Below are 461,373 nucleotides of genomic sequence, written 5' to 3'. Positions count from 1 at the left end.
ATGATGAAAGATGGGACAACAACAAATTGGTGTAGTCGGCGTCGGCGTCATGGGGAAAAGCCTTGCGCTGAATTTTGAAAGCCGTGGATATAAGGTTGCAATCTACGATGTATCGGAAGAGAAAGTGGCGGGTGCCCTTCAGGAGCACCAGGACAAAAATCTGACAGGCTTCCACCAGGTGGAAAAATTCATCGACTCCCTTGAAGTGCCAAGGAAGATCATGATGATGGTACCTGCAGGGAAGATCACGGATCTTGCCATTGAATCCATTCTTCCACACCTGGATAAAGGGGATATCCTCATCGACGGAGGGAATACATACTTCGAGGACACGGTGAGGCGCAATAAGGAGCTCGCTGAGCGAGGAATCAACTTCATCGGTGCCGGAGTATCCGGTGGCGAAGAAGGGGCCTTATACGGACCGGCAATCATGCCTAGCGGTCAGAAGGAAGCCTATGATCTCGTTGAACCATTCCTTACGAGCATTGCAGCCAAGGTCAAAGGGGACGCATGCAGCACCTATATCGGTCCTGATGGTTCCGGTCACTATGTGAAGATGGTGCATAACGGAATCGAATACAGCGATATGCAGTTGATCTGTGAAGCCTACTATTTGATGAAGAATGTCCTTGGACTGAGCGCGCAGGAGCTTCATGAAACATTCAAGGAGTGGAATGAAGGTGAACTTGACAGCTACCTCATCGAGATCACAGCCGATATTTTCACAAAGATCGATGAAGAGACGGGAGAACCTCTCGTTGAAAAGATCCTTGATACAGCAGGACAAAAGGGGACCGGTAAATGGACAAGCGTAAGTGCCCTGGATCTCGGCGTACCCCTTTCCATTATCACGGAATCCGTTTTTGCCCGTTTCATCTCGGCCATGAAGGAAGAGCGCGTGAAAGCGAGCAAGATCCTGAAGGGACCTAAAAACCAAACCTTCTCCGGTAACAAGGAGGAATTCATCGAGAGCATCCGTAAAGCTCTATATCTGAGCAAAATCTGCTCTTATGCACAAGGTTTCGCACAGCTTCAAGTTGCTTCTAAGGAATATGACTGGAACCTGAAGCTCGGTGAACTGGCGAAAATCTTCAGGGGTGGATGCATCATACGCGCAGGTTTCCTAGAAGAAATCATGAATGCATATGACCGTGATGGCGAGCTTTCAAATCTTCTCCTGGATGATTACTTCAAGGGAATCGTCGAAGGCTATCAGGAAGATGCCCGTGAAGTCGTGGCGACAGCGATCAAGCTAGGGGTGCCTGTACCTGGACTTGCGAGTGCCCTGGCCTATTACGACAGCTATCGTTCCGAATCGCTCCCTGCGAACCTCCTGCAGGCACAAAGGGACTACTTTGGAGCCCATACGTACCAACGGAAAGACAAAGAAGGTATATTCCATACCGACTGGTTAAGAAAATAATGCACAAAAACAAGCCTGGCATCGATGCCAGGCTTGTTTTATTATTCTTCGCTGGAAGAAGAGTCTTTGCTTTTATGCTTCTTCTTTTCATCCTTAAGGTCTTTGTTTAATTCATCCAAAGGGATGGAGTCGACTGTCTGTTCCTTTTCAGGGTCTGGAATGTCCCGGTCGTCACTCTCTCGTTTAGGCTGAACGTTCTCATCTTTCGACACCGCAGTTCCTCCTTTCTGTTGTAATAGTGAAATACCCTCATATTCCGCTCGGAAACATAAAAAAGGACATCCTGGTGGATGTCCTTTTTTGTTAGATTTTTACGTCGACTTTTGCATCTTTCTTCAGATCTTCCACGTGTTTCACAAGCTGTTCTTGTTTCTTTTGCTGCTCAAGCTGTGATTTGATCTGCGGCTCTACATCCTCAAGTTTCGGTGCATCTTTAGAATCCTGGCCGCTTTGGCTAGTGTACTGTTCGTACATTTTTTTCACTTCGTCGTCTGTCACTTTTTCGGTCTTGATTTCTTTATCGACATATTTGGTATACTTGATGTTTTCGGCAATCTGATTTTTCAGTTCATCCATGGTGAATCCGGCATCTTTCATGGCTGCATTGAACTTTTTATCATCTTCATATTGCTTTTTGACTTCTTCGAGCTGCTTGTCCACTTCATCATCTGAAGCTTTATACCCTTTTTTATCGGCTTGTTGAAGTAGAAGTGTCTGACCTACAAGGCTATCGATGGTTTGTTCTTTAATCTGTTTGGCAGCATCCTTGGAGGTTGGGTCCTGACCCATTTGCTGATATTGCATTTGAGAAGAAGAGAGTACGTTGTTGTAGTCTTCCCCTTTGATTTTTTCATCATTTACGATGGCGACGACTTTATCGTTGTCGACTTTCTGCTTGTCCATCTTTTTTTGCATTTCTTTCATTTGTTTTGCTTGTTCTTCCTCGCTTTTTGCCTGTTCGGAGGATTTTTTACTATCATCGGATTTTTTTGCACTATCATCATTAGCTCCGCAAGCTGCGAGCAGCAGTACGGTCATAGCCGCTAAAAGGATCGTGAGTAAACGTTTATTCATAGTGATCTCCTTTCGAAACTGGGTTTCAAGCTTCTAAAGGGCATTTTAAAGGATTCCCGGAGAAAAAGAAAGTATTTGGGAGGATTAATTTCCTTGTAATTCCCTTGAAATAGAAAAGAAGCCATATAAAATGCGGGTTTATCGAAGACAAAACGTGTGACAGCCTGGTGAATGAAACATAACTGTAAGGAATTCGTGGTAAAAAAGGAGCCGCTGTCGATGGGGGTACCATCTCAGCGGCTCAAAATAATAGGGGACCTAAGAATACGGTCAAAACAACCTTCTATTGCATCATAAATGGATAACAGGATTTCCTCAAGGGAAGTCTGGCGCCATCTGGCCCGATATGGAAGGATTACATACTGTCTTGTTCTGCTCTTCTATGGAATTTAACGAAAAAAATAATTGTAGGCATAAATTCATCCTGCTTTCATTCTTTTCATTTGAGCTTCTCTGTTGTAAAATGTAGAAAGTTGGTTTAATATAAAAGACGCAACATATTGTGTTTTTCTTAAATTTCATAACAATATATTGTTTATAACCTATGATTGTGGTGTCGGATATCGACTTAAAAGGGAACCCGGTGAAATTCCGGGACTGTCCCCGCAACTGTAAGTGCAAACGAAAGAAGGAATGCCACTGTCCATCGGACGGGAAGGCCTTCGAGTAGGCAAAAAGCACAAGTCAGGAGACCTGCCAGGATTAGTACGTGTTATCTTCTTCGGGAATTGGGAGGATAGGCGAGGATTACCCTTGGCGTAGTATGCCTTGTGAATCTATCGTTTATGACTGCCCATCCTATGTGAATAGGATGGGCTTTTTTCATCCTCTCCCGACTAATAAAAGGGAGGAATATTAGTATGACATCAACCATTAACGGAACTACGGCATCCCATAGAGCGGAACGTCTATTAAGCGGGCTTCGGGAAAGCCATGAAGCATTGAATTGGGAGGAATACACTCAAAAGGTAGCCCTTTATACGGAAAATCAGCCAGGAGTGGAGGAAAAACAGCTTCTGCAGTTCTTGATCCTGTCTGCTGTTGAGCGTATTTCATCAAATGAACCTGATTGGACGTACGTGGCGGCCTCGCTATATTTGAAGAATCTCTACGCCATCAGTGCAAACGCAAGAGGTATGGAGCCTTATAAAGGCTTATATGAGCTTATCGGGACACTGACCGAGAAGAATCTGTATTCTACGAAATTACTGGATACATACAGCAAAGAGGAGATGGATCATCTCGAAAGTCTCATCCGTCCTGAACGGGATGAATTGTTCACTTACATAGGAATCGTCACCCTGTCAGAGCGTTATCTCACCAAGGATCATTCAGGGGTTTTATTCGAACTGCCGCAAGAGAGATTCATGATCATCGCCATGACGCTCTTGATGAATGAGCCGAAGGAGCACAGGCTCGTGCTTGTAGAGGAAGCCTATTGGGCCCTGTCCAACTTGTATATGACTGTGGCAACCCCTACCTTCGCCAATGCCGGCAAGAGCTATGGACAGCTCTCAAGCTGCTTCATCGATACGGTGGAAGACGATTTGCGCAGCATCTACGACAGTAATACGGACGTTTCCACATTGAGCAAGAACGGAGGCGGGCTCGGTATCTATATGGGGAAAGTAAGAAGTCGCGGAAGTGATATCAAAGGGTTCAAGGGGGTCAGCTCCGGTGTAATCCCATGGATGAAGCAGCTGAACAATACGGCTGTCTCCGTGGATCAGCTCGGCCAGCGCCAAGGGGCCATCGCCGTCTATCTGGATGTGTGGCACAAAGATATCTTCTCCTTCCTCGATACGCGATTGAACAACGGAGATGAGCGCCTTCGTACCCATGACCTGTTCACGGGCGTCTGTCTCCCTGATCTCTTCATGGAGCAGGTCGAGAATCGCGGGGACTGGTATCTGTTCGATCCTCATGAAGTGAAGACCATCATGGGCTATGCCCTTGAAGACCACTTTGATGAGGAAAAAGGATCCGGTACGTTCCGCGATAAGTACTGGGAATGTGTAAATGAGCCGGCTTTGTCCAAAGAAATCATCCCGGCGATCGATATCTTTAAGCGGATCATGATTTCCCAGCTTGAAACGGGCACGCCTTACATGTTCTATCGCGACAGTGTGAATCGTCAAAATGCAAATAGTCATAAGGGCATGATCTACTGCAGTAACCTTTGCACGGAAATCGCCCAAAACATGAGCCCGACTGTGATGGAAGAAGAAGTGGTCAAGGACGGGAAGATCATCACCTACAAAAATCCGGGAGACTATGTGGTGTGCAATCTTGCGTCCGTTTCCCTTGCAAGGACGGTACGGGATGGTCAGATGGAACGTGTCGTCACGATCGGGGTGCGGCTCCTGGACAATGTCATTGATCTCAATGATATCCCGGTCCTGCAGGCCCAGTTGACGAATGCACGGTACAGGGGTATCGGACTCGGTACATTCGGATGGCATCATCTCCTTGCCCTTGAAGGAATCAAATGGGAGAGCGATGAGGCGGTATCGTACTGTGACCATTTATATGAAGACATTGCCTTTTACACAATCAAGGCGAGTCAGGAATTGGCAGAAGAAAAAGGGGCATACCCTTACTTCCCGGGATCCGCTTGGGAGACTGGCGCCTACTTCACCAATAAGGGGTACGAAGGCGAGAGATGGTTGGAGCTTAAAGAAAAAGTGGAAAGCGCCGGTATCCGCAATGGATACCTGATGGCTGTCGCCCCGAACTCTTCGACATCCATCATTGCCGGATCGACGGCAAGTATCGATCCACTGTTCAGACTCGAATATTCCGAAGAAAAGAAAGACTATAAGATCCCGGTCACGGCACCTGACCTTTCACCGAAAACGACCTGGTACTATAAAACCGCTTATCATGTGGATCAGCATTGGAGCATCCGCCAAAACAAGGCAAGGCAGCATCATATCGATCAGGGGATTTCCTTCAACCTGTATGTGAGGAATGACATCAAGGCGATTGATCTGCTCAATCTCCACATGGACGCATGGAAATCAGATTTGAAAACGACCTATTATGTGCGGTCGACCTCTGTTGCAAACTTCGAAGAGTGCGAGAGTTGCCACAGCTAATAAGAAAGGATGGTAGAAATGGAAGGATTGAAAAAACGGGTGCTCGTTGACGAAACGGCACCGAATAAATCAACGGGGATCGTCAACGGAGAAAGCTCGAACATCCTGAACTGGGATGACGTGCGGTATACGTGGGCGTACCCCAAGTATAAGCGCATGCTCGGGAACTTCTGGACGCCATTCGAGATCAATATGGCAAAAGACATCAAGCAGTTCCCTCAGCTGACAGAAAAAGAACAGGAGACGTTCCTGAAGATCATCGGCCTCCTGGCTCTCCTTGACAGTATCCAAACGGACTATGCGGGGAAAGTGGCAGATTATCTGACGGATTCGAGTGTGAACGCACTCATGATCATCCTTGCCCAGCAGGAAGTGGTGCATAATCATTCCTATAGCTATGTGCTTTCAAGCATTGTACCGAAGAGCGTGCAGGATGAGGTGTTTGATTACTGGAAGAATGAGCCGATCCTGATGAAGCGGAATGAATTCATCACCAATGGATACAAAGAATTCGTCGAGGCCCCGACGGTGGATAAACTGCTCAGGTCCATCATTTACGATGTAATCCTCGAAGGATTGTTCTTTTATTCCGGATTCGCCTTCTTCTATAATCTGGCAAGGAACCAGAAGATGGTTGCGACCAGCACGATGATCAATTACATCAACCGTGACGAACAGCTCCATGTCGGACTGTTTGAGAAGATCTTCAAGGAAGTGCTGGCAGAGAATCCTGAATACGATACGGATGAGCTCAAACGATACGGCACAGAAGCTTTCAAAGAAGCGGCGATCCTTGAGATTGAATGGGGGAAAGAAATCATCGGAACCCATATGGATGGTCTCATGTTCAGTGACCTGGAGGCCTACATTAAGTTCATGGCAAATAAAAGGGCCAAACAGCTCGGGTTTGAAGAGCCATTTGAAGGGTTCAGATCCAACCCACTCAAATGGATCATCGCCTATCAGGAAGTCGATATGGGTAAAACCGATTTCTTTGAGCAAAAATCAAGACAATATACAAAAACATCCGACGCGAATGGGTTCGATGAACTCTGAACGCGAAAAAGGCAGTCCTGTATGGGGCTGCCTTTTTGATGTACTTTCAACGATCTGCACATCTCCATGTTTAGAAAGGGAGTTCAGGGGAAAACACCCAACAAATAGTAAAAGGAGATGATCAAGGTGGCAGAAACGAATGTCGATCAGAAGGTGGAAGACAAACTCAGCAATATGTCCCAGGATAAAAAGGAGGACATCCTTGAAAATTTTGACCATTTCAAACAATACTTAGGCAAGAAGGTATCGCTCGCAGAGAAACTTGGCCTTGGTGAAGAGCAGCAGGCAAAGGCAGCACAAAAGGTAGGGGATTATCTGGCGGCTCATGAAGAACCGAAAAACCGTGAAGAGAAATTACTCTATGAACTCTGGAAAGCAGGGGATGAGAAGGAGCAGCATATGCTATCCCACATGCTCGTGAAACTCGTACATCAAGAAGGCTAAATTAAAATAGGGATGCGGGAGAGGTATCCCCTTTTTTTCGTAAAATGTCCCAGAACAAACAAGAAACGCGCGGTGCCTTAGCACCGTGCGTTTCTTGTTTGTTCATCCGTTTTGGATCGTGGGGGATACTTCCACTTCGACATTTCCTTTTAAGGCCCTTGTGATCATACAGGATTGTTCGGCCTTGTACATCAATTTTTCGGCCAGGGCATATTCCTTATCCGTAGGCCGGTCGAGTGTGAGTACAGGACGGTGTAGAATGCGTTTATAGGTGATGACGCCCTTTTCCACTTCCACTTGACCCTCTGAGGTCATCCTCAGGTTCAACTTGTTGATCTTGCTTCGCTCGAGCATGGCGGCCAGGGTGATGATATAGCAGGTTGCCGCGGCACCGAGAAGCATCTCATCTGGATTGGTGCCTGCACCGGGTCCATCCATTTCAGGCGGGATCGAGATGTCGGTGGTCAATGTCTTGCCGGACATCGTACCCACATCGTTCCTGAGGCCGGGCCAGTCAGTATCGATAAAGAATGAATGTATAGCCATGATATCTCTCCGTTCTGATAGTAGTTCCTCTCTATACTATAGGGTGATGGGGTCCTCTTGCAATGAAATGGCTCCTCCACATCCAAAGTGGTACGAATCGAGCGAATTGGGTAAAATACAGTATCAACTCGTATGAGGGGAATGAACATCATGAATGATTATATCAAACAGGTTTTCAGTCGATTTTTTCAGGAGCGCTTTTACGATCAAGCGGCACAGCTTGCCTACTATCTGCTATTGTCTTTATTTCCTTTTTTGCTATTTGTGTTTTCGTTGATCAGCTATCTGCCGATTTCCGAAACGAATGTGCTGTTGCTGATCAAGCCGTTTGCCCCTGAAAATTCCTATGACATCATAGAGAAGAATGTTGAGAGGGTCCTCTACAATCAAAGAGGGGATGTATTATCTCTCTCCCTCATTTTCACTTTCTGGCTTTCCTCCATGGCGGTACAATCCATGGTGAGGTCGATGAATCAGGCCTACGGCATCCAGCGAAAGCAGCCGTTCCTGGTCGCCCTCTTTTATGATTTTCTCTTGACGGTGGGATTCATGGTCCTGATCTCCTTCTCCCTCATCGTTCCTATTGTGGAGGAATTCATCCGCCATACCCGGATCGCAGAGGGACACATCACAGGAGGGTGGGAGCCCCTTTGGGTCATCGGAAAGTGGGGGCTGAGCTCGGTCTTCATGTTCTTTTTATTTCTTTTCCTCTATTATGTCGTGCCGAGTAAAAGGATGCTGCTCCGCTATGTTGTGCCGGGTGCCATTGTCGCTACATTCGGCTGGCAGTGTGTATCCTGGCTGTACGGTTCCTATGTGAAATTGACGGATTACTCCCAATTCTACGGACAGATGGGGAGCGTGATCACCCTGATGGTCTGGTTCTACCTTTCATCGACCATCCTTCTCATCGGTGGCCTGCTGAACGGGACCATCTCCATCAAGCATAATCGTACCTCCGGTTGATTTACGCCGGAGGTTATTTTTTCTGTCGTAAATGGGGAAATCGTTCTATAATGGAATAAAGGAGGGAGTCAGTTGAATACATATCCCAATGCAAAGAATACGATGGAACTGATCAAACAGCTTGTAGAAATCCCCAGTCCTTCAGGGAATACGAGGGAAATCATCCGATTCGTTGAAGAAGAGCTCGGTGGCCTTGGGCTTGAGATGAAGCGGAATCATAAAGGGGCACTCCTCATCACAATCCCGGGAGAGGATCAAAGTCGTCACCGGATGCTGACGGCTCATGTGGATGCCCTTGGTGCCATGGTCAAAGAAGTGAAGGGGAATGGCCGTCTTCGCCTCTCCATGATCGGCGGTTTCAGATGGAACGCCGTTGAAGGGGAGAACTGTAAGATCGAGACTTCCTCCGGTAAAGTATACACGGGGACGATCCTTATGCACCAAACCTCTGTTCATGTTTACAAAGATGCGGGTGAAGCGAAGAGGGATGAAGTGAATATTGAGGTGCGCATCGATGAAAAGGTGCGAAACGAAGAAGAAGTCAAGGGTCTTGGCATTGAAGTTGGGGACTTTGTATCGTTCGATCCACGTGCCGAAATCACCGACAGTGGATTCATCAAGTCAAGGCATCTTGACGATAAGGCGAGTGTGGGCATGCTCATGAAACTGATCCGGCATATCCAATCTGAGGGGATCACACTACCCTATACGACTCACTTCCTCATCTCGAACAATGAGGAGATCGGATATGGGGGTAATTCGAATATCCCGGCCGAGACGGTTGAATACCTCGCTGTCGACATGGGGGCAATCGGGGACGGGCAATCGACGGATGAATATACGGTTTCCATCTGCGCAAAGGATTCCAGCGGACCCTATCATTACGGATTGAGGAAACATCTGGTAAGACTGGCAGAAGAAAATGGCGTAGACTACAAAGTCGATATCTACCCGTACTATGGATCCGATGCTTCAGCCGCGATCAGGGCAGGTTTCGATATCGTCCACGGACTGATCGGTGCAGGAATCGACTCATCACATGCATATGAACGTACGCATGAATCATCGATCCTCCATACGGAAACCCTGCTTTGGCACTATGTCCGTTCTGTCATGGCCGATGCGTAAAGATCTCCTTCCACTTTATGTGGAAGGTTTTTATATAGGATAGGGGATGCAGGATGTATTTCTCTTATCAAATGAACGATGGTAAGGTAAAATAGAAACAACTTTAAAAGTAAACGAGGTACGAATAATGAATACATACACATTACTTGAAAGCATGAAGTTGAAAACCATATATGGAGAACTGCCGGAAGAAGTGAACGGGATCTTCGTGGACTCCAGGAAAGTGACGGAGGGCAGCGTATTCGTCTGTACGAAAGGATACACAGTCGACGGCCATGATTTTGCCCAAGGGGCAGTCGAGAAAGGTGCGCGCCTCATCATTGCGGAAAAGCGCCTTGATATCGATGAGTCCAAAGCAGCCCTTGTCGTTGTGAAGGATTCCTTCAAGGCATTGGCGCTCCTTTCCAACAAGTACTATGATTATCCATCACAAAAGATGAATATGTTCGGCATTACGGGAACGAACGGCAAAACGACAGTAACGAATCTCATCCATTCGATCCTGAAGCGTGATGGACAGCGTTCTGCGCTGTCCGGTACAATCGGGTTCAATCTGGACGGTGAGCTCTTCCCAAGTGAAAATACGACCTGTGATAACCTGACGAATCAGCAGATGATCCGGGAAGCACTCGATAAGGGAATCGACAACTTCACCCTGGAGGTATCCTCTCATGGACTCACCCTAGGCCGTCTATGGGGAGTGGACTTTGACGTAGTGGCATTCACGAATCTCAGTCACGACCATCTCGATTACCATGGAACGATGGAACACTACGGTTATGCCAAAGGACTTTTATTCTCTCAGCTGGGGCAGTCACTGGATAAGCCTAAATATGTCGTCTTGAATGCAGATGAAGAATGGTACGATCGTTACAGCAATATGACCGCCCATGAAGTCATAAGCTATGGACTTGATGCCCATGCCGACTTCAAGGCAGATAACGTCGAGTACTACAATGATAAGACGACGTTCACCCTCCAATCCCCAGAAGGAGAGTACGAGGTCGAGATGAAGCTTCTCGGCAGGTTCAATGTATATAATGCACTGACGGCCATGGCTTCCCTGTTTGCAAAAGGCATGGAGGTACAACGGATCGTCGAGATCTTCCGTGATCTCCCGCCGGTGGACGGACGTATGCAGAAAGTCGAGATGGAGGCACCTTTATCGGTCTACATCGACTACGCCCATACACCTGATGCGATTGAAAAAGCAATCGAATCGGTCATGCCCTTCAAGGAAAACAAAATCATCTTCCTTGTCGGTACGGGTGGAAACCGCGATAAGTCGAAACGCCCGACGATGGCAGAGAAGGCATCGATTGCAGACTATGTGATCCTGACGACGGATGATCCAAGATATGAGGAATATGACAGCATCCTTAAAGACCTGGAGAAAGGCATGCAGCATGATCAGTATGCATTGATCGGGGATAGAGGCGAAGCCGTCAAGCATGCCATTGAGGTCTCTGAACCAGGGGATATCATCATCTTCGCAGGAAAAGGCCATGAAGATTATCAAATCATTGAAAACACCAAGTACCCACACAGCGATAAACAGATCGCCATTGAGGAAAGCCGTACAAAATACGTGCATCATTCATGATACAAAACCGGCCGGGAATCACTTCCCGGCCGGTTTTTTGCATGGAAAAAGGGTCCCCTACTGGGAACCCTTAAACGATACGAAAGAGATTAGACAAACATTCCGGCGATGGCCGCACTGAGAAGTGACGCAAGTGCACCGGCTAGCACTGCCCGTAACCCCATTTTTGCGATTTCAGGTCGACGGTTCGGTGCGAGATTTCCAAGTCCGCCTAGGAGGATCCCAAGTGAAGAGACGTTGGCGAAACCGCAAAGGGCGAAGGAAATGATCGCAACCGCTTTGTCAGACAGGTCACCGATAACAGGAGCAAAATTGGAATATGCAACGAATTCGTTGATCACGAGCTTTTGCCCGATGAAATTCCCTGCCGTGACCGCTTCGCTCCAAGGGACACCGATCGCCCATGCAAGTGGAGAGAAGACGTAGCCAAGGATCAGTTCAAGGGTAAGGTCAGAATAACCGAATACTCCCCCGATCAAACCAAGTATCCCGTTAATTAGGGCGACGAGTGCAATGAATGCAAGAAGCATGGCCCCGATATTCAAGGCGAGCTGCAACCCGACGCTTGCCCCTTTGGCAGCGGCATCGATGACGTTGGCAGAATCAGAATCAGCTTCCATTTTAAAGCTGTCGGGTTCAGGTGTCTCATCGGTTTCAGGCACGAATAGCTTGGCCATAACGAGTCCAGCGGGAGCAGCCATGAAGCTTGCGGCAAGCAGATACTCGAGAGGCACGCCAAGAAGGGAATAGCCCACGAGGACAGATCCTGCAACGGAAGCCAGTCCACCCGTCATGACGGCGAATAGTTCCGATTTGGTCATGGTAGACAAGTAAGGTCTGATCACGAGCGGCGCTTCCGTTTGCCCTACGAAGATGTTGGCCGCTGCTGAAAGGGATTCAGCTTTTCGGGTACCCAGAAGCTTCGATAGCGCTCCTCCGATGATTTTGATGAAGAATTGCATGATATTCAGGTAGTACAATACCGATATGAGAGCTGAGAAGAAAATAACGACTGGAAGCACATTAAAAGCGAATACATATCCAATCCCGGATTTTTCAGTGAATAATCCACCGAATAAGAAATCAATCCCTTCATTGGAATAGTTGATGATTTCATTAATTCCAAGGGTTAGCCCTTTAAGTGCGCTTTGTCCCCATGATGTTTCCAAAACAAGGAAGGCGAAAATGATCTGTATGATGAGCCCGCCGATCACACTCCGATAGTTGATGCGTTTCTTATCGGATGAGAAAAGAAAGCCGATTCCCAACACAACTAAAATTCCAAAAATCCCCCATAAATACTGCATTCTGTCACCTCTTAGTAGTATGTTTTTCTGGTTGTTCGGTTTTTTATTTTACAGTTCTTTCAGAAGTCTGACAACCACCAATTTTAAAGAAGTACGGACATCTATGCAGTATAGTGTGCACAAATATAGCGTTTTCATGAAAAGGCATACATTTTGTGTGATATAAAAACTTTTTGGCGATATTGGATGAAAAAGGATCTACTATATAACTGGAGAAATGGTACAGAACATCAGAGATTTATTGCAAAGTCAGTATAGAAAGAATATGATGGGAAAGTGAGTACGACAAGAAAGGAAAGAACTAATGAAAATAGACTTTATCGAAGAAGTAAAATCAAGACGTACATTTGCGATCATATCCCATCCGGATGCCGGTAAAACCACTCTGACAGAGCAACTGCTGCTGTTCGGCGGAGCCATCCGCGCAGCCGGGACGGTCAAAGGGAAAAAGACCGGGAAGTATGCCACTTCCGACTGGATGGAAATTGAAAAGCAGCGTGGGATCTCTGTCACAAGTTCCGTGATGGCCTTCGACTATAACGATTTCCGTGTCAATATCCTCGATACCCCTGGTCACCAGGATTTCTCCGAAGATACGTACAGAACCCTCATGGCCGTAGATAGCGCCGTGATGATCATCGACTCTGCTAAAGGGATTGAGGCACAAACGCTGAAGCTGTTCAAAGTATGCCGCATGAGAGGTATCCCGATCTTCACCTTCATCAATAAACTTGACCGCCAGGGACGAGAACCATTGGAACTCTTGGAAGAGCTCGAAGAAGTACTGGGGATCCAATCATATCCGATGAACTGGCCGATCGGCATGGGGAAAGAATTCCTCGGTATCTATGATCGCTTCCATAATCGCATCGAACAATTCCGAGTGGAAGAGGAGGACCGCTTTATTTCCCTGAACGATGAAGGAGAAATTGCCGGTGACCATCCATTGACTGATAGCGGCTTATACCAGCAGGCCCTTGAAGACATCCTTCTGTTGAATGAAGCAGGGAATGAATTCTCGAAAGACCGCATCGCCTCAGGCGAACTCTCTCCTGTATTTTTCGGCAGTGCCCTGACGAACTTCGGGGTGCAGACCTTCCTTGAGACGTACCTGCAGTTCGCGCCGTCTCCTCAACCGAGAAATTCGGATGCAGGGGAAATCGAGCCGACAGCAGAAGAATTCTCCGGATTCGTATTCAAGATCCAGGCGAATATGAATCCTGCCCACCGTGACAGGATTGCCTTCGTACGGATTTGTTCTGGACAATTCGAGCGTGGAATGACCGTTAATCTCCCGCGCACAGGCAAGCCGATCAAGCTCAGTCAATCGACCCAGTTCCTGGCAGATGATCGAAGCACCGTCAATGAAGCGGTCAGCGGGGACATCATCGGCGTATATGATACCGGGACCTATCAGATTGGTGATACCCTTGTTCAAGGGAAGAAGAACTTCCAGTACGAGAAACTGCCCCAGTTCACTCCTGAATTATTCGTACGGGTGACGGCGAAGAACGTCATGAAGCAGAAACATTTCCAAAAAGGGATCCTCCAGCTTGTCCAAGAAGGAGCCATCCAGTACTACAAAACGCGTACGGAGGATGTCATCCTCGGGGCTGTCGGGCAGCTCCAGTTCGAAGTATTCGAGCACCGCATGAAGAATGAGTACAATGTAGATGTGAAAATGGAATCCGTCGGTTCCAAAATCGCACGCTGGATCGAGAACGAGGAAGATGTCAAGGACACGATGTCCAGCCAGCGAAGCATGTTGGTGAAGGATCGTCATGGACAGATGGTCTTCTTATTTGAAAATGACTTCGCTATGAGATGGTTCCAGGATAAACATCCTGAAATTAAACTGTATAGCCTGCTATAAGGGAAAAGCCGCAGCGTGTTGCTGCGGCTTTTTTGCAAGCTTAAATAAGGCAGGTGAGGGGGAGAAGTTGAAAGAGAGAGGATGAAAAGTGTGGGTGAATAGGCCGATTTTAAGAGTCGGGCCCACAGGTGCACTAAGATTTTTCATCATATAAAGTGAAAATACTGGCTTTATATAGGTAAAAAGATTTAGTATTGAAGGAAAGACATGTGAAATGAGGGAGACATATGAAAACCACGTGCATCCATTGCGGTGTGACCATGCAGTATGAATCCAAGGGTCAATTGACTGTGCCATCGATCGGACAATCGTTTATCTATCGGTCCAGGGAGGAGTTGGAAGGGGCTGCGAAGTCACTTGCTGATCATTCGGCTGAGATTCAGGTTCATTTAAATGGCAAATACGAGATGACCGCCTCTGAACTCCACTATCGTCTCAAATATGAAGAGCTCGTCACATTGATTCAGTCTGAGCGATTCATCAGTCATCTCCAGCCTATAATCAATGTCGCTTCAGGGGAAATATACGGCTATGAATCATTATTGAGGAGTGATTCAAGGGCATTGAATCCGGGGCTTTTATTCAAAGCGGCATCCCTTACAGGATTTCACTCCATGCTTGACCAGAAGGCGAGACGCGCAGCCATTGAGGCGAAGAGCAAATACGTTCCACACGGAGTGAAGAGCTTTATCAATTTCCTTCCATCCACTATTTACAATCCGGAATTTTGTTTGCGTCATACATTCCAGATCGTGGAAGATTACGGAGTCGATCCGAAAGATCTTGTATTCGAAGTGGTAGAAACCGAGAAAATCGATGACATTGATCATTTGAAAAAGGTATTGAACGTGTATAAAAGGGAAGGGATGAAAGTGGCACTCGATGATGTGGGCTCTGGTTTTGCCGATCCCGAACTTCTTACCCTACTTAAACCCGACTACGTGAAAATCGACCGGTCCTACATCGATCATTGTGATGAGAATCCGGACAACCAGGCCTTTCTGCGTAAAATCATCCATTTGGCACGTGAACTGGGCATCACCGTGCTAGGCGAAGGGATCGAGAGAAAAGAAGAACTCGATTATTGCCGCAGCATTGGCATCGATCTTGCGCAGGGCTATTTTATTGGAAAGCCGATGGAGCGTCCGTTGATCCCTTCATTAACTTTTGATTGACAAAAACAAAAGCCGTGATAAAATACTCATATATTACTTTAACGCTTAAAAGCGTTTAAGGAAAATAGTGAGAGTGAACGATCCTGAAACAGCACAGTAGGTTGAAGGGAACAGCAATCAGAGATCAGGCGGTTTGGTGAAAGCCTTGAGTTCCTTTTAAGTGAATTACACTGCTTCTGGAGGGAAACCTCTAAAAAGGGATCGGAAAGATAAAGTGGGGATGGCCCCTCAGGCGTTACACGCTAAAGGCCGTTCCAATTAGGGTGGTACCGCGGAGAGCTCTTCGTCCCTATTTCAGGGAGAGGGCTCTTTTTTTCGTCCTTTCCCGCCCACCAGCTTAGATAAGGAAGTGATATACGATGAACAAACATATTTCAAACACACCGAAAGTCTGGGAAGCTGCCTTCATCCTCATCATTGTTCTATCCATGATCGGCACGTTTCTCATCAAACTGGAGACGGTTCCTCATATTCCGATAGCCGTTGCCCTCATCCTTCTAATCGTTTACGGATTGGTCAAGAAGGTCTCCTTTAAGTCAATTGAAGAAGGAATGCTCTCAGGTATTCAGGGAGGGCTTGGTGCCATTCTCCTGTTTGTATTCATCGGGATGCTCGTAGGAAGCTGGCTAACAAGCGGTACGATCCAGACCATCATGTATGGTGGATTTTCATTCCTCACCCCCGCTTATTTTTATGCTATTGCCTTTTTGGTCACCGCCCTTTGTGGAGTGATTGTTGGAAGCTCTTTGACCACAGCAGCAACGATCGGTGTCGCCATCATCGGGATTTCCGAAACCATGGGGTTATCCATGGGAATCACAGCTGGAGCCATTGTGTCAGGAGCGTTTTTCGGGGATAAAATGTCACCATTATCCGATACCACAAATCTTGCATCTTCCGTCGTAAAGGTGGACCTTTTTGAACACATCAGGAATATGGCTTGGACTACGATCCCTGCTTTCATCATTTCGGTGATCCTGTTTGCCGTACTGTCACCGAAAGGGACAAGCGCCGGTCTGGGAGACTTGAATGCCCTTAAGCAGGCATTGGGTGAAACGGGGGTTGTTCATTGGTACAGTCTGATTCCGCTGATCCTCCTTATCGTCATGGTGATGATGAAAGTCCCAGCTTTGCTGACACTCGCCATCAACATTGTCGTTTCCACCGGATTGGCGTTCATTCATGGCATGATAGGCGGAAAAGCAATCTTGAATGCACTGTTCTCGGGATATGTTTCAAAATCCGGAAATGAAGCCCTCGATTCCCTGTTAACCAGGGGAGGAATCGACAGCATGATGTTTACCATCGGCCTTGTCATCCTGTCTCTCAGTCTGGGCGGCCTTTTATTCAAGCTCGGGATCATACCGGTCCTTTTGACAAAAGTCAGCTCCATTCTTCAATCTGCAAGCAGGACAATTTTAACTACTGCCTTGACGGCAATCGGGCTAAACTTTGCCATCGGTGAGCAATACCTTTCCATCCTGTTGACGGGGGAAGCATTCAAGGATCAGTACAAAAAAATCGGGCTTCATCCCAAGAACCTCTCCAGGACGCTTGAAGACGCCGGAACGGTCATCAACGCCCTTGTTCCATGGGGAGTGAGCGGTATCTTTATTGCGGAGGTACTCGGTGTACCGACACTCACCTATCTTCCGTTTGCCTTCTTCTGCCTTTTGTCACCGATCCTGACCATCCTGTTCGGCTTCACGGGGTGGACGATCACGAAACTAGATGGAAAAACCGCTGAGCGCTAATGCTCAGCGGTTTTTTTTAGCGGATGGACATACCAGGCGAAAAGCTTATTGCCCAAGATGAGCATGGTGATATGGAAAAGGGGCAACGTGAAGGCCCCACTGATTCCACGAACATCAAGGAAAGTGAAGTGAATCAGTCCGTAATCAAGGATGATCAGAATCAACACGGTGACCCAGAAAGCCCCTTTACTGTTCGGACGATAAAAGATGGTCACGGTGTAGAGGTAATTGCATACCCACGAATAAATGCTGTTCCCCGTTATCGTATTCCTCATCCCGTCTGAAAAGAGAGGCATGGGGATATTGTAAAGGTCAAGCAATGGAGAAAGAATCCAAGAGATGGAAAGAGTCAGGACGGACAATGAAAAATAGAGCGTGATAAAATGGACTTTTCCCAGCGCCGGTTCTGACATCCGCGTCCACCAGCTCTTTGAAAGGTAAGCCCCGAGAAGGAGGAATATGCTTGTATAGATGCTTTTCCACCAGTAATGTTCGTATATGCCGACTGATACGAACCAACTTTCGACCAGGTAAAAGAAAGCGATGATGAGCAAGATCCATCCCAACTTCAATCGCTTGACGGCGATGACAGTAAGAGACACAGGAACTGAAAACGCCTGGGAGCTGATTGAACCGAGAACACTGTCGTTATAATGATTGGAAAGGATGGCAGGATCGTATTCATAACTTCCACCGAGTATGAAAATAAGGAATTCGAACACATAAGCCAATCCAGAGATGAAAAGCCAGAAGACGACGATCTTGCCGGCTTGATCCCGATTTGTCATCATGAGGAACCCGAGGATCAACAATGAAAGTATCACGAGAATCAAAAACGGGAGGGAATTGGTCATCATTCGCTCTCCTTACGTGTGAGGTTATGATGTATTGTTTGCAGAAAGATAGGAATTATGACGATAGGCGCACAATATGATACTGGGGCATCTTATAGATTGAAGGATTTTCCTTTAGCCTTTATAGTTGATACTATCAACAAGATAATAGAGAAAGGGGAAAGACACCGTTTGAAAATAAGTGATTTTTCCATACGTAGACCGGTATTCACAATCGTCACCATGATCCTGATCCTGATTCTTGGAGGGGTTTCCCTGTCCAGGATCCCCCTGAAGCTGATCCCGGATCTGAATCCACCTGTCGGGGTGGTCGTGACTTCCTATCCAGGAGCAGGGCCGCAAGAAGTGGTGGAAAAAGTAACGAAGCCTCTTGAAGAAAGCCTTTCCACACTTCCGGGATTGAAAAACGTCCAATCGACTGCACAAGAAGGATCGAATTTCATCCTCATGGAATTCTCATGGTCCACATCCATTGAAGAAATCGAGAATGATGTCCTGCAGCGGATCGATCAGGCACCGCTTCCCGACGAAGCGGAAAAACCAAGATTCCTGAAGTTCGACCCTGCACAATTCCCGATCATCCAGTTCTCCCTGAAAGCGGAGGGGGACAATGCTTCCCTTCGGACGTTGGCGGAGCGGATGAAGCTTGAACTCAACCGAGTTGAAGGAGTCGCCAACGTAAATGTTACAGGTTCGTTCGAAGATGAAATCACCGTCAATCTGGACCAGGATGCCCTCGAGAAAAAAGGGTTGAGCCAGAACGATGTCGTAAATACCCTCCGGAGCAACAACATTACATCACCGGGGGATACGATCGATACCGAAGGGAAGACGCTCACGACACGTGTCATGAGCGAGTTGAAGTCGGTGAAGGAAATCGAGGAGCTAACTGTAACCGTCGATCCTAAAACGGGTAAGAAAGTTCCCCTATCCGATGTGGCAGATGTGCAGATGAAGCCGGTGGATGATAATACATACACCCGTGCCGATAAAGAGCCTGCCGTGCTTTTCAGTGTGCTTCAGCAATCGGATGCCAATACCGCTACGGTGTCAAAGGCATTCCAGACCGCATTGGATGACCTCCTTGAACAGGAACAATATAAAGACGTGGATGCGGAAGTACTGTTCGATCAAGGAGATTACATCACTGACGCCATCGGAAGCATCACGAACTCCCTCCTTCTTGGCGGGGTGTTTGCAATGATCGTCCTATTCCTATTCTTGAGGAACGTCAGAAGTCCTTTGATCGTCGGGGTTTCCATTCCGTATTCAGTGGTCGTGACCTTTGTACTGATGTTCTTTGCAGGCTTCAGCCTGAATATCATGACCCTTGGTGCACTCGCACTCGGTATCGGGATGCTGGTCGATAACTCGATTGTCGTCATTGAAAACATCTACAGACATCTTGCCATGGGGAAACCACGTAAACAGGCAGCCAGTGAAGGGGCAAAGGAAGTGGGAGGAGCCATCACTGCTTCCACACTGACAACCGTAGCCGTCTTCCTTCCCGTCGTGTTCATTTCCGGACTCATAGGGGAGATCTTCACTGAATTTGCCCTGACGATATCCTTCAGCCTCTTCGCCTCACTTGTAGTGGCCCTGACCGTTGTGCCGATGATGGCAAGCCGCATGCTCAAGGAGCCGAAAGGGAATCTTGAAGCAAGAAGAAGAAGATCGAAGTCCCGCAGCAGGTTCAAGCGCTCTGTGGAGTGGGCCTTGTCCCATCGTACCATTGTCCTGCTGGCGACCCTTATCCTGCTCGGTGTGAGCAGTTGGGGAGTCACAAAGGTAGGAACGGAATTCCTGCCGGCAACGGATGAAGGATTCTTCACCATGAGGGTGGAACTTGAAAACGGTTCTTCCGTCAATGAAACGAACGCTGTCGTTAAAGCGATCGAAGGGGAGCTTGAAAACGAAAAGAACGTGCAAACAGCTGTCAGCCTCGTGGGGACTGACCAAGAGCAGTCATTCAGGGGAGGAAAGTCGGGGAATATTGCAGAAATCTATGTGAAGATGAAGCCATTTGATGACCGTGAGCAGTCCATCTTTTCATTTGCCGATGAAGTAAAGCCGAAACTGGAGAAAGCGGCTAAAGAACAAAATGATTCGGCAAACATCGTATTCAATCTCCAATCAACTTCCGGTTCCAGCCCCCAGACCCTCACGTTCAATTTGAGAGATACGAATGAAAAGCGTCTGGATGATGGAGTTGAAAAGCTTCAAAAGGAATTAGAAGGGATGGATGACGTAAACGAAGTCACGACGGACCGCATGGAAACGATCAAGGAAGTTCAGATGAAGGTTGATCGCGCGAAGGCGCTCGATCAGGGCCTCGCTCCTTCCCAGATCGGTTCATTGGTTCAGGATGTGACCAGAGGGGTTACGGCTACACAGATCGTCACGGAGGACTCAGAAGTTGTGAGCGTGTTCGTCAAATATGACCGTGACATTACCGAAAATCTGGACTCGTTGAAAAAACTCCTGATTCCCAATGGTCAGGGAGCATTCATCCGGCTGGACTCTGTCGTTGATTTCTCCATAGAAGACGGACCGGTGAGTATCAAACGGATCGATCAACAGTCTGCTGTTCAATTCACGGTGAATTATGCGTCGAGTACGAACCTTGGAACAATTTCCAATAATGTAGAAAAGAAAATAGACAAGCTCGATCTTCCTGATGAAACCCAAGTATCTTTCTCAGGGGAAAAAGAGCTTCTGGACGATTCGATCAATGATATGATCCTTGCACTTGTTCTGGCACTTGTCCTGGTATACATGGTCATGGCTGCCCAGTTCGAATCATTCAAGTATCCGTTTGTCATCATGTTCACGGTTCCACTCATGGTCATAGGAGTCGCACTGGCCCTCTTCCTGACCGATACCCCGATCAGCGTCCCGGCCGTGATCGGTGTCATCATACTGGCAGGTATCGTTGTGAACAATGCCATCGTCATCGTAGATTATATCAAACAGCGTAAGGAAGACGGGATGGGGAGTTTTGAAGCCATTGTCACTTCCTCACAGGACCGGATCCGTCCGATCCTCATGACGGCGCTGACGACGATCCTTGGACTCGTGCCCCTTGCCCTCGGTTTAGGTGAAGGGACGGAAATCAACCAGCCTATGGCCATTGCCGTAATTGGAGGATTACTCACCAGCACGCTGCTGACTGTGTATATCATTCCCGTCATGTACAGCCTTTTTGATAAAGAGACACGAAGAAAAGCAACAAGGAAAAGAATGGATTAAGCCATGGAGCCGGCCCCTCAAGGGGTTCGGCTTTTTTGAATGAGAAACGAAATTAACGGTCGGATCGGTGATCGTCATGATCAAACAGAATTGAGGTCTCCTGACATATTTAGGGGGAGATTGGTCACAATAGGGGGAGAAGAAGCTAGGAGGAGTCCAGAATGCCATTTTCCACCCATCACCCATTACCAGTGAACGTGAGGCAGATGCCGCGTGAAATCATCCATTACAAAACTTGAAGCCATTCTTTGGAGCATTGCACTGCCTGGCTTTCCTCAGCTTCTAGTCGGATTGTGGTTCAAAGGGGCGCTTCTGGTCCTTTTAGAAATTTTCATCAATGTCATGAGCGACTTCAACCTGGCCATCATGTACAGTTTTTTGGGTGAGACGGAAAAAGCCGCTGGAGTCATCGATTATCAATGGTTGATGTTCTATCCGTGTCTATACATGTTTGCGATGTGGGATGCGTATAAAATCGCTTCAAATCAAAAGGAAAAACTCAGCTATCTTCCGTTTGTTTTTTCGGCTTACTTTGTAACGGTCGGCCTGATGGTCTCCCCGAAAGTCCATCTGTTCGGAGCATTCATCGGACCCATTTTCCTTCCGATGCTGTTCGTCATCCCTGGAGTGGCGGCAGGCTTTTTGGTCAGAGCAATTGTGATCCGCTTCAGCAGATGAATTTATTTCTTTACTTCCTGTGGGAAATAAGGTACGATTTAGGTATAAATTTAATCGTTTTCTACCTGTCAAAGGGGAGTAGCTATAGGTTAACACCTAAACAAAGTCGTCAGTTCATGGGTTATGCCCATCGGCTTTGTTGGCATATCGACTATGCTAAGCAAGACCTTTGCCTTATTTAGGCAAGGGTCTTTTTCTTTTGATAAAATCCTTGCCTAATGGAAAACTAATCTTATCATTGGGAGGGAATAATATTATGGATGCATCAATGTTATTAGAGTATGGATGGGTACTTCTCATCCTCATCGGCCTGGAAGGAATCCTTGCAGCCGATAATGCAGTCGTCATGGCCGTCATGGTCAAACATCTACCTGAAGAGCAGCGGAAGAAAGCGTTGTTCTATGGGCTGATGGGTGCTTTTATCTTCCGTTTCGCAGCCCTTTTCCTCATCTCATTCCTTGTGAATGTATGGCAGGTGCAGGCAATCGGAGCCATTTACCTGTTCTACGTCGCCATCCATCACTTCATCAAGAAGCGTAAGGGCGAAGGGGCAATCGATAACGCCGAGAACAAAGGTTCAGGTTTCTGGATGACTGTCTTGAAAGTCGAGCTTGCGGATATCGCCTTTGCGGTAGACTCCATGTTGGCCGCTGTGGCCTTGGCCGTAACACTTAGACCGACAGGATGGTTTGAAGTAGGGGGAATCGATGGTGGACAGTTCACCATCATGTTCCTAGGCGGTGTCATCGGTCTTGTGATCATGCGATTCGCTGCTACATGGTTCGTCAAGCTTCTGGAAAAATATCCGACACTCGAATCTGCAGCATTCCTCATCGTAGGCTGGGTCGGTGTGAAGCTCGCCGTGTTCACCCTTGCCCACCCGGATGTCGCGATACTGGATCATCATTTCCCTGAGTCCAAAGTATGGAAACTCATCTTCTGGACCGTCTTGATCATACTATCCATCGGTGGCTATCTCTTGTCAAAGAAAAGGGCAAATGCAGCCCAAACAGGTTCGTAACAACTAAAAGAGGCTGGGACCAAAGTGTCTTAGTCATAGTAAAACCCGAACGATCTTGCCTAAGATTGTTCGGGTTTTTAATTTGTTTCATGAACAGTTTCACTGTTTTAGCGGTTGATTGGAGTGCAAGATGAAGACTCCTGCGTGAATAGTAGCTGATGTGAGACGCCGCTGGCATGGCGAGGAGGCTTACGGGCTACCTGCGAAATGCGAAGTCTTGCACGGATATCATGAGCGGTATAAAGAGCCTATTGCCTTCGTTGTTAAATTAAATGGTACTTTTAGGTTTGTCTCAACCTCTTTTATGTGTGAATCTGAATATGACCCCCTCAAAAACACCGGATTGTACGAAAATCCTTTATAGAATCAATCGATTGTTTTCACCAGAGTATGAATGTCAACCCTTTCCTGCGGGTATATCCTTTGAAACTAGGGTGCTTCTTAGTATAATAGGGTGCAGGATGGAGGGGAACCGATGCTCAATCTATTATTACTCTCGTTGGTCAAAAGAAAAACGACCATCGAGGAAAAAGCGGTCCGGATCCAAAAAGGAGAAGAAGAGTTACTTTCAAGTCTGTTGGACGAATATAAGCCTTTCATAAAAAAGACGGTATCCTCCGTCTGCAAACGATATATTACGGAGAGTGATGATGAATTCAGCATCGGATTGATCGCCTTTCATGATGCGATCATCAAATACAACGCTGAAAAGGGATCATCATTCATCAGCTTTGCAGAAGTGATCATCAAGAGGAAAGTCATTGATTATATCCGAAAAAATGGGAAATATCAGGATATAAGTGTGGACATGAACAATACGGACGACGAGGATCTCCCTTCACTCCATATCGAGCAGCTTGCTGCAGTCGATGAGTATCAGAGAGAAGAGGATGCGAGACGCAGGCGGGAAGAAATCATGCAGTTCACCAAACAGCTGGAAGAATACAATCTTACCTTTGAAGATCTGATCGATGCTTCACCAAAACATGAAGATGCACGGGTGAATGCCATCAATATCTCCAGGATCGTCGTGGAAGAAATGGAATTTAAGGACTACCTGCTGGCAAAAAGACGTTTACCGATCAAAAAACTAGAAAAGACGGTAAGTGTGAGCAGGAAGACCATCGAACGGAATCGGAAGTATATCATCGCCATGTGCGTCATTCTCATGGGCGATTATGTATATTTAAGGGATTACTTAAAAGGCAGGTTAGGCCGATGAAAAAAGGGATCATCATGGATATCAAGTCGGATGCCCTCGTAATGATGACCGCTGAAGGGGAGTTCATCAAAGGGAAGAAGCATCCTCATCAGCATTATTCAATCGGAGAAGAGATCCCCTTTTTTCCAGTGACAGGGGAACGTTTCAGTAAAGGGCGACGGACAGGAAGGATACGGTGGAAGGTGCTTCTCGCTTCATGCGCAGTCTTTGCTCTACTGCTAATATTGCTTCCAGGGACACTGACCGAGGACAGGAAAGCATATGCCTACGTGTCCCTCGACATCAATCCGAGTCTCGAATTGACCCTGGATGAGGAGAAAAAGGTGCTTGATATTGTATCGTACAATGAAGAAGGAGACGAAATTCTCTCTTCCCTTCATCAGTGGAGGAACTCAAAAGCAGATGAGGTCACTTCGAAAATCTTTGATTTATGCGAAGAGTTGGGGTACTTCAGTGAAACAGATCACATCTATATGACTTCTTCATTTCCCGATGAAAAAGACGGAAAAGCCAAAGAGAGCTTCATTAAAAGCATTTATACGATGATCGAAGATGAGAATCAATCAAGACCTGTAACCATCACTTATAAAGAAGCCAGCCGGGAAGAACGGAAAGAGGCTCATGAAAAAGGGGTGACGGCAGGTCACTTAATGAAAGAAGAAGAGAAAGAGATAGAAGCAGATCCAGGGAAAGAGGATGAGAAGATGGAGCTGAAGAATGAGGATAAACCATCCGATCAGCCACCGGCCAAAGACGAAACGAAAAAAAAGAACGCAGGCCAAAAAGATACTGTAGATAAAGAAGAGAAACGGGAAGAAAAAGCTACTCCCAGGCAAAAAGCAGATTCTCCAGAAAAGCAAAAGCAAGAAAAAGAACAAAAGCAAAAGGAAGATATCCGGCCGAAAAAAGGTCCACAGCAGCCTGACAAGCCCCAGGAGCCTAAAGAACGGGGAAACGATAGACAAGATAAGACAGGAAGACAAGGGGAATGGACACCTCCAGGCCAGAAGGAAAAAAAGAATGATCAGGGCGGTAAACAGAAGGACATAGAAAAACATGACCGCCGCATGAAGGAAAAGGAGGCTCCACAAGGGGATAAACCCCCAGGCAACAGGGGAGAGGACCGTGGAAGGAAAGAAGGCTGGAATATGAATCACAAACAGAATGACTGAAGAAAAGCCGGCAGAAACTGCCGGCTTTTGTTATCCATATTATTTAGTTGATTGTCCAGATAAATGTGATTGAGCTTGTTGTACCAGACGCTTGGTGATTTCTCCGCCTACTGATCCGTTTGAACGGGCTACAGTGTCTGATCCGAGGTTTACGCCGAATTCTTGGGCGATTTCATATTTCACTTGATCAAGGTATTGCTCCACACCAGGAACCAATAATTTATTGCTGCTTCTTGCCATGTTTGTCTCCTCCAGTCTGTTTGTACTAGAAACAATATGCTTCTGTACGGATATTATTTGATAATCGGAGGTGTTCATGTGTGGTAAAATTTCGAGGAAGTTGCAGAGTTTGGACAGCGTATCACAGGATCAAGTTTCAGGAACACTAATTTTAAGGTTTTCCTTTCAATCTCTGCAAGAATTCATTAAGATAAGGTAGGAATCACCATACTAGAAAGGAAACGACGCTATGTGGCTCAAACTTAAATTACATATAAGCAAACTAACACCAACGCGTGTGATCGTCACCTACTACCTACTGGCGATCACCCTTTCAACCCTATTACTCAGCCTGCCTGTGGCTCATAAAAGAGGGGCGGATTGGAGTTTCATCGATGCACTGTTCACATCCGTCAGTGCTGTAAGCGTGACGGGGCTGGCCGTTGTCAGTACACCCGATACATTCAATACACTCGGGATTTTCATTCTGATCTTTGTCCTACAGTTCGGTGGTATTGGAATCATGACCCTCGGGACCTTTTTCTGGCTGCTATTGGGGAAGAGGATCGGACTTAAAGAAAGGCAGCTGATCATGACCGATCAAAATCAGATGAATCTTTCCGGACTGGTCAATTTGCTCAAGCAGATCCTCCTTTTGGTCATCCTTATCGAAATCGTGGGAGCCGTAGTATTGGGAACCTATTTCCTAAGCTATTATCCATCCTGGCAGGAAGCGTATATGCACGGGTTATTCGCATCCGTCAGTGCCACCACCAATGCCGGTTTCGACATAACCGGACAATCATTCATACCGTTCAAACATGATTATTTTGTACAGGTGATCACCGTCATCCTGATCACCCTGGGGGCCATCGGCTTCCCTGTATTGATCGAGGTCAAAAATTTCATCATGAATAAAGAAAAGAAACGTCATCATTTTTCCTTGTTTACCAAGATCACCACTACCACATTCGGGCTTTTGCTCATTGTGGGCACTCTGTTGATCGTAGTAATGGAATTCAATCACTTTTTCCAGGGTATGAGCTGGCATGAAGCGTTCTTCTATGCATTCTTCCAGTCGGCATCGACAAGGAGCGGAGGGCTTGCCACCATGAATCTTGCTGAATTTTCACTTCCTACACTCATGATGCTGAGCGGGATGATGTTCATCGGTGCCTCTCCAAGTTCCGTGGGAGGGGGGATCAGGACAACGACCTTCGCCTTGAACCTTTTATTCCTTTATCATTTTGCTAAAGGGAATCAGACCATCAAGATCTTCCGGAGGGAAATCCATCAGCAGGATGTTCTGAAGTCCCTCGTCGTCACCATGGTGGCAGTGCTGCTATGCTTCACCTCTGTGATCATTTTGACCATCACGGAGGATCATACCCTCATTGAAATCATCTTTGAAGTCTGTTCCGCTTTCGGAACAACGGGATTATCCCTTGGGATCACACCCGATTTAAGCGTCATAGGCAAATGCGTCATCATGATCCTCATGTTCATCGGACGGGTCGGGATTCTTTCTTTCCTGTTTATGATCGGAGGGAAGGAGAAAAAAGCCAATTATCATTATCCGAAGGAGCGACTGATCATCGGTTGATGAGTATGTCCCTGTTACCAATCGTTTTCAGTATGGGTCCATGCACCTCCGGGGAAGATATCCTTAAAGGAGATGAATGAACATGAAACGAAAAGCCCAATGGGATGCAGCAGAAAAGAACAACAAAACCCCTATGAAGAATAAGCAGGAAACAGAAGTATCTTCCGAGTTCATGAATGGAGAAGACCCAGGGAAGGCGGGAAACCGTAACTCCAAACACGGCAAACAGGGGAATGGACAATGAAGAAAAATGAGAAGAATCATCAACCGAACGTACGTGAAGAGTTCGGGCTTGAATTCGGGGATATGAATGCAGCTAAATTGATGGAAGCATCCCGTAAGGAACTGAAGAAAAAAGAATCAAATAAAAAATGTTAAGCGATATCGCTTAACATTTTTTATGTTGAAGAAAGATCAGGATACTCCGACAGGGAATAGGGTGGAACGTCCTGTGGAAGGCTCGAAATAAGCGAGAACATATCCGTCCTTCCCGTCGGCCAAGGTAATGTGTTCGAGCATCGTATGCTTATACAGATCTTTCTCCGAGAGGTTCATTTCCGTGAATGCTGCTCCTGCCATTACAGGGGAAGCGAGGATTTCCTGATAGAGCGATGACCGCTGTTCTTTGGTCATCGAGTTGTTCCACCATGGTTTTCTCGGTTTGTATTTTTGGTTTTGGAGATAATCCAGCTTCATAAGGCCTTCGACAACCGATAGGGATACCCCTTCTTTGGTCGAGAGGAATTCACGAAGCCTCTTGAAAAGGTCTTCAAGCTGGTGACCGATCCGGGACCAGCCCTTGCCTTCCCAGTAGGATCCGAACTCCTGGAAGAAATCGAATGGAGTCTCGAACACGTTTGAGACAAGGTATTCAATGGTCTGATCCATACGATGGTCATTCCAGTATTTTTCCAATACGTCTTCCACTTGCTTGATGCGTACGATATCGTCGAACGTGAGGACATTGTTCCCGAGAATTTCATACGGTGAGTGGTCCATATAGGTGTATTGATGATCGTTTGCACGTATCCTGAGGCCAGTACCCCGCAGCATCTTGAGGAAGCCTAGTTGAAGCTCTTCCGGCCTTAATTCGAATACGTCATTGAAGGTCTTTTTGAACGAATGGTAATCTTCTTCCGGCAGTCCCGCGATCAGATCCAAGTGCTGGTCGATCTTCCCGCCGTCTTTGACCATGGTGACGGTTCTTGTCAGTTTCTCATAGTTCTGTCTTCTCATGACCAGATCATTGGTCTCGTCATTGGTGGACTGCACGCCGATTTCGAAGCGGAACAAGCCGGCAGGGGCGTTCTGATTCAAGAACTCAATCACTTCAGGCCGCATGATGTCCGCTGTGATTTCAAACTGGAAGACGGTACCCGGCAAATGTTCATCAATAAGGAATTGGAACATCTCCATGGCATAGCTTCGACTGATATTGAATGTTCGATCGACAAACTTGATGGTCTTCGCGCCGTTCTGCATCAGGAACCTGATATCTTCTTTTACTTTCTCCCTGTCAAAGTAGCGTACACCCACTTCAATAGAAGATAAACAGAACTGGCATCTGAACGGGCAGCCTCTGCTCGTTTCAATATAGGTCACCCGTTTCGAAAGCTGTTCGAGGTCTTCTTCGAATCGGAACGGGGATGGAACCTCACGAAGGTCGATTTTATTCGACTGCGGACGGATGACGGGCTTGCCGTCTTTCATATACGCAATCCCTGCGACCTTATCCCAGTCTTCATCTCCATTGGCTTCAGTGAGGAACTGTTTGAAAGATTCTTCCCCTTCCCCCAAAATGATGAAATCTACATCGGTCAGGCGCTCAAGCCAGTAAGGGACGTCATAGGTTACTTCGGGTCCGCCGAGGATGATCTTGACGTCGGGCATGATCTTTCTTAGGATCCCGATGACGTTGATCGTTTCTTCGATGTTCCATATATAACAGCTGAACCCGATGACGTCGGGCTGCTTTGAGAATAAGTCGGTTGCGATATTCAAGACGGGATCTTTAATCGTATACTCGGCAAGTTCAACATCAAAGTCTGGCTCGGCATATGCTTTCAGGCATCGTATCGCCAGGTTCGTATGGATATATTTAGCGTTCAATGTACTTAAAACCACTTTCTTCATACCTGTACTCCTTTATTTCCTCATCAATCGAGGTCACTGCATCACACTGTACCCATTGTAGCGGAGAAGGCGAAAAAGCTCAATCTTTGTCTAAAATCAATTCAAATTTATTGTATTCCAAGGGAGGATTTCAATGAAAGATTTCGAATAGTATTATAAAACCATATGAAATGACATATAGTGGGGAAATGGGAGTTATTTTCGCGTCGTTCCATTCCATCCATCAAAAAGGGACTGACTCAATGAGCCAGCCCTTTCTATTGGGTTTTATCTTGTGTTGATTTCCTTCTTTGAAAATAACTTTTGAAATCGGGAGGTCCTGAACTCGATGAGAGGCTGAGTCAGGCTCGTAAAGAACTTGGTCGAGAACAGCATCGTCAATACAAGGGACACGCCGAGCATGACAAGGATGCTTGTGGTAGGGTTGATTTCATCTTTCAGTGCGCTGACCCTGAATAATCTGACCAGGAACCCATGCAGCAGGTACACATAGAGGGTGTTCTTGCCCCATTTTGTGAAAAACTGCTGCTTAGTCGGTACGAAGGAGAAAAAGCTGAAGATCATGATGATATTCAGTGCGTATACAGCAGCGCGTATCCCCATTCCGTACAGATTATTCCAGTCAAAATCACCATAAGGCTTGGATCCGAGGAGCCACTTGTCGGAAAATTCCGGTACGAGGAACATTCCCAGGAAGACCAGAATGAATGTGAGACCGGCTGCCAGACGCATCTGTGACGTCTTGAAGTAATCGAAGTGCTCTTTCTTTAAATAGTAGCCGAGGAGGAACATCGGGAAGAACACGAATGTCCTCGACAGGCTGAGCGTACTCGATATACTGTCTGCAAACCCGACGATCAGGCCAAGAGAGAAAGCCACTGTCAGTCCTGCTGCGGTACCGAATTTAAACCATTTGATGAACGCATAGAGCATGGCGTTCCAGCAGAAGAGACTGATGAGGAACCAGAGAGACCAGTGCGGCGTCAGTGGATCGACTTCAAGGGTCGAACTGTCATATAGGAAATAATAGTACACGGTATAGATCAGCTGGAACACGATATAAGGCAAAATGAGTTTCTTTGCCAGCTTCTGGATGTACCCTTTCTTATAAAAGCCTTTGGCAAAGAATCCTGCAAGAAGGATGAAAGCCGGCATATGGAAAGTGTAGATCGTTTTATAAAGGGAAAGGATGACCGGATCCTTTTCGATATACGACCTGATGATGTGACCGAATACGACAAGGAAGATCAGGATGAATTTAGCATTATCAAAATATGAATCACGCTGTTTCATAGGCTCACCAACTTTAACGATTTCATTGTTTCATTCATTCTTTCCCTAGGATACTATGGGTAAAACCTTCATTTCATTGTTAATTATCGCCAAGGGGTTGTGAACATATGCAGACTGTATTACTAAAGTCGTCTTTAATGAAGCAGGGGGATGTAGAAATGACTAACGGCAGTAAACTTGATTTGGAAGTATTGAAGGAAGAATGTCATCCGATCGATAAGGAAATCTGCTCAGCATCACCACTTCCCATGCTGGTGATCAATGAGGAGCTGAAGATCAATTATGCGAATCGGCAAGCATGTGCCACCCTCGCCTCCACGATGGAAGACCTTATCGGGAAGCTTTTCAGCACGTATTTCTCGTCTGTTCCCGCTCCCATCGTATCTCATTATAAGGAAGTGATGGAGACGGGGAAATCCCTTGAAGATGATACGCTCATGAATACGAAGGGTAATAAGATCCTCCATGTGGAGCTGATCCTCAAAAAATCGACCATTTCTCCTAATGCCTACCTTTACTTCAAAGATGTCACGAAGCTGAAGGAAAAGGAGCGGAAGGATCATATGAATGTCCATCTGCTGTCGAATATCTTCCAGAATGCTTCAGAAGGGATCGTGCTGTTCGATATCGATGGGAATATCAGCGATGTGAATCCGGCCTTCTGCATCCAGGTGGGCATGGATAAGAACGATATAACAAAACGGAACATCAGCTGGTTTGTTCCTGAAAATGCACATTACAAGATCGATAAGATCAAGGAGCTCATCGTTGAACATAAGAAGGCAAGGGGAGAGATCCCGATCCGCAAATCTCACAGCATCTCCATTGTGGAATTCACCACGAGTCCGTATGTTCATCACAAGCTCCATATGGCGATCCTGAGGGATGTGACAGAAAAGAGGCAAATGGAGATCCAGTTGAAGCGGAATGAGGAGCTTTTCAAAGGGTTGTTCGAAGAGGCGATCGATGCCATCGTCCTGTGGGATCAGGATGGACGGGTACTGAAAGCCAATACATCCGCCCTGAAAATTTTTGAATGCTCCCTGTCGGAACTCCTGTCCAAAAGGATCAAGGATTTCGTCTATCCCCTTGAAGTGCAAAAGTTCGATCTCCTCATGGAGCAACTCACGATTTCAGGTGCTGTAAGGGATGAAGTGTTATTTCTCATGCCCAATAATCAGCTCAAACATCTTGAATTCACATCCAAGCTCCATTCGGTCGACGGGTACAATATGACCATCTTCCGGAATGTGAGTGAACGATATCAGATGGAAAAAGAGCTCCGGGAAAGTGAAGAACGCTTCCGGAAGATTTTTGAGGGGTCACTGGATGGAATGCTACTGACCAACCACAATTATGTTGTAGTTGACTCGAATCCCGAAGTGAGCGAAATTTTGGATGCACCGAAGGAACACCTGATCGGTAAAGATGTACGTGAAATATTAAATATTGACCCCGAGGAAGACAAATATGCAGGATATCTCCGTCAATTGAAGGAAGAAGGACAGGCTACCTACCAGAAGTCCCTGTATCAGAAAGGGAGACTGCAGCATGTAGAACTGTCATCGAAGTACAACCTCCTCTCAAACTTGAATCTGACCATTATCAGGGATATTACCGAACAAGTCGAGATGCAGGAACAGCTGCGGAAAAGTGATACCTTGAGCGTGGTGGGGGAGCTTGCCGCAGGGATCGCCCATGAAATCCGCAACCCGATGACAGCATTGAAAGGGTTCATTCAGCTTCTCGAAAACAGCATCGGTCATGAACATGAAATGTACTTCAACGTGATCACATCGGAATTTCAGCGCATCGAATCCATCATCACCGATTTCCTTGTGCTGGCGAAACCACAGGCCATCCAGTATCAGGAAACAAATCTCATCAAGATCATGAAAGACACGGTGGATCTGCTCAACGCACAGGCGGTGATGCACAATGTACAGTACCGTGAGCAGTATCAGGAGGGACTTCCGTGCATCATTGCCGAACCGAACCAATTGAAGCAGGTGTTCATCAATATCATCAAGAATGCCATTGAGGTCATGACGCAGGGTGGCTTCATCTCGATTGCCATCAATGAAACCGACAGTGACATGATCCATATCGAGATCAAGGATGAAGGAAGCGGGATCTCCAAGGATAAAATCAAAAAGCTAGGTGAACCGTTTTATACGACAAAGGAACGAGGCACTGGACTCGGCCTTATGGTAAGCTTTAATATTATCAAGGAGCACAAAGGGACGGTAGAGGTTGAAAGTCAGGTTGGCAGGGGCACGACCTTCCATATCTATCTCCCGAAAATCTGAGGGAGGGATCGGGCAATGAAACCCATCCATAACACGATCGATTCACCGGTCGGTCCGTTGAAGATCACAGCAGATGATAAATGCCTCATCTCCATTGAATTTACTGAAGGAAAACCAGATGAAGGTTTGCAACACCATATAATAGAGGAAACAAGTTCGCAGCTCTTGGAATACTTCAAAGGGGAGCGAAAATCATTCAATCTCCCCCTGAGGTTGGAAGGGACCCCGTTTCAACAGGAGGTATGGGCCTCCCTACAGGAAATCCCCTATGGAAAGACCGCTTCTTATCAAGAGGTGGCAGAAAAAATTCAGCGTCCCAAGGCGGTCAGGGCGCTTGGACAGGCAAATAAAGCGAATCGGTTTCCCATTGTCATTCCATGTCACAGAGTCATCGGGAAGAACAAGCAGCTGACAGGTTATGCGGGGAAACAAGTGGATAAAAAATCAGTCCTTTTGGAGTTGGAAAAAGAATTCAGCCATTGAGGGCATCCAAACGCCCCACCCATAAACAGCGCACTGTATTTCACATTGAAATCGTCAGTGCGTTTTTTTGTGCGCATGAATGGAGGAACTAGTGGAGGTTGCCAGTAGGGAATATAACATTTTATTTGACTGGAAAATGGGCAAAAGAATAGATATAAATCATTGAACATTTAGTGTTTTTAGATTATTATCTAAATAGATGGATGTCTAATTAGAGAAGGAAGTGAATCTACTTGCAACTGAATAAGCAGGTCGAGTTTCATAAGACGCTGGGCGATCCCACGAGACTCAAAATCATCTATCTCTTATCAGAAGGGCCGCTTCATGTTGGGGCGGTGGCCGGAAAACTCGGTTTGACGGCGCCGACCATTTCACATCATTTATCACGACTGAAGGATTGTAACCTCGTGTATTCGAGAAGGGAAAAGAATACGGTCTATTACCATCTTAATATCAAGGTCCTGTTGCATCACGGGAAGGTGTTACAGCAGTTTGCAGAGGGAACAAAGGGGGAGGAACGGAATATGGATCAACGGGTAAAGGAGAAACAAAAGGTATTGAACGCCTTCATCGGGAAGGATGGGAAGGTCAGCCAGCTTCCGGCACAGCAAAAGAAACGATTGTATCTTCTGGAGCATTTTGTGGAAGCCCTGGAGGTTGGCAGGAAATACGAAGAAAAGGAAATCAATGAATACATCAAACGTTTCCATGATGATTATGCGACAGTGAGAAGGGAGTTCATCATCCATCAGTTCATGTTCAGGGAAAACAGCATATATGAACGGAACCCAAAGGAAATGTGGGCAAGTCTCAAACAGTAGGAAAACAGCACAAAAGCCAAGAACCTACGTTCTTGGCTTTTGTCATGCCTTTACTACAGTGTGGCGGCAATGCTCTGTTTGAAGTCGGGATAAAGGATTCCATTTTCGGTGATGATGGCTGAAATCAGTTCATGGGGCGTCACATCGAAAGCAGGATTGAAGACGGGAACGCCTTCAGGAGCGATGACGCTCTCGCCTAATGTAGTCACTTCAATCGATGACCGCTCCTCGATCTCGACGTCATCTCCAGTGTCGATCGTCAGGTCAAACGTCGAAGAAGGGGCAGCAACATAGAAAGGGATCCCAAAATGTTTGCAAAGGATGGCTAACGATGAGGTACCGATTTTATTGGCCGTGTCCCCGTTTGCCGCAACGCGGTCTGCTCCGACGATGACCGCTTCGATGCCTTTTGTCTTCATCGTATGGGCAGCCATATTATCCGTAATGAGCGTGACATCGACGCCTGATTGCTGGAGCTCCCACGCCGTGAGCCTGGCTCCTTGGAGGACTGGTCTGGTTTCGCAGGCGAATACCTGGAAATTCCGGTCTTTTTCACGCCCGAGATGGAACGGCGCCAGGGCGGTTCCATATTTGCTTGTAGCAATGGATCCCGCATTGCAGATGGTCATTACTTTCGTGGTGCCCTGAAGGAGTTCAAGTCCATTCTCTCCGATCCTCCGGCACATATCCTCATCCTCCGCGTGAATCTGTATGGCCGTATGAAGAAGGTCGGTCTTGGCTTCATTGACCGTGGCAGCCTGATGCAGTTCCCGTTCGAGGCGCTCGAGAGCCCATGAAAGGTTCACCGCTGTTGGGCGGGAGGAAAGAAGATAGGCCTTATCCTTCCTGAACAATGCCTTGAACTCGTCAAGTGAATCCGTTTCATAACCGCCTGCAGCCTGGGCGAGCCCGTATGCCGCCGTGATCCCTATGGCAGGCGCTCCCCTCACTTTCAAGGTAATGATGGCATCGTAGTAATCCTTTATGGTTGAGAGATGGACATACTCCACTGCTCCAGGGAGTTTTTGCTGGTCCAGAATGATCAGGTGGTCTTCATGCCACTCCAATGAAGTAGGTATGGTAAGTTGTGGTGTCATGGCTATCAGAAAGCTCCTTTAAATGAGTTTATCGAGTAGATCCTGTATGGTACGGATGCGTTGGCGCTCCAAAATGCATTCCCTTCCGAGGGCAAGGCATCTCTTTTTATACAAGACCCGTTTTCCTTCGTCCTGGACCGAGTCAAGATCCTCCACGTGAGCGAGGCCGATCGTTCTCCGGATCAGCTCGCAACCGAGGAAACCGATCGCATCTGTAAAGCTTTTTTCAAGTACGTACTCGAGGTATCCGTCAATTTTGGTGTAAGCATCTTCACTTTGATCCCAAAAATGCGAAAAGGTTGATTCGAATACCTTCCAAGTCGTTTCAATATGAAGTAAGATTTCATTCTTCTTCGACGTTTCTTCCCTGACGATCGCCTGGAAGATGAGATTTGCCAGGAACTGTCCGATATCGAAACCGATGGGACCGTAAAAGGCAAATTCCGGGTCGATGACCTTGGTTTTCTGTGCGCTTGCAAAAATACTCCCGGTATGAAGGTCACCGTGGAGAAGGGCTTCCCCTTCGGTCAAAAAGGATCTTTTCAGTTTTGCGACTTCCAGTTTCAGGGCCAGGTCATCCCAAAGATTCCGGACCTCTTCTTCAAGGGCCTCTTCAAATTCGTTCGTTTCACTATTGAAGAACGGATCGGTGAAGACAAGGTCCTCTGTGATCTTGCACAATTCAGGATTTGAGAACTCCTTTACATATCCTTTCTTCTTGAAAGGATGGAGTGCGTAGTCAGATGTGAAGAAAAGCGTCGCTCCGAGAAATTCCCCGATGTCCTTCGAAAGGGCAGGATAGATTTCCCCTTTGTTGAGTCCTTTCCTGGCGATTTCAAGATGGCTCAAGTCTTCCATGACCGTGATCGCAAGCTCTTCATCGGAATGATAGACTTCAGGGACAAGGCGCTCTGCCAGTGAACGCTGGAGTTTCAGTGCCTGGGCTTCGATCCTCGCCCGGTCAAGTGTCAACGGCCAGCTTTCGCCTACGACCTTTGCGTATGGAAGGGCCTGTTTGATGATGATGCTCTTACCTGTTTCGCTGCTAACGATGCGGAAGACGTAATTGAGATTACCGTCTCCGATCTCTTCGCAGGTCAATAGTTCAGATGGGTCAAACAGGGAAAGATCTTTGGCCAGTCCTATAGCCGATTCGATTGTCAGGGAACGATAGTTTTTCAATTGGGTGATTGCCATGGGGGATGTCCTCCTTGAAATGGTTTAACAGGAGGCTTTTCAGGTGGAATGAGAAAAGCCTCTTCCTGTGTGAAAGAGGCTTGAAGAATACTTCGTCGCCTCTTATCTCTCAGAATGGAATCATTCTGTTGGAATTAGCACCGTGCCCTGGTCAGGCGCATCGATCTGCGCCCCGTCTTTCAACGGTATTACGGTCGGTTGCTGGGCTTCATAGGGCCAAATCCCTCAGCCAGCTCTTGATAAGAGTTGCATATTTAATTTGTTCTGAAAATTACCATTTGATTGACATCATACCACCTAGCGTTTTTTAGTGTCAATCCTTTTTTGAAAAGATATCCTGATCGATTTTCGCCTCATCAACGGTAAAAGTCCGGGAGACGGTCGTCGAATATCGGGATTTGCTTCCTTACTTCATCGACCGTATCAAGGTTGACGACGGCTGTCACGAGTTCTTCTTGGAGTGACCCTTCTGCGAGGATTTCTCCCCACGGGTCGATAATCAATGAGGATCCCCCGAACGTATTGTCCGGATCAGAGCCTACGCGGTTGCATGCGGCAACATAGCATTGATTCTCAATGGCACGCGCACGGAGAAGGATCTTCCAATGGTCGATCCTCTGTACCGGCCATTCTGCACTCACGAACAAGATCTTTGCCCCTGAGAGAACATGCTTACGCACCCATTCCGGGAAGCGGATATCATAACAGATGAGGCCTGCCATCTGCTCACCGGATAGGGTGAATAGGCCGTTATCTTTTCCTGGCAGGAGGTAGTGATGTTCATCCATCAATTTGAACAGATGGAGCTTTGAATAGCCTTTGATGAAGGTCCCTTCGGAATCGATCACGATCAATCGATTATCGATTCCCGAATCCGTTTTATTTGCAACTGATCCTCCGATGACGTTTATCCGATACTGTTTTGCAAGACGTGAGAGGAAGGCGATCGTCTTCTCACTGTTCTCATCAGCTATTTCCTCTATCCTCTTAAGGTCATAGCCCGTTGTCCAAAGTTCGGGGAAGACAAGGATGTCGCATTGTTCCCTATCTGCTTTCACGAACCATTTCTCTGCTTCTGTGTAGTTGGTTTCAGGGTCTCCATACCGGATGTCCATTTGTGCGAGTCCGATCTTAGTCATATGATCAGCACCTTTCGGAGGTAATTGTAAGATTTTACTTTACATTCGTTATTTTCCGTTATATCATTTGTAGCTAGAATTTGAAAGTGAAGAATATTTGAACATTCAGAAGGTGAAGAGATGAAAACATTCCCATTTGCGGATCGCCTCGATTCGCTCCCAAAGCAATTTTTCGCTGAATTGACCTCCAACGTGCAACGGGTTATGAACGAAGGCCATGATGTCATAAACCTAGGGCAGGGTAACCCTGACAGGCCCACGCCTGAACATATCGTGGAGAGTTTGAAGGCTGCGGCCGAAAACCCATTGAATCATCGCTATTCTCCTTTCAGGGGGATGTCCTCTTTCAAAGAGGCGGTAGCGCTTTTCTATAAAAGGGAATACGGGGTGGAACTGGATCCTGACAAAGAAGTAGCCATTCTCTTCGGGGGGAAGGCGGGTCTCGTGGAGATCCCGCAGTGCCTGGTGAATCCGGGTGAATCCGTGCTGGTTCCGGACCCGGGGTATCCTGATTATCTATCCGGGGTGGCACTTGCAGAAGCGGAGATGAAGCTGATGCCGCTGCTTGAGGAAAATGATTTTCTCCCCGATTACAGCCGGTTGAGTGAAGCAGAACTCGACGGATCCAAGCTTATGTTCCTGAATTATCCGAATAACCCCACGGGAGCAGTAGCCACGCCAGCCTTTTTTGAGGAAACGGTAAAATTGGCAAGTAGCCATGATATCTGTGTGGTACACGATTTTGCCTATGGGGCAATCGGCTTTGAAGGCAAGCGTCCCAATAGCTTCCTTGAAACAGATGGAGCTAAGGATGTCGGCATTGAAATCTATACTCTTTCCAAAACGTACAATATGGCGGGATGGCGTGTAGGATTTGCCGTCGGGAACGAGAGTGTGATTGAAGCCATCAATCTCATGCAGGATCATATGTATGTAAGCCTCTTTGGTGCCATTCAGGAAGCAGCGGTGACCGCGCTCCTCGGACCGCAGGAATGCGTCCAGGAGCAGCTTGAAACCTATGAAAGCAGAAGGAATGCCCTCATCGGTGGATTGAGATCCATCGGTTGGGATGTGGATGCACCGGAAGGCTCATTTTTCGCCTGGCTCAAAGTGCCGGCAGGCTTCACGTCGATGGAATTCTCGAACCTACTCCTTGAAAAGGCCCATGTAGCCGTGGCGCCTGGCATCGGCTTCGGGGATCACGGGGAAGGGTATGTCCGGGTAGGTCTCCTTACCAGTGAGGAAAGGCTTCAGGAAGCTGTGAAAAGGATTGAAAATTTACATTTGTTCGACAAAAGGGATTGACAGGAATCCCGATCGATGCAATAATCCTACTGGAAACCAAATGAATAGATTCTTATCAAGAGCAGGCGGAGGGACTGGCCCGATGAAGCCCGGCAACCGACTCATTACGAGCACGGTGCTAATTCTTGCAGCAGAAGCTGGGAGATAAGATAGAGTGATGGAATAAAAGCCTCTTCTTATCAGAAGGGGCTTTTTTTGATTGATGAAGGAGGTATGAAGAACATGAGCGAAGTGATTGCAACGTATAGATTGCCTGGGCCGAAAGGGTCTTTCGAAAAAAAGGCGGAAGGCATAGCCCTTGGACTGACGGTGGGATCGTGGACCGATCTTCCTCAGCTTGAACAAGAACAGCTTTTGAAATACAAGGGAAAGGTCGTTTCCATCAACGAAGAAGCGGGTGAGGGGCTGGGAGAGATCTCGATAGCCTATCCAGGAAGGAATTATTCCAACGACATCCCTGCGATCTTGACCACGGTCTTCGGGAAACTGTCTCTGGATGGTCAAGTAAAGCTTATCAATCTCGAATTCAGTGACGATCTGAACCGTCACTACCCCGGACCACGGTACGGGATCGATGGGATCAGGGAGCTGACCGGCGTGAAGGATCGCCCGCTTCTCATGAGCATCTTCAAGGGAGTGATCGGGAGGGATCTTGCTTATCTGGAAGATCAGCTTCGTGCCCAAGCACTCGGAGGCGTGGACTTGGTGAAGGATGATGAAATCCTTTTTGATAACCCCCTGACACCGTTTGAAGAGCGTGTGAAAAACGGAAGGCGGATCCTCGATGAGGTACGGGACGAAACAGGTAAACGGACGCTCTATGCGGTAAATCTGACCGGACGGACGTCGGAGCTACGGGATAAGGCAAGAAAAGCACGGGAACTAGGAGCGGATGCCCTGCTATTCAACGTATTTTCCTATTCTCTCGATGTCCTCCAGGAACTCAGGGAAGATGATAACATCGGACTCCCCCTCATGGCACACCCTGCCTTTTCAGGTGCCGTTGCCCAGGCTCCCCATCACGGAGTCGCCTATTCCTTGTGGCTGGGGAAATTTTTGCGGATGACGGGGGCGGATTTTTCTCTGTTTCCTTCACCGTATGGAAGTGTGGCACTGGAGAAAGATCAAGTACTGGCCATCAGTAGAGAGCTTACGGATGAGCCTTCCCCGTTCAAAAAGACATTCTCTGTCCCATCGGCAGGCATCCATCCAGGACTAGTACCACACCTTGTGGAAGATTTTGGTGAAGAGTGTGTGATCAATGCCGGCGGCGGGGTCCACGGTCATCCCGGAGGCGCTGAAAGCGGAGGGCTCGCCTTCCGACAGGCAATTGACGCGGTGAAAGCGGGAATTCCCCTTGAAGAAGCCCATGGTGACGAACTGAGAGTCGCTCTAAGCTTGTGGAGCAAGGGAGGGAAGGGCTGATGACGGAGCGGATCATCCTGTGTGATTTTGATGGAACGATCACGAAAACCGATAATATCATCTCCCTCATGAAGCAATTTGCACCTCCGGAATGGGAGGGGCTCAAAGATGCCATACTTGACCGGACGATGTCGATCGAGAGAGGGGTGGGGGAGATGTTCTCCCTCCTGCCTTCCCGACAAAAAGATGAGCTCGTGGACTACCTCTTGCATACGGCGACCATCAGAGAGGGATTCGGGGACTTTGTTCAATTTACGAAAGAGGAAGGAATCCCGTTATATATCGTGAGTGGAGGGATCGATTTCTTTGTCCGCCCCCTCCTGGACGGATATGGACCGTTTTCAGGAATCTACTGTAACGAAGCGGATTTCAGTGGTCCCTCCATTTCGATCAATTGGCCTTATCCTTGTGATGGGCAATGCGGAAACGGAGGATGTGGATGTTGCAAACCGTCCGTTCTCCGCTCCCTTTCCATACCGGAGGGGGCAGAAGTGATCGCCATAGGAGACTCTGTGACAGACCTTGAAATGGCGAAAGTGACAGACAAGGTGCTTGCAAGGGACTATCTTGCCGACACGTGCCGTGAATTGGGAATTCCCCATACTCCATTCGACACATTCCATGAGTGCATTAAAGTACTGAAGGAAGGGGTGAAGGCATGAGCTATCAAAGAGAATGGGAAGAGCTGTCCGCTATCAAGGGGGAACTGGGGGAGCGTGACTGGTTCATGGGCACTTCAGGGAACCTGGCCATCAAGGTTGGATCGGTCCCCGGTGCTTTCCTCGTGACCGCCAGCGGAAAAGATAAGAGGAAAAGGACGGCGGAGGATTTCCTACTCGTTGACCTGGATGGGAATCCACTGGAGGAAACGGTTCTCAAGCCCTCGGCAGAAACCCTCCTCCACACGCATATTTTCAAAAGGTCACAGGCAGTCTGTTCCCTTCATGTGCATACCGTAGCCAATAATGTGATCAGTGAGCTCTACGGGGATCAGGGGGAGATCACCTTCATAAATCAGGAATTGATCAAAGCGTTTGGGAAATGGGGGCAAGAGGATGAACTTATCCTTCCTATCATCCCGAATCATGCTGATATTCCAACCCTTGCGAGCGCCTTCTCCCATCATGTGACAGAAGATGCCGGTGCCGTCCTGATCCGGAATCACGGAATCACGGTTTGGGGACGGAGCGGTTTCGAAGCGAAAAAGCTTCTCGAAGCATGTGAGTTCCTATTTCAATATCAGCTGTCTCTCTTATCATTAAAATCCATTGTTCCACTTCAACTATAAAAGGAGGAAAAATCATGACGACGATCAAGGTACAAGGAAGCGGTAAAGTCATCGACAATCAAGAAGAGGTGATTCAGTATCTGAATGACCAGGGTGTCATTTATGAACACTGGGACATCGGGAAACTGAGTGGCGATCTCCAAGAAAAATTCGACCTTTCTGATGAAGAAAAAGATAGGATCCTCACGACGTTCAAGGGTGAAATTGAAGATATTTCAGCCAGACGCGGATATGAAGCGTGGGATATCATTTCCTTATCAGACAGCACCCCGAACCTTGATGAGCTTTTGAAGAATTTCCAACAGGAACATCACCATACCGATGATGAGGTCCGATTCATCGTCAGTGGGCATGGAGTGTTCATCATCCAGGGAAGTGATAGTGATTTCTTTGAAGTCCACCTGAATCCAGGCGATCTGATTTCCGTTCCGGAAAACATCCGCCATTATTTCACACTGGCAGATGACAGGAAGGTAGTGGCCGTGAGAATCTTCGTTACGAAAGAAGGATGGGTTCCGATCTACTGATTGAAACCACCCGAAAAACCTGTTCCCTATCAAAAGGGGAACGGGTTTTTATATGGCAGCCGATGTCGAAATTTCGTCTATAACTGATTGTTTTGTCTTGTTTTGCGGTTCTATTTACTTTTCTAGTAAACCCTGAGATAATGCTCAAATAAAGCAAGCAATCAAAAGGGGTTAGATGGATGAACCAAATGCTGAAACGAAAGTGGTTATTGTTGAAGATCAATCAAAAGCGTTCGGAAATGATCTCTCTTGGAGAAACGCACGGGCTTGGTGCCAAAGAGACCCTGGCCTGCAGTCAGGAACTCGACCGCCTCTTGAACGAGTATGATAAAGCTTCCCTGGACCGAAGCGAGGCCGAAATGGAATATTACAGTAGACATTTGCTCAAAAGACCCGCATCGTAATCGACATCTGAGAAATCCTCTAGAAAAATTACTCCGTGAAATGATGCATCGCATCAACTACTACCTTGAAGGGACGCCCATAAACGGTGCGTCCTTTTTCCGTTGGAATCCTAAGTTTTGGAAAAATCCACGTCAGTTCCTTTGACAAAAACCCCGTACATTTGTATAATAGTTTGAAACCGAGATATTTAAAGGAATGAAAACTATGAGTGAAACCAAGCAATCCCTGAAGCTATTCATCGTTCTATCAAGGGCCTTCAAAGCCATCAATGAGGAAATAAATAAACACATCCAGGAAAATGGACTGAATCCTACGGAATTTGCCGTCCTGGAACTCCTCTATCATAAAGGAGATCAGCCGCTTCAACAAATTGGCGGAAAGATCCTTCTTGCGTCCGGAAGCATCACATATGTTGTGGACAAGCTTGAAAAAAAAGGTCTTCTCAACCGCGTAGCCTGCCCCAATGACCGCAGGGTCACATATGCCCAGATTTCGGAGGATGGCAGGGTGCTGATCGACCGGATCTTCCCTGATCATGAGAACAGGATTCATGAACTGATGTCCACGCTTACTCCCGATGAAAAAGAGGAAGCAATCGGACTCCTCAAGAAATTGGGTCTGTCGATTAAAGATCTTTCCTACTGAAAGCCTGCAAAAGCAGGCTTTTTTGCATGGTAAAAGTCGAGGGAGAGAAGGAAATGGACATTCCTTGGCGAAATACTAGAGAGCCGTGAAAGATTCTATCAAAACTGGAGGTACCAATGAAAAAATTTGAAGAGTATACATACGAAAGACCGGATCTTGATGAAGTAAAGGTACGTTTCCATGATGCCTTGAATCTGCTGAAAAAAGCTGAAGGCATGTCACAGCAGGTCGAAGCTATAGAGAAGATCAATCAGATCCGCATGGAAGTCGATACGATGGAGAATTTAGTGTATATCCGTCATTCCATCGATACGAACGATGATTTTTATAAAGCGGAACAAGACTATATGGATGAACTGTCACCTGAAATACATGGTCTGGTTACGGAGTTTTATCATGTCCTGCTCGAGTCCCCGTATCGCAAAGAATTGGAAAAGAAATGGGGGGTGCAGCTGTTTTCACTGGCAGAAAGCGAGATCAGGACGTTCTCACCCGAGATCATCCCACTTCTCCAAAAGGAGAATAAGCTTTCCTCAGAATATACAAAGCTGATGGCTTCGGCCAAGATTCCTTTTGAAGGAGAGGAAAGGACGCTTGCCCAGATGGGGCCATTCAGCCAATCCCCTGACCGGGGGACCAGGAGGCAGGCGGCAACAGCCACTACCACATTCTTTGAAGAAAACACGGATGAACTGGACCGGATCTTTGATGATCTGGTGAAGGTGCGGCATGAAATCGCCGTGACGCTCGGCTTTGATAACTTCGTCGAACTTGGCTATCACCGGATGACAAGGACGGATTATACGCCGGAAATGGTGGAGGTCTTCAGACGTCAGGTAGAAGAATTCATCGTGCCCCTTTGTGTCGAGCTGAAGGATAGGCAGGCTGATCGGATCGGTCTGCAACATCTTACATTTTATGATGAAGGGTTTAAATTCCCGTCCGGTAATGCTGATCCGAAAGGAGATCCCCAGTGGATCATCGAAAACGGGAAACGGATGTATGAGGAACTTTCCCCGGAGACGGCAGAATTCATTTCGTTCATGCTGGAACGAAACCTGATGGACCTAGAAGCGAAGAAGGGAAAAGCAGGAGGGGGATACTGCACGTATATCGCGCAATACGAGTCGCCTTTTATTTTCTCCAATTTCAACGGGACGTCTGCTGATATCGATGTTTTGACCCATGAGGCGGGGCATGCCTTCCAGGTCTATAAGAGCAGGGGATACGATATCCCTGAATACCACTGGGCCACCTATGAGGCGAGTGAGATCCACTCCATGAGCATGGAGTTTTTCACATGGCCTTGGATGAAATACTTTTTCAAAGAAGATACAGAAAAATATAAGTTCACCCATTTAAGTGAAGCGTTGATGTTCCTTCCTTATGGAGTGGCCGTGGATGAATTCCAGCATTTCGTCTATGAGAAACCGGATGCTACACCTGATGAACGGAAGCAGATGTGGAGGAGCCTGGAACGGAAGTATCTCCCTCACCGTGATTATGACGGCTTCGGATATCTGGAGGAGGGGGGCTTCTGGCAGAGGCAGTCGCATATTTACAACTCTCCGTTCTACTATATCGATTATACCCTCGCCCAGATCTGTGCCTTCCAATTCTTCAAAAAGATGAATGAAGACCGTGAGAGCGCTTGGGCATCCTATCTGGACCTTTGTAAGCTTGGTGGAAGTAAATCCTTCCTGGAGCTGCTTGAGGCGGTCCATCTGGATTCCCCGTTTGTGGAAGGGACCGTGGAGAAGGTGATCGACCCGATCCGGAAATGGCTTAATGAACTGGATGATCAATCATTATAATGGACAAAAGGAAAAGAGGCAGGCGCATGGGCGCCTGCCTCTTTATCATGCTTGTTTTTTCATTTCTTTCTTTACCGTTTTATAGAAGAAAACTTCGTACAGGACAGGTAGAAGAATGAGCGTCAGTAAAGTCGAAGACGTCAATCCACCTATTACGGTGATAGCAAGCCCTTTGGAGATGAGCGTTCCGGATGATGTTGTGAACGCCAGGGGTAGAAGGGCTGTAATCGTCGCAAACGCCGTCATGAGGATCGGACGCAGCCTCGTTTTGCCCCCTTCGATCAGGGATGCCCTGATGGTCATTCCTTTTTGATCCCTGTTTTGCCCGATACGGTCGACGAGGACGATGGCATTGGTCGTCACGATCCCGATCAGCATGAGCAGGCCGATCATGACCGATACGCTGAGTGGTTCATTGGCGACCGACAGTCCGAGGAGGGAGCCGATCGGCACAAAGATCAGTGATGACAGGATGATGAACGGAATCCTTGCTTTCCCGAATGTGATCAGCATGGTGATGTAGACAAGGCCTATGGCGATCAGCATGGCCAGGCCAAGATCTTGGAACGTCTGTACCGTTTCATCACTTCCGCCTCCACCTTCAAATGACACATCATCAGGAAGGTCGAGCTTCTTCACACCGTCCACTGTTTCCTGTGACACGGCACGAATATCATCGCTTGAGATCTGGGCGCTGACACGCGCATAGATCTTCCCTTCTAGCTTCTGGATGGACGTGTAGCCTTCGACTTCATCGATTTTCGCGATATCAGTCAGTGGGACAGGCCCCTTAGCGGTGAATATGGTGATATCTTCAAGTTCTTCTTTGGAGGATGTTTGATCCTCATAGCTCACCTGTACCTTTCGATCCTTTCCATCCAGTGGCAGAGTGCCGACGGATACAGGTTCGGTCTGGTCCGTCACGGTCCCAAGCACCTGGAATCCGGATACCCCTGCTTTCGCGGCCTTCTCAGGATCGATATCGATGATGATCTGCTTTTGTTTTTCAGAGAAGTTATTGTTCACATACTTCAACTGATCTTGATCCTTCATGTACGCTTCTACTTCCTTCGCAGCAGTTTGAAGGGAATCAAGATTATTGGAGAAGAGGTCGATGTCCACGTTGTTGTTGCTTGGCGGACCACCAGTCTGCTGCTCCTGAACGCCGAGTTTTGCGTCGGGTTCATCTTTGTATACAATGTCTTCCATGTTCTTTTGCAAGTCTTCAAGATATGCATTTACATTGGTCTCTTCATCGAGGGTGAGGAAGTAGTTGGCCTGGTTTTTCCGTTTCAACCCAGTTTGGAAATCACGGCTTCCTATACCTGCTGTAACTTCTTTGATTTCTTTCTCCCCGTCGAAGAATTCTTCCAGCTTCATGGACACGTCATTGGTCCGTTCAAGGGACGTGGAAGAAGGGAGCTGTACGCTTGCGACGAGCTGCTTTTGCTCTTCATTGGGAATGAAGGTGAAGCCGAGCCTGCCTGCCAGTGCAAAAGAACCGAGCAGGGTGACCAGGGATAGGGCGATGATGACGATTTTATGGTTAAGCGACCACTCAATCGCCTGTGCATACCATCGCTGAAGTCTTCCTTCCTTCTCCTCCGGCGGGACTTTTTTGAATGAGAACTTGGACAGGATCGGAACGATGGTAATGGCAACGAGCAGGGACGTCAGCAGTGAGAATACGATGGTCAAAGCGAACGGTAGGAAGAATTCTCCCGTCACCCCGCCGACGAATCCGAGTGGAAGGAATACCACTACGGTCGTCAACGTAGAAGACGTGATGGCTTTCAGGATTTCTTTTGTGGAGTCTTCAATGATTTCATCATTGATTTCCCTGCCGGACTTCCGGACACGTCTGAAAATGTTCTCAATGACGACGATACTGTCATCCACAACGCGTCCCACTGCAACAGCCATGCCCCCCAGGGTCATGATGTTGAGTGAGATATCGAGCTGTGCCAAGAAAATCGAAGACACGAGCAGCGACAGGGGAATCGAGATGATGGCGATGATCGTCGCTCGGATATTCCGTAAGAACAGAAGAACGGCCAGAGAGGCGAATACAGCTCCCAGAAGGCCTTCTTTCACCAGGGTCTCAACAGATTTTTTGATCCCGTCTGCCGAATCGAATCCGATGGCATAGCTGAAATCATCTTTGTACTCTTTCATCACTTCAAGAACCTGATCTGCTACCTCCACCGTGTTGGCGTCCTGTTTTTTGGTGATGGCCATGGAGAAGGAATCTTCCATATTGTAACGGGTGATTTCAGGACGGTCCGTCACTTCTTCGATTTTGGCAATATCACCCAGGGACGTTGGAGGTGCCTGAGGATTGACCTTGGATGTGAGGACAATCTCTTTTAACTGTTTGATGGTATCGACTTTCTCCTGCACCCTAACAGGAACCTGGATGTTATCCCAATCGAGATTTCCAGCGGGGAATGAGAGGTCCTTTTCATTAATCTGATCCTTGATATCCGTCAAGCTGAGTCCGTTTTCGGCTGCTTTATCTTTATCGATGGTAATTTGCAGGAGTTCTTCTTTCAGCCCACCGACAGATACGGAGTTGATTCCTTCGATTTTCTTCAATTCAGGGATGACGTCATCTTCCAACAGGGACTGTAAATCAGCATTGTCCTTCGCAAACAGGGAGATATTGAAGATCGGAAGTGCTCCGAATGACGTTCTGCTGATATCGGTGGTCACTTCATCCGGAAGGTCGCTGTCAGAGATGAGGGAGTCCACCTTGCTTTCCACTTCGTCCATGTCTGTATTGAAGGGGAACTCCAGGTTGATCACAGAGATTGTTTCGTAGGTGGAGCTTGATACTTGTTTCACTCCTTCAACACCTTTGAATTTCTCCTCAAGATCTGATGTCACTTTATCGTCTAGATCATTGGGGGAAGCCCCCGGGTAAACGATTTCAACTGTAAGCTGAGGAAACTCGATATTCGGGAGCAAATCCAGTTTGAGTTTCTGGAACGAATACAGCCCCCCGAGGATGAGAAGGAATGAAATGATAAAGACCGCTACTGCATTCCTCAGGCTAAAACGGGTAAAAAAGTTCACATGGATTCCTCTTTTCTATTTGTTTTTACTTGTGTTATCCCCTATCTGTTAAGAAGGGATACACGACTTAAGTTCATTATAATGACAAAGGCGTGAAAAAGCCCGTGTGAATATGTTCGTTTTACACTATTTCTAAATAGACATAACAAACAGCTGGAATCCGTACTTCTGATTCGGGGGGCCTGTACATATAGTAATAAGAGTAGAAGTACGAGGTGATGGAATGAAACGACTATCGGGCGCTTTTCAAATCGCCGCTGTATACGTGGGGACGGTCATCGGTGCCGGGTTTGCAACGGGAAGGGAAATTGTCGAGTTTTTCACTAGATTCGGGATCTATGGATTAGTGGGTATCGTGGTAAGCGGGTGGCTGTTTATCATGCTTGGAACGAAGATCCTCGTGATCAGCCATGATATCAAAGCGAGATCCTATGAACAGTTCAATGAATATGTTTTCGGCAAGTGGTTTTCCAAAGGGATGAACCTATTGATGATGCTCATGTTGATCGGGGTTTCGGCGGTAATGGTGGCAGGAGCAGGAGCAGTCTTCGAAGAACAACTGGGTCAATCGAGGCAATTTGGGATTGTTCTTACACTTGCTCTCGGATTTTTAACCATGCTTATTGGTACAAGGGGATTATTTGCTGTCAATACCATCGTCGTTCCACTGATGATCTTCTTCAATCTTTATCTGCTCTATGTCTCCTTCACCCACCAGCCCGATCTCAATATGATCCTCTCAAGAGGAGATGATGGTTTAGGATGGAGGACGGTGCTTTCGCCTTTCGCCTATGTGGCTTTCAATCTTGCCATGGCCCAGGCGGTCCTCGTTCCAATCGCCGGTGAAGTAAAGGACAGGAAGATGATCAAATATGGCGGGTACCTTGGAGGTGTCTTACTCACCATCATCCTGATTTCCAGTCATCTGACGCTGAGCCTGATCCCCGATGTCACACAATATGAGATTCCCATGGCGGTCATGATGAAGACGTTTGCTTCCGGTATGTATCTTCTCTATATCATCATTATATACGGAGAAATCTTTACGTCGGTCATCGGTGGGATCTTCGGTCTGGAAAAACAGCTGTCGGGATATCTGTCCATCCCGGGAGTCTACACATTCACTGTGATCATTATCGTGATCTACTGTTTGAGCTTCTTTGAATACAGCCGACTGCTTTCTTATCTGTATCCGCTATTCGGTTACATGAGCATCCTGTTCATGCTCCTGGTTGCCTGGAAGAAGGAACACAAGGCAGTACCTTGATCATACGGAAAAAAACAGGCCATCAGTTCACTGACGGCCTGTTTTGTGAGGTTCACGCTTCCACAACGGTATAATTTTTATGGTTCACAACTGTTTTTTCCTCTAACTCAAGATCCCGGTAGTTCTTCATATACGTTAAATCTACGATCACTGAGTTTTCGTTCACCTTCTCGACGACTCCTTTTAACCCATTCCTGAATTCAATGACATTCCCAATCTCCGCTTTTTTCATTAGAGGCATCTCCTTTTTACCAGAAATCTACAAACGATTATTAATATTTTGACGTAAAGTAAGGAAAGAGTAAAGAGTTTTTGGAAAATTTCATCAAGAAAAAATTCTTGAGGTTTTAATACGACCCGATAAAATAGGAAAGAGAATCAGAAGGAGGGTCTACCATGGATATAAAAGAGATTGAAGGATTAGTGGAAGGGTTACGAACTGGTGAGCTAAATGAAGTGTATGTGAAAAAGGAAGACTTTTTGTCCTTTCGGTCGGTACTTGTGAAGCAGAACGATTTCAAACATTTCCGCGGCATAGCTGCACAGGGCGGACATACGCTTTATCGCTATCTGGAAACAGCCAGAAGCTAAAGGCGAGCACGAACGGTGGCGACGTTTCTTTCGCAGAATATCGGGTAAGCTTTTAGAGAATGTACTGTCAGAAGGGAGCAAGGGAAATGGAACGAATCATCTGCATCACAGGAGGTACAAACGGGATCGGCCGTGGTCTCGTGAAGGCATTCGCGGAAAAAGGCTGGATCGTGGAATTCATGGATATAGACGAAAGTGGGCTTGGGTTTGCCGAGGAACTTAATGGACAAGGTCATAAGACACGCTTTCATAAAGTCGATGTAGCAGATCACACTGCCGTTGCCGGGGCATTTTCGAAGATCGGTGCGGATCACGGGCGAGTGGACGTCATGATCAATAATGCGGGTGTTTCAAAATTCAAGTCGTTCTGGGAGCTCGAACCGGGTGAGTGGGACCGCATCCTCTCCGTAAACCTTGGAAGTGTCTTCCATTGCAGCAGGGAGGCGGCCAAACTGATGAAGGATGGCGGGGGGAGCATCATCAACCTGTCCTCGACGCGCGCCTTCATGTCCGAACGGGATACCGAAGCCTACTCAGCCACCAAAGGAGGGATTTACAGTTTGTCCCATTCCTTGGCCATCACGCTGAGCGAGTACGGGATCCGCGTCAACTCCATCAGCCCTGGGTGGATCGCGACAGAGGACTATGACTCCCTGAGGGAAATCGATCATGCCCAGCATCCTGCCGGAAGGGTAGGAAAGCCGGAGGATATCGCCAGGGCATGCCTTTTCCTCGCAGACCCTGAAAACGACTTTATAACGGGTGAAAATCTCATCATCGACGGCGGGATGTCGCGAAAGATGATCTATGAGCATTGAACAAAGGGACCGCTTCCATTGGAGGCGGGCTTTTTTGGTTGACTGCTCGTTGAATTATTTGATTATTGCTAATATTTGTATACTGTTTTACACTTAAGAGGATATCGCCGTTAGGCTAAAGACATTCTCATTATAGAGAAAAGGGGGAAGACGGATGTCTTCATTGCAGAAATTAAAAAAAGAGATGGAAAAGGTTCTGGTCGGGAGGGAAAAGGAAATCGATCTTTTGATGATCGCCCTTTTGCAGGATGGACATGTGCTGTTGGAGAGTGTTCCTGGGACAGGGAAGACCCTCATGGCCAAAACCTTTGCACAATCGATCAGTGGTTCTTTCAAACGGATCCAGTTCACACCGGATGTACTGCCGAGTGATGTGACGGGAATCCAATTTTTCAACCCGAAATCTCAGGAGTTCGAGCTCAGGACAGGGCCGGTGCTGACCAATGTCCTCCTTGCTGATGAGGTGAATCGTGCCACTCCAAGGACACAGGCTAGCCTGCTTGAGGTCATGGAAGAAAAGCAGTTTACCATCGATGGGGAAACCATTGCACTGGAACCGCCGTTCATTGTCATTGCCACCCAAAATCCGATTGAGTCCCAGCAGGGAACATTTCCGCTCCCGGCCGCTCAGCTCGATCGATTTTTGCTGAAGATTCCTTTCGGTTATCCAGATTTCGAGGAAGAGAGGAGCATCCTTGGGCGATTCAAGCGTCCACTTGCAAAAGACGCCACCACGGCGGTCCTGGACCTAGCGACGATCCGGCGTTTGTCTGAAGAAGTGAAAGAAACCCATGTGTCTGCTGATATTGAAACCTACATACTCAAAATCACAAGGGCGACCCGTGAGCATGAGTCGATTGAAGTAGGGGCGAGTCCGAGGGCGAGCCTCGCCTTGTTGAAGGCCTCTCAAGGGTATGCTTTCATCAATGGGCGTGATTATGTGACCCCTCATGATGTCGAAGTGACGGCACCATATGTTCTCGAACACAGGATTTCCCTCACCTTGGAAGCCTCCATGACAAAGACGACCGGGGAAGTGATGCGGCAGGTTCTTGAGCGTGTCATGGTACCGGTAGAAGCGAGGTAGGGGTCATGAGGTGGAAACGGGACATCGGGGAAGATCCGTATTTGAATATGAGTACGATGCTTCTTGTCATCATGCTGGCCGGAAGCTTATTTGTACAATCCTACATCGCTTCCGGGGTGTTACTCTTATGCATCGTTTACGTGCGCGTCCACCGCTGGTTCCTTCTGAAAGCGGGTGAGGGTGTGAAACTTGATTCGACACCTAAAAAGGTGCGGATGCATGAAGGGGAGGAAGCGGAGTGGATGCTCGGCTTCCGTAATGACGGCCTGCCGTTCTGGGGGGCCACATTGAAGCTGAAATTCAAGGACATCGTGGAACCCGCATCCAAGCAGATGCGATTTGACGTAACGTCAGGGGTAGTGGAAGCTTCGGTCCCGTTCTCTGCGGGGAAAGGGGAGCGAGTGGAGATTTCCATCCCCGTAATAGGTAAAAGGCGTGGACTCTGCCGCATCACCTCCATGGAGCTCTACATTCCCCATCTATTTGGGAGCGGGAGGACGGTGCTCCAGCTGATGGATCCGATTCCATCGACCTTGATGGTATTTCCACGTTCGACACCCGTCGTGGTGGAGGAGCATCCTATATCCATGCGTTTTGGAGACGTGTTCACTCCTCATTCCCTATATAGTGACCCTTTTCAAATCGTCGGGACGAGGGGGTATGTGGCAGGGGACAGGTTTCAGGATATTCACTGGAAAGCTTCAGCAAGGACCGGGGATCTGCAGACGAAACAGTTTGCACCGTCCACTCAAAAAGAGTGGCTTATCGCCATCAACTTGTCCGACCGCTATGCAATCACGGGCCGATTGGAATCCATCGTCAGTCAGGCTGCCTACATGATGCAGCTGGCAGTCAAAGGAGATATCCCGTTCTCCATGGTGATCAATACGAGGGGACCTGGTGCCACTCCGTACTTCCACCTGCCATCCGGAGCTGGTAAACCCCATATGCAAAGGGGACTGGAACTGCTGTCAGCCCTGTCAACGGATGACTTCACCATGCCTTTCGAGCTTGTCCTACAGCATATGAGGAGCAGGCAGTGGCTCCCCCCCGTCATCTTTCTTGCAGGAGAGCTGAATCAGGAGATCGAACGCGTACTGACACAAATTGCTTCAGGGGGGACCCAAATCCTCAAACTTACCACATTGAATGAACAGGGGGTGGCGTCGCGGTGGAATATGAAATCCGATCCTCGTCAACCGATTTCCAAAAGCTCCTGACCATGAAGCTTTGCTTCCTTGCGGGAGTGGAATCTCTTTTTGCATTTCTGCTCATGACCTTCCTTGCACCAAGAAATCAGCTGCTCAGTGACTATCTGCCCCTGATCATGCTTTCTTTTCTTGCTCTATCCGTGTGGGCGGTCATCATCGGACGTTCAGGCAAGGTCATCCCGCTGCCCCTATACGGAATGTTTGCACTGATCCTCTTGGTGGGAGTATTCTTTTTTTCAGTCAACCTTGTGTTCTTGGCAGGAGTCTTAGTATACCTTTATTGGAGGATGAATTCTCATCTAGAAGAAATGGAATATAGCATTGAAATCAGCAGCGGTGCATGGGTAATCTTCCTAGCCATTGCCGCAGCGTCAATGATGACGAGTCCCATGAGGGGGATGGAGAACGGTACACCGGTCATTGTCTCGATCTTCCTGTACCTGTTGTTGACTGTCAGTGTGACGCCCATTCAGCGGATGATGACCCATGGGTCAGGGAAACGTCCTTATTATGTCCCCCTGACGCTTATGGGTGCCATTGCAGCGGTGGCAACGGTCCTTGGATTGGTGAGCTTCGTCCTCATGCAAGGGGTATACTGGATACTTTCGAAAATTTTCTGGGTATTCTCCTTCGCCGTGGATCCCATCTATAATGCGATCGAGTATTTAAGGGATCTGGTAACGTCCCTTTTCAATGAAATGTATGGAGGTGGCGGGGAGGGATCACTCGAGAAAGGGCAGGTAGAGGCTGAAGAACCGCCCCTTCCCCTTTCTCAGGGGATGTCGCTCGATTGGCTGGTGATGGTTCTCGGCATCATCGCCGTCCTTCTCATCATCGTGTACTTCTATGTGAGAAGGAAAGGGTCCGACGCTGCCAAGAGAGAAGGGAAGGGATTTTCAGTTCATGCTTATCCAGACAATCCGGTGGAAGGCACTCAAAGTTCAGATTACGATTACAGTCATGCCGATGATCGGATTCGTGAAGCAGTGACGGAATTTGAGCGCTTTTCCCACTCAAGGAATGCAGGGAGAAACGTCAATGAGGATTTGCGAGCGTGGTTTGTCAGGCTTGGGCTGGAAGACGAAGAACGATTCTTCATCATCTATGAACAGGTACGGTACGGCCGGGGCGGAGTATCTCCTGAAGACGGAGATTTCTTTGTCCGTAGAATGGAGGTCCATACATCCGCCATGAGCCCCGTAAGCGAAAAAGAAGCGTAAGAACACGGGATCCTCATGAAGATGCAGGGTCCCGAATAAGCTGAATCAGGTTCAAAATTCTTAAAAGGGGATGTTGAGCATGAAAAGGGAAGCAGAACTTGCGTTGAGGGTGAAGAGCCTCGTGCTTGAAGGCATGGAAGAGCTTGTGAAGGATGATGGGACTGCAGATGATAAAGAGTGGAAGAAAGTCGCAGAAGTCTATTCAAGATGCATCTGTGACCTGGTGGCTGTCATTGCGGATGAACACAGCGACCCTGAACGGATCTTAAAAGGGACGGTTGCCAAAGCGAAGATTGGATACAATATGATAGGTAGGAAACAAACGGAATACACAAAGTAAAATTATTGAAGTTTCTAACATATTCAGGAACATAATGAGCCTGAATGTAAGAAATACTAAAAAAACAGGATTTTATAATTGTGTATCTCCTCATTGCATGCTATTATTTTTTTTTGAACAGGTTTATAGGAAGAAAGGATTAATGGAGAAAATGCTAACCGTTTTCATCATAATTCCGGTTCTTTTTATAAATCAAACCTAAAACAAGATATGATTAAGGAGTCGATTCACATGGCACAAAAAACATTCACAGTAACAGCTGAGACAGGGATTCACGCTCGCCCGGCAACTCTATTGGTTCAAACGGCAAGCAAATTCGATAGCGATGTACATCTTGAATACAAAGATAAGAAAGTAAACTTGAAATCAATCATGGGTGTTATGTCTCTAGGTGTCGGTAAAGATGCAGAAATCACAATCATCACTGAAGGTAGCGATGAAGCAGAAGCGTTGAACAGCCTTGAAGAAACACTGACTAAAGAAGGTCTTGCTGAGTAATGTCCAGCCTTCTTAACGGAATTGCAGCATCCAACGGGATTGCCATTGCAAAAGCATACCGCCTGGTCGAACCTGATCTCAGCTTCGAAAAGAAAGCGGTTGATAATGTTGAGGCAGAGGTATCCCGTTTTCAGGATGCTATTTCCACATCAAAAACCGAACTAGAAGCTATCCGTGATAAAGCACGGGAAGATCTTGGAGAAGACAAAGCCCAGATCTTTGAAGCGCACCTGCTTGTTCTTAGTGACCCAGAGCTACTGACACCGATTGAAGACAAAGTGAAATCTGAAAATGTAAACGCTGAATTCGCCCTTAAGGAAACAGCGGATATGTTCGTGACCATGTTTGAATCCATGGACAACGAATATATGAAAGAGCGTGCGGCCGATATCCGTGACGTGACGAAACGTGTCCTGTCACATCTCCTTGGCGTACAAATCTCGAACCCTAGCATGGTGACCGAGGAAGTGATCATCATCGCAGAAGACTTGACCCCTTCTGATACTGCTCAGTTGAACCGTCAATACGTCAAAGGGTTCACCACTGATATCGGTGGCCGTACTTCCCACTCTGCGATCATGGCTCGTTCCATGGAAATTCCTGCAGTGGTTGGTACGAAAACGGTTACCTCATCAGTTGAAAACGGTGATCTCATCATCGTGGATGGATTGAATGGAGAAGTACATATCAATCCGACTCCTGAAGTTGTGGCACAGTATAAAGAAGAGCACGCCCGCTATGAAGAGCAAAAAGCCGAATGGGCTAAACTCGTCAATGAACCGACCGTTTCAAAAGACGGGGAACATGTCGAGCTGGCGGCAAATATCGGGACCCCGAATGATCTTGAAGGTGTGAAAAATAACGGTGGTGAAGGTGTGGGTCTATACAGGACCGAATTCCTTTACATGGGCCGCGATGAGCTCCCAACAGAGGAAGAGCAATTCAAAGCTTATAAAGCCGTCCTTGAAGGCATGGATGGGAAACCTGTTGTCGTACGTACATTGGACATCGGCGGAGATAAAGAGCTACCATACTTGAATCTACCTAAGGAAATGAATCCATTCCTTGGCTATCGAGCTATTCGACTGTGCCTCGATGAACAGGACATCTTCCGTACACAGCTGCGTGCACTGCTTAAAGCAAGCACCTTCGGTAATCTGAAGATCATGTTCCCTATGATTTCAAACCTTGATGAGTTCCGTGCTGCCAAAGCCGTTTTGGAAGAGGAGAAAAAGGCCCTTCTTGAAAACGGAGTAGAAGTATCGGATCATATCGAAGTAGGAATCATGGTCGAAATCCCTTCTACAGCGGTCATGGCTGATGTGTTCGCAAAAGAAGTGGACTTCTTCTCAATCGGAACAAATGATCTGATTCAATACACAATGGCGGCCGACCGCATGAACGAACGCGTTTCCTATCTGTACCAGCCATATAATCCAGCGATCCTTCGCCTTGTGAAGATGGTCATCGATGCGGCTCATAAAGAAGGGAAATGGGCTGGAATGTGTGGAGAAATGGCTGGAGACGAAATTGCCGTGCCGATCCTTCTAGGACTGGGACTGGATGAGTTCTCCATGAGTGCCACGTCAATCCTTCGTGCCCGTTCTCAGATCTCTAACCTGAGCAAAGCGGAAATGAAGGAAATGGCTGAACACGTATTGACACTTGATACGAATGATGCTGTTCAAGAAGTCGTGAAAAAAGCAACATCAATGGAATAAAGTTTTAAATCATGAGGAAAGGGTAAAGAGAAGTATCGAACAGGTTCCCCAAGAGCCTTTTCATTCTCATTTCCCCCTTTTAATTGGATTGAAGGACGCGACTCCTTCAATCCTTTTTTATGTTGGTGAATGGATTTTTCCATTCCATCAGAATGCCATAATGGCAGGATTCCTCGTCCTCAAGATAATCTTTGATCACCCTCACAGGCATCCGTCCGCACTGGAGGAGAAAGGTGATGACCGGGTCTTTGTATTCTCCCCTTGTTATCTTCTCCACATATTCTTCCACCGTGTAACGGTCGCGATATGAATGAAAGGTCGGAATGCGTCCACCACCAAGGAGGCGTTCAAGGCGCAGGTGTACGACGATTTCATAGAGGGCCTCCATCATCCATTTTCCGAGTTTGAAGCCCCTATAGGCAGGATCAATGCACAAATCCACGACGTACAATGTATTCCCATCATCGGAATGATGGGTGATATAGCCTTCATCTGTAATGCCATCCCATGTATGATCCGGATCTTCCGGGGAGTAGGAGGTGATAAAGCTTGTCATGCTGCCAACCACGATGCCATCCATCTCCACACAGATGGCCCCCAAGGGGAAACGGTTAACATGCTGATGAAGTTGATCCTTATTCCACCATAATTCCGGGGGGAATGGAGGGGGAAACGCCCGGTGTTGGATCGAGATCAAAGAGTCAAAGTCTTCTTCCCGGTAGTTTCGGATCGTCACAAGTACCGGGGTGCCGTTGCGGAAGACATATTGCTTCTTTTCATACATCTGACAGTCCACCTCGCTTCGTTATTCATTATAGTATTATACTTTATGAAAGCGCTTTTTCATAGACCTTTTAAACGATTTTCCCTAGGTACCTCTCCAACTTGGAAGAGGACCTGAAAAAATTATTTTTTTTGAAATGCGGGTTTATACAGATGATATCTGGGTAGAATTAGAGTAAGCATGAAATTGGAGATTAATTTCTCACTAACACCCCCTTTTCCTTTTTTTTGAACCAGTGTAAAACTGGTTCTTTTTTTTTGCATAAAAAAGGCCTCCGCTTCTCATAGCGGGGGCCTTTCCCTTTTGTCAGAAGGATGCAAGAAAGTTTTCCAAACGGTTCAAACCTTCTTCGAGTTCTTCCATTGAGCAGGCATAAGACAGTCTGAAATAGCCTTCTCCCATAACGGAGAATGCCTCTCCGGGCACGACAGCGACTTTTTCCTTTTGAACAAGTTCCAAACAGAATGCAAAGGAATCGCCGTTAAACCTTTCAGGGATCTCCACAAAATAATAGAAAGCTCCGTCAGGCTTGATTACATTCCGGATGCCCATTCCCACGAGGCGCTCAAAGACATATTCACGCCTTTTGCGGTAGGCATCCTTCATCGGGATTGCATCATCTTTCCCTTTGGTCAGGGCGGCGAGGGCCGCTTTCTGGGACACAGAGGTGGCGCAGGAGACATTATATTGATGCACCTTCAATAGATGCTGACTGATCGCTTTCGGTGCCATGACCATGCCGATCCTCCAGCCTGTCATGCTATGGGACTTCGAGAGACCGTTGATGACAATGGTCTGATCCCGGAGGAATTCGGCAATGGAACGATGGCTGCGATCGAAGGTGAGCTCACTGTAGATCTCATCTGCTACCACGAAAATCCCCCGCCCCAGGACCAATTCGGCAATATCTTGCAGTTCCTCCGCTGTCAGGCTGACACCGGTGGGATTGGAAGGGTACGGGAGGATGATGCATTTCGTTCTTGATGTGATGGCGGTCTTCAAAAGGGAAGCATCCAGCTTGAAGCCATTTGACGTTGTATCGATATGGACCGGTTTGGCCCCTGACAGTTTAATAATGGGCTCATACCCGGGGTAAACGGGCCCAGGCAGGATACATTCATCCCCTTCGACGAGGATCGACCTGAGCGTGACATCGATCCCTTGAGAAGCCCCTGAAGTGATGATGATCTCATCTTCATCGTAGTCCAGATGATATTTTTCTTTCATGAAGTCGGAGGCAGCCTTTCTCAGCTCGAGCATCCCTGCATTATGGGTGTATGAAGTGAAGTTTTCATCGATTGCCCGCTTCCCGGCGTCTTTCACGTGGAGCGGTGTGGGGAAATCGGGCTGCCCGATCGTCAGGGATATCATGCCTTCGGTGCCCGCCACCATGTTGAAGAAACGGCGGATGCCTGATAGTTGCAATTCCAATACTCTAGGATTCATTTTCTCTTCCAAACTGCACACCTGCTTTGTTCATTTTATTTACTAGTGTATCACTAAGGATCCCCCTATTTAAAGATGAGAATGGTTTTGGTACAGTATATCAGTAACGCCCTCAAGTTTCGGATGCACGTTCCGAGGGAAAGATGAATCTATAAAGAAGGCTCAGCATGGTTTCGGTTGACGGCCGATCCTGTGGAGGGTAAGGAGAACGAGATGATTCGAACCAGTGTGATATTGAAAAACGGGGAAATCGTAAAAGATGCTTCCCTGGCCATGATAAAAGATCCGTATGTGAAATGGTATTGGGTGGACTTTTCGGCTCCCACTGAAAAGGAGATCCGTATACTCAAGCTTTATTTCCGATTCCATCCGCTCGCAATCGAAGACTGCCTCGACGATTTCAGTCAGCGGCCGAAGCTGGATTTCTATGAACGGTACATATTCGTATTACTACATACCATCGATCATGAAACCCATGCAGCAAGTGAAGTGAATATGTTTGTCAATTCAAGCTTTATCGTCACATTTCATAAAGGCCGGACAAAAGAACTGGACCGCATCTGGAGCCAGGTGGAGGAAGAAAGGGATGATTGGAGTCCCTTCAAGGTGATGCATGGAATTGCAGACCAGCTTGTGGATGATTATTTTCCGCTTGTCTATGCCATCGAGGATCGCTTGAATATCATTGAAGACAATACCAATCAGGACTCAGACAGCGACCTAATGGACCAGCTGTTTGACATCCGCCATGAGATGTCCAAACTGAGGAGGACGCTTATTCCGATGAGGGACCTTTTATACCGGATCATCAATTCCGGACGGCTGAACGCCCTGAAAGAGGAAAAGCTCTACTTCAATGATGTATATGATCATTTGATGAAGCTCGTGGAAATGCTTGAATCGTACCGTGAATTTTCATCGGATATCCGTGATAATTACCTTTCCATCAATTCCGATAAGATGAATAACATCATGATGACCCTGACCGTGATCACCACGATTTTTATGCCGCTCACGTTCATTGCCGGCTTATATGGGATGAATTTTGTCAATATGCCGGAACTTCAAAGTCCCTACGGATATTTCATCGTCCTCGGTGTGATGGGTATGATCGCTATCATCATGTTCGGTCTGTTCCTTAAAGTGGGATGGCTGCGCTTCTCTTCAAAAAAGCGCAACAGAAAACGGCGGTTTCTCCGATTAAAGTGAAAATCGGGGAAATCACTGGATTTTTTACTCGAAAAGCGTTATATTGTTTTAGGATAAAAGAAGAAAAATTGGGGCGTACCCGAGAGGTTCTAGCACAACCCTCTATAAAAAACTAAGGAAAACGGCATCCTTAGGTGTCGTTGTTTTTTTGTTTAGGCGAAGGAAGCCGGAATTATAGAGCATGAACAGGAATCTTTTTTCTTCTTTTCGGGGCATCTGCCGTTAGAAAAGAGAGGAGAATCTAGTATGAAAAATGATAAAGCAGTCGTCGTGTTCAGCGGCGGTCAAGATAGCACAACCTGCCTGTTCTGGGCGAAAAAGAATTTTAAAGAGGTGGAGGCCGTTACATTCAACTACGGCCAGCGCCATGTGGCTGAACTTGATTGTGCAAGGGAGATTGCGGAGGAGCTTGATATCCCTCACCATGTTCTCGACATGAGCCTCTTGAATCAACTGGCACCGAGTGCCCTGACGCGGGATGAGGACATCGTGCAGAAGGATGGCGAGCTGCCGTCCACATTTGTACCGGGACGTAATCTGATGTTTCTGTCATTTGCAGGGGTCCTTGCCAAGCAAATCGGTGCAAAGCATATCGTGACGGGCGTATGTGAAACAGACTTCAGTGGATACCCGGATTGCCGTGATGTTTTCGTGAAATCCCTTAACGTGACGTTGAACCTGTCCATGGATGACGAATTTGTCATCCACACGCCGCTCATGTGGATCGACAAGGCCGAGACATGGGAGCTTGCAGATCAGCTTGGCGCCTTCGAGTATGTACAAGAGAAGACCTTGACATGCTATAACGGCATCAAGGGGGCAGGCTGCGGGGAGTGCCCGGCTTGCGAACTCCGACAAAGAGGTCTTGATCAATATCTTGAGACAAAAGCCGGGGGGGATTCCAAATGATCCAGCAGATTTATCCTGTCCCGAGTCATCCGTATGAATATGAGCTGAACAAAGATATGCACTTTGCTGCCGCTCACTATATTCCCGCCGAGTCGGCAGGAAGCTGCAGTGAAATGCACGGCCACACGTATTTCGCAAATATTACGATTGCCGGTGACGCCCTTGATGAAACAGGTTTCCTTGTCAATTTCCAGCAGATCAAAAAGCTGATCCATAAGCGTTTTGATCACACGGTCATCAACGATGACGAGAAGTTTCAGGGAGATCTCAAATTCCCGACGACAGAAGTGATGGCAAAGGTGATCTACGATATCATCCAGGAGCATCTCGACACGCTCACCCACGCGCCGCGATGCCTTCAGGTATTTCTCCGTGAAACGCCGACGAGCTACTGCATTTATCGGCCAAAGGGGGAACGGTCATGAGGAAGATCCCTGTTCTTGAAGTATTCGGCCCAACCATCCAGGGTGAAGGAATGGTGATCGGCCAAAAGACCATGTTCGTCCGAACAGCCGGCTGTGATTACAGCTGTGCATGGTGTGATTCCGCCTTTACATGGGACGGTTCAGCCAAAGATGATATCAGATTGATGACAGCAGATGAAGTGTGGGACAAGCTGAAGGAAATCGGTGGGGACCGCTTCTCCCATGTAACCATTTCCGGGGGGAATCCAGCCCTATTGCCTCAGATCGGTGATCTTCTGGCAATCCTGAAAGCCAATGGGATCGGCTCTGCCCTGGAAACCCAGGGAAGCCGATGGCAGGACTGGTTTTATGATATCGATGATCTGACCATCTCACCCAAACCGCCGAGCTCCACGATGGAAACGGATTATGATCGATTGGATCTCATTGTCTCCCGCTTGGTAGAAAATGGGTCCAACTTCAGCCTGAAGGTCGTAGTATTCGATGAGCTGGACCTTGAGTATGCGAAGGGGATCCATCTAAGGTATAAAGGTGTCCCGTTCTATATCCAGACCGGTAACCCCGATGTGTCGATGGAAGACACCCCAAGACTCGTTTCCAGCCTCCTTCTCGATTACGAAAGATTGATCGATGTAGTTTGTGAGCAAAAGGAATTGAATGATGTACGGGTACTACCCCAACTCCATACGCTTGTATGGGGGAACAAAAGGGGAGTTTAATACGAAAAGGCTGTCTGCTTCAATGCAGACGGCCTTTTTATTTGGTAGCATCTCTGTCTTCTGTTTTTCCGGTTTCAACAAAGGAAAAGTGATCCGGATCATCCACCCCTTCTGCATTCTTCCCTAAGGATACAAGTGGGGCTGGACCCTGGAAAGGCTCGATATGTGCGGTAATGTCACTGTGCTTACCCTCATGATTCATTCGATCACCTCCTTGATACATAGTGTGCGCAGTGTTCTTTAATGTATGAGGCAAGAGATGATACTAAAGTTTTTCGCAAATGGTTCGATATAAGGAAAGAGATTATCTTATTCTGAAACAGATTGGACTGACGAACATGATCAACGATCAACATTCGATTCTTCTCGAAAGCGGGACGAATGAACTTGAAATCATAGAATTCGAACTGGACAAAAGAAAATTCGGTATCAATGTCATCAAGGTGAAGGAGATCATCCTTCCAACGGCCGTCATTCCGGTACCGCATTCCCATCCTCATGTGGAGGGTCTCATCCAGCTAAGGGGAGAGGTCCTTCCCCTTATCAACCTGTCCAGGGTCCTCGGGAAAATCGGAGAGCCACCTCCTGAGGCAAAATACATTGTGGCCGAATTCAATCAGCAGAAAGTGGTCTTCCATGTGCATAACGTGACTCAGATTCACCGGATTTCCTGGAATGATATCGAGAAGCCGACGTCATTGTACCAAGGTGGAGATCAGTCGTCGATCATTGGAGTCATCAAGAGGACGGAGGATATGATCCTTCTCCTCGATTTTGAGAGCATCCTTCTTGAAATCAATCCACAGACGGGAATCAGGGTGGAAGAAGTGAAGAAGCTTGGTCACCGTGAACGCAGCGACAAGCAGATTGTTGCTGCAGAAGATTCTCCGCTATTGAGGAAGCTCCTTCATGACACATTGAGCGAAGGGGGATACGGTCAAGTGGAGTTTTTTGAAAACGGAGCGGATGCCCTTGCCTATCTTGAATCCCTTGCAGACCAGGGCGGGAATGTGACAGAACAGGTTCAATTGGTCATCACGGATATCGAGATGCCTCAGATGGATGGACATCATCTCACGAGGAGGATCAAAAGCGATCAAAGGCTGAAGGGATTGCCGGTGATCATCTTTTCTTCTCTCATCACGAATGACCTTAAACATAAAGGGCATATGGTGGGGGCGGAGGATCAAATCAGCAAGCCTGAGATTTCAGAACTCATCAAAACCATCGACAAACATATTTTATAATGGAAAATGTAAAGGGGATCAGCAGCTGCTGATCCCCTTTAAAAAGTATTTGCGTCAGTGCACTAAAATCTGTAGGGATTAAAAGAAGCTGTCCCCCAGCTTTTTGAATACAGGCTTTTGATAGCAGGTACGCCGATCTCCGCCAGATGACTGATCCGTCATTCCCGTATAGTGTTCCAGGATGCTTTTGGCCTGCTGAAGTCCCATCTTGCATCGCGGGTTCCTGAGCGTGGAATCAAGGGAACCGAGATGCGGGAGTTCCTTGAAGTCTTCCTTAGTAGGCGGGATATGGAAGGTATAGTCCCCGCACGTGACCAGGACATCGGACTGCTGCTGGCTGAAACGTGGATTGTTGGAAAAGTGCAACCCGACTTTTTTGGCTTTACCTTCTTTGATCATTTTCAACAGTGTTCGTTTTTTCAGTGAGTAAAGGTACTTTGGGTTGCCGGCTGTCTTCGCATGACGGTTCACGGTAAAGATGGCCTGGGAGAGGGTTAAAGTTGATGTGGGAGAAGGGGCTTGTCTGCTTGATGGGTTCAAATGATGATCTCCTTTCAGAATTGATTTCCCCCCTATTATAGCTTATTTTCCTTAGATTGGAAAGGGGGTAGTGCATATAGCCCGTCCCCTTCTAAAAAGCTCCCCGGGGAATCGACTCCCGGGGATAGGCATCATCGTTGAGGGTAAATATTAATGTTTTCCGTGAAATTATAAGGGGAGGACTGAATATTGTTCCCATAAGGAACGGGACCCTGTGGATAAGGATAAGGTCCGTACCCTGGTCCTGGATACGGAGGGGGATAGCAAGGACCTGGCCCATAACACGGCCGATTGAATAATAACGGACTGATGGCAAGCCCTGCGAGCCCTCCTGCTAAAAATGGAAGTCCGAAAAAAGGAAAGAAGCGCTGATCACCTTGATATTCTCGATAATAAGGATAGCTTCTGTAAGGGGCATAGGTTTGATACATGGGGAAAACCTCCTCTCTACTCCTTTCAGTGTATGTACCCTGTATGCCTTGGGAGCATGTCTGATATAGAATGGGCGCAGATCAATGCGTTTGACAGAAGCCTTCTGATGTCTTATGTTAGTGGAAGGGAACATTCCCCAATCAGATAAAGGCTGTTTGTTGAAAAGGAGAGGGACGATGGAAAAGACAAAAGAAATGGAAGTTCTCTTTCTCCCTACCGAAAAAGGAACGATAAAGCTATACGTATTCGGCTTTAAAGCTCCTCGATCTCTAGGCCGGGTGATTGCAACTTATCATGACATCACGTTCGAAGTGAAGGGTTATAAGAGGAATAAAACCATAATCAAGGCGTTGGCACAGGTCCATGAAGCCATCGTCAATAATCAGGATATATGATCAAGGCTGACGCGTCAGCCTTTTTTATTTTGCCTCATATTGAATGAAAAATCTGAAAGTGAATGCAAAGGAAGATGTCGATATGATACTATTATGAGTGAGTATTCATTCATAAACGGAAGGGGAAATTAAGATGGGGGAAAAACAGGTCGTAATTGTAACGGGTGGATCAAACGGTATGGGGAAATACATGGCGAAAAAGTTTCTTGAAGAGGGGGCAGACGTCCTGATAACGGGGAGAAACAAAGAGCGCCTGGAAGCCGTCCGAGAGGAATTTTCAAATTTGAAGGGAACCGTGGAGATCTTCCAGATGGATGTGAGGGAGGAGGAACATGTCAAAGCTATGCTTGCCCACTGCCTGGATTCTTTCGGTCAGGTGGACGTCTTGATCAACAATGCCGCAGGAAACTTCATATGCCCGGTCGAGAAATTGTCGGCCAATGGCTGGAAGTCGGTGATCGATATCGTCTTGAATGGTACCTTCCTTTGCTCCCATGCCGTCGGGAATTACTGGATAGGGGAAGGGAAAAAAGGGTCCATCATCAATATTGTCGCGACGTACGCATGGGGAGCCGGAGCCGGGGTGGCCCATTCCGCTGCCGCCAAGGCAGGAGTATTGTCATTGACCAGGACGCTGGCCGTCGAGTGGGGGCATAAGTATGGCATCAGGACCAACGCCATTGCCCCTGGTCCAATCGAACGAACAGGCGGGGCAGACAAGCTCTGGGAGTCGGAAGAAGCAGCGAAACGGACGCTGAACAGCGTCCCCCTCAAAAGGCTGGGGACACCGGAAGAAATTGCCGGGCTCGCTTATTTCCTTTCTTCGGAGCAGGCAGCCTATATCAATGGAGAATGCGTGACCATGGATGGGGGCCAGTGGCTGAACCCCTTCCCGTTTTAATCAAGGATGATTGAAAAGGCAGTATGCACCCGGGGAGATAATCCCCGGGATATTTGCGGTTGTGACTGCACTGGAAACGCCCCTGCCTGATGAACCGGTTTAACGAAGGGTGATGTCAAATTTGACGAGGGGAATGAATACAAATCATAATGAATGCTGTGTTATAATTATGCATACATACATTGATTGTTTTGGGGGAGATAGAGATGGACGCAATGGACGTATTATCCAACAAAGAGCAAATCATCCCATATTTTAAGCCGGTTTTCAGCGCTGACGGTCATCGTATCGCCGGTTATGAAGTCTGGGGAAGGGTAGAGGAGGCGGACGGGACTACAGTCGGTCTCACCTCCTTCTTCGAAGACAATGAGATCCCGGATGAATATAAGGTGGAAATCGCTGATCATATCACTTCCTCTGCACTCCAGCGGTTCCTGGAGGAAAAAGAGGAGGGACTCGTTTTTCTTCACCGCGATGCACGCCTCCTGATGCTTGATCACGGCGAATCATTCCTGCAGCTCCTTCAACAATATGAAGAGCGCGGTTTCTCTCTTGACAGGATCGTCCTTGGATTATCCGAGTATGCCTATACGGGTGATTTTGAACAGTTGGTTCATTTGCTCGTCTACTACAAAACCTATGGGATCAAGATCTCCATGAATAATATAGCTGAAAACGGCGGGCAACTGGAAAAACTATCTTTCTTTTCACCGGATATCCTCCGTGTCAACCTCTATCAGTTAAGAAACGATGCAGGCAACAAAGTGTATAAAGATATTTTATACAGCTTATCAGTCCTTGCACGGAAAATTGGGGCATCCCTGTTGTATGAGGGGATCGAGATCAACTATCAGCTGCAATTCGCCTGGCTGAGCGGGGGTCGATTCTATCAAGGGGATTACCTCCATAAGGAGTCCAGCACGTTCCTTGATCAGGACATCCTTAAGTCGAAACTGAAACAAAAGTACGGAGATTTTATCCGATACGAAACGAAACACCTGAATGCAGGGTACGACCTCGCCGATCTTCTACATAAAGAAACGGGCAGTGAACTGCTACGGATAAAGAAAGAGGACGGTGATTTCGACGGGATCCTCCTGGAACTGGCAACCTATTTCTCGGATAAGGCCTTTCGACTTTACATTTGCAATGAAGAAGGATTCCAAGTAAGCAGCAACATCGTTAAGGGACACGGTACGTGGGCTACAGACCCTGCCTATATCGGTAAAAACTGGAGCTGGCGCCCTTACTTTCTCGAGAACATCATCCGGATGAGGATGGACAAAAAAGGACTACTCTCAGATATGTATTCCGATATCGACTCGGGTGAGTCCATCAGGACGTTTTCCTTTCCCCTCGGTAATGAGCTTTATCTATTCATGGACTTATCGTACGAGTTCCTTTTTGAAGAAGACAGTTTGCTTTACTGATGTACAACGTAGGTATAAGTATGAAGCTCCCTGGCATTGGCCGGGAGCTTTTTTGTGTATTGAAGGGGTGAACAACAGGTAAGGGATTAAAGAGGGTCAATGTTGCATTTATTCTTTAACCAATAATTGTCGGGTCAGGAGAGGTGTCTGTGCTCAAGGAGGCATAAAAAAGCGTCTTTCTCATCTCGCCTCAGGGCAACCCGCCTGCGCTTTTCTATATGTCCAGCTCCGGCGGGTTGAGGCTCGAGGTCATAAGTCAGGAAACCCAAAAAGGCACAGGACGCCTTTCCGGGTTTCCCGTCTTATGCTTGTCGCCTCAGGGCGACCCGCCTGCGCTTTTCTATATGTCCAGCTCCGGCGGGTTGAGGCTCGAGGTCATAAGTCAGGAAACCCAAAAAGGCACAGGGCGCCTTTCCGGGTTTCCCGTCTTATGCTTGTAGCCTCAGAGCGACCCGCCTGCGCTTTTCTATATGTCCAGCTCAGGCGGGTTGAGGCTCGAGGTCATAAGCCGAGAAACCCAAAAAGGCACAGGACGCCTTTCCGGGTTTCCCGTCTTATGCTTGTCGCCTCAGGGCGACCCGCCTGCGCTTTTCTTGGTATACCGGATCTTTTTTCTGGGGAAGTTATGGGAAAGAACGATGAAAGGAGGGTTTTGGGTGAGCGTTTATGTTTGGGTCTTGTCTTTTTTATGTGTGGGGCTGGCTGGTTATGCCCTTTACTATACGTTCAAAGTGACGGGCCAGGCGAAATCCGGTAAGGAGAACGGATTTGATGCCGATGTCCCTGAGTCTGTGAAGGCACATCCATACCTTTTGAACCCGGTTTTTGTGGCGATTGCAGTCGCCACGGTTCTTATCACGGCTTTTATTGTGTACCAGATCATTCTTTTTTACGGTTGAGTATCGTTTTATCGGTGACCGGTGTTGAAACCCATCACGAAGGCACAGGACGCCTTACGGTGGGTTTTTTGCTAATGCAAAATGGGCATAGCCTCAACCCGCCTGCGCTTTTCTATATGTCCAGCTCCGGCGGGTTGAGGCTCGAGGTCATAAGCCGGGAAATCCAAAAAGGCACAGGACGCCTTTCCGGGTTTCCCGTCTTATGCTTGTCGCCTCAGGGCGACCCGCCTCCGCTTTTCTATGTTTGAGGGGTGGGGGGATCGGGAAAAGAAGAAATAAGCAATTGTCAGACAATGGAGTAAAAGTACTGTGATATACAAGGAGGAATGGCAAATGGTGAAAAAATACTGGTTGATCCTGACGCTTGTCCTTGGGTTGAGTTTGACCGTCGGCACTCAGGCGACGGCAATCGGAACGACTGTTGATCAATTAGACGGCAAACAGGCTGTTGCCCTCGTGGAAGATGCGTTTGAGGTTCAACGTTCTTTAAGTGAAAAGCCAAGGGAAAAGGCTGATATAGAAACGATGCTGTCGGAGTACTTCACCGATGAACAGGTGAAGGGATTCATGGAAGAGAATCTGTATAAAGAAGGCAATGGGTATAGTGCATTCGGATCGGATTTTGCTTCCTACTACATTCCGTTTTATGAATTTGATAAAGGAACAAAGGCTGGATTTGCGGCTGGGCATTGGTACATATGGGAAGAACGATCAGGCGATGAAGAAGGACCTGTTTCCACGATTAAAGGTGAAGAGGTAGTCGAGCTCACCGTGGAAGACGGGAAGTGGAAGGTCTCCGGCATCTCTTATGAACTTCCTTCAGGACTGAAGGGGAATTAAAGGCAAAGACCCATGATCTCATGGGTCTTTTTCAGTGTTTTATCAAATTGTTGGAGGGGCAAAGGGATGATCATACTGTCGCCGGATCTTGTTAGGAGAGGTCCAGGGCTTGAGCCAATTCTTCCATTTGAAATCCTTTTATCACTTGATCATCCACGGTAACGGTCGGAGTTGAATAGCTCTTCAACACGTTCACCATATAGGACCGGGCGTTCGGCTGCTCTTTGACATTCACCTCTATGTAGGGGATTTCCTGCTCTTTTAGATATCGTTTCACGATTTCGCATGGTGGGCATTCAGGTTGTGTATATAAAGTGACGGTCTTCACTCGAATCATTCTCCTTTTGGATAGTGTGAACCCATTTTACAAGAAGCCCGGTCCTCGTGTAAAATGAGAGGCCTTTCGTGGTGGATAAAATTATTTATTGAATATGCTGCGGATTAGTGGTTAACTTAGAGAGACCTTTTGGACATCCGTGAGAAAAACTGATCGTCGAACAGGGCGTATCATTAGATTTTGCAGGATAGAATCTGTTACAATGCAAAAGCTATGACAAAGAATTAGAACAGGAAAGGAGAGACCTGATATGTCTCAGCTTCTTGGAATTATACAAAGACTAAAGTCTCTGCAAGAACAAGGGGAACAAGGAGAAACACAACAACGATACTTTGAATACAATGGGAAAAAAATCTGTGAGGTACGATACCTTCCAAAGCAGGATACCTTTGAAATCGAAGTAATGAAAGAGAATGGGAGCACATATCCCTTCGATAATATAGACATTACAGCTATCGAGATTTTTGAACTCCTGCAAGAAGCAGTTCAAGACTAAACATGTTGGAAAGGTAACCTGACGGGTTATCTTTTTTCATATCCTCATTCCGCTCTTTCTATTATACAATTAGCCATTCCTCTTTTAACCGATTGCCAATTCATCCTTTTTCCCCACTTTCCGTATATATAAGAAAAAATATAATTTAGAAAAGGCTTACACTTGATTCATACATTTTTCTTCCAGTATGTTAAAATGGTAAGGAATGCATTTTTAAAAAATTGAGGGGTTGTACATGATTTCTTTAAGCAGTAAAGAGTTACTTGAGACAAGTATAAAAGAGTACATCATTCCGTCTGAGAAGGTGGCACACGTCCAAGTCGGCAATTCACTTGAGCACGCACTTCTATTGTTGACCAGGAGCGGCTATTCATCCATTCCTGTCCTGGATCCTTCTTTCCGCCTTCATGGCCTCATCAGCTCCAGATTGATTACCGATCATATCCTTGGGTTGGAGCGCTTCGAATTTGAAAAGCTTGAAGAAAGGAAAGTCGAGAATGTCATGTCTACGGATCTTTCCACGATTTCCATCGACTCCACGTTCAAGGAAGCCTTCAATCTGCTGATCGATCAGCCGTTTTTATGTGTCGTTTCCAGTGAAGGGCACTTTGAAGGCATCATGACGCGCCGAGTAGTGCTCAAGGAGCTAAAAAAACATATATATCAAATGATTCATTCAGGATGATGATTCAAAGACCGGGATTCCCCGGTCTTTTCTTTATGTCCAACTTCGTATGTGTATTATGTAAATGAATCAAAAATGCGTTATAATATAAGAAAAACTTATGAATGTGGTGAGAAAATGGCTTTTTCTGAATTTCAGCTGCTCCAGGTTTTAGCCCATGAGATGAATATGAGGAAGGCCGCGGAGAGGTTATTCGTCTCCCAGCCTGCCCTTTCTCAAAGGCTTCAGAATATGGAGAAGGACTGGGGCACCAAGATTTTTCTTCGTTCACAGAAGGGCCTCTCCTTGACACCGGCGGGCGAGTTGATCGTCAAGCTTGCAGAAAATGTACTTCAAAAGGAGGAATCTGTCAGGGAAAAGATTCATGCGCTGGAATCCGAGGTGCATGGTACCCTGAAAATCGCCTGTGCTTCGATTGTGGGGCAGAACTGGCTTCCAAAAGTACTTAAGCGTTTTGTGGAAACGTATCCTCATGCGAAGATCTCACTGATCACAGGCTGGAGCAGTGAGATCCTGAAGGCCATCTATGATAACGAAGTCCATATCGGAATCATCAGGGGTACACCCGATTGGAAAGGGAAAAAGCATCATCTCTTCGAGGATCCTCTATTCCTGGTCGACCGGGAAATTCAGTCCATCGAAGACGTCATGAAGACGGATCGACCTTTCATTCAGTTCAAAAGCGATTCCAATTACTTTCAGGAGATCCAAGAATGGTGGCTGAAGCATTTTCAGACCACGCCGAAACGGACCATCGTCGTCGATCAGATTGAAACATGCAAGCAGATGACACTGAACGGGATCGGCTATGCCATACTTCCGGCCATCACCTTGACGGGAATGGAGCAGGACATTTTTAAAATCCCTTTGAAGGATGAAATGGGTGGTTTCATTCATCGTGATACGTGGCTGCTCGGTTATGAGTCGGCCTTCCAGCTTCGTCAAGTGGGGGCGTTTCTTGAAGTGGTAGACGATTTTCTCATCGAAAACCGGTAGGTACGGGTTGTGTTACGTTCTTTATCATGATAAAGTAATTCAAGAACTCTGAATTTACTGCTTACAATGGAGGGATTAAGTTGAAAATGATGGATGCCAATGAGATTATTTCGTTCATTCAAAATAGTACCAAGTCCACGCCTGTAAAGGTATATGTGAAAGGGAAACTCGAGGGGATTGACTTCGGGAAATCTTCACAGACCTTCCTTAATGGTGACAGCGGGGTAGTATTCGGCGAATGGAGTGAGCTTGCCGGGGTACTTGAGGAACACAAAGAATACATAGAGGACTACGTGGTGGAAAATGATCGCCGCAATTCTGCGATCCCACTGCTTGATATGAAAGGGATCAAGGCCCGGATTGAACCGGGCGCGTTCATCCGTGATCAAGTCGAGATCGGTGACAATGCGGTCATCATGATGGGAGCCGTGATCAATATCGGATCTGTCATCGGTGAAGGTACGATGATCGACATGAATGTTGTCCTGGGTGGACGTGCAACGGTAGGAAAGAACTGCCATATCGGAGCTGGGGCCGTCCTTGCAGGAGTGATCGAGCCGCCATCCGCGAAGCCTGTTGTCATCGAAGATGATGTCGTGATCGGGGCGAATGCCGTTGTCCTTGAAGGAGTGACGGTAGGAAAAGGCGCTGTTGTCGCTGCAGGTGCCATCGTAGTGAAAGATGTGGAACCTTATACGGTAGTGGCAGGTTCACCAGCGAAGAAGCTGAAAGATATCGATGCCAAAACAAAATCAAAAACAGAAATTAAACAAGAGCTCAGACAGCTCTGATTCAAAAGAACGGACGATTTTCGTCTGTTCTTTCTTGTAAGGAGGGAATAGTATGTCACAAGTGGATTTTAAAATGATCAGACGCGATCTTCATCAGATCCCGGAGCTTGGATTCCAGGAATTCAAAACTCAGAAGTACCTATTGGATTATATTTCATCCCTCCCAGGGGATAGGTATGAAATCAAGCAGTGGAAGACAGGCTTATTTGTCAAGGTCCACGGTACGGAGCCGGCTAGGACGATCGGGTACCGGGCAGATATCGATGGGTTGCCGATCACAGAACAAACGGGTCTTCCCTTCCCGTCCCGTCATGAAGGTCGGATGCACGCATGCGGACATGACTTCCATATGGCCATCGGACTGGGCATCCTTACCCATTTTGTTCATCACCCCATAAAAGACGATCTCCTCTTCATTTTCCAACCTGCGGAAGAAGGTCCGGGGGGAGCGGAACCGATGCTCCGCAGTGCCGAGATGAAAGAGTGGATGCCGGATGTGGTCTTTGCCCTCCATATTGCACCAGAGTATGAGGTGGGGTCCATTGCACTGAAGCCGGGACTTCTATTCGCCAATACGTCCGAGCTATTCCTGACCTTTAATGGCAAGGGAGGGCACGCTGCCTATCCCCATCAAACAAAAGACATGATCGTGGCGGCATCTGCCTTTGTGACGCAGATGCAAGGGATCGTCTCACGGAATGTCGACCCGTTGGACAGCGCCGTCATCACGATCGGTAAGATGGAGGCTGGAACCGTACAGAATATCATCGCGGAAAATGCCCGTCTCGAAGGTACGATCAGGACCCTCTCTGAAGCTTCCATGGTAAAGGTCAAGGAAAAGCTTGAGGCTCTTATCAAAGGGATTGAAACGACATACGATTGTTCCATCGAGGTCGATTACGGGAGCATGTATCATCAGGTGTATAATGACCCCGCGAACACGCAGGCGTTCCTCGACTATATCGACGATAGCGGTAAAACAAATGCCATCATTTGTAGAGAGGCGATGACGGGAGAAGATTTCGGTTATATGCTGAAGGAAATCCCTGGCTTCATGTTCTGGCTTGGTGTTTCATCTCCATATGGTCTTCATCATTCGAAGCTCGATCCTGATGAAAAAGCGATTGATCATGCCATCGACCTCATGACCAGCTATATAGGGCAGCTATGAAATCAGGTCTTAATGGCGAAATCCTCGCATTGAAAAGTGTGGAAGGACCCGCCCTCGTGCCTGAACTTTCTGTTCGGGATGCCGCCTTGTCTACAACTTTTTATACGGAACTGCTCGGCTTTCATATTGTGTATGAACGCCCTGATGAGGGGTTCGTTTACTTGTCGATGGGAAAGGCATCGCTCATGCTTGAGGAAGTGAACGGACATTGGGAGACGGGTGAGTTGATTCCACCGTTCGGGAGGGGGATGAACCTTCAGATCATGGTGGATTCAATCGAGCCGATCCTCAGAAGATTGAACAAGGAGGGAATTGCATTATTCAGGGAACCATTCGTCTCCGACTATCCTGCCGGTTCTGTACGTTTCCGGCAGCGGGAGTTCCTTGTGCAAGATCCCGATGGGTATTTGCTGAGATTTGCACAATCCCTATAATGGAAACACAAAAACCGGACTGGAGAGTCCGGTTTTTGATTGTGGTCTGATCCTTCATGGTAGGATCGGCGTTATGGGAAATATTTCAGATAATAATAGAAAGAGGAGAAACTTTTTGTGTGCCCTTACGTCTAAACCATATAGAGAGAAAGAGAGGGGGAATGGGTCATGAAGAATGTGACCAAATCGATTGCACTAATTCTATTATGTTTATGTTTGTTCCCGATGTTTGCAAACACGTCATCTGCAGCTGAAGGAATCAAGATCACAGTGGAAGAAGGAATAGACGGAAAGGTCAAGGAAGAGAGGGGATTCCCGATCACCGTGACCGTTCAGAATGGAGCCGAGCACTTTAAGGGAGATATCGTGTTTGATTACGCACAGTCCTTCGAAACAGGCGGGGGCAGGGTGTTATCCATTGATCTCCCGCCTGGTGAAACACGCACGTTCTCCTTAACCATTCCAGGCTTTGGAGATCCTTTGAGAGGCAACACTTCGAAGGAAACCATCCATTTATTTAAAGGAGACTGGAAATCCGGCAAGGAAGTCAAGTTCACCGGTGATAAGCGCCTGAATCCAAACTTTATTTATATGGACTATGCTTCCATCGGTTTATTGAGTAAAGACGCCGACCGTTTGAAATCGCTGAAAGCCAGTCAGGTCTATGGCAACAAAGTGGAGGCACTGAATCTCTCAGAAAAGAATTTCCCGGGTGATGCCACGGGTCTTCAAATGTTCGACTTCATCGTGATTGATGGATTTGATCTATCGTTATTTTCAAAGAAACAACTGGACGCCCTCCATCGTTGGGTGGATAAAGGGGGCACGGTTCTGATCGGAAGTGACGTGAATGTCCAGAAGACCCTTGGTCCACTGGCTGATATCGCTCCCCTCAAAGTGGATGGTGAACAGACCCTTTCCGATTTGTCCTTCCTGGAAACCCAGAAGAATCTCAAGGTGAATGTCAAGACGTTATCCGCCATCGAAGGTGAGTTGACCCCTGAGAGTGAAGCGGTGATCGGTGAGAAAGAAAACCCGATACTTGCAAAAAAGTCCATCGGTCGAGGAGAGGTATGGCAGGCATCTTTCTTACTCAGTGATTCCCAGCTGAACGACTGGGCGGGCTTCACTCCGTGGATCAATGAATTTTATTCAAAAACAAAATACAGCAACAATTCCTATAACATGGGGGGGAGAGCGCAGGGATTCTACTATGAGATGGGTATGGTCAATGAATTGTTCCCTTCTAATCAGTTCAAGGTCAGCACCCTCATCCTCGTAGTCGCGGTCTATCTGATCCTGGTCATCCCGGTCCTCTACTTCCTGCTTCGGAAGTTCGATAAACGGGAGCAGTCGTGGTGGATCATCCCCACGGTCTCTATCCTCCTTTCCATCGGGATCTTCCTGACAGGGGCAAAGGATCGTGTGACAAAGCCGCACATGAATCAGATGAGTATCCTAGAAGCGGACGGAAAAGGTGCCGTACAAGGAATTTCAGCTTTCACGTTCTTCTCTAATTCAAGCGGTGACTACACCCTCAGCGCAGGGCATGATCTCGAACTGTACGCCAACAACAGCATGAACGCACCTGAATTTGATCAATACAAGTACTCTCTGGATGAAGTGACCAGGAATACGACGGATACGACACTGAGAGATGTAGAGTACTGGTCTACCAGGACGGTTATGGGGGATGCCTACAAAAGTGATGCAGGTTCATTTTCCCCTCAACTATCACTGAAGGATAAGACGCTGACAGGAAGCATCGGCAATGACTTCCCCTATGATTTTGAAGAAGTGTATTTGTGGTCGGGTACACGCACGTACTCCCTTGGAGGCGTGAAAGCGGGTCAGTCGCTCGAGGTGGATAAAAAGGTCTCGGTCGATTATCTCTCAAGTCCGATCAGCAATAATTCCATTCCACCTTCCTTTACAGGTCAGCAGGGTCTGGACGATCAGAGAAAACAATCCCTTGAACAAGTGTCCTCCTACCTGATGGAAGAAGAAGCGTCAGGCAATCGTCCTGTCATTTTCGGATACACAAAGGATGGGATCGTAGATGTGACCATGAAGGATCGAAAGCCGAAGAAAGATAATCTCTCCCTTGTCTATCAATCCATCCCATCCATGGGAGACTTCAATGGGCCGTTTTCACTGAAGAATGAGCAGCTTGACGTCGAGGTCAAACCGATTGACGGGAAGGTCATCGATAACTACTCAATGAATGGATCCGGGGAAATGGAACTTGAAGACGGTACGTATGAAATGATCCTTAAGCTGCCTGAACAAATGCAGGAATCCGACATTTCCCTGAATTCATTGAGCATCAGGCAGTATCCGGAAACGCCGCTTGAGTTCTCCATGATCGCCCCTTCCGATGGAAAGGAAAAGAAACTTGAAGAACAGTCAAGCAATACGTTCGAAGTCAAAGATCGTTTGACGAATTATCTGAATGAAGATGGGGAGATGGTCATTAAATTTGTGAAATCCACCCAGGGGAACAGCTATACGCAACTTCCGAAAATCGTACTGAAAGGAGAAGCAAAGCAATGATCGAACTTACGAATCTATCAAAATCATACGGCTCCTTTCAAGCGCTGGACGGACTCACCCTGAGTATCGGAAAAGGAACGGTCTTCGGTTTCGTCGGTCAGAACGGAGCCGGGAAATCCACGACATTTTCCATTTTGGCAACCCTCCTTGCACCGACGTCGGGCAGGGCGAAAGTAAATGGATATGATGTATGTGAGGAACCGAAAATGGTCAGGCGCCAAATCGGATATATGCCGGATTTCTTCGGGGTATACGATCAATTAAAAGCAGAGGAATATCTCGACTTTTACGGAGCGAGCTATAAGATTCCGGCTGAAGAGAGGGCTGCCCTCATTCCGCAACTACTGGAATTGGTGAATCTTTCCCATAAGAAGGATTCCTATGTGGATGAATTGTCCCGCGGGATGAAGCAGAGGCTTTGTCTTGCCCGCTGCCTGATCCATGATCCAGAAGTCCTGATCCTGGATGAACCGGCTTCTGGCCTGGACCCGCGGGCAAGGATCGAGATGCGTGAGATCTTAAGAGAATTGAAGAAGATGGGCAAGACCATCCTCATTTCTTCCCATATTCTTCCTGAACTGGCCGAGATGTGTGATGAAATCGGAGTCATCGATAATGGAAAGCTTGTGGCACATGGTTCCGTTGCCGATATCCAGCAGCAGCTGGAGGCAGAAAAGATCATCGAGGTAAAGGTGAGGGGGATGCTCGAGTCGGCTGCCTCTTTCTTCGAAGATGATCCGAATCTGTCAAGTCTTGAAATGAACGAAGAGCTGAAGACAATCAAATTCCTCTACAAAGGATCCGAAGTGCAGCAGGCTGAGCTGCTCCGTTTGGCAATATTGAACGGAATTGCCGTCGTCAGCTTCAAGGAGACGGAAACGGATCTTGAGGATGTCTTCATGGAAATTACGAAGGGGGTGAAGCCATCATGAAACAATTGTTCATAAACCCGATGCTGAATAAGGAGTTCAAGCTTCGGTTCCGTTCATTCAAATCATTCATTGGGATCCTGTGCTACCTCATGGCCATCAGTATTGTCGTGATCGGTTTCATCTACTTCCAGAGCAGGATGTCCATGAATGGGTACTTCCGTCCGAACGAAAGCAGGACGATGTTCATGATCCTATCCTTCCTGCAAATCATCCTGGTTTTATTCATCACCCCTGGTCTTACCGGGGGACTCATATCGGGAGAAAGGGAGAAACAGACACTGAGCATGCTTCTAACGACTGAACAAAGCTCCACAAGCATCATCCTGAGTAAATTGGTGTCATCGGTTTCCTACCTGTTACTGCTCATTCTTTCGAGTCTTCCGATCTACAGTTTTGTGTTCTTATTCGGAGGGGTTGCACCGACGGATGTGCTCATGATTTTCGGCTACAGCCTGTTCCTTGTATTCGTATTCGGATCGATCGGGATCTTTTTCTCCACAATCATCCGGAAAACGATCGTATCCATGGTAACAGCGTACGGAAGCGTCCTGGTCCTTGTAGGAGGATCGCTATTCCTGTTTGCCCTTACCATGGCGCTTTCAGGCGTTTCGAGCAACGGTACGCCGTCGACCAACCCGATCGCTTACTTTATGGCTATGTTCAATCCAGGGATCGTACTGTATGGTCATTTCGAACCGAGGATGATGGAAGAGATTCTTTCCTTGACGGGCATATCATTCCCCTTATGGATTTCGTTTATTATCACGTACAGCATTCTGGCCATCCTGGCATTATTCGGAAGCATCCGGAAATTACGCCCTCGTATGAAAACCCGGGCAAGGGGGTAACACGATGGAAGGAAAAGGTCAATTCCTTCGATACCTGTACCGACTGAGGAAGAAGCTGCGATATGCACAGCTCATCGAACAATTGCAAAGAATCGTATTCGGCTCCGGTATCCTGGCCCTGCTCATGACAGCGGCTGTATGGATCCGGCCTTTCCCCTTCTGGCAGCGTTACCTGGCGGGCATGTGGGTGTTGCTAATCATTGGCATGGCGATTCATCTCTACAGGAAGAGGGCGACAATCGAACAAAGCGTAAGGATCTATGATGAGGCAGCAGGGGAAAACACCATCAGCACGGTAAGGGGGGCGCTGGATGGCAGCCATCCGTTGCTCCCGCTTGTCCTCCGGGATGCCCTGCGTGCCATGAACAGACATGAAGAGAGGGTCCACGGTCGCAGATACTGGAGGTTTCATACCCGATTGGCCATTGCTGCCCTTCTTCTCTATGGGGGATCTGCCCTGGTCCTGACTCAGGGACAAGCATCCTTTGAAACAGCAGCCGAACTGAAAAAAAAGAGTGAAGTCACGATGGAATCGGATAAGCGTCTTGAAAAGGAAGCTAAAAAGAACTCTGTAAAGAAAAAAGAATTGGCGAAAGAGATCCAGGAGATCAAACAAGAGAAGGATCCGATGGAGCGGCAAAAAGCCATTATGAAAAAAGTAAAAGAAAACAATCTCAAAAAACAAAAAGCAGAGCTTTCTTTGCGTGAGCTCGAACGAATCAAAAAGATCGCCGAACAAATGAAAGCGGACGGAGTAGCGGATGCATTAAAAAAATTCGATCAGAAAGCACTTGAAAAAGAAATGAAAGCGTTGAGTGATGAGCAGCTTGAACGGCTCAAAAAGCAACTCGGAAATGATCCTGAAAAGACTTTGTCAGACGCCTTGAAGGCAGCAGAGGGGGCGGAGAAGGCTTCTCATTCATACGCAAAATGGAATGAGGCTTTATCCAAGGAAGCTGGTGACCTCGCAGCAGCCCTTGAAGCCAAGGACCTTGATAGCATGGAGCTGGCCACTTCAGATGATCCTCCACCACCGACGGATGGCAGCCAACCTGATCCGGGGTCGGAGCAGGAACAAAAAAATCAGCCATCGGGAAGTGGCTCGACTGCTACCGGTAAGGGCAGTGGAACGGGCAATGGAAACGGTAGCGGTAATGGGGGTGGAGGAGCAAATGGCAGTGGCAAGGGTACTGGCAATGGAAACGGTAGAGGCAGTGGTTCTGGCTCTGGCAGTGGTGCAGGATTCAGTCAGGGATCAAGGGAGCTTCTGACCATACCTGAACGAATGGAAGGCAAGACCAACACAGAGGTCGATTCAGGCAAGCTTAACAAGGGAAGGCAGGGGGAACGGTTCTCTTCTGATGGACCCGTCGAAAGGGGCTCTGTACGGTCTTACGAAGAAGTGTACCAAGACTACTATTCTACCTACCGAAAAGGTGAAGACCGGCAGACGATCCCTAAAGACTTGGAATCGGTCGTGGAATCTTATTTTAGTGAAATTGATCCGGGAGAGTGAACAGGGTGGACGTAGCAGATAAAGAAATGGCTTACAAACAAGCCATTGCAAAAATTGAACAGGTAAAGGAAGAAATCGGCCGTTATATCGTAGGCCAGAAGGATATTATCGACACGCTTTTATTGACGATCCTGGCAGGGGGGCATGCACTCCTCGAAGGGTTGCCGGGCCTTGGGAAGACCATGCTCGTTCGCTCCTTATCGGACGTCATGGAGCTGAGTTTTTCACGGGTTCAATTCACACCTGATTTGATGCCGACAGACATTACGGGGACCATGGTGATGAGCCATGACAGGGATGAACCATTCACCTTCCATAAAGGTCCGCTCTTTCATCACCTGGTGCTTGCGGATGAAATCAACCGTTCAACACCAAAGACACAGAGTGCCCTTCTTGAAGCCATGGCTGAGCAGACGGTGACGGTAGTAGGAGAGACGATGAAGCTTGAAAATCCATTTTTCGTTCTCGCCACACAGAATCCCATTGACCTCGAAGGAACCTATCCCCTACCTGAAGCGCAGATGGACCGCTTCATGTGCAAATTACTGGTTCCACATCCAAAGAAAGAGGAGTTGAAAGAAATCATCCGTCGTACCACGGGAACTGAACAGATCAGTTTGCAACCAATCATGGACCGTGCGGAACTGCTGGGTGTACAAAGGCTTGTGAAAGAAATCATGGTCAGTGATGAAGTATTGGACTTTGCTATTTTCATTGTGGAATCGACACACCCCGACCGTGAGTCTGCATCAGAGCTCGTCAAGCAATATATCGAATATGGAAGCGGCCCGCGGGGGCTTCAAAATCTCATCATGATGGCGAAGGCGCGTGCGTTGGTCAACGGAAGGTATCACGTCTCCATCGGGGATATTAAACAGACGGCCCTCCCGGTTCTCAGACACCGGATTCTATTGAACTTCGAGGCGGAGGCGACAAATGTGAAAGAAGATGAAATCCTCATGGACCTCATCAACAGGGGAACGGGCTCTTGAAGTCAATGTTAAGCCCTCAATTCCTGTCGCAGCTTAAAAGGCATCGATTAAATCCTGACAGAGTTTCCACTGCTCAGCATAAAGGGGCAAGGAAGTCGACACGGTACGGGAGTTCTCTGGAATTCTCGGATTATCAGATGTATGAGCTCGGTGACGATGTGAGGCAGATTGATTGGAACGTCTATGCAAGAACCGAAAAAGTGTATGTGAAGCGGTATCTTGATGAGCGGGAGGTTTCAATCAGCTTATACCTGGATTGCACGAAATCAATGAAAACCGAACCCGTGAAGTGGGAGAGGGCTACGGAACTCGCGGCATCACTTGCTTATATGATCCTGAGCTCCGATGACCGTCTGAGCCTTCATCTGGTGGGGGTTGAGGCAGCCCCAATGAAGAAGAAGGGTATGAGGGATGCAAAGGCGATCCTGCACTCCATGGAAAATGTACAGGACACTTCAGACGATAATGGCAGTCGAACGCCGTTTATGAGCTCCCTGAAAGGGAGACAGCGGTCGAAGAGCTCCGTCACGGTGTTGATCACGGATGCGCTTGAACCGATGAATGAGATAACCGAAGCATTGAAGTGGCTTTCCTCAAGGAAGGAAAAGGTGTTTTTCATCCAACTCCTCCACGAACACGAGGTTTCCCCACCCTATACGGGTGACTGGAAGCTTAAGGATAGTGAAAAAGGGGAAGAGATCGATGTATCCTTTCAGAATTCGGTTATCGATCGCTATCTCGGATCCCTTCAGTTGCACAACCAGGCAATCGAACGGGAATGTAAGCGCTATGGATTTACATATAGGACCCTCATATCTTCCCAGCCGGTCAATGAAATGGTGCTGAAGGATCTGAAGATGTCCGGGATGGTGAGGTGAGGGCATGGGCATTCAATATCCATTCTATGCCTTGATGGGGCTGTTTCTGATCGCTGTTGTCCTCATGTACTTCTTCAGGAAGCGCTATGAAACCAAAGTCGTATCATCGAACCTGTTATGGAATCAGGCGATGGACGAGTGGCAATCATCTCCCTGGTTCCATAAACTTCAGCGGAATCTCCTGCTGTTTCTGCAGCTCCTGATCCTTACCTTCCTCATCATCACTCTGATGAACCCTTATCTGTCCGACTATTCAGGGACGACGGGTCATACCGTCATCCTGATGGATACATCCACTTCCATGAAGGCGAAGAAGGGGGATATCACCCATTTCGATCTTGCCAAGAAGGAAGCAGAGGGCGTGATCAAGGGCTCGCGGGGACCGGTGACCATCCTTGCCGTGGGAAAGAACATTACAACAAAGATATCCGAAGATGCAAATAAGCGGACGTCCTTGAAAGCATTGAACGATTTGGAAATGACCAATGACCATGAGGACATGCAGAAGGCCATTCAAATGGCACTTACCCTTGCAGGAACAGGGGAAATCCATCTGTTCAGTGATTCTGTTACAAAAAGCATGTTCAAAGACCTTCACACGGATGCCACGATCATGGTTCACAACATAATTGAGAATCCCGTCAACATTAGCATGAAAAGCTTCGGAATTAAAGAGAACGGGAAACAAATGGACGGTGTTGTAACGATTGCAAACCAAGGTGGCGAGGACCGGGAGGGGACACTGATCATCCATGGGGGATCAAAAGTCATCCACGAGGAACCTGTGACCATCCAAAAGGGAGAAGACACCGTCATCCCCCTCTCAGGCCTTCAGGTGGAAGAGTCATATATGGCAGAAATCCGTGTTGATGACGATTTCCAGGAAGATAATGTCATGACGGCATTGAATATGAGTTCTTCTCCTGATGTATATGCGTTGGGAGACATCAATCCGTTTATCATCAAAGGCTTTCAGGCGTTGGGAATGGATGTTAAATCAGTGGAAGAAGCATCCACACTCGACGATAACGGAATATTAATCGCCTCACGGAAGGATGCGGAACGAACAGAATTGCCGGTTTTAATCATCCCTGATGAAAAGGAAGAGGGAAAAAAGATAGGGGGGACGGTCTCTTCAAAGAAGGATCATCCTTTGCTTCGCTATGCCGATGTGGAAAAAATCTTCGTGGATAAAGCAACGGATCACGACATCTCTGGGCTTTCGACCATAGCCGAGCAAGACAAGGTTCCCCTCATGCAAGCGGGGGAGATCGGTGGCAAAAAAATGGTGCTGATGAATTTTCGGCTGAAAGATTCAGATTTTCCTCTATCTCCCGGATTTCCGATCTTCTTATACAATGTCTACCATTACTTGGGGGATAATCAGCAGGTGATCGGCAACTTCCTGCCGGGTGAAAAACGGACCATCCAGACAGATGGCACGTGGGACCTCTACAGTATGAACCAGGATTATATCGGTGAATGGAAAGAGGGTACCACCTTCACTGCACCGACCAAACCGGGAATCTACCAGGCTTTACGTGGTCAAGATGTGAAATATTTTTCCGTCAGCATTGATGAAAGGGAAAAGGTGATTGGAAAAGGGGAATCGTTCATAGTTAAAGGGGAAGGAGTGGAGAAGGGAAGCGTCCCTTCTTCCATCAGTTCCTGGTTCCTGGCTCTGGCCGTACTTTTCTTATTCATAGAGTGGGAGGTGTATAGACGTGGGAATCGCCGTTCATGAACCATTATGGTTAATCCTGGTCCTCCCTGTCATTGCCGTCCTCTTTCTGTTCGTCAAGCAGGGAGTGCTGAGCAAAGAGAAGCGGCTGATCATGATCATCAGGTGCCTGACGTTTCTGCTGTTGATCACTGCCTTGACGGACCCCTATCTGACCCTGCCCCAAAAAGGGAAGAATGTTATATTCCTGGCTGACGGATCTGCATCGATCAGCGACAGCAGGGACGAGATCTTGGGGGACATCGAAGGTCAGGTGAAAAAGAAAAAGGAATCCGATGCCTACGGAATCGTTTCATTCGCCAAAAACGCAGGACTTGAAAAAAGCCTGTCTTCATCGGGCAGTGAAGTCCCCGAGTTCTCTGGGGAGGTTGGAGAGGACGAAACAAATATCCAGAACGGGATGGAGTACGCCTCGAATCTATTGGGCTCATCAAATGGGGGAAGAATCGTCCTCTACAGCGATGGAATCGAGACCCTTGGAGCAGGTGAGGACATCATTCCCAAGCTGAAGGAAGATGGGATCGAAGTGGATTGGGTAAAGCGTTCTTCCAATGACAAAGAAGACATCGCCGTGACCGCCGTCAACTCCCCTGCCGTCCAATATAAGGGGGAGGAGGCGACTGTGAATGTCACACTCCACAGCACCACAAGGACAACCGTCGACCTGCAGCTTGACCTTAACGGTACTAAAATTGCAAGGAAGCAGGTGAAGGTCCAAGAAGGCAAAAATGAATTCGAGTTCCACCATACTGTCGACCAGACGGGCATGCTCGTCTATGGAGCAGAAATCTATTCAGAGACGGATGCGCGGCCGGAGAACAATCAGCTGAGTTCCATTGCGAGGGCCGAAGGGGATCCCCTTGTCCTCCTCGTTCAAGGTGACGGTAGGAAGAGTAAGTTGAAGGAACAGTTGAAATCTGCAGGATTCAGGGTCGAAGCCCTTCAGTCCTCGCAGCTGCCTGACAAACTGAGCTCTTATCTGGATTATCAAACGATCCTGTTTGATAATGTCGCAGCAACGGATATACCCGAAGAGAAGATGAACCTGATGGAGCAGGCTGTGAAGGAATTCGGCCGGGGATTCATCATGTTTGGAGGGGACAAAAGCTTTGCGCTGGGTGGTTACTTCAAGACACCGATTGAAAAGCTTTTGCCCGTTGACATGGAGGTCAAGGGAAAAAAAGAACTTCCTTCACTGGGACTGGTCCTCGTCATCGACCGCTCAGGAAGCATGGATGGACAGAAGCTCTCCCTTGCGAAGGAAGCTGCCGCAAGGACTGTTTCCCTCTTGAGGGAAAAAGACACGCTGGGTGTCATCGCATTCGATGACAGGCCGTGGGAGATCGTCCCGACCGAACCGATCAAGGACCGGAAAAAAGCAGAAGAGAAAATACGGACCATTTCACCGGGTGGAGGGACGAACATCTATCCATCCCTTGAAGAGGCGTATTTGAGTCTGCAAGACAAGCCACTGAAGAGGAAGCATATCATCCTCCTGACAGATGGGCAGTCGGCGGCAGGGGGCGATTATGATTCCCTGATCGAAGACGGGTTATCAAAGGGGGTCACCCTTTCCACTGTGGCCATCGGTTCAGATGCAGACAGGTATCTCTTGGAGGATCTCTCACAGATGGGGAACGGCCGATTCTACGATGTGTTCGATGCATCGGTCATACCAAGCATCCTCACCAGGGAGACGGTGATCACGACTCGGACTTATATTGAGGATCAGCCATTCTTCCCTGCCATCCAATCATCTAAATGGCAAAAGCTGTTCGAGGGTGGTATGCCTCGAATGAATGCCTACATCGCCACCAGTCCTAAAGATTCTGCGCAGGTGGAATTGGCGAGCGACAAGAAAGACCCTATCCTTGCCACGTGGAGGTATGGGCTGGGAAATACCTTTGCTTTCACTTCAGATACGAACGGGCAGTGGGCAGGTGATTTCGCATCATGGAAGGGCTGGCCTGAGTTCATCAATCAATTGGTGACTCGCTCGTTCCCGAGTATCCAATCCAGCCCTTATACAATCGAGGTGGATGGGAGCGGGGAGAAGACGAAGCTGCTCCTCACTTCACCAGACAGCGGGACGATGCCGCTGACCGTGTCTGTGTTGGCTGAAGATGGGAAGCAAATAGAAGCCGCTTCAAGGATCCTTTCACCGGGCGTACATGAAGTGGAGTTCGATGAAAAGCTATCACCTGGGGTTTACAGCATGAGCATCGGGGACCAGGCAGGGGATCAAGCGTATGAAACCGGCTTTGGCGTTCCATATTCAGAGGAATACTCCTATGAGGGGGGATCAGTCAGGACAGTTGAAGCCATCGTGAAGGCTACCGGAGGGAAAACGTACGAATCCGGTGTAGACGCATTCAGGGCATTGAACCATCGACCGCATAATGAGCAATCCATAAAGACGTTCCTCATTCTCATAGCATTTCTGCTATTCTTTACGGAGATCGGGATCAGACGATTCGGTTTGCCTGTTGCCCTCGCCACGTTCGGCGAAAAAATGGGAAGGAAGGTTCCTGAGAATAATGTTCCTGGTACGACGAGAGCAAGGCCTGTAACAGATCTGAATTCCACTTATTCAGAACGGGAGAAACCTGTACCCGCGGCACAAAATGAACCGGAATCTCCGGCCAAATCGAAGAAATCGCAAGCGCATCAGGACCCTGATCGTATGAAACGGCTTCTGGATGCAAAAAATCGCAGGAATAAATGAAGAAAAAAAGCGAAGGGGAACAATCCCTTCGCTTTTTCGCTTACTGTTCTTTTTTCTCGATGAAAACTTGGTGAGGGAATGGGATGTCGATGCCGTGGCGGTCGAAGGCTTCTTTAATGCCTTTGCGTATCTTCCTTTCCACTCCCCATTGCTCCATATTCTTTGTTTTGCAGAGGACCCTGATGACAACATCCGAGTCACCGAGGTTCTGGACTCCGACGACATTCGGACCTTCCACGATATTTTCGTCTTCTGCCGCCAGTCTGTCACACACTTCCTGCATGACGACGATTGCTTCGTCGATATTGTCATCGTACGAGATGCCGATGTCTACAAGGGCTCTCATATTTCCTCGGGAGTGATTACTGACACTTGATATCTCACGGTTTGGCACGTAATGAAGCGTACCATCGAATCCACGGATATGGGTTGTCCTCAGTCCGACTTCTTCCACGATCCCGTCGAAGCCACCCGTGGTGACGTAGTCACCGACATCCACCTGTTTCTCAAGAAGGATGAAAAATCCGGTAACGATGTCGCTTACAAGACCCTGGGCACCGAATCCGACGGCTAAACCGACGATTCCAGCCCCTGCGAGGATTGCGGTCACCTGAATGCCGAAGATCTGAAGGATGGTGACAAAAAAGATAAAAATAAGGACGTATCCGATGATATTCTTCGTCAGCGCTTGTAATGTCTGTGCTCGGCCGGTTGACACATCGTTCCGTTGGCTGTACCGTTCAAATGCGCGGGTGACGATCTTATTGGCGGCGCCTTTGATCACAAGGAAAGCAATCCAGATTGCAATGATTTTCAAGGCTCCAATACCGATGTTGATTAAGAGGTTACCCCAATCGAAGGCCAAGAGGTTCTCTACACTGGTTGATGTACCTACTATGTAATTCAAATATAACATCCTTTCTGGTCAAAATGGTGAACTTTTATAGTATACACAATGGTGGACGGGTTATGTCAAAGGTGGATTTGAAAATGGGCACATAGGTGTATTCCCGGTAAAGGAAGTAAGTAAACTTACAAAAGAATATGGGGAAGGGTCATGCACACTCACATATGGATTCCTGCCCGAATGAGGACAGGAATTTCAGTCATTTGGATGAATGATTTCTCTCACGGATGAACTACAATGGAATCAAGATGTAACAATAGTTCAAAAAAACAAAAAAATGTGAAAAAAGGGTAGATAAATATTTCGAAAGTCGATATATTTAGTAATGCACTGTTTTTTACTGAAGGGAGAGAATACATGGATACGTTTAAGAAATTAAAAGATTTTTACTGGCCGTACAAGTCGCAATTCATCATCTCGATGATTTTCCTCATCTTTGTGACGGGTATCACGGTCGTGTACCCGATCATCCTCCAAATCACCATCGATGATGTCATACTGAAAGGCGACTATCAGTGGATCCCTTACCTTGCCTTCGGTTTCATCGGTATCATGGCACTGAAGGGGATCGGCACGTTCATTCAGCAGTACTTCGGAGATCTGTTCGGCATAACATCGGTATACCGCCTTCGCAATGAACTGTATCAAAAGCTGCAGTTCCTTCCATTCAGCTATTATGATAATGCGAAGACCGGGGACCTCATGTCGAGGCTGACTGCCGATGTTGAAGCGTTCAGGTTCTTCCTTTCATTCGGTTTTTCCGAACTCCTCCGTTTTTTCCTGTTGGTGTCCGTCAGTTTTTGTGTGATGTTCTACTATTCTCCCTCTCTGACATTCATCACGTTGGCAACACTCCCATTCCTTGCCGTCTCAGTCTTCAAATTCGATAAGGCCGTCCACCCTGCTTTCAGGGGGATCAGGAAGTCATTTGGGAAATTGAACACAAATGTCCAGGAGAACATCAGCGGGATCAATACGGTAAAATCCCTTTCAAGGGAAGAATTCCAGAACGATAAATTCAATCGTTCCAATGGAGACTATAAAGACAAATATCTCTTCACCTCTGATATCTGGGCCAAATATTTTCCCCTCATGGAGTTTCTGGGAAATGTGAGTGTCATCCTACTCCTAGGATATGGAGGATACCTCGTGATGAACGGGAATCTTGCCCCAGGTGAACTGGTTGCCTTCTACAGCCTGGTCTGGTATATCATCTGGCCAATCATGAACCTTGGCTTCACCATCAATCAGTTCTCTCAATCGAAAGCGTCCGGTGAGCGGCTGCTGGAAATCCTTGAAGTCGATGAGAAAATCAAGGATGGTGTGAATGCCGTTGAGGCAACACGCATGAAAGGGGAAGTTAGGTTCGAAGATGTATCCTTCCATTATAATGATCTCGATGAAGATCCCGCTTTGGAGTCGATCACGTTCAACGCACCACCCGGGAGGATCATTGGATTGATCGGCGGCACGGGTTCGGGTAAATCAAGCGTCATTCAGCTTCTGACACGATTTTATGAGCCTCAGGAAGGGCGGATCACCATTGACGGACTGGACATCAGGGACTATTCCATCAAGTCCCTTCGTCAGAACATCGGCGTCGTCCTCCAGGAATCGTTCCTGTTTTCTTCCACCATCAGATCGAATATCGCGTATGGGCGCCCGGAAGCGTCTCAGGAGGACGTAGAGAAGGCTGCGAAACTTGCACAGGCCCATGACTTCATCATGACCCTTCCCGATGGCTATGAGACAAAGCTTGGGGAGAGGGGGCTCGGTCTGTCTGGTGGTCAGAAACAACGGATCGCCATTGCAAGGGCCATCTGCCTCGATCCGTCCATCCTTGTCCTTGACGATGCCACATCGGCGGTGGACATGGAAACGGAATTCCGTATCCAAAAAGCGCTGAAGAACGTCATGTCCGACCGGACGACGTTCATCATAGCCCATAGGATTTCTTCACTGAAGCACGCTGATGAAATCCTGGTTCTTGAAAATGGGAGAGTGGCGGAGCGGGGTAGACATGAGGACCTCCTTGCCAACAACGGTCCTTATCAGCGCATCTATGATATTCAATACAAAGATCAAAAGAAAATCCTGCAGCCCGGGAGGTGATGAGTGTATGACTAAGATGAAAAATGATAAAAAAGTGATGAATCGATTCCACTATTCAACCGACCAAGTGATCGACAAGCCATTCAACTGGGGACAGCTTTCACGGCTCCTGACGTATCTGAAGCCATATTCCAAGAAGCTGTTGCCGCTGTCCATCCTGACGGTCCTGATCACAACGGCCGTCCGATTGATCATTCCGATTCTGATCGGGGTGTATACGCTGGATAAAGCCATCCGCCAGAAGGATGGGAATCTGTTGATGACCCTGATCGGTGTGATCGCCGGACTCTATATACTGAGTTACTGTGCCAACATCCTCAGGATACGGTGGATGAATCAGCTGGGGCAGGGCGTGATCTATGACCTGCGCAGGCATCTGTTCAGTCATGTGCAAAGCCTGTCCCACAGATTCTTCGACCAGCGCTCTGCCGGCTCGATCCTCGTCAGGATCATGAACGACATCAACTCACTTCAAGAATTGTTTACAAACGGGGTCATCAATCTATTGATGGATATCATCCTGCTCGCAGGGATCATCGTTCTCTTGTTCACCCTGAGCCCTGAGCTTACCCTCGCCGTCATGGTCATCCTTCCGATCATGTTCTTCATCTCCACCACGTTGAGGAAGAATATCCGGAAATCATGGCAGCTGGTGCGGCTTAAACAAGCGAAGCTCAACTCCCATCTGAATGAGAGCATCCAAGGGGTCAGGGTGACACAGGCCTTCACCCAGGAACGTGAAAACATGGCGTTCTTCGATGGAATCAATACGGAGAACTTCGAGAGCTGGAGAACGGCCACCAAGAAGAATGCCATCTTCAGACCACTTGTTGAAATGACCAATGCTGTTGGTACTGCCGTTTTGATCTGGTATGGTGCCCATCTGATACAGAGCGGTTCCCTGCAGCTTGGAGAATTCGTTTCCTTTGCCTTTTATCTAGGCATGTTCTGGGAGCCGATTTCGCGTCTCGGGCAGGTGTACAATCAGCTTTTGATCGGGATGGCTTCATCCGAGCGGATCTTTGAATTCCTCGATGAAAAGCCGATCGTCCATGAGAAAGAAGAGGCGGTTTCCATAAAAGAAATCGCCGGTCATATCCAGTTCAACGATGTGGAGTTTTCTTATGATGATAAGCGAAAGGCCCTTCAAGGCATCAATCTCGAGATGAAGGCCGGTCAGACCGTAGCCCTTGTGGGACATACGGGATCAGGAAAAACGACCATCGCCAATTTGATCAGTCGTTTCTATGATCCGACGGCAGGAGCGGTCACAATCGATGGGAATGACTTAAGGGATGTATCGGTTGCAAGCCTGCGTAACCAGATTTCCATCGTCCTACAAGATACGTTCATTTTCTCTGGAACGATCATGGATAATATCCGGTTCGGACGTCCCGATGCGACAGATGAAGAAGTTCGACTCGCTGCGGAAGCGATCGGAGCGGACAATTTTATCGGAAAACTGGCAAATGGCTATGAGACCGAAGTAGAAGAACGTGGGAACGTTCTATCTGTAGGGGAAAGGCAGCTTCTTTCTTTCGCGAGGGCCCTGCTTGCCAATCCCCGCATCATCATTTTGGATGAGGCAACGGCGTCCATCGATACGGAAACCGAGGTGAAGATCCAATCGGCCTTGAAAAAATTATTGAAAGGCCGTACAGCCATCATCATCGCCCACAGGCTTTCTACCATCAGGGACTCTGATACTATCTTCGTCCTTGAAAACGGAAGAATAAAGGAAAGTGGGAACCATGATCAGCTGATGGAACAGAGAGGGGATTATTACGACCTCGTAGAATCACAGTTCCGGATGATTGAAGCGATATAGAAGAACATCCCTGCTTATGCCGGCAGGGATGTTTTTTTTCGCCGTGAGAGGGAAAGGAAATCATAACATCGAATACGGTCAGTTTGTGAAGTTTGTCACAAAATAGTCATGTTCACCAATTCACATACTCTTCGATTGTTTTATAATAAGGGTATAACGTACGAGGGGGTATCAGTTTTGGATAGCGTCATGATCAGTAGATTGCTTACATCGAGTACATTGATCTTCCACATCATTTTTGCAACGATCGGGGTGGGGATGCCCATAATGATCGCCATCGCAGAGTTTATAGGCATAAAGAAGAATGATAACCACTATCTCCTTCTGGCCCGAAGATGGGCAAGGGGGTTCACCATCACGGTTGCTGTAGGGGTCGTCACGGGGACGGCCATCGGTCTGCAGCTATCATTGCTATGGCCGTCATTTATGAAAGTAGCGGGGCAGATCATTGCTCTTCCGCTTTTCATGGAAACGTTCGCCTTCTTCTTTGAAGCTATATTTCTTGGTATTTTCCTATATACGTGGGATCGCTTCAAAGGCAAATGGACCCATTGGCTCCTCAACCTGCCCATTATGATCGGTTCCTCGGCTTCGGCCTTATTCATTACGACCGTCAATGCGTTCATGAATACGCCTCAAGGGTTCGAGCTCAAGGACGGCAAAGCAATCGAAATCGACCCGATTGCAGCCATGCTGAATCCTGCCACCCCTACGAAGGTCTTTCATGTGCTTACGACTTCTTATATGACAATGGCCTTCATCCTTGCAGCCATCGCCGCCTATTCCATCCTTCTGAAAAAGGGAGGGGATTATCATAAAAAGGCGCTACGGATGACCATGACAGCCGCGTTGATCTTTTCACTCGGTGCAGCCCTTGCCGGGGATCTTTCAGCTAAATTCCTTGCTGAGCATCAGCCGGAGAAGCTTGCAGCCGGTGAATGGCATTTTGAAACAGAAAAAAATGCAGACCTGATCGTCTTTGGAACAATCGATGAGAACAATGAAATTTCCAATGAGATCCGGCTGCCGGGATTCTTGAGCTTTCTTGCGGGAAGTTCATTCGATACGGAAGTGATCGGGCTGAATGATTTTCCCGAGGATGAACGACCACCCCTTTGGATCCACTACATGTTCGACGGGATGGTGTCGATCGGGATGTTCAGCATTTTCATCAGCTTCTTATTCGTGCTCCTGTGGAAATGGAAGAAGGGGAATGAATTCAATAAACCTCTTCTATGGGGAATAGTTGCAAGTGGTCCCCTGGCCATGCTTGCCATTGAATTCGGCTGGATCTACGCAGAAGTCGGAAGACAGCCTTGGATCCTCAGGGGATACATGAAGATTGCCGAGGCAGCCACACGTGCAGACGGAGTCGCTTGGATCTTCGCCATGTTCCTTGCCCTTTACCTGTTGCTCGGCATTTTATGTGTGGTGGTCCTCATCAGGATGTTCAAAAACAAACCTGCAGAAGCGGAACTCGAGAAACGGTTCCCTGCCAACCGGAAGGAGGAATAGGATATGAGTTTGGAAGTGATCGGGATCTCCGTCCTGTGGATCTTTTTATACGGGTACCTCATTGTAGCTTCCATTGATTTCGGTGCCGGTTTCTTTGCCTTTTACGCCCGAATGAAAGGGAAGGAACACACAATGAATGCACTCATCAGCAGGTATCTGTCCCCGGTATGGGAGGTGACCAACGTGTTTTTCGTGTTTTTCTTCGTCGGTCTGGTCGGATTCTTTCCGGATACCGCTTATTATTACGGGACGGCCCTCCTCATCCCGGGAAGCGTGGCAATCATCCTGCTTGCGATCCGGGGCAGCTTTTACGCATTCAGTAACTATGGATCGAAGGAAAATATAGGGTACTTGTTCATTTACGGGGCCACAGGGTTGTTGATACCGGCGTCTTTATCCACGGCACTCACCATATCCGAAGGAGGCTTCCTGAAGGAAACAGATGACCGCGTGATCTTCCTCGCCGGGAAACTTTTGACGAGTCCCTACTCATGGAGTGTGGTATTTCTGTCAATCGTTTCAGTCCTGTTCATCTCAGCGGCATTTCTGACCTACTATGCCAACAGGGCAGGGGACAAGGCATCAAGGGAGATATTGAGGAAGTTTTCCCTTTTCTGGAGTCCACCCACGATCATCGCCAGCCTATGGGTGTTCTGGTCCCTTAAACAACACAATGAAGAGCATTTTTTGAATGCGATGGATATTTGGTGGATGTTCGGCTTATCCCTATTATTCTTTGTTCTCGCTACATGGCTCATTTATCGCCGCAAGCAATATGGCCTTGCCTTCATATCGGTCATGCTTCAATTCTTTTTCGCTTTCTTCGGTTACGGTGCGTCCCATTTGCCGTACATCCTGAAGCCTTTCATCACGATCGGTTCAAGTGTAACGAACGAAGTGATGGGTACGGCACTCATCATCGTGTTTATAGCCGGCTTGCTTTTACTGATCCCATCCCTGTATCTATTGATGCGCCTGTTTTTATTCGACGCAGATTATGTGAAAGGGAAAAAATGAGTCAGGAACAGCTGACCAACCATTTCCACCTGGATTTTATGCTAAAATAAGGATAGTAAAATAGGGGGTATGGGAGATGAAAAAAGAGTTTGTAGTCATCGGTTTGGGTCGTTTCGGGGGGAGCATCGTACGCTCCCTCGCCGAGCAGGGTATGGAGGTGATGGCCATCGATATGGATGAGGATAAAGTGAATGAGTTTTCCTCCACCGCTTCCCACGCTGTCGTGGCGGACTCCACTGATGAGTCGGTGCTCAAGAGTCTGGGGATCCGCAACTTTGATCACGTGATTGTCGCCATCGGGGATAATATACAGTCAAGCATCCTCACCACTATCATGCTGAAGGAGATTGGCGTGAAGAAGATCACCGTCAAAGCTCAGAATGACTACCATGAAAAGGTCCTGAGGAAGATCGGTGCCAATCAGGTGGTTCATCCTGAAAGGGATATGGGGAGGAGGATCGCCCATAATATTGTTTCGAATAATGTACTCGATTACCTGGAACTGTCGGATGAGCATTCCATCGTTGAGCTTGTTGCCAATGAGAAGCTCAGCGGGAACAGCTTGATCGACCTTGATATCCGGGCAAAATACGGGATCAATATCGTGGCGATCAAAAGGGACCGGGATATCATCGTGTCTCCTCAGGCTGAAGAGGAGATACAGGAAGGGGACATCCTCATCGTGATCGGTGCCGACACTGATATCAATCGCTTCGAGAAGAAAATCCTGTGGACATAAGAATAAAGCAAAAGGATGGCCCCTTCTTACCAGGGCCATCCTTTTTTGATGGGGAACGAAGTGTATAAAAAGGGCAGGTTCATAGCGAACCTGCCCTTTTAAGGTGGATCAGACTTCCATGATGATCGGAAGGATCATAGGACGACGTTTTGTTTTTTCGTATAGGAATGGAGCCAGTGTATCCGTGATTTCATTCTTGATTTCTGACCATTGAGTGGTCCTTCTTTCAAGAACCTTGTTCAGGTGTTTTGAGATCAAGGTCTGTGCTTCATTGATAAGGTCACCGGATTCACGCATATAAACAAATCCGCGTGAAATGAGGTCAGGGCCGGAAGCAATCTTGAAGTCCTTCATATTGATGCTGACCACGACAATGACAAGTCCTTCTTCTGAAAGGATGCGTCGATCACGGAGGACGATGTTTCCGATGTCACCGATTCCGCTGCCGTCGATATAGACATTTCCTGAAGGAATCTTCCCTGCCACTTGAGCAGAATCGCTGCTGAGGGCGAGGACGTCTCCATTATCCATGATGAAACAATTATCTGGATCTACACCGCAGTCAACGCCGAGCTGAGCGTGCATCTTCTGCATGCGGTACTCACCGTGGATCGGCATGAAGAAGGTAGGGTTCATCAGACGGAGCATCAGTTTCATTTCCTGCTGACCACCATGTCCGGACGTATGGATGTTGCTGAGTGGTCCGTGGATCACTTCGGCTCCAGCACGGTACAGGAGGTTGATCGTGCGGTTTACACTGATCGTATTCCCAGGGATCGGCGAAGACGAGAATACAACGGTGTCACCTGGTTGTATCTGGATCTGGCGATGGGTTCCGTTGGCAATACGGGACAGGGCAGCCATCGGTTCCCCTTGGGAACCTGTACACAGGATGGCCACTTCATTCGCAGGCAATCGGTTGATTTGATTATGCTCAATGAAGGTTTCCTTCGGCGCATTGATGTATCCGAGCTCTTGCCCGATGGTGATGGCCGCTTCCATGCTTCGGCCGAATACAGCCACTTTACGGTTATGGTAGACCGCTGCTTCGACAACCTGCTGCAGGCGGTGGATGTTGGATGCGAATGTAGCAAAAATAACGCGGCCGTCCACTTTCCTGAAGATATCGTCGATGCTTTCGCCTACTTTACGTTCGCTCATCGTAAAGTTCGGTACCTCAGCATTTGTACTATCGGAGAGGAGACATAGGACGCCTTCTTTTCCGATTTCCGCCATTTTGGTCAGATTGGCAGGTTCCCCTACTGGAGTGAAGTCGAATTTGAAGTCACCCGTGTGTACGACATTGCCCGGAGGCGTCTTGACCACGATCCCGTAAGAATCGGGGATGCTGTGGGTGGTTCGGAAGAACGTGACGGACGTTTTCCGGAATTTGATCACATCATCTTCTTGGATGATGTTGAGCTTGGCATTGCGGAGAAGGCCATGCTCTTCAAGTTTATTTTTGATCAATCCCATGGCAAGCTTTCCGCTGTAGATCGGAATGTTCAGCTCGCGAAGGAGATACGGAATCCCGCCGATATGGTCTTCGTGACCGTGTGTGATGAAAAGTCCCTTGATTTTATCTACGTTTTTAACGAGATACGTATAGTCAGGGATCACATAGTCGATACCGAGGAGTTCGTCCTCAGGGAATTTAACCCCTGCATCAATCAAGATAATTTCATCCTGGAACTGTACAGCATATGTGTTTTTACCGATTTCACCTAGACCACCGAGGGCAAATACTGCAGTCTGGTCATTCTTGACAAATTTCATCCGATTATTTCTCCAGCTCGAATGATTCTTGGTTTTTCTCGTGTTCTAGAAAAGCGCCCTCGAGCTTTTGCACGAATTCGATGTTGTACGGTTTGTCCTTCAGCTTGAGGCGTACCTCACGCTCTGAATCTGCTTCGATGTAAAGAGAGTCAGTGCATTCGCGAACAGGCACTTCTTCTTTACTCTTTTGATAAAATACTTTGTAAATCATGTGTTTTCTCTCTCCTTATCCGTTTTCAAAACTTTAACTTTCCTCTATGATAAAAAAGTTATCAACATAATGAGTGGGTTGTTACCATACGGTTTACCCATAAATAGATCATTTCATTCCAAGGGCGACAGCCGCCCGGGATCTCTATCATGAATATGTATAGTATGAATTATAAAGGATTCTTCCTATTAAATAAAGTTTTATCAAGATTCCATGCACATAAAGAGCAGGAACGGATCCATTCTTGGAGAAAAAGCTCCCAAAACGGCATCAGTCCCTGCTTATGAAAAGTGACAGTATGACATGCATGTAGATGGACTCCTTCATTTAGGCGATCGTCTTTTTTTTAAGCAATTCTTTCCACTGTTTCATAAGCTTCCTACGCAGCTTTTTGAACATGGATGATCACTCCTTACCTATATTTTACCGAGAAAAAGGCTTGAAGTAAAGATGCCTTACTTCTATTGTACGGAATTTCTTGATTCTCTTACATGGTTAAATATAGTAAATGAAGCGATTACGGCATCCATTGACAATTCCGAAGCGAAAATGTACCTTTATCAACGTCCTATACTTTTGTCATTCCATTATAAGAAAGAGGAGAGTCATAATGTCGAAGATCGTTTTTTTTGATATAGACGGAACATTGCTTGACCACCATAAAAAACTTCCGCCTTCCACAAAACAGGCCATCAGCCGCCTCAAGGATAACGGGACGTTTGTTGCCATCGCCACGGGGCGTGCACCGTTCATGTATGAACCCTTGAGGGAAGAACTCGGCATTGATTCCTATGTGTCCTTCAACGGACAGTATGTTGTATTCGAGAACAACGTCATCTACACGAATCCACTTGATACCGGGCGCCTTGAAGTCCTACTGAAGGACTCGGAAGCCAAAGGGCATCCTGTCGTCCATCTTGACCATGAAACAATGAAGGCCAATCATGAAAATGATGAGTATATCAATAAAAGCATGGCGAGCCTGAAGTTCACCCACCCTGAATTCCAGCCTGAATTCTATAAGGGGAGGGACATTTACCAATCACTTCTATTCTGTGATGAGGAGGAAGAAGGATTTTACCGCGAGAAGTACCCTGAATTCTCCTTTATCAGATGGCACGAACACTCCATGGACATCCTGCCTGACGGTGGATCAAAGGCAGAGGGCATCAAACGGATGATCGACAAGCTCGGATTCCGGATGGAGGATGTATATGCATTCGGAGACGGATTGAACGATATCGAAATGATCAAAGGCGTCGGAACGGGTGTTGCTATGGGGAATGCCGTAGAAGAGCTGAAACGGCATGCTGATTTCGTGACGGCGGATGTGGCAGATGACGGAATCTCTAAAGCACTGAAAAAACTGGGCTTGATTTAACTGATAGAAAAAAAGGACTTCCCGGAACAACGGGAAGTCCTTTTTTCACGATTATCATCGTTCGATGGGGATGGCGTCGGGAATCGGTTCGAACGGGTTCTCATGATCGATATGGTCATAAAACATCACGCCGTTCAGGTGATCGATCTCATGCTGGAATACGATGGCGGCGAGACCTTTCAGGCGGATTTTGATTTCGTTGCCGTCCACGTCCCAGCCCTTTACCGTGATACGGGCATACCGCGGAACGAATCCCGGCACATTCCGGTCGACAGACAGGCAGCCTTCACCTGACGTCAGAAAGGCTTTTTCGATAGAATGACTGATGATTTTGGGGTTGAAGAGCGCATAACTGTATAGGCGCTCACCATCTTTCACGTTCACGGCGATCATCCGTTTCAGGACATTGATCTGTGGAGCTGCCAAGCCGATACCCGGCCTTAATCCGTACTGTGCGGAAAGCTCGGGGTCCTGACTGTTTTTAACATACTCTAGAAGGCTTGAGAGGATTTCTTTATCTTCCTCTGAAGGTGGCAGTTTCACTTCCTGTGCAACCGACGTGAGGGAAGGGTGGCCTTCACGGATGATATCTTTCATTGTGATCATAATGGTTTTATTCCTCCTCGAATGCAACGGTCATCATCTGACGATTACCGTTGCTCCATGTAAATCTGATGCGCGGTATGCGTGCAATAGAATTATTTTAACACTTCATACACAAAAAGTTAACGAATCTAGCAGGAGTCAAGAATACCGGAGCCACGGGGGGCATAGTAATAGAGTACAGGGTTTCCTGTGTATAGACATATTCCGACAGGGGGAACTCCCTATTGTCAAAATCTGCAGACATCGATATAGTAGAAGATGGAAAAAACGTTAGGGGGATCTGATCGTGTCGAAATTCCGTTTTGCAATCGTGACAGGTGCTGTCGCACTTTTATTGATGGGGTGTTCAGGGACATCATCACCGGAAGAAAGTCTTCATGATGTCATGGAAGATACCGTTTCCAAGGAAAAGCCGTATGCTGAAGCCCAAAAGCCGCTACAGGAGCTTGAAAAGAAAGAGCAAAACCTGTATGAGACCATCATGGGACTTGGAATGAAGGAAATGGACAAAATCCAGGAGCTTTCAGATGAAGCGCTGGAGAATGTCGATAAGAGGAAAGAGTATATCCAAAAAGAACAAACGTCCATGGACGAAGCAAAAGAGACGTTCGCAGATGCATCCAAATACATAGAGAAACTTGACGACGCAGATCTTAAGAAACAAGCCCAGTCACTGGAGAAAACGATGAAGGCACGCTATGAGCTCCACGCCAAGCTGACGAAATCCTATCTGAGCGTCCTTGACGGGGATAAGGAACTGTATGAAATGCTGAAAAAAGAAGACCTGACAATGGAACAACTCGAAAAGCAGGTCACATCGATCAATAAGGAGTATGAAAAAGTCTCCAAATTGAATGATGAGTACAATGATAAGACGAAAGAATACAATGAAGCAAAAAAAGACTTATACTCCAACGCGGCATTCGAAGAAATAGATGAATGATGGATGGAAGACGGCCACCTTTGCCGTCTTTTTTTATTTGCCCAAAAGTTACTCTATAACAGATCGGTGAAAACGAAACTATTATATATAACAGGTGGTCAGACTTCAGTAATACAGATGGTCCGTGATGTCAATCTGGGAGTAATCTGAATTTATAAGAGAACTTATAAAATATAGCACTTTGTCGTTGACGTACCGAAAATAGGTATTGTAAACTAATAGAGGTGATTTAATATTGTATTAGTCAGCATCCAGTGTTGAGTAGTACAGATCAACCCGATTTTAAAATTGGGTTTTCTTTCTGAGTATTTGTGGAAAACTAGTAACAGTGTGTCCACGGATATGTGGTAAGTCATACTTGATTTGGGTAATCTAAACTTTGTATGTAAAAAACCAAAATAAATGCATGTAGAAAGGATAGGTGACTTCGATGGCTTCTAAATCAAAGAAGGCACAATTCGACGCAGTGAAAACGCTCGAAGAAGTTGAAAGCAAGTTTGAAATGCTCCAAATTTTGAACGAAGAAGGCGAAGTTGTAAACGAAGACGCAATGCCGGAGATCTCCGACGAAGATCTTCAAGAGCTTATGCGCCGCATGGTTTACACTCGTATTCTTGACCAACGTTCCATCTCCTTGAATCGTCAAGGACGCTTAGGGTTCTACGCTCCGACAGCAGGTCAGGAAGCATCACAGATCGCTTCACACTTTGCACTTGAGAAAGAGGACTGGATCCTTCCAGGATACCGTGATGTTCCTCAAATCATCTGGCACGGCCTTCCACTAACGAAAGCGTTCTTGTTCTCTCGCGGACATTTCGTAGGAAACCAGGCGCCAGAAGGTGTGAACGTCCTATCCCCACAAATCATCATCGGTGCTCAATACATCCAAACAGCTGGTGTGGCACTCGGACTTAAAAAACGCGGCAAAAAAGCTGTTGCCATCACATATACAGGTGACGGCGGTTCATCTCAAGGTGACTTCTACGAAGGCATCAACTTTGCCGGTGCTTATGCTGCGCCTGCAATCTTCGTGGTTCAAAACAACCAATTCGCGATCTCAACTCCTCGCGACAAGCAAACAGCTGGTAAAACAATCGCTCAAAAAGCGGTTGCAGCCGGAATCCCTGGTATCCTTGTAGACGGTATGGATCCACTTGCCGTATTTGCAGCAACTGCGGAAGCTCGTAAGCGTGCAGTTGATGGACAAGGACCTTCACTAATCGAGACACTTTGCTACCGTTATGGTCCACATACAATGGCAGGGGACGATCCGACTCGTTACCGTACTTCTGAAATGGATACTGACTGGGAAAAGAAAGATCCATTGGTACGCTTCCGCAAATTCCTAGAAGCAAAAGGACTTTGGAGCGAAGAAAAAGAAAACGAAGTCATCGAATCTGCTAAGGAAGATATCAAGCAGGCAATCAAAGAAGCTGATGGAACTCCTAAACAAAAAGTGACAGATTTCATCAACAACATGTTCGAAGAGCTTCCTTACAACCTTAAAGAGCAATTAGAAATCTACAAAGAGAAGGAGTCGAAGTAAGCCATGGCGCAAATGACAATGATTCAAGCGATCACTGATGCACTGCGCACAGAACTACGCAACAACGAAGACGTACTGGTTTTTGGTGAAGACGTAGGTCTAAACGGTGGTGTATTCCGTGCAACGGAAGGACTTCAAAAAGAATTCGGTGAAGACCGTGTATTCGATACGCCGCTTGCAGAATCAGGTATCGGCGGACTATCAATCGGTCTAGCATTGGAAGGGTTCCGTCCCGTTCCAGAGATCCAATTCTTCGGTTTCGTATACGAAGTAATGGATTCAATTTCCGGCCAAATGGCTCGTATGCGCTATCGTTCAGGTGGAGCTTATTCTTCACCTATCACGATCCGTTCACCATTCGGTGGTGGGGTTCATACTCCTGAGCTTCACGCGGACAGCCTTGAAGGTCTTGTTGCTCAGCAACCAGGTCTTAAAGTGGTTATCCCATCAACTCCATATGAGGCTAAAGGTCTTTTGATCTCAGCGATCCGTGATAACGATCCTGTCATCTTCCTTGAGCACATGAAACTATACCGTTCATTCCGTGAAGAAGTTCCGGAAGAAGAGTATACGATCGAACTTGGTAAAGCCGCTGTGAAACGTGAAGGTACAGACCTTTCCATCATCACTTACGGTGCAATGGTACATGAGTCATTGAAAGCTGCCGATGAACTTGAAAAAGAAGGCTATTCTGTAGAGGTCATCGACCTTCGTACAGTAAGCCCGCTTGACATCGAGACCATCATGGCATCTGTCGAAAAGACAAATCGTGCGATCGTTGTCCAGGAAGCTCAAAAACAAGCAGGTATCGCTGCTAACGTCGTTGCTGAAATCAATGACCGCGCGATCCTTAGCCTTGAGGCGCCAGTACTTCGCGTAGCGGCACCTGATACTGTATTCTCGTTCTCTCAAGCTGAGACAGTTTGGCTTCCGAATTACAAAGATGTAATCGAAACAGCTAAGAAAGTACTTGAATTCTAATCCTTTTCGGATAGAAAAAGAAAATAGAAGGGAAGCAACACCCTTCTATTTTCTACTATATAGAGAAAAAAAGATCCATTACATTCATCTATTCAATCATGATAAAACCAGGAGGTAGGATCCATGGCATTTGAATTCAAATTACCTGATATCGGTGAAGGTATCCATGAAGGTGAAATCGTCAAGTGGTTTGTAAAAGCTGGCGATACAGTAGAAGAGGACGACGTACTATGTGAAGTCCAAAATGATAAAGCTGTTGTAGAAATCCCGTCACCAGTTGCTGGTACGGTTGAAGAAGTCCTTGTCGAAGAAGGAACTGTAGCAGTCGTAGGCGATACATTGATCCGTTTCGACGCACCAGGTTACGAAGACCTTCAATTCAAGGGCAGCGACAGCGATAGCGACAAAAAAGAAGAGCCTAAAGCTGATGCAAAAACAGAAGCTCAGGTTCAAGGTACTGCAGAAGAAGGTCAAGAAGTGAGCAAAGAAGAAGTTGACCCTAACAAACGTGTCATCGCAATGCCTTCTGTACGTAAATATGCCCGTGAAAACGGTGTTGAAATCCGTGAAGTATCCGGTTCAGGTAAAAACGGACGCGTACTTAAAGAAGATATCGATGCATTTGCTAATGGAGGATCTGCTCCACAAGCTACTGAAGCTAAATCTGAGGCACCTGCCAAAGAAGAAAAAGCTCCGGCTCCAGTTAAAGCTCCAGAAGGCGAATACCCAGAGACTCGCGAGAAAATGAGCGGTATGCGTAAAGCCATCGCCAAAGCAATGGTGAACTCTAAACACACAGCTCCTCACGTTACACTGATGGATGAGATCGATGTGACAAAACTTTGGGCTCACCGTAAGAAGTTCAAAGAAGTGGCAGCAGAAAAAGGCGTTAAGCTTACATTCTTGCCGTACATCGTAAAAGCATTGACAAGTGCCCTTCGTGAATATCCGGCTCTTAATACATCAATCGATGACGCTACAAGCGAAATCGTTCAAAAACATTACTACAACATCGGAATTGCAGCTGACACAGACAAAGGCCTTCTTGTACCGGTCGTGAAAAATGCAGACCGTAAGTCCATGTTCTCTATTTCAAATGAAATCAATGAACTAGCTGGTAAAGCCCGTGACGGTAAACTTGCCGGTGACGAAATGAAAGGTGCATCTTGCACAATCACCAATATCGGTTCTGCAGGCGGACAATGGTTCACTCCGGTTATCAACCACCCAGAGGTTGCCATCCTTGGTGTCGGCCGTATCGCTGAAAAACCTGTAGTGAAAAATGGTGAAATTGTAGCGGCACCTGTGTTAGCATTATCATTGAGCTTTGACCACCGTATGATCGATGGTGCTACTGCTCAACATGCACTAAACCATATCAAACGTTTGTTGAACGATCCAGAACTATTATTAATGGAGGCGTAATTCAATGGTAGTAGGAGATTTCCCAATCGAAACAGATACTATAGTAGTCGGTGCAGGTCCTGGTGGATATGTAGCTGCCATCCGTGCGGCACAGCTTGGACAAAAAGTAACAATCGTAGAAAAAGAAAATCTTGGTGGGGTTTGCCTGAACGTTGGATGTATCCCTTCTAAAGCCCTTATCACAGCGGGTCACCGCTTCCACAGTGCCCAGCATTCAGATGACATGGGTATCGTTGCTGAAAACGTAAAAGTGAACTTCGATAAAGTTCAAGAGTGGAAAGCCGGCGTCGTGAAAAAGCTTACCGGTGGTGTTGAAGGCCTTCTTAAAGGAAACAAAGCGGATATCGTCCGCGGCGAAGCGTACCTTGTAGATGCCAACACCCTTCGTGTAATGGATGAAAATTCAGCACAGACGTATACGTTCAAAAACTTGATCTTGGCTACTGGATCTCGTCCAATTGAAATCCCTAGCTTCAAGTTCTCTAAACGTGTAATCGATTCTACTGGAGCGCTAGCTCTTAAAGAAGTGCCGGGCAAATTGGTTGTCATCGGTGGAGGTTACATCGGTACGGAACTTGGTACAGCTTATGCCAACCTTGGTTCTGAAGTAACGATCCTTGAAGGCGCTGACGATATCCTCATGGGCTTCGAAAAGCAAATGACAAGCATCGTGAAAAAAGGCCTCAAGAAAAAAGGCGTAGACGTTGTAACTAAAGCTATGGCTAAAGGCGTTGAAGAAAGTGACAACGGCGTAGTCGTGAAATACGAAGTGAAAGGCGAAGAGAAAACAGTTGAAGCGGATTATGTTCTTGTAACTGTTGGACGCCGCCCTAACACGGACGAAATCGGTCTTGAAGAGCTTGGTGTTGAAATGAGCGACCGCGGTGTTATCAAAGTCGACAAACAATGCCGCACAAACATTTCAAATATCTTTGCAATCGGAGACATCGTAGATGGTCCTCCACTTGCTCACAAAGCTTCATATGAAGGTAAAATTGCTGCAGAAGTCATCTCTGGTGAGCCTGCAGAAGTTGATTATCTTGGTATTCCTGCTGTTTGCTTCACAGATCCTGAACTAGCGACTGTAGGTCACTCTGAAGCTTCTGCAAAAGAAGAAGGAATTGAAGTGGTTGCAGCGAAATTCCCATTCGCAGCAAACGGACGTGCCCTTGCTCTTAACGAAACAGAAGGCTTCATGAAGCTGATCACCCGTAAAGAAGACGGACTCATCATCGGTGCTCAAATCGTTGGTGTCGGTGCTTCTGATATGATCGCTGAACTTGGTCTTGCAATCGAATCCGGCATGACAGCAGAAGACGTTGCCATGACGATCCATGCTCACCCAACTCTTGGTGAGATCTCAATGGAAGCTGCTGAAGTAGCGATGGGAAGCCCAATTCACATCATGTAATACAAAAAAAGATGATCCTCATCCGAGGGTCATCTTTTTTTTAATCATACCAATGGGAGATTGCCTGGGCCACGGGCTTGACAATATTGTTCTTGTTCGTGGATCCTTCAATTTCACAAATGACTTCATTGTCTTCTATGACTAATATGGCTGGGGACTCGGGCGTCTTGTCCAGGATGGGCTGATCCTCAGTGGAACGGGTATTGACGACTTTAAGGTGCTTCAAGCTCTCCGGGTGCTTCGATTTGAGTTCCAGGATGGCATCATAATAAGGAATTTCGCTCGTGAGATTTTCATCATCCGTGAAGAACAGAACCTGCTTCCTGATCATTTCATCAGTTGCCTGGGTCACATTCTGCGAAGAAACCCCACTGCAGGAACTTAAGAGGAGAGCTGTCGATGCGATCAATAGGAAACATATGCGCTTCATACATCTTCCTTCTTTCTATGTAGGATGGTATGGAATGTAAAATAATGACTATTAACACTGTCTTATGGACCATTCTATCATACAAAGATCCTCTATGCGGAAAGTCATGGAAATGTTACAGAATTGAAAAGACAATCATACTGATATTTCTTTGGGCAGAATATAGTATAGAGGTAAGCCTTCATTTTCATGGTAAAGGATGTCGTCGGATGAAAATATATATTGCATTCCTCGTTCAGCTGATGTTATGGAGCGTATTTTATATTGCCGAATGGTTCTCGACAAAGGATCATGTAGAATATAAATGGATCATGTTTGCCCTGTTCTTCTATCTATCCTTCCTTGTGGCCGGGAAGATCGTTCAATCCAGAAAACTGACTCTGTTTATTACTTCATCCAGTCTTTGCTGCTTTTTTGCTTTCAAAGTCCTGTTCGAGGGAGTCCTTCAACTGATCTAGCCGATTGTATCCAGGAAGGATTAGAATATTTTCCAGATGTCACAGTTTATGTTAAAATGTTCAAAGTGACGTTGGAAAGGTGTTTGATCATATGAAGAAATTACTGGTATTCGCAGTTTTCCTGTCTTTGTTCCTTGGTGCCTGCTCGAGCGGCGGAACGGCTTCAAGCAGTACAAAGGAAAAGAAGGAAGAACCAAAGAAAGAAGAGGCAGCTACAAAGGAAGCCACGGATGAAGAAAGCAATGAAGAGAAAGTAGAGGAAGAGGTAGCTCCGGCAGTAGCCGAACCTGAATACGTCGTGAATGAGAACACATGGACGATCGACCCCATCAAGGATGCGAACAAGAAAGTCGCCCTCCTCACATTCGATGATTCTCCGGACGAGCATGCCGTAGAGATCGCTGAAGATTTGAAGGAGATGGATGTGAACGCCATCTTTTTTGTAAACGGACATTTCCTTGAATCAAACGAAGGGAAGGAAAAGTTAAAAAAAATCCACGATATGGGATTTGAGATCGGCAACCATACATATCATCACAGTTCACTGAAGGATCTGACACCTGATGAGCAACGGAAGGAAATCGTAGAGCTGAATGATCTCGTCGAATCGATCATCGGTGAACGCCCTGTCTTCTTCCGTGCACCCTTCGGACAGAATACCGATGAGAGCAGGGAAGTGGTCAAGGAAGAGAAGATGACCCTCATGAATTGGACGTACGGGTATGACTGGGAAAAGCAGTACCAGTCAAAGGCCGCCATCTCGGATATCATGGTCAACAGCCCTTATCTCGGGGACGGAGCAAACCTGTTGATGCATGACCGTACATGGACGGCAGAAGCAGTTCCTGATATCGTGAAAGGTCTTCAGGATAAAGGGTTTGAAATCCTCGATCCTGCAAAGATCAAAACAATCGAATAGGCGTGGCAGCGGAAAGTCCGCATCATTCAGACCTGGAATGATGCGGATTTTTTTGATGAAAGAGGCAGCGTGCAGAGGATCTGTGAACGCATGTGGGTAGCGTCAATCACGGGTCGCCCATGCGCCAGGCGGGATGGCCCGACAGGAAGCTGGTATTCGGATATAAGACCATAGTGGAAACAATATTTTCTGAAAAATAAAGAAATCGCACACATCAAAATGTAATCGCATACATACACTTATTAGTATGGAGGAATGATGGGGTTTCAATGAATAAAGTTATACAATTTAAGGTTGATTTTCTAATTGTGTTATAATATTATAGAGTCAGATAAAACGCTTACACTAAAACAGAAGGGAATGAACGTAATGGGAACAATCGTTTGTCAATCTTGTCTGAACACCATTGAGCATTATGAGGATGAAAAGGTTTCTGTTTTATTCTCTAACTGCTGTACATGTGAACATGATGTAGAAATTGATGATTAATCGATGATATAAAGAAAAGGATGAGGGGCCATTCAGGCTCTTCATCCTTTTTCTGTTAGCGGATCGCCCGATGTTCCTTGATGACGCGAAGATGTCGTAGATCATAATCTTCTGGTCCTTGGACGGGCAGTCCGGCTTCAATATTCGTTTTGATGTATTCGATATTTTCCTTTGTGATGATCTCCCCGGGAATGAAGATCGGAATCCCAGGAGGATACACCATGATGAATTCTGCAATCGTTCTTCCCACCGTTTCGTCAATGGGGATGACTTCGGTTTCTGCATAAAAAGCATCTCTTGGCGTGATGGACAACACGGGGATGTCAGGCAGCATGACCGTGATCGGATCGCGGGCTCCGTCCTGTTTCAACTTTTCCGTCAGTTCCTTGAGCGCGCTCACCAAAGTGGAAGCATCTTCTTCAGTATCACCCGGAGTGATGATACAAAGGATGTTATATAGGTCGGATAATTCCACCTCGATATTATGGGACTCCCGTAGCCATTTTTCTGCATCGAATCCGCTGATTCCAAGATCTTTGACGGAGATGATCAGTTTGGTCGGGTCATAATCAAATGTTGCTTTCGTTCCGAGAATTTCTTTTCCTACGCAATATAGTCCTTCAATGCCATTGATTTGGTCACGCATGCGTCCGGCAAGCTCGATGGTCCTGGAGATGAGCTCGTGACCTTCAGTGGCAAGACGCTTCCTCGCCACGTCCAATGAAGCAAGAAGCAGGTAGGACGTAGATGTTGTCGTGAGCATGCTGAGAATGGTCTGGACCCGCTTCGGTGAAACAAGCCCGTTCTTCATATTGAGCACAGAGCTCTGCGTCATGGACCCGCCCAGTTTGTGCACGCTGGTGGCCGCGAGATCTGCGCCAGCCTGCATGGCAGAAAGGGGAAGGTCGTCGTGAAAATGGATATGAACGCCGTGTGCTTCATCTACAAGGACAGGTACATCGTATGAGTGGGCAATCTCCACGATTTTCTTGAGATCTGCCGATATTCCGAAATACGTCGGGTTGATGACGAGTACACCTTTCGCATCGGGGTTCTGTTCAAGGGCGCGGGCAACGGCATCCGTTGTGATCCCGTGGGAAATCCCAAGATTCTCGTCAATATCCGGATGGATGAAGACGGGGGTAGCGCCTGAGAATACGATGGCAGACATGACGGATTTATGAACATTACGCGGAACAATGATTTTATCTCCAGGTCCGCATACACTCATCACCATGGTCATGATGGCGCCACTCGTGCCTTGCACAGAGAAAAATGTATGGTCAGCCCCGAAGGCTTCAGCAGCCAGGTCCTGGGCTTCTTTGATCATTCCCTTCGGCTGGTGCAAGTCATCCAGCGGGGCAATGTTGATCAGGTCGATGGAAAGGGCATTTTCGCCGATGAATTCCTTGAATTCAGGATCCATACCTGCCCCCTTCTTATGTCCGGGGATATGGAATTGTACAGGATTTTTTTTACTATGATTCATCAAGCCGGTAAATAACGGCGTATCATGCTGGGACAATGTAGTAAACACCTCTTTAAAGTCTTCTTGAACTTTTCATTATACTAGAAAACAGACTGTTGCACTAACAAACATATGAATTATAGCATTTCAACCATTCTTTGCATAGTGGTGGGTGGCTTCCATTCTAAATGAGCTGGTTCGGAGGAGGAATTTCACCTCCATTGAAGAATAGGAGAATAAGACAGGAGGAATTGATGATGAAATGGAGTACAAGGGTGACGGAAAAATTAGGGATTACATACCCCATCATTCAAGGGGGACTGGCTCATCTTGCATATGCAGAGCTTGCTGCAGCTGTTTCAAATGCGGGGGGACTTGGACAGGTCACGGCTATGTCGATGGAATCCCCTTTGGAGGTCAAGCGTGAAATCCAAAAGATCAAAACCATGACAGAAAAACCGTTCGGTGTGAATTTTGCCATCGGTCAGCATGGCCGTCCATACAGGGAGTACGTGGAGGCAGCTATTGAAGAAGGGGTTCCGGCGATTTCCGTGACCGGCGGAAATCCAGCGCCGATCTTGCAGATGCTTGAAGGAACGGGGATTATAAAATTGGTGCTTGTGGCTTCCAAACGACAAGCCGTCAAGGCAGAGGAGCTAGGCGCCGATATCGTCATGGTGGTGGGACAAGAGGGAGGAGGACATCTCGGCAAGGAAGATGTGGGGACCTTCGTATTGATTCCTCAAGTGGTTGATGCCGTATCGATTCCGGTTGTGGCGAGCGGAGGGGTCGGTGACGGAAGAGGATTGATGGCCGCCCTTTCCTTTGGTGCCGAAGGGATCGAGATGGGAACAAGATTCATTGCGACGAAAGAATGCGTACATGCGTCCGATGCGTATAAAAGCGCCTTGATTGCAGGGGATGAGAATGGTACAGTGGTGATTAAACGAACTCTCGGGGCCCCTTCAAGGGTCATCTCGAATGACTGGACTTCGGCGATACTGGATCGAGAGGCCCGGAATGCCGGATATGAGGGGCTGAAGGATTACATCAGCGGTGAAGCCAACAGGAAATTTGTCCACGACGGTAAAACAACCGAAGGTTTTGCATGGGCAGGTCAGGTGATGGGGATGATCAAGGATATCCCTACCGTGGATGAATTGATGTCGCGCATGATTCTTGAGGGTGAGAGTATCCGAACTAAATGGTCGTAAGGAGTGTCATAGAATGGAATACCAATATCCCTTTGATATTGATTGGACAACGGAAGAGGTCATCGATGTGATCGCCTTCTTTGAATCGATTGAACAAGCATATGAAAAAAGCATCGATCGTGATGAATTGATGAAGAAATACAAACGTTTTAAGGAAATCGTACCAGGTAAAGCAGATGAAAAACGAATCTGCGACGAGTTCCAGCAATCGAGCGGTTATTCATCCTATCATGTGATCAAAAAGATGAAAGATCAACCGGAAAGCGGAAGGATCTCGATGTAATAAAAGGCGGCCTGCTGAGAAGCAGACCGCCTTTTATTTGAGCCCATCCCCTTGTGCCAGGCAGGTTTAGCTCATTTTATAAAGGGGTAAAAGTGTTTCAAAGGCGACGGTGATCTTGTCCATCAATTCCTCACCGCTCATCTTTGTCACCGTATCCCTATCCAGATGGAGTCCACAAAGCAATTCAGCTTTTTTGACGGATTGTACCCTTTTGGCAAGTGCCAGAAGATCATCCCTGCTCATGGAGTTGTATGGGGTGGCATCCGGCTTCATATGATCTCCGGACCAGACGAATTCACCCGGGATCATCTCTGGGATCTCATCCACACGCTGTTCGATCTGACGGCCGAAGGCAGCTTTGCCTGGTGCTTCATAGATCATAGCGAACCAGACGAACAGATGGGTGCCCCATAAGCCGATTTGGAAGTGAGGGTGCTTTTTATACCCCCTCTTATCGGATGCAAACGCGACCCATGTATCATTCGGCGGATTGACTGAACGTCTGGCATGCTTTGCAACATGGTAGTGGACTTCATCCCCTGTCATGACGGACAGGGAAGGGGCGAAATGTTGTCCCAGGAAGTCCAGTTTCGGACGTATCTTCTCCACGATTGCTTCCATTCTGGCATCTAGGCCCTCGATCGAGAACACATTAAAATCTTCTTCGGTAAATCCATTGAATTTCATCTAAAACCCTCCTTGTACATGGCTATCGTAGCACAAAGGCATGGGAGGGGTGTAGCCGGAATGCTTTGCAGATAGGTAATGGCACATTTTAGTTACAAGATGGAGAATTTCTCATAACATGTAGTAAATATTATCAGAACAATCAGATAAAACTTCCGGAAGGGGTGTAGGAAAATGAAACAGGTAATGAATACGTCTAAAAAAAGGGATGTCCAGCAGCAAAGGCTGAATGTGTTGAGGTTGGAAATGGACTATGAACTTGCCGTCCTTTTTGAAGCCATCCAGTTGAATGATGAACAGCTCCAGAGCAATTCGAAACAAAAATTGATGGGCATCCGTGAAGAATTGATGAAACTGAAGGCTTTATAGAATCACTTTCCTAATGAGGTAAATACTAAAAATGATGATGAATTCAACTTGAAAAGACGGGTCCTGAGGGAATTATTCAGGTCCGTATTTTTATGCCTGGATCATTAGTGCCAAGTGCTGCTGCTTGAAAGAGCCTCATTTTTCCATTACACTTATGAGCTAAAGGAAGTCCACGCTCATCCGATACATAGGAGGATTGCTTGCATGACAAACTGGATTGAACTCGACCAAAACGTGAGAAGCTGGATCAAGGAAGCCGGAGAACGCATCCGTACATCCTTTGATTCAGAGTTAAGCATTAAAACGAAGTCTAATCGTAACGATCTTGTGACCGATATGGATGAGGCAACTGAAAAATATTTCACTGAAGCCATCCGCCATACGTACCCCGATCATCAGATCATGGGCGAGGAAGGCTTTGGAGACGACTTACATACACTTGAAGGAGTCACCTGGATCATTGATCCCATCGACGGAACGATGAATTTCGTCCATCAGCAGCGGAACTTTGCCATTTCCATCGGCATCTATGACGGAGCTGTCGGCAAGCTGGGTTATATATATGATGTCGTCCATGATGAACTTTATTACGCCAGCAAGGGCGAGGGGGCATTCATGAATGAGCAAAGGCTACCGGACCTGGAGGAGGTTCCCGTAGAGGATGCCATTGTCGCCCTCAATGCCCTTTGGGTGACGGATAATAAGCGGATCGACCCTTCAGTCCTCGGCCCACTCGTTCAAAAGGCAAGGGGGATCCGATCTTACGGATCTGCGGCCATTGAAATGGCCTACATCGCTGCAGGAAGGCTCGATGCGTATCTGACCATGAGGCTTGCTCCCTGGGATTTTGCTGCCGGTAAGATCCTGATCGAAGAGGTCGGGGGAATGGTGACCGATCTAGAAGGAAATGAACTGGATCCCCTCAAAAAGAGCTCGGTTTTCGTCGGAAAACCAGGGCTGCACCAAACGATCTTGGATACGTATATCAAAAAATAGGTATAACGAAAAAGGTGCCGGATGGAGGTTTTCCTCCAATCGGCACCTTTTCTTTGATTATAGTCTTCCTTCTTCCCGGTAGCGCTTCTTCGTTTTGAAGCCGAAGCCCATGACAACCATGAGTGCGGCGAAACTCCCGACCGCGAGTAAGATGCTTTGCAGGCTTATGGATATGGCGATTCCCATGAGGGAGACGGCCGCTAATAGTGAAAACAGGACAAAGATCCACTTAATATTTCCCATCTAGATACCTCCATTGAATGAATATGCTTGCTATACGTATGATTTTACCCCTGTGGGAAAGAATGTGCAATGTCTGTAGCCTGTAATTGTAAGGGTTTACGAGCGAAATATTTATTAGGGGTTTTATAAACGCTGTGCTATAATGGTCTAGTTGAACAGAAATCAAGTCAGGAATGAAATCCAATATATTCAGGAGTGGAAATATGAACTTAAGAAATGATCTTAGAAATATAGCCATTATTGCTCACGTTGACCACGGTAAAACAACATTGGTCGATGAGCTGTTAAAGCAATCCGGTATCTTCCGTGAAAATGAAACCGTATCGGAACGTGCCATGGATTCCAATGACCTCGAACGCGAACGCGGTATCACGATCCTTGCGAAAAATACTGCGATCCAATATAAAGATACGCGCATCAACATCCTGGACACACCTGGACATGCCGATTTCGGTGGGGAAGTGGAACGGATCATGAAGATGGTCGATGGTGTCCTTCTTGTAGTCGATGCTTATGAAGGATGCATGCCTCAAACACGCTTTGTACTGAAAAAAGCACTCGAGCAAAACCTAACGCCAATCGTAGTCGTGAACAAGATCGATAAAGATTCTGCCCGTCCGGAAGAAGTCATCGATGAAGTACTGGAACTGTTCATCGAGCTTGATGCCAATGACGAGCAGCTTGAATTCCCTGTGATCTATGCGTCTGCCATCAGTGGTACTGCAAGCACAGACCCGGATCCGTCCAAACAAGATGAGAACATGCAGTGCTTGTATGAGTCCATCATTGAAAACATTCCTGCACCGGTTGATAATCGTCAAGATCCACTTCAATTCCAAGTGGCCCTTCTTGATTACAATGACTACGTGGGCCGTATCGGGATCGGACGTGTGTTCCGTGGAACGATGAGAGTTGGACAACAGGTTTCATTGATGAAGCTTGATGGATCCATCAAATCGTTCCGTGTCACGAAGATCTTCGGTTTCCTCGGATTGAAACGGGTTGAAATTCAAGAAGCGAATGCAGGAGACCTGATTGCTGTATCAGGTATGGAAGACATCAACGTAGGGGAAACCGTTTGTCCGGTTGAACATCAAGATCCACTACCTGTCCTCCGTATCGACGAGCCTACCCTTCAAATGACGTTCCTTGTGAACAACAGCCCATTTGCAGGTCGTGAAGGTAAATTCGTCACTGCAAGGAAAATTGAAGAGAGACTTCTATCCCAGCTTCAAACCGATGTCAGTCTTCGTGTAGAGCCAACTGATTCACCGGATGCCTGGACAGTATCAGGTCGTGGGGAGCTTCACCTTTCCATCCTGATCGAGAACATGCGCCGTGAAGGGTATGAGCTTCAAGTGTCAAAACCTGAAGTCATTGTACGTGAAGTGGATGGAGTGAAATGTGAGCCGGTTGAACGCGTTCAAATTGATATTCCTGAAGAGTTCATGGGCGGTGTCATCGAATCACTTGGACAGCGTAAAGGTGAAATGCTCGATATGATCAATAACGGAAACGGTCAGGTTCGCCTTGTATTCATGGTTCCTGCGCGTGGATTGATCGGATATTCGACTGAGTTCATGACACTCACAAGAGGGTATGGTATCATTAACCATACATTCGACAGCTATCAACCGCTTCAACAAGGTCGCGTAGGTGGCAGACGCCAAGGTGTCCTTGTGTCGATGGAAACAGGTAAAACCACTCAATACGGCATCATGCAGGTTGAGGACCGCGGTACCATCTTCGTGGAATCGGGTACAGAAATCTATGCAGGTATGGTCGTCGGTGAAAACACCCGTGAAAATGACATCACAGTAAACATCACGAAAATGAAACAAGCGACGAACGTCCGTTCAGCCACTAAAGATCAAACCGTGACAATCAAGAAAGCACGAATCATGACGCTTGAAGAGTCACTTGAATATCTGAATGATGACGAGTACTGCGAAGTGACACCTGAATCCATCCGTCTTCGTAAGAAGATCCTTGATAAGAGCGAGCGTGAAAGAGCTGAGAAAAAGAAAAAAACAGCTGAAAATAAGTAATAAGCGTTAAGGGGGAGTAGGGCATGGATGTAACGGAGAGGTTATCCTTTTTTGCATCCCTGTACCGTGTTGATCAGAATGCGGAACTGGGGATGTGGCTATTGTATCTGACCATCATCGGTCTATCCATCCTTGTGTACAAGCTGGGATTCGCCAAGAAACTTCCGATTGCCAAATCGATTGTGATCTATCTTTTCCTTGTGATGGGATGCACGATCCTGACGTTCCTCGGGATTTTCCTCCCGGTTGCGGAGGGACTGGTCATCGCTGCACTGATTCTCATCATCTATAAGGTGCGCCTGAACAACGAAAAGAGAAAAGGGAATATCTGACGAAACCGTACCCCATCATCTTGAAGCACTCCCGCACCACCGTCAAAGGGGACGGAAAACCAAAAAGGCAGCAGTCATATAATTGACTGCTGCCTTTTTTTTGTAAACATCTCGTAAAGCATAGGCATGGATGCACCGAAAGCAAGGTGACCGATCGTCCATAGGGCGATGGCTGCCATGTCGTCCATAGGAGGAACCTCCTTTAGGGCGAGGTAAGACAAGGGAAAATACAGGAAGATCGTCGGTACTGTCAAGATGAAGGAAAACCACCAACGCCAAGTCTTATTAAGGTTCCATCTGTCCAGCACCCAACCGTAGAGCATCCCAATGATGACGGCGATGATGAGGTGAAACAAAAATTCCATCCATTCAGGCCAAAGGATGCTGCCGAAGAAAGGGAGGAAGTCTACATTCAATAACAATGTATAAACCCCTATATCGGTCATGAACTGAAACGCTTTTAATACAAGACCCAAGAATGTTCCTGCCAACAGCCCGATCAAAGCGCCCTTACCCATTAAAAGTCATCATCCACTTTAGGGGAGCGGTACAGCTTAAAGTTACCGGAAGCTGCGCGTTCTTCGGTTCTTTTTTTGATGCGTTCATTGCATTGATTACACATATATGTGTGAATAGGGCGATTCCTCAGTCGTTTTGCTTGTAGCGAATAATCCTCAATGTTATCAATTACATCGCATAATGCGCATTTAACTCTCATATGTGACACCTCGATTCAATTTCTCATTAGTGATAGTATATCATGAGCAGTCCCGGTCGTCTTGCGTCGGTTCATAAAGATGAGGAAAATAAATACATGCAACAGGATGGGAGCTCTGCTATACTGAAAGTGTAAGATTCTGAAGGTACAGTAGAGAGTCTAGGGGGGATTGGATGGCAAACCAGGTAGAACATTCGCTTTTTCCCGATTTATATGAGTGTTTTCAGTCAGAAAGATTCGTCACGCTGTCCACGGTTGATTTTGAAACCGGCGGACCGAATGTCAGTGCGATTTCATGGATCTATGCAAAGGATGAAACATCTCTTCTGCTTGCGGTGGACCAAAAATCTCGGATCCTTCAGAACATTGCTCAAAACCCGCTGACAGTAGTCAACGTCATTGCAAACGAGTCGACTTATTCGATTTCAGGGGAATCGGCTGTCCTTATGCCGCGCCTTGAGGGAGTCCCGCTGAAGGTATCGCTCATCAGACTGGCGATCCGGGAAGTGAGGGACGTGATGTTCTATGGCTCCAAAATCTCTGTAGAACCCGTTTATGAAAAAACATATGATAAATCCGCGGCAGAAAGATTGGACCGCCAAGTGTTAGAAGCCATGAAAAAGGCATAGTGCCCCTTCATGGCTTCTTTTTGTTCAATCGATTTTGTCGTAGGATTGCTTTTCTTGTTCCTTCTTCAGCTCCCGATCATTGGACCTGTTCATATCCCCTTTAGGGTTTTCGGGACCATTTTCGGGATCTGTATCCTTGAGGGACTTCGGTACTTCGGGCATCAGTCTCCCCGATATATCGGATAGTTCATTGAAGATCCCTTTAAGTGGCCGTCCGTTTTGTACATCCTTGCTGATTTCTTGCAGTCGGGCATACAGATCGGGGTCGGCCACGATCACAGCCTGTGCTCCGTATGGATCTTCCTGAAGGGCTTCAGCTACGGAGTATTTGATTGTGCCAACCTGAGACCTTTCAACATTGGCACCGACATCGATGCCTACAAAGGCATATTTCCCGATGACGACAGCAGTGGCATCATGGACATTGGGGATCGATGTACTCAGGTTGACCAGGTGTTCGGAAATCTGTTGACCAGACTTTCGTTCCACCCGCTTGGGGATGTTGCTGTCATTTACGGTGATCGGCTGATTGCCGGAACGCTCACCCTGAGCCTCATCTGTATTGCGGGCACAAGCCGTGATGAAGGTGAGGGCCAAAAGGAGCAGGATGAATCTGTTCATATACAAACCTCCCTGATTAGGATCATTCTTTCTCCTTATTGTGTAATGTTCTTCTATCTTTATACGCTCGTACATATATTTGAGAAACGGGCCGTCCTATTAGGTAGCTGGAATGACCGGAAGTCGAGAGGCTACATACAATAGTGTTAAGAATAAGGAGCAGGAGGCATCGATTTGAATAAAATTTATGTACTGGATACCAATGTCTTATTACAAGATCCACAGGCCATCTTTTCCTTCCAGGATAATGAGGTCGTCATCCCAGCCGTTGTACTCGAAGAAGTGGATTCGAAGAAGCGTTATATGGATGAAGTCGGAAGAAACGCAAGACATGTATCGAAACTCATAGATCAACTTCGGCAAGACGGAAAGCTCCATGAAAAAATCCCTCTCTATACAGGCGGCTCAATCAGGATCGAATTGAATCACCGGTCCTTCCAGCAGCTTCAAGATATTTTTGTAGAAAAAACAAATGATAACAGGATCATAGCCGTGGCGAAAAACCTTTCCCTCGAAGAAGAAGCGAAAACCGATGGGAAGACGGTCATACTCGTCAGTAAAGATACCCTGGTCAGGGTGAAAGCCGATGCGATCGGATTGATTGCGGAGGATTTCCTCAGTGACCGGGTGGTGGAAGTGAACGATGTGTACACCGGTTTTGAAGAGGTGTATGTTGACAAAGAGGTGTTGGATCGTTATTACGAGAAGGGGGAGCTTTCACTGACGGATGTCAGTGGCCACAGATTGTATCCCCACGAATTCATCATTTTGAAAGATGCTCTCGGGAGTTCCGCTTCAGCACTCGGAAGGGTGGATCAGCAAGGACAGAAGTTGAGGAAGCTCGTATACGATCAGGAGCATATGTGGGGGATCAAGGCGAGGAATGTGCAGCAGCTTATGGCGACGGAATTGCTCCTGAGGGATGACATTTCCCTGGTGACGATGATCGGGAAGGCCGGTACGGGGAAGACACTGCTCGCACTTGCTGCCGGATTGCTTCAGACAGAGGACTTCCATAAATTCAATAAGCTCTTAGTGGCACGTCCCATCGTGCCGGTAGGAAAGGACATCGGCTATCTGCCGGGTGAAAAACAGGAGAAGTTGAGGCCGTGGATGCAGCCGATCTTCGACAATCTCGAATACCTGTTCAATGTCAAAAAGCCCGGGGAACTGGATGATATCCTTGCGGGAATGGCATCCATTGAAGTGGAAGCCCTCACCTATATACGCGGCCGGAGCATCCCGGACCAATTCATCATCATTGATGAGGCACAGAATTTGACGAAACATGAAGTCAAAACGATCCTCACAAGGGTGGGGGAGAGGAGCAAGATCGTGTTGATGGGAGATCCTGCTCAGATCGATCATCCATATCTGGATGAATACAATAACGGGCTGACGTATGTGGTGGAGAAGTTCAAGGATCAGCAGATCGCCGGTCATGTCAGGCTGATGAAGGGTGAACGATCGGGTCTTGCCCAGCTTGCGGCAGACCTTCTATAACAGAATTTATACAAAAGACGGCCTCGTGGGGAGTAACCCTCGAGGCCGTCTTTGTATGTTCTATTCGATCCGGAATGCCTTGACCGATGTGATGGGCTCCGTTTGATTGGATCCGTCGCCGTAATAGGCATGGACCGGGCCGTTTTCCTTAAGGGGCTTTCCATTCAACGAAAAGCCGAGGATAAGATCACGGGCTTCTGGTAAGGACAGCGTATGTTCCCCCTCGTCCGTCTCGATGACAACCGTTGCAGCGTCAGCGTGAGGCTCTGCATTTTTCAGGAATGGGGCGAACGGGACGCCGAACGTTCCCGTCAAGACCTTTTCCTTTTCATATTTCTTTTCCGTCTTCAGTGTGGGAGGATAGGTTGCACCTTCCTGGATTTCCCTAGACCAGTGGCGGGATACGGCTTTCGTATATTCTTCAAGTTCATCTATCGCTTCTGTCGTGCGTGAGAAATAGGTCGTCAGATCCACTTTTCGATCGTCGAAGATCCAGACGCCTGCATCTAATGTGATGGGAAACGTAACATTCCCCTTGATTGGTACGATGGTTTCCATGTATTGATCTCCCCTTCTGGATGATACCTAAAGTATACAGGTAGAAAACCTATTTGTCACATGGATTGGAAGTGTTTTCAATGCGGGGTTTGGGGAATGATAATGAATACTTAGGAGGAGATACGATGTCTCAGGCACAAAGAATCCTTGAAGAATTCATTCGGAAGGCTGCGCCTTTTACAAAAGAAGGACGGGTCGCCGATTATATTCCTGCATTGAATGAGCAGGATCCGGATGATCTGGCGATTTCCATCCACTTTCTCGACGGAAGGACATGTCATGCAGGATCACATATGAAGAAATTCACCCTGCAAAGTGTATCCAAGGTCATCACACTGGCTTTGGTCTTGATGGACTGCGGGCAGGAAGAGGTGTTTTCCAAGGTGGGGATGGAGCCTACGGGCGACCCGTTCAACTCGATTGCAAAGCTCGAAACAAACAAGCCTTCGAAACCTCTCAACCCGATGATCAATGCCGGTGCACTGGCGGTGACCTCCATGATCAAGGGAGGGACATGCAGCGAAAAGTGGGACCGACTCATTGCCTTCATCAATCATATGACGGGGGATGACGTATCGTATAATCCGGAGGTAGCACAATCAGAGCTCGAGACCGCCGATCTCAACAGGGCCCTCTGTTACTTTATGAAGCAGCACGGGGTGATCGATATCGATGTGGAGGAGCTCCTCGATCTCTATACGAAGCAATGTGCAGTTGAAATGAGCTGCATGGATCTGGCGAGGATCGGAGCAGTCTTTGCCAATGACGGGGTGGAGCCGGGATCGGGCCGGCGCATCATCACGAAGGATACGGCAAGGATCTGCAAGACCTTCATGGTGACGTGCGGAATGTATAATCGCTCCGGGGAATTTGCGATCAAAGTCGGCATACCGGCCAAAAGCGGTGTTTCCGGAGGGATAATGGGATCGGTACCAGGTAAATGCGGGGTCGGTCTCTTCGGTCCGAGTCTTGATGACGTAGGGAACAGCGTTGCGGGTGTGAAAATCCTTGAGATGCTGAGCTCTCAATATTCCTGGAGTATTTTCTGATTCACTGATCTATTCGCTCCATTCATTCATATGATTGTCATAGACTGGCGTCACAATCTCTTATTTCTCTTGCATTTTGCCTTGTTTAACGATAAAATTTTAAGACAGAATGTTATTTGTTCGGAATGGGGTGGACGACTGTGGCGTCAGAAATGACCATCAATCATAGAGAAAAGGCATACGAGCTATTGAAGGCCGATGCAGATAAAATATTGCAACTGATCAAAGTTCAAATGGACAACTTAACGATGCCTCAATGTCCTTTGTACGAAGAAGTATTGGACACGCAGATGTTCGGCCTGTCCCGTGAAATCGAATTCGCGGTCCGTCTGGGACTTGTGGATGATGGTGACGGCAAAGAGTTAATTGATTCTTTGGAAAGGGAACTTTCTGCCCTTCATGAAGCATCGACAAAAAAGTAAAATAGACATGACAACTCAAACAATACCTCATACTGTTGTTTGAGTTTTTTTGTTAAGTGATATACATAAAGATCTGGATGATAAAGGATTGAAAGCTATGTTCAAAAAAATATTGAAATCATATGACTACTCACTGATCGGGGTCTATCTGATGCTGTGCATTTTCGGACTTGTGATGGTGTACAGCTCCAGCATGGTCGTTGCTGTGGAAAAGTTCGGTATGGAAAGTGATTATTTTTATAAGAAGCAGCTGGTGAATCTTGTCATCAGCTTTGTGGCTTTCCTGGTTGCTGCCTGGTTCCCATACAAGGCGTTTAAGATCGGGAAGGTCCTGAAGACCCTCATGCTTCTGGTCATCGCCCTTCTTATATCCGTGCATTTCTTCGGAAGCGTCGTGAATAACGCGAAAAGCTGGATCGACCTCGGGGTCATGAGGATCCAGCCTTCCGAATTCGCAAAGCTTGCGGTCATCATCTATCTCGGATCCGTCTACTCGAAGAAGCAGGCATACATAAACGATCTCAACAGGGGACTGGCACCGCCCCTTGTATTCCTTGGATTCATCTGCTTCATCGTTTTCCTCGAGCCCGACTTCGGTACCGCGGCGATCATCTTCCTCATCGGGCTGATCGTGATACTCTGTTCCGGGATCAACCATAAGACGTTCTTCAAGCTAGCCGGGATGGCAGCTGCGTTGGTAGTGATCGTCTCACCGATCATCTACCTTGCCAGGGGACATATCTTTACAGAGGTGAGGATGAACAGGATCAATGCCTACCTTTCCCCGTTCCAGGATGCACAGGGCATCGGGTACCAGCTCGTTAATTCCTACCTTGCCATCGGTTCGGGAGGGGTCAAGGGACTCGGCCTCGGTCAGAGTGTCCAGAAGCTCGGATACATCCCTGAGCCCCAGACGGATTTCATCATGGCGATCATTGCCGAGGAACTGGGCATCTTTGGAGTGGCATTTGTGATTCTCGGACTTGCCTATCTGGTCCTCAGGGGGATCTATATCGGAGTCAAATGCCAGGATCCTTTTGGCACGATGATTGCCATCGGGATCTCCAGCATGATCGGCATCCAGGCTTTCATCAATCTTGGAGGGGTGTCGGGACTCATTCCGATCACAGGTGTCCCGCTTCCGTTCATCAGCTATGGGGGCTCATCCCTTCTCGTACTGTCCCTTTCACTGGGAGTACTGGTGAACGTCGCGATGTTCAATCGTTATGAAGAAAAATATAAAACAAAGAAGGAAAATGACATTCCTTCGGAGAATATGTCTAATAATCGGAATTTTTATAAGATGTAAATGTAGAAAAATGCGGTTTTTCTCATTGAATGCCAATTCATTCATGCGTTGAACATGATTGCTTTGTCTAGGGTCTGCCCCCTAAGATGCTTCTTTCGGGTCAGCCCTTTTTTCATAGAATGATAGATGAAGACATCAACCATGAAGAGCAAAAGGAGAGATTGTATGAAGAAGATTCAAAAAGTATTAGTAGCCAACCGTGGAGAAATTGCCATCCGGGTCTTTCGTGCATGTACCGAGCTGAATATCCGTACTGTAGCCGTGTACAGTAAAGAAGATTCCGGCTCCTATCATCGCTATAAAGCGGATGAAGCCTATCTTGTGGGGGAAGGGAAGAAGCCGATCGACGCCTATCTTGATATCGAGGATATCATCAGGATCGCCAAGACGGCAGACGTGGATGCCATCCATCCCGGCTACGGGTTCTTATCCGAAAACATACATTTTGCCAGGAGATGCGAGGAAGAAGGCATCATCTTCGTTGGACCGCACACCAAACATCTTGATATGTTCGGAGACAAGGTCAAAGCCCGCCAGCAGGCAGTAGAAGCCAATATCCCCGTCATCCCGGGTACCGACGGACCCGTCCAATCCCTCGAGGAAGTCATCAGCTTCGGGAAGGATAACGGATTCCCGATCATCATCAAAGCTTCCTTGGGCGGTGGCGGACGCGGAATGCGGATCGTACGGAATCTCGAAAGCCTGAAAGAGGCTTACGAGCGTGCTAAATCCGAAGCGAAAGCAGCATTCGGGAACGATGAGATCTATGTTGAGAAGTTCGTTGAAAAGCCGAAGCACATCGAAGTCCAAATCCTAGGGGATGAAGACGGGAACATCGTGCATCTTTATGAACGGGACTGCTCGATTCAAAGAAGGCACCAAAAGGTCGTCGAGGTGGCACCATCGGTTTCCCTTGGAGATGACCTCAGGGAAGAGATCTGTGAGGCAGCGGTAAGATTGATGAAGAACGTCGACTATGTGAATGCAGGGACGGTCGAGTTCCTCGTGGCAGACGGACGTTTTTATTTCATCGAGGTCAATCCACGGGTACAGGTCGAGCATACGATCACCGAAATGGTGACTGGTGTCGATATCGTCCAATCACAGCTCCTCATTGCAGAAGGGCACCCCCTTCATGGAAGCAAACTCGGCATTCCTGAGCAAGAAGATGTGAGGACGAACGGATTTGCGATTCAATCCCGTGTGACGACAGAGGACCCACTGAATCAATTCATGCCCGATACCGGTAAGATCATGGCCTATCGCTCGGGAGGAGGTTTCGGTGTCAGGCTCGATGCAGGGAACGGCTTCCAGGGTGCGGTCATCACGCCGTATTACGATTCGCTCCTTGTAAAGCTGTCAACGTGGGCGCTCACGTTCGAACAGGCTGCAAGCAAGATGGTGAGGAACCTACAGGAATTCAGGATCCGGGGAATTAAGACCAATATTCCGTTCCTTGAGAATGTGGTGAAACACGAAAACTTCGTCACAGGGAAGTATGATACATCATTCATCGATACGACGCCTGAGCTTTTCCTATTCCCGAAACGGAAGGACAGGGGTACGAAGATGCTCACCTACATCGGGAATGTCACGATCAACGGATTCCCCGGCGTAGAGAAGAGGAAAAAACCGGTCTTCACCAAACCGCGCATTCCTTCTTTGCAGAATCCGGTTGCGGAAAAGGTAAGGGGAACGAAGCAGATCCTTGATGAGAAAGGTGCGGAAGGTCTTGTGGAGTGGGTGAAGGAGCAGAAGTCGGTCCTGCTAACCGACACGACCTTCCGTGATGCCCATCAATCGCTTCTCGCGACCCGCGTGAGGACGACGGACCTGAAGGCCATTGCGGAGCCGACGGCAGAATTGCTGCCGGATCTCTTCTCCTATGAAATGTGGGGAGGTGCCACATTTGATGTTGCCTATCGATTCTTGAAGGAAGACCCGTGGGACAGGCTCCTGACCTTGAGGGAGCGGATTCCGAATGTCCTCTTCCAGATGCTTCTGAGAGCATCCAACGCAGTCGGCTACAAAAACTATCCGGATAATGTCATCCGGGAGTTTGTAGAAAAGTCAGCGTATGCAGGTATCGATGTGTTCAGGATCTTTGACAGCCTCAACTGGGTCAAAGGAATGGAAGTCGCCATCGATGCCGTGCGTCAGAGCGGAAAGATCGCAGAAGCTGCCATCTGTTATACAGGTGACATAGAAGACGAAACACGTGCCAAATATAATATCGATTATTACAAAGAGATCGCCAAGGAATTGGAAGCAAGCGGTGCCCATATGCTGGCGATCAAAGATATGGCGGGTCTCCTCAAGCCTCAGTCAGCTTATCGTCTCATCTCAGAGCTTAAGAGCACGGTTGACTTGCCTATCCATCTCCATACACATGACACAAGCGGGAACGGGATCTATACGTATGCAAAAGCCGTTGAAGCTGGAGTGGACATCGTCGATACAGCTCTCAGCACAATGTCGGGCCTGACCTCCCAGCCTAGTGCCAACACGCTCTATTACGCGTTGAAGGGTACGGAGCGGGAGCCACAGGTGGACATCCAATCCCTTGAGACACTCTCTCATTATTGGGAGGATGTGCGTAAATATTACACTGACTTCGAAAGCGGGATGATGTCACCTCATTCGGAAGTCTACAAGCACGAAATGCCGGGCGGGCAATACAGCAATCTGCAGCAGCAGGCGAAGGCTGTCGGGCTCGGCGACCGCTGGGAAGAAGTAAAGGACATGTATGCGAGGGTGAACCAGCTGTTCGGTGATATCGTCAAAGTGACCCCTTCTTCTAAAGTGGTGGGGGATATGGCCCTCTTCATGGTACAGAATGAACTGGACGAGGAGACGGTACTCGAGAGAGGGGAAAAGATCGATTTCCCTGATTCAGTCATCGAACTTTTCGAAGGCTACCTTGGTCAGCCTCACGGGGGCTTCCCGGAGGAACTTCAACGAGTCATCCTCAAAGGCCGTACACCGATCACGGTCCGTCCTGGTGAACTTCTGGATGATGTCGATTTCAACGCTCTTAAAGAAAAGCTGTTTGAAGATCTGAAACGTCCGGTCACCAGCTTTGATGCCCTTGGATATGCCCTTTATCCGAAAGTCTTTATGGAATACGCGGGTATGGTGGATCAATTCGGCGATATTTCCGTCCTTGATACACCGACCTTCCTGTTCGGCATGAGGCTCGGAGAGGAAATAGAAGTTGAGATCGAAACAGGGAAGACGCTGATCGTCAAGTTGGTCTCAATCGGTCAGGCTCAGGCAGATGGTACCAGGGTCGTTTACTTCGAACTCAACGGCCAGCCGCGTGAAGTGGTGATCAGGGATGAAAGCATTAAATCCACCGTTGCCGTCAAAATGAAGGCCGATCCCAAGAAGGAATCGCATCTCGGTGCATCTATGCCGGGAACCGTCATCAAAGTTATTTCTGAAAAAGGGGAGAAGGTCCAAAAAGGCGATCACCTCATCATTACAGAAGCAATGAAGATGGAAACAACGGTTCAAGCACCATTCGCTGGAACTGTGAAAGAAATCTACGTTTCTAACGGAGATGCCATTTCTCCTGGTGATCTATTGATTGAAGTAGAAAAATCCTGATAGCAAAAAAAGATTCCGGTCCATGGAGGACCGGAATCTTTTTCTGTTTTTACTGACGTTTCTTGCTTCTCGATCCAAGCATGATCAAATAGCAGAGAAGTCCGAACAAGCAGGAGATGATAAGGGCGTGCAGGAGAGCAACTGCCAGGTTCAATCTGGTCAACACGACCAAAGCGCCAGTCGTTGCCTGCAGGGTCACGAGGATCAATGCGATGATCCAGCCCCAATACACTACTTTTTGCTGTTTGTATTTTTTTACGGCCAGGATCGTGACGTATGCAATCCAGACAAAAACGAGGGCGGCAGCTGTACGATGCCCCATTTGAATCCACTCGTACATATTGGTCGGCAGCCCGATGCTTGAATTCACGCAGAATGGCCAATCCTTACATACGAGGCTCGATTCGGTGTGGCGGACGAGGGCCCCGGTGTAGACGACCAGATACGTATAGATTGTTACCCCGATTGTGTGCCGCCTCATCCGCTTATCGATGATTACCTTGTCCGCTTCGAACTTTTGATCCACTTCAAAAATCAGCAGGGTCAAGAGCAATACGGAAGCGAATGAAATGAGCGATATGCCGAAGTGGATGGCAAGGACGAAATCCGACTGTCCCCATTTAACCGCCGCAGCGCCGATCAATCCTTGAAGGACAAGGAAGAAGAAGGATAGGACAGCCAAAAACTTTGTTTCACGCTTATGTCCGATCGCCTTCCATGACCAGATGGACAGGGCAAGGAGCAGGAGTCCGACTCCACCGGAAACGACCCTATGCGCAAGCTCGATGACGAGCTCGATGGTGATATTATCAGGAATCAATTGTCCATGGCAAAGCGGCCATGAACGACCGCAGCCCATTCCAGAGCCGGTTTTCGTCACGAGTGCACCGCCCAGTAGGACAAATAACATACCGAGACTTGTAAGAACAGCAAGCCATTTTAAACCTTTATGCAAGTTCTTCACCTTCTTAACTGATAGAATGCACATATGATCAGTATTGTAGTAAAATATATGCCTCTTCGATGATACCGGACCAGGCGTGAAAACTCAATAAATAAGATGTTACAGAATTTCGAGCAATTATCGACATTTTTCCAACGAAAGCTCAATTGGTCTTTACATGCAGAAAGGGAAGGGAACCGGTAGTAGTTTTATCCTAATTGCTAGAATATTAAAATCTGTAAGCGCTTATCATATATTTATGGTATGATTGTCAAAGACCCGTCCTAACTTATTTTCTTCACAATTTCTTCACATTATTGGATAAATTTCTTCCAAAAACGGAAATATATATGGTTTAATATTATATTGATAGCGTCTTTCCGGTTAGACGAGTCGTTTTTTGTAAACGATTTAATTGTAGGAATATGTCAAACATATCCTTTGTTATGGCGGTCGGGATCCGGCCCTCATGCGTTGGGGAGGAGGAAGTAAATGAGCAACAGTCGAACGATGACGGATGCCATGGGGGAGACTGCGTCCTCTGTATGGAAGGATTTCCTTTCGTTGATTAAAATTGGGATCGTCAATTCCAATCTGATAACCACCTTTACCGGTATGTGGCTCGCCTTTTACTTTTCAGGTGCCCATTTTCTTCAATCCTTGGATATCATTTTCCTCACCCTTGCAGGGTCCTCTTTCATCATTGCCGGTTCATGTGCGGTGAATAATGTATACGACCGGGATATCGATCACGTGATGGACCGTACAAAGGGGAGGCCGACTGTAACCGGGAAGATCAATGCCGGTAAGGCCCTTTCCATAGGCCTGTTCATGATCTTACTCGGGACCATCATGTTATTCATGACGACCATCACGGCCGGCGTCATCGGACTCGTAGGAGTGATCAGCTATGTTCTCCTCTATACGATGTGGTCGAAACGGAGATACGTCAGCAACACCATTGTGGGAAGCATCTCCGGAGCCGTCCCTCCGTTAATCGGATGGGCAGCAGTGGACGGTGGCTTGAGCACCACAGCTTGGGTGCTTTTCCTCCTCGTGTTCATCTGGCAGCCTCCACATTTTTATGCGCTCGCCATGAAACGGGTTGAAGAATACCGTGCCGCCAACATTCCGATGCTTCCTGTCGTCAAGGGCTTCAACGTCACAAAGCATCATATCGTCTGGTGGGTGGCGGCACTTCTTCCGCTTCCATTCTTCCTGATCGATCTGGGACTTCCGTTCTTCATCCTTGCGACGGCATTCAATATCGGATGGCTGGCTCTCGGACTTGCGGGATATAAGATGAAGGATGAAATCAAATGGTCGCGCCTCATGTTTGTTTATTCACTGAACTACCTGACCATCTTGTTTGTAGCGATGGTGATTGTCACCGTCGTTTAGCATAGGAATTCTTTCTTAAAAGAAATCCAAATAGATCTTTTTTTAAGTCCTTGTTTTACTCAAGAGTCTATTTTACGAAAGAGGGGTTTGATTAAGCTATGAAAGCAAGGCTATCCAAGTGGCGTCTATTCACGATCCTCGCGATGGTGGCGCTCGTCCTTTCAGGTTGCGGGGAACCGTTCCTATCCACTTTACAGCCTGCGGGTGAAGTAGCGCAGGACCAATATGATCTCATGATCTTGTCGACATTGATCATGGTTCTTGTCATCATCGTAGTCGTTATTGTCTACATGATTGCCATTATCCGTTTCCGCAGGAAAAAAGGCGACAAAACGATTCCAAAGCAGGTCGAGGGGAGCCACACACTCGAGATCATCTGGACGGTCATTCCGATCATCCTGCTGTTGATCCTGGCTGTACCGACCGTCACATCAACGTTTAAACTTGCCGATACGAAGGCAATGGACAAAAAGGATGCAGATGGTAAACGGGAAGCACTCGTGATCAACGTCCGTGCCAATCTGTACTGGTGGGAATTCGAATATCCGGATGAGAAGATCATCACATCACAGGATCTCGTTGTACCGACCGACCAAAGGGTTTACTTCAATGTTACAGCTTCTGACGTGAAGCATTCGTTCTGGATTCCGGCAGCAGGCGGAAAGATCGATACGAACGTGGATAACGTCAATAAGTTCTTCCTTGAATTCGATGGGGAAAAAGCGAAGGAAGCAGAGGGGCTCTTCTACGGGAAATGTGCGGAGCTTTGTGGACCTTCCCATGCGTTGATGGACTTCAAGGTTAAAGCGCTTCCGCAGGAGGAATACACTGCCTGGGTTGACGATATGAAAAATGCAGGAGAACCGGAGCCTTCCTCGGACCTTGCAAAAGAAGGACAGGAGATCTTCAATAACAAATGTCTTGCCTGTCACGCTGTTTCACCGCAGGACGGTCGACCGGAGCAGGCTCGGACAGCACCGAACCTTGCCACATTCGGTGAGCGTAACAGGATCGCCGGTGTCCTGGATCACAATGAAGAAGAGCTGAAAAACTGGCTCAGCGATCCGGACCAATACAAGCCTGGTAATAAGATGACAGGTACATACGGCAAATTGACCGATGATGAGATGGATGCACTGGCAGAATATCTCATGGGTCTGAAGGTACAAGATTAAAGGGGAAAGAGTAAAAGGGAGGTTTAATCGTGAGTAGCTACGCACAGAAAAAAGGCTTCGGCGCGACTCTTTGGGATTACCTGACAACAGTGGATCACAAAAAGATCGCCATCCTTTACCTCGCGGCAGGGGGATTCTTCTTCCTCGTCGGTGGTTTGGAAGCCCTTATCATACGTATACAGCTGGCGGTACCGAATAATGATTTCGTAAGCGCCGGTTTGTACAACGAAGTATTGACCATGCACGGTACGACCATGATTTTCCTGGCAGCCATGCCACTGATTTTTGCATTCATGAATGCAGTCGTCCCGCTCCAGATCGGCGCGCGTGATGTAGCATTCCCATTCCTGAACTCATTGGGCTTCTGGCTGTTCTTTGCCGGAGGGGTGTTCCTGAACCTGTCATGGTTCCTGGGCGGTGCTCCCGATGCAGGATGGACGTCTTATGCGTCCTTATCACTGAACTCACCCGGACACGGGATCGATTTCTATGTCCTCGGGCTTCAAATATCCGGGGCAGGTACGCTGATCGGGGGGATCAACTTCCTCGTCACCATCATCAATATGAGGGCTCCTGGAATGACCTATATGCGTATGCCATTGTTCACATGGACCGTATTCGTCACATCCGCTCTCATCTTGTTCGCTTTCCCGGCTTTGACCGTGGGATTATTCCTGATGTTATTCGACCGCATGTTCGGTTCTAATTTCTTCGTTGTCGCCAATGGCGGTAACACGATCATCTGGGAGCATTTCTTCTGGATCTTCGGACATCCTGAAGTATATATCCTCGTGCTGCCGGCATTCGGAATATTCTCAGAAATCATTCCTCATTTCTCGAGGAAGCGTCTGTTTGGATACTCTTCCATGGTATTTGCCACAGTATTGATCGGATTCCTCGGCTTCATGGTGTGGGCTCACCACATGTTCACAGTCGGACTCGGTCCGATCGCCAATGCGATCTTCGCGGTAGCTACCATGGCCATTGCAGTACCAACGGGGATCAAGATCTTCAACTGGCTCCTCACGATGTGGGGCGGCAGTCTCAGCTTTACGACACCGATGCTTTATGCGGTCGCCTTCATACCGACCTTCGTAGCGGGTGGGGTAACCGGAATCATGAATGCATCTGCGACTGCAGATTATCAGTTCCATGATACGTATTTCGTCGTTGCCCATTTCCACTATGTCATCGTAGGGGGAGTCGTATTCGCACTTCTAGCCGGTACACATTATTACTGGCCGAAAATCTTTGGGACCATGCTGAATGACTTCTTAGGAAAGATTACGTTCTGGTTGTTCTTCATCGGCTTCCACCTCACGTTCTTTATCCAGCATTTCCTCGGATTGATGGGAATGCCGCGTCGTATTTGGAAGTTCCTTCCTGGTCAAGGCCTTGACAATGGAAACCTGGTATCTTCCATCGGAGCAGGATTCATGGGCGTAGCTGTCATCTTCCTGTTGATCAATATCATCTCTACACAGGTGAAAGGTGTCCGGGTCGGCAATGATCCATGGGGCGACGGTCGTACCATTGAATGGGCCATTCCGTCACCGCCGCCATTCTACAACTTTAAACAGACGCCGCTTATTCGCGGATTGGACGCGTACTGGCTGGAGAAGATGGAAGGGAAGGACGGGTTGACGCCTGCGGAACCAATCGGTGATATCCATATGCCGAATAATTCCATCATCCCGCTCATCGTTTCGCTCGGTCTATTCATCGCCGCTTTCGGTGCTATGTATCATGTGGATGACAAAGCATGGGCACTTCCTGTCCTGATCATCGGCATGCTGATCACACTCGGAGCGATGTTCTTCCGTTCGGTCCTTGATGATCACGGATACCATGTCCATAAGGAAGATCTGCTTGATGACGACGACAAAGGGGGTAAGGCATAATGCACGCAGATGAAAAATTCACGCCTAAGACCTGGCCGGCCTCCCCTGAGAAGGCCACCCTTGAAGGAAAGAATAAATTTATGGGCTTCTGGTTTTTCCTTGGTGGAGAAACCGTCCTGTTCGGATCTCTTTTTGCCACCTATCTGGCACTGAAGGATAAAGTACCAAGTGACAGCCATGCCCTTGCAAAGGATATATTTGATCTGCCGCTGGCATTCCTTGCCACGATGCTCCTTTTGGTCAGCTCACTGACAAGCGTTTATGCCATGTACCATATGAAGAACTACAACGTGAAAAGGATGCAGGCCTGGTTATTGATCACGGTTCTGCTCGGTGCAGCATTCCTTGCACTGGAGATCTATGAGTTCAATCACTATGTACATGAATATGGTCACACTTTCACTAGTTCTGCTTTCGGATCTGCTTTCTATACCCTTGTAGGCTTCCACGGGGCTCACGTGGCTTTCGGACTTCTTTGGATCGTGACACTCATGCTGAGGAATGCCAAAAGGGGATTGAACCTTTACAACGCGCCGAAATTCTATCTTGCTTCACTCTATTGGCATTTTATCGACGTTGTTTGGGTATTTATCTTTACAGTAGTATATCTAATGGGAATGGTGGGATAAACTGATGGCGAATCAACAATCAAATTCAGGTAACCCAAGCGTGGATTACGAGTACAGACGCAGGAAGAACAAAGAAGATATGCGGATGCAGCTCACAGCATTCATGCTCATGATCTTCTTGACATTGATTGCATTCATTGCTGTGGCAGGGGATTTCGATAAATATTTCGTCCTTCCCTTCATCCTGCTTCTTGCCGTGGTCCAGCTTGTATTCCAATTGTATTATTTCATGCATATGAGCCATAAAGGACATGAAGCTCCGGCGCTTTTCCTGTATTCAGGTGCGTTGGTGGCATTCATCACGATTTTGGCTTTCCTAACCATCGTTTGGATCTAAAAGAGGGAATGACCGGCCACGGAGTTTGTGGCCGGTCATTTTTCTTCATGTTTGAAACGCACTGCCTCAATGTTCATGACTTTGTCAACTGGTCACATTGAAGTGCCTGAGGGGAGTCAGTATAATGAAGGTAAGTGCTATAAGTGAAATGGGGTGTGGAAAATGCCTTTGGGTATTTTTGGATTTATGGCGTTGTGGAGTCCTTTTTTCATTGTGGCTCTTGTATTTTTAACGGCGGTCTATTTTCTGCTGACCGTCAAATGGAGAAGAAGCTTTCCGGATAGCGAACCGCTGACGAAGAAGCAGGCGATCTACTTTATGTTGGGAATGCTACTCCTCTATGTAGTCAAGGGTTCACCCGTCGAGGTGTTGAGTTCCATCCTGTTTTCAGCCCATATGACCCAGATGGCCCTTCTGTATCTGGTCGTCACCCCGCTTCTCATCTTGGGAATCCCTACGTGGGTGTGGAAGGCGGTCATCAAACTTCCGGTCATCAAAAGTGTGTTCGGGTTCATGACGAAACCCTTGATATCCCTGTTGTCATTCAATGTGATTTTCTCGATTTACCATATTCCGATCGTATTCGATCATGTCAGGACGGATCCGACTTCGCATGGCCTCGCCATGACGATCCTCTTCATCCTTTCGTTGTTCATGTGGTGGCCGCTTCTGAATCCGGGGGATGAGGATATTGATCTCAGCGGGCTGAAAAGGATCGGATATATCCTTGGGAGCGCTGTCCTATTGACACCTGCCTGCGGATTGATTATATTTGCTGAGAATCCTTTGTATGCCCCGTACTATGACCCCCAGGAATTCATGAAAGCCCTGGCTCTATGTGTTCCTGCGAATACCCTTGATGGCCTCAGCATCAGCGGCCCTGAATTATTTACGAATATGTCCATTGAGAACGATCAGCAGCTCGGCGGTGTCATCATGAAGATCATCCAGGAGATTGTGTTCGGTGTCATGCTGTTCAATCTTTTCTTCCAATGGTACCGGAGTGATCAAGAAAAGCAGGAGAAGCTATCATATGACCCTGTCATTGATCCATCTTCCACGGAATCGTAAAAAGCACTATTTATACTAGAAAAAGCGAGGATATGAGATTATGTCGTTACCAGTCTTACCTACGATCAGCACGAGCTTTATCGTCCTTAGTGCGATCACCGTTGCCATCGGTTGGTGGCAAATAAAGAAAAGGGAATTCGAAAAACATCAGAAGACCATGACGTTGGCAGGCATCTTTGCCCTCATTTTCTTCATCATCTATGCCAGTCGTACTATATTCATTGGGAACACTTCATTCGGAGGTCCCGATGATCTGAAGATCTACTACACGATCTTCCTCGTTTTCCATATTACATTGGCCACAATCGGTGCGGTTTTCGGGCTGATGAGCTTATGGACAGGCTATCAAGATCGTCTGAAAAGACACAGGAAACTTGGTCCCATCACGAGCATCATTTGGTTCTTTACCGCTATCACCGGTGTAGCAGTATATTTGCTTCTGTACGTCTTTTACCACGGAGGGGAGACGACTTCCGTCATCAAGGCCATTCTTGGAAATTGATCAAACAGCCGCCAGCTTTTTGGCGGTTTTTTTTGTTTTCACGCATTGCAGAACGTGAGTGATTCCGGAACCTGTGGTGGAAGGGGTTGATCAATTAGAGGATATCATATGTTCTTTACCGAATAGTTTAAGGTGGGAGGAGGATATACGATGATACGAACACTTGAAGATCGAGACTATAGCCAGTCCCTGCAGCTATCAGAATACGCGTTTCAACATAAGCTGTCTGAAGAGGAGCGGGAACAAAGACGTGAACAGATGAGGGATCAGAAGATCTTTGGGATCTTCCACGACGATCACCTGGCGGCCAAGCTTCACCTCATGCCTTTTCAAACCTGGTTTGGAGAACGGATGATCCCCATGGGAGGTGTAGCGGGAGTCGCCACCTATCCGGAATATAGAAGGAACGGCTATGTACGGGAACTGCTACTCCACACCCTTGAAGAAATGAAGGGGTCCGGGCAGATCATATCCATGCTCCACCCATTTTATATCGATTTTTACCGGAAATTCGGCTGGGAGCTGTTTGCATCCTATCGTCAGATGACAGTGGGGCAGAAGGATTTAAGTCCTATACCACCCACAATGGGTACCATTCGGCGTGGACGGGTCACCAAAGAATTGAAGGAAATCTATGACCGTTACGCACAGAAACATAATGGGATGCTTGTCCGTACGGATGCATGGTGGAAGAAGAAAGAGGAACGATGGTCCATCGCGACCTATCATGCCAGTGAAATGGAAGGATACATACTATATACGATCTCCGAAGGCACGATGACCGTCGATGAATTCCTCCCTCTGACATCCGGGGCACGGAGGGGGCTGTGGAATTTTATTTGCCAGCATGATTCCATGGTTGAAACGGTTAAGGTGAAACTGGCAGAAGGGGAGGTTTTACCTCTTATGCTGAAAAATCCACGCATCAAGGTGGAGGAATATCCTTATTTCATGGCGAGGGTCGTGGATGTGGAGCCGTTTCTCGCAACGTATCTGCTGGATGCAGGACGCTTCGAAGCCTTTACATTGAAAGTGGTGGATCAATATGCTCCTTGGAATTCGACTACCTATCATCTATCGGTGAATGGGGTGGAACGACGTAAGGGCGACCAAGCAGACGTCGAATTGGACATAAGGGAATTTACAGCTTTCGCCTTCGGCTTTTTGAGTGCCGTGGATTTAGCAGCCATGGGCCATATCGGCGCGGGCGAGGTGACCATGCTTGAATCGATCAGTACGGCAAGGCCGACCTGCTTCCAGGATTTTTTCTGATTCAACGACAAAAGGAGCTCCAGACGGGGCTCCTTTTGTACGGTGTTACAATTTGAAATTGAGCTTGATGATCCCCGCTTCCTTAGCGGAGTTGAACAGGATCAGCAAAAAAGGACCAATGACGAATCCCATGACTCCGAAGAGCTTGAGGCCGAGATACATGGCGATAAGTGTTGCCAGGGGAGAGAGTCCGATATGCGTACCCATGACTTTTGGTTCGACCGTCCTTCTGATGATCAGGAGGATGGCAGCGAGCACTGAAAGCTGCGTCCCAAGACTGATGTCTCCCGTGATGAAGTGGTAAAGAGCCCACGGTCCAAGTATGGCAATGGAACCAACGAGGGGCAGGAAATCAATGAACCAGATGATGACCGACATGATGATGGCCACTTCAGGGGCGATGATGAGCAATCCGATCAACGTCACGATGAAGATGAGGATGCTGACCAGGAACTGAGCCTTGAAGAATCCGAAGAATACCCCTGTCATCCTCGAGATCATAAAGTTTACCTTTTCAGCCGTCGCATCTGTCAAATGACTGTAGATCATATGTTTGATGCGGGGGAGATCAAGCATGAACAGGAACAGTGCAATGAGAAAGACGAGAAGGCTGACCAGGAAGTTGGGTATGTATGTTAGATACGCACTTATCTTTTCTAAATTGAAGGACTGCAGGATCTTGGATTTTGACCGGTCCAGGAAGTGCTGCACATCATTAGAGAATTCCTTTACGATTGTATCGGGGAGGTCTTTGGATAAGTCGAGGAGTCGATCCTCATATTCTTCCCATATGTCTCCTACCTTTGAAATATAGTGAGGGGTGTTTTCAACGAGTTTGACCCCTTCTCCAACGACTTTGGTTGTCACAAAATAACTGGTGACGCCCAAAAGGAGCAAAAAGAGTATAAAGATGCTCATGACCGCCACTTTCCGTTTCCAATCGAAACGCCCTTGAAGCATTCTGACTGATGGTTCCAGAATCAAGGCCGTCATGAATGCCAAGATCAGTGGCAATGAAATGGGCAGTATGAAAAGACAGAGCAGGATGAACACGATGAACAGCCCGAGATAAAGCAAGAACTTTTTGTTTTTAAGTCTAGCCAATGGAGTACTCCTTCCTACGTCACGCTATATCTATATTATATGTGACGGCTAAAAGATTGAACAGTTATTTTGAATGGCGGAAAAGAAATTTCAAAGCAGGCCTGGACATAATAAAAGACTGCCCGGGGGCAGTCTTATGTATTACCAAGCAAATTCGGCTGCTTCTTTCTTAACATCGTTCAAGAGTTTCTCACAGGAGGTGATCAGATGCTTCGGGAAGGTCTCGCCTTCTCCATATTCCACCCCATGAGGATAGTAGTGCTTGCCGAGCAGCGGTGTCAAGAGCTGGATGATGGCATCGTGCTTGCCTATGTCCCCTTCAACGGCATGGCCCTGCAGCCGCAGATAAAACGTGCCTTCGCGAATTTCGAATTTACGGTCATAGGTCACACGTTCATAATCCCATTGACCTGCACGGACGAGTCCGTGGGACTCCATGATGTCATCCAGTCGATTCAAGTCGACTTTAATCTCTTCAAAGCCAGTTTCAGTGAAATGCATTGTATTCCCTCCTAGATGGTCAAGCGATAGCCTTTCCCTTACGAAAAGGTGCCTTATCTTCTCCTATTAATAATAGTGGAAAAAACGTTTTCATGCAATGTCTTCCAGTAGAAGAAGATGACGATTTGCGCAATGTTTTCCTCATTTTCTGAATATAATCCTCATCGACTTCTTGAATCCGAGAATCCCTAGTGTTGAGAGAGTGAAAAATATGCTATCCTTTAATGTAGGCAGATTGAACAAAAGGATACTACCTCTACCACCTGAAACATATAATGATAGTAAATAGAGAAGGGAGGGGGAAGATCTGAAGACCTTGCTTAGGATCGGCATTATTCTGATCATTTTCACCGTGTTCGGAATCTATCAGGATCAGAAACAGGAAAATGAACCGCTAAAGGGTCCTGACGTCCAGACGCTGGAGGACAAAGATGATCAACTGGATCAGTCGACAGAGACCCCGCCTGGAGAAAGACCGAAATCCGGATTATCCGTGTATATCGGTAAGGACGTCAGCGAAATCAAAAAAGAATTCGGAGAACCGGACCGCATTGATGACAGTGCGTTTAACTATGATTGGTGGGTCTACAATGTGCCGGATACTGAGTATATACAATTCGGGGTCAAGGACAAGAAAGTGGTCACTCTTTATGCCATCGGGAACGGCCTTGATGTTGCCCCGTATAAATTAGGACAGAAGCTTGAGGACATTTATCGATTCACCATCGTCGACTCTGAAATCGTCGTCAAGTCTGATTCCGGATCCTATCAATTTGAATTGAATGAAGAGGATCTCAATACAAGACTCCTGGTCCCCCTCGGCGATCTGTATGCCCAATTGTATCTGGACAAGTTCACCGGTGAACTATCGAGTATCCGATTCATGGACAGTGACACCCTTGTTGCGACGCATCCTTATGAAATGATGTATAGAGGGGAACTGGCAGAAGAGGAGCCGCCTTCCGAAAAAGAATGGGAGGAAGTAAACGAAGCGAACGAAAAGCAGATATACGCCATCACGAATATCATGAGGAAGCAATATGGTGAATCGACACTCCAATGGGATGAAACCACGGCGAACGCGGCAAGGGGACACAGCCGGGAAATGCATGACAAAAACTACTTTTCCCATGAATCAGATGCCATGGGCTCCCTGACGGACAGGCTGGATAAACGGGGTGTTTCCTATCAAACGGCAGGTGAGAATATCGCGTCTCAGTACCTTGATGGTCCGGAAGCCGTGCATGGATGGCTGAATTCAGATGGGCACAGGAAAATCCTGTTGGACAAGGCATTCACCCATATCGGTGTCGGGGTGTATAAAGGGTACTATACCCAGAATTTCATCAAACAGCCTGAACTTCCTTAAAGAGATCCCGGACTTCCCGGGATCTTTCTTCATTTCTTAAAGATGAAAAAGGAGCCAGTCGAGTGGGCGATGACCTTGCCATCTGACCGGAGCACTTTTCCCTCAACGACCATCGTCTTCGTCCCGTGATGGATGATCTGTCCTTTTGCAGTCAATTCACCCCCGGTGCCCGGTGCAAGATAATGGACATTCAAGTTGGTTGTCACGGCTCCGTATCCGGAAGGGAGTGCCCGATTAGCCAGTGTCCCCATGATTGTATCCACCATCGTGGCTGTAATGCCGCCATGTACGATCCCGAGAGAATTATGGGTAAGGGGAGTGATCGGGATGGAGAGCGTGAGTGTGTCCTCCTCGTTTTCCCATTCCATTGCGAAAACACCGCCAAGGAGCGGTCCCCCATCCTCCTGTTTTTTCCTCATGCCGGTCAGCAGCTGACGAAGGGAATGAAGATCTTCCTCTGTTGCGTGTTCCATGCACTCATTCAAAAGCCTCGATAAATCTTCTTTCATCGTATTCCATCCTTCTTTCCTTATGATGACTCATTTTACGTCCCGTCCATCGTACTATATCCATGATCGTTTCACCAATCTTTTTCTCCTTTCATACACTGTACTAGGTAAATGTCTGAATGGGAGGTGTGGGGAGTGGGGAAGTTACATCCGAAAGTAAATGAATTCAAGGAATTTGTGAAGAAACACCCTAAGATCATCAAGGACGTGAGGAGCGGTCAGGCAAGCTGGCAGGAGTTGTTTGAGGACTGGTATCTTCTCGGGGAAGATGATACGCGATGGAACAGCTACAGAGCAACCTCCGAGCAAAAGGAAGAGAAAAAAGCAGAGGAATCGAAAAATGGCTGGATGGACCAAGTCGGGGAAATCGTCAAGAAAATGGACGCCAATCAGCTGCAGAAGCATATCACCAACCTAAGTGAAGCGCTGGGGACTGTCCAGGGTGTCATCAGTCAGTTCCAATCCGGTAAGGGAGATACAGCGCCAAGGGAAGAAAAACCCAAACGGCCTTCTCACCCGTTTTCATTCAGACAGGATTAAGGAGGGGACCAGAGTTGAGAAGTGATATTATCGAATACATCCATGCAAGCGATGACTTGAAGCGATATCTCCGGGATGCACCCCAGTGGTATCGCACGCTTTCCAGGAATCCAGATCAACTGGAAAAGTTTGAGATCGCTTCGATTCATCATTTCGAAAAAACAATCCCCCATCGGGTGCAGAAGTTTTCAAACGGCGTGCAGATGGCCTCGATGATGATTTCCATGTTTCAGGCCATGAACAGTGAATGATGAAAAGAGCTCCGGATAATAATTGAAAGGATGGGGATGGCTAATAGCAAGGAGTGATGGAAGATGAAAAGAAGAACCCTTCTTGCTATTGGGCTTGTTACCGTATTATCGGGGTGCAGGGATACCCCACCGGAGCCAAAAAGCGTAGCGGCTTCTGCACACGTGCAAAACAGCTTATCAGTGAAACATCTCACCCGGGGCAACGAGGTGCTAGTAGAGTGCATCGCTACGGGTGTGACGTTTACAGATAAACAAAAGGGTGCCACGGCTGGAAAGATCGTGATCAGATCCGCCACAGCAAACGTGTATGAAGAGCATCGCACGGCTGCTTTTATCATCAAAGGCATGCCAAAGGGAACCCATTTGATCGAACTTGATGTCGTAGGGATGGATAATAAGTCACTCGGCATGAAGAAAAAATTCTATGTGACCATCTCATAGCATATTCGCTTCCGGCCTCTATTTCTGTTAGAATACGGATATGGAGGTGGGCATGATGCTTGCTACTATTGAAAGGATGGAAATCCTGGACACTGCAGATGAACTATCTCAGATGATTTTGCAGTCAGAGGTGGTCGAGTACTATCGCAAGTGTTTATATAAAATGCAAAACAACGAAGAAACGCAGCGCAAGGTAAGGCGTTTCACCAAAATGAAGGACCTGTATGAAGAGGTTCAGCGTTTTGGCCGCTATCATCCCGATTATAAAACGGTGATGAAAGAAATCCGTGAGGTCAAGCGGGAAATGGACCTCGATGATCACGTAGCGGAGTTCCGAAGGGCTGAAAATGAACTTCAGGACCTGCTCGATGAAGTCAGCCTTTTGATCGGGCATTCGGTTTCGACCAATGTCAAGGTTCCTTCTGGTAACCCCTTCTTTTCTTCCGGAGGAGGTTCCTGCGGGGGAGGCTGCGGATCCGGAGGCAGCTGCAGCTGTTCTGCATAAAAGAAATCAGGCGGATCCCATTCCGCCTGATTTCTTTTTTATTTGAAACGGACACAATCAGGACAGAGGTTCCCACAACAGAACATTTTCTCCTGCGGCACATAGAAACGGTGCCGATACACAGAGAGGTCTCCTGCTGCCCTGAAAAAAATCGTTTCCGAGTGGAGCCTTTTCCCCCGCATGGCCCGGGCAGACCATTTCCGGATGCTGTATTCCAGTTCTTCCCGACCAAGTTCCGACTCCACATACAAAAAAGGGATCCCGGCTCGCTTTTGAACCCTGGCGTTCAAGATCTGCTCTTCTGCCTGAAGATGACTGAGGAATAGTTGCCAAATGGTTTCAAGGTCCATCGATTTCACTCCGTTCGCATTGGGTTCACGTGTCATCATGCGCTTGATTGTTTCCTTCGGTTTATGCTAGACTTGAAAAAAAGTGATTCCTAAAAGGGGAAGCAATATGTTGACGGAGAGACAAGGTTTAGTTGTTTATTTACATAGTCTGAAGCATGCGAAGTCCCTTCGTCGCTTCGGAAATGTGCATTACGTATCAAGGAAGATGAAATATGTGGTCCTTTACTGCAACCAGGAAGATCTCCAGAGCATCATGGATAAAATCTCGGGATATTCCTATGTGAAGCGGGTAGACCCATCCCACAAGCCGTTTATTAAGTCCGTGTTCGAGAACTCACGGCCTGATAAGGCGAAAGAGTACGATTATAAGATGGGCTTTTAAGAGATGCCGGGTGACGGCATCTCTTTTCTATTGCAACGGAGGGATGTAGTGATTCAATCTGAGTATGGCAATCAGATGCTGGTAATAGAGCGCCTTTTCAGGATAGAGGGTCGACGGCTTTACATCCATCTCGATGACGGTCTTTCCGAGACCCCTGGCCGTCTCTTCAAACAGGCTGTAGCGCTTGTTCTGAAGCGCGTGTGGATTCGGCACGCCTTCCCTGCAAATGTAGATCGCTTGGAATCCGCCTTCTGTGGTGGGCTCCATCACGACGGCAAGTGACGTGACGGCGCGGTCTTTCACTTCCGTATGAAAGGCCATCATATGCTTGAGCCGGTCTTGGTTGTGTTCAGCAAGCGCCATCAACTCATAAATATCAGAAAATCCTTCTCCGAGCTCGATAAAACGTTGAATCATGGTATTCCCCTTTTCCTTTATGTATTGACATCCATTATTTCAAAATTGGCCATAATAGTAAAGGAGCGCCAAACATAAAAAGCCCTGCAGTCATACTGCAGGGTCCTTCCATATCCATTACTGGATTGAAGGCAAAGGGAGAGGAGAAACCGGAGGAAGAACTTATGGGGAATCGTAAGTCTTCTCCGCGGTTGGCAACAACATCAGTAGAGATGCTGTTACCTACAGTATCACCAAAGACCCATGAAATATACCTACAATCTGAAAAAATCGGGCTGTGGCGATTCTTGTTGAAATATGATAGGATAATGAAGAAAAATACATATATGGTGGATGATTATGAGAGTAATTTCAGGAAGTTTCAAAGGTAGACAGCTGAAGGCCGTACCTGGAAGCGGGACAAGGCCGACAACGGATAAAGTGAAAGAATCCCTTTTTAATATGATCGGGCCTTATTTCGAGGGAGGAACAGCCCTGGACCTCTTTGCGGGAAGCGGTGGCCTCGGGATCGAGGGCTTGAGCAGGGGGCTAGATGCGGTCGTATTCGTGGACCGGGATCATCAGGCAATCAAGACAATCAAAATGAATCTTGCCGAATTGGGGCTTGGAGATCATAGTGAAGTGTATCGCAATGACGCAGTCAGGGCAGTGAAGGCGCTCATCAAAAGGGAAATGACGTTTGATTATATTTTTCTTGATCCACCCTATAAACAGCAGAAGCTCCATGATCTGCTCACGTCCATAAATGAGCATGCACTTCTGAATGAAAACGGTTCCATTGTGTGTGAGCATAGTTCTGATATCCGTTTGGCCGATCAGGTGGGGAGCTTGCATAAGATAAGGGAAGAAACATACGGGATCATTCGAGTTGCCATCTTTAAACAGGAAGATTAAACGAAATCTGGAGGATAGAACTATGACCAACATTGCAGTTTGTCCGGGTAGTTTCGACCCCATTACATACGGACATTTGGATATCATCACGCGCGGGGCGAAGGTGTTCGATAAAGTTCACGTCGTGGTGTTGAGCAACTCATCTAAGCAGCCTTTATTCAGCGTTGAAGAACGAATGGAGCTGATCCGTCAATCAACGGCTCATTTACCCAATGTGGAAGTGGCTTCCTTCCAGGGACTCCTGGTGGATTACGCCAAGAAGGTCCATGCGAGTGCCATCATCAGGGGACTGAGGGCCGTTTCCGACTTCGAGTATGAAATGCAGATCACTTCCATGAACCGCGTCCTTGAAGATGAAATCGAAACCTTTTTCATCATGACCAACAACCAATACTCGTTCTTGAGCTCGAGCATCGTCAAGGAGGTTTCGAAGTACGGCGCAGATATTTCGGAGCTTGTCCCGAAGCCGGTTGAAGAAGCTCTGAAACTGAAACACAAGCAGGCACTTTGATGCTTCTCACAACAAAATCCGAACGGAACCGATATTCAATGAATGCCGGTGGCCGTTCGGATTTTGTTTGTTTCAACCAGGATCTTCAAGGGGACCCCAGCCTTTTTGCGCATAGCAGGCAGTAGAGAAGCAGGCAGACGATCGTGAACAGGGGACCTGCCTTCGACAGGATATCAACCGCATCGATCCAAAAGGAACTAGTCTGCTGAGAAATGACAGGAACTGCCCCTGTCGCTTCTCCATCTGCCACCCGGCCGAAAAGGGGTTTGAACAAGAAGATCGTGATGATGGCAGCAGCGACACCATGGAGGATCCGGGCAAAGAAAAACGGTTTAAACCGGATATCGGTCTCAGCCAATATGCTCGCCACCTGCGCCTGGATGCTGAATCCGCTGAAACCTAATAGAAAGCTGACCAGCACGGCCTGTTGAAACAAGCTCACCTCTCTCAATTCGCTCGTCATCTGTGAACCGAGGGTGATTTCGAATAGGCCCGGAATGACGGGGATGCTCAGGTTAGGCGGCAGCTGGAAGAATGAGAGCAGGGATGAGATGCCTGATGATAGTACTGTCGTGATATGCAAATGGTAGAGAACCTGGTTCAGTACAGAGAAAAGGATAATGAATCCTCCGATCATGAGCAGTGATTGGATCGAAGAAGATACGGCATCGCCAAGCAGCTTACCGAGGGGACGATGATCAGCCATCCGGCTCTCGTGAAGTCCTGCAAAGGCTTCTTTGACAGAGAATTTCCTTCGCGCCGACCGCACCGAGGCTTCTTGATCATTCCTCCCATAGAATCGCATCGTCAGCCCCACAACAACATTCCCTAGATAGTGGGAGAGGGCGAGGATGATGCCAAGGGAGGCATTCTGGAAGAACCCGGCCGATACTGCGCCAAAGATGAAGAGTGGATTGGACGAATTGGTGAAGGAAACGAGACGCTCCGCTTCAATCCTGGATAGCTGTTGTTCCTGACGGAGCCTCGCCGTGAGCCTTGCTCCTGCCGGAAATCCCGAAGCCATTCCCATCGACCAGGCGAACCCGCCGACGCCAGGCACTTTGAAGAGCGGTCTCATCAACGGTTCGAGGAGTATCCCGATCAACCTGACCACACCAAAGCCGATCAGCAGTTCCGATACGATAAAAAACGGCAATAAGGATGGAAAGACGATTTTCCACCAGATATCCAGCCCCCGGGTGGATGCTTCAAGCGATTCCCCCGGCATGGAAATCAGTGCGGCTGCCATCATGAGAGCCCCGCCTGATAATAATACGGTTTTCCATTTAGTCATAGTCAAACGATACCCTCCTAGAGCGTGCTGCCCTGTCTATGGATTTCCTTATAATGTGAAAGTTTGATAAAATAAAGGTAACTTGTCCTCTTATTACCCAATATACTCATAGCGCTTCGAAATAGACCATATGATGAACAAACAGCATGCGGAGGGGATCGCCATGAACAGACCGAAAGTTGGATTGGCCCTTGGCTCAGGAGGGGCAAGGGGGTTTGCCCACCTTGGTGTCCTGAAGGCTTTCGTAGAAGAAGGGGTCCCGGTGGATATGATTGCAGGGAGCAGTATGGGTGCTCTGGTAGGCTGTTTTTATGGAGTCGGCCATCAAATGGAAGACCTTTACAAGCTGTCCACCACATTCAGGAGAAAATACTTTTTGGATTTTACCGTACCGAAGATGGGGTTCATCTCAGGAAAGAAAATCAAGGATTTCATCCGCTTATTCACCCATCAAAAAAATATCGAAGATCTCAACCTCCCCGTCCGTGTCGTCGCCACGGATATTACGAACGGAGAAAAGGTCGTCTTTTCGTCCGGTCCCATCGCGGAAGCGGTCCGTGCGAGCATCTCGATTCCGGGTGTGTTCGTACCTGAAAGAATCAATGGGAGGATTCTCGTGGACGGAGGGGTGATCGACCGGGTACCCGTATCCGTCGTGAAAGAAATGGGGGCGGATATTGTCATCGGAGTGGATGTATCCCACGTGAAGCGAAACGCCGACATCACGACTGTGTACGATGTGATCATGCAGAGCATCGATATCCTTCAGCTCGAGATTGTCGCGCACCGGGAGATCTCATCCGACTTCATGATCCGTCCCCATGTGGAAATGTACAGTACCAGGGCTTTCAAGAATATAGAGGAAATCATCGATATTGGGGAAGATGAAGCAAGGAAAATCATCCCCTCCATCAAAAAAGCACTGGATGATTGGAAGGAGTAGCAACAATGAAAATGAAGACGCTGATCAGGACGCTGATCATCATGACGGTCCTTATGGTGGCCGCATCATTCTATTATCTGCCATACTATGTGACAAAGCCGGGCGATGCCCATGAACTCAGTCCGATCGTAAAAGTCGAAGAAGGATATGATAGTAAGGGCGAGCTCATGCTTACAACCGTCAGGATGGGGAAGGCAAACATTTTTGCCTATATTGTGGCGAGCCTGAGCAAGTATGAGCATATCTATCCGGTGGATGAGATCAGGAGCCCCCACGAGACGGATGAAGAATACAATATCAGACAGCTGCAGCTCATGGCAGATTCACAGAACAATGCCATTGAAGTGGCATACAAAAAGGCAGGAAAACCATATGAATTCCATTATAAAGGGATCTATGTCCTCGGCATCTATCCTTCCATGCCGGCAGAAGACGTATTGAAAGCAGGAGATCGGATCACGAAGATCGATGATCAAGCCTTCCAATCCTCCAAAGAATTCATCTCGTATGTCGAAGGAAAAAAATCAGGAGATCAAGTCGCCATCACCTTTAAGCGGAACGGGAAGACAGAAACGGCTGAAGTCCCCCTGCAGGAGTTTCCTGATATGAAAGATAAAGTCGGTCTTGGGATCACCCTTACAGACGATAAGGAAATCATCACCAATCCGAAAGTGAAGCTGAAGACCGAGGATATCGGCGGTCCCTCTGCAGGCTTGATGTTCAGCCTGGAGATCTTTGATCAGCTGACGAAAGGTGACTTGACCAAGGGGCATGACATTGCCGGAACAGGGACCATTTCAGAGGACGGCACCGTCGGAAGGATCGGCGGGATCGAGCAGAAGGTTGTAGCAGCGGACAAAGCAGGGGCAGAATATTTCTTGGCTCCGGACGAAACCATCACAAAAGAAATGAAAAAGGAATACCCCGATTTGGAATCGAATTATAAGGGGGCCGTCAGAACGGCGAAGGATATCGATACCAACATGAAAATCATACCCGTCAAATCGTTCGATGAGGCTATCGATTTCCTTCAAACGTTAAAAGCAAAAAAAAGCTGATCCCTTTGGGGTCAGCTTTTTTGCAGTTGAAGGGGAGGGGTAGACCACTCCCTTTTCATGGCGACCATTCTGGCATCCATGTCTTTCAGGCCCATGGGGTAAATGCTCGAAGCCCTGATATCAAGGGCTGCCTCGACAGGGGCGGCACTTGATAGTTTGCTGATGAGTGGAAGGGAAATCTCTTTCTTGTGCTGCCGTAGATACTCACGGCCAGAGGCACTCATGGCAAGCAGTCTGATGTATGCCGGACGATCGCTACGGGCTCTCATTTCTTCTTTGCTGACGTTCATCAGGATATGAAGGAGCATCCTCTGTAATCTTGTCCATGTATACCGCTTCGTTTTCAACCTGTTCATACACTCGGAGAAGCTCGAAGATTGCCTGGCACATTCCACGATCCGGTTTTCAATCCCTTCTTCGATTTCATATATACTCCGTAGCTGTTCAATGGGAGTGGAGAGGATTTTATATTGAAGCAGCGGCCAATAGTCTTTCCATTGATGAAGAGAGCCATATGTATCTTCATACGCTTTAAGGGCCTGCATGCTTTCGGGTGGCATCAACGATCGGATCTTCTCCCGGTCCCCATCTCCGAAAAGGGCTTTCCTGATACTCGTTGCGCTTGCAATCGTAGGCGAAGCAAAATGCTCATCATGATAATCAGCTGACTTCCTCGTAACGGTATGAGCCTTCATCCCGCTATCGATCTCATTCCTTGCCTGGATATAGTGGAAGCCGAGGATATTATTCGGTTTGCTCAAATCAATGAAGGACTCCGACAAACCGAGTGACAGGAAGGCCCTTGAGAGGGCGGCAGGATAGCTCAACCCTTCCTTTGAATACATCTTGATGGCCGCATTGTAGTCTGCCTGCCTTGTTTGCAGTGCGTTCGCCGTTGCTTCGAACGTATCAATATCTCCATCTTCACTTCCGAAACAGAAGCTGGAGCATCCCAGAGAATCAAGCAGGGATATTGCTCCTTTAGCGAATACGGAAGAATGCTGGGTCGCAAAGCTGTATGGAAGCTCGATTACAAGGTCCACTCCAGCGTGCAGCGCCATGCCGGCCCTCTCCCATTTACCGAGAAGTGCAGGCTCCCCACGCTGAAGAAAATAACCGCTCATCACCGCCACGGTGACATCGGCACGCGTCAATTCTTTGGTCATTTCGAGATGATGCAAATGGCCGTTATGAAATGGATTGTACTCGACTATGATCCCAGTTGCATTCAATGTATCATCATCCTTTCCGTTTCGTAATGGATATAGGTGGTGCTTTCATCTCCATTATACCCGAAGATCGCTCATCATCTTTAAAATGTGCCATAAAGGAATATGAGAAAATATTTGAAACCTGTCCGATATAAACGTTATAATAGCAACACTGACGTTGAAAAGCGTGTAAAGAAAAAATATTGACAAACGGTATTATGAAAGCTATAATTACCTTTGTTGCCTTGAGGTGATGACAAATTGAAATGGTCAATCATTCAATTACAAAAGTACAGAGATAAAGGAATGGCGATTGATGAAACGGTAGATCTCAACGATATTAAAGAGATTGATCCGCAAGTCATCGAAGTTTCACCGATCCATGTGACTGGCAGGGCCGACATCGCGTCAAATCGTGTCACCTTCCACCTGCATATCGAAGGGAAACTGGTCCTTCCGTGCTCAAGAACCCTTGTCGAAGTGGATGTGCCCGTCGACCTCCATACGATTGAAACGTATCTTCTCGATGAACGGGAGTACGACATGTATGAAGAAGAGGAAGTGCATCGCATCGAAGGGGACGTAATTGATTTAAAACCGGCTATAAGAGAATTGCTGATACTTGAGATTCCCATGCAGGTACTCAGTGATGAAGCGAGGGAACAGGATGAAATGCCTTCCGGTAAGGACTGGGAAGTAATGACGGAAGAACAGGCTCATTCTGTCGATAAAGAGGAAGAGAAGAAAGTAGATCCTCGTCTCGCTGACTTGGCAAAACTTCTTGATCAAAACAAGAAATCTTAAAAGCGAAGTACCAGTTCGTTCTGGCTTCATAGACGACTATCTTTTAAGGAGGTGGGAAGAATGGCAGTACCTTTTAGAAGAACATCTAAAACAGCAAAAAGACAACGTCGTACACACTTCAAACTCAGTGTACCAGGTATGGTAGCATGCCCAAACTGTGGTGAAATGAAACTTGCACACCGTGTTTGCAAAGAGTGCGGAACGTATAAAGGTAAAGAAGTAGTAAGCAAATAATTGCCGACTGCTGCAAAAGCGTGAAGAGACCATGGCTCTTCACGCTTTTTTGCATAGATAAAGGTTAATAAGGAGAGAACAGGATTGGAATCATTTAAGATACATACGAATGAAAGCGGAATCATGAAGTTCGTTCTGAATCGCCCGGAAAAGAGAAATGCCATCAATTTCGACTTGATCGAGGCGTTTTCCCAATGCCTGGATGAATGTGAAAAAGGGGGCGTGAAGTTGCTTCTGATAACAGGTGCTGGGAGGGATTCCTTTTGTTCAGGGGGCGACCTGTCTGCATTTAAAGGGCTAAAAACAGAGAAAGAGAGCTACGGCATGTTGAGGAAGATGGGGGATGTACTGATCCGTCTGGCTTTTCTGCCCGTTCCTACCTTGGCTTTGATCAATGGTACTGCGGTAGGTGGGGGCTGTGAAATCGCAGCGGCATGTGACCTGCGGATAGCGGCGGAAGATGTGAAAATGGGATTCGTCCAGGGAAGACTGGGTATTTCAACAGGATGGGGCGGTGGCACCCTGCTGCATGAGAGGATCTCTTCTCCCCGTGCCATGGAGCTGTTGATGACCGGTAATCTAAGGAGTGCAGAATCCTTGTATGACTTGGGATTCATCAATGCTCTCGTGAGTAACGGACATAGATTGGAAGACCACCCGATCGTAACAAGCATGGAAGAAAAGAGTATGGGGACCTTGAAAGCATATAAACAGCAGCTGCTCGACCGCTGGGACAGGGCTGCACTGACGGAGAATGTAGACAGGGAGATCCGGCGTTGTTCCGAGCTTTGGGCAACAGATGAGCATCATCAAGCGGTGGAAAGATTCTTGAACAAAAAGTAGGGGGACCGATTCTATCTACTCTAGTAAGGGCATAAGTATGGATATATGGATTTTACAGGAGGAGATGGAGATGTCTTCGAATAGACAGGATGCTTGGAACCAGGATGAGGATGTGTTGTTGGCAGAAGTGGTTTTAAGGTATATCAGGGAGGGGGGCACACAGCTCCAGGCTTTTGAAGAGGTGGGGAAGAAACTTTCGAGGACTTCGGCAGCCTGCGGATTCCGGTGGAACTCGTTCGTACGCAAGCAATATAAATCAGGAATCGAGCTTGCGAAGAATCAGCGGAAACAAACCAAAAGGGGTGCACCTCCAGCTAAAAAAGAAGCTTCTCCTGAAGTGGAACAGATCAAGGAAGCGACTGACCTGTCGGTTGAGAGCATCATTCACTATTTGCAACGAGCGGAGGAGTCTGTGCGTCATGAAGAAGAGATCCGGAGCGAGAATCAAAAACTCCTTCATCAAATCGACCAGCTTCAGGAGAAAATGAAAGAAATCGAAACGCAGCTCTATAATTATGAGTCAAAATATTCCCTGCTTGAAGAGGATCACAAATCCCTTCTGGCTATATTCGAAAAAGCAAGGAAGATGGCCCTTCTGCAGGGAAATGAAGATAAGGTCAAATTCCAGATGGATAAAAACGGGAACCTTCAGCGACTGAATAAGTAGAAAAAAATCCGAACCACCGGAATGCCGGGAAGGTTCGGATTTTTCGTTCGGTCAGCCGTGCTTTTGTTCTGATACTCCTTCAGGAAACCATACCATGGGATTCTCGCTCAGATCACGTTCCACATCGTATGTTACCTGATGAAAGTCCATCCTCTCCCAGAACCCCTGGGACTTTATGCGGGAATTCGTCTTGATCGGAAGACCGAAGCTTTTGGCAAATTCCACAAGGATGCTGCCGTATCCTTTGTTCTGATACTTAGGAAGGACTTCAAGCTTCCACAACTCAAGGTAATTTTGAGCTGGATCGAAGTACTGATCGAACCTTGCATCACGCTGGTAAAGACTCATGCGGGCAACCAGTGTGTCGCCGAAATAGATTCCATAAAACGGAGATTCACTATCGTTTTCAATGATATTTTCCTGAAGGTCGTCGAGCATGGATAGCTCTTGTACACCGTATTCTTTAAACTTCTTAAACTCTTCAAGAGTTTTGTAATTGACTTTCAGCTTCTCTACTTTATTTGCCATTTGAAATCCCTCCTGAAACATTTGAATGATTGCGGATGATCCGCTTTCAATGTATTTACCCTTAATTGCCCGATATATTATTATTATATAACAAATAAACAAAAAATTCTGCACTCAAATGAGAAAACGTTTACATTTTAGAGAGGAATTCCACGATTTTTGTAGAATTCCTACTAGGAAGGAGGGGGAGAGATGATACAGAAAATACTCATCGCCAATAGAGGGGAGATCGCTTCACGGATCATTTCCACCTGCAAACAGTTATCGATCGAAACCGTAGCAGTCTATTCAGATGCAGATGCAGAGATGCCGTTCGTCAAAGAGGCGGACCATTCATTCAGGATCGGAGAGTCTCAAGTGAACCGTTCTTATCTGATGATGGATACGATCGTGGAAGTGGCAAAACGTGAAGGGGTGGATGCCATCCATCCTGGTTATGGTCTGTTATCTGAAAATGCTTCATTTGCCAAGCTGGTAGAAGAAGAGGGGCTCATCTTCATCGGTCCTCATTGGAAAACCATCGAGGTCATGGGCGATAAAGTGAAGGCCAGGAAGATCATGAAGGATGCAGGCGTACCTGTCGTACCCGGAAGTGAATCAGGTTGTGCATCGATTGAATCAGCAAAGCTCCTTGCCGCTGAGATCGGTTACCCGGTCATGCTGAAGGCGAGCGGCGGGGGCGGGGGCATCGGGATGATCCGGTGTGCCGATGAGCAAGCGCTCGTTCAACATTTTGATTCGACCCGGAATCGTGCAAAAGCGTATTTTGGGAACGACGAAGTATTTCTTGAAAAATGTATAGATGAAAGCCGGCATATCGAGGTGCAGATCTTCGGGGATCAACGGGGGAATCTTGTTCATCTGTTCGAAAGGAACTGCTCCGTCCAACGGAGGAATCAGAAGGTGATTGAAGAATCTCCTTCACCAGCGCTTTCGGAAAAGACCAAGGAGTTGATGCTTTCCGCGGCAGTGAAGGCAGGGAAAGCCGTCGGTTACACCAATGCCGGAACCGTGGAATTCATCGTGGACCATGATGAACAGTTCTACTTCCTTGAAATGAATACACGTCTTCAGGTGGAACATCCTGTGACCGAAGCCGTGACGGAACTTGATCTTGTCAAATGGCAGCTGAAGGTCGCTCAAGGGGAAGAACTGCCCATCTCAGCTCAGGAGGGGATATTCTCAAGGGGGCATGCCATCGAGTTCAGGATCTATGCCGAAGATCCGAAAACGTTCTTCCCGTCCCCGGGTCTCCTTGCCACACTCGAGTGGGGAGAAAAGCAGGACGGTGTGCGAATCGATGCGGGTTATGCACAAGGGAACAAGGTGACACCGTTTTATGACCCTATGATCGCCAAGTGCATCGTAAGTGGGCAGGACCGCAAGGATTGCCTTGAGAAAGCTAGGAGATTTTTCGGCGGGGTGGAGATCCAGGGGGTCAAAACCAATCTTCCCCTCATCCGGGAGGTATTATCGGCCGATGAGTTCGTCGGTGGGGGTTACTCCACCAAATGGCTCCAGGATTACCTGTCTGCACAACAACAATCATAACGAGGAGGAACTTATATGAAAGAAATCAAAGCCACCATGGCAGGCACTGTATTGAATGTATTGACGGAAACCGGTAAAAGCGTTTCAGCGGGAGAAATGGTACTCATGCTTGAATCCATGAAAATGGAAATACCTGTCGAAGCGGAAGCTGGCGGAACGGTTGCCGAGGTGAAAGTGAATATCGGTGATTTTGTGAATGAAGATGATGTGCTGATTCTGCTGGAAGACTGATATTCATATTCGAGGAGGTGTAATGATGACATCAAAAACGACCGAGAAGCTTAAGGAATCAAGGGAAAAGATCCGTGCCGGGGGAGAAGAGAAGTATCATCAAAAGCTGAAGGATCAAAACAAGCTGTTCGTCCGTGATCGCCTGCAGCAGCTCTTCGATCAGGGGGCCTATCAGGAGGACGGAATGTTTGCAAATTCAACCGCCGATGGTCTTCCGGCTGATGGAGTGGTGACGGCCATCGGTAAAGTGGGCGGACAGACCGTCTGCGTCATGGCCAATGATTCTACCATCAAAGCCGGTTCATGGGGAGCAAGGACCGTTGAAAAGATTATCCGTATCCAGGAAACGGCCATGAATCTGAAAGTCCCGATTCTCTATCTGGTGGATTCTGCCGGGGCAAGGATCACCGATCAGCTCGACATGTTCCCGAACAGGCGTGGGGCTGGACGGATTTTTCATAATCAGGTGAAAATGTCCGGCATGGTGCCTCAGGTGTGCCTCCTTTTTGGACCTTCCGCAGCCGGGGGAGCATATATCCCCGCCTTCTGTGATCTGGTCATCATGGTGGAAGGGAATGCGTCCATGTATCTCGGGTCTCCGAGGATGGCTGAAAAAGTCATTGGGGAAAAGGTGACCCTTGAAGAAATGGGCGGTGCGAGGATGCACTGTTCCGTAAGCGGATGTGGTGATGTGCTCGCTTCATCTGAAGAAGAAGCCATCAGGGAAGCGCGCCGCTATCTTGGGTATTTCCCCGCAAATTATCAGCAAAGGCCTGCTCTGATCGATGGAGGAGCGCCAGATGCGTCCAAGACCCTGGAAGAGTTGATCCCTCAGCATCAAAATGCCCCGTTTGATATGTACGACGGGATTCATGCCCTGATCGATGAAGGAACGTTCTTTGAGGTCAAGAAATTATTCGCTCCCGAACTCATTACTGGGTTTGCCCGCTTTGATGGCAGGGTCGTAGGGATCGTTGCCAATCAGCCGAAGGTGAAGGGAGGGGTCCTTTTCCACGATTCCGCGGATAAGGGGGCAAAATTCATCCAGCTCTGTGACGCCTTTCATATTCCGTTGTTATTCCTGGCCGATGTACCAGGCTTCATGATCGGTACGAAAGTGGAGCGGGCAGGAATCATCCGCCACGGTGCAAAGCTTATAGCGGCTATGAGTTCAGCCACGGTTCCGAAAATTTCTGTCATCGTACGTAAAGCCTATGGAGCCGGCCTTTATGCCATGGCAGGTCCTGCATTTGAGCCTGATGTGTGCATCGCTCTTCCGACGGCCCAAATAGCCGTAATGGGACCGGAAGCTGCAGTCAATGCGGTCTATTCTAACAAAATTCAGGCGATTGAAGACCCTAAAGAGCGTATGGCCTATGTCCATCAGAAGCAGAAAGAGTATCAGGAGCATATCGATATTTATAAGCTTGCCTCCGAAATGATCGTTGATGAAATCGTAGCTGCAAATGAACTGCGATCCGTCCTCATCCAGCGATTCGAGATGTACCAAACAAAGGACGTCGAGTTCAGCCATAGGAAGCATCCGGTTTATCCTGTTTGATGGAACGGTGCGTCATGCCCGGAAAGAGTCCCTATTCTTCTCAGGAAGAGTAATGTCTCTTCCGGGTTTTTTATCGTATATGCGTGGAGGACTTTCAGTTGTTCGGCAACATGAAACTTTTGTATGAAGAATGAGAAATATTTGGTAAAATGAGTGTACATTGAAAGGCGGGGATCGGATGGATATCGGGATCATAGGGGCAGGTGCAGTCGGGCTTTTGTTCGCCGGCTATCTTGGTAAACGGCATAACGTGACAGTCTATGCAAGGAGAAAAGAACAAAGGGAACAGTTGGAGGCCTATGGTGTCACAGTGTGGCGCGAGGGGAGAAGAGGGCAGACCGATGTGCAGGCAAAGTCTCTCAGCGCGCTTGACAGCCGTCACGATCTTGTCATCCTTGCCGTAAAGGGGTATGACCTCGATGAGTCACTGTTCATCACCGTCCCTACAGAGACCCCCCTCCTGTTCCTCCAAAACGGAATCGGTCATATGGATCTCCTGAAGACGCTTCCTTACGACACCGTGATGGCGGCTTCGGTCGAACATGGTGCACTGAAGGAGAATGAACATACCGTCTTACATAAAGGAGTGGGCGCTACGAACATCGCCTTGGTACGGGGGGCATCCGGACCGCTGCAGCGTCTGCTGGAAGAGAAGGATGCTGCTTTTCCTTTTGTAAAAGAGGATGATTATGAAGCGATGCTTCTCAGGAAGCTGTTCATCAATGCCATCATCAATCCACTGACGGCCATTGCAGGCTGTGTGAATGGAGAAGTGGCATCGAATCCATATTACAGCGCACTTATCGAACAGGCCTATGGAGAACTTCTTCATCTTCACCCCCACATGGAAGAAATGATTTCCCTCGAAGACATTAAGAGGGTATGCATGAATACCGCGCAAAACCGGTCGTCCATGCTAAAGGATGTGGAAAACGGAAGGATGACCGAGATCGAATCCATCCTTGGGGAACTAGTCCGTAAGGCTTCGCCACGGGATATACCGGTCATGAATACGCTCTATCTCCTCGTGAAGGGGAAAGAATCAGCAGGGAGGATGACATAAGATGGCTTCTGCATTTTCTATTATCATGGCGCTCATCGTCCTTATTCCGTTCGCGGGCTATTTCATCAGCTTCATCTTGGCCAAGGAGCTGACGGGAAGTCATCGGAAAGCCGTCCACATCTCCGTCGATATCACCACGATCCTCCTGATGATCTCCGTCCACTTCATCATCATAGCCATTTGGGGTCAATCGTATTTCTGGCTGATACTGTTGACCGTACTTTGTTCGGCATTATTCTTCACCATTCTGTACTGGAGGTTGAAAGGGGAGGTCGATTACCGGGGAGTGATCAGGGGGACGTGGAGACTGAATTTCCTCTTGTTTTCCATGGCCTATCTCGCCCTGATGGTGACGGGCCTCGCTCTTCGGGTCATGGAATCCAACTGATCCGCATCTTTTTTACATGTCTTAGGCAAGTTTTTTCCTTTTCCTTTTGTGGAATGATATACTCATCGTTAGGAAATTATGAGCTAGAAAAGGAGTCATTCATATGGAATTGGAAAGCTTGGATATTCCAGCAATCAATCAGTTTGCTTCAAAGTATATGAAACAGGAAGAACCGGTCACTTCTTTCTTTCATTATAATATCAATGAACAGGACGTCTTCAGCCGTCGCCTTGAAGACCTGGGGGAGAGGGAATTCCCACGGGAAGGACTCGCAACATGCATCTCCTCCTATATGGAATCGCTTCCGTCGTCTTCAGCCGTGGAAGAATCCCTGCAGAAATTAAAGAACGATGCCGTCGCCGTCGTTGCAGGACAGCAGGCAGGCCTGCTTACCGGTCCCCTATATACCATACATAAAATCGTATCCGTCATCAGACTTGCCAGGGAGCAGGAACAGGAATTGAACCATCCTGTCGTACCGGTATTCTGGATAGCGGGAGAAGACCATGATTATCAGGAAGTGAACCACATCTTCCTCGAGCAGGACGGGAAAGTGAAAAAGACTGGCTATCCGGAACAGGTCGTGGATAAACGCATGACTTCCGATGTCGAATACGATCCCGCCGTGATGAAAAATTGGATCCATGACATCCTTAAAATGCTGGGAGAGACCGAGTTCACGGCAGGACTCACTGCCACGATGGACGGTCTCATCCGTGAAGGGGAAGATATCGTCACGTTTTTTGCCCGCTTCATCATGACCCTTTTCAAGGACTATGGGCTCCTTGTGATCGACTCTTCGTTTGAACCGTTGAGGAAGCTGGAAGCTCCTTACTTCCGGCACCTGATCGAGAACAGCCGGGAAATCACGGACAGAGTGCTTATGCAACAAAAGAACATCAAGGCAGATGGTTTCAACACGCAGCTTGAGATCTCCGGTGATGCAGCCAACCTGTTCTTGAATATGCAAAACGAGCGTGCCCTACTCGTGAGGGACGGCTCGGGTTTCAAAGATAAGAACAGCGACTCCTACTTCACGAAGGAAGAACTGCTGGCAATACTACATGATCAACCCGGTAGACTGAGTAATAATGTCGTCACGCGACCGCTCATGCAGGAGTGGCTATTCCCCACTTTGAGCTTTATTGGAGGGCCGGGGGAAATCGCTTATTGGGGTGAACTGAAAAAGGCATTTGAATTCATGGGGATGAATATGCCCCCTGTCATGCCGAGGCTGAACATCACCATCCTTGAGCGTACGGTCGCCAAAAGGATCGAAGAACTCTCCCTTTCCTTGCAGGAAGTGGTAAGGAACGGAGTTGGCCATGTGCGGGATGAATTCCTTGAGACCCTGAAGCCGAATGAACTCGAAGGAGAGCTACAGGAAATCGAAAGGTATCTTATCGCGAAGTATGAAGGGATCAAAAAGGAAGCGGTCGCTGTGGACAACAACCTTGATCCGATCGTGGATAAGAACCTTGAATTCCATCTCAAGCAATTCGAATTCTTGCGAAAACGCACGGAAAAATCAATCAGGAGCAAGAATGAACGGCAGCTTTCCCGGTTCGATCTCATCGAGAACAGCATCAGGCCGAACGGCGGTCCCCAGGAACGGACACTGAATGTCCTCTATTATATGAACAGGTTTGGTCCGGATTTCATTACCCGGCTCACCGATCTTCCTTTCACGTTCGACGGGACGCATAAAGTCGTACACCTGTAACGTATTTAGCGACACGTACCACCATAAAAGGATCGATTTCGCTTGAAACAGCGATTTCGATCCTTTTTTTATGGTGTCTCTTGTCATGAAAACAGGGAAAAAAGAGACAGGTTGAGAGAGGAAATAATATGCAAGAAAAGAATATAGAAAAGAGTGGAGAAAAGTGGGGGGATGTGGTACATTTGTGATAGAAAGTGGGGGCAGTGCATATGTTCATGGGCGAATATCAACATAACATTGATACAAAAGGCCGTTTAATCGTACCTGCCAAGTTCAGGGAGCACTTTGGTGATGCGTTCGTCATCACACGCGGTCTCGATGAATGCCTATTTGGTTATCCCATGGATGAATGGCGCGCACTAGAAGAAAAGCTCAAAGCCCTGCCGCTCACAAAAAAAGACGCCCGTGCCTTCACCCGTTTCTTCTTTTCAGGAGCAACGGAAAGCGAACTGGACAAAACGGGGCGCGTGAACATTCCCACCACGCTTGTGAATTATGCAAAACTTGATAAAGAATGCGTTATATTAGGTGTTTCCAATCGAATCGAGATTTGGAGCAAAGCTATATGGGAAGACTATTTCACACAGTCTGAAGATTCCTTTGCAGAACTTGCAGAGAATATGATCGGATTCGATATCTGATCCCCCACCACTAACAGTCGATTGGAAAGGTGAAACCAACATGTTTAAACACACGACCGTATTATTAGAAGAAACTGTAGATGGATTGAATATCCGGCCTGACGGCATCTATGTCGATTGCACCCTCGGGGGAGCGGGACACAGCGAATATCTGGCAGGACAACTCTCCAGTCAAGGACACCTGTACTGCTTCGACCAGGATGAAACAGCCATCGCACATGCCAAAGAAAAATTAGAAGCGTTTTCGGATCGCGTCACATTCGTTCAATCCAACTTCAGGAACCTGAAAGCGGAACTTGCGGATCTGGGTGTACATACTGTAGACGGGGTGCTATATGATCTCGGTGTGTCTTCCCCGCAGCTGGACACACCTGAACGGGGATTCAGCTACCACCATGATGCGCCGCTCGATATGAGAATGGACCTTCAAGGGGAATTGAGTGCCTTTGATGTAGTGAATCACTGGTCCTTTGAGGATCTTGTACGCATTTTCTACCGGTACGGAGAAGAGAAATTCTCCAAACAGATCGCCCGAAAAATTGAGGCGGCCAGAGAGAAGAAGGCGATTGAAACTACAGGGGAATTGGTCGAACTGATCAAAGAAGGGATTCCCGCACCGGCAAGGCGCAAGGGCGGTCACCCTGCCAAGCGTGTCTTCCAAGCAATCAGGATAGCCGTGAATGATGAGCTCGGTGCATTCGAAGATTCCCTCGAACAGGCCATCGACATCCTTTCTCCCGGAGGAAGGGTCAGCGTCATCACCTTCCATTCACTTGAAGATCGCATGTGTAAAACGATGTTCAAGGAAAAGGCTGCAGGACCCCAGCTTCCCCCAGGTCTACCCGTCATTCCAGAAGGGTACGAGCCAGAGTTGAAGCTCATCACACGAAAGCCGATCCTTCCTAGTGAAGACGAACTCGAAATGAATAACAGGGCACGCTCTGCTAAGCTCCGTATAGCAGAAAAAAATAAATAAAAATAGATAAAAAAGATTGAATAATGGGAGGGATCACCTTGAGTAACTTAGCTAGAAATTATCAAACACAACCGATCGAGACCAGTGCACAACCAAAACCGAAACGACTGCGTGAGGGAAGGACATCCGTCATCACTCCCGGAGAAAAAATCCTTCTTGCAGCGTTCGCCATCATGTTCTGTTTCTTCGCCGTGAAGATCGTATCGAATGAAGCGTCCATCTATCAGGTGAATCGGGAACTTCAAGTCGCTGAGGGCGTCATCGATAAGCAGGAAAAAGCGAACACGGATCTCAAGATCCAAGTAAGTGAACTGAGTGCATACGACCGTATCCTTGATAAAGCAAAAGAGTTGGGTCTCAACCTGAAAGATAAAAATGTCAAGGTAGTGGAAGAATGATGAAAAAAAGATCCAGCATGAACATCGGAGCAGCCATCCTATTCGGGATATTCGGACTGCTCTTTTTTATCATTATGGTCCGATTCGTCACGATTCAGGTCACGGGTGAAGTCGACGGGAAGGCCCTGACGGCAGAGGCTGCAAAGAAATACATAAAGGGTCACATCCTCGAGGCCAAGAGGGGCTCGATTTACGACAATAATGGGGACGTGATCGCAGAAGACACTTCCGCCTATACGCTTGTGGCCATATTAAGCCCGAAAGTCACAACAGACCCGAAGAAACCAAAGCACGTCACGGATCCTGATAAGACGGCAGAAGCACTGGCGAAGTATATTGACATGGATAAGAGTGAAATCTATAAAAAACTCGATCAAAAGGGTGAAAAAGCCCCTTATCAGGTCGAGTTTGGTTCTGCGGGAAGAGACATCTCCCATCAGCAGATGCTAGAAATCAAAGAGGAAGATCTACCGGGCATCACCTTCCGGAAAGAATCAAAACGATTTTATCCGAATGGAACGTTTTCGTCCCATCTGATCGGATTCGCACAAAAGAAAGATGAAGAAAGTTCTGAAACCACGGGAATGATGGGAGTGGAGAAGAGCTTCAATGATATCCTCAGCGGAAAAAACGGATCGGTGCAATATAAGAGCGATGTCTGGGGATACCTCCTTCCGAATTCAGAAGAGCATGTCACTCCTCCGAAAGACGGGGACGACATCTACCTGACCCTGGATAAAAAGGTGCAGACGTTCCTCGAGGAAGCCATGAGTCAAGTCGAGAAAGAATACAAGCCTAAAAAGATGTTTGCCATCGTTTCTGATCCTAAAACAGGCAAAATCCTGGCCATGACACAGCGGCCCACCTTCCATCCTGATGATAGGGAGGGCTTGTTGAATAACTGGACCAATACGATCGTGGAAGAAACGTTCGAACCTGGATCCACGTTTAAGTCATACTCCCTGGCGGCAGCGGTCAATGAAGGAAAATTCAATCCCAATGAACTCTATGAATCTGGTAAGTACTATGTGGACAAAGTTCCTCAGCCGATCAAAGACTATAACTACGGGAACGGATGGGGGACCATCACCTATCTAGAGGGAGTCCAGCACTCTTCCAATGTGGCGTTTGCGAACCTCCTTGATAAGCTGGGATTCGAAACATTCGGAAACTATCTGAATGATTTCGGCTTTGGAAAACCTACCGGGGTGGGGCTGCCGAATGAGGCAGAAGGATCGATTCTCTATCATTATCCCATCGAGAAGTATACGACCATCTTCGGACAGGGGACAACCGTCACACCCCTCCAAATGATTCAGGCGGAGTCTGCCATCGCCAATGACGGGAAGATGATGAAACCGTATGTCATCTCCAAAGTGGTGGACCCGAATACGAATAAAGTGGTCAAAGAAACGAAACCGGAAGTTGCGGGTAACCCGATCACAAAGGAATCTGCCCAGAAAACGAGGGAGTACCTGGAAACGACCGTTACATCTCCTGAAGGAACCGGAGCCAGATTCGCCCTGGATGATTACCGGGTATCGGGGAAATCAGGGACTGCACAGATCCCGGATCCGGCGACGGGAAGATACAAATCCGGTGCAACGAATAACTATCTTTTCTCCTTCATGGGCATGGCACCGGCAGATGATCCGGAGCTGATCGTCTATGTGGGTATCCAGGAACCCCAGCTGAAGGAAGGGGAAATCGGTTCCGATCCAGTGGCGGCAGTCTTCAAACCGGTCATGCAGAACAGTTTGAAGTACTTGAATATCAAGCCTCAGGAGAAGGTGACGCTGAAGAAATCATCGCTGCCGGATGTAAAGGACCTGTCAGTGAAAGAAGCAAAGGCCGAGCTTGAAAAAGCAGGTGTCGAACCGATCGTCCTTGGAAAAGGAAGCACGGTGACGAAACAGTCGCCGCCTTCTGGTGACAAGATCCTTGAAGGGGAGCGGGTCATCATCAGGACCGACGGAGAAACGACCCTTCCAGACATGACGGGTTGGTCCATCCGGGACGTATTCAAAGTCGCCGGCCTGACCGACCTGAAGCTGAAGGTTGAAGGCAATGGCTATGTGGTCAAACAAAGCATCAAAGCCGGGACAAAGGTAAAAGAAGGCCAAGCCCTGGAAGTAACATTCAAGACCCCTCAGGAACAGATGAAAAAGAAAAAAGAATAGGGATGGAACAGAGGGATCTGCCGAGGCCGGCAGGTCCCTCTTTCATTTAAGGCGCGTTCGGGAAATTCCGGAACATACGGCCGGTGGTCCAAGCATATAATGGAACGAGCCATAGAAGGGGAGGTTCCATTAGTGAAGAGAGTATCGAATGTAACAGTAAGGAAACGTCTGGCCATCGCACTTATTGCAGGGATCCTGATCTTCTCCATCATTGATGTGAGACTCGGGTATGTCCAGTTTTTCAAAGGGGACTGGCTCACGGGCCTTGCAAAGGATTCATGGAGCAGGAATATTCCATTCCAGCCTGAGCGTGGTAAGATCCTTGATCGAAACGGCGTGGAGTTGGCGGCCAATCAAAGCGCCCCCACCATTTTTGTCGTGCCAAGACAAATCACCGAACCGAAAGAAACAGCTGAGAAGCTTGCGTCCACCCTTAATATTTCCGTTGAGGCCGCATATAAATATGTAACACAGAAGGCAAATATGGTCTTGATCAAAGAAGCAAGGAAACTATCCTATGATAAAGCGAAGGAAGTACGCGATATGAACTTGAAAGGGGTATACCTCGGGGAGGATTCAAAAAGATATTACCCGTATGGAAGCTACCTTTCGCATGTATTGGGGTTTGCAGGCATCGATAATCAGGGCCTGATGGGGCTTGAATTATCCTATGACGAGGAGCTCAGCGGGGAAAAGGGGTACGTGAAGTTCTTCTCTGATGCCAAGGGGAAACGGATGCCGGATATGGCGGATGACTTCGAAAAGCCTGATAACGGCCTGGATCTGAAGCTCACCATTGACACCAAAGTACAGACCATCGTTGAGAGGGAGCTGGATATCGCTCAGGAAACGTATAATCCGGATGGGATCATTGCCATTGCCATGAACCCTAAAAGCGGTGAAATCCTCGCCATGTCAAGCCGTCCCACTTTCGATCCATCCAACTTCAAAAACGTGCCCCAGGAAGTCTATAACCGGAACCTGCCGATCTGGAGTACGTATGAGCCCGGTTCAACATTTAAAATCATCACCCTTGCTGCTGCTTTGGAGGAGAAAAAGGTCGATCTTCATAAAGATACGTTCCATGATCCGGGCCATGTGGAGGTAGCCGGGTCGACCCTTCACTGCTGGAAGAGGGGTGGGCATGGGACCCAGACATTCCTGGAAGTAGTCCAGAACTCGTGTAACCCCGGCTTTGTTGAACTTGGAGAGCGGTTGGGGAAAGAGAAGTTGTTTGAGTACATCGACGACTTCGGGTTTGGACAGAAGACAGGAATCGACCTTCAGGGAGAAGGAAAAGGGTTGCTCTTCAATCTGGATCGCGTAGGTCCTGTGGAGCAGGCGACAACGGCTTTCGGTCAGGGTGTTGCCGTAACGCCAATCCAGCAGGTGGCCGCTGTAGCTGCTGCAGTGAATGGCGGGACCCTCTATCAACCTTTCATTGCTAAAGAACTCGTCGACCCTAAGACGGGTGAGGTGGTGATGAGGAAGACCCCTGAGGCGAAGAGGAAAGTCATATCGGAAGATACATCGAAACAGATAAGGGAAGCACTTGAAAGTGTCGTTGCCCTCGGTACTGGCGGGAAGGCATTCGTAGAAGGATATCGTGTCGGTGGCAAGACGGGGACTGCACAGAAAGCCAAAGACGGAAAGTATCTGGAAAATAATCATATCGTCTCATTCATGGGCGTTGCACCAATGGATGATCCGGAAATCGTCGTGTATGTGGCAGTCGACAATCCGAAAGGCACCGTTCAATTCGGTGGTGTCGTGGCTGCTCCGATTGCAGGAAGCATCATCGGCGACAGCCTGGAGGCGATGGGCGTGCCGAAGAGGAAGGATCAGATCGAGAAAAAGATGACATGGCTGGATGTCCCGCTCATCAAGACGCCGGAGCTCGTCGGTTTATCGAAAAGCGAACTGCAGGAGCAGCTCGTGAATTTGAAGCTCGAAGTCAGCGGTGAGGGTGACCATGTCGTGAGTCAGTCGCCGGACCCTGGTGTCAAGATCAAAGAGGGATCGACGGTAAGGGTTCAGATGTCTGAATAGGGAGCGGCCGGACTTTTTGTGGGATTCCTGTGAAAAGTCCGGCGTTTTCGCGTCAAGTCGCCGCAGTTGGATAAATTGAAATCGTTAGAAATCGAGATGAATCACGAACTAAGTGAAAAGGTTGATAGCTTTCAGTCGTTTTTTTTTGTAAAATATATAAAGGTTGCTTTCTGCCTGTTAGGAGTTGAAAAGATGAGATTGCACACAATGCTTGAAGTACTACCATTTTTCACAGTACAGGGTGAAGGGGATCCATCTATTTCGAATATTGTGAACCACCATAAGGATGTAAGGAAAGGCGATTTATTCATCTGTATCAATGGCCTTGAAGTCGACAGCCACTCTCTCGTCAGGGAAGCGGAGCGGAACGGGGCGGCCGCGGTGCTGGCGGAGAAAGAAGTGAAGACAGGATTACCGGTCGTGATTGTTCCAGACACAAGGAAAGCCATGGCCATCCTCTCAGATTATTTCTTCAAACAACCTTCCCATCGTTTATTACTTGTCGGGGTAACGGGAACAAACGGCAAAACGACCACCACCCATCTGATCGAACAAATCTATGCGGGTTCCGGTCTTACCACTGGCTTAATCGGCACACTGCATATAAAAGTGGGGGATGTCCTTCAAAAAAGCCGGAATACGACACCGGATAGCCTTACGTTGCAAAGGACCTTCAAGGAGTTCGTCGACAAAGGCGTTCAATCAGCCATCATGGAGGTTTCCTCCCATGCATTGGATCAGGGAAGGGTGCACGGCTGTGACTTTGACATCGCGGTCTTCACCAATCTCACTCAGGATCATTTGGACTATCACCGATCCATGGATGAGTATCGGAACGCAAAGGGCCTGCTTTTTTCCCAGTTGGGAAATACGTATTTTAAAAAATCACCGAAGTATGCGATTATTAACATGGACGACGAAGCGGCGGATTACTATATTAAATCCACCGCGGCCCACGTTTTCACCTATGGATTGACAGAAAAAGCTGATTTTTATGCGAAAGACATCTCCTTGACGGCATCGGCCACAACGTTCACCATGGTGACGCCTTTCGGGACGGAGAAGCTCTCCATCGGTCTCCCGGGGCTATTCAATGTCTACAATGCACTCGCAGCGGTGGCCTCCTCTTCTGCTGCCGGAATCCCGGTGGCAGAAAGTGCAAGGGTCCTGAGGGCAGCGACGGGTGTGAGGGGGAGATTCGAAACGATTTCTGCCGGACAGGAATTCAGTGTGATCGTGGATTATGCCCATACCCCAGATGGATTGAAAAATGTCCTCGAGACGATCCGTTCCATCACAAAAGGGAAAATCATCGTGATTGTCGGATGCGGTGGGGACCGGGATAGGATCAAAAGGCCGATCATGGCCGAAATCGCGTGTGAATACGGGGATTTAGCCATATTTACGTCTGATAACCCCCGCGGAGAAGACCCCATGCAGATCTTGAAGGACATGGAAGCCGGGGTGTTCGGTAAAGGATATGTCTTGATCGAAGATCGCAAGGAAGCCATCCGCCATGGCATTACCATGGCTTCGGGCGATGATGTGGTATTGATCGCCGGAAAGGGCCACGAAACCTATCAGATCATCGGGTCCCAGGTGTATGAATTCGATGACCGCGAAGTCGCGAAGCTCATCATCAAGGGGGAATAGGCATGCTTTCTTATGAAAATGTCCTGCTTCTCTTCCCGGAGTCAAGGGGGATCCGATTCCCCGGCCTGACCTTCGGGATGATTGCGACTGATCCAGGGAAGAAGATGAGCAAGGGGCTGTATGTGCCACTTCATGGAGGCGAAGACCTCCTCGGGCCCATCGAATCGGGCGCCATTGCATCCCTGTGGCTGAAGGATCAGGTCATTCCTGCCCATGTTCCCAATCATTTCCCCTTATTCATTGTGGAGGATATGAAGCAAGCCTATGAGAGACTGATCGCCTGTTGGGAGGGCAGATCAGACACACAGATTAAACCGCCCCGGGACTAACACCCCGAAGGGCAAGAGAGAAAGGACGAACAATCAGAATGACGGAACAAGTAATCTTATATACTATCATCGCAGCATTTATCATAACAGCCGTGCTTGCGCCGATTTTCATCCCCTTCCTTAGAAGGCTGAAATTCGGTCAGAGCATCCGTGACGAAGGTCCCCAGTCCCATCAGAAAAAGACCGGGACACCGACTATGGGTGGGATCGTCTTTTTGCTTTCCATCGTCGCCACTACCTTCCTCATGACAGGCAGGTTTTCCGATATCGGACCAGAAACCTATCTGATGATCCTTGTCACAGTAGGATTCGGTCTGCTTGGATTCCTGGATGATTTCATCAAGGTGGTCATGAAACGGAACCTCGGCCTGACGTCGAAACAGAAACTGGCAGGTCAGATTGTCATCTCCATCATCTTTTATCTGATCTTCAAGCAGAATGATTTCTCGACAGCCGTATCGATCCCGATGACGGACATTTCCATCGAACTTGGTTGGTTCTACTGCCTGTTCATCATCTTCTGGCTTGTCGGATTCTCCAATGCAGTCAATCTGACAGACGGTCTTGATGGCCTTGTTTCAGGAACATCCGCTATTGCGTTCGGAGCCATGGCTGTCCTTGCATGGAATCAATCACAATTCGACGTCGCCATTTTCAGCGTCGCGGTTGTAGGAGCGGTACTTGGATTCCTCGTATTCAACGCCCATCCCGCAAAAGTGTTCATGGGGGATACGGGATCGCTTGCGCTCGGAGGAGCGATTGCAACAGTCGCAATCCTGACGAAGACGGAAATCATCCTGATTTTGATCGGGGGAGTATTTGTCATCGAGACCCTTTCTGTCATCCTTCAGGTTGCTTCCTTCAAGACAACGGGTAAGAGAATCTTTAAAATGAGTCCGCTCCATCATCACTATGAACTATCAGGGTGGTCCGAGTGGCGTGTTGTAGTGACCTTCTGGACAGTGGGCCTATTGTTTGCCGTCCTGGGAATTTATATCGAGGTGTGGTTATAAGTGAAATCAACAGTCAAATTCAAACATAAAAAAGTACTAGTGCTGGGTCTTGCCAAGAGCGGTGTGACGGCAGCATCCCTACTACATAAGCTGGATGCCTTTGTCACGGTGAATGACCAAAAGCCCCTGTCTGAAAACCCTGCCGCCCAGGGTCTCCTCCAGGAGGGGATAAAGGTGATCACAGGCAGCCACCCCATCGAACTCATGGATGAGGGCTTCCAATATGTGATTAAAAATCCGGGGATCCCTTATACCAATCCCCTGATTCAAAAAGCAATTGAAAAAGGCATCCCGGTGTTGACGGAGGTGGAACTTGCTTACCTGATCTCGGAAGCCGAAATGATCGGGATCACGGGTACGAATGGAAAGACCACGACTACGACCCTCCTGTTCGAAATGCTGGCGGACGGCGATCAAAACCCGCTGATTGCCGGAAACATCGGGACCGTTGCCTCTGAAGTGGCGCAGGAAGCGGGGCCCCATAACAAAATGGTGGTAGAGCTTTCATCGTTCCAATTGATGGGCATCGAGGAGTTCAAACCGCATATCGCCATTATTACGAATCTTTATGAAGCCCACTTGGACTACCATGGCAGTCTTCACGACTATTGGCAGGCAAAAGTGAACATCACGAAGAATCAAACGGAGGATGACTTCCTCATCATCAATGATGATCAAACCCATCTGATCGCTGCCGTTGCCCATACAAAGGCACAGGTGGTGCCTTTCTCCACTACGAAAGAAGTCCTTGATGGAGCCTATATCAAGGAAGACGCGATTTATTTCCGAGATGAGTTCATCGTCAGCCTGGACGATATCGTCCTGCCGGGAGCACATAACCTGGAAAACATCCTGAGCGCAGTGGCCGCGTGCAAACTGTATGATGTGCCGAATGAAAGCATCAGGAAGGTCCTTTCCACTTTCGCAGGGGTCAAGCACCGTACGCAATTCGTGAAGGAAGTGGAAGGGCGGAAATTCTATAACGACTCGAAGGCGACGAACAGCCTTGCAACGAAAAGTGCACTGAACGCCTTCGCTGGTCCCACGATCCTCCTCGCCGGTGGATTGGACCGCGGAAATGATTTTGACGACCTTATTCCGTATCTGAAGAATGTATCAACCCTCATCGTGTTCGGTGAAACGGCCCAAAAGCTCGCAGAAACAGGAAGAAAGGCAGGGATAGAATCCATCATCACTGTCGATAATGTTGAAAAAGCTGTTCCTGTGGCATATGAACATTCGCAGCCAGGGGATGTGATCCTCCTGTCGCCTGCATGCGCGAGCTGGGATCAGTATCGCACTTTTGAGGAACGAGGAGACATGTTTATCCAGGCTGTGCATATGCTTTAATAAGAGCTTGTCTTATAGAGCAACCGCACACTAGCACGGAAGGCAGAATCCTTAAAGGGTGCTCGAACGGCTCAAATAAGTCAATTCGAGGTGCATAACTTTGCCTTTAAAAAAATCGACACCCGATTTTATACTGATCATGGTCACCATGACCCTGCTCGCCATCGGTCTGATCATGGTTTACAGTGCAAGTGCTGTCTGGGCGGACTACAAGTTCGATGATACCTTTTTCTTTGCCAAACGGCAGCTGCTATTCGCCGGGGTGGGACTGCTGGTCATGTTCTTCATCATGAATGTGGAGTACTGGACGTGGAAGAGCTGGTCAAAAGTGATGATCATCGTCTGTTTCATCCTCCTGGTATTGGTTCTGATCCCCGGAATAGGGGTGTTGAGGAATGGATCCAGGAGCTGGATCGGTGTCGGAGCCTTTTCGGTACAGCCTTCAGAATTCATGAAAATTGCCATGATCGCCTTTTTATCGAAATACTTAAGTGAGAACCAAAAATACATCACTTCTTTCAGGAAGGGCGTATTGCCGGCTCTCCTCATGGTCTTCACGGCATTCGGCATGATCATGCTGCAGCCGGATCTTGGCACCGGGACCGTCATGGTGGGCACATCTGTCGTGATGATTTTCATCTCGGGTGCACGGATCAAGCACTTCATGTTTCTCGGACTTATCGGCCTGCTCGGTTTTGTCGGTCTGGTGATTTCCGCCCCTTACCGGATCAAACGGATCACATCCTTCCTAGACCCGTGGCAGGATCCGCTCAACTCGGGGTTTCAGATCATCCAGTCCTTGTATGCCATCGGGCCCGGCGGATTATTCGGTCTCGGACTGGGTCAGAGCAGGCAGAAGTTCTTTTATCTCCCTGAACCTCAAAATGATTTCATTTTCGCCATTTTGGCCGAGGAACTCGGATTTATTGGGGGAACGCTCGTGCTTTTGCTCTTTTCCCTGATCCTTTGGCGGGGGATCCGCATCGCACTCGGTGCACCGGACCTGTTCGGCAGCTTCCTTGCCCTTGGGATCGTATCGATGATTGCCATTCAGGTGATGATCAATGTGGGGGTTGTGACGGGTCTGATGCCCGTGACGGGGATCACCCTGCCGTTTTTGAGCTATGGAGGGTCTTCTCTGACGCTCATGCTGATGGCGGTCGGTGTGCTTTTGAATATTAGTCGGTACGCTAAAACGTAGATGTTTGAGCCGTCTCTCTTAGGAGGGGCGGTTTTTTCGTTTGGGCAGTTTGGAGAGAGTGGAGGGATATGCGGATTTTTGATACTTTGACTAGGGGAAGAGTATATCTGATAGAGGTATGTATTCATATTTTGGCCGTTCCGTTCCGCTGCGATCGACCGCTTTCCTGCGGGGTAGACGGTGAGCCGCTTCAGCTGCGCTTGCAGGGTCTCACCTGTCCACCATTCCCGTGTGAGTCGGCCGCCGTCCGCTGCACTGCACTGTAGGATTCGGGATAGGAGAGTGCCAACGCAGGTGGGATCGAAAGCCGTCCAATGCTTCTATTTTGATTTTTAGGTGAGAAAGGGACCGTTCAGCTGCACTGTAGGATTCGGGATAGGAGAGTGCCATAGGGAATAGAATCAAGAATCATCCGTAGCTTCTTAGGCTATCCCTATTCCGTTCCAATGGGTCGGGGTGTACGAAATTCCGATATTAGGTAATAATACCTACGTCATTTTGTGATGACAGTTGGTCACTCTTTGCTTTGAGGATGAAGGGAGGAAGACCTTTTCCTCTTTGCAGGGGTGGATGAATGGTTGGTCATTTCATTTTGAATGGCATGGAATACGGATGGATTCCCCAAATATCTTCCACGTCTATCCATAAACCGGAAGCAGGAAGGAGTAAATAGACAAAAAAGAGCGAAAAGCCCTATGAAAACGGTGTTTTCAGTAAAAAAACCATAGGCTAAATCCTTAGATGGTGTTACAATAAATTACATATGAATAGTGGATGTCACTCCTTTTCTTTACTGGAACTAGGAGGATTTATTACTATTGCAGACCAAATCTTTTACAATTCAATGACAGGCATTCATAAAGGAATATTTCTCGTTTAGAATGGATGAAAAGAGTGTATATATAGGGATGGACGTTTTTGCTGGCAGACCCGTGTTCATTATAACGGTACACTATGTTCCCGGCATCTTTCTCTTACATAGAAAACAATGGTTCCATCCTACATACCTCTTTCTCCATTCTCCTACATGAATGCCGGCGTAATGGTCAGATCATTCATGGGGATTGAACCCATGACAGAAACTAGTGATGCTTAGGAGATCGTTTGACATGAAAAAAGAAAACGTTGTTTCGATTGAAGACAGGATCCCTAAACTGAAACAGCATCGGAAAAAGAAAGCGAACCGGCGTCTTTTCTTCCTTTTAACTTTGTTCCTGATCTTGATTTTGTCTGTGGTCTATTTCCAATCACCCCTCAGTCATGTCAAAAAGGTCGAGGTGACCGGGAATGAACTCATTCCGGATGAAAAGGTGCTTGCAGCAGGTGGGATCTCAACAGGTACAAGCGTATGGGGAGTGAATAAGAATTCCGTCTCAGACAAGCTGAAGAAACTGCCTGAAGTAAAGAAGGCCGAAGTCAGCCTGACGTTTCCCAATACGTACGTGATTTCCATCAAGGAACACGATAAGAAAGCGTATCTTTCCCGTGATTCACGCTACTATGTGATCCTGGAAAACGGGAGGATCCTTGATAAAGGGACCGATGCCATGCCCGTCGATGCGCCTCTCCTTCGGGGATTCAAGGAAGATAAAGTTCTTGAGAAGATGATGAAGGAGCTGGGTAAACTCCCTCCTGAGGTTCAACAGATGATCTCAGAGATCAATCTGACCCCGAAGGAAACGGATCAGTATCATGTCACCCTCTATATGAATGACGGCTTTGAAGTAAGTGCGACCATACGCACCTTCTCTGAGAAGATGATTCATTATCCGTCCATCGCGAGTCAGCTTGACCCATCGAAGAAGGGGGTCATCGATCTGGAGGTCGGATCATTTTTCAAAGCTTATGAAACGGAGGATGAAGGCACTGATGAAGAGGGTCAAAATCAAGAGTAAGCAAGTGATCCTGTCCCTTGTCTGCCTGGTCCTCGGTTTCATACTCGCCTTTTCCTACAGTCTAGCCAGTTCAAAGCAGGATGAGCGCTCGAATCGAACCGATGGACAGTTGAAGCAGGAAGAAGCTCTTAGGGATCAAATTCTTGATTATCAGCAAAAAAATAATGAGCTGCAGGAAAATCTTTATGAGAAACAGGAAAAAGTTGTAACCATGGAAAAATCCTTTTCAAAGGAAAAGCAGATCTATTTTAATCTCGCCGAAGACGCAGAACGTTACAGGATGTACCTAGGTAAAACCAAAGTCAAGGGTCCGGGTCTCAAGGTCACCCTGTCGGATGCGGATTATAACCCCGAAGAGGAGAATATCAACAATTATATCGTTCACGAACACCATGTCTTCAAAGTGATCAATGAATTATATATAGCCGGGGCCTCTGCGGTGGCCATCAACGGACAGCGTCTGAAGCATAACTCTTACGTGCTTTGCAACGGGCCGGTGATACAGGTGGATGGGGTGGACTACCCCGCACCGTTTGAAATTACGGCGATCGGGGACGCTGACGTTCTGAATTCCGCCTTGAATATCAATGGTGGAGTGAAGGATCAACTGCTCAATGAGAATATCGTCGTCTCCATGGAAAAAGAGAAGGAGATCACATTAGGACCGTTGCTCGGGGATTCATGAACCGAGCGGCGTTCGACCAGGTATTGAAGGAAAGGTGACAAGCAATGGGCGGTAGATTAAAGGTTAGCTTCACCGTCGTCACGGTAATCATCGGCTTTATGCTGGCCATTCAATTCCAGACGGTCCAGGAACCCGTCATAAGGGATACGCGGGACGTATGGGAGCTGAGAGAGGCCCTGTTGAAAGAAAAAGAGCTCAATTCAAATCTGAATACAGAGATGCGCTCGGTGGAAGGGAAGCTTGAACAATACAAGGCACAACAAGAATCCAGCCCCGAAGAAGCGTTGAAGCAGACCCTCGAAGAGCTAAAGGCCGAAGCGGGGCTGACCGAAAAAAAAGGACCGGGGCTCACTCTCACGATTGAACCTGTGGAGGAGGAACTCCTTCTTGGTGAACCGGTTAAGAATGTATCACCTCAGCTTCTCGAGAGGCTAATCAACGAACTAAGCAAATATGATGCAACAGATATTTCCATAGATGGACATCGACTTGTCAACACATCCGTCATCCGTGACATCAATGGAGAGACCAAGGTCGACGGCTACTCGATCCGTTCCCTGCCCTTTGAGGTGAAGGTGCTGACAGCTGACTATGCAACGGCCGAAAAGCTGTATAACCGGATGCAGGTTTCACAGTCGCTGGAAGATTTCTTCATCGATAATCTCAGGGTCAATATCTCGAAGCCGCTGGAAGATCAGAAGATACCGGCTTACGAAGATACGATCAGGGTCCGCCTCATGGAACCAGTCAAAGAAACAGGAGGGAACGGTTAACAATGTGGCTACCCCTATTAGGGTTGCTGGTGGGAGTCTTTTTGGGCCTCGCCACGGACATCCGCATACCGGATGAGTATTCAAACTATCTTTCCATAGCCGTCCTGGCTGCCCTGGATACATTATTCGGAGGAATACGTGCGCACCTGCAAAATATCTATGACGATAAAGTCTTTGTTTCTGGCTTCTTTTTCAATATCCTCCTAGCGGCAAGTTTAGCTTTTCTGGGGGTACATCTTGGTGTAGACTTGTACTTGGCGGCGGTCTTTGCCTTTGGAGTAAGGTTGTTCCAGAACATTGCCGTCATTCGACGACTACTGATCAGCAATTGGACAAATAAACGAGAAAAAAGAGAAAAAAATTAGAATATTAAAAGGGAATCGTTTTTATTACAGCGAATATCATAATAAGATATACTTAGAATCACCTATTCTAAGCTTGTTGTTCGAAACAAACATTCTTTAAGGAGGTGCCACAGAGTGAACAGCAATGAAATTTACGTTAGCCTAGACATCGGTACATCCACAGTGAAAGTGATCATCGGTGAAATGACAAATGATTCTCTGAACATTATCGGTGTAGGGAATGTGAACTCAGAAGGAATCCGTAAAGGTTCCATCGTAGATATAGACGAAACTGTTCATACAATCAAAAAGGCGGTTGAGCAAGCAGAAAGGATGGTCGGTCTATCCATAAGCCAGGTCATCGTCGGGATCACGGGTAATCACGTATCCCTTCAGTCCTGCCATGGTGTCGTGGCCGTCTCCAGCGATAACAGGGAGATCGGGGACGAAGACGTGCTTCGGGTCATGGATGCGGCACAGGTCGTATCGATCCCGCCTGAAAGGGAGATCATCAACGTCATCCCGAGACAGTTCATCGTGGACGGACTGGATGAGATAACAGATCCGAGGGGGATGATCGGTGTCCGGCTAGAAATGGAAGGGACCATCATCACCGGGTCAAAGACCATCTTACATAATACGCTCCGATGTGTTGAAAAAGCAGGATTGGAAATAGTGGATATCGTCCTACAGCCGTTGGCTGCAGGCTCGGTTGCACTATCCAAGGATGAGAAGAACCTTGGTGCGGCATTGATCGACATCGGTGGGGGTTCAACCACCATCGCCGTATTCGAACAAGGTCACTTGAAAGCCACTACGGTTCTCCCGGTAGGCGGGGAACATATCACCAAAGATCTGTCCATCGGCCTTAGAACGTCGACGGAAGATGCGGAGAAGATCAAAGTGAAGTATGGTCATGCCTACTACGACCATGCATCTGAGGACGAAGTCTTCTCGGTGCCGATCATCGGCAGCGACCAACATCAGCAGTTCAACCAGTTGGAAATTTCTGATATCATAGAGGCAAGGCTTGAAGAGGTTCTCGATCTGATCAGCCATGAAATGCGTCGCATGGGCATCAGGGACCTTCCAGGAGGATATGTTCTGACTGGAGGTGTATCTAATCTCCCTGGTGTGTTAGAATTAGCACAAATCGTTTTCCAAAATCGTGTGCGCGTAGCGATTCCCGATTATATCGGGGTAAGGGAGCCGCAGTATACTACTGCAGTGGGATTGATCAAATACGCTCAAAAGAATGCTAGATTGCAAGGAAGAGTCGTAAGCGCAGAACCGGTGGCAGTAGAAGCCGGTGAAAAAAGACAGCAAAAGCCCAGCCCTAAAAAGCCCAAGCCTGCAAAGGTAAGGGAAGAAGTGAACGAAGAAGATAAGCCGATGTCTAAGATGAAAAAATTCTTCGGATATTTCTTTGAATAACAGTCTTAAAAAACCTGAAAACAATCAAGATAGCCTGGAACTAAATAGGAATCCATGGATTCGATGAGTTAGGAGGATTTGTCATGTTGGAGTTTGATACAAATTTAGATTCATTAGCGACAATTAAAGTAATCGGTGTCGGTGGCGGAGGTAACAATGCCGTCAACCGCATGATCGAACATGGTGTACAAGGTGTGGAATTCATCGCCGTCAATACGGATGCCCAGGCTCTGAACCTATCAAAAGCAGAAATCAAAATGCAGATCGGTGGAAAATTGACAAGGGGTCTCGGTGCAGGTGCCAATCCTGAAGTCGGTAAAAAAGCAGCCGAAGAAAGCAAGGAACAAATCGAAGAAGCGCTCCGCGGAGCCGACATGGTCTTTGTTACCGCCGGGATGGGTGGAGGAACAGGCACAGGGGCAGCTCCTGTCATCGCCCAGATCGCTCGTGAGATCGGTGCCTTGACGGTCGGGGTCGTCACCCGCCCGTTCACCTTCGAAGGAAGGAAGCGTTCCAACCAGGCAAGCGGTGGAATCGCTGCGATGAAAGAAGGGGTCGATACCCTGATCGTCATCCCGAATGACCGCCTGCTGGAAATCGTCGATAAGAGCACGCCGATGCTAGAAGCCTTCCGTGAAGCAGATAACGTATTGCGTCAAGGTGTACAAGGTATCTCGGATCTGATCGCAACACCAGGGCTTATCAACCTTGACTTTGCCGATGTGAAGACCATCATGTCCAACAAGGGTTCAGCCCTTATGGGGATCGGTGCCGCATCAGGTGAAAACCGCGCGACGGAAGCAGCCAAAAAGGCTGTATCGAGCCCGCTGCTGGAAACGTCCATCGATGGTGCCCAAGGGGTCCTGATGAACATCACAGGTGGTACTTCCTTGAGCCTATACGAGGTGCAGGAAGCTGCCGACATCGTGGCATCAGCATCCGATCAGGAGGTCAATATGATCTTCGGTTCCGTCATCAATGAAGAATTGAAAGATGACATCATTGTGACCGTCATCGCGACCGGGTTCAATGAAGAGGTAATCCAGCCGAAGCAGACACGCCCTACGTTTGGAGGCGTGAAGCCGAATGCGAATCAGGCTCCTAAGCGTGAGCAACAGCCGAAACGCGAGGAACCACAGCAGCAAGAGCCTGTTCGATCGAATACGAACCATAATAATCAGGCTGCAGAAGAGACGTTGGATATCCCTACGTTCCTTCGCAACCGCAACCGTCGCCGCTAAACGGCTAAGAAACCTGACAGGATGTCCTGTCAGGTTTTTTTATTTTTCCCCGTATCGTACCTCTTATTATGCCTCCATTTATACTGACAAGATTCGAACTAATCCCTGAAAAGTTTTCCGTTTCCTGGTACAAAAAGTGACAACCTTCCGGATGGTATGTACGATATACTTCTCGTAAGTCGTAGGAACCGTCGATGAGGAGGGCAGAGATTGACCTTATACCTTGATGTCATATGGTTATTGAATATGCTGGTGGATTGTGCGCTGCTGTGGTTGACCGGAATCATCCTGAAGAGGAGATATGCTCTTTGGAGGATCGGTTCAGGAGGGCTCATCGGTTCGATTATCATTCTTATGGCTTTCACCCCGCTCAGTCACCTGTCGGGAAGTCCGTTGGTGAAACTATCATTCTCCGTTGTGATGGTATGGGTTGCCTTCGGGTTCAAACGGATGAAATTCTTCCTAGCTAACCTGCTCATGTTCTACTTCGTGACATTTTTAACAGGAGGCATCCTCATCGGGGTACACTATTTTATCTCATTCGACCCGGGTGCCGAAGCTTCTACTCTCATTGCATCTGTACGGGGGTTCGGTGATCCGATCAGCTGGGTATTCGTGATGCTTGTATTACCCCTTGCCTGGTATTTTTCCAAGAGCAGGGTGGATCATCTGGAGTATGCCAAGATTCAGTATGATCAACTGGTAGACGTTTCAATCGAATTCGGGGAATATAACATCAGGATCAAGGGGCTGATCGATAGTGGAAACGGGCTGCAGGATCCGATCGGGAAGAAACCGGTCATGATCCTCTCCCTTTCCCGTCTCAAGGATGAAGTCCCGGACGAATTTATTAGAATGGCCGGTGACGTGAACGAATTGTTCAGTGAAGATTCAATCGATTCTGTCTGGTCCGACAGAATGAGATTGATACCGGCTCAGTCCATCGGAAAGACCGGACAGCTTTTAGCTGCACTGAAACCGGACCGCATCATGCTGAAAGATTCCGGAGCAGAATGGGAAGTGTCGAATGGTCTCATCGCCTTCCGGGAAGAACCATTGTCTCCCGACCATCAATTTGAAGCGATCATCCATCCGCAAATGGCAGCAAGAAAGCCCGTCGATCATGCCTCATAAAAACCGGCTTTCCATTATTACAGCATTTATAAGGGGGACCCATTGTGATGAAACTCAAACTGAAACTACAGTATTATTGGTACAAACTCTTATTGAAACTGGGACTCAAGACGGATGAAATCCACTACATAGGTGGAAGTGAAGCCCTCCCTCCACCCCTTTCGAAAGACGAAGAGGAAGTGCTCCTTCAAAAACTGCCCAGCGGGGATAAAGCGGCAAGATCCCTCCTTATAGAGAGGAATCTTCGCCTTGTTGTGTATATCGCGCGGAAGTTCGAAAATACAGGAATCAATATAGAAGATCTGATCAGCATCGGAACCATCGGTTTGATCAAAGCCGTCAATACGTTCAATCCCGAGAAGAAAATCAAGCTGGCGACCTATGCATCCCGCTGCATTGAAAATGAAATCCTGATGTATCTTCGAAGAAACAATAAAATCCGCTCCGAGGTTTCATTCGACGAGCCCCTCAACATTGATTGGGATGGGAACGAACTGCTTCTTTCCGACGTGTTAGGCACCGAAGAGGACATCATTACAAAAGACCTCGAAGCGACAGTGGACAAAAAGCTTCTTTTCAGCGCACTTCATCAGCTCAATGACCGGGAGAAACAGATCATGGAACTCCGGTTCGGTTTGATGGGGGAGGAAGAGAAAACGCAAAAAGACGTCGCGGATATGCTCGGCATCTCTCAATCCTATATCTCAAGGCTTGAAAAGCGGATTATCAAACGGTTAAAAAAAGAATTCAATAAAATGGTGTGACCGTTAAAACGATTCCTTTCTCACAGAAAGGAGTCGTTCTTTTTTATGTCCTCATTGATGGCATGGTCGGAAAATACAGCTCCCAAATTTTTTTCAGCTGTCGAAGCCATGCGTGGCAACCATTTGGGAAGATCCCTCCTTGATTGCTGTTCCCAACATGCATATTTTTCCTGCCCGGGGAGATACTGAACTTTGTACAACAGCTCCTACAAGGAGGGGAAAGAATGACACGTAATAAAGTCGAAATTTGTGGTGTGGATACTTCCAAATTACCCGTGCTGAAGAACGATGAAATGAGAGTGCTTTTCAAGCAAATGCAATCGGGCGATATTTCTGCAAGGGAAAAACTCGTCAATGGGAATTTACGCCTCGTCTTAAGTGTAATTCAACGATTCAACAATCGTGGGGAGTTTGTTGACGATCTTTTCCAGGTCGGCTGCATTGGTCTCATGAAATCAATCGATAACTTCGATCTTGGACAGAATGTACGTTTTTCCACTTACGCCGTCCCCATGATCATCGGGGAGATCCGCCGGTATCTCCGAGATAACAATCCGATCAGGGTCTCCCGATCCCTAAGAGATATTGCCTATAAGGCACTGCAGGTAAGGGAGAGGTTGATGGGGGAAACATCAAAGGAACCGACAGCAGAAGAAATTGCCAAGGTGCTTGATGTTCCTCACGAAGAAATCGTGTTTGCCCTCGATGCCATACAGGACCCGGTTTCATTATTCGAGCCCATCTATAATGATGGCGGGGACCCGATTTTTGTGATGGATCAGTTGAGCGACGAAAAGAACAGGGATTACCATTGGGTGGAGGAAATCGCTCTTCAAGAGGGGATGAAACGCCTGAATGATCGTGAGAAGTTGATCATCAGTAAACGCTTCTTTCAGGGCAAGACGCAGATGGAAGTGGCAGATGAGATCGGGATTTCGCAGGCTCAGGTGTCCCGTCTTGAGAAGGCAGCCATCAAACAGATGAACAAAAATATCCAATAAGTGTCCGTTAGAGAGCGGAAGAAATGGGGATATTCCCACCTTTCCGCATGCATACATACGCTTCCGTTCCTTACGAGAAAAGGGGGAGCGTCAAGAAAGACAGACCGGATCCGGTCTGTCTTTCTTTTTTTTGCATATAGTTAGAAGAGACAATGTGTGCTTTCTGAAAGGGGGAAGGAACAGGTGGTACGGATCTCGGAATTTCAAGTGAAGGATGTCGTCAGTGTTTCAGATGGGAGGAAACTCGGGAATATCACCGATATCGAAATCAATCTCGACAGCGGGAGGATCGAGGCGATCGTCATTGGCGGAGGTGGGAAGCTGCTTGGGTTCTTCGGAAAGGACGAAGAAGTCGTCGTTCCATGGAACAATATCGTCAAAATCGGGGAAGACGTCATCCTTGTACGATATAAGGAGCAGCAGGATCACTATTACAAACAGGCTCAGCTCGAGGGGCCGGAATCTTCTATTGATAAATGACTCACTGACGGGCATATGATACACTAAAGAAAAGAAAAAAGGAGATTCATTCTGTGGAACCTTTCAAAAAGCAACATGAATCCTATTATACGATCCCCGGGTGGAGCGGCGTCACCGCCGGCATCACGACGAAGCACGGGGGAGTAAGCAGCGGTCCCCATCACTCCTTGAACATGGGTCTGCATGTAGGGGATGACCGCGATTCCGTCGTGGAGAACCGCCAACGGCTCTCGGAGCTGATCGGTTTCCCCCTCGAACGCTGGGTTGCGGCCGAGCAGACACATGGTGATCGCATCGAGCTCATTGATGGTTCAAAAGCAGGAAGAGGATCAAAGAGCTATGATGATGCGGTGCCCGATACCGATGGATTTCTTGCCTCATCCGATGGTCTGCTCCTGACGATGTGCTACGCGGACTGTGTGCCCTTGTATTTTTACGACAAGGTAAAGGAGATGATCGGCATTGCCCATGCAGGCTGGAAGGGGACCGTTGCCAAGATCGGTCCATCCATGATCGATCGCATGGTCGCAGCCGGCTCCTCGAAGGGGGATATCGACGTCGTGATCGGTCCTTCGATCTGCGGAGACTGCTATGTGGTAGATGATTTTGTCATCGGGAAAATTGAAAAAGTACTAGAAGATGGACCCCACATCCCCTATAATCTAAAGGAAGAGGGTCAATATCATCTGGATCTGAAACAGTTGAACCGGCTCTTAATGATCCAAAGCGGTGTGTCCGCGGAACAGATCAAGACTTCCGGTCATTGTTCCTCCTGTCATGAAGACTTCTATTCTTACCGGCAAGACGGCGGGAAGACAGGCAGGATGATGAGTTTCATAGGCTGGAAGGAGAATGAACATGAACGTTGAACAACGACTTCAAAGAATAGACAGCAGCATAGAGCAGGCGTGTGAAAATGCCGGCAGGTCCCCTGGGGACGTGAAGGTCGTGGCTGTGACGAAATATGTGACGATCGAACGGGCGCAGGAAGCAGTCACTGCAGGGATCACACATCTCGGGGAAAACAGGGACACCGGTCTCACCGAAAAATATGAGGCCATCGGAAACCGTGTCGATTGGCATTTCATCGGCTCGCTCCAGACCAGGAAAGTCAAACAGATCATCGATAAGGTTTCATACATACATTCACTGGATCGTCATTCCTTGGCCGTTGAAATCGACAAACGGGCGGACAAGCCCGTAAACTGCTTCGTACAGGTCAATGTGTCCGGTGAAGAATCGAAACACGGCATATCCCCGGAAGAAGTACGCGATTTCATCATATCATTGCAAGAACTCGTGAATATCAACGTCGTCGGCCTGATGACGATGGCACCCCATACGCAGGATGAAGCATTCCTCCGCAGCTGTTTCCGAAACCTCAGAATGCTGCAGGAAGAGATCAAGGCCCTTGGTCTGCCCCATGCCCCCTGTACGGAACTGTCCATGGGAATGAGTAATGATTTTCAGATCGCCATCGAAGAAGGAGCCACATTTGTCCGTATTGGAACGGCATTAGTTGGAAATGACTGAGAGGAGATGAATAAAAATGGGTATCAAATCAAAATTTAAAACGTTTTTCCTGCTTGATGAAGATGAGTACGAATACGAAGAGGAAGAGAAATACGAAGAACATGAGGAGAAGAAGCCCATGAAATCCCAGTCACCGGCACAGACGAAACAAAACGTTGTCAGCCTGCAGAGCGTCCAGAAGTCATCCAAGGTGATCCTTGTCGAGCCGCGCGTGTACGCGGAGGCCCAGGAAATCGCCGATCATCTCAAAAATCGCCGCTCTGTCCTGGTGAACCTGCAGCGCATCCAGCATGACCAGGCAAAACGGATCGTCGATTTCCTGAGCGGAACCGTGTATGCCATCGGAGGCGATATCCAGCGGGTGGGGAATGATATTTTCCTGTGCACCCCTGATAACGTCGAAGTGAGCGGGAACATTTCTGAATTCCTCAGTGAAGAAGACTTTACAGAATCGAGGTGGTAAGCTGAATCATGGGTCTACTATATCAAATATTATCGTCCCTATTGAATATATATATGTGGGCGCTCATCATCTATATCCTGATGTCGTGGTTCCCGAATGCCCGGGAAACGTCCATTGGCCAGATGCTTGCCCGAATATGTGAGCCTTATCTGGAACAGTTCCGGAAGTTCATCCCTCCTCTTGGGATGATCGATATTTCACCAATCGTTGCCTTTATCGTACTTCGACTGGCAGGCAATGGTCTGGAACAACTTTACTTATGGATCAGATAGTAAGCTCAAAAGGACTGATACCCTTCCCGGTTCAGTCCTTTTGCATGGAAGGAGGGAAAACCCGTGTCGACACTTTATCAGCACTTCAGACCGGAAGAACGGGGCTTCATCGACCAGGTGGTTGAATGGAAGGAGCAGGTGGAGATCCAGTATGCCCAGAAACGGACCGATTTTCTCGATCCCCGAGAGCAGCATATCCTCCTCAGCATCATCGGCACCGAGGGGAGCGTCAGGGTCGCATTTTTCCCTGAGAAAGGCGAGCGCAAGCGTGCGCTGATCTACCCTGACTATTATGAGCCTTCAGAAGAAGATTATGGTATATGCCTGTATGAGATTCATTACCCTACGAAGTTTGTTACAATAGAGCATAGGCAGATCCTCGGTACGCTCATGTCCCTAGGCCTTAAAAGGGAGAAATTCGGGGATATCCTGACTGAAAGGGAGCGCTATCAGCTCGTGGCGGCCGACGAAATTTCAGGGTATCTTGAAATGGAGCTGCAGCAGATCGGGAAAGCGAAGGTCTCACTTGAAAAGCGTCAGGCGGCAGACCTGTTCACCTCGGATGAGAAATGGAGTGAAAATACCGCGACGGTAAGCTCCCTGAGACTCGATGTGATCCTATCCGCCATTCAAGGGGTTTCCCGGCAAAAGGCACAGTCCCTCATCAAAGCGTCCCTTGTGAAGGTGAATTGGAAGGCCACCGAGAGCACGTCCTTCGAAGTGGAAGAGGGGGATGTCATCTCGACGCGGGGGTACGGCAGGAGCAAACTGTTGACCATTGATGGCAAGACGAAGCGTGATAAATGGCGGATCACGTTCGGTGTTTTGAAATAATTTTGCGAAATTAAAGGAAATTCGGTACAAGCTGTCGAAAATTTAGTTATAATGATAGTAATCAACCAAGTTTTGGAGGTGGCGCCCATGCCTTTGACGCCGTTAGATATACATAATAAAGAATTCAGCCGTGGTTTCCGCGGATATGACGAAGACGAAGTGAATGAATTCCTCGACCAGATCATCAAGGATTATGAGATCCTGATCCGCGAGAAGAAGGAAACAGAAGAACGCCTTGATTCCCTGAACGAGCGCCTTGGCCATTTCACGACGATTGAAGAAACATTGAATAAGTCCATCGTCGTTGCCCAGGAAGCGGGTGAAGAAGTGAAGCGCAATGCGATGAAGGAGTCGAAGCTCATCATCAAGGAAGCTGAGAAGAACGCCGACCGCATCGTCAATGAAGCACTATCGAAAGCCCGCCGGATCGCCATTGAAATCGAAGAACTCAAAAAGCAGTCCAAGGTATTCCGCACGCGCTTCAAAATGCTCATCGAAGCACAGTTGGATCTCCTCGATACAAACGATTGGGATCAGCTCATGGAATTCGATGTGGATGCAACAGACTTGAAGACACTGAAAGAAGAAGAGACACTGACTTGACGGATGGGCAGGTCTTTTCATATAATTGAAAAACCAGAAGAATACCTGTCATCAAAAGGCTGTGACAGGGAGAGTACGTTTCAGCAATATCCTTAATCAGCGAACCGGGGGCGGTGCAAGCCCGGTAGGGAAATGAAGCGGAAGATCACCCTTGAGCCCTGTCTGTGAACGAATGCTAGCGGACAGCGACTGATCCATGTTACGGATTTTCGAGTGAGGGCGACCATGCCCTTATGAGGGTGGTACCGCGGGAAAAGCTTTCTCGTCCCTTTTCAGGGATGAGGAAGCTTTTTTTTCATGGTTTGGATGACAGGTTCAATTGAAGAAGGAGGACCATTGAATTGGAATACAAAGAGACGTTATTAATGCCAAAAACAGAATTCCCCATGAGGGGGAACCTGCCTAATCGCGAGCCGAAGATGCAGGAACAGTGGAACGATATGTCGATCTATGAAAAAGTGCAAGAAAGGACAAAAGGCCGGCCGCTGTTCATCCTTCATGATGGACCTCCATATGCAAATGGGAATATCCATATGGGCCATGCCCTGAACAAGATCCTGAAGGACTTCATCGTCCGCTATAAATCCATGAGCGGGTTCCATGCACCATATGTGCCGGGTTGGGATACTCACGGACTGCCGATCGAGCAGGCCTTGACCAACAAAGGAGTCAAGCGCAAGGAAATGACCGTAGCGGAATTCAGGAAGCTTTGTGAGGAATATGCGTATGAGCAGGTGGACAATCAGCGCGCGCAATTCAAGCAGCTCGGCGTTCGCGGCGACTGGGAGAATCCATATATCACATTGAAACCGGAATACGAAGCCCAGCAGATCAAGGTCTTCGGTGATATGGCGAAGAAAGGGTATATCTATAAAGGGAAAAAACCTGTGTATTGGTCACCTTCGAGTGAGTCTGCCCTTGCAGAAGCCGAGATTGAATATCAGGATAAAAAGTCACCATCGATTTATGTGGCATTCCCTGTAGCAGACGGGAAAGATGTCCTTGCAACTGGTGATAAGTTCATCATTTGGACGACGACTCCTTGGACGATCCCTGCAAATCTAGCCATCGCGGTGAACGGGAAACTGAATTACTCGGTCGTAAGCGTGGGAAGCGAGCGCTTCGTCGTGGCGGAGGATCTCCTTGAGGAGGTCGCATCTGTCCTTGAGTGGGAAAATCACTCCGTCGAGAAGACGGTCAAGGGATCAGAGTTTGAGTACATTGTTGCCAAGCACCCGATCTATGATCGTGATTCTCTTGTCATCCTCGGTGACCATGTGACGACAGACTCCGGTACAGGCTGTGTCCATACAGCTCCGGGTCATGGTGAAGATGACTTCATCATCGGGAAAAAATACAACCTTGATGTTCTTTGTCCCGTAGACGACAAGGGCGTACTGACAGATGAGGCACCAGGATTTGAAGGTCTCTTCTATGATAAAGCGAATAAACCGATCACTGAAAAATTGGAAGAGGTAGGGGCGCTCCTGAAGATTTCGTTCTTTACGCACTCCTACCCACACGACTGGCGTACAAAAAAACCGGTCATCTTCCGTGCAACGGCCCAGTGGTTTGCTTCCATTGATAAATTCCGTGACGAACTGCTTCAGGCCGTCAACGAGACGGAGTGGATCCCTGCGTGGGGAGAGACGCGCCTTTACAACATGGTCCGTGATCGCGGCGACTGGTGTATTTCCCGTCAGCGTGCATGGGGAGTACCGATTCCCGTCTTCTATGCTGAGAATGGACAGGAAATCATCACCGATGAAACCATCGGACATGTATCAAACCTATTCCGTGAGCATGGGTCCAACATCTGGTTCGAGCGCGAAGCAAAAGACCTCCTTCCGGAAGGATTCACCTATGAAGGAAGCCCGAACGGCCACTTCACGAAAGAAACGGACATCATGGATGTTTGGTTCGATTCAGGATCTTCACACCAGGCAGTCCTTGAAGAGCGTGATGGCCTTCAGCGACCGGCGGACCTCTATCTCGAAGGATCCGATCAATACCGTGGCTGGTTCAACTCTTCATTGACAACCGGCGTAGCCGTCACAGGAAAAGCGCCTTATAAAGGCGTTTTAAGCCACGGGTTCGCCCTTGATGGCAATGGACGTAAAATGAGTAAATCCCTCGGCAATGTCGTGGTACCTGAAAAAGTCATGAAGCAGCTCGGTGCAGATATCCTTCGCCTTTGGGTTGCATCCGTCGACTATCAGGCGGATGTGCGGGTTTCCGATCCGATCCTGAAGCAAGTGGCTGAAGTGTACCGGAAGATCCGCAACACCTTCCGCTTCCTTCTAGGCAACCTGTCGGACTTCGATCCGGGTGTCCATGCCGTTTCTTACAGCGATCTCCGGGAAGTCGACCGTTTCATGCTCGTGAAGCTGAATGACCTTGTGAAAAACGTTAAAAATTCTTACGATAAGTACGAGTTTGCCGGCATTTATCATGCGGTGAATAATTTCTGTACGCTCGACTTGAGTTCTTTCTATCTCGATTTTGCCAAAGATATTCTCTACATCGAATCTGCAGATCAACATGATCGAAGAGCCATTCAAACCGTCCTGTACGAGTGCCTCGTATCGTTGACAAAGCTCATGTCACCGATCCTTGCTCACACGGCTGACGAAGTATGGGTTCACATCCCGGGTGTCGATGGGGAGAGCGTACAACTGACTGATATGCCGGAAGTGCAATCATTCGACGGTGCGGAAGAGCTGAAGCAGAAATGGAATGCATTCCTTGACGTCCGCGATGATGTCCTTAAAGCGTTGGAAGAAGCAAGGAATGAAAAAGTGATCGGGAAGTCCCTCACCGCTAAAGTCACGCTCTATGTGGATGAAAAGACGGAAGCCCTCCTTTCAAGCATCAAGGAGGACCTGAAGCAGCTGTTCATCGTTTCTGCTTTTGAAATCGGCGGACGCGCGTCAGAAGCCCCTGCAGAAGCCCTATCACTCGGTGCGAATAGCATCGTGGTAGAAAAAGCAGAAGGCGAAACATGCGAGCGCTGCTGGACTGTGTCACCTCGCGTCGGGGAAGACCAGGACCATCCGACCCTCTGCCCGCGTTGTGCAGCCGTGGTCAAAGAAAACTATTCACACTTAGCATGATTGAAATGGACCGCCTCATAAAGAGGCGGTCTTCTTTGTTATTCCGGTTCTTGTTGGATGGATCTATAAGATATTTCCTGATTAGTCATAAGGCGTCAGCGGTTCCTTGATGCGTAGGCGGATGTTCAGTTGACATTCCATAATTGCTAGATCTTGCAAGATGGCAACAGCATGTTTTCCTCCATACTATGAATGGAGGGATGAAGATGACAGATGACCGATACCCGGCAATCATTGAAGAACTGGAATCATCATTGAAGGAATTGGAGTCGGCTGTAACGAGCCATCCGATTGTAAGGAAAATGATTGAAGAAGAGATCAGGGATGTACGGTATGCACTTGGCCGGGCCGACATGAATTCATTTGCGACATGTGAAATGAGCGGAGAATTGATCCCATTCGAACTGATGAAAATGAGTCCGACATCATCAACACTTCAAGAAATGAACGATTGGCGGAAATACGGGAAAGTGCATCTTCATTTATAAGATCCCTTGTTTTTCAAAAAACAAGGGATTAAGTGTCTTTATCACCGGGTTTATGCTAAAATTCAAAGGTAATCATCTCTAATGGATACGGAGGTTGCCTTTGTGTATTATTATCTTCTCGCTTTAGTGGTCATCGGGATCGATCAGTTTACCAAATGGCTGGTTGTACGAAATATGACGCAAGGTGAAAGCATCACGGTCATCCCTGATGTATTTTATATCACTTCGCACAGAAATCCGGGCGCGGCGTGGGGGATCCTGCCAGGTCAGATGTGGTTCTTCTACGTCATCACCATTGCCGTGATCGTCGGGATCGTGTATTACATGCAAAAGCATGCGAAAGGCCATTCACTCTTCAGCACAAGTCTTGCATTCATGCTCGGCGGCGCCATCGGGAACTTCATCGACCGGGTGACGAGGCAGGAAGTGGTGGATTTCCTTAATACATATATTTTCACTTACGATTTCCCGATATTCAATATTGCCGATGCATCGCTCACGATAGGTGTAATTTTATTGCTCCTGCATATGTTCATGGATGAAAGAAAAGCAAAGAAGGAGAACAAACATGGAAGTCATTCAACACAGCATTGATCAAAATAACCAAGGAGAGCGTATCGACAAGGTTGTCAGCTCCCTGAATAAAGACTGGTCCCGGTCCCTTGTGCAATTATGGATCAAGGAAGGGCATGTGAAGGTGAACGGGGAAGTGGTGAAAGCCAACTTCAAATGCCCTCTCGATGCTTCGATCGAAATCGCGATCCCTGACCCAGAAGAGCTGGATGTCGAGGCAGAGGATCTGAATCTCGATATCGCATACGAAGATCAGGATGTCATCGTCGTCAACAAACCGAAAGGCATGGTCGTCCATCCGGCACCCGGACATTCTTCAGGGACCATGGTGAACGGTCTGATGCACCACTGCAAAGATCTTTCCGGCATCAACGGTGTCATGCGCCCCGGTATTGTACACCGGATTGACAAAGATACGTCCGGTTTATTGATGGTTGCAAAAAACGACAAGGCCCACGAGCATCTTGTCAATCAGCTTGTGGAGAAGACCGTCACACGTAAATATACCGCCATCGTTCATGGGAACATCCCACATGAGTACGGTACGATCGATGCGCCGATCGGAAGGGATCCTAAAGATCGTCAGAGCATGACCGTCGTGGACAATGGCAAAAAAGCCGTCACGCATTTCAGGGTGCTCGATCGGTACGAAGATTTCACCCTCGTGGAATGTGAACTTGAGACTGGCCGGACCCATCAAATCCGTGTTCATATGAAATACATCGGATATCCTCTTGCTGGAGACCCGAAATACGGTCCGAGGAAGACGCTGCCACTCAACGGACAGGCCCTTCATGCTGGAACACTTGGATTCGTGCATCCGCGTACAGGCGAATACATGGAATTCCACGCAGATCTTCCGGAAGAATTCACCAAGCTCATTGCACGCCTTGAAAATAGTCGTTGACAAATGGGCAGGGAACCTGTAAGATGAATGTAATTGAATACGACCTTTAATACAGTCCCGTGAGACTGAGAAGGAGTTTGTATACCAATTTAGGTGTGCAAAGATTTATATACGATAAGTGTATCCTCTCATCCATGGGTGAGGGGATTTTTTTATGGCAATGAAGGAGGTACCACCCATGACAAAAAAAGCAACGGTTCTCGACCAGCCTGCCATCCGCAGGGCCCTGACCAGGATCGCTCATGAGATCATCGAGCGCAATAAAGGGATCGAAGAGATCGTCCTTGTCGGCATCAAGACAAGGGGCATCCATATCGCCCGCAGGCTCGCTGAACGGATCCATGATATCGAAGGACAGAAGGTTCCTGTCGGAGAGATTGATATAACACTTTACCGCGACGATCTGTCTGTTAAGACAACCGACCATGAACCTGAGGTGAAGGGTTCGGATCTTCCGGTGGATATCGCCAATAAAAAAGTCATCCTGATCGATGATGTCCTGTTTACCGGAAGAACGGTCAGAGCGGGTCTCGACGCCCTCATGGATGTCGGAAGACCGGGTCAGATCCAGCTGGCCGTTCTCGTTGACCGAGGCCACCGGGAGCTTCCGATCCGTGCCGACTATGTCGGGAAGAATATCCCGACTTCAAGCTCTGAGAAAATCATGGTTGCTCTCTCCGAGGTCGATGACCGGGATGAAGTATCCATCTACGAAAACGAATAAGTATCCTTTTAAGAGTGGTCCAGTGAGGCTGACAAAGGATGGTGGGGAAGGCGTAAGGCCGTCTCCTGCCCTCTTTGTGCCCTCTTGGATAAGAGGGCTTTTTTAATAGGTGAAACAAGGAGGAAATACTATGACCAACAAACAAGATATCGTACTTGATGTACATGAAGTCCCACCAGCAAGAAAATGGCTCACCCTGAGCCTTCAGCATCTGTTCGCCATGTTCGGCGCCACGGTCCTCGTACCGTTTCTCGTCGATCTGAGCCCGGGGGTTGCCCTCGTGTCGAGCGGCCTTGGGACGCTTGCATACATCATCATCACGAGGGGTCAGATCCCGGCCTACCTTGGATCATCCTTTGCATTTATCGCCCCGATCATTGCCGCCAAGCAATTCGGAGGCCCCGGTGCAGCCATGATGGGGAGCTTCATGGCCGGAATCGTGTACGGCCTTGTCGCCCTCCTGATCTCGAAGCTCGGAGTGAAATGGCTGTCCACGATCCTTCCGCCGGTTGTGGTTGGACCGGTGATCATGGTCATCGGACTGGGTCTTGCAGGAACGGCCGTCAACATGGCCATGTATGCCGATCCTTATGCAGATACCCTCGTCTATAGCAGCAAGCATATCCTTGTGGCGCTCGCCACCTTGCTCATCACGATCATCTGCTCGGTCTACTTCAAGGGCTTCCTCGGGATGGTCCCGATCCTTGCTGGTATAACAGGCGGCTATATCATTGCCATATTCGCCGGGCTCGTCGATTTTCAACCGGTTCTTGACGCGCCACTATTCAAAATGCCCGACTTCTTCATTCCATTCGTCGACTACACACCTTCCTTCTCCTGGTCCATCATGTCGATCATGGTACCTGTCGCCGTCGTGACGATGGCAGAGCACACCGGTCACCAGATGGTCCTAAGCAAAGTTGTCGGAAGGAACTTCATCGAAAAACCGGGCTTGCATAAATCCATCCTCGGCGACGGGGCGGCGACAGTCATCGCTTCCATCATCGGAGGTCCGCCAGTTACCACATACGGTGAAAACATCGGTGTCCTCGCCATCACGAAGGTATACAGCGTCTATGTAATCGGAGGGACAGCCGTACTGGCAGTCGTGTTCGGATTCATCGGGAAAATCACGGCCCTCATCAGTTCGATCCCGACGGCAGTCATGGGAGGGGTATCCATCCTTCTCTTCGGAATCATCGCATCGAGCGGTCTCAGGATGCTCATTGACTACAAGGTGGACCTTGGGAAGAACCGCAACCTTATCATCTCATCTGTCATCCTTGTCATCGGTGTCGGAGGCGCCTATGTGGAACTGGGAGAAAACGTGTCACTGTCTGGCATGGCCCTCGCAGCGATCATCGGTGTCGTACTGAATCTTGTCCTTCCGGGACGGGAAGAAACATCAGGAAATCTATTCGAAGAACAAAAACAAGCAAATGACGAAGTAGCATAGAACACCTTTTAACAATGGTCCAGAGAGTCCATAAGGGTGATGCTGTAAAGGGACGAGTCTGTTCTTTACGGCTGAAAAACACCCTGAGCATAAGGCACAGGGTGTTTTTTTATACAAATAAGACAGAAGGGCGGCGTGTACGATGGGGCATTTATTAACCATGAAGGATTTATCAGAAGGAGAGATCCTCTCAGTCCTGGATCAGGCAGAACACTTCAAAGCAGGAGAGCGGTGGGAAGATGGATCGGACCATTTCGTGGCCAACCTATTCTTCGAAGCCAGTACACGGACGAAATGCAGTTTTGAAATGGCGGAAAGGCGGCTCGGTCTGGAAGTGATTCCGTTTGAGTCCCACGCCTCAAGCATCCAAAAGGGGGAAACCCTCTACGATACAGTGAAAACAATGGAATCGATCGGTGTGGGGGCCGTCGTCATCCGGCACAGCAGGGACCGGTACTTCGATGAGCTCAAGGACCTCGACGTCAGGATCATCAATGGGGGGGACGGTTGCGGAAATCATCCCACTCAATGCCTCCTCGACCTGATGACGATCCGTCAGGAATTCGGGGGATTCCGCGGTCTCCGGGTCGCAATCATCGGCGATATCGCCCACAGCCGTGTGGCAAGATCCAATGCAGAAGCCCTCACCGCACTCGGGGCTGAGGTCAGGTTCTCCGGTCCTGAGGAATGGTTCCCTGAGCGCTACGGTGACCGATATGTAGGGATCGACGAAGCGATGAGATCCTCCGACGTCGTGATGCTCCTTCGCATCCAGCATGAAAGGCATCATGGAACGCCGATTGCGTCCAAGGCGGATTATCACCAGGCGTACGGCCTTACCCTGGAAAGGGAGAAAAAGATGGTTCCCGGAAGCATCATCATGCACCCGGCACCGGTCAACCGCGGGGTCGAGATCGCAGATTCCCTTGTGGAATGCGGGCGGTCCAGGATCTTCAAACAAATGGAAAATGGTGTATTCGTCAGAATGGCGGTACTAAAAAGAGCATTCCAATTACAAGGAGGACGTCAACATGAACTGGTTGATCAAACATGCTAACATTCTGAATGCAAAAGGGGAACTGGAACCGGTAGAGGTAAAGACAAACGGAAACAAGATTGCAGAAATAGGAACGGGACTCTCCAACACGGGTGAGATGGAATATGATGCACGGGGCATGTTATTGTCACCAGGTTTCGTCGACCTCCACGTTCATCTCCGCGAGCCTGGAGGAGAACATAAAGAAACCATTGAAACCGGAACGAAAGCCGCTGCAAAAGGAGGTTATACGACGATCGCGGCGATGCCGAACACACGTCCAGTACCGGATGATATCGAAACACTTGATTGGTTACATAATCGAATACATGAAATGGCCTCGGTCAGGGTCCTGCCTTACGGAGCCATTACAGAGAGACAGGCTGGGAAGGAATTGAATGACCTAGAGGCAATGAAGCAACATGGGGCTTTCGCTTTTACTGATGACGGTGTCGGAGTACAGTCCGCCGCCATGATGCTCGAAGCCATGAAAAAGGCGGCAGCTATCGGCGCTTCCATCGTGGCCCATTGCGAAGAGAACACCTTGATCAATAAAGGGTCCGTCCATGAAGGGCGATTTTCAGCCTCGAACGGACTGAATGGGATCCCGTCTGTATGTGAAGCCGTTCATATCGCACGGGATGTGCTCCTGGCGGAAGCAGCGGGTGCCCATTACCATGTCTGCCACATCTCAACAAAAGAATCAGTCAGGGTGGTGAGGGATGCAAAGCGGGCGGGCATCAAGGTGACTGCAGAAGTGACCCCCCATCATCTCCTGCTATGTGAAGACGACATCCCCGGACTGGATCCAAACTTTAAGATGAATCCACCTCTCCGCGGGAAAGAGGACAGGGACGCCCTCATCGAAGGGCTTCTGGATGGCACCATCGACTTTATCGCCACCGATCACGCACCGCATACAAAAGAAGAAAAGGGAGAGGGCATGGAATTGTCGCCATTCGGGATTGTCGGTCTTGAAACGGCCTTTCCTTTACTCCATACGCATTTTGTCCAAAAAGGGATCATCACGCTGAAGCAGCTCATCGATTGGATGACAGTCAAACCTTCAGAAGCGTTCAATCTACCGTTTGGCACCCTCAACGCTGGAAGCGATGCGGACTTCACGCTGATCGATCTGGAAAAGAAGGAAACCATTCAACCTGAATCCTTCCTGTCTAAAGGCAAAAATACACCATTCTCAGGGTGGGAATGCACAGGATATCCGCAAGCGACATTTTATCAAGGTCAACAAGTTTGGAATGGAGGAGAAGCATAATGAATAGACAGCTCATTCTGGAAGACGGAACGATTTTTATCGGTGAAGGATTCGGTGCAGACAGCGAGGTCATAGGGGAAGTCGTATTCAACACAAGCATGACAGGGTACCAGGAAATCTTGTCCGATCCCTCTTACTGCGGCCAGTTCGTCACCATGACCTATCCACTGATCGGAAACTACGGGGTGAATCGTGACGATTTCGAATCGATCTCTCCTGCAGTCAAGGCATTCATTGTACGGGAATCGGCAGACTTTGCCTCCAACTGGCGCAATGAGTCCACACTTGATGAGCTGCTCAGGGTCAAGGGGATCCCTGGTATCGCCGGTGTCGATACAAGAAAGCTGACCCGTCTCATAAGGAAATCAGGATCGATGAAAGGCATCCTCTGCAGTGCGGAAGAAGATCCGGCCCTAATGATTGACAGGTTGAACGCATCCGCCCTTAGGACCGATCAAGTTGCGCAGGTTTCCACGAAGACCGCGTATGCCAGTCCTGGTAGGGGATTCAGGGTCGTCTTGATGGACTTTGGAATGAAGCACGGAATCCTTCGGGAGCTTAACAAACGGAATTGCGATGTCATCGTCGTCCCTCATGATACCTCTTCAGAAGAGATCCGGAGACTCCAGCCCGATGGCATCATGCTGTCGAATGGACCGGGAGACCCGAAGGACGTACCGGAAGCCATCCAGACGATCAAAGACCTCCTCGGTGAGATCCCACTGTTCGGGATCTGCCTCGGTCACCAGCTATTCGCCCTCGCCTGTGGGGCCGATTCATTCAAGATGAAGTTCGGACACAGGGGCGGAAATCATCCTGTTCAGGATGTGTTGACGAAGAAGGTGGCCCTGACTTCCCAGAACCACGGGTATGCGGTGGATGAAGCTTCCCTTGACGATACCGATCTCGAGGTTACCCATATCGCCATCAATGACGGGACGATCGAAGGGTTGAAGCATAAGGAATATCCTGCCTTCACGGTTCAATACCACCCTGAGGCATCTCCGGGACCTGAAGATTCCAATTACTTGTTCGATGATTTCTTGACACTCATGAATGAAGAGAAAAGGAAGGAGATTCAACATGCCTAAACGTACAGACATTAAAAGCATCCTTGTAATCGGGAGTGGCCCGATCATCATCGGCCAGGCAGCAGAATTCGACTATGCGGGGACACAGGCCTGCATCGCCCTGAAAGAGGAAGGATACAGGGTCATCCTGGTGAACTCGAATCCAGCCACCATCATGACCGATGCCGAAATGGCCGATAAGGTATACATCGAACCCCTGACCCTTGAATTCGTATCCCGCATCATCCGTAAAGAGCGGCCGGATGCCCTCCTTCCGACCCTCGGAGGGCAAACGGGTCTCAATCTTGCCGTCGAACTCCATCAATCAGGCGTACTGGAAGAGTGCGGAGTGGAGATTCTCGGTACGAAGCTTTCGGCCATCGAACAGGCAGAAGATCGTGATCTGTTCCGTAAACTGATGAATGAGCTTTCGGAACCGGTACCTCAAAGCGAAATCATCCATACGGTGTCAGAGGCATACACATTCGTCGAGGAGGTAGGCTTCCCGGTCATCGTACGCCCTGCATACACCCTTGGTGGAACAGGAGGCGGGATCTGCCACAACGAAGAAGAACTGAATGAAATCGTCAGCTCCGGGTTGAAATACAGCCCCGTCACCCAGTGCCTTCTGGAAAAAAGCATCGCCGGCTTCAAGGAGGTCGAATATGAAGTGATGCGGGATGCGTCAGACAATGCCATCGTGGTTTGTAATATGGAAAACATCGATCCGGTTGGGATCCATACAGGGGATTCCATCGTCGTGGCCCCGAGCCAGACGCTTAGCGACAGGGAATATCAGATGCTCAGGAATACCAGCCTGAAGATCATCCGTGCCCTGGGGATCGAAGGGGGCTGCAATGTGCAGCTGGCGCTCGATCCGGACAGCTTCCAGTATTACATCATCGAGGTCAACCCGCGTGTAAGCAGGTCCTCGGCTCTTGCTTCGAAGGCGACGGGCTATCCGATCGCGAAGCTTGCCGCGAAGATCGCTGTGGGCTTGACCCTGGATGAAATGATGAATCCCGTGACAGGGAAGACCTACGCGGCATTCGAACCGGCCCTTGATTATGTGGTCACGAAGATCCCGAGATGGCCTTTCGATAAGTTCGAATCGGCCAAACGGAATCTGGGCACCCAGATGAAGGCTACGGGGGAAGTGATGGCCATCGGAAGGACCTTGGAGGAGTCGCTGCTGAAAGCGATCAGGTCCCTTGAGAGCAATACGTACCATCTCGGATTGGATGAATTGAACGCCAAGGAACCGGAATGGATCGAGAAACGGATCCGCAAAGCAGGGGATGAGAGACTGTTCTTCATCGGTGAAGCGCTCCGACGAGGCATCACGATCGAGACGATTCATGACTGGAGCAAGATCGACCTATTCTTCCTGAATAAAATGGACCGGATCATCCGCTTCGAAGAACAACTGCGAAACCACCCATTCGATCACGCGATTGCGTACAAAGCAAAACGCATGGGCTTCTCGGATATCGCCATTGCCTCCCTCTGGTCTGTGAAGGAGAGGGAAGTGTATGAGTGGAGGAAGCAGGAGGAACTGACACCGGTTTACAAAATGGTGGATACCTGTGCTGCGGAATTTGAATCTGAAACGCCTTACTTCTACGGAACATATGAGGATGAAAATGAATCGGAAGTAACAGAGCGCGAGAGCATCATCGTCCTTGGTTCCGGACCGATTCGGATCGGTCAGGGGGTCGAATTCGACTATGCCACCGTCCACTCCGTCTGGGCCATCAAGGAAGCGGGTTACGAAGCGATCATCGTCAATAACAATCCCGAAACGGTTTCCACTGACTTCTCCATTTCGGATAAATTATACTTCGAACCGTTGACGGTGGAAGATGTGATGCACATCATCGACCATGAAAAGCCGAAAGGGGTCGTCGTACAGTTCGGGGGCCAAACCGCCATCAATCTGGCAGATGAACTTGTGAATCGCGGTGTGCGCATCCTCGGCACGTCACTGGAAGACCTGGATCGGGCGGAAAACAGGGATAAGTTCGAGCACACCCTGCAGGAACTCGGTATTCCACAGCCTGAGGGCAAGACAGCCGTATCGGTGGAAGGGGCTATCGCCATTGCCGAATCGATCGGTTATCCCGTGCTCGTCAGACCATCGTATGTTCTTGGCGGAAGAGCCATGGAAATCGTGTATCGAGAAGAGGAGCTCCTCCACTACATGGAAAATGCCGTGAAAGTGAACCCGCAGCATCCCGTCCTTATCGACCGCTACTTGATCGGAAAGGAAATCGAAGTGGATGCCGTCTGTGACGGGGAAGATGTAATCATCCCTGGGATCATGGAGCATATCGAGCGGGCAGGGGTCCACTCCGGGGATTCCATCGCCGTCTACCCGCCACAGCAGCTGACTGAAGAGCAAAAAAGCACGATTGTAGATTATACAACAAGGCTCGCCAAAGGATTGAATATCGTCGGCCTTTTGAACATCCAATATGTCATTTCAAAAGGCGAAGTCTACGTACTGGAAGTGAATCCACGCTCAAGCCGGACGGTTCCGTTCATTTCAAAGATCACCAACGTGCCGATGGCGAACGTTGCCACCAAGGCGATCCTCGGCATCTCCCTGCGTGAACTGGGATATGAGCCGGGGCTCGTGGAAGAAGCGGAAGGCGTGTATGTCAAAGTGCCGGTATTCTCTTTCGCCAAATTGAGAAGGGTGGACATCACGCTTGGACCTGAAATGAAATCCACCGGTGAAGTCATGGGGAAAGATCAGACCCTGGAGAAAGCACTGCACAAAGGCATGGTGGCAGCCGGCATGCAGATGAAAGACCACGGTTCGGTTCTCATGACAGTAGCAGACAAGGACAAGGAAGAAGCGGCAAGCCTTGCAAGAAGGTTCGTAAGCATCGGGTACCAGATCCTTGCCACGAAAGGAACGGCATCGTACCTTGCCTCTCAAGGCATCCAGGTCCGTGAAGTGGATAAGATCGGTTCCACCGGACCGACTCTTCTCGACATCATCCAAAGCGGGGAAACGCAGCTCGTCATCAATACGCTGACCAAAGGAAAGCAGCCGGCACGTGACGGCTTCCGGATCCGAAGGGAGTCGGTGGAGAACGGCATCCCGTGCCTGACCTCCCTGGATACAGCCCAAGCTATACTGAGAGTCTACGAATCTATGACATTCTCTGCGGAGGCGATAGCTGCGAAACCATCAAGAAAGGCGGTCCATTCATGATCGTCAATGAATCGATGAAGGTGGTGAGTCACCGCCTCCTTGCCAGGAACATCTATGAGCTTGTCCTTGAAGGTGAATTAGTAAAGGAGATTACGGCACCGGGTCAATTTGTCCATGTCAAGGTAGGTGCCGGCATCGATCCCCTTCTAAGAAGACCGATTTCGATTGCTGAACATGATCGGAATGAAAAGAAGATGAGCCTGATCTACCGCGCCGAAGGCAAAGGGACCAAGCAATTGGCCCTTGTCGGGGCGGGAGGAAGGGTCGATGTCCTCGGTCCCCTTGGGAACGGATTCGACGTTCAACAGGGTGAGGGCAGGACGGCCCTGCTTATCGGAGGCGGAATCGGCGTCCCGCCATTATATGGACTATCAAAAGCCCTTCGCAACAACGGGTGGAAGGTGACGCATGTGCTTGGTTTTCAGGAAGAAGCCGTCAGTTATTATGAAGACAAGTTCATGGAACTAGGACCGACGCATATCGCCACCGTGGATGGTTCCCTAGGAAGAAAAGGGTTTGTAACAGATGTGATTGAAGAAGAATCAATTCCGTATGATCAATTTTTTTCCTGCGGACCGAATCCGATGCTGAAGGCACTGCAGAGCAGGCTTTCAGGAAGTGGATTCCTGTCACTGGAAGAACGCATGGGGTGCGGGATCGGCGCTTGCTTCGCGTGTGTGTGTCATCTGGCAGATGATCCTGAAGGGACGGATTATGTGAAAGTATGCAGCGACGGTCCTGTATTTCCTGTAGGGGTGGTGGCGTTATGAAACAATTACAGATTGAGTTGCCCGGCTTGAGTTTGAAGAATCCGATCATGCCGGCGTCGGGATGTTTTGGATTCGGCAGGGAATACAGCCAATTCTACGACCTGAGCGAACTGGGGGCCATCATGATCAAAGCGACGACGGAAGAGCCCCGTTTCGGCAATCCCACGCCGCGTGTCGCAGAAACCAATGCCGGGATGCTGAATGCCATCGGTCTCCAGAATCCCGGTTTGGATGCGGTCATGCAAAAGGAGCTGCCGTGGCTTTCCAGGTTCGACGTGCCCATCATCGCCAATGTGGCGGGTTCGCAGATGGAAGACTATGTTCATGTGGCCCGTGAAATCTCCAAAGCATCAAATGTACATGCCCTTGAACTCAACATCTCCTGTCCGAATGTGAAAACCGGCGGAATCGCCTTCGGGACAATCCCCGAGGTTGCCATGGAGTTGACAAGAAAGGTTAAAGCCGTGTCAGAGGTTCCCCTATACGTCAAACTTTCACCGAATGTCTCCAATATCGTGGAGATGGCCAAAGCCGTTGAACGGGGTGGTGCCGACGGATTGACGATGATCAATACCCTACTCGGCATGAGGCTTGATCTCAAGACGGGGAGACCGATCCTTGCCAATAAGACGGGGGGGCTTTCGGGTCCGGCCATCAAACCGGTTGCCATCCGGATGATCCATGAGGTGAGTCAGGCAGTGGACCTGCCGATCATCGGGATGGGGGGAGTGGAGTCTGCAGAAGATGTGATTGAATATTTCTACGCCGGTGCCAGTGCTGTTGCAGTAGGCACAGCCAATTTCGTAGATCCTTTCATCTGTAAGAAAATCATTCACGAACTGCCAGCACTGCTTGCCGAAATGAACGTGGACCATATTTCTCAATTGACCGGAAGGAGCTGGGGGAAACATGAACAAGCCGTTTATCGCCCTTGATTTCCCAACATGGGAAGTGACAGAAGCATTTTTATCGCAATTCGACGAGAGACTGAACGTCAAAGTGGGAATGGAGCTCTACCTTCAAAATGGGCCTCGCATTATTGAGTCCCTCTTGAAAAAGGATCACAGGATCTTCCTCGACCTGAAGCTACATGATATTCCGAATACGGTATTCGGTGCCATGAAAGGCCTTGGACAGTGGGATCTAGAATTCATCAACGTCCATGCTGCCGGGGGCAAGGAGATGATGGAGAGGGCGATGGAGGCCATCCAATCTCAGGGCGGCAAGACGAAGCTCATCGCTGTCACCCAGCTCACCTCGACATCTGAACACCAGATGCAGTCCGAACAGCTCATCCCGAATCCACTGACGGAATCCGTCATCCACTATGCCCGCCTGGCTCAAGGCGCCGGACTTCAAGGGGTGGTATGTTCCCCTCATGAGGCAGGTCTGATCAGGGAGTATTGTGGAGAAGAATTCCTTCGCGTCACACCGGGCATCAGGATGAAATCGGATGGCGCGGATGATCAACAGCGCATTACGTCCCCTGGAAATGCAAGGGAGTTGGGGTCAACACATATTGTCGTGGGCAGAAGCATCACGAAGGCAGCCGATCCTGTTGCCGCATACCGAATGATTTGTCAAGATTGGGAGGGAAGCATCTATGAAAAAACAAATTGCTAAGGAACTTTTGAACATCAAGGCGGTATTCTTGAACCCTGGTGAGCCCTTCACATGGTCTTCCGGGATCAAATCACCAATCTATTGCGATAACCGATTGACTTTATCCTATCCTGCCGTGAGAAAGCAGATTGCAGATGGGCTTGTCTCCATGATCCGCGAACATTTCCCAGAAGTCGATGTCATCGCAGGAACGGCAACCGCGGGGATCCCTCATGCGGCGTGGGTATCAGAGCGCATGGATCTCCCTATGTGCTATGTCAGGTCCAAGGCAAAGGGACACGGAAAAGGGAACCAGATCGAAGGAAAGATCCTTCCCGGGCAAAAAGTGGTAGTCATAGAAGATCTCATCTCAACAGGTGGCAGCTGCATCACGGCGGTCGAGGCCCTGAGAGAGTCGGAGTGTGAAGTTTTGGGGGTTGCCGCCATCTTTACATACGAGCTTCAAAAAGGGGCGGATGCCCTCCGTGAACACGGGATCGAGGCCTTTTCCCTCTCCAACTATTCAAGTCTTCTGGAAGCAGCTGAGGAAGAGGGACTCATCTCGGGTGCTGATCTCGTTGAATTGAAAGAATGGAGCCGGGATCCCGAGGGTTGGAAGAAGCAGGTGAATTGATATAAACACATGAAAAAACGCCGAAATCAAAATGATTTCGGCGTTTTTTAGGTGTGTGATTCAACGATCTTTCATGGCCCTGACCTGGTCAAGATCAGGTGTGACATAGACGGTCTGCTGATTTTCATAGATAACGAATCCCGGTTTGGCGCCGCGGGGTTTCTTAACCTGTCGTACTTCCGTGTAATCGACTGGGACCGATCCCGACTCCCTTGCTTTGCTGAAGTAAGCAGCAAGATTGGCTGCCTCAAGGATGGTTTCATCTGAAGGGGAAGCACCCCGGATGACGACATGAGAACCAGGTATATCCTTCGTATGGAGCCAGATATCACTCTTCGCCGCCACTTTATTGGTCAGATAATCATTCTGTTTATTATTCTTCCCGACGAGGATTTTCGTACCGTCGGTCGCTGTATAGGATTCGAGCACCAGCTTTTCATTTGCCTTTTTCTTTTTCTGGTTCTTCCGGACGCGCAGGTATCCCTCTTCCTCCAGCTCTTCCCGGATTCCTTCAATGTCCTTTGTGGAGGCGGATTCGAGCTGCTGAAGGAGCTGCTCGAAGTAAGCGAGCTCATCGGTTGCTTTTTCGATCTGTTCCTGTACCACCTGAACAGCGTGCTTCGCTTTTTGATAGCGGGAGAAATAGCCCTGGGCATTTTCAGAGGGTGATTTTTGAGGATTCAGAGGGATCGTCACCGATCCGCCTTCTTCGTCGTAATAGTTCACCACGGATACTTCTTCCATCCCTCTCTGTACCGCGTAGAGATTGGAGGTGAGCAGTTCTCCGAGGAGCTGGTAACGATCGGCATCCTTCGCCTCTTGAAGGGTACGCTCGAGCTTGACGATCTTATTCTCGTTTTTATCGCGCTCGTTCCGGATGAAACGCTCAAGGTCATTGCCCTGTTGCTTCACCCGGTCCCTTGATGCTTTTTGATAGAAGAAGCGATCGAGAAGTCCACTAAGGGTGGTGAAGGAATGACGCTCTCCTTCGACGTGGTCCAGCGGGCACCAGTAGAATGTTTCCTTGTCTCCCGAAATCAGGGTAGGGGACGTCCGGTGTTCCCGAAGGTCCGCCATGAAGTGCAGGAATGAATCGGCAATGGCAGCCTGTGTCCCCAGGCCGGCGCGGTGGACGATTTCCTTGGCGGCGAGTGGTGATACACCTGAGAAGGATCCCACGATCTGCTTGTCCAATTTACCGGAATTGAAATCGAGGGACCGCAGGACATCTTCCCCTGCAGCATCCAGGGGGTTTAGCTTATCCTGGCTTGGTGGGAAGATGTATTCATTCCCGGGGAGCACGGTCCTGTGGGAATTCATGCTCGGTGACAAGTGCTTGATGCTGTCAAGGATCATATTGCGCCCCTTGTCGACCAGGATGATGTTACTGTGCCTTCCCATCACTTCGATGATCAGTTGTTTGTAGGAGACATCCCCGATGTCATTCCGTCCCTTTACCTCCAGGATGATCATCCGATCGAGGCCGATCTGGTGGATGTCTTCGATCATATAGCCTTCAAGATGCTTCCGGAGGAGCATGCAGAACATCGGTGGTACGGGGGGATTTTCGTATTCCTCTCCTGTCAGCTGTACCCTGGCATAGCTTGGGTGGGCGGATAGGAGAAGTTTATGATTCTTCCCGTTGGCCCGGATGACCATGATGATTTCATTTTTATAAGGCTGATGTATTTTATTGATTCTGCCGTGAAGGAGGGCTTCTTTCAGCTCTTCAGTCATGGCTTTTGTAAATAGTCCATCGAATGACATGCAAAACATCCTCTTCTTTTTTACTCATTCATTTGATTGTAGCGCGTCCTGCCTCCATTTACAAAACAAAGGAACGGACGACGAATTAAACCTCCTTAAATCATATCATTTTTCAGGACGAGTCTGAATAAGAATGCTAAGAGAAGGACAACTTTTCGTATTTGTAGGAGGAGAGTGAGATGGGTGCATGAAATTTCATGAGATGAGACAGGAGGATATAGAGAAGGCCATCAATACGGATTATCAACACGGCCTTTCGTCTGCTGACGCCGAAAACCGGATGAAGCAGTATGGATATAATCAGCTGGAGGAAGCCGAAAAACAATCGGCCCTATTGGTATTTTTTAGCCAGTTCAAGGATTTCATGGTCCTGGTCCTGCTGGCCGCCACACTCATATCCGGACTTTTGGGTGAGTACATTGATGCCATCGCCATCATCGCCATCGTCGTGGTCAACAGCTTCCTAGGATTCTTCCAGGAGAGGAAAGCAGAGAAATCATTGCAGGCGCTGAAGGAGTTATCTGCACCCCAGGTTTCTGTCCTCCGGGATGGCTCATGGGTGAAGGTGCACTCCAAAGAAGTGACGATCGGAGATATCATCCGGTTCACTAGCGGTGACCGGATCGGGGCCGACATCCGTTTGATCGAAACGAATAACCTTGAGATCGAGGAATCTGCCCTGACGGGGGAGTCGCTTCCCGTCCTGAAAACAACCAAGCCCCTGCACGGCAAGGGGTTGAGCCTTGGGGACATGGAAAACATGGCGTTCATGGGGACGCTCGTCACCAGGGGCAACGGTCTGGGTGTCGTCACATCCATCGGAATGAATACAGCCATGGGGCAGATCGCCGATATGATCCAAAAAGCAGAAACGATGACTACGCCTCTTCAGCGTAGGCTCGAGGAACTCGGCAAGATCCTGATTACCGTGGCCCTCATCCTGACGGCCCTTGTCGTTGGAATCGGTGTGCTCCAAGGACATGACATCTATTCCATGTTCCTTGCAGGGGTATCTCTGGCCGTCGCCGCCATACCTGAAGGGCTTCCGGCGATCGTGACCGTTGCCCTGTCACTAGGCGTCCAGAGGATGATCAAGCAGAAAGCGATCGTCCGGAAGCTTCCTGCCGTGGAGACGCTGGGCTGTGCATCGGTGATTTGTTCCGATAAGACAGGGACCCTCACCCAGAATAAAATGACCGTTACCAAGCTTTGGAGCGCAGGTAGGCTATGGGATGTGTCCGGTACCGGATATGTTCCTCAAGGGGAATTCTTCAACGGTGAAGCAAGGGTTTCGCCATCCTCTGATCAATCCCTGAAGCAGCTTCTTACGTTCGGCATGCTCTGCAACCATGCAGAACTCGTGGAAAGGGACGGCGAGCTCATACTTGACGGTGACCCGACGGAAGGTGCCCTTCTCGTAGCGGGGATGAAGGCGGGATTGACACGGGACGCCTTGTCGACCTCTTTCAAGATCGTGAAGGAATTCCCGTTTGACTCCACAAGGAAAATGATGACAGTCGTGGCAGAGGATGCTGCCGGAAAGCTTTTTGCAGTCACCAAGGGGGCTCCGGATGTCCTTGTAGGAAAAAGCGCGTCCATCATTTGGGACGGCAAGGTTCAAAAGGCGAATGAATCCGCTTTTCAAGCAGTGGAAGAGGCGATTTCCGGGATGTCATCGAATGCCCTCAGGACCATCGCCATCGCCTATAAGCCACTAAGCGGACAATCATTGGATTTATTGACAGAGACCATGGTTGAAAAGGAAGTGACGTTCATAGGGCTTCAAGGAATGATCGATCCTCCTCGTCCCGAAGTGAAACAGGCGGTGAGGGAATGCCGTGATGCGGGAATCAAAACCGTGATGATCACCGGCGATCATGTATTGACGGCCAAAGCCATTGCCAAACAGCTCGGTATCCTGAAGTCGAACGACAGGGTGATGGACGGTAAGGCGCTGAATGAGATGGAAGTGGAAGAGCTTGAGGAAATCGTTGAAGATGTCTCGGTATTCGCCAGGGTATCACCCGAGCATAAATTGAAAATCGTGAAAGCCCTGCAAAACCGTGGACACATCGTAGCGATGACAGGAGACGGGGTCAACGATGCCCCGGCCATTAAGACATCAGATATCGGGATTGCCATGGGGATCACCGGTACAGATGTGGCGAAAGAATCATCATCCCTCGTCCTCCTTGATGACAACTTTGCTACAATCAAATCGGCCATCAAAGAGGGGCGGAACATTTACGAAAACATCCGTAAATTCATCCGCTATCTCCTCGCCTCGAACGTGGGGGAGATCCTGGTCATGTTGTTTGCCATGCTTTTGGCCCTTCCACTGCCGTTAGTGCCGATCCAGATCCTTTGGGTCAATTTAGTGACGGATGGACTGCCTGCCATGGCCCTTGGCCTTGATAAGCCCGAAGGAGATGTGATGAAGCGGAAACCGCGTCATCCGAAAGAAGGCGTCTTTGCAAGGGGGCTCGGTTGGAAGGTCGTTTCGAGGGGGTTCTTAATCGGTGGTGTCACCCTGCTTGCGTTCATCATCGCTTATCATCAGCACCCGGATCAGCTCGAGTACGCACAGACGATCGCGTTTGCGACCCTGGTCCTCGCACAGCTCATCCACGTATTCGATTGCCGCAGTGAAGTATCGGTGTTCTCGAGGAACCCATTCGGCAATATGTACCTGGTCTGGGCCGTGCTTTCGTCCCTGTTGTTGATGCTGGTCGTGATCTATCTGCCGGGTCTTCAGCCGATTTTCCACACTGTGTCCATCGAGCCGAGGGACTGGCTGCTGATCGTCGGCTTGAGCTCCATCCCGACGTTTTTACTGGCAGGTTCATTTTTTGCAAGAAAAAAACAATAGAATATGATATAATCCATAAGGTAATAGAGTTTGTTCTCTATTACCTTTTTTATAAGCTGGAGCGGGCTGCCATCAGGTGACCCCGTATAGAAAATCGACAGGCACGTCGCATAGATTGGGTGTGATTGAATGGTCATCAGCATGACAGGCTTTGGACGGAGCCGGATTGAATCGGAGAGAAATACCGTCATTGTTGAAATGAAAACCGTGAACCATCGATTCAGCGAGTTCAATATCCGTATGCCACGCCAACTCATGAAGCTTGAAGATAAGATCAAGAAGGAGCTCTCCACCTTTATTAGCAGGGGGAAAATCGATCTGTTCATCGATATTTCCGGCGGAGGTCTCATACATAAGAATTTACATATTGACTGGGGACTCATTGAGGATTATCATCAGTTAGTAAATAAAGTGAGGGAAACATACGCCCTCAAGGGTGATATCGCCCTGTCGGACCTTCTCGGCAGAGGAGAATTCGTTACGGTCGAAGAGACGGAAGAGGAGAATGCCGAGCTTGACGATCTGGTCATGGAGGCAGTCCGGAAGGCTTCCGTTGAATTAAGGAAGATGAGGGTGGAGGAAGGCAAGGCGCTTCATGCCGATTTCCTTGCCCATCTTGGACAGATCCGGACCTGCCTTGGCGAACTTACTGCCCACGCACCCGCTGTGACCCTGCAATACAGGGAACGGCTCAAGAAACGAATACGGGAATGGAGCGAGGGAGATCCCGACGAGGCAAGGCTCCTGTCCGAAGTGGCCATATTTGCAGATAAATCAGACATAACCGAAGAGTTGACGCGTCTCGGGAGTCATCTTCAGTACTTTCATGCCACCTTGGATGAGGACGGTGTGATGGGACGAAAACTGGATTTCATCATTCAGGAGATGAACCGTGAAGTGAACACGATCGGCTCCAAAGCAAATGACTCCAGCATTTCCGCACTGGTGGTCGAGTTGAAATCGGCACTTGAGAAAGTGCGGGAGCAGGTCCAAAATGTTGAATAAGAAGTTTAGTTTCCCCAAGAACGGGCGAGACTAAACTATTGATTAGGAGGAGCGTCATGTCAATCAAGCTCATCAATATAGGCTTTGGGAATATTGTATCAGCAAATCGAATCATATCGATCGTCGGACCTGAATCAGCGCCCATCAAGCGTCTGATGCAGGATGCGAGGGATCGGGGAACATTAGTTGACGCTACATACGGAAGAAGGACGAGGGCCGTCATCATCACAGACAGCGATCATGTCATCCTGTCGGCCGTCCAACCCGAGACCGTTGCCCATCGAGTGACTGATAAAGAGGATTTAATTGAAGAAGGGCAGGGTAAATAAATGAAAGAAAAAGGATTGCTGATCGTGCTATCCGGACCTTCCGGAGTAGGGAAAGGGACAGTTCGAAAGGCGATTTTTTCCCAGGAAGATACGAAATTTGAATATTCCATTTCCATGACAACACGCCATCCGCGTGAGGGGGAAGTGGACGGCGTGGACTATTTCTTCAAGACAAGGGAAGAATTCGAAGCGCTGATCGAGCAAGGCAAGCTTTTGGAGTACGCCGAGTTTGTCGGGAATTACTACGGCACGCCCGTTGACTATGTCCGGCAGACACTTGACGAAGGAAATGATGTATTCCTTGAGATCGAGGTCCAGGGTGCCCAGCAGGTCAGGGACAAATTTCCTGAAGGGCTTTTCATCTTCCTTGCACCGCCAAGCCTGTCGGAACTTCAGAACCGGTTGGTCACACGGGGAACGGAGACGGATGATCTCATCCAGGGCAGGATGAATACCGCCCGCAAGGAGATCGAAATGATGAATCTCTATGATTATATCGTCGAGAATGATCAAATCGAACATGCCGTCGGCAAGATCAAGTCCATCGTGCAGGCCGAGCACTGCAAGCGGGAACGTGTACAACAACGCTATCTAAATATGCTGGAGGTTGAGTGAATGTTATATCCATCCATTGATTCACTAATGAAAAAGATCGATTCGAAATACTCGTTGGTCAGCGTGGCTGCCAAAAGAGCACGGGATCTACAGGATAAAAAGGACTTCCGCATGGAAGAATATGTGTCGGAAAAGTTCGTAGGTAAGGCCCTTGAAGAAATCCACTCCGGCCACTTGTCCATGAAAGAAAGAGACGAAAAAGCCATCTATGAAGATGAATAAATCTCATCCGTACGGCGAATAGGAAATGAAAAGGGTTGAACCGGGAAGTGATGAACTTTTCCGGTACAGCCCTATTTTCTTTTTGCGGCAATATCCTTCATAATAGAGGCTATGAATAGATTAGATAATGGAGGCAATGAACGATATGGGGAAAAATATACTATTATGCGTGACCGGTGGGATCGCCGTATATAAAGCAGCAGCCCTTACGAGTAAGCTTGTACAGGCGGGCTTCGAAGTGAAGGTGATGATGACGGAATCCGCGAGGGAGTTCGTTTCGCCCCTCACGTTCCAGGCGTTATCTCGTCAGGATGTCTACTGGGATACGTTCGATGAGAAGATTCCATCGAAGATTGCCCATATCGACCTGGCCGATTGGGCAGACCTTGTCCTCGTGGCACCTGCTACGGCTAATATGATCGGGAAACTCGCAGGCGGTATCGGAGATGATATGATCTCTACCACGTTGCTTGCGACAGAGGCCGACATTTGGATCGCTCCTGCCATGAACGTCCATATGTATGATCATCCTGCAGTCAAAAGGAATATTGCCACCCTGCATGAGGACGGCTGCCGATTCGTTGAACCGAGTGAAGGGTACCTGGCTTGCGGATACGTCGGTAAAGGCCGCCTGGAAGAACCTGAAAAGATCGTGGAGTTGATCACCCGTCATTTTCATGCTCCGACAGAACAGCCACTTAAAGGGAAGAACGTCCTTATTTCTGCCGGTCCGACTAGAGAAATCATTGATCCTGTCCGGTACTTCTCGAACCGCTCTACAGGAAAGATGGGATTTGCCATGGCTGAAATGGCCATGAACATGGGTGCCGATGTCACCTTGGTATCAGGCCCGGTCAATCTGTCTTCGCCGCGTGGGGTGCGTCTCATCGAGGTAACGACGGCAGAGGACATGTATGATGCCGTACTTGCGCATTTCGAGGATGCAGATATCGTGGTGAAGAGCGCGGCGGTCTCCGATTATCGTCCAGTGGAAGTCCATGCTGAAAAAATGAAAAAACAAGATGGGAATCTGGTTATCGAGTTCGAACGGACAAAGGATATCCTTATGGAGCTCGGAAAAAGGAAGGACGGCCAATATCTTATCGGGTTTGCTGCCGAAACGTCCAATATTGGTGAATACGCCAAAGGGAAGCTCGAGAGAAAAAGAGCTGATATGATCGTGGCCAACAATGTGAGCGAAGAAGGATCAGGTTTCGGGACAGATACGAATAAAGTAACCATTGTCACGGAAGACGGCATTCGCGAATTGCCGATGCTCTCAAAGTCCAAAGTGGCGGAAGAAATACTCCTTGAAGCATTGCGACGGATGGATTCCGAATGAAAAATGTAGCAAGTGTCATCGTGGATGTTGCTGCCATGCAGACAGACCGCTGCTTTGACTACCTCATACCCGGGGAATGGACCGGGAGCATCCTGCCCGGTATGCGGGTCGTCGTTCCATTCGGCCCCAGGAAAGTTCAGGGATTTGTCATGGAACTGAAAGAAAAGAGTGAAGTGGCGAAACTCAAGCCGATCAGCGAACCGATGGATTTGAAACCGGTACTCAACAAGGAGCTTCTAACCATGGCGGATTGGCTGACGGAGAACACGCTGTGCTTCAAAATCTCCGCCCTCCAGGCCATGCTGCCGGCCGCCATGAAAGCGAAATACGAGAAACAACTCGTAGTGGAAAACGGTCTTCAGGTTGAAAACCTGCCCGAACCACTCAGACCCCATTTCCCTAAAGGGACCGCCCAATGGAAATCCATTGAGGCCGCTGGTTTACTCCCACTGGCTCAACAGGGGGTCAAAAATGGCATCTTGGAAGTCGTGTACAAGGTGAAAGGGAAAACGAATAAAAAGATGATCAGAAAGATCTACCTAGGCATCTCCCCTGAAACTGTCGAAACAGAAGCCTCCGCCCTCCCGCCACAGGCGAAGAAGCAAAAGGATGTCCTCATGTTCTGGAAGGAACACGCTGATCAGGGCTTCACGATCAAAGAGCTTTCTGAGCGGGCCGGTACGACGGCATCCACCATCCAATCCATGGTGAAAAAGGGACTCCTCGTCCAACGGGATGAAGAGACTTACCGGGATCCATACGAAGATCGGACGTTCAAACAAACCTCTCCGCTTCCGTTGACGGATCAACAAGGGAAGGCAATCACCCCCATCCTTGATAGAATTGAATCCGGCCTTCAGGAAACCTTCCTTCTTTTCGGGGTGACAGGGAGCGGGAAGACAGAGATCTACCTGCAATCGATCCAGCGGGTACTTGAACGGGGGAAGGAAGCGATCGTGCTTGTTCCTGAAATCGCCCTTACTCCCCAAATGGTGAATCGTTTCAAAGGGCGATTCGGCGATGAAGTTGCCGTACTTCACAGCGGGCTATCGTCAGGAGAGAAGTATGACGAGTGGAGGAAGATCGAGCGGAAGGAAGTCCGTGTGGTGGTGGGAGCAAGGTCTGCTGTATTCGCACCGTTTGAGAACCTTGGGATCATCATCATCGATGAAGAGCATGAGACCAGCTATAAACAAGAGGAAAACCCCCGCTATCATGCACGTGATGTCGCCATTTGGCGAAGTGAGTACCACGGGTGCCCCGTAGTTCTTGGAAGTGCGACGCCGTCATTGGAATCATTCGCCAGGGCATCAAAAGGAGTGTATACCCGTTTGAACCTCAGCAAAAGGATGAATGAAGGCCCCTTGCCATCAGTCGACATTGTCGACATGAGGGAAGAACTCCGTGAAGGGAACCGCTCGATGTTTTCGAGGACGCTGTTTGAAAAACTGGAGGACCGACTCTCAAAAGGAGAGCAGACGGTGCTGTTCCTCAACAGGAGGGGCCACTCATCCTTCATCATGTGCAGGGACTGCGGATATGTCGTCCAGTGCCCCAACTGTGATATATCGCTGACGTACCACCGCTTCTCCAACGGAATGAAATGCCACTATTGCGGCTATGAAGAGCGTGTACCGGAGACCTGTCCGGAGTGTACCAGCGAACATATCAGGTATTTCGGGACGGGAACGCAGAAGGTGGAGGAGGAGCTCACTAAGCTGCTCCCTCAAGCACGGATCATCCGGATGGATGTGGATACCACCACGAGAAAAGGTTCCCACGAAAGGCTGCTGACTTCCTTTGGGGAAGGGAAGGCCGATATCCTCCTTGGAACCCAGATGATTGCGAAAGGATTGGATTTTCCCAACATCACCCTTGTCGGTGTCCTCAGTGCAGACACGATGCTCCATATACCCGATTTCCGTTCTGCGGAGAAGACGTTCCAGCTTCTGACACAGGTGAGCGGCAGGGCAGGGCGGCACTCCCTCCCCGGTGAAGTCGTCATCCAGACATACACACCGGAGCATTATTCGGTTGAACTCGCTTCAAACCATGATTATGAGCGTTTTTATGATCAGGAGATGGTGATGAGGAAAATGGGGTCCTACCCTCCTTTTTATTATATTTCCCTTGTCACGATCAGCCACGAAGACCTTATGAAGGTAGTGGATATATCTGAGAAAATGACGGGGTTCATCAGGAGCAGATTATCCGGTACGACGAAGATTCTCGGCCCTGTTGCCTCTCCAATCCCCAGAATCAAAAATAGATATCGATACCAATGTTTGATAAAATACAAGCGGGAACCGCGACTGGCGGAAACGCTCAAGACGCTGCTGGAACAATTTCATCAGCAATATGCCTCACAAGGCCTCACAATCAGCATCGACGTGAATCCATACGTCATGATGTGACCTTACCGGCGAAACAAATATAGAAAGTTGGAATTTGAATGGCTGTATTACCGATCGTCATGCATCCCGATCCGATCCTCGTAAAGCGATGTGAGCCGGTGAAGGAGTTTGATAAAAAATTGAAGAAGCTTCTTGATAATATGTATGAAACGATGATCGAAGCAGATGGTGTCGGACTTGCCGCACCTCAAGTGGGAGTGGATCTCCAAGTGGCCGTAGTTGATATTGGGGATGAGTCAGGCACGATCGAACTCATCAATCCTGAAATCTTCGAGCATTCTGGCGAGCAGACCGATCTTGAAGGGTGCCTGAGTTTCCCGGGTCTTTTCGGGGAAGTGAGCCGTCCATACAGCATCTCCTTCAGGACCCAGGACCGGAAGGGAAGATGGCTTGAAGGCAGGGCTGAAGGCTTCCTTGCCCGTGCGATCCAGCACGAAATCGATCATTTGCATGGTGTCCTTTTCAATACAAAGACCGAAAAGCTCCTGACGGAAGATGAATTAGAAAGGTTTGAAGAAGAATGACCAAAGTGATTTTTATGGGGACCCCGGATTTTTCCGTCCCCGTCCTGAAAGCGTTGATCGAGAACGATTATGAAGTGGTCGCCGTTGTAACCCAGCCTGACCGGCCAGTGGGCAGAAAACGCATCCTCACGCCTCCGCCCGTCAAGGTAGAGGCTGAAAAACACGGTATCCCCATCTATCAGCCCGAAAAGATCAAGAATTCCGATGAACTGGAAGAGGTTCTCGCGCTGGAACCTGATTTGATCGTAACGGCAGCATTCGGCCAGATTCTTCCGAAGCGTCTGCTCGATGCACCCAAGCATGGTTGTATCAATGTCCACGCATCACTGCTTCCTGAACTAAGGGGAGGGGCTCCGATCCACTACTCCATCCTTCAGGGGAAATCATCGACTGGCATCACCATCATGTATATGGTGGAAAAACTGGATGCAGGTGATATCATCAGTCAGGTCGAAGTCGGGATTGAAGAAACGGATCACGTGGGGACCCTCCATGATAAGTTGAGCGAAGCGGGCTCAGCCCTTCTGATCGAGACGCTCCCGAAGCTACTGGACGGCTCCGTGACACCTGTTAAACAAGAAGAAGAACAGGCTACGTTTGCGTGGAACATCAAGCGTGAGCAGGAAAGGATCGATTGGTCAAAACCTGGCAGTGAAGTATACAACCATATCCGCGGTCTGCACCCATGGCCCGTGGCGTATACGACCCTTGCTGGAGCCGTTATGAAAATCTGGTGGGGTGAAAAGGTGAGGGGGCATGGTGCGTCGGAACCCGGTGAGGTCCTCGCCATCGAAGAGGATGGATTCATCGTTTCAACAGGTGATGATACATCCATCAAAGTGACCGACCTTCAACCTTCGGGCAAAAAGCGGATGAGTGCGAAGGATTATCTCAGGGGCGCGGGTTCTCACCTCGCAGTCGGGAACAGGCTCGGTGAAGTCCATGAGTAAGAAGACCGTCCGGGAAGCCGCCCTGGAAGTGATTGAAGCCGTTGAAAAAAATCAATCATACAGCAATCTGCTGCTCAACCATGTAATCGAGAAGAACGATATCCCATCAAGGGACGTCGGTCTCCTCACCGAGCTTACATATGGAACGATCCAGCGGAAGATGACGCTGGACTATTATTTGAAGCCGTTCTTAAGAGGTAAGGTTGAAAGCTGGGTAAGGCAGCTCCTGCGCATGTCTCTTTATCAGCTGGTGTATCTGGATCGTATCCCAGATCGAGCCGTGTTCTATGAAGCAGTGGAAATTGCTAAAAAACGAGGACACAAAGGAATCTCCGGGATGGTGAACGGTGTGCTCCGTTCGGTCCAGCGGAAGGGGCTCCCGTCCCTTGAAGACATCCAGGATCCCATTGAGAGAGTATCCGTTGAAACAAGTCACCCACTATGGCTTGTGAAAAGATGGAGCGATCAATTCGGTCTCGAGAAAACGAAGGCCATGTGTGAAACGAATCTCCTCGCACCGAATCAGACGGCAAGGGTCAATCCGCTGAAAGGGACAAGGGAAGAACTTTTGGAAAGCCTCACCGAAAATGGGCACTCCGTTCAAGAAAGTCCCATCGTTCCAGAAGCGATTCAGTCCCTCAGGGGAAACCTGGCGAAAACGGATGAATACCGGAATGGAAGGTTGACGGTTCAGGATGAAAGTTCCATGCTCGTGGCTCATGCCCTTAAATTAGAAGAAGGCATGAGGGTACTCGATGCTTGTGCGGCACCAGGTGGGAAAACGACCCATATCGCCGAGGTGTTGAAGAATACAGGTGAGGTGCATGCCCTTGACCTTCATGCCCATAAGGTGAAGCTCATCGCTGAAAATGCCGGTAGACTCGGTCTTGCCAATGTGCATGCACGCACCCTTGACAGCAGGAAAGCCGGAGAAGTATTTGAAGAAGAGAGCTTTGAGCGTGTCTTGGTGGATGCTCCATGTTCAGGACTTGGCGTCCTCAGAAGGAAGCCCGATATCAAGTATGCGAAGAAGGAACAGGATTTGAACTCCCTGCAGAAGATCCAGCTTGATATTCTTGATGCTACATCCAGACTGCTGAAAAAGGACGGGATCCTTGTATATAGTACGTGTACGGTGGACCAAAATGAAAATGAGGGGACCGTGAAGGAATTCCTGAGTCAACACCCTGAATTTGAACCCCATCCCCTTGATGGGATGCCGGAAGCGGTAGAACCATTCGTACAGGGTCATCTGCTGCAGGTATTCCCGCAGGATTTCGGAGGGGATGGATTCTTCATCTCATGCTTCAGGAAGAAAAATGGATAAGCGTCTTGTAAAGCAGGAAAATTCGCCATCGGAGTCGTAAGAGTAGTAAAGCCTTCTTTGACGGAGGAAAGAGGGGAAGCCCCTTTCCTTCACGGGGAAGTGCCAGTAGAGACGAGGTGACCTATGTGAAAACGGTATATTATTCGGATAAAGGGAAAGTGAGACAGCTTAACGAAGACAGTGCAGGTGTATTTGTCAACGGACATGGAGACTACCTGGCAGTGGTAGCGGACGGGATGGGCGGCCATCGTGCAGGTGACGTTGCCAGTCAGCTGACCATATCATTCCTCGATGAACGTTGGGGGCAGACGGAAAAGTTCCATACTGCAGATGAAGCAGAAAATTGGTTAAGGGCGACCATTGCAGACGTCAATCGGGAAGTTTTCACGTATGCTCAATCCCATTCCGATTGTGAAGGAATGGGGACGACACTTGTCGGTGCCATCTGCACATCCCTCTTCGCCACTGTGGTGAATGTCGGAGACAGCAGGGGCTATATCCTCAACGAAAACGGCTTCCATCAGCTGACAGAGGATCACACCCTTGTCAACGAGCTTGTAAGGAGCGGAGAGATCACGAAGGAAGATGCGGAGCATCATCCAAGGAAGAATGTCATCCTGAGGGCCATCGGCACAGAAGCGACCATTAGCATGGATATCAAGACGATCATGTTTGAAGAAGAAGATGTGCTGCTATTATGCTCCGATGGACTATCCAATAAAGTATCGGAAAGAGAGATGCAGCGGATTTTGGTTGAAGATCATCCACTCTCGGATAAAGGGGAAGCTCTGGTACATCGCGCCAATGAATACGGCGGAGAAGATAATATTACTGTAGTGATCGTTGAGTATGCCGCTGTAACGGAAAGCGGGTGATCGTATGATGAATGGAAAGCGCATCAGTGGCCGCTACAAAATTATCAAACTGATCGGCGGGGGCGGCATGGCCAATGTTTATCTTGCCCATGATATGATCCTTGACCGTGAAGTCGCCATCAAGACGCTGCGGCTGGATTTCGCCAATGAAGAGGAGTTCATCAAGCGCTTCCAGCGGGAAGCCCAATCCGCCACAAGCCTGACCCATCCGAATATTGTCAGCATTTATGACGTTGGTGAAGAGGACGACCTGTCCTATATCGTGATGGAGTACGTGCATGGCATGACCTTGAAGCAGTACATACAGCAACATTCTCCCGTGGATGTGGAAAAAGCGATCGATATCATGAAGCAGTTGACCATGGCAATCGCACACGCCCACCAGAATCATATCATCCATAGGGATATCAAGCCCCATAATATCCTTCTCGACGAAGAAGACAATGTCAAAATCACCGATTTCGGAATCGCCATGGCATTGAGTGCCACTTCCATCACCCAGACAAACTCTGTTCTCGGGTCCGTTCACTATTTGTCCCCTGAGCAGGCAAGGGGAGGGATGGCGACAAAGAAATCGGATATCTATTCCCTAGGGATCGTCATGTTCGAGCTGTTGACCGGCCGCCTGCCGTTTTCAGGTGAATCGGCGGTATCCATCGCCTTGAAGCATCTGCAATCCGAGACGCCTTCCATGAAACGATGGGCACCGCATATCCCTCAAAGCGTCGAGAATATCGTCCTGAAGGCTACGGCAAAAGATCCATTCAGAAGATATGAAAACCTCGATGAGCTACAGGAAGAGCTTAAGACATGCCTTGACCCCGGTCGTCTGGACGAACCGAGATTCAGTGTACCCCTGGATGATGAGGCAACGAAGGCCATCCCGGTCATAACCGACCAGAATGCCCACTCCAATCTTGACGATACCATCGTCCATCATCAATCAACACCTGAAGAGATGGAAACGAAGCCCTCAGCACCAGTGGTGGAAGCGAAGAAAGGCAAGAAAGATAAGAAGAAAAAGAAAAAACCGAAAGACAAGAATAAGAAGAAGTGGCCGATTCTGATCGTTTCCCTCTTTTTCCTCTTGGTTCTTCTCGGTGCAGCAGCCGTCTACTTCGTTCCGGGTCTCCTCGGACCGAAGGAAATCGAGGTTCCGGATGTATCCGGCAAGGAATCAGCTGAAGCGGCATCCCTCATCGTGTCTCAAGGGTTTGTGGTAGGCAAGACAGAAAAACAGCCGAGCGAGACCGTTCCTGAAGGTGAAGTGATCAAAACCAATCCGAAGGGCGGAAGGACGGCTAAAGAAGGATCGACCATCGATCTCTTTGTCAGCTCGGGAAAAGAAAAAATCGAGATGAAGGATTATACAGACGCCATGTATGATGAAGCAAAAAAGGATCTCGAGGAGCTTGGGTTTGAGGTCGAGAAGGAAGAAGTGAATGATCAGGCGGAGGAAGGGACCATCCTTCGGCAGGATCCATCGAAAGGTGAGGAGGTCATCCCCGATGAAACCACGGTCACACTAACCGTAAGCTTGGGCCCTGTGTCATTCGACCTCAGGGACTTGACCGGTTTCGACAGCAAACTTCTTGAAGAGTACGAGGATTTAAGAGGCATCTCGATTGAGAAGAGCGCAGAGGCTTATTCGGATAATATCCCGGAAGGCAGCGTCGTCTCCCAGGAAACGAAAGCCGGCACGCCGATCTTTGAAGGTGACGTCATTTACGTGACGATTTCAAAAGGCCCGGACCCGGCTCAACAGAAGGAAGAGGAAGAGGCTGCTGCGTCAAAAACGACGAAAGAAGTGCCTCTTGAGCTTTCGATCCCCTATGAAAAAGAAGACGGGACCCCTCAATCCGTCGATATTTATATAGAGGATGCCAACAAGAAATTGGATGACAGCGACCAGCTTCTGGCCATCACGGAAGAAACCTCTGTTACATTGACCTTCACCCTTGAAGAGGGGCAAGAAGGAAAGTATAAAATCCTTCTCGATGGCGAGGAGTATAAAGAAGGTACAGTGGAATATCCTAATGATTGATAAGAAATAGTCCTCGTTGGGACTGTCTCCGTCTTAGACGGGACAGTCCCATTATTTTCGATTATAATGAGGGTATAAACCAGAACGGAGGTAGCGAATGGCTGAAGGGAAAATTGTGAAAGCGCTCAGCGGTTTCTATTATGTACTTTCTGAAGGGACTGTCACTCAATGCAGAGGCAGGGGGAACTTCAGGAAAAATAAAATCACCCCACTTGTTGGGGATCACGTTGAATTTCAGGCGGAAAATGAGACCGACGGATACATATTGAAGGTTTTTGAACGGAAGAATGAGCTCGTCCGGCCTCCGATTGCCAATGTGGATCAAGCAATCCTCGTCTTTTCGGCAAGTGAGCCGGATTTCAGCACGACACTCCTGGATCGATTCCTCGTACTGATCGAGAGTAAGGAGATCGACCCGCTCATCTGTATCACCAAAATGGACCTTCTTTCAGAAGGGGAGACGGACAAGATTCTCCAGTACGCAGACGACTATCGCAGGATGGGGTATGAAGTGCTGACGACTTCCTCGAAAACGGAACAGGGCGTCAAAGAACTCGCCCCGTATCTCAGGGATAAGATTTCGGTGTTTGCGGGCCAATCCGGCGTAGGGAAATCCTCTCTGCTCAACGCGCTTGATCCCGAACTCGATCTGAAGACCGCCATGATTTCAAGCCATCTTGGAAGGGGAAAGCATACGACGCGACATGTGGAGCTCATCCACGTCGACGGAGGGCTCGTGGCGGATACCCCCGGTTTCAGTTCCCTGGACTTCACGGAGCTTGATGAATCCGATTTGCCGCTATGTTTCCCCGAAATGGCAGCTGCCTCTGAGGCATGCAAGTTCAGGGGGTGCCTGCACGTGAATGAACCAAAGTGTGCAGTGAAAGAAAAAGTGGAGGCGGGGACGATCCCTGCCTACCGATACGACCACTATTTATCGTTTCATCAGGAAATCAAAGAAAGAAAGCCGAGGTATTAATCATGAAGATTGCACCATCGATTCTATCAGCAGATTTTTCTAAGTTAGGGGAGGACATCCGCGAGGTTGAAGCGGGTGGAGCGGATTACATCCATGTGGATGTGATGGATGGTCATTTTGTACCGAATATCACGCTGGGACCACCGATCGTCAAAGCCATCCGTCCGATTACAGGGCTTCCCCTCGATGTCCATCTGATGATTTCGGAACCGGCCAAGTATGTGGACGCGTTTGTCGACGCAGGGGCAGATTATATCACCGTGCACGTTGAAGCGGATCCCCATATACACAGGACCATCCAAATGATCAAAAATCGGGGAGTGAAAGCAGGCGTCGTCCTGAATCCAGGCACACCGGCAGAGCTGATCAAGCCGGTCCTTGCCGATCTTGATATGGTACTCCTCATGACGGTCAATCCAGGGTTCGGCGGTCAGGCGTTCATTCCATCCGTTGTCACTAAGATCAAAGAGATCAGGGAGTTGGCCGATGAACTGAATCCATCCCTTGAAATCGAAGTAGACGGTGGAATCAATCCCGAGACCATCGCGGTTTGTGCCGAAGCCGGAGCAGATGTATTCGTGGCAGGATCAGCCATTTATAATCAAAGCGATCGAAAAAAAGCAATTGAAGACCTTAAAGCAGCGGCTTCTGCAGGGAAAGCAGAGTAGCCTCCCTACTGGAAAGGGGGACCCTATGAAAATCTCAATCTTGGCAGGAGGACCGACTCAGTACCTTCCGCCCCTTAACAATGAGCCTGCAGATGGCCACAAATGGGTCGGGGTGGACAGGGGGGTGTTCACCCTCCTGGAAAAGGGGATCGAGCCTCACGTGGCCTTTGGTGACTTTGATTCAGTCAGCCCCGTGGAATGGGATGCGATTTCTTCCCGCGTCGAAGAAGTGAATCGCTTTCGCCCGGAGAAGGACGAAACCGACCTCGAACTCGCTTTGAACTGGGCAGCTGAGCAGGGACCCGAGGAAATCACCATTTACGGAGCAACCGGCGGCCGGCTGGATCATTTCATGGGAAATGTGCAGCTTCTTCTTAAAGATGAGATTCAGGGAATCACAGTGCGCCTGGTTGATTCCCTGAATGAAATGTTCATAATAAGGCCGGGGGAGCATGTGGTGGAAGCTAGCCCCCGCTACACCTATATTTCATTCATACCGATCAGCCCAGCTGTGAAGGGACTGACCCTGTCCGGCTTCAAATATCCCCTCACCAACCGGAATATTTTCTGGGGATCCACACTATGTATTAGTAATGAACTTATACAATCGCATGGTACTTTTTCTTTTTCCGACGGCATAATAATGGTGATAAGAAGCAGGGATGCTTCTTGACCCAAAAGTGTAGATCGGCTTGTATAAGCGATTTGTAACGAGTATGTTCTATAGATTGTGGGGAGGGACTTGAAAATGCGTTTCTATACAATCAAATTACCGAAATTTCTTGGAGGCCTTGTCAGGGCCATGCTGGGGACGTTCAAGAAAGAATAGCGTATGGAGGCGGGAAACCGTCTCTTTTTTTATTTTGTCTTCTGTAGAAATGGGGAGTCAAAGGCAGTTGTTTAACTGCAGCTTTGTCGTCTGTTCAGCATGGGATGGAAGAGAGAGTTATGCATTGCCGCAGGGCAGCTTAATACCCGGTCTTGTGCTTGGAGTCCAGGTGACATAGATCGGAGCTCAAAAAGGCCAGGAACGCCTTTTCGGATGGATCGCCTTATGCTTGTCGCCATAGGGCGAGCCCCTCCGCTTTTCGTAGTGACCAGCTCCGGCGGGTTGACCCTCGAGGTCATAAGTCAAGAACCCCAAAAGGCAAAGAGCGCCTTTCCGAGTTCTCGCCTTATGCTTGTCGGGTCAGACCAACCCGCCTCCGCTTTTCGTGATGTCTAGCTCCGGGGGCTTGAGGCTCGAGGTCATAAGTCAAAGATCTCAAAAAGGCACAGAACGCCTTTCCGAGATCTTCGCCTTATGCTTGTCGCCTCAGGGCAAGCCCCCTCCGCTTTTCTGTGTGTAAAGTATTTTTTCTTGAAAGGTTTTGATTGTGGTATTGCATTGTCGTTTGTTGTGTGATAAATTATTAAGGTATCTTTATGAAAAAAAAGCGAAATGTGAATCTGAAATTTACTTCAGCTTCTTGTTAGTGAGGAGGGAATATATTATGGCGAAACAATGCGTAATTACTGGCCGTAAAGCTAGCTCAGGTAACGCTCGCTCTCACGCGATGAATGCGAATAAGCGTACGTGGGGTGCTAACCTGCAAAAAGTTCGTATTCTTGTAGACGGTAAACCTAAAAAGGTTTGGGTTTCTGCAAGAGCGTTGAAATCAGGTAAAGTTGAACGCGTTTAATAATCAAGTTGAAAAGACGTCTAGCAGCTAGACGTCTTTTTTTCATGTTTGGCGCCTGATGATGCTTGGAGATAATGAGATAAGGGTGTCGCGGACGACGCCATGACAGTTTAGCTTTTAAAATAGGGTATTATATAGTAAAATGTTTGTAGCCAAGCATGTAAACGAAGGGGGATCACATTCCATGTCCATCGAAATGAGAACGCAGTACGGACAAATTGATATTACAAATGATGTCATTGCAATGATTGCTGGAGGTGCAGCGGTGGATTGCTACGGAATTGTTGGGATGGCTTCAAAAAACCAGATCAAGGACGGTTTCACCGATATTCTGCGCAAGGAGAACTTCACTCGCGGAGTGATCGTTCGACAGGAAGCAGAGGAAGTACATATTGATATGTATATTATTGTGAGTTATGGTACGAAGATTTCCGAGATTGCTCACAACGTACAATCCAAGGTTAAATATACCCTTGATAAAACCGTCGGCTTGGCGGTCGATTCAGTAAATATTTTTGTACAAGGGGTTCGCGTAACGAACCCGTAGTGAGGAGGAAGATTCGTGTCGATTACATCTTTGGAAGGAAAACGTTTTGCAGAAATGGTGCTTCAGGGGGCAAGTCTTTTGTCTGCGAATGCACAACTTGTTGATGCACTGAATGTTTTTCCTGTTCCTGATGGAGATACCGGAACAAATATGAATTTATCCATGACTTCCGGTGCGAAGGAAGTTCAAAAAAACATACAATCCCATATCGGAAATGTCTCCACCTCCCTTTCTAAGGGACTGCTGATGGGGGCGCGCGGTAACTCTGGCGTCATCCTTTCCCAGTTGTTCAGGGGATTCGGCAAGGCGATTGAAAGCAAATCCAGCCTTACGACAGAAGAGTTCACCCAAGCCCTCCAAGCAGGAGTGGATACAGCCTACAAAGCTGTCATGAAACCTGTAGAAGGAACGATCTTGACAGTGGCGAAAGATGCGGCGAAAAAGGGTGTTTCCGTTGCGAAAAACGAGAGCGATTTCATTAAGGTGATGCAGGCGATTGTCGAGGAAGGGCAGGCGTCATTGGACCGGACCCCGGATCTCCTTCCTGTCCTGAAGGAAGTCGGAGTTGTGGACAGTGGCGGTCAAGGACTGCTGTTCGTCTATGAAGGCTTTCTTGCAGAGCTGAAGGGGGAGAAGGTTTCTGAACGTGTGAACCTTCCATCCATGAACGATCTTGTGAGCGCTGAACATCACAAATCTGCCCAGGACTTCATGAGCACGGAAGATATCGAATTCGGGTATTGTACCGAATTCATGGTGCGCTTTGAAGAAGGAAAGAAATCGTTCGATGAGGAAGCGTTCCGTCAGGACCTCAGCGGGTACGGGGATTCCCTTCTTGTCATCAGCGATGAGGAATTGGCGAAAGTCCACATCCACTCGGAGGAACCGGGGAATGTCCTCAGCTATGGTCATCAATACGGAAGCCTCATCAAGATCAAGATTGAAAACATGAGGGAGCAGCACAGCTCCATCGTCGGTGAATCACGGCCCGCTGCAAAGGCCGATACCCCTAAAAAGGAAGTCGACTTTGCCATCGTGACCGTCGCCATGGGTGAAGGTGTGGCTGAACTATTCAGGAGCATCGGTGCCACTGTGGTGATCGAAGGCGGACAGACGATGAATCCAAGTACGGAAGATATCGTCAAGGCAGTGGAAGAAGTCAATGCCAAAAAAGTCATTATCATGCCGAATAACAAGAACATCATCATGGCAGCGGAGCAAGCGGCTGAAGTCCTTTCTCAGGAAGTTGCGGTCGTTCCGACCAAGACCGTCCCTCAAGGAATGTCTGCTCTCCTTGCATTCAATCCGGGTGCATCCGTTTCGGAAAACCAGGCAGGGATGTCTGAAGCAGCCAAACAGGTGAAAAGCGGTCAGGTGACATTTGCTGTCAGGGACACAAGCATCGACGGCATTACGATTTCCAAAGATGATTTCATGGGGATCGATGAAGGAAAGATTGTGATTGCAGAGAAAGACCTCAAGAAGGCGGCAACCGGTCTGCTTGAGCAAATGCTTGATGATGATTCTGAGATTTTGACTATCATCTATGGAGAAGACGTTTCTGAAGAAGACGTCGAGGCACTTCAAGAGGATATCGAACAAAAATATGGGGAAGTGGAAGTGGAAGTTCATAACGGGAAGCAGCCACTTTACTCCTATATCTTCTCGGTCGAATAGGATGAAAGGAAGGGGACAGTCCGATTGGGCTCGTCCCCTTCAATTATCTCAAAATGAAGGGATAGAGGACGATGAAGTATAAAAGCGTATTTGATATCATCGGGCCGGTCATGATCGGGCCATCAAGTTCTCATACTGCGGGAGCCGCACGCATCGGAAGACTTGCCAGAGAGCTGTTCCGTCGCGAACCGAAATGGGTCAATGTTTCATTTTACGGTTCATTTGCAAAAACCTATAAAGGACACGGTACCGACGTGGCCATCATCGGCGGGGTCCTGGATTATGATACATTCGATGAAAGGATCATCAATTCAATCGAGACTGCCAGAACAAAAGGAATCAAGATCAGATTCAGGGAAGAAGAGGCCATAACGGATCACCCCAATACAGCCAGGATCCATATGGGGGATGAAGAAGGGGAAATTGAGCTCGTCGGAATATCCATCGGCGGCGGGAAAGTCGAGATCATTGAATTGAACGGGTTCGAACTGAAGCTCTCAGGACATCATCCGGCCATTCTCGTTGTCCATGATGATCGTTTCGGTGCGATTGCCGCTGTTTCTAATATCATTGCCAAGCATGAATTGAACATCGGGCACATGGATGTATCTAGGAAGGAAAAAGGTAAGATGGCATTGATGACGATCGAAGTGGATCAGCCAATTGATGAGGCTGTGCTCAAAGAACTGTCGTCTCTTTCCCATATTACCCAGGTGACCAAAATCACCGATTGAAGAATTGAAATATGATAGCGTTTACATTATGGAGGTAGACTTATGTTTCGAAATGTCGCAGAGTTGATTGAACTCGCAGAGAGCCAAAATAAAAAGATTTCAGATATCATGATCGAACAGGAGATCGAATTCACTGGTAAAACCTACGAAGAAGTCTATCAGCAGATGGAAACCAATCTGGAAGTAATGGAAAAAGCCGTTGCCCGGGGGCTGGAAGGCGTCAAATCCCACTCAGGACTTACCGGAGGGGACGCTGTCCTTCTTCAAAAGTATATAGAATCGGGCAAGTCGTTGACCGGTGAAACGATCCTTGATGCCGTGAGTAAGGCTGTCGCCACCAATGAAGTGAATGCAGCCATGGGCACGATCTGTGCCACGCCGACTGCGGGTTCAGCCGGTGTCGTCCCCGGCACATTGTTTGCCGTCAAAAACAAACTGAATCCTACGAAGGAAGAAATGATCCGCTTCTTATTCACGTCCGGAGCATTTGGTTTTGTCGTGGCAAACAACGCCTCGATATCCGGTGCAGCAGGAGGTTGTCAGGCGGAGGTCGGTTCTGCGAGCGGTATGGCAGCGGCCGCCATCGTCGAAATGGCAGGAGGGACCCCGAGCCAGTCTGCCGAAGCCATGGCGATTACATTGAAAAACATGTTGGGGCTTGTATGTGATCCGGTAGCGGGGCTCGTTGAGGTTCCGTGCGTGAAGCGGAATGCAATGGGAGCGGCCAATGCAATGGTGGCTGCGGATATGGCCCTTGCAGGCATCACGAGCAGGATCCCGTGTGATGAAGTCATCGATGCCATGTATAAGATCGGTCAGACCATGCCGGTCGCTCTCCGTGAAACGGCACTGGGAGGCTTGGCTGCAACACCGACCGGGCGGGAACTTGAGGCGAAAATCTTTGGCGTGGCACTGAATAAACGTGACGATACGCAGTGAAGTGCCAACGGTTGAATCCCTCAAAGGGATAGGGTCAGAGACGGCGGTTCAATTACATGCAATGGGCATCCGGACCGTGGTCGATCTGATGGAGTATCTTCCGTACCGCTATGATGATTTCAGATTGAGGGATCTCGAAGAGGTCGCTCATGACGAGCGCGTCACCGTGGAAGGGAAAGTGCACTCGGAACCCGCCCTGATGTTTTACGGCAGGAAAAAATCCCGCCTTACTTTGAGGATCCTGGTAGGAAGGGTCCTCGTTCAGGCCGCATTCTTCAACCAGCCTTATTTGAAAAAGAAAATCAACCTTCATGATACCGTGACGGTCACAGGGAAATGGGATAAGAATCGTCAAATCATCACGGTCCAAAGCCATCAGCTAGGACCGCATAACAAGCAGGGAGACTTCGAACCGGTCTATGCATTGAAGGGGACGATCAAAGGGAATGCCCTGACCAAGTATATCAGGGCTGCGTTCCATGAATACGGTGAACTGATTGAAGAGATCCTCCCAATCTATTATCTTGAAAAATATAAGCTTTCAGGACGCCTTGATGCCCTTTATCAGATGCACTTTCCGGACTCTCCGCAAGCCATGAAACAGGCGAGGAGAAGGTTCGTGTTCGAAGAATTTTTGTTATTCCAGCTCAAGATGCAGGCACTGCGTAAATTCGAACGGGAACATTCGAACGGGATCAGCCAGCAGTATGATATCGAAAAGATCCAATCCTTCACGGATACCCTGCCGTTCCCGCTGACGAATGCTCAGAAGCGGGTGGTCAATGAGATTTCAGCGGATATGAAAAGCCCTTACCGCATGAATCGGCTCCTTCAGGGGGACGTGGGCTCCGGTAAGACCGTCGTATCTGCCATCGCCCTATATTCCTCGGTTACAGCAGGATACCAGGGTGCCCTGATGGTTCCGACTGAGATCCTTGCAGAGCAGCATGCTGACTCCCTCAGTGCGCTCCTTGAACCGACCGGGACCTCCGTCGCCCTGTTGACAAGTTCGGTGAAGGGCAAACGGAGGGCGCTACTCCTTGAAAAATTGAAGGAAGGGGAGATCGATATCCTGATCGGCACCCACGCCCTCATCCAGGGAGATGTGGAATTCGAGAACCTGGGTCTTGTCGTCACCGATGAACAGCATCGTTTCGGCGTCAATCAGCGGCGCGTACTCAGGGAAAAAGGCGGGAGTCCTGATGTGCTGTTCATGACGGCTACGCCGATTCCGAGGACGCTTGCCATTACAGTTTTCGGTGAGATGGATGTGAGTATCATCGATGAAATGCCTGCAGGGAGGAAAGCCATCGAAACCTATTGGGCAAAGGAAGATATGCTCACAAGGGTCCTTGCCTTCATGGAAAAGGAACTGAAAGCCGGCAGGCAGGCGTACGTCATCTGTCCCCTTATTGAGGAATCGGACAAACTGGACGTACAGAACTCCATCGATGTTTACAATCAGCTCAGTCAGCATTTCCAGGGGCGGTTCTCCGTCGGCCTCATGCACGGGAGACTCCACCCTGATGAAAAAGAAGAAGTCATGAGGAGCTTCAGTCGAAATGAAGTACAAGTCCTCGTCTCCACGACGGTGGTGGAAGTCGGGGTGAATGTTCCGAATGCCACATTCATGCTTATTTATGACGCAGAGCGCTTCGGTCTCTCGACTCTTCATCAGCTGCGGGGACGGGTAGGGCGCGGGGATGATCAATCCTACTGCATTCTCCTGGCAGACCCTAAGACCGAAGTCGGCAAGGAACGGATGAAAATCATGACCGAGACGAATGATGGATTCGTCCTTAGTGAAAAGGACCTCGAACTGCGCGGACCGGGCGACTTCTTCGGCCGGAAACAAAGCGGCATGCCTGAATTCAAGGTAGCTGATATGATCCATGACTATAGAGCACTGGAGGTCGCAAGGGACGATGCGGCAACGCTCGCAAATTCAGACGCTTTTTGGAAAGACGACGAATATGCACCTCTCAGAAGGTACCTGGAAGATTCGGGGATCCTTGAAGGAGAGAAGCTTGATTAGACAGGGCAGATTGCAAGATTATCTCTTGCAATCTGCTTTTTTTGTCTATATACTACTATTAGTACCTAGTACTAATACTGGACGGTGTATATAATGAGACTTTCTAAGAAAGAGCGGCAGAATGCACTTGTGAATACAATCAAGGAAAATCCGTTCATCACCGATGAAGAATCGGCCGAGCGGTTTGGGGTCAGCGTACAGACGATCCGCCTTGATCGAATGGAATTATCCATCCCTGAACTCAGGGAACGAATTAAACATGTAGCTGAGAAGTCTTTTGAAGATGAAGTAAAGGCACTTCCGATCGAAGAAATCATCGGGGAAATCATCGATATCGATCTGGGGGACAGTGCCATCTCCATATTTGACGTAAAACCCGAACACGTTTTTGTAAGGAACGGAATTGCCAGGGGACATCATTTGTTTGCCCAGGCGAATTCATTGGCTGTTGCCGTGATCAATGATGACTTGGCGCTGACGGCCAAGTCGTCGATCCGGTTCACACGTTCCGTCAAACAGGGGGACCGCGTGGTAGCGAAAGCGAAAGTGGTACATGCCCATGATCAAAAAGACCGCACAATGGTGGAAGTGAATAGCTTCGTTGGCGGAGAATTGGTGTTCACGGGTGAATTTGATATGTATCACTCCACCAAACCGGAGAAGGAGTGAATGAAAGAATGAAACTGGCCGTTGATGCGATGGGTGGAGATCATGCACCTAAAGAAATCGTACTGGGTGTGAAACGTGCACTGGAAGAATTCGATGATATCGAAGTCTTATTATATGGGAATGAATCACAAATCAAAGAATGGATCACACCAGGCGACCGCTTGACGATCATACATACAGATGAAGTGATCGAGGGAACGGATGAACCGGTCCGTGCCGTTAAAAGGAAAAAGAATGCCTCCATGGTCCTGATGGCCCAAGCCGTCAAGGATGGAGATGCCGATGCATGTATCTCAGCAGGTAATACGGGAGCGTTGATGACAGCAGGGCTCTTTATCGTCGGAAGGATCGAAGGCATAGAAAGACCGGCGCTGGCACCGACACTCCCGACTCTTGACGGGAAAGGATTCCTTATGCTGGACCTTGGGGCGAATGTTGATGCAAAACCTGAACATCTCGTTCAATATGCCATCATGGGGAGCATCTATGCAGAGAAGGTCAGGGGGATCGACAGTCCGAGGGTAGGTCTCCTGAATATCGGCACCGAAGATAAAAAAGGGAATGAACTCACGAAGAAAACCTTCCAGCTCATCAAGGAGGCACCGGTGAATTTCGTCGGGAATATTGAATCCCGCGACCTTTTGAACGGGCCCGCCGATGTGGTCGTGACAGACGGATTCACAGGGAATATGGTCCTTAAGACCATTGAAGGAACAGCACTGTCGGTCTTCTCCCTCCTTAAAGAGACACTGACATCATCGATGAAGAACAAGATTGCAGCAGGTATGATCAAAAACGATCTTAGAGGCCTGAAAAATATGCTGGATTACTCAGAGTACGGTGGAGCCGGACTCTTCGGTCTGAAAGCCCCTGTCATCAAAGCACATGGTTCCTCGAATGAGACCGCATTCTATAACGCCATGAGACAGGCGAGGGAAATGGTGCGCCATCAGGTAGCACAAACGATAAAAGAAGCTGTAATAGGGAGTGAAGAAAATCATGGGTAAAATCGCCTTCGTTTTTCCAGGGCAAGGATCACAAACAGTAGGGATGGGGCAGCAATTAGCCGATGCCCATCCTGAATCAAAGGAGTATTTCACTAAGGCTGACGAGGCTCTCGGCATCGATCTGTCTTCTGTCATCTTCGATGGACCTCAGGATACATTGACTGCCACATTCAACGCCCAGCCGGCCCTCCTCACAACGAGCATGGCCATCTTGGAGCGCCTGACATCTGCAGGCATCCGCCCTGATTTCACCGCTGGACACAGCCTTGGTGAATATTCAGCCCTCGTGGCTGCAGGTGCGATTTCATTCGAGGACGCCGTGGTGACCGTCAGGAAACGCGGTGAACTCATGGAGGAAGCCGTACCGAGCGGTGAGGGCACGATGGCCGCAGTACTCGGCATGGACCGCGCTGCCCTTCAAGAGGTAACAGAAGAGGTGTCGGCTGAAGGACATGCCGTGGATCTCGCCAATATGAACTGTCCGGGACAGATCGTGATTTCCGGTACGGTCAAAGGAGTGGAACTCGCTTCGGAAAAAGCCAAGCAAGCAGGGGCGAAACGGGTGATCCCGCTTCAAGTAAGCGGTCCTTTCCATTCCCGCCTGATGAAACCCGCTGCAGAAGATTTCAAAGGTGTGCTGGACAGTAAAACATTCAATGAAGCGGTCGTTCCGGTCATTGCCAATGTGACCGCTGAACCGGTGACAAACGGTGAAGAAATCAAAGGCCTTCTTGTTCAGCAATTATACTCTCCTGTCCTTTGGGAAGATACAGTCGAGAAGCTGCTGGAACTCGGCGTTGACACCTTCATCGAAGTCGGCCCAGGTAAAGTTTTGTCCGGGCTTATCAAGAAAGTAAATAGAAGAGTGAAGACATATGCCGTTCAGGATGAGGAAACGTGCATCCAGACGATTGAAGCATTGAAGGAGGAAGCACAATGAACTTAGAAGGTAAAGTGGCACTGGTTACCGGGGCTTCCCGGGGAATCGGCAGGGAAATCGCCATGGAGCTTGCGCGTGAAGGCTGTAACGTTGTCGTGAACTATGCCGGAAGCGAAGCAAAGGCCCATGCTGTTGTAGATGAGATCAAAGCCCTTGGCAGGGATGCTGTAGCCTATCAATGCAACGTGTCGGACAGTGATGCGGTACAGGCGATGGTAAAGGAGACGGTTGGACGCTTCGGGCGCATTGATATCCTTGTGAATAACGCAGGGGTAACACGTGACAACCTGCTTATGCGCATGAAGGAACAGGAATGGGACGATGTCATCAACATCAACCTGAAAGGCGTGTTCCTCTGCACGAAGGCAGTCACCCGTCAAATGATGAAGCAGCGCAGCGGTCGGATCATCAACATTTCATCCATCGTGGGCGTAAGCGGCAATGCCGGACAGGCAAACTACGTGGCAGCGAAATCCGGTGTGATCGGCCTTACGAAAACGTCTGCCCGTGAACTTGCCCCGCGCGGCATTACGGTAAATGCCATCGCTCCAGGCTTTATCTCTACGGATATGACAGACGAACTGCCAGAAGACATCCGTGAAGGAATGCTTTCCCAAATTCCTTTGAGCAGATTCGGCGAACCGAAGGACATTGCCAAGACCGTCTCCTTTGTCGCATCCGATGCTGCTGCCTATATGACGGGTCAAACCCTTCATATTGACGGTGGAATGGTGATGTAATTGCGGAAAAATTGATATTCTCCTTTTCAATCGGGGAGGTTATGCACTATAATACCTTGAGGGGAGGTGACAATAATGGCAGAAGTACTAGATCGCGTAACAAAGATCATCGTTGATCGTCTTGGTGTAGACGAATCACAAGTGAACCTTGAAGCTTCTTTCAAAGAAGATCTTGGAGCTGACTCCCTTGACGTAGTTGAGCTTGTTATGGAGCTTGAGGATGAGTTTGACATGGAAATCTCTGACGATGATGCTGAAAAAATCGGCACAGTCGGTGATGCTGTGAACTACATAAAAGCAAACACATAATTTTGGGGTCGACCAAGATGGTTTGCTTTCATGTGAACTTCATAAATCTTTGGTACAAGACACAATGACTTGGTAGAAGCTACTTTCTACCAAGTTTCTTTATGTCCGGCAACCCTGTGAAATTAACTTTTGCGAAAATGTTTTTTTTAGCATAAACTTGATTAGTATATAGTGAGAACATTTATAGCAAGGTGGAGTGCCTCATGCGCAAACAAAGCAGAAATAAAGGATTAGCAAACAAATATGATGGAAAGTTCAAAGCCTTTCAGGATGAACTCCAAATCCATTTCTCAGATGAAAAATTATTAAAGCAAGCGTTCACTCATTCATCTTATGTGAATGAGCATCGCCGGAAGCCTTATGAAGACAACGAACGCCTCGAGTTCCTTGGGGATGCGGTACTGGAATTGACCGTATCACAATTCCTTTTCAAAAAATATCCCATGATGAGTGAAGGGGAACTGACTAAGCTCAGGGCAGCGATCGTATGCGAACCGTCCCTAGTGAAGTTCTCCAGGGAAATGAACTTTGGGGAATTGATCCTCCTTGGTAAAGGGGAAGAAATGACCGGGGGAAGGGAACGTCCCGCCCTCCTGGCAGATGTATTCGAAGCCTTCATCGGGGCACTTTACCTCGATCAGGGGCTCGACACGGTTGTCTCGATTCTTGAAAAGGTGGTTTATCCGAAGATCAATGCCGGTGCTTTTTCTCATGTGATGGATTACAAAAGTCAACTGCAGGAGCTTGTACAGAGGGGGAGTGCGGGTACGATCATGTACAGCATCCTTGATGAGAGCGGTCCTGCCCATAACCGTGAGTTCATTTCACGGGTATGCTTGAACGGCGAGGAGCTCGGGGTCGGCAAAGGCCGGTCTAAGAAAGAAGCAGAACAGAAGGCCGCCCAGAAAGCGCTCGAAAAGTTAAAACAAAAGCTTGATGTGAAATAGGGGGAAAGAAGATGTTCCTCAAACAACTAGAAGTGATGGGGTTTAAATCATTCGCAGAAAAGATTTCTGTGGAATTCGTGCCAGGGGTGACGGCGGTAGTCGGACCCAACGGAAGCGGTAAAAGCAATATCATCGATGCAGTCAGATGGGTTCTCGGGGAGCAGTCGGCCAAGAGCCTGAGGGGCTCGAAAATGGAAGATGTCATCTTCGGAGGCAGTGACTCCAGGAAGGCTCTCAATATAGCAGAAGTCACCCTGGTACTTGACAATGAAGATGGGACCCTTCCGATCGATTACAGTGAAGTGAGTGTCACAAGGCGCGTATACCGGTCGGGGGACAGTGAATACCTGCTGAACAGGCAGCCATGCAGACTGAAGGATATCATTGAACTATTCATGGATTCCGGACTCGGGAAGGAAGCGTTCTCCATCATCAGTCAGGGGAAGGTCGAGGAAATCCTGAACAGTAAGCCTGAAGAGCGCCGGACGATCTTTGAGGAAGCGGCCGGGGTCTTGAAGTATAAAACCCGGAAGAAAAAAGCCGAGAATAAACTGTTTGAAACACAGGAAAACCTAAATCGTGTCAACGATATCCTCCATGAACTCGAAGGGCAGGTAGAACCCCTTAAGATCCAGGCCTCCATGGCGAAGGACTTTTTGGAGAAAAAGGAAGAGCTCGAAACATTCGAAGTGTCCTTAACGGTCTATGACATTGAAGATCTACATAAGCAGTGGGAATCCCTGAGTGAAGAATTCGAGAGGCATGGAAGTGAAGAAGGCGACCTGTCGGCTGTCATCCAAGGGAAGGAAGCGGAACTGTCTGAGACAAGGGATAAAATCTCTGCTCTGGATGAATCGATCACCGGACTTCAGGAGGTGCTTCTGTCCACAAGCGAGGAACTTGAAAAGCTGGAAGGCAGGAAGCAGGTCCTCGTAGAGCGGAAAAAGAACTCTTCCACGAACGAAACACAGCTCAAACAGTCCATCGTGGAGCTTGAAGATCAAATCCGTGAAATGAAACAGGAGAAAGAGCGTCTCGAAACAGAACGGACCGGGCTTCAGGTGGAAGTCGACGAATCAAGGTCGGCACTAAAGGAGAAGCAGAATCAGCTCTCCCTTTTCAGTGAAAATATTGAAGACGTGATCGAATCCCACAAAAGTGACTACATTGAAAAATTGAATCAACAGGCATCCGCCAAAAACGAGATCCAGTACATCGAGCAGCAGCTCACGCAACAATCGGGACGAAGCGGGAGACTCGAAGCGGAAAACGAAAAATACATCACCCAGCGTGAAGAGCTTTATCGCGATCATGAAAAGCTGAAAGCAGAACTTGAGAGCCGTCAAATCGATATGGATCAGCATATCCAGTCGTACCGGGACGAGAAGCGGAATCTTGAATCAGCCCAAGCGAAATATGAGAAACAGGAAAAAACGCTCTATCAAGCCTATCAGTACCTTCAACAGGCCAAATCCCGAAAGGAAATGCTCGAGGAAATGGAAGATGACTACAGTGGTTTCTTCCAAGGAGTCAAAGAAGTCTTGAAGGCAAGAGACGGGGTTCTGGCCGGAATCGAAGGAGCCGTTGCAGAGCTTATTTCCGTGCCGAAGAAATATGAGGCAGCCATGGAAACGGCCCTCAGTGCATCCATGCAGCATATCGTCGTCGGAACCGAGCAGGACGGGCGCAAAGCCATCGCCTATCTCAAGCAGAACCAGTACGGCAGGGCCACCTTCCTTCCCATGAATATCATCAAGGGGAAATCCCTGCAGGCGGCACAGCTCTCCATGCTGAAAGGCCACCCTTCGTTTGTGGGCATCGGGAGTGATCTCGTCCAGTATGATGCGCGCTTCGAAAGGATCGTCTCCAATCTCCTCGGGCATGTCATCATCACCGAGGACCTCAAGGGTGCCAATGAAATAGCAAAGCTCATCCAGTATCGCTACCGGCTGGTGACCCTTGAAGGAGATGTTGTCAATCCTGGGGGATCCATGACGGGCGGAATGGTCAAGCAAAAGAAAAACTCGCTTCTATCACGGAAAACCGAGCTGGAAGAAATGAAGGTGAAGCTCGAGAGTATGGAAGAGCAGACCCGTACACTTCAGCAGTCCGTCAAGGATCTGAAGGAAGAGACAGCATACAGGTCGAAAAAGCTTGAAGAACTCCGTGTCAAGGGAGAAAAACTGCGACTGCAGGAACAGGATCTTCAATCCAGGCTCCGCGAGAACGAACTGAGCACGAAAAATCTCGATGAGAGATTGTCACTCTACGATATGGAAAAGCGTGATTTCAGTTCCATGGAAGAGCGCCATCACGCACGGAGAGAAGAACTAGAATCACTCCTGGTCAAAATCGGGGAGGACATTACGGCGCTGGATGGGAAAATTGAAGAATTGACGCGTCAAAAAAACAGTGACCGGTCATCGAAGGATGTTCTTACAAATGCCATAAGCGATCTGAAAGCCCATCTCGCGGGCAAGAATCAGCAGCTTCTAAGCGTTGTGGACCGTCTGGAACGGGTGGATTCAGCCGTTGTGGAGTCTGAGAAACGACTGTCAGCCCTCCTGGATGATCTCGAATGGCTTCAGCATCAAATGAAGGACAACTTCTCGGGTGAAGAGGATTTGACCGTGAAGGCGAAAGAATGCGCCGCTCAAAAACGGGAAACGTCTGAGCTCATCACGTCACGAAGGGATGAGCGATCGCGTCTTCAGCAACAGGCAGAAGAGGAAGATGTGAAATTGTCAGAGCTGAAGCGCAGGCACAAAGGCCTCTTGAATGCCCTGAAGGATGAGGAAGTCAAGATCAACCGTCTCGATGTAGAGCTTGAGAATCGTTTGGAGCACCTGCGTACAGAGTATATGCTGTCATTCGAGGCAGCCAAGGAGCATTACCCACTGACCGTCGACATCGATGAAGCGAGGAAAAAAGTGAAGCTGATCAAGCTTGCCCTGGAAGAACTGGGAACCGTCAATCTCGGGGCCATCGATGAGTATGACAGGGTGAAGGAAAGGTATGAATTCCTCCTGGATCAGAAAAATGATCTCACCGAGGCAAAGGATACCCTCTATCAGGTGATCCATGAAATGGATGAAGAGATGGTGAAACGCTTCGGAGAAACGTTTGCGTCGATCCAGTCCCAATTCGGCGAAGTATTCAGGGAGTTGTTCGGCGGAGGCCGTGCAGAGCTGAAACTGACCGACCCGAAAGATCTTCTTCGGACCGGGGTGGATATCGTGGCCCAACCGCCGGGCAAAAAACTTCAGAACCTCGGACTGATGTCGGGTGGTGAACGGGCGCTTACGGCCATCGCCCTGCTGTTCTCCATCCTGAAGGTAAGACCGGTGCCATTCTGCATCCTGGATGAAGTGGAGGCAGCCCTCGATGAAGCAAATGTGCAGCGTTTCAGCCAGTACCTGCGCAAGTTCAGTGATGATACGCAGTTCATCGTCATCACCCACCGCAAAGGGACAATGGAGGAAGCCCATGTATTGTATGGCGTGACCATGCAGGAGTCCGGGGTTTCAAAACTTGTCTCCGTGAGGCTCCAGGAAACCCAGGAGCTATTGGAGGCGTAAAGGCCGCGCCAAGCAGGCCGAAATGAATATCTAAAGAATGGGGTAGATGGAACGTGAGTTTCTTTAAAAAGCTGAAAGACAAATTCACACAATCAAGCGACAGTGTGACGGGAAAGTTTAAAGACGGGCTGAGCAAAACCCGCAGTAACTTCACTTCGAAGGTGAATGACCTGGTCGCGAGATACCGTAAGATCGATGAGGAGTTCTTTGAAGAACTGGAAGAGATCCTCATCGGCGCGGACGTCGGGTTTGATACGGTCATGGAGCTCATCGATGAACTGAAGCTGGAGGTCAAAAGAAGGAATATTTCTGATCCCGTAGAAGTCCAATCCGTCATTTCTGAAAAATTGGTTGATATCTATCAGGGTGATGCAGAGGTATCAAGTGATCTGAGTATCCAGGAAGGCGAACTGACTGTTCTCTTGTTCGTCGGAGTAAACGGTGTAGGGAAAACGACGACGATCGGCAAGATGGCCCATAGGCTCAAGAGCGAAGGGAAGAATGTCATCCTTGCAGCAGGGGATACCTTCAGGGCCGGGGCCATCGAGCAGCTTGAAGTGTGGGGTGAGCGTGTCGGTGTACCTGTCATCAAACAGGGGGCGGGAAGTGACCCTGCAGCTGTCATGTATGACGCTGTGCAATCGGCTAAGGCAAGGAAGGCCGACATCCTCATCTGCGATACAGCGGGACGGCTTCAGAATAAGGTCAATCTGATGAAGGAACTAGAGAAGGTCAAACGCGTCATCGAACGTGAAGTTCCGGGAGCCCCGCATGAGGTCCTGCTCGTATTGGATGCGACGACGGGTCAGAATGCCATGGTACAGGCCAAAACGTTCAAAGAAGCCACTGATGTGTCGGGGATCGTCCTCACGAAGCTCGACGGGACAGCCAAGGGCGGGATTGTCCTTGCGATCCGGAACGAACTTGATATTCCGGTGAAATTTGTCGGCCTCGGTGAACAGATGGACGATCTGCAGCCGTTCGATGCCGAAAAATATGTATATGGCCTGTTTTCAAATGAAGTGGACAACAATGAAGAATAAAGGAAAGTCCGGTTGATGTTTCGACCGGACTTTTTTATCCGTAAAAGCGAAAGTTTTTCATGGGGCAACCTTGACAAAGTCGCTTGAAATCTGTATTCTTCATATGTAAAGGTTTTTCACTTAACAAGGAGGGATGAACATGCTGGAGAAAACGACCAGGATGAACTATCTCTACGATTTCTACCAGTCACTACTGACTCCCAAGCAACGGAGTTATATGTCCCTTTACTATCTCGATGATTTCTCCCTCGGAGAGATTGCCGAGGAGTACAGCGTAAGCCGTCAGGCGGTCTATGATAATATCAAGCGGACTGAGGCCATGCTGGAAGAGTATGAAGAGAAACTTTTATTATTCAACAAGTTCCAAGAGCGGAATCTCATCCTGAATCGGTTGAGAAAAAGCCTTGAAGAGTCGGATATCGACTCTGCGGACTGTTTAAAACTGATTGACGACCTTGAAATTTTGGATTAGGAGGCGGCATGAATGGCATTTGAAGGATTAGCCGACCGACTGCAAGGCACAATACAGAAAATCCGCGGTAAGGGGAAGATCTCCGAAGCGGATGTTAAAGAAATGATGCGTGAGGTCCGTCTCGCCCTTTTGGAAGCAGACGTTAACTTTAAAGTGGTCAAGCAATTTGTCAAAAAAGTAAGCGAACGAGCCGTCGGGCAGGAAGTCATGAAGAGTCTGACACCGGGCCAGCAGGTCATCAAGGTGGTCAAGGAAGAACTGACCGAACTGATGGGCGGCGAGCAGAGTCAGATTGCTGTCTCCAAACGCCCTCCGACCGTCATCATGATGGTGGGACTACAGGGTGCCGGTAAGACGACGACCACCGGGAAGCTTGCGAACCTGCTTCGTAAGAAACACAATCGAAAACCTCTTCTTGTCGCGGCTGATATTTACCGTCCGGCTGCCATCAAGCAGCTCGAAACCGTCGGTAAACAGCTTGATCTGCCGGTATTCTCACTGGGAGATCAGGTCAGCCCCGTCGAAATTGCCAGGCAGGCAATCGAAAAGGCGAAAGAAGAACACCATGATTATGTGCTGATCGATACGGCCGGCCGTCTTCACATCGATGAAAACCTCATGGGGGAGCTCAAGGATATCAAAGAGCTGTCAAACCCGGATGAAATCTTCCTCGTTGTCGATGCCATGACCGGTCAGGATGCCGTCAACGTAGCCGAAAGCTTCAATGAAGCCCTTGGCATCAGCGGGGTCGTCCTGACGAAGCTGGATGGGGATACCCGTGGTGGAGCGGCCCTTTCCATTCGTTCCGTCACAGAAAAGCCGATTAAATTCGTCGGTATGGGTGAGAAGATGGATGCCCTCGAGGCGTTCCATCCTGAGCGAATGGCATCAAGGATCCTCGGAATGGGTGACGTCCTCTCCCTGATCGAGAAGGCACAGGCCAATGTCGATGAAGAGAAGGCGAAGGAACTGGAGCAAAAGATGCGCACCATGTCCTTTACGTTCGATGATTTCCTCGAACAGCTCGGACAGGTGAAGCAGATGGGGCCGTTGGATGAACTCCTGAAGATGATGCCCGGCGCCAACAAGATGAAGGGGCTCGATAAGCTTCAGGTGGATGACAAACAGATCGTCCATGTGGAAGCAATCATCCAGTCCATGAGCAAGAAAGAAAAAACCAATCCTGAAATTATCAATGCGAGCAGGCGCAAACGGATTGCGAAAGGAAGCGGGACATCCATCCAGGAGGTCAATCGTTTGCTGAAGCAATTTGAAGATATGAAAAAAATGATGAAACAAATGAGCGGTATGCAGGGGAAAGGCAAGAAAAAGGGAATGAAATTCCCGTTCATGTAACCGATCTTAGCACTTTTTTTGAAGAAAAAAAGAACTGTTAAGAAAAAACCCTTTACAAACAAATTAGGTTTTTGATATCATACTATCTTGTGTGAAACTATTCGGAGGTGCTTTAATAATGGCAGTTAAAATCAGATTAAAACGTATGGGAGCAAAAAAATCTCCTTTCTATCGTATCGTAGTTGCAGATTCACGTTCACCACGTGATGGTCGTCAAATCGAAACAGTTGGAACATACAACCCGGTTGTTCAACCAGCTGAAGTGAAAATCGACGAAGAATTGGCTCTTAAATGGCTTTCAAATGGTGCGAAACCATCTGATACAGTTCGTAACCTATTCTCAAAACAAGGCATCATGGAGAAATTCCACAATGCCAAAAACAGCAAGTAATCGACTGATTTGATGAAAGATCTTATTCTGACGATTGTGAAACCCCTGGTCGACCATCCTGACGCTGTCTCGATCGAGATGGAGGAAGGACCCAATGGAATGACATACAAGCTTTCGGTGCATCCGGAAGATATGGGTAAAGTCATCGGCAAGCAAGGGCGCGTAGCAAAATCGATTCGAACTGTGGTATACGCTGCAGCAGGATCTTCACAACAGAAGAAAATCTTCCTGGAGATTGTGGAATGACCCGGTGATGACCGGGTCCCGCTTCCGGGGAACAAAGGACTGACCAGCCAAGGAGTGAAAGCTTGCCCCTACTTTGTCAGTCCTTTTTTTATCATTCGCCGGTGTTCTTGGTGATGCGGCGGAATCAAGGAGGAGGAGTGGCCGATTGGATATCATACATAAGGTGACGGTTAAACAAATCCTGACTGAAACAAGCAAGGGGCGTCTCGTGACGCGCTATCAAGAACAGGCAGCGCAACTAGCGAAGGAATGCGATCAGCTGAGGTTCGAGATGAAGAAGATCGAACGGGCCAAGAAATATCCGTCGGAAAAGCTCAGACAGCATTTCGATAAAGAACTGGATGAGCGTGCCGAGAAGATCAAGCTGCTGGATTTCCAGCTTGATCAGCTGGACCTTCTGCCCCTCGGAAGTGAACTGAAAGAGAAGGAAGTTCAGGGTATATCGAGGGTGCAGGTGGGTGACAATTGGAATGACGAAATCCCAAGGACGATCATCATCGAAGATGGGATTATTAAAGAAATACGCTAAATGCAAGAGGTGAATGGATATGGAAAAATGGTTCAATGTCGGCAAGATTGTAAATACTCACGGGATAAAAGGGGAACTGAAAGTCCTCTCCATGACCGATTTTCCTGAAGAGCGGTACCAAAAAGGAAATGTGCTGACCCTTTTCATCGAAGGAAGAGAGCCGAAGCCACTGACGATCGCTTCTTACCGCAGGCACAAAAATTTCGATTTGTTGATGTTTGAAGGCTATAGTGACATCAATGAGGTGGAGGGATTCAAGCAGGGGATCCTGAAAGTCGATGAAAGTCAGCTCCAAGACCTCGATGAAGGAGAGTTCTATTTTCATGAAATCATCGGATGCGTGGTCAGGACCACGTCAGGAGATGAGCTCGGTGTCGTGAAGGAGATCCTCAGCCCCGGAGCAAATGATGTCTGGGTGGTCAAAGCTCCCCGTGGTAAAGAGCATCTCATCCCTTATATCGAGGACATTGTGAAAAAAGTCGATATTTCTCAAAAGGAAATCATCATTGAACCGATGGAAGGGCTTCTGTCATGATGAAAATCGATGTGCTGTCCCTATTCCCTTCCATGTTTGAAGGGGTATTCGGTGAATCAATCCTGAAGAAAGCCGCTGAAAAGGAAGCCGTGAACTATCAGGTCGTCAATTTCCGCGAATTCTCGGACAACAAGCATAAGCAGGTGGATGATTATCCATACGGTGGTGGAGCAGGAATGGTCCTTAAGCCACAGCCTGTATTCGATGCCGTCGATTCCCTGAAGAGGGATTCGAAGCCGCGTGTGATCCTCATGTGTCCTCAGGGTGAGCGATATACCCAGGCAAAGGCCGAGGAGCTTGCGCAGGAAGAGCATCTCATCTTTATCTGTGGTCACTATGAAGGGTATGATGAGCGCATCAGGGAGCATGTCGTGACGGATGAGATATCCATCGGCGATTATGTCCTGACCGGGGGCGAATTGGGGGCGATGGTGGTCATCGATTCTGTGGTGCGGCTGATCCCGGGGGTACTCGGGAATGAAGATTCACCTGTCCTCGATTCCTTCTCTTCGGGTCTCCTCGAGCATCCGCATTATACGAGACCGTCTGATTTCAGGGGGATGGAAGTCCCGCAGCCGCTGTTATCCGGTAATCATAAGCTGATTGAAGAATGGAGGGAGAAGGAGAGCTTCCGAAGGACCCTTGAGAGGCGTCCGGATCTTCTTGAAGACTACCCTCTCACCGAAAAGCAGGCAGCCATGGTGGAAGAGCTGAAAAAGTCGAAGTGACCTATTGCAACGCCCAATGGTTTATGCTATTATATTCTTTGTGGCTTGAGCGAAAGCTTGACCACTGATCCCGATGTTCCGCTGCAATACATCGCTTTTGTAAGAGCATCTGTTGGAAGGAGTTGAATAAGATGCACAAATTAATCGAAGATATTACGAAAGAACAACTTCGCTCTGATCTACCATCTTTCCGCCCTGGTGATACAGTACGCGTACACGTTAACATCGTGGAGGGTACTCGTGAACGTGTCCAGGTTTATGAAGGTGTCGTAATCAAACGCCGCGGTGGCGGTATCAGCGAAACATTCACAGTTCGTAAAATTTCTTACGGTGTAGGTGTTGAACGTACATTCCCTGTACACACACCAAAAATCGCTAAACTAGAAGTCATTCGTCGCGGTAAAGTCCGTCGTGCGAAACTTTACTACTTGCGTAACCTACGTGGTAAAAAGGCTCGGATTAAAGAAATTCGATAATGAACGAAGAAGAAGGAGCTTGGAGACAAGCTCCTTTTCTTTAGGGTTTTTTTGGTCTTACTGGCGTTGGATGGAGCGTTGAGCCCGTTCCTGAGGCCGGCTTTCTGTGTATTTGGAACTAAACCTCTCTTTTTTAATGAGAACGGGGTGGTTTTCTAGTAGAATAAACAAAAGATGGTATCCATACATAAGGCGGTGGGAATGTGGAAAAGGAGAATAGTGAGTGGCGGGAATGGGCGAAAGCCTTGGGCATTGCGTTGATACTGGTAGTGGTAATCAGGTATTTCCTGTTCGCGCCCATCGTAGTGGACGGCCTTTCGATGACTCCGACACTCCATAATGGAGATCGCATGATCGTCAGCAAGTTCGGCACCCCTGATCGGTTTGACATCGTGGTCTTCCATGCACCAGAGCGCAAAGACTATATCAAGCGCGTGATCGGTCTGCCTGGAGATAAAATCGAATACAAAGATGATACCCTGTATATTAACGGGAAAGCATATGAAGAACCGTATTTGGAAGATAGCAGGGCCCGTCTCGAAGAAGGTCTCTTGACGGATGATTTCACGTTGGACGAGATCATCGATCAAGAGACGGTTCCCGACGGAGAAATTTTCGTAATGGGCGATAACCGCAGATACAGCAAAGACAGCCGTCATATCGGCACAGTGCCCCTTGAAGAGGTGGTAGGCATTACAAGCGTAGTGGTATGGCCCATCAAAGACATGGGCATGGTGAAATAAGCAAAGAACATTTGGAGGTGGTCATATGACCATTCAATGGTTTCCAGGCCATATGGCAAAAGCAAGAAGACAGGTAACGGAAAAGCTGAAACTCGTAGACATCGTCATTGAACTCGTGGACGCACGCATCCCCCTGTCATCCCGAAATCCGATGATAGAGGAAATCATCGGTGAAAAGCCGAGACTAGTCCTTTTGAATAAAGCCGACATGGCGGATCCGGGTAAAACGAAGCAGTGGATTCACTATTTTGAAGAACAAGGAATCATGGCTTTAGCAGTCAATGCCCAGGCAGGAAAAGGGCTACAAGCGATCGTGAGTGGTGCGAAAGAGATCCTGAAGGCAAAATTCGACCGCATGAAGTCGAGAGGCATGCGCCCGAGGGCCATCAGGGCGATGATCGTCGGCATCCCCAATGTAGGGAAGTCGACCCTCATCAACCGTCTCGTGAAAAAGAATATAGCCAAAACCGGGAACACACCGGGAGTAACCAAAGCCCAACAATGGATCAAAGTCGGCAAGGAATTGGAGCTCCTGGATACGCCGGGGATTCTGTGGCCGAAGTTCGAAGATCAGGAAGTAGGCTACAAGCTGGCCCTCACAGGAGCCATCAAAGATACCATCCTCAATCTGCAGGATATAGCGGTCTATGCCCTCAGGTTCCTGGAAGAAACCTATCCCGACCGTTTGGAGTCGCGATATGGGATCAAGGAGATCCCTGAAGATGTGGTGGAAAGCTTCAATCATATCGGTGCCAAAAGGGGTTGTCTCATGGCCGGAGGAGAAATCAACTATGATAAGACGGCCGAAGTGATCGTCAGGGATATACGGAACGTTCAACTCGGTCCCATTACGTTCGACCGTGTGGAAGTCAAGGTCGAAGATTGATAAAAAGGCTGCAAAAGGGATGACCCTGCTGCAGTCTCTTTAATTTGCTGAAGATCCAACCGATATAGAGAAGAGAGGTACAACGATGGAACGAATCGATATGACAGTGTCCGAGATAAAAGAAACACTTAAACAACTGGCAGAAGATGATCCCCTCTGGGACCAACTGAAGCTCGACCCGCGCAAGGGTGTCCGTCAGTTGGTCAAAAGTGCGGAAGCCTCCCGTGAGAAAAAGGCGAAGGAGATTGCCGAGTTTACGCGCATGTCCATCCATGAAAACGAATTATGGAACGCCGGGTATGATCATATTGCCGGAATCGACGAAGTCGGAAGGGGACCACTTGCTGGGCCCGTAGTGGCCGCTGCTGTCATCCTTCCTCACGATTTCCACCTCCCGGGACTCACAGACAGCAAAAAAGTGCCGGAGCGGAAACGCGAAGCATTTTACACGACGATCATGGAGCAGTCAAAAGCGGTCGGCATCAGTATCATCGGCCCGGAAGTAATCGATGAAATCAACATTTATGAAGCAACGAAAAAAGCAATGAGTGCGGCAATAGAGGACCTTTCGGTAAAGCCTGATCACTTATTGATCGATGCCATGCCGCTTACGACACCATACCCGAGCAGATCCATCATCAAGGGAGATGCGACCAGCATCTCGATTGCGGCTGCTTCCATCATCGCGAAGGTGACAAGAGACCGTCTGATGAAGGAGTATGCCGTCACTTATCCCGGATACGGCTTTGAAAAGAACGCGGGGTACGGTACGGCGGATCACCTGAAAGGGTTGGACCAGTACGGCGTGACACCCATACATAGAGCCAGTTTCGCACCGGTTAAAGAGAAATTGATCTAAAGGGAGTTGATGCTATGGAGCGGATACTGGGAAGGACAGAACAGATACAGGGAAATGAACCCAAACCCCTGACCTTTTCTCCAGGGAGGGTCCTGCTCATCCGCGTAAACCGCATGCTCGGAGACGGGACAGCTGAAGTGTCTGCCGGGGGGCATCGTTTCATTGCCGGCGTCCAGACCGGGTTAAAAGCCGGTGAAAGCTATTGGGTAGAGACCAAGCAGAATGGAGACGGGATCGGTCTCTCTGTTCTTACGGGACGACCTCAACGAGATGGTGGTCAAATCCTGGATGCCCTCCTCTCTCATTATGCACTGAATCGAGAGGGGCCGGTAAGAGAGCTGATTGGAGAGGCCCTGCGTCTGAATGTTCCGATCACAAAGACCATGATCGACTTTGCAAAAGCGATGGGGAACCGTCTGAACCCCGAGATACTCCTAAGGATGGAGAGGCAGCATCTCCCATTTACAGACCGGATATACAGATCCCTTGAAGCAGGAGGGAAGCAGGGTTCCTTTTTGACCGGCATTGAGGGGTTGAAAAATGAACTGATGGCAGCAGGCTCGACTTCAGAAGCTGAGAAGCTCATGAAGAACGTTCAGGCACCCCTTGAAACGCTGGCAGGAGGGAAGGTGGCAGACCGTGCCCTGTGGATACTGGCGGACGATGCCAAGCCTTTCCCCCTCCGGCTGGCAGCACTCGATCTTTTAAAGGAGCTGGGTGTCCTGCCTGATAACAGCAGGATGGGTCAATGGAAGGAAGAACTGGTGAAAACGATGCTGAAATCTTTTCCGGACGCAGCAGCTGCTGAAGAAGGGTTAACCAAGCTTGGAGCCGGAATGAAGGAAGATGGTGCAGCATCCATGAGACGCCTTTCTGCCCCTCCTTCTTCTGAGGAGCTTACCTCCTTTGCCCGTCGGGTAATCGATGCCATCATTACGGCAAAGAAAGATCTCATCTCATCTGTACATTCACCCATAGAGGTTAGAACCGCTGCAGGACAACTTGAAGGGCGTGATGGGACAAACAAGGACTCGCTCCATTCACAGCTCCGCTCCATCGTGCTTGAGGAACTGAGGGAAGTCATTCACGGAAGGGACATCTCCCAGCTGTTAAAGAAGGCAGTCTCATCCCTAGGGCTGAATTATGAATCCGATCCCCTCGTGGATTCAGCCAAACGGCAGCTGATCCAGCTCAGCCAGAGTCACCCATCGGCTGCCATCAGGGAAAGGGCCGACGAAATCGTCCTGAAAATGAACCATCCTTCCCTTGTGTCACAAGATCAATCCGGCTTTCTCACCATCGTCCATCAGATCCCCCTCTATCACACAGCGGGCCAGACGGACATGACCATCCAATGGAGCGGGAAGAAAACCGATGATGGCCAGATCGACAGCAGCCACTGCAGAGTGATGTTCTACCTTCATCTCGGGAATCTGGACGAGACCATCGTCGACCTGCAGATTCAGCAGAGGGTCCTGCAGATCGTCGTCTGGAATGAGCACCCGGGGTTAAAGGATCTTGCCCTCGAATTCCTGCCTGCCCTCAAAAAGGGAGTGGAAGAAAACGGATATACATTTTCCTCCATACTCTTTAAAATCCCGGAATCACGTCCCGGACCCGGGACCGTGACCGATCAACACCCGGCCGGGCACAAAGGAGTGGATATCCGCATATGAGCAGGGAACAAAAGCGCAAAGCGGCAGTAGCGCTTGGGTATGACCGTACTCAGGACGGCTCTCCCCGTGTCATCGCCAAGGGGAAGGGGCTGATTGCCGAAGAGATTCTCAAAAGGGCTGAAGAGCATGACATCCCTGTCCAGGAGGATGAAACCCTCGTGGATCTCCTGAGGCAGCTTGACGTCAAGGAGTCGATCCCCGAAGAACTATACGGGGCGGTTGCCGAAGTGTTCGCTTTCATTTATCGCGTGGATAAATCATTCAGCGGAGGCAAGTAATTGGTTTTCAAGTATAATATATTCTTAAAGCGCCTTTCCTCGGCAGGCGCATCCGCCTCGCTTGAAATGTTGGAATTTTTAAATTAATATAATATTTTTAGTATAATGGTAGACATCTAATCTATCATTTTATACAATGAAAGCGCAGTCTATTTTTTGAAGAGTTCGATAGGAGGATGGAAAATGAATATCCATGAATATCAAGGTAAAGAAATCCTCAGAAATAACGGGGTATCCGTACCAAACGGTAAAGTGGCCTTCACTGCCGATGAAGCGGTTGAAGCTGCAAAGACACTCGAATCAAGTGTGTATGTAGTAAAAGCTCAGATCCATGCGGGCGGCCGCGGAAAAGCGGGCGGAGTCAAAATCGCGAAAAGCTTGGATGATGTTCGTACATATGCCGATGAACTTCTAGGAAAAACATTGGTGACACACCAAACGGGTCCTGAAGGGAAGGAAGTAAAGCGCTTACTTATCGAAGAAGGCTGCGACATCAAAAAAGAATATTATGTCGGTCTTGTTCTTGATCGTGCAACTTCACAAGTGGTGCTCATGGCATCTGAAGAAGGCGGTACTGAGATCGAAGAAGTAGCGGAACAAACACCTGAAAAAATCTTCAAAGAGTATATCGATCCTGTAGTGGGTCTTACTGGATTCCAGGCAAGACGCATTGCATTCAACATCAACATCCCGAAGGAATTGGTCGGTAAAGCAGCCAAGTTCATGCTCGGGCTTTATCAGGTATACCTGCAAAAAGACGCTTCCATTGTGGAGATCAACCCTTTAGTTGTCACGGGTGACGGCAATGTCATGGCGCTTGATGCAAAATTCAACTTTGATTCCAATGCTCTTTATCGTCAAAAAGACGTCCTTGCCCTGCGTGACCTGGAAGAGGAAGATGCAAAAGAAATCGAAGCATCAAAATATGATCTAAGCTATATCTCCCTTGACGGAAATATCGGTTGCATGGTCAATGGAGCTGGCCTTGCCATGGCCACGATGGATATCGTGAAGCATTATGGTGGAGATCCCGCCAACTTCCTTGATGTTGGGGGCGGCGCAACGGCTGAGAAAGTAACGGAAGCCTTCAAAATCATCCTTTCCGATGAAAACGTAAAAGGGATCTTCGTCAATATCTTCGGTGGAATCATGAAGTGTGACGTCATCGCAACGGGTGTCGTGGAAGCGGCGAAACAGATCGGCCTGGACGTTCCTCTTGTCGTGCGTCTTGAAGGTACGAACGTAGACCTGGGTAAAGAAATCCTGAATCAATCAGGCTTGAATATCATTGCAGCCGAATCAATGGCTGACGGCGCACAAAAAATCGTTGAGCAAGTAGGCTGAGAAAGGCGGGAGAAAAATGAGCGTATTTATTAATAAAGATACAAAAGTCATCGTACAGGGAATCACCGGTTCAACAGCGCTTTTCCACACGAAGCAAATGCTTGAGTACGGTACTCAGATCGTAGCTGGTGTGACTCCTGGTAAAGGCGGAACAGAAGTCGAAGGCGTACCTGTATTCAATACAGTCGAAGAAGCGAAAAAGGCAACCAATGCCAATGCTTCTGTCATTTATGTGCCTGCTCCGTTCGCGGCAGATGCGATCCTCGAAGCGGTTGATGCTGAACTGGATCTTGCCATCTGTATCACAGAGCATATCCCGGTACTGGATATGGTGAAGGTGAAACGCTATATGGAAGGCAAGAAGACCCGCCTGGTCGGTCCTAACTGTCCTGGTGTCATCACACCGGACGAATGTAAGATCGGGATCATGCCTGGTTATATCCATACAAAAGGTCACGTGGGCGTGGTTTCCCGCTCCGGTACATTGACGTATGAGGCGGTTCATCAGCTTTCACAAGCCGGCATCGGTCAAACGACGGCAGTCGGAATCGGCGGAGACCCGGTCAATGGAACGGACTTCATCGATGTGTTGAAAGCCTTCAACGAAGATGAAGAAACGTATGCTGTCATCATGATCGGTGAAATTGGTGGAACAGCAGAAGAAGAAGCGGCTGAGTGGGTCAAAGCGAATATGACCAAACCGGTTGTCGGATTCATCGGTGGACGCACTGCGCCTCCAGGAAAGCGTATGGGACATGCAGGGGCAATCATTTCAGGTGGGAAAGGGACGGCAGACGAAAAGATCCGCGTCATGAATGAGTGCGGAATCGAAGTGGCGCCGACTCCATCCGACATGGGAGAAACCCTCATATCCGTCCTGAAGGACAAAGGCATTTACGATAAATGTAAAACTCATTAATCAAGAGGGAAGGGCTGATGGACTCAGCCCTTTTTCCCTTACCCATAAAAGGAGGTCCTTTCACTGAAAAGACGTGAAGCGTTATTCCGCCTGTCCCACTGCCGAGAGATCGGCATTACCCGAAAATTAAAGCTGCTTTCCTCCCTTCAACACCCTTCACCCGCCCTACCCTCCATCGCTCAACTACAACATCTGCTTTCCATCCCTTTTGACAAAGCAACAAAACTCCATAAAGAATTCCATTCCATCCCCTATGCCAGACTCAAACTGCTTTATGCCGATAAAGGGATTGAATGGTTGACCATCCATGATGAAGAATACCCTGACCTGCTAAAGGAAGTCTATGATCCACCCCTGCTCCTGTTCTGCAAGGGGAGGACCGAACTGCTACACACCCCTATGAAACTAGCTATCATCGGGGCAAGAAAGTGCACCCCCTACACTGGAAAGGTCCTCACCCGGCTCATCCCATCCCTCTCCCAACACTGCGTAACGGTCATATCGGGGCTTGCCCGGGGTGCTGATACGATTGCCCACGAAACCACTATCCGCAGCGGTGGAAAAACCATCGGTGTCATTGCAGGGGGCTTCGACCATATTTATCCGAAGGAAAACGCGGCCCTTGCCAGCCACATGATGGACCACCATCTTATGATCAGTGAATATCCTCCCGATACAAGACCGGAAAAGTGGCAGTTCCCACTGCGGAACCGGATCATCAGCGGCTTGAGTCATGCCGTACTGGTGACGGAGGCACAGCGGAAAAGCGGTACGTATAGTACGGCAGATTATGCACTGAACGAGGGGAGAGATGTGTTCTGCATCCCTGGTCCGCTATTCGCACCCATGTCCGAAGGGACGAACAGCCTCATTCAGGAGGGGGCCAGAATGGTGATTTCAGCAGAGGATATCCTTCAGGAATTATCGCAATCCTAGTGGTCATCGGTCCGTATGGCGTGATGATTTAACAGGTTTTTGTACAAAATGGTTGCATTTATGATGAAACTGTTATACATTTTGCATCAGGTATCAAAAACAATAGAAGAGAGACATAATGAAGAAATCGGATCCCCGTTTCAGCTCTGCAACGATTGCTGAAAACGTTTCCCTTACCTGTCTGGTGGAGGGAGATTTAGGGAATTAAGATTGAAAAAGGATCATTTTCCTCTTTAAGGAGGCCCATGAATGGCAGATTATCTGGTAATCGTAGAATCGCCAGCAAAGGCAAAAACAATCGAGCGTTACTTAGGAAAAAAATATAAAGTGCGTGCATCCATGGGGCATATCAGGGATTTACCGAAGTCCCAGATGGGTGTCGACGTTGAACACGAATTCGAACCGAAATATATCACCATCCGCGGGAAAGGCCCCGTCTTGAAAGAATTGAAAACCGCTGCGAAAAAAGTGAAGAAAATCTATCTCGCAGCTGACCCCGATAGGGAAGGGGAAGCCATAGCATGGCACCTCGCCCATAGTCTGGACATTGATGTCGCATCGGATTGCCGTGTTGTATTCAATGAAATCACGAAGGATGCCATCAAGGAGTCATTCAAGCACCCGAGGGCCATCAATATGGATCTTGTCGATGCACAGCAGGCAAGAAGGATCCTCGACCGCCTAGTCGGTTACAATATCAGCCCGCTTTTATGGAAAAAAGTGAAGAAGGGGCTGAGCGCTGGACGGGTCCAGTCGGTTGCAGTCCGATTGATCATCGACAGGGAAAATGAAATCAAAGAGTTCACACCTGAAGAATATTGGTCCATCGATGCTCAGTTCAAAAAAGGGAAAGACAGCTTTTCGGCAGCTTTCTACGGGATCGATGGCAAAAAAGTGGAACTGAAGAATGAAGATGAAGTGAAAGAAGTCCTTTCACAGATGAAAGGAAAGTCATTCTCTGTTGACAAGGTCACCAAAAAGGAACGGAAGCGTAATCCAGCACCTCCATTCACCACTTCCTCCCTTCAGCAGGAAGCGGCCCGTAAGCTCAACTTCAGGGCGAAAAAGACCATGATGCTCGCCCAGCAGCTCTATGAAGGAATCGAGATGGGCGGCAAGGAAGGGACCGTCGGTTTCATCACCTATATGAGAACCGATTCGACCAGGATTTCAGAAGTCGCTCAAAAAGAAGCCGGTGAGTACATCGTCGGAAAATATGGGGAGGAGTTCCTCAAAACCAGTCCCCGTAAGGAAAAGAAACAACAGAAAGCCCAAGACGCACATGAAGCCATCCGGCCTACCAGCACCCTGAGGGATCCGTCTTCGGTGAAGGAATTCCTGTCACGGGATCAGCACCGGCTCTATAAGCTGATCTGGGAACGGTTCGTATCTAGTGAAATGGCACCAGCCGTCATGGATACGATGAGTGTGGACCTGGTCAATGGAGGAGTATTCTTCCGGGCGACGGGCTCAAAAGTGAAATTCCCTGGATTCATGAAGGTCTACGTAGAAGGATCGGATGACCAGAAGGAAGAGAAGGACAATATCCTTCCCGCCCTCAAAGAAGGGGATAAAGTCACCTCCGAAGCCATCGACCCGAATCAGCATTTCACCCAGCCGCCTCCAAGATACACCGAGGCCAGACTCGTCAAGACCCTTGAAGAGTTGGGGATCGGTCGTCCGTCCACATATGCACCGACATTGGATACCATCCAGAGAAGGGGATATGTATCCCTTGATAACAAGCGGTTTATCCCTACCGAACTCGGGGAGATCGTCCTCGAGCTTGTACGGGAATTCTTCCCCGATATCATCGACGTGGAATTTACCGCCAATATGGAAAAAAGCCTGGATGATATCGAAGAGGGCAATGAAAAATGGGAAAAAATTATCGAGCATTTCTATAAAGATTTCGAGAAGCATCTGGAAATCGCCGAGAATGAAATGGAAAAAGTCGAGATCCGGGATGAGCCGGCCGGTGAAGACTGTGAAGAATGCGGCCATCCGATGGTATTCAAAATGGGACGCTACGGAAAATTCATGGCGTGCAGCAACTTCCCTGACTGTCGCAACACGAAGCCGATCGTCAAGGAAATCGGCGTGAAATGTCCGAAGTGCGAAAAAGGGAATATCATTGAGAGGAAGAGCAAGAAGAAGCGAATCTTCTACGGATGTGATCAATATCCGGAATGCGACTTCCTTTCCTGGGATAAGCCGATTGAACGGAAATGTCCGAAATGTTCCGAAATGCTCGTGGAGAAGAAGCTCAAAAAAGGAAATCAGATCCAATGTGTCAACTGCGATTATAAGGAAGAAGAACAAAAGTAATCGGAGGGTCATTCTTCCTATTGAAGAATGGATTCCAAAAGCATAGAATAAACAAGGGACTGTCCTGAAAGCTCAATGCCATTCAGGTCAGTTCTTTTGTTGTTTCCACCTTATACATAAATTTACAAAATACTTAAAACTTTTTTATTTTACGCAATTGGTGTACAATTCTTCATGGTGGATGACCAGCCCGTTGGCCCCGTTTTAAGGGGTTGAATGTAAAAAGGTCCCCCAATGGGATAAACAATTCAGAACTTTGTGAAAAAAGGGTGAAATGAATTGCAAGCCCCAGGGGGTTGTGTTACTATTTAGTAGCCCTTGTGAGGTGTTTAACGAATGAATGAAGAACGTTCACTACAATCCTTTATCGATTATCTGAAAATAGAGAAGCATTATTCTTCTTATACATTTGAACATTATCGTCATGATATTGAAGAGTTTTACGTATTTATGAAAGAACAGGGTTTAGGTTCTTTGAAAGATGTCGAGTATTCTGATGCAAGGCTGTTTTTGACCAAACTCCATGATCAAGGTTTGAAAAGAGCTTCTGTCGCGAGGAAAGTATCGAGCATAAGAAGCTTTTATCGTTTCCTGAACAGGGAAGCCCGTGTCCTTGAGAACCCTTTTTCTTATGTGAATCTTCCGAAGCGGGAGCAGAGGCTGCCGAAGTTTTTTTATGAAGAAGAAATACAAGCACTCCTTGATGCCTGTGGGGATTCCACACCCCTCGAGATCAGGAACAGGGCACTATTCGAGCTGCTGTACGCAACCGGCATGAGGGTAAGTGAATGCTCGGGTCTTACGTTGGATGATCTGGATTTCTCCCTATCGATCCTGCTGGTCCGGGGGAAAGGTGGCAAGGAGAGGTACGTACCGTTCGGGAGTTTTGCCCATGATGCACTGGAGGAATACATAAACCGATCGAGGACGTCTTTGGCCAATCATGCGTCAGAGAAACACCTCTTCCTGAATCATCGGGGAGGTCCGTTGACGCAAAGGGGGATCAGGCTGATCCTGACCAAGCTGATCGACAAAGCCTCCCTGACCAGAAAGATTCACCCTCATATGCTCAGGCACACATTCGCCACGCATCTATTGAATAACGGGGCGGACCTGAGGGCCGTGCAGGATCTCCTTGGGCACGCCTCTCTTTCTTCCACCCAGGTGTATACGCATGTATCGAAAGACCAATTGAGGAAGTCATACCTCGCGCATCATCCACGTGCATAATGGAGAAGGGAATGAGTAGGATGGAACAATTTCATGCAACAACGATATTCGCCGTTCAACATAACGGTCATTGTGCCATGAGCGGTGACGGTCAGGTGACATTCGGTAATTCGGTCGTCATGAAACATACGGCCAGGAAAGTAAGGAAGCTTTTCAATGGCAAGGTTCTTGCAGGATTCGCCGGATCGGTTGCCGATGCCTTCACACTTTCCGAAATGTTTGAAGGGAAGCTCCAGGAATTCAACGGGAATCTACCGAGGGCTGCCGTCGAGCTAGCGAAGCAATGGAGAAGCGACAAAATCCTGAGAAAGCTTGAAGCCATGCTTATCGTGATGGACCAGGACCACCTTTTGTTGATTTCGGGTACCGGGGAAGTCATCGAACCGGATGATGGAATCCTTGCTATCGGCTCAGGGGGCAATTATGCCCTTTCTGCGGGACGCGCATTGAAGCAATATGCCGGTGAGCACCTGACGGCAAAGGAAATTGCCCGGTCATCCCTGAATATTGCAGCTGAAATTTGCGTTTATACGAATAGTCAAATCATTGTTGAAGAGCTTTGATATAGATTCCCGTATGGGGCAAAGGAGTGTGTAGAGAATGAAGAATTCGGAACATTTAACGCCGAGGCAGATCGTTGAGCGTCTCGATCAATTCATCATCGGTCAAAAGGATGCCAAGAGGGCTGTAGCAGTCGCTCTTCGCAACAGATACCGGAGAAGTCTTCTCTCAGATGAGTTGCGGGACGAAGTGATCCCGAAGAATATCCTGATGATGGGTCCTACGGGAGTCGGGAAAACCGAGATAGCCAGAAGGATCGCGAAGCTGGTGCGTGCACCGTTTGTTAAGGTGGAAGCAACGAAATTCACTGAAGTTGGTTATGTAGGACGAGATGTCGAATCGATGGTCAGGGACCTGGTGGAAACATCGGTGCGTCTTGTGAAGGAAGAGAAGATGGCGGGTGTGCAAGAGGCCGCTAGAAAAAATGCCGATCAGCGTCTCGTCGAACTGGTCGTTCCTTCAAAGAAAAAGTCCTCATCCTATAAAAACCCTTTCGAAATGATCTTCGGAGGGAATCAAACCCAATCTTCTGATGATGATCAGGATAAGCAGGAAGAAATGTCCCTCCAGGAAAAAAGGAAGGTCATTGAGGAAAAGCTTCGCAACGGTGAACTGGAAGAAGAGTTCGTTACCATCGAGGTGGAAGAGCAGCAGGCATCGATGTTCGATATGCTGCAAGGGTCCGGAATGGAACAGATGGGGATGAATATGCAGGATGCCTTGAGCAATCTTGTACCTAAAAAGAAAAAGAAGAGGAAGCTCAAGGTGAAGGAAGCCCGTGCCGTCCTGACGAGTGAAGAGGCCCAAAAGCTGATCGACATGGATGAAGTGACGCAGGATGCCGTCCTCAGGGCAGAGCAGTCCGGGATCATTTTCATCGATGAGATCGACAAGATCGCGAGCAAGAGTTCCGGTCAGTCGTCAGCCGATGTGTCGAGGGAGGGTGTACAGCGTGATATCCTGCCGATCGTCGAGGGTTCCACAATCGTAACCAAGTATGGTTCCGTGAAAACGGATCACGTCCTGTTCATCGCAGCCGGTGCTTTCCATATGAGCAAACCGTCTGACCTCATTCCGGAACTTCAGGGGCGTTTCCCGATCAGAGTCGAGCTTCAGAAGCTGTCCACGGATGACTTCGTGAAGATTCTGGTTGAACCTGATAATGCGATCATCAAGCAATATATTGCGTTACTGGAAACAGAAGGTATACAAATCGAATTTTCTGACGATGCTATTCGTAGACTCGCCGAAATCGCCTATGACGTGAACCAGGAAACAGATAACATCGGTGCAAGAAGGCTCCATACCATCATGGAGAAACTACTTGAAGATCTATCGTTCGAAGCGCCAGATATATCGATGGGAACCGTTTCAATCACTCCGGGCTATGTCGACGAAAAACTGAAGGCCATCGCAAAAGATAAGGATCTTAGCCAATTTATTCTATAAGTTTTTTTTAGATTGAATATGGGTAAAGAACCATGAATTCATCCCAATATATATTGAAGAAGAAACACTTTAGCCGTAGTAGGAGGAAATCGTATGAATTTACTAGCGAAAACAAGAACCATTAATGCCATGCTGCAAAATGCAGCAGGTAAACCAGTTAACTTCAAGGAAATGTCCGAAACATTGAGCCAGGTCATCGAAGCGAATGTCTTCGTTGTAAGCAGAAGAGGGAAGCTTCTAGGCTATGCAATCAATCAACAGATTGAAAATGAGCGTATGAAACAGATGCTCGCAGATCGACAATTCCCTGAAGAGTACACGCAAAATCTTTTCAATGTACAGGAAACATCTCCAAACCTTGATGTGAATAGTGAGTACACTGCGTTCCCTGTAGAGAACAAAGAACTATTCAACAGCGGCTTGACCACAATCGTTCCGATTATCGGTGGTGGAGAGCGACTGGGAACCCTTATCCTTGCCCGCCTCGAAGCTTCGTTCGAAGATGATGACCTCATCCTCGGTGAATATGGTGCAACGGTCGTTGGAATGGAGATCCTTCGTGAAAAAGCGGATGAGATCGAAGTCGAAGCACGTAGTAAAGCGGTTGTTCAAATGGCAATCAGCTCCCTATCGTACAGTGAGCTTGAAGCAATTGAACATATCTTCGAAGAACTTGACGGAAACGAAGGATTGCTCGTGGCATCCAAGATTGCTGACCGTGTAGGGATCACCCGTTCAGTGATTGTCAACGCTCTGCGTAAGCTTGAAAGTGCCGGCGTTATTGAGTCACGCTCCCTAGGTATGAAAGGGACGTACATTAAAGTGCTGAACAATAAATTCCTTGTTGAATTGGATAAGCTCCGCACCAACTAATAGTGGAACCCCATCATCGTTATCCGGTGATGGGGTTTTTTTGCGTTGTGAAAATCACTATATATGCTTAGAAAACTTTTTCGGGAATTTGTCAGGAATATGACCATTATGACAGCCTTCATTCAGCTTCCACCCCGTAAATCCCTTCAGAGAACGATAAACAAATATCCAAAAATAAAACAAAAGTACTATATGAGGTGAATCTTAAGCCCTTGTTAAACATTTGTTGAATAGTACAATTAAATTAATTCCAAGAACGACGGCATTCGACGGAAATAGGCGATGATTTACAATTATTACAATAAGTAAATGGGCATTCAATGTCACAAAACCGGATGAAATAAGGGGTGAGGGATCTTTTATATTCTTTTAGCCCAGATTCGCTTGTTCAGCAGGTTGGCAACAAAAGGATTTTGTATAGTCTATAAGTCATATTTTTTTCAATTATCGACAAAGTTCTATCATTTTTACGGAAATTTCATAGACACTACCTGTACGAAACATTACAATAAATACTGTTGCATGATAAATATGTCAAACTAAGTAGTAATTTGTAAAATAACTAGTTAGAGGTGGATATAGTGAACATTTTTTCCAATACATTTTCAGTTCTTGAACGAGGTCTTGACTATGCTTCGCTGAATCAACGGACCATATCACAAAATATAGCCAACGTGGATACCCCGAATTATAAAGCGAAAAAAGCAGAGTTCAGTCAGGTGCTTCAGGATTCCATGAATGCGCTGGAAGCAACCAGGACGGACTCAAGGCACTTCGCCTTTCACTCACAGCCCTCTAGCAGTCGAATTTCAATCAAACAACCCAATGAATACAATCATAACGGGAATGGGGTCGACTTGGATCAGGAAATGTCAGACCTTGCTTCCAATCAAATCTATTATAATGCCGTAACAGATAGACTGAGCGGTAAATTCAACAGCCTCCAGTCAGTCATTAAAGGAGGGAAATAAGTATGACCATCTTTGCAGGAATGAATACCACGGCGTCGGCCCTTACCGCACAGCGGCTTAGGATGGACACGATCTCGTCCAATATGGCCAATGTGGATACAACGAGGGGGAGGCTTGTTGACGGCGTGTGGCAACCCTATACGCGCAAGAGCGTCGTGATGGAAAGTAAAGGCGGAGGGTTCACTTCATTCTTGAACCAGGCAATGGGCAAAACTGATTCCCCTGGGAGCGGTGTTCAGGTCTCAAGGATAGAAGAAGATACCCAAACGCCCTATAAGATGCAGTATGACCCGGAAAATCCGGATGCCGATGCTGAAGGATACGTAAGGCTGCCGAATGTAGATCCTTTGCGTGAAATGGTCGATCTCATTTCGGCTACTCGTTCCTATGAGGCGAATGTGACGGTGTTCAATGCCAATAAATCCATGCTGTCAAAAGCACTTGAAATAGGTAAATAAGGGAGGGGAAGCACTTGGCGATCTCAGGAGTCAATTCTGTACAAGGCGGTATGATGATACCGTCAGTCAAGATAAATGAAACGAAAACCGGAGAAGCGGGGTTTGGCAAGTTACTGAAGGATACGATCGATGAAGTAAACAAGAGCCAGCTTCAATCCGATGAAATGACCAAAAAACTGGTGATGGGGGAAAATGTGGATCTGCATTCCGTCATGATTGCATCCCAAAAAGCAAGCATCACCATGCAGACTACCATGGAAGTGAGAAACAAAGTGATTGAAGCCTATCAGGAAATCATGAGAATGCCAATGTAAGTCGTTTGGCACTAGTACCGGAGGATTGTAATGAATGAATCGCTTACGAAATATAAAGATCAGATAAAAACGTTTTGGGTCAGTCGTTCCCGAAAACAAAAAGCCGGAATGGGGATCGGTTTACTGCTCATCCTCATCTTGATTGCCATCATCAGTTTCTTTGCAACCAGAACAGATCTTGTGCCTTTATACAGTAATCTTTCCGTATCTGAAACAGGGACGATCAAGGAAAACCTCGATGGACGGGGGATCACTTCGGAAATTTCCGACGGTGGAACGACGATCATGGTCCCGAAGGAACAGGTGGATACATTGAAGGTGGAGCTTGCCGCGGAAGGCATCCCGAATTCAGGAAGCATCGATTATTCCTTCTTTAGTCAAAACGCCGGATTCGGTATGACGGATAATGAATTCAATGTATTGAAGCTGGATGCCATGCAGACCGAACTGGCAGATCTTATGAAGAGCATCGACGGCGTGAAAGATGCAAAGGTCATGATCAACATGCCGGCCGAGCAGGTATTCGTGAGCGATGAGAATCAGCAGGGCTCTGCGTCCATCGTATTGAATACCAATCCGGGATTCACAATGGACCAGAGACAGATCAAATCCCTTTATCACCTGGTTTCCAAAAGTGTACCTAAGCTTCCTACGGATAATATCGTGATCATGAATCAAAATTTCGAGTACTTCGATCTTGATTCACAAAATGCAGGAAGCAGCGCAGTGGCTGGGCAAATGGAGATCAAAAAGGAAGTGGAGCGTGATCTTCAGCGACAGGTCCAAAATATGCTTGGAACGATGATCGGCTTCAATAAGGTCGTCGTGTCCGTTACAACTGATATTGACTTTACCCAGGAAAATAGGGAAGAAAACCTCATAACTCCTGTAGATGAGGAAAATATGGAAGGAATTGCAGTCAGTGCACAGCGGATCAATGAAACATACTCCGGTGAAGGTGCGGCCGACGGGGGTACACCTGGTGCAGGTGACGGCAATGAACCGACAAACAGCGGTATTACATATGGATCAGGCAGTGCGTCAAATGGTGACTACGAAAAAATGGAAGAAACCATTAATAACGAAGTGAACAGAATCAAGAAAGAAATCACAGAGAGTCCATATAAGGTAAGGGATATCGGAATACAGGTCATGGTCGAACCACCAGAGCCAGACAACTTGAATTCACTTCCGCAATCAAGGGTTGACGATATTCAGCAGGTTCTGTCAACGATCATCCGTACGTCCATCGACAAAGATGAAGTTCCCGATCTGACCGATCAGGAACTGAGTGATAAGGTCGTCGTGTCTGTACAGCCTTTCAACGGCAAGGTGGAGTTGAACGACGAGAAAACCACCGGCCTGCCTTGGTGGATCTATGCAGTCGGAGGGGTGCTGCTACTTGTGATCATCCTCCTCGTCATCATGATCGTTCGCTCAAGGAAAAAAGAAGAAGAAGTGGAAGAGCTTTTCGTGGAAGAGAAATTGGAACAGGCTCCCATCCCGGATATTGAACCGAAACAGGAAACAGAGGCCACCATCAGGAGGAAGCAGCTTGAAAAGATGGCCAAAGACAAACCTGAAGAATTTGCAAAATTACTGCGCACGTGGTTAGCGGAAGAATAGGGGGATCGGAATGAGAAGAGAAAAAGGACTAACAGGTAAGCAAAAGGCAGCGATTCTCCTGATCTCCCTTGGGCCGGATGTATCGGCATCGGTGTACAAGCATCTTTCAGAAGAAGAAATTGAAAAGCTCACCCTTGAGATCTCCGGTGTGAAAAAGGTGGAGACGGAGGCGAAAGAAGGGATTTTGGAAGAGTTTCATCACATTGCCATGGCCCAAGATTATATTTCACAGGGCGGTATAGGTTATGCGAAGACCGTTTTAGAAAAGGCATTGGGAGCCGATCAAGCAACAGCCATCATAAATCGTTTAACGTCTTCCCTTCAGGTTCGACCATTCGATTTTGCCCGCAAAGCCGATGCAGCCCAAATCCTGAATTTTATTCAGAATGAGCATCCTCAAACGATTGCGCTCATACTTTCCTATCTTGATCCGCAACAGGCAGGACAAATCCTTTCTGAACTTCCTCAAGAGGTCCAAGCGGATATTGCGCGCAGGATCGCCTTGATGGATGGCACCTCTCCTGAAGTGATCAGTGAAGTCGAAGCCATCCTTGAGAAGAAGCTGTCAGCCACCGTCACACAGGATTATACGCAGACAGGCGGAGTAGAGGCGGTAGTTGAAGTGCTGAACGGGGTAGATCGTTCCACGGAAAAAACGATTCTCGACTCGCTGGAAATACAAGATCCCGAGTTGGCTGAAGAAATCAAGAAGCGGATGTTCGTCTTTGAGGATATCGTGACCCTTGACAGCCGCTCCATCCAACGCGTCATACGGGATTGTGAGAATGAAGACCTGCTCCTTGCCCTTAAAGTCTCGGCTGATGACGTCAAGAATGTCGTATTCAAGAATATGTCGAGCCGCATGGTCGAAACGATCAAAGAAGAGATGGAATTCATGGGGCCGGTCCGCTTGAAAGACGTAGAAGAAGCCCAATCAAGGATCGTGTCCATTATCAGACGACTCGAAGACTCGGGAGAAATCATCATCGCCAGAGGCGGGGGAGACGATATCATTGTCTAAGATCATCAAAAATGCCGCCGAGCGCGGCAGCAAGATCATCGAACCCAGAAAAATCCTCTCACGCGTGGGTGACACACCAGACCACGGCGCAGCTACTGATGCCCTTCTGGAGAATGCAAGAATGGAAGCGGATCTTCTCCTTGACGATGCACGGCGTGAACACCAACGGATCCAGGAATCTATTCAAACGGCCAGGAGAGAGTGGGAAAAGGAAAGGGAACGCCTCATGGAAGAAGCTTACAATGAAGGCTATTTGCTGGGGGAACAGGAAGGAAAACAAGCTGGTTACAATGCTTATACCGGAATCATCGACGAAGCGAATCGGATTGTCGAGCACAATCGAGAAAACTATTACTCTTACATTGAGCGTGCAGAGAAGGTCATCCTGTCCCTTGGTGTCAAGTGTGCTGGGACAATCATCCAACAGGAACTCGAAGATGAAGAGCGTTTCATCCCTTTCCTTCAGAGAGGACTCAAGGAAGTCAGGGATCTGCCGGAAGTGCGGATCCATATCCACCCATCCAGGCACCCCCTTCTTATGGAGCATAAAAGTGAACTGGAAGCGATGTTCCCCGCAGAAGTGCAATTATTCGTCTATGCGAACGATGATCTCGATCCTATGGAGTGTTACATGGAAACAAAGCAGGGGAGAATCGTCCTTTCCGTCGATTCCCAGCTTGAGGAATTGAAAAGGAAGCTTCTTGAGCGGATGGAGGAGGAAGGATGAAAGCGAGTGAACTTCTGGATTTCATCCCCAAGACCCCCACATTCAAAAAATACGGAAAAGTCCATCGCGTAGTAGGCCTGATGATTGAATCCCAAGGACCTGAGAGCTCTGTGGGTGAAGTGTGCCATATCCATATGAAAAGCAGGGGGAAAGAGAAAATCATTCCTGCAGAAGTGGTCGGATTCAATGGGGACCTGGTCATTTTGATGCCGTATACGAGTATGCAGGACATCGCTCCGGGCAGCCTGGTGGAAGCCACGGAAAAACCGCTTGAAATCAAGGTCGGACCGTCATTGATCGGGAAGGTCATCGACTCCCTTGGAAATCCCCTTGACGGCAGTTCCCTTCCATATGGACTTAGTTCTGTCCACACGGAAAAAGAATCCCCAAATCCACTGTCACGTCCTCCGATTGATGAAGTCATGGAGGTCGGTGTGAAGGCGATCGACAGTATGCTCACAGTTGGCAAGGGGCAGAGAATCGGTATATTTGCAGGGAGCGGGGTCGGAAAAAGCACCCTGCTCGGAATGATTGCCAGGAATACGAAAGCCGACCTGAACGTCATCGCCCTTGTGGGGGAACGTGGCAGAGAGGTGAGGGAATTCATTGAGAGAGACCTTGGCGAGGAAGGACTGAAGCGGACGATCGTGGTTGCCGCAACGTCAGATCAGCCAGCTCTTAAAAGGATCAAAGGAGCTTTTACCGCCACGGCCATCGCTGAATACTTCCGTGACAAGGGAATGAATGTGATGCTGATGATGGACTCTGCTACAAGGGTGGCGATGGCACAGCGTGAAATCGGTCTTGCTGTAGGCGAGCCACCCACCACGAAAGGGTATACTCCGTCCGTATTCGCCATCCTTCCAAAACTTTTGGAACGGACCGGAATCAATACAAATGGAAGCATCACAGCTTTTTACACCGTGCTGGTGGATGGGGATGATCTCAACGAACCGATTTCCGATACGGTGCGTGGAATTTTGGACGGCCATATCGTCCTGGATCGGGATATTGCCAATAGAGGGCAGTACCCGGCTATCAATCTTCTGAAAAGTGTCAGCCGATTGATGAATCATCTTGCGGATCCTGAGCACAAACAAGCTGCAACCCGGATCCGCGAACTTCTCAGTACGTATTTGAAATCGGAAGACCTGATTCAGATCGGAGCATACAAAAAGGGTTCTTCTCGGGAAGTGGATGAAGCCATCGACTACTATCCGGCCATCATTTCTTATTTGAAACAGGATGTCATGGAGAAGCGCTCTTTCAAGGAAAGTGTGGAAGAGCTAATACAGCTGGCGGAAACGGGTGAATGAAAGCATGAACTATGAATATCGATTCGAGCGGATCCTTACCTTAAAGGAGCAGGAAAAAGAAGAGATGCAAGAACAGTACAAATCCAGTGTGTCAAAATTCCAAGAAGCTGCGGAACAATTATATGAGGCGCTGAAGAAGAAAGAGACCCTGGAGGCCATGCAGGTTGAGAAGCTTTCTACCGGGTTATCGATCCTCGATATCAGGCATCATCAGCAGTTCATCACGAATCTCGAGAAGACCATTTCTTACTTTCAGAACCTTGTGGTACAGGCAAGAAACAGGATGAACTGGTTTGAAGAAAAAATGATCGAGATGAATATCGAAGTAAAAAAGTATGAAAGGTTGAAAGAAAAGGATTTTAAAGCCTTTCTTGGAAACCTTCAGGCGGAAGAAAACAAGCAGTTGGATGAAGTTTCCGTAACCCAGTACATGAAGCAGGAAGTCAGGTGACGAAAAATGGCTAAATCAAACGAAATCGACGGCCCTCAGCCTCACGGGCGATTCCAAAAATTCGTATTCATCGTCCTGATCCCGATCCTGTTCATCATTGTCGTCACGCTGGTGGTTTTGACGGCAACAGGAACAAATGTATTCGAAAAAGCACAATCCCTCGGAATCAGCATCCCGTTTACCGACGATAAGGAACCGGCGTCCGCTGATACCGAGAAAGAAAACACGGATGCCCTCAAGGCGGTCATAGAAGATCAAAAAGCCGAAATTGCTCAGCTGAGCTCTTCTCTTGAGCAAAAAACAAAAGAAGTGGACGGGTTGAATGCATCCATGGAGCAACAGTCTTCCGAAATGGAGGAACTCCGTCAAACCGGCGACGAAAGTAAGCGTTCCTTCAAAGAGATCATCTCGACCTATGAAGCGATGTCGGCAAAGAATGCAGCCCCTGTCATCCTGAATATGAAAGATGACGATGCCGTCAAGATTCTGTCGAGCATCAAGCCGGCGACATTGGCGTCCATCCTTGAAAAAATGCCCCCGGCTGATGCAGCCAAGTACACGGGCATGATCACGGCGGAAGAAGGAGGGGACCGATGATGCAGATCAATCCACTGATGAACCAGCTGGGTGCCCTGTCCTCGTCCTCCCAAGCGCAAGGAGAGACGGCAGCAGGAGAAGGGGCAATCTTCACTTCTCAGCTTCTGGGCTTTCTCGGACAAATACAGGAGGGTGGAATAATGCCCGATGCAGCAGAGAAGCCTTCGCTCCTGAAGAGTCTTCAACTGCTTCTTCAGACAGACAGCCTGTCAAGTCTAGGATTCTCCGAAGAAGAGGTAGAGGCACAGTCAGGGCATGAAGAGATCACCATGGAGGACGTGGCAGAGATGCTTGGAATCGATGTGGAGACTCTCCAGGCCTATCATGCTGATCTGTTGAAAGAGATGCATGTCATGCCTGGAAAGATTGAACCCCCTGATGATCTTCGAGAGCTCGTTGCCGGGATCCTTCAGCTTTCAAAGGAGCTGCCGACAGAAATGAAGTCGCAGCCGCTTGAGCAGGCGGTCAAGCTGATCAGGGCAATGGAACTTTTAAGTGCCGCGGGCAAATCCGAGTGGAACAGCACTTATGAGTCGATCCAGATTAAAGAGGCCCTTAAAGAACTTCTGGTCAGGATGGAAGGATCCGGGCAAGGGGCAAGTCGGAAAGAACCCGAACTGAAGGCCGGGAATCAGGTGGAAAAGATGGTACGTGAGGTTCCATCTGGTGTGAATGCATTCCAACCATCCACTTCTGTCCAAGGCACAGCCACAATGAAAGCAAGTCTTTTCCTGAAACCTGAACAGCCTGAAAGCTTTGTCCAGCAGTTTCAGAACCTTTTGGGCAAGTCCCAGTTTTCATCGATGGGTTCGATGAGCAAATTGTTCATCAAGCTTTATCCTGAACATCTGGGTTCCGTGAGGATCGAGCTCCTTCAGCAAAACGGTGTGATGACCGCAAAGATCATGGCATCATCTGCATCGGCCAAGGAGATGCTCGATTCCCATCTGCAGGGATTGAAGCAGGCTTTTCACTCTCAGAATATCCAGGTGGATAAAATCGAACTGTCACAGAGTCTGAGCGATCCTGAAAGAGCCTTCAGGGGACAATCACAACAGCAGTCCAAAGAACACGGACAGAAACAGGACGGACAGGAGAGGGAACCAGATTCAGATACGGATTTCAAAGAGTTACTTATAAAGAATGAACAGGTGATAACATGACGAAAATTGATCCCGGTTTACTTTACTCGAATCTTCAACCGGAGAAGCGTTCAGGCGCAAATGATATTCTCGGCAAGGATGACTTTCTTAAAATCCTGATGACCCAGCTTCAGAATCAGGATCCCATGAACCCTATGCAGGACAAAGATTTTATCGCACAGATGGCTACATTCTCGTCCTTGGAGCAGATGACCAATCTGAATAAGACGATGGAAGGTTTTGTTGAAGCGGAAGCACAGAGCCGTTTGATTTCATACAATTCATTCGTCGGGAAGCAGGTCACCTGGCACAAGCTGTCTGGTGAAGGAGAGGATGCTGCCATCGAGCAGGGGGAAGGAATCATCAAGGGAGTGCGTTTCAAGAACCAATCGGTTGAATTCATCATGGAAGACGATAGTATCCTGACGCCGGCCAATATCTCACAGGTGAACCAGACTGCACCCGGTGATACCACTCTCGTAAATGCCACGATGCTGATCGGTAAATTGGTATCCTGGCAAGAAGGGGAAGAGGTCAAGCAAGGAGTGGTCCAGTCCGTTTCCAAGAAGGATTCGGCCATTTGGATCCATTTGGCCTCTGGAGAAAAGATCAAGTCAGGCGATTTGACGGCAATCGAGACGCCTAAAGCCTAAAAGAGAATAAGAGAGGGGAAATAAAACATGTTACGTTCTATGTACTCAGGTATCAGTGGAATGAAAAATTTCCAGACGAAACTGGATGTAATCGGTAATAACATCGCCAATGTCAATACGTTCGGGTTCAAAAAAGGCAGGGTCACCTTCCAGGATCTCATGAGCCAGACCGTTTCCGGTGCCAGCCGTGCCACAATTGACCGCGGGGGTCAGAATGCGAAGCAGGTTGGTCTTGGGAGTTCACTTGCAACCATTGACTCGATCCAGACCCAAGGAAGCCTTCAAACGACGGCAAGGGACCTCGATGTGGCTGTATCCGGTGACGGATTCTTCGTAGTCAAGACAGGGAACAACACCATGTATACCCGTTCCGGGAATTTCTATCTTGATTCCAACGGTAGCCTGGTCACGGCTCAGGGTAACCTCGTACAAGGGTATCCCGTCAATGCTCAGGGTGTCGTAAACCGCAGCGCAGCAACTGATATCAAGGTGGATACCAATGCAACGATGGCTCCTCAAGCATCCTCACTTGCCACGTATAACGGTAATTTAAAAGCAAGTGCCGCACAAGGAACCGAAGTAGAAGTGGAAACCAAGGTAAAGGATTCACTTGGAAAAGACGTATCTTTGAATATCAAAATGACGAAGACAGGGACGAATAATCAATGGGATGTGGTCATTTCTAGCACTACACCGGGTGTGACCGTGGCAACGGGTACTACAAGGACTTTCACATTCGATAACCAGGGAAAGCTGACGAATCCGACATCTTCCAACATCTCCCTCACCAATACGACCGGAGCGAATCCAACCCAGGCTATCGAGCTCGACTTCTCCAAAATCACCCAGTTCGATAGCTCTTCGTCTGCCAACACCGACACGGTGGATGGAAATGCAGAAGGGTACCTGGAAAGCTTCAATATCGGGTCATCGGGAGAAGTGAACGGCGTATTCTCGAACGGGGAAGTAAGGGTTCTGAGTCAGCTCGCGGTTGCGACATTCTCGAATCCGGGAGGACTGATGAAAGCAGGGGGCAATCTATTCCAGGCTTCGAATAACTCCGGGCTTCCGAATACAGGGGTACCCGGGGAAGGTCGCGGGTTGCTTCAGGCAGGTTCATTGGAAATGTCCAATGTAGACCTTTCTGAAGAATTCACCGAAATGATCACGGCACAGCGTGGATTCCAGGCAAATACAAGAATCATCACCACTTCGGATGAAATCCTTCAGGAACTCGTGAACCTGAAACGATAATCATCTGACAGAAGGAGGGAAGGGCTGAGGTTTCCCTTGGCCCGATAACATGATTACGTTAACTAGGTTGAACGGCAAAGCGCTCACAATCAATGCATTATACATTGAAACCATCGAATCTTTTCCGGATACAGCCATCCTTCTCACCAATGGAAGAAGGTATGTGGTCAAAGAGTCGGTGATGGAGGTGCAAGCCCTCTCAACAGAATTTTATCGACGTGTCCAGCTCCTCGGGAGTGGGCTCAAGGGAGGGATGAATGATGAAGAATAAAGCCGTCGCCATCACCATGATCATGGTCGTCACTTTCGTCCTTTTAGGGGCGGTAGGCTGGGTGGTCGTAAAACAGATGTCACCGAAAGCGGAAGCCAAAGAGCCGAGCATCGAAGAGGTGCTCTCTTATTCGGTGGATGTACCGGAGATGACGACCAATCTGTCGAGCAATGATTTCATTCGCATCTCGTTCAAGATCCAGACGGATGGAAAGAAAGCAAAAGAGGAATTACAGCAGCGGGACTTCATGGTGAACAATATCATCATCGAGGAGCTTTCTGAGCTGAATGCAACCGATTTGAAAGGCAAGAAAGGCAAAGAACTGATCGAAACAACCATTCGTAAAAGAGTCGACTCCCTTATGCAGGAAGGATCCGTCGAAAAAGTCTATATCACATCGATGATGATCCAATAGGGACACCTGTTTTGATTGGTAGGGAGGTGAATGAATTTGGCCAATGAAATCTTATCACAAAGTGAAATCGATGCCCTCCTCTCCGCGATCAATACCGGGGAAATGAGTGCAGATGATTTTAAAAAGGAAGAAGAAGAGCGGAAAGTAAAGGTCTACGATTTCAAACGGGCTCTCCGGTTTTCGAAGGACCAGATCAGAAGCTTAACAAGGATCCATGAAAACTTCGCCCGCATCCTGACCACTTACTTCTCAGCTCAGCTAAGGACCTACGTCCACATCAATGTCGCATCGGCCGATCAGATTCCTTATGAGGAGTTCATTCGATCCGTACCTAAAATGACGATATTGAATGTGTATGAACTGCCTCCACTCGATGGCCGTATCTTGATCGAAATCAATCCCAATATCGCCTACTCCATGATGGACCGCGTCATGGGCGGTAAAGGAGTCTCCATCAACAAGGTGGAAAATCTCACGGAAATCGAGACGACTATCATGAGTCAGCTCTTCGAAAAAGCATTCGAAAGTTTGAGGGAAGCCTGGAGTACCGTCGTGGATGTTGATCCGGTTTTCGATGAGTTCGAAGTGAATCCCCAGTTCCTCCAGATGGTCTCTCCGAATGAAACCGTGGTGGTCATTTCGTTGAACACGACGATTGCAGAAACGAGCGGGATGATCAATATCTGCATCCCCCATGTCGTCCTCGAGCCGATCCTGCCGAAGCTGTCAGGAAGCTACTGGATGGAGAGCAAGCGGAAGGAGAGCAGTTCGACAGAAGTGACCCATCTACGCGAGGGCGTCAAGAAGGCGAAGGTACCGGTTGTCGCCCAGCTTGGGAAAACAGAGGTCACCATAGAGGACTTCCTAACCATGGGGGTCGGGGATGTCATCGATCTAGGAACCGGTATAGGAGATCCCTTGACCGTCTGCGTCGGGAATGTGCCGAAATTCATTGCACAACCTGGCCGGTCCAAGAAGAAACTGGCTGTACAAATTTTGGAAACAGTGAAAGGGGGAGACGGTGATGAGTGACATGCTATCACAGGACGAAATTGATGCGTTGCTAAGGGGCTCTGCCGAATCCGATGAAACGAATGAAAAACCTGAGATCCGGACGGATGATCACATCTCTTCAGTAGAAGTCGATGCATTGGGGGAAATCGGGAACATATCCTTTGGAAGTTCAGCTACGGCATTATCCACTCTGTTGAATCAAAAAGTGGAAATCACAACCCCGCAGGTATCGATCGTTGACCGTAACCTGCTTGAGGAAGAATTCCCGCATCCATATGTTGCGATTCAAGTACAGTACACGGAAGGATTCTCTGGCGCCAATCTTCTCGTCATCAGACAGTCCGATGCATCCATCATCGCGGATCTGATGCTTGGCGGTGATGGCATTTCCCCGTCACAGGACCTTGGAGAGATCCAATTGAGTGCGGTGCAGGAGGCGATGAACCAGATGATGGGTTCTGCTGCCACGTCCATGTCGACGGTGTTTCGGAAAAAGGTGGATATTTCACCACCTTCCATCAATCTCATGTTTATCCCTAAAGGGGAAGGAAAAGAAAATCTTCCTGAGGAAGACCTGCTTGTCAAGGTATCGTTTGCCCTGAAGATCGGGGAACTGATCGATTCGAGCATCATGCAACTCCTGCCATTGAAATTCGCCAAAAGTCTGGTGGATGAGCTTATGGCTCCCGAAGAAGTGGACATACATATTCCCCCTGTACAAATGGAGGAACCGTATCAGGCCGAAAGAGAAGTGGCGGCAGCCCATACAGTGGAAGCGCCAAGGGTGGAGGAACCGAGTGTGAACGTGCAGCCTGCAGCATTTGCAGACTTCGAGTCACCGCAGCTCGGAGCCCATGAGGCCAAGAATCTGAATATGCTCTTGGATATTCCGCTGCAGGTGACGGTCGAGCTCGGAAGGACGAACCGGTCCGTCAAGGAAATCCTTGAGCTGTCCTCAGGTTCCATCATCGAGCTGGATAAGCTCGCAGGGGAACCGGTTGATATCCTCGTCAACAGCCAGCTTATGGCTAAGGGCGAGGTCGTAGTCATCGATGAGAACTTCGGCGTGAGGATCACCGATATCGTCAGTCAAAGCGATCGTCTAAAACGATTAAAGTAAAAAGAATGATGGAGGTAGACCAGAATGGCTAATAAAATACTGATTGTAGATGATGCAGCATTCATGCGAATGATGATCAAGGATATTTTAACGAAAAATGGTTTTGATGTAGTAGGGGAAGCGGCAGACGGATCCCAGGCAGTGGATAAGTATAAAGAATTGAAGCCTGATTTGGTGACGATGGATATCACCATGCCTGAAAAAGATGGCATCGCAGCGTTGAAAGAAATCAAGGCAAGCGATCCAGGGGCGAAAATCATCATGTGTTCAGCCATGGGACAACAGGCAATGGTCATCGACGCCATCCAGGCGGGAGCAAAGGACTTCATCGTGAAACCATTCCAGGCAGACCGCGTAATCGAAGCCATTCAAAAAGCATTAAGCTAAAGGATTTAAGAAGGTGTGCATGCAGTGAGAAAACTTTTACTAACCCTTTGCATCATGATGGCCCTCGTGGCCATCTGGGGGCAAACGGCCTATGCGGTGGAGGACAGCACGAAATTTTGCATCGAGAATCCGGATAAATGCAATCAATCCGATGAAACACCCGTCAATTTGGCAGGCGATACGTCTGTTACATTTATGGACTATGTAAAAATGGTCGGTGCCTTGCTGTTTGTCATCGCTTTGATATATGGCCTTTTGAAGTTCATCAATCAAAAGGGCAGATCGTATCAGCAATCAAAATTGATCCATAACCTCGGGGGTACCACCCTGGGAGGAAATCGTTCCGTACAGCTCATAAAAGTGGGGGATGAGATCCTCGTGGTCGGGGTCGGTGAAAATATCCAGTTGTTGAAAGAGGTAGAGGATCCCTCTCAAAAGGAGAAAATCCTCTCTTTTTATGAAGATAAACCGGTCTCTCCCGTCAATTGGGTGTCAAAATTCACGAACCAGAAAGGGACAGGGTCTTTTCAATCCCATCTGAAAGAGCAGCTGGAAGAAATGAAGCGGGGACGCAAGACGACGCTTGGGGAATGGAAGAAGAAGAGGGATCAGTCAGATGAATGAATTCATGGAGTTCTTCAATACCAGTTCAGCAGATAATGTCTCCACAAGCGTCAAACTTCTCTTATTGTTTACGGTGCTGTCCCTTGCACCGAGCATTCTGATCCTCATGACGTGTTTCACCAGGATCATTATTGTTCTTTCCTTTGTCAGGACGTCGCTTGCGACCCAGCAGATGCCTCCGAATCAGGTGTTGATCGGTCTTTCGCTTTTCTTGACGTTCTTCATCATGGCCCCGACGTTCCAGCAGGTGAATGAAGATGCCTTGACGCCATTATTTAATGAAGAGATCAACTTGGAGCAGGCATATGACCGGGCCTCGGTGCCGTTCAAGGAATTCATGAGCAGTCACACACGGCAAAAGGATTTGGAGTTGTTCTTGAATTACTCAGGTGCTGAACAACCTGAGTCGATTGAAGACATTCCTCTTACATCCTTGGTACCGGCTTTCGCCCTGAGTGAAATCAAGACCGCCTTCCAGATCGGGTTCATGATCTTCATACCATTTCTGGTGATCGATATGGTGGTAGCGAGCATCCTTATGTCCATGGGTATGATGATGCTTCCACCGGTGATGATCTCCCTTCCGTTCAAGATCCTCCTGTTCGTACTTGTTGACGGGTGGTATCTGGTAGTGAAATCGCTCCTACAAAGTTTTTAAGAAGGTGAAGTAATTGAGTGTAGAATCCGTAATTTCCTTGGCAGAAAGAGGGATTTATACGACTTTGATCGTCTCTGGACCACTGCTGTTATTGGCACTGGTCGTGGGGCTGATCGTGAGTATTTTCCAAGCAACGACACAGATCCAGGAGCAGACACTTGCCTTCATCCCGAAGATTGTGGCCGTGCTCATCGGGATCATCTTTTTCGGCCCTTGGATGCTGACGAAGATGTTGACCTACACATCTCAGATATTTTCAGATTTAACCAGGTTCGTAGGCTAAGGGCATGGAGCAGCTTGTCCCGTTATTATCGGTTTATTTATTGATATTTGTCAGGGTTTCGTCCTTTTTCATCACCATGCCCCTGTTTTCCTACAGAACCATCCCGGCTCAGCATCGACTCGCATTTTCTGCCGTCATTTCGTGGGTGATGTATTATTCCGTGGAAGCCACGGCGTTTGACATCAACGGTCAGTACATTTTGTTGATCATGAAGGAAGCGCTTGTCGGCCTTCTGATCGGGTTTATCGCCTACATGATCTTATCCGCCGTGCAGATTGCCGGGGGATTGATTGATTTTCAGATGGGCTTTGCCATAGCGAATGTAATTGACCCTCAAACGGGTGCTCAAAGCCCCCTCATGGGGCAGTATCTTTATACATTCGCCCTGTTATTGATGTTGACGTTGAACGGTCATCATCTTTTGTTGGATGGGATCTTCTACAGCTACAGGCTCATCCCCATCGATCAGGCGTGGATCCCGTTCGGGAACGAGGATATGGTGGATTACGTCTTGAAAGCGTTCAATTCCATGTTCATCGTGGCCTTCCAAATGTCGATACCTGTCGTTGCGACACTTTTTCTTGTCGATGTGGCACTGGGGATCGTAGCGCGTACCGTTCCGCAGCTCAATATCTTCGTTGTCGGATTCCCCATCAAGATTGCAGTATCGTTCATCATTCTCTTCATTGTCATGGGCGTCATGTTTGCGGTGATGCAGAAGTTGTTCGGGATGATGCTCGTTACCATGAGGGACTTAATGAACATCATTGGAGGCACTTAAATTGAAGCAATTGAAACTGGACCTGCAGTTTTTCAGTGGGGAGAAGACCGAGAAGGCAACGCCTAAGAAACGGGACGATGCCCGTAAGAAAGGTCAGACCGCCAAGAGTCAGGATGTGAATACGGCGATCATTCTCCTGTCGGTATTCATCTTCATGCTCTTTGGCGCCTCATTTCTAGGGGATGTGGTGTTTGATCTTTTCCATCAGACGTTTCAGGAGTATATGCTCATGGACCTTACCGAGAAGAGCATCCGTGTTATCACCCTCGATATAATGAAAGAACTCGCCTTGCTTCTCGGACCCATCATGCTCGTCGCGTTGATTGCCGGACTGGTGGCCAACTATATCCAGGTGGGGGTGATGTTCACGGTGGAGCCGATCCAGCCCAAATTGGAAAAGATCGATCCGATCAAAGGATTTAAACGGATCTTTTCCCTGAGGGCGATTGTTGAGCTCGTGAAATCCATCCTTAAGATCGGATTCGTTGGAACCATCACATTCGTGGTCCTTTGGATCAATATTGATAAGGTATTGAGCCTCTCCTTTAAATCAGTGGGTGATTCCTTGCTGACCATGGGGAAGCTTACCGTCCAGATGGGCATCGCGGCCTCGATTGCGCTTCTGTTCCTCTCCCTCTTTGATTTCCTCTATCAGAGATATGACTTTGAGAAGAATATTAGGATGTCGAAGCAGGATCTGAAGGATGAACATAAAAACATTGAAGGCGATCCGCTGATCAAATCGAAGATCAAACAAAGACAGCGGGAGATGGCCATGAGGAGGATGATGCAGGAGGTTCCCCAGGCGGACGTCATCATCACGAATCCAACGCATTTTGCCATCGCCCTTAAATATGATGAAAAGAAGATGGATGCGCCGTACGTTGTGGCAAAGGGTGTCGACTTCCTTGCACAAAAAATCAAATTCATCGCAAGTGAGCATGGTGTTGTCACCATTGAAAACCGACCGCTGGCAAGAGCCCTCTATGATGCAGCAGATATAGGGGATGCCGTCCCGGAAGAATTTTTCAAAGCTGTGGCAGAAATCCTTGCCTACGTATACAGAACCAAAAAATCACATGCCATACATAGGGAGTGAGTAATATGCCAGCAAGAGATCTATCCGTTTTAGCGAGTGTCATCTTGATCGTCGCCATGCTGATCATCCCGTTTCCGGGGTGGCTGCTGAGTGTGTTGATCATCATTAATATATCACTTGCCCTCCTTGTGCTCCTTATCTCCATGAATATGAATGAACCATTGCAATTCTCGATATTTCCGTCGCTCCTGTTGCTGCTGACGCTATTCAGACTTGGTCTAAATGTTTCCACAACGAGGTCGATCCTTAGTAAAGGGGAAGCAGGGGGCGTTGTGGAAACATTTGGAACATTCGTAGTCGGAGGAAACGTCCTCGTCGGGCTCGTGGTATTCGTCATCTTGATCGTGATCCAATTCATCGTCATCACGAAGGGGTCAGAGCGTGTATCAGAAGTGGCCGCCCGGTTTACCCTTGATGCGATGCCCGGGAAACAGATGAGCATCGATGCCGACCTGAATGCTGGGATGATCTCGGAACAGGATGCCCGCACACGCCGTGAAAAAGTCGGAAGAGAAGCCGACTTCTACGGTGCGATGGACGGGGCATCGAAGTTCGTTAAAGGGGATGCCATCGCCGGGATCGTCATCGTCATGATCAATCTGATCATGGGGATCATCATCGGGATGACCCAGATGGGCCTTCCCATCGCAGAGGCTGCTACAAAATTTTCACTTTTGACCGTCGGTGATGGGATCGTAAGTCAGATCCCGGCCCTATTGATTTCAACGGCAACAGGGATCGTCGTCACCCGTGCTGCCTCTGAAGGGAACCTAGGGCAGGATATCATGAATCAGCTCCTCGCTTATCCCGTCATGCTCTATGTGGCGGCATCGACGATCTTTTTACTTGGTGTGTTCACACCGATTTCATTCCTCGTTACCGTGCCGATCGCAGCTGCCCTTGCCCTTGGCGGCTACATGGTATCCAGGACGCCGAAGCAGGATGTAGCAGATGTGATGGAGATGGAAGAAGAATTGGAACATGAGGAAATGAAAAGTCCTGAAAGTGTCGTGAACCTGTTGAATGTAGATCCAATCGAATTCGAATTCGGGTACGGGCTCATTCCCCTTGCAGATTCCAATCAGGGAGGGGACCTTCTTGACAGGATCGTCATGATCAGAAGGCAGCTTGCCATCGAAATGGGTCTCGTGATTCCGGTTGTGAGGATCAGGGATAATATTCAACTGCAGCCAAATGAGTACCGTCTGAAAATCAAAGGCAACGAAATGGCGAAGGGTGAGCTGCTCCTTGATCACTATCTCGCCATGAGTCCGGGGATCGACGATGGATCGGTGGAAGGAATCGATACGATCGAACCATCATTCGGACTCCCGGCAAAATGGATCTCAGAAGAAATGAAGGAACAGGCAGAAATCTTCGGTTATACAGTGGTCGACCCGCCTTCTGTCGTATCCACTCATTTGACGGAAATCATAAAAACCCACGCGCATGACCTACTTGGAAGGCAGGAAACGAAGCAGTTGATCGATCATCTGAAGGAATCGTATCCGATCCTGGTGGAGGAAGTGACGCCGAATCCACTTTCCATAGGTGAAATACAAAAAGTACTGGCGAAATTATTGAAAGAGCATGTTTCAATCAGGAATCTTCCGGTGATTTTCGAAACCCTCGCCGACTATGGAAAAATGAGCTCCGATACCGACCTGTTGGCAGAGTACGTAAGACAAGCCCTAGCAAGACAGATCACCAGCCAGTACGCAGGAGATGAATCCATGCTTAAGGTTGTGACCGTATCAGGCAAGGTGGAGAAGAAAATTGCCGATAGTATACAACAGACAGAGCATGGAAACTTCCTGTCCCTTGATCCCGGTGACTCACAGGAGATTCTTGAAAGCGTGGCGTCACAGGTCGAACAGGTTTCCCTCATGGAAGAATCACCGGTCATCCTCTGCTCTCCTGCTGTCCGCATGTACATCAGGCAGATGACCGAGCGCTACTTCCCGCAGGTTCCGATCCTTTCTTATAATGAGCTCGAAGCAAACGTTGAAGTACAAAGTCTAGGGGTGGTGAATATTTCATGATGGTCAAAAAATACAGAGCCGACTCAATGAACGACGCCATGGCGAAGGTTCGGAAGGATCTTGGTTCAGATGCAGTGATTCTCCATTCGAAACAGATCCAAACGGGAGGCATACTCGGCTTCTTCAAAAAAAGGGGCGTGGAGGTCATCGCTGCTCTCGATCCGGATCACTCGGAGGAGGAGGCTCCCGTGAAAGTGGAAAGGGTCCAAGATCCCGCCCCCCAGCCTGCAATCAATCAGCAGCTCGGTGAACTGAAAGGCATGATCGCCGCATTATCTACGTCGATGACGGATCATTTCCCTTCTCCCGTATCGGATATCCTGGATTCTTTTAAAAAACAGGGGGTGAAGGAAGAATACCTGTTGGAACTTGGAAACCGGCTTCAGCGGCTTCCGGAAGAAACCTACATCGAAAGCACAGTAGCCTACCTTACCGAGCGCTTGGAGAGTGTTGATATGGGTGGGATGACCTTTTCTCATAAGTATATCAATCTCATGGGACCGACCGGGGTAGGAAAGACCACGACCCTTGCGAAACTGGCGGCTGAAGCCGTGATCGAGAAAAGAAAAAAAGTGGCCTTCCTGACGACGGATACATACCGGATCGCTGCGATCGAACAGTTAAAAACCTATGCATCCCTTCTGAACGTACCGGTTGAAGTAATCTATAAGGCGGAAGATTACAGGGCGGCGATGGAGAAATTTAGGGACTGCGATCATATTTTTATCGACACGGCGGGCCGTAACTACCGGGAAGAACATTACGTGACGGAACTCAATAACCTGATTGACTTCAGTACCGATATGGAGTCCTACCTCGTTCTCTCCCTTACCAGTAAGGAAGAAGATATGAAAGAGATCGCTACTGCGTTCTCGTCTATGAAGATCGACCGCTTCATATTCACCAAACTTGATGAAACTTCAAGCATGGGATCGATTTTCAACCTCATCCTTGAGACGGGAATCGGTGCCGCGTACGTGACAACAGGTCAGGATGTGCCGGAAGACATCGAACCACTCGGGGCCGGGGACATTGCCCGGCTGATGATGAAAGGGATCCGACCATGAATGATCAGGCACATAAACTCAGACAAAGGATGAATGAAAGTGCGAGGACGTATGCTGTCGTGAGCGGTAAAGGTGGAGTCGGGAAGTCGAATATCACGACGAACCTGGCCATCCTTCTGGGGAAAAGGGGGAAACGGGTCCTGCTGTTCGATATGGATATCGGAATGGGGAATGTGCATCTTCTCCTGGGAAGCCACAGGAAATACTCCGTGATGGATTATATCGAGGATGGGAATAAGACGATTCACGACGTGGTATGCAAAGACGTGCACGGTATCTCCTATATATCCGGGGGCAACGGATTGAAGGACTTGGTGGAATGGCACGGCGAACGGATGGACCGCTTTTTTGAAGGGCTCAAAGAGCTCATGAGGCACTATGATTATATTTTATTCGATATGGGCGCCGGGGCTACGAGTGCGTCCATCGAGTTCCTGCTGTCAGTCGATGAGATCATTGCCGTGACCACACCTGAACCCACGGCCATGACCGACGTATATTCCATGATGAAGTATATTTTCCTGAGAGACCGCTCAAGGGAGATTTCGATATTATGCAATCGGGCTTCGACGAAACGAGAGGGAAGGGAAACGCTCATCAGGCTTAAACACACGGTAGGAAAATTCCTTTTAAAAGAGGTAACGGACCTCGGCTTCCTCCCTGAAGATCCGACTGTGCGAAAAGCTGTGGTGAATCAGGTGCCCCTGGTCATCGGATATCCTGCTTCAGCAGTATCAAGAAGTCTCAAGGACGTGCTGGATGTCCTGATTCCGACGGGGGTAAAGGTGAAGAAATCATCCTTTATAGAAGGCTTCCGAACGTTTTTCAAAGGGGTTGATGCAGTTGATTAAGGTGCTGGTGGTGGATGATTCTGCGTTCATGAGGAAGCTGATCAGCGACTACCTCAGGTCCGAGGCTTTGATTGAAGTCATCGGTACCGCGCGCAACGGGGAGGATGCCGTCAAGAAAATCAAACGGCTGAGACCGGATGTCGTGACATTGGATATCGAAATGCCCGTCATGAACGGTCTTGAAGCACTCAAGGTCATCATGGATGAGCACCCTGTCCCCGTCGTGATGCTCTCCTCGACAACCAAAGAAGGCGCTGATGAAACGGTGAAAGCCATGAGCATCGGAGCTGTCGACTTCCTTGCCAAGCCTTCAGGGACGATTTCCCTTGATTTGTACAAAGTCCAATCCGATATAGTTAGAAAGGTCATTGAAGCGAGCAAGGTGAACATGGGGAAAATGGTTCCCGATCAGAAGCGTTTCATGCCGGTTGAAGTGCCGAAGATGAATGGGCTGGCTGATGGGGACGCCCTGATTGCCATCGGTACCTCGACGGGGGGGCCGCGGGCTCTCCAAAAGGTGCTCGCGGAACTCCCGCGTTCCATCCCCGCTCCCATCGTCATTGTGCAGCATATGCCCCCCGGGTTTACGAAATCTCTTGCTGCAAGGCTCGATGGCCTGAGTGACATTACCATTAAGGAAGCGGAGCAAGGAGAGAAGTTGCAGAAGGGGACGGCGTATATCGCACCGGGCGGTGAACATTTGAAAATCGTGTCGAAAGGGGACGGTCTATTCGCCCAGCTTGATAGGGGAGAGCCCGTAAATGGGCACCGCCCTTCCGTTGATGTATTATTTGCATCCATCGCCGACCTTGGCCATCAGAACACCATCGCGGTCATTATGACGGGCATGGGCTCTGATGGAACGAAGGGACTTGCCTCCTTGAAAGGAAAGGGCAGGGTGAGGGTCATCGCCGAAGCGGAAGAAACCTGCATCGTGTATGGAATGCCTAAGGCCGCCGTGGCCGGAGGATATGTGGATCGATCGGTGGAACTGGGAGAGATTTCTCAGTCCATCCTGAATTATTTGAGGTAAGGGAGTGTAAAGCTGATGGAGATGAGTCAATACCTGGAAATATTTATAGAAGAAAGCAAAGAAAACCTTCAGGCGTGCAATGAACAGCTGCTGGCACTGGAGAAGCATCCGAATGATCTTTCGATTGTCAATGAGATCTTCCGCGCAGCTCATACACTTAAGGGAATGGCTGCAACGATGGGGTACGACGATCTAGCGAATCTCACTCATAAGATGGAAAACGTCCTGGACGGAATCAGGAACGGTGTGCTGGCCGTGACACCCGGGATTTTGGATGTCGTGTTTCAGGCCGTGGACGATCTGGAAGCAATGGTATTCTCCATTGCCGATGGCGGCGACGGCAAGCGGGATGTGTCAGATGTAGTCCGTTTATTGCAACAGATCGAGAGTGGAGATGCCCCAGGGACAGCAGCGGAACAGGAAGTGGCTGCAACGGCAACGGCCCTTCCCTCACGACTTACATATGAAGCGTACGAACAGACCGTGATCGAGGAAGCGATCGAACAAGGCTTCAAATGCTTTGAAATCTCGGTTTCCCTTAGGGAAGACTGCCTCCTGAAGGCCGCGCGTGTATATATGGTATTCGAACTCCTTGAGAAAGACGGGGAAGTAATCAAGTCGGATCCTCCAGTAGATCAGCTGGAAGAAGAACGGTTTGATCGGGATTTCACGGTTTCGATCCTTACAATGGAATCGGCTGAAAGCATGGCCGGTAAAGTAGAGAGCGTTTCCGAGATTGACCGGGTGAGCATTTCTCCTATTGAGACGGGAACCTTCCGCAGTTCAGAAGACACCTTCACGGAGCCTTCTCCTGAGAAAATTCAGCACGAGATTGTGGAGGAGTCAACTCCCCGGTTGAAGGAAGAGAATGCAGAAAACGTGAAGAAGGCTGCCCCTTCCTCAAAGACCATCAGGGTCAACATCGACAGGCTCGATATTCTGATGAATCTATTCGAGGAACTGGTCATCGACCGGGGAAGACTTGAGGAGATTTCCAAACAATTCGATAATCCGGAACTGAATGAAACGGTTGAACGGATGACCAGGATCTCAGGCGACTTGCAATCCATCATCCTGAACATGAGGATGGTACCGGTGGAGACGGTATTCAACCGATTCCCCCGTATGGTACGTCAGCTCGCCAAGGATCTAGACAAGCAGATCGAACTGGAAATCGAAGGGGCTGAGACGGAGCTGGACCGCACCGTCATCGATGAAATCGGTGACCCGCTCGTCCACTTGATCCGGAATGCCATTGATCACGGCATCGAGACCCCGGAAGTCAGAACGAAGCACGGAAAAGAGCCTTTTGGAACAGTCAAACTGAAAGCCTATCATAGCGGCAACCATGTGTTCATCGAACTGGAAGACGACGGGGCAGGAATCAATAAAGAAAAAGTCCTTCAAAAAGCCATTGATAAAGGCATTGTCTCCTCGGATCAGGCTCTGACGCTTTCTGACCGACAAATCTATGAGCTGATCCTTTCGTCAGGATTCTCAACAGCGGAAAAGCTATCGGATATTTCCGGGCGTGGAGTAGGATTGGATGTTGTGAGATCTACGATCGAATCGCTTGGAGGTTCCATCACGATTGATTCGACTGTCGGAGAGGGATCAAGATTTTCGATCCAGTTGCCCCTTACACTGTCCATCATCGCCGTCATGCTCGTCGATGTGAAGTCCGAAAAATATGCCATTCCTCTGTCGTCCATAATCGAAACGGCCATCATCAAAAAGGAAGATGTCCTCCACGCGCACAATCAAAAGGTGATCGATTTCAGGGGCAAGGTCGTTCCGCTACTTTTCCTGGAAGAAGTATTCGAAGTCCCTTCTGAAGGGGATGAAGCCGATCAATATTCGATCGTACTCGTGCGAAAAGGCGAGAAGACGGCGGCACTGGTCGTCGATTCATTCATCGGGCAGCAGGAGGTCGTCCTGAAATCCCTTGGACATTATCTCAACGATATCTTCGCGATTTCCGGTGCCACCATTCTCGGAGATGGGCAAGTGGCTTTGATTATCGATTGCAACGCATTAATCCATTAAGGAGGTCTGCTCTATGACCGAGGTCATGACAGAACAAACCAAACTGATCGTGTTTCAGCTTCATGATAAGGAATATGCTTTGGAAGTGGAAAATGTCCGCTCCATTGAAAAGTTGGAGCACATCACCCGGGTACCGAAAACACCGGAATATGTAAAGGGCGTCATCAATCTCAGGGGTGTAGTGACACCCATCGTCGACCTACGGGTGCGCTTCGGCCTTTCATCCGTTCAGGACACGGAACATACACGCGTCATCATGGTCATTCTCGAGGACAAGGAAGTGGGGCTCATCGTCGATGCTGCAAACGACGTCCTCGATGTCCGCACAGAAGATATCGAAGACTCACCTGACGTGGCCGGTGTTCAGGAAGCGGATTATGTGGCGGGGGTTGTCAAATTGGATAAGAGGCTCTTGATCCTCCTTCACCTGGATAAGGTCCTACAGGCACTTTGACGTGGAATACAACAACATTACAACAGGGCATCTGGACGTACTGAAGGAGATAGGGAATATCGGGGCGGGCCATGCAGCAACCTCCCTATCTTCCCTGCTTGATAAGAAGATCGATATGAAGGTTCCTGCAGTCGACATGGTGTCTTTTGATGAAATGACGGAGCTTGCGGGCGGGGCTGAAACGATTGTTGTCGGAATCTTTTTAAGGATCCAGGGAGAGGTAACGGGCAATATGTTCTTCCTTCTTCCTCTTGAACAGGCCACCCGCTATGTTCAAATCATGTTGAAGGACCCCTCCTATACATTCCAGAAACCGCCTTATGAAGATATCGCCCTTTCTGCCATCCAGGAGCTCGGCAACATTGTAGCGGGCGCATATCTGTCTTCCCTATCCGACTTCACGGGATTATCGATCCATCCTTCTGTGCCGGCCGTTTCGGTCGACATGGCAGGTGCCATGGTCGGGTACGGTCTTCTCGAGATATCGAGGGTCGGTGATCATGCCCTCGTCATCGATACAGCCCTTAATGAAGAAGGGACAAAGGGCATCAAAGGGAACTTCTACCTTATTCTTGATCCTGAATCCTTCTCCATCGTTTTCAACTCGTTGGGAGTCGACGCGTGATGGGGACGGATTCGGTCGTCAAAGTAGGGATTGCCGAAATGAAACTCGTCAGGGGGACAGGTTCGATCCGAACGACCGGGCTCGGGTCCTGTGTCGGTCTTGTCCTTTATGATGGACGGATCCATTTGGCGGGTATGGCCCACGTCATGCTTCCGGACTCATCCTTCACAAAAGAAACGACAGTCAATCCCGGCAAATATGCAGATCTGGCCATACCGGGTCTCGTAGACCTCATGAATCGACATGGTGCGGATCCTTCAAGACTCGTCTGCAAAATGGCAGGCGGAGCTCAGATGTTCCAGGCGGCATCTGGGAGCGATATCATGCGAATCGGCCCGAGGAACGTGGAAGCAGTCAAAGAACAGCTGGACAGACTGAATATCAGAATCATCGCTGAAGACCTCGGGGGCAATAAAGGAAGAACCATTGAATTTTTCCCTGAAACCGGAATGTTGCAAGTGAGGACGGTGTATGAAGGAACAAAGGAAATGTGAGGACCAGGACGGGTCCTTGGAAAGGAGGGGTAATATGTCCCGACAACCTGATCGGAACGAAGAACAACCATACTGGGATAGATGGATCCACAACCGAGATACAGAGGCAGGGGATATGCTCGTCAAGAAATATATGCCCCTTGTTTCATATCATGTTCAACGAATTTCAGTCGGCCTCCCGAAAAACGTTTCAAGAGAAGATATCAAAAGCCTTGGTCTTATGGGGCTATTGGATGCACTGCAAAAATTCGATCCCACGAGAGATCTCAAGTTCGATACATATGCCTCTTTCAGGGTCAGGGGAGCCATCCTCGATGGCCTCAGGAAAGAAGACTGGCTCCCTCGGTCCACAAGGGATAAGGCCAAGAAGATCGAAGCCAGGACAGTGGAACTCGAGCAATCCCTTTTACGCCATGTGACACCGGAAGAAGTCGCCGCGTCCCTTGAAATGACGACAGATGAAGTCTATCAGGCAGCCAATGAGCATTTCTTTGCAAATGTCCTATCCATGGATGAACAGCTCTCGGCGGATGAAAGTGAATCTTCCTCCTTCTCTCTTAAGGATGAACGGGTCTTTTCACCGGAGGAAGCGACCGTCAAACAAGAAAACATGGAAGAGCTTGAAAAAATGATTCTAAAACTATCAGAGAAAGAGCAGCTCGTGCTAAGCTTGTTTTACAAGGAAGAATTGACCTTGACGGAAATCGGTCATGTTATGAATTTATCCACATCGAGAATCTCGCAGATCCATTCAAAGGCCATTTTCAAGTTGAGGAATTTCCTGAAACCTGAAGCAGGGGGATGATAGGATGACTCTCAAGGCGATCGAACTTCAGGTGGCGCTCCCGAGGACATTCGAAGCAGGGAAAGTGACGGAACAAGCGCAGCAGCTCGGTCAGTCAATCAATCATGGCGCATCCCTCGGGATGCAAAAGGAGACATATAAGCACCGCCATACGGTCAATCGTACGAAAGGAAAGGCTATCTTGGCACGCAGCGGGAAAGATCCCCTTTCGGATGATGGGAAACGGGAAGGGCATCATCCGTTCAAAGGAAAAGCGATCGATTACAGTGGATGATGGAAAGACTGTTCCGGAGGAGACCGGGGCAGTTTTTCCTTGTAGTGCCATTATGGAAGTGGAAAATGAAGAATGATAACAGGGAGATCCATTTATGATGTTTTTAATTGTACTATCAATCTTATTGAATCTCGTGGCCCTCTTTGCCATCATCCTCCTATATGTCAGGCAGAACCGCCTCCTCGCCCTCGACAGCCAGCAAAAGAGAAGGGTGACAGAAATGGAGGAACTCATGTCTGCCTATATGGCGGAATTGAAGGAGGAGAATGATACCTTTCTGCGTTCCTTGGCAAATGATGTGCCGGCTGATGTGGAGAGTGTGACAGAGCCCCCATCCATGGTTCGAAAAAAGGCAATGGACGCTTATCAGTCGGCCCCGTCAATTGACCCGACGGATCAATCCGATGCAGCGGAACCCGATATAGTGAGGATGTACCGCGCGGGTGTTTCAATAGATGAAATCGCACGGGCCTCTGGCGTAGGAAAGACGGAAGTGGAGCTTTTCCTGAAGTTCAACAGGGATACCGAATAATTTTCTCCTAAAATCGCATCAAGCCCTTGATTGGATAAAAGAGGTATGCTATAGTATTCATGGTGTGATTACACACGTTTCCTGATTGAGGCAGATGGTGCTATTTTTAATAGTTTCTGCTCCAAGATGATGGAGACGGAGGATAAAAACAAAAACCATTAGGAGGAACCACACATGTCAGTCATTTCAATGAAACAATTGCTTGAAGCTGGTGTACACTTCGGACACCAAACTCGCCGTTGGAACCCTAAGATGAAGAGATACATCTTCACAGAGCGTAACGGCATCTACATCATCGACCTTCAAAAAACCGTTAAAAAGGTTGAAGAAGCGTACAACTTCGTGAAAGAACTAGCTGGTAACGGCGGTAAAGTTCTTTTCGTAGGAACAAAAAAACAAGCGCAAGAATCTGTTAAAGATGAAGCAGAGCGCGCTGGTATGTACTACATCAACCAACGTTGGTTGGGTGGAACACTTACTAACTTCGAAACAATCCAAAAACGTATTTCACGTCTTAAGCAAATCGAAAAGATGGAAGAAGACGGTACGTTCGAAGTACTACCTAAGAAAGAAGTAGTACAACTGAAAAAAGAACACGAACGTCTTGTGAAATTCCTAGGCGGAATCAAAGATATGAACACGCTGCCTGATGCACTATTCATCATCGATCCTCGTAAAGAGCGTATCGCTGTTGCGGAAGCACGCAAGCTTAACATCCCTATCGTAGGTATCGTTGATACAAACTGTGATCCGGATGAAATCGATGTTGTCATCCCTGCGAATGATGACGCGATCCGTGCGGTTAAGCTTCTTACAGGAAAAATGGCAGATGCCATCCTTGAAGCGAAACAAGGTGAAGAAGCAGCTGTAGCAGCTGAGTAATGATGAAAAGGTGATAAGAGGGCTTACCCTTATCACCTTTTTTTAAAGAGGAATCAGACTATCTTTTATGGTAGTTCACTGCAGGGAAACCTGCGATAGATAATTTAAGGAGGAAACCCACTATGGCAATTACTGCACAAATGGTTAAAGAACTTCGTGAAAAAACCGGCGCTGGAATGATGGACTGTAAAAAAGCGCTAACAGAAACTGGCGGAGATATGGAAAAAGCAATCGACTTCCTACGTGAAAAAGGAATCGCGAAAGCAGCTAAAAAAGCTGACCGTATCGCAGCTGAAGGTACAACGTTCATCGCAAGCGAAGGAAACACGGCAATCATCCTCGAAGTGAATGCTGAAACAGATTTCGTTGCGAAAAACGAAAACTTCCAAAACCTTGTTAAAGAACTGTCTGCTCACCTATTGGCTACCAAGCCTGCTTCCGTTGAAGAAGCAATGGATCAAAAAATGGAAAACGGTTCAGTTGTTAGTGAGTTCATCAATGCGGCAATCGCGAAAATCGGAGAGAAAATCACTCTTCGTCGCTTCGAAATCCGCACCAAAGATGACAATGCAGCGTTCGGTGAGTACCTCCACATGGGTGGACGCATCGCTGTTCTTGCTGTAGTGGAAGGTACGACTGATGCTGCTGTAGCAAAAGACGTTGCTATGCATGCTGCGGCTCTTAACCCTAAATACGTTTCACGTGATCAAGTGTCTGCTGAAGAAGTGGCGCATGAGCGTGAAGTTCTTAAACAACAAGCACTTAACGAAGGCAAACCTGAAAACATCGTTGAAAAAATGGTGGAAGGTCGCCTAAGCAAGTACTTCGAAGATATCTGTATCCTTGACCAGCCTTTCGTTAAGAATCCAGATCAAAAAGTACGTCAATTCCTTGAATCTCACAAAGCGACCCTTACAGACTTCATCCGCTATGAAGTAGGGGAAGGCCTTGAGAAACGTCAAGAAAACTTCGCTGAAGAAGTTATGAGCCAAGTGAAGAAATAATTAACCGATTCGCTGTAGGGAACACATCGTGTGTTCCCTATTTTTCAAGAAAAATCTTATTTACATACGGAGGTTCCCATGAGCGTTCCAAAATATAAACGTGTCGTGCTTAAATTAAGTGGAGAAGCCCTAGCCGGTGAAGACGGCTTCGGCATCAACCCGTCCGTGATCAAAAACGTGGCGGAAGATGTAAAGGAAATTGCCGAACTCGGTGTGGAAGTCGCAGTCGTCGTTGGCGGCGGAAACATCTGGAGAGGCAAAATCGGCAGTGAGATGGGTATGGACCGGGCATCTGCCGACTATATGGGGATGCTCGCAACGGTTATGAACTCATTGGCCCTTCAGGACAGCCTGGAGCAGGTCGGTGTCGAAACGAGGGTTCAGACTTCCATCGATATGCGTCAAGTAGCCGAACCATACATCAGAAGAAGGGCGATCCGCCACCTGGAGAAGAAGAGGGTAGTCATCTTTGCAGCCGGTACCGGTAACCCTTACTTCTCAACAGATACTACAGCGGCTCTACGTGCTGCAGAAATCGAAGCAGAAGTCATCCTGATGGCGAAGAACAATGTGGACGGCGTCTATTCCGCCGATCCGATGAAGGATGCCAATGCCGTGAAATATGACAAGCTTTCATATCTTGATGTGTTGAAGGAAGGTTTGGCAGTCATGGATTCAACTGCTTCATCCCTATGTATGGACAATGATATACCGCTTATTGTATTCTCTATTATGGAAGATGGAAACATCAAAAAAGCCGTAACAGGCGAAAATATCGGTACAATCGTAAGGGGGAAAGAATAATGGCAGAAGCAATCATTTCAAACGCAAAAGAAAGAATGACTAAAGCAATCCAAACGTATTCACGTGAACTGGCGACAATCCGGGCGGGACGCGCGAACGCATCCCTTCTTGATAAGATCACCGTTGATTATTATGGTGCGCCTACACCGGTGAACCAACTGGCAGGTATCTCGATTCCTGAGGCCCGTATGCTTGTCATCCAACCTTATGATAAAACAGCATTGGGCGATATCGAGAAAGCGATCCTCAAATCCGATCTCGGCATCACCCCGAATAGCGACGGGAATATCCTCCGCATCATCATTCCAGCTTTGACCGAAGAACGTCGTAAAGAACTGGTCAAACGCGTGAAAAAAGAAGCGGAAGATGCGAAAGTGGCCATCCGTAACATTCGCCGTGATGCAAACGAAGAACTGAAGAAACAGGAAAAAGCGGGCGAGATCACGGAAGATGATCTTCGTAGCTACTCTGAAGATGTACAGAAGGCAACGGATGAGAGCATTGTGAAGATTGATGGAATTGCAAAAGATAAAGAGCAGGAAATGCTAGAAGTATAATGCAAGAGTACCGCCGACCTCAAAGCGAAACCCGCTTGGTCGGCTTTTTTTACACTACATAATGATCGATCACCCACCGGCTTCCCTTGGATCTTTTCCCTTGAAAAATATCTGAACAGGATTGGCAGGGAATGGTATAATCGAATTTCATGGAGATATCTTTTGTGATTTTTGTTATGATAGTAGAGGTAAATATTTTTAGGATTGTTGGTGGAGGATTTTTATGCTAAACAAGCTTAAGCAATGGAAGCGGCAGCAAGGTTCAGAAGACTATGATGAACGGTATAGGGAGTTGAAGAATCACCCGATCCCGGAACATATCGCCATCATCATGGATGGTAACGGGAGATGGGCCAAGAAACGGGCCATGCCCAGAGTTGCCGGCCATCATGAAGGAATGAAATGTGTAAGGAGGGTGACCAGGCTGGCGAATGAGCTCGGCGTGGGCACTTTGACTTTATATGCTTTCTCGACAGAAAACTGGAAGCGTCCGAAAATGGAAGTGGAATTCCTGATGAAACTTCCCGAAGAATTTCTTGGAACATTCCTTCCGGAGTTAATCGAGGAAAATGTACAGGTGAAGATGATGGGTGCGACTGACGCAATCCCTGAACACACGAAGCGGGCTGTACAGAAAGCAATTGAAGAGACTAAAGAGAATGACGGCCTTATCTTGAACTTCGCTTTGAATTATGGAAGCAGATCTGAAATCCTCGATGGGGTGAAGCATGTCTTAAATGATGTAAGAAGTGGAATACTGGATGAAGAACAACTGACAGAAGAGGTGTTTTCCACTTATTTAATGACAAAGAACCTCAAGGATCCCGATCTGCTCATACGGACAAGCGGAGAAATACGTTTGAGTAATTTTATGCTTTGGCAGCTCGCTTATACTGAATTCTGGTTCACGGATGTATTGTGGCCAGACTTCGGCAAGGAAGAGCTTGTGGAAGCCATTGAGGCCTATCAGGGCCGCTCAAGGAGATTCGGCGGGTTACAAAGCGAGGAGTCCTAATGAAACAGCGAATTATTACAGCGGTCGTCGCAGCGGCGATCTTCTTGCCGATCATCTTGGTTGGTAAGATACCATTCATCATCCTGATGTATGCCATTGCATCCATCAGTCTCTATGAAGCACTTAAAATGAGGGGCCACGGGATCATGACGATACCAGGTTTATTATCCCTTGCCCTCCTATGGATCTTTTTGATCCCGAATGAAACCATCGATGTCATTGCGGACTTCGGATACTCCAAAATGGAGTTTGCGTTCATTGCCGTATTATTACTGCTTGTCTATACGGTGATCACGAAGAATCGCTTCACCTATGACGACGTCGGTTTTCACTTATTAAGTCTATTATATGTAGGAATCGGATATTTCTATTTCATCGAGATCCGCATGCTGTCAAATGGCGCACAGCTTATCTTCTATGCCCTGTTCATCATCTGGGCTACGGATTCCGGAGCCTACTTTATCGGAAGGGCCATGGGGAAGAAAAAGCTATGGCCGCATATTTCTCCGAATAAAACGGTGGAAGGATTCATCGGCGGGATCGTGTCGGCTGTCATCGTCGGGGTCATCATCACATTTTTCACCGACCTTGGCATCTCGATGCCGAAGCTGATCATCAGCACGGCGATACTCTCCATATTCGGTCAAATGGGAGATCTGGTGGAATCTGCCCTTAAAAGGCATTACGGCGTCAAGGATTCCGGTAATCTCCTTCCGGGACACGGGGGCATGCTCGATCGTTTCGACAGCCTGTTATTCGTCCTCCCACTGCTGCATTTTCTATTATAAAGATAAAGAGAGCAACATATCTGTAAGGAGTGGAGTCATTGAAGAGTATTAGTTTAATGGGGGCCACCGGTTCCATCGGGATCCAGACACTCGATGTCATCCGGCAGCACCCTGAAGAGTTCCGTCTTTCGGCCGTATCAGCTGGCCGGAACATGGACAAGACAAGGGACATCATCCGTGAGTTCAAACCGTCGCTTGTCTCTGTCCAACTGAAAGAGGATGCAGAGAAACTCCGTGCAGAATACGGCGATATCACCATCCTCCATGGAGAAGATGGGCTGATCGAGACGGCGTGCTTCCAGGATGCTGATGTCCTGGTCAATGCGGTACTCGGTAGCGTAGGCCTACATCCGACTTTGAAGGCCATTGAAGCCGATAAGACGATTGCCATCGCCAATAAGGAAACCCTCGTAACAGCAGGGCACCTGGTCATGGAAGCGGCTGTGAAGAAGGGCGTACATCTTCTTCCTGTCGACAGCGAACACTCTGCGATCTTTCAGGCGCTTCAAGGGGAACATACAAAAAATATCGAAAAACTGATCATTACCGCTTCCGGAGGGAGCTTCCGTGATAAATCAAGGGATGAGCTTGTCGGCGTGACGGTAGACGATGCGCTGAATCATCCGAACTGGTCCATGGGGGCGAAGATCACCATTGATTCGGCAACCATGATGAACAAAGGTCTTGAAGTCATCGAAGCCCACTGGTTGTTTGATTTGCCGTATGATCAGATCGACGTCGTGCTGCACCGTGAAAGCATCATTCATTCCATGGTTCAGTTCCACGATTCATCGGTCATGGCCCAACTGGGCACACCGGATATGAGGGTACCTATCCAATATGCCCTCACGTATCCAGACAGGATGCCTCACCCAAATGGGAAGAGATTGAACCTTGTGGAAATCGGGAAGCTTCACTTCGAAGAGATGGATACGGATCGGTTCAAATGCCTTGGATTTGCCTATGCAGCCGGCAGAGAAGGAGGCAGCATGCCGACTGTGCTGAATGCAGCAAACGAAGCAGCGGTCGCGCTCTTCCTAAAAGGGGCGATTTCATTCCTGCAAATCGATGACTTCGTCGAGCGGGCATTGAATGGCCACGTCACGATCCAAAGGCCGGATCTCGGAACGATCCATGAGATCGACCGGAACACGAGGAAACTGGTCGATTCCTGGGTGTAAAGGGTATGTTTTCCCGCGATGATACGTATGATGATAATGTACAACCCTTCATTTACATTTAAATCTGTGCAGTTTAACAGGTTGCAAAGGTGGTTATTTACATGCAAACAGTCATAGCCTTTATCGTGATCTTCGGGGCATTGGTTTTTTTCCATGAGTTGGGGCATCTGATTTTTGCCAAGCGTGCAGGGATTCTTTGCCGGGAGTTTGCCATCGGGTTTGGTCCAAAGGTGTTCTCATTCAAAAAAAATGAAACCGTCTATACGATCCGCCTGCTTCCATTGGGAGGATTCGTCCGAATGGCTGGAGAAGATCCAGAAATGGTCGAACTGAAGGCAGGACACCGGATCGGTCTTCTGTTTGATCAGGATGAAAAAGCTTCCAAGATCGTATTGAACAATAAGGACCGCTATCCGAACATCCGCGTCATTGAAGTGGAAACGGCGGATCTTGAAAGAGAGCTGATCATCAAGGGGTATGAAGATGATGAAGAAGAATTAAAGACATTCCCGATTGCACGGAACGCTGTCATCGTCGAAGACGGTACAGAGTCACTGATAGCACCATGGGATCGTCAATTCGGGTCGAAATCACTGCCGAAGAGGGCTATGGCCATCTTCGCAGGTCCACTGTTCAACTTCATTCTGGCTTTCTTCATTTTCATTCTGGTGGGGTTCCTGCAAGGGGTACCGACCAATGATCCCGTACTTGGTGATCTGACGGATGATGGTGCAGCGAAAGGATCTGGCCTTCAAAAAGGCGATGTGGTCCTGAGCATCGACGACAGTGAAATCTCCACGTGGGAAGATATTGTCGGTGTGATCCAGAAGCACCCCGGCGATGAACTCGTCTTCACCGTCGAAAGAGGAGGGGCGACACAGGATATCTCTGTTACGCCTGAGCCTCAAAAGGTAGAAGGGGAAGAAGAAATCGGTAAGATCGGCGTGCACAACCCGATGGAAAAATCACCGTTGAAGGTCGTTTCTTCCAGTGCGGAGCAAACCTATGAAATGGGCAAGCTCATCTTCGTTCTCTTAGGCAAACTCGTGACGGGTGAATTCTCCATCGATGCCCTCAGCGGACCGGTCGGGATCTATCAATCCACCGATGTCGTCGCACAGTCAGGTATCTATGACCTGATGAGATGGGCAGCCATACTCAGCATCAACCTTGGAATCATGAACCTCCTGCCGATTCCAGCCCTGGACGGAGGAAGACTCCTGTTCTTCGCAGTTGAAGCCCTGAGGGGGAAACCGGTGGACCGCAAGATGGAAGGAATGGTCCATTTTGTAGGGTTCGCGCTCCTCATGGTCCTGATGCTCGTCGTCACATGGAATGATATACAACGATTCTTTATACAGAATTAGCATGATTGGCAGTTTCATCCAATTGGGTGATGCTGCCTCTTGCATTGCTCGGAGAAAATCGAGTACATATGAATGAACAATAAAAATATTATGGTAACTGAGGTGCTCAGAATGAAACAATCACAAACATTGATCCCGACCTTGAGGGAAGTTCCGGCCGATGCAGAAGTCAAAAGTCATCAGCTTCTCCTGCGAGCGGGATATATGAGGCAAAATGCGAGCGGAATCTATAGCTACCTGCCACTCGGAACGAAAGTACTGAAGAAGGTAGAAGCCATCATCCGCGAGGAGCTTGAAGCAGCGGGTGCAGCAGAATTACTGATGCCGGCCTTGCAGCCTTCTGAACTTTGGAAGGAATCTGGACGCTGGGGGACATATGGGCCTGAACTGATGAGGATGAATGACCGGCATGACCGCGAGTTCGCACTGGGAGCAACCCATGAAGAAATGATCACGAGCCTGATCAGGGATGAAATAAAATCGTATAAACGATTGCCTTTGACACTCTACCAGATCCAAACGAAATACCGTGATGAGAAGCGTCCACGATTCGGCCTTCTGCGCGGAAGGGAATTCATCATGAAAGATGCCTACTCCTTCCACTCTTCACAGGAGAGTCTCGATGAAACCTATGACCGACTCTACCAGGCCTATTCGAATATCTTCACACGTTGTGGATTGGACTTCAGGGCCGTTATCGCAGATTCAGGGGCCATGGGTGGGAAGGATACCCATGAATTCATGGTCCTTTCAGAAATCGGGGAAGACACGATCGCTTATTCCGATACATCCGATTTCGCTGCCAATATTGAAATGGCGGAAGTCGCTGATACGTATGAGCTTTCACATGAAGACATGCTGGATCTTGAAAAGGTTTCAACGCCTGATACGAAGACCATCGAAGATGTTTGCACGGTGTTTGATAAGCAACCGAAAGAGTGCATCAAAAGCCTTCTGTTCAAGGCGGATGAAGAGTATGTGCTCGTCCTTGTGCGCGGTGACCATGAAATAAACGACATCAAACTGAAGAACCTTCTCGGTGCTGATCAAGTCGAGCTTGCCACCGCTGAAGAAACGGTGAGCGTACTCGGTAGTGAAGTAGGTTCCGTCGGTCCTTTCTCCATCCCTGCTGAAGTGAAAATCATGGCCGATCAGGCTGTTAAATACGTTCGCAATGGTGCAGCGGGTGCCAATGAAACAGGATTCCATTTCATCAATGTGAATGTGGAAAGAGATGTGGAGGCCATCAGCTTCGCAGACCTGCGCTTCATTCAAGAAGGAGACCCGTCACCAGACGGCAAGGGAACGATCCAATTCGCAAGGGGGATCGAAGTCGGGCATGTCTTCAAGCTTGGAACCAAGTATTCCGACAGCATGGGCAGCACCTATCTCGATGAAAACGGCCGTTCACAGTCCATTATCATGGGTTGCTATGGCATCGGGGTTTCAAGGACGGTTGCAGCGGTTGCTGAACAGTTCAATGATGACAGAGGCCTAGTATGGCCAACGAATCTCGCGCCGTATGACGCCCATGTGATTCCGGTCAATATGAAAGATGATGCCCAGAGACAGCTGGCTGAAGAATTATACGGTGCGCTTAAGCAAGCAAGATTTGATGTCCTCATGGATGACCGAGCAGAGCGCCCAGGCGTGAAATTCGCCGATTCTGATCTGATCGGCCTTCCGTACCGCATCACGGTCGGCAAGAAGGCTGCTGAAGGAATCATTGAATTGAAAGTCAGGAAAACAGGTGATATGCTTGAAGTTCATAAAGATGAATTAGTGAAAACACTTCAAGAACTTTCTGAAACGAATTAAAGGGATGAAGGGCTTGACTCCAGTGGTTGTACCTCTGCCGTCGGCCCTTTTCCTCTGAGGATATAGAAACGCATTAAAGGGGGAGTGAGAGAAATGGAAGAGAGATCCCTGAGCAAAAAAGAACGATTTCAAGTGCTACTATCCCAGCTTGGGATGACAGGTGATGATGTGGTTCAGTACTTCAACAATGCTGAAATTGAAAAATTGTCCGTTTATAGAAAAGAGAAAAAATGGCATTTTCATTTCGCGCTGGATCAGATCATCCCATGCAAGGTGATGAACCAATTTTCAAATGCTCTGAGGTCTTCGTTCAAGCATATCGCCCAGGTGGGATTTTCGGTAAAGGTCCTCAACACGGAAGCGACCGAACAGCACATCCTGGATTATTGGACAGAATGCATCAAAGAAGTACAGGGCATATCACCGCCTCTGCTGAAGATCCTCAATACGCAGAAGCCGAAGATACAGGGCAATAAAATCGTCGTGCAGGCTTCCAATGATACAGAGGCGACACAGCTGAAGAAAAAATATAGCGACATCATCTGTTCTGCATTCGAACAGTTCGGATTTCCCCGCCTCATGCTGGATGCCGAGGTAGGACAGGCTGAGGCTCAAAATAGTGATTACGAGAAATTCCTTGAAGAAAAGCTCAAGGAAGACCAAGAACGGGCCAAACAGGCACTCATCGAAATGGAGAAGGCTGAGAAAGAAGAGGCCGCAGGGATTCCAAGCGGACCCTTCATGCTCGGGTTGTCGATCAAGGACGACGCAGAGTTCAGGAAAATCGAAGACATCCTCGATGAAGAGAGGCGCATTGCCGTCGAAGGCTATGTATTCGACTGTGAAACGCGTGAGCTGAGAAGTGGCCGTACGCTCCTCACATTCAAGGTGACGGATTACTCTAGCTCGATCCTCGTGAAGATGTTCTCCCGTGACAAAGATGATGCAGCCATCATGAATACGATGAAGAAGGGGATGTGGGTCCGCTGCAGGGGAAGCATCCAAAATGATACATTCGTCCGCGACCTCGTCATGATCGCCAATGATGTAAATGAAATCAAGCCGGTACTGAGACTCGATACGGCACCTGAAGACAAGAAGAGGGTGGAGCTCCACATGCATACCCCGATGAGTCAGATGGATGCTGTATCATCCGTCAGTTCCCTTGTGTCACAAGCAAAGAAATGGGGGCATAAAGCGGTTGCCATCACCGATCATGCCGTAGCACAATCTTTCCCGGAAGCGTTCAGTGCGAGCAAGAAGAATGATATCAAGGTCCTGTATGGCATCGAAGCGAATCTAGTCGATGACGGGGTGCCCATCGCCTATAATGACAGGGACCGTATGCTGGAAGACAGCACCTATATTGTATTCGATGTGGAAACCACGGGTCTTTCCGCGGTATACGATACCATTATCGAACTCGCAGCCGTAAAGATCAGGGACGGGGAAGTGATTGATAAGTTTGAGCGCTTTGCAAATCCCCATCACCCCCTTTCCGCAACAACGATCGACCTGACGGGTATCACCGACGATATGGTGAGGGATGCACCTGAGATCAATGATGTGCTGAAGGAATTCCATACCTGGGTGGAGGATGATATCCTTGTTGCCCATAATGCATCATTCGATATGGGGTTCTTGAATGCAGGATACAAGAAAGCGGGTCTTCCCAAAGCGGCCAATCCAGTGATCGATACGCTGGAGCTTGCACGGCTTCTTTACCCTCAATTCAAAAATCACCGCTTGAATACCCTTGCGAAGAAGTTCGATGTCGAACTCACCCAGCATCACAGGGCGATCTATGATGCGGAAGCCACTGGGTACCTCCTTCTCAAAATGCTGAAGGATGCATCTGAGAAGGGAATCATGAATCACAACCAATTCAATGATTACATGGGGAAAGGGGACGCCTATAAACGTTCAAGGCCATACCACTGTACCCTGATTGCCCAAACGGAAGAAGGGCTTAAGAACCTGTTCAAGCTCGTATCGATCTCCCATATGCATTATTTCTTCCGGGTACCGCGCATCCCGCGGTCACAGCTCCAGAAACACCGTGCCGGCATCCTGGTCGGATCGGGCTGCGATAAAGGGGAAGTGTTCGAAGGAATGATGCAAAAAGGAATCGAAGAAGTGCTTGAAACAGCTGAATTCTACGATTACCTCGAGGTTCACCCGAAAGAAGTGTATCAGCACCTGATCGAACTGGATCTCGTGCAGAGCACGAAAAACCTGGAGGATATCATCAAGAATATCGTCGATCTCGGAGAACAGATCAATAAGCCCGTTGTGGCGACAGGTAACGTGCATTATCTGAATGAAACCGACAAGATTTATCGGAAAATCCTTGTGAGCTCCCAAGGAGGGGCGAATCCCCTCAATCGCCATGAGCTCCCCGATGTGCATTTCCGCACCACGAATGAAATGCTGGATGCCTTCTCCTTCCTAGGAAAAGAGAAGGCCGAGGAGATCGTGGTCGAGAACTCCAACAAGATCGCCGACATGATCGACTCGATCAAACCGATCAAAGATGACCTTTTCACCCCTAAGATCGAAGGGGCAGATGAGGAGATGCGTCGCATGAGCTATGAGATGGCCAAGAGCATTTATGGGGAAGACCTTCCTGAAATCGTCGAAGCTCGCCTTGAAAAAGAGTTGAAAAGCATCATCGGCCATGGGTTCGCCGTCATCTATCTCATTTCTGCCAAACTCGTTAAGAAGTCACTGGAGGATGGATATCTTGTTGGATCCCGTGGATCCGTCGGCTCATCATTCGTCGCCACGATGACAGAGATCACAGAAGTGAATCCACTGCCGCCGCATTATGTGTGTCCGTCCTGCAAAAAATCGGAGTTCTTCGATGACGGGTCCGTTGGTTCGGGCTTCGATCTGCCGAATAAGGATTGTCCGGATTGTGCGATCCCATTCAAAAAAGATGGCCACGATATCCCATTCGAGACATTCCTCGGATTCAAGGGGGACAAGGTTCCCGATATCGATTTGAACTTCTCGGGAGAATACCAGCCTAAAGCCCATGATTACACGAAGGTGCTTTTCGGAGAAGACAACGTATATCGTGCGGGGACGATTGGTACAGTAGCCGAGAAAACAGCCTATGGATATGTCAAAGGGTATGCCGGTGACAACAATCTGCAGATCCGCGGGGCAGAGGTCGATCGCCTCGTCAGCGGGTGTACAGGCGTGAAGCGGACTACCGGGCAGCATCCTGGGGGGATCATCGTTGTCCCGGATTATATGGACATCTATGATTTCTCGCCGATTCAGTTCCCGGCGGATGCGAGTGATTCGGAGTGGCGTACCACTCACTTCGATTTCCATTCCATCCATGATAATCTCCTTAAGCTCGATATCCTAGGACACGATGATCCAACGGTGATCAGGATGCTTCAGGACCTATCGGGCATTGATCCCAAGACGATCCCGACGGATGATCCTGAAGTAATGAAGATATTCAGCGGCACCGAGTCCCTCGGGGTGACCGAGGAGCAGATCATGTGTAAAACGGGTACTTTGGGGATTCCCGAGTTCGGTACAAGATTCGTCCGGCAGATGCTTGAAGATACGAAGCCGACAACATTCTCTGAACTTGTCCAGATTTCCGGACTTTCCCACGGGACCGATGTATGGCTAGGGAATGCACAGGAATTGATCCATAATAAAATATGCAATCTGAGTGAGGTTATCGGTTGCCGGGATGATATCATGGTCTACCTCATCTATCAGGGTCTCGATCCTTCATTGGCATTCAAGATCATGGAGTTCGTCCGTAAAGGAAAAGGGCTCCAGGATGAATGGGTGGATGAAATGAAGAATAACGGTGTCCCTGACTGGTATATCGACTCCTGCCTGAAGATCAAGTACATGTTCCCGAAAGCCCATGCTGCCGCATACGTTCTGATGGCAGTAAGGATTGCGTACTTCAAAGTCCACCATGCCCTTCTGTACTATGCCGCCTACTTCACCGTTCGTGCAGAGGACTTCGACATCGAAGCCATGGTGAGGGGCTCGCAGGCAGTACGGGCTAAGATCGAAGAGATCAATGCCAAAGGACTGGATGCCTCACCGAAAGAGAAGAACACCCTCACCGTCCTTGAACTCGCCCTTGAGATGTGTGAAAGGGGCTACCAATTCCAGAAGGTGGATCTATACCGCTCGGAGGCAGCCGAATTCGTCATCGACGGCGACACCCTCATCCCGCCATTCAATGCGATACCGGGGCTGGGGACAAATGCCGCCCTCAATATCGTGAAGGCGAGGGAAAATGGAGAATTCCTCTCCAAAGAGGATCTGCAGCAAAGGGGCCGGGTATCCAAGACCATCATCGAATATCTGGATAATCACGGATGCCTGGAGTCCTTGCCGGAGAAAAACCAGCTGTCCTTGTTCTGACCAGGATGAAACGGAATTTTATTTGCATAAAAATATCGGTTATGGTATATTTTTATTGGAAATACTAAGGATAGCTCTAACGTCGAAGAGTGGGGTCGCACCCCACTCTTTCGTTATTACTTGGAGATTTTTTCTATCTTTTATAGTCTTGGTGCAAGATTTTTCATATAGACCAGGAGGTAAGTATGAGTAAAATTACAACACTTGTAGAAGAACTTGTCACACCCATATTGGATGATCTTTCTCTGGAACTGATCGATATGGAATACGTGAAAGAGGGATCAAACTGGTTCCTCCGCATTTTTATCGATAAGGACAGCGGTGTTGATATCGAGGAATGCGGAATCGTCAGCGAACGCCTCAGCGAGAAGCTGGATGAGCTCGATCCGATCCAGCACAATTATTTCCTGGAGGTCTCCTCACCGGGAGCAGAGCGCCCTCTCAAAAAAGAGAAGGACTTTGAAAAGTCCATCGGAAAGAATGTATACGTGAAACTATATGAACCGATGGATGGAGAAAAAGCATTCGAAGGTTTGCTGTTATCATATACGCCCGAGAAGCTAGAACTTGAACTGACGATCAAAACGCGTAAGAAGAAGGTTGAAATACCGATGGATAAAGTGGCGGCTGCAAGGCTTGCCGTAACCTTTTCCTAACTGAACAACCGCAAAATAAAGGGGGATAAAACCGTCATGAGCACGCAGCTATTAGATGCTCTAACTGTATTAGAGAAAGAAAAAGGCATTGCGAGAGATGTGATCATCGAAGCGATCGAAGCCGCTCTTGTATCGGCCTACAAAAGGAACTTCAATCAGGCACAGAACGTAAGGGTGGACTTGAACCTGGACACAGGTACCATGAGGGTCTTCGCCCGCAAGGAAGTCGTGGATGAAGTATTCGATTCCCGTCTTGAGATCTCCGTGCCGGATGCAACAGACATCAATCCAAGCTATGAAGTAGGGGATGTGGTGGAGCTTGAGGTCACTCCGAAGGATTTCGGACGGATCGCAGCCCAGACGGCCAAACAGGTTGTCACACAGCGCGTACGCGAGGCAGAGCGCGGCATCATTTACTCTGAGTTCGTAGATCGTGAAGAAGATATTATGACAGGCATCGTCCAGCGTCAGGATAACCGCTTCATCTATGTGGCTCTTGGTAAAATCGAAGCGTTGCTTCCAGTAAGCGAACAGATGCCAAATGAGACTTACAAGCCCCATGACCGCATCAAAGTCTTCATCACCAAGGTCGAGAAGACGACAAAGGGTCCACAGATCTTTGTTTCCCGCACTCACCCTGGTCTCTTGAAACGCCTCTTCGAAATCGAAGTTCCTGAAATCTTCGACGGTACGGTCGAAATCAAATCCGTTGCACGCGAAGCCGGTGATCGTTCCAAGATCTCCGTTCACGCCGAAAATGGGGAAATCGATCCGGTCGGTGCCTGTGTCGGAACAAAGGGTGCAAGGGTTCAGGCCATCGTCAACGAACTCAAAGGGGAGAAGATCGATATCGTGCAATGGTCCGAAGATCCTGTCACGTTCGTTGCGAACGCATTGAGTCCCTCCAAGGTACTTGATGTACAGGTGAATGAGGAAGAGAAGTCCACACGCGTCATCGTGCCGGATTATCAGCTTTCCCTCGCCATCGGGAAGCGCGGTCAAAATGCACGTCTTGCCGCCAAGCTCACAAACTGGAAAATCGATATCAAAAGTGAAACAGATGCCAGGGAACTTGGTCTCTATCCCCGCGAGGAGTCCTTCCTCCCAGAGGAAGAAGAGTACGACGCGGATGAGCCTTTGAATATTGATTTCAACGATCAAGATTAAGAGGTGGACACATGAGTACCAATAAGAAGATCCCGCTCCGCAAATGCGTAGCGACCGGTGAAATGAAACCGAAGAAGGACATGATCCGTATCGTCCGATCCAAAGAGGGGGAGGTATCCGTCGACCCGACCGGTAAGAAGTCCGGGCGCGGCGCCTATCTTTCAAAAGATCGGGAGATCATTTTGCAAGCGAAGAAGAAGAATACTTTAGCCAATCAACTTCAAGCGAAGATAGATGATTCATTGTATGATGAATTAATACGTCTTGTAGAAAAGGAGTAACATTTAGCGTATGGAACAGAATCGTTGGATGTCCCTTTTAGGATTGGCCAATCGGGCACGTAAGACCGTATCCGGTGAAGAACTGGTGATCAGGGAAGTCCGCAGTGGGCGGACGAAGCTTGTGATCCTGGCCCGGGATGCTTCCGAGAACACCCGAAAGAAAGTGACGGATAAATGTACCTACTATAAGGTCCCGGTCCGGTTCGCCCCGGATCGATCCCTTCTTGGCCAGGCCATAGGGAAGGATCAGCGGGTGGTCGTCGCCGTCATGGAAGCGGGGTTTGCCGGCAAGCTTTCCGAAATGCTCGATGAATCTCAGTGGGGGTGAACATATGAGCAAGATCCGTGTATATGAATATGCGAAAAAACATAATGTTTCAAGTAAAAACGTGATCGACAAATTAAAGGAATTGAATATTGAGGTATCAAATCATATGGCAACTTTAGAAGACGGTACAATCAAAAAACTAGATAAAACGTACGAAGGCAAGAAGCCTGCAGCAGGCAGCAAAGATCAGAAACCTGCAGCCCAGTCTGGCCAAGGCGACAGCAAAAAGCCTGCTCCGGCTCAGAAAAACAACAAAGGACCACAGAACCGCGGCAACAACAATAATAAAAAAGGTCCGAACAATTTCAACCGCAATAACAAGAATAATAACAACCGAAATAAACAGAATCGCAACACGAAGCCTGCTCCACAGCAACAGCCTGTGAAGAAAAAAGAGCTTCCTGCCAAAATTACCTTCACGGATTCCCTGACGGTAGCAGAGCTTGCGAAAAAGCTTTATAAAGAGCCTTCCGAAATCATCAAAAAACTCTTCATGCTCGGAGTCATGGCTACGATCAACCAGGAGCTTGACAAAGATTCCATCGAATTGATCGCCGGTGAGTACGGAGTGGAAGTCGAAGAGGAAATCAGGATCGATGCAACGGATCTTGAAGTCTACTTCACAGAGGATGATGCAGAGCAGGTTCAGGAACGTCCTTCGGTCGTGACCATCATGGGACACGTTGACCACGGGAAAACGACGCTCCTTGACTCCATCCGTAATACGAAGGTGACGGCAGGAGAAGCTGGTGGGATCACCCAGCATATCGGTGCGTATCAAGTGGAAGTGGAAGGCAAGAAAATCACATTCCTGGATACCCCTGGACACGCAGCCTTTACAACGATGCGTGCACGTGGTGCCAAAGTGACCGATATCGCCATCATCGTAGTAGCTGCCGACGATGGCGTCATGCCACAGACGGTCGAAGCGATCAACCATGCGAAAGCCGCTGAAGTTCCGATTATCATTGCCGTAAACAAAATGGATAAGGAAGCAGCTAATCCTGACCGCGTCATGCAGGAACTTACAGAGTATGAACTGGTTCCGGAAGCGTGGGGTGGGGATACGATCTTCGTTCCGCTATCCGCACTGTCTGGAGAAGGGATCGACAACCTTCTTGAAATGATCATCCTTGTGACCGAGGTGGAGGAGCTTAAAGCAAATCCTAAACGCCTTGCCCTTGGTACGGTCATCGAAGCCCAGTTGGATAAAGGACGCGGCTCCGTCGCGACACTTCTCGTACAGAATGGAACGCTTAAAGTCGGGGACCCTATCGTAGTAGGGAACACGTATGGCCGCGTTCGTGCCATGGTCAACGATCTCGGACGCCGTGTGAAGGATGCAGGCCCATCTGCGCCTGTCGAAATCACCGGTCTGAACGATGTACCTCAAGCAGGGGACCGCTTCGTCGTATTCGAAGACGAGAAGACGGCCCGTTCAGTTGGTGAGGCGCGTGCAACACAGGCCCTTCAGGCACAGCGCGGCGAAAAATCCAAAGTCAGCCTGGAAACCCTGTTTGAACAAATGAAACAAGGGGAAATGAAAGATTTGAACCTTGTTCTTAAAGCAGATGTTCAAGGATCTGTTGAAGCCCTTGCAGCATCCCTCCTTAAAATCGAGGTGGAAGGTGTCAATATCCGCATCATCCATACCGGTGTTGGAGCCATCAATGAGTCTGATATCACACTTGCTTCAGCTTCCAATGCCATCGTCATCGGGTTCAACGTCCGTCCGGATGTGAATGCTAAACGTACGGCCGAAGCAGAGGGTGTTGAAATTCGTCTTCACCGTATCATCTACAAAGTGATGGAAGAAATCGAAGCAGCCATGAAAGGGATGCTCGATCCTGAATTTGAAGAGAAAATCATCGGTCAGGCAGAAGTGCGTCAAACCTTCAAAGTATCCAAAGTGGGTACAATTGCAGGAAGCTATGTAACAGAAGGGAAGATTTCCCGTGACAGCGGCGTGCGTCTGATCCGTGATGGAATTGTCATCTTCGAAGGGGAGCTTGATGCACTCAAGCGTTTCAAAGATGATGCGAAGGAAGTAGCTCGTGGATATGAGTGTGGGATTACCATCAAAAACTTCAATGATGTAAAAGAAGGCGACGTCATCGAAGCCTTCGTCATGGAGGAAATCTCCCGTTCATGATCACCTGCGCCGAATTCGAATGCATGATCCATGGAGCAGGGTCGCTCAAGGAAAAGCGAGCGGTCCTGCAGAGGATCATGACCAGGCTCAAGCAAAAGTATAATGTCTCCGTTGCTGAAGTGGGGCATCAGGATGCGTGGCAGAGGACGTCCCTTGCCATCGTCTCTGTGGCTTCCACGAAAGCAGCCAGTCAAAAGGAAGTGGACAGGGCCCTTGCCTTTGTCGATTCCTTCCCTGAGTGGGAGAGACTGCATACAACAATCGAATCATTGTAGCACCAGTGATTCATCATAATCCGTTTTTTGAGGTGATAGTATGAGCCATCGTGCTAATCGAGTTGGCGAACAAATGAAAAAAGAGCTGGGTGATATCATCGGGCGTAAGATCAAAGATCCGCGCATCGGGTTTGTGACGGTCACGGATGTTCAAGTAACCGGGGACCTTCAGCAGGCCAAAGTGTATATTACCGTCCTTGGTGGTGAAGCTCAAAGGGAAGATACCTTGAAAGGTCTTGCCAAAGCAAAAGGCTTCATCCGTTCCGAAGTGGGACAAAGGATCCGGCTCCGGAAGACGCCAGAGATCATTTTTGAGTTCGACGAATCGATCGACTACGGCAATCATATCGAATCCCTGTTGAAAAGCGTTCAAGACGAACCAGGAGATTCAACGAATACCGATAAGTAATGCATGGGGCTGATCCAAATCGGATCAGCCCTTTCATTTTCCCTATGAAGGAGTTGAAGGAACATGAATGGCATCTTGCCTTTATGGAAGGAACGAGGGATGACGTCGCATGATTGTGTGTTCAAGCTAAGGAAGCTGCTGCGTACCAAAAAGGTGGGGCATACGGGGACGCTTGATCCCGAAGTCGATGGTGTCCTCCCCATCTGTATCGGAAGGGCGACCAAGGTTGCAGAATACATCACGGATTCAGGTAAGGAATATGTGGGAGAAGTGACGCTTGGCTTCTCTACGACAACGGAGGATGCGACCGGTGAAAAGGTGGAAGAAATCCCGGTGGACAGGAGCATCAGCCGCAGGGAAGTAGAAGGGGTCCTCAGCGCCATGACGGGGGTCATCCGCCAGACGCCACCCATGTTCTCGGCGATCAAGGTGAACGGTAAGCGTCTCTACGAATACGCCAGGCAGGGGATTGAAGTGGAAAGACCATCGCGTGAAGTGACGATCCACCATTTCGAGATCATCGGCGAATGGGATACCCTCGAGGGTGAGCATCCATCATTCACGTTCAAGGTAGGGTGTTCAAAAGGGACCTATGTACGGACGCTTGCCGTCGAAATCGGGCAGCGGCTGGGCTACCCATCGCATATGTCATCCCTTACCCGTACAAGATCGGCATCCTTTGTCAAAGAGGACTGCATGAGTCTTGCCCAGGTAGAAGAAGCCCTGCGAACAAGCACACCGGAAGAGCTGTTAATCCCTCTTGAACACGGGCTTTCTCATTTGCCGAAATGGGTGATAAATGATACATTAGCATTGAAAGTAAAGAACGGGGCACGCTTGGAAGAACCGGCTGAATGGCCGCAAGAGGAACAGGTGATGATGGTGCATGAAGGAAAAGCGATCGCCATCTATCAGCGTCATCCGTCCAAGGATGGAATCATCAAGCCTGTCAAAGTCCTGTTCAATGACTAATGAAAAAGGTGAACTGCTGTGAAAGTGATAACACTACATCATCCCCCAACGTTCGATGAGCTGAACCTTCCGCCGCTCGTGGTGGCACTCGGTTATTTCGATGGGGTTCACCGGGGGCATCGACAGGTCATCACGACGGCCGTCGAAAAGGCAGGGGAGCTAGGGGCTTCTAGTGCAGTCATGACGTTCGATCCCCACCCCTCCGTCGTCCTTGGCCATAAACGGAAGCACATTAAATACATTACTCCCATGGAAGACAAGATTGAGCAGATCGAAGGATTGGGCGTGGACTATCTGTTTGTCGTCCGGTTCACCTCCGAGTTCGCCGATCTCACCCCGCAGGAATTCGTGGACCTGTATCTGATCGGGATGAATGCCATCCACGTAGTGGCCGGCTTCGATTATTCCTACGGCCGCCTCGGCAAAGGATCGATGGACAGCCTTCCGTTCCATTCCCGGGATCAATTCGGCTCTACGGTAGTGAATAAGCTGAGTGAATCCGATACGAAGGTAAGCTCGACCCTGATCCGTCATTCACTCGATGAAGGAGCCATCGGTGAAGTGAATAAACTTCTCGGAAGGCCCTACACGATGAGGGGGATGGTCGTCCACGGGGAAAAGCGCGGAAGGAAGATCGGGTTCCCCACGGCGAATATCGACCTGGCCGATGACTATCTCACACCTAAGGTGGGCGTATACGCCGTCAAGATGAAGATCAAAGGCCGGTGGTATGACGGAGTGTGCAACATCGGGTACAAACCTACGTTCAAAAATCCCGATGAATACAGTCTTTCGATTGAAACCCACGTGTTCGATTTCGACTCTTCCATTTACGGGGAAGAAATTTATCTTCAGTGGCATAAGTGGATCAGGGATGAGAAGAAGTTCAATGGAATTGAGGAATTGATCGCCCAGATCCAGAAAGATAAGGAATCAGCCATTGCTTATTTTAAGGGAATTTAAGATTGCCCTTGATTTTTGACTGGAATAGTAGTATTCTTAAAAGCGTATGAAATGAACCTTTGCTTGGCACATCGATTCACCAACGACTGCTGGGTAACAGGGGATTTGAAAGAAATGAATGGAGGTGAAAAGGATGGCTATCACTAAAGAGCGTAAAAACGAACTAATCAGTGAGTACAAAACACATGAGAACGATACTGGATCTCCAGAAGTTCAAATTGCTGTCCTAACAGAAGAAATCAACAACCTGAACGAGCACTTGCGCGTTCACAAGAAGGACCACCACTCTCGTCGCGGTCTTCTTAAAATGGTAGGTCACCGTCGTAATCTTCTATCTTACCTACGTAAGAAAGATGTACAACGCTACCGTGAGTTAATCACAAAACTTGGTTTACGTCGATAATCAGACAAAAGGAAGCGGGAATTTTTCCCGCTTTTTCTTTAGTTTTCATAATCCTATCCATTCATCATGAAAGAAAGCAAACGGTTTTGTCTACAATACATAATAGGATGAACGAGGTAAGCCTTCCGCCTGAACCGTACCTGAGGTGACGAGGCTCCTTTTTATAAAAAATGTACGTAACAATCATACAGGCATGCGTCATTGATGCCTTTAAGTGATATATAAAGAGAGGGGTACAAAAGATGGAACAGACTAAACAAACATTTTCCATTGATTGGGCCGGACGTGAATTGACCGTCGAAGTCGGCCAGCTTGCCAAGCAAGCCAATGGTGCTGCACTGATAAGATATGGAGATACCGCTGTACTGAGCAGTGCAACAGCTTCAAAGGAACCGAAACCGTTAGATTTCTTCCCTTTGACAGTCAACTACGAAGAAAGGCTTTATGCCGTAGGTAAGATCCCTGGAGGTTTCATCAAACGTGAAGGACGTCCGAGTGAGCGGGCAATCCTTGCCAGCCGACTGATCGACAGACCGATCCGTCCACTATTTGCCGACGGTTTCCGTAATGAAGTGCAAGTCATTTCCATGGTCATGAGTGTCGATCAAGACTGCTCATCCGAAATGGCTGCTATGTTCGGATCTTCCCTGGCGCTATCTGTGTCGGATATCCCATTCGAAGGACCGATCGCAGGAGTTGTCGTCGGGCTGATCGAAGGAGAGTTCATTATCAATCCAACTGTGGAGCAGCTTGAGAAGAGTGAAATCCACCTTTCTGTAGCTGGTACGAAGGATGCTATCAACATGGTTGAGGCAGGGGCAGATGAAGTTCCTGAAGAGACGATGCTTGAAGCGATCATGTTCGGACATGAAGAGATCAAAAAGCTGATTGCCTTCCAGGAAGAAATCATCGCAAAAGTGGGTAAAGAGAAACTTGAAATCAAACTGTTCGAACTGGATGAAGTCATCGAAACGGAAGTGCGCTCCCTATGTGAGAGCGAATTGATCCCGGCCATCCAGGTCCAAGAAAAACATGCACGCGAAGAAGCGATCAAAGAAGTGAAAAATAAAGTCATCTCTGTTTATGAAGAAAAAGAAGCAGATGACGATACGCTCAAGCAGGTCAAAAAGGTGCTGGACAAGCTTGTGAAAAATGAAGTCCGCCGTTTGATCACGGAAGATAAAGTCCGTCCTGATGGGCGTGGAGTGGATGAAATCCGTCCCCTTTCCTCTGAAGTGGGTCTCCTTCCGAGAACGCATGGTTCCGGCTTGTTCACACGTGGACAAACCCAGGCCCTCAGCATCTGTACACTGGGTGCCCTTGGTGACGTCCAGGTCCTTGATGGACTGGGCATCGAAGAATCCAAGCGATTCATGCACCACTATAACTTCCCTCAATTCAGCGTGGGAGAAACCGGACCGATCCGTGGCCCTGGCCGTCGTGAAATCGGGCACGGAGCCCTTGGTGAAAGAGCCCTTGATCCGATCATCCCGGATGAATCCGACTTCCCGTACACGATCCGACTTGTATCCGAAGTTCTTGAGTCCAACGGATCTACATCCCAGGCGAGTATCTGTGCAAGCACCCTGGCGATGATGGATGCAGGTGTTCCAATCAAGGCACCGGTTGCAGGTATTGCGATGGGTCTGATCAAATCGGGCGATCATTATTCCATCCTGACCGATATCCAGGGCATGGAAGATCATCTTGGAGACATGGACTTCAAGGTGGCGGGTACATCCAAAGGGGTAACGGCCCTGCAGATGGACATCAAGATCGATGGCCTTTCAAGGGAAATTCTTGAAGAAGCACTCCAACAGGCGAAAAAAGGGCGCATGCAGATTCTGGACAGCATGCTTGCGACGATTTCTGAATCAAGGACGTCCCTTTCCGCTTATGCTCCCAAGATCCTTACGATGCACATCAATCCGGATAAAATCCGCGACGTCATCGGACCAAGCGGTAAACAGATCAATAAGATCATTGATGAAACCGGCGTGAAGATCGACATCGAGCAGGATGGGACCATCTTCATCTCGTCTACCGATGAAGAGAGCAACAAAAAAGCGAAAAAGACCATCGAAGATATTGTCAGGGAAGTAGAGCCTGGCCAAATGTATCTTGGAAAAGTCAAGCGCGTAGAGAAGTTCGGTGCATTCGTCGAAATCTTTGCAGGAAAAGATGGGCTTGTCCACATTTCCGAGCTTGCTGAAGAGCGCGTCCGTAAAACCGAAGACGTTGTCGCTGTCGGTGATCAGCTCCTTGTGAAGGTGTTGGATATCGATAATCAAGGTCGTGTCAACCTATCAAGGAAGGCCGTCCTCAAGGAACAGCGTGAAAAAGAAGAGCAAAACCAGGCATAATGTTGCCGATCAAGCCGTCTTGTTGGGATCGCATCCCGCAAGGCGGCTTTTTGCGCGTTCTACCTTGTCCCATCCTTTCATACTATAAAGGGAGGACGGTGAATGCAAATGGGGAGAAAATACTTGATAGCACTACCTGTAATTGCTATTCTGACTTTAGCGGCTGTACAAAACCCTTTGACCAATCAATATGTTGCGCATCTTAAAGGCCAGTCGGTGACGGCAACTTCCAATAAGAGCGACCTTATGCAGCAAATCGAGCAAAAGGCATCCAAGGAGATCAAGCCACAAGACGCCGTGATTGATCCGGTGTGGAAGGCGACACCCGGCTATAATGGTCTCGATTTGGATATAGAGGCTTCCTATAAGCAAATGAAGAAGACAGGAACCTTTGATGATGATAAACTTGTGTGGAAGCAGTTGGAGCCTTCGAAGCATTTGGAAGACCTCCCGCCTTCTCCTGTGTATAGAGGGAATCCAGAGAAACCGATGGCTGCATTCATCATCAATGTTGCCTGGGGTAATGAGTATATCCCTGATATTCTGGAGACCCTCAAGAAGCACCAGGTGTATGCCACCTTCTTTCTTGAGGGGCGCTGGGTGAAGAATAATCCAAAGCTTGCCAAGATGATTGTCGAAGCGGGACATGAAGTAGGAAACCACTCCTATTCCCATCCCGATATGAAATCCCTGCAAACCTCAAAGGTGAAGGATGAACTGAAGCGCACGAATGATATTATCGAGGTTACCACTGGGGAAAAGGTCAAATGGTTTGCCCCTCCGAGTGGAAGCTACCGGGACGAAGTGGTGGAAATCGCCGATGAGATGGATATGAGGACCATCATGTGGAGTGTGGATACGATCGATTGGCAAAAGCCGAGTCCGGATGTCTTGATCGACCGCGTGATGGGGAAAATGCATAAAGGGGCCATAGTGCTCATGCATCCCACTGCGTCTACCGCAAACGCCCTGAACGCCCTCATCGTCCAGGTCAAAGAAAAGGAATTAAGGCTCGGGACGGTCTCGAGTTTAGTGAAAGAAGAAAGAATCCTTGAGGGGGGAGATAATTCTCCTTGAGAGAGGATATAGTAAGGATAGGTACATCAAGACTAGGAGGAACTTTTTTGATTAAGAAATATACTTGCCAAAATGGACTGCGAATTGTGCTCGAACAAATCCCGACGGTCCGATCAGTCGCCATCGGGGTTTGGATCGGTGCAGGTTCACGCAACGAAACAAAAGAAAACAACGGGATTTCACATTTTCTTGAACATATGTTTTTCAAGGGGACGAAAACGAAGTCGGCCAGGGAAATCGCCGAATCATTCGACAGTATTGGCGGCCAGGTAAATGCCTTCACATCAAAGGAATACACATGCTATTATGCGAAGGTGCTCGATAACCATGCCGGCTATGCTTTACATACGCTAGCGGATATGTTCTTCCATTCCACTTATGTGGAAGAGGAATTGAAAAAGGAAAAGAATGTGGTGTACGAAGAGATCAAAATGTACGAAGATACGCCTGATGACATCGTTCATGATCTACTGAGTAAAGCGGTTTATGAAGATCATCCACTGGGTTATCCGATCCTTGGAACGGAAGAGACACTTGATACGTTCAATCAGGCAAAGCTGAAACAGTATATGCATGACATGTATACCCCTGACCAGGTAGTGGTCTCCATTGCAGGAAATGTAGACGAGTCCTTCATCAAAGAGGTGGAGAAGCTTTTCGGTTCCTATGAAGGGGGAAAGGGCCGCGATGAGCGTGAACAACCTCAATTCTACTATAATAAACTTGCCCGTAAGAAGGATACGGAGCAGGCCCATTTATGCCTTGGGTATAACGGCCTTCAAATCGGTCATCCCGATATCTATAACCTCATCATTCTGAACAATGTACTCGGAGGCAGCATGTCATCTCGCCTGTTCCAGGAGGTAAGGGAGCAACGTGGGCTGGCTTACTCTGTATTCTCCTATCATTCCTCCCATGAAGATAGTGGGATGGTCACCATCTATGGAGGGACAGGGGCGAACCAGCTTGATGAGCTGTTCGATACGATCGATTCCACACTGAAAGGACTCAAGGCAGAGGGCATCACGGAAAAAGAACTCCTCAACAGCAAGGAACAGTTGAAGGGGAATCTGATGCTGAGTCTTGAAAGCACCAACAGCCGGATGAGCCGTAACGGCAAAAATGAACTGTTGTTGAAACAGCACCGGACGCTGGATGAGATTGTCGATGAAATCGATGGCGTCACCATCGATAAGGTGAATCAATTGACTCATGAGATTTTTACGGACGACTATGCAGCGGCATTGATCAGTCCTGATGGGACTCTGCCGTCCAATATGAGAACATGATGAATGCAGGTCAGCAAAAGCTGGCCTGTTTTTTTGATTCTGATTTAGGAGGGGGTTGTATACATTAATAATACAGGGAGGGGAAGCCAGTGAGACTGAGTGAATTGAGCGGAAAGGAAATCGTGGATTACGGCAGGGCCGAAAGATTGGGGGTCCTGGGACATACAGACCTGGAATTCGATCATCGATCGGGTCAGATCGATGCCTTGATCATTCCCATGGGCAAGTGGATGCGCAAGCAGAGCGGTGAAATCCGCGTCCCTTGGCATATGATCAGGACCATCGGAACGGATATGATCATCCTGGAAGTGGCCAGGGAATGAAAAAACGGGGAAACCCGTTTTTTTGTTTTCATAGGACGGGATCATAAGGGTGAAAGAAAGGAAGGCACAAGGCATCTGCTCACCCTGTACGTGCTCTATACATAGACTGAAGAAGTGAGAGGCATAAAGAAGATGCGATTATGGTAAAAGTAGGTGAAAGCACTGATGTTGACCGGAATGCACATCGCAGTTCTGGGTGGAGATGCTCGCCAATTGGAGATCATCCGTAAACTTACTGAGTTGGATGCAAAGATATCCCTTGTCGGTTTCGAACAATTGGATCATGCATTCACCGGGGCTACGAAAGAGAAAATGAGTGAAATTGATTTTTCCATGATGGACGCCATCATTTTACCGGTTCCGGGAACGAATCTTCAAGGGGAGATCGAAACCATCTTTTCGAATGAAAAAGTCGTGTTGACAGAAGAAATCCTAAGCAGGACCCCTGACCATTGCACGATCTACTCCGGGATCACCAACGATTATTTAAATGGGATCGTAGATGCATCAAAACGCGATCTCATTCAGCTGTTCGAAAGGGATGACGTCGCCATCTATAATTCCATCCCGACAGTAGAAGGCACGATCATGATGGCCATTCAACATACGGATTTCACCATCCACGGTTCGAACATCGTCATCCTCGGGCTTGGACGGGTGGGGATGAGTGTGGCAAGGACCTTCCATCATCTTGGAGGAAGGGTGAAGGTGGGAGCAAGGAAAACCGAGCACTTGGCAAGGGCATCAGAGATGGGATTGGATTCCTTCCAATTGAATCAGTTGGATAAGCACATCGGACAATGCGATATCTGCATCAATACCATTCCGGCTCCCATCATCACACCCGGGGTCATTGCAAAGATGCCCTCTCATATCCTCGTTATCGACCTTGCTTCAAAACCGGGAGGGACCGATTTCAGATTTGCCGAGAAGCGTGGCATCAAGGCGCTCCTTGCCCCGGGTCTCCCCGGAATCGTGGCACCGAAGACGGCAGGTCAGATCCTGGCCAATGTTCTCTGCAAGCTGATGGATGATCGAAATAAAGGAAAGGGGAGTTCTACGTGAGCATTAAAGGAAAAAGAATCGGATTTGGTCTGACTGGTTCGCACTGTACGTATGATGAAGTATTTCCTCAAATCGAGAAGCTGGTCAACGGCGGTGCGGATGTCTTGCCTGTCGTCTCGTCGACCATGATGAACACGAATACAAGGTTTGGAAAAGGGGAGGACTGGGTCAAGAGAATCGAAGACGTAACAGGCCATAAAGTCATAGATTCCATCGTGAAGGCAGAGCCACTGGGTCCAAAGATTCCCCTGGACTGCATGGTGATTTCTCCCCTTACAGGCAATACCATGAGTAAATTTGCCAACGCCATGACCGACTCCCCGGTCCTGATGGCGGCAAAGGCGACATTGAGGAACCATCGTCCCGTTGTACTTGGCATCTCGACGAATGATGCCTTGGGGCTTAACGGTATCAATCTGATGAGGCTGATTTCCACAAAGGATATCTATTTCATCCCATTCGGCCAGGATGCTCCGGAGCAAAAGCCGAAATCCATGGTGGCACGGATGAGCCTGACCCAGGAGACGATTGAAGCCGCGATGGAAGGAAGGCAGCTTCAACCTGTCGTAATCGAACGATATCTGGATTGATAGCAAGGGAAGGCTTCCGGTTGGGTAGCCTTCTTTTCCTTGTACGAAAAAGAGTCTATTGAAAGAAGATTCTTTATGTTAGAATATACTTTATTATAGTAAATGGCTAAATTGCTATTATGAATGCTTTGGAAGGAGAGAGGATTTTGAAAACAACGGAATTAAACGTGGCAGTCGTCGGTGCAACCGGGGCAGTCGGGCAGCAAATGCTGGAAACATTAGAGAAAAGGGATTTTCCGATAAAAAATCTGATCTTACTATCTTCTGCCCGTTCGGCAGGTTCAACAGTCTCCTTTAAAGGAAAAGAATATACGGTGGCTGAAGCAAAGCCCGAGAGCTTTGAAGGGGTGGATATTGCCCTGTTCAGTGCAGGAGGAAGTGTATCCAAGCTTCTTGCCCCCGAGGCAGTGAAAAGGGGTGCGATCGTAGTCGACAATACAAGTGCCTACCGCATGGACCCCGAAGTTCCGCTGGTTGTACCTGAAGTGAATGAAGAGGATCTGAAACGTCATAAAGGCATCATCGCCAATCCGAACTGTTCAACAATCCAGATGGTTGCCGCACTCGAGCCACTGCGTAAAGCCTATGGGCTGAAGAAGGTGATCGTGTCCACGTATCAAGCTGTATCCGGTGCCGGTGCAGTCGCCATAGATGAATTAAATGATCAGGCACAGGCCATCCTGTCGGGAGAATCCTTTGAACCGAGCGTCCTGCCGGTCAAAGGGGATAAAAAACATTATCAGATTGCGTATAATGTGATTCCTCAGATTGATCTGTTCCAGGAGAACGGTTTTACATTTGAAGAAATGAAGATGATCAATGAAACGAAAAAGATCATGCATCAACCTGATTTGAAGGTGTCAGCCACATGTGTCAGACTTCCAGTAGTAACAGGTCACTCTGAAAGTGTATATATTGAGATTGAAAAGGACTCCATTTCGGTGGGGGATATTCATGCGCAACTCACGGAAGCTCCGGGGGTCACCCTTCAGGATGTTCCTGAGGAACAAATATATCCGATGCCTGCTGATGCAGTTGGGAAGCCGGATGTTTTTGTCGGACGCGTGAGAAAAGACCTTGATGAGGACAACGGATTCCATATGTGGATCGTATCCGATAACCTTCTGAAAGGCGCTGCCTGGAATTCAGTGCAGATTGCTGAAAGCCTATTGAAATTGGGTCTGGTAAAATAAGCAGAAGAGGAACGAAGCAACAGACGACGACTAACTCAAGCAATCATCCCCATCTACCTCTTGACCATCGATGAAGAGGTGTAGACATGAAAGTGATCGTCCAGAAATTCGGGGGTACTTCCGTAAGGGATGAATCAACAAGGCTCAAAGCCATCGCCCATACAAAGGAAGCTATCAGTGAAGGGTATAAGGTGGTCGTGGTCGTCTCCGCCATGGGCAGAAAAGGGGAGCCGTATGCAACAGACTCCCTCCTCGGACTCATAGGGGGAGGAGGCACAAGGATCAGCAAAAGGGAACAGGACTTATTATTATCATGCGGTGAAATCATCTCAAGTCTCGTCTTTTCCAATATGCTCCTGGAGAATGGGGTGTGTTCCACCGCCCTGACCGGAGCCCAGGCAGGATTTCGAACCAATGATGACTTCGGTAACGCCAGGATCATGGAGATGGATTGCGAAAGGATCAAAAAAGAGCTTGATCTTCATGACGCCGTAGTGGTAGCCGGGTTTCAAGGTGCGACCTCCGGGGGGGATATAACGACGATCGGCAGGGGCGGGAGCGATACATCCGCCTCAGCCCTCGGTGTCGCCCTGAAGGCCGAGTATATCGATATCTTCACCGATGTGGAGGGAATCATGACGGCGGACCCGCGCATTTCATCCAGGGCGCGGCCCATCAAGGTCGTTTCCTATAATGAAGTATGCAATATGGCGTACCAGGGGGCAAAGGTCATTCATCCGCGAGCGGTTGAAATCGCCATGAACTCGAATGTGCCCATCAGGATCCGGTCCACCTACTCTAAAGACCCGGGTACCCTCGTCACCACGCCTGGTTCCATGAAGGACCATGAACATTTCAGGAGTCACCCCGTCACTGGCATCGCCCATGTACAGTCCCTAACGCAGATCAAGGTATTCGCCCGCAAGGATCAATATGATCTGCAGGCGGAAGTGTTCAAGGCGATGGCGAGGGAAGGGATCTCCGTGGATTTTATCAACATCTCCCCCCGTGGAGTCGTTTATACGGTATCTTCGACTTTGAGCGACCGTGCCATAGCCGTCTTGAAAGGGCTCGGTCATTTTCCCCATGTAGAACGGGAATGTGCGAAGGTATCAGTGGTTGGAGCGGGGATGACAGGTGTGCCGGGAATTACATCCGTCATCGTGTCCGCTCTATCTGATTTAGGTATCAGGATTCTGCAGTCTGCAGACAGCCATACAACCATCTGGGTACTCGTTAAAGAACATGATCTTGTGAATGCCATCAATGCCCTTCATGATGCCTTTCAACTGCAAGAGAGGGATGCTGCCTGGTTAGCGCATCAATTTGAGGAGAGTGAATAGTTGTGAATTTTGGCCGTGTATCAACAGCGATGGTCACACCGTTTGATCGCAAAGGAAATATCGATTTCAATAAAACAACTCAGTTGATCAACTATCTGATCGAACATGGGACTGATTCCCTCGTGGTTGCCGGGACAACAGGGGAATCCCCGACGCTTACAAAGGAAGAAAAGCTGGCATTATTCCGCCATGCAGTCAAAATCACAGATGGCAGAATCCCTGTCATCGCGGGTACCGGAAGCAATAATACAAAAGAATCCATCGATCTATCCAAAAAAGCGGAAGCAATCGGTGTCGACGCCATCATGCTTGTCGCACCGTATTATAGTAAACCAAGCCAGGAAGGCATGTTCCGCCATTTTAAAGAAGTCGCAGACGCCGTCGCCTTGCCTGTCATGCTTTATAATGTTCCTGGCAGGTCCGCTGTCACCATTTCACCGGATACCATCATTCGATTATCGGAAGTGCCGAATATCATGTCGGTGAAAGAAGCAAGCGGCGATCTGGGTGCCATGACGAAGATCATCGCGTCTACTGCTGACGACTTTCTCGTGTATTGTGGGGATGATGGTCTGACCTTGCCTGCGCTGTCAATCGGTGCCGATGGGATCGTCTCCGTTGCTTCCCATATCATCGGGAAAGAAATTCAGCAGATGACGGAGGCCCATTTCTCCGGAGATACGGGTCGGGCAGCGAAACTTCATCAAGAGTTGCTGCCTTTGATGGAAGGGCTATTTGCCACCCCGAGCCCTGGACCTGTCAAGACCGCCCTGCAGCTTAAGGGTCTTGATGTCGGTTCCGTCCGTCTTCCGTTGATTCCACTGACGGAAGATGAAAGGAAGAGCCTCAGCAAACTTTTATCATGAATAAACAATGGCTCCGGCATGTTTGCCGGGGCCATTCGTCATATAAGGGTGTTCTCTGAGAGAAATTTCAAGGGCAAAGGAGGATTCCTATCGGCCATTCACGAAATAGTACATATTCGAACGTGCACTTTTCTACATAGACGTCAGCCAGAAGGTAGAGGATAATTTTGGTTGTATTATGAAAAGGGTTTCCTTTATAATGATCCTAACTGATATAAGATCGGGGAAAGCACAACATAGGAGGACATAATGGTGAGTAATAGCAGAGTGAAACACGAGGAAATCAAAATCATCCCCTTGGGCGGAGTAGGGGAAATCGGTAAGAATATGTATATTGTAGAAGTCGATGAAGATATTTTCGTCATCGATGCGGGGCTGATGTTCCCTGAAAATGAAATGCTCGGGATCGATATCGTGATACCTGATATCCAATACCTTGAACAAAACCGGGGAAGAGTAAAAGGGATCTTCCTGACCCATGGTCATGAAGACAGCATCGGGGCCATTTCTTACCTACTGGATAAGGTACGGGCACCGGTTTACGGGACTAGATTGACCAATGCCCTTGTGAAGGCAAGGCTGAAAGATGAGCAGGTGCGCACCGACGTAAAGTTCTACACCATTCATTCGGACAGCAGGCTTCAGTTCAACGGTGTGGATGTGACGTTCTTCAAGACGACTCACAGCATACCGGACTCAGTCGGTGTTTGCATCTATACGTCCCAAGGGGCCATCGTGCATACAGGCGAATTCAAGTTCGATCAGTCCGCCAAGCACTTCTATCGCCCGGACCTCGGAAAGATGGCGCAGATTGGGGAGGAGGGTGTCCTCTGTCTTCTGTCGGATAGCACTGAAGCAGAGAGACCTGGTTTCACCACTTCGGAATCCGCCATTGAAACGCATCTGAACAGTGCGTTCAGAAAAGCAAGGGGCCGGGTGATCGTAGCATGCTTCGCTTCGAATCTCATCAGGCTGCAGCAGGTATTTGATGCAGCTGAACAGAACAAGAGGAAAGTCGTTGTCGTCGGTAAAAGCCTGAAGCGAGTGTACGATGTCGCCCTGAAGCTTGGGTATCTCCATGTACGGGAAGACTTGATCATAGGGATCGACCAGATTGGCGACTATTCAAGTGATGAAGTGGTCATCCTTGCCACCGGCTCACACGGAGAACCATTCGAGGCCCTTCAGCGTATGGCCAAGCGTTCCCACAGGCATGTGAACATCGAGAAGGGAGATACCGTTTTGATCACGGCGACACCTTCACCGGGCATGGAAGTGATAGCCGGAAGAACGATCGACATGGTGTACAGAGCGGGAGCGGAAGTATTGACCGCTGATAAGAAGGTGCATGTTTCCGGCCATGGCTCACAGGAAGACCTGAAACTTATGCTCAATATCATGAAACCGAAATACTTCGTCCCGATTCAAGGGGAATATAAAATGCTTATTGCCCATAGTAAGATCGCACATGATATCGGTCTTCCTTTCAAGCAGATCTTCATCCTCGACAAGGGAGATATCCTCCAGTATAAAGACGGGAAGATGAGGATGGGTGGCAGGGTCCAGGCCGGTAATGTCCTGATCGATGGGATAGGAGTGGGGGATGTCGGCAATATCGTCCTCAGGGACAGAAGACTCCTCTCTGAAGATGGTGTATTCACTGTCGTCGTCACAATCAACCGGAAATCAAAGAGCATTGTTGCAGGACCAGAAATCATCTCCAGAGGATTTGTTTATGTGAGGGAATCAGAAGCCCTCATTGAAAAAGCGTCAGAGATCGTCGAGAGTGTGGTTCATAATTATCTCCAGAAAGGGTCATTCGAATGGACGACCATCAAGCAGGATGTAAGGGACCAGCTCAACTACTTCTTATACAATAAAACGAGAAGAAGACCGATGATTCTCCCAATCATCATGGAAGTTTAATCCGAAGAGGCTATCTGTTGACCATGCAGATAGCCTTTCCGTTTTACGCACGGGTATAAATCCTCTCCTTTATTAAATAATAATGGTAAGCACTGAGCGAAAAGGAGTTGGACTGAATGGATACAAGAATGGAACAGGAAGATCAGCCGGGCAAGGATGATAAAGATAAACCGTCAGGCTTGATGGAGAAGATCCAGCAGCTTGGGCAAACGAATGTGCCCCAGCTTTCACAGGATTCAAATATTCACTGTCTGACGATTGTGGGACAGATCGAGGGTCATATGCAGCTCCCCCCACAAAATAAAACAACGAAATATGAGCATATCCTTCCTCAGCTCGTAGCAATTGAACAGAATCCTAAAATCGAAGGGCTCGTCGTCATACTTAACACCGTAGGCGGAGATGTGGAAGCAGGTCTTGCCATATCAGAGATGATCGCTTCTCTGTCGAAACCGACAGTATCCCTCGTTCTCGGAGGAGGGCACAGCATAGGAGTCCCAATTGCTGTTTCATGTGATTATTCATACATCGCAAGCACTGCCACCATGACGATCCATCCCGTACGATTGACTGGTCTCGTGATCGGGGTGCCGCAGACCTTCGAGTATCTCGATAAGATGCAGGATCGTGTCGTGAGCTTTGTAACCAAGCACAGCAACATTTCCGAATCGGATTTCAAGGACCTCATGTTTGCAAAGGGGAATCTGACCCGTGATATCGGAACGAACGTCGTCGGTGATGATGCGGTCAAATACGGACTCATCAATGGAATCGGAGGGATCGGTCAGGCAATCAAAAAAATCAATGAGCTGATCGAACTGAACCGAACAGATGAAGAAGAGGGATTGATCCAATGATCCTCTACACCATCATCCCCCAGGAAGCCGTATTCGCGACAGATCCGGAAGTCTATGCCTCCCAGATGATGATCGACTATGAAGGAGTGCCGCTGATGGTCCAGAAGGAAGAGGAGAACTACCGTGTGTTAAGAGTGATGAGCAGTGATCCTTCCCATTTCCTCGATAGCCGATTCTCTCCCGGAATGATCCTTGGTAATTAAGGCATAAAGAGGATTCTTTCACCATGAAGGGTATGGTATACTAAAGAAGAGACATAAGATGAACTTGACGGATGGGGACTGACACCTGTGGCGACGAAGGATGCCGATAAGGGTCAGCCCTTTCTTCATCTTCACGTACATAATCCGAAAGACTTCTTAAGAATTTAGGTGAATTCAATTGGCGAAAAAAAAGAAAAGGAAAAAAAAGGGATCGAACACCAACGCACTGAAGCAGACCATAAAATATGAAATTACCGGCTTGATGCTGTTGACGCTCAGTTTGATCTCCGTCATCAAGTTGGGGGCGGTGGGAAGAGCCGTCGTCCATTTCTTCAGGTTCTTCATGGGAGAATGGTATATGGCAGCCTTGCTTCTCATGATCTACATCGCGGGATACCTGATGGTGAAACGGGAAGTACCGCTTCTCTTCAGCAGGAGATTGGTAGGGATATATATCATCGTCGCGAGCTTCCTGCTCCTCAGCCACGTGAAGCTTTTCGATCTGCTGAGCAATGATGGTGCCTTTGAGCATCCGAGTGTCATCATGAACACATGGGATCTCTATTGGATGGATATTAGGGGAGAATCCAGCACCTCCGACATCGGAGGCGGGATGATCGGCAGCGTCCTGTTCGCCGTGTCCTATTTCCTCTTTGATTCACAGGGGGCACGGATCATGAGTGCGACCTTCATCATCATCGGGATCATCCTGGTGACCGGTCGATCCCTTGGGGATGTACTCGGTCGGATCGGAAAAAGATTCGGGGCATTCATCACCTCCCAGTGGGAAGCATTCAAGGTGGATATGGCAGAATGGAAAGAAGAAAAAGCGAAAAAGAAGCTGGAAAAGCCAGCTGTTGAAAAGAAAATGCAGGAGAAGGAAACGAAGGTGCCTTCCGTCGATCCGATACCAGATGTTGAGCCTCAGGTCGATACCCGTGAACCGATCATATCGAATTTTGCCGAGAAGGCCTATGCCCATGAACGCTCCGATAAAGAAGAGCCGGTAGCAGGGGAGCCGAAAGATGATTCAACTGATAAGGGCGTTCAAGATGATGCTCCTCCGATCACCTTCACCGAAGTTGAAAATAAAGATTATAAGCTTCCGTCGATTTCTCTGTTGAAAAGTCCGAAAAAGACAGATCAGAGCAACGAATACCAGCTGATCCACGCGAATGCCGCAAAGCTCGAACGCACCTTCCAAAGCTTTGGTGTCAAAGCGAAGGTGACTCAAGTCCATCTTGGGCCTGCCGTAACCAAATATGAAGTGCACCCGGATGTCGGGGTGAAGGTGAGCCGCATCGTCAATCTCAGCGATGATCTCGCATTGGCGCTCGCTGCAAAAGACATCAGGATCGAAGCACCGATACCGGGGAAATCGGCCATAGGAATCGAAGTGCCGAATTCGGAAGTGGCCATGGTATCCCTCAGGGAAGTGCTCGAATCAAAGGAAAAAAACAAACCTGACTCAAAACTCCAGATCGGATTGGGCAGGGATATTACAGGGGAAGCCGTACTTGCCGAACTGAATAAGATGCCCCATCTCCTTGTAGCGGGAGCCACGGGTAGCGGGAAGAGTGTGTGCATCAACGGCATCATCACGAGTATTCTCATGAGGGCCAAGCCCCATGAGGTGAAACTCATGATGATCGATCCCAAAATGGTGGAGCTCAATGTGTATAACGGAGTTCCCCACTTGCTGGCGCCCGTCGTGACGGAGCCAAAGCGTGCCTCTCAGGCATTGAAAAAAGTCGTGAATGAAATGGAGCGCAGATATGAGCTCTTCTCCCATACAGGGACGCGGAATATTGAAGGGTACAATGACTATGTCAAAAGACAAAACCTTGAGAACGAAGATAAACAGCCGCTTCTTCCTTATATCGTGGTCATCGTCGACGAGCTTGCCGACTTGATGATGGTTGCATCGAACGATGTAGAGGATGCCATTACCCGTCTTGCGCAGATGGCCCGTGCTGCAGGGATCCATTTGATCATTGCCACACAACGACCGTCGGTGGATGTCATCACAGGTGTCATCAAGGCGAATATCCCTTCAAGGATTGCCTTTGCTGTATCCTCCATGACAGATTCAAGAACCATCCTCGATTCTGGCGGAGCAGAAAAACTCCTTGGGCGGGGAGATATGCTCTTTATGCCTGTCGGGGCTTCCAAACCAACCAGGGTACAGGGAGCCTTCTTATCCGATGAAGAGGTCGAAGAAGTCGTGGACTTCGTCATATCCCAACAAAAAGCACAGTATCAGGAAGAAATGATCCCGGATGAAGTCCAGGAAGAATCCGGCAGCGGGGAAGCGGAAGATGAGCTGTATGATGATGCAGTCCAATTGATTGCTGAAATGCAGACCGCTTCTGTATCCATGCTGCAGCGACGTTTCAGGATCGGCTATACGAGAGCCGCCAGGATCATTGATGAAATGGAGGTGCGGGGAGTCGTCGGGCCATATGAAGGAAGCAAGCCCCGAAGCGTACTCGTGGGTAAACCATCTGAAGAACAATCCTCCTAATAGCCCATACCTTTTGAAACATGAGCTGAAAGACCCCGCTTGAGCACCTGCTCAAGCGGTTTTTTTGTCCGATCAAAAAAGTTATCCACCAATGGGTTATACTATTGGTATCGCTTTCTTTAAGAGCGTATTATTTCACTAATATGAAGATTGCTACATATCGGGGTCCTAAACGTAAAAAACAAAGGATTAAATGATAAAAACATGAAAAAATCAAGCGTTTTTTCCATAATACAGGACAGTTGGAAGATAAATTTTTTAATAAATCATTTTTTTCGACAAAATCACACAATGCTATTTATTTATGTTTTGAAAAGTGTTATAGTATTTTCGATTAGTAGGAAAGATATACATCAGAGGTCTGATGACTTGAGAAAATTTGGTGGTGGTTCCGTTGACAATTAAGACAGACAATCGGCATTTGTATTTGCAGGTCATTGATCGCTTGAAGAAAGACATCGAAGCGGGGATGTACAGAGAGAAAGAAAAACTTCCTTCCGAATTCGACCTTTCCAAACAGCTCGGCGTTAGCCGCGCTACGCTGAGGGAGGCACTCAGGATCCTTGAGGAAGAGAGTGTCATCGTCAGGCGGCATGGAGTCGGTACATTTGTCAATGCCAAACCCCTGTTCACTTCGGGTATCGAACAGCTCAGCAGCGTGACCAATATGATCAGGCAGGCTGGGATGGATCCGGGGACTATTTTTTTGAGCTCGACGACCCAGGAAGCAACCGAGGAAGATATGAAACGCTTCTCATTGGAAGAACCAGAGGATGTCATCCTCATCGAGAGGGTGCGTACGGCGAATGGGGAACCTGTCGTCTACTGCATGGATAAGATCCCGGCGAGAATCATGCCTCGGAATTTCACCCATGAAGACAATTCCATCTTCTCTGTTCTGGAGAAAAGGGAGAATAAGAGAATCACATATGCGGGCGCACATATCGAGCCTCTCGGATATCATGATAAAATCTCCCCGATCTTGAACTGCGAGCCTGAAACGGCACTCCTTGTGCTGAAACAGATGCACTTCAGTGAGAATGATGAACCGATCCTCTACTCGGTGAACTACTTCCGCTCGGATAAGTTCAGCTTTCACGTGCTTAGGAAGCGTGTATGATCCGCCTTTCTACTAATTTATAACAATACTAGGGGGTACTCAGGTGAAAAAGCGTAAATTTGGTTTGGCGATGTCATTCGTGTTGGCTGCAGGAACAATTCTCGGTGCGTGTGGGACAAGCGATGACAAAGATAATGCAAGTGACGGTAAAGGCAAGGATGATAACTTCACAGTGGCAATGGTAACAGATGTCGGCGGTGTTGATGATAAATCATTCAACCAATCAGCTTGGGAAGGCCTTCAAGCTTATGGGAAAGAAAACGGTTTGGAAAAAGGGAAAAAAGGATTCGATTACCTTCAATCCCAATCCGATGCTGATTATGCTACCAACCTGAACAACTTGGCTCGCCAAGACTTTGACTTGATATATGGAATTGGATTCATGATGAAAGGTGCGATCGAAGATATCGCCAGCCAACAGAAGGATGCTCACTTCGCCCTTGTGGATGAAGTTGTAGAACAACCGAATGTTGCCAGCATCATGTTCAAAGAGCAAGAAGCTTCTTTCCTTGCAGGAGTAGCGGCTGGTCTTGCTACCAAAACCAATAAAATCGGATTCATCGGCGGAGTGGAGAGCCCGGTTATCGAGCGTTTCCATTCAGGATTCATCGCCGGTGTCAAAGCAAGCAACCCTGATGCAGAAATCGTTGCAGACTATGCTGGTGCTTTCGATAAAGCAGAGCTTGGACAGACGATTGCTTCAAAAATGTACTCTTCTAAAGTAGATGTCATCTTCCACGCAGCTGGTGGAACAGGTAATGGATTATTCAAAGAAGCACGTGATCTGAAAGCAAAAGATCCTTCCCGTGAGCTTTGGGCGATCGGTGTCGATTCTGACCAGGTAGACGAAGGAAAAGTGGGCGACCACAATATCGTCCTGACTTCTGCCCTTAAACGAGTGGACAATGCAGTGAAAGATGTAGCGACTCAAGCGAAGGACGGAGATTTCCCTGGTGGGAAAGAAATCCTGTTCGGCCTTAAAGAAGACGGTGTAGGTCTTGCGGAAGTGAACGAAGAACTTTCCAACAAAGACGAAGTCGTGAAAGCCGTTGATGAGTGGAAAGAAAAAATCAAGAGCGGTGACGTGGAAGTACCTTCTTCCATCAAAGACGCTGAAAGCTTCAAAGCCAACTGATTGTAGTTCATTGGGGATAAGCGGGCCAAGGATAGCCGGTCTCTTATCCCTTTTTTGCAGCAAAATATAAGAAAATTAAAAATCTAATTGAAGGGTAGAAACCGATTCTATCTTTCACTTAGTTTTTTACAAGGGAAATCAATCTTAAGGTCTGACCTCTAACTACTAGATAAATTGTCCCTAGCCTATCGCAAGGAGTGAATAAAATGGATTATGTAATCGAGATGCTGAATATCCGAAAGGAGTTCCCTGGCATCGTAGCTAACGACAATATTACTCTCCAGCTCAAACAAGGTGAAATTCATGCGCTTCTTGGTGAAAATGGAGCCGGTAAGTCCACGTTGATGAACGTGTTGTTCGGCCTCTATCAACCTGAACAGGGTGAGATCCGCGTACGGGGGAAAAAAGTGGACATCACGAATCCCAACATTGCCAATGATCTCGGGATCGGAATGGTCCACCAGCATTTCATGCTCGTTGATACGTTCACTGTAACGGAGAATATTATCCTTGGCCGGGAACCAAAATCCGGTGCCACGGTGGATATCAAAAAAGCAGAAAAAGAGATATCGGACATTTCAGAGAAGTATGGCCTGAGGGTCGATCCTTCTGCGAAGATATCGGATATTTCAGTCGGGATGCAGCAGAGGGTGGAGATTCTCAAAACGCTCTACCGCGGTGCTGAAATCCTCATCTTTGATGAACCGACCGCCGTCCTGACGCCGCAGGAGATCAAAGAGCTGATCCAGATCATGAAGACGTTGATCAAAGAAGGAAAATCCATCATCCTTATCACTCACAAACTAAAGGAAATCATGGAAGTGTGCGATAATGTAACCGTTATCAGAAAAGGGAAAGGGATCGGGACTGTCAGTGTGTCAGACACGAATCCGAACCATCTGGCGAGCCTGATGGTAGGAAGGGAAGTCACGTTCAAAACGGAAAAGATTCCTGCGTCCCCTAAGGATGTGGTTCTCGAAGTTCGCGACCTTCAAGTGAAGGACTCCCGGAATGTACCGGTCGTCAAAGGATTGAATCTCGACCTGAAAGCAGGGGAAATCCTCGGCATTGCAGGAGTTGACGGAAACGGTCAAAGTGAACTGATCGAGGCCATCACCGGGCTCATGAAAGCAGACAGCGGTTCGATCAAACTGAATGGCAAAGAGATATTGAATATGAAACCGAGGAAAATCTATGAAGCGGGTGTCGGACATATCCCGCAGGATCGCCATAAGCACGGGCTGGTACTGGACTTCCCGATCGGTGAAAATATCGTTCTTCAAAACTACTATAAAAAGCCGTATTCAAATAAAGGGATTCTCAGCTATAAGAATATTTACAATCATGCAAGAAAGATCATCGCAGAGTTTGATGTTCGTACGCCGTCGGAATACACACTGGCAAGATCATTGTCCGGGGGGAACCAACAAAAGGCGATCATCGGAAGGGAAGTCGATAAAGATCCGGATCTTCTCATCGCAGCCCAGCCTACCCGTGGCCTCGATGTTGGGGCAATCGAATTCATTCATAGGCGTCTCATTGAACAGCGGGACAATGGAAAAGCCGTATTGCTGCTTTCGTTCGAACTCGATGAAATCCTGAATGTAAGCGACAGGATTGCTGTGATCTATGAAGGGCAGATTGTCGCAATCGTCGATCCGAAAGAAACGACGGAACAGGAGCTCGGTCTCCTGATGGCTGGTTCGAAAGGGAAAGGAACGGGGGAAACATCACATGTCTAATCGTCTAACTAATATATTGATCCCTATCATTTCGGTAGTACTTGGCATTCTTGCAGGAACCATCATCATGCTCGTCAGCGGATATAACCCGATTGAAGGGTATTCCGCACTGTGGGATGGGATCTTCGGGGAAGTCTACTTCGTCGGGGAAACCCTCCGTCAAATGACGCCTCTGATCCTGGCGGGTCTAGCCGTTGCATTTGCATTCAGGACAGGCTTGTTCAATATCGGGGTCGAAGGCCAGCTCATCGTAGGATGGCTCGCCGCCGTATGGGTGGGAACATCCTTTGGCGATCTGCCGAAGTTCATCCATCTGCCTCTCGCTGTCATCGCAGCGGCATTGGCCGGAGCCCTCTGGGGATTCGTGCCAGGACTTTTGAAAGCCAGATTCAGGGTGCACGAAGTCATCGTAACCATCATGATGAACTATATTGCCCTGCAGGCATCGAATGCCATCGTGCGTGATGTATTGACAGACAGGAAGGAACGGACCGATTATGTAGCGGAATCAGCTTCCCTCAAGTCGCCATTCCTCGAATCCATCACGGACTTCTCACGGCTCCACTGGGGGATCATCATTGCCCTCGCGTGTGCATTCATCATGTGGTTCCTTCTTGAGAAGACGTCTCGCGGATATGAACTGCGTGCGGTCGGATTCAACCAGAATGCGTCTCAATATGCTGGAATGAACGTAAATGGGAATATCATCCTCTCCATGGTCATCTCAGGAGCGTTTGCGGGACTCGCCGGATCCATGGAAGCACTCGGGACATTCGGGTACGCTTCCATCAAGGGAGGATTCACAGGGGTCGGATTTGATGGGATTGCAGTCGCGCTTCTGGGCGGAAATGCAGCAATCGGGGTTATCTTCGCGGCACTCCTGTTCGGTGGCTTGAAAGTAGGAGCCTTGAATATGCCGCTTGATGCAGGAATTCCGAATGAGCTTGTCGATATCATTATCGCCCTCATCATCTTCTTTGTGGCATCAGGTTACATCATTCGTTATATGATTCAACGATTCAGAAAAAAGGGGGTGAAATAAGTGGGGTTCATTGATATCTTAACCATACTTATTCCATCAACATTGTTATGGGCAGCACCACTTATTTTCACTTCACTGGGTGGAGCATTTTCAGAGCGGTCCGGGGTCGTCAATATCGGCCTCGAAGGATTGATGGTCATCGGAGCCTTCTCTTCCATCGTCTTTAACCTTGCGTTTGCCGATACGTTCGGTGCGGCCACCCCATGGGTATCCCTTATTGTGGGTATGCTTGCCGGGGCATTGATTTCCATCCTGCATGCGGTCGCTTCGATCAGCTTCAGGGCAGACCAGACCGTTTCCGGTGTGGCGATCAACCTCCTTGCCGTTGGACTGACGCTTTTCCTTGTAAAGCGCATTTATGGAAAAGGGCAAACAGACATCATTTCAGAAGGTTTCTCGAAGATTGATGTGCCAGTGCTCCATAAGATCCCGGTGATCGGCGACATTTTCTTCAGCAACACGTACTGGCCGCCTTTTGTGGCGATCATCGCTGCATTCCTCGTCTGGTTCATCATGTTCAAGACGCCATTCGGTTTGCGCCTGCGATCCGTTGGTGAACACCCGATGGCAGCCGACACGATGGGTATCAATGTGACGCGCATGAGGTATATCGGCGTCATCCTCTCCGGAGCCTTCGCTGGTATCGGGGGAGGGGTATACGCACAGTCCATTTCGTCCGATTTCAGTCATGCTACGATCAGTGGACAAGGCTTCATGGCCCTGGCTGCCCTGATCTTCGGGAAGTGGCATCCGCTAGGCGCCATGGGTGCAGCGATCTTCTTCGGATTCGCCCAAAGCCTCAGCATCATCGGAAGCAGCCTGCCGCTATTCGAGAATATACCGAGCGTCTATCTCTTGATTGCGCCTTACGTCCTCACGATCCTGGCGCTTACAGGGTTCATCGGACGTGCAGATGCACCGAAAGCCCTTGGAACACCGTATATCAAAGGAAGTCGTTAATGAAAAGGAGCCCTTCAACAAGGGCTCCTTTTGCATGTTTACAGCGATAAACACATATAATAGTCCATTAAGGTTTTACCAACGGAGGAAGATGCTTGTAAATGCGTGTGGCAAACATGTATAGTTAGACGTAAATACCCGCAAAATAAAGGTGTTTATGCAAGATATGAAGGAGGCTTGAGCCGAATGTCTGATATTAATGAAGTAATCAAGAAGAAAAACGGATATACGCTACATATCGTCAAAACTGAAAAATTCAAAACGAACAGCATCGTCTTTAAAATGAAGGCGCCGTTGGATCAAGATACGGTGACATTGAGAGGACTGCTTCCGCATGTGATGCAAAGCAGTACAAAATCCTTCCCTTCCACGACGAAACTGCGCTCCCACCTCGATGAACTCTATGGGGCAAACTTTTTTGTCGACCTTGGAAAGAAGGGGGAATACCACATCGTCAGCATGTCTGTCGAGATTGCCAATGAAAAATTCCTTGCTGATTCCGAGCCTCTTCTGCAAAAGGGGATCGAATTCTTGACTGAGGTCCTTTTCCATCCCCATGCCACTGATGAATTTGACCATGCAACGGTCGAGAAAGAAAAGCGCAATCAAAAGATCAGAATTCAATCGGTCTACGATGATAAAATGAGGTATGCGAACTCCCGTCTGGTGGAGGAGATGTGCAAAGGCGAGCGATTCGCCCTTCACGTAAACGGGGAGAAGGAAGAGGTCGATGCCATTACCCCGAAGGCGCTTTATGACTACTATGAGCGCGTGATGAGGGAAGATCAGTTCGATCTTTATGTGATCGGCGACGTCGATGCGGATGAAGTAGAAAAGCTGTGCGATGGTCTCATGGATCTTACCGACCGGGATCCTGAGCGCGTTGACCAGGGGATTCAAAAGGAAATCAAGAAAGAAAATGTCATCAAGGAACAGCAGGATGTCAAACAGGGGAAACTGAATATCGGTTACCGCACCCACACTCAATATGGGGATGAGGACTATTTTGCCCTTCAGGTGTTCAACGGGATATTCGGAGGGTTCTCCCACTCCAAACTGTTCATCAATGTACGTGAAAAAGCAAGTCTTGCCTACTATGCAGCAAGCCGCCTTGAAAGTCATAAAGGGCTTCTCATGGTGATGAGTGGAATCGAGTCGAAGAATTATGATCAAGCGGTGGGAATCATCGATGAACAGCTTCAGGCCATGAAGTCAGGGGATTTCACCAGTGACGAACTGGAACAGACCAAGGCAGTCATGCGCAATCAGATGCTTGAAACCATCGATACCCCGCGTGGTCTTGTGGAAGTCCTTTACCAAAATGCCTTCGCCGGAATCGATATCGGCTTGAATGACTGGCTCTCAAAAATCGACGCGGCCACAAAGGATGAAGTGGTGAAGGCTGCCCAAAAAGTCCAACTGGATACGATTTACTTTTTAACAGGAACGGAGGGGTAATGATATGAAGAAGATTACCTTCGATCAGCTGCAGGAAAACCTTTATTATGAGAAGATGGCAAACGGGTTGGATGTGTACATCCTTCCAAAGGAAGGATTCAATAAGACCTATGCGACCTTCACGACGAAATACGGAAGCATCGATAACCACTTCGCCCCTCTTGGAGAAGAAGAATTGGTCAAGGTTCCAGACGGCATCGCGCATTTCCTCGAGCATAAGCTCTTTGAAAAAGAAGACGGAGATGTGTTCCAGCAGTTCAGTAAGCAAGGCGCTTCTGCCAATGCCTTCACTTCTTTCACACGCACAGCCTATCTTTTCTCCAGTACGACCAACGTGGAGCGTAACCTGGAAACATTGATCGACTTTGTCCAGGATCCATATTTCACGGAAAAAACGGTTGAAAAAGAAAAGGGGATCATCGGACAGGAAATCACGATGTATGATGATAACCCGGATTGGCGCCTGTATTTCGGCGTCATTGAAAACATGTACAAAAATCATCCTGTAAAAATCGATATTGCAGGAACGATCGAGTCCATCACCCCGATCACGAAAGACATGCTCTATCAGTGCTACGGCACGTTCTATCATCCGAGTAACATGCTGCTATTCGTCGTCGGTTCTGTCGATCCTGAAGCCATTATGAATCAAGTCAGGGATAATCAGGGCAAAAAGGATTATGAAAAGATGCCTGAGATCAAAAGGGAATTCGAGCAGGAACCGGATGAAGTGGCAGAAAAGAAAAAAGTCTTGAAAATGAACGTTCAAAGTCCCAAATGCCTGGTTGGCCTGAAGGCATCCAACCCGCATCAGCAAGGGAAAGAAATGCTGAAGCAGGAACTGTCCATAAATGTTTTCCTCGACATACTGTTCGGGAAGAGCTCGAGTCATTACTCGGATCTTTATAATGACGGGCTGATCGATGAGACGTTCAGCTACGATTATACCCAGGAAAATGGTTTTGGTTTCCTTACTGCCGGTGGGGATACGGAAAAGCCGGATGAGTTATCCGAGCGCATCCAGGGGCTCCTTCTGAAGGCTGTGAACGAGCCGATCGTAACCGAAGAAAACCTGGCGAGGACGAAAAAGAAGAAAATCGGAGCCTTCCTCCGCGCCATCAATTCGCCGGAATTCATCGCCAATCAGTTCACCCGATATGCATTCAATGAAATGGATCTTTTCGATGTCGTACCGACACTTGAAAGTCTGACAGTGGACGACATCACCAATGCAGCGGCAGGTCTGATCGATGAAAAAAGGATGACGGTGTGCCAGGTGGTACCAAATTCATGATGATTGAGGGGAACTGTCCATCACCGGCAGTTCCCCTTCTTACGTAAAGGAGGAATGACCATGAAATACGCTCTCATTACCGGAGCTTCAGGAGGCATCGGTAAAAGCACGGCAAAGAAACTTGCCGGTGAAGGATGGAGTCTCTATCTCCATTATCATCGAAATGAAGAAGCCATCACTACCCTGATGGAGGAGATTAAAGGAGTGGACGTGATCCCCGTCAAGGCGGATCTTACTTCTTCCGCAGGAGTGCGGACATTAACCGAACAGATCTTTGATCTGGATGCCATTGTGTACTGTAGCGGAACGTCTCACTGGGGGATGTTCCAGGATCAGCCGGAAGAAAGCATGGACGAGATGATCAGCCTTCATGTGAAGAGTCCGATGCTTCTGGTACAAGCACTGTTGCCGAAGCTGTTCCGGAAAAAGGGATCCATTGTCCTCATGAGCTCCATCTGGGGCCAGACGGGTGCCTCTTGCGAAGTCGTGTACTCAGCCGTGAAAGGAGCCCAGCTTTCATTCGTAAAGGCCCTGAGCAAAGAAGTCGCCATGAGCGGCGTCCGGGTCAATGCCGTGGCCCCCGGTGCTGTGAGCACCAATATGCTTTCGGATTTTTCAGAAGAGGACATACAGGAAATCAAAGACGACATTCCCATGGGGAAACTCGCTCATCCCGACCAAATTGCAGACGCCGTCGAATTCCTCCTTTCAACGAAATCAGCCTACATAACCGGCCAAACACTGTCCGTCAACGGAGGCTGGTATACCTAGAAAAGCGGATTCGGGGAGGTCTGACCCGACAAGCATAAGGTCCCCGGCCCGTACTGAGGACCTTATGACCTCGAGGGTCACCCCGGAGTAGCTGGACAAAAAGAAAAGCGGATCGGGGGGAGAACCGACCCGTAAGTTGCCCAATGGAATTTGAGACCGTACGCATAATTCCTTTGAAAAGATGCAAACTAAGCTTGTATCTCAATAAAGGAGGTCATATGACATGTCAGTTTTAGAAAACTGGTCTGATTGGAAAAACTTCTTGGGTGATCGCTTACACCAGGCTCAGCACAGCGGAATGGAAAATGAAACCGTGAATGATCTTGCTTATCAAATCGGTGACTATCTTTCCAAACAGGTGGAAGCTAAGAATGATCAAGAAAGAGTCCTTGCAGATCTTTGGTCTGTAGCATCACCTGATGAGCAGCATGCTATCGCCAACATGATGGTTAAGCTTGTCAACAATAACGGAACTCGCTAAAGAGAGGGGATTTTCCCTCTCTTTTTTACATTGACCCATTCAATCGTGAAAATAGAGAAAATGTAGGCAAATATGTAGGTTTTTCTTTTATATTAGAAAAAAATACTTTATTATAATACCTAGAGTTCAAAAATCCCCGAGTCTGGATCATCGCCTTTGAAGGAGGAAACCCGATGGAAAGGAAAGAGTGGTACCTGGAATACGAGATTCAAAAGAACCGACCCGGCCTGTTGGGGGACATTTCTTCCCTGCTTGGGATGCTCTCGATCAATATCGTCACCATCAACGGGGTGGACGAAGGGAGAAGGGGGATGCTGCTCCTTGCTGACACGGATGAGCAGATCGGCAGACTCGAATCGATCCTGCAGACAATGGATACCATCAATGTGACCAAGCTTCGAGAACCGAAACTGAGGGATCGTCTGGCTGTAAGGCATGGCCGTTACATCCAGCGGGATGCAGATGATAAGAAGACGTTCCGTTTCGTGCGGGATGAGCTCGGACTCCTTGTCGACTTTCTTGCAGAGCTTTTCAAGCAGGAAGGACACAAGCTAGTAGGACTGCGCGGTATGCCCCGCGTGGGGAAAACCGAATCCATTGTCGCCTCTAGCGTATGTGCCAATAAAAAATGGCTCTTCGTTTCATCGACATTATTGAAGCAGACCATCAGAAGCAAGCTGATTGAAGATGAATACTCCGACGATAATCTCTTCATCATCGACGGGATCGTATCCACTCGAAGGGCAAATGAACAGCATTGGCAGCTGGTCAGGGAAATCATGCGCATGCCGGCGGTCAAAGTGATCGAACATCCTGATGTATTTGTACAAAATTCCGAGTATACCCTGGAGGATTTTGATTACATCATCGAATTGCGAAACAATCCCGAAGAGGAAATTACATATGAGTTGGTCGAACAAAATAATTTATTTCAAAATTCCGATTTCGGTGGTTTTGATTTTTGATATTGGAAGGTGTTAAAAAGTGTCTGAATTAGGAAAACGTTTAAAAGATGCAAGGGAGTCTCAAGGCTACAGCCTCGATGACCTGCAGCGGATCACGAAGATCCAGAAACGCTATTTGACCGGAATCGAGGAAGGTTCGTACGATTCCATGCCCGGTAAATTTTATGTGAGGGCCTTCATCAAACAGTATTGCGAAGCAGTCGGGCTGCCTCCTGAAGAAATCTTTGAGGAGTACAAGTCCGAAATTCCTGTCACGCAGCACGAAGAAATCCCTGATTCACTATCAAGGGTCCAGACGAGGAAGACGGTCTCCGAAAGTTCCTCGAAGGTCCTCGATTTCATCCCGACGCTGCTCATTGTAGTGGTGATCATCGGCATCTTATTTATCGCGTGGTTTTTCTTGTCCGGGAAAATGGGCAATAATGACGCTGCTGACAATGATACGAACAAAAACAGCCAGGTAGCGGTGGATGAAAAGGATGTACCGAAGGAAGCCGATGATTCAAAAAAATCAGCTGACAATAAAGAAAAACCTGCAGCCGATAAGGACAAAAAGCAGGATAAAGAAGCGGATTCAAACGATACTAAAAAAGAAGACGCACAAACACTTGAGCAGACTTCTGTCCAGGGATACAAGACCACCTATGAATTGAAAGGGACAGATCAATTCGATCTTACATTATCTGCTGACGGTGATTCATGGATCGGTGTATATAATGAAGATGATAAGGTGTTGTTTGAAGGCACCCTGACGAAAGGGAGCGAAGAGGACTTCGATTTCTCAGGAGAGTCCCAGGCCTACCTCATCATCGGGAATGCTGCCAACACAGTGATCACCCTCAATGGGGATGAGGTCGAGTACGGAATTCCGACCGATGTCGTCAGGCAGGATGTTATCATCAATTACAGCAAAGAATCTTCAGAGTAAGGAAAGGGAGTTCCCTTTCCGCTAGTGCACTGGATTGGAGGCAATACATTTGAATTTACCAAATAAAATCACCATCTCCCGGATCATCCTGATCCCGTTATTTCTCATCATCATGCTGGTTCCCTGGAACTGGGGGGATATGCGCTTCCTTGGGGCAGATCTTCCTGTCAACCAATTCGTGGGGGCTCTCATATTCATCATCGCGTCGACGACGGACTGGATCGATGGATATTATGCAAGGAAGCTGGATCTTGTCACCAACCTCGGGAAGTTCCTTGATCCCCTAGCGGATAAGCTTCTTGTATCTGCAGCCTTGATCGTACTGGTTGAAATGGGAGTGGCTCCTTCTTGGATCGTCATCATCATTATCAGCCGTGAGTTTGCCGTGACCGGCCTTCGCCTTGTGCTAGCAGGAGAAGGGGAAGTGGTGGCTGCTGGGCAGCTGGGTAAGATCAAAACGTGGGCACAGATCATCGCCATATCGGCATTGCTGTTGAATAATGCCATCTTCGAACTCATGAACCTGCCGTTTGATATCATTGCCCTATGGATTGCCATGTTCTTCACCATTTGGTCCGGTTGGGACTATTTTTACCATAATCGCAAAGCGTTTGTTAATTCTAAATAATGTAAGGAAGGGGTTGATTCAATTGGAATCATCCCTTTCTTCTTTCACTGGGAGGAAATAATCATGAATGCAGAAATTATCGCAGTCGGATCGGAATTACTTTTGGGGCAGATCGCTAATACCAATGCCCAGTTCATCTCAGAAAGGCTTGCCGAAGTAGGGGTGAATGTGTTTTATCATACAAGTGTGGGAGACAACCCGGCAAGACTTGAAGAAGTCATCAAGCATGCTGAAGAGAGGGCGGATCTGCTCATCTTTACAGGAGGTCTCGGACCGACCAAGGATGATCTCACCAAAGAGACCATTGCAAGGAGTCTGGGCGTCAGCCTCTCGATGGATGAAGATGCCATGGACTCCATCAGGGCTTATTTTGAGAAAGTAGGCAGGGTGATGACACCCAACAACGAAAAGCAGGCTTTGATACTCGAGGGTTCGGCACCATTGAAAAATGATTTTGGCATGGCACCCGGGATGGTGTTTCAACAAGCGGGTAAAGCATATATCCTGTTGCCTGGCCCGCCTTCTGAAATGAGGCCGATGTTCAGTACCTACGGGATTCCTGCCGTCATGAACCTCATGAAACGAAAAGAGGTGATCCACTCCCGTGTTCTCCGTTTCTTCGGAATCGGCGAGTCGCAGCTAGAAGCCGACCTTGAAGAACTCATCGACCGCCAGACGAATCCGACGATCGCACCTCTTGCAGGTGACGGTGAAGTGACCTTGCGATTGACGGCCAAGCACGAATCAAAAGATGTCGCGGAGACACTTCTGAATGAGCTGGAATCAGAAATCCGTGAAACCGTCGGGGAGTATCTATATGGATACGATCAAGATTCACTCGAACGGGTGGGCTTCAGACTCCTGAAAGAAAAAGGCTTGACCCTTGCGGCAGCTGAGAGCCTGACGGCAGGCTTGTTCCAATCCAGCCTCGCCTCGATTGCAGGAGCTTCTTCCGTCCTTGAGGGCGGAGTGGTGTGCTATCAGGATTCTGTGAAAAGGAATGTGCTGAACGTACGGGAGGAAACATTGAAGAACCAAGGTGCGGCCAGTCGTGAATGTGCCATTGAGCTTGCAGCAAATGTGCGGTCACTGTTCAAAACCGATATCGGCATCAGCTTTACCGGCGTAGCAGGACCTGAAGCGCAGGGGGATCTGCCTCCTGGTACCGTCTGGATCGGCATAGCCGCAGGTGAGGAAGAGCCGAAGGCATACCAGCTCACTCTGGCCGGAAGCCGGAACGGCAACCGCAGCCGGACGGTGAAGTATGGGTGGCATTATTTGGTGAAGGAATGCAATGAATAAGAAACGGGATGGGTGCCCACTGGGTGCCCATTTTTTTGTAGGATTGGAAACAGTGAGAGAATCATGGGAAATAGCGAAGGACAAAAAAACCGAATGAATGTTCGACTTTTTGCTTGTTTTCTATTAAAAAAACCTTTATAGTTATAGATAGGTTGGAAGTGAGACAAGCGTATAGATTGTTAACCAGTTAACCATTCTGAAGGAGGAATCATTTGTGAGTGAACGTAAAGCAGCCTTGGATATGGCGTTAAAACAAATAGAGAAACAATTTGGTAAAGGTTCCATCATGAAATTGGGAGAAAAGACCGACAGGGAAATCGTGACGGTCCCAAGTGGATCCCTTGCCCTTGATGCAGCACTTGGGGTAGGCGGATATCCACGTGGAAGGATCATTGAAGTGTATGGACCGGAATCGTCCGGTAAGACAACCGTTGCCCTCCATGCCATTGCAGAAGTACAGGCACAGGGCGGTCAGGCAGCTTTCATCGATGCAGAGCACGCATTGGACCCTGTCTACGCACAGAAATTAGGGGTCAATATCGATGAGCTCCTTCTTTCGCAGCCGGATACAGGGGAACAGGCATTGGAGATCGCCGAGGCCCTCGTCCGAAGCGGAGCCGTCGATGCCATCGTCATCGACTCCGTGGCAGCACTTGTTCCGAAAGCCGAGATTGAAGGGGAGATGGGGGATTCACACGTGGGGCTCCAAGCACGTCTCATGTCCCAGGCCCTCAGGAAGCTTTCTGGTGCCATCAATAAATCGAAGACCATCGCCATCTTCATCAACCAGATCCGTGAAAAGGTTGGGGTTATGTTCGGAAACCCGGAAACGACACCTGGTGGACGCGCCCTTAAATTCTACTCTTCCGTGCGCCTTGAAGTCCGTCGTGCCGAGACCCTCAAGCAGGGGAATGAAATGGTGGGGAATAAGACCAAGATCAAAGTCGTCAAGAACAAGGTCGCTCCTCCATTCCGGGTTGCAGAGGTGGATATCATGTACGGTGAAGGGATCTCAAAAGAAGGTGAAATCGTCGACCTTGGTTCTGAACTCGACATCATCCTTAAGAGTGGTGCCTGGTATTCCTATAACGAAGAACGTCTTGGTCAAGGACGTGAAAACGCAAAAGTATTCCTCAAAGAGAATCCGGACATCCGCAATGAAATCATGCTGAAGATCCGTGATCACTACGGTTTGGATACTGGTCGCGCCGAGACAGAGGATATGGAAGAAATGAGTCTGTTAGACGACTGATGCTTTCCTGCCGGGCATTGGCTTCATCACCTTCGCCGACTGGGGATCGTTGCATGTGGCGAAATGATGCAGATCACACTGCCTTTTGAAAAGCGGACTGGTTACGGCCAGTCTGCTTTTCTGCTTTTTAAGGAATGAATTGCCCGGGAACTGACCACAATGATACTAATGTCATTCATTTTAAGGTATAAAACGTGCCGATTGATGGGATTGCTTGATAAATCTGGACACAAAGGTCCCAACCCCTTGACAATAAATTTTCTGAGATTTAAAATTAACATGTATATTTTACAATATTTTCGAATGACATTTGAAAGCCTAGCGCTGTATGTTGAGGTCAATTTGTGCAATGTACAAGCCGACATGTAAAAAACATGATGAAAGTGATAGCAAGAGGAGGTGAAATGATGCAACCTATAACACTCATCTCCATTTTGCTTAGCCTTATCGTCGGTGTCGTTGTTGGATACTTTATTCGCAGATCCATTGCCGAAGCGAAGATTGCAGGGGCCAAAGGTTCCGCAGAGCAGATTTTGGAAGAGGCCAGGCGCGAGGCGGATGCTCTGAAAAAAGAGGCCTTGCTTGAGGCAAAGGACGAAAATCATAAACTTCGCACTGAAATGGAAAATGAACTCCGTGAACGAAGAAATGAACTGCAAAAACAAGAAAATCGTTTGATGCAAAAAGAGGAGAATCTGGACCGTAAAGATGAGACGCTCGATAAACGGGAATCTCAGCTTGAACGCAGAGAAGGTACTCTAAACGAGAGACAACAACATATTGAAGAGATGGAAAGCAAAGTGGACGAGATGGTAAGATTGCAGCAAACGGAGCTTGAACGCATCTCGAGCCTGACGCGAGAAGAAGCGAAGGGCATCATTCTTGAGCGTGTGGAAAACGAATTGTCCCATGATATTGCCATCATGGTTCGCGAACACGAAACCCGTGCAAAGGAAGACGCAGACAAGAAAGCGAAGGAGGTCCTATCCCTCGCAATTCAGCGTTGTGCTGCAGAACATGTGGCCGAAACGACTGTCAGCGTCGTGAACCTGCCTAACGATGAGATGAAAGGTCGTATCATCGGAAGGGAAGGAAGAAACATCCGTACTCTGGAAACACTAACAGGAATTGATCTCATTATCGATGATACCCCAGAGGCGGTCATTCTTTCAGGATTCGATCCGATCCGCAGGGAGACTGCTCGAATCGCACTGGAGAAATTGGTCCAGGATGGTCGTATCCATCCGGCACGCATCGAAGAAATGGTCGACAAATCCCGTCGTGAAGTGGATGAATATATCCGCGAGATTGGTGAACAGACCACATTCGAAGTAGGTGTTCACGGATTGCATCCTGACCTCATCAAGATCCTCGGTCGCTTGAAGTACCGTACGAGCTATGGACAGAACGTCTTGAAGCATTCCATCGAAGTAGCTCATCTATCCGGGCTATTGGCGGCAGAACTTGGTGAAGATGAACGTTTGGCTAAACGGGCTGGTCTCCTTCATGATATCGGGAAGGCCATTGACCACGAAGTGGAAGGCAGTCACGTTGAAATCGGCGTCGAGCTTGCCACTAAGTATAAGGAACATCCGGTCGTCGTGAACAGTATCGCATCCCATCACGGGGATACCGAGCCGACGTCCATCATCGCAGTACTCGTTGCTGCAGCAGACGCACTTTCTGCAGCAAGACCGGGTGCAAGAAGCGAAACCCTTGAGAACTACATCCGACGCTTGGAAAAACTGGAAGAGATTTCAGAGTCCTATGAAGGAGTCGAGAAATCATTCGCCATCCAGGCAGGGCGCGAAGTCCGGATCATGGTCCGACCGGAAGCCATCGATGATCTGGAATCTCACAGACTGGCACGGGACATCCGGAAACGGATCGAAAGTGAACTGGATTATCCGGGACATATTAAAGTCACGGTAATTCGTGAGACAAGGGCAGTAGAATACGCAAAATAACTGGTTGACTCAGGAAGGGGCTCCCCTTTCTGAGTCAGCTTTTTTATTGATTCAAATGCATCCATATGTGATACAATAACGGAATGAAGCAAACAGAAGGGATTTTTTTATGAAATTATTATTTGTAGGAGACGTCGTAGGTTCAATGGGCCGGGAGATGATCTCTGAATATCTACCTAAATTGAAGAAAAAACATCTGCCGGATTTTACGATCGTGAACGGGGAGAACGCCGCTTCAGGCCGGGGCATCACGGAAAAGATTTATAAGCAATTCATTCAGGACGGCGCCAACATGGTGACGCTTGGGAACCATGCTTGGGATAATAAAGACATCTTTGATTTCATCGACGGAGCCAAACAGATTGTGCGACCTGCAAACTTCCCAGAGGGTACGCCGGGACAAGGGTTGGTATTCGCCCAGGTTCACGGCAAGGAAATTGCCGTGATCAATGCACAGGGAAGGACATTCATGCCGCCACTTGATGATCCATTTGCCGTTCTGGACGACTTGGTGACCGAAGCAAGAAAACGGACGCCGATCGTTTTCGTTGATTTCCATGCCGAAGCGACGAGTGAAAAACAAGCGGTTGGGTGGTTCTTGGATGGAAGGGTGTCCGCCGTCATCGGGACGCATACCCATGTACAGACGGCAGACAACCGGATATTACCGAATGGCACGGCATTCATGTGTGATGTCGGCATGACGGGCCCTTACGATGAGGTACTTGGCATGAGCAAGGACTCGGTTATCAAACGGTTCCAGACAAGTCTGCCGGTGCGCTTCGAAGTGCCTAAAACCGGTCGGAAAACCTTGAGTGCCTGCTTGATCGATATTGATCATAAAACGGGAAAAGCAACGAAAATCGAACGCATCCTCATCAATCAAGATCATCCGTTCATGACCGAATACTAAAATTCATTCCTTTTTCCTCCATACCGGAATGATTTGTCCATTTCCTGAATATAGTAGCAGTGGAATTGTTTATACCAAGTTTGTTCTTTACCACAAGCATACGGTATAGGGGAAATGACAAGGAGGAAAAGGAATGGAAATATTAAAAGTTTCAGCAAAATCTAATCCTAATTCTGTAGCAGGTGCACTTGCCGGTGTTCTTCGTGAGAGAGGGGGAGCTGAAATCCAGGCGATCGGTGCCGGTGCGCTGAACCAGGCTGTAAAAGCCGTAGCCATTGCCCGCGGATTTGTGGCTCCGAGTGGTTTAGATTTGATCTGTATTCCGGCATTCACAGATATCCTGATCGACGGGGAAGAACGAACCGCGATCAAGTTGATTGTAGAACCAAGATAAAGAACAATAAGGGCTGTCCGCCATGGTGGACAGCCCTTATTTCGTTGATTACTATAAAGATAACAACCGGGAGGTGCAAGTATGATCATCGATACACATTGCGACGTACTTATGAAGCTATATATGGATCAGGGTCGGTATTTATTCAATACGAAGAGTGGATTGATGATCACCTACCCACAGCTGGTGCAGCAACACAGCCGGGTGCAACTCTTCGCCATATTCATCCCCACCCATCTGAAGCCGGGAGAAAGATTCCAGGCTGCCCTGACGATGGTCAATCTCTTTCACCGTCAAGTGATTTCCCCCAATCATAAGATGGTGATGGTACGTTCAAGAGAGGATGTCCTCGCCTTGGAAGAAGATGAAATCGGTGCCATGCTCACTCTTGAAGGCATTGAAGCAATCGAGGAAGACATGGAGAAATTGGAGATCCTCTATCGCCTCGGGGTCTCGTCTGTCGGTCTGACCTGGAACTGGGCCAATGCCGCAGCCGACGGTGCACTTGAACCGAGGGGGGCGGGTCTGACGAATTTCGGGAAGGAAATCATCACATTCCTCAATGATCACGGTATGTGGACCGATATGTCTCATCTCAGTGAACAAGCATTTTGGGATGCCCTGCCACTTGCCGAACATCCTATCGCTTCCCATTCGAATGCCTATACGATTTGTCAAAACCCACGAAATTTAAAGAATGATCAAATAGAGGCGCTGATTGCAAAGGACGGATTCATCGGCATCACCTTCGTCCCTCCATTCTTGAATACAGCGAAAGAGGCCTCCATGTATGATGTGATCCGTCATGTCGATCATGTGTGCAGTCTTGGAGGAGAGGACCATATCGGATTTGGGTCTGATTTTGACGGAATCGATCAAACGGTGAGCGGATTGTGCCGCTATACCGATTACGGTTCGCTGATCGGGATGCTCTTGCGCTATTTTTCCGATGCCCAAGTGAGAAAATTCATTGGGGGAAATGTTCTGAAAAGACTTCCCGTGATCCTGTAATTCATAGTGGAATGGTGCGAATTGCAGGTAGTGATTTTCAGGCAAAAGTGATACACTGATTAAGTGAGTCAGGCATATGGGGAGACCGTTTCCCCCTATAATAGATTGCTAAGGAAGGGATTGAATGGAATGAAGCATCAGCTTTCCTGGAAGGTCGGCGGACAACAGGGAGAAGGGATTGAGAGTACAGGAGAAATCTTCTCCATGGCTTTGAACCGTCTCGGTTATTATTTATATGGATATCGTCATTTCTCCTCTAGGATCAAGGGAGGACATACAAATAACAAGATCCGCGTTTCTACGACGCAGGTAAGAGCGATTGCCGACGATCTGGATATTCTCGTTGCATTCGATCAAGAAACGATTGATGTGAATTATAAGGAATTACATAATGAAGGAATCATCATTGCCGATGCGAAGTTCAAGCCTGTCAAACCAGAAGATACAGCTGCAGAACTATATGTGGTTCCCTTTACGGAGCTTGCCACAGAGCTTGGAACGTCCCTGATGAAGAATATGGTGGCGGTCGGCTCAACATGTGCAGTGATGAACCTTGACCCTTCTGTATTCAAAGAAGTGGTCGTTGAGATCTTCGGCCGTAAAGGGGATGCCGTCGTCGAGAAGAACATGGAAGCGATCAGACAGGGCTATGACAAGATGAAGGACGATCTTGGTGAAAAAGCAGGCTCCCTAGAGCTGGAAGCGGCTGATGGGAAAAAGCGTATGTTCATGATTGGAAATGATGCCATTGCCCTTGGTGCCCTTGCAGGAGGAGTGCGTTTGATGGCTGCATACCCCATTACGCCGGCATCAGAGATCATGGAGTACCTCATCAAGAAGCTGCCCCTCGTTGGCGGTACCGTGATTCAGACCGAGGATGAGATTGCTGCCGCTACGATGGCGATCGGTGCGAATTATGGAGGCATCCGTTCATTCACGGCATCTGCGGGACCAGGTCTCTCACTCATGATGGAGGCTATCGGATTATCGGGGATGACCGAACAGCCCCTTGTTGTCGTGGATACACAAAGGGGAGGGCCTTCCACAGGACTTCCTACAAAGCAGGAACAGTCCGACCTCATGGCGATGATTTACGGGACACACGGCGAAATCCCTAAAATCGTCCTTGCTCCGAGTACGGTGCAGGAAGCTTTTTATGATACGGTTGAAGCCTTCAATCTGGCAGAGGAGTATCAGTGCCCTGTCATCATTCTTTCCGATCTGCAGCTTTCATTAGGAAAACAGACGGTGGAGCCGCTGGATTATTCAAAAGTGGAAATCAGGAGAGGGAAGCTTGCGGATAATGAGCTGGATGAACTTGAGCCGAAGCACTACTTCAAGCGCTATGAAGTGACCGGCGATGGCGTGTCCCCAAGGGTGATCCCCGGAATGAAGAACGGTATTCACCATGTTACCGGGGTGGAGCATGATGAAACAGGGAAACCGTCTGAATCCCCAGTGAACAGGCAGGCCCAAATGGATAAAAGGATGCGCAAATTGAATGATATCCGCTTTGACACGCCGGTTCATATTCATGCAGCCCATGAGGAACCGGATGTCCTTCTGGTCGGATTCAATTCCACCAGGGGAGCGATCGAGGAAGCCATGGTACGTTTGGAGGAAGATGGGATCTCAGTCAACCATGCCCATGTCCGCCTCATCCATCCTTTCCCCACGGAAACCATACAGCCTCAGCTTGCATCGGCGAGAAAAGTGGTTGTCATCGAGAATAATGCTACAGGACAGCTGGCGAACATCCTGAAGATGAATGCAGGCTATGGCCAAAAGGTCGTCAATATGACTAAATATGACGGGACGCCTTTCCTCCCGCATGAAATACATGAAAGATGTAAGGAGCTGAAGCAAAATGGCAACATTTAAAGATTTCAGGAATAATGTCAAGCCGAACTGGTGTCCCGGATGTGGTGACTTCTCTGTCCAGGCCGCCATACAGCGTGCTTCTGCGAATGTAGGACTGGACCCGGAACAGCTGGCCGTTGTCTCGGGCATCGGTTGTTCCGGCAGGATTTCCGGCTATATCAATTCATACGGCTTCCACGGAATCCACGGCCGCTCCCTGCCCATTGCCCAAGGCTTAAAAATGGCGAATAAAGAGTTGACGGTGATTGCTTCCGGAGGCGACGGTGATGGTTTTGCAATCGGCCTCGGCCATACCATCCATGCAATCCGGAGGAACGTCAACATCACGTATATCGTGATGGATAATCAGATTTATGGATTGACAAAAGGGCAGACTTCCCCGAGGTCGTCAACCGGCTTTAAAACAAAATCCACTCCACAAGGGAGCATCGAACCTGCTCTTGCACCAATGGAGATGGCTTTGACCGCAGGTGCCACATTTGTTGCACAGAGCTTTTCTTCTGACCTCAAGGAACTAACTGCACTGATTGAAGCAGGGTTGAACCATGAAGGGTTTTCTTTGATCAATGTATTCAGTCCATGTGTGACCTATAATAAGATCAATACGTACGACTGGTTCAAAGAGAACCTCACAAAGCTATCCGACGTGGAAGGATATGATCCTTCGAACAGGGAGCAGGCCATGAGTCTCCTTATGGAGAAGCAGGGGCTCGTGACGGGACTCATCTATCAGAATAGCGATCAACCTTCCTATCAGCAATTGATCCCTGACTATTCAGAACAACCACTGAGTTCTCATGATATCCGTCTCGAAGAAGGAACCTTCGATCAATTGGTGAAGGAATTTATGTAAAACAAACCGGGCTCTCGCGGTAGAGTCCGGTTTGTTTATGTGCTGGAACGGGAGCGTCCTGCCTTATTCATTGATGTCCACGCTGCATGCTTCTCACGTAGCCTCGTTTTAGATCCAGGAACCTTTTCTTCAAGCGTTCGAGTGCAGCGACCACTTCAAGTTGCCTTTTCTTTTCCTCATATATAGAGGTGTTCAGCTTCCTGATCTCTTCATTCTTCTCGTCAATTATCCTTGTGAACTCTCCGAATTCCGCTTCCTTTTTGTGACGTTCCTTCACGAGCGCTGATTCCAGTTGCATGACGTTTTCTTTCAGCTTTTCGACTTCAGTGGTATCGTTCTTCAAGATGCCTTCATTATCCCTGATAAGGAATGAGAGGCTGGGGCGTCCTACGTTTTCCTTTGCGATTCGCTCGCTCAGGCGCCTGTTTTCTTCCTTCAGCTCCTCGACTTGGCGCTTCAGGGTCAGGATGGCTTTTCTTGACTGAGTGGACTCCAATGCTTCATATTCCTGTTTGAACCTTTGCATTTCCGATTTATAATGGATGATCAGCTGATTGAGCTGGATGGGATCGAGCCGATTCATGCGGGTCACCTCTCTTTCGTTTCGGTTTCTTTTACTTCTATATATATGTATGAACCGGGTCATTCGTCCATCCAATGAATAAAGCCGTGTAAACTTCCCAGCGTTTACACGGCTTTCTTTCTATATTTTTATCCGCACACGAATATTCATTCTAAGCGTAAACGTTTGATTCTTACTTAATCAATCTCAAAATCTCTTTGAATGATGCGTCCATTGCCGTTTCCGATGCGGGCGCATGTATGGAATGCATTCATAAGAGGTTGCTCTTCACCTTCCTTTTACATCCTATGCACGTCCATCGGAAAATTGTTGGATAGGTGTCAGGGGGCCAGCGCCTTTTTTTTATATGGAATACCATGCCGGTTATATTTTTTTGAGGAATCTAGGTGTTTTCTCTATACCGATTCGCGATGCCCCCATAGGATATAGTGTTAAATAAATATTCATGTAGACGAAAGGAAGGATTTGTTTGAATAAGCGTAAACAACTTAGGGGTTCCCAGACTCCTACGCCAACACCATCACCATCTCCTATTCCATTGGATCCCAATGATCTTGCTCCAGAATGTATTCGTGTCGACAAAGTATATGATTGGGTGTTTTATGCCAATCGATACGAAAACAAAAACTTCATCCCTGATGAAGACTGCCGTGCAGCGGTCAGTGCAGCACTAGCGGCCGGCCAACGTGTGGAAGTACAAACGGCACCGGTTGATCCTGCAAGTGTCAGTGTGACTGGTACCATCCTTGAAAACGGAAACCCGGGCCGCGTCCTGATCGTATGGACAGTCCCAGTAGAAGTCACTATCCTCATCGCAGGTGTACCAGCGTGTACGTTCACAGTTCGGACTCAATTCACTGATGAGATCATGCTTTGTGTGCCGACTGGCATCACGAATGCCAACCTGAACATCCGTGCAACGCAAGTCATCGCGTCTTCCGGTGGCGTCCTAATGGGACCAGATCCATTCGGACCGATGATTCCGCTTCGTGTTGTCCTTTGTAAAGATGTTCAAGTGGAATTCCCTGTAAAGTTGGAAGTACTGGCTAAATTCTGCTTCCCGCGTCCAAACAACATTCCAGTACCAGAAGAGCAGCTTCAGTGTGACTTGAGCCTTCTTGAATTCCCTCGTCAATGCCCTGGCTTGTTCCCTGTTGCAAACTGTGAGTGTCAAGGTACAGCTCTTGCGAGGAATGAAGATACCGAAGCCACATTCGGCACTGGAGCAGCGGCTGAACTTGTTACAGGTCTATCCACTCTCAGAGCGGAAATCTGTCAAGAGTGTTCCCTTGGGGACAGCACATGGTCTTACTCCTTTGTTGATACGGAAGTTGGACCGACTCCTGCACCTACTGCAACTGGATTCCAACCGGACTTCAGCTTCAGCTTCAACCCGTCTTCCATTGACCGCGTAACATGTGGAACAGACGCATTGACTGCTGTCGGAGAAGGGATCCGCTACTTCGACGGCGCCCCTGAGCAATTGTTCTACGAACTTCAAATCTTCACAGGCTTGCTTGGACCGATTGCTGAAGGCTTCCGCCTGATCCTTCGTAACACTGCCAATGCCGTCATTTTCGACAGTGGAGTAGTAGAAGCTCTCGTTGAATTCAGCGAGTGTCAAACATTCAATGACCTATTGAACGGCTAATGATTAGGGAGAGAGGGGAAACTCTCCCTCCTTTTTTTAACATGGAAAGAATCTGTACATATGATGAAAGAAAAGGATCAATGGGGGTGTTGGCGATGATGGAAAGGGACGATGGTGAGGCATTGAAGGCATTGGACGATATTCGGGTCATATCGGAAGAAGTGGAGTCGTTGTTCGGGGAATTGACAGAACGCGGTCCAGGCCGCATGGAGAAGGCAAGGATGCAGGAGGAAGCAGATGGCCGCAGGATCGTGGAATCCCTCCAGGCTCAACTGAAAGAATGGAAAACCAGGGAACGGGAGCAAGGTGAAGTGATCCTTGTCCTTAAACGAAAAATGGAACAGCTCAAGGAGAAGATCCATCATGATCGAGTTGCGAGCGTGAAGCCATCGTCCCCTTCAGTGGAAGTCATCATGATCGAGAACAAGGGTCCGCACATGCTGAAAGCGGTGAAGGAAAGGGTTATGAAAGTCGTATATGAGGCACCATCCAGAAATTCATTTGTCAGGATCGACTGCGATAGTATGCTCATGGGTTTAGAGACGAACAAAAAGATGGTGGAGCTTTTTTATAAACAGATGAATTCCTATACAGAAAGGTGGAGATATACGATGTGGAATTTTTTATCCGGTAAGGAGCACGCCGAAATGAACGCTGAGGTTTTACAGAGGTTGGAAGAAATCGATGAGCAGCTTCGTGCATACTCATCGAAATTTATGGAAGTGAAGGAAGCGATAGCCGAACAGCAAAGCAGGAACGACTCCGCTCAAAACCATCTCACTGAAGTGAAGAAGATCCAGGAAGAAATCAATAAGATTGAAAGCTATTATGAGGAAGAGATCCAAAGCCTGAAGCAGCAGATCGACCATTTCAAGGAGCGGGAAGGGGAGCTCCAACGGGAAATCACCCTTCTGCATGATCAGCAAAAAAATGCCCCCAAACAAAGTGCGAGGGAGCTTGAACTGGAAGCTGAAGTTGAATCATTAAGGAGTAAAATCAAGCAACAATCGAACAAAAAAAATGATCTGTATAAGCAGATGAAGACCCAGAAGAAAGAGGAAGTCCCGCAGGTGAACCCGGAATTCGATGAGTATGGAAACATTCCCCTGCCCTCCGATTCCAAGAGGACGATGTTCAATCCGCAAAAGTACTTCCGATGACCCATGGAAGGGGGTGAAACATCATGATGAAGAAAGATCAAAACCAAATCTACAGACAGAAAAAGAGCATTCCCATCGGCATTAAAAAAGAACAAAGGGAAAAAATCGCAGCAGAGCGCACCAAGTTCAAGTTTAAAGGGTGTGGGTGCAACGCATAAAGAATCAGTCATTCTTTCAAGGAATCTCTATAGCAGATTGATCCTGGAAGCGAAATCTTCCATGCCGAATGAAGCATGCGGACTCCTATCCGGAACCGGTTCACGATGCACGGGGGTCTGGCCGATGAGAAATACCGAACCATCCCCCTATTCCTTTGCCATAGATGAATCGGAGAAGGAACGTGCTGTTAGGGATATGCATGAACGCAATGAGACATTTATCGGATTGTACCATTCTCATCCGAATGGCTTGCCTGTCCCTTCGCAGGATGATATCGATCATGCACCAGATGTATTCTACTTCATTATTTCCGTCGGTGGAGCGGAAGAAGGAATCCGTTGCTACAGAATCCGGGGGAGACAGGTCACACATCTGACCATCATTGTGGAATAAGAGTGCAATGGCACTCTTATTCCCATTTGTCTTCCTAACTGAAAGAGTAGATTACGAGATTCGGTGAAACGCACAAGCGTTTTTCTCCTGAATGCATATAGTATAGAGAGACAAGCAGGAAAGAGGTGATTATGTGAAAGTCTCAATCATCATCCCATTTTACAATTGTCCCTATGTCGATCAGGCGATACGGAGTGCCATCCACCAAACCTATCCTGATCTTGAAGTCATTGTAGTGGACGATGGTTCTACCAAGTTCACCGAGAAGATCGCACCGTATAAACATCGAATCAAATACATCCGAAAAGCGAACGGTGGAACGGCTTCAGCTCTTAATGAAGGTTTGCGGCATGCAACGGGTCATTACTTTGCCTGGCTGAGCTCAGATGATCAATTTGTCGCAGATAAAATACAAAAGCAAGTGACGTTCATGCAGAGGAACGGATCAAGACTCTCCTATACGGCCTTTAAAACCGTGGATTCAAACAATACGATTATTAGCGAAATACGTTCTGCACCCATGAGACATGGGACATTCAAGCAGCGGTTGCTTCAAGGGTGTCCAGTGAATGGATGCACGGTCATGGCAGAGATTGCCCTCATGAAGCAGGCAGGCTGGTTTGACGAAGGATATAAATATGCCCAGGACTATGAAATGTGGTGCCGCCTCAGTTTGTTCACTCACATGCACTATTTCGACGAATCACTTGTGTTGTACCGAGTTCACCCTGGGATGGGTACGGCCCGTTTCGGAGGCGGTATTGCGAATGAAGCACAACAGATCCAACAAACGTACAGCAAGCTTTTCCAATCTGCCAAACGGAAAAAATAAATAGAGCCTGCTGGGACAAACGTGTTTTAGTCATAGTAAAACCCGAATTCATTTGCCTGCGATCAGGCAAAATAGTTCGGGTTTTTAATTTGTTTCATGACCATTACTCTTTTAGATTCTAGCGGTTCATTGGAGTGCAAGACGAAGACTCCTGTGGGAAGAGCAGCACACTCAGGCATGCCGAGGAGGTTCACGGGCTACCCGCGGAAAGCAAAGTCTTGCACGGAAATCATTAGAGGTATACAGGACCTACATCGATAGTGTTCGTCATTAAATGATCCCATTTTAGTTTCTAGCAACCTCTTTCTTTCTATCGGCGGCGGAGCGTTTCAGAAATCCCCATGTCCATATCATACCGGTGAGCCCACCGAAGGGTCCGGTTGATCAAAGCCGGATTCAGACAGCTGTGTTTAATATCGCCGGGGCGATCCGCACCGTGCGTATAGGGGATGGATTGACCCGTGTGATTTTCAAGCGTCTTGATGACCTCGAGGAGTGATGTGGGGATACCGGTCCCTACGACAAATGTGCCTACATCCTGAAAATCCCCGGCCGCCCTGTTGGCTGAAACGATGTCTTGCACATACACATAGTCCCTCGTCTGCAATCCGTCTCCGTTCACCTTTAACGGTTCTCCTTTTGACAGTTTTTCGGTAAAGACGGCGATGACTCCGCCTTCCCCTTTTGCCGTCTGTCTGGGGCCATACACATTCCCATATCTTAAAATGGTGTAGGGAATGGAGAAGAGGTCGTGATAGAGTGTGATATAGCGCTCCGCCACCAGCTTTGAAAGCCCGTAGTAGGAAAGGGGAGAAACGGGAAGGTCCTCAGTGAGGACCGATTCAGGTGAATTCCCGTAGACAGCGGAAGTGGACGAAAAGACGAACTTTTTCAGTGACAGGCTCCTGCATGCTTCCAGGATGTTGATGGTTCCACCCACGTTCACCAACATATCCGTATGCGGGTCATCCAACGACCGGTTCACATCTGCTTGTGCTGCAAGATGATAGATGACATCCGGCTTGATGGAAGTGATCAGTTCCCTTGTTTCTTGAGAACTGATATCCAATTGGTGAAACGAAGCGGCTTCAGGCAGATGCTCTAGTTTTCCGCTGCTCAGATCATCAATGATATGGACGTCTAAGCCGTCTTTGATCAGGCTGTCGGCCAGGTGGGAGCCGATGAAACCTGCTCCACCGGTTACAATTGCTTTTTTCATAGTGTTCACCTCTGTTTTTAATACACTATGCAAAGAAGCTGATTCGGGTTGAACAGCACGCCCATGAAAAGTCGTTTTAGATGCCTAAAGTTCTGAGCATGCCATTGAAGTGAATCCTATATGCTTCGTGACCAAACTGCGATTTAAGATGGAGAAGGGCGTTTTCGATGATGTACGATCGCAATTGTCCATCATCCATCAGTTTCAGCCCCTGCTCGACTGCTGTCTGAACATTGCCGATCGAGTAGTATTTTCCCGTTTGGTTATGAAGGATGGTGCTCCTGATCCCATCTGAGTCTGATGTGAGGACGGGACATCTGCAACTCATCGCTTCCAAAGGTGAGTAAGGGGCCCCTTCGACCTTGGACGTGCAGCATAGAAACCCTCCGGAATCTCCGATCTTCGAGAAAAAATGGGGCATCTGGGAATGTGGTACATTCTGTAGGAGATGAAGGTGTGCATCAAGATGATAGATGGATTTCAGTGTATTGAAATCCTGGCGTTCTTTAGGTGTGGAAAGGCTGGGATCTTCAAACATATATAGCTGGATTCCCGGCTTCCTCTTGATCATTTCGTGACCGATATGCAGGAACTCCCTCCAGTTTTTATTATCTTCCAACCTACCGATCCAGGCGATGATGGGGGAGGGATGTTTCGGGAGCGCCTTATAGGTGAAGGCATCCGCATCAAAGCAGTTATTGAATCCGAATGTTGGGGTCCCGGGGAAAAACTCATTGAATATGGCACCTATATGCGGGGTTTTCGGATAGAGCAGCCCATCGCAGAATTGATTCACATAGGGGATCGCATTTCTCATTTCAGCCCTCGCTGTTGCCTGGGGACCATACCCCTGGATTTCTAATAGGATCTTCCCCTTGTAACCAAGTTTCCGGAAACGTTCCATTCCCCGGTAATCAGAAGTGATGATGACGGCATCGTATCGGCCTTTTTTCAGGATCCTCTGGATGTCGGCATCCTGATCGGCTATAAATACATTGGCTTCTTCATGGTTCAACAGATCCCGTTTCTTGCTGTAGTAGAGGAAGTCACACTGGATCCCTGCAGATTTTAATGCGGCAGCCCTCTGTCGATTCAGCGTTTCTACACCGCCGCTGGGTACATAGAAGACAAATAAAACGTTTAACATAGTATCCTCCTTTAACCGAATGGACTCATTGGTCCTTATTATCAGGTATATGTAAAATGCGGGAAGTTGTACAGGACATTCAGGGAATAACCATTGAAATCCCTGTTTTTACTGTCAACGGATACAAGCATGACATAGTATGGAGAAGAAAAGCTTATGAGGGGGTGAAAGGATGGTTATGATTCCGAAAGTATCTATTATCATTCCGTTCTACAATTGTGCTTACGTGGATCAGGCAATCGAAAGCGCCCTCAATCAATCATATCCGTCAATCGAAGTGATTGTGGTGAATGATGGCTCCACCATGCATCTGGAAAAGCTTGAACCTTATGCAGATCGGATTACGATTCTCCATAAAGTCAACGGAGGAACGGCAACGGCATTGAACTGGGGAATGGATACCGCTTCCGGGACCTATACCGCCTGGCTGAGTTCAGATGATCTATTCCTACCGGAGAAGATTTCCCTGCAGGTAGAGTATATGGAGCGGAATCGGATCGACCTCTGCTTCAGTGATTATCTTCTTATCACGGATGCAGGAACAGAATGGATGTGGTCGGTCAATGAATCCTTTGAGGAAATAAAAGGGCTGAAAGACGTGCTGTCGTATCGGAATCCCATTAATGGATCAACGATGCTCATGAAGAGGACGATCTTCAGGGAAGCCGGATTCTTTGAACCGAAGTACCGCTTTACCCATGATTATGATATGTGGATGCGGCTGATGTTGAAGGGATACTCATTTGGTTACATTCACCGGCCGCTTATTAAGTATCGCACCCATCCAGCGTCAGGCAGTATGAACCATCAGGCCGATATCCGTAGGGAAATGAATGATCTGCAGCTGCTATACCGAGAAAAAAGGAGAGAAGAGGATTGAGAGAGCTTATACTATCGGGAGCCACCCAGAAATCCGGACTTAAGAAGGATTGGGAACAGTTTAAAAAAGGCCTGGTCCTTTCGTTTCACACCAAAACCCAGCAGATACAAAAGGTGATTGAATATACCTCACCTCAGGACGTTTGTGCTGATGATGAGCCATCAATATCGTTTACGGCCGCTACGTTGGTGAAGAACAAGCTCTATGTTCCAACGCATACCGAAATATTGGTATACGATTTGAATACCTATCAGCTCGAGAAATATTTCACATATCCTTCATTGAATGATGTCCATCACGTGTATCCAAGAAACAATGGGAATCTGCTTATTTGTAACACCGGGCTTGATATGGTGATCGAGACGTCCCCTAAAGGTGTGATCCTGAACGAATGGAATGTAGGCAGAGGGGGGCCATGGAAAAGTTTTGATCCGTCGATCGACTACCGGAAAGTCCCTACCACCAAACCCCATAAACATCATCCGAACTTTGTGTTTGAACTGGACGATGAAATTTGGGTGACAAGATGCCTGCAGAAAGACGCGATCTGTTTGACCGATCCTTGGAAAGAGATAACGATCGGCAGGCAGCTTATCCATGACGGAGTCCTTTATAAGAACCATCTGTATTTCACGCAGGTGGACGGCCACATCATCAAAGTGAATGCAGGGAGCCTGCAGGTCGTTCAGGACATCGACCTCTCAACCGTGGCTTCACACGAGGAAAAACTGGGGTGGTGCAGGGGCATCAAACCGCTTACAGAGGATATCATCCTTGTTGGCTTCACACGGATCAGACCGTCAAGCAGGGTGAATGAAGACGGCTCCAGGGAATATTACGGCCAGCACGGATTCCTTCCAACCCGTATAGCCTGTTATAACATCAAGGAAATGGCTTTGATGTGGGAGAAGGATCTTGAGCCTTATGATATGAATGCCATCTATTCTATTAGCTGATTAAAGGAGAGTGGAAGAGTTGTTGCCCAGAAAAAATACGTACCGATATCCCGGCAGGAGTGTTCCCATTTCAGCTAAAAAACCGCTACCGAAACCCCAAACGAACACCCCTCCGAGATATGCCATCCCCGATCCCAGGTTGAGAGAACTGCTCGACCGGTATGCAGGGGAGTGGTGAACGATGAAAATCTTGATCGCTACCATCTTCCCATTACCGGGAGGAGGTATTTGGTCATTTGTGTCCCACCTTCATGATGGTCTTGTCGCACAAGGACACTCCGTCGATATCATCTGCTCGAACCACACCAATACACAAGTATTGAATCTCTTAAAAGGGAATACAGTCGAACTTGTGCCCTTCCGTCCCATGATTGAGCGAAAGCTGAGGAAGTCCATTCCGAAATTGATCCAGCACCCATGGGTTTATCATGCTGAAGTGAACAGGTATCAATTTGAAAGGGGACTGACAGAGCTTGATTTGTCACAATATGACCTCATCCACTGTCAGGATGTCCTTTCTGCGGTATCGATCAGCAGGATGAAACCTGCACATACCCCCATGGTCACGTCCATCCATGGTTTTTTGTCCGGGGCGATCTTCCATCAAATCAAAGCCACTAATCCCGGCAGATCCGATGATGACATCTGGAACAGTTTCGTCCTTCAGTATTACGCCCGGTTGGAGAAAATCGGCTATGACAGCAGTACATCTCTCCATACCTCAAGCAGATGGATGCGTGGGATCCTGATGAACCAATACAGCGTACATCCTCATAAGATCATGACCTTCAACTATGGGGTCCCGATTGAACGATTCCCTGCTTACCCCAGACAGCGTACATCCGGTAAATGCACGATTGTGGCCATCAGCAGATTGGTCTACCTGAAAGGCCTTCATCACCTTCTTGAGTCACTAGAAATGCTCTCACCGTCGTTGGATTGGGAATGCCAGATCCTCGGGGAGGGTGAGATGAAGGATAAACTGATGGACCAGGCTAGACAGCTTGGAATCGATTCAAAGGTGAACTTCCTTGGAAATCGGAACGATGTTGTACAGATCCTGCAGACGGCGGATGTTCTGGTGATTCCGAGCCTCCAGGAAAATCAGCCGTTTGCGGTTATTGAAGCTCAATTGATGGGAGTACCGGTGATTGCGTCCAATGCTGGCGGACTTCCTGAAATGGTGGAGCACCAAGCAACGGGCCTGATCGTGGAAAAAGCGAACAGCCATCAGCTCTCCAGGGCATTGGATCATATCGTCCGTCACCCTGCAGAGCGGGACCGGATGGGACAGCAGGCATGGAAAGTGAGCAGGGAAAAATGGGGTCTTGCATCTCTCATTGAGAATGCTTCAGCATTCTATCAGTCAGCGATGAACACGAACATCAAGACCTGATCTATCCGCCCTTTTATTGAAACAGTGAGAAGAGTCTAGGACAGCTCCCGCTTTCTATCATAATGTATTAAGACGAAACAGAAAGGAGAGCTCACAGGTGAAAATCGTTACAGTACTGGGGACAAGGCCGGAGATCATAAGGCTGAGCCTCATCATGAAAAAGCTTGATCAGCTTGCCGATAGGCATGTCATCGTGCACACAGGGCAGAACTTCACCCACTCACTGAACGGGGTGTTTTATCAGGAGCTTGGTCTGCGTGCACCTGACTACGTCCTGTCGGATAAGCAGCAGTCCCTCGGTAAGCAGCTATCCGCCCTCTATGAAGGACTCGAAGACATTCTGATCCGTGAGAAGCCGGATAAAGTGCTTGTGCTTGGCGACACGAACAGCGGGCTGAGTGCCATCCTGGCAGAGCGGATGATGATTCCTGTCGTCCATATGGAAGCAGGGAACCGCTGCTTCGATCTGAATGTACCGGAAGAGAAGAATCGAAAGATCATCGATTCTGTCTCATCATTCAATCTTGTCTATACCCCTTACAGCAAAACCAATCTTCTCAATGAAGGAATGACACCAAGCAAAATCATCACAACAGGCAACCCCATCTATGAAGTATTGAAGCACTATGAATCGAACATTGATGACAGCACCATCCTTACAGGCCTTTCATTGAAAGAAAGGGACTACTTCTTGGCCACGATCCACAGGGCAGAAAACGTAGACAACCCCGACCATCTTACCTCCATCATCCAAGCCATGAACCGCATAGCTGCCACCTACAAAAAAAGAATCATCTTCAGCGCGCATCCGAGAACACGTTCCAAGTTATTGGCCATGCCCCACCTATCCATCGATCCGAGAATTGAATTCCATGAGCCTTTCGGATTCTTTGATTTTATTCAGCTCGAAAAAAAGGCGTACTGCGTTTTGACCGACAGCGGGACTGTCCAGGAAGAATGCTGTATCTTCCATGTGCCGGCCGTCACAGTCAGGAAGACGACCGAGAGACCGGAAACCGTCGATTGTGGCAGCAACTTCATTTCCGGCCTGGAGGAAGCAAACATCGTGAATGGTGTCAAAGTCATGTGTTCCAAGGCTGCAAATTGGCATTGTCCTGCAGAATACTTGGATGAACATGTGTCGGATAAAGTGATCAATATACTTTTAGGAGGTACAGAAATTGTTTACTAATAAAACAATCCTAGTGACGGGAGGAACGGGATCATGGGGGAACGAGCTCGTATCCCAGCTTCTCGAGAAAAATCCGAAGGAAATCAGGATTTTCTCCCGGAATGAAACGAGTCAGGTACTGACAAAGCAGAAATTCGAGAACGATCCACGACTGACGTTCCTGATCGGGGACGTGCGGGATAAGGAGGCGGTGATGGAGGCGGCTCAGAAAGTCGATTATATCTTCCATCTTGCTGCACTTAAACATGTACCGGTCTGCGAGCATCAGCCTCTTGAGGCACTGAAGACGAATGTGATGGGTACCCAGAATATCATCGATGCCGCCATTGAGAATGAAGTGGAAAAAGTCATCAATATCTCCACTGACAAAGCGGCGAATCCCTCCAATTTCTACGGTTTTACGAAAGCCATGGGGGAGAAACTGATCATCAATGCCAATGTCCTGACCGATAAAACGAAATTTGTGTGCGTACGGGGAGGAAATGTACTGGGGACAAACGGAAGCGTCATCCACGTCTTCAAGCATGGAATCAAGGAAAAGTCGAAAATCGGGATAACGGATAAAAACATGACCCGTTTCTTCCTCACGATCAAAGACGCCATCAAGCTGTTGTTCAAGGCCACCTATGAAAGCCACGGAGGAGAAATTTTCGTCATGAAGATGCCGACGTGCAAGATCATGGATCTGGCTCAAGTACTCATCGATCGATATTCACCTGATCAGGAAGTGACAGTGGAAGAACTCGGGATCCGACCGGGAGAAAAACTGCATGAATTACTTCTGACGGAATTTGAAAGTCACAATACCATTGTATATGACAACGAATACTTCGTGATTTTACCTACGATCCATATCGAAGGGTTGACGGAATTCTACAAAGATTTTCCACAGGTGGATCTCGATACGTATTCTTCCAGCGATAACATCATCAATTACGATCAGATCAAGTCCATGCTGAAGGACGGGGGCTTCTTGGAATGAAAATCCTCGTATTGGGAGGCAGGGGCATGGCAGGCCATGTCATCACTTCCTATATGAAAAAGCAGGGACACGATGTCCTGTACACCACACGGAATGAAGAAGGGATCCAACTTGATGTAACCAGCCTTGCAGGTGTACGGAATGTCATCCTGAGCCACAAGCCGGATGTGCTCATCAACGCCGTCGGTCTCCTGAATGAAGATGCAGAGGCAAGGCTGAAGGATGCCATCATCGTGAACGGGCTCCTGCCCCATTATTTGACGGAAGTCCTTGATGAATATGGAGGGAAACTTGTCCATATCAGTACGGACTGCGTCTTTTCAGGAGAAAAGGGCAGCTATGTCGAGGATGATGAAAAGGACGGCACCACCGCCTATTCGAAGACGAAGTCGATCGGTGAGGTGACCCGGTCCCCCCATCTGACGGTCAGGACCTCGATCATCGGACCTGAATTAAAAGAGAATGGAATCGGCCTCTTTCACTGGTTCATGAAGCAAAAAGGGGAAATAAAAGGATACGCGAATGTGTTCTGGAACGGTGTGACCACTCTGGAACTTGCCAAGGCAATCGATCACCTGATCCCAGCCGGTGCAACAGGACTCTATCATCTATGCACGCCGGGCAGAATCAGCAAGTATGAGCTGCTTCAGCTTTTCAAGGAAACTCTTCAAAAAGATGATGTGACCATTACCCCTTCTTTGACACCGGTTCATGATAAAACGCTTGTTCATACGCGAAACGACGTTCATTTTCACGTTCAGGACTACAAAAGCATGCTCTCAGAAATGGTCGAATGGATGCGGCAAAAATGAAACGCGTCCTAGTGACAGGGGCATCGGGATTCACCGGGCGTCATGCTTGTGCCTTGTTCGCTAGCATGGGTGACGCTGTATACGGCCTTGTAAGGACACCTACGATGATGAAAGACGTGACGCTAGTTCATTGTGACCTCATGGATGAACAGCAGGTTCAGAGGGTGGTGGAAGAGGTGAAACCCGACATCACCCTGCATCTGGCTGCGCAAAATCATGGTGGTATATCCTGGGAGAAACCTGCTCTTACGTTCCGCATAAATGTAGTGGGTACCCTGAATCTTTTGGAAGCCTTGAGGATCAGCGCACCAGATTCCGTGATGCTGGTCACGGGATCGGTACTTGAATGGAACGCGGGCTCCATGCCGGCCCATCCCTATGGCGTATCGAAGGTCATGCAGACAGCCCTTGCTTCCTCTTGGTCACAGCTATTCGGCTTGGATGTGCGCATTGCCCGCTCTTCTAATTTATGCGGTCCTGGTGAATCCACGGGCATCTGTTCCCTGTTAGCCAGAAGCTGTGTTGAAGGGAAGGAAGCATTTCACTTTTCCAATATACTCGATCAGAGGGATTTCCTGGATGTCAGGGATGCGGTTCGCGCCTATGCAAGGATTATTACAGATGGTGAGCGCGAAGGGGATTATACTGTAGCCTCCGGTCGGAACCGGACCCTCCTGGAAGTGGCAAGGGAAACAAGGGATATAGCCGGTAGCGGAATCTCCTTCACCACAGACGCCTTTCAGCACACTTTCCAGGAAGTGTATTCCACGAGGGGAATCCGGGCGTTGGGGTGGGAACCGGTTATTCCGTTCAAGCAGACGCTTGCAGATATCCATGACTATATGAATAAAACAAAAAGGTAATCGGAGACGATTACCTTTTTGCTGTTCCATAGGGATCAGAAGTAGATGGAGAATTTCTTGAACAGTGTTTCAATACTGGTCTTCCTCTTCTTCATATACTCTGTTCGTTTTTTGAGAACCCCATCCTGGAGCACCCTTCGATCAATCTTGATGGGAGAACCATGAACAATGAGAGATTTGGCCCTTTCGATCCGCGCATCGTCAAAATGGAGATAGGCCATTCTCATAAGGTTGTAGTAGATTCCCTCGTAGTTTACGTTGTATGGATGGGCCGTCCTGAACAAATGAAGGATCGTGACCGTGGGATCGCAGTGGCAACGGTAACCGAAAAGCCACAGTTTGATCGAAATTTCTACATCTTCGTGCCCCCACGAATAAAATCCGGGTTCAAATCCGCCAATATCGTCAAACGTCTCTTTCTTCATAACAATGCACGCACCGGGGAGGATGGCTGTTTCAAAAAGCGCACGGCCCCTGGGATTCCATTTGATTTTCAGGGAAGGAGTCAGAGATTGGCCGTAGCCCACGATGGAAGGGTCCTCCAGCGAACCGATGGCTGGACAAACGGCATCGGTTACCCCGCTTGCCACCGGATAGACAAGGCGGTCCAACCAGAAATTCTCAAAGGTCATATGGGCATCGCAAAAAGCGATATAGGGGTAGTTGGCAGCATCCGCCCCCAGATTCCTGGCAACAGATGGCCCCACCCCTTCTGCCCGCACATAGGTCACTTTTTGTTTATGTTCATAGGTGGAAAGGAAGGCGAAGCTATCATCAGTGGAGGCATCGTCCACAAGGATTGCCTCGACCTCGACATTCGTCTTGACGCTGAAAAGGGAATCCAACGTCATCTTTACATTCTTGCCTTCGTTCTTCACAGGGAATACAACGGAAACTTTGGGTATATGCCTGCTCATATCGACGCTCCTTTGCTACTTGCCTCTGAATCAGTGTATGTCGCTCCGGTCCGACCGTGAATCATGCAATTAACATAAGTCGCAAAAGGAGTTCATAAGATGAGTATTGGGTGATGCACATGGTGAAATGGAAAGTGGACGGGAGAGAGATGGGCGAACTTGCCGATCACCTCCTTCCATTTGTTCAATGGTTCTGCGCAGAGTATAAGTTCGAGTATAGAAGGGATACATCAGGAGAAATGGAAGTATTCTCACCATTGTTTGGAAAAAAAGTGGAGGTCGCTGTAACGGGGATCAAAGAAGAAGCTTTTTTTCGCATGTTCAAATCCCTTATGGAGGTCCATGGGATAAAGGTTCGTTCTAAGGAAACCAGGGAAGGGGAGGCACCGGACAAATTCATCGACGTACAATTTGTTCAGACGGAAGATAAAGAAAGATCCTTATCGTTTGGGTTTTCCAATGCCGTCGAGGCAGTCGATGTGAAAAGTCTCATCAAAATCTATCAAGGGGAAATTAAATTCGGAAGCATCAACGTGCTGCAGGGTCGACCCTTTGACCATCGATATCGTTTTGTTTTCAAGGGGATGGAATGGGATGACTTCCTTACAGGTGAAGCGCCCACCATTGTGGCCAACTGCATTCTGAAATCCATCCTGAAGGCGGATTTGATTCCATATCTGACCCTTCTGTCCACTGGAAGGGAGCCGATCCCGATGGAGAGGGTGAAGACACCGGTCAAAGAAGAAAGGGTACAGGAGATCGAGGACAGGGACTATGAGGAAGCGAAAAGAAGAAAACAGCGGCAGCGCGCCGAGAAAATCGTGAGTGCCCATTCATACTTTGATTATAACGTGATGCCGAATCGGAAGCTGGATAAGTATACGGTAAAAGCGGATTTCTTCATTAAGAATACTGGGACAGTCGTCCTTGATCATCCAAAGCTCTGTTTTCGGGTCGATCCTCACGACCGGGTCGAAATCGGCGGTCAGATCCTTCCTCCCGAAATGAGTGAACTTTTCTCCCTTCAGGGTCAGACCGGAGCGCAAGGATGGCAGTATGCAGGAAAGGACTGGTTGGAAAAGGCGTACGAAACAGGGGAATACTGGATTGAATCGATTCAGCCCCTTCAATTGGCTCCTGGGGAAACCATCAAGGTTGAAGGTGTCCAGTTCTCGATCGAAGCACTGAACGAGCAAAAAGCAGCCACGATCGCAGGGTTTGTTTATGTAGAAGGAGAGAATCTTCAGATTCAGTCGCAAAACAAAATCCTCATTACATTTTGATAAAGCCGCCCTGGTTGAAATCAATCGGGGCGGCTGCTTGTTATGATTCGGATTTGGTGGCCCCGAGATATTTGGGTCTGATCTGGCGCCTGCGATGATGCTCGATCATTCCCTTCAGATCCTGGACTTGGGACGAAAGGGAGTGATTCGTCGAACGGATGGTCTGGATTTCTTCAAAGAATCGACGATCCGTTTCTTCGATCAGCTCCTGCATGAATACATGCTGACGCTGGATGCCGAGCAACTGGAGAGCTTCCATTTCATCCATTCGGTCCTCCTGCTCTTTTCGCTTTTGATCTATGTCACCGAATCTTGATTCCATGAGCCATTCGTAATCCTTCATTTCCTGCTGGATCCCCAGCATCATTTCCTTGATGATCGTCATTTTTTCAATTTCGGCCTCTTTCAGCCGTTCTTTTGCCTGCTGAAGGGTAGAAAGGGCGATGGTCCGTTCCGACACCAATTCCTCGAACTGCTCTGTTTTCATAAGCAAGCTTGTGAATAGCGCATTTTTGGAATCCTCCGAATGAGCCAATGCGTTCCGCAAGTCATCGATATGAGCTTGTTGATTGAGCAATTTTTCATCCTTTTTCAACGCGTCGGTCTTGATGCGATCATACCATTCTTTCAGTGTATCATTCTCATCCGAAAGCGCCGAAGCTTCCTGTTCCCGTTCTGAAAGAGCCAGGATCAAATGGGCATTCTTCTCCTTCATTGCATTGACCTCAGCCAGCAGGGTAAAAGATTTTTCCTTCCATTCCTGTAAGGACGATTCAGTGGTCAACAGTTGCTCCCTAAGATTGCGCGATTCCATGGCGTTTTCCTCTGATTTATGGAAGTAATGATTCCGATCCCTGATCAAATCCTCCTCTATTGCCTGCTGTGCTTCAATTTCTTCCTGAGATGTTTCCCACTGTGATTGAACTTCCGATAAGCGCTTTTTATAAAATGCCGCTTCTGCAAATAGTGCCCCTCGACTCAGACGTGCAATCTCTAGTTTCAACAGATGCAGCTGCGATTTCAAAAAGATGGTTTCCCCGTTTTCAATATAATACGAGGGTTCTTGATCTCCCTGTCTGATAGCTTTCTCCTCCTTCATCATTGTTTATTTTTACTGTATGCACCCATCCTCGAGGCGCAACCGGTGAGAATGCCTAATTTGCATGGTGACCGGGTTTGCATGGTCGATAGATGCAGGGAGCTATTGTATGATCTTCCAAAAACCGATATACTTAAACAAGCAGAATACCTTCTTATTGAAGCGGTTACAGTCCGGGGAGGTCGTTCTCAGGTTACAAAGCTTGAAAGGGGACTACTCATGAATGAGGAACAGCGAAAACATGGACAGCAGGCGAATCCCACCTCACCAAAAGGCGAGAAGGATTACAGTCAATATTTTCAGAGCGTCTATATTCCGCCTTCGTTGAAAGAAGCCAAAAAACGCGGGAAAGAGGAAGTCCAGTATCATAATGACTTCACCATTGATGATAAATTCAAAGGCCTTGGAACAGGAAGGAAATTCTACATACGTACATATGGTTGTCAGATGAACGAACACGATACCGAGGTCATGGCGGGGATCTTCATGGCCCTGGGCTATGAAGCCACGAACACGACGGATGATGCGGATGTGATCCTTCTGAACACATGTGCCATCCGGGAGAACGCCGAGAACAAAGTGTTCGGTGAACTCGGTCATCTCAAGGCCCTGAAACGGGAGAATCCTGAACTGCTCATCGGCGTATGCGGATGCATGTCCCAGGAAGAATCGGTCGTCAATAAGATCCTGAAGACCTATCAGCAGGTGGATATGATCTTTGGCACCCACAATATACACAGGCTCCCAGAGATCCTTGCCGAGGCCTATATGTCCAAGGCCATGGTCGTGGAAGTCTGGTCCAAGGAAGGGGATGTGATCGAGAACCTTCCGAAGGTCCGCAGAGGGAATATCAAGGCCTGGGTGAACATCATGTATGGCTGCGATAAGTTTTGTACGTACTGCATCGTTCCTTACACGCGTGGGAAGGAACGGAGCAGAAGACCGGAAGAGATCATCCAGGAGGTCCGGATGTTGGCCGCTCAAGGGTACCAGGAAGTCACCCTTCTTGGTCAGAATGTCAATGCGTATGGCAAGGACATTGAAGACCTTGACTACGGACTCGGGGACCTCATGGATGAATTGAGGAAGATCGATATCCCGAGGATCCGCTTCACGACCAGTCATCCCCGCGACTTTGATGATCATCTCATCGAAGTCCTTGCGAAGAAAGGGAACCTCGTCGAACACATCCATCTTCCGGTTCAGTCCGGTTCCACCCCTGTCCTGAAGATCATGGCCAGAAAGTATTCCCGTGAGGCCTTCCTTGACCTCGTGGCGAAAATCAAGGCGTCCATGCCGGATGTAGCCCTGACGACCGACATCATCGTCGGTTATCCGAATGAAACAGAAGAACAATTCGAAGAGACCCTCTCTTTGTACAGGGAAGTGGGCTTCGAATCGGCCTACACGTACATCTACTCCCCACGGGAAGGGACCCCGGCAGCCAAAATGAAGGATAATGTTCCTGACGATGTGAAGAAAGACCGATTACGCAGGCTGAACGAAGTGGTGAATGAATTGTCTGGCAAGGCCCTCCTTCCGTATAAAGGCGAAATCGTGGAAGTCCTGGTGGAAGGAGAAAGCAAGAAGAATCCGGAGGTCCTCGCCGGATACACAAGAAGGAACAAATTAGTGAATTTCAAAGCGCCCAAGACGGCCATCGGCAAAATCGTGAAGGTGAAGATCACCGATACTAAAAGCTGGTCGCTCGACGGGGAAATGATCGAAGAAGGCTTAATCGGATCTGAATTTCAAATACCGGCAGAGGTGAAATGATATGGCGAAATATACAAAAGATGATATTATCAAACATGCAGGCGATCTTGCTCAGATGATCGCGGATACTGAAGAAGTGGATTTTTTCAAACGTGCAGAGGCACAGATCCATGAAAATCAAAAAGTAAGAGAAATGATTGCAAGCATCAAGAGTCTTCAGAAGCAGGCGGTCAACTTCCAACACTACGGTAAAAGCGAAGCACTGAAGATGGTTGAAGCAAAAATCGAAAACCTGGAAAAAGAAATTGACGCTATTCCCATCGTCCAGCAATTTAAAGAATCCCAGGAGGATGTGAATGATCTGCTTCAGATCGTCGCATCTGTCATCTCCAACAATGTCACCGATCACATCATCGAAACGACAGGCGGTGACGTCCTCAGGGGAGAAACCGGATCCCAGGTCCGCAATTCCATGCCTGGCAGCTGCTCGTAAGTTTCCCATTCAAAGATGCTGGGACAATTGTGTCCAATCATAGTAAAACCCGAACGATCTTGCCTAAGATCGTTCGGGTTTTTTATTTGGTTCATGACCATTACGCTTTCATTTCTTTCAAGAAGCGTAGGTATGCGGGACCCATGTCGAGGAGGCTCACGGGCTACGCGCGAAAAGCGAAATCATGCACGGTATAAAGTACCTATACTGATTGTGTTCGTCATCAAATCGTCTCTTTATTTGTTGTACCAACCGCTTTTTTCTTCGTCCATCTTTTCGCCTCGCATCCGCTCTCCTTTTCGTAACATCCCTTGGGTATTCGCATACAATACAGTATCTCGCAACAATCCTTTCATGCAATCCAATTTACTCGCACAAACACCTAAGTCATCGCATAAGATGAATTGAAAATGAATGAGGAGGTACGCTCGAATGGCAGAATATAGAGAGATCATTACAAAAGCGGTCGTAGCGAAGGGACGCAAATTCACTCAGTCCCATCATACGATTTGCCCGCCGCATCACCCATCGAGCATTTTAGGCTGCTGGATCATCAATCACGAGTACAAGGCACACAAAGTAGGGAAAAAAGTAGAGATTCAGGGTTGTTATGATATCAACGTATGGTACTCCCACAGTGATAACACGAAAACGTCCGTGGTTACTGAGCGAGTCGAATATACAGACGTCATCAAATTGAAATACCGCGATCCTGATTGCTCGGATGATCTTGAAGTGTGCGCACGCGTACTCCAACAGCCGAACTGCTGCGAAGCGGTCATCTCACCGAATGGGAATAAAATCATCGTTCATGTAGAACGTGAATTCCTGGTGGAAGTGATCGGTGAAACGAAAGTATGCGTCCTGGTGAATCCTGACGGCTGTGATGATCATGATTGGGACTGCGACCTGGATGACGAAGAGTTTGAAGAATTGGATCCGGAATTCCTTGAAGGCATCGAAGAGTAAAGATTGCTAGGAAGACGGCCTCTTCCTAGTTTTTTTATTGAAACCATCCAACCGGATGGTTTCTTCTTTGTGGAACGCCACTGCCCGATTGCATGTAAGTATGCTAAAATGGGTGGGAAGACCGATCACGAAAGGATTTTTAACGATGAAAAAAACAGTGGTTCTGGCAGAAAAGCCTTCTGTCGGAAGAGATATCGCACGGGTGCTGAACTGCACACAAAAAGGAAACGGATTCATGGAAGGGAAAGAGTATATCGTAACCTGGGCCCTTGGGCATCTGGTTACCCTTGCAGACCCCGAAACCTATGATGACAAGTACAAAACGTGGAAGATAGAAGACCTGCCGATGCTACCGAAAGATCTTAAGCTGGTGGTGATCAAAAAAACAGGCAAACAATTCAATACCGTAAAAACCCAGATGAATCGGCCAGATGTGAAAGAAATCGTCATTGCCACGGATGCCGGGCGTGAAGGTGAACTCGTCGCCAGGTGGATCCTGGAAAAGGCGAAGCCGCAAAAACCGTTGAAGCGTCTGTGGATCTCATCCGTCACCGATAAAGCCATTCAGCAGGGCTTCAGCCGGTTAAAGGATGGAAAAGCCTATGAAAACCTCTACAGAGCTGCAGAGGCAAGGTCCGAAGCGGATTGGTATGTCGGCATGAATGCCACGAGGGCCTTGACGACCAAACATAATGCCCAGCTTTCCTGCGGCCGGGTACAAACCCCGACGCTTAGTATCATCGCTCAGCGGGAAGAGGAAATCAGGAACTTCAAGCCGGTCCCATACTATGGCATTCAAGCGGTCACCGCAAAAGGGACCTTTACATGGCTAAAAGGTCAGGAGTCAAGGTCGTTTTCAAAAGAAGAGGTGGATCAGGTAGAAGCTGCCTTGAAGGCGCAAAAAAATCCGCTTACAATCGATACTGTCAAAAAAGCAACGAAAAAAAATCCTGCCCCTTCTTTTTATGATTTGACTGAACTACAGCGTGATGCCCACAAGATATACGGCTTTTCGGCAAAAGAAACGCTGTCAATCATGCAGAAATTGTACGAACAGCATAAATTGGTCACCTACCCGAGGACCGACAGCAAGCATCTGTCGAGTGATATGGTCGACACACTGAAAGATCGTCTGATGGCCGTCAATGTCCAGGAGTACAGAAGCATCGTCCATCATGCACTGAAAGGAAAGCTTACCCTTTCAAAAGCGTATGTTGACGACACCAAGGTCAGTGATCACCATGCCATCATTCCAACGGAGGAAACACCTTTTCTCCAGAAACTCCAAGACAGGGAACGGAAAATTTACGATCTGATCGTGAAGCGATTCGTCGCGGCATTCTATGCACCGTATTCTTATGAGCAGACCACCGTCACGGGAAATATCGGTCAGAACCGATTCCAGCTCAAAGGAAACAGGGTGCTGGATCAAGGGTGGAAGGCCGTTTATGAGAAGGAAAGCGTCGAAGGCCTGAAGGCAACGCTAGCCGAAGGGGAGAGTCTGCCGCTATTGTCGGTAAAGCAGACGGAAGGGAAAACCACGCCGCCGGGAAGATTCAATGAAGGAACCCTTCTGACCGCCATGGAGAATCCGCGGAAGTATATGAAAGGCAGCGATCAAGACCTGTTGGAGGCCATTTCGGAAACCGGGGGACTCGGTACCGTGGCGACCCGTGCCGACATCATTGAAAAACTATTCCACACGGCGCTCATCGAAGAGACGGGGAAAGAAATCACCATCACGTCCAAAGGGAAACAGCTGCTTGACCTGGCACCTTCCGAGCTCATTTCTCCGACACTCACTGCAGAATGGGAAATGAAGCTGGAGCAGATTGCCAGTGGCAAACTGAGCAAACAAGAATTCATGAAGGAAATCAAGGAATATACGAAAAAGTCGGTCCATGAAATCAAGCAATCCACTAAAAAATTCTCCCATGACAATCTCACAGGAACGAGATGCCCGGATTGCGGGAATCTCATGCTTGAAATTAAGAATCGTAATGGGAAAATGCTCGTTTGTCAGGATCGTGAGTGTGGACATCGCAAAAACGTCAGTAAAAAGACGAATGCACGCTGCCCGAACTGCCACAAGCGCCTTGAACTTAAGGGAGAAGGCGATGGACAACTGTTCGTATGTGTGTGCGGTCACAAAGAAAAGCTTTCTACCTTCAATCAGCGGAGGAAGAAGGAAAAGGGCGGAAAAGCAACCAAAAGGGATGTCAATCAATACTTGAAAACCCAGCAGAAAGATGAACCGGTGAATACAGCTCTCGCCGATGCCCTTGCCAAATTGAAACTTGATCAATAACTGTCAAGACGGTCTTTGGACCGTCTTTTTCTATGGGTAAAAAGAAACAAGTTTCATTATTTTGAATATTTGGTTGATTTGTCTGTCAAATCATATTAAGATTGCGGTTATATTCATACATAAAGGGGGATCGGCACATGCTCACGTTCATCGCGGCATTATTCATTCTGATTGCAGGCTACTTCGTTTATTCAAAGGTGGTCGAAAAGATTTTCGTCATCGACGACCGAACGATCACCCCGGCTTATTCAAAACGGGACGATTTGGATTACGTACCGATGAGCTGGTGGAAGGCAAGCCTCATCCAGCTTCTGAACATAGCGGGACTTGGACCGATCTTCGGTGCCATTATGGGTGCTCTGTACGGTCCGGTTGCATTCATCTGGATCGTCATCGGCTGTTTGTTTGCAGGAGCTGTACATGATTACTTTTCAGGGATGTTGTCTTTGCGGCATGGAGGGGCACAGTTCCCTGCCATCGTGGGTAATTATCTCGGGAAACCCGTGAAGGTGGCGATGAATCTCCTATCCATCGTCCTCATGATTCTCGTAGCCGCAGCCTTCACAGCCGGACCTGCCCAGCTTCTAACAGAGCTGACTCCTTTATCATTCATGACATGTCTCATTCTCATATTCATTTATTTTGTTGTCGCTACAGTTCTTCCTGTCAACAAAATCATCGGAAGGATTTATCCATTCTTCGGGGCTATCTTGATTTTCATGGCCGTATCCATCGGCATTGGTTTATTCTTTTTTGAACATCCGATCCCGAACCTTACCCTGAAAAATTTACATCCGGGAGATCTACCCATCTGGCCGCTGTTGATGGTAACCGTTTCATGCGGCGCGATTTCGGGGTTTCATTCCACACAGAGTCCGATCCTTTCAAGAACATTAAAGAAAGAGAGCGAGGGGAGGAAGGTATTTTACGGTGCCATGGTGGCAGAGGGTGTCATCGCTTTGATTTGGGCGGCAGCCGGGATGGCTTTCTTCAACGGAACGCCGGGTCTTCAAGAGGCTCTTGCCACAGGGGGGCCTGCTGGTGTGGTCAATGGGATCAGTGTCACAACCCTTGGTACCGTGGGTGGCATATTTGCCATCTTGGGGGTCATCATCCTCCCTATTACGACAGGGGACACAGCCCTGCGCTCTTCGAGGATGATGCTGGCTGAATTGATCCGCGATATCCGAAAGCGGGACACGGACAATAAGTGGCTTCCTGTCCTGTTGGTCATCCCGGTTGCACTCCCGACATTCCTCCTGACTCAGATCGACTACAGCTTTTTATGGAGGTATGTGGGATGGTCCAACCAAGTGGTGGCAACTGTCATGCTGTGGACAGGTTCCATTTATTTACTCAGGAAGGCTGCCTTCCATTGGATTTGTACGATTCCCGCCTTATTCATGACAGCGGTCGTGAGTGTGTATATCTTTTATGCACCTGAAGGATTCGGACTTGATTATAAGCTGTCCATGATCCTTGGATCGGTGATTTGGGCGGCGGTCCTGATCTGGTTCCTTCGTCAATGGAAGATGAGCCGGCCCGTCCGCTCCCTCAAGCCTGGAACCCTTCATTCATAAGGGGTTGGATCAAAGAGCCGGACGGTTAGTCAAACCGTCCGGCTTCTTAACGTGTTTAGGTTTATCCCCGAAGCCCTTAAACAGGAGAACCGGTTCAGAAACCACTGCTTCTAAAGGTGGACAGCCCCGAATAAAGATGAGTAGGGGAAGACCAATCAGAAAGGAGCGATGGTGGTGGATCAACACAAGGATCTGTTACAAGATGAGCGGAGGGTATGGCATTCCATGAAGCCTTATAATCCAGATGCGACGATGGTCGTGACCAAAGCAGCCGGTGCGTGGGTGACCGATCATGAGGGCGCGCGTTACCTCGATGGAATGGCTGGGTTATGGTGTGTGAACATAGGATACGGAAGAGAAGAGCTGGCGACTGCCGCTTACGAACAATTGAAGGAGATGCCTTACTATCCCCTCACTCAAAGTCATCGGCCAGCAATCGAACTGGCGGAGAAGCTGACCGAGCTTATCGGGGATGACTATGTGTTCTTTTTTTCCAACAGCGGTTCAGAGGCAAACGAGACGGCATTCAAGATTGCCCGTCAATATCATCAGCAAAAGGGGGAGGCCAATCGGTATAAGATCGTGGCAAGATACCGGGGATACCACGGGAATACCCTCGGGGCTTTATCTGCAACCGGACAGGCCCAGAGGAAATATAAGTACGAACCACTGGCACCGGGATTCATCCATGTTAGGCCACCCGATGCTTACAGGGATGAACCGGGATCAACCGGGAAAGACCTCCCTGCCGTCCAGGCGCTCAATGAAACACTGACATGGGAACTCAGTGAAACGATTGCAGCTGTCATCATGGAACCGATCATCACAGGCGGTGGGATCGTCATGCCTCAGGATGGATATATGAAGGCAGCGAAGGAGGTATGTGAAGCCCATGGGGCACTGCTGATCGTGGACGAAGTCATAACAGGATTCGGACGCACGGGAAAAGCATTCGGATTCATGCATTACGGGATTAAACCGGATATCATCACGATGGCAAAGGGGATTACCTCAGCGTATCTCCCTCTTTCTGCGACGGCTGTCAGGAGAGATGTGTACGAGGCGTTCAAGGGTCGTGAGGAATACGATTACTTCCGGCATATCAATACATTCGGGGGGAGTCCTGCCTCATGCGCAGTGGCTATGAAAAATATCGATATCATTCAAAAAGAGCAGCTTATTGACCGCTCTGCAAGACTGGGTGAAAAGGCCTTACATTTTCTCCGCCAAAAACTGTCTGCCCATCCTCGGGTCGGTGATGTGAGAGGAAAAGGACTCCTCCTTGGAATCGAGCTGGTGAAGGATAAGTCGACCAAAGAGCCACTAGACGGGAAATCTGTAAGCAGTGTAGTGGACTATTGTAAGCAAAAACGTATCCTGATCGGTAAAAATGGAGCCACGGTAGCGGGATTCAATAACGTCCTTGCCCTCTCACCTCCCCTTGTGATTGAGGAGGACGATCTTGAGCTGATGCTTGATACCGTTGTTGAAGGGATCAATCGTCTATAAGATTGATCAAGCCCTCGCAGTTGCGAGGGCTTTTATGGTTACGATCAGTGCCGTTTTTCAGATGGTTTGGCAGGCGATGCACCTGGAACGCTCCTCTTCTCGGCTTCCACTTGATCGGATGAAAAAATGGTCACGATCATTTGTCCCCCTACGACTTTGGACCGGATCAGGATGGGCTGATGATAAGGGTTGCGGAATGCAAAATCGGGTCCATACCAGCTGACGGTCGCGTCTCTTCCTTTCGGGACGTACGGGACCCTTTTGGAATGATGATAGCGCTCCACGATCGTCACCCCTGCACGATCAACGGCATTGAAGAGAGTAGATGAAACCTGGCAGATCCCTCCCCCGATATCTTCCGATAATTCTCCCTTGACGATAACGGGAGCCTTCATATAACCCTTTCCTTTTGTACGTTTACCCACCGTCTTGTTGAATGAGAACGTCTCGCCGGGAAAGACGACTGTGTTGTTGATTTGCCCGGAAGCCAAGATGATATTATTCGTTCGTTCTTCATTTTTTTTATTGAAATACGTTACATAGGATCCGATGCGATTCGTGCGTATATGGGCAAGGATTTCTGTATCAACCTTAGGGTAGGTTTTCAGGGTCGGAGCATCAGTGGAGCGCACTCCTTTGTAAAGATAATTCATCATGGCTTCTCTTAAGCCGTTGCGGTCAAGCATGAGTCCTGTTTGTCCGGGGATGATACGATTATGCTCATCAATTTTGGCATTGATGGGCGCTTTATACGTCTTTTCCTGCAGAAGGGAAACAAGATGGTTAAAATGGTCTTCATTAAGTATCGGTAGATCAAGGTAGGGAAGAGCCAGAGATTCCTCCTTGACCGTAATGATTTCATCCCCTGTATCAAGTTCAAGGGGCTGCTGATTCGATAGTCCGATCATGGCAGCAATTAAAAAAGTGGTCCAAGCCATCATTATCACCCTTTCCCTTTTAGTATGGTCCCCCCGTATACGGTCATACGGGGGAAGGATGATTACCAAAAATTAATGGTTATGGAACGGCTCAATTAACGAAAAAGTATGAGGAAGAGTACGGGCAAGCGTCCGGAAGAAATCAATAAGAAAGGGGGCATTTGATGGCACTGATGATGATGAAAGTACTCATGACCGCATCCATATTAAGTGCGGCGCCTTTAAGAGTCGACTATTTGACGGACACGCTTTCGTGGAAGGATACGAACCTGCTTCTTCCCAAGTATTCATATTTCGAGCTCATCGATGTGGAGACAGGCAAGACGTTTCAAGTCCAGCGACGGGCGGGGAATAAACATGCGGATGTCCAACCGGTGACTGAAGAGGACACGAAGGTGATGAAAGAAATCTACGGAGGACATTGGAGCTGGAACAGGAGGGCGATCCTGGTGAAGTCGGGAAGCCTCCTCATTCCTGCTTCCATGAACGGAATGCCTCACGGGGGAGGAGCTCTTCAGAATGGATTCCCGGGACATTTCTGCGTCCATTTCCTTGGAAGTACGACCCATAAGACGCCGCGTCCGGATTTCGCCCATACCCTGATGATCCATAAAGCTGCCGGAGAACTTCCGGAGTTCATTGCGTCCTTGAAACCAGAGGGAGCAATGAGGGTAGTTGAGATGGCAGTGAAACAACGAGATGAAGAGTTGCTCGGAAAAATGCTCATGGAAGGAAGTGGGGTGGAGTCGGAGGCCCTTCTGAAGAAGGTGGAAACGATGAAGATATCTTCCTTCGAAGTGAAGGAAACAAACCCGTTCCTGTCCAGCGTCACTGCCAAGGTGAAGTGGACGGACGGGAAACGGAGAGTCCATCATTCTGTTATGAAATTAAACCTTCACCAAGCAGAAGGGATCTCGGGTTGGAAGATTGATGGCAAGGAACTGAGCGGTTCATTTTGATCATGATTGGTTTAGGCGGATGGGTTCATTCCATCCGCCTGTTTCCATTGTTTCCGGCATGAAACCTCATGGTTAGATATGATATAATGAGACGTCTAGCAGAATACGGAAAGGTTTGAATGAACCCATGACTCAATACACGCCAATGATTAAACAATACTTACAGGTGAAGGCAGAATATCAGGATGCCTTTTTATTTTTTCGTTTAGGGGACTTTTATGAAATGTTCTTCGATGATGCCATCTCAGCTTCTCAGGAATTGGAAATCACCCTGACAAGCCGAGATGGGGGAGGACAGGAGAGGATTCCGATGTGCGGAGTTCCATACCATTCTGCTCCCAATTACATAGAGCAACTGATCAACAAAGGATACAAGGTCGCCATTTGTGAACAGACTGAAGATCCAAAGCATGCAAAAGGGGTCGTAAGACGTGAAGTCGTACAGCTCATCACCCCTGGTACAGTGATGGAAGGTAAAGGGTTGAGCGATAAAGAGAACAACTATATCGCCAGCGTGGTATCCTTTGATGATGGCACATACGGCCTCGCCTACAGCGATCTGTCAACGGGCGAAACCAACGTCACCCTTGTAGCCGACGGCATGGCGCAGCTATTGAATGAGCTGTCCACGATCGGGGCAAAGGAGGTAGTCGTAGCGCCGGATCTGGAGGAGGAGCACCAGCTCAAGCTCAAAGAACGCCTTGAAGTGACCCTTTCTTTTGAGGTCGGGCATGGATCAGCTGTTTCATTCGAGCACTTACTGGAAGAACTTCAGCAGGAAAAATTGAAACAGACGGCAGCCCTTCTCATGCATTATCTATTCAGGACTCAAAAGCGGAGCCTGGACCATCTGCAAAAGGTGGAAACCTATCATTTGAACCATTTCATGAAAATGGATTACTATTCCAAAAGAAACCTTGAGCTGACGGAAACCATCCGTTCCAAAGGAAAGAAAGGATCTCTTCTCTGGCTCCTGGATGAAACGATGACCGCTATGGGAGCGCGTCTTCTCAAACAATGGATCGACCGGCCGCTCATTTCACGCCGGGAGATTGAAAAGAGGCAGATGGTCGTCGAAGTATTCCTTGAACGGTTCTTTGAAAGACAGGACCTGAGGGAGAGGCTGAAAGAAGTCTATGACCTTGAAAGACTTGCAGGACGAGTGGCGTTTGGAAACGTGAACGCAAGGGATTTGATCCAGTTGAAGAAATCCCTCCAGCAGATTCCGATTTTGAAATCCCTCATCGCCTCACTGGATCATCATTCCATCGACCGCTACAGTAAAGAATTGGATCCTTGTGAAGATCTGACGGATCTCCTGGAACTTGCCCTCGTGGAAAATCCCCCTCTTTCCATCAAGGAAGGCAGCTTGATCCGGGATGGCTATCATGAAGAGCTTGATCAATACCGTGATGCCAGTCGAAACGGAAAGTCGTGGATTGCCGCTCTTGAACGGGACGAGCGCGAACGCACAGGGATCCGTTCCTTGAAGGTCGGCTTCAACCGTGTCTTCGGCTATTATATTGAAGTAACAAGAGCCAACCTTCATCACCTTGAAGAAGGAAGGTATGAGAGGAAGCAGACGCTCACGAACGCTGAGCGTTTCATTACCCCGGAGCTGAAAGAAAAAGAAGCGCTCATCCTGCAGGCAGATGAACGCAGCGTCGATCTTGAATACGAATTGTTCATCGGGATCAGGGAGCAAGTGAAAGAATTCATCCCGCGCCTTCAGCGCCTGGCTAAGGTTGTAAGTGAACTCGATGTTCTTCAATGTTTTGCCACGGTCAGTGAAAAAAGGCACTACAGCAAGCCGGTCTTCAATGAACAAAGACGGATCGCCGTCAAGGATGGCCGTCACCCTGTCGTTGAAAAGGTCATGGGAGCAGATGGATATGTGCCCAATGATTCCTACATGGACAGCGAGCGTGAAATCCTCCTGATCACTGGACCGAACATGTCCGGGAAAAGTACGTATATGAGGCAGCTCGCCCTCACAAGCATCCTGGCCCAGATTGGCTGCTATGTCCCGGCCGCTGAAGCTGACCTTCCGATATTCGATCAAGTATTCACGCGGATCGGAGCGGCAGACGATCTGATATCTGGACAGAGCACGTTCATGGTGGAAATGCTTGAAGCGAGGAACGCCATCGTCAATGCGACGGAGGCGAGTCTGATCCTGTTTGACGAAATCGGACGCGGGACGTCCACTTACGATGGAATGGCCCTGGCACAGGCGATCATCGAGTACATCCATGGGCATATTGGTGCCAAGACGTTGTTCTCGACTCACTATCATGAACTGACAGTACTGGAAACCGAACTGCCTAAAGTCAAAAATGTTCATGTGAGTGCCATGGAGCAGAGTGGGAAACTGGTGTTCCTTCACAAAATCAAAGAAGGGGCGGCAGATCGAAGCTACGGTATCCATGTGGCGGAACTTGCCGAGCTTCCAGAGATCCTCATCACAAGAGCCAATGAGATCCTTTCGACCCTAGAAAGCAAAAAAGGGATGGAAGAATCAGCAGCGACCATTGTAAAGGAGGATGAGCCTGGCCAGCTTTCCTTTTTCGAAGAAGGAAAGAAACAGAAGACCGTTGCAAAAGAGCTATCCACAAAGGAAACAAAAATTCTGGATGAGCTTAAGAAATTGGACATTCTTGATATGACTCCGATTGATGCCATGAACACCCTTTACGGAATCCATAAGAAACTGAAGAAATAAGGAGGCAGTATCGTGAAGATCTTTCAGCTCGATGACTCCCTATCAAATAAAATAGCAGCCGGGGAAGTGGTGGAGCGTCCTGCATCCGTGGTAAAGGAACTACTGGAAAATAGTATCGATGCCGGTGGAACGATCATTGAAATCCATGTGGAAGAAGCGGGACTGAACTCCATCAGGATCATAGATAACGGGGATGGGATCGACGAAGAAGATGTCAAGACGGCATTCAAGCGCCATGCCACCTCGAAGATCAAGGATGAGAACGATCTCTTCCGTATCCGCACCCTCGGATTCAGGGGTGAGGCACTGCCGAGTATCGCCTCCGTCTCCCACTTCACGATGAAGACCTGCACAGGAGAGGGACCGGGTACAAAAATCGAGCTTGCCGGGGGGATCGAAGAAACCTTCGAAAAGACCTCCTCTCGAAAGGGGACGGATATCACTGTATCCCAACTGTTCTTCAATACACCTGCAAGGTTGAAATATATGAAGACGATTCATACGGAACTCGGCAATATCACCGATGTGGTCAACCGTATTGCCCTGTCTCACCCTGAGATTTCCATCAAGCTCCTCCATAATGGAAAGTCCCTCCTCCATACGAACGGGAACGGAGATGTGCGGCAGGTCCTGGCATCGATCTACGGACTCGCGATTGCGAAGAATATGGTGCCGATCCATGTACAATCCCTGGATTTCAAGGTCACAGGCTATGTGTCCATGCCGGAGATCACCAGAGCTTCCCGCAACTATATTTCAACGATGATCAATGGGCGCTTCATTAAGAATTATACATTGGCCAAAGCAATCGGAGAAGGATATCACACCCTTTTACCAATTGGCCGGCATCCCATTGTCCTGTTGAATATTGACATGGATCCGGTCCTCGTGGATGTCAACGTCCATCCTTCCAAAATGGAGGTAAGGATCAGCAAGGAGCAGGAGCTTAACGCCCTGATCAGTGAGGGGATCAAAACCGTATTCAAAAAGAAGGAACTCATTCCGACCGGGTCTGTCGCACCGAAATCGATGGCACCCAAGTCTGAGCAAACCTTCATGACCCTCGACCATGTTTCTCGCCCGAAGCCGACTATTCCTGAGATGGTAAAGGAACGGCAGCCGGTGATGGTGGAGACTGAGACCAAGGAGGAGGCGTATTCAGAGCCAGCCTCCATGGACGTCCCTCATGAGACGGAGACACCCTTTCGCACCGTTCCGGTTGAACCATCCGTGGAGCCGGATGAAAGCAAGGATCAATCAAGGGTCCCGCCCCTGTATCCGGTCGGACAGATGCATGGAACGTATATCTTTGCACAGAATGACCAGGGCCTGTATATAATCGATCAGCATGCCGCCCAGGAGCGGATCAAATATGAATTTTTTAAAGAAAAAGTGGGTCAAGTCGCCAAGGAGCTGCAGGAAATGCTTGTGCCCATGACCCTGGAGTTTTCCACTGATGAATTCATCAAGATCAATGAATGCAGGGGTATGCTCGAAGAGGTCGGGGTTTTCCTTGAGGACTTCGGTCATAACAGCTTCATCGTCAGATCTCACCCGCAGTGGTTCCCTAAGGGTGAAGAGCAGGAAACGATCGAGGATATGATTGAGCAGGTCCTGAAAATGAACCGCATCGATATTAAGAAGCTGCGAGAAGAAGCGGCCATCATGATGAGCTGTAAGGGGTCCATCAAGGCGAACCATCACCTTCGCAATGACGAGATCCTTTCACTTCTTGATGAGCTGAGAAGTACGTCGGATCCGTTCACTTGTCCGCACGGACGACCGATCATCATTCACTATTCCGTTTATGAGATGGAAAAAATGTTTAAGCGGATCATGTAAAAGAAAGCAGGGAGATGCGGCGCATCTCCCTGCTTTCTTTTCATCCGTACTTTTTCTGATGCTGCTTCTTCCTCTTAAGATAATCCGGATCTTCTCTTACCTGGATCCACTTTTTCTCGAAGATAGAAGCGGATTCAGCTTTTTCATCATCTATTTCCCTATCATTCACATTTCCATCATTGTCATATTTCTTGCCTCCGGGGTAATTGGCATATCTCCTGGACCTTGTATACCCCATCTGCAGGAACTTCCGCGCCATATCCATCCCCACAAAATCATCCTTCTTTTGATAATCCAGAAACATCGCATGGATCTTGTCTGATGATTCCTTTGCAATCGCAGGTGTCTTGAACTTCCAATGAGGCAGGATTTCGCTTTTATATGGTTCGACCATCAGGACTCCTTGTTCCCCCCGGCCGACGCGATAAAGCTCAGGGGACTCCCTGAAATCAATCTGTTTATAGTCTAGGGAATAGTCAAAAGCCATCACTCCACCTCCTACGGTCCTTTTACCCCATACCCGCAAGGAAGAAACGGATTGTTCTCTCTCTTCATTGAAGGAATTTTGAGAATGAAAGGGTAATAGTATATAGAAGGAATGAAAGCGTTTTAATATAAGCGTGAGAGGATGAAAGCAACGATGGAAGATACATATTTGGAACCTTCTTATCGAGTGGACAAGCGTAGCTTTACGAAAAGGGAGCATGATCGGTTTGTTAAGCTGAAAGGTGTGGGGGATTGGTCAGGAGTCACATGGGATCAGGTGGGTAGACCGTTCAAGGTGAACCGGTTTTCCAAAGAGAAGAAAGAGTGGGAGTTGAGGGAAGGGAAGACCCTGCCGGTCCATGCTTCCTGGGAGATGTTCAATCGTTCCTTCCATGATTGGTTCGTGAAGGATGTGCCGGAAAGTCTGAGTCAGAACAGAAAGAAGATTGTGGGGGAGACCTTGAAGCTCCATCTGACTTCATCCGTTGAAGCGATGAAAGACCATTTGCGTCTGCACTTATGGAATTATGTCCATCGGATCCAGGATGGAATATGGGATCCCAGGGGGAAACGGGAGCTGTTCAAGGGGTTGGATGTGCTCAAACCGAAAATCTTGTTCCTGGGTGCTGCCGAAGGGTATGAGGCGATGCAGTTGGCCGCCATGTACCCGGGAAGCAGCATCGTAATGGTAGATTATGATCCCTTCTGTAAGGACACCCGGTATGAGGATTTCCCAGAATCCTATCCATTTCTCGGGGAAAATCCAGACACCGGGGGGATGAAAGTCTACCATAAGAGCGATTTTCCTACAGACTACGTAGTCAGTGATATCAGGGAACTTCCGTATGGCAAGGAATTCGATATCGTCCTGAGTGTCGGTTTATTGGAGCATTTCCCCGATGAACATAAGCCTGAAGTCGTCGATTGGCACCGGAAATTCCTTAAGCCTGGAGGATATATGATCCTGACGACCCCGAGAGCCCAGTGGAAGTCAAAGGTGTATTACGATCTTATGGCAGATGTGATGAACCATACGTACCGTGAGCTCATGACGGTAGAACAGATGGGACTCTATCTGTATGAAAACGGGGCCGACATCCTCCAGCATGGATACATCAAAGTGCATAACGGGATTATCGCAAAGGCGAGATAGGGAGGTGTTATCTTGGAGATAAAACTCAAGAAGAATCGAAAAAGAACAATCATCATAGGTGGAATCGCCTTCCTGTTTCTATGCATGACTTCTCTCATCCTTTATGCCGATTCGTTCATTGGACGCTCACTTCCTCAGATCGAAGGAAAATTGAGCGTTCCCGGCCTCTCTGAAGAGGTAGAGGTGGTCAGGGACAGCAAAGGCGTCCCCCATCTCGCTGCTTCCAATGACCGCGACCTTTATTTGGCGCAAGGATACATTCAGGCGCAAGATCGGCTGTTCCAGATGGACCTCAGCCGAAGGCAGGCATCAGGCCGATTGAGCGAGGTGGTGGGGGAAAAGGCAGTTGACCGGGACAAGTTCTTCCGTACCCTCGGTCTCAGGCGGGCTGCCGAAGCTTCCCTTGAAGGATATTCACCTGAAGTCAAGGAGGTGCTGACCTGGTTTGCGGATGGAGTGAATGCCTATATAGAAGAATCGAAGAAGAACAAGTCCTTGCCGGCCGAGTTCACCCTATTGGGCTATGAACCTGAGAAATGGACGGAAGTGGATTCTTTGACAATCGGAAAGTACATGGCCTTTGATCTCGGCGGCCACTGGCAAGGGCAGGCTTTCAGGTATTGGGCATTGCAATCGTTACCGGAGGAAAAGGCGATGGATCTTTTCCCCTCTTATCCGCAAGATGCTCCCACGATCATACATGAAACGAAAGAGCTTTCCATGAAATGGGGGAATGCCATCGCAGAGCCTGTCATTCCACCTGAGATGAACGGAAGCAATAATTGGGTAGTGAGCGGCTCGAAATCGGCAAGCGGGCATCCCATGCTCGCGGATGATCCCCACCTTTCGTTGGGAAGTCCGTCCATCTGGTATCAGATGCATCTTGAATCGCCGGACGTTAATGTGAGCGGGGTGATCTTTGCGGGGATTCCTGGAATCATACTCGGTCATAATGAAACGATTGCCTGGGGTGTGACCAACACCGGTCCGGATGTTCAGGACCTCTACATTGAAAAGCGCCACAAAGAGAAAAAGAATCACTTCCTCTTTGACGGGAAATGGGAGGAGGCCAAGGTGATCAAGGAACCCATTGCTGTAAAAGACAGCGAGACGATTCCGTATGAAGTCACGGTTACACGACACGGCCCCATCGTATCGGAATTCGCGAATCAGGATGATAGCGAAAACGCTCTATCCATGAGATGGACGGCTCTTGATCCGAGTCTCGAGTTGCAAGCCATCATCGACATGAATAAAGCGTCCAATTGGACCGAATTCGAAAGGGCAATGGAAGATTTTCATACGCCTACCCAGAACTTCGTATTCGCTGACAAAGATGGGACGATCGCATACAAAGCAAACGGCAAAATCCCCATCCGGAAGAAGGGGGACGGACTCCTGCCGGTACCGGGATGGACATCGGACTATGAGTGGACCGGATTCATTCCGTATGATGAACTGCCCAGAGTCGTGAATCCTGCCGAAGGATACATCGCAACGGCAAATAATAAGGTGATTGGAGATGACTATCCCTATCATATCAGTCATCATTGGGCGGGTCCTTATCGGTACATGAGGATCAGCGAGGTCCTTGAAGCAAAAGAGAAGCTGACGAAGCAGGATATGAAGGACCTGCAAAATGATCACATGAATCTCCAGGCAAGGGAGTTTGTTCCGCTTCTTCTGAACGCTCTGGAAGGAGATGAGCTCTCCGTTCAATCCCGGGAAGCCCTCGACCTCCTAGCAGGTTGGGATTTTGATGATGAGGCCGATGAGGCCGCCCCGCTTCTATTCCATCAGTGGATGGACCGGATGAGCAACGACCTTTTTGATGACAGCATCCCGACCGATATGTTGAAGCTTTTTGAAGGAAAACAGAACGTGGTGGACGAACTGATCAGGAAGGCGGCGAAAGGGGAGGTTTCACCATGGTTTACTGAGCATGGTGGATTCGAATCATTTCTAGCCGAAAGTCTGTCCGATACACTGGAGGATGGTTTTGATCAATACGGTTCAGATATGAACGGGTGGGCATGGGGGGACTACCACAGGGTCTACTTTGAAAATCCCCTTTCCTCTGCTTCATCCATCCTTGAATGGTTCCTGAACCGCAGAGGCCCTGAACCTGTCGGCGGTAGTCGGGTCACAGTGGGTGCCGCAAGCTATACCGATGATGGGATTGTCAATCACGGGGGCTCATGGCGATTCATCATCGATACGGAAGATATGTCCAAGGCCGACCATATCGTAGGACCTGGTCAGTCCGGTCATTTTAAGAGCACGTGGTATGATGATCAAATCGATGACTGGATAGAAGGAAAGTATCATGAAACGACCTTGAAGCCACCTGCGGACGGCAAACGGCTTCGCTTGGTACCGGAAACATAAACAGGGGCCGGATAGTCCGGCCCCTGTCCAAAGGGAGGAAGTATGATGGAAGAGTATGCAACGGCACTTGCAAAACGGATCAGTGGGCTGTTCCAGTATAAACTGACGGGGGTCTATCTCCACGGCTCGCTGGCCATGGACTGCTTCAATCCGGAAATCAGTGATATCGATCTTCTGATCATCGTGGAAGATGGAATAAGTAAAGATGAAAAAAAAGCCCTCGATGACTTGTTCCTGAAGGAATACAGAGGTGATCACCTTCCTGCAAAAGGGTTGGAAGTCGGCGTCATTACACGAGGGAATGTCCGGCCCCTGCTATATCCGACGCCTTTCGACTATCATTTTTCAGATATGCATATAGACGCCATAAGACGGGGGGACGCTACTTTCCCAGCATCAGACCCTGACATTGCAGCCCATATCGCCGTCATCCGCACGCGGGGGAGGGCATTGATTGGTAAGCCGATCGAATCGGTCTTCGCCCCCGTTCCTCATACGATCTACATGCGGGCCATTTATTACGACATTCAAGATGCGGAAACGGATATTTTGAAACAGCCAACCTATATGATCCTTAATTTATGCCGGGTGTATCAATTTTGTATCAACCAGTCTGTCGCTTCTAAAAAAGAGGGAGGAGAATGGGGACTCCAATCCTTGCCGGTTCGTTTTCATCCCATCATCCAAAAAGCACTGAAGGCGTATGCAATAGGGAGAACGTGGAAAACAGCCGTTGAGGAGGAGGCTTCTTTGACGGATTTTGCCGTTTATATGACTTCTTCCATCAGGGGAAAGAGTATCAATTTACTCAATCATGACGATAATTTGAAGATATAATACATCTTTACGTATCATTATGGTACGATAGCGAATGAGGAATGACTACATAGAAGGCAGTGGATAGACGTTGAACAAAGAAAAGCTAATCGTCCTGATCGGTCCGACGGCCGTAGGGAAGACGAAGACGAGTATCGAATTGGCGAAGGCATTCGATGGCGAAATCATCAGTGGGGACTCCATGCAGATCTACAGGGGGATGGATATCGGAACGGCGAAAATCCGCCATGATGAGATGGAGGGGATCCCCCACCATCTAATTGATATCAAAGATCCCGTGGAATCGTATTCGGCTGCTGAGTTTCAGCAGTCGGTCAGGAAATTGATCACAGAGATCCATGCCAGGGGGAAAATGCCGATTATCGCCGGCGGGACTGGTCTTTACATCCAGTCCGTTCTCTATGACTACCGATTCACGGAAACGCCGGGAGACGAAGCGTTCAGGGAGCGATTGGAAGAAGAATCCCATCAGATCGGTCATGAAGCCATGCATCGCAAATTGGCTGATGTGGACCATGAAGCGGCCTCTCAGATCCATCCGAACAACATAAGGCGGGTGATCAGGGCCCTGGAGATCCACCACACCACAGGAAAGACCATGACAGAGTATCAAAAGCAGCAATCCCGGGATCTTCAGTATGATGTGGCTCTCATCGGCTTGACCATGGACCGGGACAAGCTTTATGAGCGGATCAACCTCAGAGTGGACATGATGGTGGACGAAGGGCTTTTGCACGAGGTCAGATCCCTGTATGAAGATGGGGTCAGGGAGGTCCAATCGGTTCAGGCAATCGGGTACAAAGAGATCTACGACTACTTTGACGGCAAGGTAAGCCTTGAAGAAGCAGTGGAGAATCTGAAACAGAACTCCAGAAGGTATGCCAAACGTCAGCTCACGTGGTTCCGGAATAAGATGGAAGTCGACTGGTTCGATATGACTGCATCGGAGCACCGTGATGAAATAATCGCTGACATTTCGAAATTCATTGCAGGAAAGCTCGGATTAGAGTCGAATAATTAGTATATAGAGATATAGAGGAGGATGCTCGATGAAACAATCCATTAATATTCAGGATCAATTCTTGAATCAACTGCGTAAAGATGGGTCACCAGTTACCGTTTTCCTATTGAATGGTTTCCAAATCCGAGGTCAGGTGAAGGGGTTTGATAATTTCACCGTGTTATTTGAAACGGAAGGGAAGCAACAGCTTGTTTATAAGCATGCCATTTCCACTTTTGCACCTCAGCGAAATGTTCAATTGAATTTCGATGAGCAAAACGTGTGATCATAGTTCAGAAATGGGGGCCGCTCAGCGGTCCTTTTTTCATTTTCAAAAAATGGCGCGATAAGCCTTACGGATTCATACCGGCCGGTTGTACCCGTGGAAAATACAATTTCTGATGAAAATAGGATTAATGAATCCTCATCTATTGAATAGAATGATATGAGGGGGATACGATATTGCTGCCTTGATCAAGAATGACGGACGATTTATTTCTCGGGAAAGCGCAGGAATTGACAAAAGAATGTTCTTTTGTCGAAGCGTACCGGGGGTGAAAATCCGCAGAATGTGTTTGCATATAGAATGGCGAGGTGAACCCTTTGGACCAACAACCGATGCGAATGAAGAACAACGGTCAGATCAGCATCGTCCTCAATTCACAAAAACGGAATCCGCTGCGGGATTCGATGATACAGGAATCCATTCCTCAGTCCATGCCCCAGGAGCATGCTGCTTTGAAAGAAATAGAAGAAGAATTGGGCACACTCATCGGAATGGACGAAATGAAGAAAATGGTGAAGGAGATCTATGCTTGGATATACGTGAATAAAAAACGTGAAATGATGGGACTGAAAGCGGGGAAACAAGCCCTTCATATGATGTTCAAAGGGAATCCCGGAACAGGTAAGACAACCGTGGCCAGAATCATAGGCAAGCTGTTCCTGAAGATGAATGTGCTGTCGAAAGGACATCTTATAGAAGCAGAGAGAGCGGACCTGGTAGGTGAATACATTGGGCATACAGCTCAGAAGACCCGAGACCTTGTCAAAAAGGCGTTGGGCGGGATCCTGTTTGTCGATGAAGCCTATTCTCTGGGTCGGGGAGGAGAGAAGGATTTCGGGAAAGAAGCTATCGATACCCTGGTGAAGCATATGGAGGATAAGCAGCATGAGTTCATCTTGATCCTTGCCGGCTACTCAAAGGAAATGGATCATTTTCTTACGCTGAATCCCGGGCTTCAATCAAGGTTTCCCCTCGTGTTTCATTTCCCCGATTATTCCGTCGACCAGCTGATGGACATCAGTAAGCTCATGCTTAAGGAAAAGGAATATATGCTCAGCCACGATGCCGAACGGAAAATACGTGAGCACCTTCACGGGGTGAAGAATGCCATTACGGCGAATGCATTTTCCAATGGACGATATGTACGGAACATCCTTGAGAAATCCATCAGGGCCCATGCCATGCGTCTTCTCATGGAAAATAACTATGACCGGCATGAATTAATGACCCTGAGGAGCAACGATCTTGTCTTCACACGGAAGGACAGCGATTGAAAAAACATGCATTCGTAAAGAATGCATGTTTTTTTAGGCTTCCGATTGGAGCCTTTTATTCGGCAGCTTCCATTTATATAGATAGGAAAACACACGTAACGCGGTGGTGATGACAAATAAGGCATATAATTCAATCGGTGATTCTGCTATGCCGAATCCGACAGCCATCCCCGAGACGACGGCCCAAACCGCGTATATCTCAGATCTGAATACGAGGGGTTTCCTGCCGGCTAGCAGGTCCCTAACAATCCCGCCTCCCGTACCCGTCAGAACGGCGGCCACGATTATTGCGCTCATGGGATGATCCATGTTGACGGCATACAGGGCCCCCTGTATGGCAAATGCAGACAAGCCGATGGCATCGAAGAAGTTACCCCACCGTTTCCAGTGCTTCAATAGATTGTGGGGGAAAAGAAAGACGGCCGTAATAGCGAGGAGGGCGATCTGAAATAGCATACCCTGCTCCCAGAGTGCGGAAATGGGAACGCCGATCAATAAATTCCGGATCGCTCCGCCACCGAAAGCCGTGACGATTCCGAGTACGTATACACCCAGTATGTCATATTCTTCTTCCATCGCAACAATCGCACCTGACACCGCAAAGGCAACAGTGCCGATGATACTCAATACTTCCCATGTCATACCCTGGTCTTCCTCTCCTGATCGTACTCTTTAAACCTATCTGATTGTATCACGGCAACATGGATTTGCAACCATTTTTGCCGTAGTGTTTGTGAGGAATATTTGATATGATTGGTCTGTTGGTCTGCAGTATTAAGTGAGACTGTGAGCCGGCGCAAAGGAATTCGAAAAGCAGAAGGGAATTTATAGACATGTTTGATCAATTAAAACACGGAGAGGTCCTGCAGCCGCTTGCCCGATCCGTTGAACAATCCATAGCCCATATCCATGCAGCCATTGATGAGCGGGCAGAACGAAATCAATTCAATGTATTAACTTCTTTTCAGAAGCATCGTGTGAGTGACTCCCATTTCAACCCTTCGACAGGGTATGGGTACGATGATGCAGGAAGGGATACTTTAGAGAGCATTTACGCAGATGTGTTCGGCGGAGAGGCGGGGCTCGTTCGTCCCCAGATCATCTCGGGCACACATGCGATATCCATCGCACTCTTCGGCATCCTCCGTCCAGGAGATGAATTGGTATACATAACAGGAAAGCCTTACGACACCCTTGAAGAAATCGTCGGGATCAGAGGGAAGGGTGCAGGCTCCCTGAAGGACTTCCATATCGACTACCGGAGCATCGACCTTACTTCCGACGGTAAAGTAGACTTCGGTGCAGTAAGAGAGGCGCTGGGCACGAAAACGAAAATGGTGGGGATCCAGCGTTCGAAGGGATACGCCAACCGTCCTTCCTTCACAGTGGAAGAGATCAAAGCCATGATTGATTTCGTCAAAGAGATCGATCCATCGATCGTCGTTTTCGTTGATAACTGCTACGGTGAATTTGTTGAAGACCGTGAACCATGCCATGTCGGAGCCGACCTTATGGCGGGATCGCTCATAAAGAATCCCGGGGGCGGACTTGCGAAAACGGGAGGATATATCGTAGGGAAGAAGGAATTGGTCGAAGCGTGTTCGTACCGCATGACGTCGCCGGGTATCGGTGCGGAGGCGGGGGCTTCCCTCTACAGTCTTCAGGAAATGTATCAAGGATTTTTCCTCGCTCCCCACGTGGTGGCGCAATCCTTGAAAGGGGCCGTCTTCACTAGTGCTTTCCTGACAGAGCTCGGGATGGATACGAATCCAGCCCCTGATGCTCCCCGTACCGATTTGATCCAATCTGTCCAATTCGGTGATCGGGACCGGATGGTCGCTTTCTGTCAGGCTATTCAATTCGCTTCACCCGTGAATTCTCATTTCACCCCATATCCCAACTATATGCCTGGATATGTGGATGATGTCATCATGGCTGCAGGCACGTTCGTTCAGGGGGCGAGCATCGAATTGTCGGCTGACGGACCATTAAGGCCTCCATACGTTGCATATGTACAGGGGGGACTGACCTATTCCCATGTGAAGATCGCGGTGTGCACGGCCGTCGATGAATTGATCGAAAAAGGTTTTATGCCCCATTTAAAAGGTTAATATGATAAGTACAAAAGGATAGTCGATCAGTGACTATCCTTTTGTTGTTGACCCGAGCACAAAAAACCGCAAAAAGAATCACACTATTCAAAATGGATGATCAAAAAATATGTAAGGTAATCTAACATATTATTGACAGAATTCCTGACATTGAATATAATGAACACATGAACGAACAACAAAGGGGGAATCACGATGAGCGGAAGTGAAATTCGTCGAACGATGGCATTGTTCCCAATTAGCATTGTCATGCAGCTCACGGACTTGACGGCTCGTCAGATTCGATACTATGAAGAGCATGAATTGATCAATCCGGCCCGTACGGAAGGAAATCGAAGGCTCTTCTCCCTGAACGACATCGATAAACTCCTGGAGGTCAAGGATCTTTTGGAACAAGGGATCAACATGGCCGGCATCAAAAGGATTTTCGCTGTCTCGGGTCAGGAAACGAAAGTAGCATCTGACGTTAGTGGCAAGAAGGAAGAAAAAGCACGGCAGGATCTTTCTGACGATGATCTCCGCAAGCTGCTCCGGAATGAATTGATGCATTCCGGGCGCTTTAGCAAAACATCTCTTCGTCAAGGTGACATGTCACGCTTCTTTCATTAAATAAACCTTTACTAAACCTGAGGAGGAATTACGCAAAATGGCAAAGTATACTCGTGAAGATGTACTAAGATTGGCGAATGAAGAAGGTGTTAAATTCATCCGTCTCCAGTTCACAGACATCCTGGGAACGATCAAAAACGTGGAAATCCCTTTCAGTCAGCTTGAAAAGGCGCTTGACAACAAAATGATGTTCGATGGTTCTTCCATTGAAGGATTTGTACGGATCGAAGAATCCGATATGTATCTATTCCCGGATCTTGATACGTGGTTGGTATTCCCTTGGACAGCCGAAAAAGGGAAGGTTGCCCGTTTGATCTGTGACATCTATAACCCAGATGGAACTCCGTTCGAAGGAGATCCGCGTAATAACCTCAAACGTATTCTGAGCCAAATGGAAGAGCTTGGATTTACTGATTTTAACCTCGGGCCTGAACCGGAATTCTTCCTATTCAAGCTGGATGTGAATGGTGAACCGACCCTCGAATTGAATGATAACGGAGGATACTTCGATCTTGCACCTACGGATCTTGGGGAAAACTGCCGTCGCGATATCGCACTTGAACTTGAAGAAATGGGCTTTGAAATCGAAGCTTCCCACCATGAGGTTGCTCCTGGTCAGCACGAGATCGATTTCAAATATGCCAATGCCCTCAAGGCTTGTGACGACATTCAAACATTCAAACTCGTTGTTAAGACCATTGCCCGCAAACACGGACTGCATGCTACCTTCATGCCAAAACCGTTGTTCGGGGTGAATGGTTCCGGAATGCACTGCAATATGTCACTTTTCAAAAGCGGCGTGAACTCATTCTTCGATGAAAAAGGCGATCTTCAATTGAGCGATACAGCGCGTCAATTCCTTGCCGGTATCATTAAACACGCAACGAGCTTCACGGCCATTACAAACCCTACGGTCAACTCTTATAAACGTCTTGTTCCAGGGTACGAAGCTCCATGTTATGTTGCATGGTCTGCGCGTAACCGCAGCCCGCTCATCCGTATCCCGGCATCACGCGGTCTAAGCACGCGCGTTGAGGTGCGAAGCGTCGATCCGGCAGCCAATCCATATCTTGCGATGAGTGTACTGCTTGCCGCCGGTCTTGATGGAATCAAGAACAGCTTGGAAGCACCTAAGCCAATTGACCGTAACATCTACGTTATGGACAAAAAAGAGCGTGAAGAAGCAGGAATCACAGATCTGCCGGCAACCCTTCATGCTGCACTTGAACAGCTGAAAACAAATGAAGTCATCGTTGGTGCTCTTGGTGAGCATATCTTCGAACACTTTGTAGAAGCGAAAGAAATCGAGTGGGATATGTTCCGTACACAAGTTCATCCTTGGGAGCGCGAGCAATATATCCAAATGTATTAATCTATTGAAAAAGACCCCGGTAGGATTTAATCCTTCCGGGGTCTTTTTTGTAGATTGAAAGAATGAGCTTAGCGCAATCTTCACCGATGGCGGGTTCCATGGGAAAACATACCTTTGTTCTTGGGGTAGGGATTAACCCTTCTCGAACCAAACGTTTTCTTGGATAGGAGATCATGGCCATGATCCATCCGTCAGGCTGTCAAAGAAGTTTTATCATCTGTCAGCAGTAGAAGCGAGTCCTGAATCTTTTTACTTGTAGAGCTTAGTCCGATCGTCTCCACTTTACAGCCTTGATTTTTGCATTTGGCCAGGACTTTCGCGATGGCTGCTACTGCAGATTCATCCCAGATGTGGGCATGGGAAAGATCGATCTTAACGTACTGAACTTCGCCGGTCAGTTGAATGGAGCCTACGAACGTATCCACTGATGCAAAGAATAGTTGGCCTTCAACCGTGAACTTGCGCTTAACACCATCCACTTCTTCCGTAACCTTCAACTTTGATAGTTTGGCCACAAAGATCATGGCACTCAGCAATACCCCTGCAATAACACCTTTTGATAGATCATGAGTGGCAACCACGATCGCCACGGTGATGAGCATCACTGCGGCATCTCCTTTCGGGGCTTTCCAGATATAACGGAAGGAAGACCAGTCGAAGGTACCGATAGAAACCATGATCATAATTCCAGCAAGAACGGCCATGGGAATCTTCACAACAAGGTCCCCAAGTACGATGATGAGAAACATCAGGAAGGCCCCGGCTACGAATGTGGACAAGCGCCCGCGTCCTCCGGACTTTACATTGATCACCGACTGACCGATCATCGCGCATCCGGCCATCCCACCGAAGAATCCATTAATGATATTGGCGACACCCTGACCCCTTGCTTCCTGATTTTTATTGCTGTCCGTATCCGTCATGTCATCAACGATTGAGGCCGTCATGAGGGATTCGAGCAGTCCTACAATCGCTAGGGCGAGTGAGTAGGGGAAAATGATGCTCAATGTTTCAAATGAAAACGGCACATCAGGAAGGAAGAACGAAGGCAAGGTCTGGCTTATCGTCCCCAGATCTCCTACGGTCCTCAAGTCTGCTTGTGAAAACAAGGCGATGGCGGTTAGCACCACAATGGCTACAAGTGGTGCAGGGATGGACTTGACGAACCGTGGGAGTACATACACAATCACCAACGTCACCGCCACAAATACATAGGTCATCCCGTTGATATTGAAGAAGTGAGGCACTTGTGCCGAAAAAATCAGGATGGCCAGTGCATTCACGAAGCCGATCATCACAGCACGGGGTATGAATTTCATGAGTCTCGCGATTTTACATACACCGAACAGGAGTTGGAAGATTCCCGTCAAGATGGTGGCCGCCAACAGATAATTCAACCCGTAATCTTTGACAAGCGGGACCATGACGAGTGCCATGGCACCGGTAGCAGCAGAAATCAAGGCCGGTCTTCCGCCTACAAAGGAAATAATGACGGCAATGCAGAAAGAAGCATATAGCCCGACCATGGGATCGACACCGGCTATGATGGAAAAGGCAATGGCTTCCGGAATGAGGGCAAGGGCGACGACGATCCCGGAAAGGATGTCTCCCTTGACATTCGAAAACCACTGCTGTTTTATGGTATTCTTCATATTGTCACCTCGTAGAAATCGTAAATTTACGTTCAATAAAAAAAAGTTTATCACCGACTTTCCCAAAAGTGAACCTTTTTGGGAAAGTTATTCAAGAATAGGTTGGGGAGGGAAGAGACGCCTATGATCATCGGATACTACAGACCGAGCTTTGAGGATCCAGAAGGACGGCAACAGGAAACAGAGCTCCTGAAGATAGAATGCAAGGTTTTATACAGGGAGGAACATTCTTCACCTAAGAGAAGGGTAAAACTGGAAGAACTGCTAGCCGTAGTTGGGGAAGGAGATACGGTCGTGGTCACTTCCTTAATCGACTTCGCTGATTCCAGCCGACAGTTACTGGAGCTATTGAACCAGCTTGAAGCGAAAGGTACACGCTTCATTTCTATATCAGAAGGGCTGTCGACCAGTCCGGGGCAGTCGTACCGTTTTCAGGAAGTCCTTGAGCATCTTATAAGCTTTCAAAGCGATGTGATCAGTGAAAGGACAAAAAAAGGCATAGGTGAAGCGAAAGAGAAGGGAGTCAGTACGGGACGGCCGCGCAAGCCGGATGAAAATGTAAAAAAGGCGATCGACATGTACGAAACGAAAACCTACAGTCTTTCAGAAATCAAAGAGAAGACGGGCATCAGTAAGTCCACCCTCTACCGATATCTCGAAAGATAGCAAAAAAGAGCTCCGGTCACATGTGACCGGAGCTCTTTTCTAGATATCATTAATGAACTTGCCGGTAGACACCGACGACTTTCCCGAGGATCGATACATTGCGGAGGATGATCGGGTCCATGGAAGAGTTTTCAGGCTGGAGCCTTACGAAATCCTTTTCTTTGAAGAAACGTTTCACGGTCGCCTCATCCTCTTCAGTCATGGCGACGACGATCTCACCATTGTTGGCTGTCTGCTGCTGCCTTACGATGACGAAATCACCGTCGAGGATCCCGGCTTCAATCATACTGTCACCCATGATTTCAAGCATAAAGGTATGCTCGTCAGCCGGAGCCATTCTCTCTGGGAGAGGGAAGTATTCTTCGACGTTTTCAACCGCTGTGATCGGTTGACCCGCCGTGACTTTCCCGATGAGGGGAACATTCACGACATTGTGACGGGGGATCGAGTCTTCCACAAGGTCGAGGATCTCAATGGCTCTTGGCTTGGTAGGATCCCTGCGGATGAGACCTTTGCTTTCAAGTCGGGCCAGGTGGCCGTGGACAGTAGAACTTGAAGCCAGTCCCACCGCTTCCCCGATTTCGCGCACGGAAGGCGGATAGCCTTTTTCTTTCACGGAGCTTTTGATATATTCCAAGATATCCTGCTGCCGTTTGGATAGTTTTGTCATAGTCACGCACCTCTATCTATCGATCTTATGTTCCCATTATAACATGGTGGTGGGAACGATACAAACATAAGTTCGAATTTTTGATTGACTCCAAACGGATGTTCGTATTATGATGGATGTAACAAATAGAACAAACATTCGTATGGAGGGAATCATTATGGCAGGGAAACTTTGGGCGAATTACTCATATATACTTGTATTTTTTGGCTTGGCACTTGTGGCATCAATCTATTTCATTCTTCAAATGGAACACGGAGTATCTTATCATAGTATAGAGGTGCAGGAGGGCGATACGCTCTGGACCATTGCAGATCAATACAGCAGCGACTCTTCCATGTCCACCGATGAATTTATCAAATGGGTGGGTGAACAGAATAATCTGGCCACCTATACAATTTCTGCGGGTGATTCCCTTGTGCTCCCAGTCGAGAAAAAGCTCGGGATCAACGGGGATTATCAGTATGTCATGAACGAGGAATAGAGGGGTTTTGAATGAATGCAATCATCTACTGTCGGGTGAGCACGAAGAAGGATACACAGGAAACATCACTCGAGCGTCAGGAAGAAGAGCTGGCGAAACTTGCACGGGAGTACGGAATGCAGGTTTCATCGGTCATAAGGGATCAGGCAAGTGGCTATGACCTTGATCGGCCTGGCGTTCTCGAGATGCTTGATCTTGTAAGGGATCAGGCGATCGATGCAGTGTTGATCCAGGATGAGACAAGGATCGGAAGGGGAAATGCGAAGATTGCCCTGATCCATTGCCTTTTGAAGGAGGATGTCAAGATTATCAGTCAGTCCCAGAGCGGGGAGCTGCATCTGTCGGACTCTGACTCCATGGTCATTAACATCGTAAGCATGGTGGAGGAATATCAGCGCAAGCTGCATAATTTGAAGATCAAAAGAGGCATGAAACGGGCCGTGGCGAACGGATTCCGTCCCCAGAAGAATTTGAAGAACAAGGGGAATATTGAGGGTAGGGAGCGTAAGGAAGTCCCCGTTGAAGAAATTGTCAGGCTGCGCAAGAATGAATTGACCTTTGCAGAGATTGCCGCTACTCTTCGGGGATTCGGCTATGATGTTTCGAAGGCAACCGTTCATAGGCGTTATAAAGAGCATATGGATGCAGTCGATCAAGCGTAACCCTTGTCATCCCCTATTATATTTAGTAACATGTCGTTATACGTTACCGAAATCAAAGGGGTTTTATAGATGCTTTCAAAAGAAAAGATGAACCGGATCAATGAATTATCCAAAAAATCTAAGTCTACCGGACTTTCAGCAGATGAAGCGAAGGAACAGACCAGATTGAGGAAAGAATATCTTGAGACGTTCCGCCAATCCATGAAAGGGACCATTGAAAACACCAGGATCTTTGATCCCGATGGAAATGAAGTGACGCCCAAGAAGATACAGGAAATTCAAAACAAAAAGAAACACTGATTCTCAGTAGTCAATACTGGATCACGCGGACTTCAAAGCGTGATCCTTTTTATTATGCAAAAAAAGTGCCAGTAATTCCGAACGGATATCAGTTTTAACAAAAAGGAAGACGTGGTATCATTCAAGATAGTTGTATAAACAGCCAAAGAAGATTAATATTAAGTAGAGATTGAAAAGGAAGGATGTCTGACATGTTTGATAAAACAGATCAATTAGCAATTAACACAATCCGAACGTTATCGATCGATGCGATCGAAAAGGCAAACTCCGGTCATCCGGGAATGCCGATGGGTGCAGCTCCTATGGCGTATGCTCTATGGACACGCTTCATGAACCATAACCCCAAAAATCCACATTGGTTTAACCGTGACCGTTTCGTTCTCTCTGCAGGACATGGGTCAATGCTTTTATACAGCTTGCTTCACCTTTCAGGCTATGATGTTTCCATGGATGACCTGAAGAATTTCCGCCAGTGGGGTAGTAAAACACCAGGACACCCTGAGTATAAACATACAGCAGGTGTAGAAGCGACAACAGGTCCACTTGGACAAGGAATCGCGATGGCAGTTGGTATGGCCATGGCTGAGAGACATATGGCAGCCACTTATAATAAAGAGGGCCACGACATCATCGATCACTTTACATATTCCATCTGTGGAGACGGAGATTTGATGGAGGGCGTTTCAGCTGAGGCGGCCTCACTTGCTGCTCACTTGAAATTGGGCCGCTTGGTCGTTCTTTATGATTCAAATGATATTTCCCTTGACGGGGAACTTGATAAGTCATTCTCTGAAAGTGTCAAAGGCCGTTTCGAATCTTACGGTTGGCAATATGTCCGCGTGGAAGATGGAAATGATCTTGATGAGATTTCCAAAGCCATCGAAGAAGCACAAGGTGATACAAGCCGCCCTACAATGATCGAAGTGAAAACGGTCATCGGCTACGGTGCACCTAATAAATCTGGTAAGTCTGCTGTTCATGGTGCTCCACTCGGGGAAGACGAGATGAAACTGACGAAGGATTACTATAAATGGACGTTCGAACAAGACTTCCATGTTCCGGATGAAGTCTACGCCCGTTTTGAAGAGAAAATCCAACAGGCAGGTAGTGAAAAAGAGGAAGCATGGGCGAAGAAATTCGTTGCGTATCAAGATGCGCTTCCAGAGCTTTCTGCTCAGCTGGAAACAGCGATCAGAGGCGATTTGGCCGAAGGATGGGACAAAGAAATCCCGGTTTACGAAGAGGGAAGCTCATTGGCAAGCCGTGCTTCTTCAGGAGACGTGCTGAATGCCATCGCTAAAAACCTGCCAACCTTCATCGGTGGATCTGCCGACCTTGCCGGGTCCAACAAAACGAACATCAAAGGCGAAGCAGACTTCTCTGCAGAAGCGTATGATGGACGTAATATTTGGTTCGGTGTCCGTGAATTTGCCATGGGTGCAGCCATGAACGGTATGGCTCTGCACGGTGGACTGCAAGTGTTTGGTGGAACATTCTTTGTGTTCAGTGACTATCTACGTCCTGCCATCCGTTTGGCAGCTTTGATGGGACTTCCGGTCACATACGTCTTCACCCATGATAGTATCGCAGTCGGAGAAGATGGACCTACACATGAGCCTGTAGAACAGCTTGCATCACTCCGTGCCCTGCCGAATCTATCTGTCATTCGACCTGCAGACGGCAATGAGGTAGCCGCTGCGTGGAGGCTTGCTGTCGAGTCGAAAGATCAGCCGACCATGCTTGTACTTTCGCGTCAGAACCTGCCTACCATGAAGTCATCTGCTGATAAAGCATATAACGGTGTTAGCAAGGGTGCGTATGTAGCTTCTCCTGCCGGCAAAGAACAGCCTGATGCCATTTTGATTGCTACCGGTTCAGAAGTGGGTCTTGCCCTGGACGCTCAAAAAGCACTCGAAAAAGACGGAATCAATACATCTGTCGTCAGCATGCCGTCTTGGGATCGTTTCGAAAAGCAATCTCCGGAATACAAGGAGTCCATCCTTCCGAAAAGCGTGAAGAAACGTCTTGCCATCGAGATGGGTTCACCACTCGGATGGGATCGTTACGTTGGTGACGAAGGTGACATCCTGGCCATTGACGGCTTCGGTGCTTCAGCTCCTGGAGAAAAAGTGATGGAAGAGTACGGATTTACAACAAATAATGTTGTATCCCGTATCAAAGCCCTTCTTCAAAAGTAAGACATTTTAAGCCGGCTCATCCATTGAGCCGGCTTTTTTAGGTGGTGTAATAGATGGAAATCATTTATGAACAGCAAAAAGACCGAAGCGCCTTCATCCCCCTTTTGATGCTGGCTGATGAATCGGAAGCCGTAGTAAGAAGCTATCTGGAAGATGGGGAAGTGTACACCTTCTCAAACGCTGGAGAGACCGTAGGGATTATGCTCATGGTGGCAGTGGATTCATCCACCATCGAGATTAAGAACATGGCGGTGGTAGATTCAGCGCGTGGACAGGGGACCGGCCGACAGATGATCAAGGAGATGGAAAAAAAGTTGAAGAATTCAGGGTATCGAACCATACTGGTCGGGACATCAAATTCGTCCATAGGCAACCTGATATTCTATCAAAAATGCGGTTTTCGATTTGAATCCATCAAAAAAGATTTCTTCTTGGTCTATCCGGAGCCATTCTATGAGAATGGAATAAGAGGTTTGGATATGGTGATGCTGAAAAAAGAATTGGGCTGAAACGGTGATTCGACAAAACTAGTCCATCTTCTCAACAATTTCTGACAACTCCTCTTCCTATGATTGGTTATACTGAATAGTATAATGGGAGGGGGAGTAACTGTGCGACGCTATCAGGTCTATTGGATTGCAGAGGAGTTTGCCCAGCATTTTTACGGTAGGGAACGGATGTTTCACCAGCTTTTCAACGAGATGGAGAGTTCTTCCGGGGAATTGCACACGATCATTTCCAAGCAGGTAGAGTATATTACAAGACCGATTCCATACCTCCCAACGAGACGCTTCATACAAAATGAGTTATTATCGGTCAATGGTTCCGGATGGGACGATGATAGGGCCGTGATCCACCTGGAGTCATCAGGGGTCTCTCTTGAATTAAAAGAGAGAATGTTGACGATTCATGCATGGGGAACCGATGAATCAGAGTACATTTTCTTTGAAATTCTAAGGAGACATATGGGATACTTATTGGCTGTGGACATTCAAAATGAACGGTTTGGATGGTTAAAGCCGATAAAACAAAGAAAATTTATATATTAATTAAGAAATTATGACAGAAATATTGTATAATCTTCTTTGGTTTAGTACACTTTTATAAGGACAACATGAAGGAGGAAGTAATCGTATGTCAACGACCGCTATAGCTATTCTGGTCGGCGTGATCGCACTGCTTGCCGGAGTTGCGCTAGGGTTCTTCATCGCTCGTAAGTACATGATGAGCTATCTTAAGAAAAACCCGCCGATTAACGAACAAATGCTACGCATGATGATGATGCAAATGGGACAGAAACCGTCTCAGAAAAAGATCAATCAAATGATGAATGCAATGAACAAAAACATGAAATAATCATCCCTGTATGATGGGACTGAGATAAATCATTTCGCTACCCTTTATTGGAGAGTAAGACTTTTCTACTGGAAATGCTGTCAGATTGGTTTATCCGTTTTATCGCAACGAAGCCACTTCCCATCGGGAAGTGGCTTTGTTGCGGGGTGGAAAGATGAATGTCTGTTAAAATGATGGATTTCACAAATTAGTATGATTATCATTCTTCAACCGATTTGATTTGTGGTAAACTATAGTCCGGAGGTTGTTGTATGAAAAAATGGATGATTGCTTCTCTTTCACTATTGATCTTCGCATCAGGATGCGCGAATAAGCCATCTGAAGTAGTCAGTGATGAAACACTTGAAGCACAAAGCAAGGCAGCCGGTAAGGCGCGTGAATATTTAACCTATAAAATCGATCAAGAAAAAAAGTCCGTCAATCGTGGACTGATCACGCAAACGGTGAATAACCGCAGCGATATGGATGAAATCGAAACGGGCTTGATGTCACAGTCCATCAAACACTTTTCTCCGGGTAAAGTGAACTATCAGGAAGGTCAATACCTGACCAATATCAATGATTGGATCAAACGAAAGTCTTCTTCAAACAAAACAGGTTTGAATCCCGAATTGAAGGTAGAGGACGGTATGGGATGGGAAGAGCAGGTGCAATTGGAGAAGGACAACCCTGCATATCTTGCCTACATTCATGAACAGAATTACGTAGATTCAAAAGGGAACATTCAGGGGATTTCCCTGGGGCTCGCCATGAACTCTGTGGATTACATAAGGGTGCAGGACAGTCAGAAACTCATGCACTTTGATGAAAAGCAAATCGGTTCAAAAGAAATGGCCGCTTATGGAAAAAAGGCCGCCGAAACGATTGTTAAGCGAATCAGGAAGAATTCAAAATTAAAAGATGTTCCCATTATGATCTCCCTCTATAAACTTCAGCCGACCAATAGCGTCGTGCCGGGAAATTACTTCACCACGGCATTCATCGACGGGAATGACAATTCTATCAAGAAATGGAATGACCTTGATGAGAAATACTATTATTTCCCAAGTGATAAAGGGGAAGAGAAAAACCGGGACTTGGCGAAGAACCTATTGAACCTGGAAGATGAGGTGTCCAAGTACTTCTCACACCAAGATATCAAGCTCGTCGGGAAAGCACTGTACTCCGGTGATTCAATCAACAAGCTTGTGATCGAGGTGAACACGGGCATGGTCAAGGAGACGGAACTGATCGGGTTCTCCCAGGTGTTCGGCCCCGAGATCGTCGATTATTTCCCTAATATCCCGGTATATGTATACGTAAAAACACCTAAAGGGGTCAAGGCCACGATTGTAAAAGAAGTGGATCAGGAACCCTTTGTCGACATTCAATGAGCATCTCTTCGGAGGTGCTTTTTTTATTTGATGAAAGGAGTGCACATTCTTTAAAAGGGTCTGTTTTTTTCATTTATTACTGTCTGAGTATTTGGTAAAATAAAGAGTCTTAAGAAAATTATGGGGGAGTAGATATGAGGGTATTTTTAGATTTAAAATGGTTTTTTCTCCAGGAGAAAAAATCCTATATAACCGGAATTTTGATCCTTTTGATGGTAGCCTTTTTGCAGTTGATCCCTCCTAAAGTCGTTGGGATCGTTGTGGATGGGATCAAGGATAGCACCTTGACGCGTTCTGATATTGTAAGGTGGATGCTTATTCTGGCCGGAACGGCAGTGGCCATGTATGGGTTGCGATACGTCTGGAGAATCATGATATTCGGTTCGGCGAATCGGCTATCGAAGCTTCTCAGGAACCAGCTTTATCATCATTTCACCAAAATGGCTCCTTCGTTTTTTCAGAAAAGGCGTGTGGGGGACCTTATGGCTCATGCAACGAACGATCTCCAGGCGATCCAGCAAACAGCCGGTTCGGGCGTATTGACCCTCGTTGATTCCTTGTCGACAGGAGGGTTCGTCATTATCGCCATGGCCTTCACGATCAGCTGGAAACTCACGCTGATTGCATTGATCCCCATGCCGTTCATGGCCATTCTGACAAGTTACTATGGAACACTTCTTCATAAACGTTTCCATAAAGCCCAGGAAGCGTTCTCTTCACTCAACGATAAGACCCAGGAAAGCGTGACAGGAGTCAAAGTCCTGAAGACGTTTGGGCAGGAGAAGGAGGATATCGAATCCTTCAGGCGTGAGTCGGAAGATGTGGTGCAAAAAAATATGAGTGTCGCCAGAGTAGACTCATTATTCGATCCCACCATTTCCATTATCGTAGGTCTCTCGTTTTTCCTTTCCATCGTATTCGGATCAAAGTTTGTCCTGAGCGGTGAATTGACCATCGGAGAGCTCATATCATTCACAACCTATCTGGGTTTACTCATCTGGCCGATGCTTGCATTTGGGTGGTTATTCAATATTGTCGAGCGTGGAAGGGCTTCATACGACCGGGTGTCGAGATTATTGAGGGAAGAAGTTGAGATCGTGGATGGAACGGTAATGGAGAAGCCGAGAGGAGATATCAAGTATGCCATCGAATCGTTCGCATTCCCTGGAGAGAAGGATCCGGCCCTGAAGGGTATCCAATTCACGTTGAAAAAAGGCCAGACCCTCGGGATCGTCGGGAAAACCGGTGCAGGAAAGACTTCTCTTCTGAAACTCCTGCTCAGGGAGTTTGAAGGTTATTCCGGTGAGGTTCGCTTTGACGGTGTACCGATCACACAGTATGCACTGGACTCACTAAGGCAATCAATCGGATATGTTCCTCAGGATCACTTCCTATTCTCGGCCACGATTAAGGAAAATATCGCCTTCACCGACCCGTTGGCATCCATGGAGAAGGTGAAAGGGGCAGCGGAGTCCGCCAAGATCCATCATGACATAGAAGGGTTCCCTCAAGGCTACGATACCGTTGTGGGAGAGAGAGGGGTCTCTCTTTCAGGAGGACAAAAACAGCGGATTTCCATAGCCAGGGCTTTGCTTATGGAGCCGGAATTGTTGATCCTTGATGATTCCCTCTCTGCCGTCGATGCGAAGACGGAAGAAGCAATCCTCACATCCCTGAGGAAAGAGCGCGAAGGGAAAACCACCATCATCACATCCCATCGCCTGAGTGCCATTGTCCACGCCGATCTGATTCTGGTCATGGATGGGGGCAGGGTGACCCAGAGGGGTACGCACGAAGAGATGATGCAGGAAGACGGTTGGTACAAGGAAATGTATCTCCGCCAGCAATTAGAGGATATTGTAGAATATGGAGGGTGAGCAGATGGAACCAATACCTGCACTTAGCCCCAAGGATCAGCGAAAGATCTTTTTCCGCCTGATGGGGTATGCAACGCCGCATCGAAAGACGATTTTTTTGGCATTCTTTTTACTCTTATTGACAACGATCGGGGATGTGTTCGGGCCCATCCTCATAAAAGTGTTCATTGATGATTATTTGACACCCGGTGTCTTCCCTTATGGTCCCCTTGTCGCATTGGGCACCGGTTACCTGCTCATTCAACTGGGGAATGTCGTTGTATCCTACCTTCAATTGCTGAAGTTCCAGGAAATCGCTCTGAAGATCATCCAGCAGCTGAGGGTCGATGTATTCACAAAAGTTCAAGGGCTCGGGATGAGATATTTTGATCAAACTCCTGCGGGCAGCATCGTTTCAAGAGTCACCAATGATACGGAAGCGATAAAGGATATGTTCGTAAGCGTCCTCGCTTCTTTCATCCAGGGAGGATTCTTGATCATCGGCATCTTCATTGCCATGTTTGTGCTGAATGCAAAGCTTGCAGTCTTTTGCTTGTTCATCCTGCCCATTTTGATCTGGATCATGAGTCTGTACAGGAAGTATAGTTCCGTATTCTACCAGGATATGAGGGAGAGGTTGAGCCAGTTGAATGCAAAGCTGAGCGAATCCCTTTCGGGTATGGCCATCATTCAAATGTTCAGGCAGGAAAAGAGAATGAGGGAAGAATTCGGCCACACCAATGAACAGCATTTTCGGGCGAATATGAGAAATATCAAAGTGGATGGCCTCCTTCTGAGACCGGCCATCGATTTGGTCTATGCAGCGGCACTGATGGTCGTGTTGACCTATTTCGGGGTGGCATCATGGGATCATCCAATTGAAATCGGTGTTTTATATGCATTTGTGAATTATCTTGATCGATTTTTTGAACCCGTCAATCAAATCATGATGAGGCTCAGTCTGTTCCAACAAGCCATCATTGCTTCGAACAGGGTGTTCACGCTTTTGGATGAAAAAGAAGTGAGTCCTTTGCAGGGGGGAGACGGACAATCGTCGGAAATCACAGAAGGCAAGATTGTGTTTGACAACGTTTCTTTCTCGTACGACGGGAAGCAGGATGTGCTGAAGAACATCTCGTTCACAGCAAACCCGGGGGAAACAGTCGCCTTAGTCGGTCATACGGGAAGCGGAAAAAGTTCGATCATTAATCTTTTGATGAGATTCTATGAATTCGAGCGGGGAAGGATCACGATTGACGGACAGAGCATCAAGTCATATCCCGTTCACGAAATAAGGAAAAAGCTCGGCCTCGTCCTTCAGGATCCGTTTCTTTTTTACGGTGATGTGAAAACGAATATCCGTTTGTACAACGAGCAATTGACGGATGATGAAGTAAAGGCGGCAGCAGAATTCGTCCAGGCAGACAGCTTTATCCAAAAGCTCCCGCAGGGGTATGATGATCCCGTGGTCGAAAGGGGATCGACGTTTTCGAGTGGACAACGACAGCTTATCGCCTTTGCACGGACGATTGCCACCAAGCCGAAGATCCTCGTATTGGATGAAGCGACGGCGAATATTGATACAGAGACCGAAGAGGCCATCCAAGAAGCTCTCTCCAAAATGAGAGAAGGCCGCACGACCATCGCGATCGCCCACAGGCTTTCCACCATTCAGGATGCCGATCTGATCCTTGTACTCCACAAAGGAGAAATTGTGGAGAGGGGTACCCACAGGGAATTACTGGATGGAAGAGGAATCTATCACAAAATGTATTTGCTCCAGAATGGGATGGTCGAAGGAATGGAAGATGCCATAGGCTGATAGAAATCAAATAGGCAGCCCCGGTCGGGACTGCCTGTTTTTCCGTATATTAGAATACTATTAATGGAAATGATGATAGGGATGGCCGGTTCAATGAAGGACAACAGCATTTTTTATGTATTGCGCATTATAACGGTTCAAGAGTCGATCGAGTTCCTGGCTGAACTGGATGGCTTGAGGGGATGTCAATCCATTCTCGGCGACGATGGCAATGAGTTGGGCGCGTTTGAGTTCAATTCGATCAAGTAGCTCTTTTTTAGACACGGCTGTTTCCTTTCTTTTGTATAACCTGACAAGGTCTATACAAAACTAGTAATAACTGTAACTTTTTTATTAGTATATCGGAAAACGAAACTTTTTTCAAAGTAAAAATTCGTTTTTATGAAAAAGAAAAGAGCCTTTAATGTTTTTGTTATTATTGCTCTTCACTGTAACCATATCGACATAAACCTTTCACATGAACATTTCTCATAAAGTTCATTTTTGTCTGATAGAATAGAAATATAAAATAAATGTAAGGGGGATGTCAACTTGTCTGATGTAAATATTTTTCTTGCGTTCGGCGCCGGGGTCCTTAGCTTCATTTCCCCATGTTGCCTTCCGCTCTATCCGGCTTTTCTTTCATACATAACCGGAATGAGTGTAAGCGAGCTGAAAGCCGAAAACGCCATGCTTCAAAAAAGGAGCCTGCTCCATACGCTGTTCTTTTTGATCGGCTTTTCCGTGATTTTCATTGCCATCGGATTCACGTCCTCTTTTGTCAGTGGATTCTTCACACAGTATCAGGATCTCATCCGTCAAATCGGTGCGATTTTCATTGTGATTTTCGGTTTGATGGTGATCGGTGTGTTCAAGCCTGAGAGTCTGATGAAGGAAAGACGTTTTGAATTCAAGAATCGTCCTGCAGGATTTTTAGGATCGATCTTGATCGGGATGGCGTTTGCTGCCGGCTGGACACCTTGCACAGGACCGATCCTTGCTTCTGTTATCGCATTGGCATCGAGCAATCCAGGGTCGGGGATGATCTATATGATGGCCTACGTTCTTGGATTTGCCATTCCGTTCTTCGTCTTGTCCTTCTTCCTGGGAAAAATGAAGTGGATCAGAAAAAACACCGGCCGGATCATGAAAATCGGCGGGTACATCATGATCGCTGTGGGGATCATGTTATTCTTCGACTGGATGACCAAACTCCTTGGATACCTGATCTACGTCTTTGATTTCACAGGCTTCTAATCCATTCCAAACTATGATATAGTGAAAACGGTAAATTCCAATAAGTTACACATTTAGATCGAACAAGGTAGAAGGGGGGGCGAAATGTGGCAGGCATTCTGATTGTGGACGATGCAAAGTTCATGAGGGTCACCTTGGGGAATATGGTCCGCTCCGGAGGACATGTCGTGGTGGGGGAAGCGGAGAACGGGCTCGAGGCGGTAGAAAAATTCAAGGCCCTTCAACCTGATCTTGTCACCATGGATGTCACAATGCCGGAGATGGACGGGATTCAAGCGGTAAGAAGAATCATGGATGAATACCCCGATGCTGTGATCATCATGTGTTCTGCCATGGGCCAACAGCGGGTGGTAATGGATGCAATCGAAGCGGGGGCGAAAGACTTCATCGTCAAGCCCTTTGAAGAAAACAGGGTCTTAGAGGCAATAAGCCGCATACTTTCGTAAGGGTTTACATAAAATACAGCTGAAGTGTTTTCGTTTTATGGAAGAATCATGTTATACTATTGAAGAGCTAGAAAGTAGAAGATAAAGGATGATGATGGTTATGGTGATTGCTTCATCCATAGCAGCAATTCTTATGGGGTTCATGGTGATCTTTATCCGCACTAAAGCCCAAAAGAAACCTGTAAGTGCAAAAAAAATCATACTGCCTCCGGTATTCATGAGTACAGGGGCCCTTATGTTTATTTTCCCCTTCTTCAGGGTGCATCCCCCTCAAATCATAGAGGCGCTGTCTGTGGGAATGGTATTTTCCATCCTGTTGATCAAAACGTCTAAATTTGAGATCAGGGATGATGATATCTATCTTAAGCGGTCGAAGGCGTTTGCATTTATTTTAATCGGTTTGCTGATTATCAGGATTGTCGGGAAAGTCTTACTGAGCACCTCCATCGACTATGGTGAATTAAGCGGTATGTTCTGGATCCTTGCATTCGGAATGATCGTCCCTTGGCGCATAGTCATGTATATTCAATATAAGAAGATCCATCAGGAACACCAGAACTTCTCAACGATTTAAAAAAGAAGGCTGTCGCAACCAGTTGCGACAGCCTTTTCGTTATTTCCTGCCCTTCTTGATCTTCCGATAGAAGAAGATTCCCCCAGAAGTGAGGATAAGCAGATAGAGTAAGATCGGTATAAGAAGGATCGGGCCCATATTCAAAACAGGTGCCGGTATGGGGATGCGTCGATCTTCATTTCATCCAGTTTCTTCAGAAGGAATTTATGATCCCTCTTCGGGGTCGCCATAATATAGCCCTTGATGATCAAATCCTCCGAGATGTCTTCCGCATGTTGTGAAACGGCTAATTCTCCGATCTTGCCTGCAATTTTATGCTTCGCCACATCGCGGAACAACTCAGGTACCGGAGTGACGAGTTCATTGAGCATTTTCTTTCCCTCATCATTCCACAAATGGATCGTTTCGTTCACATAATGCTCTTCCCAATCCATATCTGACTTTCCATCTTCCTTAGGAAACCGTTTAAGGAATTTCCTGAACATGAAAAATCCCCCGATGGCAAATGAAGCTGTCAGAAATACGACCCAAAATAAAATAAAGTAGAGAAACCATCCTTCAAGCACGTGATCACCTCAACAATTCGTGTATTCCCTTACATTATTATAATCAAGCTGGGGAAATGTGACAAGATGATGCGCATAATTCGACGAATAGTATGATGTTCTTAATAAGAAATGATATACTGATACTAGTGTTCATGTAAATTCTTTCTAGTAATGACATTTTTTAATCTGCGAAGTGTTAGAAGAAGGAGTCGTTCTGTGATGAAGTATCGGGGAAGGGTATTAATGACGTTGATCGGTATCATCTTCATTCTAATATGGGATATAGTCTACTACATCGAAATGAATCTAAAGATGGATGTGTTGTTAAATATCATATTTTCATGCATCTTATTGATCGTCCTGTATTGGACTGGCGGATATCTGGACAAAAAAACAGAGAAGATAGCATCCTACAAAGATAGTAAAGATGAGATGAAGATGATCAATGAAGAGATGCAGCATGTGCTTCAAAGCATTGAAGAAGTTGTTTTTCATACGGACGCCAAAGGGTGTTTTCAATTTCTTAACAGATCATGGGCGGATTTCAGCGGATATTCTGTGAAGGAAAGCCTTCATAAAAATGCCCTTCACTTCATTTCCCTCCATGAGAGGCATGAAGTGCTGCGGATGATCAGACAGCATATCGATCAAGGCAAACCAAAATTCAAAATGGATTTTTCCTATCAGAAGCGCGACGGTACACAGCGCTGGGGGGAAATGAACATCAAGTTGAGCTATGATCAGGCAGGCAGGTTGGTGGGGACCGTGGGAACCATTTCAGACGTGACGGATCGCATCCACACCGAAGAAGAATTGAAGGAGCTTAATGAGACGCTGGCCATTGAGTCTCAGAAGCTATCAGTAGCCGGGCAGCTCGCAGCCGGAATCGCCCATGAAGTAAGGAACCCCCTTACTTCCATCAACGGATTTTTGCAGCTTATCAGGGATGATGCCGATGAAAAGACGAAGGACTACCTTGAAATCATTTTTTCAGAGATCAAGCGAATCGAACTGGTACTGAGTGAGTTGTTGATCCTAGCAAAGCCCCAGACCGTCTCGTATCGCCATATCAATGTCAAAGAAACGCTTGTACATGTACAGAAGCTGTTGAATACCAATGCAATCCTCTATAATATCGATATCCGGACGGATTTTTCATCTGACGATCTCTTTATTAAAGGGGATGAAAATCAGTTGAAACAGGTGTTCATCAACCTTATTAAAAACGGGATTGAATCCATGCCCAGAGGAGGGACCATCACGCTGAAAGGGCTCCTGAACAAGCACAACAAGGTCGTTTTGACGTTTGAAGACCAGGGGGTCGGGATGAAGCGGGATATCCTCGATAAGCTGGGCGAACCTTTTTTCACTACAAAAACGAAGGGGACAGGATTGGGGTTGACGATCTGCCTCAGGATCTTGAGGGATCACCGTGCAGATGTCAGAGTGAACAGCGAACCTGGAGAAGGGACTAAATTTTTCCTTACCTTTGAGTCCGCGGGTCCTCCCATCCGGAAAAAACGCGAAAAAGCCGATGTTCAAACATCGGTACGATGATAATAAGCATGGGTAAAAGGTCTTGATTCACACCATGTATGAATTGAATATTCTTAAAATTATAACTTTGGAGAAATTAGGAAATATTCCTTTACTTCAGCTCTGACCCCATGATACTATACATTTTGTGGACTTTACACAATGTTCCAGTGCAGGATCAGGCAGCTGATGAACACAGTGAAAGACCTTACATATGAATGTACGAGAGGGGAAATAAACATGAAAAAATGGTTGATTGCAGGATTGGGACTTTCACTTGCACTTGTCGGTTGTTCCAACGCTGATGAAGACAAAAAGGAAAGCACAAACAAAACAGAAGAAAAAGCAGACGCTAAAGGCGATCTAATGGATTATTATTTGAATCTGACCACGACTGTAAATGGTGTGGATGGAGATTTGAACGCTTATGAGGGTGCGATTGCAGGTGAAGAGCCTCCTAAAGGCGAAGAGCTTAAAAAACTTAAGGACGCTGCTGCTGCATCGGCTTCAGAAACAGCCACAGCGGTAGAAGGTATGGACATCCCGAAAGAACTTGAAGACCAAAAGGCAGATTTGGAGAAATTCCAATCTACCCTAGCTGAATCCTACAAAATGAAGTCTGAAGAATTGGCTAAAGATGATGCCAACACAGAAGAAGCCGATAAGAAATTCACAGATGCAGAATCTCAAATTTCCAAAATCCTTGAAGATGAAGGCTTGTCAAGCCCAAGCCTTGCAACGGATCTGAACGGTTAATACAGAAGGGACCTCCTATTGCAGGAAGGTCCTTTTTTTTGTTCCAGGGGTACCTCCTATGGAGAATCCTTCCTATAGTAAAGGAAAGGAGGTGTTCATGATGGATGCGTTCATTTCATTCATTTCGGAAGTCGGGTTTCCCATCGTCGTAACCATGTATCTGCTTTATCGGATCGAAACAAAGCTAGATGCTGTCATTACCTCGTTGCAGACGCTGCCCGACCGGATGAAGGATTGAAAAGGGGAGTAATGGTCTCCCCTTTTTACTATGCCCGCTGGCTGATAGAAGGACAGGGGCTTGTGCTGTCTGATATAATTTGAGGTATCAGATTGATAGAAAGGAAGAGATCATTTGAAGTTCATACATACTGCCGATTGGCATCTGGGCAAGCTTGTACACGGTATCTACATGACAGAAGAACAGCGCTACGTACTCGACCGGTTCGTTGAGCTTGTGGAAGAGGAGAAGCCTGATGCTGTCGTCATCGCCGGAGATTTATACGACCGCAGCGTACCCCCGACAGAAGCTGTCGAGCTGCTGGATGAAACCTTATATAAAATCAATGTGGAGCTGAATACCCCCATTGTCGCCATCTCGGGTAACCATGATAGTGCAGAAAGGCTTTCGTTCGGTTCCTCATGGTACAAACAGAGCGGTTTTCACTTGAAGGGTAAACTGACGGACGATTTCACCCCTGTGACGATTAACGGGGTGCACTTTCACTGTGTACCTTACTGTGAGCCAGGGACGGTCAAACATCAACTTAAGGATGAACATATTACTTCTCATCACACCGCCATACAGGCAATCGTGTCGCGCATCAAAGAAAATTTGGGAGACGGCCCAAATGTCCTGGTCGGTCATGCCTTCGTACTCGGCGGACAAACCACGGATTCAGAGAGGATATTATCAGTGGGAGGTTCAGGCTGTGTAGGTGCTGAGTTATTTGATGCCTTCGATTACACGGCTCTTGGTCATCTCCACAGTCCTGATGCCATTAAGCATGATAAAATCCGCTACTCGGGGTCCTTGATGAAATATTCATTTTCAGAGGCTGCACAGAGAAAATGCGTCACCATAGTAGAGATGGATCCCGATGGGCGATTTCAATTGAAGGAAAAGATCCTAAAACCCCGGAATGACATGAGGGAATTGGAAGGGTATCTGGATGAGCTCCTCGATCCTGCCTTTTATGTGGAACAGGAAGTAAGGGACTACCTAAAAATAACGCTGAAAGACCAGGGGGCCCTGATCGACCCGATCAATAAGCTGCGGCAAGTATATCCGAATGTCCTTCATCTCGAACGGAAGCTTGAACGTACAGACGAAAAGAAGAAGCAGTCCGTACGTCTTCAACAGCACAAGCAGACATCGGGGGTCGAACTGTTCAAAGACTTTTATAACGAAATGACCAGTAGCGATTTCACTGATGAAAAAGAAGCCCTCATCCAACGGGCCTTGGAGAAAGCCACAAAGGAGGTTGAAGCGCGATGAAGCCATTACAGCTGACCATGCAGGCATTCGGTCCTTATGCTTCCAGGGAAGTCATCGACTTCCGTGAACTGGAGAACAGGACGATGTTTGTCATCTCCGGAAAGACGGGTGCTGGGAAAACGACGATCTTTGATGGGATTTCATATGCTATATACGGTAAAGCAAGTGGGGAAGACCGCAGTCCGGTCGATCTGAGAAGTCAATTTGCGAAGGAAGATGAGTTAACGGAAGTGGAACTTCTATTCACCCTGCGCGGAGAAACATACAAGATTTGGCGCTCTCCCCAGCAAGAGAAAAAGAAGGCAAGAGGAGAAGGGTTCACCACCATGAATGCACGCTCGGAGCTTTATCGGCTGGGTGGTGATGGGGAAGAACTGCTAGCAGCAAATGTACGGGAAGTAGATGAAAAGATCCGCAGTATGATCCAACTAGACGCCAATCAGTTTCGTCAAATCCTTATGATCCCACAGGGGGAATTCAGGAAGCTTCTCACTTCGGACAGTAAAGATAAAGAAATCATTCTTCAAAGGCTTTTCCATACTGAATTATACAGAGCTGTTCAAGAACAATTGAAGGAAGAAGCCGACCTCCTCAAGCATCGGGTTTCATCATCCGTTGAAGAGCGCACCAGGGAGCTTTTGAACATCCGTTACGTTGACAATGAGGAAATGCGTGAGCTGCTCCTCTCCGATCCGCTGAAGGATCAGACCATCATGGAGCTTCTCCCGACCCACATTCAATCATTGAACGGATCAAGGGGAAAGGTAGAAGAAAAACTGGTGGAAATCCAAGAGAAAAGGGATGCCCTCCAACGGGAACTTGCCGAGGCCAGGTCGCTGGATGAGCAGTTCAAATTGCAAGAAGCCCTCCTCCAGAAGAAAGGAGAATTGGAAGGGGAAAAACCGCGTATAGATCAGGCTGAAAGGGAAATCCAACGGGCCAACTATGCCGCACTCCTGGTACAGCAGGATGATTACTGTAAAAAATTGAACAAAAAGCTGAAAGCCGAAGAAGCGACACTTGAGCAGCTTATGGAAACGAAGAAACAGATTGAAGCCCGTCTAGTTAAGGCCAAAGCGTATTTTGAGGAAGAGGCCAGAAGACAGGAAGAGCGTGACCAGGTGGAACGGTATGTGCTGGAGCTTGAAGGGATGGAAAAGCAGATCCAATCGATCGACGAACTTCAAAGGGACACAGCCGTCTTGAAGAAAGAACAGGATCAGTGCCTTCAAAACGTCCACACCAACAAAAAGCAGGCGGAGGTCATCAGGGGTGGGATCAAAGAACGGGAAGCCGAGCTTGAAAAAGCGGATGATCTTTTCGAAGAGATTCATGGTGTTGAAGAGACGATTCGCGAGAAAAGAGAAAAACAGGACCTATTGGAAGAGTTGTCCATCCTTATTCAAAAAGAAGAAGCACTATCGAATTCAGTCGGGTCCCTTAGGAGGGACGAGGCTGCAAATGATGCCCGTTTGTCCGATGCACGGTCCACTTATCTCTATCTTGAGGATAAGCGTAACTCCGCTCATGCAGACCGGCTTTCTGCTCTATTGGAAACGAACCAGCCTTGTCCGGTCTGCGGGTCCCTTCACCACCCTGAACCTGCAACAGGGCAATCGGAATTACCTTCAGAGGTAGAGCTTGAAGCGGCAAGGAAAGCAAAGGAAGAGCTTGAAGAAGCAAAGGGAAGGCTATCCATAGAAATCGGTAGGGAAGAAGGCAGGCTCCAGGGAATCCAGGATCAGTGCCGTGACAGGTCAGAGCGCTTGAACGAGCGGATGGGTTCCTTTAATCGGGACAACACCCAAGTGACATTGCATGATATCCGTGAAGAAATAAGGAATCTCCGTTTGAACCTGAACCAGTTGCGATCCCGCGAAGACAGGGTGAAGGTTCTAAAAGACGAAGTGAAACAGGAGAGATTGAAGCTTGAAGAACTCCATGAGGTGATCCAAGAGGCAGAGGCCCGCTTGGAAAAAGCAAAATCAGAGTACCTTTCTTCTCATGCGAAACTTGCGGAAATCACCTCCTCCATACCGGAAAATCTTCGCTCCCCTGATGCGTTCAGGACCGAACTATCCAATGCCAAAAGGAAGAAGGAAGAACTGAAACGAGCTCATGAGCAGGCCCAGGAAGCTTTTAACAGACTTCAAAACGAAGAGCAGATCAAACAGGGTCAGATCAACGATAAACACCAATTGCTCACTTCCTTGCAGAAAGAAATGAAGGAAGAAAGGCAACAGTTCAAAGACATGATGGACAAGCAGGGCTTCAAGGATTATGGTGCTTATATAGAGGCCAAAAGAAACGAAGAACAAATTCTTCATCTTACTGATCAGGTGAGAAAGCACGGAGAAGAAATGCGGTCGGTCCATGATCGACTGGCTGACCTCGGAAAGCATCTTGATGGGAGAGAACGCCCTGACCTCGAGTCCTTGAATCAAAGCATCATCTTCTGTACTGAAGAGTTGAAAATGGCGAATCAAGAACTTAATCGCATTCAGACGGATATATCACAGAATGAAGGGATCTATCGCCGGGTCAATGACATCAATGAGGGGATCAAGGAGCTGGAGGCACAATATCTTACCGTGGGTCACCTGGCGGAGATCGCACGTGGACAGAACACCAATCGTATTACGTTTGAACGGTACGTCCTCGCCTCCTTCCTGGAAGATATCTTATTGGTGGCAAATGAACGGCTGAGGAAAATGACATCGGGCAGGTATGAGTTGATCAGGAAGAATGACAGAAGCAAAGGGAACGTCCAGAGCGGGCTTGAATTGTTGGTGTTCGACCAATTTACAGGACAGGAACGACATGTGAAGACACTTTCTGGTGGAGAGAGCTTCAAAGCGTCTCTTGCACTGGCTTTGGGACTTGCCGATATCGTTCAACAGCATGCCGGCGGCGTGTCCCTTGAAACGATGTTCATAGACGAAGGATTCGGAACCCTGGATCCTGAATCCCTTGATCATGCCATTGAAGCTCTGATGGATATTCAAAGCAGCGGAAGACTTGTTGGAATCATTTCACACGTACCTGAATTAAAAGAACGGATCGATGCAAGACTGGAGGTCATTTCTTCCCAGAACGGGAGCCGCACGGAATTCAGAATTTCAGGATAGGGGGCATATGATGAAGAGGGTGATCGGTGTAGACGCAGGAAGCACGTTGACCAAGCTGGTTTATAAAGAGGATGGAAGAATGCACTACAAGAAATTCCTAACCAATGATCATCTTTTCATCCGACAGTTGCTTAAGCTTGATCCTGTTGATTCGGTCGTGGTGACCGGTGGAAGGGCAGACTTATGGAGGGACATGAAAAACGTCCCTCTTCATGAGTTTGATGCCGTCACACTTGGGACCCGAGAGCTACTGAAACAGGAAGGGAATTCCCTGGACGAATTCATATTGGTGAATATCGGAACGGGGACGTCCTTCTTCCGAGTGAAAAAGGACGAGTACGAGAGAGTGTTAGGCAGCGGGATCGGCGGGGGAATGTTTATGGGACTGGGCAGGAGATTGACAGGGGTGACAGACTTTGAGGACTTGGCGGGGCTCGCCGAAGAGGGGACACGCAAGAACTCAGACCTGCTCGTCGGGGATATATACAGGGAAGAAGAGGTGGGCATCGCACCGCATTTAACGGCGTCAAACTTCGGAAAACCCCCTTCATCGGCTGAAAGTCCGGGTGATCAACTGAGGTCGTTGACGAATATGATGGCGGAAACCATGATCCTTTTATCAATGAGCATCGCTCCCCAAACATCCAAGCCCTTTCTAGTGTTTGTGGGAAATGGCGTTGAGGGGAATGCGGCGCTTCAAGAGGATTTGGGAAGTTTCAGGGAATGGCTCGAGTACACGCCTTTGTTCCCCGATAAAGGTGGGTATGCAGGGGCGCTGGGGGCATATATTCAAGGCTTGAATTCACAAAATGGTCATTGATAATCAGTTGGCGGTGATTGTATTTGCACCCATTCTTTACTAACATAGAATATGGAGAACAGAATCAGAGGGGGTATGGTTTTGAAAAGGAAAGCGTTTTTATTAGTGATCGGCTTCATCATGATCCTTCTGTCAGCTTGCAGCAACAGCGGTTTCCAAGCAGATACCAATTACAAAGTGAAGAATTTTTCATTCATCAATCAAAAGGGCGAAACAGTGACGTTGGATGATCTGAAGGGAGAGGTATGGATCGCCGATTTTATCTTCACCAATTGTGAGACAGTCTGTCCACCGATGACATTCAATCTGACCAAGCTCCAAAAGGATTTGAAAGAGGAAGGGGTAGAGGATTATCGCATCGTATCCTTCAGCGTTGATCCCGAGAATGATACCCCTGAGAAATTAACGGAGTACATAGGCAACTTTGAAGCAAATACCGATAAATGGGATCTGCTTACAGGCTATGAATTCGACAAAATCAAAAATCTGGCCGAGGACTCCTTTAAGTCAGTCGTGGCCAATGTTTCGGATTCGGATCAAAAGATTCATGGGACCAGTTTCTATCTGGTTGACCAAGAAGGGACCGTCGTGAAAACCTACAGTGGGAATTCGGATGTTCCATATGACGAAATGGTTTCCGATATAAAAGCCCTTATAAAAGAAGGGGAAAAATAAGCCTGAAAGAGACTGGGACAAACGTGTTTTAGACATAGTAAACCCGAATTCATTTGCCTACGATCAGGCAGAATGGTTCGGGTTTTTTAATTTGTTTCATGATCAATACGATTTCATTTTCTAGCGGTTGATTGGAGTGCAAGAGGAAGACTCCTGCGTTAAGAGTAGCTTAGGGGTGAAGGCGGAGGCTCAGGGGCTACCCGCGGGAAGAGAAGTCTTGCACGGAAATCATGAGCGGTATAAAGAACCGATACTGATACTGGTCATTAATTGGTACGATTTTAGTTTTGTCCCAACCGCTTTTTCATATGTTTGAAAGAGATTTCTATCATGGTGGGACCCGACATAGACTGGATAGTGGATGACGATGTAAAAGTGGCAGGTTCCGGTTTCGGTGTGATAGAGTAATGAAGATAGTTTGAAAAGCGCAGGTGAAGGAACATGAGGAATAAGGGTATATTTATTGTGGATTGTCTTATAACGTTCTTTATTCTTCTTTGGGGACTGAATGCTTTTATGAATGGCGAGATCATAAAAGGGATCTTGTTTGGATTATGTTTTATCATCATGGCCGGAGTGTTCATTTTTCGCTTCAGGCAGAAGAAGTGAGGATGGTGATGAAGTAATATGATGGAGCTTTGGCGATCATTCGGCTGGTCGGTGCCGATCTTGCTAACCGCCGCCACCGCCTTGATCATGATCATCATCACGAATCAAGGCCGGTCCCGCAAGCGGGATCTTCTCCCGAAAGTGTTCACGATTCTCTCAATCGGGGCTGTCTGCCTCCTCACATTGACACCTTTGGATGGACCGAATATATCGGAAGGCCAAACCAATCTTGAGCCATTTTCAAACTTGAAGTTGAACCTTCATGGCCCGCATGTGGAAGTTCCCATAAGGAATCTTCTGGCAAATGTTCTGTTGTTCGTCCCATTCGGTTTTTTCGCAGCCTGGTGGATGAAGAGGAAGAAGGCATTGTGGTTGAAAGTGACGGGTGCTGGTGCACTACTGTCCTTGATCATTGAAGCATGTCAGTATACATTCCCTCTCGGAAGGGCGACAGATATCGACGATTGGATGATGAATACCCTGGGTGCCTTGATGGGGGTCCTCTTGTTTGGGCTAGGCCAGAGCCTATATAGAATAATAAAGAACAACTGGAGAAGAGGAAGGCCGTAGACTACGGCCTTCCTTTGTTATGTATCACGCCCCTCCTTAAGACAAATGCTATAGGAAAAAGGAGGAGGGATAAAATGAAGAAATGGACGATTTGGAGTCTGAGTCTCTGCCTTTTCCTTTCGTATATACTCTGGCTGATGAATGTGGATGTGAAAAAAGGAGCGGCAGAATATGAACGAAATCATCCACCGGTCCAGACCTCCTTCTATGATGGAAAGGCGTCGATCCTGAATGATGGTAAATCATTTTACTCTTCTTTAACAACAGACGTCGAGAACGCCCGGCATTCGGTCAGCATCCATTTCTTCATTATACGGGACGATGATGTGACCCGCCCCTTCTTTTCTTTGCTTCAGAGAAAAGCGGAAGAAGGGGTCGATATCCGGTTATCGGTTGACGCTGTCGGATCGGATATGAAAGCCAGCACGATCGAAGGCCTGAAAGCGAGCGGTGTGAAATTCCTCAAAAGCCGACCTGTCAAACCTGAACATGTATTTTATCGTCTGCATCATCGAAATCACAGGCGGATCATCGTCATTGATGATACCATCACCTATATCGGTGGATTCAATTTGGGCAAAGAATATATCGGGAAAGATCCTGACCTTGGCTACTGGAGGGATTATCATCTTCGGATCGAAGGTGACGTGGCCATAGAAGCCGCCCTTCAATTTAACCGTGATTGGAAGGAAGATGGCGGCAAGGGAAGGAAGACATCCGAAGGGAAATCGACTATCCATTCCGGTGATTCCCGCTATTCCCTGCTGCTCAATACAGGTGGGGATCTGGAAGGGAGGATGCGCGAATGGATAGATGGAGCAGAGGAAAGCCTCATCATCGCCACTCCTTATTTCATTCCGACGGATTCCCTCATGACTTCACTGAAAAATGCCGTCTCCAGGGGAGTGGATGTGCGCATCCTCGTACCGGATGAAACGGATGCGTGGTTCACGAAACCCCCTGGCTATAAAATCGAAAAAGAACTCCTTGAGGCAGGAGCGGGTGTATACCTGTATGAGAAAGGTTTTTTTCATGGGAAGGTCATGATCATCGACCATCAATGGGCAGATCTTGGAACGGCGAATTGGGACCCGCGAAGCTTGTTCTTGAATGATGAGAGCAACTGTATAATCGAAGGGAATAAGGTAACAGAGCTTGAACAATTGGTTCTAAAAGATATGGAGGATGGCCGTCGTCTATCATTCAAGGACTTTGAAGAAATTCCCCTGTGGCAAAAAGGTCTGGAGTACACACCAAAGTGGGTTTTTCGCTACTTTTAGAAGGAAATGTGTTACAATGTAACAATGGTTTTTTCTGCCCGTGAATTGCATGGACGGGATCAGAAAGAAGATTGAAACGCAACAAAGGAGAATTTGAATGGACTCGGCAGTGATATTTGATATGAAGGAAACATTTATGAGAGAGGACGGCGGGCAGGAGCTGTGGAAAGAAGAAGCGCCAGAGCTTATTCACTACCTTTCTGAGCGCGGATACAAAATAATGGTCATGAACTGTCCAGGGATAGAGCAGGCAAAAAATTATATGAAACAACTTGGGTTAATGGGGTGCGTAGACGGTTTCTATGATAGGCATGCTTCTCTGCCACCTGAATTAACGGATTGTTCAGCGGGTATTCTTGTAGGGGGAAGTAAATCAAAGCTCTCAGAAATGGGCTGTCTTACCGTATGTATCGGGGGAACGGGTTCAGAGGATGGGGCGGATGTTCTCCTGACAAGGCCCCTGGAACTGAAAGCCTACCTAAAAGCGATGAGGGAAGAGGTGCAGTATGAAGGAAAAGGAGATGCTTTCCATATTTAATGATCAATACGAACGCATCGGAAAGGCGGATCGTGAAGACGTCCACTCAAAAGGATATTGGCATGAGACGTTTCACTGTTGGGTTGCCTTCCATGATCAGGGAAGGGATATCGTCTATTTTCAACTGAGAAGCATGGATAAGGGGGATTTTCCGGGTCTGCTTGACATTACGGCAGCCGGACATCTGCTGGACCATGAGGCAGTTTCGGATGGGATCAGGGAAGTGTACGAGGAGCTCGGTCTTACGCTTGCATTTGAGGATCTTCATCCTTTGGGAGCGTTGAAAGAGGAATTGATTGATGGTCCATTGATCGATAGGGAATGGGCGAATGTGTTTCTCCTTAAACAGCATGTTCCATTTGAAGCATTTCAGCTTCAAGAAGAAGAAGTGGCAGGGATTTTTGCAGCAGGTCTTGATGATGTGGAGAAATTGATCGAAGGAGAGAAGGATTCGATTCCAGTGGATGGATTCAGGATTCGAAAAGGAAAGAAGGAGTTCATCAGTTCAAAGGTTGCTTTGAATGCATTTGTACCTCACGAAGCTTCTTATATGGTCCAAGTGATTGATCGAATACGTGATAGATTAAGAGGGTAGTCATACATATTTTTTACAGCGAAAGAGGGAAACGACTTGAATGGAACGGCACATATGACAGTTGGAGCGGCTGTCGGCTTCATCATTGCCCAAACGTACGGTGCGGATGCCGTTGATACTGCCTCACTGGTTGCTGCGGGCGGGGTGGCTGCGCTTATTCCGGATCTTGATGTGAATGGCAAGCTCAGCAATAAAGTCACTTTTTCCTCGAAAATGGTGAGGTCTGCGGTCCAGGTGGTTGCACTATTGGTGATGCTATACAGCTACTTGGAAGGATCAGGGAATGAGAGATGGCTGGGGATTGGATACGGTGTAGTCGTCTTGATCTTCTCTACGTTCATCACCCAAAGAAGGATGCTTACCATCACGGGCATAGGGATAGCGGCCTGCGGATTCCAGCTTGATACATCTTGGATGTGGCTGATGGGGATCTACGTGATCATCGCCTCGCTGGTTTCACACCGTACATACACTCATTCTCTCCTCGGCATCATCTATTTTTATTTTGTGGCTCTGGCATTTCAGGATGCTGTTGGGGTGGATGGGTTGTTTCAGGCATCCATGATCGGCTATATCAGTCATCTGATCGGGGATATGAAATTCCTCCCTTTCAATAAAAAAGGAGTGAAACTATTCCTCCCCATATCCTCTAAAGAAATCTGAAATGATGGAAAAGTTTGACTGTTTGAATACGATACAGTATGATAATAAAAAAAGATAGTTGAGCGTTGATAAAGAGGAGTAAACGGAACAGATGCCACAGAGAGCTGATGGTTGGTGTGAATCAGTGCAGATGACCGTTGAATGGACTTTGGAGCTTCCCGGTACGGGCGGATTTCCCACCGATAAAAGGGAGTCCGACGGTGAATGGTCACCGTTGGCCGATAAGCGCATGCTTGACGCATGAACGAAGGTGGCACCACGGGTCTCCCGTCCTTTACAGAGGACGGGGGACTTTTTTATTTACAGAACATTTACAGACCATCACTGAGGAGGAAGACTAAAGATGAAACACAGGGTGTTGACAGGAATCAAGCCTACCGGAAAAATTCATTTGGGTAACTATGTGGGAGCCGTCAAGCCTGCACTGAAGCTGGCGGAATCAGAGGAATATCAGGCCTCTTACTTCATCGCCGATTATCACGGGATGACCAAAGTGCAGGATGCGGAGGAAATGCGGAACCTTTCAAGGGGGATTGCGGCAGCGTGGCTCGCACTGGGTCTCGATCCTGAAAAGGTGACGTTTTACAGACAGTCGGATGTACCGGAAATTTTCGAACTCACATGGATCCTCTCCTGCGTCACACCTAAAGGGCTTCTCAATCGTGCACATGCTTATAAAGCGATGACCGATGGTAATCAGCAGGCGGGACAGGATATCGACCATGGTGTAAACATGGGGATCTACACATACCCCGTCCTCATGGCATCGGATATTCTTTTATTCCAGGCAGACAAGGTGCCAGTGGGGAAAGATCAGCTGCAGCACATCGAAATTGCCCGGGATATTGCCGGATACTTTAACAAGCAATATGGAGAAACCTTCAAACTCCCTGAGCACTTCATCCAGGAGCAGTCCGCTATTGTACCGGGCCTGGACGGAAGGAAAATGAGTAAATCTTACAATAATACCATTCCTCTCTTCGAAGAACCCGCCAAGCTTAAGAAGTTGATCAATAAGATCAAGACCGATTCTTCGCTTCCGACAGAACCGAAGGACCCTGATCAATCTGTAATTTTCGCTTTGTACAGGGAATTTGCCTCTCCAGAAGAGGTCAACGTGATGAAGGAGCGGTTCATGGAAGGAATCAGTTGGGGAGAGGCGAAAGCGGAATTGTTCCAAGCCATCAACGGAACGATGGCCGGCCCAAGGGAAAAGTACTTGGAATTGATAGAATCGCCGGAAAAAATGGACGCAATCCTCGCCCGTGGAGCCCGAAAAGCAAGGGAGACAACTTCTCCATTCCTTGCAGAAATCAAAAAAAAGGTAGGGATCCTTTAACTACGTACACCAAGCAATACAAAAGCCCGGACACCCTGGTTATGTGGGCGCCCGGGCTGATTGCGTTGACCGGGTATGACTCGTTAAGGCTTAAGGATCACTTTGATGTTCCCATCTGATTTTTCATCGAAGATTTTGTACCCTTCGCTTGCCTGTTCCAGTGGAAGGGAGTGCGTGATGATATCAGTCGGGTCAAAGGTCCCGTTTTCGATCATGCCGTAGAGCTTCGGCATCAGATGGATCACCGGTGCTTGTCCCATCTTAAGTGAAACGTTCCTGCTGAAGAAGTCCCCGATCGGAAAACGGTTCGCCTCAGTCGCATAGACACCCGTCAACTGGACGGTTCCGAACTTGCGTACAGCCTGGGAAGCGGTGATGATGGGGCGGATCGTTCCAAACTGATTATCAAAGTCAGATCCGAATGATTCATCGGAAGCTACAGTGCCGTCCATCCCGACGCAGTCGATCACCACATCCGCCCCGCCATTTGTGTCTTCATGAAGCAACTGGCCGATATCCGGGTTGTGGGAAAAATCATAGATTTCTGCTCCATTCGTCTTCTTGGCATGTTCAAGCCGGTGCTTCACCTGATCCACGGCAATGACTCTTTTTGCCCCTTTTAATTTGGCGAATTTTTGAGCCATGAGCCCGATTGGCCCACTTCCCAGGATAATGACGGTATCACCGGCCTTCACCCCGCTGTTCTCGACGCTCCAATAAGCAGTAGGAATGACATCTGAAAGGAATAGGACACTTTCGTCAGAAAGTTCGCTTTCTTCCGGAACTTTAAAAGAGGTGAAATCTGCATAGGGGACCCTCAGGTATTCGGCTTGTCCGCCAGGGTAGTTACCGTTCATCTCGGTAAAACCGAACAGCCCGCCGACTTCACCATGAGGGTTTGACTCATCACATTGACTTTCCATCTGATTTTGGCAGAAGAAACATTCCCCGCAGCCGATATTGAAGGGGATCACGACCCGATCTCCTTTTTTCAAAGTTTTGACGGCCTCGCCCACCTCCTCGACGATTCCCATCGGCTCGTGACCGACTATATAGTCCCGGGGCGGCTCGATTCCTGCCTTATATAGATGCAGATCCGATCCGCAAATTCCGCTTGCCGTGATTCGTACGATCATATCCGTGCTTTCCTGGATATCGGGTGTGGCCACTTCCTTGACCGTCATATTTTCCTTGCCTTGGAACGTTACTGCTTTCATTATTGTCACTCCATTCACATTTTGTAAGATTATTGTAGATGTTTAGACATAACCGGCCTGCATTAAACCTAGGAACGGCATCTTTTGAAAAGCTTCAGTCCCTCATTATTGGAAAGGAGCACACGGAACACTTCGATGACTGTGAAAGAAGTCTGAGTTTTGGTTTAAATTCGTCAATTCGCATTGACATTTTCCCTATACTGGTATAAATTATGGGAAAGCCATTAAACAATCATATATGCAATTCTTATCAAGAGAGGTAGAGGGACTGGCCCGATGACACCTCAGCAACCAGCCGTAAGTAAGGTATGGTGCTAATTCCAGCAAGCCGATTCAGGCTTGGGCGATAAGAGGGATTTTAACCATTCAAACCTTCTTATACGTATAAGAAGGTTTTTTGATGTAAATAGGGATAAAGGAGAGGTCGCGATGAGCCGACATATTGAAACATTACTGGTGCAGGCAGGGAACAGGAAGGATGCAGGAACGGGTGCTGTCAGTCTCCCCATCCACCTATCGACAGCATATGAACATAAGGGCATCGGGCAGTCGACGGGCTATGATTATTCCCGGACGGGTAACCCAACGAGAAGTACACTGGAGGAAATCCTTGCCCAGTTGGAAGGGGGGCATAAGGCATATGCCTTCTCATCCGGTATGGCTGCTGTCCATGCCGTCCTGTCCCTGTTTCAAAGCGGGGATGAACTGGTTGTTTCCAAAGATCTGTACGGAGGAAGCTACAGGCTATTTAAACAGTACGAAGCACAGTATAAGATGAAGTTCCGCTTTGTCGATACAGCATCCATCGAGGAAGTGGAAGCATCAATCAGTCCTTCCACGAGGGGGATTTTCGTCGAAACGCCGACCAATCCCCTGATGAATGAAGCACCCATCAAGGAAATCAGCCGGGTGGCAAGGAAACATGATGTCCTGCTCATCGTTGACAACACCTTTTATACCCCGGTCATTCAACGTCCGATTGAAGAGGGGGCCCATATTGTCATCCATAGTGCGACGAAGTATCTCGGAGGCCACAATGATGTATTGGCTGGTGTAGTGGTAGTCGACTCCGAACCACTCGCCGACAGAATTTATACGGTACAGAACTCAATCGGTGCCACACTTGCACCACTGGACTGTTGGCTCTTGATAAGAGGAATGAAGACGCTTGGCCTGAGGATGAAACAGCACGAATCAAATGCAAAACAAATTGCTTCGTATCTTGAAAGTCATCCTTCCATCATCGATGTTCTCTATACGGGAAAGGGCGGGATGCTCTCGTTCCGCCTGAAAGAAGAGGAGTGGGTGGGACCGTTCCTGGAGCGTCTGGAATTGATCACATTTGCTGAAAGCCTTGGGGGGGTGGAGAGCTTCATCACATACCCGGCTACTCAGACACATGCGGACATTCCGGAAGAAGAACGGATCACACTGGGAATATGCAACCGACTTTTACGATTTTCAGTAGGTATCGAGAATGCAGGCGATCTGATTCAAGACCTTGAACAGGTATTGACAAATCTTGAGGAAGAGGTGTATTCACATGAGTGATAAAAAGGAGTTCAGCATCCAGACGTCCCTTATCCACAGTAACGGAGTAGATAAAGAGACCGGCGCGGTCAGTACGCCGATCCATCATGCGACCACGTTCCACCAATCGGATTTTGATCAGTATGGAAACTACGATTACAGCCGTTCAGGTAATCCCACCCGTGAAAAAGTCGAAGAAGCCATCGCGGAACTGGAGGGCGGAGTGAAAGGATTTGCTTTTTCATCGGGTATGGCTGCTATCTCCACGAGCTTCCTTCTGTTATCCGGTGGTGACCATGTCCTGGTATCGGAAGAGGTATATGGCGGCACATACAGGATGATTACGGAAGTACTGACGAAATTCGGGATCGAATATTCATTCGTCGACATGAAGGATCTCCATGAGGTAGCGTGTGCCATACGCCCGAATACGAAGGTCATCTACATGGAGACCCCGTCAAATCCGTTGCTCAATATCACCGATATTGAAGGTGTCGTCAAGCTAGCCAAAGCACATGGATGTATGACGTTCCTTGATAATACATTCATGACGCCCCTTCTCCAAAGGCCGCTCAGTCTAGGAGTGGATGTCGTCCTCCACAGTGCGACGAAATTCCTTGCCGGTCACAGTGATGTTCTGGCGGGACTCGCCGTGACAGGGAACGAAGAGATTGCCAAAAAGCTTGCATTCTTACAGAATTCCTTTGGAGCAGTCCTTGGTGTGCAGGATTGTTGGCTGCTGCTTCGCGGCATGAAGACCCTTCATGTGAGATTGAAAGAGTCGTCCCAATCCGCCTTCAAGATAGCCAGATTCCTGGAGAAAAGGGGGGAGGTGGAGCATGTTTATTATCCAGGCCTCACCTATCACCAAGGTCATGAGATCCAGGTAAGGCAGGCTGAAGGACCGGGAGCGGTGCTATCCTTCCGGCTAAAGGGAGCAGAGGAAGTAAAGCAGCTCATCGACAATATCAACATTCCTGTATTTGCTGTGAGCCTTGGGGCAGTGGAGTCGATTCTATCCTATCCATCAAGGATGTCACATGCCTCCATGCCGCGGGAAGAAAGGGAAAGAAGGGGGATTACAGACGGTCTTCTCCGACTTTCCGTAGGACTGGAAAATGTCGATGAACTGATTGCGGATCTTTCCAAAGGACTGGATGCCATAAAATTAACTAAACCATCAAGAATCATTAACTTGTAGGAGGGAGTGAACAGGATGAACACTCTATTGGATGCACTATCTGAAAACATACTGATTGCGGATGGTGCGGTCGGAACCCTTCTATACTCGTATGGGGTTGACCGATGTTTTGAAGAATTGAATCTATCCCATCCCGAAGAAATCATCAATGTGCATAAGCAATATATCGAGGCGGGCGCTGATATCATCCAGACCAATACGTATGGCGCCAATTATGCAAAACTTTCAAGGTACGGGCTGCAAGATCAGGTGAAGGAAATCAATGAAGCGGCCGTCAAGCTGGCGAAGAAGGCAGCGAAAGAGGGGACGTATATCCTCGGGACCATAGGGGGGATCAGGGCCATCAATCAGCATATCAGCCTGGAGGAAGTGAAACGGGGTTTTCGCGAACAGCTATACTGCTTGCTCCTCGAAGGGGTCGACGGGATCCTCCTGGAAACCTATTATGACTTTGAAGAGCTCACGACTGTGTTGCAGATCGTGAAGAAAGAAACTGATCTGCCTGTCATCGCACAGGTATCCATGCATGAAACCGGGGTATTGCAAAACGGGATGGATATTAAGGACGCCCTTGGGGAACTGGAACTCCTCGGAGCCGATATCGTCGGGATCAACTGCCGGATGGGTCCTTTCCATATGGTAAAGTCCCTGGAAGGAGTTCCTTTGCCCAAGTCGTCTTTTTTGTCGGTCTATCCGAACGCAAGTCTACCAAACTACGAAGAAGGACGGTTCTACTATGCTGCGGAGCCTGACTATTTTGGAGATATAAGCAATGAATTGCGCCTTCAGGGTGCCAGAATCATCGGGGGCTGTTGCGGGACGACTCCAGCACACATCAAAGCCGTTAAGGAACGACTGATTTCAAGGGTGCCGGTAAAAGAAAAAAAGGTGAAAAGACAGGAGCTGATCAAGCTCAAAGATCCCCTACTCCAAAAAAGCCTGCTCCACCATAAAGTAAAAGAGAAAAAAACACTCATTGTCGAACTGGATCCCCCGAAGCATCTGGATACCGGATTGTTCTTCCAAGGGGCAAAAGCATTAAAAGAAGAAGGAATCGATGCCATAACCCTCGCTGATAATCCCCTTGCTTCCCCACGGGTCAGCAATGATGCTATGGGGACCCTTGTTCAACAGAAATACGACCTTGACCCCCTCGTGCATATCACGTGCAGGGATCGTAACCTTATCGGCCTGCAGTCCCATTTGATGGGCCTTCACACCCTGGGGATTCATAATATTCTGGCGATAACAGGGGATCCTGCGAAGATCGGTGATTTTCCAGGTGCTGCATCGGTGTACGATCTTTCCTCCATCGAACTGATCGAGCTGATCAAGCAGAATAATGAAGGCCTATCCTTTTCGGGAAAATCTTTGAGACAGCGGACGAACTTTTCGGTCGGTGCAGCCTTCAATCCAAATTTCAGGCATTTGGACGCTTCCGTAAAACGTCTGGAGAAAAAACAGAGTGCAGGAGCGGACTACTTCATTTCGCAGCCGGTTTTCAGCTGTGAACATCTCGTTCAAATTGCAGAGGCAACCAGGCATTTGCAATCACCGTTATTCATCGGGATCATGCCCTTGATCAGTTCACGAAATGCCGAGTTCCTTCATCATGAGGTACCTGGGATCAAGGTGCCCGATCAGGCAAGAAGATTGATGAAAGAAGCGGAGGGAGATCCTCTCCAATCCAGAGCGGTCGGAATGGGGATTGCAAAAGAATTAGTGGAAACGGCAATGGAGCTGTTCAACGGTCTATACATCATCACCCCGTTCATGCGCTACGATATGAGCGTAGAATTGATCCGGCATGCGAATGTCATAGAAAAGGAAAAGAGGGAAGTACCATATGACCACAACATTGTTTGAACAACAGCTCAAGAAGAAAATCATGATTCTTGACGGAGCGATGGGGACGATGCTTCAACAGGCAAATCTCTCTCCGGAAGATTTCGGAGGGGAAGAACTGGACGGCTGTAATGAACATCTGGTGTTGACGGCACCAGACGTCATTGCCCATATTCATGCCGAGTACTTGCGAGCAGGGGCGGATATTGTAGAGACCAATACATTCGGAGGGACCCCGGTCGTCCTGGATGAATATGGGATCGGGCACAAAGCTTATGAGATCAACCGGGTGGCTGCTGAACTTGCAAGGAAGGCAGTAGATGCGGTCAGCACACCGGAATGGCCAAGATTCGTTGCCGGGGCAATGGGACCGACCACGAAAACACTATCTGTCACGGGTGGGATCACATTCGATGAACTGGCCGATGATTACAGAGTGCAGGCAGAAGGCCTACTAGCTGGTGGAGTAGATGTCCTTCTTCTCGAAACGAGTCAGGACGCCCTGAATGTCAAAGCGGCAAATATAGGGATCAAACAGGCCTTTTCCACTGCTGGCAGAGAGATCCCGATCCTTCTTTCCGGAACGATCGAGCCGATGGGCACGACGCTTGCCGGTCAGAATATTGAAGCATTCTATTTATCACTGGAGCATTTGAATCCACTAGTTGTGGGTCTGAATTGTGCCACGGGACCCGAATTCATGACTGACCACCTGAGGACCCTATCAGGCCTTTCATCCTCTTATGTGAGCTGCTATCCCAACGCGGGGCTGCCGGATGAAGAAGGCCATTATAATGAAACACCTGCATCCCTTAGTGTCAAAATGAGAGGATTTGCCGAGAAAGGCTGGTTGAATCTTGTCGGCGGCTGCTGCGGAACGACGCCTGAACACATCCATGCCATTGGTGAAGCGGTGAAGGACCTGCAGCCACGGCAACCGGAAGTGGTTCATCCCCACGCGGTTTCTGGCATCGAGCCCTTTATCTATGATGATCCCGATAATCGCCCCATCCTGGTAGGGGAAAGAACCAATGTGATCGGATCACGGAAGTTCAAGCGGTTGATTTCAGAAGGGAAGATCGAAGAAGCATCTGAGATTGCCCGGGCTCAGGTGAAAAATGGTGCTCAAGTGATCGATATCTGTCTGGCCGATCCTGACCGCGATGAAGCCGAAGATATGAACGTATTCATACAGGAAGCTGTTAAAAAAGTGAAGGTTCCCCTCGTCATCGATTCAACGGATGAAGAGGTCATGGAAGGGGCCCTCCGGTTCATTCAAGGGAAGGTGATTATCAATTCTGTCAACCTGGAAGACGGAGAAGAGCGTTTCGAAAAGGTGGCAACCCTTGTGAAGAAATACGGAGCAGCCATCGTGGTGGGGACCATCGATGAGGAGGGCATGGCCGTCAGTGCTGAGCGCAAGGTGGAAATTGCCCAGCGATCCCACAAGCTTTTGACCGGTAAATACGGAATCCGTTCCGAGGATATCATCTTCGATCCCCTCGTATTCCCAGTAGGAACCGGGGACGAACAGTATATCGGTTCGGCTTCGGCAACGATTGAAGGGATCAGGAGGATCAAAGAGGTGCTACCCGAGTGTCCGCATATTCTCGGTGTGAGCAATGTGTCCTTTGGGCTTCCGCCGGTTGGAAGGGAGGTCCTGAATGCCGTCTATCTTTATCACTGCACGAAGGCAGGACTCGACTACGCCATCGTCAATACAGAAAAACTTGAGCGGTTTGCATCTATTCCTGAAGAAGAGGTGGCGATGGCCGAACGGCTGCTTTTTGATACAACTGATGCCACTCTAGCGGAATTCACTGCCTTCTATCGCGGGAAGAAGAAAGAATCCAAGGTACCTATCAATACCATGACCCTTGAAGAGAGGCTCGGTCACTACGTAGTGGAAGGCACAAAGGAAGGCCTGTTGCCTGATCTAGAGCAAGCCTTGCAAACGTATGATTCCCCCCTGTCCATCATAAATGGTCCTTTGATGGCCGGCATGAGTGAAGTGGGAAGGCTCTTCAACGATAACCAACTCATTGTTGCTGAAGTACTGCAGAGTGCAGAAGTGATGAAAGCATCGGTTGCCTTCCTCGAACCCCATATGGAACAAAGTGAATCCTCTTCCTCTAAGGGCAAGGTCATCCTTGCTACCGTGAAAGGGGATGTCCATGATATCGGCAAGAATCTGGTAGACATCATCCTCAGTAACAATGGCTATGAGGTGCATGACCTTGGAATCAAAGTGGCCCCCCAGGAGCTCATAGAGGTCATCAAAAAAGAAAAACCGGACATTGTCGGTTTGTCAGGGCTGCTCGTTAAATCCGCTCAGCAGATGGTCATCACAGCACATGATATGAAGCAGACAGGGATCGACGTTCCCATTGTTGTCGGAGGAGCCGCACTGACCCGGAAATTCACCTCCACAAAAATCGCCAAGGAATATGCCGGACTTGTGTTATATGCCAAGGATGCCATGGATGGGCTCAGCATCATGAATGGCATTCAAGATGTTGAAAAAAGAAAAGAGCTGGAACAAAAGCGTACACTGGACCTTGCTTCACATTCTGAACCGGCAGTCCTCAAGGAGGAGGAAGGTGGGGGCCTTGCGGTAAAAGTCCGGTCGGAAGTATCGACAGACGTCGATGTCTTCGTCCCCGCAGACTATAACGATCATATCATCCGGGAATTCTCCCTGGATCATATCCGGCCATACATCAATGAGCAAATGCTTCTCGGTCACCATCTCGGAATCAAGGGGAAGATCACAAGGCTCCTTGCTGAAGGCGACGAGAGGACGGTCGGACTTAAAAGGATGGTTGATGAATTATTTTTAAAAGCCAAAGAGGATGGTCTGATACAGGCGTCTGCTCTCTATCGGTTCTTCCCTGCGCAGGCTTCGGGGGATGACGTACTGATTTATGATCCGGAAAATCCTCAGAAGGTAATCGAAACATTCCATTTCCCGAGACAAAAAGGGAATCAACATCTTTGTCTCTCTGATTACTTGAAGCCGGTCGAAAGTGGAGAGATGGACTACGTAGGCTTCTTTGCCGTCACAGCAGGATATGGTATCAGGCAGTGGGCCAAAAAACTGAAAGACGAAGGAAGATTCCTGGAAAGTCATGCCCTTCAAGCTCTCGCACTGGAAACCGCTGAAGGCCTGGCCGAAAGGGTGCATGAAATGATGAGGAGCAGATGGGGGTTCCCTGATCCGGTCGATATGAGCATGCAGGATCGATTCAGGACAAAATATCAGGGACAAAGATTCTCTTTTGGCTATCCCGCCTGTCCCGACCTGGAAGATCAGAGCAAGCTTTTCAACCTGATTCAGCCTGAACGCATAGGGATCCATCTCACCGATGGATGTATGATGGAACCTGAGGCATCGGTCACTGCCATGGTATTCGCCCATCCGGAAGCGAGATATTTTAATGTTCTATAAAAGAAACGGAAATCCTTTAAAGGATTTCCGTTTCTTTATGTACGAATGTAAAACCCATTTCCTGTAGGGCGATGGCGATGGTTGGCTTCACTTCCAAAGACGAAAAATCGATGCCCATCTGAATGGCCGTTTGAGCCACTTCCGGCCTGATACCTGATAATATGACATCCACTCCGATGAGATTCAGGGCGGAAATGATACGAAAAAGCTGCTGAGCTACCATCGTATCAACGATCGCCACGCCTGATAGATCGATGAAAAGAAAATCCAGTTCTTTTTTTAAGCTGTCCTGAAGGGAATGGGTAAGTATCGATTTTGCACGGTGGGTGTCGATGTCCCCGATTAAGGGAAGGATGCCGACTTGTGGAGCGACCTCTATGATAGGACTGCTCAATTCGTTGATCAGCTCCTGTTGACCGGATAGTATCCTGTCGGAATGGGTTTCAAAGGTTTTTAGAAACTCATCTGTCACCATGTCAAAGGTTTGAATGGTGCCAATCAACCAAACCAGGAAGCCGGGGGAGCCTACAAATTCATCAGGCAATGTTTCTTTCACATTGTCCATAAAGATCCGTTTGAACCTGTTGAATTCGGAAATTTCCAAGCTGGGTGACCTGGCAAAGTCGAGTCTTTCATCGGCAGCCTTTTCAGCCCAGCGTATAATCTTATCATCGGATGGGAAAGGCATGGAACGAAGGAGAAGGATGAACTCGATCAGTCCCTCCTTCAGGTCGTCGCCTTGAGGTGAACCTTTTGCCCACTCCTCTGCGATCCGCTCGCTTAATTCAAGGGTGAGATGTTGATGGATGAGGTTTGTGTCCATATGTCTCTCGCTTTCGTATAGAGTTTGATCTCTCATTTTCTATACCCGTCGGGTGAACAAATAAACACAATATAATTGTAATTTTCTAATAGGGAATATGATGCTTCAGGAAGGTGAAAAGGGGTCAGTGGGATGTCAAATTCTTTTTTAGAAGTTTTGGATACTCTTGTAATTGATACGATGTTTCCATGATGATCAGAATCTTTTCTTCTGAAAAACCGCTGATCATCGCGAGGTTTTCAAGGGTGGGAGCTAAATCCAGCGACTTACAAAATCGGCAGGCGCTTTGGATGGCCAATAATTCGATATAGTGTCTCGACAGCTTCTCTTTCATTCGTTTCATCCCCCTTCAATTGATTGGCCGTCTACAGGATGGAGAGCTACCCCGATGCAGGAAGGAAAGGTATCATCAAACACCATTCAGGGATTCGTTTAAATATTCAATCTATTATTTCTATTATATACTTTATAATTGGAATTGTAGAGAAGTATTTTCATATTTTCCCGATTTCGAAAAAAATTTGTCGAAATGTCGTTATGAGACTGGTATGAAAGAGTTTGAAACTGGTAATATGTGAAAGACATCGGATATACTAATATCATGAAACCGATTCGTATAATGGACCTTCAGAGTGGATGATAAAAGCCATACTGCTTATACATATCATACATACATGACAAGGGAATACCCCTTGACTGCTGCAAAAGGGTTTCAGTAAGAGCTGCCTTAAAGGAGGAGCACCATGCCAAGTAATCAGGATTTTTACGAATTTTTAATCAAGAGGGCAAAACAGTTGACGGACGATTGGTATAATTCACTCGATAAAAGCAACACATCAGGGGTGTATACTTCATCCAATCCGCAAGTGATCGAAACACTTAAACAGCAAAATTTTGAATTCCATGGGATACTTTGCAGCATATTTATCACAGAGCGTCTTGCATTCGAGCAGGAACTGGATAAATGGATTCTGTCCGTTGCTGAGGACAAAGAACATATCAACACGCCGAACCACCATATCCTGAAGGAGTTTGTCAGGGTAAGGGAGCAATACCTGGGCTTTTTACAAGAATTCAAAGATATGTCCTCTGAAGAAGACGGTTTCGATGTCTTTAACGAGTGGTGGAAATTGTTGGTTCAGTCGTTCGATCACGCGATGGTCCGTTTCGTAGAAATGCAGACAGCTGTTGTCAATAAACAGCTACAAGCTCAGCAAGAAGTCATTAATGAGCTGAGTTCGCCCGTCATCAAGCTGAATGAGCACACGGCCCTGCTTCCTCTAGTGGGTAATATCGAACCGACGAGGGCTGAATACATTCTTGAAAATGCCCTTGAACAGTGCGTTGAGAAGGGTGTCACCCAACTCTTTATTGATTTGTCGGGAGTGGTGCTAATTGATACCATGGTCGCGCATCAGCTTTTCAATCTGATGGATGCACTTCAACTCATAGGGGTCAAACCGATCCTGTCTGGACTTAGACCTGAGATCGCGCAGACGGCCGTACAGTTGGGGTTGAAATTTGATAACCTTACCATCACTTCAACCCTTTCCCAGGCCCTGAACAGACTTTGAGTATAAATGCTAAAAGAGAAAGCAGCCCTGCTTTCTCTTTATTTTGAATTCGTATATCTTGAATTAAAGATAATTTCCGGTTATACTTTTAGGAAAAGGAGGGGACAACATGGAGGTAAAAGCGATCAAAGGACATCACCATGTGTCAGCCATCACAGCGAATGCACGTAAAAATCTGGATTTCTATACCAAGGCCCTCGGTATGAGGTTGGTCAAGAAAACAGTAAATCAGGATGATCCATCGGTTTATCATCTGTTTTATGCGGATGAAATGGGGAATCCAGGTACAGATTTTACTTTTTTTGAGATTCCTCCGGCGGCCAGGACCCACTTTGGTACGAATAGTATTTCCCTGACGTCTCTAAGGGTCAAGAACGATAAAGCCCTCGCTTATTGGGAAGACAGATTCACTCAGCTTGGTGTGGAACATGAGGGCATTTCCGTTCGGACGGGGCGTTCGACGATTTCTTTCCGCGATCCGGAGGGTCAGAGGCTGATGCTTGTATCGGATGAAAATAATGCGGGTGTGCCTGGAGGGATTCCATGGAGAAAAGGGCCGGTGCCTGCTGACTTTGGCATCATGGGATTGGGGCCAGTTCAGCTGACGGTATCAAGGGGCGAACGGACTGCCCGGGTATTGACGGACATCCTGGGCTACAAGGAAACAAGGGCTTTCCCTTCACCAGTCGATGGCCAGAACGACATCAGGGTGTTCGAAACAGGAGAGGGCGGCACGGGAAGTGAGATCTTCTTGGAAGAACGAAAAGATATCCCAGGTGAAAGACCGGGCCGGGGCAGCGTTCACCATCTTGCATTAAGGGTAGAAGATGAAAGTGACCTGCGCCGATGGATTGATCGCATCAATGAATCAGGATATGTCAATTCCGGATTCGTTGACAGATACTACTTCCGGTCCCTTTATTTCCGAGATCCGAATGGGATCTTATTCGAATTGGCCACTGACGGACCGGGATTCGATCTGGATGAAGGGCTGGACTCGCTTGGAGAATCACTGGCTCTGCCACCTCATCTCGAGTCAAGACGTGTTGAAATTGAAAAGTCATTAAAACCTTTAACTTAAGGAGATGAAACCATGAAACACATTTATCAAAAGGGAACAAATGAAAACGCACCGACACTACTACTTTTACATGGAACAGGAGGGGATGAACGTGATTTGCTGCCCCTCGCAGACATGATTGCCCCGGGCGCATCTGTTCTTAGCGTAAAGGGGAACGTGAGCGAAAACGGGATGCCGAGATTCTTCGCCCGTCTGGCAGAAGGGGTCTTCGATGAAGAAGATCTCGTATTCAGGACGAAAGAATTGAAAGACTTTATCGATAACAGTGCCGTCGAGCATGGCTTCAATCGGGATCGGGTGGTCGCACTCGGATACTCAAACGGAGCGAATATTGCCGGAAGCATGGTGTATCATTATGAAGATGTTCTTGCAGGCGCGATTCTTTTCCATGCCATGGTACCGAGAAGGGGAGTGGATATCCCTGCCCTCAAAAACCTTCCTGTCTTTGTCGGCGCAGGCACCAGGGATCCGATCATCCCTAAATCGGAAACCGAGGAGCTGATACTGCATTTGAAGGAATCCGGGGCCGATGTGACAGAGTATTGGACGAATGGAGGTCATGAACTGAGAAGAGAAGAAGTCGATGAGGCAGCCAGGTGGTTTCAAAACCACTTTGTAAAATAAGGTGTGAGTCAGGATTCCTTCTACCCCTTAACGTCCTGTAATGATACAATTTAAGAAGAGAGTACCACTACAGGAGGCTTCAATATCCATGCAAAAATGTGAAAAATGCGGTCGGTCATTCCGGTGGAAAGATGTTCTGTTTTCCATCTGGCAATCGTATAAACCGATCACATGCAGTCATTGCAACACCAAACATACCATCAACTTCACTTCAAAATTCATCGTTTCGTTTCTGGTGCTGCTTCTGGCACTGGTCGTCATTTTCTATCTGTCGCCTATCAATGGATGGTCCAAACCAATGACATTCGGAGTCGCACTGGTCGTGGTTTTCTGTATCACCTTCACACTTCCGACCTTTGTGCGCTACGAGATTCCCACAAACAAACGATAGACTAAAGGTGCTTCTTCATGAAGCGCCTTTTTTATGATGCAACTGATACGAATACATAGGGGGAATAAGATAACACTATAAAAAATGATAAAGGAGCGGGCCCTATGAGCACTAAAAACATTCAACTCACAACGGCTGAGATTGCTGCCCTATGGACCACGTATATAAAATGTTCGGCCATGGATTGCTTTTATCAGCATTTCCTTATTCATGTGGATGATGATTCCATAAAGGACATTCTCGTTCAGCATGCAGAAGCCAATGCGACGTGGATCCAGCAATTAACGTCAATATTCGAAAAAGAAGGATTCCCCGTACCGAAAGGATTTTCTTCTAGTGACGTGGATCTCACTGCCCCCCCTCTCTTTACCGATATCTTTGTATTGAGCTTTGTGTACAGAGGGGGGCAGGTGACGAACGAGCATTTCACTTCGTTGCTTGAGACGGTGGCAAGAGCGGATGTGCTAGCATTTTTTGAGGCGTCTTTGGCGAAAAGTGTCAATTTATATAAGTCATCGTTGAAGTTGATGCTTGAAAAAGGTGTATATGACCGACCTCCTAAGATTCCCTATCCCGATCACGTTGGTTTTGTCAAAGAGAACCCTTCCCTGATCGGTCAGCTCCTAGGGGAAAACCGGCCGTTGAATGTACTTGAACTGAGCGAACTGTTTTTTATCATCGAACGTAATTGTATCGGTCTTGTCCTTTTAAAGGGTTTCTTACAGGTTGTGAAGGATCGGGAAGTGAGTGACTATTTTAGAAAAGGAAAGAAGCTTAGTGAAAAACAGATCACAGCATTCAACAAGATTATTATGGAAGATGATGCATTCCCTACGTATCCGGTGACCATGGAAGTGACCAACTCCACAGAATCACCATTTTCCGATAAGCTTCTCGTATTTTTTATTACAAGCTCGAACGCAGTGGGACTTAGTACGATGTGTCATGCCATTACCATGTCCACAAGGAAAGACCTCGGAGTACAATTTGCCATGTTCGTGACCGAGATCTTAAAGTTTGGGTCAACCGGATTGGACCTACTTGTAAGAAGGGGGTGGATGGAAGAGCCCCCGCAGAAGAAAAATAATAGGTAGGTTTTATTCAACCCTCTTTCAGTGGAAAGAGGGTTTTGTGCTACTATAAACATAATCGGTCCATCGTGAAACTCAACTTGAAGGGCAGAATGGTTGGGCTCATTTATCTTGAGAGTCAGGTTGAATAGATGCACATCATACACATCTGGGGGGCTGTCATGCTTGTAATCATCTATCCATTTAAGTTATTCTCCATTTCCCATATCATTGCGATCATATTGACACTTGTCGGGGTGCTGTTCCTTTTCCTGGTCCGGAACCGAATCACTCCGAAAGGGAAATTGGTCTTGAAGGTAGGTCTTATCGCCAGCCTGTTCCTATCTGAATTGACGTTCCAACTGTGGTATCTCTTAAGAGGGGAATGGACAATCGAAACGAATCTCCCGTTCCAATTATGTTCCCTTTCACTTTATCTTTGTGTGATCATGCTTTTGATGGGAAGCTACAGGCTTTTTGAGGTAACCTATTTTGCCAGTATGGCGGGGGCTCTCATTGCCGTGATTACACCCGAACTTTTTTATGGTTTTCCGCATATACGGTACTTTCAATTCTTCATCGCCCATGCGGCCATCATCCTTTCTGCCTTTTATATGATCTGGATGGAAGGCTTCCACGTCACGTTCAGGTCAGTCATCAGGGCATTTATTTCTCTGAACGCCATTGCGCTGATGGTGTACTTCATCGATCGTATCACGGGTGCCAATTATATGTTCCTTGCACATAAACCATATAATATGAGTCCAATCGACTACCTGGGTCCGTATCCGTGGTATCTCCTTTCCCTGGAATTTGTTGCTTTTTTTGTTTTTCTGCTTTTGTACCTACCTTTCTTTCTTTATAATAAAAGGTGAATTTGCTAAATTAGGAAACTTTTTCTTTCGTTCTTCGTCTACTATTTTGAGAAGAAAGGCGTTTTATCATGAATGTTATCATCGGGATCATAGTAGCCGTTCTATCCTACTTTGGAGGGGGTATCATGGGTGCCCACTATTCTGTAAAGGGATCGGGCGTTGATATTCGACAGGAGGGAAGCGGAAACGTTGGGGCAACCAATGCCTTGCGGGTTTCAGGCAGAAGGGCATTCGTCCTGGCCGTACTATTGGATATTGCCAAGGTGATGACGGTCTTATTCATTGTGAATGCCATGACGACCGGAAATGGGTACCTTGTTGGTTCGGCATTCTTTTTAATGCTGGGTCACTTATTCCCTTTGCAACTGGGATTCCACGGAGGGAAAGGAGTCGTTGTTTATCTTGCGGCCTCCTTGTTTCTATCCCCGGTGGCCATCGCCGGTTTCATCCTATTGATGGGGATCGGCTATTTCAGTTTGAAGAAATACAAGGTCGCCGGCTTCATCGCCATGGCCTCCATACCGGTCACGTCCTGCTTAACGGGTGATCCCTTAGTGATATCACTATCATTGGCAGGTTTATTCATAGTGGTAATAATCATGCATTTGAAACCATCACATCAAGTGAAAGCGTAGGAGGTAATCAGAATGGAAACCCATTCTCTCATCTATAAAGTGGCAACTGAAAAAGAAGAGATGGATCAGATCAACCGGTTGAATTACCGGACGTTTGTAGAAGAAATCCCCCAGCACTCCACCAATGAGGAGAAGGCGCTCGTGGATCGTTTTCATGACGAGAATACATACATTATTGCCAAATGGGGAAGCGAGGTAGTGGGCATGATCGCCCTTAGAAGCAATCGCCCATACTCCCTTGACAGCAAAATCGAGGACCTTGATCAATTTTTACCAAAGGATTCAAGCACCTGTGAAATCCGTCTACTATCGGTTAAAGAAGAATTCAGAAGTACAAGGGTATTCTTTTCACTTTGCGATCAGCTTGTGACTCATTGTCTTGAGAGAGGGTACGATATGGCTCTTATATCCGGTACTGTCAGACAGCTGAAACTCTATAGAAGGATGGGATTCATTCCCTTCGGTGAACGAGTTGGAAGTGGGGATGCCGTCTATCAGCCGATGTATCTGACAAAAGCAAGCTTCGAGTCATCCACTAAGGCGTTTATACGGATGATGGAACGGAAGAACCGTGTGAGAGAACTGTCTTTCCTTCCTGGCCCGGTGCCAATGAGAAAAGAAGTGACGGATGCATTCAAGGGAGCAACAGTCTCCCACCGGAATAATGAGTTCATTGAATGTATGAGCAAGGTCCGATTGAGACTGAAAGAACTTGTGAATGTGAATCATGTACAGGTTTCGGTAGGGACGGGAACCCTTTCGAACGATATGGTGGCTGCACATCTTTCCGTCCTTCCAGGACCTGGGCTGATCCTGTCTAATGGTGAATTTGGCTACAGGCTACAGGATCATGCCGACCGTTTTGGCCTGGAGTACATGACCATTTCAAAGGAGTGGGGAGTACCCGTCCGTGCAGAAGAAGTGGAAGAGATCCTGAAGCAGAATCGTGACATTCAGTGGATATGGACGGTGCATTGTGAAACATCAACGGGTTTCGTTTATGATGTCGAAAGGCTCTGTGACCTTTCAGATCGCTATGATGTGAAATTGTGCATCGATGCCTGCAGCTCCGTTGGGGTCATTCCCTCTGATCTTGGCCGTGCATATCTTGCCACCAGTGTGAGCGGGAAGGGGATTGGAGCTTACCCTGGGCTTGCGATTGTATTCCACCGTGAGGCAATCGGACCTGACAGCCGGATCCCTCGCTACCTGGATATCGGTCAGTACGATAAGAATGCAAGCATTCCGTATACCCACTCTTCCAATCTGGTGCAGGCATTGTATACGGCGCTGGGTGCAGTGGATACAGCCTCCAGGCCTATGATAATGGAGATTCTCAGGCACAGATTGATTGAAGCAGGTTTTCATGTGATCGGGGATGAGGACTACTCACCAGGAATCATTACGGTGGCATTGCCACCTGATATCCCTTCAAGGGAATTTGGTGACAGATGCCGTAGAGCGGGTCTGATCCTGAGCTATGAAAGCGACTATCTCCTAAAGCGGAATTGGATCCAGCTTGCCTTGATGGGGAACTATCAGGAATCTGAGGTCAATGAAGCCCTTGATCGGATCAAGACATGTATGGACGCTTATCGCAGGGAGTTTGCCACACATGGGTGATCGGTGGAATAGTATGAAAGAATGGAAGTTTACCTTCAAACCGGTGCTCATATCTGGGTTTGCGTTATGGGTAAAAACGGTCATCGTGCTTTTCGTCGGTTTTTCCCTTCACATCGACAATGTCCATGATGCACTGCTGGTGCTGATCAATCCGATTGCATCGATCCTCCTTATCCTGGGAGTAAGCTTTTATTTCACAAAAAAAATCAACCGATTCACCATCTTTCTCGTAATGATCCTTGCAAGCGGCATCCTTTATGGGGACCTTCTTTATTACCGCTTTTACTCTGATTATGTAACAGTCCCCATCCTGTTCCAGTTTAAAAATGTCGGGGGGATCGGACCCAGTACATTCGAATTGATCAGTGGCTGGGATCTCCTCTTTTTCCTAGACCTGATTGTGGTGGGCGTTTACCTTTGGAAGACACGTGCAGTGAACGTGGACGTGAAAAAAAAGCAAAAAGCAGTGTACGTCATCGGGAGTTGCCTGGTCTTGATCGTCACGATCGGCATCGGTCTGCTGAAGTCGCCTTATATGTTCGCTGAAGCCTACGATCGGGAACAAATGGTAAAGGCAATCGGACCTTATAATTATCACCTATACGATATTGGCATAGCAGCAGGAAAGCCGTTTTCAAGGACCCTGGCCACAAAGGCAGATACAAAGGAAACCATTCGATACATCGACTCCAATGATAATGAGGAATCCGACTTATTCGGAATTGCCAAAGGCAAAAATCTCGTTCTGGTCAGTATGGAATCCACTCAGAATTTCGTGATCGATCAAAAAGTAAATGGAGAAGAAATTACTCCCTTTCTTAATTCGTTGATCAAGGATAGCTTTTATTTCAGTCAAATCTATGATCAAACTGCCCAAGGAAAGACTTCCGATTCGGAATTCATGGTGGATAATGGATTATATCCCCTCGCCAGCGGGTCTACGTTTGTGCAAAGGCCTGACAATACCTACCGGGCCCTTTCTCACCTTTTAGATGAACAGGAGGATTACTACACAGCTGTCTTCCATGGAAACGATAAGACCTTCTGGAATCGGGATAAGATGTATGAGGCCCTTGGATATGACCGATTCTTTTCTAAAGAGGAGTATGAAGTGACGGATGATAATTCAGTGAATTATGGTATCAAAGACATCCCGTTCTTTCAGCAGTCCATGGATTATGTAAATGATCTTCCTCAGCCTTTTTATGCCCGGTTCCTCATGCTAACCAATCACTTTCCTTTTCTTCTCGATAAAGAGGATCAATTCATAGAAGAAGCGGATACGAGTGAAGGAGTGGTCAATCGTTATGTGACGACTGTTAGATATGAAGACGAAGCCATCAAGAAACTCATACAAGATTTCAAGGAGAGGGGACTCTACGATGACACGGTTTTTGTTTTTTACGGTGATCACTATGGAATCTCCGAAAAATATGAAGCAGGTGCATTTGAACTCCTTGGGATGGAGGATTCCGTCATCAACCATATGAAGCTTCAGCAGGTGCCTCTCATCATCCACGTTCCGGGTGAGGAGGGACGAACGATTGATACGTTGGGGGGAGAGATTGATATTAGACCGACGATTCTTCATTTGATGGGAATCGAATCCCAGTCAAATTTGTCGTTCGGGCATAATCTCTTCACCAGGGTGGAAAATCACCCGGTGATCTTTAGGAATGGTGATTTCATCACTGAAAAATTCCTATATAAAAACAGCGTTTGCTACAATAGGGATTCCGAAGAAAGTGAAGATACGGGCAAATGCGATCCTTATAAAGAAATTGTAAGGAAAGAACTGGGACTTTCAGATGATATCATTTATGGAGATCTGCTGCGGTTCATAAAATCGGAATAAACACAAAAGCTCTTTCCATAGCGGAAAGAGCTTTTGACTATAATTATATTATGTTAACTAAAGGTGTTTTTCATAAGAGATTTGTCGAAAAATGAAGGAATTTCCATGTGTCAGGGAGAATAGATTAATAGAGAACCGCGGCTTGCAGAGCGAGTCCGATACTTTACTGGGAGGTCCTATGGAAAATCAAATAGACTATCTGCCGATTAACCATAAAAAAATTCCGATGAAGGAAATCATCAAGCGGGGAATCTTCATAACCCTTGGAGCCATTATCATGGCCGTAGGGCTGGAAATCTTCCTCGTGCCAAACCAGGTCGTAGACGGAGGAATTGTGGGCATCTCGATAATGCTTGCCCATATAACAGGCTTCAAGCTGGGTCTGTTCATATTCGTCCTGAATATCCCTTTTTTCTTCGTTGGGTACAAACAGATCGGGAAGACGTTTGCCCTTTCCACTTTATACGGCATTGCCGTGTTATCAGCGTTTACCACCTTCCTCCATCCTGTACCCGCCCTGACAAGCGATGTGATGCTCGCTACCTTGTTTGGAGGAGTCGTTCTTGGAATCGGAGTCGGGATGGTCATCCGCTATGGAGGATCCCTTGATGGAACGGAAATCCTCGCCATCCTCTTCACGAAACGATTACCGTTTTCAGTCGGCGAAATTATCATGTTCATCAATCTCTTTATTTTGGCCAGTGCCGGTTTTGTGTTCAGTTGGGACCGGGCCATGTATTCACTGCTTGCGTATTTTGTAGCCTTCAAGATGATTGATATTACCATCAAAGGACTCGATGAGTCTAAATCCGTCTGGATCATTAGTGATAATTATCAAAAAATCGGTGATGCTCTCCTTTCAAGGCTCGGCAGGGGAGTCACCTATCTCGCCGGGGAAGGCGCATTTTCCGGAGACGACAAAAAAGTGATCTTCTGCGTCATCACAAGACTTGAAGAGGCAAAACTGAAAGATATCGTTTCGGAACACGATCCTACCGCGTTCCTTGCCATCGCTGATATCGCAGAAGTAAAGGGTGGAAGATTCAAAAAGAAGGCGATTCATTAATTCACAACTTCGACCAAAATTCTTATTGCCCAGTGCCTCCTAAAATCGTAAACTATATAAGTCTTACTTATTATGTGGTAATAGAGGAGAACTGACATATGGAATGGTTGACGCTGTTGAAAGCACTTATCCTTGGAATGGTCGAGGGATTGACCGAATTTGCACCTGTTTCGTCCACCGGGCACCTGATCGTGGTGGATGACCTGATCATCAAATCACAGGAAATCCTGGGCAAATACCCGGCTAATACATTTAAAGTCGTGGTCCAGCTCGGGTCCATCCTGGCCGTTGTGATCGTATTCAGAGATCGATTCATCGAGATGCTCGGTTTAAGACGAAATAAAGAACGAACACATACATTAAAGCTCAGTCATATCATCGTTGGCCTTCTGCCGGCCATGGTCCTCGGTCTACTATTCGATGACTTTATCGATGAACATTTATTTTCCCTTAAAACGGTTCTCATCGGCCTTGCGGCGGGATCGATCCTGATGATAGCCGCGGACCTGTTTCGCCCCAAGGTTCCCGTTATCGAGACCGTCGACCAGTTGACCTATAAAAAAGCGATCATGGTCGGTCTCATGCAGTGTATCGCCCTTTGGCCTGGATTCTCACGATCGGGTTCAACGATCTCAGCCGGCGTCCTCTTCGGTCTCAGCTACAGGGCAGCATCGGATTTCACGTTCATCATGGCTGTGCCTATCATGGCAGGCGCGAGCGGGATTTCCTTATTGAAGAACTGGATGTATATGACACCGGAATTTGCTCCTTTCCTTATTACAGGGTTCATCAGTGCATTCATCTTCGCCTATTTATCGATCAGATTCTTCTTAACGGTCATCAGCCGGATCAAACTGATCCCCTTCGCCATTTACAGGCTTGTGTTGGTGGCGGTCATCCTGATCTTTTTCATGTGAACTATCGGAAAGCTGCCGTGCATAGGCAGCTTTTTTTCTTTTCAAGTCTGTGTTTTTTACTTTAGCCATCTTTACAGTTGGATTATTTTACCTTAAACTAATCTGATAGATATGGGGGGGAAGAGTAATGTTTGAATTTCAGCGCATGACTCAGAGAGAGGCAGAGGAGATCGCCTATACTTGGAAATACGACGGTGTTTTTTCATTTTATGACATGACGGCAGACGAAGAAGATCTGCTCGAATTTATAGATGGAAGCAAAAGGGGAGAGCACGTTTTTTCCTCGTACGTAAAAGGAAAGCTCACAGGTTTTCTCACCTTGGATTTTGTAGAGGGGAATATTGATATTGGTCTCGGACTGAAGCCTGATTGGACAGGGAAAGGGAACGGGCGTGGATTTTTACAGTCCGCCCTTTCGTTCATCCAGTCTCGGTACACGTTCCATGCATTGAGCCTTTCGGTGGCATCATTCAACCAACGGGCCATCTCTCTTTATTCTCATATGGGACTTGTACGGAATGGAACATTTCTACAGGAGACCAATGGAGGAGAGTATGAGTTCATCCGCATGATTCTTCCACCGTTCAACGGAATCGTTGTGACAAGGGCCTTTGACAAGTCAAGGTTGATGGAAATGCAAGAAGTATACCAGTCCGTGGGGTGGAATAAACACTCATTGGACGTAATAGAAGAAATCTATCGAAAAAGTAACATTGTATGTATGGTGTATGTGGACGGACGGGTGAGGGGGGTAGGGAGAGCTTTATCAGACGGGGTTTTCAACGCGGCCATCTACGACGTGGTGATCCATAGAGAAGCTCATGGCCAGGGGCTTGGAAAACGCGTAATGGACCATTTACTCGATCGGCTCAAGGGAATTTCATGTGTTCATCTGATTGCGACGACAGGAAATGAAGAATTTTATCAAAAACACGGCCTGTTACCGATGAAAACAGGGATGGCCAGGTACAGAAGTGAGGTACTTGAAAACGAATACCTCATAAAAGAAAAATAAGCACCGCAAAATACGATGCTTATCAAATGATACGATCCTCTTTGGACGGTGGGCTGTTCAATTCCATTTTCTGCAGCTCAAGCTTCATTTTTTCCGTTTCAAGGACAAAGTTCTCGTGTTTCATCTGCTCAAGTTTGAGCTGATCTTCAAGCATTTTTTGTTTATACTTTGTTTGTTTTGTGAAATGATCTGAGATGATCGCAATGATCGGTATGGCGAAAACCATGATTACTGCAATTGTGCCGGTCATGTGTCCATTCCTCCTTAGCTTTTTTATCTGTTAACAAGAGTATACCAGACAATTCTGTAAAGTAGACAGTGGTTTCATGTATTTCTACGAATCAGAGCCATTCTGAGTTTCATAATTAATCGGATATCCTGAACTTTTGCTGCGGTTTCATGATATGCTAATACTAAAAATGAGAATTGTGAGGGCATTTATGCGATTTAAAAAAATGATACCCAATATGTTTACACTTGGGAATCTGTACTGTGGATTTTTATCGATAGGTTTTGCTGCGAGTGGCCAGTTCAAAAATGCTGCCGTGTTGATCATCATCGGAATGATGCTTGACAGCATGGATGGAAGGCTTGCCAGGATGCTCGATGCCGACAGCGAGCTCGGAAAAGAATTGGACTCATTGGCGGATATCGTGACGTTTGGGGTGGCTCCTTCTTTCCTTGTGTATTATACCTCGTTCTACCATTATGGGTTGCTGGGATTCATCGTTGCCGGACTGTTCCCGTTGTTTGGCGGATATCGGCTTGCCCGTTTCAATACCAGTCCAAAGAAAGCATCTCTTCATTATTTTGTCGGGGTTCCGATCACCGCTGCCGGTGGAATCATCGCCATATTGACGTTGTTCGGTTCGATGATACCGAATATCGTCATCACTGTGATCTTCACGGCCATGTGTTTCCTAATGGTGAGCAGGATCCGCATACCGAGTTTAAAAGAGGTTCCTCTGCCAAAGTACGGGACGATTGTAACCGTCTTTTTGGGGGCCATGCTATATGTAATCTATAAAGGTACGTATGAGCAATTCCCCTACCTTATCTATATCGCGACTCCCCTCTACGTCGCCTACCTTGCATACAGATTTGTTAAAAGATGAAAGCAAAAAGAGCATGATCGATGGATCATGCTCTTTTTGCTATAAAAATAGAAACCCAGCGATAATCCCGGCTACTACGATCACCCAAGGAGGGAGCTTCCAAAACATGAGCATGCTGAAGAGAATGGCGGCTATGCCGAAATGCAGGGGAGAGGTTATCGTACTAGTCCAGATCGGCTCATAGAAAGCGGAGATCAATATCCCGACGACGCTCGCATTCACTCCCATCAAAACACCGTTCATTCCTGGATTCCTTCTCAGAGCATTCCAGAAAGGAAGAGCGCCGAAGATGAGAAGAAAAGCCGGAAGGAAAATGGCGATTGTCGCTAATAAGGCATATTCCCAGCCGCCGATTGCCCCTCCAAGAAACGCAGCAAAGGTAAACAATGGACCGGGGACGGCCTGGGCAGCACCATACCCCGCTAAAAATTCCTGACCCGATATGATTCCCGTTGGAACCAATTCCTTTTCCAAAAGTGGAAGTACAACGTGCCCACCGCCAAATACCAATGCCCCTGCCCGGTAGAAGCTATCGAATAAGGTCACTGCCATGGTCGAGGTCGCTTCTTTAAGTAGCGGAAGCCCTCCTAATAATCCGAAGAAAAGAACCAGACACACCGAACCGAACGTTTTACTAATGGGAAAGTGTGAGTGGTTTTTCTGTTCGGCCATGTCCTCGTCTTTGCGGAATAAGAAGAAGCCGCATGCTCCGGCGAGGATGATGACGGTAACTTGAGAAAAGGATGAGCCCCATAATAAGGTGACAAGGAGGGAAAGAAGGGCGATCGTTTTCCTTGTCAAGTCTGGAGTAAGCTTCGATGCCATCCCCAATACAGCATGAGCAACGACAGCTACGGCAACGATTTTCAAGCCGCTTAACCACCCTGCATCACTCACCCCGGTATTTTCAAGAAAGATGGCAAAGAGTGTTAATACGATTACAGAGGGGATAGTGAAGCCGATGAAGGAAATGATTCCCCCCATTTTACCCCCTTTTAAAATACCGATTCCGATCCCAACCTGGCTGCTTGCGGGTCCAGGGAGGAATTGGCAAAGGGCAACCAATTCTGAATACGTTTTTTCATCAATCCACTTCTTTTTCCTTACATACTCTTCATGGAAATAACCCAGATGGGCGATCGGGCCACCAAAAGAAGTCAATCCAAGTCTGGTAGAGACCAGTAATATTTCCATCCAATTCATGAATTTTGATTTCATTTTTCTTATCACCTCGTTAATCCTTTATTTCTTTAAAGAGTTCATAAGCTTTATTCCTTGCTTCATCCAGCACGGTGATTCCTTTAGGGGTAATGCTGTAATATTTTCTTATTTTCCCTTCCACTTTCTTATCCTCACGCTCCAACAATCCATCTTTTTCCATAGAGTGAAAGATAGGATATAAGGTACCCGAACTCATTTGATAGCCATGCTCCTGAAGTTCATGAAGCATCCACGTTCCGTAAATGGGTTCTTCCTTGGCATGGTGAAGAATGTGTATATGAATGAAGCCGAGAAAGAGTTTCCTTAATACGCGATCTTCCAAGCTTTTCACCACCTTACTCTTACCGATATTGAATATCGATATCGAAATTCGATATTGATATAGTAACAGAGGGGAAGGGTGGATATCCATACGCTTCAAGAAACTTTACAAAAACTTAATAATCTGTGTTTTGAATGGGCAGTTGAAAAAAATTCTCTTCCATGACAGATATCCAAGCTATTTTTGTTCGTTTGAATAGAATAATGAAACTGTTTAGTGGGGGATTGTTTATGAAAAATTATGGTGATTTTAAAAACAACCCTTCATGGGATGTGAACGAAAGTTTTGATTATGTGAAATCAACGAATTTAGATCCATATTATGTTCCCACGGGCTGTCCATCTATTTTTCCAAGAAGGTCTTCTTCAGGACCACAGGGACCACAGGGGGCTACAGGAGCACAGGGGCCAGAAGGTGTACAAGGAATTCAAGGGGAAGTCGGAGCCCAAGGGCCACAAGGAGATCAAGGCGCAACTGGGACTCAAGGTCTTCAAGGAGACCAAGGCCCTCAAGGAGCTCAAGGTCCACAAGGTGACCAAGGCGCAACCGGGGCTCAAGGTCCCCAAGGAACACAAGGTCTAACCGGAGCCCAGGGACCACAAGGAGATCAAGGAGTAACCGGAGCTCAAGGTGCTCAAGGTGACCAAGGTGCAACAGGAGCTCAAGGTCCACAAGGAGATCAAGGCGCAACAGGAGCTCAAGGTCCACAAGGAGATCAAGGCGTAACCGGGGCTCAAGGTCCACAAGGAGATCAAGGCCCTCAAGGAACTCAAGGTCTGACCGGAGTCCAAGGTCCACAAGGAGATCAAGGCGCAACAGGAGCTCAAGGTCCACAAGGAGATCAAGACGCAACAGGAGCTCAGGGCCCACAAGGGGACCAAGGTGCAACAGGAGCTCAAGGTCCACAAGGAGATCAAGGCACAACAGGAGCCCAAGGTCCACAAGGAGATCAAGGCCCTCAAGGAACTCAAGGTCTGACCGGAGTCCAAGGTCCACAAGGAGATCAAGGCGCAACAGGAGCCCAAGGTCCACAAGGAGATCAAGGCCCTCAAGGAACTCAAGGTCTGACCGGAGTCCAAGGTCCACAAGGAGATCAAGGCGCAACAGGAGCTCAAGGTCCACAAGGGGACCAAGGTGCAACAGGAGCTCAAGGTCCACAAGGAGATCAAGGCACAACAGGAGCTCAAGGTCCACAAGGAGATCAAGGCCCTCAAGGAACTCAAGGTCTGACCGGAGTCCAAGGTCCACAAGGAGATCAAGGCGCAACCGGGGCTCAAGGTCCTCAAGGTGACCAAGGCCCTCAAGGAACTCAAGGTCTAACTGGAGCTCAAGGTCCCCAAGGAACACAAGGTCTAACCGGAGCTCAAGGTCCTCAAGGTGACCAAGGCGCAACCGGGGCTCAAGGTCCTCAAGGTGACCAAGGCGCAACAGGAGTTCAGGGCCCACAAGGTGACCAAGGCGCAACAGGAGTTCAGGGCCCACAAGGTGACCAAGGTGCAGCTGGAGCTCAAGGTCCACAAGGAGATCAAGGCGCAACTGGGACTCAAGGTCTTCAAGGAGACCAAGGCCCTCAAGGAACTCAAGGTCTAACTGGAGATCAAGGCGCAACAGGGGCTCAAGGTCCTCAAGGTGACCAAGGCGCAACAGGAGTTCAGGGCCCACAAGGTGACCAAGGTGCAACTGGAACTCAAGGTCCACAAGGAGATCAAGGCGCAACCGGGGCTCAAGGTCCACAAGGAGATCAAGGTGCGACCGGAGCTCAAGGACCACAAGGAGATCAGGGTGTAACGGGAGCTCAAGGACCACAAGGAGACCAAGGCGCAACAGGGGCTCAAGGCCCACAAGGAAATCAAGGCGCAACGGGAGCTCAAGGTCCACAAGGAACACAAGGATTAACCGGGGTTCAAGGCCCACAAGGTGACCAAGGCGCAACGGGGGCACAAGGTCCACAAGGAACTCAAGGTGTAACCGGAGCTCAAGGACCGCAAGGAGATCAGGGTGCAACTGGAGCTCAAGGTTCACAAGGGACGCAAGGTGTTACTGGAGTTCAAGGCCCACAAGGAGACCAAGGTGTTACTGGAGCTCAAGGCCCACAAGGAGACCAAGGTGTTACTGGAGCTCAAGGCCCACAAGGAGACCAAGGTGTTACTGGAGCTCAAGGACCACAAGGGACGCAAGGATTAACCGGGGCACAAGGCCCACAAGGTGACCAAGGCGCAACCGGGGCACAAGGTCCACAAGGTACTCAAGGTGTAACCGGAGCTCAAGGACCGCAAGGAGATCAGGGTGCAACGGGAGCTCAAGGACCACAAGGGACGCAAGGATTAACCGGGGCACAAGGCCCACAAGGAGATCAAGGCGCAACAGGAGCTCAGGGTCCACAAGGGACGCAAGGTGCTACTGGAGCTCAAGGACCACAAGGGACGCAAGGATTAACCGGGGCACAAGGCCCACAAGGTGACCAAGGCGCAACGGGGGCACAAGGTCCACAAGGTACTCAAGGTGTAACCGGAGCTCAAGGACCGCAAGGAGATCAGGGTGCAACGGGAGCTCAAGGTCCACAAGGGACTCAAGGATTAACCGGGGCACAAGGTCCACAAGGTGAACAAGGCGCAACAGGACCACAAGGTGTGCAGGGCGCACAGGGACCAGCTTTCGCGACAGAAGGTTTTTCGGGCAGAGCGGATGGAATTACGACGGCAGCTTCGCAACAGATTGCGAACTTCTCTGTGGCCGCTCCGTATTACAGTAACGTAAACTTTAATGCCACTACCGGGACATACACAGTACCTGCAACCGGAAGATATTCAATCAAAGCAACCATCAACTATACGACGACGGCAGCCATCTCGGTAACATTGGGTGGTGGAATAAATCCATCATTTGTTGTAAGGAGGATCGCGGACAGTACGACTCTGGTATCAGGACTATTCCCGGTGCTCAATGTGAACATTGCATTGGTGTTGACACTAAGGACCATTCTTGGAAATGGGACTGTAACTTTGGCTGGGGATGTTCAGCTGAATGCAAACGATACAATTGGATTGTTTTATGTATCCGACGGTCTCACAGTCAACTTGAATCTCGGTGCTGGCCAAGGAATTGTCTGGTCGGTATATCGAATCGCATAACGTAGAGAGGATACGAATAAAGCCCCTACCTGTAGGTAGGGGCTTTATTAGGTCCATGGGATGGAATGATCAAGATTAGCTAGTTCTTTCTTCTCTTTTCTATATTCGTTCAACATATTGGCAAAAAATAGACGATAATAGTAAGTGGACAGAATATTTAGAAAAAGGAGTGAGGAAGTTGAAAAGGAAGATTAGTTATTCCTGTTTATTTCTAATGTTACTGTTTCCTTCTTGGACGTTGGCGGGTGACTTTGGTAAAGATGATCCTTCTGGAAATCCCGGTGAGTGGTATGTCGGGACGAATCCAGCCGCAGCCAAGCAGCCAATTTTGTTTGTGCATGGTTTGAATAGTTCATCGAATACTTGGTGGAATGAAAATGATATGTATGATGTTGCTTATCGCAGTGGCTATAAGACCGCATTCATTGATTTATATCCACAAAAGGATATGTGGGCAAATGGTGCATTGTTGGCTGCGAAATTAAAGGAAATCCATGATTATTTTGGGGAAAAAGTGGTGGTGGTTGCTCATAGTAAAGGAGGGATCGATACTCAATCTGCTCTCGTCCACTATGGGGCTGACCGTTATGTTTCCAAAGTGATTACGCTATCGAGCCCCCATCATGGGTCACAGCTGGCAGATTTGGCCTACAGCAACTGGGCCGGCTGGCTGGCTGCCATAATCGGAAGCAAAAATGAGGCGACCGCATCTTTACAAACCGGATATATGAGTCAGTTCAGGTCGCAAACTGACGGAAGTAGTGGGATGATCCCTTTTTATACGATGGGTGGTACTTCCTGGGGAGGATTCGGCGGATCTCTGTACTGGGGAGGACTTTACCTTTCGGGATATGGAAGCAACGATGGAGCTGTGACCATAGCAAGTTCTCGATTGCCAAATGCACAGGAGGTGGCAATCGGAAAGTGGGATCATAAAACCGTCAAAGAGGGATCTTCTACATTTTCTATTTTTCAATCATTATTATCTTCTTCCCCCACTCATGATGTGGGATCCAGGAAGGAATCGGCTCTCAAGGCCAACACGTCATCCTTCATCCGCGGAGGTGAGTACACAAAGCATTCGAAGGAATCCTTTTGGGTAGAGGTCGGTGCAGAACGGATTAATATTGACTGGTTGGCAACGAACGTAATAGAGGATGTTTATCTTACAAGTCCAGATGGAGAAGTAACCGAATTGAAACCGTCAGGAAAGGATCAGGGAAGTTACTTCAACGGGGCTATTCATCACGTGGGCACGGTAGAAAACCCTATTGAAGGCGAGTGGAAGGTGTCATCATTATCAAAAAAACCGGGAGCGTATTTATTGAATGTTGGATTCACAAGTCCACTGAATGATGACTTGGGGGTAACAACGACGGAGAAGGGAGTAAGCATTCAATCGAATATGATCAGTGGTGTCACCCAGCATACAATGTTTGAGTTCTATCCGAAGGGGAAAACGGTGTCTCAGTCTGTCAAAGGGATTGGGGCAATGTTAAATGCAGGAGAAGGAACTTATAACCTGACAACGGATATTGAATCTGATTATAAAGGGAAACCGTTCAATAGAACCATCATCCAGAGTGTGTACCTGAACCAAAACGGCCAAATCGTAAAACAGTAGTGAACGCAATGAAAGAGCCCACCGCGAACGGTGGGCTCTTGTTTATCTTTTAGTATCGTACAGCTTTGTTTGAGTTGATTTTACCATACTTGAAGTTTGTTCCAGTGCCAGAGATCTTATCAGCGGTTTGTTCAATGGCCTGGCGGATCTGTACGTTATTCTTTCCTTGGCTAGCCAACAAAGCAGCCAAGCCGGCTACGTGAGGAGAGGCCATGGACGTACCTGACATATAGGAATAGCCATTATTCGGAACGGTTGATGCTATGTTCACACCTGGTGCAGTGACATCCACCCAAGTCCCGTAGTTGGAGAATGAGGCTTTTCGGTCACTGGAGTCAATGGCGCCTACTGCAATGGCATTAGGGTAAGAAGCTGGCTGGAATGTACGGGATACATTGTCGTTACCGGCAGCGGCAACGACTACAGCTCCTTTGTTCCAAGCATAATCGACGGCACTTTTAAGAGTTGTGGAGTTGCATTCGCATCCAAGGGAGAGGTTGAGTACCTTTGCTCCTTGATCAGCAGCATAGCGGATTCCTGAGGCAATGCTGTCGAGTGAACCACTTCCATTGGCATCAAGTACGCGCACTGCAAGGATCTTCGTATCAGGAGCCATTCCGGCTACGCCAATTCCATTGTTCGTATCGGCAGCAACAGTACCGGCTACGTGAGTTCCATGACCGTTTAGATCCATTGGGTTATTGTCTCTATCGATGAAGTCATATCCTTTGATCACCTTCCTGGCAAGATCAGGGTGATTATAATCTACCCCAGAATCAAGCACAGCCACCGTTTGAGTGCTGCTTCCACGGGTTACATCCCAGGCAGCTGGGGTTGAAGTGTTTTGTGGTCCATACTGGTACGTAGAATAGTAAGGATCATTCGGTGTCCATGTCGCTTGGAATGTATAGTTTGGTTCAGCGTATTCTACATTTGGGTTGTTTTCCAGGGCCTTTACAGCCTGATCGACGTCCGCTACTTCCAATACCTGAAATGGATCTTTCGCAGATGCTTTCTGTTCATTTGCTTTTGCTTTATTCAAAGCAGATCCTTGTGCCTTTTCGGAAACACCATCCTTGAATTTCACAATGACTTCACCGGATTCGAAAGCATCTTTGTCCACTGTTTTATTGACAGGTTGGAACGGTTTCGGTGCTTCCTTGGCAAGTGAACTACCTCCGAAGGCAGGGAATAAAGCAAGGGAAGTTGCTAAGGATAAAGCGGCTATTTTTTTGAACTTCATAAAAGCATTCCTCCATTTTCTATTTTTTTATGACGACAAATTAGCAGGTCGATCCTCCCTTCAGAAATCGAGATGAACAAAGGCCGTTGTGTTAAATGATAGATATGTAGGTGACCCTTATTACCTAGGATTCTAGCAGGTTGCGACAAATTACTGAATAGTATAAATTTTATATTGAAAACTGAATAACCTCTCATTTATTGAAAGATTCAACAAAATGACCGCTTGGTATGAAATGTTTCATGATTTGGGGCCTTGACAAGACTAATATGATAGGTGAATGGTCACTTATTTTCTCAAATAGAAGGTTGAACATAATAGAAGTCGATTGTTATTATAATATTATTATGTAAACCACATAAAATTTATTATAGAAATTATACTGCCTGTATCAGTATACTGAAAGCAGGAGGTGATCGTATGGAAATCCGTTTTCCAAAATCCGCAGCATCTCATGCAAAGCCTGTATGATTCGGCGATCCTTTGCATGGGGTGGTAGATGAAATCGCCATTCATATGTCGGCTTTGTACCTTATTGATCCAACAACGATAAGGAGCTGACACGGATGAAAACAGTCAAACAAATTCCGGATTATCTAATGAGAGAATTACAGAACTATGTTCAGGGACAAAGCATTTATATCCCTAAACGAAAAGAAGAATATGATGCCTGGGGCTCTAAATCAGGTGGAAGGGAAGCGCTCCAACGGAGAAATCACTCAATACTAGAAGCATTTACAGCCGGAGAATCAATTGCTTCCATTTCAGATAGGTATTACTTATCCATCGAGACGATAAAGAAAATCGTTTATGGAAAACGCTGAGGCGGTCCATGGAAGATAGATCAGGAAAATCAATCATTCAAAAGAAAACAGCTTGCTTTGACCAATCGTGTCAAAGCGAGTTTTTTTTACAAATGAGAATAGTCATATGAAAAACAACCCTTTTTCCTAACCGGGGAAGTTAGATCATCTCCTTTCTTTCTTATCGTTCATGAAAGGTGGAGTTCTTTCTAACGTTGTTCTCTACCTATGAACAAATGAATGAATGCGTTATAGTAGAACTGAAATGAGGTAAGGAGAGATCGTAATGGAGCGCTTTATACGAAATGATCAATATAATGAAATATCGAATCAAGCCCAAATCTTGCTGAATGGAAATTCAACTGTGAATGATCTGAACGTACTGCATGCACTGAGGGGATTAGTGAAAGATAAAGTGAACGGGTTGTTTACCGATCTGACAGTTTCTCAGGAGGAGATGCTTTCCAAAGTCGAGGAGGTGAAGGATTCTGAACAGGCAGAGGACTTCCTTTTAGGACTTGAACCATATATTCTTCCGTTTCCACCGATGACCGAGGCGAAACTGAAGAAGTTGTTTCCAAAAGTGAAGAAGCTGAAGATGCCGGATCTTTCAGAGTTGAACGAAACGAATCTCACTTATCTCGGCTGGAATGATTACGGTCAGGAACGCAAATACTTGGTGGTCGAACGAGACGGGAAGTTGACGGGTTTAAAAGGCAGATTCACTCCTTCTAATAAAAAGGGGATCTGTGCCATCTGTCATTCATTCAGTGAAATCGGAATGTTCATGTCAGAATCAAAAAAATCCCAGCAAGGAACCTATGTGAATAGGGGTAATTATATTTGTCAGGATAGCGTGGTGTGCAATACCCAAGTGAAAAGTCTTGAAAGGCTACACGATTTTCAAGAAAGAATGAAGTCGTAATCCAAAGGAACAGTGTATAAATCCCTTGAAACATTACGATACTTTCAGTAGTATAGATAAGTAGAAAATCGTATTGTTTCGAAATGAGGGTATAAAAATGGACAAAACATCCATATACGGATTAACGATAGATCAGCTCACAGATTGGCTAGTTGAGCACGGCCAGAAGAAATTCCGTGCTGCTCAAGTCTGGGACTGGTTATATAAGAAGAGAGTAACGGACTTCTCTCAAATGAAAAACCTGAATAGTGCCTGTGTAGAACTGTTGGACAACCATTTCCACATCCAAACTCTTCAACAGGAAATTAAGCAGGAGTCCAAGGACGGAACGATCAAATTCCTTTTCAAACTTCAGGATGGAAACCTGATTGAGACCGTTCTTATGCGTTTTAATTACGGACTTAGCGTCTGTGTGACCACTCAGGTGGGTTGTAACATCGGTTGTACGTTCTGTGCAAGTGGATTGTTGAAGAAAAATCGCGATCTCTCAAGCGGTGAAATTGTGGAACAGATCATGAATGTACAGCATCATCTTGACGCGGCCGGCAAGGACGAGAGGGTCAGTCACATCGTGGTTATGGGAATAGGCGAGCCATTTGATAACTATGATAATATGATGGACTTCTTCCGTGTCGTGAATGACCAGAAGGGCCTATCCATCGGTGCACGCCATATTACCGTATCAACAAGTGGTTTAGCCGATAAGATTTACAAGTTCGCCGACGAAAATATCCAGATCAACCTGGCTGTTTCCCTTCATGCGCCGAACAACGAGCTACGGACCAGGATCATGAAGATCAACCGTGCTTATCCACTTGAGAAATTGATGCCGGCGATTGATTATTACCTGGAGAAAACGAACAGGAGGATTACGTTTGAGTACATCCTCTTGAGTGATGTGAATGATCATGTGGAAGAAGCGAAGCAACTTGCCAAGCTTCTGAAGGACAAGCGACATCTATCGTACGTCAATCTGATTCCATATAACCCCGTTGATGAGCATAATCAATATCAAAGGAGTACGAAGGATGCCATCGTGAAGTTCTACGGAACTCTCCTGGATAATGGGATCAACTGCGGTGTGCGTGTGGAACAAGGTTCAGATATCGATGCTGCCTGCGGTCAACTGCGCAGTAAACAAATTAAGAAAGCCATGGCATAATAGAAGGCCTGCCGTGACAAACACAATACATGACCGGACGATCAATCGATGCACATCGAGATCGTCCGGTTTTTATTTTTTGTCATGTGATTTTACGACAGACTGTTGTTGCACAAACCTCATCAATAAACGAGAAGACAATTGATATATCAATGATTGATTAATTGGATGAAACTTATTAGTTGACGCATCAAATGTATCGTAGTATGATCTTGCTTGTAACCTTTTAAAACAAGATTTTAAAGAGATTACACGTTATGATTGACGGGTCATGTAATATGGGCTGCATCCTTGACAGTCAGGTCGCTTTATAGTATATTAATTGATGCATCAACTATTGAGTGATCAATTGTTAAAGGAGGGGGATGCTTTGCCGAATCACTGTTCAGAAGAAGGTAAGATCATCTATCAGCTGAATGACATCTATAAATTAATGAGTCCCAAGTTCGAACGCTGTACCGGTATCAGTCAATCACGTCTCGAGCTTCTCCATAAATTATTTGATGTTGACGAAATCAGTCAGACCCAATTACAAAAAGAGGTTTGTATAGATGGCGCAGCCGTTACAAGACATTTGAAACAGCTCGAAGCACAAGGCATGGTATCTCGCAGGAAGAATCCTGCAGATAATCGTTTTACATTCGTCCGCCTGACGAAAGAGGGAAGAGAAAAAATCGATTCCTTTAAACGTGAGAAAGAACAATTCATCAGTAGGGTCCTTGACGGTTTTTCAGAGGCTGAGATGAAGGAGCTTTCCTCCAATCTTTCCAGGATCCAGGACAACGTCAATAAAATCAACTATTAAGAAAAGGGGAATACCATCATGAATTCCTTTCGCAACAACGACTTCCAAGACCTCATTACCGGACGCCGTTCCATCCGGAACTACGATCCGAGTGTGAAAATCAGCAAAGAAGAAATGAAGGAGATCTTGACTGAAGCAACACTTGCTCCGTCTTCTGTGAACCTTCAACCATGGCGCTTCCTTGTCATCGATAGTGAAGAAGGAAAAGCCACTCTTGCACCACTTGCAAAATTCAACCAAACACAGGTTAATACATCTTCAGCTGTCATTGCCGTATTCGTGGATATGAACAGCCTTGACTACACAGACCGTATCTATAACGATGCTGTGGAAAAAGGCCTTATGCCTGCAGACGTGAGAGACAGACAGATTCCTGCAATCAAAGGGATGCTAAGCCAGGTTCCTACACAGGAAATGCGTGAAATGAATCTGATCGATGCAGGTCTTGTATCCATGCAACTGATGCTTGCAGCACGTCACCACGGATATGATACAAATCCAATCGGTGGGTATGAAAAAGATCAAATTGCCGAAGTCTATGGAATGGATAAAGAACGCTACTATCCAGTTATGTTGATTTCAATCGGTAAAGCTGCAGACGCTGGTTACCAGTCTGTCCGCCTTCCAATCGATGAAATCACAGAATGGAAATAATCCAATCCGACCATCACTGAATGTATTAAACCAACAAAGAAGAGGAGAATGATCCATGATTATTACACACGCTGAACTACAAGTGAACCCTGCAAAAGAAGAAGAATTCCTGGCTGAGATCCGTACGCTGATCGCTGCTTCTAAACAAGAAGAAGGAAACGTGGACTACTCGCTTAAACGCGATGTTGAAAACCCGAATCATTTCACTATGATTGAAATGTGGAAGGATATGGACGCAGTCCAAAGCCATAACAATAGCGAGCACTTCAAGGCATTTGGTGCTAAAGCCCAGGCATTCCTTGCCGGCCCTCTTGCAGTGCGCATGTTCGAAGGACAAGAATTGAAGCTTTCTTAATCAATGAACCGATAAGAAGCAGTTCCTCTTGGAGCTGCTTTTTTTATTGGGAAAATGGAGGATAAGGATATGGAAAATTTAATGAAATATTTTGATCTGTTCGATCAATCCAGAACAAGTGAAAAAGCGTTTGAGGAGTTGAGCAGCCTATTCACAGAGGACATGACGTTTGTATTGAATGGACATGAAAAACACGGCATCGATCAATGGAATCAATTCGTAAAGATGGTGTTCCAGGAAAATGTCGACCTCAAGCATATGTTTGAAGGCTGGGTATATGATGAGAAAGAAGATCTTTATGTAACACCATGGGCAGTCTGCGGAAAACGCAAATCGGGGGAAGTCTACACCCAGACAGGGAAAGATTTTGCCAAACTAGATGCATCAGGAAAAATCACTTATCTGGCCAATGTGCCTGACAATACCGACATGTTTTCTGATTATAAGAAGTAATGCGGTATTGATTGACACCTTCTGAAATAAGAAGGTGTTTTTTAATGAATAAACAAAAATTTTTGTTGTGTCATGTACAATACTATTTCAAGTAGAAGTTGATGAGTATGAGCAGGCATTATGGTCAAGCAGCGGGCATCGCTGTTTTTTTTTTTCGAAAATCTTTTTACGAAATGGGTATTCATACAGACAATGGACGCTTGTCCTGCTTATACTATCTTAGACCCAGAGAAAGAGAGGAGGATACAGATTATGTATAAAGGAAATAAAGGAGTTCAAGGTGCCCAAAGCGGGCAACAGCCGATGAACTGCGGGTATCCGCAGGTTTCTCCAGCCCAAACCAAACCGACACAAATGATGCCGGCTCAGACCAGCCCAACAAAACAATTCACCGAAAACGTTAATCAGGAAGTCCAAATCCCTATGGTTCATCCAAGCCACACCACTCAGGTGAATCACACTCATTATAAATATGTACACTCTTATCCACACACACAATCGGTGGTCAATTCCGTTTCGGAAGAACATGTATGCGCAGAGCCGCAACAACAGATGCCGATGCATCACTGCCCACCACCTTGCCCGCCTCGTCCGTGCCCACCACGTCCATGTTGCAGGCCAAGACCAGGATATTTCTGGTGATAAGGAATGGTGTCCTTTAAGGACACCATTTTTTTGTGGGTAGGTTCCGTTCCAAGCCGATAGTTGGTATCATGAGGAGTAGAATGTTGAAAGGAATCGAGATATGTACAGACTGACAGACCGCATGATCAAAGATCGATGCGGAGATCAATCATATAAAAAAGGACAAGAGTATGTGAGGCGCAATCGTGTACACATCCTTTCTAAACGGGATGAACATGTGAGCGCAACGGTGAAGGGCGATGAAGACTTCTCTGTGACGATCAACCTGAGCGATGATCGAGCCTCCTGTTCATGTCCCAAACTGGCATCATTCAAGAAGGAATGCCAGCATATTGCAGGGGTGTGGCTGGCTTTGAAAGATGAGGCTGCCGCAGATGGACTAATCGCACTCTTCAATGAGGAAAAAAGCGTCCCTACTGTAAAAGCGCATTTCGAAACCAGGGATGTCCTGCACCTTCACTGGCTCCTAAGGTACGAAGAAACCATGTATCTGTATCTTACTATAGAAGGAAGGGAAATTCTTGACATCCATGGCTTCACTGAAGCGGTTAAAGAAGGGAAGCGTTACAGGATTTCCAACGATTTCGATTATCTTCCATCCTCCCATTGTCTTCAGCTTGAGGACATGCAGCTGTTGGATTGTCTAGAGCATAGTAGGGAAGGACATCCGGATACGGGATCACTTATTATTTCGCCTTCTGCATGGAGGGGCATTCAACCTCTCCTTACGTACGTTAAGGCTTCCTTCGAATATCCAACGGGGGAGCGTGCAGGATTTACTGTCTCCAAAGACATGCCGGACATAGGCTTTCATTTTGATCATACAGAACAAGGTTTTACCTTGCATATCAAGGGTGTCCGAGATCTACAGGTCATTCCTTCCTATGAATTGGTCATGGATGACGGGATCTTCAGGACATTGTCTGCACCCAATGGGCGCAAACTGATAGAGATGAAAAAGTTGCTTACGTCATCTTCTGATGTGATCAGGATTCCCCACACTCAGATCAATCTGTTTGTTGAAAAGGTCGCAGTAGGGTTAAAAGACCTGGGGGAAGTTACATTCTCTGAAACGATGATGACGTTGATCACCCACACCCCACTGGAAGCGAAGCTTTACCTTGATCGGGTAGGGAACAGGCTGTTGGCCGGGTTGGAATTTCAATATGGGCATCTCTCAATCAATCCGCTTGCCCCTGTTCAGGACGATGGACAATTCCTGAGGGATCGTGTCCAGGAGCAGCGTATTCTCGAAAAAATCGATCAGATTCCTTTCACCCGCACGGAAGAAGGCTTATACCTTCAAAATGAAGAATTGGAATTTGATTTTTTGACCTACGGGGTGAATGACCTCAAAGGGTACATGAACATATTTGCGACGACTGCCGTCCGCAATCGTCTATATAAACGCAAGGCCTTGCCTAGACTTCGAGTGAAGGTGAATAAGGAAAGGGGCAACTGGCTTCATTTTTCATTCGATATGAATGGGATTCCGCAGAAACAGATTGAAGGAATATTGCAGGCATTGGAAGAAAAACGCACCTATTATCCAATGGGTGACGGGTCGTTGTTATCGTTGAAAACGAAAGAAATTCGAGATATGGAGAAATTTCTTCACACCGTCGAGGCCGATCGCCATGACCTTCTGAATGGAATGGGTGTAGCCGTCTCGCCAACTTCCGAGCTTCTTGATATCGTTGAAGATAGTGACCTTTATCATCTGGATGAATCATATGCTGAATTCATTAAGGGGATCCATCATCCTGAAACATTGCATTATCCTGTTCCACAAGAATTAAAAGGGGTTTTGATGCCCTATCAGGAGACAGGATACTCTTGGCTGAAATATTTAGCTTCATTCCGTTTTGGTGGATTGCTGGCTGATGATATGGGACTCGGAAAAACCCTGCAGGCCATCGCCTATATCCTCTCTGAAAAAGCAGAAACCAATGATCCCGAAGATCCGATCCTGGTAGTATGCCCCTCTTCTGTGGTACATAATTGGCAAAGGGAATTAGAGAAATTCGCCCCGGTTTTGAGGGTGCGGGTGATCGAAGGGACCTCAACAAAACGGAAAAATCTCATGCTGGATACTGGGGCAGATGTATGGATTACATCTTATCCCCTCATACGAATGGATTATCGGCAATATGAAAACGTGAAATTTCATACGGTATTTTTGGATGAAGCCCAAGCCTTTAAAAATCCATACACACAGACCAGCAGGGCGGTGAAGAAAATCCGTTCTAAGAGGATCTTCGCTATGACGGGTACACCCATTGAAAATACATTGGAGGAATTATGGTCGATTTTTCACGTGATTTCGCCAGGTGTACTAGGGGGGATCACAGATTTCAGCCATCTTCAGCCTAAAGAAGCTTCAAGGAAGGTGCGCCCGTTCATTTTGAGGCGTGTGAAAAAGGATGTGCTGACACAGTTGCCCGAAAAGCATGAGTCGGTAGAAATGATTGACCTCTTACCTGAACAAAAGGCATTGTATGCGTCCTATCTTGCGAAACTCAAGCATGATGAATGGAAGCATCTCGATCGCCATACACTGGATAAGAATCGCATCAAAATCCTAGCGGGTCTTACAAGGCTCCGCCAACTCTGCTGTCATCCAGCTCTTTTTGTAGAGGGCTATCGAGGAGGATCTGCTAAACTCCTTCATCTCCTTGCACTGATAAAGGATGCCAAATCGGAAGGGAGAAGGGTCCTCATTTTTTCCCAATTTACAAGTATGCTGAAAATCATTGGTGGCGAGTTGCTTAAACAGGGCACGCCGTATTTCTATCTTAGCGGTGAAACCGATTCACTTGAAAGGGTGGATCTATGCAGGCGTTTTAATGAGGGGGAACGTGATTTCTTCTTGATTTCCTTGAAAGCAGGAGGAACAGGCTTGAATCTACAAGGGGCAGATACCGTCATCTTGTATGATACGTGGTGGAATCCGGCTGTGGAGAATCAAGCAACGGACCGCGCCCATCGAATGGGACAAACGAAAGAAGTCCAGGTGATTAAATTGTTATCAAAAGGCACAATTGAAGCGAAGATGAATGAGCTTCAGCTGAAAAAGAAGGCGTTATATCACGAGGTGATTGATCAAGATTACCACTGGAGTGTAGAGGACTTGAAAATTTTGATGGAAGAGTGAAAGAGGCTGGGACAAAAGTGTTTTAGTCATAGTAAAACCCAAATTCTTTTGCTCACGATAAGGCAAATGAATTCGGGTTTCTTTCATGAACATGACCATTTCACTGTTTCCAACGGGAAGAGTAGCTTATGTGAGAACCCGAAGGCAGGCCGAGGAGGCTCTCACGGGCTACCAGCGGAAAGGGGGGGCTTACACGGAAAACTTGAGCGGTATAAAGAATCTTTACTGATACTGTTCGCCATGAAATGGTCCATTTTTCGTTTTGTCCCAACCTTTTCCTGAATCAGCTCAGCTCTGCTTTCAATTCGCGAATCTGATCGATATGCCGTTTTTCGTGATACCCGATAAAGGGAACCCACTGATCCAATCGTACCATTCCGAATACAGGATGGGGATTTCCCTTTGATTTCAATTCATCCTCAGAGGTTGTTGTGAGAAAATGAAGTAGGTCTTTGCGCGAGTTTTTAAGTTTTTCTCTCATCTCGTCGAGCGTCTTCTTTTCATCGGCAGGTTCGACGTATGAAGGAGCTTGCACTTTTCTTGAGCGGTCGACGGTAAGGTTTACCGGCTTATCGTCAATAATGCTGGTTTCACCGTGTTCTAGTGTTTTAATCATGGAGGCCGTGACAGCCTTTTCCATTAAATATAAATGGTCGACAACCTGCATGATTGTCCAGCGATTTGGATGAAGGCTTTGATTGAGCTTTTCATCTGAAAGGTTTTGTAGTTCATCGAATAGTTCTTTGCGTGTATCTTCAATCAATGTGATCGATTCTTTCATTGTTCTACCTCCTACATGTTTCTTTCATTGTAGTCGTTCAACTCTTATCCGTACAGTAAATGGGTTTCAGAGGGGTTCTTGGGGGTATTGTATGATATGAATGGAGATTATGCTGAAGGGGTGGAGGGATGGATACGATCAAGAACGACATTGAACAATGGATTGCTGAACACTTTTCCGGGGAAGATGTTATCATCGAAGAATATCCTTATCTTCCCCACGGCAAAAAAATAAATGAACCTTTAAAAGATGATTACGTGATCATTTATTATCATGCTCGTTATGATAGGGTGAATTTTTACTTTAAGCCGAACTGAACATGGATCTTTACTGGCTGCGTTGAATGATTTCCATTCAACGCAGCCAGTTTTTTTTTGGTGTGGGCAAAGGTCTAATCAGATGTAGCGTGGGATGAATAGGATGTAAAAACTTGTCCGGAATGAGGAGGATTTTTCATGCAGCCCTTGGTTTCAATCATCATCCCTTTTTATAACTGTGCGTTCGTCGACCAAGCCATCGAGAGCGCCCTTCAACAGTCATACCCGAACATCGAAGTTATACTGGTGGACGACGGATCCGATCGGGAAGTAGAAAGGATTCATCCTTATCTGTCTTCGATTCACTATGTGAGGAAAGCAAATGGAGGGACAGCATCTGCCATTAACACGGGCATCCAACATTCAAATGGGGAGTATATCGCCTGGCTGAGTTCGGATGATGTCTTCCTGCCACACAAAGTAGAACAACAAATCCACTTCATGAAGAAACATCATGCGAAGGCAAGCTTTACCAACTATGATTATATCGGACCTGATAATAATCTTCTAATCCCTAAATGCGGTGGACAGTTCCAGCACGCAGAGGAAGTATATCGATCATTTTTGACATCCAACCCGATAAACGGGTGCACCGTTATCTTGCACAGGGAAATCTTTAATCGAGTAGGGTATTTTTCTACGGAGTTCAACTATACTCAAGATTATGAAATGTGGTATCGCATCTTACTAAAAGGCATTCCATTTTACTATCTTGACCAAGTCTTATTGAACTATCGTGCGCACCCCAATCAAGGTACAAGTAAGAACCAGGAAGGAATTAAGAAAGAAACCTATATGATTAAACATCACTATATACCTAAGATTGAAAACTTCCTCAACTTTCAAGGGAACAGGCTAAAGCGAGTAGTGTTCGAATGAAGACAGACCTAAACATGAAAGGTGGATCCGCATGAAGATCTTATTGGTGTCTTACTACCCCCTTCCTTACGCTGGGGGAATATGGACCGTTGTATCGAATCTTCAACAAAAGCTACTTTCCCTTGGTCACCAAGTTGATCTATTTTCACAGCGCCCCGACTTGAGTGGGTATCGTATGCATCATCTGGATCACGGGATGATGCTGGAGGCGATGCGCCCGAAGATTATGGCCAGAATGAACGTAGAATGCCCGTATCACCATCAGCATTCAATCATTCAAAAGGCAGAGATCTATCGTCTTAATTTTGAAATGACATTAAGGGAATATGGATTGGAGTCATACGATATCATTCATGCACAAGATGTCACCGCGGCTCAAATCATCGGTACTATGAAGCCTGGGCATATCCCTTTGGTCACAAGTGCGCATGGAAGTCTCACAAAGGAGATATTCCTCGTATTAAAATCCGTTTATCCCCAGCTATCCGAACATTCAATCCTGACAGGACGCGACTTCAAGTATTATCAAAAACTTGAAGAGCAGGGATATAAGGGAAGCAAGTATATTCACACCCAATCAAGGTGGATGAAGTCTCAAATCGAAGCCGATTTTCGGGTGCCTCCTTCAAAGGTCATTTCGTACCCGCTTGGAATCCATAACAAGCAAATTGGCACACCGGTATCAAAGAGGGGTCAAAAAAAGATACTCATCTTCTCTGGAAGGGTCATCTATCTTAAGGGAATTACCTTTCTGCTTGAAGCCCTATCGCAGGTGAACATGGTCCGGGAAGACTGGGATTGCCTAATTGTCGGAGATGGTGATTACCTACCGGAAGCAAAGGCGTTAGCAAGACGGCTTCAGTTGAATGACCGCGTGTCATTCCTCGGACACCTGCAGAGCATGGAATCCATCCTTGCTCAAGGTGATGTGCTCATCCAGCCAAGTCTTCAGGATACTCAGCCCCTTTCGGTTGTAGAAGGGCAGTTAGCCGGATTGCCGGCGATTGTCAGCGATGCTGCGGGACTTCCAGAGATGATTCAGAATGGATTGAACGGCTTGATTGTTCCCACAGGAGATGTGAGATCATTAAAAAATGCAATAGTGGAATTGCTGAATGATGATGACCGACGCTGCAGGATGGGGCATGCGGCGATTGCATGGGCCAATGAACGCTGGACATTGGATGCCATGGTTTCCCAGACGCTGGCTCTTTATAAGAGGGCTCTGTCATGATCATGGGGCAATGTCTCAAACGGTATGGAACAAGGAATTATGAGGCGATTCTTTATAGGATTCCTGTATATGCCGATCAAGTCGAAGGTGAACGTCATGCGTAAATTAATTATTTTTGCCATCGTCGGTTTTTTTGCACAGCTTATAGATGGTTCCCTGGGAATGGCCTTCGGACTGACGTCTTCCACACTGCTCCTGGCTTATGGAGTTGCACCGGCTATTGCATCTGCTTCCATCCATATGTCTGAGATTGCAACGACTGCTGCGTCGGGGATGGCACACTGGAAGTTCGGAAATGTCAACAAGCGCATGGCCTTGCTCCTTATGATTCCGGGAAGTATCAGTGCCTTCATCGGGGCGGCATTTTTAAGCAGTATCCCCGGAGAGGCGGTCAGACCTTATATTTCTTCCTTCTTATTATTATTGGGGTTGTATATTTTCATCCGCTTCCTTTTTTGGCCTTCTTCGTCTGGTGATGAGCATGACGTGAAACCCGCTGCTTATGTGCGAAAAAGGATTTTATTGCCTCTTGGAGCCACGGCTGGCTTTTTTGACGCAATAGGAGGTGGTGGGTGGGGACCTATCAATACACCCGTTCTATTATCCAGGAAGGAGGCAGTGCCAAGGGAGGTAATCGGTACTGTGGACACGAGTGAGTTTGCTGTGACGTTATCTGCTACACTCGGATTTATTCTGTTCCTGGGATGGGGGAATTTTGATTGGCAGTGGGTGGCGGCATTCGTTATAGGAGGCGTTGCAGCAGCACCTCTTGCTGCACTGTTGGTCAAGAAACTTCCTTCATTTCTCCTGGGTGTGCTTGTAGGCGGATTCATTATTCTTACCAACTCCTATACGTTACTCACTGCGTTTAACCAACCAAGTACCTTAATCCTGGTGGTATGCTCAGTCATCTTGTTTATGTGGATCCTCGGGGTTATCTACAGTCTGAAGGGGAAAAGACTTAAAAAGAATAGATAAAAAGAAACGACTTTGCTCATGAGTGAGCAAAGTGGTTGACATATGACACGATGTCACATAAAGTGGATAAGGTTCCATGTGACATCGTGTCATTTTGTATTGGGGAATCGCTGAAGGATTTTTGTCTTTATTTTATAGCAATGCGGGTATAGACCATTGAAGTTTTCTTCTTGGCATACATCCGTCACAGAGGGAGTGTCCGAATTGCCCAAACCGACTTTTTTTAATTTGCGTGAAGAGAAACGGAGCAGATTGATCGATGCTGCTCGTGAAGAGTTTTCCCGGGTATCCCTTTATGAAGCATCCATTTCAAATATCCTGAAAATGGCGGGGATACCGAGGGGGAGTTTTTATCAGTATTTCGAGGACAAGGAAGACGCATTCTTCTACCTGGTAGGAGAACATGCAAGGGAGAGGTTTGAACACTTCACCTCCTTATTGCGTGAACATAATGGCGACCTTTTTGAAGCAAGCAGGGAACTATTTAGAATGGTCCTGCAGCATTCTAGGATAAGTGACCAAAACCGTTTCATGCGGAATGTCCTCCTGAATATGAATTATAAAATTGAAAAGACCTTCACCCAGCATTTGACCAAAGAAACGTTGGATCAGCGCTATGCAGAAGTGTATCATCTGATTGATCGAAGTCTTCTCAACATCCAAACAAGGGAGGATCTGTATCATCTCCTCCAGATCAACACCGCGATCACATTCCATAACCTCGTTAAAAGCATATCGGATGAACTTACTGTAAAGGAAGCGCTGAATAAATATGATAGGGAGATCCACATGATAAGGAAAGGGGTTTCCATGTGAAGGATCTTCTGTGAAATAAGACCAGAAGATAGAAGGGAGAATGAAAAATGGAGGATTCGCAACAAACACAAACATTCAACAAAACACCACTGCTTATCGTATTGATCTCCGGTGCGTTTGCCGCCATTCTCAATCAAACGTTATTAGGTACGGCATTGCCCCATATCATGAAAGACCTGAACCTTGATGAAAGTACAGCGCAATGGCTGACATCGATCTTTATGCTGGTCAACGGGATCATGATCCCGGTTACGGCATTTTTGATTGGCCGTTTTACGACGCGGGCTTTATTCCTCAGTGCCATGGGCCTCTTCGCGGTTGGGACAGCTATCTGTGCTGTCGCACCTTCGTTCGGCTTTTTAATGGTAGGAAGAATCATACAGGCCTCTGGTGCAGGAATCATCATTCCGCTGATGCAGACCATCCTGTTCATGATTTATCCAGTAGAAAAAAGGGGAGCGGCCATGGGGATGTTTGGGCTTGTTATCTCATTTGCGCCGGCGATCGGACCATCCCTTTCAGGGTGGATGGTCGAAGAACTCCCTTGGAGGAGTCTGTTTTATGTGATCCTGCCGATCGTGATCGTGGATTTCATCGTTGCCTATTTCCTATTGAAAAATGTGACAAAACGTACATTCCCTAAATTGGACATCCTGTCTGTCATCTTATCTTCATTCGGTTTCGGCGGGTTGCTTTATGGATTCAGTATTGCAGGCTCCAAGGGATGGGGAAGCTACCAGGTGGATCTGTCCATGATCGTGGGTGGACTCTCGCTGCTTTGGTTCATCCTTCGACAGCTCCGCTTGAAAGAGCCGATGCTTCAATTCCGCGTATTTAAAAATTCCATGTTCACGCTAACAACTGCATTAGGCATGATTGTATTCATTGCCATGATCGGTGCAGCTACGGTCCTTCCACTGTACATGCAGAACATGTTAGGCTTTTCAGCGCTCGAATCTGGATTGATGCTCTTGCCGGGTGCTTTGATCATGGGGCTGATGAACCCCATAACCGGCCGGTTGTTTGATAAGTTCGGAGCCAGATGGCTCGCGATCATCGGTCTTACAATCTTATCCCTATCGACATTCATGTTCACCAATTTATCTGCAGAAACGACATTTTCTTACTTGGCAACTTGGAATGCAGTAAGGATGTTCGGGGTGGCCATGGTGATGATGCCTGTTACAACAGCAGGACTCAATCAGCTTCCTTCGAATCTGATCCCTCATGGTACGGCCATGAACAATACGATGCGTCAGGTTTCCGGCGCCATGGGTACGGCCATGCTCGTGACCGTCATGACCACAAGCGCCATTCCAACGAAAGGGTTGGAGGGCATGATCCACGGGGTGAACGTTTCCTTCGTGGTGGCGGGCATCACCGCAATCTTGGCACTGATCCTGTCATTCTTTGTGAGGAATCCCGGTTCAAGAAGAATCAAGGGAAGTGCGTAACAGAGAATACACGAAATCTGATACCTAGCACATTGATCCGAGCGACCAATCGCCTTTCGATTGGTTGCACGGATTTTTTCTTTTCCCCAAACCGTGAAGAATTCCGAATCTAGTAACTATCCATTCATCCACACCAACTCTTCCTCCGGCTCATATGGTATAGGAGGAGGTGATAGACTTGTGAAAGCACTTTGGAAACACGTAAGAAACCCGCTTTCCTCGAATCCAGATCCCCTGCGTGATCTGGAAAAGGCAAAGGAGATACCGAGGATGGCTAACTTCGGCTTTGCCACACGCCCTCTACGTTTTTAAATGATTGGCAGCTTGTCCGAACAGGCTGGTATAATCCTGCATATACTATAGTAGCAACGATTAAAGGAGGATGTAACAAGTGAAGGTCATAATGATTGATCCCGGTCATGGTGGAAGCGATCCCGGGGCAAGCTATAAAGGCCATGAAGAGAAGTATTATAATCTGCTCATAGCTCTCGGACTGAGAGATTTCCTACTGAGACATTATCAGGTCAACGTGATCATGACCCGTGAATCCGACCGGGAATTATCTTTAGAGGAAAGAAGCCGACTTGCCAATGCCAGAGGAGTTGATTTCTTTTTATCCATCCACCATAACGCAGGGGGTGGGACAGGGTTCGAAAGCTATATTTATGATGGAAGGGTATCAAATGATATGGTATCCCTCCAAGCCACCATCCACAATGAAATCGTCTCATCCATCAACAAGCATAGTGTGGTGGACCGAGGAAAGAAGAGGGCGAACTTTCATGTACTGAGGGAAACAACCATGAACGCTCTATTAGTGGAGGTCCTATTCATCGATCGTGATACCGATGTCGCTTTGATGCAGTCACCGGCGTTCAGATCAGATGTAGTCTCCGGATTAGGAAAGGGCGTTGCCAAAGCATTGGCGCTGCCTGATGCACAAAAGGCAACATTCAAAGTGATTGCGGGGTCCTTCAGCGATCGGAAAAATGCTGAAGAGAGGGTGGAAGAGCTTGCTGCTAGAAAAATCGATTCCTTCATCACGTCCTTACTACTTGATGGAAAAACATATTACCGGGTCCAGGCAGGGGCATTTGCCGATCGGCAAAATGCTGAAAACCTGGTTCAAACGTTGAAGGGATATAAGATCGATGCTTTCCTGGTCGTTGAAGGCGCAGTTTCATCCGTGCCTCCCGTATCTCCACCAAAGCCAACGAATACGCCAAAACCTAGCTCTCCGCCAACTTCCGCCCCAAAACCGACCCCTCCGCCACAATATCCTTCAAAACCGGGGTATTCCATCCTGGGGGAAAGTGTGTTGAAAGGTCATCAACTTGATGAGTTTGCAAGGAAGGTGAACCCTTCAGCACCTCTTCTCGGAGCTTACTATGCCACTCTTGGAAGACTGTACGGTATACGGGGTGATGTGGCTTATGCCCAAGCACTGCATGAAACGAACTTTTTCCGATTTACTGGACAAGTTAAAGCTTCGCAGAATAATTATGCCGGGATCGGGACGACTGGACCAGGTTCGGATGGCGCACAATTCAGTACCCCTGAGGAAGGCGTCCACGCCCACCTTCAGCATCTATTCGCTTATGCGACCACATCCCCATTGCCGGGTAGCATTCCACTCATCGATCCACGTTTTTCCCTTGTGAAAAGGGGGATCGCCCGAGACTGGACAGATTTAAACGGAAAATGGGCCGTGCCCGGGACCACTTATGGTCAAATGATTTTGGCCCTGCATGAACGGAATCTAAGCGATTCCATAGCGTCGTCAAAGGCACAGATCTTATTGATGGAAGATGCGATGAAGCAGCTGATGAATAAGTAAATGCATAAAGAGGCTGGTACAAAGGTGTTTTTGTCATAGTAGAACCCGCATTCATTTGCCTGCAAAAAGGTAAATGGATGCGGGTTTTTAATTTGTTTCATGACCATTACGATTTCATTGTGTTTAGCGTTTGATTGAAGTGCAGGACGAAGACTCCCTCGGAAAAAGTTATTATGACGGGTGTTCCC

Annotated in this window: 448 protein-coding genes, 6 riboswitches and 2 other annotated features; of the genes, 386 read left to right on the top strand and 62 right to left on the bottom strand. The window is 47.9% G+C overall.

Annotated features, from left to right (window positions below):
- Nucleotides 1–10: 10 nt before the first annotated feature.
- Entirely contained in the window at nt 11–1,423 is a 1,413-nt protein-coding gene (gene gndA, locus ACNA6I_RS08435; protein WP_048004278.1) for an NADP-dependent phosphogluconate dehydrogenase, read from the top strand.
- Nucleotides 1,424–1,464: 41 nt separating this feature from the next.
- On the opposite strand, the gene ACNA6I_RS08430 is transcribed toward gndA, so the two are convergent.
- Nucleotides 1,465–1,635, bottom strand: coding sequence for a hypothetical protein (locus ACNA6I_RS08430; RefSeq protein ID WP_197082243.1), 171 nt, complete (start codon nt 1,633–1,635; stop codon nt 1,465–1,467).
- A gap of 91 nt (nt 1,636–1,726) precedes the next feature.
- A complete protein-coding gene (locus ACNA6I_RS08425) occupies nt 1,727–2,497 on the bottom strand; it encodes a SurA N-terminal domain-containing protein (protein ID WP_048004277.1) in 771 nt (256 codons plus the stop codon).
- Nucleotides 2,498–3,031: 534 nt separating this feature from the next.
- Nucleotides 3,032–3,213: riboswitch (cobalamin riboswitch) on the top strand.
- 144 nt (nt 3,214–3,357) lie between these two features.
- On the opposite strand from ACNA6I_RS08425, the gene ACNA6I_RS08420 reads away from it, so the two are divergent.
- From ACNA6I_RS08420 to ACNA6I_RS08410, 3 genes are all read left to right on the top strand, one after another.
- Nucleotides 3,358–5,595: a ribonucleoside-diphosphate reductase subunit alpha gene (locus tag ACNA6I_RS08420; protein ID WP_416313162.1), complete on the top strand. Its 2,238-nt coding sequence runs from the start codon at nt 3,358–3,360 to the stop codon at nt 5,593–5,595.
- Between the two features lie 18 nt (nt 5,596–5,613).
- A complete protein-coding gene (locus tag ACNA6I_RS08415; protein WP_048004275.1) occupies nt 5,614–6,651 on the top strand; it encodes a ribonucleotide-diphosphate reductase subunit beta in 1,038 nt (345 codons plus the stop codon).
- A gap of 117 nt (nt 6,652–6,768) precedes the next feature.
- Nucleotides 6,769–7,095: a DUF3243 domain-containing protein gene (locus ACNA6I_RS08410; RefSeq protein WP_048004274.1), complete on the top strand. Its 327-nt coding sequence runs from the start codon at nt 6,769–6,771 to the stop codon at nt 7,093–7,095.
- Nucleotides 7,096–7,197: 102 nt separating this feature from the next.
- On the opposite strand, the gene ACNA6I_RS08405 is transcribed toward ACNA6I_RS08410, so the two are convergent.
- Nucleotides 7,198–7,641, bottom strand: a complete 444-nt coding sequence (locus ACNA6I_RS08405) for an SACOL1771 family peroxiredoxin (RefSeq protein WP_048004273.1) — start codon at nt 7,639–7,641, stop codon at nt 7,198–7,200.
- A 150-nt stretch (nt 7,642–7,791) separates the two neighbouring features.
- Between ACNA6I_RS08405 and ACNA6I_RS08400 the strand changes: the two genes are divergently transcribed.
- From ACNA6I_RS08400 to ACNA6I_RS08390, 3 genes are all read left to right on the top strand, one after another.
- Nucleotides 7,792–8,607 (top strand): YihY/virulence factor BrkB family protein, encoded by an 816-nt coding sequence (locus ACNA6I_RS08400; protein WP_048004272.1) that lies wholly within the window; start codon nt 7,792–7,794, stop codon nt 8,605–8,607.
- 102 nt (nt 8,608–8,709) lie between these two features.
- Nucleotides 8,710–9,735, top strand: coding sequence for a M42 family metallopeptidase (locus ACNA6I_RS08395; protein WP_048004541.1), 1,026 nt, complete (start codon nt 8,710–8,712; stop codon nt 9,733–9,735).
- Nucleotides 9,736–9,862: 127 nt separating this feature from the next.
- The gene (locus ACNA6I_RS08390; RefSeq protein WP_048004271.1) at nt 9,863–11,338 is read left to right on the top strand and encodes a UDP-N-acetylmuramoyl-L-alanyl-D-glutamate--2,6-diaminopimelate ligase; all 1,476 of its coding nucleotides are present in this window, start codon (nt 9,863–9,865) and stop codon (nt 11,336–11,338) included.
- A gap of 89 nt (nt 11,339–11,427) precedes the next feature.
- On the opposite strand, the gene ACNA6I_RS08385 is transcribed toward ACNA6I_RS08390, so the two are convergent.
- The gene (locus tag ACNA6I_RS08385) at nt 11,428–12,645 is read right to left on the bottom strand and encodes a NupC/NupG family nucleoside CNT transporter (RefSeq protein ID WP_048004270.1); all 1,218 of its coding nucleotides are present in this window, start codon (nt 12,643–12,645) and stop codon (nt 11,428–11,430) included.
- Between the two features lie 304 nt (nt 12,646–12,949).
- Here ACNA6I_RS08385 and ACNA6I_RS08380 point away from each other — a divergent pair, with 304 nt between their 5' ends.
- The 3 genes from ACNA6I_RS08380 (at nt 12,950) to nhaC (ending at nt 17,447) form a co-directional block, all read left to right on the top strand.
- Complete coding sequence (locus ACNA6I_RS08380; RefSeq protein WP_048004269.1) at nt 12,950–14,518, top strand: peptide chain release factor 3; 1,569 nt, start codon at nt 12,950–12,952, stop codon at nt 14,516–14,518.
- A 227-nt stretch (nt 14,519–14,745) separates the two neighbouring features.
- Entirely contained in the window at nt 14,746–15,693 is a 948-nt protein-coding gene (locus ACNA6I_RS08375) for an EAL domain-containing protein (protein WP_148794893.1), read from the top strand.
- Between the two features lie 359 nt (nt 15,694–16,052).
- On the top strand, nt 16,053–17,447 hold the full coding sequence (gene nhaC / locus ACNA6I_RS08370; protein WP_048004267.1) for a Na+/H+ antiporter NhaC: 1,395 nt from the start codon (nt 16,053–16,055) through the stop codon (nt 17,445–17,447).
- Here the strand turns inward: nhaC and ACNA6I_RS08365 are convergent.
- Nucleotides 17,444–18,280, bottom strand: a complete 837-nt coding sequence (locus tag ACNA6I_RS08365) for a hypothetical protein (RefSeq protein ID WP_416313161.1) — start codon at nt 18,278–18,280, stop codon at nt 17,444–17,446. The two genes, nhaC and ACNA6I_RS08365, sit on opposite strands and share 4 nt — an antisense overlap.
- Nucleotides 18,281–18,472: 192 nt before the next feature.
- Here ACNA6I_RS08365 and ACNA6I_RS08360 point away from each other — a divergent pair, with 192 nt between their 5' ends.
- The 5 genes from ACNA6I_RS08360 to ACNA6I_RS08340 all read left to right on the top strand — a co-directional run bounded on the left by ACNA6I_RS08360 (nt 18,473) and on the right by ACNA6I_RS08340 (nt 25,643).
- Nucleotides 18,473–21,550, top strand: a complete 3,078-nt coding sequence (locus tag ACNA6I_RS08360; RefSeq protein ID WP_053073015.1) for an efflux RND transporter permease subunit — start codon at nt 18,473–18,475, stop codon at nt 21,548–21,550.
- Between the two features lie 213 nt (nt 21,551–21,763).
- Nucleotides 21,764–22,228 carry a hypothetical protein gene (locus tag ACNA6I_RS08355; RefSeq protein WP_197089363.1) on the top strand — a complete coding sequence of 155 codons (465 nt, stop codon included), beginning with the start codon at nt 21,764–21,766 and terminating at the stop codon, nt 22,226–22,228.
- Nucleotides 22,229–22,289: 61 nt separating this feature from the next.
- A riboswitch (yybP-ykoY riboswitch) is annotated at nt 22,290–22,386 on the top strand.
- Nucleotides 22,387–22,484: 98 nt separating this feature from the next.
- Nucleotides 22,485–23,249 (top strand): TerC family protein, encoded by a 765-nt coding sequence (locus ACNA6I_RS08350; RefSeq protein ID WP_048004265.1) that lies wholly within the window; start codon nt 22,485–22,487, stop codon nt 23,247–23,249.
- Between the two features lie 475 nt (nt 23,250–23,724).
- Nucleotides 23,725–24,471, top strand: a complete 747-nt coding sequence (gene sigI / locus ACNA6I_RS08345) for an RNA polymerase sigma factor SigI (protein WP_048004264.1) — start codon at nt 23,725–23,727, stop codon at nt 24,469–24,471.
- Between the two features lie 14 nt (nt 24,472–24,485).
- Nucleotides 24,486–25,643, top strand: a complete 1,158-nt coding sequence (locus ACNA6I_RS08340; protein WP_416313160.1) for an anti-sigma factor domain-containing protein — start codon at nt 24,486–24,488, stop codon at nt 25,641–25,643.
- 39 nt (nt 25,644–25,682) lie between these two features.
- On the opposite strand, the gene ACNA6I_RS08335 is transcribed toward ACNA6I_RS08340, so the two are convergent.
- A complete protein-coding gene (locus tag ACNA6I_RS08335; protein ID WP_048004262.1) occupies nt 25,683–25,883 on the bottom strand; it encodes an alpha/beta-type small acid-soluble spore protein in 201 nt (66 codons plus the stop codon).
- A 229-nt stretch (nt 25,884–26,112) separates the two neighbouring features.
- Between ACNA6I_RS08335 and ACNA6I_RS08330 the strand changes: the two genes are divergently transcribed.
- The 3 genes from ACNA6I_RS08330 to ACNA6I_RS08320 all read left to right on the top strand — a co-directional run bounded on the left by ACNA6I_RS08330 (nt 26,113) and on the right by ACNA6I_RS08320 (nt 27,843).
- A complete protein-coding gene (locus ACNA6I_RS08330; RefSeq protein WP_048012997.1) occupies nt 26,113–27,465 on the top strand; it encodes a TrkH family potassium uptake protein in 1,353 nt (450 codons plus the stop codon).
- A gap of 82 nt (nt 27,466–27,547) precedes the next feature.
- A complete protein-coding gene (locus tag ACNA6I_RS08325) occupies nt 27,548–27,709 on the top strand; it encodes a hypothetical protein (RefSeq protein ID WP_187427041.1) in 162 nt (53 codons plus the stop codon).
- On the top strand, nt 27,706–27,843 hold the full coding sequence (locus ACNA6I_RS08320; RefSeq protein WP_156183359.1) for a hypothetical protein: 138 nt from the start codon (nt 27,706–27,708) through the stop codon (nt 27,841–27,843). Before ACNA6I_RS08325 ends, ACNA6I_RS08320 begins: the two co-directional genes overlap by 4 nt.
- A 36-nt stretch (nt 27,844–27,879) precedes the next feature.
- Here the strand turns inward: ACNA6I_RS08320 and ACNA6I_RS08315 are convergent, their stop codons facing one another.
- Both ACNA6I_RS08315 and ACNA6I_RS08310 read right to left on the bottom strand, forming a co-directional pair.
- Complete coding sequence (locus ACNA6I_RS08315) at nt 27,880–29,598, bottom strand: B12-binding domain-containing radical SAM protein (RefSeq protein ID WP_148794901.1); 1,719 nt, start codon at nt 29,596–29,598, stop codon at nt 27,880–27,882.
- A gap of 267 nt (nt 29,599–29,865) precedes the next feature.
- Nucleotides 29,866–30,891 (bottom strand): acyltransferase family protein, encoded by a 1,026-nt coding sequence (locus ACNA6I_RS08310; RefSeq protein ID WP_048004259.1) that lies wholly within the window; start codon nt 30,889–30,891, stop codon nt 29,866–29,868.
- A gap of 158 nt (nt 30,892–31,049) precedes the next feature.
- Between ACNA6I_RS08310 and ACNA6I_RS08305 the strand changes: the two genes are divergently transcribed.
- The 3 genes from ACNA6I_RS08305 (at nt 31,050) to ACNA6I_RS08295 (ending at nt 34,504) form a co-directional block, all read left to right on the top strand.
- Nucleotides 31,050–33,200, top strand: a complete 2,151-nt coding sequence (locus tag ACNA6I_RS08305) for a PAS domain S-box protein (RefSeq protein WP_416313159.1) — start codon at nt 31,050–31,052, stop codon at nt 33,198–33,200.
- Nucleotides 33,201–33,215: 15 nt separating this feature from the next.
- Complete coding sequence (locus tag ACNA6I_RS08300; RefSeq protein WP_048012999.1) at nt 33,216–33,683, top strand: methylated-DNA--[protein]-cysteine S-methyltransferase; 468 nt, start codon at nt 33,216–33,218, stop codon at nt 33,681–33,683.
- Nucleotides 33,684–33,916: 233 nt separating this feature from the next.
- The gene (locus tag ACNA6I_RS08295) at nt 33,917–34,504 is read left to right on the top strand and encodes a metalloregulator ArsR/SmtB family transcription factor (protein WP_252266404.1); all 588 of its coding nucleotides are present in this window, start codon (nt 33,917–33,919) and stop codon (nt 34,502–34,504) included.
- Between the two features lie 53 nt (nt 34,505–34,557).
- Here the strand turns inward: ACNA6I_RS08295 and mtnA are convergent, their stop codons facing one another.
- The 3 genes from mtnA to ACNA6I_RS08280 all read right to left on the bottom strand — a co-directional run bounded on the left by mtnA (nt 34,558) and on the right by ACNA6I_RS08280 (nt 37,937).
- A complete protein-coding gene (gene mtnA / locus ACNA6I_RS08290; protein WP_048013000.1) occupies nt 34,558–35,601 on the bottom strand; it encodes an S-methyl-5-thioribose-1-phosphate isomerase in 1,044 nt (347 codons plus the stop codon).
- An 18-nt stretch (nt 35,602–35,619) separates the two neighbouring features.
- Complete coding sequence (mtnK, locus tag ACNA6I_RS08285; protein WP_416313158.1) at nt 35,620–36,798, bottom strand: S-methyl-5-thioribose kinase; 1,179 nt, start codon at nt 36,796–36,798, stop codon at nt 35,620–35,622.
- 99 nt (nt 36,799–36,897) lie between these two features.
- Nucleotides 36,898–37,044, bottom strand: a riboswitch (SAM riboswitch).
- 110 nt (nt 37,045–37,154) lie between these two features.
- Entirely contained in the window at nt 37,155–37,937 is a 783-nt protein-coding gene (locus ACNA6I_RS08280; RefSeq protein ID WP_148794909.1) for a carbon-nitrogen family hydrolase, read from the bottom strand.
- A gap of 120 nt (nt 37,938–38,057) precedes the next feature.
- Between ACNA6I_RS08280 and ACNA6I_RS08275 the strand changes: the two genes are divergently transcribed.
- The 8 genes from ACNA6I_RS08275 (at nt 38,058) to ACNA6I_RS08240 (ending at nt 45,346) form a co-directional block, all read left to right on the top strand.
- Entirely contained in the window at nt 38,058–39,242 is a 1,185-nt protein-coding gene (locus tag ACNA6I_RS08275) for a pyridoxal phosphate-dependent aminotransferase (protein WP_416313157.1), read from the top strand.
- Nucleotides 39,243–39,291: 49 nt separating this feature from the next.
- Nucleotides 39,292–39,393, top strand: a riboswitch (SAM riboswitch).
- Nucleotides 39,394–39,455: 62 nt separating this feature from the next.
- A complete protein-coding gene (locus ACNA6I_RS08270; RefSeq protein WP_416313156.1) occupies nt 39,456–40,667 on the top strand; it encodes a 2,3-diketo-5-methylthiopentyl-1-phosphate enolase in 1,212 nt (403 codons plus the stop codon).
- On the top strand, nt 40,667–41,329 hold the full coding sequence (locus ACNA6I_RS08265; protein ID WP_416313155.1) for a 2-hydroxy-3-keto-5-methylthiopentenyl-1-phosphate phosphatase: 663 nt from the start codon (nt 40,667–40,669) through the stop codon (nt 41,327–41,329). The genes ACNA6I_RS08270 and ACNA6I_RS08265 overlap by 1 nt, the downstream gene beginning before the upstream one ends.
- Nucleotides 41,326–41,955, top strand: a complete 630-nt coding sequence (locus ACNA6I_RS08260) for a methylthioribulose 1-phosphate dehydratase (protein WP_416313154.1) — start codon at nt 41,326–41,328, stop codon at nt 41,953–41,955. Before ACNA6I_RS08265 ends, ACNA6I_RS08260 begins: the two co-directional genes overlap by 4 nt.
- A gap of 14 nt (nt 41,956–41,969) precedes the next feature.
- Nucleotides 41,970–42,482, top strand: a complete 513-nt coding sequence (locus ACNA6I_RS08255; RefSeq protein WP_048004249.1) for a 1,2-dihydroxy-3-keto-5-methylthiopentene dioxygenase — start codon at nt 41,970–41,972, stop codon at nt 42,480–42,482.
- Nucleotides 42,483–42,661: 179 nt separating this feature from the next.
- Nucleotides 42,662–42,886 (top strand): aspartyl-phosphate phosphatase Spo0E family protein, encoded by a 225-nt coding sequence (locus ACNA6I_RS08250; protein ID WP_048004248.1) that lies wholly within the window; start codon nt 42,662–42,664, stop codon nt 42,884–42,886.
- Nucleotides 42,887–43,091: 205 nt separating this feature from the next.
- Nucleotides 43,092–43,532, top strand: coding sequence for a MarR family winged helix-turn-helix transcriptional regulator (locus tag ACNA6I_RS08245; protein WP_048004247.1), 441 nt, complete (start codon nt 43,092–43,094; stop codon nt 43,530–43,532).
- A gap of 116 nt (nt 43,533–43,648) precedes the next feature.
- Complete coding sequence (locus tag ACNA6I_RS08240) at nt 43,649–45,346, top strand: M3 family oligoendopeptidase (RefSeq protein WP_048015506.1); 1,698 nt, start codon at nt 43,649–43,651, stop codon at nt 45,344–45,346.
- A gap of 45 nt (nt 45,347–45,391) precedes the next feature.
- Here ACNA6I_RS08240 and ACNA6I_RS08235 read toward each other — a convergent pair whose 3' ends face one another.
- A complete protein-coding gene (locus ACNA6I_RS08235) occupies nt 45,392–48,421 on the bottom strand; it encodes an efflux RND transporter permease subunit (protein WP_416313153.1) in 3,030 nt (1,009 codons plus the stop codon).
- Nucleotides 48,422–48,644: 223 nt separating this feature from the next.
- On the opposite strand from ACNA6I_RS08235, the gene ACNA6I_RS08230 reads away from it, so the two are divergent.
- Complete coding sequence (locus tag ACNA6I_RS08230) at nt 48,645–49,688, top strand: membrane protein (RefSeq protein ID WP_048004244.1); 1,044 nt, start codon at nt 48,645–48,647, stop codon at nt 49,686–49,688.
- A gap of 52 nt (nt 49,689–49,740) precedes the next feature.
- On the opposite strand, the gene ACNA6I_RS08225 is transcribed toward ACNA6I_RS08230, so the two are convergent.
- Nucleotides 49,741–49,920 carry a YkvS family protein gene (locus tag ACNA6I_RS08225; RefSeq protein ID WP_048004243.1) on the bottom strand — a complete coding sequence of 60 codons (180 nt, stop codon included), beginning with the start codon at nt 49,918–49,920 and terminating at the stop codon, nt 49,741–49,743.
- Between the two features lie 164 nt (nt 49,921–50,084).
- Here ACNA6I_RS08225 and ACNA6I_RS08220 point away from each other — a divergent pair, with 164 nt between their 5' ends.
- The 8 genes from ACNA6I_RS08220 (at nt 50,085) to ptsP (ending at nt 57,174) form a co-directional block, all read left to right on the top strand.
- The gene (locus tag ACNA6I_RS08220; RefSeq protein WP_048004242.1) at nt 50,085–50,279 is read left to right on the top strand and encodes a hypothetical protein; all 195 of its coding nucleotides are present in this window, start codon (nt 50,085–50,087) and stop codon (nt 50,277–50,279) included.
- A gap of 86 nt (nt 50,280–50,365) precedes the next feature.
- Nucleotides 50,366–51,097, top strand: coding sequence for an SDR family NAD(P)-dependent oxidoreductase (locus tag ACNA6I_RS08215; RefSeq protein ID WP_082139201.1), 732 nt, complete (start codon nt 50,366–50,368; stop codon nt 51,095–51,097).
- 154 nt (nt 51,098–51,251) lie between these two features.
- Nucleotides 51,252–52,184, top strand: a complete 933-nt coding sequence (locus ACNA6I_RS08210) for an AAA family ATPase (RefSeq protein ID WP_416313152.1) — start codon at nt 51,252–51,254, stop codon at nt 52,182–52,184.
- A gap of 5 nt (nt 52,185–52,189) precedes the next feature.
- Nucleotides 52,190–53,404 (top strand): DUF58 domain-containing protein, encoded by a 1,215-nt coding sequence (locus ACNA6I_RS08205; RefSeq protein WP_416313151.1) that lies wholly within the window; start codon nt 52,190–52,192, stop codon nt 53,402–53,404.
- Nucleotides 53,356–54,615, top strand: coding sequence for a hypothetical protein (locus tag ACNA6I_RS08200; RefSeq protein WP_416313150.1), 1,260 nt, complete (start codon nt 53,356–53,358; stop codon nt 54,613–54,615). The genes ACNA6I_RS08205 and ACNA6I_RS08200 overlap by 49 nt, the downstream gene beginning before the upstream one ends.
- 70 nt (nt 54,616–54,685) lie before the next feature.
- Nucleotides 54,686–54,955, top strand: a complete 270-nt coding sequence (locus ACNA6I_RS08195; protein WP_416313149.1) for a hypothetical protein — start codon at nt 54,686–54,688, stop codon at nt 54,953–54,955.
- A gap of 231 nt (nt 54,956–55,186) precedes the next feature.
- Entirely contained in the window at nt 55,187–55,453 is a 267-nt protein-coding gene (locus ACNA6I_RS08190) for a phosphocarrier protein HPr (RefSeq protein WP_048004236.1), read from the top strand.
- Nucleotides 55,453–57,174 (top strand): phosphoenolpyruvate--protein phosphotransferase, encoded by a 1,722-nt coding sequence (gene ptsP, locus ACNA6I_RS08185; RefSeq protein WP_063191165.1) that lies wholly within the window; start codon nt 55,453–55,455, stop codon nt 57,172–57,174. Before ACNA6I_RS08190 ends, ptsP begins: the two co-directional genes overlap by 1 nt.
- A 106-nt stretch (nt 57,175–57,280) precedes the next feature.
- Here ptsP and ACNA6I_RS08180 read toward each other — a convergent pair whose 3' ends face one another.
- Complete coding sequence (locus tag ACNA6I_RS08180; RefSeq protein ID WP_048015511.1) at nt 57,281–57,958, bottom strand: GNAT family N-acetyltransferase; 678 nt, start codon at nt 57,956–57,958, stop codon at nt 57,281–57,283.
- A gap of 306 nt (nt 57,959–58,264) precedes the next feature.
- Complete coding sequence (locus ACNA6I_RS08175; protein WP_048004233.1) at nt 58,265–59,416, bottom strand: aminotransferase A; 1,152 nt, start codon at nt 59,414–59,416, stop codon at nt 58,265–58,267.
- 201 nt (nt 59,417–59,617) lie between these two features.
- Between ACNA6I_RS08175 and corA the strand changes: the two genes are divergently transcribed.
- From corA to queE, 4 genes are all read left to right on the top strand, one after another.
- Entirely contained in the window at nt 59,618–60,613 is a 996-nt protein-coding gene (corA, locus tag ACNA6I_RS08170; RefSeq protein WP_048004232.1) for a magnesium/cobalt transporter CorA, read from the top strand.
- Nucleotides 60,614–60,690: 77 nt separating this feature from the next.
- Nucleotides 60,691–60,735: riboswitch (PreQ1 riboswitch) on the top strand.
- Nucleotides 60,736–60,859: 124 nt separating this feature from the next.
- Nucleotides 60,860–61,522, top strand: a complete 663-nt coding sequence (queC, locus tag ACNA6I_RS08165; RefSeq protein WP_048013013.1) for a 7-cyano-7-deazaguanine synthase QueC — start codon at nt 60,860–60,862, stop codon at nt 61,520–61,522.
- Nucleotides 61,519–61,947, top strand: coding sequence for a 6-carboxytetrahydropterin synthase QueD (gene queD, locus ACNA6I_RS08160; protein WP_048004230.1), 429 nt, complete (start codon nt 61,519–61,521; stop codon nt 61,945–61,947). Before queC ends, queD begins: the two co-directional genes overlap by 4 nt.
- Nucleotides 61,944–62,666, top strand: a complete 723-nt coding sequence (queE, locus tag ACNA6I_RS08155) for a 7-carboxy-7-deazaguanine synthase QueE (RefSeq protein WP_048004229.1) — start codon at nt 61,944–61,946, stop codon at nt 62,664–62,666. The genes queD and queE overlap by 4 nt, the downstream gene beginning before the upstream one ends.
- A 37-nt stretch (nt 62,667–62,703) precedes the next feature.
- Here queE and ACNA6I_RS08150 read toward each other — a convergent pair whose 3' ends face one another.
- Entirely contained in the window at nt 62,704–62,868 is a 165-nt protein-coding gene (locus ACNA6I_RS08150; protein ID WP_156183360.1) for a hypothetical protein, read from the bottom strand.
- 139 nt (nt 62,869–63,007) lie between these two features.
- On the opposite strand from ACNA6I_RS08150, the gene ACNA6I_RS08145 reads away from it, so the two are divergent.
- Nucleotides 63,008–63,913 carry a chemotaxis protein gene (locus ACNA6I_RS08145; protein ID WP_048004537.1) on the top strand — a complete coding sequence of 302 codons (906 nt, stop codon included), beginning with the start codon at nt 63,008–63,010 and terminating at the stop codon, nt 63,911–63,913.
- Nucleotides 63,914–63,991: 78 nt separating this feature from the next.
- Here the strand turns inward: ACNA6I_RS08145 and ACNA6I_RS08140 are convergent, their stop codons facing one another.
- Nucleotides 63,992–64,453: a YkyB family protein gene (locus tag ACNA6I_RS08140; RefSeq protein ID WP_048013016.1), complete on the bottom strand. Its 462-nt coding sequence runs from the start codon at nt 64,451–64,453 to the stop codon at nt 63,992–63,994.
- A 131-nt stretch (nt 64,454–64,584) separates the two neighbouring features.
- Nucleotides 64,585–64,884: a hypothetical protein gene (locus ACNA6I_RS08135; protein ID WP_231578816.1), complete on the bottom strand. Its 300-nt coding sequence runs from the start codon at nt 64,882–64,884 to the stop codon at nt 64,585–64,587.
- Nucleotides 64,885–65,061: 177 nt separating this feature from the next.
- Between ACNA6I_RS08135 and ACNA6I_RS08130 the strand changes: the two genes are divergently transcribed.
- The 5 genes from ACNA6I_RS08130 to ACNA6I_RS08110 all read left to right on the top strand — a co-directional run bounded on the left by ACNA6I_RS08130 (nt 65,062) and on the right by ACNA6I_RS08110 (nt 69,350).
- Nucleotides 65,062–65,280: a hypothetical protein gene (locus ACNA6I_RS08130; RefSeq protein WP_416313148.1), complete on the top strand. Its 219-nt coding sequence runs from the start codon at nt 65,062–65,064 to the stop codon at nt 65,278–65,280.
- A 133-nt stretch (nt 65,281–65,413) separates the two neighbouring features.
- The gene (fadH, locus tag ACNA6I_RS08125) at nt 65,414–66,181 is read left to right on the top strand and encodes a 2,4-dienoyl-CoA reductase (protein ID WP_048004226.1); all 768 of its coding nucleotides are present in this window, start codon (nt 65,414–65,416) and stop codon (nt 66,179–66,181) included.
- A gap of 206 nt (nt 66,182–66,387) precedes the next feature.
- Nucleotides 66,388–67,611 carry an EAL-associated domain-containing protein gene (locus ACNA6I_RS08120; protein ID WP_048013017.1) on the top strand — a complete coding sequence of 408 codons (1,224 nt, stop codon included), beginning with the start codon at nt 66,388–66,390 and terminating at the stop codon, nt 67,609–67,611.
- Between the two features lie 656 nt (nt 67,612–68,267).
- A complete protein-coding gene (locus ACNA6I_RS08115) occupies nt 68,268–68,510 on the top strand; it encodes a hypothetical protein (RefSeq protein WP_053072400.1) in 243 nt (80 codons plus the stop codon).
- Between the two features lie 333 nt (nt 68,511–68,843).
- Entirely contained in the window at nt 68,844–69,350 is a 507-nt protein-coding gene (locus ACNA6I_RS08110) for a DUF3993 domain-containing protein (protein WP_416313147.1), read from the top strand.
- 91 nt (nt 69,351–69,441) lie between these two features.
- On the opposite strand, the gene ACNA6I_RS08105 is transcribed toward ACNA6I_RS08110, so the two are convergent.
- A complete protein-coding gene (locus ACNA6I_RS08105) occupies nt 69,442–69,687 on the bottom strand; it encodes a glutaredoxin domain-containing protein (RefSeq protein WP_053072117.1) in 246 nt (81 codons plus the stop codon).
- Nucleotides 69,688–69,937: 250 nt separating this feature from the next.
- Between ACNA6I_RS08105 and ACNA6I_RS08100 the strand changes: the two genes are divergently transcribed.
- The 14 genes from ACNA6I_RS08100 to ACNA6I_RS08035 all read left to right on the top strand — a co-directional run bounded on the left by ACNA6I_RS08100 (nt 69,938) and on the right by ACNA6I_RS08035 (nt 86,445).
- A complete protein-coding gene (locus tag ACNA6I_RS08100) occupies nt 69,938–70,183 on the top strand; it encodes a YkuJ family protein (protein WP_048004222.1) in 246 nt (81 codons plus the stop codon).
- 235 nt (nt 70,184–70,418) lie between these two features.
- Nucleotides 70,419–70,868 carry a cyclic-di-AMP-binding protein CbpB gene (cbpB, locus tag ACNA6I_RS08095; RefSeq protein WP_048013018.1) on the top strand — a complete coding sequence of 150 codons (450 nt, stop codon included), beginning with the start codon at nt 70,419–70,421 and terminating at the stop codon, nt 70,866–70,868.
- A 117-nt stretch (nt 70,869–70,985) separates the two neighbouring features.
- A complete protein-coding gene (locus ACNA6I_RS08090; protein ID WP_416313146.1) occupies nt 70,986–71,864 on the top strand; it encodes a LysR family transcriptional regulator in 879 nt (292 codons plus the stop codon).
- Between the two features lie 80 nt (nt 71,865–71,944).
- Nucleotides 71,945–72,655 (top strand): 2,3,4,5-tetrahydropyridine-2,6-dicarboxylate N-acetyltransferase, encoded by a 711-nt coding sequence (gene dapD / locus ACNA6I_RS08085; protein WP_048004219.1) that lies wholly within the window; start codon nt 71,945–71,947, stop codon nt 72,653–72,655.
- Nucleotides 72,656–72,707: 52 nt separating this feature from the next.
- Entirely contained in the window at nt 72,708–73,826 is a 1,119-nt protein-coding gene (locus ACNA6I_RS08080) for an N-acetyldiaminopimelate deacetylase (RefSeq protein WP_048004218.1), read from the top strand.
- Nucleotides 73,823–74,260 (top strand): bleomycin resistance protein, encoded by a 438-nt coding sequence (locus tag ACNA6I_RS08075; protein ID WP_416313145.1) that lies wholly within the window; start codon nt 73,823–73,825, stop codon nt 74,258–74,260. The genes ACNA6I_RS08080 and ACNA6I_RS08075 overlap by 4 nt, the downstream gene beginning before the upstream one ends.
- A gap of 168 nt (nt 74,261–74,428) precedes the next feature.
- The gene (locus tag ACNA6I_RS08070; protein ID WP_416313144.1) at nt 74,429–76,813 is read left to right on the top strand and encodes a hypothetical protein; all 2,385 of its coding nucleotides are present in this window, start codon (nt 74,429–74,431) and stop codon (nt 76,811–76,813) included.
- Entirely contained in the window at nt 76,810–77,745 is a 936-nt protein-coding gene (locus ACNA6I_RS08065; protein WP_048015516.1) for an ABC transporter ATP-binding protein, read from the top strand. The genes ACNA6I_RS08070 and ACNA6I_RS08065 overlap by 4 nt, the downstream gene beginning before the upstream one ends.
- Nucleotides 77,742–78,593, top strand: a complete 852-nt coding sequence (locus tag ACNA6I_RS08060; protein ID WP_048004214.1) for an ABC transporter permease — start codon at nt 77,742–77,744, stop codon at nt 78,591–78,593. Before ACNA6I_RS08065 ends, ACNA6I_RS08060 begins: the two co-directional genes overlap by 4 nt.
- A gap of 4 nt (nt 78,594–78,597) precedes the next feature.
- Nucleotides 78,598–80,109: a hypothetical protein gene (locus ACNA6I_RS08055; RefSeq protein ID WP_416313143.1), complete on the top strand. Its 1,512-nt coding sequence runs from the start codon at nt 78,598–78,600 to the stop codon at nt 80,107–80,109.
- Nucleotides 80,110–80,135: 26 nt separating this feature from the next.
- On the top strand, nt 80,136–81,101 hold the full coding sequence (locus ACNA6I_RS08050; RefSeq protein ID WP_416313142.1) for an AAA family ATPase: 966 nt from the start codon (nt 80,136–80,138) through the stop codon (nt 81,099–81,101).
- Between the two features lie 5 nt (nt 81,102–81,106).
- On the top strand, nt 81,107–81,979 hold the full coding sequence (locus tag ACNA6I_RS08045) for a DUF58 domain-containing protein (RefSeq protein ID WP_416313228.1): 873 nt from the start codon (nt 81,107–81,109) through the stop codon (nt 81,977–81,979).
- 4 nt (nt 81,980–81,983) lie between these two features.
- On the top strand, nt 81,984–83,723 hold the full coding sequence (locus ACNA6I_RS08040) for a vWA domain-containing protein (RefSeq protein ID WP_416313141.1): 1,740 nt from the start codon (nt 81,984–81,986) through the stop codon (nt 83,721–83,723).
- A complete protein-coding gene (locus ACNA6I_RS08035) occupies nt 83,704–86,445 on the top strand; it encodes a VWA domain-containing protein (RefSeq protein ID WP_416313140.1) in 2,742 nt (913 codons plus the stop codon). Before ACNA6I_RS08040 ends, ACNA6I_RS08035 begins: the two co-directional genes overlap by 20 nt.
- Nucleotides 86,446–86,485: 40 nt before the next feature.
- Here the strand turns inward: ACNA6I_RS08035 and ACNA6I_RS08030 are convergent, their stop codons facing one another.
- Nucleotides 86,486–87,361, bottom strand: a complete 876-nt coding sequence (locus ACNA6I_RS08030) for a mechanosensitive ion channel family protein (protein WP_048013025.1) — start codon at nt 87,359–87,361, stop codon at nt 86,486–86,488.
- 348 nt (nt 87,362–87,709) lie between these two features.
- On the opposite strand from ACNA6I_RS08030, the gene ACNA6I_RS08025 reads away from it, so the two are divergent.
- The 5 genes from ACNA6I_RS08025 (at nt 87,710) to ACNA6I_RS08005 (ending at nt 94,563) form a co-directional block, all read left to right on the top strand.
- Nucleotides 87,710–89,464: an ABC transporter ATP-binding protein gene (locus ACNA6I_RS08025; RefSeq protein ID WP_048013026.1), complete on the top strand. Its 1,755-nt coding sequence runs from the start codon at nt 87,710–87,712 to the stop codon at nt 89,462–89,464.
- Between the two features lie 16 nt (nt 89,465–89,480).
- Entirely contained in the window at nt 89,481–91,292 is a 1,812-nt protein-coding gene (locus ACNA6I_RS08020) for an ABC transporter ATP-binding protein (protein WP_187427086.1), read from the top strand.
- A gap of 189 nt (nt 91,293–91,481) precedes the next feature.
- The gene (locus ACNA6I_RS08015) at nt 91,482–92,807 is read left to right on the top strand and encodes a cytochrome ubiquinol oxidase subunit I (RefSeq protein ID WP_048004532.1); all 1,326 of its coding nucleotides are present in this window, start codon (nt 91,482–91,484) and stop codon (nt 92,805–92,807) included.
- A 3-nt stretch (nt 92,808–92,810) separates the two neighbouring features.
- Nucleotides 92,811–93,824: a cytochrome d ubiquinol oxidase subunit II gene (locus ACNA6I_RS08010; protein WP_048004207.1), complete on the top strand. Its 1,014-nt coding sequence runs from the start codon at nt 92,811–92,813 to the stop codon at nt 93,822–93,824.
- Nucleotides 93,825–93,900: 76 nt separating this feature from the next.
- On the top strand, nt 93,901–94,563 hold the full coding sequence (locus tag ACNA6I_RS08005) for a potassium channel family protein (protein ID WP_048004206.1): 663 nt from the start codon (nt 93,901–93,903) through the stop codon (nt 94,561–94,563).
- A 108-nt stretch (nt 94,564–94,671) separates the two neighbouring features.
- Here ACNA6I_RS08005 and rnjA read toward each other — a convergent pair whose 3' ends face one another.
- On the bottom strand, nt 94,672–96,339 hold the full coding sequence (rnjA, locus tag ACNA6I_RS08000) for a ribonuclease J1 (protein WP_048004205.1): 1,668 nt from the start codon (nt 96,337–96,339) through the stop codon (nt 94,672–94,674).
- A 4-nt stretch (nt 96,340–96,343) separates the two neighbouring features.
- A complete protein-coding gene (locus ACNA6I_RS07995) occupies nt 96,344–96,550 on the bottom strand; it encodes a DNA-dependent RNA polymerase subunit epsilon (protein ID WP_048004204.1) in 207 nt (68 codons plus the stop codon).
- A 610-nt stretch (nt 96,551–97,160) separates the two neighbouring features.
- Between ACNA6I_RS07995 and ACNA6I_RS07990 the strand changes: the two genes are divergently transcribed.
- On the top strand, nt 97,161–97,931 hold the full coding sequence (locus ACNA6I_RS07990; protein WP_048004203.1) for a Cof-type HAD-IIB family hydrolase: 771 nt from the start codon (nt 97,161–97,163) through the stop codon (nt 97,929–97,931).
- Between the two features lie 54 nt (nt 97,932–97,985).
- On the opposite strand, the gene def (ACNA6I_RS07985) is transcribed toward ACNA6I_RS07990, so the two are convergent.
- Complete coding sequence (def, locus tag ACNA6I_RS07985) at nt 97,986–98,537, bottom strand: peptide deformylase (RefSeq protein WP_048004202.1); 552 nt, start codon at nt 98,535–98,537, stop codon at nt 97,986–97,988.
- A 286-nt stretch (nt 98,538–98,823) separates the two neighbouring features.
- On the opposite strand from def (ACNA6I_RS07985), the gene ACNA6I_RS07980 reads away from it, so the two are divergent.
- The 5 genes from ACNA6I_RS07980 to lpdA all read left to right on the top strand — a co-directional run bounded on the left by ACNA6I_RS07980 (nt 98,824) and on the right by lpdA (nt 104,843).
- Nucleotides 98,824–99,480: a YkyA family protein gene (locus ACNA6I_RS07980; protein WP_416313139.1), complete on the top strand. Its 657-nt coding sequence runs from the start codon at nt 98,824–98,826 to the stop codon at nt 99,478–99,480.
- Nucleotides 99,481–99,910: 430 nt separating this feature from the next.
- Nucleotides 99,911–101,026, top strand: a complete 1,116-nt coding sequence (gene pdhA / locus ACNA6I_RS07975; protein WP_048004200.1) for a pyruvate dehydrogenase (acetyl-transferring) E1 component subunit alpha — start codon at nt 99,911–99,913, stop codon at nt 101,024–101,026.
- A gap of 3 nt (nt 101,027–101,029) precedes the next feature.
- Nucleotides 101,030–102,007: an alpha-ketoacid dehydrogenase subunit beta gene (locus ACNA6I_RS07970; protein ID WP_048004199.1), complete on the top strand. Its 978-nt coding sequence runs from the start codon at nt 101,030–101,032 to the stop codon at nt 102,005–102,007.
- Nucleotides 102,008–102,130: 123 nt separating this feature from the next.
- Nucleotides 102,131–103,432 carry a dihydrolipoamide acetyltransferase family protein gene (locus ACNA6I_RS07965; protein ID WP_048004198.1) on the top strand — a complete coding sequence of 434 codons (1,302 nt, stop codon included), beginning with the start codon at nt 102,131–102,133 and terminating at the stop codon, nt 103,430–103,432.
- Between the two features lie 4 nt (nt 103,433–103,436).
- Nucleotides 103,437–104,843: a dihydrolipoyl dehydrogenase gene (lpdA, locus tag ACNA6I_RS07960; RefSeq protein ID WP_048004197.1), complete on the top strand. Its 1,407-nt coding sequence runs from the start codon at nt 103,437–103,439 to the stop codon at nt 104,841–104,843.
- 40 nt (nt 104,844–104,883) lie between these two features.
- Here the strand turns inward: lpdA and ACNA6I_RS07955 are convergent, their stop codons facing one another.
- Complete coding sequence (locus ACNA6I_RS07955) at nt 104,884–105,273, bottom strand: hypothetical protein (protein ID WP_048004196.1); 390 nt, start codon at nt 105,271–105,273, stop codon at nt 104,884–104,886.
- 209 nt (nt 105,274–105,482) lie between these two features.
- On the opposite strand from ACNA6I_RS07955, the gene ACNA6I_RS07950 reads away from it, so the two are divergent.
- The 3 genes from ACNA6I_RS07950 to ACNA6I_RS07940 all read left to right on the top strand — a co-directional run bounded on the left by ACNA6I_RS07950 (nt 105,483) and on the right by ACNA6I_RS07940 (nt 107,139).
- Entirely contained in the window at nt 105,483–105,731 is a 249-nt protein-coding gene (locus ACNA6I_RS07950) for a hypothetical protein (RefSeq protein WP_048004195.1), read from the top strand.
- 91 nt (nt 105,732–105,822) lie between these two features.
- Nucleotides 105,823–106,650, top strand: a complete 828-nt coding sequence (locus tag ACNA6I_RS07945) for a polysaccharide deacetylase family protein (RefSeq protein WP_048004194.1) — start codon at nt 105,823–105,825, stop codon at nt 106,648–106,650.
- 360 nt (nt 106,651–107,010) lie between these two features.
- A complete protein-coding gene (locus ACNA6I_RS07940; protein ID WP_375540471.1) occupies nt 107,011–107,139 on the top strand; it encodes a GapA-binding peptide SR1P in 129 nt (42 codons plus the stop codon).
- A 55-nt stretch (nt 107,140–107,194) separates the two neighbouring features.
- On the opposite strand, the gene ACNA6I_RS07935 is transcribed toward ACNA6I_RS07940, so the two are convergent.
- The gene (locus tag ACNA6I_RS07935; protein WP_048004193.1) at nt 107,195–108,664 is read right to left on the bottom strand and encodes an aminotransferase class I/II-fold pyridoxal phosphate-dependent enzyme; all 1,470 of its coding nucleotides are present in this window, start codon (nt 108,662–108,664) and stop codon (nt 107,195–107,197) included.
- Nucleotides 108,665–108,864: 200 nt separating this feature from the next.
- Here ACNA6I_RS07935 and ACNA6I_RS07930 point away from each other — a divergent pair, with 200 nt between their 5' ends.
- Both ACNA6I_RS07930 and ACNA6I_RS07925 read left to right on the top strand, forming a co-directional pair.
- Nucleotides 108,865–109,821, top strand: coding sequence for an NAD(P)H-dependent flavin oxidoreductase (locus tag ACNA6I_RS07930; protein WP_416313227.1), 957 nt, complete (start codon nt 108,865–108,867; stop codon nt 109,819–109,821).
- A 13-nt stretch (nt 109,822–109,834) separates the two neighbouring features.
- The gene (locus tag ACNA6I_RS07925; RefSeq protein ID WP_048004191.1) at nt 109,835–110,104 is read left to right on the top strand and encodes a UPF0223 family protein; all 270 of its coding nucleotides are present in this window, start codon (nt 109,835–109,837) and stop codon (nt 110,102–110,104) included.
- Between the two features lie 66 nt (nt 110,105–110,170).
- On the opposite strand, the gene ACNA6I_RS07920 is transcribed toward ACNA6I_RS07925, so the two are convergent.
- Entirely contained in the window at nt 110,171–110,791 is a 621-nt protein-coding gene (locus ACNA6I_RS07920) for a YktB family protein (protein WP_148794952.1), read from the bottom strand.
- A 174-nt stretch (nt 110,792–110,965) separates the two neighbouring features.
- Between ACNA6I_RS07920 and ACNA6I_RS07915 the strand changes: the two genes are divergently transcribed.
- Nucleotides 110,966–111,160, top strand: coding sequence for a hypothetical protein (locus ACNA6I_RS07915; protein WP_048004189.1), 195 nt, complete (start codon nt 110,966–110,968; stop codon nt 111,158–111,160).
- Between the two features lie 204 nt (nt 111,161–111,364).
- Nucleotides 111,365–112,156 (top strand): inositol monophosphatase family protein, encoded by a 792-nt coding sequence (locus ACNA6I_RS07910; RefSeq protein ID WP_048004188.1) that lies wholly within the window; start codon nt 111,365–111,367, stop codon nt 112,154–112,156.
- A gap of 57 nt (nt 112,157–112,213) precedes the next feature.
- Here the strand turns inward: ACNA6I_RS07910 and ACNA6I_RS07905 are convergent, their stop codons facing one another.
- Nucleotides 112,214–112,399: a YlaF family protein gene (locus ACNA6I_RS07905; RefSeq protein WP_048004187.1), complete on the bottom strand. Its 186-nt coding sequence runs from the start codon at nt 112,397–112,399 to the stop codon at nt 112,214–112,216.
- A 203-nt stretch (nt 112,400–112,602) separates the two neighbouring features.
- Here ACNA6I_RS07905 and typA point away from each other — a divergent pair, with 203 nt between their 5' ends.
- Nucleotides 112,603–114,447, top strand: coding sequence for a translational GTPase TypA (typA, locus tag ACNA6I_RS07900; protein WP_048004186.1), 1,845 nt, complete (start codon nt 112,603–112,605; stop codon nt 114,445–114,447).
- A 23-nt stretch (nt 114,448–114,470) separates the two neighbouring features.
- The gene (locus ACNA6I_RS07895) at nt 114,471–114,779 is read left to right on the top strand and encodes a YlaH-like family protein (RefSeq protein ID WP_416313138.1); all 309 of its coding nucleotides are present in this window, start codon (nt 114,471–114,473) and stop codon (nt 114,777–114,779) included.
- Between the two features lie 74 nt (nt 114,780–114,853).
- Here the strand turns inward: ACNA6I_RS07895 and ACNA6I_RS07890 are convergent, their stop codons facing one another.
- Both ACNA6I_RS07890 and ACNA6I_RS07885 read right to left on the bottom strand, forming a co-directional pair.
- Complete coding sequence (locus tag ACNA6I_RS07890) at nt 114,854–115,297, bottom strand: hypothetical protein (protein WP_048004184.1); 444 nt, start codon at nt 115,295–115,297, stop codon at nt 114,854–114,856.
- Complete coding sequence (locus tag ACNA6I_RS07885; protein WP_053427418.1) at nt 115,297–115,497, bottom strand: YlaI family protein; 201 nt, start codon at nt 115,495–115,497, stop codon at nt 115,297–115,299. The genes ACNA6I_RS07890 and ACNA6I_RS07885 overlap by 1 nt, the downstream gene beginning before the upstream one ends.
- A 173-nt stretch (nt 115,498–115,670) precedes the next feature.
- Here ACNA6I_RS07885 and ACNA6I_RS07880 point away from each other — a divergent pair, with 173 nt between their 5' ends.
- Nucleotides 115,671–116,126 (top strand): pyridoxamine 5'-phosphate oxidase family protein, encoded by a 456-nt coding sequence (locus ACNA6I_RS07880; RefSeq protein ID WP_048004183.1) that lies wholly within the window; start codon nt 115,671–115,673, stop codon nt 116,124–116,126.
- Nucleotides 116,127–116,150: 24 nt separating this feature from the next.
- Here ACNA6I_RS07880 and ACNA6I_RS07875 read toward each other — a convergent pair whose 3' ends face one another.
- Nucleotides 116,151–116,747: a YhcN/YlaJ family sporulation lipoprotein gene (locus ACNA6I_RS07875; protein ID WP_416313137.1), complete on the bottom strand. Its 597-nt coding sequence runs from the start codon at nt 116,745–116,747 to the stop codon at nt 116,151–116,153.
- A gap of 174 nt (nt 116,748–116,921) precedes the next feature.
- Here ACNA6I_RS07875 and ACNA6I_RS07870 point away from each other — a divergent pair, with 174 nt between their 5' ends.
- Complete coding sequence (locus ACNA6I_RS07870; protein ID WP_048004181.1) at nt 116,922–118,250, top strand: PhoH family protein; 1,329 nt, start codon at nt 116,922–116,924, stop codon at nt 118,248–118,250.
- A 60-nt stretch (nt 118,251–118,310) separates the two neighbouring features.
- On the opposite strand, the gene ACNA6I_RS07865 is transcribed toward ACNA6I_RS07870, so the two are convergent.
- Nucleotides 118,311–118,808 carry a peptidyl-prolyl cis-trans isomerase gene (locus tag ACNA6I_RS07865; protein WP_416313136.1) on the bottom strand — a complete coding sequence of 166 codons (498 nt, stop codon included), beginning with the start codon at nt 118,806–118,808 and terminating at the stop codon, nt 118,311–118,313.
- Between the two features lie 125 nt (nt 118,809–118,933).
- On the opposite strand from ACNA6I_RS07865, the gene glsA reads away from it, so the two are divergent.
- The 4 genes from glsA (at nt 118,934) to pyc (ending at nt 125,197) form a co-directional block, all read left to right on the top strand.
- On the top strand, nt 118,934–119,857 hold the full coding sequence (gene glsA, locus ACNA6I_RS07860) for a glutaminase A (RefSeq protein ID WP_416313135.1): 924 nt from the start codon (nt 118,934–118,936) through the stop codon (nt 119,855–119,857).
- 152 nt (nt 119,858–120,009) lie between these two features.
- Nucleotides 120,010–120,279: a YlaN family protein gene (locus ACNA6I_RS07855; RefSeq protein WP_285806125.1), complete on the top strand. Its 270-nt coding sequence runs from the start codon at nt 120,010–120,012 to the stop codon at nt 120,277–120,279.
- Nucleotides 120,280–120,376: 97 nt separating this feature from the next.
- Nucleotides 120,377–121,588: a putative lipid II flippase FtsW gene (ftsW, locus tag ACNA6I_RS07850; RefSeq protein ID WP_048004177.1), complete on the top strand. Its 1,212-nt coding sequence runs from the start codon at nt 120,377–120,379 to the stop codon at nt 121,586–121,588.
- Nucleotides 121,589–121,753: 165 nt separating this feature from the next.
- Nucleotides 121,754–125,197, top strand: a complete 3,444-nt coding sequence (gene pyc, locus ACNA6I_RS07845) for a pyruvate carboxylase (RefSeq protein ID WP_416313134.1) — start codon at nt 121,754–121,756, stop codon at nt 125,195–125,197.
- Nucleotides 125,198–125,246: 49 nt separating this feature from the next.
- On the opposite strand, the gene ACNA6I_RS07840 is transcribed toward pyc, so the two are convergent.
- On the bottom strand, nt 125,247–126,152 hold the full coding sequence (locus ACNA6I_RS07840) for a COX15/CtaA family protein (RefSeq protein ID WP_048004175.1): 906 nt from the start codon (nt 126,150–126,152) through the stop codon (nt 125,247–125,249).
- Nucleotides 126,153–126,632: 480 nt separating this feature from the next.
- Here ACNA6I_RS07840 and cyoE point away from each other — a divergent pair, with 480 nt between their 5' ends.
- From cyoE to eis, 8 genes are all read left to right on the top strand, one after another.
- Nucleotides 126,633–127,541, top strand: a complete 909-nt coding sequence (cyoE, locus tag ACNA6I_RS07835; RefSeq protein WP_048004174.1) for a heme o synthase — start codon at nt 126,633–126,635, stop codon at nt 127,539–127,541.
- A gap of 98 nt (nt 127,542–127,639) precedes the next feature.
- On the top strand, nt 127,640–128,716 hold the full coding sequence (gene coxB / locus ACNA6I_RS07830; RefSeq protein WP_048004173.1) for a cytochrome c oxidase subunit II: 1,077 nt from the start codon (nt 127,640–127,642) through the stop codon (nt 128,714–128,716).
- A 29-nt stretch (nt 128,717–128,745) separates the two neighbouring features.
- Nucleotides 128,746–130,617: a cytochrome c oxidase subunit I gene (gene ctaD / locus ACNA6I_RS07825; RefSeq protein ID WP_048013036.1), complete on the top strand. Its 1,872-nt coding sequence runs from the start codon at nt 128,746–128,748 to the stop codon at nt 130,615–130,617.
- Nucleotides 130,617–131,246: a cytochrome (ubi)quinol oxidase subunit III gene (locus ACNA6I_RS07820; RefSeq protein ID WP_048004171.1), complete on the top strand. Its 630-nt coding sequence runs from the start codon at nt 130,617–130,619 to the stop codon at nt 131,244–131,246. Before ctaD ends, ACNA6I_RS07820 begins: the two co-directional genes overlap by 1 nt.
- Before the next feature lie 4 nt (nt 131,247–131,250).
- Nucleotides 131,251–131,583: a cytochrome c oxidase subunit IVB gene (gene ctaF / locus ACNA6I_RS07815; RefSeq protein ID WP_048004170.1), complete on the top strand. Its 333-nt coding sequence runs from the start codon at nt 131,251–131,253 to the stop codon at nt 131,581–131,583.
- 162 nt (nt 131,584–131,745) lie between these two features.
- Entirely contained in the window at nt 131,746–132,654 is a 909-nt protein-coding gene (gene ctaG / locus ACNA6I_RS07810) for a cytochrome c oxidase assembly factor CtaG (protein WP_048004169.1), read from the top strand.
- Nucleotides 132,655–132,694: 40 nt separating this feature from the next.
- Nucleotides 132,695–133,156 carry a DUF420 domain-containing protein gene (locus ACNA6I_RS07805; protein WP_048004168.1) on the top strand — a complete coding sequence of 154 codons (462 nt, stop codon included), beginning with the start codon at nt 132,695–132,697 and terminating at the stop codon, nt 133,154–133,156.
- A gap of 150 nt (nt 133,157–133,306) precedes the next feature.
- Entirely contained in the window at nt 133,307–134,428 is a 1,122-nt protein-coding gene (gene eis, locus ACNA6I_RS07800) for an enhanced intracellular survival protein Eis (protein ID WP_416313133.1), read from the top strand.
- A 45-nt stretch (nt 134,429–134,473) separates the two neighbouring features.
- Here the strand turns inward: eis and ytvI are convergent, their stop codons facing one another.
- Both ytvI and ACNA6I_RS07790 read right to left on the bottom strand, forming a co-directional pair.
- A complete protein-coding gene (ytvI, locus tag ACNA6I_RS07795; RefSeq protein ID WP_048004166.1) occupies nt 134,474–135,532 on the bottom strand; it encodes a sporulation integral membrane protein YtvI in 1,059 nt (352 codons plus the stop codon).
- Between the two features lie 141 nt (nt 135,533–135,673).
- The gene (locus tag ACNA6I_RS07790) at nt 135,674–136,033 is read right to left on the bottom strand and encodes a YugN family protein (RefSeq protein ID WP_048004165.1); all 360 of its coding nucleotides are present in this window, start codon (nt 136,031–136,033) and stop codon (nt 135,674–135,676) included.
- Between the two features lie 316 nt (nt 136,034–136,349).
- Here ACNA6I_RS07790 and ACNA6I_RS07785 point away from each other — a divergent pair, with 316 nt between their 5' ends.
- Complete coding sequence (locus ACNA6I_RS07785; RefSeq protein ID WP_231578818.1) at nt 136,350–137,402, top strand: CAP domain-containing protein; 1,053 nt, start codon at nt 136,350–136,352, stop codon at nt 137,400–137,402.
- A gap of 29 nt (nt 137,403–137,431) precedes the next feature.
- Here ACNA6I_RS07785 and ACNA6I_RS07780 read toward each other — a convergent pair whose 3' ends face one another.
- On the bottom strand, nt 137,432–137,911 hold the full coding sequence (locus ACNA6I_RS07780) for a PaaI family thioesterase (RefSeq protein ID WP_048013039.1): 480 nt from the start codon (nt 137,909–137,911) through the stop codon (nt 137,432–137,434).
- Between the two features lie 135 nt (nt 137,912–138,046).
- On the opposite strand from ACNA6I_RS07780, the gene ACNA6I_RS07775 reads away from it, so the two are divergent.
- From ACNA6I_RS07775 to ACNA6I_RS07760, 4 genes are all read left to right on the top strand, one after another.
- Nucleotides 138,047–138,451, top strand: coding sequence for a YlbD family protein (locus tag ACNA6I_RS07775; protein WP_231578820.1), 405 nt, complete (start codon nt 138,047–138,049; stop codon nt 138,449–138,451).
- Between the two features lie 14 nt (nt 138,452–138,465).
- Nucleotides 138,466–138,702, top strand: a complete 237-nt coding sequence (locus ACNA6I_RS07770) for a YlbE-like family protein (RefSeq protein ID WP_048004162.1) — start codon at nt 138,466–138,468, stop codon at nt 138,700–138,702.
- 63 nt (nt 138,703–138,765) lie between these two features.
- Nucleotides 138,766–139,143: a hypothetical protein gene (locus tag ACNA6I_RS07765; protein ID WP_063191184.1), complete on the top strand. Its 378-nt coding sequence runs from the start codon at nt 138,766–138,768 to the stop codon at nt 139,141–139,143.
- 55 nt (nt 139,144–139,198) lie between these two features.
- Nucleotides 139,199–139,648 (top strand): YlbF family regulator, encoded by a 450-nt coding sequence (locus ACNA6I_RS07760; RefSeq protein WP_048004160.1) that lies wholly within the window; start codon nt 139,199–139,201, stop codon nt 139,646–139,648.
- Nucleotides 139,649–139,686: 38 nt separating this feature from the next.
- Here the strand turns inward: ACNA6I_RS07760 and ACNA6I_RS07755 are convergent, their stop codons facing one another.
- Entirely contained in the window at nt 139,687–140,037 is a 351-nt protein-coding gene (locus ACNA6I_RS07755; protein WP_053072120.1) for a hypothetical protein, read from the bottom strand.
- Between the two features lie 67 nt (nt 140,038–140,104).
- Between ACNA6I_RS07755 and ACNA6I_RS07750 the strand changes: the two genes are divergently transcribed.
- Nucleotides 140,105–140,380, top strand: coding sequence for a YlbG family protein (locus tag ACNA6I_RS07750; RefSeq protein ID WP_048004159.1), 276 nt, complete (start codon nt 140,105–140,107; stop codon nt 140,378–140,380).
- A 27-nt stretch (nt 140,381–140,407) separates the two neighbouring features.
- Here ACNA6I_RS07750 and ACNA6I_RS07745 read toward each other — a convergent pair whose 3' ends face one another.
- Nucleotides 140,408–140,797, bottom strand: coding sequence for a hypothetical protein (locus ACNA6I_RS07745; protein ID WP_048004158.1), 390 nt, complete (start codon nt 140,795–140,797; stop codon nt 140,408–140,410).
- Nucleotides 140,798–141,136: 339 nt separating this feature from the next.
- Between ACNA6I_RS07745 and rsmD the strand changes: the two genes are divergently transcribed.
- Nucleotides 141,137–141,691 (top strand): 16S rRNA (guanine(966)-N(2))-methyltransferase RsmD, encoded by a 555-nt coding sequence (gene rsmD / locus ACNA6I_RS07740; RefSeq protein WP_416313132.1) that lies wholly within the window; start codon nt 141,137–141,139, stop codon nt 141,689–141,691.
- A 22-nt stretch (nt 141,692–141,713) separates the two neighbouring features.
- Nucleotides 141,714–142,202, top strand: a complete 489-nt coding sequence (gene coaD / locus ACNA6I_RS07735) for a pantetheine-phosphate adenylyltransferase (RefSeq protein WP_048004156.1) — start codon at nt 141,714–141,716, stop codon at nt 142,200–142,202.
- Between the two features lie 85 nt (nt 142,203–142,287).
- Here coaD and ylbJ read toward each other — a convergent pair whose 3' ends face one another.
- Nucleotides 142,288–143,496, bottom strand: coding sequence for a sporulation integral membrane protein YlbJ (gene ylbJ, locus ACNA6I_RS07730; protein WP_048013041.1), 1,209 nt, complete (start codon nt 143,494–143,496; stop codon nt 142,288–142,290).
- A 163-nt stretch (nt 143,497–143,659) separates the two neighbouring features.
- Between ylbJ and ACNA6I_RS07725 the strand changes: the two genes are divergently transcribed.
- On the top strand, nt 143,660–144,439 hold the full coding sequence (locus tag ACNA6I_RS07725) for a patatin-like phospholipase family protein (RefSeq protein WP_416313131.1): 780 nt from the start codon (nt 143,660–143,662) through the stop codon (nt 144,437–144,439).
- A gap of 5 nt (nt 144,440–144,444) precedes the next feature.
- Nucleotides 144,445–145,497 carry a SepM family pheromone-processing serine protease gene (locus ACNA6I_RS07720; RefSeq protein WP_048013042.1) on the top strand — a complete coding sequence of 351 codons (1,053 nt, stop codon included), beginning with the start codon at nt 144,445–144,447 and terminating at the stop codon, nt 145,495–145,497.
- A gap of 11 nt (nt 145,498–145,508) precedes the next feature.
- Here ACNA6I_RS07720 and ACNA6I_RS07715 read toward each other — a convergent pair whose 3' ends face one another.
- Nucleotides 145,509–146,729 carry a nucleotidyltransferase gene (locus ACNA6I_RS07715; RefSeq protein ID WP_416313130.1) on the bottom strand — a complete coding sequence of 407 codons (1,221 nt, stop codon included), beginning with the start codon at nt 146,727–146,729 and terminating at the stop codon, nt 145,509–145,511.
- Between the two features lie 240 nt (nt 146,730–146,969).
- Here ACNA6I_RS07715 and ACNA6I_RS07710 point away from each other — a divergent pair, with 240 nt between their 5' ends.
- The 4 genes from ACNA6I_RS07710 to ACNA6I_RS07695 all read left to right on the top strand — a co-directional run bounded on the left by ACNA6I_RS07710 (nt 146,970) and on the right by ACNA6I_RS07695 (nt 149,256).
- Nucleotides 146,970–147,512: a YceD family protein gene (locus ACNA6I_RS07710; protein ID WP_048004151.1), complete on the top strand. Its 543-nt coding sequence runs from the start codon at nt 146,970–146,972 to the stop codon at nt 147,510–147,512.
- Nucleotides 147,513–147,572: 60 nt separating this feature from the next.
- A complete protein-coding gene (gene rpmF / locus ACNA6I_RS07705) occupies nt 147,573–147,746 on the top strand; it encodes a 50S ribosomal protein L32 (RefSeq protein WP_034755898.1) in 174 nt (57 codons plus the stop codon).
- A gap of 84 nt (nt 147,747–147,830) precedes the next feature.
- Entirely contained in the window at nt 147,831–148,589 is a 759-nt protein-coding gene (locus ACNA6I_RS07700; RefSeq protein ID WP_249931587.1) for an enoyl-CoA hydratase/isomerase family protein, read from the top strand.
- Nucleotides 148,590–148,659: 70 nt separating this feature from the next.
- Nucleotides 148,660–149,256: an RsfA family transcriptional regulator gene (locus tag ACNA6I_RS07695; protein WP_048004150.1), complete on the top strand. Its 597-nt coding sequence runs from the start codon at nt 148,660–148,662 to the stop codon at nt 149,254–149,256.
- A 51-nt stretch (nt 149,257–149,307) separates the two neighbouring features.
- Here ACNA6I_RS07695 and ACNA6I_RS07690 read toward each other — a convergent pair whose 3' ends face one another.
- Nucleotides 149,308–149,784, bottom strand: coding sequence for an N-acetyltransferase (locus ACNA6I_RS07690; RefSeq protein ID WP_048004149.1), 477 nt, complete (start codon nt 149,782–149,784; stop codon nt 149,308–149,310).
- 195 nt (nt 149,785–149,979) lie between these two features.
- Here ACNA6I_RS07690 and ACNA6I_RS07685 point away from each other — a divergent pair, with 195 nt between their 5' ends.
- From ACNA6I_RS07685 to pyrE, 46 genes are all read left to right on the top strand, one after another.
- Nucleotides 149,980–151,335: an acetyl-CoA carboxylase biotin carboxylase subunit gene (locus ACNA6I_RS07685; RefSeq protein ID WP_048004528.1), complete on the top strand. Its 1,356-nt coding sequence runs from the start codon at nt 149,980–149,982 to the stop codon at nt 151,333–151,335.
- Nucleotides 151,336–151,350: 15 nt separating this feature from the next.
- A complete protein-coding gene (locus ACNA6I_RS07680; protein ID WP_048004148.1) occupies nt 151,351–151,566 on the top strand; it encodes a biotin/lipoyl-containing protein in 216 nt (71 codons plus the stop codon).
- Between the two features lie 22 nt (nt 151,567–151,588).
- The gene (locus ACNA6I_RS07675) at nt 151,589–153,127 is read left to right on the top strand and encodes an acyl-CoA carboxylase subunit beta (RefSeq protein WP_416313129.1); all 1,539 of its coding nucleotides are present in this window, start codon (nt 151,589–151,591) and stop codon (nt 153,125–153,127) included.
- Nucleotides 153,128–153,305: 178 nt separating this feature from the next.
- Nucleotides 153,306–154,190, top strand: coding sequence for a ketopantoate reductase family protein (locus tag ACNA6I_RS07670; RefSeq protein WP_048004146.1), 885 nt, complete (start codon nt 153,306–153,308; stop codon nt 154,188–154,190).
- Nucleotide 154,191: 1 nt separating this feature from the next.
- Nucleotides 154,192–154,578 carry a DUF3397 domain-containing protein gene (locus ACNA6I_RS07665; protein WP_416313128.1) on the top strand — a complete coding sequence of 129 codons (387 nt, stop codon included), beginning with the start codon at nt 154,192–154,194 and terminating at the stop codon, nt 154,576–154,578.
- A 103-nt stretch (nt 154,579–154,681) separates the two neighbouring features.
- Nucleotides 154,682–156,301, top strand: coding sequence for a bacillithiol biosynthesis cysteine-adding enzyme BshC (bshC, locus tag ACNA6I_RS07660; RefSeq protein ID WP_159129597.1), 1,620 nt, complete (start codon nt 154,682–154,684; stop codon nt 156,299–156,301).
- A 209-nt stretch (nt 156,302–156,510) separates the two neighbouring features.
- A complete protein-coding gene (mraZ, locus tag ACNA6I_RS07655) occupies nt 156,511–156,942 on the top strand; it encodes a division/cell wall cluster transcriptional repressor MraZ (RefSeq protein ID WP_416313127.1) in 432 nt (143 codons plus the stop codon).
- A gap of 40 nt (nt 156,943–156,982) precedes the next feature.
- Nucleotides 156,983–157,918 (top strand): 16S rRNA (cytosine(1402)-N(4))-methyltransferase RsmH, encoded by a 936-nt coding sequence (gene rsmH, locus ACNA6I_RS07650; protein WP_048004142.1) that lies wholly within the window; start codon nt 156,983–156,985, stop codon nt 157,916–157,918.
- 38 nt (nt 157,919–157,956) lie between these two features.
- Nucleotides 157,957–158,316, top strand: coding sequence for a cell division protein FtsL (gene ftsL / locus ACNA6I_RS07645; protein ID WP_048004141.1), 360 nt, complete (start codon nt 157,957–157,959; stop codon nt 158,314–158,316).
- Nucleotides 158,313–160,496 (top strand): penicillin-binding protein, encoded by a 2,184-nt coding sequence (locus ACNA6I_RS07640; protein ID WP_048013046.1) that lies wholly within the window; start codon nt 158,313–158,315, stop codon nt 160,494–160,496. The genes ftsL and ACNA6I_RS07640 overlap by 4 nt, the downstream gene beginning before the upstream one ends.
- A 132-nt stretch (nt 160,497–160,628) precedes the next feature.
- Nucleotides 160,629–162,545, top strand: a complete 1,917-nt coding sequence (locus ACNA6I_RS07635) for a stage V sporulation protein D (RefSeq protein WP_231578823.1) — start codon at nt 160,629–160,631, stop codon at nt 162,543–162,545.
- A 192-nt stretch (nt 162,546–162,737) separates the two neighbouring features.
- Complete coding sequence (locus ACNA6I_RS07630) at nt 162,738–164,198, top strand: UDP-N-acetylmuramoyl-L-alanyl-D-glutamate--2,6-diaminopimelate ligase (protein ID WP_416313126.1); 1,461 nt, start codon at nt 162,738–162,740, stop codon at nt 164,196–164,198.
- Between the two features lie 2 nt (nt 164,199–164,200).
- Nucleotides 164,201–164,527 (top strand): hypothetical protein, encoded by a 327-nt coding sequence (locus tag ACNA6I_RS07625; protein WP_053072121.1) that lies wholly within the window; start codon nt 164,201–164,203, stop codon nt 164,525–164,527.
- A 38-nt stretch (nt 164,528–164,565) separates the two neighbouring features.
- On the top strand, nt 164,566–165,540 hold the full coding sequence (gene mraY, locus ACNA6I_RS07620; RefSeq protein ID WP_048004137.1) for a phospho-N-acetylmuramoyl-pentapeptide-transferase: 975 nt from the start codon (nt 164,566–164,568) through the stop codon (nt 165,538–165,540).
- Entirely contained in the window at nt 165,541–166,890 is a 1,350-nt protein-coding gene (gene murD, locus ACNA6I_RS07615; RefSeq protein WP_048004136.1) for a UDP-N-acetylmuramoyl-L-alanine--D-glutamate ligase, read from the top strand.
- Nucleotides 166,891–166,990: 100 nt separating this feature from the next.
- Nucleotides 166,991–168,091 carry a stage V sporulation protein E gene (spoVE, locus tag ACNA6I_RS07610; protein ID WP_048004135.1) on the top strand — a complete coding sequence of 367 codons (1,101 nt, stop codon included), beginning with the start codon at nt 166,991–166,993 and terminating at the stop codon, nt 168,089–168,091.
- A 1,109-nt stretch (nt 168,092–169,200) separates the two neighbouring features.
- Entirely contained in the window at nt 169,201–169,986 is a 786-nt protein-coding gene (locus ACNA6I_RS07605; protein ID WP_048004134.1) for a cell division protein FtsQ/DivIB, read from the top strand.
- Nucleotides 169,961–170,671: a DUF881 domain-containing protein gene (locus tag ACNA6I_RS07600; RefSeq protein WP_231578825.1), complete on the top strand. Its 711-nt coding sequence runs from the start codon at nt 169,961–169,963 to the stop codon at nt 170,669–170,671. The genes ACNA6I_RS07605 and ACNA6I_RS07600 overlap by 26 nt, the downstream gene beginning before the upstream one ends.
- Before the next feature lie 44 nt (nt 170,672–170,715).
- Entirely contained in the window at nt 170,716–171,444 is a 729-nt protein-coding gene (locus ACNA6I_RS07595; protein WP_048004132.1) for a DUF881 domain-containing protein, read from the top strand.
- Between the two features lie 2 nt (nt 171,445–171,446).
- Nucleotides 171,447–171,809: a small basic family protein gene (locus ACNA6I_RS07590; protein ID WP_048004131.1), complete on the top strand. Its 363-nt coding sequence runs from the start codon at nt 171,447–171,449 to the stop codon at nt 171,807–171,809.
- A gap of 114 nt (nt 171,810–171,923) precedes the next feature.
- Nucleotides 171,924–173,222, top strand: a complete 1,299-nt coding sequence (ftsA, locus tag ACNA6I_RS07585) for a cell division protein FtsA (RefSeq protein ID WP_048004130.1) — start codon at nt 171,924–171,926, stop codon at nt 173,220–173,222.
- An 83-nt stretch (nt 173,223–173,305) separates the two neighbouring features.
- Nucleotides 173,306–174,463 (top strand): cell division protein FtsZ, encoded by a 1,158-nt coding sequence (ftsZ, locus tag ACNA6I_RS07580; RefSeq protein WP_048004129.1) that lies wholly within the window; start codon nt 173,306–173,308, stop codon nt 174,461–174,463.
- A 210-nt stretch (nt 174,464–174,673) separates the two neighbouring features.
- The gene (gene spoIIGA, locus ACNA6I_RS07575; RefSeq protein ID WP_416313125.1) at nt 174,674–175,597 is read left to right on the top strand and encodes a sigma-E processing peptidase SpoIIGA; all 924 of its coding nucleotides are present in this window, start codon (nt 174,674–174,676) and stop codon (nt 175,595–175,597) included.
- 44 nt (nt 175,598–175,641) lie between these two features.
- Nucleotides 175,642–176,361, top strand: a complete 720-nt coding sequence (gene sigE, locus ACNA6I_RS07570; RefSeq protein ID WP_048004127.1) for an RNA polymerase sporulation sigma factor SigE — start codon at nt 175,642–175,644, stop codon at nt 176,359–176,361.
- A 224-nt stretch (nt 176,362–176,585) separates the two neighbouring features.
- Complete coding sequence (gene sigG, locus ACNA6I_RS07565; protein ID WP_048004126.1) at nt 176,586–177,362, top strand: RNA polymerase sporulation sigma factor SigG; 777 nt, start codon at nt 176,586–176,588, stop codon at nt 177,360–177,362.
- A gap of 183 nt (nt 177,363–177,545) precedes the next feature.
- Entirely contained in the window at nt 177,546–177,842 is a 297-nt protein-coding gene (locus ACNA6I_RS07560) for a YlmC/YmxH family sporulation protein (RefSeq protein WP_048004526.1), read from the top strand.
- 53 nt (nt 177,843–177,895) lie between these two features.
- On the top strand, nt 177,896–178,711 hold the full coding sequence (pgeF, locus tag ACNA6I_RS07555) for a peptidoglycan editing factor PgeF (RefSeq protein WP_048015532.1): 816 nt from the start codon (nt 177,896–177,898) through the stop codon (nt 178,709–178,711).
- A complete protein-coding gene (locus tag ACNA6I_RS07550) occupies nt 178,701–179,375 on the top strand; it encodes a YggS family pyridoxal phosphate-dependent enzyme (protein WP_416313124.1) in 675 nt (224 codons plus the stop codon). The genes pgeF and ACNA6I_RS07550 overlap by 11 nt, the downstream gene beginning before the upstream one ends.
- Before the next feature lie 16 nt (nt 179,376–179,391).
- On the top strand, nt 179,392–179,838 hold the full coding sequence (locus tag ACNA6I_RS07545; protein ID WP_148794976.1) for a cell division protein SepF: 447 nt from the start codon (nt 179,392–179,394) through the stop codon (nt 179,836–179,838).
- A gap of 8 nt (nt 179,839–179,846) precedes the next feature.
- Complete coding sequence (locus ACNA6I_RS07540; protein ID WP_416313123.1) at nt 179,847–180,110, top strand: YggT family protein; 264 nt, start codon at nt 179,847–179,849, stop codon at nt 180,108–180,110.
- Between the two features lie 63 nt (nt 180,111–180,173).
- A complete protein-coding gene (locus ACNA6I_RS07535; protein WP_416313122.1) occupies nt 180,174–180,944 on the top strand; it encodes an RNA-binding protein in 771 nt (256 codons plus the stop codon).
- An 87-nt stretch (nt 180,945–181,031) separates the two neighbouring features.
- Nucleotides 181,032–181,547 carry a DivIVA domain-containing protein gene (locus ACNA6I_RS07530; protein ID WP_048004120.1) on the top strand — a complete coding sequence of 172 codons (516 nt, stop codon included), beginning with the start codon at nt 181,032–181,034 and terminating at the stop codon, nt 181,545–181,547.
- A 52-nt stretch (nt 181,548–181,599) separates the two neighbouring features.
- Nucleotides 181,600–181,820, top strand: a binding site (T-box leader).
- A gap of 68 nt (nt 181,821–181,888) precedes the next feature.
- Complete coding sequence (gene ileS / locus ACNA6I_RS07525; RefSeq protein ID WP_416313121.1) at nt 181,889–184,660, top strand: isoleucine--tRNA ligase; 2,772 nt, start codon at nt 181,889–181,891, stop codon at nt 184,658–184,660.
- A gap of 206 nt (nt 184,661–184,866) precedes the next feature.
- Nucleotides 184,867–185,148: a hypothetical protein gene (locus ACNA6I_RS07520; RefSeq protein ID WP_048004118.1), complete on the top strand. Its 282-nt coding sequence runs from the start codon at nt 184,867–184,869 to the stop codon at nt 185,146–185,148.
- A 102-nt stretch (nt 185,149–185,250) separates the two neighbouring features.
- Entirely contained in the window at nt 185,251–185,742 is a 492-nt protein-coding gene (lspA, locus tag ACNA6I_RS07515; protein ID WP_048013160.1) for a signal peptidase II, read from the top strand.
- Nucleotides 185,717–186,628 (top strand): RluA family pseudouridine synthase, encoded by a 912-nt coding sequence (locus tag ACNA6I_RS07510; RefSeq protein WP_048004117.1) that lies wholly within the window; start codon nt 185,717–185,719, stop codon nt 186,626–186,628. Before lspA ends, ACNA6I_RS07510 begins: the two co-directional genes overlap by 26 nt.
- Nucleotides 186,629–186,806: 178 nt before the next feature.
- Nucleotides 186,807–187,352, top strand: coding sequence for a bifunctional pyr operon transcriptional regulator/uracil phosphoribosyltransferase PyrR (gene pyrR, locus ACNA6I_RS07505; RefSeq protein WP_048004116.1), 546 nt, complete (start codon nt 186,807–186,809; stop codon nt 187,350–187,352).
- Nucleotides 187,353–187,482: 130 nt separating this feature from the next.
- Nucleotides 187,483–188,808 carry a solute carrier family 23 protein gene (locus ACNA6I_RS07500; protein ID WP_048013052.1) on the top strand — a complete coding sequence of 442 codons (1,326 nt, stop codon included), beginning with the start codon at nt 187,483–187,485 and terminating at the stop codon, nt 188,806–188,808.
- A 142-nt stretch (nt 188,809–188,950) separates the two neighbouring features.
- Nucleotides 188,951–189,865, top strand: coding sequence for an aspartate carbamoyltransferase catalytic subunit (locus ACNA6I_RS07495; RefSeq protein WP_416313120.1), 915 nt, complete (start codon nt 188,951–188,953; stop codon nt 189,863–189,865).
- Nucleotides 189,840–191,120, top strand: coding sequence for a dihydroorotase (locus tag ACNA6I_RS07490; RefSeq protein WP_159129603.1), 1,281 nt, complete (start codon nt 189,840–189,842; stop codon nt 191,118–191,120). The genes ACNA6I_RS07495 and ACNA6I_RS07490 overlap by 26 nt, the downstream gene beginning before the upstream one ends.
- Nucleotides 191,120–192,211 (top strand): carbamoyl phosphate synthase small subunit, encoded by a 1,092-nt coding sequence (locus ACNA6I_RS07485; RefSeq protein ID WP_048004112.1) that lies wholly within the window; start codon nt 191,120–191,122, stop codon nt 192,209–192,211. The genes ACNA6I_RS07490 and ACNA6I_RS07485 overlap by 1 nt, the downstream gene beginning before the upstream one ends.
- On the top strand, nt 192,204–195,413 hold the full coding sequence (gene carB / locus ACNA6I_RS07480) for a carbamoyl-phosphate synthase large subunit (protein WP_416313119.1): 3,210 nt from the start codon (nt 192,204–192,206) through the stop codon (nt 195,411–195,413). The genes ACNA6I_RS07485 and carB overlap by 8 nt, the downstream gene beginning before the upstream one ends.
- On the top strand, nt 195,410–196,183 hold the full coding sequence (locus tag ACNA6I_RS07475) for a dihydroorotate dehydrogenase electron transfer subunit (protein WP_159129605.1): 774 nt from the start codon (nt 195,410–195,412) through the stop codon (nt 196,181–196,183). Before carB ends, ACNA6I_RS07475 begins: the two co-directional genes overlap by 4 nt.
- Nucleotides 196,180–197,118, top strand: coding sequence for a dihydroorotate dehydrogenase (locus ACNA6I_RS07470; RefSeq protein ID WP_048004109.1), 939 nt, complete (start codon nt 196,180–196,182; stop codon nt 197,116–197,118). Before ACNA6I_RS07475 ends, ACNA6I_RS07470 begins: the two co-directional genes overlap by 4 nt.
- Nucleotides 197,093–197,806 (top strand): orotidine-5'-phosphate decarboxylase, encoded by a 714-nt coding sequence (pyrF, locus tag ACNA6I_RS07465; protein WP_063191201.1) that lies wholly within the window; start codon nt 197,093–197,095, stop codon nt 197,804–197,806. The genes ACNA6I_RS07470 and pyrF overlap by 26 nt, the downstream gene beginning before the upstream one ends.
- Nucleotides 197,787–198,419 (top strand): orotate phosphoribosyltransferase, encoded by a 633-nt coding sequence (gene pyrE, locus ACNA6I_RS07460; RefSeq protein ID WP_048004107.1) that lies wholly within the window; start codon nt 197,787–197,789, stop codon nt 198,417–198,419. The genes pyrF and pyrE overlap by 20 nt, the downstream gene beginning before the upstream one ends.
- A 60-nt stretch (nt 198,420–198,479) precedes the next feature.
- On the opposite strand, the gene ACNA6I_RS07455 is transcribed toward pyrE, so the two are convergent.
- Nucleotides 198,480–200,186 (bottom strand): Rqc2 family fibronectin-binding protein, encoded by a 1,707-nt coding sequence (locus ACNA6I_RS07455; protein ID WP_159129606.1) that lies wholly within the window; start codon nt 200,184–200,186, stop codon nt 198,480–198,482.
- Nucleotides 200,187–200,373: 187 nt separating this feature from the next.
- Here ACNA6I_RS07455 and ACNA6I_RS07450 point away from each other — a divergent pair, with 187 nt between their 5' ends.
- The 137 genes from ACNA6I_RS07450 to ACNA6I_RS06770 all read left to right on the top strand — a co-directional run bounded on the left by ACNA6I_RS07450 (nt 200,374) and on the right by ACNA6I_RS06770 (nt 338,567).
- Nucleotides 200,374–203,055, top strand: a complete 2,682-nt coding sequence (locus ACNA6I_RS07450) for a cation-translocating P-type ATPase (RefSeq protein WP_048013061.1) — start codon at nt 200,374–200,376, stop codon at nt 203,053–203,055.
- Between the two features lie 129 nt (nt 203,056–203,184).
- Nucleotides 203,185–204,060, top strand: a complete 876-nt coding sequence (locus ACNA6I_RS07445; protein WP_048004104.1) for a YicC/YloC family endoribonuclease — start codon at nt 203,185–203,187, stop codon at nt 204,058–204,060.
- Between the two features lie 56 nt (nt 204,061–204,116).
- Entirely contained in the window at nt 204,117–204,389 is a 273-nt protein-coding gene (remA, locus tag ACNA6I_RS07440; protein ID WP_048004103.1) for an extracellular matrix/biofilm regulator RemA, read from the top strand.
- Nucleotides 204,390–205,004 (top strand): guanylate kinase, encoded by a 615-nt coding sequence (gene gmk, locus ACNA6I_RS07435; protein ID WP_048004102.1) that lies wholly within the window; start codon nt 204,390–204,392, stop codon nt 205,002–205,004. It abuts the gene before it with no gap.
- The gene (gene rpoZ / locus ACNA6I_RS07430; protein ID WP_048004101.1) at nt 205,005–205,226 is read left to right on the top strand and encodes a DNA-directed RNA polymerase subunit omega; all 222 of its coding nucleotides are present in this window, start codon (nt 205,005–205,007) and stop codon (nt 205,224–205,226) included.
- Nucleotides 205,227–205,371: 145 nt separating this feature from the next.
- Nucleotides 205,372–206,568 carry a bifunctional phosphopantothenoylcysteine decarboxylase/phosphopantothenate--cysteine ligase CoaBC gene (gene coaBC / locus ACNA6I_RS07425; protein ID WP_416313118.1) on the top strand — a complete coding sequence of 399 codons (1,197 nt, stop codon included), beginning with the start codon at nt 205,372–205,374 and terminating at the stop codon, nt 206,566–206,568.
- Nucleotides 206,565–208,982, top strand: a complete 2,418-nt coding sequence (priA, locus tag ACNA6I_RS07420; protein ID WP_416313117.1) for a primosomal protein N' — start codon at nt 206,565–206,567, stop codon at nt 208,980–208,982. The genes coaBC and priA overlap by 4 nt, the downstream gene beginning before the upstream one ends.
- Nucleotides 208,983–209,020: 38 nt before the next feature.
- On the top strand, nt 209,021–209,506 hold the full coding sequence (gene def, locus ACNA6I_RS07415) for a peptide deformylase (protein ID WP_048004098.1): 486 nt from the start codon (nt 209,021–209,023) through the stop codon (nt 209,504–209,506).
- Nucleotides 209,503–210,456 carry a methionyl-tRNA formyltransferase gene (gene fmt / locus ACNA6I_RS07410; RefSeq protein WP_367258641.1) on the top strand — a complete coding sequence of 318 codons (954 nt, stop codon included), beginning with the start codon at nt 209,503–209,505 and terminating at the stop codon, nt 210,454–210,456. Before def (ACNA6I_RS07415) ends, fmt begins: the two co-directional genes overlap by 4 nt.
- Complete coding sequence (rsmB, locus tag ACNA6I_RS07405; RefSeq protein ID WP_416313226.1) at nt 210,449–211,783, top strand: 16S rRNA (cytosine(967)-C(5))-methyltransferase RsmB; 1,335 nt, start codon at nt 210,449–210,451, stop codon at nt 211,781–211,783. Before fmt ends, rsmB begins: the two co-directional genes overlap by 8 nt.
- A 125-nt stretch (nt 211,784–211,908) precedes the next feature.
- On the top strand, nt 211,909–212,658 hold the full coding sequence (locus tag ACNA6I_RS07400; RefSeq protein WP_048004095.1) for a Stp1/IreP family PP2C-type Ser/Thr phosphatase: 750 nt from the start codon (nt 211,909–211,911) through the stop codon (nt 212,656–212,658).
- Nucleotides 212,659–212,662: 4 nt separating this feature from the next.
- Entirely contained in the window at nt 212,663–214,702 is a 2,040-nt protein-coding gene (gene pknB / locus ACNA6I_RS07395) for a Stk1 family PASTA domain-containing Ser/Thr kinase (protein ID WP_416313116.1), read from the top strand.
- A gap of 97 nt (nt 214,703–214,799) precedes the next feature.
- Nucleotides 214,800–215,681 (top strand): ribosome small subunit-dependent GTPase A, encoded by an 882-nt coding sequence (gene rsgA, locus ACNA6I_RS07390; protein ID WP_048004093.1) that lies wholly within the window; start codon nt 214,800–214,802, stop codon nt 215,679–215,681.
- A complete protein-coding gene (rpe, locus tag ACNA6I_RS07385) occupies nt 215,681–216,349 on the top strand; it encodes a ribulose-phosphate 3-epimerase (protein ID WP_048004524.1) in 669 nt (222 codons plus the stop codon). The genes rsgA and rpe overlap by 1 nt, the downstream gene beginning before the upstream one ends.
- A 25-nt stretch (nt 216,350–216,374) precedes the next feature.
- Nucleotides 216,375–217,022, top strand: coding sequence for a thiamine diphosphokinase (locus tag ACNA6I_RS07380; RefSeq protein ID WP_048004092.1), 648 nt, complete (start codon nt 216,375–216,377; stop codon nt 217,020–217,022).
- 75 nt (nt 217,023–217,097) lie between these two features.
- Nucleotides 217,098–217,178 carry a stage V sporulation protein SpoVM gene (gene spoVM, locus ACNA6I_RS07375; RefSeq protein ID WP_032088878.1) on the top strand — a complete coding sequence of 27 codons (81 nt, stop codon included), beginning with the start codon at nt 217,098–217,100 and terminating at the stop codon, nt 217,176–217,178.
- A gap of 664 nt (nt 217,179–217,842) precedes the next feature.
- On the top strand, nt 217,843–218,031 hold the full coding sequence (gene rpmB / locus ACNA6I_RS07370) for a 50S ribosomal protein L28 (protein WP_048004091.1): 189 nt from the start codon (nt 217,843–217,845) through the stop codon (nt 218,029–218,031).
- Between the two features lie 184 nt (nt 218,032–218,215).
- Nucleotides 218,216–218,578 carry an Asp23/Gls24 family envelope stress response protein gene (locus tag ACNA6I_RS07365; protein ID WP_048004090.1) on the top strand — a complete coding sequence of 121 codons (363 nt, stop codon included), beginning with the start codon at nt 218,216–218,218 and terminating at the stop codon, nt 218,576–218,578.
- Between the two features lie 15 nt (nt 218,579–218,593).
- Nucleotides 218,594–220,255, top strand: coding sequence for a DAK2 domain-containing protein (locus ACNA6I_RS07360; RefSeq protein ID WP_416313115.1), 1,662 nt, complete (start codon nt 218,594–218,596; stop codon nt 220,253–220,255).
- Between the two features lie 71 nt (nt 220,256–220,326).
- Nucleotides 220,327–220,989 (top strand): L-serine ammonia-lyase, iron-sulfur-dependent subunit beta, encoded by a 663-nt coding sequence (sdaAB, locus tag ACNA6I_RS07355; RefSeq protein ID WP_048004088.1) that lies wholly within the window; start codon nt 220,327–220,329, stop codon nt 220,987–220,989.
- A gap of 42 nt (nt 220,990–221,031) precedes the next feature.
- Nucleotides 221,032–221,928, top strand: a complete 897-nt coding sequence (gene sdaAA / locus ACNA6I_RS07350; protein WP_048004087.1) for an L-serine ammonia-lyase, iron-sulfur-dependent, subunit alpha — start codon at nt 221,032–221,034, stop codon at nt 221,926–221,928.
- A complete protein-coding gene (gene recG / locus ACNA6I_RS07345; protein WP_416313114.1) occupies nt 221,912–223,963 on the top strand; it encodes an ATP-dependent DNA helicase RecG in 2,052 nt (683 codons plus the stop codon). The genes sdaAA and recG overlap by 17 nt, the downstream gene beginning before the upstream one ends.
- A gap of 93 nt (nt 223,964–224,056) precedes the next feature.
- Nucleotides 224,057–224,632, top strand: a complete 576-nt coding sequence (gene fapR, locus ACNA6I_RS07340) for a transcription factor FapR (protein WP_048004086.1) — start codon at nt 224,057–224,059, stop codon at nt 224,630–224,632.
- Nucleotides 224,633–224,640: 8 nt separating this feature from the next.
- A complete protein-coding gene (plsX, locus tag ACNA6I_RS07335; protein WP_048004085.1) occupies nt 224,641–225,639 on the top strand; it encodes a phosphate acyltransferase PlsX in 999 nt (332 codons plus the stop codon).
- Nucleotides 225,632–226,579: an ACP S-malonyltransferase gene (gene fabD, locus ACNA6I_RS07330; protein WP_416313113.1), complete on the top strand. Its 948-nt coding sequence runs from the start codon at nt 225,632–225,634 to the stop codon at nt 226,577–226,579. The genes plsX and fabD overlap by 8 nt, the downstream gene beginning before the upstream one ends.
- Nucleotides 226,576–227,319, top strand: a complete 744-nt coding sequence (fabG, locus tag ACNA6I_RS07325; protein WP_048004083.1) for a 3-oxoacyl-[acyl-carrier-protein] reductase — start codon at nt 226,576–226,578, stop codon at nt 227,317–227,319. Before fabD ends, fabG begins: the two co-directional genes overlap by 4 nt.
- A gap of 75 nt (nt 227,320–227,394) precedes the next feature.
- The gene (gene acpP / locus ACNA6I_RS07320) at nt 227,395–227,628 is read left to right on the top strand and encodes an acyl carrier protein (protein WP_048004082.1); all 234 of its coding nucleotides are present in this window, start codon (nt 227,395–227,397) and stop codon (nt 227,626–227,628) included.
- Nucleotides 227,629–227,831: 203 nt separating this feature from the next.
- Complete coding sequence (gene rnc, locus ACNA6I_RS07315; protein WP_048004081.1) at nt 227,832–228,575, top strand: ribonuclease III; 744 nt, start codon at nt 227,832–227,834, stop codon at nt 228,573–228,575.
- 11 nt (nt 228,576–228,586) lie between these two features.
- On the top strand, nt 228,587–232,153 hold the full coding sequence (gene smc / locus ACNA6I_RS07310) for a chromosome segregation protein SMC (protein ID WP_063191207.1): 3,567 nt from the start codon (nt 228,587–228,589) through the stop codon (nt 232,151–232,153).
- A 53-nt stretch (nt 232,154–232,206) separates the two neighbouring features.
- Nucleotides 232,207–233,196, top strand: coding sequence for a signal recognition particle-docking protein FtsY (gene ftsY / locus ACNA6I_RS07305; RefSeq protein WP_416313112.1), 990 nt, complete (start codon nt 232,207–232,209; stop codon nt 233,194–233,196).
- 139 nt (nt 233,197–233,335) lie between these two features.
- Nucleotides 233,336–233,668 carry a putative DNA-binding protein gene (locus ACNA6I_RS07300; RefSeq protein WP_048004078.1) on the top strand — a complete coding sequence of 111 codons (333 nt, stop codon included), beginning with the start codon at nt 233,336–233,338 and terminating at the stop codon, nt 233,666–233,668.
- Nucleotides 233,669–233,680: 12 nt separating this feature from the next.
- Entirely contained in the window at nt 233,681–235,024 is a 1,344-nt protein-coding gene (ffh, locus tag ACNA6I_RS07295; protein WP_048004077.1) for a signal recognition particle protein, read from the top strand.
- 118 nt (nt 235,025–235,142) lie between these two features.
- Nucleotides 235,143–235,415, top strand: coding sequence for a 30S ribosomal protein S16 (rpsP, locus tag ACNA6I_RS07290; RefSeq protein ID WP_048004076.1), 273 nt, complete (start codon nt 235,143–235,145; stop codon nt 235,413–235,415).
- A 12-nt stretch (nt 235,416–235,427) separates the two neighbouring features.
- Nucleotides 235,428–235,661: a KH domain-containing protein gene (locus ACNA6I_RS07285; protein ID WP_048004522.1), complete on the top strand. Its 234-nt coding sequence runs from the start codon at nt 235,428–235,430 to the stop codon at nt 235,659–235,661.
- A 145-nt stretch (nt 235,662–235,806) separates the two neighbouring features.
- Nucleotides 235,807–236,190, top strand: a complete 384-nt coding sequence (locus ACNA6I_RS07280; protein ID WP_416313111.1) for a YlqD family protein — start codon at nt 235,807–235,809, stop codon at nt 236,188–236,190.
- A gap of 19 nt (nt 236,191–236,209) precedes the next feature.
- Nucleotides 236,210–236,725 carry a ribosome maturation factor RimM gene (rimM, locus tag ACNA6I_RS07275; RefSeq protein ID WP_048004074.1) on the top strand — a complete coding sequence of 172 codons (516 nt, stop codon included), beginning with the start codon at nt 236,210–236,212 and terminating at the stop codon, nt 236,723–236,725.
- Complete coding sequence (gene trmD, locus ACNA6I_RS07270; RefSeq protein WP_416313225.1) at nt 236,725–237,453, top strand: tRNA (guanosine(37)-N1)-methyltransferase TrmD; 729 nt, start codon at nt 236,725–236,727, stop codon at nt 237,451–237,453. Before rimM ends, trmD begins: the two co-directional genes overlap by 1 nt.
- Nucleotides 237,454–237,584: 131 nt before the next feature.
- A complete protein-coding gene (gene rplS / locus ACNA6I_RS07265) occupies nt 237,585–237,929 on the top strand; it encodes a 50S ribosomal protein L19 (RefSeq protein ID WP_048004072.1) in 345 nt (114 codons plus the stop codon).
- 203 nt (nt 237,930–238,132) lie between these two features.
- Nucleotides 238,133–238,672: a signal peptidase I gene (lepB, locus tag ACNA6I_RS07260; RefSeq protein WP_048004071.1), complete on the top strand. Its 540-nt coding sequence runs from the start codon at nt 238,133–238,135 to the stop codon at nt 238,670–238,672.
- 25 nt (nt 238,673–238,697) lie between these two features.
- On the top strand, nt 238,698–239,558 hold the full coding sequence (gene ylqF / locus ACNA6I_RS07255) for a ribosome biogenesis GTPase YlqF (RefSeq protein ID WP_048013069.1): 861 nt from the start codon (nt 238,698–238,700) through the stop codon (nt 239,556–239,558).
- Nucleotides 239,559–239,643: 85 nt separating this feature from the next.
- Nucleotides 239,644–240,417 (top strand): ribonuclease HII, encoded by a 774-nt coding sequence (locus tag ACNA6I_RS07250; protein WP_048004069.1) that lies wholly within the window; start codon nt 239,644–239,646, stop codon nt 240,415–240,417.
- Nucleotides 240,418–240,431: 14 nt separating this feature from the next.
- Nucleotides 240,432–242,093, top strand: coding sequence for a hypothetical protein (locus tag ACNA6I_RS07245; RefSeq protein WP_048004068.1), 1,662 nt, complete (start codon nt 240,432–240,434; stop codon nt 242,091–242,093).
- Entirely contained in the window at nt 242,090–242,371 is a 282-nt protein-coding gene (locus ACNA6I_RS07240; protein WP_416313110.1) for an EscU/YscU/HrcU family type III secretion system export apparatus switch protein, read from the top strand. The genes ACNA6I_RS07245 and ACNA6I_RS07240 overlap by 4 nt, the downstream gene beginning before the upstream one ends.
- Before the next feature lie 183 nt (nt 242,372–242,554).
- Entirely contained in the window at nt 242,555–243,715 is a 1,161-nt protein-coding gene (gene sucC, locus ACNA6I_RS07235) for an ADP-forming succinate--CoA ligase subunit beta (RefSeq protein WP_048004066.1), read from the top strand.
- Between the two features lie 16 nt (nt 243,716–243,731).
- The gene (gene sucD / locus ACNA6I_RS07230) at nt 243,732–244,634 is read left to right on the top strand and encodes a succinate--CoA ligase subunit alpha (protein WP_048004065.1); all 903 of its coding nucleotides are present in this window, start codon (nt 243,732–243,734) and stop codon (nt 244,632–244,634) included.
- 63 nt (nt 244,635–244,697) lie between these two features.
- A complete protein-coding gene (gene dprA, locus ACNA6I_RS07225; protein WP_048004064.1) occupies nt 244,698–245,570 on the top strand; it encodes a DNA-processing protein DprA in 873 nt (290 codons plus the stop codon).
- 249 nt (nt 245,571–245,819) lie between these two features.
- Nucleotides 245,820–247,898, top strand: coding sequence for a type I DNA topoisomerase (gene topA, locus ACNA6I_RS07220; protein ID WP_048004063.1), 2,079 nt, complete (start codon nt 245,820–245,822; stop codon nt 247,896–247,898).
- Between the two features lie 336 nt (nt 247,899–248,234).
- Complete coding sequence (gene xerC / locus ACNA6I_RS07215; protein WP_048004062.1) at nt 248,235–249,128, top strand: tyrosine recombinase XerC; 894 nt, start codon at nt 248,235–248,237, stop codon at nt 249,126–249,128.
- Nucleotides 249,129–249,148: 20 nt separating this feature from the next.
- Nucleotides 249,149–249,691 (top strand): ATP-dependent protease subunit HslV, encoded by a 543-nt coding sequence (gene hslV / locus ACNA6I_RS07210; protein ID WP_048004521.1) that lies wholly within the window; start codon nt 249,149–249,151, stop codon nt 249,689–249,691.
- A 37-nt stretch (nt 249,692–249,728) separates the two neighbouring features.
- Nucleotides 249,729–251,138, top strand: a complete 1,410-nt coding sequence (gene hslU, locus ACNA6I_RS07205; RefSeq protein WP_048015551.1) for an HslU--HslV peptidase ATPase subunit — start codon at nt 249,729–249,731, stop codon at nt 251,136–251,138.
- Nucleotides 251,139–251,231: 93 nt separating this feature from the next.
- A complete protein-coding gene (gene codY / locus ACNA6I_RS07200; RefSeq protein WP_048004060.1) occupies nt 251,232–252,011 on the top strand; it encodes a GTP-sensing pleiotropic transcriptional regulator CodY in 780 nt (259 codons plus the stop codon).
- 581 nt (nt 252,012–252,592) lie between these two features.
- Nucleotides 252,593–252,982 (top strand): flagellar basal body rod protein FlgB, encoded by a 390-nt coding sequence (gene flgB / locus ACNA6I_RS07195; RefSeq protein ID WP_048013074.1) that lies wholly within the window; start codon nt 252,593–252,595, stop codon nt 252,980–252,982.
- A gap of 2 nt (nt 252,983–252,984) precedes the next feature.
- Nucleotides 252,985–253,440 carry a flagellar basal body rod protein FlgC gene (flgC, locus tag ACNA6I_RS07190; protein WP_048004058.1) on the top strand — a complete coding sequence of 152 codons (456 nt, stop codon included), beginning with the start codon at nt 252,985–252,987 and terminating at the stop codon, nt 253,438–253,440.
- Between the two features lie 53 nt (nt 253,441–253,493).
- On the top strand, nt 253,494–253,754 hold the full coding sequence (gene fliE / locus ACNA6I_RS07185) for a flagellar hook-basal body complex protein FliE (RefSeq protein ID WP_048004520.1): 261 nt from the start codon (nt 253,494–253,496) through the stop codon (nt 253,752–253,754).
- 30 nt (nt 253,755–253,784) lie between these two features.
- Nucleotides 253,785–255,380 (top strand): flagellar basal-body MS-ring/collar protein FliF, encoded by a 1,596-nt coding sequence (gene fliF / locus ACNA6I_RS07180; RefSeq protein WP_048015552.1) that lies wholly within the window; start codon nt 253,785–253,787, stop codon nt 255,378–255,380.
- Between the two features lie 10 nt (nt 255,381–255,390).
- Nucleotides 255,391–256,401, top strand: coding sequence for a flagellar motor switch protein FliG (gene fliG / locus ACNA6I_RS07175; RefSeq protein ID WP_048004056.1), 1,011 nt, complete (start codon nt 255,391–255,393; stop codon nt 256,399–256,401).
- Nucleotides 256,394–257,128 (top strand): flagellar assembly protein FliH, encoded by a 735-nt coding sequence (fliH, locus tag ACNA6I_RS07170; protein ID WP_048004055.1) that lies wholly within the window; start codon nt 256,394–256,396, stop codon nt 257,126–257,128. Before fliG ends, fliH begins: the two co-directional genes overlap by 8 nt.
- Nucleotides 257,125–258,444 (top strand): flagellar protein export ATPase FliI, encoded by a 1,320-nt coding sequence (gene fliI, locus ACNA6I_RS07165; protein ID WP_416313109.1) that lies wholly within the window; start codon nt 257,125–257,127, stop codon nt 258,442–258,444. The genes fliH and fliI overlap by 4 nt, the downstream gene beginning before the upstream one ends.
- A 4-nt stretch (nt 258,445–258,448) precedes the next feature.
- On the top strand, nt 258,449–258,895 hold the full coding sequence (gene fliJ, locus ACNA6I_RS07160; RefSeq protein ID WP_048004053.1) for a flagellar export protein FliJ: 447 nt from the start codon (nt 258,449–258,451) through the stop codon (nt 258,893–258,895).
- A gap of 6 nt (nt 258,896–258,901) precedes the next feature.
- Complete coding sequence (locus tag ACNA6I_RS07155) at nt 258,902–259,492, top strand: MotE family protein (RefSeq protein WP_048004052.1); 591 nt, start codon at nt 258,902–258,904, stop codon at nt 259,490–259,492.
- The gene (locus tag ACNA6I_RS07150; RefSeq protein ID WP_416313108.1) at nt 259,489–260,655 is read left to right on the top strand and encodes a flagellar hook-length control protein FliK; all 1,167 of its coding nucleotides are present in this window, start codon (nt 259,489–259,491) and stop codon (nt 260,653–260,655) included. The genes ACNA6I_RS07155 and ACNA6I_RS07150 overlap by 4 nt, the downstream gene beginning before the upstream one ends.
- Nucleotides 260,652–261,287: a flagellar hook assembly protein FlgD gene (flgD, locus tag ACNA6I_RS07145; protein ID WP_048004050.1), complete on the top strand. Its 636-nt coding sequence runs from the start codon at nt 260,652–260,654 to the stop codon at nt 261,285–261,287. Before ACNA6I_RS07150 ends, flgD begins: the two co-directional genes overlap by 4 nt.
- Nucleotides 261,288–261,314: 27 nt before the next feature.
- On the top strand, nt 261,315–262,541 hold the full coding sequence (locus tag ACNA6I_RS07140; RefSeq protein ID WP_048004049.1) for a flagellar hook protein FlgE: 1,227 nt from the start codon (nt 261,315–261,317) through the stop codon (nt 262,539–262,541).
- Between the two features lie 49 nt (nt 262,542–262,590).
- Nucleotides 262,591–262,812 (top strand): flagellar FlbD family protein, encoded by a 222-nt coding sequence (locus ACNA6I_RS07135; RefSeq protein ID WP_048004048.1) that lies wholly within the window; start codon nt 262,591–262,593, stop codon nt 262,810–262,812.
- Complete coding sequence (gene fliL / locus ACNA6I_RS07130; RefSeq protein WP_048004047.1) at nt 262,799–263,227, top strand: flagellar basal body-associated protein FliL; 429 nt, start codon at nt 262,799–262,801, stop codon at nt 263,225–263,227. The genes ACNA6I_RS07135 and fliL overlap by 14 nt, the downstream gene beginning before the upstream one ends.
- 36 nt (nt 263,228–263,263) lie before the next feature.
- On the top strand, nt 263,264–264,259 hold the full coding sequence (gene fliM, locus ACNA6I_RS07125) for a flagellar motor switch protein FliM (RefSeq protein ID WP_048004046.1): 996 nt from the start codon (nt 263,264–263,266) through the stop codon (nt 264,257–264,259).
- A complete protein-coding gene (gene fliY / locus ACNA6I_RS07120; protein WP_048004045.1) occupies nt 264,252–265,361 on the top strand; it encodes a flagellar motor switch phosphatase FliY in 1,110 nt (369 codons plus the stop codon). Before fliM ends, fliY begins: the two co-directional genes overlap by 8 nt.
- Nucleotides 265,362–265,385: 24 nt before the next feature.
- Nucleotides 265,386–265,748 (top strand): response regulator, encoded by a 363-nt coding sequence (locus ACNA6I_RS07115; RefSeq protein WP_048004044.1) that lies wholly within the window; start codon nt 265,386–265,388, stop codon nt 265,746–265,748.
- A gap of 24 nt (nt 265,749–265,772) precedes the next feature.
- The gene (locus ACNA6I_RS07110) at nt 265,773–266,372 is read left to right on the top strand and encodes a flagellar biosynthetic protein FliO (RefSeq protein ID WP_053072123.1); all 600 of its coding nucleotides are present in this window, start codon (nt 265,773–265,775) and stop codon (nt 266,370–266,372) included.
- Nucleotides 266,365–267,030, top strand: coding sequence for a flagellar type III secretion system pore protein FliP (gene fliP, locus ACNA6I_RS07105; RefSeq protein ID WP_048013079.1), 666 nt, complete (start codon nt 266,365–266,367; stop codon nt 267,028–267,030). Before ACNA6I_RS07110 ends, fliP begins: the two co-directional genes overlap by 8 nt.
- A gap of 13 nt (nt 267,031–267,043) precedes the next feature.
- Nucleotides 267,044–267,313 (top strand): flagellar biosynthesis protein FliQ, encoded by a 270-nt coding sequence (fliQ, locus tag ACNA6I_RS07100; RefSeq protein WP_048004042.1) that lies wholly within the window; start codon nt 267,044–267,046, stop codon nt 267,311–267,313.
- Nucleotides 267,314–267,317: 4 nt separating this feature from the next.
- Nucleotides 267,318–268,094, top strand: coding sequence for a flagellar biosynthetic protein FliR (gene fliR / locus ACNA6I_RS07095; RefSeq protein ID WP_251527103.1), 777 nt, complete (start codon nt 267,318–267,320; stop codon nt 268,092–268,094).
- Between the two features lies 1 nt (nt 268,095).
- Nucleotides 268,096–269,193 (top strand): flagellar biosynthesis protein FlhB, encoded by a 1,098-nt coding sequence (gene flhB, locus ACNA6I_RS07090; protein WP_251527101.1) that lies wholly within the window; start codon nt 268,096–268,098, stop codon nt 269,191–269,193.
- Between the two features lie 5 nt (nt 269,194–269,198).
- Nucleotides 269,199–271,235 carry a flagellar biosynthesis protein FlhA gene (flhA, locus tag ACNA6I_RS07085; RefSeq protein WP_148795023.1) on the top strand — a complete coding sequence of 679 codons (2,037 nt, stop codon included), beginning with the start codon at nt 269,199–269,201 and terminating at the stop codon, nt 271,233–271,235.
- Nucleotides 271,232–272,302 carry a flagellar biosynthesis protein FlhF gene (flhF, locus tag ACNA6I_RS07080; protein WP_048004038.1) on the top strand — a complete coding sequence of 357 codons (1,071 nt, stop codon included), beginning with the start codon at nt 271,232–271,234 and terminating at the stop codon, nt 272,300–272,302. Before flhA ends, flhF begins: the two co-directional genes overlap by 4 nt.
- Entirely contained in the window at nt 272,299–273,153 is an 855-nt protein-coding gene (locus tag ACNA6I_RS07075; protein ID WP_048013082.1) for a MinD/ParA family protein, read from the top strand. Before flhF ends, ACNA6I_RS07075 begins: the two co-directional genes overlap by 4 nt.
- The gene (locus ACNA6I_RS07070; protein ID WP_048004036.1) at nt 273,140–274,186 is read left to right on the top strand and encodes a protein-glutamate methylesterase/protein-glutamine glutaminase; all 1,047 of its coding nucleotides are present in this window, start codon (nt 273,140–273,142) and stop codon (nt 274,184–274,186) included. The genes ACNA6I_RS07075 and ACNA6I_RS07070 overlap by 14 nt, the downstream gene beginning before the upstream one ends.
- Nucleotides 274,187–274,201: 15 nt before the next feature.
- On the top strand, nt 274,202–276,232 hold the full coding sequence (locus ACNA6I_RS07065) for a chemotaxis protein CheA (protein ID WP_251527095.1): 2,031 nt from the start codon (nt 274,202–274,204) through the stop codon (nt 276,230–276,232).
- A 13-nt stretch (nt 276,233–276,245) separates the two neighbouring features.
- Nucleotides 276,246–276,686: a chemotaxis protein CheW gene (locus ACNA6I_RS07060; RefSeq protein WP_048004034.1), complete on the top strand. Its 441-nt coding sequence runs from the start codon at nt 276,246–276,248 to the stop codon at nt 276,684–276,686.
- Nucleotide 276,687: 1 nt separating this feature from the next.
- Nucleotides 276,688–277,311, top strand: coding sequence for a chemotaxis protein CheC (locus tag ACNA6I_RS07055; RefSeq protein ID WP_048004033.1), 624 nt, complete (start codon nt 276,688–276,690; stop codon nt 277,309–277,311).
- Nucleotides 277,311–277,805 (top strand): chemotaxis protein CheD, encoded by a 495-nt coding sequence (locus tag ACNA6I_RS07050; protein ID WP_048004032.1) that lies wholly within the window; start codon nt 277,311–277,313, stop codon nt 277,803–277,805. The genes ACNA6I_RS07055 and ACNA6I_RS07050 overlap by 1 nt, the downstream gene beginning before the upstream one ends.
- A gap of 34 nt (nt 277,806–277,839) precedes the next feature.
- The gene (locus tag ACNA6I_RS07045) at nt 277,840–278,610 is read left to right on the top strand and encodes a FliA/WhiG family RNA polymerase sigma factor (RefSeq protein WP_048004031.1); all 771 of its coding nucleotides are present in this window, start codon (nt 277,840–277,842) and stop codon (nt 278,608–278,610) included.
- A 4-nt stretch (nt 278,611–278,614) separates the two neighbouring features.
- Complete coding sequence (locus tag ACNA6I_RS07040; protein ID WP_048004030.1) at nt 278,615–278,884, top strand: hypothetical protein; 270 nt, start codon at nt 278,615–278,617, stop codon at nt 278,882–278,884.
- 94 nt (nt 278,885–278,978) lie between these two features.
- On the top strand, nt 278,979–279,416 hold the full coding sequence (locus tag ACNA6I_RS07035) for a DUF6115 domain-containing protein (RefSeq protein ID WP_048013088.1): 438 nt from the start codon (nt 278,979–278,981) through the stop codon (nt 279,414–279,416).
- 174 nt (nt 279,417–279,590) lie between these two features.
- On the top strand, nt 279,591–280,298 hold the full coding sequence (gene rpsB, locus ACNA6I_RS07030; protein ID WP_048004028.1) for a 30S ribosomal protein S2: 708 nt from the start codon (nt 279,591–279,593) through the stop codon (nt 280,296–280,298).
- Nucleotides 280,299–280,420: 122 nt separating this feature from the next.
- The gene (gene tsf, locus ACNA6I_RS07025; protein WP_048004027.1) at nt 280,421–281,302 is read left to right on the top strand and encodes a translation elongation factor Ts; all 882 of its coding nucleotides are present in this window, start codon (nt 280,421–280,423) and stop codon (nt 281,300–281,302) included.
- 78 nt (nt 281,303–281,380) lie between these two features.
- Complete coding sequence (gene pyrH / locus ACNA6I_RS07020; RefSeq protein ID WP_048004026.1) at nt 281,381–282,106, top strand: UMP kinase; 726 nt, start codon at nt 281,381–281,383, stop codon at nt 282,104–282,106.
- A complete protein-coding gene (frr, locus tag ACNA6I_RS07015; RefSeq protein ID WP_048004025.1) occupies nt 282,106–282,663 on the top strand; it encodes a ribosome recycling factor in 558 nt (185 codons plus the stop codon). Before pyrH ends, frr begins: the two co-directional genes overlap by 1 nt.
- Nucleotides 282,664–282,886: 223 nt before the next feature.
- The gene (locus tag ACNA6I_RS07010; protein ID WP_048013089.1) at nt 282,887–283,678 is read left to right on the top strand and encodes an isoprenyl transferase; all 792 of its coding nucleotides are present in this window, start codon (nt 282,887–282,889) and stop codon (nt 283,676–283,678) included.
- Entirely contained in the window at nt 283,678–284,466 is a 789-nt protein-coding gene (locus ACNA6I_RS07005) for a phosphatidate cytidylyltransferase (protein WP_048004023.1), read from the top strand. Before ACNA6I_RS07010 ends, ACNA6I_RS07005 begins: the two co-directional genes overlap by 1 nt.
- 38 nt (nt 284,467–284,504) lie before the next feature.
- Nucleotides 284,505–285,647 carry a 1-deoxy-D-xylulose-5-phosphate reductoisomerase gene (gene dxr, locus ACNA6I_RS07000; RefSeq protein ID WP_416313107.1) on the top strand — a complete coding sequence of 381 codons (1,143 nt, stop codon included), beginning with the start codon at nt 284,505–284,507 and terminating at the stop codon, nt 285,645–285,647.
- Between the two features lie 101 nt (nt 285,648–285,748).
- Nucleotides 285,749–287,014: an RIP metalloprotease RseP gene (gene rseP, locus ACNA6I_RS06995; protein ID WP_370297172.1), complete on the top strand. Its 1,266-nt coding sequence runs from the start codon at nt 285,749–285,751 to the stop codon at nt 287,012–287,014.
- Nucleotides 287,015–287,125: 111 nt separating this feature from the next.
- Entirely contained in the window at nt 287,126–288,832 is a 1,707-nt protein-coding gene (locus tag ACNA6I_RS06990) for a proline--tRNA ligase (protein ID WP_048013091.1), read from the top strand.
- Nucleotides 288,833–288,925: 93 nt separating this feature from the next.
- A complete protein-coding gene (locus tag ACNA6I_RS06985; protein WP_416313106.1) occupies nt 288,926–293,245 on the top strand; it encodes a PolC-type DNA polymerase III in 4,320 nt (1,439 codons plus the stop codon).
- 185 nt (nt 293,246–293,430) lie between these two features.
- Complete coding sequence (gene rimP / locus ACNA6I_RS06980; protein WP_048004018.1) at nt 293,431–293,901, top strand: ribosome maturation factor RimP; 471 nt, start codon at nt 293,431–293,433, stop codon at nt 293,899–293,901.
- A gap of 36 nt (nt 293,902–293,937) precedes the next feature.
- Nucleotides 293,938–295,068, top strand: coding sequence for a transcription termination factor NusA (gene nusA, locus ACNA6I_RS06975; RefSeq protein WP_048004017.1), 1,131 nt, complete (start codon nt 293,938–293,940; stop codon nt 295,066–295,068).
- Nucleotides 295,069–295,079: 11 nt separating this feature from the next.
- Nucleotides 295,080–295,349, top strand: a complete 270-nt coding sequence (rnpM, locus tag ACNA6I_RS06970; RefSeq protein ID WP_048004016.1) for an RNase P modulator RnpM — start codon at nt 295,080–295,082, stop codon at nt 295,347–295,349.
- Between the two features lie 10 nt (nt 295,350–295,359).
- Nucleotides 295,360–295,677 carry a YlxQ family RNA-binding protein gene (locus tag ACNA6I_RS06965; RefSeq protein WP_048004015.1) on the top strand — a complete coding sequence of 106 codons (318 nt, stop codon included), beginning with the start codon at nt 295,360–295,362 and terminating at the stop codon, nt 295,675–295,677.
- A 4-nt stretch (nt 295,678–295,681) separates the two neighbouring features.
- Nucleotides 295,682–297,829: a translation initiation factor IF-2 gene (gene infB / locus ACNA6I_RS06960; RefSeq protein ID WP_048013093.1), complete on the top strand. Its 2,148-nt coding sequence runs from the start codon at nt 295,682–295,684 to the stop codon at nt 297,827–297,829.
- On the top strand, nt 297,826–298,104 hold the full coding sequence (locus ACNA6I_RS06955; protein ID WP_048004013.1) for a DUF503 domain-containing protein: 279 nt from the start codon (nt 297,826–297,828) through the stop codon (nt 298,102–298,104). Before infB ends, ACNA6I_RS06955 begins: the two co-directional genes overlap by 4 nt.
- Before the next feature lie 40 nt (nt 298,105–298,144).
- Nucleotides 298,145–298,513 carry a 30S ribosome-binding factor RbfA gene (gene rbfA, locus ACNA6I_RS06950; RefSeq protein WP_048004012.1) on the top strand — a complete coding sequence of 123 codons (369 nt, stop codon included), beginning with the start codon at nt 298,145–298,147 and terminating at the stop codon, nt 298,511–298,513.
- Nucleotides 298,514–298,576: 63 nt separating this feature from the next.
- Complete coding sequence (gene truB, locus ACNA6I_RS06945; protein WP_048004011.1) at nt 298,577–299,485, top strand: tRNA pseudouridine(55) synthase TruB; 909 nt, start codon at nt 298,577–298,579, stop codon at nt 299,483–299,485.
- Between the two features lie 18 nt (nt 299,486–299,503).
- Complete coding sequence (gene ribF / locus ACNA6I_RS06940) at nt 299,504–300,448, top strand: bifunctional riboflavin kinase/FAD synthetase (protein ID WP_159129621.1); 945 nt, start codon at nt 299,504–299,506, stop codon at nt 300,446–300,448.
- A gap of 133 nt (nt 300,449–300,581) precedes the next feature.
- On the top strand, nt 300,582–300,851 hold the full coding sequence (gene rpsO / locus ACNA6I_RS06935) for a 30S ribosomal protein S15 (RefSeq protein WP_048004009.1): 270 nt from the start codon (nt 300,582–300,584) through the stop codon (nt 300,849–300,851).
- 242 nt (nt 300,852–301,093) lie between these two features.
- Entirely contained in the window at nt 301,094–303,214 is a 2,121-nt protein-coding gene (gene pnp, locus ACNA6I_RS06930; protein WP_048013096.1) for a polyribonucleotide nucleotidyltransferase, read from the top strand.
- A gap of 108 nt (nt 303,215–303,322) precedes the next feature.
- A complete protein-coding gene (locus tag ACNA6I_RS06925) occupies nt 303,323–304,291 on the top strand; it encodes a polysaccharide deacetylase family protein (protein WP_048004518.1) in 969 nt (322 codons plus the stop codon).
- Nucleotides 304,292–304,338: 47 nt separating this feature from the next.
- Complete coding sequence (locus ACNA6I_RS06920; RefSeq protein ID WP_048004007.1) at nt 304,339–305,580, top strand: M16 family metallopeptidase; 1,242 nt, start codon at nt 304,339–304,341, stop codon at nt 305,578–305,580.
- Nucleotides 305,581–305,669: 89 nt separating this feature from the next.
- Nucleotides 305,670–305,903 carry a YlmC/YmxH family sporulation protein gene (locus ACNA6I_RS06915; RefSeq protein WP_048004006.1) on the top strand — a complete coding sequence of 78 codons (234 nt, stop codon included), beginning with the start codon at nt 305,670–305,672 and terminating at the stop codon, nt 305,901–305,903.
- A 165-nt stretch (nt 305,904–306,068) separates the two neighbouring features.
- On the top strand, nt 306,069–306,968 hold the full coding sequence (dpaA, locus tag ACNA6I_RS06910; RefSeq protein WP_048004005.1) for a dipicolinic acid synthetase subunit A: 900 nt from the start codon (nt 306,069–306,071) through the stop codon (nt 306,966–306,968).
- A complete protein-coding gene (locus ACNA6I_RS06905) occupies nt 306,965–307,558 on the top strand; it encodes a dipicolinate synthase subunit B (protein ID WP_048004004.1) in 594 nt (197 codons plus the stop codon). Before dpaA ends, ACNA6I_RS06905 begins: the two co-directional genes overlap by 4 nt.
- 146 nt (nt 307,559–307,704) lie before the next feature.
- Complete coding sequence (gene asd / locus ACNA6I_RS06900) at nt 307,705–308,751, top strand: aspartate-semialdehyde dehydrogenase (protein ID WP_370294520.1); 1,047 nt, start codon at nt 307,705–307,707, stop codon at nt 308,749–308,751.
- Nucleotides 308,752–308,837: 86 nt separating this feature from the next.
- Nucleotides 308,838–310,094: an aspartate kinase gene (gene dapG / locus ACNA6I_RS06895; RefSeq protein ID WP_048004002.1), complete on the top strand. Its 1,257-nt coding sequence runs from the start codon at nt 308,838–308,840 to the stop codon at nt 310,092–310,094.
- Entirely contained in the window at nt 310,091–310,960 is an 870-nt protein-coding gene (gene dapA / locus ACNA6I_RS06890; protein ID WP_416313224.1) for a 4-hydroxy-tetrahydrodipicolinate synthase, read from the top strand. The genes dapG and dapA overlap by 4 nt, the downstream gene beginning before the upstream one ends.
- A 249-nt stretch (nt 310,961–311,209) precedes the next feature.
- Nucleotides 311,210–312,886 carry a ribonuclease J gene (locus ACNA6I_RS06885; protein WP_416313105.1) on the top strand — a complete coding sequence of 559 codons (1,677 nt, stop codon included), beginning with the start codon at nt 311,210–311,212 and terminating at the stop codon, nt 312,884–312,886.
- A gap of 116 nt (nt 312,887–313,002) precedes the next feature.
- Entirely contained in the window at nt 313,003–313,743 is a 741-nt protein-coding gene (locus ACNA6I_RS06880; RefSeq protein WP_048004000.1) for a ClpP family protease, read from the top strand.
- Nucleotides 313,740–313,946, top strand: a complete 207-nt coding sequence (locus ACNA6I_RS06875; RefSeq protein WP_048003999.1) for a YlzJ-like family protein — start codon at nt 313,740–313,742, stop codon at nt 313,944–313,946. The genes ACNA6I_RS06880 and ACNA6I_RS06875 overlap by 4 nt, the downstream gene beginning before the upstream one ends.
- Before the next feature lie 178 nt (nt 313,947–314,124).
- A complete protein-coding gene (locus tag ACNA6I_RS06870) occupies nt 314,125–316,470 on the top strand; it encodes an FtsK/SpoIIIE family DNA translocase (protein WP_053427249.1) in 2,346 nt (781 codons plus the stop codon).
- Between the two features lie 394 nt (nt 316,471–316,864).
- Nucleotides 316,865–317,590, top strand: coding sequence for a GntR family transcriptional regulator (locus ACNA6I_RS06865; protein WP_048003997.1), 726 nt, complete (start codon nt 316,865–316,867; stop codon nt 317,588–317,590).
- Nucleotides 317,591–317,633: 43 nt separating this feature from the next.
- Nucleotides 317,634–318,725: a BMP family lipoprotein gene (locus ACNA6I_RS06860; protein ID WP_048003996.1), complete on the top strand. Its 1,092-nt coding sequence runs from the start codon at nt 317,634–317,636 to the stop codon at nt 318,723–318,725.
- Nucleotides 318,726–318,931: 206 nt separating this feature from the next.
- Nucleotides 318,932–320,467 (top strand): ABC transporter ATP-binding protein, encoded by a 1,536-nt coding sequence (locus tag ACNA6I_RS06855; protein ID WP_048003995.1) that lies wholly within the window; start codon nt 318,932–318,934, stop codon nt 320,465–320,467.
- Nucleotides 320,460–321,509 carry an ABC transporter permease gene (locus ACNA6I_RS06850; protein ID WP_048003994.1) on the top strand — a complete coding sequence of 350 codons (1,050 nt, stop codon included), beginning with the start codon at nt 320,460–320,462 and terminating at the stop codon, nt 321,507–321,509. The genes ACNA6I_RS06855 and ACNA6I_RS06850 overlap by 8 nt, the downstream gene beginning before the upstream one ends.
- Nucleotides 321,510–322,469, top strand: coding sequence for an ABC transporter permease (locus tag ACNA6I_RS06845; RefSeq protein WP_048003993.1), 960 nt, complete (start codon nt 321,510–321,512; stop codon nt 322,467–322,469). It abuts the gene before it with no gap.
- A 186-nt stretch (nt 322,470–322,655) separates the two neighbouring features.
- Nucleotides 322,656–323,927 (top strand): EF-P 5-aminopentanol modification-associated protein YfmF, encoded by a 1,272-nt coding sequence (yfmF, locus tag ACNA6I_RS06840; protein ID WP_048003992.1) that lies wholly within the window; start codon nt 322,656–322,658, stop codon nt 323,925–323,927.
- A gap of 4 nt (nt 323,928–323,931) precedes the next feature.
- A complete protein-coding gene (gene yfmH, locus ACNA6I_RS06835) occupies nt 323,932–325,221 on the top strand; it encodes an EF-P 5-aminopentanol modification-associated protein YfmH (protein ID WP_048003991.1) in 1,290 nt (429 codons plus the stop codon).
- Between the two features lie 60 nt (nt 325,222–325,281).
- Nucleotides 325,282–325,992, top strand: a complete 711-nt coding sequence (gene ymfI / locus ACNA6I_RS06830; RefSeq protein ID WP_063191226.1) for an elongation factor P 5-aminopentanone reductase — start codon at nt 325,282–325,284, stop codon at nt 325,990–325,992.
- 223 nt (nt 325,993–326,215) lie between these two features.
- On the top strand, nt 326,216–326,473 hold the full coding sequence (locus ACNA6I_RS06825; RefSeq protein ID WP_048003989.1) for a DUF3243 domain-containing protein: 258 nt from the start codon (nt 326,216–326,218) through the stop codon (nt 326,471–326,473).
- 173 nt (nt 326,474–326,646) lie between these two features.
- Nucleotides 326,647–327,438: a DUF3388 domain-containing protein gene (locus ACNA6I_RS06820; protein WP_048003988.1), complete on the top strand. Its 792-nt coding sequence runs from the start codon at nt 326,647–326,649 to the stop codon at nt 327,436–327,438.
- 19 nt (nt 327,439–327,457) lie between these two features.
- Nucleotides 327,458–328,366, top strand: a complete 909-nt coding sequence (locus ACNA6I_RS06815; protein ID WP_063191227.1) for a helix-turn-helix domain-containing protein — start codon at nt 327,458–327,460, stop codon at nt 328,364–328,366.
- A 49-nt stretch (nt 328,367–328,415) separates the two neighbouring features.
- Complete coding sequence (pgsA, locus tag ACNA6I_RS06810) at nt 328,416–328,994, top strand: CDP-diacylglycerol--glycerol-3-phosphate 3-phosphatidyltransferase (protein WP_048003986.1); 579 nt, start codon at nt 328,416–328,418, stop codon at nt 328,992–328,994.
- 63 nt (nt 328,995–329,057) lie between these two features.
- Nucleotides 329,058–330,296 (top strand): competence/damage-inducible protein A, encoded by a 1,239-nt coding sequence (locus ACNA6I_RS06805; RefSeq protein ID WP_416313104.1) that lies wholly within the window; start codon nt 329,058–329,060, stop codon nt 330,294–330,296.
- A gap of 214 nt (nt 330,297–330,510) precedes the next feature.
- Nucleotides 330,511–331,548 (top strand): recombinase RecA, encoded by a 1,038-nt coding sequence (gene recA / locus ACNA6I_RS06800; RefSeq protein WP_048003984.1) that lies wholly within the window; start codon nt 330,511–330,513, stop codon nt 331,546–331,548.
- A 407-nt stretch (nt 331,549–331,955) separates the two neighbouring features.
- Entirely contained in the window at nt 331,956–333,515 is a 1,560-nt protein-coding gene (rny, locus tag ACNA6I_RS06795; RefSeq protein ID WP_048003983.1) for a ribonuclease Y, read from the top strand.
- Nucleotides 333,516–333,624: 109 nt separating this feature from the next.
- A complete protein-coding gene (locus ACNA6I_RS06790) occupies nt 333,625–334,428 on the top strand; it encodes a TIGR00282 family metallophosphoesterase (protein WP_048003982.1) in 804 nt (267 codons plus the stop codon).
- A 133-nt stretch (nt 334,429–334,561) separates the two neighbouring features.
- Nucleotides 334,562–334,822: a stage V sporulation protein SpoVS gene (gene spoVS, locus ACNA6I_RS06785; protein WP_034760060.1), complete on the top strand. Its 261-nt coding sequence runs from the start codon at nt 334,562–334,564 to the stop codon at nt 334,820–334,822.
- Nucleotides 334,823–334,903: 81 nt separating this feature from the next.
- Nucleotides 334,904–335,833 (top strand): dipeptidase, encoded by a 930-nt coding sequence (locus ACNA6I_RS06780; protein ID WP_048003981.1) that lies wholly within the window; start codon nt 334,904–334,906, stop codon nt 335,831–335,833.
- 129 nt (nt 335,834–335,962) lie between these two features.
- Nucleotides 335,963–337,714, top strand: coding sequence for a 2-oxoacid:acceptor oxidoreductase subunit alpha (locus ACNA6I_RS06775; RefSeq protein ID WP_416313103.1), 1,752 nt, complete (start codon nt 335,963–335,965; stop codon nt 337,712–337,714).
- Entirely contained in the window at nt 337,701–338,567 is an 867-nt protein-coding gene (locus ACNA6I_RS06770; RefSeq protein ID WP_048003979.1) for a 2-oxoacid:ferredoxin oxidoreductase subunit beta, read from the top strand. The genes ACNA6I_RS06775 and ACNA6I_RS06770 overlap by 14 nt, the downstream gene beginning before the upstream one ends.
- A 67-nt stretch (nt 338,568–338,634) precedes the next feature.
- On the opposite strand, the gene ACNA6I_RS06765 is transcribed toward ACNA6I_RS06770, so the two are convergent.
- On the bottom strand, nt 338,635–339,150 hold the full coding sequence (locus ACNA6I_RS06765; RefSeq protein WP_416313102.1) for a hypothetical protein: 516 nt from the start codon (nt 339,148–339,150) through the stop codon (nt 338,635–338,637).
- Nucleotides 339,151–339,619: 469 nt separating this feature from the next.
- Here ACNA6I_RS06765 and ACNA6I_RS06760 point away from each other — a divergent pair, with 469 nt between their 5' ends.
- The 5 genes from ACNA6I_RS06760 to ACNA6I_RS06740 all read left to right on the top strand — a co-directional run bounded on the left by ACNA6I_RS06760 (nt 339,620) and on the right by ACNA6I_RS06740 (nt 343,345).
- Nucleotides 339,620–340,801, top strand: coding sequence for a hypothetical protein (locus tag ACNA6I_RS06760; RefSeq protein WP_142245911.1), 1,182 nt, complete (start codon nt 339,620–339,622; stop codon nt 340,799–340,801).
- 41 nt (nt 340,802–340,842) lie between these two features.
- Nucleotides 340,843–341,961 carry a hypothetical protein gene (locus ACNA6I_RS06755; RefSeq protein WP_048003976.1) on the top strand — a complete coding sequence of 373 codons (1,119 nt, stop codon included), beginning with the start codon at nt 340,843–340,845 and terminating at the stop codon, nt 341,959–341,961.
- A 23-nt stretch (nt 341,962–341,984) separates the two neighbouring features.
- Nucleotides 341,985–342,119, top strand: a complete 135-nt coding sequence (locus ACNA6I_RS06750) for a hypothetical protein (protein ID WP_258523385.1) — start codon at nt 341,985–341,987, stop codon at nt 342,117–342,119.
- Nucleotides 342,103–342,513, top strand: a complete 411-nt coding sequence (locus ACNA6I_RS06745; protein WP_148795047.1) for a Mov34/MPN/PAD-1 family protein — start codon at nt 342,103–342,105, stop codon at nt 342,511–342,513. The genes ACNA6I_RS06750 and ACNA6I_RS06745 overlap by 17 nt, the downstream gene beginning before the upstream one ends.
- A gap of 133 nt (nt 342,514–342,646) precedes the next feature.
- Entirely contained in the window at nt 342,647–343,345 is a 699-nt protein-coding gene (locus ACNA6I_RS06740) for a glycosyltransferase (protein ID WP_048003975.1), read from the top strand.
- Between the two features lie 310 nt (nt 343,346–343,655).
- Here ACNA6I_RS06740 and ACNA6I_RS06735 read toward each other — a convergent pair whose 3' ends face one another.
- Complete coding sequence (locus ACNA6I_RS06735; RefSeq protein WP_416313101.1) at nt 343,656–344,564, bottom strand: NAD-dependent epimerase/dehydratase family protein; 909 nt, start codon at nt 344,562–344,564, stop codon at nt 343,656–343,658.
- 76 nt (nt 344,565–344,640) lie between these two features.
- Nucleotides 344,641–345,711, bottom strand: a complete 1,071-nt coding sequence (locus ACNA6I_RS06730) for a glycosyltransferase family 4 protein (RefSeq protein WP_048015567.1) — start codon at nt 345,709–345,711, stop codon at nt 344,641–344,643.
- A 178-nt stretch (nt 345,712–345,889) separates the two neighbouring features.
- On the opposite strand from ACNA6I_RS06730, the gene ACNA6I_RS06725 reads away from it, so the two are divergent.
- The 7 genes from ACNA6I_RS06725 (at nt 345,890) to ACNA6I_RS06695 (ending at nt 352,792) form a co-directional block, all read left to right on the top strand.
- Nucleotides 345,890–346,591 (top strand): glycosyltransferase family 2 protein, encoded by a 702-nt coding sequence (locus ACNA6I_RS06725; RefSeq protein ID WP_048004515.1) that lies wholly within the window; start codon nt 345,890–345,892, stop codon nt 346,589–346,591.
- Nucleotides 346,588–347,547, top strand: coding sequence for a hypothetical protein (locus tag ACNA6I_RS06720; protein ID WP_063191232.1), 960 nt, complete (start codon nt 346,588–346,590; stop codon nt 347,545–347,547). Before ACNA6I_RS06725 ends, ACNA6I_RS06720 begins: the two co-directional genes overlap by 4 nt.
- Before the next feature lie 181 nt (nt 347,548–347,728).
- Nucleotides 347,729–348,943 (top strand): glycosyltransferase family 4 protein, encoded by a 1,215-nt coding sequence (locus ACNA6I_RS06715; RefSeq protein WP_416313100.1) that lies wholly within the window; start codon nt 347,729–347,731, stop codon nt 348,941–348,943.
- Between the two features lie 97 nt (nt 348,944–349,040).
- Nucleotides 349,041–350,135 carry a non-hydrolyzing UDP-N-acetylglucosamine 2-epimerase gene (gene wecB, locus ACNA6I_RS06710; RefSeq protein ID WP_048013110.1) on the top strand — a complete coding sequence of 365 codons (1,095 nt, stop codon included), beginning with the start codon at nt 349,041–349,043 and terminating at the stop codon, nt 350,133–350,135.
- Nucleotides 350,125–351,117, top strand: coding sequence for an SDR family NAD(P)-dependent oxidoreductase (locus tag ACNA6I_RS06705; protein WP_048003969.1), 993 nt, complete (start codon nt 350,125–350,127; stop codon nt 351,115–351,117). Before wecB ends, ACNA6I_RS06705 begins: the two co-directional genes overlap by 11 nt.
- A complete protein-coding gene (locus ACNA6I_RS06700; protein WP_063191234.1) occupies nt 351,114–351,929 on the top strand; it encodes a dTDP-4-dehydrorhamnose reductase family protein in 816 nt (271 codons plus the stop codon). Before ACNA6I_RS06705 ends, ACNA6I_RS06700 begins: the two co-directional genes overlap by 4 nt.
- Entirely contained in the window at nt 351,926–352,792 is an 867-nt protein-coding gene (locus ACNA6I_RS06695; protein ID WP_053072396.1) for an NAD-dependent epimerase/dehydratase family protein, read from the top strand. Before ACNA6I_RS06700 ends, ACNA6I_RS06695 begins: the two co-directional genes overlap by 4 nt.
- A gap of 35 nt (nt 352,793–352,827) precedes the next feature.
- On the opposite strand, the gene ACNA6I_RS06690 is transcribed toward ACNA6I_RS06695, so the two are convergent.
- A complete protein-coding gene (locus ACNA6I_RS06690) occupies nt 352,828–353,709 on the bottom strand; it encodes a glycosyltransferase family 2 protein (protein WP_048003966.1) in 882 nt (293 codons plus the stop codon).
- 119 nt (nt 353,710–353,828) lie between these two features.
- Between ACNA6I_RS06690 and ACNA6I_RS06685 the strand changes: the two genes are divergently transcribed.
- The gene (locus ACNA6I_RS06685) at nt 353,829–354,992 is read left to right on the top strand and encodes a hypothetical protein (protein ID WP_063191235.1); all 1,164 of its coding nucleotides are present in this window, start codon (nt 353,829–353,831) and stop codon (nt 354,990–354,992) included.
- A gap of 40 nt (nt 354,993–355,032) precedes the next feature.
- On the opposite strand, the gene ACNA6I_RS06680 is transcribed toward ACNA6I_RS06685, so the two are convergent.
- Nucleotides 355,033–356,094 (bottom strand): hypothetical protein, encoded by a 1,062-nt coding sequence (locus ACNA6I_RS06680; RefSeq protein ID WP_416313099.1) that lies wholly within the window; start codon nt 356,092–356,094, stop codon nt 355,033–355,035.
- A gap of 216 nt (nt 356,095–356,310) precedes the next feature.
- Between ACNA6I_RS06680 and miaB the strand changes: the two genes are divergently transcribed.
- The 6 genes from miaB (at nt 356,311) to ACNA6I_RS06650 (ending at nt 364,666) form a co-directional block, all read left to right on the top strand.
- Nucleotides 356,311–357,867, top strand: a complete 1,557-nt coding sequence (miaB, locus tag ACNA6I_RS06675; RefSeq protein WP_048013113.1) for a tRNA (N6-isopentenyl adenosine(37)-C2)-methylthiotransferase MiaB — start codon at nt 356,311–356,313, stop codon at nt 357,865–357,867.
- 1 nt (nt 357,868) lies between these two features.
- On the top strand, nt 357,869–358,300 hold the full coding sequence (locus tag ACNA6I_RS06670; protein ID WP_048003962.1) for a RicAFT regulatory complex protein RicA family protein: 432 nt from the start codon (nt 357,869–357,871) through the stop codon (nt 358,298–358,300).
- 432 nt (nt 358,301–358,732) lie between these two features.
- Nucleotides 358,733–359,269, top strand: a complete 537-nt coding sequence (locus tag ACNA6I_RS06665) for an outer spore coat protein CotE (protein WP_048003961.1) — start codon at nt 358,733–358,735, stop codon at nt 359,267–359,269.
- A gap of 145 nt (nt 359,270–359,414) precedes the next feature.
- The gene (locus ACNA6I_RS06660; RefSeq protein WP_416313098.1) at nt 359,415–361,577 is read left to right on the top strand and encodes a DNA topoisomerase III; all 2,163 of its coding nucleotides are present in this window, start codon (nt 359,415–359,417) and stop codon (nt 361,575–361,577) included.
- 137 nt (nt 361,578–361,714) lie between these two features.
- Nucleotides 361,715–363,157, top strand: coding sequence for a carbon starvation protein A (locus ACNA6I_RS06655; RefSeq protein WP_416313097.1), 1,443 nt, complete (start codon nt 361,715–361,717; stop codon nt 363,155–363,157).
- A gap of 168 nt (nt 363,158–363,325) precedes the next feature.
- A complete protein-coding gene (locus tag ACNA6I_RS06650) occupies nt 363,326–364,666 on the top strand; it encodes an aspartate aminotransferase family protein (protein WP_187427046.1) in 1,341 nt (446 codons plus the stop codon).
- Nucleotides 364,667–364,710: 44 nt separating this feature from the next.
- On the opposite strand, the gene ACNA6I_RS06645 is transcribed toward ACNA6I_RS06650, so the two are convergent.
- Nucleotides 364,711–365,610: a VanW family protein gene (locus ACNA6I_RS06645; RefSeq protein WP_048004513.1), complete on the bottom strand. Its 900-nt coding sequence runs from the start codon at nt 365,608–365,610 to the stop codon at nt 364,711–364,713.
- A gap of 158 nt (nt 365,611–365,768) precedes the next feature.
- Here ACNA6I_RS06645 and ACNA6I_RS06640 point away from each other — a divergent pair, with 158 nt between their 5' ends.
- The 3 genes from ACNA6I_RS06640 to mutL all read left to right on the top strand — a co-directional run bounded on the left by ACNA6I_RS06640 (nt 365,769) and on the right by mutL (nt 371,127).
- Entirely contained in the window at nt 365,769–366,563 is a 795-nt protein-coding gene (locus ACNA6I_RS06640; protein ID WP_416313096.1) for a hypothetical protein, read from the top strand.
- A gap of 127 nt (nt 366,564–366,690) precedes the next feature.
- Nucleotides 366,691–369,285, top strand: coding sequence for a DNA mismatch repair protein MutS (gene mutS / locus ACNA6I_RS06635; protein ID WP_048013116.1), 2,595 nt, complete (start codon nt 366,691–366,693; stop codon nt 369,283–369,285).
- Between the two features lie 9 nt (nt 369,286–369,294).
- Complete coding sequence (gene mutL / locus ACNA6I_RS06630) at nt 369,295–371,127, top strand: DNA mismatch repair endonuclease MutL (protein WP_416313223.1); 1,833 nt, start codon at nt 369,295–369,297, stop codon at nt 371,125–371,127.
- 40 nt (nt 371,128–371,167) lie between these two features.
- Here the strand turns inward: mutL and ACNA6I_RS06625 are convergent, their stop codons facing one another.
- Nucleotides 371,168–371,614 carry a DUF4385 domain-containing protein gene (locus ACNA6I_RS06625; RefSeq protein ID WP_048013117.1) on the bottom strand — a complete coding sequence of 149 codons (447 nt, stop codon included), beginning with the start codon at nt 371,612–371,614 and terminating at the stop codon, nt 371,168–371,170.
- Between the two features lie 141 nt (nt 371,615–371,755).
- Here ACNA6I_RS06625 and ACNA6I_RS06620 point away from each other — a divergent pair, with 141 nt between their 5' ends.
- The 6 genes from ACNA6I_RS06620 to spoVK all read left to right on the top strand — a co-directional run bounded on the left by ACNA6I_RS06620 (nt 371,756) and on the right by spoVK (nt 378,551).
- Nucleotides 371,756–372,766 (top strand): class I SAM-dependent methyltransferase, encoded by a 1,011-nt coding sequence (locus tag ACNA6I_RS06620; protein WP_048003955.1) that lies wholly within the window; start codon nt 371,756–371,758, stop codon nt 372,764–372,766.
- 12 nt (nt 372,767–372,778) lie between these two features.
- On the top strand, nt 372,779–375,154 hold the full coding sequence (locus tag ACNA6I_RS06615; RefSeq protein WP_048003954.1) for a penicillin acylase family protein: 2,376 nt from the start codon (nt 372,779–372,781) through the stop codon (nt 375,152–375,154).
- 42 nt (nt 375,155–375,196) lie between these two features.
- Complete coding sequence (locus ACNA6I_RS06610) at nt 375,197–375,991, top strand: aminoglycoside adenylyltransferase domain-containing protein (protein ID WP_416313095.1); 795 nt, start codon at nt 375,197–375,199, stop codon at nt 375,989–375,991.
- Nucleotides 375,992–376,061: 70 nt separating this feature from the next.
- A complete protein-coding gene (gene miaA, locus ACNA6I_RS06605) occupies nt 376,062–377,012 on the top strand; it encodes a tRNA (adenosine(37)-N6)-dimethylallyltransferase MiaA (RefSeq protein WP_048003952.1) in 951 nt (316 codons plus the stop codon).
- 28 nt (nt 377,013–377,040) lie between these two features.
- Nucleotides 377,041–377,277 (top strand): RNA chaperone Hfq, encoded by a 237-nt coding sequence (gene hfq, locus ACNA6I_RS06600; RefSeq protein WP_048003951.1) that lies wholly within the window; start codon nt 377,041–377,043, stop codon nt 377,275–377,277.
- Between the two features lie 338 nt (nt 377,278–377,615).
- Nucleotides 377,616–378,551 (top strand): stage V sporulation protein K, encoded by a 936-nt coding sequence (gene spoVK, locus ACNA6I_RS06595; protein ID WP_231578832.1) that lies wholly within the window; start codon nt 377,616–377,618, stop codon nt 378,549–378,551.
- 33 nt (nt 378,552–378,584) lie between these two features.
- Here the strand turns inward: spoVK and ACNA6I_RS06590 are convergent, their stop codons facing one another.
- Nucleotides 378,585–379,193: a trimeric intracellular cation channel family protein gene (locus tag ACNA6I_RS06590; protein ID WP_048003950.1), complete on the bottom strand. Its 609-nt coding sequence runs from the start codon at nt 379,191–379,193 to the stop codon at nt 378,585–378,587.
- 191 nt (nt 379,194–379,384) lie between these two features.
- On the opposite strand from ACNA6I_RS06590, the gene ACNA6I_RS06585 reads away from it, so the two are divergent.
- The 3 genes from ACNA6I_RS06585 to glnA all read left to right on the top strand — a co-directional run bounded on the left by ACNA6I_RS06585 (nt 379,385) and on the right by glnA (nt 382,643).
- Nucleotides 379,385–380,662, top strand: coding sequence for an aminotransferase class I/II-fold pyridoxal phosphate-dependent enzyme (locus ACNA6I_RS06585; protein WP_048003949.1), 1,278 nt, complete (start codon nt 379,385–379,387; stop codon nt 380,660–380,662).
- A 195-nt stretch (nt 380,663–380,857) separates the two neighbouring features.
- Nucleotides 380,858–381,271, top strand: coding sequence for a MerR family transcriptional regulator (locus ACNA6I_RS06580; RefSeq protein WP_048003948.1), 414 nt, complete (start codon nt 380,858–380,860; stop codon nt 381,269–381,271).
- Between the two features lie 37 nt (nt 381,272–381,308).
- Nucleotides 381,309–382,643 carry a type I glutamate--ammonia ligase gene (gene glnA, locus ACNA6I_RS06575; protein ID WP_048003947.1) on the top strand — a complete coding sequence of 445 codons (1,335 nt, stop codon included), beginning with the start codon at nt 381,309–381,311 and terminating at the stop codon, nt 382,641–382,643.
- A gap of 191 nt (nt 382,644–382,834) precedes the next feature.
- Here glnA and ACNA6I_RS06570 read toward each other — a convergent pair whose 3' ends face one another.
- On the bottom strand, nt 382,835–384,295 hold the full coding sequence (locus ACNA6I_RS06570) for a SulP family inorganic anion transporter (RefSeq protein ID WP_416313094.1): 1,461 nt from the start codon (nt 384,293–384,295) through the stop codon (nt 382,835–382,837).
- A gap of 123 nt (nt 384,296–384,418) precedes the next feature.
- Between ACNA6I_RS06570 and ACNA6I_RS06565 the strand changes: the two genes are divergently transcribed.
- Nucleotides 384,419–384,961 (top strand): recombinase family protein, encoded by a 543-nt coding sequence (locus tag ACNA6I_RS06565; RefSeq protein WP_048003945.1) that lies wholly within the window; start codon nt 384,419–384,421, stop codon nt 384,959–384,961.
- A 49-nt stretch (nt 384,962–385,010) separates the two neighbouring features.
- Here the strand turns inward: ACNA6I_RS06565 and lexA are convergent, their stop codons facing one another.
- Nucleotides 385,011–385,631 (bottom strand): transcriptional repressor LexA, encoded by a 621-nt coding sequence (gene lexA, locus ACNA6I_RS06560; protein WP_048003944.1) that lies wholly within the window; start codon nt 385,629–385,631, stop codon nt 385,011–385,013.
- 157 nt (nt 385,632–385,788) lie between these two features.
- Here lexA and ACNA6I_RS06555 point away from each other — a divergent pair, with 157 nt between their 5' ends.
- From ACNA6I_RS06555 to ACNA6I_RS06510, 10 genes are all read left to right on the top strand, one after another.
- Nucleotides 385,789–386,112: a LysM peptidoglycan-binding domain-containing protein gene (locus ACNA6I_RS06555; RefSeq protein WP_416313093.1), complete on the top strand. Its 324-nt coding sequence runs from the start codon at nt 385,789–385,791 to the stop codon at nt 386,110–386,112.
- A gap of 11 nt (nt 386,113–386,123) precedes the next feature.
- Complete coding sequence (locus tag ACNA6I_RS06550; RefSeq protein WP_048003942.1) at nt 386,124–386,774, top strand: recombinase family protein; 651 nt, start codon at nt 386,124–386,126, stop codon at nt 386,772–386,774.
- Between the two features lie 69 nt (nt 386,775–386,843).
- Nucleotides 386,844–387,074, top strand: a complete 231-nt coding sequence (locus ACNA6I_RS06545; protein WP_048003941.1) for a DUF896 domain-containing protein — start codon at nt 386,844–386,846, stop codon at nt 387,072–387,074.
- Nucleotides 387,075–387,265: 191 nt separating this feature from the next.
- A complete protein-coding gene (tkt, locus tag ACNA6I_RS06540) occupies nt 387,266–389,272 on the top strand; it encodes a transketolase (RefSeq protein ID WP_048015584.1) in 2,007 nt (668 codons plus the stop codon).
- 53 nt (nt 389,273–389,325) lie between these two features.
- Nucleotides 389,326–389,781, top strand: coding sequence for a GNAT family N-acetyltransferase (locus tag ACNA6I_RS06535; protein WP_416313092.1), 456 nt, complete (start codon nt 389,326–389,328; stop codon nt 389,779–389,781).
- Between the two features lie 102 nt (nt 389,782–389,883).
- Nucleotides 389,884–390,321 (top strand): sporulation inhibitor of replication protein SirA, encoded by a 438-nt coding sequence (gene sirA, locus ACNA6I_RS06530; protein ID WP_048003938.1) that lies wholly within the window; start codon nt 389,884–389,886, stop codon nt 390,319–390,321.
- An 85-nt stretch (nt 390,322–390,406) separates the two neighbouring features.
- Nucleotides 390,407–390,628, top strand: coding sequence for a YneF family protein (locus tag ACNA6I_RS06525; protein WP_048003937.1), 222 nt, complete (start codon nt 390,407–390,409; stop codon nt 390,626–390,628).
- 251 nt (nt 390,629–390,879) lie between these two features.
- Complete coding sequence (locus ACNA6I_RS06520; protein WP_416313091.1) at nt 390,880–392,001, top strand: CamS family sex pheromone protein; 1,122 nt, start codon at nt 390,880–390,882, stop codon at nt 391,999–392,001.
- 134 nt (nt 392,002–392,135) lie between these two features.
- Nucleotides 392,136–393,878, top strand: coding sequence for an ABC transporter transmembrane domain-containing protein (locus ACNA6I_RS06515; RefSeq protein ID WP_416313090.1), 1,743 nt, complete (start codon nt 392,136–392,138; stop codon nt 393,876–393,878).
- 4 nt (nt 393,879–393,882) lie between these two features.
- Entirely contained in the window at nt 393,883–395,679 is a 1,797-nt protein-coding gene (locus ACNA6I_RS06510) for an ABC transporter ATP-binding protein (RefSeq protein WP_416313089.1), read from the top strand.
- 90 nt (nt 395,680–395,769) lie between these two features.
- Here the strand turns inward: ACNA6I_RS06510 and ACNA6I_RS06505 are convergent, their stop codons facing one another.
- Entirely contained in the window at nt 395,770–395,943 is a 174-nt protein-coding gene (locus tag ACNA6I_RS06505; protein WP_079516015.1) for an aspartyl-phosphate phosphatase Spo0E family protein, read from the bottom strand.
- Nucleotides 395,944–396,210: 267 nt separating this feature from the next.
- Between ACNA6I_RS06505 and ACNA6I_RS06500 the strand changes: the two genes are divergently transcribed.
- The gene (locus ACNA6I_RS06500; RefSeq protein ID WP_048003932.1) at nt 396,211–396,915 is read left to right on the top strand and encodes a cytochrome c biogenesis CcdA family protein; all 705 of its coding nucleotides are present in this window, start codon (nt 396,211–396,213) and stop codon (nt 396,913–396,915) included.
- Nucleotides 396,916–397,001: 86 nt separating this feature from the next.
- Complete coding sequence (locus ACNA6I_RS06495) at nt 397,002–397,361, top strand: response regulator (protein WP_048003931.1); 360 nt, start codon at nt 397,002–397,004, stop codon at nt 397,359–397,361.
- Nucleotides 397,362–397,412: 51 nt separating this feature from the next.
- Here the strand turns inward: ACNA6I_RS06495 and ACNA6I_RS06490 are convergent, their stop codons facing one another.
- A complete protein-coding gene (locus tag ACNA6I_RS06490) occupies nt 397,413–397,580 on the bottom strand; it encodes a hypothetical protein (protein ID WP_231888726.1) in 168 nt (55 codons plus the stop codon).
- Here ACNA6I_RS06490 and ACNA6I_RS06485 point away from each other — a divergent pair.
- Nucleotides 397,504–397,935, top strand: a complete 432-nt coding sequence (locus tag ACNA6I_RS06485) for a CcdC family protein (RefSeq protein ID WP_231578852.1) — start codon at nt 397,504–397,506, stop codon at nt 397,933–397,935. The two genes, ACNA6I_RS06490 and ACNA6I_RS06485, sit on opposite strands and share 77 nt — an antisense overlap.
- Nucleotides 397,936–398,075: 140 nt before the next feature.
- Here the strand turns inward: ACNA6I_RS06485 and ACNA6I_RS06480 are convergent, their stop codons facing one another.
- Nucleotides 398,076–398,501 carry a DUF2621 domain-containing protein gene (locus ACNA6I_RS06480; RefSeq protein WP_048003930.1) on the bottom strand — a complete coding sequence of 142 codons (426 nt, stop codon included), beginning with the start codon at nt 398,499–398,501 and terminating at the stop codon, nt 398,076–398,078.
- Between the two features lie 201 nt (nt 398,502–398,702).
- Here ACNA6I_RS06480 and ACNA6I_RS06475 point away from each other — a divergent pair, with 201 nt between their 5' ends.
- The 13 genes from ACNA6I_RS06475 (at nt 398,703) to ACNA6I_RS06415 (ending at nt 412,487) form a co-directional block, all read left to right on the top strand.
- Nucleotides 398,703–400,040, top strand: a complete 1,338-nt coding sequence (locus ACNA6I_RS06475) for an ATP-binding protein (RefSeq protein WP_053072394.1) — start codon at nt 398,703–398,705, stop codon at nt 400,038–400,040.
- A 219-nt stretch (nt 400,041–400,259) separates the two neighbouring features.
- Nucleotides 400,260–400,775, top strand: coding sequence for a hypothetical protein (locus ACNA6I_RS06470; RefSeq protein WP_053072393.1), 516 nt, complete (start codon nt 400,260–400,262; stop codon nt 400,773–400,775).
- Nucleotides 400,776–400,875: 100 nt separating this feature from the next.
- Nucleotides 400,876–401,013, top strand: a complete 138-nt coding sequence (locus ACNA6I_RS06465) for a YvrJ family protein (RefSeq protein WP_048004508.1) — start codon at nt 400,876–400,878, stop codon at nt 401,011–401,013.
- 114 nt (nt 401,014–401,127) lie between these two features.
- Complete coding sequence (locus tag ACNA6I_RS06460) at nt 401,128–402,270, top strand: exonuclease SbcCD subunit D (RefSeq protein WP_416313088.1); 1,143 nt, start codon at nt 401,128–401,130, stop codon at nt 402,268–402,270.
- Nucleotides 402,267–405,398 carry an AAA family ATPase gene (locus ACNA6I_RS06455; RefSeq protein ID WP_416313087.1) on the top strand — a complete coding sequence of 1,044 codons (3,132 nt, stop codon included), beginning with the start codon at nt 402,267–402,269 and terminating at the stop codon, nt 405,396–405,398. Before ACNA6I_RS06460 ends, ACNA6I_RS06455 begins: the two co-directional genes overlap by 4 nt.
- Nucleotides 405,399–405,405: 7 nt before the next feature.
- Entirely contained in the window at nt 405,406–406,218 is an 813-nt protein-coding gene (locus tag ACNA6I_RS06450; protein ID WP_048003926.1) for a hypothetical protein, read from the top strand.
- A 75-nt stretch (nt 406,219–406,293) separates the two neighbouring features.
- Complete coding sequence (locus tag ACNA6I_RS06445) at nt 406,294–406,893, top strand: SCO family protein (RefSeq protein ID WP_048013126.1); 600 nt, start codon at nt 406,294–406,296, stop codon at nt 406,891–406,893.
- A 627-nt stretch (nt 406,894–407,520) separates the two neighbouring features.
- A complete protein-coding gene (locus ACNA6I_RS06440; RefSeq protein ID WP_053072133.1) occupies nt 407,521–408,072 on the top strand; it encodes a VanZ family protein in 552 nt (183 codons plus the stop codon).
- Between the two features lie 74 nt (nt 408,073–408,146).
- Nucleotides 408,147–409,352: a phospholipase D-like domain-containing protein gene (locus ACNA6I_RS06435; protein ID WP_416313086.1), complete on the top strand. Its 1,206-nt coding sequence runs from the start codon at nt 408,147–408,149 to the stop codon at nt 409,350–409,352.
- 97 nt (nt 409,353–409,449) lie between these two features.
- Nucleotides 409,450–409,890, top strand: a complete 441-nt coding sequence (locus ACNA6I_RS06430) for a hypothetical protein (protein ID WP_048013128.1) — start codon at nt 409,450–409,452, stop codon at nt 409,888–409,890.
- Nucleotides 409,859–410,485, top strand: coding sequence for an NUDIX hydrolase (locus ACNA6I_RS06425; RefSeq protein ID WP_048003922.1), 627 nt, complete (start codon nt 409,859–409,861; stop codon nt 410,483–410,485). Before ACNA6I_RS06430 ends, ACNA6I_RS06425 begins: the two co-directional genes overlap by 32 nt.
- Before the next feature lie 54 nt (nt 410,486–410,539).
- Nucleotides 410,540–411,148, top strand: a complete 609-nt coding sequence (locus ACNA6I_RS06420) for a metal-dependent hydrolase (RefSeq protein ID WP_231578833.1) — start codon at nt 410,540–410,542, stop codon at nt 411,146–411,148.
- Nucleotides 411,149–411,204: 56 nt separating this feature from the next.
- Nucleotides 411,205–411,426: a binding site (T-box leader), on the top strand.
- A gap of 65 nt (nt 411,427–411,491) precedes the next feature.
- Nucleotides 411,492–412,487 (top strand): tryptophan--tRNA ligase, encoded by a 996-nt coding sequence (locus tag ACNA6I_RS06415; protein ID WP_048003920.1) that lies wholly within the window; start codon nt 411,492–411,494, stop codon nt 412,485–412,487.
- 83 nt (nt 412,488–412,570) lie between these two features.
- Here the strand turns inward: ACNA6I_RS06415 and ACNA6I_RS06410 are convergent, their stop codons facing one another.
- Nucleotides 412,571–413,704: a zinc-dependent alcohol dehydrogenase gene (locus ACNA6I_RS06410; protein ID WP_048003919.1), complete on the bottom strand. Its 1,134-nt coding sequence runs from the start codon at nt 413,702–413,704 to the stop codon at nt 412,571–412,573.
- A 244-nt stretch (nt 413,705–413,948) separates the two neighbouring features.
- Nucleotides 413,949–414,057: riboswitch (SAM riboswitch) on the top strand.
- Nucleotides 414,058–414,133: 76 nt separating this feature from the next.
- On the opposite strand from ACNA6I_RS06410, the gene ACNA6I_RS06405 reads away from it, so the two are divergent.
- The 4 genes from ACNA6I_RS06405 to metH are packed head-to-tail and all read left to right on the top strand — an operon-like array spanning nt 414,134 to nt 421,728.
- Nucleotides 414,134–415,255, top strand: a complete 1,122-nt coding sequence (locus ACNA6I_RS06405; protein WP_048013130.1) for a methionine biosynthesis PLP-dependent protein — start codon at nt 414,134–414,136, stop codon at nt 415,253–415,255.
- The gene (gene metC, locus ACNA6I_RS06400; RefSeq protein ID WP_048003917.1) at nt 415,248–416,435 is read left to right on the top strand and encodes a cystathionine beta-lyase; all 1,188 of its coding nucleotides are present in this window, start codon (nt 415,248–415,250) and stop codon (nt 416,433–416,435) included. The genes ACNA6I_RS06405 and metC overlap by 8 nt, the downstream gene beginning before the upstream one ends.
- Nucleotides 416,436–416,450: 15 nt before the next feature.
- Nucleotides 416,451–418,301, top strand: a complete 1,851-nt coding sequence (locus ACNA6I_RS06395; protein WP_048015595.1) for a bifunctional homocysteine S-methyltransferase/methylenetetrahydrofolate reductase — start codon at nt 416,451–416,453, stop codon at nt 418,299–418,301.
- Nucleotides 418,282–421,728 carry a methionine synthase gene (metH, locus tag ACNA6I_RS06390; protein WP_416313085.1) on the top strand — a complete coding sequence of 1,149 codons (3,447 nt, stop codon included), beginning with the start codon at nt 418,282–418,284 and terminating at the stop codon, nt 421,726–421,728. Before ACNA6I_RS06395 ends, metH begins: the two co-directional genes overlap by 20 nt.
- Before the next feature lie 16 nt (nt 421,729–421,744).
- On the opposite strand, the gene ACNA6I_RS06385 is transcribed toward metH, so the two are convergent.
- Nucleotides 421,745–422,551: an STAS domain-containing protein gene (locus ACNA6I_RS06385; RefSeq protein ID WP_053072134.1), complete on the bottom strand. Its 807-nt coding sequence runs from the start codon at nt 422,549–422,551 to the stop codon at nt 421,745–421,747.
- A 124-nt stretch (nt 422,552–422,675) separates the two neighbouring features.
- Entirely contained in the window at nt 422,676–422,885 is a 210-nt protein-coding gene (locus ACNA6I_RS06380) for a hypothetical protein (protein WP_048003914.1), read from the bottom strand.
- 409 nt (nt 422,886–423,294) lie between these two features.
- Between ACNA6I_RS06380 and ACNA6I_RS06375 the strand changes: the two genes are divergently transcribed.
- The 12 genes from ACNA6I_RS06375 (at nt 423,295) to ACNA6I_RS06320 (ending at nt 435,277) form a co-directional block, all read left to right on the top strand.
- Complete coding sequence (locus ACNA6I_RS06375) at nt 423,295–424,125, top strand: STAS domain-containing protein (protein WP_048003913.1); 831 nt, start codon at nt 423,295–423,297, stop codon at nt 424,123–424,125.
- Between the two features lie 109 nt (nt 424,126–424,234).
- On the top strand, nt 424,235–425,206 hold the full coding sequence (locus ACNA6I_RS06370) for a ring-cleaving dioxygenase (protein WP_416313084.1): 972 nt from the start codon (nt 424,235–424,237) through the stop codon (nt 425,204–425,206).
- Between the two features lie 12 nt (nt 425,207–425,218).
- On the top strand, nt 425,219–425,830 hold the full coding sequence (locus tag ACNA6I_RS06365) for an alpha/beta hydrolase (protein ID WP_159129643.1): 612 nt from the start codon (nt 425,219–425,221) through the stop codon (nt 425,828–425,830).
- A gap of 88 nt (nt 425,831–425,918) precedes the next feature.
- Nucleotides 425,919–426,221: a TIGR04104 family putative zinc finger protein gene (locus ACNA6I_RS06360; RefSeq protein WP_048013134.1), complete on the top strand. Its 303-nt coding sequence runs from the start codon at nt 425,919–425,921 to the stop codon at nt 426,219–426,221.
- 104 nt (nt 426,222–426,325) lie between these two features.
- On the top strand, nt 426,326–427,315 hold the full coding sequence (locus ACNA6I_RS06355; RefSeq protein ID WP_063191251.1) for a DUF3231 family protein: 990 nt from the start codon (nt 426,326–426,328) through the stop codon (nt 427,313–427,315).
- Nucleotides 427,316–427,473: 158 nt separating this feature from the next.
- Nucleotides 427,474–428,166: a TIGR02206 family membrane protein gene (locus tag ACNA6I_RS06350; RefSeq protein ID WP_048003908.1), complete on the top strand. Its 693-nt coding sequence runs from the start codon at nt 427,474–427,476 to the stop codon at nt 428,164–428,166.
- Between the two features lie 68 nt (nt 428,167–428,234).
- Nucleotides 428,235–428,801, top strand: coding sequence for a glycerol-3-phosphate acyltransferase (locus ACNA6I_RS06345; protein ID WP_048003907.1), 567 nt, complete (start codon nt 428,235–428,237; stop codon nt 428,799–428,801).
- A 12-nt stretch (nt 428,802–428,813) separates the two neighbouring features.
- A complete protein-coding gene (locus ACNA6I_RS06340; RefSeq protein WP_416313083.1) occupies nt 428,814–430,424 on the top strand; it encodes an aminotransferase class V-fold PLP-dependent enzyme in 1,611 nt (536 codons plus the stop codon).
- 13 nt (nt 430,425–430,437) lie between these two features.
- Complete coding sequence (locus ACNA6I_RS06335; protein ID WP_416313082.1) at nt 430,438–432,279, top strand: LTA synthase family protein; 1,842 nt, start codon at nt 430,438–430,440, stop codon at nt 432,277–432,279.
- A gap of 226 nt (nt 432,280–432,505) precedes the next feature.
- Nucleotides 432,506–433,345: a YitT family protein gene (locus ACNA6I_RS06330; protein ID WP_370295228.1), complete on the top strand. Its 840-nt coding sequence runs from the start codon at nt 432,506–432,508 to the stop codon at nt 433,343–433,345.
- Between the two features lie 98 nt (nt 433,346–433,443).
- Nucleotides 433,444–434,262 carry an undecaprenyl-diphosphate phosphatase gene (locus ACNA6I_RS06325; RefSeq protein WP_048003904.1) on the top strand — a complete coding sequence of 273 codons (819 nt, stop codon included), beginning with the start codon at nt 433,444–433,446 and terminating at the stop codon, nt 434,260–434,262.
- Between the two features lie 127 nt (nt 434,263–434,389).
- Complete coding sequence (locus ACNA6I_RS06320) at nt 434,390–435,277, top strand: GNAT family N-acetyltransferase (RefSeq protein ID WP_416313081.1); 888 nt, start codon at nt 434,390–434,392, stop codon at nt 435,275–435,277.
- Nucleotides 435,278–435,299: 22 nt separating this feature from the next.
- Here the strand turns inward: ACNA6I_RS06320 and ACNA6I_RS06315 are convergent, their stop codons facing one another.
- On the bottom strand, nt 435,300–435,527 hold the full coding sequence (locus tag ACNA6I_RS06315) for a hypothetical protein (protein WP_048003903.1): 228 nt from the start codon (nt 435,525–435,527) through the stop codon (nt 435,300–435,302).
- A gap of 190 nt (nt 435,528–435,717) precedes the next feature.
- Here ACNA6I_RS06315 and pssA point away from each other — a divergent pair, with 190 nt between their 5' ends.
- Nucleotides 435,718–436,392 carry a CDP-diacylglycerol--serine O-phosphatidyltransferase gene (gene pssA / locus ACNA6I_RS06310; protein WP_048003902.1) on the top strand — a complete coding sequence of 225 codons (675 nt, stop codon included), beginning with the start codon at nt 435,718–435,720 and terminating at the stop codon, nt 436,390–436,392.
- 39 nt (nt 436,393–436,431) lie between these two features.
- Here the strand turns inward: pssA and chrA are convergent, their stop codons facing one another.
- A complete protein-coding gene (chrA, locus tag ACNA6I_RS06305) occupies nt 436,432–437,586 on the bottom strand; it encodes a chromate efflux transporter (protein WP_231578835.1) in 1,155 nt (384 codons plus the stop codon).
- 40 nt (nt 437,587–437,626) lie between these two features.
- The gene (locus ACNA6I_RS06300) at nt 437,627–437,935 is read right to left on the bottom strand and encodes a PadR family transcriptional regulator (RefSeq protein ID WP_048003900.1); all 309 of its coding nucleotides are present in this window, start codon (nt 437,933–437,935) and stop codon (nt 437,627–437,629) included.
- A 344-nt stretch (nt 437,936–438,279) separates the two neighbouring features.
- Between ACNA6I_RS06300 and ACNA6I_RS06295 the strand changes: the two genes are divergently transcribed.
- Both ACNA6I_RS06295 and ACNA6I_RS06290 read left to right on the top strand, forming a co-directional pair.
- A complete protein-coding gene (locus ACNA6I_RS06295; RefSeq protein ID WP_416313222.1) occupies nt 438,280–441,066 on the top strand; it encodes a collagen-like triple helix repeat-containing protein in 2,787 nt (928 codons plus the stop codon).
- Nucleotides 441,067–441,244: 178 nt separating this feature from the next.
- Nucleotides 441,245–442,690 carry an esterase/lipase family protein gene (locus tag ACNA6I_RS06290; RefSeq protein ID WP_416313080.1) on the top strand — a complete coding sequence of 482 codons (1,446 nt, stop codon included), beginning with the start codon at nt 441,245–441,247 and terminating at the stop codon, nt 442,688–442,690.
- Nucleotides 442,691–442,739: 49 nt separating this feature from the next.
- On the opposite strand, the gene ACNA6I_RS06285 is transcribed toward ACNA6I_RS06290, so the two are convergent.
- Entirely contained in the window at nt 442,740–443,933 is a 1,194-nt protein-coding gene (locus ACNA6I_RS06285; RefSeq protein ID WP_048003546.1) for a S8 family peptidase, read from the bottom strand.
- Between the two features lie 566 nt (nt 443,934–444,499).
- Here ACNA6I_RS06285 and ACNA6I_RS06280 point away from each other — a divergent pair.
- From ACNA6I_RS06280 to ACNA6I_RS06240, 9 genes are all read left to right on the top strand, one after another.
- Nucleotides 444,500–444,757, top strand: coding sequence for a CD3324 family protein (locus ACNA6I_RS06280; RefSeq protein ID WP_048003547.1), 258 nt, complete (start codon nt 444,500–444,502; stop codon nt 444,755–444,757).
- Nucleotides 444,758–445,022: 265 nt separating this feature from the next.
- On the top strand, nt 445,023–445,661 hold the full coding sequence (locus ACNA6I_RS06275) for a FusB/FusC family EF-G-binding protein (RefSeq protein WP_416313079.1): 639 nt from the start codon (nt 445,023–445,025) through the stop codon (nt 445,659–445,661).
- Nucleotides 445,662–445,758: 97 nt separating this feature from the next.
- A complete protein-coding gene (gene rlmN, locus ACNA6I_RS06270) occupies nt 445,759–446,823 on the top strand; it encodes a 23S rRNA (adenine(2503)-C(2))-methyltransferase RlmN (RefSeq protein ID WP_048003549.1) in 1,065 nt (354 codons plus the stop codon).
- A gap of 325 nt (nt 446,824–447,148) precedes the next feature.
- On the top strand, nt 447,149–447,628 hold the full coding sequence (locus tag ACNA6I_RS06265; protein WP_416313078.1) for a MarR family winged helix-turn-helix transcriptional regulator: 480 nt from the start codon (nt 447,149–447,151) through the stop codon (nt 447,626–447,628).
- A gap of 18 nt (nt 447,629–447,646) precedes the next feature.
- Nucleotides 447,647–448,282, top strand: a complete 636-nt coding sequence (locus tag ACNA6I_RS06260; RefSeq protein WP_416313077.1) for a nitroreductase family protein — start codon at nt 447,647–447,649, stop codon at nt 448,280–448,282.
- 55 nt (nt 448,283–448,337) lie between these two features.
- On the top strand, nt 448,338–448,637 hold the full coding sequence (locus tag ACNA6I_RS06255) for a putative quinol monooxygenase (protein WP_048003552.1): 300 nt from the start codon (nt 448,338–448,340) through the stop codon (nt 448,635–448,637).
- Between the two features lie 69 nt (nt 448,638–448,706).
- Nucleotides 448,707–449,090 carry a nuclear transport factor 2 family protein gene (locus ACNA6I_RS06250; protein ID WP_048003553.1) on the top strand — a complete coding sequence of 128 codons (384 nt, stop codon included), beginning with the start codon at nt 448,707–448,709 and terminating at the stop codon, nt 449,088–449,090.
- Nucleotides 449,091–449,210: 120 nt separating this feature from the next.
- The gene (locus ACNA6I_RS06245; RefSeq protein WP_416313076.1) at nt 449,211–449,732 is read left to right on the top strand and encodes a CotD family spore coat protein; all 522 of its coding nucleotides are present in this window, start codon (nt 449,211–449,213) and stop codon (nt 449,730–449,732) included.
- Nucleotides 449,733–449,835: 103 nt separating this feature from the next.
- Nucleotides 449,836–452,889 (top strand): SNF2 helicase associated domain-containing protein, encoded by a 3,054-nt coding sequence (locus ACNA6I_RS06240; protein WP_416313075.1) that lies wholly within the window; start codon nt 449,836–449,838, stop codon nt 452,887–452,889.
- A 283-nt stretch (nt 452,890–453,172) separates the two neighbouring features.
- Here the strand turns inward: ACNA6I_RS06240 and ACNA6I_RS06235 are convergent, their stop codons facing one another.
- Nucleotides 453,173–453,670 carry a DinB family protein gene (locus tag ACNA6I_RS06235; RefSeq protein ID WP_252266474.1) on the bottom strand — a complete coding sequence of 166 codons (498 nt, stop codon included), beginning with the start codon at nt 453,668–453,670 and terminating at the stop codon, nt 453,173–453,175.
- 128 nt (nt 453,671–453,798) lie between these two features.
- Between ACNA6I_RS06235 and ACNA6I_RS06230 the strand changes: the two genes are divergently transcribed.
- From ACNA6I_RS06230 to ACNA6I_RS06200, 7 genes are all read left to right on the top strand, one after another.
- Nucleotides 453,799–453,987: a hypothetical protein gene (locus tag ACNA6I_RS06230; protein ID WP_048003556.1), complete on the top strand. Its 189-nt coding sequence runs from the start codon at nt 453,799–453,801 to the stop codon at nt 453,985–453,987.
- Nucleotides 453,988–454,125: 138 nt separating this feature from the next.
- Entirely contained in the window at nt 454,126–454,866 is a 741-nt protein-coding gene (locus ACNA6I_RS06225) for a glycosyltransferase (protein WP_048003557.1), read from the top strand.
- A gap of 31 nt (nt 454,867–454,897) precedes the next feature.
- Nucleotides 454,898–456,100, top strand: a complete 1,203-nt coding sequence (locus ACNA6I_RS06220) for a glycosyltransferase family 4 protein (protein WP_416313074.1) — start codon at nt 454,898–454,900, stop codon at nt 456,098–456,100.
- 96 nt (nt 456,101–456,196) lie between these two features.
- The gene (locus ACNA6I_RS06215; protein WP_416313221.1) at nt 456,197–457,078 is read left to right on the top strand and encodes a sulfite exporter TauE/SafE family protein; all 882 of its coding nucleotides are present in this window, start codon (nt 456,197–456,199) and stop codon (nt 457,076–457,078) included.
- Between the two features lie 204 nt (nt 457,079–457,282).
- Nucleotides 457,283–457,894: a TetR/AcrR family transcriptional regulator gene (locus ACNA6I_RS06210; protein WP_048014250.1), complete on the top strand. Its 612-nt coding sequence runs from the start codon at nt 457,283–457,285 to the stop codon at nt 457,892–457,894.
- 47 nt (nt 457,895–457,941) lie between these two features.
- On the top strand, nt 457,942–459,348 hold the full coding sequence (locus tag ACNA6I_RS06205; RefSeq protein ID WP_048003561.1) for an MDR family MFS transporter: 1,407 nt from the start codon (nt 457,942–457,944) through the stop codon (nt 459,346–459,348).
- 391 nt (nt 459,349–459,739) lie between these two features.
- Nucleotides 459,740–461,185: an N-acetylmuramoyl-L-alanine amidase gene (locus tag ACNA6I_RS06200; RefSeq protein WP_416313073.1), complete on the top strand. Its 1,446-nt coding sequence runs from the start codon at nt 459,740–459,742 to the stop codon at nt 461,183–461,185.
- Nucleotides 461,186–461,373: the final 188 nt, after the last annotated feature.

This window comes from Rossellomorea sp. FS2 (genome assembly GCF_047915635.1).
Taxonomy (GTDB): Bacteria; Bacillota; Bacilli; order Bacillales; family Bacillaceae_B; genus Rossellomorea; species Rossellomorea marisflavi_A.
This window is presented reverse-complemented; position numbering and strand designations above follow the sequence as displayed.

What these genes read in the sequence shown, in the direction of transcription:
- rnjA (WP_048004205.1), bottom strand. Translation starts at nt 96,339, where the DNA reads ATGAAATTTGTCAAGAATGACCAGACTGCAGTATTTGCCCTCGGTGGT.
- ACNA6I_RS06665 (WP_048003961.1), top strand. Translation starts at nt 358,733, where the DNA reads ATGGCAGAATATAGAGAGATCATTACAAAAGCGGTCGTAGCGAAGGGA.
- ptsP (WP_063191165.1), top strand. Translation starts at nt 55,453, where the DNA reads ATGTCCAGCCTTCTTAACGGAATTGCAGCATCCAACGGGATTGCCATT.
- ACNA6I_RS08055 (WP_416313143.1), top strand. Translation starts at nt 78,598, where the DNA reads ATGGAAGGAAAAGGTCAATTCCTTCGATACCTGTACCGACTGAGGAAG.
- ACNA6I_RS07670 (WP_048004146.1), top strand. Translation starts at nt 153,306, where the DNA reads ATGGATATCGGGATCATAGGGGCAGGTGCAGTCGGGCTTTTGTTCGCC.
- rplS (WP_048004072.1), top strand. Translation starts at nt 237,585, where the DNA reads ATGCACAAATTAATCGAAGATATTACGAAAGAACAACTTCGCTCTGAT.
- ACNA6I_RS08340 (WP_416313160.1), top strand. Translation starts at nt 24,486, where the DNA reads ATGGATATCAAGTCGGATGCCCTCGTAATGATGACCGCTGAAGGGGAG.
- ACNA6I_RS06805 (WP_416313104.1), top strand. Translation starts at nt 329,058, where the DNA reads ATGAATGCAGAAATTATCGCAGTCGGATCGGAATTACTTTTGGGGCAG.
- fliP (WP_048013079.1), top strand. Translation starts at nt 266,365, where the DNA reads ATGAATGAATTCATGGAGTTCTTCAATACCAGTTCAGCAGATAATGTC.
- ACNA6I_RS08305 (WP_416313159.1), top strand. Translation starts at nt 31,050, where the DNA reads ATGACTAACGGCAGTAAACTTGATTTGGAAGTATTGAAGGAAGAATGT.
- ACNA6I_RS07915 (WP_048004189.1), top strand. Translation starts at nt 110,966, where the DNA reads ATGAAACAGGTAATGAATACGTCTAAAAAAAGGGATGTCCAGCAGCAA.
- ACNA6I_RS07550 (WP_416313124.1), top strand. Translation starts at nt 178,701, where the DNA reads ATGAACGTTGAACAACGACTTCAAAGAATAGACAGCAGCATAGAGCAG.
- ACNA6I_RS06565 (WP_048003945.1), top strand. Translation starts at nt 384,419, where the DNA reads ATGATCATCGGATACTACAGACCGAGCTTTGAGGATCCAGAAGGACGG.
- ACNA6I_RS06650 (WP_187427046.1), top strand. Translation starts at nt 363,326, where the DNA reads ATGGTGGTGGATCAACACAAGGATCTGTTACAAGATGAGCGGAGGGTA.
- ACNA6I_RS07955 (WP_048004196.1), bottom strand. Translation starts at nt 105,273, where the DNA reads ATGAAGCGCATATGTTTCCTATTGATCGCATCGACAGCTCTCCTCTTA.
- ACNA6I_RS07905 (WP_048004187.1), bottom strand. Translation starts at nt 112,399, where the DNA reads ATGGGAAATATTAAGTGGATCTTTGTCCTGTTTTCACTATTAGCGGCC.
- pyc (WP_416313134.1), top strand. Translation starts at nt 121,754, where the DNA reads ATGAAGAAGATTCAAAAAGTATTAGTAGCCAACCGTGGAGAAATTGCC.
- ACNA6I_RS07510 (WP_048004117.1), top strand. Translation starts at nt 185,717, where the DNA reads ATGGAAGTCATTCAACACAGCATTGATCAAAATAACCAAGGAGAGCGT.
- ACNA6I_RS06205 (WP_048003561.1), top strand. Translation starts at nt 457,942, where the DNA reads ATGGAGGATTCGCAACAAACACAAACATTCAACAAAACACCACTGCTT.
- ACNA6I_RS06265 (WP_416313078.1), top strand. Translation starts at nt 447,149, where the DNA reads ATGCATCAACTATTGAGTGATCAATTGTTAAAGGAGGGGGATGCTTTG.
- ACNA6I_RS06375 (WP_048003913.1), top strand. Translation starts at nt 423,295, where the DNA reads ATGCCAAGTAATCAGGATTTTTACGAATTTTTAATCAAGAGGGCAAAA.
- sucD (WP_048004065.1), top strand. Translation starts at nt 243,732, where the DNA reads ATGAGCGTATTTATTAATAAAGATACAAAAGTCATCGTACAGGGAATC.
- queC (WP_048013013.1), top strand. Translation starts at nt 60,860, where the DNA reads ATGAAAAATGATAAAGCAGTCGTCGTGTTCAGCGGCGGTCAAGATAGC.
- ACNA6I_RS07245 (WP_048004068.1), top strand. Translation starts at nt 240,432, where the DNA reads ATGGAGCGGATACTGGGAAGGACAGAACAGATACAGGGAAATGAACCC.
- cbpB (WP_048013018.1), top strand. Translation starts at nt 70,419, where the DNA reads ATGATTTCTTTAAGCAGTAAAGAGTTACTTGAGACAAGTATAAAAGAG.
- ACNA6I_RS06435 (WP_416313086.1), top strand. Translation starts at nt 408,147, where the DNA reads ATGAAGAAATGGACGATTTGGAGTCTGAGTCTCTGCCTTTTCCTTTCG.
- fadH (WP_048004226.1), top strand. Translation starts at nt 65,414, where the DNA reads ATGGGGGAAAAACAGGTCGTAATTGTAACGGGTGGATCAAACGGTATG.
- ACNA6I_RS07070 (WP_048004036.1), top strand. Translation starts at nt 273,140, where the DNA reads ATGCAGTTGATTAAGGTGCTGGTGGTGGATGATTCTGCGTTCATGAGG.
- ACNA6I_RS06350 (WP_048003908.1), top strand. Translation starts at nt 427,474, where the DNA reads ATGCTTGTAATCATCTATCCATTTAAGTTATTCTCCATTTCCCATATC.
- ACNA6I_RS07865 (WP_416313136.1), bottom strand. Translation starts at nt 118,808, where the DNA reads ATGGAAACCATCGTACCAATCAAGGGGAATGTTACGTTTCCCATCACA.
- ACNA6I_RS06545 (WP_048003941.1), top strand. Translation starts at nt 386,844, where the DNA reads ATGCTTTCAAAAGAAAAGATGAACCGGATCAATGAATTATCCAAAAAA.
- ACNA6I_RS07805 (WP_048004168.1), top strand. Translation starts at nt 132,695, where the DNA reads ATGTCGTTACCAGTCTTACCTACGATCAGCACGAGCTTTATCGTCCTT.
- ACNA6I_RS06490 (WP_231888726.1), bottom strand. Translation starts at nt 397,580, where the DNA reads ATGAATACCGGAGGCAGTATGATTTTTTTTGCACTTACAGGTTTCTTT.
- ACNA6I_RS06485 (WP_231578852.1), top strand. Translation starts at nt 397,504, where the DNA reads ATGGTGATCTTTATCCGCACTAAAGCCCAAAAGAAACCTGTAAGTGCA.
- ACNA6I_RS08320 (WP_156183359.1), top strand. Translation starts at nt 27,706, where the DNA reads ATGAAGAAAAATGAGAAGAATCATCAACCGAACGTACGTGAAGAGTTC.
- ACNA6I_RS08245 (WP_048004247.1), top strand. Translation starts at nt 43,092, where the DNA reads ATGAGTGAAACCAAGCAATCCCTGAAGCTATTCATCGTTCTATCAAGG.
- ACNA6I_RS06875 (WP_048003999.1), top strand. Translation starts at nt 313,740, where the DNA reads ATGATCCTCTACACCATCATCCCCCAGGAAGCCGTATTCGCGACAGAT.
- frr (WP_048004025.1), top strand. Translation starts at nt 282,106, where the DNA reads ATGGCAGAAGCAATCATTTCAAACGCAAAAGAAAGAATGACTAAAGCA.
- ACNA6I_RS08130 (WP_416313148.1), top strand. Translation starts at nt 65,062, where the DNA reads ATGGAAAAGACAAAAGAAATGGAAGTTCTCTTTCTCCCTACCGAAAAA.
- ACNA6I_RS06730 (WP_048015567.1), bottom strand. Translation starts at nt 345,711, where the DNA reads ATGTTAAACGTTTTATTTGTCTTCTATGTACCCAGCGGCGGTGTAGAA.
- cyoE (WP_048004174.1), top strand. Translation starts at nt 126,633, where the DNA reads ATGAGCAACAGTCGAACGATGACGGATGCCATGGGGGAGACTGCGTCC.
- ACNA6I_RS06260 (WP_416313077.1), top strand. Translation starts at nt 447,647, where the DNA reads ATGAATTCCTTTCGCAACAACGACTTCCAAGACCTCATTACCGGACGC.
- ACNA6I_RS08230 (WP_048004244.1), top strand. Translation starts at nt 48,645, where the DNA reads ATGAAACGACTATCGGGCGCTTTTCAAATCGCCGCTGTATACGTGGGG.
- ACNA6I_RS07065 (WP_251527095.1), top strand. Translation starts at nt 274,202, where the DNA reads ATGGAGATGAGTCAATACCTGGAAATATTTATAGAAGAAAGCAAAGAA.
- tkt (WP_048015584.1), top strand. Translation starts at nt 387,266, where the DNA reads ATGTTTGATAAAACAGATCAATTAGCAATTAACACAATCCGAACGTTA.
- pnp (WP_048013096.1), top strand. Translation starts at nt 301,094, where the DNA reads ATGGAACAGACTAAACAAACATTTTCCATTGATTGGGCCGGACGTGAA.
- ACNA6I_RS07965 (WP_048004198.1), top strand. Translation starts at nt 102,131, where the DNA reads ATGGCATTTGAATTCAAATTACCTGATATCGGTGAAGGTATCCATGAA.
- ACNA6I_RS07895 (WP_416313138.1), top strand. Translation starts at nt 114,471, where the DNA reads ATGGATGTAACGGAGAGGTTATCCTTTTTTGCATCCCTGTACCGTGTT.
- ACNA6I_RS07035 (WP_048013088.1), top strand. Translation starts at nt 278,979, where the DNA reads ATGATGTTTTTAATTGTACTATCAATCTTATTGAATCTCGTGGCCCTC.
- def (WP_048004202.1), bottom strand. Translation starts at nt 98,537, where the DNA reads ATGATCACAATGAAAGATATCATCCGTGAAGGCCACCCTTCCCTCACG.
- ACNA6I_RS06780 (WP_048003981.1), top strand. Translation starts at nt 334,904, where the DNA reads ATGATCATCGATACACATTGCGACGTACTTATGAAGCTATATATGGAT.
- fabD (WP_416313113.1), top strand. Translation starts at nt 225,632, where the DNA reads ATGGGTAAAATCGCCTTCGTTTTTCCAGGGCAAGGATCACAAACAGTA.
- ACNA6I_RS06335 (WP_416313082.1), top strand. Translation starts at nt 430,438, where the DNA reads ATGAAAGAATGGAAGTTTACCTTCAAACCGGTGCTCATATCTGGGTTT.
- hfq (WP_048003951.1), top strand. Translation starts at nt 377,041, where the DNA reads ATGAAACAATCCATTAATATTCAGGATCAATTCTTGAATCAACTGCGT.
- ACNA6I_RS07240 (WP_416313110.1), top strand. Translation starts at nt 242,090, where the DNA reads ATGAGCAGGGAACAAAAGCGCAAAGCGGCAGTAGCGCTTGGGTATGAC.
- ACNA6I_RS07875 (WP_416313137.1), bottom strand. Translation starts at nt 116,747, where the DNA reads ATGAACAGATTCATCCTGCTCCTTTTGGCCCTCACCTTCATCACGGCT.
- ACNA6I_RS06625 (WP_048013117.1), bottom strand. Translation starts at nt 371,614, where the DNA reads ATGGCTTTTGACTATTCCCTAGACTATAAACAGATTGATTTCAGGGAG.
- spoVK (WP_231578832.1), top strand. Translation starts at nt 377,616, where the DNA reads ATGAAGAACAACGGTCAGATCAGCATCGTCCTCAATTCACAAAAACGG.
- ACNA6I_RS08410 (WP_048004274.1), top strand. Translation starts at nt 6,769, where the DNA reads ATGATCAAGGTGGCAGAAACGAATGTCGATCAGAAGGTGGAAGACAAA.
- metH (WP_416313085.1), top strand. Translation starts at nt 418,282, where the DNA reads ATGACCACAACATTGTTTGAACAACAGCTCAAGAAGAAAATCATGATT.
- ACNA6I_RS07820 (WP_048004171.1), top strand. Translation starts at nt 130,617, where the DNA reads ATGCACGCAGATGAAAAATTCACGCCTAAGACCTGGCCGGCCTCCCCT.
- pyrR (WP_048004116.1), top strand. Translation starts at nt 186,807, where the DNA reads ATGACAAAAAAAGCAACGGTTCTCGACCAGCCTGCCATCCGCAGGGCC.
- rlmN (WP_048003549.1), top strand. Translation starts at nt 445,759, where the DNA reads ATGGACAAAACATCCATATACGGATTAACGATAGATCAGCTCACAGAT.
- ACNA6I_RS06825 (WP_048003989.1), top strand. Translation starts at nt 326,216, where the DNA reads ATGTCAGTTTTAGAAAACTGGTCTGATTGGAAAAACTTCTTGGGTGAT.
- ACNA6I_RS06415 (WP_048003920.1), top strand. Translation starts at nt 411,492, where the DNA reads ATGAAACACAGGGTGTTGACAGGAATCAAGCCTACCGGAAAAATTCAT.
- ACNA6I_RS06330 (WP_370295228.1), top strand. Translation starts at nt 432,506, where the DNA reads ATGAAGGAAATCATCAAGCGGGGAATCTTCATAACCCTTGGAGCCATT.
- ACNA6I_RS07780 (WP_048013039.1), bottom strand. Translation starts at nt 137,911, where the DNA reads ATGAAAGAAGATTTATCGAGGCTTTTGAATGAGTGCATGGAACACGCA.
- pssA (WP_048003902.1), top strand. Translation starts at nt 435,718, where the DNA reads ATGCGATTTAAAAAAATGATACCCAATATGTTTACACTTGGGAATCTG.
- ACNA6I_RS07365 (WP_048004090.1), top strand. Translation starts at nt 218,216, where the DNA reads ATGTCCATCGAAATGAGAACGCAGTACGGACAAATTGATATTACAAAT.
- ACNA6I_RS06320 (WP_416313081.1), top strand. Translation starts at nt 434,390, where the DNA reads ATGTTTGAATTTCAGCGCATGACTCAGAGAGAGGCAGAGGAGATCGCC.
- ACNA6I_RS06315 (WP_048003903.1), bottom strand. Translation starts at nt 435,527, where the DNA reads ATGACCGGCACAATTGCAGTAATCATGGTTTTCGCCATACCGATCATT.
- ACNA6I_RS06250 (WP_048003553.1), top strand. Translation starts at nt 448,707, where the DNA reads ATGGAAAATTTAATGAAATATTTTGATCTGTTCGATCAATCCAGAACA.
- typA (WP_048004186.1), top strand. Translation starts at nt 112,603, where the DNA reads ATGAACTTAAGAAATGATCTTAGAAATATAGCCATTATTGCTCACGTT.
- ACNA6I_RS06515 (WP_416313090.1), top strand. Translation starts at nt 392,136, where the DNA reads ATGAGGGTATTTTTAGATTTAAAATGGTTTTTTCTCCAGGAGAAAAAA.
- ACNA6I_RS08110 (WP_416313147.1), top strand. Translation starts at nt 68,844, where the DNA reads ATGGTGAAAAAATACTGGTTGATCCTGACGCTTGTCCTTGGGTTGAGT.
- ACNA6I_RS07790 (WP_048004165.1), bottom strand. Translation starts at nt 136,033, where the DNA reads ATGCATTTCACTGAAACTGGCTTTGAAGAGATTAAAGTCGACTTGAAT.
- ACNA6I_RS06475 (WP_053072394.1), top strand. Translation starts at nt 398,703, where the DNA reads ATGAAGTATCGGGGAAGGGTATTAATGACGTTGATCGGTATCATCTTC.
- ACNA6I_RS07140 (WP_048004049.1), top strand. Translation starts at nt 261,315, where the DNA reads ATGTTACGTTCTATGTACTCAGGTATCAGTGGAATGAAAAATTTCCAG.
- hslV (WP_048004521.1), top strand. Translation starts at nt 249,149, where the DNA reads ATGGAACAATTTCATGCAACAACGATATTCGCCGTTCAACATAACGGT.
- spoVS (WP_034760060.1), top strand. Translation starts at nt 334,562, where the DNA reads ATGGAAATATTAAAAGTTTCAGCAAAATCTAATCCTAATTCTGTAGCA.
- bshC (WP_159129597.1), top strand. Translation starts at nt 154,682, where the DNA reads ATGGAATTGGAAAGCTTGGATATTCCAGCAATCAATCAGTTTGCTTCA.
- ACNA6I_RS06365 (WP_159129643.1), top strand. Translation starts at nt 425,219, where the DNA reads ATGAAACACATTTATCAAAAGGGAACAAATGAAAACGCACCGACACTA.
- def (WP_048004098.1), top strand. Translation starts at nt 209,021, where the DNA reads ATGGCTGTATTACCGATCGTCATGCATCCCGATCCGATCCTCGTAAAG.
- ACNA6I_RS07695 (WP_048004150.1), top strand. Translation starts at nt 148,660, where the DNA reads ATGTCTTCGAATAGACAGGATGCTTGGAACCAGGATGAGGATGTGTTG.
- ACNA6I_RS07445 (WP_048004104.1), top strand. Translation starts at nt 203,185, where the DNA reads ATGGTCATCAGCATGACAGGCTTTGGACGGAGCCGGATTGAATCGGAG.
- ACNA6I_RS07945 (WP_048004194.1), top strand. Translation starts at nt 105,823, where the DNA reads ATGAAGAAATTACTGGTATTCGCAGTTTTCCTGTCTTTGTTCCTTGGT.
- ACNA6I_RS06370 (WP_416313084.1), top strand. Translation starts at nt 424,235, where the DNA reads ATGGAGGTAAAAGCGATCAAAGGACATCACCATGTGTCAGCCATCACA.
- rpmF (WP_034755898.1), top strand. Translation starts at nt 147,573, where the DNA reads ATGGCAGTACCTTTTAGAAGAACATCTAAAACAGCAAAAAGACAACGT.
- ACNA6I_RS08090 (WP_416313146.1), top strand. Translation starts at nt 70,986, where the DNA reads ATGGCTTTTTCTGAATTTCAGCTGCTCCAGGTTTTAGCCCATGAGATG.
- ACNA6I_RS06235 (WP_252266474.1), bottom strand. Translation starts at nt 453,670, where the DNA reads ATGAAAGAATCGATCACATTGATTGAAGATACACGCAAAGAACTATTC.
- ACNA6I_RS07750 (WP_048004159.1), top strand. Translation starts at nt 140,105, where the DNA reads ATGTTGACGGAGAGACAAGGTTTAGTTGTTTATTTACATAGTCTGAAG.
- ACNA6I_RS06355 (WP_063191251.1), top strand. Translation starts at nt 426,326, where the DNA reads ATGAGCACTAAAAACATTCAACTCACAACGGCTGAGATTGCTGCCCTA.
- ACNA6I_RS07970 (WP_048004199.1), top strand. Translation starts at nt 101,030, where the DNA reads ATGGCGCAAATGACAATGATTCAAGCGATCACTGATGCACTGCGCACA.
- ACNA6I_RS06275 (WP_416313079.1), top strand. Translation starts at nt 445,023, where the DNA reads ATGGAGCGCTTTATACGAAATGATCAATATAATGAAATATCGAATCAA.
- ACNA6I_RS07745 (WP_048004158.1), bottom strand. Translation starts at nt 140,797, where the DNA reads ATGATTCAACGTTTTATCGAGCTCGGAGAAGGATTTTCTGATATTTAT.
- ACNA6I_RS07045 (WP_048004031.1), top strand. Translation starts at nt 277,840, where the DNA reads ATGTCCCGACAACCTGATCGGAACGAAGAACAACCATACTGGGATAGA.
- ctaF (WP_048004170.1), top strand. Translation starts at nt 131,251, where the DNA reads ATGGCGAATCAACAATCAAATTCAGGTAACCCAAGCGTGGATTACGAG.
- ACNA6I_RS07540 (WP_416313123.1), top strand. Translation starts at nt 179,847, where the DNA reads ATGGGTCTACTATATCAAATATTATCGTCCCTATTGAATATATATATG.
- sucC (WP_048004066.1), top strand. Translation starts at nt 242,555, where the DNA reads ATGAATATCCATGAATATCAAGGTAAAGAAATCCTCAGAAATAACGGG.
- ACNA6I_RS06850 (WP_048003994.1), top strand. Translation starts at nt 320,460, where the DNA reads ATGTCTAATCGTCTAACTAATATATTGATCCCTATCATTTCGGTAGTA.
- ACNA6I_RS07665 (WP_416313128.1), top strand. Translation starts at nt 154,192, where the DNA reads ATGGCTTCTGCATTTTCTATTATCATGGCGCTCATCGTCCTTATTCCG.
- ACNA6I_RS07890 (WP_048004184.1), bottom strand. Translation starts at nt 115,297, where the DNA reads ATGGGTAAGGGCGCTTTGATCGGGCTGTTGGCAGGAACATTCTTGGGT.
- ACNA6I_RS06440 (WP_053072133.1), top strand. Translation starts at nt 407,521, where the DNA reads ATGATGGAGCTTTGGCGATCATTCGGCTGGTCGGTGCCGATCTTGCTA.
- ACNA6I_RS06620 (WP_048003955.1), top strand. Translation starts at nt 371,756, where the DNA reads ATGAAAGCAACGATGGAAGATACATATTTGGAACCTTCTTATCGAGTG.
- ACNA6I_RS08195 (WP_416313149.1), top strand. Translation starts at nt 54,686, where the DNA reads ATGTTGAGCATGAAAAGGGAAGCAGAACTTGCGTTGAGGGTGAAGAGC.
- carB (WP_416313119.1), top strand. Translation starts at nt 192,204, where the DNA reads ATGCCTAAACGTACAGACATTAAAAGCATCCTTGTAATCGGGAGTGGC.
- rnpM (WP_048004016.1), top strand. Translation starts at nt 295,080, where the DNA reads ATGAGTACCAATAAGAAGATCCCGCTCCGCAAATGCGTAGCGACCGGT.
- ACNA6I_RS08275 (WP_416313157.1), top strand. Translation starts at nt 38,058, where the DNA reads ATGAAAACATTCCCATTTGCGGATCGCCTCGATTCGCTCCCAAAGCAA.
- corA (WP_048004232.1), top strand. Translation starts at nt 59,618, where the DNA reads ATGATTCGAACCAGTGTGATATTGAAAAACGGGGAAATCGTAAAAGAT.
- ACNA6I_RS06510 (WP_416313089.1), top strand. Translation starts at nt 393,883, where the DNA reads ATGGAACCAATACCTGCACTTAGCCCCAAGGATCAGCGAAAGATCTTT.
- rseP (WP_370297172.1), top strand. Translation starts at nt 285,749, where the DNA reads ATGCAAACAGTCATAGCCTTTATCGTGATCTTCGGGGCATTGGTTTTT.
- ACNA6I_RS06965 (WP_048004015.1), top strand. Translation starts at nt 295,360, where the DNA reads ATGGAACAGAATCGTTGGATGTCCCTTTTAGGATTGGCCAATCGGGCA.
- ACNA6I_RS07995 (WP_048004204.1), bottom strand. Translation starts at nt 96,550, where the DNA reads ATGATTTACAAAGTATTTTATCAAAAGAGTAAAGAAGAAGTGCCTGTT.
- ACNA6I_RS07910 (WP_048004188.1), top strand. Translation starts at nt 111,365, where the DNA reads ATGACAAACTGGATTGAACTCGACCAAAACGTGAGAAGCTGGATCAAG.
- ACNA6I_RS07485 (WP_048004112.1), top strand. Translation starts at nt 191,120, where the DNA reads ATGAATAGACAGCTCATTCTGGAAGACGGAACGATTTTTATCGGTGAA.
- ACNA6I_RS06280 (WP_048003547.1), top strand. Translation starts at nt 444,500, where the DNA reads ATGAAAACAGTCAAACAAATTCCGGATTATCTAATGAGAGAATTACAG.
- ACNA6I_RS06640 (WP_416313096.1), top strand. Translation starts at nt 365,769, where the DNA reads ATGGCACTGATGATGATGAAAGTACTCATGACCGCATCCATATTAAGT.
- ylbJ (WP_048013041.1), bottom strand. Translation starts at nt 143,496, where the DNA reads ATGACTAAATGGAAAACCGTATTATTATCAGGCGGGGCTCTCATGATG.
- fapR (WP_048004086.1), top strand. Translation starts at nt 224,057, where the DNA reads ATGAGACTTTCTAAGAAAGAGCGGCAGAATGCACTTGTGAATACAATC.
- ACNA6I_RS07050 (WP_048004032.1), top strand. Translation starts at nt 277,311, where the DNA reads ATGGGGACGGATTCGGTCGTCAAAGTAGGGATTGCCGAAATGAAACTC.
- ACNA6I_RS06465 (WP_048004508.1), top strand. Translation starts at nt 400,876, where the DNA reads ATGGATGCGTTCATTTCATTCATTTCGGAAGTCGGGTTTCCCATCGTC.
- ACNA6I_RS07885 (WP_053427418.1), bottom strand. Translation starts at nt 115,497, where the DNA reads ATGAGAGTTAAATGCGCATTATGCGATGTAATTGATAACATTGAGGAT.
- fliE (WP_048004520.1), top strand. Translation starts at nt 253,494, where the DNA reads ATGATACCGTCAGTCAAGATAAATGAAACGAAAACCGGAGAAGCGGGG.
- ACNA6I_RS08015 (WP_048004532.1), top strand. Translation starts at nt 91,482, where the DNA reads ATGATCAGTAGATTGCTTACATCGAGTACATTGATCTTCCACATCATT.
- ylqF (WP_048013069.1), top strand. Translation starts at nt 238,698, where the DNA reads ATGACCATTCAATGGTTTCCAGGCCATATGGCAAAAGCAAGAAGACAG.
- ACNA6I_RS06610 (WP_416313095.1), top strand. Translation starts at nt 375,197, where the DNA reads ATGATGGAAGAGTATGCAACGGCACTTGCAAAACGGATCAGTGGGCTG.
- remA (WP_048004103.1), top strand. Translation starts at nt 204,117, where the DNA reads ATGTCAATCAAGCTCATCAATATAGGCTTTGGGAATATTGTATCAGCA.
- ACNA6I_RS08325 (WP_187427041.1), top strand. Translation starts at nt 27,548, where the DNA reads ATGAAACGAAAAGCCCAATGGGATGCAGCAGAAAAGAACAACAAAACC.
- ACNA6I_RS06340 (WP_416313083.1), top strand. Translation starts at nt 428,814, where the DNA reads ATGGAAACCCATTCTCTCATCTATAAAGTGGCAACTGAAAAAGAAGAG.
- ACNA6I_RS08280 (WP_148794909.1), bottom strand. Translation starts at nt 37,937, where the DNA reads ATGACTAAGATCGGACTCGCACAAATGGACATCCGGTATGGAGACCCT.
- ACNA6I_RS06775 (WP_416313103.1), top strand. Translation starts at nt 335,963, where the DNA reads ATGAAGCATCAGCTTTCCTGGAAGGTCGGCGGACAACAGGGAGAAGGG.
- ACNA6I_RS07150 (WP_416313108.1), top strand. Translation starts at nt 259,489, where the DNA reads ATGATGCAGATCAATCCACTGATGAACCAGCTGGGTGCCCTGTCCTCG.
- fliJ (WP_048004053.1), top strand. Translation starts at nt 258,449, where the DNA reads ATGAACTATGAATATCGATTCGAGCGGATCCTTACCTTAAAGGAGCAG.
- ACNA6I_RS06685 (WP_063191235.1), top strand. Translation starts at nt 353,829, where the DNA reads ATGGTGAAATGGAAAGTGGACGGGAGAGAGATGGGCGAACTTGCCGAT.
- ACNA6I_RS08105 (WP_053072117.1), bottom strand. Translation starts at nt 69,687, where the DNA reads ATGATTCGAGTGAAGACCGTCACTTTATATACACAACCTGAATGCCCA.
- ACNA6I_RS08425 (WP_048004277.1), bottom strand. Translation starts at nt 2,497, where the DNA reads ATGAATAAACGTTTACTCACGATCCTTTTAGCGGCTATGACCGTACTG.
- ACNA6I_RS08215 (WP_082139201.1), top strand. Translation starts at nt 50,366, where the DNA reads ATGGAACGAATCATCTGCATCACAGGAGGTACAAACGGGATCGGCCGT.
- mutS (WP_048013116.1), top strand. Translation starts at nt 366,691, where the DNA reads ATGACTCAATACACGCCAATGATTAAACAATACTTACAGGTGAAGGCA.
- ACNA6I_RS07545 (WP_148794976.1), top strand. Translation starts at nt 179,392, where the DNA reads ATGGGTATCAAATCAAAATTTAAAACGTTTTTCCTGCTTGATGAAGAT.
- fliF (WP_048015552.1), top strand. Translation starts at nt 253,785, where the DNA reads ATGAATGAATCGCTTACGAAATATAAAGATCAGATAAAAACGTTTTGG.
- ACNA6I_RS06585 (WP_048003949.1), top strand. Translation starts at nt 379,385, where the DNA reads ATGTTTGATCAATTAAAACACGGAGAGGTCCTGCAGCCGCTTGCCCGA.
- ACNA6I_RS08380 (WP_048004269.1), top strand. Translation starts at nt 12,950, where the DNA reads ATGAAAATAGACTTTATCGAAGAAGTAAAATCAAGACGTACATTTGCG.
- ACNA6I_RS06660 (WP_416313098.1), top strand. Translation starts at nt 359,415, where the DNA reads ATGAAAAAAACAGTGGTTCTGGCAGAAAAGCCTTCTGTCGGAAGAGAT.
- ACNA6I_RS06360 (WP_048013134.1), top strand. Translation starts at nt 425,919, where the DNA reads ATGCAAAAATGTGAAAAATGCGGTCGGTCATTCCGGTGGAAAGATGTT.
- glnA (WP_048003947.1), top strand. Translation starts at nt 381,309, where the DNA reads ATGGCAAAGTATACTCGTGAAGATGTACTAAGATTGGCGAATGAAGAA.
- ACNA6I_RS06590 (WP_048003950.1), bottom strand. Translation starts at nt 379,193, where the DNA reads ATGACATGGGAAGTATTGAGTATCATCGGCACTGTTGCCTTTGCGGTG.
- ACNA6I_RS08045 (WP_416313228.1), top strand. Translation starts at nt 81,107, where the DNA reads ATGTTAAGCCCTCAATTCCTGTCGCAGCTTAAAAGGCATCGATTAAAT.
- ACNA6I_RS07950 (WP_048004195.1), top strand. Translation starts at nt 105,483, where the DNA reads ATGAAAATATATATTGCATTCCTCGTTCAGCTGATGTTATGGAGCGTA.
- ACNA6I_RS07380 (WP_048004092.1), top strand. Translation starts at nt 216,375, where the DNA reads ATGAAAATCTCAATCTTGGCAGGAGGACCGACTCAGTACCTTCCGCCC.
- ACNA6I_RS06410 (WP_048003919.1), bottom strand. Translation starts at nt 413,704, where the DNA reads ATGAAAGCAGTAACGTTCCAAGGCAAGGAAAATATGACGGTCAAGGAA.
- ACNA6I_RS08030 (WP_048013025.1), bottom strand. Translation starts at nt 87,361, where the DNA reads ATGTTATATTTGAATTACATAGTAGGTACATCAACCAGTGTAGAGAAC.
- ACNA6I_RS08250 (WP_048004248.1), top strand. Translation starts at nt 42,662, where the DNA reads ATGAACCAAATGCTGAAACGAAAGTGGTTATTGTTGAAGATCAATCAA.
- xerC (WP_048004062.1), top strand. Translation starts at nt 248,235, where the DNA reads ATGAATGAAGAACGTTCACTACAATCCTTTATCGATTATCTGAAAATA.
- gndA (WP_048004278.1), top strand. Translation starts at nt 11, where the DNA reads ATGGGACAACAACAAATTGGTGTAGTCGGCGTCGGCGTCATGGGGAAA.
- ACNA6I_RS06990 (WP_048013091.1), top strand. Translation starts at nt 287,126, where the DNA reads ATGAAACAATCACAAACATTGATCCCGACCTTGAGGGAAGTTCCGGCC.
- rsmD (WP_416313132.1), top strand. Translation starts at nt 141,137, where the DNA reads ATGAGAGTAATTTCAGGAAGTTTCAAAGGTAGACAGCTGAAGGCCGTA.
- ACNA6I_RS08075 (WP_416313145.1), top strand. Translation starts at nt 73,823, where the DNA reads ATGAAATCAGGTCTTAATGGCGAAATCCTCGCATTGAAAAGTGTGGAA.
- ACNA6I_RS08040 (WP_416313141.1), top strand. Translation starts at nt 81,984, where the DNA reads ATGGGCATTCAATATCCATTCTATGCCTTGATGGGGCTGTTTCTGATC.
- ACNA6I_RS06880 (WP_048004000.1), top strand. Translation starts at nt 313,003, where the DNA reads ATGGATACAAGAATGGAACAGGAAGATCAGCCGGGCAAGGATGATAAA.
- sigG (WP_048004126.1), top strand. Translation starts at nt 176,586, where the DNA reads ATGACACGTAATAAAGTCGAAATTTGTGGTGTGGATACTTCCAAATTA.
- rpoZ (WP_048004101.1), top strand. Translation starts at nt 205,005, where the DNA reads ATGTTATATCCATCCATTGATTCACTAATGAAAAAGATCGATTCGAAA.
- ACNA6I_RS06430 (WP_048013128.1), top strand. Translation starts at nt 409,450, where the DNA reads ATGGACTCGGCAGTGATATTTGATATGAAGGAAACATTTATGAGAGAG.
- queE (WP_048004229.1), top strand. Translation starts at nt 61,944, where the DNA reads ATGAGGAAGATCCCTGTTCTTGAAGTATTCGGCCCAACCATCCAGGGT.
- ACNA6I_RS08135 (WP_231578816.1), bottom strand. Translation starts at nt 64,884, where the DNA reads ATGTATCAAACCTATGCCCCTTACAGAAGCTATCCTTATTATCGAGAA.
- ACNA6I_RS08330 (WP_048012997.1), top strand. Translation starts at nt 26,113, where the DNA reads ATGTGGCTCAAACTTAAATTACATATAAGCAAACTAACACCAACGCGT.
- metC (WP_048003917.1), top strand. Translation starts at nt 415,248, where the DNA reads ATGAGTGATAAAAAGGAGTTCAGCATCCAGACGTCCCTTATCCACAGT.
- ACNA6I_RS07450 (WP_048013061.1), top strand. Translation starts at nt 200,374, where the DNA reads ATGAAATTTCATGAGATGAGACAGGAGGATATAGAGAAGGCCATCAAT.
- flgD (WP_048004050.1), top strand. Translation starts at nt 260,652, where the DNA reads ATGACGAAAATTGATCCCGGTTTACTTTACTCGAATCTTCAACCGGAG.
- ACNA6I_RS07725 (WP_416313131.1), top strand. Translation starts at nt 143,660, where the DNA reads ATGAACAGACCGAAAGTTGGATTGGCCCTTGGCTCAGGAGGGGCAAGG.
- flgC (WP_048004058.1), top strand. Translation starts at nt 252,985, where the DNA reads ATGACCATCTTTGCAGGAATGAATACCACGGCGTCGGCCCTTACCGCA.
- ftsZ (WP_048004129.1), top strand. Translation starts at nt 173,306, where the DNA reads ATGTTGGAGTTTGATACAAATTTAGATTCATTAGCGACAATTAAAGTA.
- mtnA (WP_048013000.1), bottom strand. Translation starts at nt 35,601, where the DNA reads ATGACACCACAACTTACCATACCTACTTCATTGGAGTGGCATGAAGAC.
- ACNA6I_RS07285 (WP_048004522.1), top strand. Translation starts at nt 235,428, where the DNA reads ATGAAAGATCTTATTCTGACGATTGTGAAACCCCTGGTCGACCATCCT.
- ACNA6I_RS06225 (WP_048003557.1), top strand. Translation starts at nt 454,126, where the DNA reads ATGCAGCCCTTGGTTTCAATCATCATCCCTTTTTATAACTGTGCGTTC.
- ACNA6I_RS08205 (WP_416313151.1), top strand. Translation starts at nt 52,190, where the DNA reads ATGAGGTGGAAACGGGACATCGGGGAAGATCCGTATTTGAATATGAGT.
- ACNA6I_RS06405 (WP_048013130.1), top strand. Translation starts at nt 414,134, where the DNA reads ATGAGCCGACATATTGAAACATTACTGGTGCAGGCAGGGAACAGGAAG.
- ACNA6I_RS07115 (WP_048004044.1), top strand. Translation starts at nt 265,386, where the DNA reads ATGGCTAATAAAATACTGATTGTAGATGATGCAGCATTCATGCGAATG.
- chrA (WP_231578835.1), bottom strand. Translation starts at nt 437,586, where the DNA reads ATGGAAATATTACTGGTCTCTACCAGACTTGGATTGACTTCTTTTGGT.
- ACNA6I_RS07590 (WP_048004131.1), top strand. Translation starts at nt 171,447, where the DNA reads ATGTGGCTACCCCTATTAGGGTTGCTGGTGGGAGTCTTTTTGGGCCTC.
- coxB (WP_048004173.1), top strand. Translation starts at nt 127,640, where the DNA reads ATGAAAGCAAGGCTATCCAAGTGGCGTCTATTCACGATCCTCGCGATG.
- ACNA6I_RS08150 (WP_156183360.1), bottom strand. Translation starts at nt 62,868, where the DNA reads ATGAATCATGAGGGTAAGCACAGTGACATTACCGCACATATCGAGCCT.
- ACNA6I_RS08225 (WP_048004243.1), bottom strand. Translation starts at nt 49,920, where the DNA reads ATGAAAAAAGCGGAGATTGGGAATGTCATTGAATTCAGGAATGGGTTA.
- sigI (WP_048004264.1), top strand. Translation starts at nt 23,725, where the DNA reads ATGCTCAATCTATTATTACTCTCGTTGGTCAAAAGAAAAACGACCATC.
- mraY (WP_048004137.1), top strand. Translation starts at nt 164,566, where the DNA reads ATGACGGAACAAGTAATCTTATATACTATCATCGCAGCATTTATCATA.
- ACNA6I_RS08005 (WP_048004206.1), top strand. Translation starts at nt 93,901, where the DNA reads ATGAAAAAAGAGTTTGTAGTCATCGGTTTGGGTCGTTTCGGGGGGAGC.
- ACNA6I_RS06695 (WP_053072396.1), top strand. Translation starts at nt 351,926, where the DNA reads ATGAAACGCGTCCTAGTGACAGGGGCATCGGGATTCACCGGGCGTCAT.
- sdaAA (WP_048004087.1), top strand. Translation starts at nt 221,032, where the DNA reads ATGTTTCGAAATGTCGCAGAGTTGATTGAACTCGCAGAGAGCCAAAAT.
- ACNA6I_RS08100 (WP_048004222.1), top strand. Translation starts at nt 69,938, where the DNA reads ATGTCTCAGCTTCTTGGAATTATACAAAGACTAAAGTCTCTGCAAGAA.
- rnc (WP_048004081.1), top strand. Translation starts at nt 227,832, where the DNA reads ATGCGCAAACAAAGCAGAAATAAAGGATTAGCAAACAAATATGATGGA.
- ACNA6I_RS07075 (WP_048013082.1), top strand. Translation starts at nt 272,299, where the DNA reads ATGAATGATCAGGCACATAAACTCAGACAAAGGATGAATGAAAGTGCG.
- coaBC (WP_416313118.1), top strand. Translation starts at nt 205,372, where the DNA reads ATGGGGAAAAATATACTATTATGCGTGACCGGTGGGATCGCCGTATAT.
- lexA (WP_048003944.1), bottom strand. Translation starts at nt 385,631, where the DNA reads ATGACAAAACTATCCAAACGGCAGCAGGATATCTTGGAATATATCAAA.
- fliG (WP_048004056.1), top strand. Translation starts at nt 255,391, where the DNA reads ATGAGAAGAGAAAAAGGACTAACAGGTAAGCAAAAGGCAGCGATTCTC.
- lpdA (WP_048004197.1), top strand. Translation starts at nt 103,437, where the DNA reads ATGGTAGTAGGAGATTTCCCAATCGAAACAGATACTATAGTAGTCGGT.
- ACNA6I_RS08180 (WP_048015511.1), bottom strand. Translation starts at nt 57,958, where the DNA reads ATGTATGAAAAGAAGCAATATGTCTTCCGCAACGGCACCCCGGTACTT.
- ACNA6I_RS07605 (WP_048004134.1), top strand. Translation starts at nt 169,201, where the DNA reads ATGAAAAAAGAAAACGTTGTTTCGATTGAAGACAGGATCCCTAAACTG.
- ACNA6I_RS07765 (WP_063191184.1), top strand. Translation starts at nt 138,766, where the DNA reads ATGAAAAGAAGAACCCTTCTTGCTATTGGGCTTGTTACCGTATTATCG.
- ACNA6I_RS07630 (WP_416313126.1), top strand. Translation starts at nt 162,738, where the DNA reads ATGAGATTGCACACAATGCTTGAAGTACTACCATTTTTCACAGTACAG.
- ACNA6I_RS07520 (WP_048004118.1), top strand. Translation starts at nt 184,867, where the DNA reads ATGACAGATGACCGATACCCGGCAATCATTGAAGAACTGGAATCATCA.
- ACNA6I_RS06215 (WP_416313221.1), top strand. Translation starts at nt 456,197, where the DNA reads ATGCGTAAATTAATTATTTTTGCCATCGTCGGTTTTTTTGCACAGCTT.
- ACNA6I_RS08060 (WP_048004214.1), top strand. Translation starts at nt 77,742, where the DNA reads ATGAAACAATTGTTCATAAACCCGATGCTGAATAAGGAGTTCAAGCTT.
- infB (WP_048013093.1), top strand. Translation starts at nt 295,682, where the DNA reads ATGAGCAAGATCCGTGTATATGAATATGCGAAAAAACATAATGTTTCA.
- ACNA6I_RS08260 (WP_416313154.1), top strand. Translation starts at nt 41,326, where the DNA reads ATGAGCTATCAAAGAGAATGGGAAGAGCTGTCCGCTATCAAGGGGGAA.
- ACNA6I_RS07155 (WP_048004052.1), top strand. Translation starts at nt 258,902, where the DNA reads ATGGCTAAATCAAACGAAATCGACGGCCCTCAGCCTCACGGGCGATTC.
- nhaC (WP_048004267.1), top strand. Translation starts at nt 16,053, where the DNA reads ATGAACAAACATATTTCAAACACACCGAAAGTCTGGGAAGCTGCCTTC.
- spoVM (WP_032088878.1), top strand. Translation starts at nt 217,098, where the DNA reads ATGCGTTTCTATACAATCAAATTACCGAAATTTCTTGGAGGCCTTGTC.
- ACNA6I_RS06770 (WP_048003979.1), top strand. Translation starts at nt 337,701, where the DNA reads ATGGCAACATTTAAAGATTTCAGGAATAATGTCAAGCCGAACTGGTGT.
- ACNA6I_RS08080 (WP_048004218.1), top strand. Translation starts at nt 72,708, where the DNA reads ATGTCACAAGTGGATTTTAAAATGATCAGACGCGATCTTCATCAGATC.
- ACNA6I_RS06380 (WP_048003914.1), bottom strand. Translation starts at nt 422,885, where the DNA reads ATGAAAGAGAAGCTGTCGAGACACTATATCGAATTATTGGCCATCCAA.
- ACNA6I_RS07530 (WP_048004120.1), top strand. Translation starts at nt 181,032, where the DNA reads ATGCCTTTGACGCCGTTAGATATACATAATAAAGAATTCAGCCGTGGT.
- ACNA6I_RS08220 (WP_048004242.1), top strand. Translation starts at nt 50,085, where the DNA reads ATGGATATAAAAGAGATTGAAGGATTAGTGGAAGGGTTACGAACTGGT.
- ACNA6I_RS06570 (WP_416313094.1), bottom strand. Translation starts at nt 384,295, where the DNA reads ATGAAGAATACCATAAAACAGCAGTGGTTTTCGAATGTCAAGGGAGAC.
- ACNA6I_RS07690 (WP_048004149.1), bottom strand. Translation starts at nt 149,784, where the DNA reads ATGGCAAATAAAGTAGAGAAGCTGAAAGTCAATTACAAAACTCTTGAA.
- fliL (WP_048004047.1), top strand. Translation starts at nt 262,799, where the DNA reads ATGATGAAGAATAAAGCCGTCGCCATCACCATGATCATGGTCGTCACT.
- ACNA6I_RS07060 (WP_048004034.1), top strand. Translation starts at nt 276,246, where the DNA reads ATGACCGAGGTCATGACAGAACAAACCAAACTGATCGTGTTTCAGCTT.
- ACNA6I_RS06345 (WP_048003907.1), top strand. Translation starts at nt 428,235, where the DNA reads ATGAATGTTATCATCGGGATCATAGTAGCCGTTCTATCCTACTTTGGA.
- ACNA6I_RS06535 (WP_416313092.1), top strand. Translation starts at nt 389,326, where the DNA reads ATGGAAATCATTTATGAACAGCAAAAAGACCGAAGCGCCTTCATCCCC.
- ACNA6I_RS08420 (WP_416313162.1), top strand. Translation starts at nt 3,358, where the DNA reads ATGACATCAACCATTAACGGAACTACGGCATCCCATAGAGCGGAACGT.
- flhF (WP_048004038.1), top strand. Translation starts at nt 271,232, where the DNA reads ATGATGGTCAAAAAATACAGAGCCGACTCAATGAACGACGCCATGGCG.
- ACNA6I_RS08270 (WP_416313156.1), top strand. Translation starts at nt 39,456, where the DNA reads ATGAAGAACATGAGCGAAGTGATTGCAACGTATAGATTGCCTGGGCCG.
- rimM (WP_048004074.1), top strand. Translation starts at nt 236,210, where the DNA reads ATGGAAAAATGGTTCAATGTCGGCAAGATTGTAAATACTCACGGGATA.
- ACNA6I_RS08050 (WP_416313142.1), top strand. Translation starts at nt 80,136, where the DNA reads ATGGCTTACAAACAAGCCATTGCAAAAATTGAACAGGTAAAGGAAGAA.
- ACNA6I_RS07490 (WP_159129603.1), top strand. Translation starts at nt 189,840, where the DNA reads ATGAACTGGTTGATCAAACATGCTAACATTCTGAATGCAAAAGGGGAA.
- ACNA6I_RS08120 (WP_048013017.1), top strand. Translation starts at nt 66,388, where the DNA reads ATGGACGCAATGGACGTATTATCCAACAAAGAGCAAATCATCCCATAT.
- ACNA6I_RS08415 (WP_048004275.1), top strand. Translation starts at nt 5,614, where the DNA reads ATGGAAGGATTGAAAAAACGGGTGCTCGTTGACGAAACGGCACCGAAT.
- ACNA6I_RS08300 (WP_048012999.1), top strand. Translation starts at nt 33,216, where the DNA reads ATGAAACCCATCCATAACACGATCGATTCACCGGTCGGTCCGTTGAAG.
- mtnK (WP_416313158.1), bottom strand. Translation starts at nt 36,798, where the DNA reads ATGGCAATCACCCAATTGAAAAACTATCGTTCCCTGACAATCGAATCG.
- codY (WP_048004060.1), top strand. Translation starts at nt 251,232, where the DNA reads ATGAATTTACTAGCGAAAACAAGAACCATTAATGCCATGCTGCAAAAT.
- ACNA6I_RS07005 (WP_048004023.1), top strand. Translation starts at nt 283,678, where the DNA reads ATGAAACAGCGAATTATTACAGCGGTCGTCGCAGCGGCGATCTTCTTG.
- ACNA6I_RS08350 (WP_048004265.1), top strand. Translation starts at nt 22,485, where the DNA reads ATGGATGCATCAATGTTATTAGAGTATGGATGGGTACTTCTCATCCTC.
- ftsW (WP_048004177.1), top strand. Translation starts at nt 120,377, where the DNA reads ATGTTCAAAAAAATATTGAAATCATATGACTACTCACTGATCGGGGTC.
- ACNA6I_RS07855 (WP_285806125.1), top strand. Translation starts at nt 120,010, where the DNA reads ATGACCATCAATCATAGAGAAAAGGCATACGAGCTATTGAAGGCCGAT.
- pyrH (WP_048004026.1), top strand. Translation starts at nt 281,381, where the DNA reads ATGAGCGTTCCAAAATATAAACGTGTCGTGCTTAAATTAAGTGGAGAA.
- ACNA6I_RS06425 (WP_048003922.1), top strand. Translation starts at nt 409,859, where the DNA reads ATGAAGGAAAAGGAGATGCTTTCCATATTTAATGATCAATACGAACGC.
- gmk (WP_048004102.1), top strand. Translation starts at nt 204,390, where the DNA reads ATGAAAGAAAAAGGATTGCTGATCGTGCTATCCGGACCTTCCGGAGTA.
- ACNA6I_RS07680 (WP_048004148.1), top strand. Translation starts at nt 151,351, where the DNA reads ATGAAAGAAATCAAAGCCACCATGGCAGGCACTGTATTGAATGTATTG.
- truB (WP_048004011.1), top strand. Translation starts at nt 298,577, where the DNA reads ATGAATGGCATCTTGCCTTTATGGAAGGAACGAGGGATGACGTCGCAT.
- ACNA6I_RS06550 (WP_048003942.1), top strand. Translation starts at nt 386,124, where the DNA reads ATGAATGCAATCATCTACTGTCGGGTGAGCACGAAGAAGGATACACAG.
- ACNA6I_RS06855 (WP_048003995.1), top strand. Translation starts at nt 318,932, where the DNA reads ATGGATTATGTAATCGAGATGCTGAATATCCGAAAGGAGTTCCCTGGC.
- rny (WP_048003983.1), top strand. Translation starts at nt 331,956, where the DNA reads ATGCAACCTATAACACTCATCTCCATTTTGCTTAGCCTTATCGTCGGT.
- ACNA6I_RS06580 (WP_048003948.1), top strand. Translation starts at nt 380,858, where the DNA reads ATGAGCGGAAGTGAAATTCGTCGAACGATGGCATTGTTCCCAATTAGC.
- topA (WP_048004063.1), top strand. Translation starts at nt 245,820, where the DNA reads ATGGCAGATTATCTGGTAATCGTAGAATCGCCAGCAAAGGCAAAAACA.
- tsf (WP_048004027.1), top strand. Translation starts at nt 280,421, where the DNA reads ATGGCAATTACTGCACAAATGGTTAAAGAACTTCGTGAAAAAACCGGC.
- ACNA6I_RS08385 (WP_048004270.1), bottom strand. Translation starts at nt 12,645, where the DNA reads ATGCAGTATTTATGGGGGATTTTTGGAATTTTAGTTGTGTTGGGAATC.
- glsA (WP_416313135.1), top strand. Translation starts at nt 118,934, where the DNA reads ATGTCTCAGGCACAAAGAATCCTTGAAGAATTCATTCGGAAGGCTGCG.
- ACNA6I_RS08190 (WP_048004236.1), top strand. Translation starts at nt 55,187, where the DNA reads ATGGCACAAAAAACATTCACAGTAACAGCTGAGACAGGGATTCACGCT.
- ACNA6I_RS06525 (WP_048003937.1), top strand. Translation starts at nt 390,407, where the DNA reads ATGTCAACGACCGCTATAGCTATTCTGGTCGGCGTGATCGCACTGCTT.
- ACNA6I_RS06325 (WP_048003904.1), top strand. Translation starts at nt 433,444, where the DNA reads ATGGAATGGTTGACGCTGTTGAAAGCACTTATCCTTGGAATGGTCGAG.
- ffh (WP_048004077.1), top strand. Translation starts at nt 233,681, where the DNA reads ATGGCATTTGAAGGATTAGCCGACCGACTGCAAGGCACAATACAGAAA.
- ACNA6I_RS06700 (WP_063191234.1), top strand. Translation starts at nt 351,114, where the DNA reads ATGAAAATCCTCGTATTGGGAGGCAGGGGCATGGCAGGCCATGTCATC.
- ACNA6I_RS08395 (WP_048004541.1), top strand. Translation starts at nt 8,710, where the DNA reads ATGGAACTGATCAAACAGCTTGTAGAAATCCCCAGTCCTTCAGGGAAT.
- dpaA (WP_048004005.1), top strand. Translation starts at nt 306,069, where the DNA reads ATGTTGACCGGAATGCACATCGCAGTTCTGGGTGGAGATGCTCGCCAA.
- hslU (WP_048015551.1), top strand. Translation starts at nt 249,729, where the DNA reads ATGAAGAATTCGGAACATTTAACGCCGAGGCAGATCGTTGAGCGTCTC.
- ACNA6I_RS06395 (WP_048015595.1), top strand. Translation starts at nt 416,451, where the DNA reads ATGAACACTCTATTGGATGCACTATCTGAAAACATACTGATTGCGGAT.
- ACNA6I_RS07880 (WP_048004183.1), top strand. Translation starts at nt 115,671, where the DNA reads ATGGCAAACCAGGTAGAACATTCGCTTTTTCCCGATTTATATGAGTGT.
- ACNA6I_RS06725 (WP_048004515.1), top strand. Translation starts at nt 345,890, where the DNA reads ATGATTCCGAAAGTATCTATTATCATTCCGTTCTACAATTGTGCTTAC.
- plsX (WP_048004085.1), top strand. Translation starts at nt 224,641, where the DNA reads ATGAAACTGGCCGTTGATGCGATGGGTGGAGATCATGCACCTAAAGAA.
- pdhA (WP_048004200.1), top strand. Translation starts at nt 99,911, where the DNA reads ATGGCTTCTAAATCAAAGAAGGCACAATTCGACGCAGTGAAAACGCTC.
- ACNA6I_RS08210 (WP_416313152.1), top strand. Translation starts at nt 51,252, where the DNA reads ATGTCTTCATTGCAGAAATTAAAAAAAGAGATGGAAAAGGTTCTGGTC.
- ACNA6I_RS08310 (WP_048004259.1), bottom strand. Translation starts at nt 30,891, where the DNA reads ATGAAACAGCGTGATTCATATTTTGATAATGCTAAATTCATCCTGATC.
- ACNA6I_RS07455 (WP_159129606.1), bottom strand. Translation starts at nt 200,186, where the DNA reads ATGTCATTCGATGGACTATTTACAAAAGCCATGACTGAAGAGCTGAAA.
- ACNA6I_RS08240 (WP_048015506.1), top strand. Translation starts at nt 43,649, where the DNA reads ATGAAAAAATTTGAAGAGTATACATACGAAAGACCGGATCTTGATGAA.
- ACNA6I_RS07755 (WP_053072120.1), bottom strand. Translation starts at nt 140,037, where the DNA reads ATGATGACACGTGAACCCAATGCGAACGGAGTGAAATCGATGGACCTT.
- ACNA6I_RS06445 (WP_048013126.1), top strand. Translation starts at nt 406,294, where the DNA reads ATGGTTTTGAAAAGGAAAGCGTTTTTATTAGTGATCGGCTTCATCATG.
- ACNA6I_RS08315 (WP_148794901.1), bottom strand. Translation starts at nt 29,598, where the DNA reads ATGAAGAAAGTGGTTTTAAGTACATTGAACGCTAAATATATCCATACG.
- ACNA6I_RS06420 (WP_231578833.1), top strand. Translation starts at nt 410,540, where the DNA reads ATGACAGTTGGAGCGGCTGTCGGCTTCATCATTGCCCAAACGTACGGT.
- ACNA6I_RS06670 (WP_048003962.1), top strand. Translation starts at nt 357,869, where the DNA reads ATGGCGAAATATACAAAAGATGATATTATCAAACATGCAGGCGATCTT.
- ACNA6I_RS07300 (WP_048004078.1), top strand. Translation starts at nt 233,336, where the DNA reads ATGCTGGAGAAAACGACCAGGATGAACTATCTCTACGATTTCTACCAG.
- rpsB (WP_048004028.1), top strand. Translation starts at nt 279,591, where the DNA reads ATGTCAGTCATTTCAATGAAACAATTGCTTGAAGCTGGTGTACACTTC.
- ACNA6I_RS06765 (WP_416313102.1), bottom strand. Translation starts at nt 339,150, where the DNA reads ATGAATCGGCTCGATCCCATCCAGCTCAATCAGCTGATCATCCATTAT.
- mraZ (WP_416313127.1), top strand. Translation starts at nt 156,511, where the DNA reads ATGTTCATGGGCGAATATCAACATAACATTGATACAAAAGGCCGTTTA.
- rpsO (WP_048004009.1), top strand. Translation starts at nt 300,582, where the DNA reads ATGGCTATCACTAAAGAGCGTAAAAACGAACTAATCAGTGAGTACAAA.
- ACNA6I_RS06750 (WP_258523385.1), top strand. Translation starts at nt 341,985, where the DNA reads ATGATGAAGAAAGATCAAAACCAAATCTACAGACAGAAAAAGAGCATT.
- ACNA6I_RS06385 (WP_053072134.1), bottom strand. Translation starts at nt 422,551, where the DNA reads ATGGACACAAACCTCATCCATCAACATCTCACCCTTGAATTAAGCGAG.
- acpP (WP_048004082.1), top strand. Translation starts at nt 227,395, where the DNA reads ATGGCAGAAGTACTAGATCGCGTAACAAAGATCATCGTTGATCGTCTT.
- trmD (WP_416313225.1), top strand. Translation starts at nt 236,725, where the DNA reads ATGAAAATCGATGTGCTGTCCCTATTCCCTTCCATGTTTGAAGGGGTA.
- miaB (WP_048013113.1), top strand. Translation starts at nt 356,311, where the DNA reads ATGAATGAGGAACAGCGAAAACATGGACAGCAGGCGAATCCCACCTCA.
- yfmH (WP_048003991.1), top strand. Translation starts at nt 323,932, where the DNA reads ATGAAGAAGATTACCTTCGATCAGCTGCAGGAAAACCTTTATTATGAG.
- ACNA6I_RS07720 (WP_048013042.1), top strand. Translation starts at nt 144,445, where the DNA reads ATGAAAATGAAGACGCTGATCAGGACGCTGATCATCATGACGGTCCTT.
- ACNA6I_RS07595 (WP_048004132.1), top strand. Translation starts at nt 170,716, where the DNA reads ATGGGCGGTAGATTAAAGGTTAGCTTCACCGTCGTCACGGTAATCATC.
- ACNA6I_RS08255 (WP_048004249.1), top strand. Translation starts at nt 41,970, where the DNA reads ATGACGACGATCAAGGTACAAGGAAGCGGTAAAGTCATCGACAATCAA.
- ACNA6I_RS08065 (WP_048015516.1), top strand. Translation starts at nt 76,810, where the DNA reads ATGATCGAACTTACGAATCTATCAAAATCATACGGCTCCTTTCAAGCG.
- ACNA6I_RS08375 (WP_148794893.1), top strand. Translation starts at nt 14,746, where the DNA reads ATGAAAACCACGTGCATCCATTGCGGTGTGACCATGCAGTATGAATCC.
- ACNA6I_RS06925 (WP_048004518.1), top strand. Translation starts at nt 303,323, where the DNA reads ATGGGGAGAAAATACTTGATAGCACTACCTGTAATTGCTATTCTGACT.
- rsgA (WP_048004093.1), top strand. Translation starts at nt 214,800, where the DNA reads ATGGCTGAAGGGAAAATTGTGAAAGCGCTCAGCGGTTTCTATTATGTA.
- ACNA6I_RS06450 (WP_048003926.1), top strand. Translation starts at nt 405,406, where the DNA reads ATGATGAAGAGGGTGATCGGTGTAGACGCAGGAAGCACGTTGACCAAG.
- ACNA6I_RS08010 (WP_048004207.1), top strand. Translation starts at nt 92,811, where the DNA reads ATGAGTTTGGAAGTGATCGGGATCTCCGTCCTGTGGATCTTTTTATAC.
- ACNA6I_RS07135 (WP_048004048.1), top strand. Translation starts at nt 262,591, where the DNA reads ATGATTACGTTAACTAGGTTGAACGGCAAAGCGCTCACAATCAATGCA.
- ACNA6I_RS07470 (WP_048004109.1), top strand. Translation starts at nt 196,180, where the DNA reads ATGAAACAATTACAGATTGAGTTGCCCGGCTTGAGTTTGAAGAATCCG.
- fmt (WP_367258641.1), top strand. Translation starts at nt 209,503, where the DNA reads ATGACCAAAGTGATTTTTATGGGGACCCCGGATTTTTCCGTCCCCGTC.
- ACNA6I_RS06655 (WP_416313097.1), top strand. Translation starts at nt 361,715, where the DNA reads ATGCTCACGTTCATCGCGGCATTATTCATTCTGATTGCAGGCTACTTC.
- ACNA6I_RS07600 (WP_231578825.1), top strand. Translation starts at nt 169,961, where the DNA reads ATGAAGAGGGTCAAAATCAAGAGTAAGCAAGTGATCCTGTCCCTTGTC.
- ACNA6I_RS08405 (WP_048004273.1), bottom strand. Translation starts at nt 7,641, where the DNA reads ATGGCTATACATTCATTCTTTATCGATACTGACTGGCCCGGCCTCAGG.
- ACNA6I_RS07040 (WP_048004030.1), top strand. Translation starts at nt 278,615, where the DNA reads ATGACTCTCAAGGCGATCGAACTTCAGGTGGCGCTCCCGAGGACATTC.
- ACNA6I_RS08070 (WP_416313144.1), top strand. Translation starts at nt 74,429, where the DNA reads ATGAAGAATGTGACCAAATCGATTGCACTAATTCTATTATGTTTATGT.
- ACNA6I_RS07990 (WP_048004203.1), top strand. Translation starts at nt 97,161, where the DNA reads ATGTCGAAGATCGTTTTTTTTGATATAGACGGAACATTGCTTGACCAC.
- fliI (WP_416313109.1), top strand. Translation starts at nt 257,125, where the DNA reads ATGAAAGCGAGTGAACTTCTGGATTTCATCCCCAAGACCCCCACATTC.
- nusA (WP_048004017.1), top strand. Translation starts at nt 293,938, where the DNA reads ATGAGCACGCAGCTATTAGATGCTCTAACTGTATTAGAGAAAGAAAAA.
- ACNA6I_RS07760 (WP_048004160.1), top strand. Translation starts at nt 139,199, where the DNA reads ATGCTTGCTACTATTGAAAGGATGGAAATCCTGGACACTGCAGATGAA.
- fliR (WP_251527103.1), top strand. Translation starts at nt 267,318, where the DNA reads ATGGAGCAGCTTGTCCCGTTATTATCGGTTTATTTATTGATATTTGTC.
- flhA (WP_148795023.1), top strand. Translation starts at nt 269,199, where the DNA reads ATGCCAGCAAGAGATCTATCCGTTTTAGCGAGTGTCATCTTGATCGTC.
- rpsP (WP_048004076.1), top strand. Translation starts at nt 235,143, where the DNA reads ATGGCAGTTAAAATCAGATTAAAACGTATGGGAGCAAAAAAATCTCCT.
- ACNA6I_RS08265 (WP_416313155.1), top strand. Translation starts at nt 40,667, where the DNA reads ATGACGGAGCGGATCATCCTGTGTGATTTTGATGGAACGATCACGAAA.
- ACNA6I_RS08400 (WP_048004272.1), top strand. Translation starts at nt 7,792, where the DNA reads ATGAATGATTATATCAAACAGGTTTTCAGTCGATTTTTTCAGGAGCGC.
- rpmB (WP_048004091.1), top strand. Translation starts at nt 217,843, where the DNA reads ATGGCGAAACAATGCGTAATTACTGGCCGTAAAGCTAGCTCAGGTAAC.
- ACNA6I_RS06715 (WP_416313100.1), top strand. Translation starts at nt 347,729, where the DNA reads ATGAAAATCTTGATCGCTACCATCTTCCCATTACCGGGAGGAGGTATT.
- ACNA6I_RS06885 (WP_416313105.1), top strand. Translation starts at nt 311,210, where the DNA reads ATGGTGAGTAATAGCAGAGTGAAACACGAGGAAATCAAAATCATCCCC.
- ymfI (WP_063191226.1), top strand. Translation starts at nt 325,282, where the DNA reads ATGAAATACGCTCTCATTACCGGAGCTTCAGGAGGCATCGGTAAAAGC.
- dapG (WP_048004002.1), top strand. Translation starts at nt 308,838, where the DNA reads ATGAAAGTGATCGTCCAGAAATTCGGGGGTACTTCCGTAAGGGATGAA.
- ACNA6I_RS08390 (WP_048004271.1), top strand. Translation starts at nt 9,863, where the DNA reads ATGAATACATACACATTACTTGAAAGCATGAAGTTGAAAACCATATAT.
- ACNA6I_RS07250 (WP_048004069.1), top strand. Translation starts at nt 239,644, where the DNA reads ATGGAACGAATCGATATGACAGTGTCCGAGATAAAAGAAACACTTAAA.
- rimP (WP_048004018.1), top strand. Translation starts at nt 293,431, where the DNA reads ATGAGTAAAATTACAACACTTGTAGAAGAACTTGTCACACCCATATTG.
- ACNA6I_RS06755 (WP_048003976.1), top strand. Translation starts at nt 340,843, where the DNA reads ATGGAAAGAATCTGTACATATGATGAAAGAAAAGGATCAATGGGGGTG.
- rsmH (WP_048004142.1), top strand. Translation starts at nt 156,983, where the DNA reads ATGTTTAAACACACGACCGTATTATTAGAAGAAACTGTAGATGGATTG.
- priA (WP_416313117.1), top strand. Translation starts at nt 206,565, where the DNA reads ATGAAAAATGTAGCAAGTGTCATCGTGGATGTTGCTGCCATGCAGACA.
- ctaG (WP_048004169.1), top strand. Translation starts at nt 131,746, where the DNA reads ATGCCTTTGGGTATTTTTGGATTTATGGCGTTGTGGAGTCCTTTTTTC.
- ACNA6I_RS06790 (WP_048003982.1), top strand. Translation starts at nt 333,625, where the DNA reads ATGAAATTATTATTTGTAGGAGACGTCGTAGGTTCAATGGGCCGGGAG.
- ACNA6I_RS07925 (WP_048004191.1), top strand. Translation starts at nt 109,835, where the DNA reads ATGGAATACCAATATCCCTTTGATATTGATTGGACAACGGAAGAGGTC.
- smc (WP_063191207.1), top strand. Translation starts at nt 228,587, where the DNA reads ATGTTCCTCAAACAACTAGAAGTGATGGGGTTTAAATCATTCGCAGAA.
- ACNA6I_RS07640 (WP_048013046.1), top strand. Translation starts at nt 158,313, where the DNA reads ATGATGAAAAAAAGATCCAGCATGAACATCGGAGCAGCCATCCTATTC.
- ACNA6I_RS06230 (WP_048003556.1), top strand. Translation starts at nt 453,799, where the DNA reads ATGGATACGATCAAGAACGACATTGAACAATGGATTGCTGAACACTTT.
- ACNA6I_RS07930 (WP_416313227.1), top strand. Translation starts at nt 108,865, where the DNA reads ATGAAATGGAGTACAAGGGTGACGGAAAAATTAGGGATTACATACCCC.
- rbfA (WP_048004012.1), top strand. Translation starts at nt 298,145, where the DNA reads ATGAGCCATCGTGCTAATCGAGTTGGCGAACAAATGAAAAAAGAGCTG.
- ACNA6I_RS07495 (WP_416313120.1), top strand. Translation starts at nt 188,951, where the DNA reads ATGGGGCATTTATTAACCATGAAGGATTTATCAGAAGGAGAGATCCTC.
- ACNA6I_RS07010 (WP_048013089.1), top strand. Translation starts at nt 282,887, where the DNA reads ATGCTAAACAAGCTTAAGCAATGGAAGCGGCAGCAAGGTTCAGAAGAC.
- ACNA6I_RS06735 (WP_416313101.1), bottom strand. Translation starts at nt 344,564, where the DNA reads ATGAAAAAAGCAATTGTAACCGGTGGAGCAGGTTTCATCGGCTCCCAC.
- ACNA6I_RS06245 (WP_416313076.1), top strand. Translation starts at nt 449,211, where the DNA reads ATGGTCAAGCAGCGGGCATCGCTGTTTTTTTTTTTCGAAAATCTTTTT.
- fabG (WP_048004083.1), top strand. Translation starts at nt 226,576, where the DNA reads ATGAACTTAGAAGGTAAAGTGGCACTGGTTACCGGGGCTTCCCGGGGA.
- ACNA6I_RS06520 (WP_416313091.1), top strand. Translation starts at nt 390,880, where the DNA reads ATGAAAAAATGGATGATTGCTTCTCTTTCACTATTGATCTTCGCATCA.
- eis (WP_416313133.1), top strand. Translation starts at nt 133,307, where the DNA reads ATGATACGAACACTTGAAGATCGAGACTATAGCCAGTCCCTGCAGCTA.
- ACNA6I_RS06455 (WP_416313087.1), top strand. Translation starts at nt 402,267, where the DNA reads ATGAAGCCATTACAGCTGACCATGCAGGCATTCGGTCCTTATGCTTCC.
- ACNA6I_RS08335 (WP_048004262.1), bottom strand. Translation starts at nt 25,883, where the DNA reads ATGGCAAGAAGCAGCAATAAATTATTGGTTCCTGGTGTGGAGCAATAC.
- fliY (WP_048004045.1), top strand. Translation starts at nt 264,252, where the DNA reads ATGAGTGACATGCTATCACAGGACGAAATTGATGCGTTGCTAAGGGGC.
- ACNA6I_RS07500 (WP_048013052.1), top strand. Translation starts at nt 187,483, where the DNA reads ATGACCAACAAACAAGATATCGTACTTGATGTACATGAAGTCCCACCA.
- ACNA6I_RS06820 (WP_048003988.1), top strand. Translation starts at nt 326,647, where the DNA reads ATGGAAAGGAAAGAGTGGTACCTGGAATACGAGATTCAAAAGAACCGA.
- coaD (WP_048004156.1), top strand. Translation starts at nt 141,714, where the DNA reads ATGACCAACATTGCAGTTTGTCCGGGTAGTTTCGACCCCATTACATAC.
- queD (WP_048004230.1), top strand. Translation starts at nt 61,519, where the DNA reads ATGATCCAGCAGATTTATCCTGTCCCGAGTCATCCGTATGAATATGAG.
- ACNA6I_RS07920 (WP_148794952.1), bottom strand. Translation starts at nt 110,791, where the DNA reads ATGAAATTCAATGGATTTACCGAAGAAGATTTTAATGTGTTCTCGATC.
- ACNA6I_RS06680 (WP_416313099.1), bottom strand. Translation starts at nt 356,094, where the DNA reads ATGATGAAGGAGGAGAAAGCTATCAGACAGGGAGATCAAGAACCCTCG.
- ACNA6I_RS06555 (WP_416313093.1), top strand. Translation starts at nt 385,789, where the DNA reads ATGGCAGGGAAACTTTGGGCGAATTACTCATATATACTTGTATTTTTT.
- ACNA6I_RS07475 (WP_159129605.1), top strand. Translation starts at nt 195,410, where the DNA reads ATGATCGTCAATGAATCGATGAAGGTGGTGAGTCACCGCCTCCTTGCC.
- pyrF (WP_063191201.1), top strand. Translation starts at nt 197,093, where the DNA reads ATGAACAAGCCGTTTATCGCCCTTGATTTCCCAACATGGGAAGTGACA.
- ACNA6I_RS06470 (WP_053072393.1), top strand. Translation starts at nt 400,260, where the DNA reads ATGAAAAAATGGTTGATTGCAGGATTGGGACTTTCACTTGCACTTGTC.
- ACNA6I_RS06955 (WP_048004013.1), top strand. Translation starts at nt 297,826, where the DNA reads ATGATCACCTGCGCCGAATTCGAATGCATGATCCATGGAGCAGGGTCG.
- rsmB (WP_416313226.1), top strand. Translation starts at nt 210,449, where the DNA reads ATGAGTAAGAAGACCGTCCGGGAAGCCGCCCTGGAAGTGATTGAAGCC.
- ACNA6I_RS06240 (WP_416313075.1), top strand. Translation starts at nt 449,836, where the DNA reads ATGTACAGACTGACAGACCGCATGATCAAAGATCGATGCGGAGATCAA.
- sdaAB (WP_048004088.1), top strand. Translation starts at nt 220,327, where the DNA reads ATGAAGTATAAAAGCGTATTTGATATCATCGGGCCGGTCATGATCGGG.
- ACNA6I_RS06255 (WP_048003552.1), top strand. Translation starts at nt 448,338, where the DNA reads ATGATTATTACACACGCTGAACTACAAGTGAACCCTGCAAAAGAAGAA.
- ACNA6I_RS06690 (WP_048003966.1), bottom strand. Translation starts at nt 353,709, where the DNA reads ATGAGCAGGCATATACCCAAAGTTTCCGTTGTATTCCCTGTGAAGAAC.
- ACNA6I_RS07940 (WP_375540471.1), top strand. Translation starts at nt 107,011, where the DNA reads ATGAACGTAATGGGAACAATCGTTTGTCAATCTTGTCTGAACACCATT.
- ACNA6I_RS06985 (WP_416313106.1), top strand. Translation starts at nt 288,926, where the DNA reads ATGGAAGAGAGATCCCTGAGCAAAAAAGAACGATTTCAAGTGCTACTA.
- ACNA6I_RS06220 (WP_416313074.1), top strand. Translation starts at nt 454,898, where the DNA reads ATGAAGATCTTATTGGTGTCTTACTACCCCCTTCCTTACGCTGGGGGA.
- ACNA6I_RS07625 (WP_053072121.1), top strand. Translation starts at nt 164,201, where the DNA reads ATGCTTTCTTATGAAAATGTCCTGCTTCTCTTCCCGGAGTCAAGGGGG.
- pyrE (WP_048004107.1), top strand. Translation starts at nt 197,787, where the DNA reads ATGAAAAAACAAATTGCTAAGGAACTTTTGAACATCAAGGCGGTATTC.
- ACNA6I_RS08025 (WP_048013026.1), top strand. Translation starts at nt 87,710, where the DNA reads ATGGATACGTTTAAGAAATTAAAAGATTTTTACTGGCCGTACAAGTCG.
- pknB (WP_416313116.1), top strand. Translation starts at nt 212,663, where the DNA reads ATGATGAATGGAAAGCGCATCAGTGGCCGCTACAAAATTATCAAACTG.
- yfmF (WP_048003992.1), top strand. Translation starts at nt 322,656, where the DNA reads ATGTCTGATATTAATGAAGTAATCAAGAAGAAAAACGGATATACGCTA.
- ACNA6I_RS07675 (WP_416313129.1), top strand. Translation starts at nt 151,589, where the DNA reads ATGATGACATCAAAAACGACCGAGAAGCTTAAGGAATCAAGGGAAAAG.
- ACNA6I_RS06285 (WP_048003546.1), bottom strand. Translation starts at nt 443,933, where the DNA reads ATGAAGTTCAAAAAAATAGCCGCTTTATCCTTAGCAACTTCCCTTGCT.
- ACNA6I_RS08020 (WP_187427086.1), top strand. Translation starts at nt 89,481, where the DNA reads ATGAAAAATGATAAAAAAGTGATGAATCGATTCCACTATTCAACCGAC.